We start from the raw sequence: 333,276 nt of genomic DNA on the forward strand, positions 1-333,276 counted from the left end.
CACCGAGGATCTACTCGGCCAGTTCCGCGGATTCCTGGTGGACCTGCGCCGCTCCGGATCCGGACTGCTGCTCTGGCCCGGCGGACCGGCGGACGGCGAGTTGTTCGGCCGGCGGCTGTCCCGCGCGGCCGGAGGCGCCCGTCCCCCGGGGCGGGGGCTGTACTTCCGGCGCGGCCTGCCAGCACCCATCCAGGTCCAGGTCCCGGTCGGGGCCGGAGCCGGGGATGCCCAGATCGGGGGGTCTCACCCCCGAATGACGTACCGCCCTCGATCACCTACGCTCGCCCCGCCACCCGCCCTCGACGTCTACCGAGACGCGGGCGCCTGGATCCCCTTTCCCCGCGAACGGTGAAGGAGCCGCCTCATGAGAACGGTGACGACCCCGGCGGCGCAGGCCGCGGCCCGCGGCCTCGGCGACGAGCTGCCCGGCCTTGCCACGATCACGACCGACCTGAGCCGTCACGGCGGCGTGCTGGCCGACCCGAAGAACTGGGAGGGCCCCAAGGCCCAGTCCTTCCGCACGCAGGTGTGGCCGGAGGTGGAGACCACCCTGACGAACCTGCGGACCAACCTCGACGAGCTCGCGAGATCCATAGCGGAGATCAACCGCCGGATCGCCGACGCGGGCGCCTGAAGCTACGCCGGCCAGCCCTCGACGCCGTCCCGCTCGACGTTCGAGGACTCCACGTTCAAGGACTCGACGCCCAAGGAGATACCCATGTCCGCCTCGGATGGGACCGTCCGCGGCACGCCGGAGGCCGTCACCGCGGTCGCCGGGCTCGGTGCCCTCGTCAACGGACCGCTGCTGAGAAAGTTCGACGACCTGCGTCGGCACGCGAACGTGCTCACCGACCCGGACAACTGGGACGGTCGCACGGCCACCGACTTCCGTTCGACCGTCTGGCCGTCCTATGAGCGGGCGCTCACCGACCTGCACGCACAGCTCGGCCGGCTGCGCACCCGGCTTGGCGAGATTCAGGACGACATCCAGAGCGCCGGCTAGCCTCCCCACCAATCGGGTCTTTCGCGCCGGCTGGCCGGGCAGGGGCCCGACAGGTGTTGGCACATCCGGCCGATAGCACCGGGCAGCCACACCAGCCCGCCGGGAAATCCGAGCTTCTCGCGGAAGGTTCTGGGTAGAGGACTGGCTGCCTGGTACCAGGTCGTCGGGCTACAACACCCTTGTCGGCATACACCACGATGACGCACAGTGATCAGACGGCGAACACGGTGATCAGACGGCGGGAAGGAGAGTCGCGAGTGGCCTTCGGGGGCGTGGGCAGGCGAAGGAACGGACGGCATGCCCGGCCGGCGCGGCCGAGCATCCCAGACCGGTGGCCCGACGATGGGACGGCGCCGAGCCATCCGGGCCCGCCGTCGACCGGCGGCGGCGCCGAACCCGTCGCGCGCCAGCCGGCGCCAAGCCGAGGGCCGGGTGGCCGGTCGCTGCTTGCCGCCGGTCTGGTGGCCGCGCTGACCAGGCACGGCATGTCGACGCTGGCGGCCCGGCACCGCGCGGTCGGCGAGTCCCTGCGGCTGGCGGCCGACGTCGAGGCCGCGAATTTCCTCGACCGCGCCACCCGGCTGCTGTCCGCGGAGCTGGCCGCGCAGGGCAGGCCCCTGCCGCCGGTGTTCGCGGCGACGCTCACCGACGCCGCGTTGATCCTGCACCTGGCGCCGGCGCCGCTCGACCCGCCGCCCACGCCGTGGTGGAAGGCCGGCGCGCCCGGCACGTGGCGGATCGCACGTCTACCCGAGGCGCCGGACGGGCTGCCGGCCGCCGCGGTCGCGGCGATCCCGCCCGCGGTCCCGGCACCGTTCCCCGGCCTGGCGACCGTCGGGCATGACGGGAACCGGGCCAGGATTCTCGTCGACATCGAGGGAGCGCCAGGCATCATCGCGATCGGCGGTGATGAGGGACGCGCCCGCGAGATCGCCATGTCGATCGCCGTCGAACTGGCCACCAACCGGTGGTCGGACCAGCTGCGCATCCACCTGGTCGGATTCCCCGACGACCCGCCCGCGGTCGCGCCGGACCGGCTGCGCGCGGCCGCGACCGTCGACGACGCGCTGGCCGAGCTCGCGGCGCACGAGGAGGTGCGAGCCCGCGCGACGGGTTCGCCCTGGGATGGCTCCGACGCGGCGGGCGTGCTGCGAGGCCGGCAGGAGGCCAGGACCCAGGCGCTCTGGACGCCTGACCTGCTGGTGCTGGCCAGTACACCGGACGAGGCCGACGCGGCTGCGCTGGCGCGGTTCGCGCGCGGGCGGGGCCAGGCCGTCGGCGTGATCGTCGTCGGCGAGCTGGCGGCGGCCCGCTGGGTGTTCACCGCCACCCGGGACGGCCGGCTCTCGCTGGGAGTGCTCGGCATCGAGGTCACGGCGCAGCTTCTGCCTGTCGCGCAGCACGCGGTACTCGTCGACCTGTTCCGTTCCGTGGGCGGTGACCCACCGGGTGACCCGTCGGGCGGCCCGCCGGCCGCGACCGACGAGGCCGGGCCGATTCCCCCACCGATCGGGGGCCGGGAGCGCGTCGCCGAAGACGGCGTCGGCCCTACCCGATCGGGCGACCGGACGCCTCCGGCCAGACCGGCCGTCGCTGCCAGGCCCATCGCCCCGGCGAGGCCCATCGCCCCGGCCAGGCTCGCCGCCCCCGCCGAGCCCGTCGCACCTCCCGGGCCCGGCGCACCGGCCAAGCCTGTCGCCCCGACCAGGCCCGCCGCCCCCGCCGCGCCTCCCAGGCCCGTCGCCCCCGGGGGCGGACCGCGGACCGCGGCCGCCACGTTCCTGCCCGCGGAACCGTTCCTGCCGACGGTGCCCGACGAGAGCCCACCCACCCAGCAGGCGCCTGTCGACCCCACCCGACCCGACGCTTCCTCCCCAGACCTGGGAGTTCCCGCCGCGCCACCCGCCGGTCTGGCTCCGCCGACGCGTCCCAGCCCCGCCGCGCCACCGCCCGGCCCGCCGGCGCCGGCGCCGGCGCCGACCGATCCGGGCACGACCGTTGGCCCGACCGATACCGACTCCGAGGCCCGCCCGACGCCGCCCGGCGCACCGGGCACGCTACCCAGCGGGGGCGGCCCCGCCGCTCCCCCGCCGACGGACTTCCCCGGCCGGCCGCCAGCCAGGCGGCCGCTGTCGGTGCTGGTTCCCACGACCCGTCACCGCGCTCCGCCGGACCCGGACGACACGGCCCCACCCGGCCTCGGGCAGCGGCACCGGGTGGCCGGGCTCCCCAACTCCGGCCCGCGGCCCGCCCCGGCGGGCCCGGTGTCGCCGCTCCACCTTCCCTACGCGGCCGCCACGCCACCCGCCGAGTTCGCCGGCCCGGGCGACGCGGAGATCCAGGTGCTCGGCCGGCCCGCCGTCCACGCACCGGGACCGGTGGCACGCGACCAGGTCGAGCCGTTGACGGAGCTAATCGTCTATCTGGCCCTGCATCCGGACGGCGCACACCCGCGGGCGCTCTCGGCCGCGCTCCGGCAGGAGGGCGCCAGGAGCGCGAGCTCGGGCGGGGCCACTCCCGACGACGTCACGGCGGCCTCCCTCGGTCGCGCCAGAGACTGGCTCGGGACCGGCCCATCCGGCCATCCCCGGCTGGTCGCCGGCGCCGACGGGCGGCTACGGCTCGGCCAGGACGTCCACTGCGACTGGTGGGCGTTCGCCGCCCACGCCCATCGGGCGAGCCAGCCACCGAGGGCAGCCTCCAGTGGCACCGCCATCGCGACGGTCGGCAACGAGGCCGACGCGGAGCTCGCGGCGGCACTGGGCCTGGTCACCGGCCCGCTCCTGGCGGACCTCCCGGCCGGCAGGTATGGCTGGCTGCGCTCGACCGGGCTCGAGGCCGGCCTGCGCGCGGCGGTCGTCGACGTCGCCCACCGCCTGGCCGAACGCAGCCTGCAGGCGGGCGACACCGCGACCGCGATGGCCGCGTGCCGGACCGGGCTTCGCGCCGTCCCGGCCGCCGAGTCCCTCTGGCGCGACCTGCTGCGCACGGTCGCCGCCCGCGGCGACCGTCACACCCTCGAGGCCGTCGCCGCCGAGATGTACCGGGCGCTGCCAGCCGCGACGGCGTCCCGGCCCGGAGGCGGCCTGCCGCGTGGGCGCCGTGCCCAGAACCGTCCGACCGAGCCCGAGACGAACGCCCTCGTCAAGGCCCTCCTGCCCGGCTACCGCCACCGCGACCGGCGCTAGCTGAGCTGAGCTAGAAATGGAACCGGACTGGGTCTGGAATGGGAAGAGGTATCCGCGTGAACGTGCACCGGCTGCTCGGCACCGCGGACAGCGTCGCGGCGACCGGGGGGCTGGCCGACCGAACGGCGGTGCGCGTCGCGGGTGAGGCGCTGCGGCGCGAAGAGCTCTGGGCCGCCGCGGCCGCCGTCGCCGACGAGGTCGCCGGAGCGCGGGTCGTGGCGATACCCGGATCGGCGAGCCTGCCGACGGTCGTCGGGATCGTCGGCTGCCTGCTCGCCGGGGTGGCCGTGGTGCCGGTGCCAGCCGACGCGGGCCCGCGGGAACGGGCGCACATCCTCACGGACTCCCAGGCCGAGCTGTGGCTCGGCGAACCGCCCGCCGAGCACGGCGCGGCGGGCGCGGGCGACAGCGGCCCCGGGCTGCCGGTGGTGCCGGTCGACCCCGCCCGCCGGTCCGGCACCGCCTTTCCGGAGCCGGCCCCGGACTCGACCGCGATGGTCCTCTACACATCCGGGACGACCGGAGCACCCAAGGGTGTCGTGACGTCCAGGCGGGCGATCGCCGCCTGCCTGGACGCGCTCACCGACGCCTGGGCGTGGACGCCCGACGACGTGCTCGTCCACGGACTGCCGCTGTTCCACGTGCACGGGCTGGTTCTCGGGATGCTGGGCGCGCTGCGAGTCGGCAGCCCGCTGGTTCACACCCGCCGGCCGCGCCCCGCGGACTACGCCGCGGCCGCGGAGCGGGACGGCGGAAGCCTCTACTTCGGCGTGCCGACGGTCTGGTCACGGGTCTGCGACGACCCGGCGGCCGCGGCGGCGCTCGGCCGGGCCCGACTGCTGGTCTCCGGCAGCGCCCCGCTGCCGGTCCCAGTGGCCCAGCGGCTGCACGAGCTGACCGGGCTCGTGCCCGTCGAGCGCTACGGGATGACCGAAAGCCTGATCACCGTGGCGGTTCGCGCCGACGGCGAGCGCAGGCCCGGCTGGGTCGGCCTGTCGCTGCCCACGGTGACCACCCGGCTCGCGCCGATCCCCGACGCCACCCATGACGCCGACACCACCAACACCATCAACACCACCGACGGCGCCGACGCGCCGCGCGGCCTGGACGGCGGTGGCCGCGTGGCGGACGTGCCGCGCGACGGCGAGTCCGTCGGTGAGCTGCAGGTCCGTGGCTCGACCCTGTTCGACGGCTACCTGGGCCTCGCGGAGGCGACCGCGGCCAGCTGGACGTCCGACGGCTGGTTCCGGACCGGCGACGCGGCAGTCATCGGCCCCGACGGCTGGCACCGGATCGTCGGCCGGACCTCCGTCGACCTCATCAAGAGCGGCGGCTACCGGATCGGCGCTGGCGAGGTCGAGGCGGCGCTGCTCGCCCATCCCGCGATCACCGAGGCCGCAGTCGTCGGCGTCGCGGACGCCGACCTGGGCCAGCGCATCGTCGCCTACGTCGTCGGGGACGGCACCGCGCCGGTCGACCCGGACGCCGTGTCCGCGTTCGTCGCCGAGCAGTTGTCGGTCCACAAGCGCCCCCGCGAGGTCCGCGTCGTCGAAGGCCTCCCGCGCAACGCCATGGGCAAGGTCCAGAAGAAGCTCCTCGCCAGCCCCTGACCACCGCGCCCACCGACCGCCGCCCTCGGCTCGACGCGAGGCGCCGCGGGGCGGGGCGCCGCGGGGCGGGGCGCCGCGGGGCGGGGGCGAGTTGCGTTGAGTTGAGACCACCGCGTGGCCCCAGCCGGCGACCGGTCCGCCATAACACGGCCACCAGCACAGACATACAGATAGTGAAATCAGTTAGTGAAATCTTCACCCATAGTGATGGGAGAAGCGAATCCAGTCGACCACCGCCTTTATTCCACACGCTTGCGCCGCTAAGGTGCGACGAGCACCTACCCAGCGAAACCGCCGGAATCACCGGCGCCGATCCGAACTGGCGGCGCGGATGTCAGGCTGGAACTTCAGGTCGGCGGTTCCCGAACCGCAGCCACCCCCCGGAGCCTCCGCCATCCAGACGGACAGGCCCACCCCCGCGCGGATATACGACTATCTGCTCGGCGGCAAGGACAACTTCGAGGTCGACCGTCAGGCGGTCGCCACCATCACCGCCGCGATCGGCGAGACAGCGGCGGTGGATGTCCCCAGGGAGAACCGGCGGTTCCTGCAACGCGGAACCCGCTGGCTGGCGAACACCGGGATCGACCAGTTCCTCGACATCGGCACCGGCCTGCCGACCGCCGGAAACGTGCACGAGGTGGCCCAGGAGGTCAACCCGAGGGCACGGGTGGTCTACGTGGACTACGACCCGATCGTGCTTGCATATGGTCGAGCCTTGCTCGCGGACGACAAGTCGACGGCAATCATCACCGCCGACACGCGAGACCCCGAGTCGATCATCACTCACCCGGACACCGCCGCCCTCCTGGACTTCTCGCGGCCCGTCGGCGTTCTCATGGCCGCCGTTCTCCACTTCGTCGAGGACGACGAGGACCCGGCGGGCATCGTCGCGAAAATCATGGGAGCCGTCCCGTCAGGCTCGTATCTCCTGCTCTCGCACATGACGTCGGACGGCCCGCCGGCCGACGCCGTCGCCAGGACGGCGGCGGTCATGAGGGCGGCCACCTCACCCATGATCTTCCGCTCGCGCGCCACGATCCAGAGCTACTTCGCCGGGCTGGAGCTCCTCGAGCCGGGCGTCGTCCGGCCCTGGCAGTGGCACCCCGCCGGCGACAGCCCCCAGACCGACTGGCTGTTGGCTGGGGTGGCCCGAAAGCCCTGATCTTGCGCGCCCCGGTCGCCCTGGCCGTGCCGTGCTGACGGCCCCTGGCCGGGCCGTGCCGACGGTCCCTGCCCGGCCGGTTCGGCCCCGGGTCAGTTCGGTGCCAGGGCGGCGGGCGGCGGGCCTGCGGCGCGCAGCCAGGCGACGGCCCGGTCGCGAAAGTCGGCGAGGCCCTTGTAGTCGGCGACGTCGCCCGGCAGGTGCGCCAGAACGTCGGCGGTACGGCGACGCCAGGGCTCGACGGCCGCGAGCTGCTCGAACGAGAGCAGGTAGGTGCGGATGAGGAACATGACCGCGCCGGAGTCCGGCAGCCGCATTAGGTGCTGAACCTCGACCCGCAGGTGGAGCAGCCGCCCGAATGCCTCGTCGTCGGCCCGCTGTAGCCGCGCCCGGTCCGGCGCCCAGTCGGGGTAGCGCTCGAGGGAGACGTCTAGGCGCCGGCCGACGGTCATCCCCCAGTTGGTCCGGCGGTATGGCTGATGCGGCTGGAGTCGCCTGATGAACTCCTGGGCCCGACTGATGACGCCCTCTGCGTGGATACGCGGAACCGGGCCGTGGATCTCCAGAAAACTCATGCCCAGGTCGAACCCGAAGCTCCAGGCGGCCGCGAAGGTCACGACGCCGGCGTCGACCCAGAGCTGGCCCGCCCGCTCGTCGAGCAGAACGACGTCCTCCTGAACCTGGTTCGCGACCCAGCGCAGCGGCCCGCCGGGCAGTGTCGCGTCCTCTCCGTAGACGAGATCGGCCTCGACGCCGAGCCGGCGGTTCTCCCAGTGCCAGCGGTCGGTGCCTGTCCGGGTGAGGAACATGTCGGCCGGGTAGCTCGCGCCCAGCTCGCGCAGCAGGATCAGCGTGGCGTCCCACGCCGCCGTTCGCATGTGCGTGGGGACCGCGTGCCGTGTCGGGTCCTGAGCGAGAATCCGGGCGCGCTCGGTCAGCTCACGGTGATATTCGCCGTCGATGTCGACGACCGCCGCGCCCCATCGGCCGGCCGCGGTGTGGACCGGTATGCGGGCGGGCTCGACGTTGGTGCTGTACCGGAAACGCTCGTCGGTGAAGGGGAACGGGAAGCCGTGGCGCAGCGGCGACGATTCCGCGACGCTCGGCGGCGACGACGGCGACGGCGACGGTTCCGGGACGGCCATCAGAGCGGGACCTCCAGGTGGGAGCCGTCTGCCCGGGAGACGCAGGGCATGACCCAGGCGCCGGAGGATCTCTCCTCCTCGGACAGGAACAGGTCGCGGTGCAGTGGACGCCCGGCCGTGACCGGGATCCGGCACTCACCGCACACGCCGTGGCGGCAACGGCTCGCGACGTCGAGGCCGGCGGACTCGAGCGCCTCGAGCAGGCTGGTGCCGCCGGGGACCGTCAGCGTCCCGCCGGTCCTCGCGAGGACGACGTCGAAGGAGGCGCCGGGCTCCAGCACGGCCGCGCCGAACCGCTCGGTATGGATCCGCGACGCCGGCCAGCCGAGTCCAGCCGCGGTGGCGACGACCTGGTCGGTCAACGCGGCGGGGCCGCAGACGTACAGATGCGTTCCCAGCGGCTGGTCGGCGAGTGCCTCCTCGACCCGGGTGGAGAACGCCCGGCGGTCGGTGAAGAGCTCGGCGCGGCCGTCGGAGAGCCCGATGACGTCGTCGACGTGGGCGCCGCGCCCGGGGCGGTGGACGTAGAGGACCTGCGCGTCGTGACCGCGCCGCCGGGCGGCCCGCAGATGCGCGACGATCGGCGTCACCCCGATGCCACCCGCGACCAGCAGGTGCCGACGGGCGCGCGCGACCGGCGGAAACGCGCTGCGCGGCAGGCGGGCGGCCAACCGGTCGCCCGGGGCGAGACGCTCGTGTATCCAGCGCGATCCGCCGAGGCCGTTCGCCACCAGCAGCACCGAGACGGCGTACTCGCTGGGGCCGAGGCCGGCGGAGGTGAGGCTGTAGGCGTTGACCCGGCCGCCGCAGTCCAGCAGGAGGTGGCTGCCGGGGACGAAGCCCGGCAGCTCGCGCCCGTCGGGCGCGGCCAGCCGGATGCTCCGGACTCCCGGCACCGGCTCGTCGACGGCGACGACGACCAGTTCGAGATCCAGGCCGCCGGTCATTCGGCGCCTGCGCTGCTCATCCATGGCCCGCGATGTTCATCCAGAACCCGCGCTGGTCATTCGGCGCTCGCCCCGGCATCCGCCTGGAATCCCAGGAAGCGGCCCAATCGGCGGGAAACGTGGTGGTAGATGACCAGGCCACGCCCGCAGCCCGGGCAGCCGACGACGTCGCCGATCGCGGCTTCGACCGAGGCGACACCGCCGCAGTGGACACAGGCCACCTCGATCGGTCCGGCTCCCGTCGGGGCGACGGACAGCTCGTCGTCCTCGAGACCGGCCGCGATCGCCGTCGCCCGCAGGGCGAGGCAGCAACCGACGGAACCAGCCAGCCGCACCCGGACGCCGACCCGCGCCTCGGCCAGGGCCGCCGCGAGCCGTTCGCCCGCCGTCGCCACGTCGGCGGCGCACAGCACCACCGGGTCTGGACGGCCGGGGCGCGGGGCGAGCTCATCCCACCACGACGCCAGTACGCCCGCCGCCTCCGGGCCCACGCCGACCAGGACGTACGCGGCGCCCCCGCCGTCGTCGGCGCTCGCGACGGCGTCGGCGTTCGCGACGGCGTCGGCGTTCGCGACGGCGTCGACGGGCGAGGACGCCGGAGCACCCGGACGCGCCCACGGCGGCACGCTCGTATGAGCCAGGTTCGGCACCGACCAACAGTAGGCCGACGCCGCGAGGCGCGTCAGCGGCGGCGACAGCCGCTCGGGCGATGTCCACGCGATGTCCACGCGACCGCGTCGGAGCAGGTCCTACCCACCCGCCATTAAATAAGTGGTGGCTTATATAGTCGAGCCATGAACACCATCGATCCCGTCGCCGCCGCCGGGCTGGTCGCCCGCGAGGTCCGCGGCGGCTCCCGGAACGGCCAGCCTACGAAGATCGCCGTCGCCCGTCGGACGTATAGCACCGACCAGGCCGATCTCTGGGACGCCGTGACCGACGTCGACCGCATCCCCCGCTGGTTCCTGCCCGTCAGCGGCGATCTGGTGCTGGGCGGCCGCTACCAGCTAGAGGGCAACGCCGGCGGTGTCGTCGAGCGCTGCGAGGAGCCCGAGTCGTTCGCCGTGACCTGGGAGTTCGGCGGCCTGGTGTCCTGGCTGGAGGTCACCCTCACGCCGGCCGGCGCCGGCACCATCCTCGAGCTGGTCCACGAGTCGCCCGTAGACCCCGACTTCTGGAAGCAGTTCGGTCCCGGCGCCGTCGGCGTCGGCTGGGACCTGGCTCTGATGGGTCTCGGCCTGCACCTCGACAGCGGAATGCCGGTCGACCCGGCGGAGGGGGCAGCCTTCGCCACGACGCCGAACGGCGTCGAGTTCGTGCGGCGCTGCGCGGTGGGCTGGGCCGATGCCGCGGTCCGCGACGGCGACGAGCCGGGGCCGGCGCATGAGGCCGCCGCGCGCACCGTGACCTTCTACACCGTCGTCCCCGACGATGCCGTTCCCCCGGATGCCGCCGCCCCGGATGCCGCCGCCCCGGATGCCGTGGTCGCGGATGCCGTGCCCGCGACGGGCGAGGACGAGAGCGCCGGGAGCTAGGTGGACGGCGTCTTCGAGGCGCTCGGCGAACCGGTCCGCCGGCAGATCCTGGAGCTCCTCGCCACCGGCGAGCAGCCCGTCGGATCGGTCGTCGCGACGCTGCGGGCCCGGGCGCCGATCTCGCAGCCCGCCGTCTCGCAGCATCTCAAGGTGCTGCGCGCGGCCGGGCTGGTGACCGTGCGCGCCGAGGGCACTCACCGGTACTACGCCCTCGACCAGGCCGGTCTCGCCGCCGCGCGGGACTGGCTGGCCGCTCTGCTCGCCGACCCGCTGGCGCCGTTCGCCCAGCCGCTCGACGCGCTCGCCACCGAGGTCGCCCGCGGCCGCCGCGCCCACCAGGCTCGGACGTCGGGAGCGCGGCGCAGCGAGTCCGCCTGAGGCCCACCTCGGACACTCAGCACCGGCCCTTGCCCTCTTCGCCGACCAGCGGCGAACCAGCCTCCTCGTGCACGGATTCGTGCACAGGGGTTCTGGTCGCCGTCCGTCGGACCGAGGGTAACCCCCTCCCTGTCGGTCTCGGGTGAGACACCCGCTGGATGCGGGTTGGCCATGGGGGCGTGATCGGAGATCGTTGTGTTCGTGGAGTCAGAGTCGCGGGAACGTGGGGGCGGGTTGTCGCCGCGGGGTGATCCGGCGCCGCGTCCGTCGCGGCGGGTGTTTAGCAACGCGTACAAGCTGCGGATCGCCACCCACTTTCATGATCTGGTGGCATTTTCGGCGCGATAGCTCCGACGATCCCACCAGATCATGAACGGCGCAGGCGACCACCGGTCGCTTCGAACGCAGCGAGGCCCGCCGAGATCCCATCCGAACAACCCTTCACGTTTCGGAGTCATACAGTTGCATCCCGCCACCTGTCGACTCGGTCCGTTCCTGTTGCCGCAGGTAGCGGTCAAGATCGGGTCCAATTTCTACCGCCTGAGGCCAGGCCAGTTCGCCTGGACGATTCGGTACGGGTGACGCGGTCGGTCACACCTTCCGCCGGATCCATTGGGAGATTCCCCACCCCGCCCGCTGGGCCCCGTCAGCGGGCGGAAAGGACTGGCGGTGCGGCTCGTCGCTCATCCCGTGGCGCCGCGCGATCTCGGCGAACATCGCGTTGTGCGGGCGACGGGCGCGCGCCGCCCGGAGCAGGCGACGATATGCGTCCTGGACGATTCCGGAGTCAAGGTTGTCGAATACCTGGCTCCACCAGATCTCGGGGTTGCTGCCGTGCCAGCTGGGTCGCCGCCCACGGGGAAAGTCGATGGAGTCGAGCACCATCCCGGCCTCGGCCGCCTCATGGAATATCTCGGCGAGAGTGATACACAGCCGATGCCGGTCGTCGCCGGAAAGAATGAGCCCCGGCTCTCCCACCGTCGCTGGTCCTTGCCGCTCAGACGCGAGGTATCCGAGGTCTCCCGCCGTCCCCCCGGATGACGGACCTGTTCGCGGCCCGTCATCCGGCGGAACGGCGGCCAGCGCGTCGATGATCCGGGGGAGGTCCCGGAAACGGTGCTGGACGAGCGCGGCGAGAGCGTCGCCGAGTGCCGGGAGCAGCCGCGCGAGCTCGTCCGGCGAGCCCGAGACCGCGAGCACCTGCCAACCCCGGAAGCCAGCCGCGATGTCTTCCGCCTGCGCGGTCACCAGACGCAGCTCGTCTTTGCCGGCCAGCATCGGAAGAGCCTTTCCGATCAGGCGCCGGACGTATCCGGCCGCCGATCGGAGCTGGCCGCTCAGCTCCCGCCGGACTGCCACCTGGTCGATCCCCGCCAGATCCGCGGCCACCCGCGCACGGTCAAGGTCCACGACGAGCTCGGCGGCACGTAACAGGCTGTAGGCGGCGAAGTAGTCAGCGTTCCAGTTGTAAATCTGACGCTGCACCAGCAGGCACATCCCGACCAGGGCGAGGTAGCCCACCATCAGCCCGGCCAGCTTCAGTTCTGGCTGTTCTTCCGCCGCCGATCGCCAAGGTCCCATTCTCCACAGCTGGCCGGTCGCGGCGACGATGACGCCAAGGCTCGCGACGACGAACCCGGGGGCCACGAGGGCGAGCGCCCGGCGGGCGACCTGGTCGCGGCAGGCGAGCGCGGCCGACACGTCGGCCACTGGCAGCCATCGGCCCGTCCGCTCGAACGCGGTGACGACCGAGTCCAGCCGGGCCTTCGTTCTCCTCGCCGCTCGTCCACCTCTGCGTGGCCTCCTGCCGGCCAGCGGCATAAGGACGACGGAGACGCCATCCAGCATCAGCGCGATGGCCATCAACGTGATGCCCGATATAAACAGCTCACTCGCCGTGTCGGCCGGCGCCGTCATCCCGGCGAATGCCCGTGGCCGGCCGTCGGCGGCGCCTCCGGCGGATCTGCGTCGGGACCGTGCCGCACTCGGACGCACCTCCCCGAAGCCAGGCTCGCGCCCGTCCAGCGGGCCATTCCCGCTCGTTTATATCGGAGGTGTTGGCGCCTTCCTCAGGCCGATGAGTACCGGGTGCGAGACGAGGGTTGTGACGAGGGGTCTCTCGCGGGCCGGACGGCCACCGCTCGGCGGTGCTCGCCCAGCTCAGCCGCTCAGCCGCTCGCCCAGCTCAGCGGGCGACGGCTCGCGCCTCGAGGAACCGACGCAGCTCACCGACGGTGCCGAAGGAGCCGAGCCGATCGTCGGGGATCTCGATCTCGAACTCGTTCTCGACGGCGAACATGAGATTGATGTGCGCCAGCGAGTCCCAGGCGGGGATGTCGGCGGCGGTCGTGTCGTCGGAGACGACGAGGGCGTCGTCAGCGAAGATCTCCCGAAAGACCTGCTGCAGTCGATCGTCCATGGTCAGCTCGTGCTCCCTTCGAGTTCCCGGTCGGTTCGGGTGATCTGGATGAGGCCGGGCGGGCTGCCGGCGTCGTCGACGGCGAGCAGCCAGGAGACGGCGCCGGACTGGTGTTCGGGCGAACGAACGCCCCCGGTGGGGGCCGGCTCGGCGGGGGCGGGGGCGAATCCGAGACGGCTGAACAAATCGCTGACCAGTCCGTTCTTGGCCGTGGGTACGTAGTGCCCACGCAGGTAGCGGCAACCGCGGCGGCGAGCCTCGGCAATGAGAAGCCCGGCCGTCTCGTCCTCCAGCGTCCGGCCGATCACTCGGCAGCTCATCAGCCAGGTGTCGATGTCGAGTACGTCGTGCTCCTGGCGGGCGATCGCGACGGCGACCAGGCCGTGGTCGGCGAACTGGTCGGTGAGCCGGACGCAGAGCACCGCGGTGGCCGGGTCGGCGGCGAGCTCGGCGAGCTCGGCCTGGCTTCGGCGCCGGCCGGTGAGGTTGAACTGGTTGGTCTTGACGACCAGCTGCGCGACCCGCGGCAGGGTCACCTCGTCGAGCGGGACGACGGTGGCGACCATCGCGAGGCTTCGGTGGAAGTCCTCCAGCGACGTGGCGCCGGCGGCGAGCTGGGCGGCCTGGGCGCGGGCGCGGTACTGGGCGGCGCGGTCCGCGTCCTCCGTGGTGAGGGCCGGGGTCTCGAAGAACGGATAGGACGCCAGCGCCCGCACGTAGCCGTGTGGGTCGGGCGGCAGATCGATCACGTCGACCTCGCCGACCAGCTGGCGCACGACCTCCCGCTCGGCGGCGTTGTCGTCGACGAAGACCAGCGAGTCCAGGCCGATGCCGAGCGTGCTCGCGATCTGGCGGATCTGCGCCGGCTTGTCCGCCCAGGACGCGGAGAACATCGCGATGTCGTCGAGCCGCAGCCGCATGCCGGGGTGGCGTTCGAACACCTCACGGGCGTCGGCGTCGTTGTTCTTCGAGCAGACCGCGAGGATCACACCCTTGGCCTTCAGTTCCAGGATGTGGTCCTGAAACGCGGTGAACGCCTCGCCGGCGGGGCCGTCGCCCAGGGCGATGCCGCCGAGGCCCTCCTCGCCCAGCACACCACCCCAGAGCGTGTTGTCCAGGTCGAGCACCAGGCACTTGCGGCTGGCGCCGAGCTGGGCGCCGAGCACCGCGGCGGTGTGCCGGGCCAGCAGCGGCACGCAGCCGAGCGAGACCGCCTGCTTGGCCCGGTGCCAGTAACGGGCGTCGAACCAGCGGCGCTTGCCGACCTCGGCCGCGAGCCGGTCGCAGTCGACCAGCGCCACGCGGCTGCCGGTGGCCCGCCCGAGCGCGGCGTTCACCGCGGCGAGCATCGTGGCCCGGCAGCCCGGAGTGCGCGCGGCCAGGTGCCCCAGCGCCACGTCCGGCGGGACGGCGAACAGGTGCTGCACGACCCTGGCCCCGGTCCGGTCGACGAGCAGGTCCCACAGCGACGTCCAACGGGCGGCCTCGGCCGCCACGTCCGCGTCCGGGTCCTCGCTCATCGCCGGCAGCTGGGCCTCGCCGGCGTGCACCGCGAGGACGACGACGTCCGGGCCGAACCGGTACAGCCCGCTCGACGGGTCGAGGATCTCCTGGCGGTACTGGCCGTAGCCACACTCGTAGAGCTCGACCGCCACCCCCGCCCGCGCCGCCGCCACCGGCAGCAGCGCCGAGAGCTGCGACGTCGTGTAGCTGCCGAGCACGGCCACCCGCGCCGTTCGGGCCAGCGGCGCCACCCTCGGCAGGCAGCGTGCCACGACACCGGCGGCCGCCGACCAGGCGGCCAGGTCGTCGCCCGCGTCGGTCGCGACCAGCGCCCACCGCACCGCGCCGGCGTCGTCACCCGCCCGTTCGGCCGCCCGCGCCCGGTCGAGACCGGTGCGCATCGGACCGGCTCCGGCGTCCCGGCCGTCGTCCCATCTCGTGCTCATGTGGGCCGCCTCATCACCCGGGCGGGAGCCGCGAACACGGTCGCGCCGGCCGGGACGTCGACGGTCACGATCGAGTTCGGCCCGATCCTGACGTCGTCCCCGATCGTGATGGGGCCGAGCAGGTGCGAACCGGGGCCGATCTCCACCCGGGCGCCGATGGTGGGCACCGCGTGCCGGGACGCGTCGGCGGAGGCGAACCCGATCGTGACGTTGTGGCGGATGAGACAGTCGTCACCCAGCACGCAGAACGCGGGGATCTGCACCGCCTGGTGATGCCCGATCCGGACCCGGCGGCCGATGACCGCCTCGTCGGCGATCTCCACCCCGTACAGGGCACGGATCACAAGTTCGTTGACGAGTTTGTAGATGATGCCGACCGGAGACCGAAGCCAGGCCGGCGCAGTGAGCCGCCAGTGGCCCACCCGGTACACCACCAGCGCGTGCATGCCGGGATGGACGAGCGAGCGGCCATGATTGCGCCAGTCTTCCCCGATCAGTGCCCCAAGGCTCGGTTCCGCGGCGGCCCCTGGTTCGGATGCGCCGGTTCCATCGACGGCCGCCGTGGCGAACCTGCCGCGACCTGTCTGTGTGCCCATCCAGCCGGACCCTCCGCGCCGCCTCCACTTTTTTCCAACCATACAGTTACGTAACAGTAGGGTCTGCGCAAGCCGGGCCCGGTGGCCTCATCCTCAGACCACATCTGCCCTCCTGCCCAGCTCCGGGCACCGCTGGCGGTGCGACCAGGCTGTGAGCTTGGCTACTCGCCGGGCAACCGAGAGGTCCGCCGACGCGGCCATCGGCGGCGGCGACCACGACGCCACGCCCGGCCTCCCTGGGGCACCGATTGCGCCCATGGGGCGGGAAGACCCGGTCGGAAACCAAGGAATGGTTTCCCGCGAACCTCCGGTATCGCTGCGCAGAACGGACGGATGAATCAACGGCGACTACGCCGGCCTACGGTTCCATGGTCGCGTCTGTTCGTACGGCAGGTGTCATTCCCCCGTCGTCGTGCTCTTTTTTCGGATTGCCGACCGGGGGGCGGGCGCCCTGCGATGTGGGGGGTTTGGATGCGTCCTGAGAAGTTTTCCGAAACGGGGTCCAGCCCGCTGAGCAGGATGGACAGCGCGCTTCTCGGCTATCAGCGGAAAAACAGCGCCGCGCCGGTCGCGGTCGCCTATCTGCTGCGGGCCGCGGGCACCTGCGATCTCGGCGCCGCGCGCGCCGCGGTGCTCGACCGGGCACGGAGGTTCCCGGCCCTGACGCATAGGCTGACGGCCGCCGCGGGCCGCGCCGGTTGGCCCGCCTGGACACCCCAGCCGGGCTACGACGTATCGACCCATGTCCGGGAGCACCACCTGTCGGCGGGTGCGGGAGAGGCGGAGCTGCGGGCCTTCGTCGAGTGGCGCTGCCGGGCGCCGATCCCGCTGGACGCGCCGCCGTGGGAGATCTGCCTGCTGCCAGGTCCCGGCGCCGACGAGTTCCACATCCTGTTCCGCGCCAGCCATATCTGGCTCGACGGGGCGGCCCTGCACCAGGTGCTGGGCATGCTCTTCGGCGAAGGGCCCGCCGCCGCGCCGCCGCGCCGGGGACGCGACGGGCGGGTCACCCCACGCGGGCTGGCGGTGGCCCTGGGGCGCGTCCTCGGCTGGGCGACGCCGGCCGGCAGCCTGGAGGCGCTGACGCGGCCATGGTCGAAAGCTCACAACCTGTACTGGGCGACGACGAACGTCGAGCGGCTGCGAGCCCTCGGCCGGGCGTACGACGCCACCGTCAACGACGTCTTCCTGGTCGCGTTGTCCGGCGCCCTCGACGCCTGGTCGCGGCCGGTCGACGGACGCCGCGAGGTGCGGGCGCTGATGCCGGTCAGTATCCGCCGCAAAGATGAGTTCGGCGGCCTGGGCAACTATGTCGTAGGCGCTCGCGTTTCTCTGCCCCGCGGTCCCATATCGCCCTGGAGCCGTTTCGAGACGGTACGCCGGCAGACGTCGCGCTACCGCGGCGCCGAGAACGTGGCGGCCGGCGAGCGCTGGTGGTTCGAGAAGATCCCGGCCCGTTTCGGGTCCAGGGCGGTGGCGATGGGAATGGATTCCCGAAGGGTGCCCGTGACGACGTCGAACGTCGGCGTCCTGGCCGGTCCGATGGCCGTGGCGGGCTGCCCGGTCACCGCGGGGACGCCGATCCCGGTTCTCCTTCCGGGACAGCGCCTGTTCGTCATGCTGGGCGTCCTCGGGCCCACGGCCTCGCTGTCCGTCGCGGTCAACGGCAACGTGCCGGACGGCGCCCGGCTGGTCGGCCTCTGGCTCACCGAGCTCGACCGCCTGGAACGGACCGCCGGTCTCACCGCCGTCCCGGCCCAGCCCGCGGCCGCGGCCGCGGCCGCGGCCGCCGAGGCATCCGCCACGGCCACCACCTGACGCCACTGGGTTCCGTCCGTAGGCGGTCCTATGATCGGGCGGTGAAGGTGATCTCGCTCGGGTTCCGGACCGACCTGATGGTGCGGAGACTGACGGGCTCCCTCATCGCCGAGCACGCGTCCCACCTGGTCGTCCGCACCCCTACCAATCCCGACTTCTGGTGGGGGAACTTCATCCTGGTCGACGGCCCGGTGCGCCGCGGCGACGCGGACCGGTGGGCGGTCGCGTTCGCCGACGCGTTTCCGCGGGCCCCCCATCTCGCCCTGGGCGTGGACGGCGCCGACGGCGAGGCCGGCGACGAGTCCGAGCTCGCCCGCCTCGGGGTGACGGTGGAGGTGACCTCGGTCCTGACCGCCACCCGGCTGACACCGCCGGCCCGCCCGCCGGCGGCTGCCACGATCCGGCCGCTGGCCGGTGACGACGACTGGGCACAGGCGGCCCGCCTGCGGGCCGCCTGTCACAGCGACGAGGAACCGTCGGCCGAGGAACGGCTGTTCATCGCGAGGACGGTCGCCGAGGAGCGCCGGCTCTGCGAGGCGGGCGGCGGCGTCTGGTTCGGCGCCTTCGTCGACGGTCAGCTGAGGTCCGGCGCGGGCCTGGTCAGCGACGGGGGCGGGCTGGCCCGTTTCCAGAACGTCGAGACCCACCCTGGCCATCGCCGCGGCGGCCTGGCCTCGGCTGTCGTCCACGGCCTCGGGCAGTACGGCCTCGGGCAGCGGGGTGAGCGCGAGCTCGGCGCGCGCACGCTGGTCATCGTCGCCGATCCCGATGACGAGGCCATCCGCGTCTACCGCGCGCTCGGCTTCGTCGACACCGAGCGGCAGGTCCAGCTCCAACGCCCGCCAGGCGGATGACCGCCCGCGAGCCGAGTCGGGCCCGCGAGCCGGCCGGCGCGCTCGGCCCGCGCGGTCAGGGCAGGAGCAGGCAGCTGTCGCCGAACTCGTGCCACAGGTAGCGCTCGCGCAGCGCCTCGCGGTAGGCTGCGGCGACGAGACCGGGGCCGGCGACGGCCTCGAGCAGGTCCAGGTGCGACGCTCCGGGCGCGTGCCACCCGGTGACCAGGCCAGTGACCGTGCGGGCCGGCCTGTCGGGGCCGAGGACGACGTCGGTCCAGCCGGCGGCGGCCCGCACCGTCCCGTCCGGGCCGGTGGCTGACTCGAGGGCGCGGGTGGCGGTGGTGCCGACCGCGACCACCCGCCCGCCCCACCGACGCGTCGCGTTCACCAGCCGGGCCGTGTGCGCGTCGACCCGGAACCGTTCCGGCTGCGGCGGCTCGCCGGGCTCCTGCGAGGAGACACCGGTGTGCAGCAACACCGGCGCGACGCCGATGCCACGGGTGACCAGGTCGGTCACCAGGTCCGTCGAGAACGGGCGCCCGGCGCTCGGCATCTCGGCACTGCCCGGGTCGCGGCCGAACACCGTGCGATAGGCGTCCATCGGCTGGGGGGCGAGCACGTACGCGTAACGGATCGGCCGGCCGACATGCCGCAGGTACGGCACGACACCGCCGTCGACCGGCACGCTCGCCCGCCACAGCCGGTCCTGGCCGGCGGGACGCGGCGCGTGGACCGTCAGCCAGACGCCGTAAGGCAGCGCGATCCGTTCCCCGGGCCGCAGGTCGCCGACCGGTCCCGCCGCGGCCGGGTCCGCCGCCCGGACCTCGACCACCCAGTCGCCGTCGTCGAGCGCCGTCGCGAAGTGGACGACGACCGCGCCGTCCCCGGCCCCAGCTCCGGCCACGGTCCCAGCTCCGGCCACGGCCACGGCTCCAAGGCTGTGGCGGGAGCCGCTCACGGCGGCCGGAAGCATCGCGGAGGTGTTGACGACGACCAGGTCGCTGGGCGCCAGGTGCTCGCCGAGCTCGGCGAAGCGGGCATGGCGGATGCCGTTCGGACGCGCGACGAGGAGACGGACGCCGTCGCGCCGCTCGGGCGGCGCGGATGCCTCCAGGCCCGTCGGCAGATCGAACGCGACGGCGCTCATCGAACGGCCTCCGCCGCCCGGAGGTCGGCTGGGCGGCCGGCGGCGAGATCGGCCGCCACGTCAGCCCTGAGATCACCCCTGGGATCGACCGCGAGGTCGGCCGCGCGATAGCGGCCGCTGGCCGGGCGCGCCTCGATCAGCCGCAGGATCGCCGGTGCCACCTGCTCGGGCGGCGGCCGGTCGGAGATGTCCTCGTCGGGGAACGCCCGCTGGTGCATCTCGGTCCGCATGTCCCCCGGGTCGACCGCGTACACGCTCACCTCCGGCTCCTCGGCGCCGAGGACGGCGGCGAGGTGGTCGAGGGCGGCCTTCGACGGCCCGTACACGCCCCAGCGCGGGTAGGCCTCGACAGCGGCGTCCGAGCTGATCGTGAGCAGCGTCCCGCCGCTTTCGCGCAGCAGCGGCAGTACCAGCTGGACCAGCGCCAGCGGCGCGATGACGTTCGTCTCATAGACGGCGCGGACGGCGTCGAGGGGTGCGTCGGCGAGCGCGGGCAGCGGGCTCGGGCCGAGCTCGCTGGCATTGGCGACGACGAGGTCCAGTCGGCCGACGCTCGTCACCGCGTCGACGAGCCCCCGCCGGTGCGCCGCGTCGGTGACGTCGCCGGCGACCGCGACGACCCGGTCGCAGGGGTCGTCAGGCTGACGGAGCCTCACGCCGCCAGCGGCCTTCCCCGGCACGGAGGGCGTCGGCGCGACGGCGGGCGTCGACGCCACCGCCTCCGCGAGGCGCGCGGCGTCGCGGCCGTCAACGACGACCCGCCAGCCGCGTTCGGCGAGGGCACGAGCCAGGGCGAGCCCCAGTCCCCGCGACCCGCCGGTGATCAGTGCAACAGGATCAGTGGTCATGCGGCGATCGTCATAGTTAAAGTTAACTTCAAGTCAAGGGTCGAGCGCGCCCGACCCGGCGGGTGGGCCGGAGCGTTGCCGGGCGGCAAGGGAGAGTGCGGAGTGCGGGCAACTGATCTGCTGACCGTCGGGGAGACGTCCGCGCGCAGCGGCCTCCCCGCCTCGGCGCTGCGTTACTACGAGTCCCAGGGGCTGCTCGAGACGACCCGCACGGCCGGGAACCAGCGCCGCTACCCGCGCCACGTCCTGCGCAGACTGGCCTTCATCCGCGCCGCGCAGAACGTGGGGCTGTCGCTGGACGAGATCCGGGCGACCCTGGCGACACTGCCGGAAAGCCGCACCCCGACCCGCGAGGACTGGACGTCGGTGTCCGAGTCGTGGCGCACCCGCCTGGACGAGCAGATCGCCGCCCTGCTCAAACTGCGTGACGGGCTCGAATCCTGCATCGGCTGCGGCTGCCTGTCGCTCGACCGCTGCGCCGTGTCCAACCCCGGCGACATCACCGCGCAGCGCGGGCCAGGCGCGAACTACCTCCCTCGGGCCCTGCGCGGCTCCCCACCCCATGGCTCCCCACCCGACAGCGCCCGACCAGCCGGCGCCTGACCAGCCGCCTTCGCGACCGGATGCAACGCAGGTTTTCCGGGCGTTCAGGAAATTCCCGCGAGAGGCCGGGCGGGCTTCCTCCGCGGTCCCGCGGGTACAGGAATCGCCGCACCGTCTCGACGCGACACATCCCGTGGCCGCCGCTAAATTGTATGGGCGAGGTGGCGGTCGCGGAGGATTATCGGTAGCCGCCAGGAAGATAGTGCCGGTGGAAGTCGTCGGGAGGTCTCCCGTGGGCAGGCGAACCGCATATGCATGAGCTTGCCGTGACACAGGGCATTGTCGAGATGATTTCCGACCGGATACCGAACCAACGCGTTCTGACGGTCAATCTCACGATTGGCCAGGTATCGGGCGTGGCACCGCACGCCGTCCGCTTCTGTTTCGATCTGGTCGCCGCTGGCACCGTCGTCGAGGGCGCCCGCCTGCATATCGACACCCCGCCCGGACGGGCACGCTGCCGAAGCTGCGGGCAGGACGACTTCGTCATCGACACCCCGTTTCCCCTGTGCGGCTGCGGCAGCGCCGACGTGGAGGTGCTCGGTGGCGACGAGCTGACCGTCGCGTCGGTCGAGGTGGCGGCCGGGCCAAAGAGCACGCAAGAATGATCCTCTTTCGCGTGCCCCGCGGCTTTTCGCATGCTCGGCGACCATGCCCGGCGACAGAGTCCCGAGAGCACAGCTGGCGCCACGGTGGAGGTGTGGGAACGGATGTGCGTGACCTGCGGGTGTGACGGCGACGCCCAGCCCAGGATCATTGGGCCCGTCGATCCGGTACGCCGCGACAACGAACCGGTACGCCGCGATCGGGACGACATCCGGCTGGTGACCCTTGAGGAGCGCATACTCGCGAAGAATGACACCCTTGCCGCTTCCAACCGACATTGGCTGGCTCATCAGGGCATCCTCGCCGTAAATATCATGAGCTCACCGGGCGCAGGGAAGACCACCCTGCTCGAACGCACCATCCGTGAGCTGAACGTCGAGTGGCCGATCGCGGTCGTCGAGGGTGACCAGGAAGGCGTGCTCGACGCGGACCGAATCAGGGCCAGCGGCGCCCCGGTGGTCCAGGTAAACACGGGCGACGGCTGTCATCTCGACGCGGAGATGTTCGACCGCGGGCTGCGCGCGCTTCCGCTGACGCCCGGGCAGCTCATATTCGTCGAGAACGTCGGCAACCTGGTCTGCCCCGCGCTCTTCGACCTCGGCGAGGGCGCCCGCGTCGTCGTGACGGCCGTGACCGAGGGCGAGGACAAGCCGGCCAAGTACCCCCGGATGTTCGCGTCCGCCGACCTCGTTCTCATCAACAAGTGCGACCTCCTGCCGCATGTCGACTTCGACGTGGCGGCCTGCGAGCGGCGGATTCGCCTCGCCAGTCCGCGCGCCGAGGTCATGACGGTCTCCGCTCGGACGGGCGAGGGCCTGTCCGCCTGGTACGGCTGGCTTCGCCACCAGCGCGGCCACCGCGAGGCCGAGGCCTCGGCCTGCTCGACGCATCACCACCATCACCCGTCGGCCGACCCGGCGGACGCCCTTTCGGGGTCCGCGCCGGTCGAGTCCTCCGCGCTCTGACCGGATCTGAACGGAGTGGATATGCGCATCGCTCAGGGCCGCCGCGTGCCGAGGGGAGCCGAGCATTCCGAGCATTCCGAGCCGATCGAGCCGGTCGAGCTGGGACCACCGCCGCCGGGGTTCGCGGCGGCGCGAGCGGTCGCCGACGCGGTGCTGTATGAGGGCTACCTGCTCTATCCCTACCGGCGTTCGTCGGGAAAGAACCGGGTGCGCTGGCAGTTCGGTGTCCTCGCGCCCAGGCCATGGGTCGAGGCGAACTGTCTCCCCACCGCCACCGTGGCGGGGTCGTCGGACGCGTGGCGGCAGCGGACCGAATGCCTGGTCGAGGCGCCCCCGAGCGCGGTCATCCACATCCGCCTGCGTTTCCTGCAGTTGCAGCGCCGCTCGGTACAGCAACGCTCGGTACAGCAACGGGACGAGCGTGCCCAGTCCGCCGAGGCCCCGTTCGTCGAGGTCGACGCGGCGTCCAGTGGTGGCGAGCGGTACCTCACCTTCGACGAGGCCGTCGAGCGGGAGATCGACATCGCGGTCGAGCTGTCCGAGGTGATCGCCGGACCGTGCCAGCGCCAGGTGTTCTTCCCGGCCGCCGAGTCGGTCGAGCCGGTCGAGGGCGACATCAGAATCGTGCGCACCCAGCAGCCGGTGTCCGCGGTGGTGTCCTTGTCCGCGCAGGCCGCCGAGACGCCGTTCCCGGCGTGGCTGCTGCGCGTCGAAACCGAGAACACCGCGACGGACCTGGCCACGCGGGCCTCCCGCCAGGAGGCGCTGAGCCGCGCGATGCTCGCCACGCATTCCCTGCTCGGCGTGCGGGGCGGGAAGTTCCTGTCCGCGCTTGATCCCCCCGCCTGGGCGGCGCGGGCCACCCGGGCGTGCGAGAACCTGCACACGTTCCCGGTGCTGGCGGGCGCGGCCGACGCCGACGACGTCGTCCTGTCGGCGCCGATCATCCTGTACGACCGTCCGGCAGTGGCGCCGGAGAGCCCGGGTGACCTGTTCGACGCGACCGAGATCGACGAGATCCTCTCGCTGCGGACGATGACGCTCACCGACGAGGAGAAGCAGGAGGCCCGGGCGACCGACCCACGGGCCGCGAAGATCATCGACCGGGTCGAGCTCATCCCCGACGACGTCTTCGCCCGCCTCCACGGTGCCGTCCGGTCGCTGCGCCCGGTATCGGCGGCCACGGGTTCCGTCGCCGGCACTGACGTCATGGCCGTCGGCGTCACCAACGATGTCACCAACAACGTCACCATCGGGGTCACCGACAAGGTCCCCAACGGGGTCACGGACGCCGGCGCCGTGACGCCGAGCCGGCAACCGGCGACCACGCCCGCGCGAGAGGCGTCTCCGCCGCGCTGGTGGGATCCGGAGGCGGACGCCGCGGTGTCACCCGACCGCGAGGCCGTCCTGGTCGACGGCATCCGGGTGGCCAGGGGCGCCCGCGTCCGGCTGCGGCCGCGCGGGCGGGGCAGCGACGCGCAGGACATGTTTCTCGACGGGCGCGAGGCCATCGTCGAGGGGGTCTTCCTGGACGTCGACGACGCGCGGCACCTCGCCGTGATCCTCGTCGACGATCCGGGCGCGGACCTGCACCGGTGGTACGGGCGTCACTACTACTTCGCCCCCGACGAGGTCGAGGTCGTCTCCCCCGCCGACGGCGGGACGGCACCGGCCGTGGGGCCCGAGCGATGACCACACTGCCCACGCGTCCCATGGGCACCGGCCTGGAGCCGGGCCAGGGCAGCGCCCCCGACCGGCCCGCCGCGCGCCGGGTTCTCGTCGCGGGAATAGGCAACGTCTTTCTCCGCGACGACGGTTTCGGCGTCCGGGTCGTCCGCCAGATAACGCCCGAGCTGGTTCCCGATGGCGTGGACGTCGCCGACTACGGCATCCGCGGTGTGCACCTCGCGTATGACCTTCTCGGCGGTTCGTACGGCACGGTCGTGCTGGTGGACGCGGCGCCGCTCGGCAAGCCGCCCGGCACCGTCGAGGTCCTGGAGGTCGACACCGCGGGCGCCACCCGCGACACCGGCACGGCCGGCACGGCCGGCACGGCCAAGGCCGACCTGACCACCGCCGAGACCGGCGAGACCGCCAGGACCGGCGGGACCGGTGCCGACGGGACCACACCGGGCTTCGACGCCCATGGGCTGCACCCCGAGGCGGTTCTCGCGCTGCTGCGCTCCCTCGGGGGACAGATCGACCGCGTCCTCGTCGTCGGCTGCCAGCCGGCCGCGCTCGACGAGGGCATGGACCTGTCGGAGCCGGTCGCGGCTTCGGTGGATGCCGCCGCGCGCCTGGTCATCCGGCTGGCCCGGGACGAGGCGGCCGCGCTGGCCCGCGCCCATGAACCCCACGCCAGGGAACGGAGGAACGTGCGATGACCACCACGCCGACTTCCAGCGGAGCCGCGGCGACATCGGCGCCGCGTGGGTTCGACGAGATGACCATTCTCTGGATCTCGGAGGGGATGAGCTGCGACGGCGACACCGTCTCGGTCACGGCGGCTTCGCAGCCGGCGATCGAGGACGTGGTGATGGGTCTCATCCCGGGCCTGCCCACGGTGAACCTCCACAACAAGGTGCTGTCCCCGACGCTCGGCGGCGAGGAGTACCTCGCCCCCTTCCGGGCGGCCGCGCACGGCGACCTCGCCCCGTTCGTCCTCGTGATCGAGGGCTCCGTCCCGAACGAGAACATCAACGGTGACGGGTACTGGACCTCCTTCGGAAACGATCTGATCACCGGGGATCCGCTGACGGTGAACTGGTGGATCGACAACCTCGCGCCGAAGGCGTGGGCGGTGGTCGCGATCGGCACCTGCGCCACTTACGGCGGCATCCACGCGATGGCGGGCAACCCCACCGGCTGCATGGGCCTGGCCGACTACCTCGGCTGGGACTTCCGGTCCAGCGGCGGACTGCCGATCGTGAACATCCCGGGATGCCCGGTCCAGCCGGACAACTTCATGGAGACCCTGACCTGGTTGCTGTACCACGCGGCCGGCACGGCGCCGCCCCCACCGCTGGACGAGCTGCTGCGCCCGCAGTGGCTGTTCGGAAAGACGGTGCACGAGGGCTGCGACCGGGCCGGCTACTACGAGCAGGGCGACTTCGCCGGGGACTACAACTCGCCGAAATGCCAGGTGATGGTCGGCTGCTGGGGCCCGGTGGTCAACTGCAACGTGCCGAAGCGCGGCTGGATGGGCGGGATCGGCGGCTGCCCGAACGTCGGTGGCATCTGTATCGGCTGCACCATGCCGGGATTCCCGGACAAGTTCATGCCGTTCATGGACATGCCGCCCGGCGCCAGCCTGTCCACGAAGTTCGTCAAGCCGTACGGCGCCTTCATCCGGCGCATGCGAGGAATAACGAACACAACCGTCAACAAGGAGCCGCGCTGGCGCCACAACGGCCCCGAGCTGACGAGCGGATACGATCCCCGCTGGCGTCCCAACGGGCGGGTATCCCAGATTCGATGAGGCGGGCGGACAGTCAGGGACGGAACTGTCTCGGGTAGGCACATCACCTTCCAGCTGGAAAGGCCCGACATGGCGGCGAGAACGACGCAGCGCACGGCGGTTGAACCCTCCTCCCAGCTCGTGGAGATGTCCTGGGACCCCATCACGCGCATCATCGGGAACCTCGGCATCTACACCAAGATTGACTTCGCGAACCGGCGGGTGGCCGAGTGCCACAGCACGTCGTCGCTTTTCCGCGGCTACTCCATGTTCATGAAGGGCAAGGACCCTCGGGACGCCGGCTTCATCACCAGCCGTATCTGCGGCATCTGCGGTGACAACCACACCACCTGTTCGGTGTACGCGCAGAACATGGCCTATGGCCTGAAGCCGCCGCCGATGGCGGAGTGGATCGTCAACCTGGGCGAAGCGGCCGAGTACATGTTCGATCACACGATCTTCCAGGACAACCTGGTGTTCGTGGACTACTCCGCGGCGATGGTCGCCCAGACGAACCCCAGCGTGCTGGCCCGTGCCGAGAACACGCAGGCACCGGGCGCGGCGATCCACGGCTACCGCACGATCGCCGACATCATGCGCTCGTTCAACCCGTTCGAGGGCGAGCTCTACAAGGAGGCGCTCCAGGTCTCCCGGGTCACCCGCGAGATGTTCTGCCTGATGGAGGGCAGGCACGTCCACCCGTCGACGATCTATCCGGGCGGCGTGGGGACCATGCCCGAGCCGGCGCTGTTCACCGACTACATGAGCCGGCTGGTGTCCATCCTGGACTTCGTCAAGAAGTCCGTGGCGATGAACGACGACGTCTTCGACTTCTTCTACGAGGCGCTGCCCGGCTACGAGGAGGTCGGCCGGCGCCGGATCCTGCTCGGCTGCTGGGGCGCCTGGCAGGACCCGGCGGTCTGCGACTACCGGTACGAGACCATGAACGAGTGGGGCAAGGCGATGTACGTCACCCCCGGCATCGTGGTCGACGGCGAGCTGATCACCACGAACCTCGTCGACATCAACCTGGGCATCCGGATCCTGCTCGGCAGCTCCTTCTACGGCGACTGGGTAAACGAGGAGCCTTTCGTCACCCGGGACCCGCTCGGCAATCCGGTGGACATGCGCCACCCCTGGAACCAGACCACGCTGCCCGAGCCGCAGAAGCGGGACTTCGACGGGAAGTACAGCTGGGTGATGAGCCCGCGTTGGTTCGACAAGCGGTCCGGCGACCATCTCGCGCTCGACACCGGCGGCGGCCCGTACGCCCGGCTCTACACCACCGCGCTCGCGGGCCTGGTGGACACGCCGTACGTCACCTCCACCGGGCGAAGCGTCCGGATCTCGCTTCCGAAGAGCGAGCGGCTGCCGGCGACCACGCTGGAATGGAAGATCCCGCCGTGGTCGAACGCGATCGAGCGGAACCGGGCGCGGGTCTACTTCGTCGCGTACTCGGCGGCGATGTCGCTCTACTTCCTGGAGCGGGCGATGGAGCGTCTCCGCGGCGGTGACACCCGCACGTTCACCGACTTCGAGGTGCCCGACGAGGCCATCGGCTGCGGCTTCCACGAGGCCGTCCGCGGCGTCCTGTCCCACCACATGGTGATCCAGGACGGGAAGATCGCCAACTACCACCCGTATCCGCCGACCCCGTGGAACGGCAGCCCGCGCGACAGCTTCGGCACGCCGGGGCCGTACGAGGACGCCGTCCAGGACATGCCGATCTTCGAGGAGAACGGCCCGGACGACTTCAAGGGCGTCGACATCATGCGGGCGGTCCGCAGCTTCGACCCGTGCCTGCCCTGCGGCGTGCACATGTACGTCGGCAACGGCCGCACCATCACCCACCGGCACTCGCCGATGCTGGGCGCCCAGAATGGCTGACCCCCCACGGCTCGACGACGAGGCCGTGCGCGAGCGGCTCACCCTGCTCGACGGGCTGCTGGAGCAGGTCGAGCGGACGCCGGGGCCGACGACCGAGGTCGCGCTGGACGCGGTGGCCACGCTGCTCGAGGTGTACGGCGAGGCGCTGGCCCGGGCGACCGCCTACGCCGCACGGGCTCCCGACGTGCGCGACGCGCTGACGGGCGACGAGCTGCTCGCCCATCTGCTGGTCCTGCACGGCGTCCATCCCGACCCGGCCGAGCGGCGGGCCAGGCGCGCGCTGGAGGCGCTGCGCCCGGAGCTCGCCACGGTCGGCGCCGAGGTCGAGCTGCTCGGGATCGACGACGGCGTGGTGACGGTGGCGGTCCGCGGCGAGAGCGGTTGCGGCGCGGCGGCGACCACGGCCGCGGTCACCGACGCCGTCCGCGAGGCGATCCAGGCGGTGGCGCCGGAACTGTCCGAGGTACGCGTCGACGTCGCCGCGAAGCAGACGCTCGTCCCCGTCGACTCGCTGCTGCGCGGGCCGGCCACGCTCGGGTCGCCCCGGTGATCGCCGACGCCGGCCCAGGGGTGGCACTCGACCCGGGAACGGCCGGTGGCGCCCTGCACCGCACGGCTCGCCGGGCCGGGCGGGCTGGCGCGCGCGGCGCGGCGGCCGCGGCGGCCGCGGCGGCGGAGCGTTGCGGGCTGTGCGCGGCCCCGGTGCCGGAGCCCCACCGGCACCTGCTCGACGAGCGGGAGGCCGGTCTGCTGTGCGTGTGCCAGGCGTGCGCACTGCTGTTCGAACGCGACGCGGCGGGGCGCGGCCATTACGTCCTCGTCCCCCGCCGGCGGCTGGCCCTGCCCGGCTTCGTCTCCGGCGCGCTGGGGATACCGGTCGGGTTGGCCTTCTTCGTCGTTCAGGCCGACGGACGGGTAATCGCGCACTATCCGAGCCCGATCGGTGTCACTCAAGGAGAAATCGATAAGGCCGTCTGGGACCAGGCACGGGAGCAGTGCGACGCGCTGGGCACTCTGAGGCCGCTGGTAGAGGCGGTGCTGGTCAATACCGCCAAGGGTGCGAACGAGCACTGGATAGTCCCGATCGACCTCTGCTACCGGCTTGTCGCCGTCGTACGAAAAGAATGGACGGGATTTTCCGGAGGCAGCACAGTATGGCCCGCAATTAGCGAGTTCTTCACCGCGCTGGCCCCGCACGGCACATCCATCCACGCGGACGCGGCGAACGCATCCGCCAGGACGGGCACCTGAAAGGAGTGGTCATGGCCAAGATCCGAGTCGGCAGGCCTGACGTGGCCATCGATGCCTCGGCGCACACGCCGGGTGTCCCCCAGGGCAACGCCAAGGGCGCCTACGAGCGCGAGGCTGGACACCATCCCGATGGGAAGGCCGACGCGCGCCGCTCGACCGGCATCGTGCCGGAGCGCCACAACCCGGTGCTGCCGGAGATGCCGAACATCCCGCCCCCCTGACCAGCCAGCGCCGGCCGGGCCGGCCGACACGTCGCGATCTTGATCAGCGGGACTGTATCCGGATCCGAACAGGCGGGGGCTCGGAGTTCGGATCCGGATACAGATCTGGCGATCTTGATGGGCGGGCGTGCCGGGGAATGGCACCAGGTAACGGGACAGGCATCGGAGCGGATCGAAGCAGTAGGGGAACCAGTAGGGAGGAGAACGCCGTGCGGAAATCCCTGATGATGGTCGCGCTCGCGGCGGCTGCGGGCGTCACCGGCAGGATCGCCTGGGACGAGTTGCCGGCGTTGCGCCGGTACCTGAAGGTGCGGCAGATGTGACGTCGTCACCCGCCGACCCGGCCGCACTGGACCGGCCACCGGCCACCGCGGTGCCCGGACCTGCCGCGCCGGCCGACGCGCTGGTGCGCCGGCGGTTCATCGTGCGCGGCGTCGTGCAGGGCGTCGGCTTTCGCCCGTTCGTCCATGCCACGGCGACCGGCCTCGGCTTGGCCGGTTCGGTGCGCAACGACGTCGCCGGCGTCGAGGTGGAGGTCGAGGGCTCGCCCGCGGCCGTCGAGGAGTTCGGGCGCCGGCTGCGGGAGGATCCGCCACCACTTGCGGAGATCGAACAGCTGACGGTCGCCACGCTCGCGCCGCGCGGTGAGCTGGGCTTCACCATCGCCCCGTCCGAGTCATCCGAGCCGGCCGCCGCCGGCCGTGCCCAGGCGCCCGCCGACACGGCGACCTGCGACGCGTGCCTGCGCGAGCTGGCTGACCCCGCGGACCGGCGCTACCGGCACCCGTTCATCACCTGCACCCACTGCGGCCCGAGATTCACCATCATCACCGATCTGCCCTACGACCGGCCGGTGACGACGATGGCCGGATTCCCCATGTGCGCCGACTGCGCCCGCGAGTACGCCGACCCGGCGGACCGGCGTTTCCACGCCCAGCCGATCGCCTGCCCGGCCTGCGGGCCCCGGCTGGAGTTCCGCGACCAGGATGGGCGCCGCGTGCGCGGGGACGAGGACGCGCTCGCCGAGGCCCGGCGGCTGCTCCTCGCCGGGGGCGTGCTCGCGGTGAAGGGCGTCGGCGGATACCACCTGGCGTGCCTCGCCACCGACGAGGCGGCGGTCGCGACGCTGCGCCGCCGCAAGCGGCGCGGCGGCAAGCCCTTCGCCGTGATGGTCGCCGACCTCGCGACCGCGCGGGCGCTGGTCGAGCTCGACGACGCCGAGACCCGCCTGCTGACCAGCCCAGCCAGGCCGATCGTGTTGGCCCGGCGCCGAGCCGACGCGCACCCCCGGCCGGCGGACGAGGTCGCGCCGGGCAACCCTGACCTGGGGCTCATGCTGCCCTACGCCCCCGTGCACCACCTCCTGTTCGGCCACCCCGCCCCTATCGGAGCTGGCGCCGGCACCGGTGGCCGCCCCGGCGCCGGCACCGGTGTCAATGCCGGTGCCGGCCTTCCCGACATCGCCGTGCTGGTGATGACCTCGGGCAACCTCGCCGGGGAGCCGATCGCCGCCGATGACGACGACGCCACGCGGCGGCTGGCGCACCTGGTGGATGGCTGGCTGTGCCACGACCGTCCCATCCACATCCCGTGCGACGACTCGGTGGTGCGGGTCGTCGACGGGATCGAGGTGATGGTCCGCCGGTCCCGGGGGTACGCGCCGTTGCCGGTCCGGCTGCCCTTCGCCGTCCCGCCGACGCTGGCGGTCGGGGGCGACATGAAGAACGCCTGCTGCCTCGGCTCCGGCCGTTCGGCGTGGCTGTCCGGCCACATCGGCGACATGGACGACCTCGCGACCCTGACCGCGTTCGGTAGGGCGGTGACGCACCTGGAGCACCTGACCGGGGTGCGGCCGGAGCGGCTGGCCGCCGACGCGCATCCCCGATACCGCTCACGCGCCTGGGCGACGGAGAGATCCCGCGGCCGGCCCGTCCGGTTCGTGCAGCATCACCACGCGCACATCGCGGCGGCGATGGCCGAACGGGGCCTCGACGGCGCCAGCCCGGTCATCGGCTTCGCCTTCGACGGAACGGGATACGGCACCGACGGCGCGATCTGGGGCGGTGAGGTGCTGGTCGCCGACTACCGGGGGTTCCAACGGTTCGCCCATCTTGGGTACGTCCCCCTGGCCGGCGGCGACGCGAGCGTCCGGCGTCCCTACCGGATGGCGCTGGCGCATCTGACCGCCGCCGGGATCGTCTGGGACCTCGACCTTCCACCGGTGGCGGCGGCGTCGGCCGAGGAGCGCGAGGTGCTCGCCCGGCAGCTGCGCGGCGGGTTCGGCACCGTTCCCACGTCGAGTGTGGGCAGGCTGTTCGACGCGGTCAGCGCGCTGCTCGGCGTGCGCCAGACCGTGGACTTCGACGCGCAGGCCGCGATCGGGCTGGAGGCACTGTCCCGCGGCGGCCAGCCGGACGGGTGCCGTTACCGCTTCGAGCTGCGGGAGCCGACCAGCGGCGGCGGCCCGCTGGTCGTCGATTCGGCGCCGGTGGTGCGGGCGCTGGTGGCCGACCGGCGCCGGGGCGTCGACGCCGCCACGGCCGGCGCGGGGTTCCACGAGGCGCTCGTCGCGCTGGTCCTGTCGCTGGCCGAGCGGGCGCGGCGCGAGCTGGGGCTGGAGACGGTGGTGCTGGCCGGCGGCGTGTTCCTGAACGCGCTGTTGCTCGCCGGTGCCCGGCGAGCGCTGCTGGCTGCGGGCTTCGACGTGGTGAGCGGCCGGCGGGTGCCGCCCGATGACGGTGGCCTGTCGCTCGGCCAGCTCGTCGTGGCGGCCGCCGGCGACCGGCTGGATTCCGACAAGCGGCCGGCAGGACCGGCCGCGGTGGACAGGATGGGGTGAGGGCGGGGTGTGTCTGGCGGTGCCGGGCAGGGTTGTCCGGACGTTTGAGCGGCACGGGACGCCGATGGCCGAGGTCGACTTCGGCGGGGTCCGCAAGGACGTCTGCCTGGTGTATCTCCCCGAGGTCGCCGTCGACGACTACGTGATCGTGCATGTCGGCTTCGCCATCCAGCGGCTGGACGAGCGGCGTGCGCTGGAGACGCTCGCCGAGTTCCGGCGGTTCGGCCTGCTCGACGAGGAGTTCGCGAACAAGGAGCTCGCGAATGAGGAGCTCGCGGATGAGGAGGCGGTAGCGCCGTGAGGTATCTGGAGGAGTTCCGGGACCCCGAGCTGGCCGAGCGCCTGCTGACGGAGATCCATGCGGTGACCACCCGGCCGTGGGCGCTCATGGAGGTCTGTGGCGGGCAGACGCATTCCATCATTCGCCATGGCATCGACCAGTTGCTTCCCAAGAGCATCGAGCTGATCCACGGTCCCGGCTGCCCGGTCTGCGTCACGCCACTGGAAATCATCGACAAGGCCCTGGAGATCGCCTCCCGACCCGAGGTCATCTTCTGCTCCTTCGGCGACATGCTGCGCGTCCCCGGCAGCCGGTCGGACCTGTTCCAGGTGAAGAGCGCGGGTGGCGACATCCGGGTGGTCTACTCGCCGCTGGACGCCGTCACGCTGGCGGTCGACAACCCCAACCGGCAGGTCGTGTTCTTCGGCATCGGTTTCGAGACCACGGCGCCGGCCAACGCCATGGCCGTCTATCAGGCCCAACAGCTGGGCCTACGCAACTTCTCGCTGCTGGTCTCCCACGTCCTGGTACCGCCGGCGATCGCGGCGATCATGGAGTCGCCCGCGTGCCGGGTCCAGGCCTTCCTCGCCGCCGGACATGTGTGCAGCGTGATGGGCACCGACGAGTACCCGCCGCTGGCCGAGCGGTACCGGGTACCGATCGTGGTCACCGGCTTCGAGCCGCTCGACATCCTCGAGGGCGTCCGCCGAGCGGTGATCCAACTGGAGGCGGGGCGGCACGCCGTCGACAACGCCTACCCCCGCGCCGTGCTGACCGAGGGCAATCCCGCCGCGCGCGCGATGCTGCGCGCCGTGTTCGAGGTGACCGACCGGGCCTGGCGCGGGATCGGCACCATCCCGCGTTCCGGCTGGCGGCTCTCCCCCGCGTACCAGGAGTTCGACGCCGAGCTCCGCTTCGACGTCGGCGACCTGCGCGCCGACGAGTCCACCGCGTGCAGGTCGGGCGAGGTGCTGCAGGGCCTCATCAAGCCGCACGAATGCGCCGCGTTCGGCGCCGAGTGCACCCCGCGCCACCCGTTGGGAGCGACGATGGTCTCCTCCGAGGGCGCCTGCGCGGCCTACTACCTGTACCGGCGGCTGGAACCGGCCCGGGCGGGTGCCCGGTGACCGCCGCCGAGACCGCGACGAACGCCAGGCCCGCGGTGGCCGGCAACACCGCGGTGACCACCGAGACGGCGATGACCACCGGGGCCACGATGACCACCGAGACGGTGGATCCAGCGGCCTGGAGCTGCCCGGCGCCGTTGCGGGACTCACCCACCATCGTGATGGGACACGGCGGGGGCGGCGCGATGTCCGCCGAGCTGGTCGAGCATCTGTTCCTGCCCGCCTTCGGGGAGGCGGGGGCGACCGAGCTGGACGACTGCGCCGTGCTCGCCGTCGGGTCGGCTCGGCTCGCCTTCTCCACGGACTCCTACGTGGTGAGCCCGCTGTTCTTCCCCGGCGGGTCGATCGGCGAGTTGGCCGTGAACGGCACGGTCAACGACCTGGCCATGTCCGGGGCCAGGCCGTTGTGCCTGTCGACGGCGTTCATCCTCGAGGAGGGGACGCCGCTGGCCGATCTGGCGCGGATCGCGACAGCCATGGGTGAGGCCGCCCGCCGGGCCGGGGTGCGGCTGGCCACGGGCGACACCAAGGTCGTCGACGCCGGCCACGGCCACGGCGTCTTCGTGAACACCGCGGGGATCGGGGTGATCCCTGACGGAGTCGACATCCGCCCCGCCCGGGTCCGCCCCGGTGACGCGGTCCTGGTCAGCGGCGATCTCGGCGTGCACGGCATCGCCGTGCTGAGCTGTCGGGAGGGCCTGAAGTTCGGCACGACCCTGGAGAGCGACACCGCGCCCTTGCACGGCCTGGTCGCGGCCATGCTCGACCAGGGCTCATCGGGCGCCCCGGGCTCACCGGGTCGGCCCGCCGGCGTGCATGCTCTGCGTGATCCCACCCGGGGCGGTCTGGCGGCCTCGCTGAACGAGATCGCCCGCGCGGCCGGCGTGGGCATCGACATCGTGGAGCGGTCCGTCCCGGTTCCGGCCGCGGTCGCGGATGCCTGCGGCATCCTCGGCCTCGACCCGCTGTATGTGGCGAACGAGGGCAAACTCGTCGCGTTCGTCGCGGGCGACGACGCGGACCGGGTGCTGGCGGCCATGCGTCGCCATCCACATGGCCGCGGCGCGGCGATGATCGGAACGGTCGTCGAGGAGCACCCGGCGATGGTGGTCGCCAAGACGGCGTTCGGGGCGACGCGCGTCGTCGATCTCCCGGTCGGCGAGCAGCTCCCCCGCATCTGCTGACGGCCCGGGCGCCGGGCCGCGGGATCCCGGCGTCCGGACGCGGCCGACCCCGCCCCGGCGTCCGGTCGCCCGCGTCTGGTGGGCACGACCGAAACCCGCCACCTGTAACGCTGTGTATGCGTATGGTCTCGGCCCCATGGGCACGCCCCAAGACGTGACGGACTTCTCCGACGACCAACGCATGAGCTACAAGCGGATCAGGCTGGCCGGGACTGGCGCGACCGACAACCTGATCTACTTCGTGGGGACGGCCACGACGATCATCCATCAGGCCGGGTTCACGGTGCTTACCGATCCCAACTACCTGCAGCGCGGCCAACGCGCCGACCTGATGGAGCTGATCGAGCCGCACACGACGGTACCTATCCACTACGACGACTACGGCGTGTTCCGTTCCCCGCTGGCGGACTTCGAGAACGAGGTACGCACCCGTGACCTGACCGGGCGGGTCCGCTTCCTGGACCGAGGCGACGCACTGCCGCTTCCCGCGGTCGCGACGCACCCGTGACCGTTGCGCGCGGCAACCCGCCGCGAACCTGGTCCGGCGAACCGCGATAGTCTCGCCAGACCAGGGACGATCAGCCCATCGGGGCACGATCTGCTCATTTTGTGGCGCAAGATTTCGGCAGGGCACCAGATTTCGGCGGGGCAGCAGGTTGGTTGGACACCAGGTTTTGGTGAGACAAGGGGCAACAGGCTCGTGAGCGACGCGCGGTCGGAGAAACAGGTCGACGAGGCGCGCGCCGCGGACCTTCGCGTGGACGTGCCACACACGGCCCGGATCTATGACTACCTGCTCGGCGGCAAGGACAACTTCCCCGCCGACCGGGAGGCGGCCGAGAGGACGTTGGCGGTTTCACCGCTCACACGCCCCTCCGCGTTGGCCAACCGGGCCTTCCTGCATCGAGCCACCCGGTTTCTGGCGGTCGAGGCCGGCATCCGCCAGTTCCTCGATATCGGAACCGGTATTCCCACCTCGCCGAACCTGCACGAGGTCGCCCAGGGCGTCGCACCGGACGCGCGCGTCGTCTATGTGGACAACGACCCCATCGTCCTGGTCCACGCCCGCGCGTTGCTGACCAGCAGCCCTGAGGGCAGGACGGGCTACATCGACGCCGATCTGCGCGATCCGGCGAAGGTCCTGGGTTCCATCGACTTTCGCGCGACGATCGACCTTTCCCAGCCCGTCGCCCTGACCATCTTCGGGGTTCTGCACTTCATCGCCGACACCAGCGACCCGCACGGTCTCGTCCGTCGCTACCTGGACGCCCTGCCCTCCGGAAGCTTCCTGGCGCTCACTCATGGCTCCCTCGACTTCGACCCGGAGAGTGTGCAGCGAGGCGCGGACGTCTACGAGAAGCGCGGGATCTCATCCTGGCCGCGTCCGCGCGCGGAGATAGAACGGTTCTTCGACGGTCTTGAGCTCGTCGAACCGGGCCTGGTCCCCATGCATCTCTGGCGGCCCGACGGCACGGACTCGCGGGATCCGGCCCCGGCGGGCGTCGTGGGGTACGGCGGCGTAGCCCGGAAGCCATGACCGCCAGCGCGCCGAAAGCGCTCTGAAAGGGCGGCGGCCCGCCGGACATATCCTCCCGGCCAGCCTTTCGGGCAGGTTGCGACGTGGCACCGGGCGGCGCGCGTAGGAGACTCGTCCCGTGACGAAGGCTACCCTGCGTGTCGCCACGGTGACACAATTCGCCCCCACGCCGACGGACGGCCCGGCGGGTGCGGCGCCCTCCCGGGGTGCGCCCTCCCGGGGCGCGCTGCTCGACGGCTGGCGGGACGCTGTGGCGTCGGTGGTGGCCCGGGTCCTGCTCGCGGCGGCGTGCTGGTCGCTGGTCAGCCTGGCCCTGCGGCGGGCCCACTGGGCGCGCCGCGTCGACGACCTGTTCGGGCTGGTCAACCTTCCGGTGAGCCCGAGCCTGTTCTCGACAGCCCTGCTGTTCATCGTCGCGGGCGCGGCCCGCCGGCGGATGCGGGCCGCGCTCTGGCTGTTGCTGGCGTTCCAGGCCGTCGCGGCCGGCTATCTGATCGTGGTGCTGGTCGCCAGCCTGACCGGCGCGCGCGGCGTCCGGGACCTGACGGCGCTGGGCACGGTCTACCTGGTGGTCAACGCGACGTTGACGGCGGCGGCCGTAGCACTGCTGTGGTTGAGCCGGCCGGCGTTCTCCTCCCGGCTGGAGCCCGGCGCGCGGTGGCGGGCGCTCGGAGTGCTGGTGACCGGGCTGACGGCGTCGGTGGCGTTGGCGGTGACGCTCACGCTGCTGTTCCCTGGCCACCTGACCGGCTCGACCCGCAGGATCGTGTGGGGAGCGCGGGCGGCGCTCGGCGTCGAGCCGAACTCGTCGGAGGTGGGCTGGCGAGGGCAGCAGGGCCACCACTGGGTCGCCGCGTTGGCCGGCCTGATCTCCGCCGTCTCCCTCATCACCGCGGCCGTGGTCTTCCTGCGGTCCGCCCGGGCCAAGGGCTATCTCACGGCGGCCGACGAGCTGGCGGTGCGCGGGCTGCTGCTGCGCGCCGGGCAGCGGGACTCGCTCGGCTATTTCGCCACCCGCCACGACAAGTCCGTGATCTTCTCGCCCCGCGGCGACGGCGCCGTCACCTACCGGCTGCTCGCCGCCGTCAGCCTGGCCAGCGCCGACCCGATCGGACCGCGCTCGGCGTGGGCGGGCGCGATCGAGGCGTGGCTCGCCGAGACCCGCCGGTTCGGCTGGTTCCCCGCGGTGCTGGCGGCCAGCGAGGAAGGCGCCCGAGCCTACGTCACGGCCGGGCTCAAGGCGCTGCCGGTCGGGGACGAGGCGATCATCGAAGTCGCCGAGTTCAGCCTGGAGGGCGCGACGATGGAGCCGGTCCGGCGGGCGGTCCGCCGGGTCCGCCGAGCCGGCTACACCTTCACCGTCGCCCGGCACGGGACCCTGTCCGCGGGCGAGCTCGCCGAGATCGAGCGCCGGGCCGAGGACTGGCGCGGCGACGACACCGAGCGCGGGTTCTCGATGGCGCTCGGGCGGCTCGGCGACCCGGCGGACGAGGCGTGCGTCGCCGTGCTCGCCCGCGACGAGGCCGGCCGGCTGCGCGGTGTGCTCTCGCTGGTTCCGTGGGGCTCGCACGGCCTGTCGCTCGACCTGATGCGCCGCGACCGGGGGGCGGAGAACGGGCTGGTCGAGGCGATGGTCGCCGCCCTCGTCCAGGCGGCGCGCGACGAGCTCGGCGTGCGGGCGATCTCGCTGAACTTCGCGGCGTTCCGGGAGGTCTTCAGCGCGGCCGAACGGGTCGGCGCCCGGCCCGGCGCACGGCTGGGCGCCCGGCTGCTCACGTTCGCCTCCCGGTTCTGGCAGATCGAGGGCCTGTACCGCTCGAACGCCCGCTATCTGCCGCGGTGGACGCCCCGCTACCTGTGCTACGACTCCGCGCTCACCCTGACGAGGGTCGCGCTCGTCGCCGGGATGGCCGAGGGATTCCTGCCGGCGCTGGCCGGTCCCCGGGAACGTGAACCGAACGCGGTCGTCGAGTACGACGGGCGGGAGATGCCCTTCACCGAGGCGGTCGCGGCGCAGCGGCGCTCGGCGGTCCAGCTCGTCACGCCCCGGCGCCAGCTGGGCGAGCAGCAGCGGGTGCGGTGCGCCAAGCTCGACCTGCTGCGGGCCGCGGGCATGGACCCCTACCCGGTGGCCGTCCCGCGCGACAGCGATCTCGCCGATCTCGTCGACCGGTTCGGCGCCCTGACGCCCGGCACGCGGACCGGCTGCCGGGTGTCGGTGACGGGACGGGTCCGCGCGCTGCGCAACCACGGCGGCCTGATCTTCGCCGTCCTGCGGGACGGTGACGCGTCGATCCAGGCGATGGTCGACCGCGCCCGGCTCGATCCGGCCGCGCATCGGCTGTTCCGCGCGGCCGTCGATCTCGGCGACCACCTGAGCGTGACCGGCGAGGTGGTGACGTCACGCCGCGGCGAGCTGTCGGTGCTGGTGGACGAGTGGCGGATGGCGGCGAAATGCCTGCGGCCGCTGCCAGACGCCCGGGCCGGGTTCACCGACCCCGACGCCAGGGCCCGGCAGCGCCACGTCGACCTGATCGTCAACCCCGCCGCCCGGCGGATGCTCACCGACCGCTCCCGGGCCGTCGGCGAGATCCGCCGCTTCTTCGCCGACAGGCGGTTCACCGAGGTCGAGACGCCGATGCTGCAGGCGATCCACGGCGGCGCGAACGCCCGGCCGTTCGTCACCCACATCAACGCCTATGACTCCACGCTCTACCTGCGGATCGCGCCGGAGCTGTACCTGAAGCGGCTGTGCGTCGGCGGGATGCGGCGGGTCTTCGAGTTGAACAGGAACTTCCGCAACGAGGGCGCCGACGCCACGCACAATCCCGAGTTCACCTCGGTCGAGGCGTACGAGGCCTACAGCGACTACCTGGCGATGCGCGACCTCACCCGCGACCTGGTCATCGCCGTCGCCACCGCCGTCTACGGCGTGCCGATCGCGCGCCGACCCGGGCCGGACGGCCGGACCGTCGACGTCGACCTGTCGGGGCCGTGGCGATCGGTCACCGTGCACGACGCCGTCTCCGCCGCCGCCGGTCATCCTGTCACCGTCGACACGCCCCGGGACGAGCTCGCCGCGCTGTGCCGCAAGCAGGGCATCACCCCGCCCTTCGACGCGACCGCCGGCGCGCTCGTCGCGGCGCTCTACGACGAGCTCGTCGAGCCCGCGACCACCGACCCGACCTTCTACCTCGACTTCCCGACCGAGACCTCCCCGCTGACCCGGGCCCACCGCCGAGATCCCCGGCTGGCCGAACGCTGGGACCTGGTCGCCTTCGGCGCCGAGATCGGCACGGCCTACTCCGAGCTCGTCGACCCGGTCGACCAGCGGGCCCGGCTCACCGAACAGTCGCTGCTCGCCGCCGCGGACCCGGAGGCGATGCAGCTCGACGAGGCGTTCCTCTCCGCCCTCGAGTACGCGATGCCGCCGACTGGTGGCCTGGGAATCGGGGTCGACCGGCTGGTCATGATGCTGACCGGGGCCTCCATCCGCCAGACGCTGGCGTTCCCGTTCGTCCGGCCCGCGTAGTCGGCCTGGTCAGCGGCTGGCGGGCTCGGTCAGCGCCGCGAGTCCCGTCTGGACTCGCAGGTGGCTCGGAGCCGGCTCGCCCTGCGCCCGCGCCGACCGCAGGACGTCCGCCCACCATTCGAGATCTTCCAGCAGGAGATCCAGGCTGACCCGCGCCATCGGATCCACTGGCCGGCCGTCGTCGCCGAAGGCGGTACTCACCGCCGGCAGCACGACCGAGTTGCGCAGCGGTACGGCCTCGGCCTCGACGAAGATCTGCGCGAGATGCTCGATCGCCCGGATGGCCCCGGAGATTCCCGCGCTGTAGCCGACCGACGCCACCGGCTTGTTACGGAAACCGAAGGACACCCACACGCTGTCCAGGGCGTTCTTGAGCACGCCGGGAATGCTGTGGTTGTACTCGGTCGTGATCACCAGGTAGGCGTCACCTTCCTTGATCTTGTCGTTCCACGCCTTCACGACCGGCGCGGAGTAGGTCGGGTCGGCGAAGTCACCGATGGTGCCGAAATGCTCAGCGAAGATCGGCAGCGGCCAGTCACGGAGGTCCAGGACCTCTACCTGGTCGAACCGCCCGCAGGCGTCCGCTTCCGAGACCACCCAGGGCACCACCAGGTCCGCGGCGCGGGTGGGACGGGTGCTACCGACGATGATCTGCAGCCTGGGCATGACGAGGTCCTTTCGACTGCCACCGAGGCCGTGGCTGCCGCCGAGGCCTGGACGGAACGGAACGGGTCTGACTCGTCATCACCATCGGCGCGGCCACGACGCCGATGAACACCCTGCTGACCCCGGGGAGCGGACGGTGGTAACGCGAGGGCCAGGCTGACGCGATCCCGATGTGCCAGGCTCGTCTCATGGCTTCCGAGCTCGCCAAGTTCATCCGGGCTCACCGCGAACGAGTCCTACCGGCGGAGGTGGGGCTGCCCACGCACGGCCGGCGGCGCACGCCTGGCCTGCGGCGCGAGGAGCTCGCCACCCTTGCGGGCATCAGCATCGACTACCTGAGCCGGCTGGAGCAGGGCCGCCATGTGAGCCCGTCCGCATCGGTGCTGACCGCCCTCGCGTCCGCGCTGCGGCTGACCCCCGACGAACGGCAGCATCTCGTCCTGCTCGCGCTGCGCGACGGTCGATCCGTGCCCTGCGCCGGGGTGGGCGTTCCCGCCGACCGGATCACGCCGTCGGTCGAGCTGGTGCTTCGACGGCTCGCGCCGTCGCCCGCGGTGGTGCTGAGCCCGTACGGCGACCTGCTCGGCTGGAACACGGCCTGGGCGTCGCTCGTGGCGCCGCTCGGCATGCTCGACGGCCCGCGTCCCAACCTCGCCCGGTACGTGTTCGGGCACCCGGCGGCCCGGGCCGCGTACCCGGACTGGTCGGCGGCCGCCGCCGAGCAGGTCCGGCAGCTTCGCGCCGCGGTGACGCGCTGGGATCACGACCCGCGACTGGCCGCCCTCGTCACCGAGCTGTCCGCCCATCCGGAGTTCCGCGCGCGGTGGTCCAGCCACGAGGTCGCCGAGAAACGCCACGGGACCAAGCAGCTGGCCCACCCGGGCGTGGGCGTGCTCACCATCGAGTACGAGGTGATGCTGCTCGGCGACCTGCTCGACCAGCGGCTGATCGTCTGGCTGGCCGCCGACGCGCACACCACCGCCGTCTTCGACGGGCTGCCCGAGACACCCACCGTCACCACCGCTCCCACCCGCCTCCGCCTCGTCGACGGTGGCGCGGCCGCCAGCTGAGGCGATCGGACCGGACGGTCCGCGCTTTCGCCCTGGCGCCGTGCCCGGCGACGGTCGCCCCGCGCGGGTACTGCCGCGCGCTCATCCTGTCCGACGTCATGGGGAATCCCGTCAGACACCAGAGCCACGACCAGCACCGTTTCGCGCCCCGGATGTCTGACAGGACGTCCGGGATCCCCGGGAGGCGGTCAGGAGGCTGGAACGGGAGTGCCGGTCTTTGACAGCGGGACGGTCAGGGATAGCGAGAGCGAGACGCTGGCCCGGGCGGTCTGCGGCGCGAACAGGGCCGATCCGGCGACCACCTGCAGCACCAGGTGGCTGCCGGGCGTCACGTGCCAGGCGACCGTCGCGAGGTCGACGTCGACGCTGTGCTGCTGCCCGTCGAGGCGGAGCTGGACCGGGACCGCCTGGTTGTCGACGACGACGTGCCGGTCGGCGTCCACGAGCTGGGCGTACACGACCGCGCCGGCCGGTTGGGCGGTGCCGTGGTAGGCGACCGTGAGCTTGGGCGCGCCGACGATCGCGCCCACGGCCGACGGCGGCGGGACCGCGACCTCGACGGACGTGCCGGCGGCGGCCGGCGCGGCGGCGGTCGCCGACCCGGACGTCGCGCTCGGGTCGAGGGCGAGGGTGCCCTGGCCGGTGGCGGCGAGCGAGCCTGCGGCGGCGAGCGGGTACGAGTCGGCGCCGTACCAGGTACCGGTGTCGTCGACGTACTCGAATCCCGGCCCGGTCACCGTGCCCTGGCGCTGCCGGAGGTACCGGTCGAGCCAGCTGATCGTGAGCTGCTCGATGTGGTCGGCCGGCCCGGGATTCGTCAGGCACGTGCCGTGGCCGCCGCAGAACCAGACCATCTTCAGCGGCACCCGGCCACGCAGTGCCTGGTAGTTCTCGACGCCCTCGGCGAGCGGGAAGAGTGTGTCCACGGTGCCCTGGATGATCAGCGTCGGCACCCGGATCTTCCCGAGCAACGACGCCGGGCCGTGGTCGGCATACCAGTCCACGATCTCCGCCGACGGCTGGGCGTAGGTGGTGGCCGCCCGGCAGGCGTCGGTCACATGCGTGTCGAGGCGGTTCTTGCCGCTCTGGCCGATCCGGCACAGCAGGCCGCCCCAGCCGGCCTTGTTCGCCCCGTCGGGATAGAGGCTCTCGGTCAGGGTGTTCCACGCGATGGCCGGGACGATCGCGTCGATGCGCGGGTCGGACGCCGCGGCGATGAACTGGATCGCCCCGCCGTAGCTGCCTCCGACCATGCCGACCCGAGGGTCGCCAGCCGCGTCCAGCTGCGTCTCCGGCTGCCGGGCGAGCCAGGCGACCAGCGCCGCCACATCGCGGCCCTCGAACGGCGCGTAGTCGGTGTGCGCGGCGCCGCCGGACCCGCCGAATCCGCGCGGATCCCACGTCACGACGTTGTAGCCGGCGGCCACCAGCGGCGCGATGCTGCCCGTCGCCGGGTCGGTCTCACCGGGCTGACCCCAGCCGGGGCCGTCCAGCACGGTGGGAGCGCGGCCACCGGCCCGCAGGCCGGTGGCCGGGAAGAAGTGCGTCACGATCTGGGTGTCGTCGAACGACGCCACCTTCACCGTTCTGGCGGCCACCGCCGGGCCCGTGCCCGCGACGGCCGGCGCGGCGCCGGCGGCCCGCGCAGCCTCCGGCTTCGCATCACCGGAGCCGCCGCAGGCGGCGAGCGCCAGCGAGGTGAGGACCGCGGCAGCCGCCAGCCACACTGGACGTCGAGGAGGAAGCCGGTTGGGACGTGCCATCATCCGCACCTCAGACGGCCAGAGCCAGGCGATACGTGCCAGGTTCACCTGGTTGAAACAGATAAAAGAACCTGCTGAGGCTAACAGTGCCGTCTCACTCGTGCTACCGGTAGATCGTCTACCCGGCCCGGCGGGCCCGGCGGGTGGCCAGGGCCGAGCGGATCAGGTAGGCCGGCGTCGGCGGGACCCAGCCCAGCTGGGTGGCGGTGCCCAGGTCGTCGCGGTTGGCCCAGTGCTCGATGACCTTCCCCTCGGCGACGCGGAACCAGTGCGTCTGCGTGGTGGCGAAACGCCGCCCGGTCGGCGGGAAGGCCCGCTCGACACGCCCCTCGGCGTCGTAGGTGGCGAACGGGTCGACGTGCCGGCCGCTCATCGTGCAGTGCAGCGCCACGACGTCGCCCTGTTCCACCGTGTCATGCACCTCCCAGTGCAGATCGGCGTAGGCGGATCGCAACCACTGGGCGGTGGCGAAGAAGGCCTCCGGCCCCTGGCCGCGGCAGGCCGGGGGTTCCTGCTCCGCCTCCCGGTTGGCGGCCAGCGGGTGCACGACCTCGACGAAGTCGTCGAAGTCACCGGTCGCCATGATCTCGATGCTGCGTCGCGCCAGCGCCGTGAGCGAGATTGTGCCTTGCATGGGTCACCTCGTGATGGTCTAGTGTCGAAGTTGAATACATGCTCCCTGTATTCGTTAAATGAGGACAGTAAGGAATGATGGAGGATCACGCCAAGGGCCGTCGCGGATACGACAACCGGGGCCGGGCCGAACAGGCGCGGCGCAACCGCCGGCAGATCGTCGCCGCGACCCACGACCTGCTGCTGGCCCAGGGCTACCGCGCCACCACGATGACCGACATCGCCCGCGCCGCCGGCGTCTCCGTCGAGACCGTCTACAAGGCGTTCGGCACCAAGGCGGCCCTGGTCAAGGCCGTCTACGACGTCGCGGTGGTCGGCGACGACGAACCGGTTCCCCTGGTGGACCGGCCAGAGCTCAAGGCGCTGCGCGCCGACCCGGATCCGGCGTCGAAACTGCGCCGCTACGCCGCCATCGCCCGGTCGCTGTCCGAGCGGATCGGGCCACTGACGGGGGCGCTGCTGGCGGGGGCGCGCAGCGGTGGCGACCCCGATCTCGAGGCGCTGACCGCCACCACCGACCAGGAGCGCCTGGCGGGCGCCACCGGCATCGTCAGCCACCTCGCCGAGACCGGCGGCCTGCGCCCCGGCCTCGACCTCGGCCACGCCCGCGACACGGTCTGGGCACTCATCTCACCCGACCTGTACCGCCTCCTCGTCGTGGAACGCGGCTGGTCCCACGACGACTACGAACGCTGGCTCGCCGACACCCTGGTCGCCGGCCTGACCTGATCGGCTGCCGGCGAGGCCTCCCACGCGAACCCGTCCGGGTCGGTGAAGGGCGCGGCGTCGCCACCGATCACGAGCCGGTGCGATCCGGTCCCGTCGGGAGAGACCCCGGCGTCCTTGGCGAGCGCGCGGCGCCGGTAGAGCGCCAGCCTGACGGGACTGGACGGAGTGTCGAACTCGACGTACATGCGGGCGAAGCTCTTCCCGACGGCGAGGCCGCGGTCCGCGTAGAACCGCTTGCTCGCCACCACGTCGGCGACTCCCAGCAGGAGCACGATCTGGTCGATCTCCCGGCTGGCCGGGCCGCTGTCCTTCTTCGCCGAGGTCGCGATCTTCCAGATCGTCCCGTCCGGGGCCTGGACGACACCGCCATAGCCCCAGAACGACTTCGCCACCGGCTTCAGTGGCAAGGCACCGGCGTCGAGGGCCGTGCCGACAAGGCTGTCGACGTCGGCCGGCTGGGACACCGTGAGTGACAACGTGAACCCACGGAAGCCGGTCGTCGGCTCGTCCGAGGCCCGAAGGCCGATCTGGTCGCCCAGGTCGAAGGCGGCGCTGTAGAAGCTGCTGGCGGCGGCGGGGTCGGCCACCTCAAGGGTGACGGATTCGATGGAAGCCATGCCGATCACGCTAGGTGCGGCCCACCACCCAACGCTTCTCCATTCCTGACCGATCCGCCCCCGTTCCAGCCAGCGGGGATTACGGTGACCACGCAGCGTGGGGCGGTCGCGGCAGGTCGCCGGGGCGAGTGGAGGTGCGGTCGGCCGTGGGTGCTGTCGAGACGCCGCTCGGGCCGCTGTCGGCCGGTTCGGTTTCGTTACGGCTTTATCCGCATGCCGTGGAGCCACCGATGAGCGCCCAGCAGACGGTGGCCGAGCTGCGGGTACAGGCCGCGCTGGCCACCGAGGCCGGTTTCGACGGCGTCATGACCAGCGAGCACCACGGCGGATTCCCCGGTTACCTCCCCAACCCGTTGCAGCTGGCCGGCTGGGCCCTGGAAGCCATGACCGCGGGCTGGGCGGCCGCCTGCCCGTTGCTGCTCCCGCTGCGACCGACGGCACTGGTCATCGAGGAGACGGCGTGGCTGGCGGCCCGGTTTCCGGGCCGCGTTGGCCTGGGCGTCGCCGCCGGATCGCTGCGGGACGACTTCGACATCCTCGAGACCACCAAGGACGGGCTGACGCGGCGCTTCGCCGCCGGGCTCGCGGACGTGGCGGGCGCCTTGTCCGGTCGCGACCCGGGGCGGCTGGCCAACGATCCGGCCGTCGCGGCCTGCGCCGACGCCCCGATACCGCTCGTCAGCGCGGCCATGAGCCCGGCGGCCGTGCGCCGCGCCGCGGCCGCCGACGTCGGCCTGCTCTTCGACTCGATGTCCGCCCTTGGGCGCTGCCGCCAGCTCGCCGACGCCTACCGGGAGGCAGGCGGCAAGCGGGCCCGCGTCCTCGTCCGCCGGATCTGGCTCGGTACGCCGCCGACCAGCCGCCAGGACAGGCAGGTACAGGTCTACCGCGGTTACGCGGCGCCGACGGCGGTCTCACACTGGTCGGACGACGCCCTGATCTGCGACGACGACCCGGGCGCCCTGGCCGAACGGCTGGCGGCCGACGTGATCGCCGCGGGCTGCGACGCCGTCAACGTCCGCCTGCACGTCCCCGGGATCACGCCCGCCGAGGTGCGCGACCAGCTCGCCCGCCTCGACGGGCTCGCCGCAGGGCTACGCCGCCTGCTGGTCGGACCCCGGTAGGTGCAGGCAAGCACGTCTCTCGGCGACCAGAAGCCAACCGAAAGACTCTGTCTTGACAGCCTGGGTGGCGGGCGGACACTTGCAGCCGTGCATCGATCGACTGCCGCCGCCGGCAGCGCGGCGTTCTTCCTGGCGGCGCCCGGCGTCATGGCCGGCGTGATCCCCTGGGCGCTGACGAGATGGCGGTTCCTCGCGGCGGATCAGCCCTGGCTCCTGCCGGTTCGGGTGCTGGGTGGGGCGCTCCTCGTCTGCGGGGCGGTGGTGGTCGTCCAGGCGTTCGCCCGGTTCGCGACCGAGGGACGCGGGACCCCGGCGCCGGTCGCGCCGACGGCGAGGCTGGTCGTCGGCGGACTGTACCGATACGTACGCAACCCCATGTACTGTGCCGTCGCGGCGACGATCATCGGTCAGGCACTGCTGCTCGGCCAGCCGGTCCTGCTGGGCTACGCGGCCCTGTTCATGGCCGCCGTCGCCGCCTTCGTCCACTTCTACGAGGAGCCGACGCTGCGCGCCCGCTTCGGCGCCGCGTACGAGACCTACCGCGCGCACGTCCCCGCCTGGACCCCTCGCCCGCGCCCGTGGACCCCGCCGGCCTGAGCGGACGCATCCGCTCACACGGAGGTTCCGGCTGCCCAGGTGAACGGCCCGGGCTGGGTGAAGTAGCGCCCGCCGATGTGGCCGCTGACGGTGGAACAGGTCTGCTGGAGCCGGGCCAGCAGGTCCGGCAGGCCGTCGGCGATGTCCTCGATGCGCTGGAACTCCAGGTCGGTGCGGGCGCGGCCGATGGCGCGGCGGGCCGGGTCGTCGAGGCCGGAGCGGGATGGTCCGCCTGCCGTGTCCAGTTCCGCGAGCAGCCGCTCGGCGGCGCGCAGTGAGGAGTAGACCGAGCGGGGAAAGAGCCGGTCGAGGAGCAGGAACTCCGCCACGATCGGGCCGTCGGCGGCATGCCGGTAGGTCTTCAGGAAGGCTTCGTGTGCTCCGCAGGAGCGCAGCAGGGCGACCCATGAGCTGTGGACGGCGGGGTCGCCCAGACAGAAGGACAGCAGCCGGGTGGTCATGGCGGCACGTTCCAGGTTCCAGCCCAGTTCGAGGAATCGTCGCCCGTCGTCACGGGAGACGGTGGCGTCGATCAGGCCGGTGAGCATGGCGGTGCGCTGGCGGACGTGGCGGCAGAACAGGTGCGGGCCGGCGGCGCCAGCTTCCTCCCGCTGTTTCGGCAGGTCGAGCCAGGTGGCGTTGAGGCACTCCCAGACCTCGCTGGAGATCACGTCGCGGGCGCCGCGGGCGTTCTCGCGGGCCGCGGTCAGGGCGCCGGCGACGCTGGAGCGGTTCTCGCGGTCGTAGCCCAGCGTCTCCATCAGCCGGTGCGAGTCCAGCTCCACCGTGGGCGCGGCCATCCCCAGGTGGGTGAGCAAGGCCCGGCACGCGGCCGATTCGTCGAGCCATGGGTCTTCCATGACCCGCTGCAGATGGACGTCGAGGATGCGGGCGGTGAGTTCGGCCCGCTCGGTGTACCGGCCCATCCAGAACAGGGACTCGGCGACGCGGCTGAGCATGCCGTGCCCGTCGCGATCGGCCGGTTGCGCCGGGCGGCCTGACTCGTTTCGCCATGGCACGCGGGGCGAAGGAATGCTGTGTGCTGTGACGGATGCGCGGGGCGAACGCTCGTCGGCAAGTACCCAGGTGTCCTTGGAGCCGCCACCCTGGCTGGAGTTCACGATCAGGCCGCCGCGAGGCAGGGCGACCCGGGTCAGCCCGCCCGGTAGCACCCGGACCGTGTCACCGTCGTGGACGGCGAATGGTCGCAGGTCGACGTGGCGGGGTGCCAACCTGCCGTCGACGAGGGTCGGCGAGACGGACAACTGCACCACGCGCTGCGCGATCCAGCCGCGGGGGTTGTGCTCGATCCGCCGACGCAGCAGGTCGAGCTCCGTGTCGTCGGCCTGGGGACCGATGACGATGCCCTTCCCACCGGAGCCGTCGACGGGCTTGAGCACGAGCGAGTCCAGGTGGTCCAGGACGTACGCCCGATGATCCGGGTTCTCAAGCCGGTAGCTGTCGACGTTCTCGAGGACCGGCGTCTGGCCGAGGTAGTAACGAATGAGGTCCGGGATGTAGGTGTGGATGAGCTTGTCGTCGGCGACGCCGTTGCCGACGGCGTTGGCGAGGGTGACCCGGCCGGCCCGGGCAGCACCCAGCAGGCCCGGGCAGCCGACCACCGATTCGGCGCGGAAATGCAGCGGGTCCAGCCAGTCATCGTCGACCCGGCGGTAGATGACGTGCACAGGTCGTTCGCCGACGGTGGTCCGCATGAAAACCTGGTTGTCACGGACCACCAGGTCGCGGCCCTCGACCAGTTCCACACCCATCTGCCGGGCGAGCAAGGTGTGCTCGAAGTAGGCCGCATTGTGGATACCCGGGGTCAGCAGCACCACGGTGGGATCGTCGACACCCACCGGCGCGGTGGCACGCAGGGCGGCGAGCAGGTACACGGCATAGTCCGCGACCGGCCGCACCCGATGCGCGGCGAACACCTCCGGAAACACCTTCGTCATCGCGTGCCGGTTCTCCAGCACGTAGCTCACCCCGGACGGCACACGGACGTTGTCCTCGAGGACCCGAAACCGGCCTTCCTCGTCACGGACCAGGTCGATGCCGGCGACATGCACACGGACGTCGCGCGGCGGCTGGATGCCGTGTGCGGCCCGGTGGTAGTTGGGACTGCTGGCCACGAGCCGGCGCGGCACGACGCCGTCCTCGAACACTCCGCCGGCTCCGTACACATCCGCGAGGAACGCCTCCAGAGCGCGGACCCGCTGGGCCACCCCGCGTTCGATGACGTCCCACTCGGCCGCGCCCAGCAGCCGGGGAACGAGATCCAGCGGCCACGGGCGTTCCTGACCCCCGAGATCAAAGGTTATTCCGGCGTTCCGGAAGGCCCGGTCAAGAACCGCTTTGCGCACCGCCAGGTCCCTCCCGCCGAGCAGCCGAAGGGTGTCGTGCAGCGCCGTATATCCCTGCCGCGGCCGCTCGACGTCTTCAAAAACCTCGTCCCAGGCGGCCGAATCCGCGAACTCGGCAAAGTATTTCTCAAAAAGATCCGCCATAACATCAGCGTAGGTTTATCCTGTTACGGGGTCATGACGGCAGGGAAGTTCTTTGGGCTCGAGCTGTCACCTACACCGGGCATCTCAGACAGGCCAGAGCGCACTTGACAGGAAATCTCCAACGTGCGTTTGATCATCCATTGCCTCCACGTCGGCCTAGCCACCATTCACCCCGTTCGTGGCGCCCGCTCACCGGGCCTGTTCCTCACACCCGGGCGGGACGACGACGACCGGGCAGCGGAAGAAGGTGTCGCGGTCCGTGTTCACCGCGCCGAGCAGGGTCCGGCTCAGCGGTCCGTGCTCCTGATGACCGATGACGAGCAGGTCCGCGCGGTGTGACACGGCAACCAGACTCGCGGCGGGCGATCCGTCGATCACATGCGCCTCGACGTGGTCGGGGTCCACACCGGCGGCGAGCAGGGCACGGTCGAGGACGTCCCTCGCGCCATGCCACGCGTCACTGCCGCGCGGCGGCTGCAACATGATGTCGTGACGGTAGGCGACGACGACGGACAGGCGCGCTCCGCGACGCCTCGCCTCGGCGGCGGCCCACCGCAGGGCCGACACGGACGCCGACGACCCGTCGATCCCGACGACCACCCGGGGCGCGGCGATAGTCGAGTCCGCTTCGCTGGTCTCGCCGGTTGCACGGTTCAGAAGCTGGTTTCCGCTTATCTTCTCGTCATAGTTTGGCATGACATCACCATCACTCGGATTCGGGTCTTCGACCATGCCCCCTCGCCCCGCGCTGGCCGGGACCAATATCCTGGCCAGCACGGTCTCACCGGCTCACACAACCGTGAACGTCGATTACCGCGGCATGCGACAGCCATCGCGTAACCACAACGAAACCGGATGATAACCAGCCTGAAGAAACGCCTTACCGCGCAGACAGGTCCGCGTCGTCGAACTCAGGCCACGACGAAGGCCACGCCCGAGCCCTCGTCGACGCCGCCCGCCCGTTCATGGACCACCCGCGCGTTCTGGTCTCGCGTCGAGGAGGGCGACGTCGTCCAGGACGGCCTGGCCCCGCTCCTCACGGCTGCAGAACGCGAGCTGACGCCCGCGACGCGTCATGCACCCGGCACTACAAAGACGGCGCGACGAGGCCATCGATCAACAGCGCAAGCTGCGCGCCGCCGCGCGGCGCTGAGCGGGACGGAACGGGATGGGGCGGGACGGCCTGGCGGCTCGGCTCGCCAGCCACAGACATGATCATACGGGGCATGGGCGGAGAGCTGACGATCCACATCCGCGCCGTCCAGCCGTCGGTTGGGGTCGCCGATATGTCGGGTTATGCTCGCCCAGTGCTCACCACCCAGGATCGACCCGCCCCAGGCGTCGTCCTGTTGGAAAGGCCATTCTCCGAACAGGCGCCACCGCACGCGGCCCGTCAGGCCCACAGCGGCCGCTGAGTTCGGCATGCGCGCGAACACACAGGTCACGGACGCGCACGTCGCGGCTACGCGGCGACCCCCACCGGCGGTTGATTGTCCGCCGATAGACAGTTCCTCCGCGGACAGCTGGCACACACATTGCGTGCGCTGACATCCGCGGAAGCCATCATGCAGGGGGGTCATGGAAGCGGGGGTAACGATGTCAGCCGGGCTGACCGTCCGCAGCGGGCACGAGATCGTGGCCGTCGTTCCGGAAGGCCAGTCGTGCGTCATCGGACGGACGACCGGCGGTGACCCCCTGCTGGCGAACGACCGGGTCTCCCGGCGTCACCTGCTCATCGAGTCGACCCCCGAGGGCTGGGCCGCGGTCGACGTCAGCACCTTCGGCACCTGGCAGGACGGCTGGCGGGTCGGACGCGTCCTGATCCACGAGGAGTCGCGCCTGCGGCTCGGCGCGCCGGACGGCCCGATGCTCACACTGGTCCCGCACCCGACGGCTGGTCCGGCCACCCCGCGTTCGTCGGCGCTGGCGGTGTCCGTCACCGCGGTGGACGAACCCGTCGGCCAGCCGCACCACCCCGATCCGTCGGAGCGGCCGCGGGCGAGCCCTTGGGGGCAGCCGGCCGAGCACCGGGATTCCGATGGGTCCTGGGACTCCGCCGGGCCCTGGACCCAGCCCGCCGTGCCGACGCCCGTGGGGACCTGGGAACCACGGGTCTCGTCGATCCCGATCGGGCCCTGGGACCCGCAGGCGGCCTCGCCCCCCACCAGGTCGGAGCCGTGGGCGGCCTCGCCCTCCACCAGTTCCTGGGAGCCGCCGGCCACTCCGTTCCCCGCCGGGCCCTGGGACACCCAGACGGCCGCACCGCCCGCCAGCCCCTGGGACGCCGCCCAGCCCATGCCGGACGCCGGCTCGCCCGGGGACCCGTGGGCCGTGTCCGCCCCCGCCGCTTCCTGGAACACCCGGGAGGCCCCGTCTCCCACTGATCTCCCGGCCGCACAGGTCTCGCCTGCCCCGGCCCCGACCGTCCCCGCGGGATCCTGGGAGCCGCCACCCGCGGCGTCCCGCACCCGGCCGTGGGACCGGGATCAGCACGACCAGTACCCGTCCCGGCCGTCCGTCCCGGATTCCTGGGACCCGCCGGGAGCCCTCGTCACAGATCGGTCGGACCTGGCGGCGAGGGTGCCGAACCTCGCCGACCCGGCCGGAGCACCGCCCGTCGCCGCCCCGGGCACCGTCGTCCCTTCCGAGGTCAAGCGCCATCACGAGCGCCCAACGCTGCTGCCCAAGAAGGCGCGCCCCGGATCGGGGCCCCGGATGCCGCCGGCCGAGGGCGACGCGCCGGATGTCGGCGCGGGGCTTGGCCGGATCCACACGTTGCGGCCGGGCCGAACGGTGATTGGACGGGCGCTGTCGAGCGACGTCGTCGTCGGGGACCTGCTGGCGTCGCGGGAGCACGCGGCCCTGTTCGTCGACGCCGAGGGTGTCGAGATCGTCGACCTGGACTCGGCGAACGGCACGTTCGTCAACGGCCACCGGGTCGACCGGGCCTGGCTGCGGATCGGGGACTTCTTCTCGATCGGTCACCACGTCTTCCACACCGGCGCCGCCTCGACGGAGAAGAACGCGGTGCCCACCCGCTTGGTCGAGTACCTCGACCGCGGTGACGTGACCTTCCAGGTGGACGGGCTGTGCGTCGACGTCGGCGAGACCCGGCTGCTGCACGACGTCACCTTCCGCCTGCCCGGGCGTGCCCTGCTGGGCGTGATCGGTCCGAGCGGCGCCGGCAAGTCGACGCTGCTGGGCGCCCTGACCGGCTTCCGCCCGGCCAGCCTCGGAACCGTCCGCTACTCCGGCCGCGACCTCTACGCCGAGTACGACGAACTGCGCCGCCGCATCGGCTACGTCCCGCAGGACGACATCCTGCACACCACCCTCACCGTCCGCCAGGCCCTCGAATACGGCGCCCAGCTGCGTTTCCCGGCCGAGACCACCAGGCAGGAACGCGCCAGGCGGATCGACGAGGTCCTCGTCGAGCTCGGCCTCACCAACCGGACGGCCGAGGCGCGGGCAGGGCGTTCCAGCCCGGATTCCGAGGATGCGGGCGGGCACCGCCGCCGTTCGGCCGGTGCTCGCGGCCCGGACGGCGATCATGACGACCTCGATGACGTCGACGACCAGGCGGACGGCCTCGACGAGGAGGTGCCCAGGGGCGTCGACCTGCCTGAGCTGAAGGTCTCGAAGCTTTCCGGCGGTCAACGCAAGCGGACCAGCGTCGCGCTGGAACTGCTCACCCAGCCGACCTTGCTGTACCTCGACGAGCCCACGTCGGGCCTCGATCCCGACCTCGACAAGGAGGTCATGGGTTCGCTGCGCCGGCTCGCCGACGGCGGCCGGACCGTCGTCGTCGTCACCCACAGCGTCGCCAACCTCGACCACTGCGACTACCTGCTGGTGCTCGCCAAGGGCGGTCACGTCGCCTACTTCGGCCCGCCGGCGAACGCGCTCGAGTTCTTCCGCCGCGACAACTGGTCGGACGCGTTCCACCTGCTCAAGAACCCGACGACCGCCGTCAAGATCGCCCACCGGTACCGGAACTCGAAGTACTTCATCCGGGGCTCGGCGACCGTGCCCAGGCCACGGCCGGCGCCGTTGGAGAGCATTCGCCAGCAGTCGGTGATTTCCCAGGCGCTGACGCTGAGCCGTCGATATCTGCGGGTCATCGCCTCGGACCCGTCCTATCTGCGGCTACTGGTCGCGTATCCGATCGTGCTCGGCCTGATACCGCGGACGCTGCCGGCGGCCTACGGCCTGGCTGTGTCGACCAACCCGGCGAAGGCGAACACCGCCGCACCGTCGATCCTGCTGGTCCTCATCCTCATGGCCTGTTTCATGGGCATGTCCAACTCGATCCGGGAACTCGTCAAGGAACGCGAGATCTACCGCCGAGAACGCGGCATCGGCCTGTCCACGGCGGCTTACCTCGTGTCCAAGGTCGCGGTGCTCGGAATCATCACCACGGTGCAGAGCGTCGTGCTCACCCTGGTCGGGCTGGCGGGCATGAAGATCACGGGTCACGGCGTCGTCATCGGCATACCGCTGGTGGAAATCATGATCGCGACGGCGGCCACCGCGATCACCTCGGCGATGATGGGCCTCGCCGTGTCCGCGCTGGTCGACAACGCGGACAAGACACTGCCGCCGTTGGTCGTGGTCGCGATGGCGCAGCTGGTGTTCATGGGCGCGATGATGCCGTTGGCGGGAAAGGCTGGCCTGGAACAGATCTCCTGGCTCTTCCCCGCCCGCTGGGGGTACGGCGCCTCGGCCTCGGTGGTCGACCTCATCACGGTCCAGCGGATTGGCGACGAGCGGTTCGCCCCCGGAATTCCGGTCGACCCGCTGTGGAGGCACACGGCGGCGACCTACCTCACCGACCTCGGCGTCGTCGTCCTCATCGGTCTCGTATGCGGTGTGGTCGCGGCCCGGCTGCTGCGTCGCCTCGACCCCCTGAGCGCCCGGCGCGGCCGTGCCCGCGCGCACGCGCACGCGCGCGGGCACGGGCACGGGCACGGGCACTGACCGGCGCGGACCTCACGGCGCGATGGTCACCGCCGGCAGGGAAGATCGGGTTGTCACGCCGGTCGAGGGGCCGGGCGGCGCGGGGATCGGCCCGCCTTCCCGGCCCTCGCGGGCAAGCCGCCAGCAGGACAGGGCGAGCCAGCCGACGGCGACTCCGACGAGCACGTGCAGCACGCTGGTCACCGGCGTGTCCGGCAGCCGGGCTGCGAGCGCGAACGGCGGAAACCCCAGCAGGTAGAGCCAGACCGGTGTGCGCGGGTAGGTGCCGGCGCGCAGCAGGGCGATCCCGAACAGCACCACGCCGACGACGAAGACGGCGGCGCTGACCAGCAGTGCGCCGCGGCTCGCCGCGGCGAGGTGCGTGTCGTCGCCGAGCGGGTAGACGACGACGTTCAGGGCGTAGGCGGCACCGCCGAACAGCCCGAGCCCGAGCAGATTGACCGCGAACGCGGCGTCGGCGAAGGCGCCGCCGTCACCGGTTTCATCGCCGCCACCACCGCCCCCGCCCGTGGAGCCGGACGGGTGGGCCGCATCCGGATGGCGCGGCCTGGCCAGCCGGCGCCGGTCGCCCGCGGCCAGCAGGCCGAGACGCAGCGCCGGTAGCAGCGGGACCGCCAGGGCCGGCGAGACGGCGAGTACCAGGCTGGTGGCGAGGGTCTCGCCGGTGAACGCCTCGATCAGGCCGGGCACCGCGATGAAAAGGCCGGCCAACAGGCCGCTGACCGCTCCGAAACGGAGAAGAAAGAACATGCCCGGACCGTAGGAAGGGCCGAAGTACGCCGAAAGTGCCTGCCGGCCGCCTGCCCCGCGGCACCCGGCACCTCGCACCCGGTGCCCGCCCGTGCCTTTGGGCACGTGCCCTTTCGGGCATACCGGCGAGCGTGCCGCCCGACGTACCCTGTCGCCGTGTCGCCGTCGGTCCCGTGGGTCGCACCCGTCCTGTACGGGGGTGTGCTGGTCGCCGGCGGGTACGCGGGCCTTGCCGGGGTCGGCGACACCCGGCCGCTGCCGTTCGTCGGCGGGCTGGCCGCGGCGGCCGTGCTGGACCTCGCCGAGCGGCGGCGGTTCCCAGCCGGCGCCCCGCGACCGGTGGCCGTCGGGTTGCTGGCCGCCCGCGCCGCGCTGTTCGTCCTGGTCGCCGCCGGTGACGGGGCGGGACTCGCGCGGGTGCTGTTCCTGCTGCTGCCGTTCACCGCGTACTTCGCCTTCGGCCGCGCGGTGAGCGTCGGGGTCGGCGTCGGCTGCGTCGCGGCGGTCGCCCTGGCGTTCCAGCTGACCGAACCTCGCTGGTACCAGTCGTCGGAACACGTCTCGGACCTGCTGATGTTCGTCCTCGGACTGGTGCTGACGATCGCGATGGCCGCGGTCGCCGCCGAGGAACGGCGGGCGACGGCCCGCGCCCACGACGCGAACGAGCGGTTGCGGGCGTCGGCGGACCGGGTGGCCGAGCTGTCCGCCGCCGCGGAACGCAACCGGGTCGCCCGCGACATCCACGACGGGCTCGGCCACCATCTGACCGCCATCTCGGTCCTGTTGGAGAAGGCGGCCGCCTTCCGCGACCGCGACCCGGCGGCCGCGGACGCCGCCGTCGACGACGCGCACCGGTCGGCGAGGCTCGCGCTCGAGGATGTCCGCCGCTCCGTCGGCGCGCTGCGCGAGGCTCCGTTCCGGTTTTCCACGGCCCTGAACGAGCTGGCGAGGCAGGCCGCGCGGACCGACGACGGCCGGCTGGCCGTGACCGTGGACTGGTCCGGCGACGAGCGCCGCTATGGGCCCGCGGTGTTGATGACGCTCTACCGGGCGGCTCAGGAGGGCATCACCAATGTCCGCCGGCACGCGCACGCCACCCGGGCGGTGGTGACCGTCCACTGCGCGCCGACCGAGGCCCGCCTCGTCGTCGCCGACGACGGCCACGGGTTCGAGCCCGGCCGGGAGGGGTTCGGCCTGCGGGGCATGCGCGAGCGGGTGGCCCTCGTCGGCGGCCTGGTGACGGTCGACAGCGAGCCGGGTCGGGGCACCCGCCTGGCCGTCGCGATCCCCCACCAGCTCGAGCCGACGCCGTGACCGACGCCCCCGCTCCCGCGCCCGAATCCGGGCCTGGACCCGGCTCCGGGACCGGCGGCCGCACGCCAGCCGGGCCACCGCCGACCCGAGTGCTGGTGGTCGACGACCAGCGACTGATCCGGGAGAGCATCGCCGCCCTGCTCGGCATCCAGCCGGGTATCGAGGTCGTGGGCATGGCCGCCGACGGCCGGGAGGCGGTCGAGCGGGCGTTGGCCCTCGGCCCGGACGTGGTGCTCATGGACGTGCGGATGCCGGTGCTGGACGGTGTCGCGGCGGCGGCGGAGCTGGCCGAGCGGGCGCCGGCCTGCCGGGTGGTCATGCTCACGACGTTCGACGACGAGGACTATGTGGTGCGCGCGCTGCGGGCGGGCGCGGCCGGCTACCTGCTCAAGGACCGTCCGGCCGCCGAGCTCGCCGCCGCGGTGCGGCTGGCCCAGGCCGGCGTGGTCCAGTTCGACCCGGCCGCCGCGGCCCGCCTCAGCACGGTCCTGGACCGCGCAGGCTTCTTTCCGGTCCCCGTCCCGCCGACCGGTGCGGACACGGCGCGACAGCCCGCGACGCCACCGGCCGGGACCGCGCGGCCCTCGACACCGCCGTCAGCTGACTGGTCAGCCGCCGGGCCCGCGATCGCCGGTCTGACGCCGCGGGAGATCGATGTGCTGCGCCAGGTCGCGGGCGGGCTGAACAACCGGGAGATCGCCGCTCGGCTCTACCTCAGCGAGGGAACCGTCAAGAACCACGTCTCCCGCATTCTTGACCGTCTCGGTCTGCGTGACCGGACCCAGGCCGCCATCTACGCCCGCGACCACGATCTGCTCTGACCCGACCTGCTCTGACCCGGCCGCGCGCGCCTCGGACGGGTTGCCTGTCCGCGCGGCTCGTCCCGAGTGTGGCGGGGTCTATTCGAGGTAGTCGCGCAGGGACTCGGAGCGGGCGGGGTGGCGCAGCTTCGCCAGCGTCCGCTGCTCGATCTGGCGGATGCGCTCCCGGGTCAGCCCGAACTCGCGGCCGATCTCGTCGAGCGTGCGGCCGCGGCCGTCCACCAGGCCGAACCGCAGCTGGATCACTCGTCGTTCCCTGTCTGGCAGAGCGCGCAGGACGGCGCCCAGCTGGTCGGACCGGCAGGAGACCATGGCCGCTTCCATCGGCTCGATCGCCGCGGTGTCCTCGATCAGGTCGCCGAGATCGGTGTCAGCGTCCTCGCCGACCGGGCTGTCGAGGGACACCGGTTCCCTGGAGATCCGCCAGAGCTCGTCCACCCGGTTGGCGGTGACGCCGAGGGCGGTGGCGAGCTCCTCCCTGCTGGGCTCGCGGCCGAGCTCCATCAGCAGCTCCCGGCGCAGCCGGGCCAGCTGGTTGAGCAGCTCGACGAGGTGCACCGGGAGGCGGACCGTGCGGGACTGGTCAGCGAGCGCCCGGGTGATTGCCTGCCGTACCCACCAGGTGGCGTAGGTGGAGAACTTGTAGCCCTTGGTGTAGTCGAACTTCTCCACGGCCCTGATGAGGCCGAGGTTGCCCTCCTGCACGACGTCGAGAAAGAGCATCCCCCGCCCGGCGTAGCGCCGCGCGATCGAGACGACCAGCCGCAGGTTGGCCTCGACGAGCTGTCGGTTGGCCCGCTGCCCGTCCAGCTCGATGGCCTCGAGGTCCAGGCGTTGCCGCGGGGACATGTCATCGGCGTCGTTCGCGAGCTTGTAGCCGGCGAACAGCCCGGCCTCGATCCGTTTCGCGAGGTCCACCTCGCCCGCGGCGGTCAGCAGCGGGGTCTTGCCGATGCTCGTCAGGTACAGCCGCACCGGGTCGTGGGCGGTTACCGGGGCTTCCCGTGGCGCCACCCGTCGCCGGGCGGGCGACGCCGGCTCGTCGCCCGGGTCACCGTCGTCCTGACGGCTTTCCTCCTGGCGACCATCTTCCTGGGAGGCGTCCTCCGGCCCGTCGTCCTGGGGGCTGTCCTCCGGCCCGTCGTCATCCTTGCCGACGACGTCATCCCTATCGACGACGTCCAGTCGGGGGTCCGCGACGTCGGCGGCGAGGCCGCTCTCGCTCGGACCGCCTGACTCGACGGCGACCCGAACCGGGATCGCGAGGGCCCGCGGGCTTGTAGAGGTGCGTCCCCTAGCGGGCCGGGTTTTGCTGCCCATGGCTGGCTCCAGCCTGTTGGAGGTTCCGGGCGGTGGAGTCACCAAAGTCATGGGTCACGTCCCCGAGGCCGCTCTGTGTCCGTTGGCGCATCGTCCGTGGCGGCACCCGACTGTTGCCGAGCGGAGGTGCAGTTGGGTATCTCGTCGTCCGGCGGCGGTCATGTCGGGCGATGGAGCGTGTGTGGCGATCTACGCCAGGCTACGCCATCACGCGCCGCCGCCGGGGCCTGACGCTGGCCGCCTCGCGGGTTCGCGCCAGCCAGCGAACCGTCACGGTGTGCCCGTGGACGCCCGGTCGATCTCGGCGGGCCGTCTGCCCCGTTCCGTCCGTTCCGACCTCGCGACCCGCCGGAACGGACGGAACCGGACGGGGCGCGGTGGGCCCGTCGGCGCCGGAGGCGAGTAGGGTGGTGCCGTTGCCTGTTCTCCGCTGTATGAGCGTCATGCATCGTCGAACGGAACGGCCGGCCGGGGAATGATCCACGGTCGGTGCGCGACCGGAAGACGAGAGACGTCTGCCGGGAAAAGTAGCAAGGAGAACGTCCGTGGCTCAGGGCACCGTCAAGTGGTTCAACGCGGAGAAGGGTTTCGGATTCATCTCCGTGGACGGTGGCGGTCCAGACGTGTTCGTCCACTTCTCGGCGATTATGGCGGACGGCTACAAGTCGCTCGACGAGGGGCAGACGGTACAGTTCGAGATCGTGCAGGGCCAGAAGGGCCCGCAGGCCGACAACGTCCAACCCGTCTGACGACACTCAGACTTCCATAAAACAGCGCGCGGCCACTCGGCCGCGCGCTGTTTTGCGTGCGCCACTCTCGGCGGGCGCGGCTCTGCCATGCACGAGCCCTGCCATGCACGAGCCCTGCCATGCGCAACCATGCGCCACGCCGGCCCGCCGGCCCGCCGGACTGGGTGAGGCCACAGGCGAGCACCACCTGCCGTGATGCTGGCGGCATGGCGGCGCGGCGGCGCGGCTCTTCGCCACACCGCCGCGCCGGATGGATCAACGGGTCAACGGGTCAGGAACCCGTGACCTTGCCGGCCGCGAACGCCGCGCCCTGGGTGGTCATCCCGTTGATGGAGTAAGTCAGATGGGCCGCGCCATTGACGCCGTTGGCGCAGACCGGGTCACCCAGTGCGCAGAACTCCTTGGACTTGGGGCCGTAGAGCTGGCTGGCGGTCGGGATGTGGCCGCCGGTCAACGCCAGCGGGTTTCCGAAGACGACGACCGCCGCGACCCGTGGAGCCAGGTTGGTCGGGATGGTCTTACCGCTGCCGAGAAACGTCGGGATACCGATCGAGATGTCGGTGACGCTGGCGCCCTGCGAGTATCCGCCGAGCACGAACTTGGTGTTCGGGCATTCCGCGGCCACCGAGGTGACGTGGTTGGTCATGTCGGTGGCACCGGGGCCGGCCGAGGTCTGGGCTATGTCGGCCGCGTAGTTCACGGCATATGAGTTCACCGACCTGCCGGCCAGATCGGCCTTCAGGGAGGTGACGAACGGGCCGCCGGTGATTCCGAGGCCCGGCAGCTCTCCGCTGCCGCGGGCGAAGACGACCTCCACGTCGGCGCACTTCACGGGCGTGGATGGCCCCGAGCCCGGCCCGGGGCAACCAGCGACACCTCCGGTCGCTGCCGTCGCCATCGCCAGGAACGTAAAGAGAGTTCCGTTCTTGAGCACCATCGTCGCGAGCACCTTCCTCGTCGCTGGCTGCCCGGGGAGGGGGATCCGGGCAACTTCCCGGCTGGGGGATCCGGGCAACTTCCCGGTTGGGGGTACCGGGAGCTCCCGGTTGGGGGTACCGAGAGCTGGGCAAACGTAACGAGGGGCCATTCAGCGGGAAAATGGCACCTAGGTGCTGCCGAGGGGCCTTTCGACTTCAGTTGCACAGTGAAACTGCAGGCCCAGAAGATGGGGCAAATGGGTTGCCGGGACTATCGACCTAGCTAGAAAGGACCACCGACTAGCACCTTTAGGCTAGTGTCGCGGTTGACGAGAACCCGCGATCGGCACATGGCCTCGGCCAGACGGCCGAGGCCAGATCGGGCCGCGTTGACGACAGCCTCGCGCGCAAGCGGCTCAGCCCCGTCGCCGAGCGGCGTCAGAACCTGCTTGGGCGCCTGCGGAAGCGGCGGAGCAGGCCCGCCGGCGGAGCGGACCGAACGATGACGCCGGGCACAGTCACATGATCGCCTGACAGGTGCTGACCAGTCCCATGGTGCGATCCGCCGCCCACTGAGCGCGCCGAGAAAGCGTTTCAAGCACCTCGTCGAGGTCGTGCGGCACGGAGTCGGCGAGCGCCTCATCCATCCGGCCGCGGATCTGGACGCGCTCGCGCGGTGAGAAGGAGAACGCGGCCAGGATTCCCGGTAGCGCCGCCGCGAGTTGGGCGGGATTCAGGACGAAATTGCCAAGGAATCCGGGCAACGACCGGGCGCGCGCCGGTCCGATCGCGTGGAACAACGCCTCGGGCGCGGAGCATCGACGAGTGACGTGAACATCGGTGAGCGCCTCCGATGCGCACTCGTGGACGGCGTTGACGGTGACACCGTGGGCGCCGAGCTCGTCGGCGAGGGTCTTCGTCAGCGCGACGATGCCGGCGTTGCGGATCGAGCCCGAGACGAGGCCGACCTGGCGGGCCGCGACCCCTCCGACGTTGATGATGCGGCCCCACCACTGCGCCACGAGGTGCGGAATCACCTCTTGGGCGGTGCGCAGATAGCCGAGCACCTTCACGTTGAGGTCGGCGGCGGCGTCCGCCGTGGCCAGGCCCCGCACACCGCCAGGACCGCCCGCGCCGCCGACGCGGGCGGCGTTGTTGACCAGGATGTCGACTCCGCCCAGCTCGTCGACGGTGCGCGCGACCAGCTCCCGCACCGACTCGTCGCTGCCGGTGTCGGCCACCACCGGGACGACGACCCCGTCCACGCTGCCCGCGGCCAGCTGGGCCGCCGCCGTCTTCAGCCGCTCACCGTCGCGGGCCGCGATCACCACCTGGGCTCCCTCGGCAAGCAGAGCACTCGCCACCGCCAGCCCGATGCCCCGGCTGCCGCCCGTCACGATCGCGCGTCGCCCCGCGAGTCCAAGGTCCACAGTGCACTATCCTTCTCGATGTCACGCCGGTGATGCATCACGCGGGTGCGGTGTAACGCCTGTGCGGTGTCACGCGGGTGATTCGATACTGGCGGAGGCGACGACGAACGAGTCGGCGGAGTTCGCGCTGTAGCCGTTCAGGGTGTAGTCGAAGCCGGCCTCGTCGAGCGCCCGGACGTACTGGCGGTAGGCGGCCAGATCGACGCCGAACCCTTGTGGATGGAGCTCGGAGCCACCGCTGTGGCTGGTCGCGCTGACGAACTCGACCTTGCGGGCCGCGGTGGCCGGGATCTGGCTGTCGAAGACGGGGACGCTCATGTCTGCTCCTCGGTCGCGGGTCCTCCCGTCCAACCGCCAGTCCGCGCCCTAGATGCCCCCGTTACCTCAATATTGCTGCCAGAACACATCCCCAGAGATCGGCCTGATCGTGACCGAGGGCACCTGTGTGGATCACCCAGGCGAGTCCGACCTGGTGGCGCTCGGCCGTGCGCTGCTCTCCGACCCCGCCTGGACCAGCAAGCTGCGCGACCGGCGCCTCGCTGAGATCCGTCCCTACGACCAGGCCGACGGGACCCGGCTCACCTGACCTGCCTCCGCGAATCTCTCCGCACCCGCCTCCGCGAAGCGGCAACCATTCACGGTCGCGAAACGACTTTCCATGGGGAGGGGACCCGACTCGACGGAGCCCAACCATGACCCTGAAACGAACAGTCCGGAACTCGGCTCTGGCGGTGGTCGCCGTCGCCGCGATCGCCGGCTGCGTACCCGCTGGCTTCCCGGGCGGAGGCGGCGCCGGCGGCGGCACCGGGGCCACCCCGACCGCCTCGCCGTCGGTCCGGCCGACCGCCTCTCCGTCCGCCCCGCCGACCGCGCCGTCGTCGCCAGCCACCACCCCGGCGGGAACCCCGACGCCATCACCCACCACGACCTCCTCCGGACCGGCGTCCGGTACCTGCGGGCGGACGGCGGGTGCCTCACCCGCGACGAGGATCACCGAGGTCAGCCTGGGGTCCCCGGTGGTCAGCTTCGCGCCGCAGGGCGACACCGACCCGTTGCCGACCGCGATCGCCGCGGCGCCGGGCGGCGGGTCTTGGCTGGCCTGGTTGGGCACAGACTCCAAGGTCCACCTAGGCAAGCTGGACTGCGGTGACCAACTGGTCGGTACCCCCACGGCCGTGGACGGGATCGACCTGCAGGACATCAAGGCCGATACGCAGGGCGTGGTGGTACTACTGACCCGTCCTGGCCCGCAGGGCAGTGGGAAGCTGTGCGGCGGGACCTCCAGCCCGACCAAGACCATGTGGATGGTCCGCTTCGACAACTCCGGCCGGCAGGTATGGGAGCAGCAGGTCACCAACCTGAGCGATAGCCTCGGCGGCTACGATCCCGGGGCTCTCTTCGTGTGGTGGTACAACCACCACGGCACCCTGGCCTACGACGGCACCAACTACGCCGCCTACTTCGAGGCGGCGATCACCGTGGCCAACGGCAGTTGCGTCGACATCCACGAGGGTGACCGGATGCAGGTGGTCAACGCCACCACCGGCTCCCCGGTCTCCGGGCACGACAGTTTCGCCTGGGGCTGCAGCCACGCCTGGGACTCCCACATCATCTGGGACGCCCGGACCGGCCATTTCGCGATGGTCTGCGCCACGGACAACAACTGCCGCATCGCCCGCCCCGGCACCGGCCAGACCGTCGCGGCCGGGGTCTGTGACGGGACCCTGTTCGGCGGCAACATCCTGCTGGCCGGTACCCAGGGCTACTGGACCGCCTGGAGCAACGGCAACCAGACGCGGCTGGAGCACTTCTCCACCGGCGCGTCCGATCAGACGGTTCTCACCGCCGACAAGACCCAGCACTCGCACCTGGCCGCCTACGGCCCCGCCAGGATGCTCCTGACCTGGAAGTCGGGCTCCTCGATCGCCGCCCAGGCGTACGACTCCACCACCGGCAAGGCCGTGGGCGGCCAGTTCACGATCGCCGTGGCGGACCACACCTACGTCGAGGCCAAGGACTACGCCGACGGCAGCATCGCCTTCCCCGCCGCCGGCGCCTCCGGCACGTCCATCCGGATCGTGCGGGTCATGCCGCTCAACTAACTGACACCACGGGACACGACACCACGGGAAGCGACGGACGGACGGGCGCGGCGAGGTGGCCGCGCCCGTCCGCAATTCCGGACCGAGGGGTCCCGCCCCGCCAGCGTCGGGCGGGGCGGGCGGAGATCAATCGACTGCTACTCGGCATGACCGCCTGCCAGGGATCAGACTTTGGTGAGGCGTTTCGGGGACGGGCGGAGGAAGACGTACCAGGTGAGAGCGAAGCAGATCGCGTAGTAGGCGATGAAGACGATGTATGCCCCGTTTCCGGACTTGTAGGTGAGGAAGGATTGGCGGAAGGCGAGGTTGACCAGCACGCCGCCGAAGGCGCCGATCGCACCGGCGACACCGATGAGCGCGCCGGCCAGCCGGCGCGCTTCCCGGTCGGAGGTGGTCTGGTCCGCTCCGGTGGCGATGCGCAGCTTCGACTTGGCCCGGAAGATGGCCGGGATCATCTTGTAGGTCGAGCCGTTTCCCACCCCGCTGAAGACGAACAGTGCGATGAACCCGACGAGGAACAATGCCAGTGACTTGTTCAGCGACGCGACCAGTACGAGCGCGGCGCTGACGGCCATCGCGACGAAGTTCCAGAAGGATACCTTCGCACCGCCGAGCCGGTCGGCCAGGGCGCCGCCCACGGGGCGGATCAGTGAACCGAGCAGCGGTCCGAGGAAAGTCAGGTAGGCGGCCTTGATGGGTGTGTCGAAGTCGGACTTGAATTGGACCTGAAGGACCTGGCCGAACGCGAAACCGAAGCCGATGAACGAGCCGAAGGTGCCGATGTAGAGCACCGACATGATCCAGGTGTAGCCGTCCCGGCAGACGTCCCGCATGGCCCGCTTGTCATTGCGGGCGGAGGTCAGGTTGTCCATGAACAGGTAGGCGCCGAGAGCGGCGAGGACGATGAGCGGGATGTAGACGGCGAGCACGACCCGGGGGTGGCCCCTGCCTGCGGTGGCGAGCACGAGCAGACCGACGAGTTGGACCGCGGCCACGCCGATGTTGCCGCCGCCGGCGTTGAGGCCGAGGGCGCGGCCCTTGAGTCGTTCAGGGAAGTAGGCGTTGATGTTTGTCATCGACGAGGCGAAGTTCCCGCCGCCGACACCGGCGACGGCCGCGACGATGAGCAGGGTGCTGTAGGAGGCGCCGGGCTTCAGGATGATCGCGGCCAGAATGGTCGGGACCAGCAGGATGGACGCGCTGAAGACGGTCCAGTTCCGACCGCCGAACGTGGCCACCGCGAAGGTGTAGGGCAGCCGCAGCACGGAACCGACCAGCGTCGGCACCGAGGTCAGCAGGAATTTCCCGGCCGCGTCGATGTGATATTGGGGGCCGAGGAACAGCACGAGGACGGACCACAGGCTCCAGATGGAGAAACCGATGTGTTCCGAGAGGATCGAGAAGACCAGGTTACGGCGGGCGACCTTGGCGCCGCCGCCGGACCAGAACGTGGTTTCCTCGGGCCGCCAGTCCTCGATCCAGCGGCCTCGCTGGATCGGGATGGTGACGGATCCGGCCGACGGGACATCCTCCAGTGAGGTGCTCATGGGCGCGCTCCTGCGGCGTCGGGCTGGTCCCATGACGGTAGGTACACGCCGGCCGCATGGGGCGTGGGTGTAACAAGCCGGGATGGCCACTCACCGCCCCGCCGGCGGCCGGCGCGCGGGAGTCTCGCGGCTGAGAAGGCCCACGCCGGCTGCCCGTGGCAGGGTCGGGCCAGCGGTGGGATCGGGTGGCTGGCCGCGGCTGGATCTCGGTGGCGGTAGGTAACACGCACGGCACTGCGACGAAACCGCCAGATCTGAGCATGTCGTCTATGGCGGCGTCTGTGGTGGTGGGCAGCGGGTGACGGCCACGGCGACGCACTGTCCCTACTGCTCCTTGCAGTGCGGGATCGAGCTACGCCCGGGTCGGACCTCGGTCGGCCTCACACCGCAGGACGACTTCCCGACCAATCGGGGCGGGTTGTGCTCGAAGGGGTGGACGGCGGCGGACCTGCTCGACCACGGCGAGCGGCTGACCACCCCGCTGGTGCGTGATGGCCGCGGCGGCGAGTTACGGCCGGCGTCGTGGGAGGAGGCGCTGGACCGGGTCGTGGCGGCGATCCGGGACTGCCAGGCCCGCTACGGGCCGGACAGTGTGGGCTGCTTCGGCGGGGGTGGGCTGACCAACGAGAAGGCGTACACGCTGGGCAAGTTCGTCCGGGTGGGGCTGGGGAGCCGGTCGATCGACTACAACGGCCGGTTCTGCATGTCCTCGGCCGCCGCCGCCAGCAGCCGCGCGTTCGGGATCGACCGGGGGTTGCCGTTCCCGGTGAGCGATATCGCCGAGGCGCAGGCGGTGCTGCTGGTCGGCAGCAACCCGGCGGACACGATGCCGCCGGTGATGCAGTGGTTCGACGCCGGCCGGGCGCCCGGCGCCCGGCACGTGGTGGTCGACCCGCGGGCGACCGCGACCGCCCGCGGCGCCTGGCTGCACCTGCAGAACACCCCTGGCAGCGACCTCGCGTTGGCGAACGGGCTGCTGCACATCGCGATCCGCGACGGCCTGGTCGACGACGACTACGTCGCGGCACGGGCGGTGGGGTTCGACGCGGTGCGCCAGACGGTCGCCGGATACTGGCCAGGCCGGGTCGAACGGATCACCGGCGTGCCGGAGGCGGACCTGCGCCGCACGGTCCACCTGCTCGCCGAGGCGGACCGGGCGATGGTGCTCACCGCACGGGGCGCCGAGCAGCACGCGTCCGGCACGGCCACCGTCGCCGCCTGGATCAACCTGGCGCTCGCGCTGGGGCTGCCGGGCCGGCCCTCCTCTGGCTACGGCACGATCACCGGGCAGGGCAACGGGCAGGGCGGGCGGGAACACGGGCATAAAGCCGACCAGCTCCCCGGCTACCGGAACTGTCCGACCCGGCCGACCGGGCGCACGTCGCCGCCGTCTGGGGCATCGACCCGGACACGCTGCCACCGCCGGGACCGTCCGCGTACGAGCTACTCGACGCACTCGGCAGCGACGGCGGGGTGCGGGCGCTGCTGGTGGTCGCGTCCAACCCGGCAGTGTCGGCCCCGGACGCGAACCGCATCGCCCGGCGGCTCGCGGCCCTGGACTTCCTGGCCGTGTCCGACTTCTTCGTCTCCGAGACCGCGCAGCTGGCCGATGTGGTGCTGCCGACCGCGCAGTGGGCCGAAGAGGAGGGGACACTGACCAACCTGGAAGGCCGCGTCCTGCTGCGCCGCGCCGCGCTGCCCCCACCCGACGGCGTGCGGACCGACCTGCAGGTGTTCGCGGAACTGGCCCGGCGGCTCGGCCGGGGTCAGTTCTTCACCGACTCACCGCGGATGGTGTTCGACGAGCTGCGCCGGGCCAGCGCCGGCGGCCTGGCGGACTACGCGGGGATCACCTACGAGCGGATCGCCGCTGAACGCGGCGTGTTCTGGCCCTGCCCCGACATCGACCATCCCGGCACCCCCCGGCTGTTCACCGACCGGTTCGCCACCGCGGACGGCCGCGCCCGGTTCGTCGCGGTCCGCCACCAGGGACCCGCGGAACAACCCGACCGCGGCTACCCGTACTACCTGACCACCGGCCGGATCATGCAGCAGTACCAGTCCGGTACCCAAACCCGGCGGGTACGGGCGCTGCTGACGGCCGACCCCGACCCGGCCGTCGAGATCCACCCCACGCTCGCGGCCCAACATGAGATCACGCCTGGCGATCTGGTCGAGGTGTCCTCCCGTCGGGGCCGGGCGGTGTTCCGCGCTCGGGTCAGCGACACCATCCGCCCCGACACCTTGTTCGCCTCGTTCCACTGGAGCGGGCTGTCGACCGCCAACCTGCTGACCAACCCGGCGCTGGACCCGACCTCACGGATGCCGGAGTTCAAGGCGTGCGCAGTGACGATCCGTCGCCTCGATGGCCTGCCCGACGGCGGCAGCACCGTGCCGGCTGGCGCGACCGTGCCCGTCGCCGACACCACTGGGACGACCCGGCCGCCGGGCGCCACATCCCTGGCCCCGCCTCCGCTGTCCGCACCGACCCGGAAGGACCGCCGCATGCACAGCACGCCACGTTTCCTGCAGGGGGTCTTCCCCTTCGAGGGCCACGGCCTGCAAAAGCCGTTCCTGCTCGACCCGTCGCTGACCTATGTGGTCCCACCCGGCATCGCCACCCAGCCGGTGTACGTCCGCGCCGGCAACTCCACCAGCGAGCTGATCTACCTTGTGCTGCTGCGGGACGGCACGCCGATGCGCTACTTCCCCGTCGGCGCCAAAGGCGACATCCACGTGCCGCTGCGGGTGGTGGAGGACCTCCTCGGCGACGCCCGCATCGAGGTGCACGTGGCCGCGCCGGAAGGAACCGCCGGCACGGTGGTCGTCGACCTCGGCCTCATCGAGGTGTGACCGCGATGACCACCACCATGCCGGCACAGCGGCAGCCCGCCGACCGCCCCCGCCAGCGTCTCGTCGTCGTCGGAAACGGGATGGCCGGCGTCCGCGCCGTGGAGGAGATCCTGGCCCGCCGCGGCGGGAGCATGTTCGCCATCACCATCTACGGCGACGAGCCGTACGGCAACTACAACCGCATCCTGCTGTCGAACGTGCTCGCCGGGATCGAGGACGAGAAGGAAATCTTCCTTAACCCACTCGACTGGTACCGGTCCAACGGCATCCGCCTGCACGCCGGGGTCCGGGTCACCCGGATCGACCGCTACGCCAGGGCGGTGTTCGCCCCGGACGGAACCGCCCAACCGTATGACAAACTGATCATCGCGACCGGCAGCCGAGCGTTCATCCCCCCGATCAACGGGGTGCACCGGTCCGATGGCACCCTCACCCCCGGGGTGTTCGCGTTCCGCACCCTCGACGACTGCCGGCAGATGATCGCCGCCGCCCGCGGCCACCGGACCGCCGTCGTGATCGGCGGCGGGCTGCTCGGCCTGGAGGCCGCCCGCGGCCTGCAGAACCACGGCCTGGCCGTCCACCTCCTGCACGCCGCCCCGACCCTGATGAACGCCCAGCTCGACGCCGAGGCGGGGCAGATCCTGCGGCGCAGCGTAGAGGCCCTCGGCATCACCGTCCACACCCGCGCGAGGACCACCGCCGTGCTCGGCGACGACACCGTCACCGGGGTCACCCTCGCGGACGGCACCCACATCGGGGCGGACATGGTCGTGATCGCCACCGGGATCCGCTCCAACAGCGAACTCGGCGCCCGCGCCGGCCTGGAGGTCGAACGCGCGATCGTCACGGACGATCAGATGCGCGCCATCAACGACCCCGACATCTACGTCGTCGGCGAATGCGCCCAGCACCGCGGCGAGGTGTATGGGCTCGTCGCCCCGCTGTGGGAACAGGCGACCGTGCTCGCCGAGCACATCACCGGCGCCAACCCGCACGCCGCCTACCACGGCTCGAAAATCGCCACAAAACTGAAGGTCGCCGGCTGCGACGTCGCCACCATGGGCCTGAAGGAACCCGAACGCGACGACGACGAGGTCGTCCGCTTCATCGAACCAAGACACGGCGTGTACAAGAGCGTCGTCATCCGCGACGGGAAACTCGTCGGCGCGACCCTGCTCGGCGACACCCGCAAAGCCGCGTTCCTCATCCAGGCGTTCGACCGGGGTCTGCCGCTCCCCAAAGCCCGCCTGGAGATGCTGTTCGACATCGGCACCCCACCGCAGGAGGTCGGCGCCGCCGAACTCGCCGACGACACCCAGGTCTGCAACTGCAACGGAGTGTCCAAGGCAGCACTGGTCGCCTGCGTCCAGGCCGGGCAGAAGACCGTAGGCGGAGTGATGGCCGCCACCCGCGCGGGCAAGGGCTGCGGCTCCTGCAAGACCCTCGTCACACAGATCGTCGAATGGGCCGCCGGCGGCGAGGTCGAACAGGACGAGGCAGCCGACTGGTACGTGCCGGCCATCCCGATGGACAAGCCGACGCTCATCGCCGCGGTGCGGGAACGCAATCTGCGGTCGGTGTCGGCAGTGTTCGCCGCGCTCGCCCCCGACGGCCAGGAAGACGCAGCCAGCAAGATGCCGCTGACCTCCCTGCTGCGCACCATCTGGGGCCGCGACTACTTCGACGAACGCGACGCCCGGTTCGTCAACGACCGGGTCCACGCCAACATCCAGAAGGACGGCACCTTCTCCGTGGTGCCGCAGATCGCCGGCGGCGTGACGACCCCGGCACAGCTACGCCGGATCGCCGACGTCGCGGAGAAGTACAACATCCCCATGGTCAAGATCACCGGCGGACAGCGTATCGACCTGCTCGGCGTCCGCAAGGAGGACCTGCCGAAGGTGTGGGCCGACCTGGACATGCCCTCCGGCTACGCCTACGGCAAGAGCTTCCGCACCGTGAAGACCTGCGTCGGCCTGGAGTTCTGCCGCTACGGCCTCGGTGACTCCACCGCGCTGGGCATCGCCATTGAAAAACGCTTCCAAGGATTGGAAAGCCCGGCGAAGATGAAACTCGCCGTCACCGGCTGCCCCCGCAACTGCGCCGAGGCGCTGGTGAAGGACCTCGGCGTCGTCGCGATCGAGGGCGGCCAGTGGCAGATCTACGTCGGCGGCGCCGCCGGGGCGCACATCCGTAAAGGCGACCTACTCGCCACCGTCGACACCCCTGACCAGGTCATCACGCTCACCGGACGGTTCCTGCAGTACTACCGCGAGAACGCGAGATGGCTGGAACGGACCTATTCGTTCGTCCCCCGCCTCGGCATCGACAAGATCCGGGACGTCGTCGTCGACGACAGCGACGGCATCGCCGCCGACCTCGACGCCCGGATGCAGCAGGCGGTCGACGCATACTCCGACCCATGGCTGGAGGGACGCGACCCCGTCACCGCCGGCCAGTTCCGCACCTCACTCCCCCTGGTCGACCTGCCGAAGGTGCCAGTCCGATGAACCCAGCCACCGAGACTGCCCACGCCAGTCCGGACGGCCGTGTGGTCCACCGCCTCGGCCCACTGGCCGACATCCCCCTCGGAGAGGCCCGCGCCTACGCAGCCGGCGGCCGACAGATCGCCGTCTTCCGGCTACGCTCCGGCCAGCTACGGGCGATCGACGCGGTCTGCCCGCACGCCGGCGGCCCACTCGCCGACGGCCAGGCCGACGACACGGTCGTCATCTGCCCGCTGCACAGCAGCACCTTCGACCTGACCACCGGCATCTCACCCAGCGGAGCACCACCCCTAACCTGCTACCCGATCCGCGTCAGCGACGACGGAATCATCGAGATCACCATCGGCTAAGGGCTTGCAGATAGTCAGACCGCGTCGCCTTCGTGGTGGCCCTGGTCGCGAGCACAACGGGCAGATGCCGAATCATTGGGATGCCGGTAGTCGCAGTCGGCAATGACGGCGGGATGGGTCGTTCGCGACGGCAGACCCCCGGCGGGCCCCGCCGTCCACCGCCGGGCTCGTGGGCCAGCCTGGCGGAGCCCGCCACGCAAGGTCTTCACCCTCGACACAGCGCGATCACAGCTGGCACACAAGCTCGCCTGCTCAAATGAACGGGTCATGAACTCCAGGCGAAGGAATCTCTGTGGCCCAGTGGAAGATCCTTGTTGCCGATCTGGTGGCCATCGCCGTGCTGGCGTTCGGTCTCTATTTTCCTCGGCACCACCGCCGAGACCTGGTAGCCGCTTTTCTCGGCGTGAACGTCGCCGTGCTCGCGGTGTCGACGGCGCTCGCTTCCTCGACGGTGGGCGCCGGCCTGGGACTCGGCCTGTTCGGCGTGCTGTCGATCATCCGGCTGCGGTCGTACGAGATCACTCAGCATGAGATCGCGTACTACTTCGCGGCCCTCGCGCTGGGCCTCCTCGCCGGGCTGCACCAGACACTGACCGCGCTGACCGGCGGGCTCATGGGCCTGATCGTCCTGGCGCTGTTCGTCGGTGACCATCCGAGGCTGTTTCAGCGTTATCGCCAGCAGACCCTGCGGCTGGACTCCGCGCACACGGACGAGCACGCCCTGCGCGCCCATCTGGAGATGCTCCTGAACGCCCGGGTGGTCAATCTGACAGTCCAGCACGTCGACCAGGTCAACGACACGACGCTGGTCGAGGTCCGCTACGCGCTGCTGCACGCCGAGGCGCGCCGTGCGTCGATGCCGGCTATAGAGCGGCTGACCTCATGAAGACCACCGGCAGGAACACATCGATCGACGCCTTCCCGCCGATCGAGCTGGACGAGTTGGTTGAACGGGCGGAACTGCTCCGGCGGGTCGACCACAAGTACGTCCTGCCTTCCCGTGACCTGCCCGCGCTGCTGGAATCGCTGGCCGTTCTGGGCGGCGTACGGGTGTTGGAGATCGACGGGCGACGAGAGCTCGACTACCGGTCCGTCTATTTCGACACCCCGAACCTGGACAGCTATCTGGGCGCGGCCCGCGGCCGGCGCCGACGGTTCAAGCTCAGGACGCGCAGCTATCTGGACACGGGCGCGCGTTACCTGGAGGTCAAGACGCGCTGCGCCCGCGGTGCCACGGTCAAACAGCGGACTCCGTACTGGGGAGACACCCACCACCTCGACGCCCGCGCCCGTGCGTACACCGACGCCGTCCTGGCCGCGGCGGGTATCCGCGTCGAGCATCTGCGGTTCGACCCGGCTCTGATCAGCGCCTACCGGCGGTCCACTCTGTTCATCCCGTCCGCCGCCGCCCGGGTGACGATCGACACCTCGCTGGCCTGGGCGCTGCCGGACGGACCAGCCATCGAGACCCCACGGCGTGTCGTCGTCGAGACCAAGTCGCCCCGGGATGCGTCCGACGTCGACCGGCTGCTGTGGTCCCTGCAGCACCGCCCCTGCTCGATGTCGAAATACACCACCGGCCTGGCCGCCCTGCGGTCCGACCTGCCCGCCAACCGGTGGCACCCCGTGCTGCGGCGCCACTTCGCCGAATCCGCGACCGGGAGGACCCGGCCCGCCCGCGCCTGTTCGGCGCAGGAGACGAGACCATGAGAATCAGAAGGAAACTGGCCGGCGCGTCCGTCTGTCTGGCCCTGCTCGCCGGCGCGCTGTCCGGCTGCTCGGGTGGCGACGACGCGAGCACGGCCCCGGCACCGGCCACGTCCGCCCAGGTCAGCCAGAGTGCCGCGCAGAGCGCCGCCCAGGTGCTCGCCGCCAACCAGGCCGACCACGCCGAGGACGGCGACGCGACGTACGACGAGTCCGCGGTCGTGAACGTCACCCTGACCGGATCCTCGGCGTCTGCCGGCGGCGACGGGGTCACGGTGACGGGATCCACGGTGACGATCACCGCCGCCGGCACCTACCGGCTTACCGGAACCCTGAACGGCCAGGTCGTCGTCAACGCCCCCGACCAAACCGTGAAGCTGGTCCTCGACGGGGCCACCATCGCCAGCTCCTCGAGCGCGGCGATCGCGGTCACCGACGCGGACGAGGCGGTCGTCATCCTTGCCGAGGGCAGCACCAACTCCCTGCGCGACACCGACTCCTACGCCCAGGACGCGGACGTCAACGCCGCGCTGTTCAGCTCCGCCGACCTGACCATCACCGGCAGTGGCGCGCTGACCGTGCACGGCATCGGCAACGACGCGATCGCGAGCAAGGACGGCCTGGTCATCTCCTCGGGCAGCATCACGGTCGACGCCGCCGACGACGGGATCCGAGGCAAGGACTATGTCGTCGTCGACGGTGGCACGATCACCGTCAAGTCCGGGGGCGACGGGCTCAAGGCCGACGACACCGAGGACGCCGACGCCGGATATGTCGCGATCGCCGGCGGCGCGGTGACCATCACCGCCGGTGGCGACGGCGTCGACGCGGCCACCGACCTGGTCGTCACCGGCGGCACTCTGTCTGTGAAGGCGGGCGGGGGCAGCGGCGTCCAGCCGACCGACGACACGTCCACCAAGGGGCTCAAGTCGGCAGTGATCACCGTGCTGGAGGGCGGCACCATCGCGGTGGACTCCTCCGACGACGCCATCCACACCGACGGGGCCCTGCACGTCAGCGGCGCCACCATCACGGCCGCCAGCGGCGACGACGGCGCGCACTCCGACGCGGGCCTGCTCGTCGACGCGGGCAAGCTCACCATAACCACGTCGTCTGAGGGCCTCGAGGGCACCGACATCGCCATCAACGGCGGCGACGTGAACATCGTCGCCAGCGACGACGGGGTCAACGGCTCCGGCGGCACGGGTCAGGGCGGCGGGGAGGATATCGGCGACTACTCGGTGGTCGTCACCGGCGGCACCCTGATCATCGACTCCGGCGGCGACGGGCTGGACTCCAACGGCACCGGGACGATCTCGGGCGGCACCGTCGTGGTCAACGGGCCAGAGCAGGGCGGGAACAGCGCCATCGACGTCAACGGCACCCTCGACGTCACCGGTGGCGTCCTGGTCGCAGCCGGCAGTGCCGGCATGGGGGGCGCCGCGCCGAGCACGGACTCCACCCAGGGATGGGTTGCGGCGACCTTCGACTCGGCCGTCACCGCGGGCACGACCCTGCAGGTCGTCGATGCCGACGGCACGGTGCTGGCCACCTTCGTCACCTCGAAGCCGATCGGGAATCTGATCTACTCTGGAGCCGGCATCGCCACCGGCAAGGAGTACGCGATCTACTCCGGCGGCACGGCGTCCGGGAACAGCGTCGGCGGGCTCGCGGAGACCGGCAGCCTCGGGTTGGCCACGAAGATCGCGACGGCGACGGCCGGCGCCGCCCCGGCCGGCGGAACGGGCGGCGGAGGCTTCCCCGGCCGCGGCGGGCAGCAACCACCCGGTATGTCCGGAACCTAACGGCCATACGAAGGCGACCCTGACCGTCCAATTTCACGCCACAGGGTCATGTCGTTCGGCGTGCCCGATGACGTCCGGCTCCTGTTCCGGCCCAGAGGTCCACGCGGGTTGTCTGGCGTTGTTCAGGGATGTGCCGGGGCGGGGGCGGTGGTTGGTCGGCGCGCTTCAGCAGGCCGAATCCGGCGCCGAGCGAGACGAGGCCCATGCCGGCCGCGGCCGCGATCCCCTTCGCGCCGCCGACGTAGAAGTAAGCTGCCGCGGCGACGGCGCCGTTGAACAGGAACAGGAACCACTGCACCTTCCGCGAGGCGAGAACAGATTTCAGTGGTTCTCTTTTCGCGAGAAGCGAGCCGGCGACGAGCGACACTACAGCCGAACCATAGCCGATCAGCTGTTTCTGTGTACCGTCGACGTCGAGGATCCTGCCACCGGCCACGGTGCCGACCAGGCCGGCCGCGAACGCCTGCCAGAGGATGAACGACCAGACGGTTGAGAGGATTGATCTCACCGGTGTTCCTTTCGCATGAGGGTGAGGTCCGCGGTCCCGACGATGCCGTCACCCAGCTCTTCGCCGCGGGGCGTCACAGGGGGATCGTCGGTGCAGCTGGCTGAACTGGTGTCGCCCACGCCGGCACGGCCAACGGGAGACGTTCACGGGTCGGGCGCGGTCCGCCGCGCAGGCGCGGGTCAGCGGGCGGGGCAGAGGGCGAACATGTCCAGTAGCGCAATGTTGTAGAGAACGGCCTGGTCGGCTGTCGAGCTACCCAGGCTGTAGCGCTGTCCCATCGAAGGCGTGACCATCTTCCAGCTGGCGGCCATATCCGAGCAGTCAGCCTCGCCATCGCTGAGGATCTGCGCGTCGGTCTTACCCTCGGCGAGGTCGGGAAACTGTCGGCGAAACTGGCTGACGTACGTGGAGGTGTCGGCCGCGTCGCCGGTGTCGGCCGCGTCGCCACTGTCGGCCGTCGGACTCGCCGGCACTTGCGTCGTGACGGAAGAAGGTGTCGGACTCACGGCGGAAGTGGCGGCCGGTCGGCAGGCCGCCAACGACGCAATAGCCACGCCGATCAGGATGAGTCGCCGGTACATGGAGTTCCCCTTTCGTGCCGTTCGCCGCGTGAACGTGCATGGTCTCCACAGCGGACTGACATTTGGTGTGGGCAGACGCCCGGCAGAGGACCGGTGCTGGGATCCGGTCGCGATATCCGGCCGTTGTGTACGAGACGATCCTGTTCCACGGGGCCCAATCCCACGTCCTGCACGTGCCGACAATTCCGGCTACCACGAGCGCGGTACTCGAGGCCCGGCACCTCCGTAGCCGATGGCAGAGCCAGGGACCTGGTGACGGACACCGTTGGCAGGTATCACCGGCTTCGTCGCGAAGCCGGCCCGTCAGGGCCGTCGGCGGACGCAATGAGGCCACACGCGAGCCGGTCGGGGCAAGCACCAGCCGTAGCAGGCAGTGGGTCGGTGTACCGCGTTGGTGGTACGCGGAGATGACGTCAGCGGGCGGGCGGGCGGGCGCGGCGAGCTACTGGCCGGACGGCACCGACCTACGTCCCGTCCTCACCCAGCCAGACGGCCGGCATCCGGTGGGTTCCAGCGGGAGATGATGTCGAGGGCGGGCGCGGTGGCGGTACCGCGCGGCTCGGCGACGAGGCCGGCGGACTCGGCGACCTCGGCCACGTCGTCGGCGGTCTTCACCGGACGGCCGGCCGCTTCGGTGAGCAGCAGCGCTCGGGTCAGCAGGCCCTTCGTCTGCTTGGCCTGGTAGCTGAGCGGGCGGCGAACCCAGCGCCCGTCGACGAGTTTCTCGGTCAGCGCGCGCACGGGCAGCGCGCCCGACCGGAGCGGTCCGGAAAGGGTGGGCACGGTCGCGTAGTCCGACGAGCGCAGGTCCACGACGAGGTGCTCACCGACGGCGGCCGGGGTGGATACGAGCAGGTCTGGCAGGACCAGGGCGAGCCTCGCGCGCCAGAAGGTCGCGAGCACCGTCGGTGTGGAGCGGCCGCCCAGTCCGGGGATGGCCGCCGCCATGCCGACACGGTGGTCGGGCACCGGCTCGGCCGCGCCAATCAGGCCGAACGCGCCGTTGGAGACGAACAGCGCGCGGTCGGCCGCGGCCCGCGCGGCGGGCGGAAGCGTCGCTGGGGCCAGCGCCTCGTAGAGCACGCCCACGAACCGGTCAAGTGCCGGCCTTGTCGGCGCGTCCAGGATCGCGGCGTTGGCGGCCAGTTCCATCTCGGCCCGCGAGGCCGGCAGCCGGAACGCGACGATCGCAGCCGCCGGGTCGTCGCGGCAGAAGGCGGCGACGGCCTGTGTCACCTCGGCACGGGCGGCCGCGAGCGGACCGTCGCCGAACCCGGCGACCCGCAGCGACGGCCCGTCGCCACCCTGGGTCTTCGCCTCGCTCGGCGGCAGCAGGATGCGCACCTGTCCGACCTCACTTCCCGCTATCTGGGTGTCCCGATACGGATCACCTTCTCCCGCCCCGTGGACTACCGGCGCGGCTGGTTCGAGGCGACCCGCAGACCGCTCCAGTAACCGGTGATGGCGGCCTTGAGCTCGCGAGTCACGGCGGGCCGGTCTCCAGGCGCCGCCGCGGCGATGACGGGCAGCACGCCGGCGAAGATCTGGAACGAGACGGTCGCGGCGAGGTGGCGTGCACCGAGAGCGAGATGCGGCGCGATCTCGCCGATCAGCACCTCGATCTGATCGCAGATCGACGCGTGCAGGGACCTGGTGGCCGTGGCCAGCTCCGGGGACAGACCGGCGCCCGCGAGCAGCGTGTTGGCCGCCGGGTGGGCGAGGTTGAACGCGACGACCGGGTCGACGACCCGCTCGACGAGTTCCGCCGTGGGCAGCGTGACGAGCTCGGGGCCGAGCAGGCCGGCACCGGCCGCGCCGAGGTGTTCGAGATAGCGCAGGGCGAGCGCCTCGACGATCGCCTGCTTGTTGGCGAAGTACTGGTACAGCGACCCGGGAGAGATGCCAGCCCGCGCCGCGATCAGGTTCGTCGTCACCGCGTCGTAGCCGACCTCGCTGATCGCGAGCTCGGCAGCGTCCAGGATCGACTCGGCGCGGCGGCGCCCGCGCTCCTGGCGCTTCGGGCCCGCCGCCGCCGCTGCCGCCGCCGGGTCACGTGTCGGTGTCACCGGCTCGCCCTCCTCGCGGCCAGGCCGCCAACGGGCCGCCACCATCATTGACGAACACGAGCAATCACTCGTATTCTGCGTTCGCCCTAATGCGAGCATTCGCTCGCATCTCGACGTCGTCAAGGAGCGTCACCATGACGAACGGCTCGACGGTACGTGGCCGGACCGCGATCGTGACCGGAGCGTCCAGCGGCATCGGCCGGGCGATCGCCGAACGGCTGGGAGCCGCCGGGGCCGCGGTCCACCTCGTCGGGCGGACCGCCGAACCGATGGCGGCGTCCGCCGCCCGCATCGAGGCCGCGGGGGGTTCGGCGTCCGCCACCGTCCTCGACGTCCGCGATCGCGACGCGTTCGAGGCGCTGGTCGCCCGGGTCGCCGACGAGGCGGGCCGGCTCGACGTGATGGTCAACAACGCCGGGATAGCCGGCAACCGCCCCATCCTCGCCGAGGACGCCGAAACCGCCCAGGAGATGCTCGACGTCAACGTGCTCGCGCTGCTGGTCGGCTGCCGCGCCGCCGTCGCCGCGATGCGCCGCACCGGCAGTGGCGGACACATCGTCAACATCTCTTCCACCGCGGTACTGCGCCCCGATTTCGGCGTCTATGGCGCCACCAAAGCCGCCGTCAGCTACCTGAGCGAGGGTCTTCGCCAGGAGCTCGAAGGCGACGACATCCGCGTCACCTCCCTGCTTCCCGGCGTCGTCGCGACCAACGCCGTCCGCAACTTCACCCCCGAGGTCATCGCCGGCATCGGAGCACTGGCCGGCGCCGCCCTGGACGTCGTGCCAGGCCAGCGGCTCCCCGAAAGCGTCCTCGACGCCGCCCAGGCCGCGCTCGAAACCCACATCGCCCGGCCGGATGACATCGCCGACGCGGTCCTCTACGTCCTGGGCACCCCGCTACGCCTCAACATCCCCGAGATCGTGATCCGCCCGGCCCAGACCATGAGCGTCTGAACGCGCTGGACCTGGCTACGTCCGCCACCGCCGGCCGTGAAGGAACGTTGCACGCCACGAATCCGCGCCGAGTCGAAACAGATCACGGCCCGGATCTCCCACCGCCACCGGCTCCTCACCCAACGCTCAGCATCAGTCACAGTCGGACGCAGGGCCATCGCGATATGTATCTTTCTCGAGTTCTTCGCCGTTCTCGAAAGAATCACGCGATGGCCGTCCAACGTCACGGACCATCACACCGACAAGTCGCCGGACGATCACACTCCGTACATCATGTCCGTGGACTCCACCCGGCGCTCGACAGGGAGGGCCAACGGGATCCACAATGCGGGCCTACCTCGCGGGCTGTAGATCGGCAAGAGTCGCCGCCGCGTCGAGAGTCGCCAGGCCGAGAGCCCGCCGAGTCTCGTCATTGAGCGGAATGGTGCAGCGAGAGCTTGGGGGGCCGCCGTAGTGAAACCAATGATTCGCCTTCGGGGCGGTCGCCCGTGGTCGTGCACTTCTCCTTCCGACTGCCGACCGCCCGCTCATGGCTTCGCGGCTCCGCCGCACAACAGCGCATCCTGATGGGACGACAGTTGATGATCTATCACTTACAGAACCGGCGGGCCGCCGTCCTGGCGATCACTGCCGCATTGCTCGCGTTACCAGCGACACTGGCTGGGTGTGCCTCATCGGGTGCGCATGGATCCCAGACCGGCGCTTGCTCGACAAATGTTCCCGGGGTCACAGCCACATCCGTCAAGCTCGGGTTCATCTATCCTGACACCGGTCCCGCGGCACTCGTCGATGTGTTCAAGGGGGCTCGCGCCGGCGCCACGGCCCGCATTGACGAGCAGAATGACCGGGGAGGTGTCAACGGTCGTCGCATCGAACTCGCGTGGAGCGACGACCATTCCAACCCGGATGCGTTCCTGCTGGCCACGCACCATCTGGTCGACTCCGAGAAGGTCTTCGGTCTCGTCATAACATCCGTCGTCATGGACAAAGCGGCCGGCTGGCTCGCGCAGGAGAACGTCCCGATCACCGGAACGGCCACCAGTGCGATCTGGAGCAAATACCCCAACCTCTTTCACTTCGGGAACCTGTACAACTCCGGCGACACGTCCGTGTTCGGCGACTTCGTCAAGGCGCGCGGCGGCACCAAGGCCGTCATCGTCGTCGACCAGAACCAGGAGGTCACCCTGGATCTTGCCTCGCACTTCGTGCCCAGCCTACAAAGTCGCGGAATCACGGTTGTCGCCTCGGTCTCCTACACCGCGGGAATCACCAGCCCGGACAGCGTCGCCGAACGAATCAAGGAGCTGGGCGCCGACACCATCATCGGCCTTGCCCAGACCGAACCCTTCATTGACGTCTACGCGGCGTCCAAGAGATCCGGAGTCAAGCTGAACGTCGCGCTGAACACCAGCGGCATCAGCCCTGAACTGCTCGCCCGGCGTGGCGGCGAGATGGCCGGTATGTCCGTCATGTCGACCATCGCCCCCCCGGGGTCCGCAGCCAGGAATGCCTATCAAGAGGCGATGACCACGTATACGCCCGAGGCGGTGGACCCGACCGAAGAACTCGCCATCGGTGGCTACGTCGCCGCCGACGACATGCTCCTGGGTCTGAAGCTCGCCGGCGCCTGCCCCACCCGCCAGACCTTCATCGACAGCCTCCGCGAGGTGGACAACTACTCGGCGGACGGCCTCATCGCCCCCGTCGACCACACGCGACCCAAGCAGCCGACGCTCTGCGAGGGCTTCATCACCGTCAACCAGGCCGGAACGGGCCTGGCGCCCGTGCCGCCCCCGGCCTCACTCGCCCGCGACGGCTACTGGTGCGGATCTGCCCTCAACTGACCCACCGCGACCCGCGTCCCCGTCCATAGCCCCGACGGTGCCGTCAAGCAGTTCCCCCGGGCGCGCAGGTCACCGCACCCGAATCGGCACGACAGCCGACATCTACGCCCACGTCTTCGACGACGTCCCACGCGGAACGGCCCGCAGCATGGACGGCATCCTTCGACGAGCCAGCGACATCCTCCGAAGCGCCGAGCGCCCCCCGCCTACGGATGCCCGGTACGGACCAGCTCCTGTTCGTCCTCGGGCCGGCCGCCGTCGGACGAGCCGGCGCCCGCCGCCACGGGGACAGCCTCGGCGGCCGGTTCCACAGAGAAATGTGGCGTGACTCGGTCGAGCCATTTCGGGAGGTACCAGTTGGCCCTGCCGAAGATGTTCATCAGCGCGGGTACGAGCATCGTCCTCAGGATGAACGCGTCGAGGAACACGGCCGACGCCAGACCGGTGCCAAAGATCTTGATCGGCCGGCCCGGGCTGAGGAGGAAACCGAGGAAGACGGCGATCATGATCAACGCCGCGGCGGTGATGATGCCACCGGTCTCGGCCTGACCGATCGTCACCGATCGCTTGTTGTCGCGGGTGTGCACCCATTCCTCGTGCATACGGCTGACGAGGAACACCTGGTAGTCCATTGACAGGCCGAACAGGATGGCGAACAGCATGACCGGCATCCAGGCGTCAATCGGTCCACCCGGTCCGGCGCCCATGCTGTCGGAGAGCCAGCCGTACTGGAAGATTGCCACAGCCAGACCGAACGAACCCCCCGCGGCCAGCAGGTTCATCACCGCGGCGGTGGCCGGGATGACCAGGCTGCGGAACGCGATGAGCAGCAGTATGAATGACAGGCCAACCACGACCGTGATGAACAGCGGCATCTTGCGCCCCAGCACGGTTGCGAAGTCCACATTGATGGCCGTGCCACCGTAGGTGTAGATGCGGTTGGCCGTACCGTCGTACAACGGCGGGAGAACGGTCGAGCGCAGGTGCCGGACCAGTGTGTAGGTCTTCTCCGACTGCGGCGACGTCGTCGTCTTGAACGTCACGAACGCGACGTCCTTGGTCAGCGGGCTCGTGCCCAGGCTGCCTGGGTCGACGCCCGGGACGGCCGCCAGAGCCTTCGACACGCGCTCCAGGTAAGCCGGTTCCGAGGCACCAGGGCCACTCACGACGGCTTCAAGGGCGGAGTTGTAACCAACGCCGAAGTCGGCGGAGATCAGGTCGTAGCCCGTGCGGGTGGTGGAATCCTTCGGATCGCTGCCCTGGTCGCTGGCGCCCAGCTGGAGCGACAAGAAGGGCAGAGCGATGACAATCATCACCGCGCCCGCGACGATCGCGACCGGAATGCGGTTTCGGGCGACGAACTGCGACCACCGAGCCCAGAGCCCCACCGGCTGGTCGTCGATGAACTGGCCCGCCCGCACGGCCGCCCGGTGCCGGCGGGGCAGCACCTTCAGTCCGAACAGGCTGAGCAGCGCGGGCAGCAAGGTGAGCGAAGCGATCATGGTAAACCCGACCGCGAGCGCAGTTGCCACTGCCATGCCGTTGAAGAAGCTCACTCCGAGAGCGATGAGGCCAAGGATGGCGATGCACACGGTCGAGCCGGCGAATAGCACCGCGCGACCGGAGGTGTTGATCGCGCTGACGATGGACTCGGTGACGGGCATTCCGCGCCGCAGGTTCCGGCGATGCCGGGTGACGATGAATAGCGCGTAGTCCACACCGACGCCGATCACCATCAACTCCGCCAGGTACGGAGTGATATTGGACACGTTGATGGCGTGGGTAAGGATGTAGATGACGCCAAGGCCACTGACGAGCGCGGCCACCGCGCTGGCCAGCGGCAGCACCGTCGCGGCGACGGTACGAAACACGATCGCCAGGATGATGAGCGCGGCGAGGAACCCGATGAGCACCGAGCTGCCCGAGCCACTGCTCTGCCCAATGCCCTGGAAGGCGTCACCGGTGAACTCGACCTGCAGCTGGTCGCTGTTCAGGGTCTTCAGGTCGTCATAGACGTTCTTGAACAGGGCGGCGTCGTAGTGATCATTTTCCCAGGTGACGGTGACCAGAGCCGTGGTGGAGCCGCGGGAGCTGTTGAGCAACGTCGGGTTTCCCGGACCTGCCGCGCCACTCTTCGAGCAGTCGATCGACTGCCACGGCGTCGCGATCAAAGCCACGTGATTGCCCGAGCCGCACAGCTTGACCAGAGCCGGTTGCAGCTGAGAGGGCGCCGCGGTGAACGCTCCGGCCCTGTCCTTGAGCACGACCGTGCCCGCCGCGCCGTTCTGGTTGTTCAGGCCCGCGTCCTTCAGCAGGTTCGCGACCGACGCGGTCTCCGTGTGCGGAAGGCTGAACGTGTCCTTGTAGGATGCCCCACCCATCGCGCCGGCGATGGCCTGCACCGCGATGACAAAGACAACCCAACCGACGACCACAAACCACCGGCGCCGGACAGCGAACTCCGCGATCCCTTTCAACAGCACTCCTGCTCAGCGTCTGGCAACCGGCGAACGTCAGGCAGCGACGGCCGGTTCTGAATCAATCGCAGTCTCACACACGCTCTCAGCCCACTGAAGTCTGGAACGGCAGAAGTGACAAGCATCCCGTCGGCCGCTGGACGCTCCGCCCACGCACCTTCATCCAATGTGGTCCGCGACACACCATGGCCTGGCGGCTGACGACGATGCCCGACCCGGCTGCACGCTCTGGCAGCCGTCACGGACGGTGACCGCACGCCGGCCCACGCGCGCCAGGAAAACCTCGACCGAATTCGATATCGAATCAAATGCGGTACAAACCGCGAACCACATAGCTGGTCAGGCGTGTGGCTGCGTAAGGATGGCTCCGTGAACGAACAGCCTGTATTCGTCGATCCGTGGTGGGACCTCCGCGGAGGCGGACCTACCGAGCATCGGCAGCGTGAAGCCATGGCGAAGGAGCTTCGCGAGGAGGTCGCCGCCGGCCACCCGCTACATCGCCAGTCTTTCCAGGTCATTGCCCGCTCAGACGCCGCGGACGACATCGCCATCGAGTTGGCAACCGGCGGTTGGGCCCTGGTGCATCTCACCTGGCAACGCCCCGACAGACCTCCTTGGCCCTCGACCACCATCTACGACACCAGCAGCGCTCTCGAAGAAGCCCTCCGTTGGAGGTACTCGCCATCCTCGGGCAGGCCGCCGGTGAGCATTCTCGGGCGCCTCGGGCGCGTGTTGGAGCGTGATCTCACCGACGAACATGGCTGATGGGCAGGGCGATGCCACGTAGCACGGTGTCGCGAGCGAGTTCGCGTGCGCCTTTGGTGCCCAGCTCATGAACGATGTTTTCGGGGGTCCATAGGAGCGAGAACACCGACCGGGCACGCAGGTCGGTCGGCCAGTCCGCCAGCTTGAACTGACCCGCGTCGTCACCGGCCGCGAGCAGGAGCCTGACCTGCTTGAGCATCGCGGGGAACGACAGTGACAGCTGTACCGTCGACGGCGGTGCCTGCTGGAGGGACAGGGCCTGAATCCGGTGCTCCTCGTGGAAACGGTCGAGGACGTTGATGGCGAACCACAGCAGGCTGTCCAGCTTTTCGATTGGTGATGCCGCCGTGCGCATGACCTGGTTCCATCCGTTGGCTACGGAGGAGGCATATGATCGCATGATCGTTCCGAGCAGCTCTTCTTTGGAGTCGAAGACGCGGTACAGGGCCGCCGAACCCAGTCCCGCGGCGGCGGCGACGTCGCGCATCGTGGTCGCGTCGAAGCCGCGTTTCGCGAACTCGGAGCGGGCCGCACGGCGAATGAGTGCCTCCCGGCCAGCCGGTTCGGACTCCGTGGCTTCCCATTCCTCGATGAATCGTTCCGCCGTCCGGTGCGCCGCACTGTCTGTTGAGAATTCGCCGTCACGCGGGTCGACGGCGAGCCCATCGAGGATGATTCGACACTTCAGTTCTGGAACCCGACGGCCGTCCCGTGTCCTGTGGTAGACGCCGATGCCGACGTGGAGCATGCTCTGGCAGACGCGGTCGGCCAACATCTCGGCGTCCAGGTTCGCCCGAATATAGCCCCGGTCCTGGGCGGAGCGCAGAGTCCTCGACATCGCGGACTGAATGGGCAGCGGGGTGCGGCCTGTTGCCTCTCGTAGCTCCGGACGTGCGCTCGCGGGGGGTTCGAAATAGCTGAGGAGGAGCGCGGCGCGATGCCGGATGGCGCAGTGCGCAATCGCGGTGGAGAGGGTGATGATCGCTTCGTCGGGCTCCTGCTCGCCCGATTCTCCGTCGAGCGCCTCGGCCGCGATCCGGGCGAGATCCTCGTGGAAGCGCTCGAGCAGCTCGACGATTATTGCCTCTTTGGAGTCGAAGTGGTGGTAGAGACTTCCGGGAAGGATCCCGCAGGCGTCCGCGATGGTCTTGAGTGATGCGCGGACACCTGACTCCGCGAAGATCTTCGCCGCGGCGTCGAGGATCGCGTCCTTCCGCGATTCATTGCTCACCGAGTGCCCCTCCGACGACTTCCTCCTACTTCAATCTATTACGGTACCTGACACCGCGGCACCTGCTGCCCATCGTTGACGTGTGGTCGCTCGCCTCGGCCAGGCAGCCGACCCGCATCCCATGCCAGAGCGGTAGGTCGGCACCGTCCGTTCCGATGGCAGAGCATCGTGACCCTTGCATCAATGAAGGCCTCGTAGAGGAGCACGGGCAACGGCGGGCGAAGATGGCTGGCCTTACGGATCGGCCCGGAGAACCGGGTAAGGCGAGCACCAGGCTCCTGAGCCGTTGCGACCGAATCGGCACGTTGAACGGCGGGTACACGAGATATCCGACGACGAAGAGCGAGCCGGCGGATGCCGTTCCGCCCATGGCCCCGACCTCACCCGGCCAAGAAATACTCGCGCCGCCAGCCAGTCGATGCCGACCCCAGTCAAGATGTAGCTGGTACTACCAGCTAGGAGGACAGCGTCGACTTCGCGAAGGGCTCGAGGTGAAACCATCACCAGGATGTCGGGAAGTGTGGGAGGTCCAGCCGGCACCACCTCTCCTGTCGACGTCTAAACCGCGCTCGTCTTCCTTGAAGGATGTAGGTCCGACCTAAAGTCGTCGGCCGCCGCTGGACCTGGCGCGGTACGTCACAACGGCTGGAAGTCGACGTGGATGGCGTCCAACCCGCGGAACACGAAGGTCGGCAGGTACTGGAACCGGCGGGCGCCGGCCGGGCCGTGCTCGGCCTCGGACAGTCTGATGTCCGCCATCCGGTCGAGCACCCGCTCCAGGGTGACCCTGGTCTCCGCGCGGGCCAGTGGCTGGCCGATGCAGCTGTGCGCGCCGCGCCCGAACGCGACCTGCTCGCGCACGTTGTTCCGGTCGAGGGAGAATCGGTCCGGTTCCTCGAACCGCCGCGGGTCCCGGTTCGACGCGCCGGGCAGGAGCATGATCGTCGCTCCGGCGGGGACGTCGACTCCAGCCAGCCGGGTGCGCCGCCGCGCCATCCTGAAGTGGCTCTTGATCGGGCTTTCCAGCCGGAGCATTTCCTCGACGAAGACCGGGATCAGGTCGCGCTGCTCGCGCAGCAGCCGCTGCACGTCGGGGTGCTCCGCCAGGTGGCGCATCGCGAAGGCCATCAGCCGGACGGTCGTCTCCTGGCCGGCCGCGAAGACGAAGGACGCCTCCCGGGCGAGGACGGCCACATCGGGTCGTGACCCGTCGGAGAAACGCGCCGTGGCGAGGTGCGTCAGGATGTCGTCACGCGGGTTCTTCCGGCGGTCCTCCACGTAGTCCGCGAAGGCACCCTCGATGAACGCCAGGGGGTTGTCGACGAGCGCCTCCGGACTCTCTGTCACCACCGAGATCGAGGTCCTCTCGAAGCCCTTCCTGAACCGGGCCATGTCCTGTTCGGGCACGCCGAGCAGGTCTGCGATGACGAGTCCCGCGAACGGCCCGGCGTAGTCCCGTACGAACTCGCACCGACCACGGGAGACGAAGCGGTCCAGTTGGACGTCGGCCAGCCGCCACATGAAGGCCTCGTTCTCCCGCAGGCGCCGCGGCGTGAACAGACCGGCCAGCAGGCCGCGGTAGGCGCTGTGCCGTGGCGGGTCCATGGTGACCATGAACTCGTGCATGGGCATCTGCTCACGGGACTGCTCGATCAGCTCTCCCGCGTCGTCGCCGTCCGGCATGGCGGGTAGGCCGGGAAAGGGGCCGGTCGGCGAGTTGCAGGAGGAGAACAGCTCCGCGTCCCGGTACACCTCCATCGCCTCGTCGTGGCCGGTGACGACGACGACCCCGTGGTTCGGCTCGAGCCACACCGGCCCCTTCTCGGTACGGAGGAACTCGAAGTAGGGGTACGGATCGTCGACGATCGACGGGTCCGAGAAGAAGTCGACGCCCTCGAAAGGGGAGGCCGGCGCGCCTCTCATTTGTCTCTCCTCTCCTGGCGGGCGACTGGCCCGCGACAGTGCGCCTGCGGGGTGACCGCGAGCACCTGGCACCTTGCGCCCGATGGACTCGATGAGCCGGGCGCGTCGCATATGGATGGGTCCGGCGGGCTGGTCCCGGCGACGTGTTCGCCGTCACCGGCACCCGCGACGGGTAGAGATTCGTGGGGGTGTCAGGCGTCCTGCTCGCTCTGGCCGGACGGCACCGTCAGAGGCTTCAGGCGGACGGGATGGTCACGAAGTGCGCCGGGCCGCGGGACGCCCATCGCCCTGCCAGTCACCGCCCGGTAGAGCCGGGTCGGCATCAGCCGGCTGGCCAGGAGCACCATGCGCGCGTCGGTGCCCACGGCGCGGCGGGCGAGTGGCGCACTTTCCTCCAGCGCTCGCGCCAACGCCCGCGCGAAACGCTCGGGTGGTTTCGCCAGGCGCATCATCCGAGGCCCGCACTGGTCCAGCGCGGCGTGGTGCACCGCGTAGGGACCGTCGGTGTCAGCGTAGGTGCGGGTCTTCTCGAGGATGTCGGTCCTGAAGGTTCCGGTCACCAGAATGGTGACGCCGATGCCGAAGGGAGCCACCTCCCCCGCGAGAGCCTCCGCCCACCGTTCGGACGCGCCCTTGGCCGCCGAGTAGGCACTGATCGTCGGGATTCCCCGAACGCCGCCCACGCTGGACACGACGACGATCCGTCCGCGCCCCGCGGTCCGCATGGCAGGCAGCAGCGCCTGGGTGAGCCGCACCGGCCCGAAGAGATTGGTCGTGAAGGTCTGGAGCCACACGTCCGCCGGTGTCTCCTCGACACACCCCGCGCACGCGACGCCCGCGTTGTGTACGACGGCGTCCGGGGCGCCCACCGCGTTCTCGATCGCCCGGCCGGCGGCCATGATGGACCCCGGGTCATCCAGGTCCAGCCGCACGCAGGTCAGACGCGGGTCGTCCTCGTCGGCGCCGGTGGCCTCCCGCAGTCGCGCGAGTCCGGCGTCGGGTGACCGCATGGCGGCGACGACGTGCCATCCCCGCCGGTGAAGGTAGGTGGCCGACGCCAGCCCCAGACCTCGCGAGGCGCCCGTGACGACGACACTGCGCGCTTCAGACACCACGACCTCCCCACCGTGGCCACCCATCGCGGCCGGACCCACCGGCGCTGTCAGCCGAGGGCATGGCGAGGCAGCGACCCGAAGGGGACGTGCGGTCATGCTCTCTCCTCAAGTCGGCCTTAGATTCTCGGACGGCGGCCGCAGGTGCGCGCGGGCGTCGGTTGCCTGTCTCGGAGTCAGGATCCGGTAGGCCGCGGCCGTCGTCGCATCATGGAGCAGGTAAGCACCCAGCTCGTCCCAGGCGCTGTCCACGTCGTCGGCGACGAAGACCGCGGTGGGCGCGGCACGGTCCGGGAACTGCGCGATCCCGGGCTCGCGGCCATGCGCGCGGCACTCCGCCGTGTACAGCTCGCGTAGCCCAGGTCGGTCCGTGCGGTGGATGTCGTACCGGTCCGGGTCGGGGAATCGCGCCGGCATGCTGACGGCGGCGCTCAGTCCTGGCCGAAGCGGTCGACGAGGTGCGAGTTCACGCCGTCCGGATCCAGCCGGCGAGCGACGAGGTAGCCGGCCCCCATCCAGCCGCGGCGGGTCCACTTGCCGAACGACAGACGGGTCCCCGGGGCGCCGGACGCCGCGGGCACCATCTTGACCCGCTCGAGGGCCTCCTTGACGCCGCGTGGGCTCAGCGGATGGGCATCGGCGAACGCGTGCAGCAGCACGGTGGCGAGGTCGCGGTTGACCACCGGCACGCACCACTCCGGCCGCCGGCCATAGGCGGCCGCGTACTGGTCGAGGAAACGCTGGCCGACGAGGTTTCCCTCGTCGTACTGGTCGAGGCCGGTCCAGCCGAGGATCGCCTGCCACATGACGTCGTTGATCCAGGCGTTCTGGAATGCGGTCCCCATGAAGCGGGGCGGATCCCAGTCGAGCGCCGTCAGCGCCGGATTGATGAAGACGACACCGAAGCCGAAGCCGCAGTGCACGAGCGCTTCCGCCTTCGCCTCATGGATCTTGCGGATTCCCGCCTGGACGTCCTGGGCGGTCTGAGCGGTCCACTCCTCGGCAACGATGCGGATACCCGCCGCGGCGCAGGCCTTGCGGAAGTTCCTGATGTAGGACTCGCCGACCAATGACTGCTCGATGAGGCAGCCCACCGCGGTGTGGCCGCCCTTCGCAAGCAGGTGAGCCCAGAAGATCGGCTCGTCGGTCAGTGAGCCCTGCGGAAGCGAGAACGTCCACTCGCCCAACCAGTCGTCCGTCCCGGTCACACTGATCGCCGGCACGTGGAAACGCTGCTCGATCGCCTCCCGGGTCGGAACGCAGTTGTCGGTGATGGCGGGGCCGAAGACCGCCAGACATCCCTCGTCGACGAGCTCGCCATAGGCGTCGATCACCGCCTTGACGGAGCCCTTCGGCAGGCCCTCCACCTCCCGGAACACGATCTCCACCGGCCGGTCGATGAGCCCCTGCCTGCGGCCTTCCTCGAAGACCAGCTCGAAGGTCTGCGTCAGGTCGTCCCGCCGCTCCCGCGGGTAGCCGTCCGGAAGGCGGAAGTCGAACAGGTAGCCAAGCTTGATCGGCTCCGCGCTGCTCTCGTACGACACCGGTCCTCCTTCGCTGACGCGCAGGCGGCTGGCGCGTGCGCTCGTCGTCTGGTTGTTCGTCGCGCGATGCGGGGGGCGGCCCACCCTGATCTGTCGGCTGGTTCGTCAGGCCCGTTGGACGCGGGACCGCGCCGCGCGGCGAACGGGCTGGTGCCTCGACCGAGTTACCAAATATTAGTTCTCATCGGATGGTGTGTCCATGGCCGCCGTGGCGGCTCTCACGGAGCGCCGGGCCCGGCGAGACAGCCACGCCCCGTGACGCGCGTCGCCGCCACCCGTCGACCGCGACATCCCTCGACCGTCACCCTTCGCCCCTCTTTGCGCGAGCGAGTTCGCCACCGGTTGACAAGCGGTCGCCGTCACCGGGCCGGGCCTGCTAGCCTTCGGACCAAATTTTCGGTCCAACGAACGGAGCTCGGAATGTCGTGGCCGACGCGGATCCCGCAAACATGCTGATCATCAACGACACGGCGAACCGGGACGAGCGGGCGCTCGACGGCCCCGACCGGATCGACCTCCACCGTCCGGTGAACCATCACCGGAGCTCCGGCAAGGGCCCGTACTTACACGTCGGCGTGACGCTGGCCTGGATCAAGGGGCGCGTCTCGCTCGGGGAGGTCATGACGCACTGGCACGAATGGGAGACCGACAACGAGAGGGCCCGCACCGCGGGCACGTCGAGCGACCGGGGCCGGGCCGCGCTGCCCGCCCGGCTGGGCTGAGGGGCGACGTGGGCGCGCTCATCATGCTCGGCACACTGTTCGCCCTCGTCGCGCTCATCTACTTCGTGGTGCTGCGCTTCGACCCCGAAATGCGGCGCCCGCCGACGTCAGGGCATGACCGGTGAACGACGGGCTGACGCCGGCGCTCGTGTTCGGCCAGGTGTTCGCCTACGCCGGCGGCGCGGCGTTCCTCGCGATCGGCACCTACCTCACCGTCCGCCGCCGGCGCCTGCACCCGCTCCTGCTCCTGTGCGTCTCCGCGATCTCGTTCTCCTGGATCGAGGCGCCGTATGACTGGGCGATGTACGCGCAGTTCGCACCCGCCTTGCCGCGCATGCCTTCGTGGTGGCCGCTGAACATGACGTGGGGCGGGCTGCCAGCGTCGGTGCCCTTGGGCTACATCGAGTACTTCGTGCTGCCCGCGCTCATCGGGGTGGCGGTCGAGCGGCGGCTGCGCGCGCGGTTCGGGTGGCGACGACCGGTCGGCCTCCTCACCGTCGGGCTCGTCGTCGGCTACATCTGGGCCCTGCTCTTCAACGGCGTCTTCGGTGTCCGCGCCGGCGTCTTCTACTACGGCCGCGTCATCCCAGGTCTCGCGATGTTCGCGGGGACCAAGCACCAGTACCCCCTGTACGACGCCCTCGCGATGGGCGTGCAGATGATGGTCTTCACCTACCTCCTCGGCCGGACCGACGCCGAAGGCCGCACGATCATCGACACCTGGGCCCAGCGGAGGACGAAGACCCGCGCCCGCGCGGTCACGTTGTCCGCCGTCTCCGTAGTTCTGCTCGGCAACCTGCTGTATGGCGCGGTGTTCGCACCCCACCTCGTCACCAAGCTGAACGGCGACGTGACCGAGGGACCGACGACCGAGCTCTTCCCCGGCGTGTTGAACCAGCCCCTGCACGGCGGAGCAGGAGGCGGGCGGCCTGCCACCTGCTCGGGATCGGGAGCGGTCTGTGCCGGAAGCACTCGCGCCCAGGCCGCGAGACCACGTGCCTCGGCGGCGACGTCGGTGGGCGCGGAGGCGTCGTCCGCCTCGAAGTACCTGCGTGGCGTACAGCCGAGATAGGACCTCCTTCGCTCCGAAGCACGGGCGGCGTTTCCACGAATGCGCTCCGGAAAATAATCAACTCCAGTCTCGACAGCGAGCCTGATTGCCTTCTCTACGAATTCCGCGGCAGCTTCCGTTTCACCAATAGATTCGAGGTAGGCGGACGCCGTCCGCTCCAGCCTGCCGGCTGACCTACCCGGTTGGCCACACCAGTATCTGTGGATTCGGGCGGCGTGACACAGCGTGTATCGCCCTCGCGGCCAAGGGATTACGAGGGCCTCGACCTGTGCTCCGCCGATGTCCGTGGATGTCCGCCGATGCTGGTCATGGGCTCGACTTCATCCGCCCTGCTCCACCGCTGTCCACAGCCGTCCGCGCGCTTGGCTGACGTCCTGCCTTCCAGCCAAGCCAGTCGTGAACATTGCGTGGCCCGGTTCGAAGGCCGGTTGGCAGGGAGCATCGGGAACGGGCTCCCTTAGCCGCCACAGCCAGATCTTGCCGGCAAGGCTGCCGGCGGCGAGGGTGTAGCCGTCCGGCGAGAACGCCACCGACAGCACGGAGTCGGTGGAGAGCAAGCCCCGCGGGACTTCCGCGGGGCAGCACTGGTCGATCTTTCTCGTCGACCTCATGAAGGACTTCCACACCGGACCACCCGAGACGCCGCCCGGTTCGCGAGGCGGCTCCCTTCTTCGAATCCGGGGTCCCGGTCCTTTGACCAGGAGAAACGAGACGACCTCAGCCACCGGTGAGGCGGGAACGTCTTAGCAGCCCGTCTGGCGGTCGGAGGGCAGTAGTCAGATCCCCGCTATTCGGTAGATATTCCACTTAGATCCCGCTAAGCTCGCCCGGCGGGGGCCCGGGACGACATGGCCACGGCCGGCGAGCCTTCTCCTGGATCCAGTGCGTCACATCGAGGAGCTCCGGATTTTCGGCAAGCCGTGGTTGTGGGTCCTGTGGTGTTCGCGACCCTCGGCCACGTCGGCCCACCGGACTCGCTCCCGCCTCCGTTTACCGCATCAACCACGAGCGAAGAGGGGTCCAATGAGATTCAGGCGACTGGCGGCCGTCGGGGTGGCACTGGCGACTGCCTTCGGGGCGTCGATGCTGGCCGCTGCTCCTGCGTCGGCCGACGGATACTGCGGCAAGGTCCTGACGGGTGGCTGGTCCGAGGTGAGGAAGAACGCTGACGGGTCGCCGTGGCATCCGATGTATCCAATGTCCTGGGATGGCAGGGTCGACACGGCAGCAGAGGTCGTCCTGTGGGCCAAGAGGTCCGGAGACGGCGCCGACCTCCTGATCCAGTTCCGCAACCTCCGGGCGAACAGCAAGACCGGCGTGATCGGCAAGGTTGGCAGGAGCCAGGACGCGCAAGATCTCGGGATCACCGGCACCATCGGTGCGGCGCCCAACGGCGCCTGGTGCTCGAGTGTCGTCCACGCCCCCAGTTCGACCGGGACCTACATCTACTCGTCCCTCCTCTACTACGTGAACGGTGTGCCCTTCGGCGCCGGCCTCGATGGACTCATCAGGGTCTACTACGCCTGATCGCTCGCTCGGAGGAGCCGCGCGCGTTCATCACGGGGACGGCCGCTGACCAGTTCGGAGCGCGCGCCCCGTGTCAGCGTCCGCCGAGCTGATCCGAATCGGACGCCCGCCAGCGCTGCCGGCGGGCGTCCGTCCGTTTCCGCTCAGGCAGGGCCCGGATCCATCTGTCCGAGGGTCCCAAGCCTGAAAGCACCCGGCCTCACGCCGCCACCACCTACCTCGACGCCACGCACACCGACATCCCTGCACCCCCACGTTGAAACGGAAACTGGCCGGGCCCGGCCCGGCCCGGCCGGGCAGCGCCGCTGTCATCCAGGCTGACCGGGCACGGTGCCCTGCGGCCCGCCCAGCCGTGACGGGAGCGCCTGGATCACAGGGCCTGGAACTGGTCGGCCCGGTCGTTGTCGCTGTTACCGACGTACGACGACTGGCTGTGAGCCGTCATCGTCCACCCCCGTAGTTGATGTTTTCGTAGAAACAGGGTGCTGCTGCACCGCGGGCGGGCCAGGCGGCGCGCGCAGGACCAGGTCATCGGTGTGGTGCGCGGCGGCGCCGCCGTCGGGTACGCGGCGCGCGGATCGGTCAGCTACGTGGCCCCCTGCGTGGGTTCGGGCTTACCGGCCGCCGGGCCGCCGAGCGTTCGAACGATGCGCGCGATCTCGGCGCGAGCCGGTGAGTCGGGCAGCCAGCGTGCCTCGTAGTCGATGGCGATCGGCGTGCCGTCCAGCACCACCGACCGGACCGGAACGCTGTCTGTCACCTTGCTGCCTGGCAGCAGCGCGGAGCCCAGGCCGAGGGTGACCCAGTCCTGGACGACGCGACAGTCGTCGGCCTTCCCCGGGTAGCAGGGCAACGGGATGCCGGCTGCGGCGAACAGCTCGCGGGTGAAGGGCGCCAGGCCGCAGCTGTCCGTCGGCAGGATCAGCGGCACCCTTGTGGTCTCTCGCAGCTCGATCGCCCCGCCGGCGTCTCGGTCCGCGCCACCACCGGCGGTGGGCAGGAACACGATCGGCACCCGGGCCACCGTGGCTCGCGCGGCCTCGGGCGCGGCCAGGTTCGGCGGGCTGACCGCGGGCACCAGGACCAGGTCGAGCGCGGAGTCGGCGAGCTCGCGGTGCAGCTGCGCCATCGGGGCCGCCCGCAGTACCAGCTCCGTCCCGGCGACCTCGACGGCGCGGCCCAGCAGGTCGCGGTCCACCAGCGTCGACACGCCGACCCGCAGCGGCCGGGGTCCCTCCACCGCGGCCAGCCGGGCCTCCGCCCGGACGGCATCCAGCGCCTGGACCGCGGCGTCGACCAGCGGCAGCATCCGCTTCCCGAACGAGGTCAGGCTCGTGCCACGGGTGGTTCGGTCGAACAGCCGGCCACCGAGCGTCCGTTCCAGCGCGGCGATCCCGTTGGACAACGCCGGCTGGGTGACCGCGCAGGCCCGCGCGGCGGCGCTGAACGACCCCTCCCGGACGACCGCCCTGGCGTACCTCAGGTGCGCCAGGTTCACGACTGCTCATTCATGGCTGTTATGGCTCCATTCCGAGGTCGCGGCTACCGGCCCAGGCCGACGGAGCCTAGCTTCATTGCTGGCCAGCCGATATCTCGACGCTGGCACAGGGGTCCGGTCCAGCGTAGGTCCGGGCGTCGTCGAAGAAAACCATTACCTATGGCTTGGGAGCCGTCATGACCTCGTACGACATCCTCGTGGCCGCCGAGCATCGGTTGGTCGAGCTGATCGGGTCGTTCACTCGCGACGAGCTCGCCCGTCCCACCCCGTGCGCAGGCTGGGACGTTCGTGCCCTCGTCAGCCACACACTCGCCGGCATCGAGATCTTCGCCTCCACGGTGGACGGCGGCCCAGCACCGACCGCCGAGATGATGTTCTCCGGCACCGACCTGCTCGGCGACGACCCGGCCGGCGCGGCGAAGCGGGCCGTTACCCGATCGCAGGCCGCGTGGGCCGACCTGGCCGACCCGGAACGCGAGCTGACCACGATCCTCGGCCCGCTGCCAGCCGGTGAGATGCTCGCGATCAGCGCGTTCGCGACCGTCGTGCACGCCTGGGACCTCACGCTCGCCACCAACCGACCGGTTCGCGAACTGCCAGGCGACCTGCTCGCGCACGCCGACGACGTCGCCCGCCGGTACGTCCCGACGCTGCGCGCCGGCGACGACCACAGCCTGTTCCAGCCGGAGATCCCGGCCCCCGCGGACGCGAACCCTACGCAGCGACTGATGGCGTTCCTCGGCCGCGACCCGCTCTCCGACGCCGCTCGGTGACCGACGGCAAGCCGACGCGGTCAACCAGCGCGACTGCCGCGGTGCTCGTGGCGGTCTCAGCAGGGCGTAGGTGCTACGCACGTGCGCCGTCCCGGCGCGGGTGCCACCACAACAACGGCGCGATGAACACGACGGGCAGGGCGCAGGCTGTGCTCACCTGGCGGAAGGTGAGATCGCCGGTGGACAGGTAGTACAGCGTGGCCACCCAGTCGACCAGCTGGACGAAGATCATCGTGTTGATCCAGGCGACGTGGCGGCGTGGCGCCCGCGATGCGACGAACATGCCGGCTGCGTAGCCGAGGAACCGTGCCGCCAGCATCACGTTGAGCCAGTGCGCCCAGGCGGGCGCGTCTGGTGTCAGGCCGAACAGGTGCCGCGCGATCGACGGCACCAGCAGGAAGAGCGCCCCGAAGCCGAGCTGCGAGGCGCCGATGACGAGGAGGCTGACACGCAACGGCGTGCTGGCTGTGTCGGTTCGTTCGAGCATGGTCGTCACTGTCATGGGCGGGACCGTACGGACGACCCAGACTGGGTTGTCAAATAGTGAAGCAGTATCAGAAAATGAACCAATGGCGCTGACAAGGCAGGACGCTGCGGCGGCCAGCTGTGAGGACGAGACCTGTCCGATCGCCCGAGCCGTCCGGGTGCTCGACGGCAAGTGGACCATGCTGATCATCCGGGACCTGCTCGGTGGGGTTCGACGGTTCTCCGAGCTGCGGGCCTCGCTGGTTGGCATCAGTCCGAAGACGCTCACAGACCGCCTCCGAGAGCTGGAGGGCGGCGGTCTGGTGACACGCACGGTCTACGCCGAGATCCCGCCGCGGGTGGAGTACCGGCTGACCGAGACCGGCCGACGGCTGGGGCCCGTCGTGGACGCGCTCGCCGTCTGGGGTGCCGGCCTCGCTGACGGCCCACGCGAGGCCGCGGGCACAGTCGGGACCAGAACGTCGGCGCACACATCCGCAGCCGGGCCGCAGGTCTGAATGTGGCCGTTCGGCCACGGGCGGATCCCCTCCGTGCCACCCGGGTCGACCGACAACACGGACTTGGCAACGCTTCGTATGCCGGGCTGTCCCGGTTGCCGTCGGTTTAATGTCGTTCGTCCCGTGAAATGGGACCGCCATGGTTCATGGACCAGAGTGGGTCGACGCGGCACCGGTGGAGCGGTTCAGCCTTCCCGCCAGCGCGCGGTCGCCGGGCCAGGCGAGGGTTCGCCTCGGCCCGGTCCTGCGCCGGCTGGGGGTCGATGACGAGCTGGCCGACCTGGTCCTTCTGCTGACCAGCGAGCTGGTCACCAACGCCGTGCTGCACGGCCATGGTGAGCCCGTGGTGGAGGTGCGCGCGACGGTGGCGACGCTGTGGGTAGGAGTTGAGGACCCGGACAGCCGGTTGCCGCGGGTGCAGCAGGTCGACAGCGGCGCGCTGGGCGGGCGAGGGCTGCACCTGGTGGACAGCCTGGCCCGTGACTGGGGCGCGGAGCCGATCGCCGGGGATGGCAAGACGGTCTGGTTCCACCTGGCGCGATCAGGCTAGGCCGTCGGTGGGAGTCCTCATCGGAGGGTTCTGACTGGCCCCGGCCGGAAAGATCAATCGGTGAGACGAATCGATTGCTGACGGCGGGTGATATCGGTGCGGGATGGGGAGAGCCGCATGCTCGGCGTGCTGCTGGACCTGGGCCGGCTGGCGGCCCTCGAGCAGCTGCCGGACATGATGGCCGAGCACGCCGCGGCCGTGGGGCTGGACCGGCTTGGGATCTACGTGTCGGACCTGCGTGGCGAGGTGCTGCGGGAACTGACCGGCCGTGGGCTGGACGCCGGTGAGGGTGGGGAGCGGTTCCGGGTCGACGGCACGCTACCCGGGCGGGCGTTCCGGGATGTCCGGACGCTGACCGGCGCGCCCGTCGGCGACACGGGGGCCGTGGTCCACTGGGCGCCCATTCTGGACGGGACCGAACGGCTTGGCGTGCTGCGCGCCGGACTGAGACCCGGTGACACCGACGCAGAGCGGGCGCTGCGTGACCTGGCGGCGCTCACAGGCCTGCTCCTGGTCAGCAAGCGGGGGGTCAGTGACTCCTATGCCCGGCTGGTACGCACACGGCCGATGACGGTCGCCGCGGAGATGCAGTGGCAGCTGATGCCGCAGACGTCGTTCGCCACTCGGGATGTCGTCGTCGGTGCCGCGATGGAGCCGGCGTACGAGTTCGGCGGTGACGCGTTCGACTACGCCGTGGCCGGGGATGTCCTGCACCTGGCCGTGTTCGACGCGATGGGTCACGACACCACCGCGGGGCTTGCCGCCAACCTGGCGGTCGCCGCGTGCCGCAGCCACCGCCGGGCGGGCGCCGATCTCGTCACGATCAGCCGGGAGATCGAACGGGTCCTGCTCGACCAATTCGACGCCACCAGCTACGTCACCGGGATCATCGCCGACCTCGACACCACCACCGGGCTGCTGACGTGGATCAACCACGGCCACCACCCGCCGGTGGTCGTGCGCGGCGGCCGGTGGATCAGCGAGCTGCTCTGCCCGGCCGCGCACCCGCTGGGCACCGATCTCGGCCTGCCCGCGACCCTGTGCCGGGAGCACCTCGAGCCCGGCGACCGGCTGCTGCTCTACACCGACGGCGTCACCGAGGCGCGCGACGCGTCCGGCCGCGAGTTCGGGCTCGGCCGGTTCGTGGACTTCGTCGTGCGCCATCACGCCGATGGTCTCGTGGTCTCCGAGACCCTGCGCCGACTGATGCGGGCGCTGCTCGACCACCACCACGGCCGGCTTCAGGACGACGCGACCGTGGTGTTCGTCGAGTGGCCGGGAGGCCACGACCGCAACACCAGGATCTGATCCGAGCGGCCAGCGGCCCCTAGGACGGCGCATCACCCGCGCCGAGCCGTGTATCTGGCTCGTCTGGCGGACGCCGTTCGGTCGCCCTGGCGGCGGCCTGGGGATGAATCGGTCACGGCGGGGAGGCAACGCGGAGGCCTGGGGCTTGGCGGTTCTCGCGCTCCGACGGTTTGTCCGCATGTCCCGGGGCAGGGGGATGGGCGGATCCGGATGGGGGGAGACCCCTGATGGCTGGCACTGCGGCCGAGATGACGACGCGAAAACCGGTCACGGGTGACACCGGAGACTCTGATCGACGACGCTGCCGAGCTGAGGCGGCTTCGCGCCGTGCGACGGCTTCCGGTCGTGAAGGGGGCGGCTCCGGTCGGCGTCGTCAGTCTTGGCGATCTGGCGGTCGAGGGCGATGAGGAGTCGGTGCTCGGCCAGGTCAGTGCGATGCCCGGCAACCGCTGACTACCAGGTCGCCCTGGTATGTCCAACCTAAGGGCGGCCGCCACGGGAGGACCTGATGGGTTTCAATCCCTTGCAGGAGAAGGGCATTTCGCTCGACGACCAGGTGCGGAACTGGTCCGAGCTGAACGTCGAGCCGTATGACAAGGCCGACGTCGACCCGTACACCCGGTGCCGGGTGATCGCCATGAACGGCCTCGAAGTGGAGGCTGTGTTCTTCAGCCACCAGTTCAACCGGCACATCGACGTGCCCGAGGTGAAGGCGGCGCTGGCCGAGACCCGGGCGATCGAGCAGCAGCAGCAGAAGGCGGTGAACTGGCTGATTCCGGGCGAGGAGACCACGCTGGAGGTGACGCTCGGCTACGAGCAGGAGGCCGTGGACCTGACGGCGTGGTTGGCCCGCTCCGAGCCGGACCCCTATCTGAAGCAGACCTACGACTTCGGCCTGCTGGAGGACTTCGACCACCTGTACCGGTACGCCAACCTCTACGAGCTGCTGGAGGGCAAGCAGGCCGAGGGCGTGGTGCGCCGGCTCACCGAGGTCATGCCGGGCCGGCCGACGGCGAACGAGCACCGGGATCCGCGGGACAACATCCGCAAGCACTACGACAAGCACACGGCGGATCCGCGCAGCCGGCTGCACGCGTTGACGATCACGGCGGCCGAGCAGCAGACGATGAACTTCTACATGACGATCGGCAACCGGTACATGGAGCCGTTGGCCCGTGGCCTCTATGCCGAGATCGGCATGGTCGAGGAGGAGCACGTCACGCAGTACGAGTCGATGCTGGACCCGGCTGAGAGCTGGTTCGAGCAGCTGGCCCTGCACGAGTACAACGAGTGCTACATGTACTACTCCTTCGCCGCGCAGGAGACGCATCCTCGGATCCGCGACCTGTGGAACCTGCATCTGGGGATGGAGATCGAGCAGCTGCGGGTCGCCTGCGAGCTGATGAAGCGCTACGACGGACGGGATCCGGCCGAGGTGCTGCCGGTCGAGCTGCCCGAGCCGGTGGTGTTCGAACCGAACAAGGCCTATGTCCGCGACGTCCTGGCGACCCAGATCGACCTGACCAGTCTCGGGACCGGTTACGTGATGGATTCGCACAAGCGCTTCCAGGAGCGTCTCGCGACGGTCAACACGGGCGGTGTGCCCAGCGAGCAGGTCATCGACGAGCATCGCGCTGGTTTTGGGACGGACTACCGGATCGAGACGGAAGGCCCGCACCCGGTCGAACGGCTGCGCGGCGACGCCTTCACCCGCTCCCGCTGACAGGCCGCTTCCATTCACTGGCGACGCGTTTGCCCGCCCGCCAGGCGCAACCGCCCCCCCGGGCGGGCGGACACGTCGGACATCCAGCTCCCGAGAGGACTGAGCAGCCATGCCGATCACCGCCGTCCGCCCTGAGACCGGAGCCACCATCAGGCCAGGACCGATGGTCACCGTCCTTCCGGAACGGGAGGTCGCCGAGGACCGCTACACCGACTTCGCCGCGGACAGCGGCCTGAACGGACCATTCCTGGCCGACCAGCTGTCCGCGTTCGTCACCCACGAACGGATGGGCATCAACCTCGTGCGCACCCTGCATGCCCGGTCCGACAACCCGGCCCTGCGCGCGCGCTACGCGGATCTCGAGGGAGAGACACTGCGCGCCGTCGGCGTCTGGGAGACGCTGATCGGTCAGCTGGGCGGGAGCCACCAGTACGCCAGCCCCGCCGGCCGGGCGACCGAGAGCCTCGACACCAAGGCGATCGAGGCGCTGCTGCTCAGCGGATCGGCCGACCCGCTCACCTTCGAGCAGGCCGGACTGCAGGCCTACCTGAGCGCAGCGCAGCTATGCGCCGCGAACGTGGACCTGCTCCAGGAACTGACTCGCGAGGCGGACGACGGCCAGGCCCGCGCCGTGATGAGCGACGCCGTCGCCGCCTTGGCTCCGGTGGTTCGTGAACACGTCGACTGGGCCACGCGGACGCTGACCCGGACCGCCATCACCCAGGCCAAGCATCCGTTCACCCAGAAGATCGCCCGGGCCGCCGAGCGGGCGACCGACAAGGTCCGGACGGCCTTCGGCGGCTCCCAGGACTGAGAGTCCCCGGCCGCACGGCCATCACGTGTTTCCTCCTTCTCGAGTTCTTGGTCGTTCTCGAAAAGGATCACGCGATGGCCGTCCGCGGTCTTCCGCCGGATTGGCTGCAAACCTGGCTGCCCGAAGCGCTCGGGCTCACCATGTCGCCAGTTATCATGGTCACGATGCTCCCGTTACGGTTCAGCAGCAGTACGGGCAAGGCTGTTTAGCAGGTTGCGCGACGTCGGGCAGGGACTTGCCGCATGGTTGGTAGTCGATGATGGAAGGCAGAAGATCTGTTGACGGAATATCCGGTGGCGCGTCAGCATGATCCTCGGGACCCCTGGTCCGTATACCACTTCTCACAATCGAATCCCAAGGGCGCTGGTCAGGGTGACATAAGCGCCCTGCTCCGGCGGGTCGCTGACTCGATTGATGCACTGGGCGAGGTTGACGTTCAGGACCTGATGATGCATACCGAGGTCACGGCCGACGGCGACTGGCACTCGATCACGGTCTATTACGAACGCGCCGACGAAGACCGCGGCGCTGAACCTACGGATTAAGTCCCCGCCGGCCGGCGCACGCCGTGCGCTGATCGTAGGGCCGACCACACATCGCGGCCGCCCGGTCGGGAGATCGTCCAGGGTGATCCGCGGAGGTCGGCAGTCGTCCGCCATACCTGGTCACGGTCCTGCCCACGTCCGCCGGCGGCGCTCATCCGTCGGTGCCCGCGGGCTTGGCTGTACCAGCCGATCGTCCAGGAGCCTCACAGAAGCTGGGACTCGCCAGGGGTATGTAGAGCCGATCCGACCGTCCCGTACCCTGTCGCCGTGAGCATGATCGGGGAGTACCTGCGAGTCACACCGAGCCAGCTGGACCAGGCCGTCAAGGATCCCGAATGGGCACTCGATCTCGCCGAGACGGTTCGCGATTCACAGGACGAGAGCAAGCCAACGCCAGCTGAGGCACTACATTTCAGTACCTACAAGACATGGGGTCTGCTCGCATTTTTGTTGCGGCGATCATCTTTCCCCGTAGATATCATCCACGGCGAGGAATGCTTCGCCGAAGATGAAGACTGGGGTTATGGACCTCCACGGTATCTGTCAGTGGAGCGGGTCAGGCTAGCGGCAGAGATCCTGCAGCAGACCACCTATGACCAGCTGATTCGGACGGTCACCCCCTCAGAAATCGCCAATGCCGACATTTACCCCCAAAGCGCGAACTCCGCGGACTCCCTAGAATGGGGGCGTGACTATTTCATTCCCCTGACGGCCTTCTTCCAGGGAGCAGCCGCGGCCGGCCACGCGGTACTGGTCTGGCTCGACTGACCAAGCATGCAAAAGGCCTGCGTTACAGCTCAGGCCCACCAGGTGTGAAGTTACCACTCATCGGACGAGTTCCCACGGCGGCCCCGAAGCATCCAGCCGAAGTCCTCGGCGGGCCGCCCACTTCTCCTTGCCCGAGTGCCGCGACCGCCGATGGGCCCCTAGCGCCCGCTCTCATGATGTAGATCCGGGGCCTGCGCGGGCGCTGGTGCTACCCAGGTGAGCCATCGGTGGAGGGTGCTGAAGTCGGCGTCGGTCAGGCCGTGGCCGGGGTCGACTCGGTGGAGCAGGGCCGGTCCTCGATGGTGTGCCGTGACCCACGTCCGGTCGGGGGAGGTGATCTCGTCGTCGACCCAGGCGAACGGGCGGCCTGCAGCCCAGGTGACCAGGGCGCGGGTTTTCCAGTGCAGGCCGTTGTGTTCATCCCATGCATCGAATTCGGACGGTTCCGGCCACGTCACGACGGCCAGTTCAGGCAGTCCGAGCCGCGGCGCGACGTAGTCGTTGGCGTCGGCCATCCACGTGGTGGCCCAGACAAGCTCACCCGGCAGGGCCGCCAGCCGGGGCCCGTGGCCGGAGTCGATCCTCGCAAGCAGCGGGTTCGCCCCCGATGACGCTGATCCGCAGCCGGGTCCCTGGCTCGGATAGGTGCCCGCCGGGGCGCCGAAGGGAATGAGTGGCCCGTCCACATCAAGGAAGATCAGCGGCTCGCCTACGGAGCTGTCCACGCTCACACCATAGGGCTGATCGATGCGTTGAAGCCCCGAGCGGTAGGCCGTGGCTCGGGCTCCGATCTGCATCAGCCAGGCTCTCGCTCCCAGGGAGTCGGCCCTGGCGCGCCGGCTCGGTCAGACGGCGACGTTGGCGGTCAGGAAGTCGTTGAGGAGGCACACGATCCGCGGGCGAGAGCGGCCACAGGCATTTTCAACGAGAGTCAGCACTGAGAAATTTCAAGATGACTTACGTCCGTCCGTGAGTGTATGCAACGGTCGCCTGGTCCAGGTCGCGCCGCCGGCGGCATCCGCGTACGTCTACTTTCGTCCGTCGTCATTCGCGAACTTGACTGTCGGCACCGTATGGTCCAAGGTGGCACGTAGCTCGCCCTCTAGTCGCCGCGCCGGCCCGCCGGAGGTGGCTGGTCCCCTACTGGAGAGGTGCCTTCCTCGGATCGTACGTCTTCGTCCGCTTCCTGCATCATTAGGCGATGCAGGTGTGCCCCAAAAACCGAACTCGCAAAAATTGCCGGCGGCGCCAAATTGCCTTCTAGAATCTTCAGCTCCTCAAGGGGCCAAAGAATTAGAGCGACAGCGCCGTAAGCTACGGCGAGGTACAGCATCCAACGAAGAATGAGTGCCGGGTGAGCCCGAAGAAACCGCGCTATCGCACGAGGCCCTATCATCTTCTTGAGGTCATCGCTAAGCAATTCGGCAGGCGTCCGGCGCCTTGGTCGCTCGCGATGCCGACCCGCGGGAGGTCCCGCGGAGCTCACTAGATCGCGGGTCCGTCCTCCGCGGCTTCTCACGCTGCGAGCGTCCCACAGCCGCAGAAGGTTCGTAAGGAAGTGCCAGCGTTACGCCGGCCTGACTTCAGCGAGAGCGCGGGCACCCTCCTCGCCGAACTTCAGGTGACCCTCGTCCGCGGCGTGCAGGGGCTCATCGTCGGGTCGACGAAGAACCGCGCCGGGCACTGCGCGATCGCGCTGCCCGAGAAGTGCATCGACGTCCTCCCTCACACGCCGCGCCGGGCGGTCGAGGTGCCGCCCTCGCAGGCCCCGGACGTGCACCCGACGGCGGTGACTCCCCGCAGCAGCAGCGCTGGACGGCGGTGACCAACTGAGCCAGTTGGGGCTCAGGCCGCGGTCGTGAGCTGGGCGGTGAGCGCGGGGTTGTCGATCTCGGCGGCGAGCCGCCGAGCCTCGGGCAGCGCGGCCGAGTCACCAAGCCGGTAGCGGTGCAGGTGGGCATAGGCGAGCAGTTCGCGCATTCCGGCGCCCCGCGCGAGCTCGGCGAGCTCATGGGTCAGCCTCGCGGCACGCGGCTCGTCGCAGCGCAGGAGCGCGTCGGCGATGGTGGCGTTCAGCGCCAGCCCATGGACCCACAGCGAGCTGTCCCGCGGCTGGTGCAGGCGGGCCGCCTGGTGAAACCAGGCACGCGCGGCGGCCTCGTCGCCGACGCCGGCGAACACCAGCCCCAGCCCGCGGGCCGCGAGTTCCTGCCAACAGGGGTCACCGGTCTGGGACGCCGTCAGCCACGCCTGCTCGAATCCGTCGGCCGCACGGTCTACCTCGCCGGCGCGCAGATCAACCTCGGCCCGAAGCGCCAGCGGGAACGGCAGGAACGGAATCCACCGCTGCTCGCGGACGAGTTCCAGCGACCGGGCCAGCGTCGCGGCGGCCTCGGCGCCGTCAGCCCGCAGCAGATGCACCCGGCCCAGGTAGGCGCAGGTCCACGCCTGCTGCCGGGAATCGCCGGCCGACCGGGCGAGCTCCAAGGACTCGTCGAGGCAGGCGAACGCGGCGCGGTAGTCGGCGAGCTCGGTGGCCGCCCAGCCGAGCAGGCCGAGAACCGCGGCCCGCTCCGCGTCCGTTTCCGCCAGTTCCCGCGCGCTGGCCAGCCAGGTGCGCGCGCTCGCGTTCAGCCCGGCCCGGACGTCGATGAGCCCCAACTCCCGGTAGGCGGCCGACGCGGTGGACCGGTCGCCGGAGACCTCGGCCAGTTCCGCCGCCTCGCGCAGGGCCGCGACGGCCTTATCTGCCCGGTGCAGCGCGGTGCCGAGCGCGGTGAGTACCTGCGCTCGCAGCGCTCGGTCCCGGCCAAGAGCCGCCTCGGCGGCGGCCTGGCGCAGGTGGCCCAGTCCGGTGGCGACGGCGCCGGCGCTCGCGGCCGCCTGCCCTGCTCGCAGCAGGCTCACGGCGGCGGTCCGGTGGCTTCCTCGGGGAAGGGCGAGGGAGACCGCCGGAGCGACGACGGCCGGCGCCAGCGCGGCTCGCAGAGCCGGGGACGGTTCGGATCCCAGCTCACGGCGCAGCAGCGCCTCGCAGGCATCGGCCTGCCGCCGGGCCGCCGCGTGACTACCGATCGCGACCAGACCGCGCACGAGCAGTTCGTGGTTGCCCTCGACCAGCGGGTTTCGGGCCACCGCGGCCGAGGCGTACCGGACAGCCTCCTCACCCAGCCCATCAGCCAGCCGGGCCGACGCCACCGAGCGCAGCAGCGCCTCGTGTCGGGCGACCACCCGGTGACGCTCCGCCAGCAGCCACGCCTGGAACGCCGGACGGTCCTGGAGCTCGACGTTCTCCAGCAGTTCCCCGCCCAATTCCAGGAGCACGGCGGGGTCGGCTGGCTCCGCGGCGAGCAGGTCCACGTCGACCGACACGCGACCGGTGAGCTGGGTACTGATCGGGTTGCCCTGGAAAGCGTCAGACTGGCCGAGAGCGCGGCGCAGCTCGCTCAGCGACCAGCGCAGCGCGCCGAGAGGGTCCTCCGCGGTGCCGAACAGCAGGTCCGCCAGGTGCCGCCGGCCCGGTGGACGCTCCGCCAGCAGCAAATAGCCCAGCAGCGCCCACGCCCTGCGCCCACGCGGTGGGAGGACGGTCCGGCCGCCCCGCTCGATCACCGGCTGCCCGATCAACCGGATATGAAGAGTGCCCACGGACCTATGGTCCAGCCTTGGACCACGCCCGTCAGCCCGCCGCCATGTCCGGCCGGTGACAGAAACGACGCCAGCCCGCAACGGCATCAGCTGGCGCACTCTCGACGGGGGCGATGCGCCGAGGTACTCCAAAGATGGATTCGTGCATACTCTCGCCGCAGGTCAGGGTCACGCCCAGCCTCGCCGGGCCTGCAGCAGATCGCCGCCAGATTGGTCTCCGGACGGACGCCGTGAACCCGGCCTTCGGCCGCGAGGCGGGCGTCGCGCCGGGTGACTGGCGGAGGAACGCGAACTGCAGTACGGACCCCGGAAAGTCCAGAGCCCCGCGCTGCCTTGCGGCTGCTGCGGGGCTCTGACCTGTCTCGACCAGACGTGCGCTCGGAGGGACTCGAACCCCCAACCTTCTGATCCGTAGACCTCGGCGGCCGGTCCACGGACGTCCGCAGACGTCCACCGGTCCAGGTCACGGCCTCGGCGACGTCCACCGACGTCCGCTGGCGTCCACCCCCGTTGCAGTACGAATGCAGTACGGCGGCCGGTCGGACGTTCGTCACGGAACGTTGCCAGGACGGACCGGATCGGCCCCAGGTTGGCGAAAACTGGTGGAGCGACTGCCCGATTGACCCCCATGCTTGCCGCGATGAGCATCGAAGCCGAGGACATTCCACCAGCCTGGCATTACGCGTCGTACCGCAGCCTGCTCGGTGAGCTGCAACGAGGTCACGGCATCGCGGTAGTTCGACTGCGTGGCCAGCCTGAACATGCGCAAATAGTCTACGAGTGCACCAGCCGGGATACCCGTTGGGACTGGCAGGTCGACAATCGACGCGGTTATCTAGCCCGGCTGCTGCGTGACCTACGCCTCGATCTGGCTCCGCTGATCGCGCAGCTCCGCGCCTGCGGCCCCGACCGCCCCTGGCCACACCGGGATCCGACCAACGACGACAACCAGTTTCGTCTCACGGTCGGGATCCTCGAGACGCTGGCCCGCGCGGGCAACGCGCAGGCCAGCGAGGCGCTGCGTGGCTACGTCCGCGACGGGCTCCGCTGGGTCGAGGTGCTAGAGGTCATCAGCGAGGAATGGCCCGTCGAGTGGTGGGACGATCTTTGGGAGGCCGCCGCTGCCCGCCTTGACCTCGACGACACCACGCACCTGTTTCCCAGCGGCAAGCCTTGGCGACATTGGCGTGGCCGCGACCCCAGCCTCGATGCCCGCCTCGACGACGCCCTGCCCAACCGCTGCGACAGCCCAGCCACCGGGAACGATCTTACTGAAACGTCCGACGCCGATCTGATCGACCTCCTACGGGCACCGGACACAGATCGCGGCACCCTCGCAATGGCGCTGCGGCAGATTCGCCGCCGCGGCCATGCCGTACCGGAATTGCTCGAACTGGTCGAGCAGCTGAGAGCCGCTCGGGCCCCGGGCCTCACCCGCGCGCTGCACACACTCGGACCGCTCGTGGTCCCAGCCGCCCGAACCTGGGCCGCCGACTCCGACCACCCCCTGTTCCACGACGCCCCGGATCTCCTCGCCGAACACGGTGACGAACAGGACATCCCGACTCTCCTGACCGCACTCGACCGCCTCGCCGACCAGTGGTGCGGCTACGACCAACTGACCGCGGGCCTCACCCGGATCGTCGCGGCCTTGCCACCGAACGCGCAGACGGACACCCGCGCCCTGCTCGTGCGCCGGCTGCGCTGGCTGGCCATCGCCTCGCCACATTCCTATGAACGGCCCAGTTACCTGCGCAGCCTGCTCCTTCTGGACTGGCAGCACACGCTGAACAACCTGCCGGCCTACCTTTTCGACTGCGAGCCGGAGGTAAGACAGCTAGCCGCCGAGAACATCCCGCTCACCGACAACGTGCGGAGCCTGCTGACTCTTCTGCGCGACGACCCCATCGAGGACGACGACGTCAAGCACGCCGTAGCACGCCGACTATGACGGCCGGCCCAGCGAAGAGCCGTGCCGGTAGGGATCGATCCCCGCGAACAAGCCCCCATGACCGGCGATCCGCCTCGCGCTCGGACGGACTCAACCCGAGCACTTGATCCATAGTTTGATCTGGATCATCCACGGACGTCCACAGCGGTCCGCCGGTGCAGGTCGTCGACCCGGGCGGCTCCATCGCGGTCCACAGTTGTCCGCAAGCGTCCATCGGCTCGCCTGTCACTTTGGCTGTCAGCGTCAACTCGGCGACCTCACGCCGCACTGGCGACTGACCTTCGGGTGGCTTGGGGACGCCGCGGCACGAGGCGGTGGCGTCCCCCGGACTCGGCCCGACTCGAACGGGCTGCCACCCTCTCCTAGTCGTGGGTGCGGTCATCCGGAGCCTCCGCACCTTGGGCGAGGACGATCAAAGCGTAAGGCATGACAGCGGTCTGATCGACCAGGAGATTATGAGATCTTCCATGCCTCGTCCACCGACGTCCGCTGATGCTGGTTGCGGACACAGATCAGTCCGCCGAGCGCGGTGCTCGTCCGCAGTCGTCCACGAGTTTGGCTGCAACCGTCCTCCCAGCCACCCAAGGCCCCGCAACAGGACTTGAAGCCTCCGCCGGAGATTTCCGACCTCCCGGTTACAAGATTTTCTTATTCCACCCTGGATGTTTACCGACATCTTTACAGTCCGCCGGTGCCTTACATGGTTCCACCGTAGCCCGCCGACATCGGCCGGTATTCACAGGTTTGGCCGCACGAATGATCATACCACCCTTCGACCCGCCGCCGCGATAACAAAAATTGCATCCGCACCGGATTCAACGCTTGAGTTTTGAGTGCTCTTCACGCAGCATTCCACTACTATCCTTAATCCACCTTTTTCCGTAGAAGTCGGTAAAACGCATCACCCAAGAATAGTTCCAATCTCTATTTGTAAGACCCTTGATCGGAAAGATGCCCTCCGGTGTTCGATCCGCAATCTCGCCAGCCGAAATGCTCGGAAAATTGATCTCGGACCGCTGCGCGGAGTGACCAGGTGGCGTAGCAATCAGCGAAATAGTTACCTCAAAGAGCGGGTATGGAGATGTCTCATTATTTATTTGGATAGAAGTCGCTCCCCAGTGTCCATCGTAGTCCCAGGGGGCCGTGAACACTACCGAAACGAGTCGAGCTTGAATTTTTTGAGCTTCAAGCTTTTCAGACCTGTCTTTTTCGGTGTCCGCCCTGTTTTTTTGCTGTTGCAGATATATTCCGGCAAATCCAGCGGTAACGCCGAATGCCTGAATCCAGGCGGGGACGTACTCTGCAACCGGTGTCATGAACATATGCTAAGCGGCGTGCGCCTACGACGCGCGATGACTTTGAACCTAATACCATAGGAAAGAGGCGGTCTCCATGCTGGCGGGGCGAAACTGGACGGCGCCACAGCGTTCTGAATGCCTAGCGTCGGTAGTGTAAAACGGTCTCGAACCACCTGCGCCGCATTGCAACCCTAGTAGAGATAGAGCCAACGAGACTCGAACCTCCAACCCACCGATTACAAGATCGGCCCAGCTAGTCCGCTGACGTCCACGCTCGTCCGTCGATCCTAGTTACAGTCCCGCCCGCGTCCACCGCCGTCCGCCGGGGTTGACCGGTGTCCGCGGGCTTGGCTGTACGGATGGCTGTACCAGATGCGCCAACGGCTATCTTGAGCAAGCGAACTGACTGATCTTGAGGGTGGCGCAGTTGAGGTATGACCCTTCTACGCCGGTTCGGATCGATCCATGCCAGTAAGACGACGAATCACCTCAGGGGCATATCGAACGAACAATTCCACAGCGACTTCCACTGGGCCGTCCGCATCAAACTCCCCGGTTCCGTGAACACCATTTCGATACTTGTTGACTTCTTTAAATTTCTCGATATCCTCATTGGCAGTCTTCGGAAAGAATGTCAGCGCGACCGCCGCAAACTTGAATATGATTCCCCGATCTGGGTCGCGGGCCGGATTGCCCGAACTGTCAGATGGGAGCGGCCAGATCAGCTCTCGGACCGCCAAGCCAGAAAGAATAGACCCACCTTCATCCTCGAATCTAATCCTTTCGGCGATATCACCTCGAATGGAACCGAGAACCTTGTTTACACACATATCAATTCCGGCATAAGCCCACATCAATCGTTTGAATGGATCCCGTTCGCCCAGCACGAGAGATATCCATCGACCGATTGAAGATGCTGGACTCTTGCCGCTCTTCGGGAAGTAACTTTGAACGGACTTTAGATCTCCTAAGTCAAGGCTCTCGAAAGGTTTTTGAACTGACACCCTGGCTTGGCCTACTGAGAACAACGGGATGGGGCGAGAAACATTCGGCCCGCACCGCACAAGTATCCCAGATTCTTCGATAAACTCAGAGAGGATTTCTGGGCCAAGTAGGCCAGCGAGGACACCTGTAGCTAGGTCAAGGGTTCGGTTCCGAGCCTCGCGGCTGGAGTCAGCCGCTCGTCTCGCCGAATCGAAATCGAACCACCAGTCTTCAGATTCATCCTTCCCACTCCCGACAGAAATGTCCGAGCGTTCTTCCACCTTTATGCATACATAGATCCGTCCTTTCGTTCTCCAATCATCCGGCGCACTGTAGTCAGATTCCACCTTTTTCGGATCGGAGAGACGGCCCAGGAAATAGAGAGCAGAACACTTAGCCCCAAGGATCTCGTCTGGCACCTCTCCAACTGTGACGCTTACATGGCGGTGTTCGTGTTTGAACGAGATGCCATCCAACAATTGCGGCAGATCTTTATAGGTCTCGGCCGACCTGAAAATCCGGTACGTCCATAGGCTCGTCATAACCACCGTCGCCCCTCCATCCGTCAACGCGGGCCGGTCCACCTGCTGCAAGTAGGTAGACCTTTACCTGAGCAGCGTACCGAAGGCGACAGTACATTGAGCGTCACACTGTCCGCATCTTGCGTCGCATTCAGTAATACGAATCGATGCCATCGGGTAGGGTGCCGCCATCCATCGGGACCGGCGACCAGGCATGGCCAGCGGGTCGGGATGGGCTCGAAGCTCGCGGCTGGAGGAATACCACATGATCAGCTCCGTCGTCCGCCACCGCCGACTTGTGTAGGTCACAGGTCTCACGACAGTCGTGGCATCACCGCTCGTCCACGCCGTTGCCGTGCGCTAGAGTCCACATCACCTGGCTGGTACGTCATAATGAGTGGCGTGGCGACCTGGCGCGACTACCAAGAAGAGGCCGCAAAATTCTTCCGAAAAATCGGCCTGAGCGCCGAAACGGATGTACGCCTGCACGGCGTCAGAACCTTTCACGACGTCGATGTGGTCGTTCGCTCACACCATTTGGGGTTCGAGACATTGTGGCTAGTCGAATGCAAGCAATGGAACTCCCCAATTACGAAACTGCATGTTCTTGCGCTCCGCGAGATCGTGTCAGACGTTGGCGCGGATCGTGGAATAATACTGGCGGAGAGCGGGTTCCAGAGTGGGGCGCTCGAGGCGGCCCGTCTTACAAATGTTCGGACGACATCGCTCGCAGAATTAAGGATCAGCGCGAGCGATGATATCGGCCGAGCCCGCTTGCGTGAACTTCAAGATCGTATCAGCTCGTGTCGCGAGCGGTATTTCTCTCTCGGTAAGGAATTTCGTATCGAACAGGGACTGCGCCGGGAAGTCTTGATGCACTACGGGTACAGTGGTGATGAGGTTCTTCGCGCTGCGCGGCATGCAGTCAATTCAGCATTGACAGGTTCTGCGCCGGATCAATTTGAGGCAATTTTGATGATGGGTCGGCCGAAGTTGTTCGCTTCTACGACTAACCCTATAGAGGTCGCAGACTTCGTCGATAACATAATTTCTGATCTTGAGAAAAAGCTAGATGCCGCCGAGTCGGCTCTGGAAGGTTAGCTACCTGCTTGGTTTATCGCGCCGATTCTGAGGGTCGGTGCCGTTATCGTCCCGGCCTGTACGATGATCCTCATCGGTGCGAGTGCTGCGACGCGCCGGGGAGCACGGCGCGCCAGCGCCGCGCGCATCCGCCGCGCGGCGCGGCGAAGCCTCTTGATCTCCAAATCGAGTAATTCGGCAACCTGCGGACCTGGTGGCGTACCCGTTCGGTCGGCGAGCGGATGACGGCACGGTGATGTGTGCGCTGAGCTGGAGGTTCGCTCGTCTGGGCTACGCGTTGACGAGCGGTCGGCTAGCGTTCGGCGGGTGGCTGGAGCCGATGACGGGCGTGCGAACGGGCAGGCGTCGGCGGCTTCGCTCGATGTGGCTGCGGCCCGTCGTGTCCTTGTAGACGCCTGCGGCCTTGCATGGCTCGACCCGGGCGACGCGGGGCTGATGAGGCTTGGCGAGCACGCGGTGTTCCGACTTGCTGCGGCGCCTGTCGTCGTTCGGATCGGGCGGTCGGTGGCGTACCTCGAAGCGGCGCGGCGAGAGCTGGTCGTCTCGGAGTGGCTGACCGCTGGCGGGGTGCCCGTGGTCCAGACGGCTCGCGTGGCCGCCGCTCAGCCGCTCGTGGTCGACGGTCGGGTAGTGACGTTCTGGGCGGCGGCTGGAACCGGCGACGACTACGGCTCCGCCGTCGAGCTAGCGGAGATTCTCCGGCGACTGCACGGGTTGGTCGCGCCGGTCGGCCTGGTACTCCCGGACCTCGATCCGTTCGCACGGGCCGACGCTCGTATCCGCGCTTCGACCGGGGTCGCGGACGAGGATCGGCGGTTCCTGCTCGACCGGGTGGCGGAGCTTCGGGAGAGGTACGCCGGGCTGTCGTTCGCCCTGCCGGTGGGGCCGGTCCACGGGGACGCGAACGTCGGGAACGTGCTGCGCGACGAGTCCGGGCGAGCGGTGCTGATCGACCTGGACGGCTTCGCGCGCGGTCCGCGGGAATGGGACCTGCTCCTGACCGCGATGTACGCCGACTCCTACGGCTGGCACAGCGCCGACGAGTACCGGGCGTTCGTCGACTGCTACGGCTTCGACGTCATGGCCTGGGACGGGTACCCCGTTCTGCGGGACGTTCGGGAAACGACGATGGTGATCTGGGTCGGTCAGAACGTCGGCGCAGAGCCTCGTGCGGCGGGAGAGTTCGCGAAGCGGATGGCTGCCCTGCGCTCGGGTGGGAGTCGGCGGGATTGGGCTCCGCTCTGAAGGTGGCGCGACAGCGATGATCGAGCAGTCTGGCCGAGGCGGCGAGATGACGGAGAACAGCACCGACGAGCTGAGCGAGATTCGAGCCGAGCGCGACGCGCTTCGCCGTGAACTCGGCGATCTTCGCGCACACCTCTGCGTAGCGTTGCGGCTCCTGCACCGTGGGCCTGGCCCTCAGGGAATCACGGTGCTGAGCGTCGCCAGTGATCGGGAGATCGTCGAGGCTGTCCGCCGGCTGGTAACCAACGCGACTCCCGCCTCATCCGAGGCACAGCACCGTTAGCGGCGCAGGGAAACGACCGCGGAGTCGGCGATCGGGCGTCAGGCGGTAGCGGGCTGCCAGAGGCGGTGTTCGGCGGCCTGTTCGGTAAAGCGGCGGGCGATCGATGCGCGACCGACCTTGGCGAGTCGGCCGCGGAACTCGGTGACGTACTGGGCGCAGCGGGCTGACTTGAGCTGGTCGCCGATGCTCAACGCCTGGAGAGCGACAGTGCAGGCGGGCTCGGGATCGCCGTGGTCGAGGTGGGCGTCGGCCAGCACCATGGCAGCGAAGAAGTCGGAACGGGCGAAAGTGCCGTCACTGCTGGCTTCGACGGAGCGGCCAGCCCAGGCGCGGGCGCCGGCGGCTCGGCCGAGGTCGCGGAAGCAGTGGCCGAACTCGGCTGACAGCTCGGCCTCGTCGAAGTAGGTGATCCACTCGGGGTCGTCATCCGGGTTGCGACGGGAGAACGCGGCCTCGGCCGCGGACAGGGAAGCGTCGCAGGCGGCGGCGTCGCGGTTCCCAGCGTGGGCGCGGGCTTCCATCGCATGGAACTGGGCGGTCATCGTCGCCGTGGCCACGTCCCTCGTACCGACCACGGCCGTACGCGCGAGACACGCCGCCTGGTGGAAGTCCCCAAGGAACGTGGCCTGGTGGCTCATCGCGGACAGGACGCTACCAGCGAGTCGGCGGTCGTTGGCGTGCTCAGCAAGGTGCAGGGCCTGCACGAGGTAGCGCTGTGCCAGCCCGTGGGTTCCGGCGTCGTATGCCATCCATCCGGCCAACAGCATCGACTCGGCAACGGTAGAGAACAGCCGCTCCCCCGTCGCGGCGTCGTACCGGCCGCGGAGCAGGGTAGCGACGTCGCCGGACAGGAAACTGATCAGACCGTGGCGGGCGTGGCCTCCGCCGTACCGGTTGTCCAGGCCGGCGAACATCGCGGTCGTCGCCTGCACAGCGGTGATGTCCGGGATGCCGACCCGGCGGTCGGAGCTGGGTTGGCGGGGCGCGCGGGGGCCGGTGTGCAACAGCCAGTCCAGCGCGGCTTCCGGCCACATCGTCGAGTCGGGCGCGGCCTGCTCGTTCGGCTGGTCGAGATCGGCGTGCCACAGCGTGGACAGGAAGTCGACGGTGTTCTCAACGCGCGGCCGTGCGGTGGGGACCTCGGGCAGGGTGAACGTCGGCTGTGCGGGCGTGGTGGTCTGGTTCGGGTCGGCGAGTCCGAGGCGTCCGGGCGGGATGCCGAGACCGCTCGCGAAGCGCTCGAAGAGCGCCAGGGTCTCCACGCGGCGCTTGCCCTGCATGATCCCGCTGATGGTGGGCTGGCCGACGCCGATCATGCGGGCTAGCTGGGTCTGGGGGGCGCCGGTCCACTGCTGGTAGATCTTCAGCACCTGGCCCATGTCGCGCTCTGCCAAGGCCTTCGCCATGTCGGGGCGGTCCCACAGCTCGGGCGGGGGCTTGGGGGCGTCGCGATGTGGAGTCATGGTCACGGCTCCTTGGTGCGGCGGGCCGACGCGTGTTCGGGCCTGCACTGTTTGTCGCATTATCCACGGTCGGTATCCATTCGCGTACCTGTTCGTGCCGGCCGGGCGGCACAAGGCTGGCCGTCATGCCCGTCCTGCGGCTGTTCGCGCACGTAGGGCGGGTGATCGAGCCATGACCAGCAGGACAGGAGGATCACGAATGACAGGTGACCCGACGGAACAAGAGGACGGCGGCACCGCGATGCCGGTCGACGGCGAGCAACGACCTGCGGGTGTTCCTGACGCTGAGGGCGGCGTCTCCGCGCGGCCGTGGGCCGGGGACGACTGGGCGCTCGTCGTCGGCTCAGGCTCGGACCTGGCGGAGTTGTACGAGCAGATCGCCCGGCTTCCGACGGGTCTGGCGTTCGTCGAGGCGTTCGGGGATGTCGACCTGGTCCTCGTCTACCGGCCGGCGGGTGAGCCTCGGTCACGGCGGGAACTGCTCGACGCGATCGCGGGCCGCGTCGTCAGCAACGGCGGGATGCTGGTCGGCTCGGACAGCTCCGACGCATGTCTCGGTGGTGAGCGGTTCATGACGTCTTCGGAGCGGGCCGCGTTCGCGGCCGGGCAGGCGGACGCGCTCAGTGCAATGCGGCGGGCGCTGACAGGGATGCGCGGTCGGCGGAGCGGCGGGAACGCGGTGCCGGTGGCGTCATAGGACCTGGCGTCGGACGGCTGACGGGCCGGACCTGCGGGCAATGCCTCGTGGGTTCGGCCCTCGCTGTTTCCGGGAGATCGGCGCTTCGCCGCTGGTCGGGGGCTGGCTGTCGTCCTGGTGGTGCCTACGCCGACGTGAGATGACGAGCAATGCCGTCGATCCGCTGCTCGATGCGGAGCAGGACGGCAAGGATCTTGGCCTGGCCCTCGACCAGACCGGCGAACGCGTCCTCGGCGGACGTGCTCGGCGCGGAGGTGGCTCCCGGCGCGGGTTGACCGAGCAGGACTGACAGCAGATGGTCGGCTGGCCAGTCCAGCGCGCGGCAGACTGCGGCCAGCGTGGCGTCCTGGACGCGGCGGCGGCCGGCTCCGTGCTGCAACACGCGCAGCGTCGCGACCGACACTCCGGCCAGGTCCGCAAGTTCCTGTTGACCGACTCTGCGGGCGGTCATCCGGGCATTGAGCGCCTGCGCGACGGCCCGCCAGTCCTCGCGCGGCGTGCGTACCGGCCGCTCCCCGTTCTTTACCACAAAGCAAACAATATCGTTTCCGGGCTTAGGCGAGAACAACGCGACCTTACTACCTGCATTTCATCCAACGGCGCTATCCAACCATTGGATACCCGCTCGACGAGCGCTCGGCGAGCGGCGCATCGTGTCCGTATCACCGAAGGCGCCCGGAACGTCCGGGCGCGGGTGACTCCACGGAGGTGTGGCGCGGTGGCGATTCCTCGCAGGATTCCGGTGGCGTTCGGGGACGTGTTCCCGAACGGTGCGTACGTGCTCGGTGTGGAGCCGTCGAACGACTTCGAGAAGATGCGGGCGGGCGCGCCGGATCCGCAGGAGCTCGACAAGGAGACCGGCGTTCGCCTGTGGGTGGTTCGGATCATGGATGCGGATCCGACGGCGCGGACGGCGGAGCTGAAGGTGAAGATCGCGGCGGAGGTGGCGCCGGTGCCACCGGACCCGATCCCGGGCACGCCGTTTCGGCCGGTGGAGCTGGTCGGGGTGCTGGTGATCCCGTGGGTGGACACGAACGGGTCGCGGCCGCGGCAGATGTTCGCGCTGCGGGCCTCGGGCCTGCGGCCGGCTACCCCGCTGCCGGCTCGGCGCACCCAGGCGGCGGCGTGAGCAGCAAGCGCACGTCACCGACGCGTCTGTCGGCGCATCTGGCGGTCTGCGCTGGGGCGTCGGTCTCCGTCTACACCTATGACGACCGGTCGCCGATCCTGACGCTGTCGACCGGGGACGTCACGGTCACGATCGCGCTGTCGACGACGGACCTCGACTCGACCGCGATGCGGTTCGCTCGGGACCTGGCGGACGCGGCGGCCCGGTTCGCCGAGAACTGCCAGCTTTTCACCGCAACCCCGAGCGCCACCGAGGCCGGCGAAACGTCCGGCCCGGCTTCGGCGGCGGTTCCGTCGATGTCGCGCGCGGCCTGATAGCCGCGTTTTATCGCGGGTTTCCCGGGGCGCCGGTCTGAATCGGCGTCGGCGCCTCGGGGCCTGCCCTCTTTTCTCACGTTTCCTTGCCCTGGCTTTGCCCTGCCGTGAAACGGGTGGTATTCGTCATGCCAAGAATCAACGGGGACCGCCGCATCCCGTCCCTACCCGCGCGCCACGACACGATCCGTGTACCGCTGTGGATGGTGCTCGTCGGCCTCGCGGCCCGGCTGTGCGGCCGGTTCGCGATGCTGCTCGTGCGACACCCGTTCACCGTCGCCGTCCTGGTCATCCTGACCGCGTTCTACCGGAGCACGGGCTTGCTCGGCCTGGCCGCGCTGGCCGGCGCGGTGCTGACGGTCGCGATCGTCTGGCGGCTGGTGCATCGGTGCTCGTTCGACCGGGCGGCCCGGTGGACCTGGGGCCGGCTCCGGTTCGTGGCCGTCTACCGCCGCAAGTGGCGGGCGGCGACCGTGCATTGCGGCCTGGCGATCCAGATCCCCGCCTCCAACGCGGAGCGGGTGACCTTTGACGAGTACTTCCCCCGTATCCGCGGCTTCCGCGCCTCGGTCGCGGTGGAGTCGCTGCGGGTGGAACTGCTACCCGGCCAGACTCCCGACGTCTGGGCGGAGCAGGCGGAGGCGCTGCGGCACATCTACCGGGCGCGGGCGTGCCGGGTCCGTGCGGAGCGGGTCGGGTTCGTCTGGGTCGACTTCTACCGCCGCGACCCGCTGGACACCGTCGTGCCCCCGGCGCCGCTCGATGGGCCGAACGCTCCGGGTGATCTCGAGAGCCTGCCGCTCGGCCGGCGGGAGGACGGCGCGCCGTGGCTGCTGCCGCTGCGCGGCTCCCATGTTCTGGTCGCCGGTGCCACCGGGTCGGGCAAGGGCTCGGTGCTGTGGTCACTGATCCGCGCCCTCGGCCCGGCCGTCTCCGCCGGACTCGCCGAACTGTGGGTCTGCGACCCCAAGGGCGGGATGGAGATGGCCGCGGGGGCGCCGATGTTCGCCCGGTTCGCCTACGACCTGCCCTCCATCGCCGACCTCCTCGACGACGCGGTAGCCCGCATGCAGTCCCGCGCCGACGGGCTGCGGGGTGTGTCCCGGCTCCATGTGCCGACCGTGGGCGACCCGCTGATCGTGGTCGTCGTCGACGAGATCGCCGCACTCACCGCCTACGCGACCGACCGCGATCTCAAGAAGCGACTGTCGGCCTCGCTGCCACTGCTGCTGTCGCAGGGACGGGCGCCGGGCGTGGTCGTGGTGGCCGCGGTCCAGGACCCGCGCAAGGAGACGCTGCCGTTCCGCGACCTGTTCCCGGTCCGGGTCGCGCTGCGCCTGGTCGAAGCCGATCAGGTCGACCTGGTCCTCGGCGCCGGCGCGCACGAGAAGGGCGCCCGCTGCGAAGACATCCCACCCGGCCAGCAGGGCACGGGCTACGTCGCCGAGGACGGCGGCGCCGAACCGATCCGGGTCCGCGCGTCCTTTCCCGATGACGCGGAAATCCGCCGGACCGTCGACCGTTACCGCGTCCCGGCCACCGGCTGGATACCAGAACTGCCGGCCATGCCTGTGCGTCCGCAGCTACCAGCGCCCGCCGTCTGGCCGGACGTGGTGGAGATCCTCCGGGCGCGCGGCTTCGGCGACGTCCTCGGCCTCGACCCGCCGGTCCGGCGGCGACGGCTCTCGTGGTCACGGCCCAAGGTGCGCGGCCGGCGCCCCGCTCCCCGCGGTCGGGCAGACGGCTGGGTTCCCGACCTGACCGAGTACGGCGACCCGTGGACCGACCAATGACCACCGTGGACCACGACGACACCGACCCCGGCGCGGCCAGTCCATCGACCGAGGAGCCGAGGCCTGGTTCACGGCTGGCCCGGATGCGCCAGCCACTCGCCCGCCACGTCGTCGAAGCAGTCGCCGTCGAAGAGGGCGTATGCGTGCGGCCGGTGGCGCTACGCCGCGTCGACCTCGACACCGGCGAGACCACCCTCATCCCCGCACCCTGCGGCGCCACCCTCGCGAGCAAATGCCCGCCGTGTGCGGAGCGGGCGCGGCGGCTGCGGATGGCGCAGTGCAGGAGCGGATGGCACCTCGACGACGAACCGCTGCCCGACCCTGATCCGCCGTCGGACGAAGCCAAGGACCTCTGCCGGCTGCGCGCCGATCTCGAAGCCCTCCGCAAAGAGTCCGAGCAAGCCGGCGACGCGGCCAACGTCGCCGACATCGACGGAGTGATCGGTCATGTCGACGAGGCCCTCGCCGAGCTCGGCGTACGCGGCAAGACAGCGCCGGACAACCGGGAACGGCCACGACGGATCCGCTCGACCCGGCGGCGACAGGACGCCGCGGACCTGCCTCGGCTACCCGTCGACAAGCGCACCATCGGCCGCACCTACACCGCCCCGGACGGCACGACCTGGCGGCCCTCGATGTTCCTCACCCTCACCTGCGACACCTACGGCCGCGTCCTAACCGACGGCACACCCGTCGATCCGGATTCGTACGACTACCGGCGGGCGGCGCGGGACGCGATTCACTTCGCGAAACTGATCGATCGGTTCTGGCAGAACCTGCGCCGCGCTGTGGGCTGGGACGTCCAGTACTTCGCGGTCCTGGAACCACAGCGACGGCTCGCCCCGCACCTACACGCCGCGTTCCGCGGAACCGTTCCCCGCATCGTGCTGCGCCAGGTCGCGGCCGCGACCTACCACCAGGTGTGGTGGCCGGCTACCGGCACGCCCGCATACGCGCCGGACGGTCCTGATCTGCCTACGTGGGACGAGCAGACGGGCAGCTACGTCGATCCGGTCACCGGGGCAGAGCTGGTCTCATGGGATGACGCGCTCAATGCCATCGGCCCGGACGACGAACCAGCCCATGTCGTCCGGTTCGGGCCGCAGATCCGCGCGGACGGCGTCACCGCCAACGGCGAGACCGCCGGGAAGTTGATCGGCTATCTGACCAAGTACCTGACCAAATCGTTGGATGGCTGCCACGCGGTCGAGACGGACCGCCAGCGGGCACACGTCGACCGGCTGGCGGCGGCGCTGCGCTATGAGCCGTGCTCGCCGATCTGCGCGAACTGGCTCCTGCACGGGATCGCGCCGAAGAACGCCCGGCCCGGCCTCGCTCCCGGCCGGTGCAAGGGCAAGACCCACCGGCGGGAAACGCTCGGCTTCGGCGGCCGGCGGGTCCTGGTCTCCCGCAAGTGGTCCGGCAAGACCCTCGGCGACCACAAAGCCGACCGGATCGACTTCGTCCGCGCCCAGCTCGAAGCCCTCGGCCACCGGCCCGACGACGGCAGTCCGGCAGAGCAGCCGGTCGCCAACTCGGCGAACGCGCCACGGCTGGCCTGGGAACTGGTCCGGCCCGGCGACCAGGATGCGCCCCGACGCGAACATCTGATCTTGCGCGCGATCGCGAACCGGCAACGCTGGCGCGCGCAGTTGATACCCCCGGACGCGACCGGACCCCCGGGCCGAGACCGGCCGTCCGCGGCCTGACCCGCCATCCGCTCCGACCCTCGCGCCCGGGAGAGACCGCCGTGACCAAGCTCCTACTGACCCCCGCAGAGGCAGCCGAACAACTCGGCCTCGGCCGCTCCACCGTCTACGAACTCCTCGCCACCGGCGAACTCGAATCCATCTGCATCGGCCGCGCCAGACGCATCCCCCACGACGCACTCCTCGCCTACATCGGCCGGCTCCGCGGCGGCCAGAACGGCACGGCGGCATGACACGGGCTACGCCACAGCAGGCGCGCGGACCTCCAACGCCGATCGCTACCCGGCGTCGGCTGGTCCAAGGTCGGGCCGATGCTCGGCAATCCAGCGCTCGACGTCCTCCGCGCGCCAGATCCGGCCGGCGGCGAGATCGGCAACGGGCTTCGGGAACGTCGGGTCACTGCCGGCGATCTGGCTCACGCGCTGCCGGCTCACACCCAGCCGCTTCCCGACCTCGGCGGCCCCCATGAGGTGATGCACACCAGAACCGTACTTGACGGTTGCCTACCCGGCATCCACACTCGACACCAAGGCACTAGGCAACCGTCAAGTGCCTGAACGGAAAGGCGGTCCCGGCGGGTGCGCCAACACCCAACCGGGACCTGAGACCCCACCCCTTGCATCCACAAGGAGCGAAGCCCTATGCCCATTTTCTCTTCCGGAGGCTTTGGCGCGTGGCGCACCCCTGGTGACGACTCGCCGCTCGTCTCGACGCAGACGACCGACACCGGCCACGAGCTGACGATCCGCCCCGGCGCCGACGTCGGCGACCTGGTGGCGATCCTCGCGGACCTCCCGCCGGACGCCTTCTTCACCGAGCACTTCGGCGACATCGACGTGGTCCTCGTCTTCCGGCACCTGCCCGGCACCCCGGCGCTCGTACCCGCGGGCGTGGCGCCCTCGACGGACCCGGCAGCGGCAGGCGTCTCCCGCCCGTAACGGCACCCCTGCCTGCACCACCCCCATTTTTCTTCCGTTCTCTGGCGGCCTTTCCAGCTGTCGGGGTGTCGGACGGGTCCAGGGTCGGCCGAAGGCCGATCGCGCAGCGACGCGCAGCGCCCTGGACGCGGCCGGCGCCCCGACAGACCCTCCTCCGCCCAGAGAACGGAACCCCAACCGGCACCCGGCAGCGGTAGACGCGCCCGGTGATCCGGTCCGCTCTCTTCCGGCAAGGAGCCGAACCGACCATGCCCGAAAACACGCCCACCCCACCGCGCATCACCCCCGCGCAGGCGCTTCACGAACACCTCGACCGGGCCGCGCTCGGCCAGGGCGTCGGCTACCCGCAGCCCGACGGCGAAACGAAATTCGCCTGCGACATGGAAGACAGCCCGTACGGCTGCCCCTGGTGCGATCACTTCGAGTGGCCCGACGGCAACCCGCTGGACGTGGCGTGATGGCCGCGCGCAAGGCACGCCGCGGCGATGGCGACGAGACGACCAACCAGGACTCGGTAGCCAGCACTGACACCGACCAGACCTCGACAGAACGAACGCGGCGCAACCGCCGTGCACACGGCGAGGGTTCGGTGTTCTGGCGCGAGGATCGGAAGCGCTGGGTCGTCGAGATCGACTACGGCATCGTGAACGGCAGGCGCAAGAAGGTACCGCGCTACTTCAAGACCCAAGAGGAAGCGATCGCGGCCCAGCAGGAGGCGCGGCAGGCTCAGGCCGACGGCGTCGCGAATCTTGACCGCCCCGCGCGGTTCGGCGACTTCCTGACGTACTGGCTCGACGAGGTGGTCATGCCGTCCGAGCGCGCGCTGTCCACGAAGTCCAGCTACCGCGACAACGTCGAGAACCACGTCCGGCCCGGCCTCGGGAAGATCCGCGTCGTCGACCTCAAGCACGAGGACGTGCAGCGCTTCCTGAACGGCAAGGCGGTAGCCGGCTACAGCACGTCGACCATGCGCACCTTGCGGACGATCATCTCTCAGGCACTCGACGAAGCGGTCATCACGGAGAAGGCATCCCGCAACGTCGCGAAGACGGTCCGCGTCCCCAAGGCCCGTAAGCCACGGCGTCAGGTCTCGGCGCTGAACCGTGACGATGGTCTCCAACTACTCGCGGCGGCTGAACCGACCCGGTTCTACGCGGTCTACGTCCTGCTCGCGATGGTCGGGCTACGACGCGGTGAAGTGCTCGCGCTGCGCTGGCGCGACTTCAACGAGAGCGCGGGCACCCTCCGCGTCGAACTCCAGGTGACCCGCGTTCGCGGCGTCCAGGGCCTCATCGTCGGGCCGACCAAGAGCCGCGCCGGCCAGCGGACGATCGCACTACCCGGGAAGTGCATCGACGTCCTGAAGACACACCGGCGCCACCTCGCGGCCGAACGACAGGCGGCCGGCAAGCGCTGGGAGGAGAACGGCTTGATCTTCCCCAACACCGTTGGTCGCTACCAGGAACCGCGCGCCCTGAACACGCACCTGGCCGCGCTGTGTAAAGAGGCGGGCCTACGCCACCTCGGCCCGCACGCCCTCCGCCACACCGCCGCGACCATGGCCTACGCCCTGGGCGTCGACTGGAAGCAGATTCAGGCGATGCTCGGCCACACGATGCTCTCGACCACGATGGACATCTACGTCGACATGGTCGAAGACGTCAGCCGCGACGCGGCGACCAAGCTCGATGCCTGGTTCGACACGGCGGACGACGCCGAGGACCAGGAGGACGACGAGCCGAGCGACCCGGACGACAGGGCGGAAGCGGGCTGACAGTCCCTAGCCTGTCAACTTGGCTGTCAAAGAGCAGAGCCCCGCGCTGCCTTGCGGCTGCTGCGGGGCTCTGACCTGTCTCGACCAGACGTGCGCTCGGAGGGACTCGAACCCCCAACCTTCTGATCCGTAGTCAGATGCTCTATCCGTTGAGCTACGAGCGCATCTTGCGGGTCCAGCGGTGTCGGCCGCTCCTAGCGGCTGACTGGAAGCAGCTTACAGCACGGACGGGGCGGCGATCGAACCGGTAGACGGGGTTCTCGGAGCCCAGGCCGGACAGGGATCTGATAGGCCTACGCGCCGGGAGCCTGCGGGGGTGACCAGGCGCGGCAGCGCCCAGGCATCTCCTTCGGGAGGTGTTCGACCTGTCGGCCGAGGCGGACCTGCGCGTCAGGCCGCTGGGCGGAGTGCCGCGCGACGGGTGGACGGGCGGACGGGCGGACGGGCGGACGACAGCGATGATCGCCGGGAGAGGGTAGATGATCGCCGCACCGGACGAGGTTCCGATGGCCGTTGCTGCCCATAAGGGGCGTGAGCGGAGACGGCCGCGCATCGCGGCGATGGGGACGGCGGTGGCTCCCAGGGACCATAGGGGATCGACTCCCAGGGACCATAAGGGATCGATAGGGCGACCGTAGTAAGGCACCGATCCCTGGCACCGGACGTTCGCCTTTCGGGACAAGAAGCCGGCAGCAATGAGGTTTCTTGCTCCGGCTTTCGTTAGGTGACGCCGCCCGTCCGACGATCATCTATTCGCGGCTGGATGATCCTTGTCAGGATTTCAGCATGAGGGCCCCACGAGAAGTGAGAGGCTTCGTGCCCATGCGCCATGCCGCCCGGCGAAGCCGTAACATCAGTTGCAGACTGGCGTTTTTGCCGGTCCGCGAGCGGGAGGAGCCGCGCACATGCCAGATCTGGGCGCACCGGAACTGATCATCATTGCGGTCGTGGTGCTGGTCCTGTTCGGCTCGAAGAAGCTGCCCGAGGCCGCGCGCTCGCTCGGACGCTCCATGCGCATCTTCAAGTCCGAGGTCAAGGCCATGGGCGACGAGGCCGCCCCGGCCGCCGCCCCGGCCGGGGCCACCCCGCCAGCTGCCACCCTGCCAGCCGCCATCGCGGCAGCCGCCGCGTCGCCGGCCGGCGATGCGGCCCCGGCGCCCGTCTCCACCACCGCCACGGCCAGCCACCCCGTCGAGGCCACCAAGGCCGCCGCGGTGGCCGACAAGGCCAACAGCGCCAGCTAACTTCACGCCCGGAATGGCCGGCCGCCTAGCGCGACCGAACACGGCGCCTACGACGTGACGTCATCGATTCAGCTCGGCGAATCCAGCTCGGCGACCATCGCGCGCTCCGGCGACGTTCGCTCGCCCGACCGTCACCACGGAAGATCGCGACGACTGTATCGAAATCCGAACTCCGAGCCCTCGCCAGTTCGGATTTCGATACAGAACCGACGATCAAGCTCCTGATGCGGCGGTGCCGCTGCGCAGTCCTGGCCAGAATCGCTTCCCCACAGCCGGTGGCACGCCCCACAACCCAGTAGCGGCTGACGGCTGACGGCTGACGGCTGACGGCTGACGGCTGACGGCTGACGGCTGACGGCTGACGGCTGACGGCTGACGGCTGACGGCTGACGGCTGACGGCTGACGGCTGACGGCTGACGGCTGACGGCTGACGGCTGACGGCCAGGTCTACTGCCGTCGCTGCCGCCTCCGCCAACGTTCACTGGCAGCACGCAGCCGGTAGATCACTACCTTCGTGTTGCCGCGGTTGCGGATCCGACCAGATCGCGACTGTGGCGACACATCCGCGGCGATCATGGTCGCGGACCGAGCGGTTCCTGCCGCCACGGCACCACAACGCCCACGCCCGACCCGCCCGCGTGCCCCCGCGCCCCCCGCACGCGCCCGCATGCGCCCGCGTGCGCCCGTCCTCGCCGGTGTCAGCGCTCGCCTCCAAGGCATCCGCGTGGACGGCGCCCCCAGGGGAACTTCGTTCGAGGGAAGAACTTCGTTGCAGGGCAGCGTCCCACCTGGGCCGTGGCATCCGGTGGCGGCCAGGAACGCCAGCCAAGGAGACCAAGGTCGCGTTCCCGCCGGACGAGGTCTCCTTGACACGTCAGACTGAAACCACATTCTATTATGAGTACGTCCCGCTCACCAGACCAGGGAGGTGCCCGTGGCCGCTCGGTACACGATCATCTCGGCTGACACCCACGCGGGTGCGAGCCATGAGACCTACCGCGAGTACCTCGACCCGTCGTTCAAGGAGGACTTCGACGCCTGGCGCGGCAGGTACAAGAACCCGTGGAAGGACCTGCGTGACACCGACCTGAGGGTCCGCAACTGGGATGACGACCGGCGCGACCGCGACCAGCTCTCCCAGGGCGTCGTCGGCGAGGTCATCTTCCCGAACACGGTGCCGCCGTTCTACCCGGGCTTCGTGCTGTTCGCCGGGCCGCCGACGGCCGAGGAATACCGCCACCGCCGCGCCGGCATCCACGCGCACAACCGGTGGCTTGCGGACTTCTGCGCCCGCAAGCCGGCACAGCGCGCCGGCGTCGGGCAGTTCTTCCTGAACGACATCGACGACGCCATCGAGGACATCACCTGGATCAAGGAGCATGGCCTGCGTGGCGGCGTGCTGCTGCCGAACGTGGCGCCCGATGTGAAGTGGGTGAAGCCGCTCTACGACCCGGAGTATGACCGGCTGTGGGCGGCCATCCAGGACCTGGAGATCCCGCTCAACCTGCACGGCGGCACCGGGTCGCCCAACTACGGCCGCTACGCGGCCACCCCCGCGCTCATGATCAGCGAGGTGGGCTTCTACGGCATGCGGCCGTTCGTCCACCTGCTGCTCGCCGGCATGTTCGAGAAGTTCCCGCGGCTGAAGTTCGTCATCACCGAGTCGTCCGCGGCCGCCATCCCGCCGCTGCTCAAGCAGCTCGACGGCGTGCTGGAGAGCATCCGCGGCGGCGCGATCGGTGAGCTCAAATACCGCAAGGAGGACGCGATCCCGCGCTCGGCGACGGAGTACTGGCAGCAGAGCTGCTGGTCGGGGGCGAGCTTCCCCCGTCCCGCCGACATCGCCGCCCGCGACGTGATCGGGCACGACCGGTTCATGTGGGGCAGCGACTACCCGCACGACGAGGGCACGTCGCCGTTCACCCTGGAGGCCATCCGTCAGGTGCTGCACCACCTGCCCGAGGCCGAGGTGCGCGACATCCTGGCCGGCAACGCGGCGAAGCTCTACGACTTCGACCTCGACGCCCTCGCCCCGCTGGCCGCCGAACACGGCCCGACGGTCGAGGAGGTCGCCACGCCCCTCGGCGCCCTCCCGGAGAACGCGAACAAGGCCCTCCGCGACGCCCAGGCCCAGCTGGTGGCGGCCTAGTTCTCGGAGCCATCCAGCAGCAACAACTAGCCGACGGCCGTTGGCCCCACCGCCCAGGACTTGGCGGTGGGGCCAACGGCATGTCGCCGTCCCGGCCCCCAGCTGCGCTCGGTCTCGGCCGCGTTCCACCTCAACCGCGTTCCACCTCGACCGTCTCGGCCGCCTTCCGCCTTCCGCGTCGGTCTCCGAAGCCGGGCACCGGTCGGAGCGCACAAGCGTCCTGGTCAGCGGGCAGCGAGGGTCAGGAAGGTTCGGCGAGCCGCCCGGCGGGCCAGCCTGACGACCAGCGGGCGGGCGATGGCCGGCATCTGCGCGGTGAGCCGGGCAAGACCGTCCGGCCCGGCAGCCTGCTCGATCATGCCCAGCGACAGCAGCACCTGGCGGGGCGAGAGTCTCACCGAGCCGCCCTGGCCGAGTTCGGACCATTCCTTCGCCGTGAGCAGCAGGGCGGCGAGCGGCACGACCTCGCCTTCCTCGTCGTCGAGATGCTCCTCCACGGTGACGTCCAGATCCTCCAGCAGACCCGCCAGCTTGTCGCGCGCCGCCAGGCCCGCGCCGGGCCGCCAGGCGGCGGCCGTCCGTCTGGCCTCCGCTGCGAGCCGGGCCACCGCGTCGTGCTGGTCCCGCGCCGCGACGACCATCGTGGCCGCGGCCGGCTCCCGCTCCGTGAGCCGGGGCCACAGCACCCGGTCCTCGCCGGCGTGGTGCTCGTGCAGCAGGGTGAGGAGCAGTTCCAGGTGGTCCGCGACCGCGCCGGCCCGCCGGCTGTCGCCGGGCTGGACATCACGGACGAGGTCGGGCAGCAGCCCGAGCTGGTGCCGGAACATCGCGTGCACGACGAACATGTCCGACGTGTCGATCACCCCGTCATCCGTCGGTGCGGAGCCGACCGGTGCGGAGCCGACCGGTATGGGGCTGACCTGTATGGGGCTGACCGACGAGTGAGCCGGCGTGCTGGCGTTCGACGCGGTGCCGCGGGTGGCCGCGACGACGACCCCGGCGGCCGAGGGCCGTAGTGGCGCCCGGCGCGCCCAGCACACCGCGGCGGCCACCGAGGTCGCCGCGAGCAGCAGCCCCGTCTCGGTGCCGAACCAGCCGGTGGCGGACCGGTCCACGGTCGCCGGGGCCACCACCAGGTAGAGGGTCGCGTTCACCGCGGCGTGCGTGACCACGACGGGCCACAGCCCATACCGCAGCCGCTGCCAGGCCAGCGTCGAGCCCAGGGCGGTAAGCGCCACGGCGAACAGCGCCGCCGCGATGGGTGTGGGCACTCCATCCGGGGTGCCGCCCAGCACGATGATGATCGGAAGGTGGAAGGCCGACCAGATCAGGCCGCCGAGCAGCACCACCCGCGCAGGCGAGTTGCTGGTGGCCAGGTGTGGCAGCAGCACCCCGCGCCACCCGACCTCCTCCCCGACCGCGAGCAGGAGGTAGGGAAGACACCCGACGGTCACGCCGAGCAGGATGGCCAGCGCCGCCCCCGGCCCGGTTGGCAGCCCGTCGAGGTTGAAGCCGCCGGCGAGCTTCGCGCCGTCGAAGCCGCCGAGGCCGGTGAGCCACAACAGGATCCCGGCCAGCAGCGGGTAGGCGACGCCGTACGCCCAGGCGAGGCCAAGGGCACGCGCCGAGGTGCGGCGCCAGCCCCAGTCCCAGCCCGCGGAGCCGCGGCCATCCGGCCGGCGCCGTACCGACGGACGCTGTGCCGAAGGACGCCGTACCGGCAGACCCGCGACCGACAGACGCGCGACCGCCGCGCCCACCAGAGGCCAGGCCGCCTGGCCGTACATCGCCGCCTGCCCCAGCGCGGAGGCATCGCCGAGATGGCTGACATCGACGGACTGGTTCACCGCCACGCACGTGCTCGCGGCGGTGAGCCCGAAGGTGGTGGCGAGGAAGACGACCACCTCGCGGCGCGGACGCCGGCCGGTGGCTGCCTGGCCCTGTTGGGCGCGGCCGGCGGCCGACGCGACGCCAGGGCCGGAGCCGGCGGCCGGCGGGACGCCGGGGTCATGGATGAACGAGGCGCCGAGGTCGCGGGGCGACGGGTTCGGGCGCTGGGAGGCGGTGTCCGTTCCTGTATGGGTCATGGGTCGACCGTCGTCGCGGTGCCTGGTATGGACCTGGTGACGTCCTGGTACGGACCTGGTGACGTCCCCTGGTACCGCGCTGCTGATGCCGACCGGCCAGACGCCCGCGGGCCGCGTCGCTACCGTGGCGCCATGCGATTCGAGGTGCTGGGCGCCGTCACGGCGCGGGACCACCAGGATCGCGAGCTGGACCTGGGCACCGGCCGCGCGGCCACCCTTCTGGCGTTGTTGGTCGCGCAGCGGGAGGCTCCGCTGTCGCCGGCCCGGCTGGCCGACCAACTCTGGTCCGGGCGGCCGCCCGCGACCGCGGCCACGACCCTGCAGGGCTGGATCTCCCGGCTGCGCCGCCGGCTGGAGCCCGGTGTTCCGGCGGCGCGAGCCCAGCTGCTGGTCACCAGATCCGTCGGCTACCAGCTGGTGCTGACCGACCCGGTGGGTCAGCTCGACGCCGCGGCGTTCCACCGGGACGCGGCGACGCTCGACGTACAGCTGAGAGCCGGCCGCCCGGATCTCGCCGCCGCGGCCGGGCGGGCCGCGCTGGCCCGGTGGCACGGCGACGAGCCCTATGGCGGCCTCCTGGACGAGGCGCTGCCAGAGGAACCGGGCCGGCTACGGGAGGAGCGGCGCCTCGTCACGGAGCGGTTGGCGCTCGCCCGGCTGGATCTCGGCGATCATGTCTCGCTGCTCGGCGAGCTGGCGGCCGCGGTGTCCGCCGAGCCGACGCGCGAGAGCCTGTGGGCGATGCGGGTGCTGGCGCTCTACCGGGCGGACCGGCAGGCGGACGCGCTTGCCGCGCTCACGCGCGTGCGCGGCCTGCTACGTGACGAACTGGGTCTCGACCCCGGCGCGACGCTGCGAGCCGTCGAGACCGCGGTCCGACGCGCGGATCCGGCGGCGGCGGCCCCGGGCTGGTGGCCAGGCCGGCGGCCGGTCGCCGACGCCGCCGGCAGGCCGACCGCCACCACCGGCGGGCCGGTCATCACGGTGCCGTCATCCCGGCCGGTGTCACCGTTCGTCGGGCGGGCGGCCGAGCTGAAGCGGATGTCCACCGTCCTCGCCACGCTGCCAGCCGATGCCGATGCCGATGCCGATGCCGGGGGCGGGAGCGGGAGCGGGGGTCGGGGCGGAGCCGAGGCCGGGGCCCGGTCGCTGGTCGTGTCCGGGCCTGCCGGCGCAGGCAAGACCCGGCTGCTCGCGGAGCTGCTTGCGCCGTCGCCCAGCACCACCGCGCCGCCGGGGCTCGCGCGGCCGCGCTGGGTCCGCTGTCACCCGGGTGACGACGCCCCGCCCTACGATCTGTGGCGGCGGCTGTTCCCGGAGCTGGCGGCACCGCCGGACGCCTCCACGCGGTCCTGGGCCTTCGCGGTCACGGCGGCGGTCAGCGCCGATGATCGCTCCAGCCATGCCCCCAGCGGCCGCGCGACGGTGATCGTGGTGGACGACCTGCAGTGGGCCGACGCCGCTTCGCTGCGGGTGCTGGCCATCGTGGTCCGCGAGCTCGCGGGACGGCCCGCGCTGTTCGCCGCCACGGTGCGCGACGACTATTTGGGCGGCGCCGGGGAGCCTGTCGGCGCGGAACGCTCCGGCGGAGACCGGAGCGACGACGATCCCGTCGTCGCCGCGCTCGGCGCGCTCGGGCGGCTTCCCGGCGACCACCTGCGCGTCGGGCCGCTCGCCCCGGCGGCGGTGGCCGAATACGTGGCCGCGGTGGTGCCCGGCGCGACGTGGGACGACCCGGGCGCGGTCGCGGCGCTGGTGGCCGAACGCTGCGGCGGCAACGCCTTCTTCATGACCGAGCTCACCCGGCTCGTCGCCGCCGGCCGGCCCGCGGCCGACCTCCCGGAACGGGTGGTCGACGTCGTCAGCTCGCGGGTGGCCGAGCTGGGCGAACCGGCACGCGGGCTGCTGCGCGTCGCGGCCGTGCTCGGCGAGGACGTTCCTGCGGATGTCGCCGGGCAGGTCGCGGCGGTCGCCGACGCGGGCAGGCTGGACGAGGCTCTCGACGTCGCCGCGCGCGCCGGGCTCGTCGTCGACGAGCCCGGCGTGGTGCGTTTCGCGCACGCGCTGGTGCGGGAGGGGCTGGCGGCGCGCACGCCCCCGCGGGTTCAGGCCAGCTGGCATCGGCGGTGCGCCGACCTCCTCCAGTCCCGCGGCGCGGGCGTGCAGGCGGTGGCCGACCATCTGCTGCGCGGCGATGATCCGCGCGCCGCCGCCGCCGCGCTCGCCGCCGCCTCGGCCGCGCTCGCCGTCGCGGACTTCGACGGCGCCGTCGGCTGGGCGCGCCGCGGGCTCGAACGTGCCCCAGCCGCGGACGCGCCGCTGCGCGTTCGGCTCGGTCTGGCGGCCGGCAGGGCGCTGCGCCGTGCCGGCCGGCTCGCCGAGGCCGACGCCCTGCTCGCCGGCACCCAGGACGACGCGCTGCTCGCCGGCGAGGTGGATCTCGCCGCCCTGGCCGCGTTGGAACGATCGGGTGGGCCGGTCACCGGCTACTGGTCGATGGCCGGCGAGACATCCCCCGACCTGCGCGCGCTGCTCACCGTCGCGCGCGAACTGCCGGGGCTCGGGACGGCGGTCGCCGGCGCGCTGGACGCCGCGTGCGCCGCGCGGTTCGCGCTGGCGGGCGATGTGGAGCGCGCGCGACGCCATCTGGCCGCGGCCCAGGCGGCCTTCGACGCGACCACCGAACGGCCTCGACCCGCGGCGGGCAATGGACCGTCCCCGTCCAGCCCGGCGGTGGAGGTCGGCCCGGGGGCCACCGCGTGGGCCAGCGCCGACCTCGCGGAGGTCCATGGCCTGGAGCAGATGGTGCTGCTCGCGCAGTTCCTGACCTGGTGGCTGCCAGACCTGGCGGTCCGGCGGCTGGCCGTGCTCGACCGGCTCGGCGAGCTCGCCGGTGACGACGTCGGCGCCCGGCTCACAGTCACCCACCTGCGGGCGCTGACCCTCCTGGAGCTCGGCGAGCTGGAAAGGGCGGACGGACAGGCGCGGCTGCTCGCCGCCACGGCGAGCCGTCTGCGCTACGACGACTTCACGTTGGTCGCCGCCTGGTGGCGGGCGATGCGTGACCTGATGTCCGGCCGGCTCGACGAGGCGATCGAGGCCGCGGAGTCGGTGTTCTCGCCGTTGCTCGTGGCCTCCCCGGAGGCGGCGGTGGTGGCCCGCACCTCGGTCGAGGCGATCGGCGGGATGGTGGCCTGGGAGGGCGGCGCGCTGGCCGACATACTGCCCGGGCCCGAGGAAGCGCCGCCCACGGACCATGCCGGCTGGCTGATCGTCCGTGGCCTGGGGCTGGCACAGGCCGGCCACATCGGCGACTCGCTCGCCGCCCTCGCGTCCGTCCTGCGGCCGGGCCTTCCCGCGCTCGGTTCCGGCCCGGTGGCCACGAGCTCGCTGATCCTGTTGACGGAGTGGTGCTGGCACGCCCGGTCCAGCGCCCGCGCCCGTGAGTGGGCCCGGCCATTGCTCGACCGGGTGGAGGCGTGGGCCGACGCTGTCATCGTGTTCGCGCCCGGCGGCGTCTGCATGGGCTCCGGTCATCTCTACGTCGGCACGCTCGCCGCCATCCTCGGCGACCGTGAGCGCGCGCGGCGCGAGCTCGGCGCCGCGATCGCCGTCCACGAACGCCTCGACATGCCCCGGTTCGCGGCCCGCGCTCGCGAACGCGCGGAAGCGGTCGGCTGACGCGGAAGCGGTGGCTGACGCGGTCCGGATCGGTTCCCCGAGCGCCGCGGCCCCGCGCCGGGACGGACGGGCGTGGCGCGGTGAACGGGCACGGATGGTCCAACCGGTTCGACCGCGGGCGGGAAGCGCGGGAGACTCGGAGCGTGCAGTCTCCCGCGCTTCCCCGGTACGGCGAGGGTTCCTTGGCCGAGCTGGTGCCGGCATTGCTCGGCACGGTCGGAGCCCCGGGTTTCACCGAGGCTCCCCGGCTTGGGCTGGGCGAGGCACGATCGGTCTGCCTGCTGCTGGTCGACGGGCTTGGGGACGAGCTGGTGGCCGCGAACGCCGACGTCGCTCCCACCCTGGCCGCTCACCGCTCCGCGGCCCTGACGACCTGCTATCCGTCGACGACCGCGACCAGCATCACCTCGATCGGCACCGGCCTCTCACCGGGCGAGCACGGGGTGGTCGGCTATCTCTGGGAGCCCTATCCGGGGGCCGAGGGGCTGTTGAACGCGCTGCGCTGGCAGTTCCAGGGCCGGGACAGCACGGCCTTGGACATCATCGTGCCCGAGCAGGCGCAGCCCGAGCTGACCGCTTTCGAGCAGGCCACCGCGGCCGGGATCTCCGTGACCGTCGTCTCCCAGCCGCTCTACCGCGATTCGGGGCTGAGCCGGATGGCGCTGCGCGGCAGCCGCTTCTCCGGCGCGTCGACCTGGGGCACCCTGGTCGAACGCGTCATCGAGGCGCTACGCGCGCCGGGATTCGTCTATGCCTACGTCAGCGACCTGGACACCACCGGGCACACGCTGGGTCCGGCGTCCGCCGGCTGGCGCGCACAGCTGGCGCTGGTCGACAGGCTGGTCGCGACGCTCACCGAGCAGCTTCCCGCCGACTCGATGCTCGTCGTCACGGGCGATCACGGAATGGTCACCGTCACCGAGGACGACCACGTGAGCCTGGACGGGCGGCCGTCGCTGCTGGCCGGGGTGCGCGCGATCGGCGGCGAGCCGCGAGCCCGCTACGTCTACGCCCAGCCCGGCGCCGCCGGCGACGTCCTCGCCGCGTGGCGCGAGGGGCTCGGCGAGCACGCGTGGGTGGTATCGGCCGAGCAGGCGGTCGCGGACGGCTGGTTCGGTCCGAAAGTCACCGAACGGGCCATCCCCCGCCTCGGCGACGTCATCGCGGCGGCACGCGGCACCAGCGTGCTCGTCCGCCCCGACGTCGAACCCCGACTGACCACCATGCGCGGCCACCACGGCTCCCTCACGCCAGCCGAACAGCTCATCCCCCTGATCCGTATCCGCGCCTGACTCCTCCTCTCACGCCTCTCCTCCCGTGCCTCTCCTCCCGCGGGCAGGCAGACGCCGGGTCAGGTCGGCGGGACGCCGGAGTGCGTCACATCCAAGGTGAACGCGCGGGCCAAGACCGCTAGCGTTCTCGCCATGACGACCTTGGGAGAGCGCGGGTCGACGGGCGACGGGTCGACGGACGGTCGCGTCGCGCGGTGGCGGTCGCCGCTGTTCACCCCGGCGAACCGGCCGGACCTGATCGCCAAGCAGGCCCGCTTCGGCGCCGACATCGTGATCGTCGACCTCGAGGACGGGACGCCGCTGGGCGCCAAGCCCGAGGGCCGCGAAGGCGCGGTCACCGCGGTGCCGAAGCTGCGGGCCGAGTTCGGCGGCGCGATCATGCTGCGGGTGAACGGCGTCACCGACGCGGAGAACTTCGACGCCGACCTGGACTGCTACGCGGCGCTCGACGTCGACGGCATCGTCGCGCCGAAGATCGAGACGGTGGAGGACGTCGACCGGCTCGACGAGGCGCTGCGCACCCGCGGCGTGACCGACCGGTCGGTGATGTACGGGCTGGAGTCGGTCGCGGGCGTGCACCGGGCGGCCGAGGTGCTCGCCCACGCAGCCAGGAACGCCCGCGTCGACGCGGCGTACTTCGGTGCCGAGGACTTCATCGCCGATCTCGGCGGGCGGCGCACCCGGTCGAACGCCGAGGTGCTGTACGCCCGCTCGCAGGTGGCGATCGCCTGCCGGCTCGCCGGGGTCGTGGCGCTCGACCAGGTAACCACCACGATCAACGACCGGGAGCGGTTCCTGGAGGAGGCCTCGTTCGCCCGGGACCTCGGCTACGGCGGAAAGCTGTGCATCCACCCGGGCCAGGTCGCGATGGCGCACGAGGCGTTCACACCGTCGCCCGAGGAGTACGACCGGGCACGCCGGCTGCTCGACGCGTACGACGAGGCGCAGCGCGAAGGGCGCGGAACGATCAACTTCGAGGGCGGCATGGTCGACACCCCGCTCGTCCTGCAGGCCCGGCGCATCCTCGCCATCGGTGGCTGAGGCGGTCCCGGTGGCGGGCGCGGAGCGTCCGCCACCGGGACACCGCCCGATCGGTCAGTAGGAGCGGGGCAGGCCGAGGACGTGCTCGGAGATGTAGTTCATGACCATCTCCTGGGAGACCGGAGCGATCTTCATCAGCCGCGACTCGGCCCAGAAACGGCCCACCGGGTACTCCGTGGCGAAGGAGAAACCGCCGTGGGTCTGCATCGCCCGGTCCGCGGCGAAGAAGGCCGCGTCGGACGCCAGGAACTTCGCGGTGTTCGCGTGCTCCCCGCACGGAAGGCCCTGGTCGTAGCGCCAGGAGGCCTGCCGGATGACGAGCTCGGCGGCGGCGAGGCGCATGTGTGCCTCGGCCAGCGGGAAGGCGATCCCCTGGTTCTTGCCGATCGGGCGGCCGAAGACGACCCGCTCGTTGGCGTACTGGGTGGCGACGCGCAGCGCGGCCTTGCCGATGCCGAGCGCCTCGGCGGCGATGAGAATGCGCTCCGGGTTCAGGCCGTCGAGCAGGTATTTGAAGCCCCTGCCCTCCTCGCCGACCAGGTCGGACCCGTCGACCCGCAGGCCGTCGTAGCGCACCTCGCAGGACCCGACGGCGTTGCGGGCGATCTTGTCGATCTGGTGGATGTCGACCTCGGGCCGGCGCAGGTCGGCGAGCAGCAGCGTCATGCCGTCCGTGCGCTTCCTGACCTCCTCCAGCGGCGTGGTCCGGACCAGCAGCAGCACCTTCTCGGCGACGTGGCCCTTCGTCGTCCACACCTTCTGGCCGTGCACGATGTAGTCGTCACCGTCGCGGACGGCGCGGGTGGTGATCGACGTCGTGTCGGTGCCCGCGTCCGGCTCGGTGACGCCGAAGGCGACCTGCAGCTCGCCGGTGGCGACCCGCGGCAGGTACTTCTCCTTCTGCGCCTGGGAGCCGAACTTGACGACCGGGTTCATGCCGAAGACGGAGATGTGCAGCGCGCTGGCGGCGTTCATCGCGCCGCCGGAGGCCGCGACCTCCTCCATCACGATGGAGGCCTCGGTGATGCCGCCACCGCCGCCGCCGAACTCCTCGGGGATGGCAGTGCCGATCCAGCCGGCCGCGGCCATCTCGTTGTAGAACTTCCACGGGAACTCGTGGTTCTTCTCGTGCTGGCGCCAGTACTCGGCGTCGAACCCCTTGCAGATGTCCCGCACGGCCTCGCGGATGGCGGTGTGCTCGGGCGGTTCCTCGAACTCCATGGAGGCTCCCTCAGTCCGTCTCGTCCGCGGGCCGGCAGTGCATCAGCGCGGATCGGAACGCGCGGCAGACCAGCTCGTCGTACTGGTTGTAGCCGTCGTGGCGGAACTCCACGATCCCGACGCCGGGGCGCGAGCTCGACAACCGCGCCTTGGTCACCTCGGTGATGACGTGCAGGGTGTCGCCCGCGAACATCGGCTTGGGGAACTCGATCGAGCCGAAACCCAGGTTCGCGACCGTGGTCCCAAGCGTCAGCTCCGGCACGGCGAGCCCGACGACCGTCGCGACCGTCATCATCGAGTTCAGCAGCGGCCGCCCGAACTCGGTCTTGGACGCGAACTCGTGGTCGAGGTGCAGCGGCTGGGGGTTCATCGACAGCGTGGTGAACAGCACGTTGTCGGTCTCGGTGAGCGTCCGGGTGATCGCGTGGTGGACGACCGTCCCGACCGGGAGCTCCTCGAACCAGGAACCCATTCTCCGGCTCAGCGCACTCGCCTCCTCAGGTTCGGTGCCGGGCCGTTCCGGCACCTGAGACCACACACGGGCTCACTACAGCACGCCGAGCGACCGTCGCGCCCCGAGAAGTGGCGCGTGCCGCCGCTCGTCCGGCTGGTCCCGCTCTCCCGATCCGATAATTACCATCTCGCGAACCGGTAAGTACCATCTCGCAGCCCGGTAGGTCCAGTCTCACGATGCAGGTGGGCCCCGCCCGCGGCTCGGCTACGCGGCGGCGGCCGCGAGATCGGTGGCGGCGAGGTCGGTCGCGGCGAGGTCGGTCGCGGCGACCGAAAGGGCCGCGATCTCGGCGGCCGAGGCGTTGCCGCCCGTGACAACCACCGCGACGCGCTGGCCGGCGAAGTCATCCGGACGAGCGAGGATCGCGGCGAGGGCCGCGGCTCCGGCGCCTTCGGCCAGTGTGTGCGCGTCGCTGGCGAGCAGGCGCTGGGCGTCGGCGATCTGGTCGTCGTCGACCAGGTGGAAGTCGGCGAGGCCGGTGCGCAGGACCCGTTGCGGCAGCTCGTAGCCACGGCCGGTGGCGAGGCCGCAGGCGTTGGTCCGGATCGGGCGGCGCACGCACTCTCCGGACCGCCACGAGTCGTGCGCGGCCGGCGCCGACGATGACTGGACGCCGATCACCCGACATCGGGGCGCGAGCCGAGCGGTGACCAGGCTGGCGCCGGCAGCGCCGGTCCCGCTACCGATCGGGACGATCACCGCGTCGAGGTCGGGCCACGCCTCGACGACCTCGAGATACGCCGTGCCCACGCCGGCGATGAGTTCGGGAGTGTCACCGGGACTGACGAGCAGTTGGCCGCTCTCGGCGGCGATCTCCTCGGCGCGGGTCTGGGCCGCGGCCATGTCCGGGCCGTGCAGCTCGACGGTCGCGCCGAGGGCGCCCAAGGCCCGGACCTTCGAGGCGGCGGCGGTCGTCGGCATGACGACCGTGCACGGGGCGTCGAAGGCGGCGCTGGCATAGGCCATCGACTGGGCGTGGTTGCCGGTCGAGTAGGTGATGGTGCCGCGAGCACGCCGCTCGGACGACATGCCGGCAAGCAGCGTCAGCCCCCCGCGCACCTTGAACGCGCCGGTTGGCTGGACGTTCTCGTGCTTGACGTAGATCGTCACCCCGACGGCGGCGTTGAGCGCCGGGTAGGTCCACATCGGCGTGGCGGGCAGATGGCCGGCCAGCAGGTCCCGGGCGGCGGCGATGTCGTCGAATGTCGGGAGGGCACGGGCGGCAGGACGGTCATCCATGTCACCATGGTCAGCCGCGGTCTCCCATTGGTCCAATGCCAGATTTCGGCTAGAACTATCAACGACGTTGATATGTTGACCGGATGCTGGACATGACCAGGCTGCGGGTGCTGGTCGCGGTCGCCCGGCACGGCTCGGTCACCGCCGCGGCTCGCGCCCTCCAGTACGCGCAGCCGTCGGTCAGCCACCACCTGGCCCGGTTGGAGGCGGAAACCGGCAGCCAGCTCGTCCAGCGCGTCGGCCGCGGGATTCGACTCACCGAAGCGGGCCGGGTGCTGGCAGAACGGGCGGAGGAGATCCTCGGCCGGCTGGACGCGGCCGAAGCGGAGCTCGCCGCCTACACCGGTCTGCGGGCCGGCCGGGTCCGTCTGGTCGCGTTCCCGTCGGCGCTCGGCACGTTCGTACCCGCGGCCGCGGCAGCGTTCGCCGCCGACCATCCCGGCGTCGAGCTGCGCCTCACCGAGGCCGAGCCGCCGGACGCCATCCGCCTGTTGCGGGCCGGCGAGGCGGACGTCGCCCTGCTCTTCGCCTACCGGGACCTGGCGCGGGATGAACACCCGGAAGCCTCGCCGCCCGGCGGCGGGCGGACCCCGGTCACGCAGGCACCGACGCCCGCACCGGCACCCGCACCGGCACCGGCACCGGCACCGGCACCGGCGATGGTTCCGCGACCAACGCGGCCGACGCCGAACGAACGGCTGTCGCCTGACCCGACGTGGATCGAACCGGAGGACGACGGTCTACGCCGGATGACGCTGCTCACCGAGTCGATCTATCTGGTGACTCCGGCGGGCCTAGCGGGAGACCGGTTGGCCGACCATCGCCACCGGCGCTGGATCGCGGGCTGCGAACGGTGCCGTACCGCGCTGCTGCGCTCCTGCGCCACCGCGGGATTCAGCCCCGACATCGCCTTCACGACCGACGACTACCTGGCCGTCCAGGCGCTCGTCGCCGCCGGCCTCGGCGTGACCACCCTGCCCGGCCTGGCCCTCCAGGCGCATCGCCATCCCGGCGTCCGGGCGAGCCGGCTGCCCGGCCAGACCCGCACGGTCAGCGCCGCCGTCCACGGCGAGCCGCCCGACCCGCCGGTCACCGCCGCGCTCCTCGCTCATCTCAGGGCCGCCACCACCGCCTGGGCGTCCTTCAACGTGACCAAGGACTAGCACCGCCGCGAACATCCACGCGGCCTACCCACCCGCTCCCGAGCCGACAGCCCGGCGCTGGTACCGGCCGTGGGGCCGGTACCAGCGCCGGGCTGCGTGCGCCGGGCTCGACGAGCCGCTAGCTCGCCGGCTTCGTCAGGTCGTAGACGGTCTGACTCCCGACGGTGACGGAAGTGAACGTCGCCTGGACCCAACTGGCGATCTGGGAGTTGGCACCGCCACCGCCGCCGAAGCCGCCACCGCCGCCGCCTCCACCGAGGTAGTAGTGGATCTTGCCGTCGGCGACGTACTGCTTGAACTGGTCCAGGGTGAGGACCTCGTCGCTTCCCGTGAAACCACCGATCGCCATCACCGGAAGGCCGCCGGTGGCGAGCTCCAGCGACGCGGCGCTCTGCGCCGAGCTCACGGCGGCGACCCAGCGATACCCGTCGGATCCGCTGGTGAGGAGCTGGGTGACAGCGCTGTCGGCCTGCCCCTCCATGCCGCCACCGCCACCGCCGAGGCCGCGGTCCTGACCGGTCAGGTCGCCGTCCTGACCGCTCGTGGCACTCCCCTGCTCACTCGGGGCACCCTCCTGGCCATTGGGCGCGCCCTCCTGACCGTTCGCGGCGCCTTGCCCCGGCGCGCCGCCGCCCATCGTCCGGAAGCCACCGGCACCACCGGCCGAGGCGGGCCCGGCCAGCGGAATCGAGCCCGTGTGCGGCACCGAGGCCGTTTCGAGGGCGTAGGCGGTCGGTGCGGCCAGCGTTCCGAAGATCACAGCGGCCAGGGCCAGCACCGCGGCCGACCGGCGAACGGGCGAGCGCCGCAGGACCGGCCAGAGCAGCAGCGCGGCGGCACCGACCAGGCCGACGACGAGGACAGGAACCCGCAACCAGCTCTGCCAGTCGGTGCGGCCCAGCAGGACGTAGCTCCAGACCGAGGTCACGCCGACGCTCAGCGCCAGCAGCAGGCGGCTGACGATCTCATCCCTGGTGCGCCACAGCTCCCGTGCGCCCAGGGCGATCGTTCCGGCGAGCCCGGGGGCGAGCGCCACCGTGTAGTACTCGTGGATGGTGCCTTCCATGTAGCTGAAGACGACGCCGGTCACGACCAGCCAGCCACCCCAGAGGAGCAGCGCGGCGCGCGCCCGGTCGGTGCGGGCGGCTCGCCGGGTCGCCCACAGGCCGCCGACCAGCAGGATCAGCGCGGCGGGAATGAGCCAGGAGATCTGGGCGCCGAAGTTCTCGTTGAACATGCGGCCAAGGCCGGCCGTCCCACCAAAACCGCCACCGCCACCGCCAGGCCCGCCGGCACCGGGCGCCCCGCCGAACGCACCACCCATCGCGTCGGACGCGGCCGAACCATAGCCGGCCGCGCCGTTCAGGCCAGGCACCGTCCCGCCCGCCCCGGTCGCTCCGCCCGCGGCGCCGAGGCCACCCGCGTACTGCTGACCGGTCGATCCGAGCGCGGACAGCGCCTCCGACGCCACGGCGCCCGGACCACCGCCGCTCCCACCACCGCCGCCGTTGCCGTCCCCACCGAAGATCCGGCCCAGCCCGTTGTAGCCGAACGCGAGGCCGAGCACGCTGTTGTTCCCGGAGCCGCCGATGAACGGCCGAGAGCTCGCCGGCCACAGCACGGTCGCGAGCACCCACCAGCCGGCACCGACGATCACACCGACGGTGCCCGCGAGTACGTGGCCGATCCGGGCACGCAGCCGGGTCGGCGCGGCGATCAGATAGACCAGCGCGAACACCGGCAGCACCACGAACGCCTGGAGCATCTTGGTCAGGAAGCCGAACCCGATCGCCAGGCCCGCCAGCGCCAACCACCGCCACGAGGCCGCCTCCAACGCCCGCGTCACGCAGTAGGCGCCGATGACGAGCAGCAGGACGAGAAGCGCGTCCGGATTGTTGAACCGGAACATCAGCACCGCCACCGGCGTGAGCGCGAGCAGCGCCCCGGCGGCGAGCCCGACGGCCGGGCCGGCGACCCGCCGCACGGCGGAGTAGAGCAGGCCGACGCTCGCGACGCCGCACAGCGCGTTCGGCACGAGCATGCTCCAGCTCGAGAACCCGAACACCCGGCCGGAAAGCGCCATCATCCACAGCGAGGCGGGCGGCTTGTCGACGGTGATGTAGTTCGACGAGTCGATCGAGCCGAAGAACAGTGCCTTCCAGCTCAACGTGCCGGCCTGCACGGCGGCCGCGTAGAAGCTGTTTCCGTAGCCGGACGCGCCCAGGTCCCAGAGGTAGAGCACCGCCGTCAAGGCGAGCAGGACGAGCAGCGCGGGACGCGCCCAGCGCGGGTCCTCGGGCCGGCCGCGCACGAGCCGAGTGAGCCGGCCCGAGCGCCCCGCGGCTCCACCGGAGTGAGCGCGACGCCTCCCGCCAGGGTGTGGCTCGGCGACGGGTGGCTCGACGACGGGTGAGTCCGCGGTGGGCAGGTCGGCGACGGGTGCGTCGGCGAGCCTGTGCTCTCCCGGCCAGGTGTCCACGACGGCGACCTGGCTCGGTTCCACGGGGTACGGATGGTCGGCCACCGGGTTCTGGCCGGCCGAGTAGCGGGGAGCGCCCCAGGCGCCCTGGTCGGAGGTCATGATTCCTGCTCTGGCTCGCGGGGACGGACGGGCTGGAAGAGGCTGCCGGGAACCGACTCGCTCGGCCGCTCCGCTTGGGGGCGAGGCACGTCGGAATGGCCGCCACGGCGCGGGTGGAACACCCAGGCGCGGAAGGCGACGAAGCGCAGCAGCGTGGCCGTGAGGTTGGCGCCGATCAGCACGGCGAGCTCGAGCACCCGCCCCGCGTCGGGAGCGAATGCCTTCAGACCGCCGAGGGCGCCGCTGGTCAGCGCCAGGCCGAGGCCGAAGACGACCAGTCCCTCGACCTGGCTGCGGGCGCCGACCCCGCGGATGCCGAAGGTCAGCCGGCGGTTGGCGGCCGTGTTGGCGACCGCGGTGAGCAGCAACGAGACGAGGTTCGCCCCCTGCGCGCCGAGCGGGCCGCGCAGCAGGACGAACAGCGCCAGGTAGGCGGCGGTGCTCGCGACCCCGATGGTCCCGAACCGCGCGAGCTGCTGGATCAGCTGCCGCTGGCCCGACGCGTCGGACACCTCGGACGGGATGAGCGGCTCCTGCGTCGTCAACGGCGCGCGGCCGAGCTGGGCGCGCAGCTCCCGGACGGGCAGCTGCCCGCTCGCCAGTGCCCGGCCCAGGCGCGCGATTCCGCGCAGGTCGGCGAGCGCGGTGGCGACGATGTCGACGCGGCTGTCCGGGTCGTCGACCCAGTCCACCGGCACCTCGTGGATCCGCAGCCCGGACCGCTCCGCCAGGACGAGCAGCTCGGTGTCGAAGAACCAGCCCGTGTCCTGCACAAGGGGCAGCAGCGCGTGGGCGACATCGCCGCGGATCGCCTTGAAGCCGCACTGCGCGTCGGAGAACCGGGCCGACAGCGCTCGCCGCAGCAGCAGGTTGTAGCAGCGGGAGATCACCTCGCGCTTCGGGCCACGCACCACGCGAGCACCCGGTGCGAGCCGCGTCCCGATCGCCAGGTCCGAATGTCCGGAGATCAGCGGCGCGACCAGCGGCAGCAGCGCGCCCAGGTCCGTCGACAGGTCGACGTCCATGTAGGCGAGCACCGGCGCCTGGGACACCCCCCAGGCCGCGCGCAACGCCCGGCCGCGGCCCTTCGCGTCGAGATGGAGGACCGCGACCTCGGGAATCCTTGCCTCTAGCTCGTTCGCCACGGCCAGCGTGCGGTCGGTGCTGGCGTTGTCGGCGATCGTGATCCGAAAAGGGTAGGGAAATGTTTCGACGAGGTGACGGCGCAGCCGGGTGACACACGGCTCCAGATCGGACTCCTCGTTGTACACCGGGATTACCACGTCGAGCAGGGGACGCGCCCCCGGATGAGGAGGCCGAGCCAGAATGTGCTCGACCATCGCGGTGGCGCCGCCTTGCGGATGCACTGTCGTGGCCATGGCACCAGGTTCGATGCCGGTCCTGTGTTCTCCATTGCGGAAACCTGTGGGCCGGCTGTGAATGCTCCACCGCACGGACGTTCTCCTTTTCCTGAACCTCCGGAAGACGAGTGGAAAACGTGACGAAACAACGCGGCAAGGAGGCCGCCGCGGCAGGTCCCCGACGCATGCGCGGCGATGACGGAAATACGACAGGAACCACCGGTCCGCACACAGAGCGAGCCACGCGTGACCGGTGGTCCGAGGGCTGATGGCACCGCCGTGGGCCTATGGCCCGAGCGAGGCTCACAGCCGCCGGTGTCGTCAGCCGCGCGTGGAGATCGGCCGCTGGCCCCACCCGGCGCTCGCGGAGCTGGCGACGGCGGCCATCGCCCCCGTGACGGCGACGGGATCGGCCGCGTCAGCGGGATCGGCCACGGCGGCGGGATCGGCCACGGCGGCGGCGGCGTCGACCGCCGTACACAGCGCGCCGGCTACGCCCGCCACCGCCGGCGGCACCGGCGGTGGCGCCTGGATCGTTGGAAGGATGACGGTGAAGACCGTGCGGCCGGGGACGCTGGTGACCGTGATGCGTCCACCATGGGCCTCGACAACCGCGGCGACGATCGCCAGTCCCAGACCAGTACTGCCGGCGTTGCGTGACCGTGACGAGTCGCCCCGCGCGAACCGTTCGAAGACGTTGGGCAGCAGTTCCGCCGGAATGCCGGGTCCGTCGTCGGTCACCGAGAGCCGGATCTCGCCGTGCTCCAGGCCGGCCGCGACGTTCCCCGCCGCGACCTTCCCCGCCCCAGCCTTTCCCGCCGCGGCTGTCCCCGCCGCGGAGTCCGCAGGGACCACGTCGAGGGCGATGGTGACGGATGTGCCCGGCGGGGTGTGGGTACGGGCATTGGCCAGCAGGTTCGCGAGCACCTGGTGCAGGCGGGCCTGGTCGCCGCGAACCGTCACCGGCTCGGGCGGGAGGTCCAGGCGGAAGCGATGCCCGGGCGCGGCGATGTGCGCATCGCTGACCACGTCGACGACCAGCAGCGACAGGTCGACGCAGCCGTGCTCCAGCGGGCGCCCCGAGTCCAGCCGGGCAAGCAGGAGCAGGTCCTCCACCAGGGTGGTCATCCGTTTCGTCTCGGACTCCACCCGGCTCATCGCGTACGCGATCTCCGGAGGCACCGAGGCTCCCGCCGGATCGGCCGAGCCCGGGTTTCGATCGCTGATCCGCCGGGTGAGCTCCGCGTAGCCGCTGATCGCGGCAAGCGGGGTGCGCAGCTCGTGGCTCGCGTCGGCGACGAACTGGCGGACCCGCGTCTCGCTGGCATGCCGGGCGGCCAGCGCCGCGCCGACGTGGCCCAGCAGGTTGTTCAGCGCCGCGCCGACCTGGCCGACCTCGGTCCATGGATCGGTATGGACGTCCGGAACCCGGACACGCAACGTGACCTCGCCACGGTCCAGCGGAAGCTCCGCGACCTGGGCGGCGGTCGCGGCGACCCGGCGCAGCGGCCGCAGCGTGCGCCGGACCGTCACCGCACCGATCACCCCGAGGAGCAGCACCCCGCCGCCGGCGACGCCGCCGGCGATGATGAGCAGCTGGTTCACGGTGGCGTCGACCTCGGCGAGCGACAGTCCGCTCACGACCACGAGGCTGCCGTCGGGGACCGGTCCGGCCATCACTCGGTAGGAGCCGAGGTCACCAAGCGTGATCGTCTGGACGGTCCTGTTCGCGGGCACGGCGGCGAGCTTGTCCGTGACGTCGGTGGCGAGTTTCGTGATGACGTTGTCTTTTCCGAGAACGACAGCGGTCTCGACCTTGCCGTTGACGATGCGCGCGGCGATGGTGCCCGGCGTCTGGCCGAGCAGGCCGACGAAGGCCGCCGGCGTGCCCTGCCAGGGTGGTACGCCCGTCCCCGCCCGTGGCCCGAACAGCGCGCCGTCACCGCCGGAGATGAGCCCATCGCCTGAGGCGGCATCGCCGGCGCCAGGCGTCCCGCCCTCCGTCGGCGTCTCGCTCGCGGACCCCGGCACCGTGCCGGAAATCAGCCGCTGGGAGTCCGGCGGAGGCTTGCGCCACCGGTCGTCCACCGCGGTGAGACGGCCGTCGACCTGCTTGACGAGGTAGGAGCGCAGTTCGAGGGCGGTCACTCCAACGATCGTCGCGGAGACGGCCGTCAGCAGCAGGACCAGCAGCGCGAGCAGCCTTGCCCGCAGCGACCACCGCCAGGGCGCGAACATCCGTCGCGGCGCGCGCGACGGACGTGCGGAGCGGGACGACCGCCGAGGGCGGGACGACCGCCGCTGGGCCACGGCGGCGTCCACTCCGGCGGCGTCCATTCCGGCGGCGTCCATTCCGGCGACGTTCACTCCGGCGACGCCGCGGCCGCCGGGCCCGCCGCGGCCGGCGTCGCCTGCACGGCCGGCAAGGCGGAGCGGAGCACGTAGCCCGCGCCACGCATCGTGTGGATCATCGGCTGGCGGCCGACGTCGATCTTCTTGCGCAGGTAGGAGACGTAGAGCTCGACGACGTTCGCCTGGCCGCCGAAGTCGTAGTTCCACACCCGGTCGAGGATCTGGGCCTTGCTCAGCACGCGGCGCGGGTTGCGCATGAAGTACCGGAGCAGCTCGAACTCGGTCGCGGTGAGGTGGATCTCCATACCGTCCCGATAGACCTCTCGGCTGTCCTCGTCAAGGCTGAGGTCGCCGACGACGAGGACGTTCCGGCGGGCCGCGACCTTGCCGTGCACCCGGCGCATCAGCCCGCGCAGCCGGGCGGCGAGCTCCTCGATGCTGAAGGGCTTGGTCACGTAGTCGTCGCCGCCGGCGGTAAGCCCGAGGACCCGGTCCTCGACCGCGTCCTTGGCGGTCAGGAACAGCACCGGGATGTCCGGGCGGACGGTCCGCATCGAGCGCAGCACCGCGAGCCCGTCCATGTCGGGCAGCATGATGTCGAGCACCACCGCGTCCGGCTGGAACTCGTCGACCATCCGCAGCGCGGCCTTCCCCGTGCCGGCGGCGGCGACGTCCCAGCCCTCGTAGCGCAGCGCCATCGTCAGCAGCTCGGCCAGCACGGTCTCGTCGTCGACGACCAGCACCCGCAGCGACCGGCCGTCGGCCGCCCGTGGCTCGAACGCCGGCCCGCGCGCCCCGCGCGGCCCGGCGGACTCCATCGACATCACCGCGGCCGAGGCATACGGAGCCGTCGCCGCGGCGGGTGGCACGCCCGGCTCCGCCTCGGAGGCGGCGCCACTACCAGCGCCCAGGACGGTGGTCGGAACCGATTCGCGCCATGCCATACCCAGAGAGTGGACGCGCCGGCTGTGGACTTCCTGAGTCGTCCCTGTGAAACACCTGTGGACGGGCCAACGCGCCGATCGGAACACAGGTGACGAACCCGCCGACGGCTCCCCCCGAGGGAGCCATCGGCGAGTACGGGCTAGTTGCGAACGGTGGCGGTGCCGATGACGGGGGTGGTGGGCTGCTTGGAGCCGCCCTTCGGTTCGACGGTCACCTTCACCGCCTTCACGTTGCTCTCAAGCTGCAGGAGGCGGGTTGCCTTGACGGAGTTGCCCTCGACGATGGCGGCGGACTTGACTCCCTCGGGCGTCGACATCCACAGCTGGTACACCCGGTTGTTGGGAAGCGGCGGCAGGTCGCGGACGTCGACGTACGCCTTGTCACCGAACGGGATCACCGCGATACTCCCGCCGCCGGTCATCGGCTGCGCCGAGCTGGCCGCGGCGGCGGCCACGACCGCGTCGAGGTCCGCTACCCGCGACCGCTCCGCGGCGAGCTGGTTGCGCTGGTCGACGGATACCGCGCCGACGACGCCGAGCCCCACCAGCGCCACGACCGCCGCGGCGGCGGCCGCGATCGCGACCGCCTTCAGCTGGCGGCGCTCGCGCCGCTGGCGCAGGTCGTCGCCGGGCACTCCGGGCACGATGGGCGGCAGCTGGCGGGTCTGGTTGATCTCGCTGAGCAGCGACGCCCGCAGGGACAGCGGCGGCGTCTCCGGCACCGCCTCCCCGAGCATGGTCGCGACGGTGCGCAGCTCGACGACCTCCCGGGCGCAGGTCGGGCAGTCGTCGAGATGCGTCTCGACGTCGGCGCGGTCGTGGCCGTCCAGCGCATCCAGCACGTAGGCGCCGGTCAGGAGATGTGCCTCCGGCGACGTCGAGGTCATGCGCCCACCCCCAGGCAGTCGCGCAGCCGGATCAGGCCGTCGCGCATACGGGTCTTCACGGTCGGGACCGGGGTCGAGAGCAGGTGCGCGACTTCCCGGTAGGTGTGGCCGTTGTAGTAGGCCAACATGATCGATTCACGTTGGAGGTCGGTGAGACCGCCCAGACAGCGGCGAAGCCGCTCGTACTCGAGCCGCAGCTCGACCTGCTCGGTGACGTCGTCGTAGCCGACGTCACCGTCCCGCGGCGCCCACACCGCGCCGACCCGCCGTTCCCGGTCGGTCGCCGCCTGGGCCGAACGCACCCGGTCGACGGCCCGCCGGTGCGCGAGCGCGCAGGTCCAACCGGCGGCGCTCCCCTTGGCCGGGTCGAAACGGCTCGCGAGCCGCCAGATCTCGACGAAGACCTCCTGGGTCACCTCCTCCGCCTGGGCCGGATCGCGCACGACCCGCTTGACCAGGCCGAAGACCTGGGGGGACAGCTGGTCGTAGAAGGCGGCGAAGGCGTCGCTGTCGCCCCGGCCTGCGCGTTGAAGCAACTGCTCCGGGGCTGCCCCGCCGCTAGTGGTGGTGGCGCCGTAGTCCGCCGCCGCGACGGCATAGAGCGCTCTGCCGTCGTCGTCATCCGCGCGTTGGGGCATGGGCCGGAACCTCCGGGTCATGAGTGGGGCGTCATCGCCGGCCGCGCCCTCTCGTGGCGCGGTCACTGGTAGTTCGACGCTGCGGCCCCGCCGGATTGCCCAACCCTGAGATCGTCTTCAACTGTTTACCTGGACGAAAGATCACAGACGGACCGCCCGGTCCGGCCCGGCGCCTGGCTGGGCGACCAGAGGTCCCCCGACGGAGCCAGGCAATGATCATCAGCGCCTGGCCGGCGCGGCTCAGCCCATGGCCGAGCGGGCCTAATCGCAGACACCTTCGACGGTAAGGCGACGGGTCGGAGACCTGACACCCGGAGTAGTGAAAACGTACCACCTCTCCTCCGGGAGGCGGTGGCAGAATCGAGATACCGAGAAGGTGAAACCGCCGAGGCCTGCTCGCGGCCACCCCGACGATCCGGGTGCTTTCAGGCGTCCAGAGGAATGGAATTCCGTTCTTTCACAGCCACGATGCACGGCCCGCACAACAACCCTGTGACGGTTTCCACCACAACGAAAAACCCACTCTTTTAACACTTTTGAGGAGAACGCCGTGCCTGTTCGTCGCGCGCGTGTGCTGGCCGCCGTGGCCGGGCTGGCGGGAACGCTCACACTCACGGTCGCCTGCGCCGCCGGCTCGGCGGCACCAGCGGTGAACGCCGCGGAATCCTCGTCTCCGACATCGCTCGCCCCGGAATCCACCGCTTCGGAATCCACCGCCACGGCTTCGACCGACAGTCCCGCCCCGGCGCCTCGGAGCACGCCGGCCGGGTCGCGCGGTGCCGATGACGGCGACGTGGACGGGGATGGCAAGGCCGACGAACTGACGATCCCCAAGGCAGGTACCCTTTCTGCCCGGTATTCGGGCGGAGGCGGCGACACCGTCCCCTTCGACTCCGCCGATCCCGCTTTTGTCGACGTCCGCGTTCTGGGTGTCGTCGACGCCGATGGTGACGGCCATGGCGAGGTGTTCGTCAGGACCGACCAGGGTGCCGCCCACAGTGCCACGACGGTGTTCCGGTACACCGACGGCCACCTTCGCCTGATGACGCTGGACGGCGCGCAGGCCTCGCTCCCAGCCGGCGGTTCGACCGGGTTCGTTGCGTCCTGGAGCTGCCGGCCCACGGGCGCGACCGAGGCCGCGTTGGCCACGGCGTCCGGCGCCAGCAGCGAGCCAAACGTCTACACCCTGCACATCGCGTATTACCGGTTCGATGGCGACCGTCTCGTCCAGTTGCGAACCATGTCCGCGGGACCCGCCGCCCTCGGCACTCTCCCGGTCGAGCGCGACCGCGTCACCGGCAAGCCCGGCTGCGGCTCCGTCGATCTCGCGGAATAGCCAGCCAACCCGACTGACCCCGCCGAGAGGTACCTAATAGGTGACCGGCTCCGGGACGGTTTCCTGGGGCTTCAGGTGGTTGAGGATCTCTGGAAGCCGGTTGGAATGGAGGACGCCGAGGGAGCGGGTCGCTCGGGTCAGCGCGACGTAGAGGTCGTTCAGTCCGCGGGGGGACTCTGTGATGATCCGATCCGGGTCCACGACCAGGACCGTGTCGAACTCGAGGCCCTTGGACTGGCGGACGGTGAGGACCGCGACCGGGGAGGCCAGGTCGGGATCCTCGCCGACGGTGGTGGTGACGGGAAGGACCGCCGCGAGTTCGCGGCTCAGGTCGTCGAGCAGATCCGCCGGGACGAGGACCGCCAGGCGGCCACCGTCAGGACCATCGCCAAGGGACGCGCGCAGGTCGGCGGCCTCGCGGGCGGTGACCGCGGCCAGCTCACCGGCGAGCATGTCCGGCTCGACGGCGAGGCTCCATGGCGAGGTGCCGGTCTCCCGGACGGAGCGTGGCGGTTCCAGCTCCGGGTCGATCGAGGCGAGCACGCTGGCGGCGACCGACATGATCTCGGCCGGGGTGCGGTAGTTGACCGTCAGCCGTTCCAGCCGCCAGCGGTCGCCCAGATGCGGCCCGAGGACGGGACGCCACGACGAGGCACCGGCGAGGTCGCCGGTCTGGGCGACGTCGCCGACCAGCGTCATGGAACGGCTCGGGCAGCGGCGCATGACCATGCGCCAGGCCATGTGGGAGAGCTCCTGGGCCTCGTCCACGATCACGTGCCCGTAGGCCCAGGTCCGGTCGGCGGCTGCGCGCTCGGCCGTCGAACGGTCGTCGTCGTCCTCGTGCCGCTCCGCGAGCCGCTCGGCGTCCAGCAGGTCGGAGACCATGAGGACGTCCGGGTCGTCGTCCAGGTCCCGGGTGAGGATGTCCACGACGCCCTGCGCGTAGGCGATCCGCTCGCGGCGGCGGCGTTCCGCGGCGACCAGCGCCTCGGTCTCGTCCTCGCCCAGCAGTTCGGCGGCCTCGTCGAGCAACGGCGCGTCCGCCGCGGTCCACACCCCGTCGGCCGCGCGGCCACCGTGCGGATCGGCGCGGTAGAGCAGCAGCCGCTCGTCGTCGGCGAGACCGGCCTCCTCGCCGGCCGAGGCCAGCAGGTCCTCGTCGGCGAACAGGTCGGTCAGCAGCCACTGGGGAGTGAGGACCGGCCACAGGTCGTCGAGCGCGGTGAGCGCCCCGCCGTCCTGGCCCAGCTCCCGGCGGATGTCGTCCAGGATCTCGTCACCGAGCAGGTTGGTGTCGGGGCCCGGCGCGTCGTCCTCGCCGAGCGGGTCCTCGGCGTAGGGGTCGGCGCCGAGCCGGTCGGCGTACTGCTGGGCGAGCGCGTCGATGACAGCGCGGACGAACACCGGGCGGGCCTGGTTGTGCGGACGCCGGGTGGCCCGAGCCCGGTCGCGGGCCGCCTCACAGGTGGCCGGGTCGAGCAGCAGGACCTCGTCCTCGAACGGGATCTCCAGCGCCTCGTCGGGCACGCTCTGCCGGTCGCGCACCGCGGCTTCGATCAGCGCGGCCATCCGGGCGTCGCCCTTGAGCTGAGCGACCGCGCGCGGCTCGCTCCGCCCGGCGCGGACGCCCGGGAACAGGTCACCGACGGTGGACAGCACCACGCTGGTCTCACCGAGCGCGGGCAGGACGTGCGATATGTAACGCAGGAAGGTCGGGTTCGGGCCGATGACCAGTACGCCACGCTTCGACAGCTGCTCACGGTAGGTGTAGAGCAGGTACGCGGCGCGGTGCAGCGCGACGGCCGTCTTGCCCGTGCCGGGGCCGCCCTGCACGACGAGCACCCCCGAATGCCCGGCCCGGATGATCCGGTCCTGCTCGGCCTGGATCGTCTCGACGATGTCGCCCATCCGGCCCGTGCGACCGGCGGTCAGCGCGGCGAGCAGCCGCGCCTCGCCGGTGAGCGTCTCGTGCCCGGACTGGCCGTCGGGGGCGGCCGCGTCGAGATCGAGCACCTCGTCGTCGATCTGGAACACCCGGCGGCGCGACGTGCGGATATGCCGGCGCCGACGGACCCCTTCCGGAGAGGCGGCGGTGGCGAGATAGAAGGGACGGGCTGCGGGGGCCCGCCAGTCGATCAGCAGTGGGGTGTAGTCGTCGGACTCGTCGAAAATACCCAGACGACCGACATAGCGGGTCTCACCGTCGTGGAAGTCGAGCCGGCCGAAGCAGAGTCCGTCCTCGGCGGCGTCGAACCGGGCGAGCTGGCGGGTGTGCATCGCCGCCGTGGCCTGACGTTCGGTGTGGGCCTGCGGCCTGCCACCCGGCCGCTCCCGCAGGGCCTCGGCGAGCTGGGCGGACGCCTGTTCCCGGAAGTTGTCAAGACGCCCGTAGAGCATGGAGACATACTCCTGCTCACGCCCTACTTCTTCGTTTGACAATTCAACTCCCCGGCCAGTAAAATGCGCCCCGCGACATTGCTCGTATCTTGATGGGCCTCGTATCTTGATGGGCATCCCGATGACGACGGACGACTTTCGAATTCTAGCCCTCGAATTCTAGCCCTCGGAAGACGCGAACCGGCCGCCGTAAAACCCGGTCGAACTGTCCAGCCGGCCGGCGGAGTCCACGGTGAGCCACTCCCAGCCGTCGCTGGCGAGGTCCTTCAGGAGGTCCGGCGCACATGCGCCCGCGGCAAGGCCCGCGGTGGCGAAGGCGTCGGCCAAGGCCAGGTCTGGCCCGACGACGGTCACGGAGGCGAGACCGGTCGCGGGCGTCCCGGTCCGCGGGTCGCGGACATGGTCGCCCTGCTCGGCGGTGCCGGAGGTGGCGACGGCCAGGTCCGTGCCCTCGACGACGGCGACCACCCGGTCCCGGTGGAATGGGTCCGCGATCCCGACCCGCCAGGACCGCCCCTCGGCCGGCGCGCCGCGCAGGCGCATGTCGCCGGCCGCGTTCACGCAGTGATCGACGAGGCCGGCGGCGGTCAGCGCCGCGGAGGCGACGTCGGCCGCCCAGCCCTTGACCAGGCCGGTCGGGTCGACCGTGCCGTCACCACGCCAGGCCGGGTCGAACCAGCCGCCGCTGCGGTCCCGGCAGGACTCGGCCAGTCGGTAGACCTCCTGAACGTGCGCAGGGCAGTCCTCCAGGCCGATCTCGCCGCGTCGCAGCCGGGACACCCAGGACTGCGCCTTGAAGGTGCTGAAGTCCTCGTCCGCCCGGTGCAGCGCAGCGACCGCGGCCTCGATCGCGGCCGTGACCTCGACGGTGACCTCGGTCGACGGCGGCCGGACGGCAATGCTGACCACCGTCCCCATCACCGGCTCCGCGTGCACGCGCAGCGGCCGCCCGTCCGTCATCGTCAGAGGCCCGCCCTGTCGATCGCCGACTGGACGGACCACGCATACCCGCTGCTGGTGTAGGACGCGCCGGAGATCTGGTCGATCTTGGCGCTCTGGATGTCGAGGACCCGCTGCCGCAGGATCGGCACGGCCTCGTTGTTGATCTGGATGTCGCGCCACAACCGGTTCGGGAGCACCAGGGCGACCACGTCCGTGATCTTGTTGCCGGTGACCACGATCTGGACCTGCACCGGTCCGTACTTCGTGTCGATCGCGTCGCCGACGACGGTCCGCGGGGTGGGCGCGACCGATGGGCCCAAGCTGGCGGTGGGGCCGGGCGATGGGGTCGGGCTCGCGGAGGCCGTGGCGTCACCGGCGCTGGAACCCTCGTCGTCGCCGGACGGCGACCCGTCCGCGCCGCCGGTGGCGGGTCCGGTGGCGGGGCGGCCGGTCTCGGCCACCCCGGGCATGCCGGACGGCGTGACGAGCGCGGCGGGCTGGTCGCCCTGGGTGGCCAGGGCCTTGCCGCCCACGACGAGGACGACGGTTCCCAGTAGTCCGGCGAAGCCCAGCCGGGCCCGATATGCCTTCCCGGCGTTGAGGTTCATGTCAGGTCGCGGCGCCCGCTTCCGGCTGCTGGAGGCCGGCCGACGGCACCGCCACCTCCCTTCGGGTCACGTCTTCGTCCCGGTCCCGCTCGTCGGGGGCGGCGCGCCGCGTGCGGCGGGGGAAACCGGTTGAGTTGTCAGGATCCGAAGGATCCGGCCGTCCGTCGGCGCTGTCGACGCTCTTGGCACTGTCGGCGCCATCGGCACTACCAGCGTCATCGGCGCCGTCGGGGCGGTCGGCGTCCCGCGGCGCGCCGACGTAGGCGTCGCGCAGCGAGAAGACCTCGGTGTGGATCTGATCGGCGGCGAGGCCGAGAGTCTGCAGCGAGCGGACAAGCGTATGGATCATGCCGGTGGGTCCGCAGATGAAGACGTCGCGCTCGATCAGGTCCGGCACCGCCGCGGCGAGCGCGTCGGCCGCCAACGGGTCATGGCCAAGCTCACGCCGCGACCCGACGATGCCCTGGACCCTCATCCGATGTCTGCTCGCGATGCGCCGCAGCTCGCTCCACAACGCGAGATCGTCTGCCTTGCGCACCCGGTGGATGACGACGACGTCCTTGCCGCGGTTGGCGAGCTCCTCCGCGAGCGCCCGGATCGGCCCGATCCCGCCGCCGCCGGCGACGAGCAGCGACTTGCCGCGGGTCGCTCGCTCGGCGGTGAACAGCCCGAACGGGCCATCGACGACGACGACCGTGCCAGGACGGAGGCTGGCCATCGCCCTGGACTGGTCGCCCGCGGCCTTGACGGTGATGCGCAGCCGGTCCGGCCGAGGCGGCGCGGACAACGAGTAGGGGTGCGCGCTGAGCCAGTGCCCCGGGGCGAGGAACCGCCACCGCAGGAACTGGCCGGACCGCGCCCCGAGCCGGTCCACGTTCCGGCCGCGAATCCACACGGAGACGATCCCCGGCGCCTCCTCGACCACCCGCTCCACGCGCAGTCGATGCCGGACATTCGCGACAAGCGGCAGGACCAGCCGGCCGATGACCAGGCAGGCGAACACCGTCACGTACATCGCCCGCCAGAGCCGCTGGTTGACCGGATGGCCGACGAACTCGGCACCGGTGGACACCTGGTGCCCATAAACCAGAAGCACGGCCGCGTAGGCGGCCAGGTGCAGGAAGTACCAGACCTCATAGGAGATCCGCGGGCGCAGCGTACGGGCGCTGGTCACCCCGACGGTGACGAACAGCAGGACGCCGATCGTCGCCTTCCACATCTCCGGATAGGTCGTGATCACGGTGAACAGCTCGGACACCGGCTGTCGATGATCGGCGAGGCCGTAGCCCCAGACCGTCAGCAGCACGTGCGAGACCATCAGCAGCACGATGTTGGTGCCCAGCCCCCGGTGCCAGGCCGCCAGCCGTTCCAGCCCGACGGCCCGCTCGAGCACCGGAATCCGGGCCATGAGCAGCAGTTCGACCAGCATCAGGTAGGCCGCGAGCAGCCCGCTGACCCGGCCGAACGCGGTCATCACCGCCGCGCCGCCGTGAAGGCTGGACCCCGGGGTGGCGAACCACCAGAGCCCCACGACCAGAACGCCCCAGGCCACCAGCCCCGCCCGCACCGCGAGCTGCCCCCGCCGCTGCGCGGACCGCGATGCCGTCGAACTGGTCGAATTCGTCGAACCCGACGGCCGGCCGCTTGCCCGGCCGACCGCCTGCCCGGTGGTCGGACGGGCGGGCGCCGTGGCCGCCGCTGGCGCGGCCATAGCTGTAGCCGTAGCCGTAGCCGCCACGGGCTCCGCGGCGGCTACGGCCGCGGCGGGCTCAAGGCGGTAGCCGGGCATGGTCACCGGCATCTCGGTCCCGCCGACGGGACCTGGCTCGGTCACCGGAGTCCCGTCTTCGACTGGCGCGAGGTCGAGGCGGTAGCCGGGCATGGTCGCCGGCACCTCGATCGAGCCGAGAGACCCGGGCCCGGCCGCCGGCATCCCGTCCCCCGCCGACGCGAGGTCGAGGCGGTAACCGGGCATGGTCGCCGGTACCCCGCCCTCGTCGACGGGACCGGGCTCGGTCGCCGAGGTCCCGTCTTCCGGGACCCGAGTGGAGTCCATAAGGGTAGAGCGTGCCTGGTCGGCGGGAGAATTCCCTAGGAAAGTCCTGCGAATGACTCGTGATTCTGGAACCGATGCCTGGACACACGCCCCGTTCCGGCAGATCGGCCTTCGGTCGGCACCATGCGCCACCGAGCGGAGACTGGACGCAGCCACCAGGTCACGGTGCGGAGTACCCGAACGGGTGGAGAGGCAATGCGTTCGTGGTGACGATGGCTACCTGCGGTAACCGTCGTCGGGCCATCGGCCGATGACCGAGGTCAGCGGCAGGGCAGGGTGAGACGGAAGGTCGCACCGCCACCGAGGGTGGGCTGGTAGTCGACCTGACCACCATGGGCGGCGGCGACGGCCGCGACGATGGACAGGCCCAGCCCGGTGCCGCCGACGTCGCGGGAGCGGCCCGGGTCGGCGCGGTAGAAGCGTTCGAAGATGTGGGCGACGCTGTCTTCGGGGACGCCCGCACCATGATCGATAACCGAAATCACTACGTCGGCCGCGTCCGAAGCCAGATACGTCCCTGGCCCCGCGGCTCGCTTGCCCGAAGAATTCGCGCTCATCGAGGGGCCAGGCCTGGCAATCAGCTCTGGCTTCAGGTCCGGGCCGATCTCGGCCGCTTTGACGGCTTTGGGCAGGTTCGTAGCGGCGGCGGTGACGGCGGTCGGCGCGGCGCTGGTGACGGTCACGGCGATCGGAGTGTCCGGCGGGGTATGGACAAGCGCATTGCGGACGAGATTCCCGATCGCCTGCCGTAGCCGGCTCTCATCGCCGGTGATCTCCAGGAACGGCGGGGTCTCAGTCTCGATGATCCTGTTCGGGGCGACGACGCGGGCATCGGTCACGATGTCGCGGACCATGGCAGCGACATCGACCGGCTCGTGCTCGGTCGCCGGCCCCTGGTCCAGCCGGGCAAGCAGCAACAGATCATCCACCAGGCCGGCCATCCTGGTCGACTCCTCTTCGATACGGCGCATGACCATGGTCAGGTCCTCGGGCCGTTCGGCGGCGCCCCGGTGGAACATCTCGGCGTAGCCGCGAATCGAGGTGAGCGGGGTTCGCAGTTCGTGGCTGGCGTCCGCGACGAAGCGACGCAACCGCTGTTCGGAGGCCTCTCGGGCGCGGAAGGCCGCCTCTATCTGGGTGAGCATGGCGTTGAACGCCAGACCAAGCCGTCCGACCTCCGTACGCCGACTTGTGTCCCCGACCCGCTTCGCCAGGTCACCCCCGGCGATCTCGTCGGCCGTCTGCTCGATCCGGGTAAGCGGGCGCAGCCCGATCCGGATGAGGAGGTAGGCCAGCGTTACCAGCGCGGCCATCACCACCGAACTCGCGACAATCTCGATCTTGGCCACGCGCTCGAGGGTCGCGTCCATCTCCGCGTAGGGGACGGCAACGACGAGCACGTCCCCGTTGTCGAAACGCTCCGCGAGCATCCGGAACCGGTCGTCGTGTCCCTCGGCCGGCACGGTCCACAGCGGGGCGGTCGCCAGGTTTGGGCGAACCTCGGCGGCGGCGAGCAGCCAGCCCTCGATGACCGGTCGCTCCGTCGGCGTCCGGTCGCCGCTCGGGCCGGGGCTGGACTCCAGCAGCCGATGGCCGCCGCTGTCGTACAGCGCTCCGTAGGTTCCGACCAGGAACGCGCTGCCAAATCGCGGGTCCCGATCGTCACCGTCGGCGCTACCCCAGCCACCTTGACCGCTGTTATCGCCGTCGTTGTCGCCGTGGCCAGTGGCGCGCAGCAGTGTCTGCTCCATCACCGGGTGGGCGTCACGCACCTGCTGGTCCAGGCGCCTCATCAGGTAGGACTGCAGGGCGACGTGGGTTCCGACCGCGCCGAGCGTCAGGCCGACCGCGAGCAGTCCCACCAAGGCGAGCAACAACCTGGCGCGCAACGACATACCAGCTCCCGCCTGGATCAGCGTGGTAGGCGCAGCACGTAGCCGACCCCGCGCACCGTGTGAATCAGCGGCGGCTGAACATCGTCGATCTTTCGCCGCAGGTAGCTGATGTAGGTCTCCAGGATGCTGGCTTCCCCACTGAAGTCGTGGCCCCAGACGTGGTCGAGGATCTGGGCCCGGGTCAGGACGGCGCGGGCATTGGTGAGCAGGTAGTGCAAAAGGCGGTACTCCGTGGCGGTCAGCTCGACGAGACGCCCGGCGCGGCGGACCTCCCTGGTCCGTGGGTCGAGTTCCAGGTCGGCGAAGCGCAGCGGCGCGGGCCCGTCATCGCCGGGCGCGGCGGTACCGGCGCGCCGCAGGACCGCGCGGACCCGGGCCACCAGTTCGGAGACCGCGAACGGCTTGGTGACGTAGTCATCGCCGCCGAGGGTCAGCCCGTGCACCTTGTCCTCGGTGGTGTCGCGGGCGGTGAGGAACAGCGTGGGAATGCCATGCCCGGCGTGGCGCAACCGCTCACAGACGGCGAAGCCGTCGATGTCCGGCAGCATGACGTCGAGCACGAGCAGATCCGGCGGGTCCAGCGCGACCCGGGTCAGCGCGGCCTGGCCCGAGTGCACGGCGGCTATCTCGAAGCCCTCGTACCGCAACGCCATGGCGACAAGATCGGTGATCGCCTCCTCGTCGTCGACGACGAGGACCCTGACCCGCGGGCCGCCCGCGCCACCTGTCGAGGCACGGGCCGAGTCGCCCGCCGATGGACTTACCTGTGCCATCACGAACTCAGTCTCACCCTTGGCAGGTCCGGCCCGAGGACCGATGGAAGTGTGGCGGCGGCGACCTGCCCCACGTAGCCGAAGCACGCCACGACCGGTTGGCCGGGCCGGCCAGCCTGGCCGCGGAAACCAGCCGAGTAGGCCACCCCACCGGTCGAGTCGACCGTGAGCCACTCCCAGCCGTCCCGGGCGAGGTCGTTCAAAAGTTCCGGCGCGTTCCGGCCTGCGGCAAGACCTGCGGTCGCGTAGGCATCGGCCAACGCCAGATCCGGCCCAACAACCGTGACGGAGGCAAGACCCGACGCGGGCGCTCTCGTCCACGGATCGACGACATGGCCACCCTGTTCGGCGATGCCAGACGTGGCCACAGCCAGATCCGTGCCCTCGACGACGGCGACGACCCGATCCCGGTGAAACGGGTCCGAGATCCCCACCCGCCACGACCGCCCCGGCGCCGGCGCACCGCGCAGCCGCAGATCCCCGGCCGCGTTCACACAATGATCGGCAACTCCAGCCAGAGACAGCGCCGCCGAAGCGACGTCCGCCGCCCAGCCCTTCACCAGACCAGTCGGATCCAAGGTGCCATCGCCACGCCACGCTGGATCGAACCAGCCACCGCTGCGGTCCCGGCAGGCCTCGGCAAGCCGGTAGACCTCCCGAACATGCCCAGGGCAGTCCTCCAGACCGATCTCGCCGCGCCGCAGTAGGGAGACCCACGACCCCGCCTTGAAGGTGCTGAAATCCTCATCCGTCTGCCGCAGCGCCGCCACCGCCACCCCGATCGCCGCGTCCAGACCCAGCGCCGCGTCCGAACCCAGCGCCGCGGGACCTGCCCCGTCCACTGGTGGGGCGTTCAGACCGGCCGTTCGCGACGGCGGCCGGACGGTGATGCTCACGACCGTCCCCATCACCGGCTCCACATGCACATGGGCCGGCTGTTCGTCCGCCATCACCCCAGCCCTGCCTTGTCGATCGCGGACTGCACGGACCATGCATACCCACTACTGGTGTATGAGGCGCCGGAAACGGCATCGATCTTGGCGCTCTGAACCGTGAGGACCTCCTGCCGCAGGATCGGCACGGCCTGACTGTTGATCTCGATATCACGTCGCTCCCGGTCCGGCACCTGGAGAGTGACGACATCGGTGATCTTGTTACCGCTGATGACGAGTTGTACTTGTACTGCCCCATACCTCGTGTCCACCGCGTCGCCAGTGACGGTCCTCGTGCCCGAGGTACCGCTGGAGGCGGCCGAGCCTGACGCGCCCGAGGCGGTCGAGCCGGAACCACCGGTGGATCCAGCGCCGCTGGTACCGGTCGAGCCGGTGGCGGCGGATGGGGTCGGGGCGGCGGTCACCGCGCCGTCGTCGTTCCCTGAGGCCTCGTCGCCGGACGACGTCTCGTCTTCGCCGCTGCTCGCGGACCCGGTGGAGGGCTGGCCGGTCTCGGACGTGCTCGGCAGGGCAAGCGCGGCGGGTTGGTCTCCCTGGGTGGCCATGGCCTTGCCGCCGACGACGAGAACGACGGTTCCCAGCAACCCCGCAAAGCCAAGCCGCGCCCGATAGGCCTTCCCGGCGTTGAGGTTCATCTCATGTCGCGGCGCCTGCTTCCGGCCCAGGGGCCGGTGAGGGCACCGCCACCTCCATTCTTCGGTCTTCGGTCTCCGTCCCGCGCGTCAGCGGAGCGGTCAACGCAGCGAGAAGTCCTCGGTGTGGATCTGGTCGTCGCCGAGGCCGAGGGCGCGCAGGGATCGGACGAGCCCGTGGGTAAGCCCGGCGGGCCCGCAGATGAAGACGTCGCGCTCGATCACGTCCGGCACCGACTCGGCAAGCAGGTCAGCCGACATCGGGTCATACCCAAGCTCACGCCGCGACCCGACGACGCCGTGCACCAGCAGCCGCCGGTTGCTCGAGATACGCCGCAGCTCCCGCCCCAGCGCGAGATCCTGCGTTCTGCGCACCCGATGGACGACGATGACGTCGTCGCCGCGGCTGGCGAGATCCTCCGCGAGCGCCCGGATCGGCCCGATCCCACTGCCGCCCGCGACGAGCAACGACTTGCCGCGGGTGGCCTGCTGAGCGGTGAACCGCCCGAACGGGCCCTCGGCGACGACGAACGTGCCGGGTCGGAGGCGGGCGATCGTGCTCGAGTGGTCGCCGGCTGCCTTGATCGTGATACGTAGCCGGTTCGATTGGGGCGGGGCGGATAGCGAGTAGGGATGAGCGCTGATCCAGTGCCCAGGCGCGAGGAACCGCCACAGCAAAAACTGCCCGGATCGCGCACCGAGCCGATCCAACTGCCGGCCGCGGAGCCACACCGACACGACCCCGGGTGCTTCTTCGACGACGTGCTCCACCCGCAGCCGATGCCGGACAATCGCGGCGAGCGGCAGGACCAGCCGCCATAGGACGAGGCAGGCGGCAACGGCCACGTACATCGCCTGCCAGATGCGCTGGTTGACCGGATGGCCAACGAACTCGGCACCGGTCGCCGTCTGGTGCCCGAAGACCAGAAGTACGGCTGCGTAGCTCGTCAGGTGCAGGAGGTACCAGGCCTCGTAGGAGATCCGCGGGCGCAGCGCACGGGCGCTGGCCATCCCGACCGCGACGAACAGCAATACACCGATCGTCGCCTTCCACATCTCTGGATACGTCGTGATCACCGTGAACAGCTCGGACACCGGCTGGTTATGGTCAGCAAGCGCGTAGCCCCAGACGGTCAGCAGGACATGCAGAACCATCAGCAACACGACGTTGGTACCGAGCCCTCGATGCCAGGCCGCCAGCCGGTCCAGGCCGACAGCCCGTTCCAATGCCGGAACCCGCGCCATCAACAGCAGCTCGACCAACATCAGGTAGGCCGCGAGCAGCCCACAGACCCGGCCGAACGCCGTCATCACGGCCGCGCCCCCGTGCACACTGCTCCCCGAGGTGTCCAACCACCACAGCGCCACGACCAGGACGCCCCAGGCCACCAACCCAGCCCGCACCGCGAGCCGCCCCCGCCACCCCGCCGACCACCGCGTACCCCGGCGCGACGACCGGACGACTGCCCGGTCACGACCCTGGCCTACGGCCTCGGCCGCCGTCCGGTGACGGCCCGCGGCGCCGCCGGTGCCGCCGGTGCCGAACCGGTACTCCCGGCCGGGCGATGTCTCCAGCGTCAGCACGGACTCGGGCCGCTGACCGGACATCGTCGGCCTCGCGCCGGTCGAGTCAGGGGGACCCAATTCGGTCGCCGTAGTCCCGTCGTCTGGGGCCCGCGTGGAGTTCATGGCGCCAAGCGTGTCCACCCAACCTGGGAATTCCCTGGGAGATTCCTGGGAGCGCCCCGGGAACCAGAGCCGGCGCCGAGGCCTTTCAGGCAATCTTCAGCTATTAAGTTCCTGTCAGCCGTACAGGTCCCGAGTGGACGGTTGGCCGCAGGTCTCCCGGTCCGGGCACGAGCCATGGAACGTCGCGACCGTAACTCTGCCGTGCTGCGATCGAATGCATCAGGGCGGTTCAGCGGCCCGTGGTGACGGCGGACGCGGCGTAGGCGCCGGGTGGGACACCGACGATCTCTCGGAAGTCGCGGTTGAAGTGGGCCTGGTCGAACCAGCCGAGGCTGGCGGCCAGCTCCGCGAGGTTGATCCCGGCCGGGTCTCCGGCCGCCGCCGCGGCGTCGAGCGCGGCCTGGGCGTCGTGCAGGCGGAAGCGGCGCAGCACCCACTTCGGGCCGACGCCAACATAGCGGCGAAAGAGACGCTGCAGCGTGCGGGGCTCGATGTCGTGCCGCTCGGCGACGGCCTGGACGGCTGTGAGCGCGCGGTCGGCCAGCATGTCGGCGACGATCGCGAGCACCTGCTCGTATCGCGGGTCGGGGGCGGGCCGCCTGGCCAGGAGGAACTCGTCCATCAGGGCGACTCGTTCCTCGTCCTGCGCCACCGCGAGGATCGCAGCCTGCAGGTCATGGGCGTCCTTCGCCAGCGACGCGGGCCGCCGGGCGACATCGCTGGCATTCCCACCCAGAGGCCCGGGCCCGCCGCCGGCCTCGCCGCCGTCGACCCCGCGCCTGTCGACCCCGCCGCCGTCGGCGCCGTCGGCGTCGCCGCGGTCAGCGCCGTCGGCATCGTCGATGTCGGCATCGTCGGAGGCCTGGCCGCCGTCGGCTCCGATCCAGCCGGTGAGGGCGTCCGCGAGCGGGACGGCGCGGTCGGTGTAGGCGGCGACGTCGGCACCCGTGAACGCGGCGAAGCCGCCCGGGCGGAACTTCACCCCAAAGACCCGGCCCTCGCCGTGGAGAAGAATGTCGAAGCGCCTGGTCACCACGCCGTGCACGAGGGTCCCCGGCATCGCGTACCCGTGCCGCGGGCCGGCGCCGGACTCCACCGACAGGTGCACCGCCGGATGACTCAGCACCGATGAGAGATACGACGTGCCGGGCGGCAGGTCCCAGCGGATCGTCCAGTACCGCTCGATCCAGAGCCCGAGATCCGGATGCGCCGCCGGACGGCCCAGGGTGAAGTGCCGCAGCCCCTCGTCGGGACGCAGCACGCCGGCGAGCGACGCCGTCGCCGGCCGCGGCAGCTCGGGTGGCAGTGACCGGGGCGGCGCGGCGGCGCCCGGCCGTGACGACGGCACCCCGGGTGGGGGCGCTCCCGGTTCTTCCGAGGCCACTGGTGGTTCCGAGGCCACTGGTGGTGTCGCGTTCGTCCAAGGCCGCACCCCGCCAGCGTAGGCACGATCACTGACATGACCACAGACACCAGCCAGCTCGGCGACACCACTGCCACTACCACTGCCCCGACCGCCACCGGACCGGCGCCGGCCGTGAGCCCGGTACCCGCCGGATACAGCACCCTGACGCCGTTCTTCGTCGTCGACGGTGCCGAGCAGGCGATCGCGTTCTATGAGGCGGTGCTCGGCGCCCGGGTCGTCGGCCGCAATGACACCCCCGACGGCAGGGTCGCCCACTGCGAGCTCCAGGTCGCCAACGGCCGGATGCAGCTGTCCGACCCGGCCCCCGACCACAACCTGGTCGCGGCGTCTGGCGGCGACGACGTGAGCCGTTCCACCGTCGCCTACCTGCCGGACGTCGACGCCGCCTATGCCCGGGCCGTTCAGCTCGGCGCGAAGGGGTACGGCGAGCCGTCGACCTTCGTCACCGGCGACCGCTTCGCCGCGTTCCTGGACCCGTGGGGCCACCGCTGGGCCGTCATGACCCGGGTCGAGGACGTCGACCCCGCGGAGGCTCAGCGCCGCGTCGACGCCTGGCTCGCCGAATCCGCCGACGCGGACGAGACCGGCCCGGAGAACTGAGACCACGAAGAAACCGGGGCCGCCAAGAGCTTGGGCCCTGAAGAAACCGAGAAGAAGCCGTCTGGCCCGGAAACGCGACCCGCGTTTCCGGGCCGACGTCTCGGAGCCGGCGCCTCAGCGTTGTCTGCGGGCGAGGGCGCGCGTGTTACGCCTGACACGGATCATCTGCGTCATTCGCGTCTGCTCACCCAGGCGGTCGTCACGGCGCTCGGGTTCGAGCACACTTCTGATCGCCTCGTTCTCCCGGTTCAGCTCGTCGCCGGTTCCGCTGAGCGCGTCCAGCATGCGCCGGCGCTGCTCCGGCATGAGCGTCGGCTTGGCGCCGAGCCAGACGGTGCGGGTGAGCCGGGTGGCGCCGGGGCCGAAGGCCCGCAGCAGCGTCTCGGCCCGCAGGGAGTGGTTGCCGGCGCTGCGCACGATCGTCCGGCGCGGCGGCTCGAACGCGATGATCTCCGTCTCCTGGGCGAGACCCTCGGTGCCGGGAACAGTCGGGTGGCGCTCGGTGACGGTGATCCGCCCGACGCCGGCCGGTGTGCCCGGCTTCCGGTAGGCCCGCGCGACGGCGGGGTCATAGCGGGGCAGGTTCTCGGGGTTGTCGAGGAACTCCCACACGTACGCCCGCGGCCGCTCGACGATGACGGTCGACTCAGCGACCTGGATCCATTCCACCAGGTGCCGCGCCTGGACCAGGCTCAGCACGTGTTTCCCGTCGGTGACCGCACCCGAGGCGAGCACCCGCGGCCACAGGTTCGCCGCCGCCTGGAAGATGTTGACGCCGCAGAACAGGACGAGGATGGCGCCGACGTAGGCGACCAGATCCTGCTCGGCGAAGACTCCGGTCGCCGGCAGCGGCCCGTTCCCGATCTCGGCCGCGCACGACTGCGAGGAGAGACCGCAGCGGGCGAATCCCAGCCCGTCGGGCAGCGCCAGCGCGAGGGCCACGAAGTTCATCGCGATGCCGCCGCTGTAGGCGACGACCCCGCGCCACCCCGATATCCAGCCGTGCCGGGGAGAAATGAGCGCCGCGGCCTTGCCGAACTTGCGGCCGAACTGCAGGAACCTGCCGGACCTGGTGAAGTCGGCGCTGGTCCCGCCGACGACGAAGCCGCGGACCCGGTAACCGACGGAGAGCGCCGCCAGGGCGTGCCCAAGCTCGTGGATCACATTGCTGACCAGCACCACCACGGGCACGGAGGCCACGATCGCGACCAGAGACAGCCACTGCTGCGCCACTCGTCTCCCATCCAGATCATCCCCATCCGCCCCAGACATCGTTTATCAGACGACGTCGAAGACGGGCGGAGGGCCCCGGACGCGACGCTCCCAGGTAGCGGCTCGTAAGCGCTTCGTTGGCCGGGAACGGGGCATCCGAGAAGGGGACGATGCAGTGGGAATGGCCTAGTCGAGGAGGTCTCGCTCCTCAGTGGTGATCCTGTCGACGCATCCATCCACGGCCGGGCTGGGGGCCTTCCCGTAGATCTTGTCGGGAACGGCTCCCGCCGATCCGCCGGACGCCTGTTCCGATACGCAGTGAGCGATCACCCCTCCTCGACGGGCGAGGCTCGACACATGATCGCCGAATGGGTATGGGAGGCGGCACTCCACACCCTTTTTTGCCCGATTTATCCATACCCGGTCTGCGATCAAGATGTGATCCGCCCCCCAGACAGGCCGAAGATCACCAGCTGAGTATGCGATTGGGCGTTGACGACCGGGCAACGAAGATCCACCGGAAGCGAGCTACCCGGCCATCGCCTCGTCGCGGGCGCCCGGGATGGCGGCGAGGGCCGCGGCGTGGGCCGCGAAGACGTCGGTGTAGGTCGGGACGGGCATACCGGCGCCGCGCAGTTCCGCGCGCCGCAGGCCCGCGGCGAAGAACCCGTTGTCGAACCAGGTCGGGAAGTCCCGGGCCAGCGCCGCCGGACCGCGCACCTCGACGTGGCCGGCGTCCAGCAGCGAACGGAACGAGACCCTGCCGAGAAGCCATCGGTGCATCTCACGGGTGCTGGCGCTGATCGAGAGCTCGGCGTCCTGTCCCGGGTCGTCCCTGCAGACGGTGATCACGGGACGCTCCATCTCCAGCCAGCCCTCGGCGGCACCAGGGCCGGTGAGGATGACGTGCGCGAACGTCCGTCGTCGAGGCAGCCGGTCGATGACCGCGTGCTGGTGCATCCGCCAGATCAGCGACAGGCCGTCACAGTCGTCGTCATCCGGGTCATTGAAGATCCATTCGGCAGCCCACTGACCCATCGCCCAGATGATGGGCGTGATCGACCAACCCGCCGCCGTCAGGTCGTAGCGGCCGGGGCGTCCCCGCTCAGCCGACTCCCGGACGACGAGGCCCTGGCGCTCCAGCTGCCGGAGCCGTTGCGCGAGCAACGTCCGGCTCATCTTGGGTACACCACGGTGAATCTCGTTGAAGCCGCTCGCTCCGATCATGAGCTCGCGGATGATCAGCGGCGTCCAGCGGTCGCCGAGGACCTCGACACACAGCGAGATCGGACAGTAGTCCGAATGGATTGCCATTCGATCATGAGAACATGGCCACCCGCCCACTGGGTAGTCCAGATCCTGTACCGAAGCTGACAACCAGCGGACACCCGCCAGTACAGGAACGCGACTGGTCCCCGGCCCGGCCCCCGACCGAACCTTCTTCCAGGCACAACGAGCAGGCGGCGACCGGCCCACCGAGGGTCGCGGCGGCGCCCGCGACGTCCCCGCCCTGGGCACGACCGACCCGGGCAACCTCGAAGGAGAAGAGCAATGACGCTCACCCCCACGACCCCTACCCCCACCGCGACGGCGACCGGGCCGGACCTGGCCGCGGTCAAGGCGAAGCAGCAGAAGACGTGGTCCAGCGGCGACTTCGCCGTCGTGGGCGCGCGCATCGTGCTGCAGAGCGAGCTGCTGGCGGAGGCGGCCGATCTACGCGCCGGCTGGCGGGTGCTGGACGTGGCCTGCGGGTCCGGGAACGCGGCGCTCGCCGCCGCCCGGTCGGGCACTTCGGCCGTCGGCGTCGACTACGTTCCCAGCCTGCTGGACACCGCCCGTAAGCGCGCCGCGGCCGAAGGACTCGACGTCGAGTTCCGCGTCGGCGACGCCGAGGACCTGCCCGTCCCCGACGGCTCGTTCGACGCGGTGCTGTCGGTCTTCGGCTCGATGTTCGCGCCCGACCACCACCGGGCCGCCGCCGAGCTGATCCGCGCGACCCGGCCCGGCGGCGTGATCGGCCTGGTGTCCTGGACGCCGTCCGGGTTCATCGGCGAGATGTTCCGGACGATCACGAAGCACGTCCCCGGGCCGAAGGGCGTCCAGTCACCGATGCTGTGGGGGACCGAGGACCACCTGGCCGAGCTGTTCGGCGGCGCGGCGGTCGAGATCCGGTCGACGCAGCAGACCTGCGTGTTCCGGTTCGCCTCGCCGGAGGAGTTCGTCGGCTTCTTCCGACGCTGGTACGGGCCGACGTTCAAGGCCTTCGAGGCGCTGGACGAGGACGGCCGCGACGACCTCGCCGCCGACCTGGCCGACCTGGCGCGCCGCTGGGACCGCCACCAGGACGGCGGCAGCGTCGCGCTCCCGTCCACCTACCTCGAGACGATCATCTCCTTGCGCTAGCCGCCAGCCGCTAGCCGCCCGGCGCTCGACGCCTGACGTCAGGCGCCCGACGTCAGGCGCCAGCCACTTGGCGCCCGACGCTTGGCGTCAGACCTTGGCCACGTTACGTCAACATGACGTTGCCCCCCATGGGCTCCCGACACGGTTGGCCATCGAGAAAATGGTGGCATGGAACTCGCACAGCGGGCCGACGCGCCACCGACCGCGGAATCCCAGATCGTGATCAGGCCGGCGGCGGGTCGGGGCGACGCCGCCATCATTCGGGAGATCTACGCGCCCTGGATTCTGGAGACGGCGATCTCGTTCGAGGAAGCCGTTCCCAGCGTGGACGAGATGCTGGAGCGGATGAACGCGCGGCCGCGGATGCCATGGCTGATCGCCGAGGTCGACGGCGAGCCCGCCGGGTACGCCTACGCCAGCCGGCACGCGGCCCGCGCGGCCTACCGCTGGTCGGCCGACGTCTCCGTCTACCTGACGAAGGGGCAGCGGGGCCGCGGGCTGGGCCGCCGGCTGTACGACCACCTCATCCCCGAGGTGCGCGCGCTCGGCTACGTGACGTTGTTCGCCGGGGTCACCCATCCCAACCCGGCCAGCGTCGGCCTGCACACCGCGGTCGGCTTCCAACTAGCCGGTGTTCACCCGAACACCGGCTACAAGTTCGACCGTTGGCACGACGTCGGCTGGTACGTCCTCACCCCCGACGGTGGCCCGCCCGCCACCCCGGCGGAGCCGCTCGAGTGGGACCCGTCCGACCCCGTCGCGGCGTCGTCCGAGGCCGCGACGGGCTGAGCCGGAAGCCCGGGAAGCGCCAGCGAATCGGAAGATCAACGGGGCTCGCCGTCATAGGGTGAGGCCGTGCCGGAGTCCGTCAATTTTGACCGGATCGCTGACCGTTACGACGACACCCGCGGTGGTGAGGCGCGCGGCCGCTCGGTCGCCACCCAGGTCGGACCGCACCTGCCGGCCGGCAGGCTGCTGGAGATCGGCGTCGGGACCGGGCTGGTCGCCGCCGCCTTCACCTCCCTCGGTTGGGAGGTCATCGGCATCGACCTGTCGGCGCAGATGCTCGCCTACGCGGCGCGGCGGGTTCCGGGACGGGTCGTGCGCGCCGATGCGAGCGCGATCCCGCTCCCGGACGCCAGCGTCGACGCCTGCCTCTCCGTTCACGTACTGCACCTGGTCGCCGACACCTCCGCCGTCCTGGGCGACGTGGCCAGAGTGCTGCGGCCCGGCGGATGCCTCGCGGTCGTGGGCAGGGGCGACCATGACACGGTCTCCGACGTCGACCGCCTCATGGATGCGATGAGCGCCCGGCTGGACACCTACCGGTTGCAGGCCGCCCGATCCCGGCCCGAGTCGGTCATCGAGACGGCCGAGCGGCACGGGCTGCGCCTGGTCGAGAGATTCCCCATCGGGCAGGAAGAGGACGCCGCGACGCCCGAGCAGGTCGCCGCGGAGACCGAGAGCCGGCTCTGGTCCCGGCTGTGGGACCTGCCGGACGACATCTGGGCCGCCGAGGTCGAACCGACGATCAAACAGCTACGTCAGCTCCCCGACCAGGACCGGCCGCGTCCCGTCGTGGCCTACTCACCGGTGCTCGTCTTCGAGGCCACCGCTGGCGCTCCCGAGGGCCGCGCCGACTGATCGCCGGCCGATCGCTCGGCGCGGGTTGCTCCCAAAGCACGGGCTGATCCCGAGGCGTGGGCTGATCCCGAGGCGCCGGCTGGCGCCGAAGGGTTCTGGTCCGGGCCGGGTGACCCTGCCGGGGCCGGACCAGAACCGGAGGGCCACCGGTCAGCCCGTCGGCGCGGCGTTCGGGTCCTTGTTCGGGCCGACCAGCTTGAAGACCGCGCCGGTCACGTCGACGGCCGTGGCGAGGCGGCCGTACGGGGTGTCCATGGGCGGGTTGACGGTCTTGCCGCCGAGCTCGGCCGCCGTCGCGAGGGTCGCGTCGACGTCCTCGGTCGCGAAGTACACCGACCAGTGCGCCGGCACCCCGGTCGGCAGGAAGGCGGCGGCGTCCATGATTCCGGCCAGCGGCTCGCCGGCGGCGTTCACCAGGATCGTGTAGCGGAACTCGTCGGTGTCGCCCACCGTCTTGGTGTTCCAGCCGAAGACGTCGCGGTAGAAGGCGACGGCCGCCTGGTGGTCGCGGGTGAACAGCTCGAAGTGGGCGGGCGCGCCCGGCTCGGCGGTCACCCCGAGGCCGGTGTGCAGCCCGGGCTGCCAGATGCCGATCATGGCGCCGGTCGGGTCGCCGACGACCGCCATCACGCCGAGATCGCCGACGGCCATCGCCGGAGCGATCACCTGGCCGCCCTTCTCGGCCACGGCGGCGACGGTCTTCTCGGCGTCGTCGGTACGCAGGTAGACCGACCAGACGTCGGGCACGCCCTGGTCCGGCTGGGACTGCATGCCGCCGGCGATGGGCTGGCCGTCCCGCAGGAAGTTGAAGTAGCCGCCGAACTGCTCGTTCGGCTCCTGCGCCGTCCAGCCGAACAGCTCGCCGTAGAACGTCCGGGCGGCTGCCGGGTCGGTCGTCATCAGGTCGACCCAGACGGGGGCGCCAGCAACAGTGGTGTCGAGCGGAGGCATCGCGAGCTCCATCTTGCTGATGAGGTCAACGGACATTCAGATAGACCCACCGGCCGTTGCGAACTCATCGGTGCCCGTAAAGATCCCTCAGCGCAGCGTCGGGGCCAGACCGACAGGGGTGGGCAGGATGCCGCGGTCCCCATCCGGCTCGGGCACCCCGGCGACGAGCCGGATCGGAACGACGCCAGCCCAGTGGCCGAGCGCGTGGTCGGCCTCGTCGTCGATCGGGCCGCCGGCGCGGGCCTTGAGCGCGACATCCGTGCCCTCGGCGGCGAGGTCGACGGCGAGCACCGCCGTCGCGGCGAGCTCCTTGGGCGACGGCGGCCGGCACTGCGCGGAACGGTCGGTCCCGACCCGGTCCACCAGCGCGGCGAGCATCCGGGTCTTCTCGTCGGCGCCGGCGACCAGCAGAGCGTCGCCGTGGACGACGACCGACCGGTAGTTCAGCGAGTGGTGGAACGCGGACCGGGCGAGGACGAGGCCGTCGAGGAGTGAGACGGTGACGCACACCGCCAACGGCTCCGGGCGCGCCGCCGCGAGGATCCGCGCGGCCGTCGAGCCGTGCACGTAGAGGGTGTCCCCGACCCGGGCGTGCAGGGTCGGCAACACGTGCGGCCGGCCGTCGATGACGACGCCGACGTGGCAGACCAGCGCCTCATCGAGCACGGAGTAGGCGGCGGCCCGGTCGGCGATGATGCGGTCACGGTAGCGGCTGGGGCGCAACATGGCGCCATCGTGTGCGGCGTCGCCGGGCGGCGTCCACGGAATTTCGACATGACGCCGCCAGCAGTCCGGCCCGACGAAAGCGCTGTTCAGCGGCTCGCGGTATCGCTACCCACCGCCGTCATGCAACGCGCGCAGCGCGGTCGCGGTCGAGGGGTCGGCGGGGAAGAAGGACTCCAGGGCGAGCTCGGCGACGGTGACGTCGACAGGGGTGCCGAAGACCGACGTCGTGCTGAGGAAGGTCAGCGTCGTTCCCTCGTGCCGGAACCGCAACGGGACGATGACGTCACCGGGTCCGGGTAGATCCACCAGCGGTTCCGCCTGGTCGCAGGGGTACGTCGTGAGCTCGTCGAGTAGCGCGAGAAGCTCCGGGTCGGCGCTGGCGCGCACCTGCCGGCGCAGCCGGCCGAGGATGTGCGCCCGCCACTCCCCCAGGTTCACGATGTGCGGTGCCAGCCCGTCCGGATGCAGGCTCAGGCGCAGCACGTTCACCGGCGGCTCCAGCAGCCGCGGGTGGGCCTTGCTGGTGAAGACGCTCAGGCTGGCGTTCGACTCGACCAGGTCCCAGCACCGGTCGACGAGCAGCGCCGGGTAGGGCTCGTGACCGCGCAGCAGCTGCCGGGCCGCCGCCAGCACCGGGGCGAGCGGCGGCGCGCCGAGCGGCGTCTCGCGGTAGGCGGGCGCGTGGCCGGCGCCGAGCAGCAGCTCGTTGCGCCGCCGCAGCGGGACGTCGAGGTGCTCGGCCAGCCGCAGCACCATCTCGGCGCTCGGCCGTGACCGCCCGGTCTCGATGAAGCTGAGGTGCCGGGCGGAGATGTCGGCCCGCAGCGCCAGCTCCAACTGGCTGAGCCGGCGCATCTCCCGCCACCGCCGCACGAGCACCCCGACCGGTTCGTCGGTGGAGCCGCCCGCCGTGGCCTCGACACCAGCGCGGACGCTCCTCGACATGGTCCGCGTCGTCATCACCGTTACCGCCCTCCTCCTGGATGCCCTGCCTCACCTACCTTCGGTCATTCCGGGGGTACGCCGCCTCGGCGGGTGGCCGGCAGAAGCATGAGCAGGCCGGCGCTCACGACCGAGGTGGCGGCGAGGTAACCGATCGACAGGACCAGTGCGTGTGGGTAGGCCGCCGGGCTGTCGGCGCCGGCCGCGCCGCCCGAGCGGTCGAGCGCGCCGAAGAAGATGACCCCGACGATCGCGACGCCGAAGGCGTTGCCCACCTGCTGCGCCGTCGCGAGCAGCCCGGACGCGGTACCGGCATGCCGCGGCGCGATACCGGCCAGGATGACCCCGATCAGCGGTGCCATCACCAGGCCCATCCCCGCACCGATGATCAGCAATGGTGCCGTGAGCAGCCAGGCCGAACCTGTCGTTCCCACCTGGTGGACGACGAGCGCGAGCAGTCCGAGACCGGCGGCCATCGCCAGCGCGCCGGCCGCGAGCGCCGCCCGACCGAACCGGCGGACCAGCGGACCACCGGCGAACGACGTCACCAGGTAGCCGGCGGCGAGCTGGGTGAACACCAGGCCGGCACGCAGCGCGTCCAGCCCCAGCCCCCGCTGCAGGTAGAGCGCGAGGACGAGGAAGAAGGACGCGACACCGGTGAAGAACACCAGGGCCGCGAGGAGACCGACCGTGAACGCCCGCTCCCGGAAAAGAGCCAGCTCGACGAGCGGCACCCGGCCGCGCCGCGTCATCCACCGCTGGTGGGGACCGAAGACGGCGAGCAGCACGGCGGCGCCAGCCAGGCAGAGCCAGGTCCACAACGGCCAGCCAGCCTCCCGCCCCTGCACCAGCGGCAGCACGGCCGCGACCAGCACCGTCGTCGCCAGCGCCGCCCCGACAAGATCCAGAGCGCCGCCAGTGCCGACGCCGGCGCCACCGTCGGCCCTCCCCCCGGCGGCACGGGCCCGCTCATCGAGGTCGGGCGGCCCGTCGAGGCGGGACTCGCGGATCGCCCTCGGGGCGAGCACGACGACGGCCACACCGATCGGAACGTTGATCAGGAAGCAGGTCCGCCAGCCGAGGCCGGCGACGTCCGCCTGCGTCAGCGCGCCGCCGATGAGCTGGCCGCAGGCCGCCGCCATCCCCATGGTCGTCCCGTACGCGGCGACCGCCCGCGCCCGCCGCGCGCCGACCCGGCCGACGCTGATGATCGAGAGGATCTGCGGGCTCATCAGCGCCGCGGCCAGGCCCTGCGCGACCCGGCCGACGATCAGCGTCTCGCTGCTGTCCGCGAGCCCGCAGACCGCCGACGCGACGGTGAAGAGCGCCATCCCGACGATGAACAGCCGACGGCGGCCGTAACGGTCGCCGAGCCGCCCGCCGGTGATCTGACCGCAGCCAAGCGCCAGGCCGAAGCCCGCGACCACCCACTGGACGGCGGCCGGGCCGGCGCCCAGGTCGGCCTGCATCGACGGGATCGCCACGTTCACGATGAAGAAATCAAGAATGATCATGAAGATCCCGGCGAGCAGCACGGGCAGCTCGAGCCGGGCCGCGAAACCCGACTCGCGGCCGGGGCGCGGTTCGCGCGGCACACCCGCCTTGCCCGGTCCCGCGGCCTGAGCCGCCGTGGACGGTGCGGCCGGCGCGGCCGGCGCGGCCGGCGCGGCCGGCGCGGCCGGCGTCAGGGCCTGGTCTTCCCTGGTCGCTGTCAACGGTGCCTCCGAACCTCGATCGGTCAGTGGCACCCACCGTCATCGCCGGGCCGATTCCGGTCGATTACCTCCGGCGTAAGCAGGCGTCCGGCAGGGGGTCGCGGCGCGGCCGGCCCCACCGACGACAGCCTTCGGGGGTCGAGATCGCGGCGTCGACCTGGCCTGGCGGGAATGCCGAGGCCCCGTCCGTCCTTGAGTTGGGCTAAGTGATCCGACGGAGGAAGGCCGGCGATGGCGACCAAGGAATTGACCAAGGAGAACTTCGACGAGGTGGTCGGTGGTGAGTCCGATCTCGTTCTGGTCGATTTCTGGGCGTCCTGGTGCGGGCCGTGCCGGATGTTCGGACCGGTGTACGAGCGGGCGTCCGAGAAGCACCCGGACGCGGTGTTCGGCAAGGTCGACACGGAGGCGCAGCCGGAGCTCGCCGCCCATTTCGGCATCTCGTCGATTCCCACGCTGATGATCGTGCGGGACAACGTCGTGCTCTACTCCCAGCCCGGCGCGCTGCCGGCGGCGGCGCTCGAGGACCTCATCACGCAGGCGAAGGCCGTCGACATGGACAAGGTCCGTGCCGAGGTCGCCGCGGAGGCCAGCGGCAGCGCCACCAGCTGAGCAGCGAGATCGTCAGCTAGCGTCCAGGGCGTGGCGAAAAATCCAAGAATCCGGCCTATCGCGCTGGCCGCCGTGCGACGCGAGGACGACCTGCTGGTTTACCAGGGGAAGGACCGCGTGACCGGCGACCTGATCTTTCGCCCGCTGGGCGGCGGTGTCGAGTTCGGTGAGACGGCCGTCGAGGCCGTGCACCGCGAACTGCGCGAGGAACTGGGCGCCGAGCTGACGAACGTCGAGCTGCTCGGTGTGCTGGAGAACATCTTCAGCTGGGAAGGCCGGCCGCACCACGAGATCGCCTTCATCTTCGGCGCGGATCTCCTCGACCGCTCGTTCTATGAGCGCGACGAGCTGGGCAAGGTGCTGGACGCCGATGACGACGAGGTGAGCTGGCAGCCCCTCTCCCATTTCGCCCAGCCATCGCCGCCCGTGCCGTTGTTGCCCCCGGGCCTGCTCGGGCTGCTCAGCCGCTGACCATCGCGTCCGGGCGTGGGCGTCCGGGTGTCCGGACGCCCGGAAGCCAGGACGCCGGCCGCCGAGGTCCTGGAGCGAGACGATCGCCGCCTCGTCAGGAGCGCCGCACCCGCCAGACGGTGAAGTCGACCGGAATGGACGTGGCGTGGTCGGGGCGCGCGGTCTCGCTTTCCTCCCAGAACGGCAACGAGGCGGTGATGTGCCGCGCGGCGACGAGCTCGACGCCCGGGATGTTCGGCACGTCGGTGCCGGACCCGATGACGAACACGGGCGAGTCCGGGAAACCGCTGAGGAAGTCCGCGACGTAGGCGGGCCTGTCCGCCTCGTCGTCGGGCAGCAAAGCTGACAGCTCGCCCCGACCGAGCCACAGCGCGGCCGGGAAGAGGTCGCTCTCCGTGAGGCAGCAAGGCTCCCGTGGCCAGAGGTAGACACCCTGGCGCCCGTCAGCAAGCGCGGTGAGCTCGGCTGTCACCGCGAAACTGCCGCCCATCTCGTCGTGGTGACGCAACGGAAGCGACTGCGGCACGAAGAAGGCGAGCAGGCCGCCGAGCGCGGCGACCGCGGGCAGGCCGACCGCCAGCCGCGTCGACAGGCGGCGGGTCGCGAACGCCGCCAACGCCACCCCGAGCGCGATCCCGGCCAGGGCGAGCAGTCCCGGCAGCGCCACCGGCACATAGCGACGCGCCCACCACATCAGCCGCACCGAGTTGCGGGTGTGCCAGGCGTAGACGGCCAGCAGCGGCAGCGTCGAGAGGGCGACTGCCCACAGCATGGCGTTCCAGCGGCGCACCGCGACCAGGGCCAGACCCGCGAGCGCCAGCAGGAACCCCGGCCAGGACACGAACCAGGCCAACCGGTCGAGAGACTGCTCGTCATAGGTGCGCTGGCGGCCCAGGCCCTCGAAGAACTTGTAGTCCGCGCCGAACAGCTGTCCGCGCAGCGCACCGAGCACGAACAGCCCCGCCGCGAACAGCACGACGACCACGCCCGCGAACAGCTGGAACCGTCGGTTCCGATCCGCCTGGCTGACGGTGTGCGGGCCGCTGACGGTGTGCCGGCCGCGGACGGCCTGCCTGGCGATCATCCGTCTGACGACGGGGCGCGCCAGGAGGCCGACCGCGAACAGCACCGCGACGATGCCCGCGATGGTGGGCAGATCCGGGATGCCGTTGATGAGGGTGTAGTCGCGGTTCGCGTCCGGCGAGTAGGCCTGCCACAGCGCGTGCGGCAGCACGATGGCCACCCCGGCGGCGAAGGCCGCCGCGCGCCGGTCGAACCGGCGGACCGCGACGAGCGCGGCCCCGGCCGCCGCCGCGAGCAGCAACGTCAGCATCCCGTCGGCCCGGTCAAGGAAGCCGATACCGGCGAGAACACCAGCCAAGGCCGCCGGAAGCCGGGAACCGGTGGCCAGAGCCATGACAACGCCGAACAGGGCGGCGACGAAGAACAGCTGGGCGCTGATCTCGGACGACGGGTACTTGGCCTGCCAGACCTGCAGCATGTTCGTCGCGAGCAGCGCGCCGGTGGCGGCGCCGGCGAACAGCCCGGCCGCGCTGGCATACCGCCCGGCGCCGCCCGCAGCCGGTGGGGCCGGGCCGCCGAACGCGCTGGTGACCGCGCGCCGCACGACGAGCGTCAGCGTGCACACCGCGAGCAGGCCGCACAGCGGCCCGACCTGGATGAGGGCACGTTCGCCACCGAGGTCCGCGGCCGTCGCCAGCAGAGCCGGCCACAGCGCGTAGAACTGCGGCACGATCACGTCATCGTGGGATATCCACACTCCTGGGAATCGCGCTCCGGGAGAGGCCGCTTCCACGTGCGGCACCCGAGCCGGGTCGGAGGCCGGGTCGCGGAAGGAATACCCACCTGTCCGGGCGATCTCCATGCCGTGGGCGACGTAGCCTCCCGGGTCCTTGTCCGCGGCGCCGTAGTCAAACCCGGGGAAGAAGAAGAAACCCGCGAGGGCGGCGACGCCGGCGATCACCACGAGCCCCGCGGGATCGACACGGATTCGTACCCGTCGCCGTGGCTCGACGCCAGAAGCCCGGCCGGAGATGCCAGAAGCTCCGCCGGAGGCGGCCGTCCCGCCAGCGGGGAGAGTTCCCCGAGGTTCCTCGACGGTCAGCTCCCGGGAAGGGCGGCGGCGCGCGGCGACCAGCGCCCGACGACCGAGGGCGACGCCGGCCACCGCCACCAGCACGGCCGCCGTGGTAGCGGCGACCGCCGCCAGGCTGTGCGCACCAAGGTCGGCGAGCGCCAGCGACACCCAGGCGACCAAGGACAACACGAGCACCAGGCCGCCAATGATCGCCTCGGACAGCCACACCGTGGCCGGCCGGGCCTCCCCCTGATCAACCGATGGCACAGAGACGCCCCCGTCCGCCTCCGGCACAACCAAAGCGGTCATATCGGCACATTAACCTGACTATGCGCCGATAAACCTATGGTTTCTGTTAAGAACACCTCTCAGCCACAAACAGCGACCCTGCGCGAGATCCGAAAGATCGAGCAATCTCGCGGTGACCGACAACCTGCCGGATATGACCACCGACCGTAAGACCGGCGCCACTCGTCAATACCCGCGGACGAGGACCGCCAGGCACCCGCCGCTACGGAAAGTAGTCAACAGATCGACCGGCGGATGTTGACTCCGCCCTCGAGAGAGGGCGAAGCCGTCTGGAGGCCAAAGAACAGAAGATCAGTAGTCGGAGGATCGGCGCCTGGAAATCGGAGATCAGCGGCCAGACGACTGGAAGGCCAGGCCCCAGAAGGCCGAAGGCCGGAAGGCCAGAGGGCCAGAAGATCGGTGGGTCAGCGGGCCGGCGGATCAGGAGGCAGAGGGTCAGAAGGTCAGCGGGCCGACGGTGACGCCGGCCTCGCGGGCGGCGTGCCCGACGCGGGCATGCAGCTCGGCGCTGGCCGTCGTCGCGAGCTCGGACGGCGGCTGGGACGCGTCGTAGACGGACCGTCCACCGACATAGACCTGTTTGAGGTTGCGCAGGCCGCAGGCGAACACGTAGGTCGCGTAGACGTCCCAGATCGGGCCGGTGTCCGGCCGCCGCGGGTCGACGACGAGAAAGTCCGCCTGCTTGCCGACCTCCAGGCTGCCGACCCGGTCGGCGACGCCGAGCACCTCGGCCGAGCCGAGGGTGTGCATCCGCAGCATCTCGCGCGGCATGAGCACCTTCGCGTCGGAATGCAGGGCACGCAGGGTGTAGATACCGATCCGCATGTTCTGGAACGGGTCGGAGATGTCGGTGCAGGACTGGTCGTCGAGACCGACGCCGATCCGGATCCCGGCGGCGCGCAGCCGGGGAATGTCCGCGATTCCGGAGCCGAGCCGGCCGTTCGACGTCGGCTGCCAGACCATTCCGGCGCCCGTCGCCGCCGCCTTGTCGACCATTTCGTCCGTCGGGTGGACGAAATGGCCGAACAGGAAACGCGGCCCCAGTGCCCCGGCCTCGTCGTACCAGGCGAACTTGGCCCGCTGCTGCTCGATCGCCTCCGCCGTCTCGACGAAGTGGGCCTGGTTGATGACCGTGTGGCGGCGCATCAGCTCGGCCTCCAGCGCTGCGGACCGCGGTGAGCTGGCCCACTGCACCGCCCCGAACACCGCCGTACCGAGGTTGAGCGGGCCGGGAACCTTCGCCTCGGCGTAGCCGGCGATCTGGGCGAAGGTGTCGAGGACCTGTGCCTCGTCGAACGCCTCGTCGTCGAGCCGAACCGCCGACATCACCCGGATCCCGGCGTCGGCGCCCGCGTCGACCTGGCGGGTGACGAAGTCGACCGGCTGGATCCGGCCGGGCAACGCCTTGTTCGCGTGCTGGTCGTACTCCCAGAGCACCCGGCTCTGGGTGAAGTTGAACGCGGAGGTGATGCCGTTCTCGGCGAAGTCCAGGCAGCCGTGCAGCGTGAACCAGTACAGGTCCTCGACGCCGGCGCCGGCCAGCACGGCCATGTTCTCCGCCAGCCAGCCGTAGAGCGTCTCACCGACGCCGAGGCCGCGCAGCCCCGACATGAACAGGTGGCTGTGTGCCGAGATGAACCCGGGCGCGACGATCGCGCCGCCCGCATCGAGCACGGTCCCGGCGCGGGCGGAGCCGGCCGCCTCGTTGGCAGCGGAGCCGGCAACCGCGTCGGCGTCGCCGCTCGGGCCGTCCGGCGGCTCCCCGGCCGGCGGGTCGCCCGGCCCGATCGCGGTGATCGTGCCGGTGTCGTCGACGGTGAACCAGCCGCGGAACGGCTCCTGCCCATCCGCCATGGTCACCAGCAACGCGTTGACGACCGTCAACGCGGCCGACCCCGCGACGCCGTCCGCCTTCATGCCGCCTCCTCGGACTCGCGACTGGCAGGATCGGCCGACCGCCAACCTACGGCGCCACGTCCGTTCCACCCAGGCTGGACGCTACCCAGCCGGTGTTACAGCGCCCGGCCCGTTGTTACGGCTGGCTTCGGCCGCCTACGGCAGTTGAGTCCGAGCCTTGCCTCGGCGGGTCCGCCCGCGCCGTATGACGTCGTGCCGGCTCCGGGTCGCGTTCACCACCGTGCCACCGGCCTTCGACAGCGGCGAGCGGGCGGTCAGCCCTGCTCGACGGTGCGGGCGAGGATGCCGAGGGTGGCCCGCAGGCCGGCCTCGGGGATGATCGGGAAGATCCCCTTGCCGCGATAGGCCTCGTGGATCCGGCTCCAGTCGTAGTACGAGGTGACCAGGGTGCCGGTCTCCTTGGGCTCCAGCCGGTAGCCGTAGATGTGGCCGATCGGCGGCTGGATCAGACCGGAGATCGTCCACTCGATGTGCGCGTCCTGCTCGTACTCGGTGATGATGACCGTGACGTCGTACTTGCCGAGCGGGATGTCGTTCAGCGACTCACGGTCCATGTGCACGACGAAGGTGTCCCCGACCTCGTCCACCGGCGCACCGTCGCTGGACTGCAGCATCCCGGAGCTGTCGATCCTCACATGACCCTTCGGGTCACGCAGCACCTCGAAGATCTTGGAGGCTGGCGCCTCGATCTGGCGCGCCACCTCGAAACGTTCCTGCTCGGTCTCGGCCACGTCGGTCTCCGTCACGTCCGGCACCCTTCCCTTCTCCGCGCCCCGCAATGCGGGGCCCGGCCCCGCGAGAACGCGGCACCGCGAAAAGGTCCTAACACCCGCAAACCGGCGCCGTCCACCGAAGCCGTCCACCGAGGCCGGACCCGCATCGCCGGCACTTTCGAGCTGGCCGGCCACCTTGGTCGGTCGCTCTGACCCCTTGGGATGGGCTCCGAGCGCGCGAGGCTTCGCCATCGTCGCGTTCCCTTCACCCGGATCGACCGGTCTAGCGCAGTTCCTTGCGCCAGACGAGTTTCAGGCCAGACCAGTCGGTGTCGAGGGCAGCGACCTTGACGTCCACCAGGCCACGCGGGAGCGCGACCTCGCGGATGAGGTTCTCCGTGACGTCGCTGCGGTGCCCGGCCGCGCGGCGAGGCCAGGCGATCCACAGCGCGCCCGCCGGATGGACGGCCCGCGCGAACCCCGAGACAGCGGCGGTCAGGTCAGCGGGCGTCCGGCAGAAGGCGACGACGATGTCGGACTGCCCGGCCGCCTGGGACGACTCGGCCGGAGGCGGCTGGGGCAGGTCTGACGTCGTCACCCCGGATGGGAGGTCAGGGATCGCCCAGCCATCCGGCGCGGCGCACAGGACGACCTCGTGCCCAGCCTTCACCCCGATCTTGCGGGCCAGCGGCGTACCGGAGTAACCGGCCTGAGAACCACTCACCCGGCCAGTCTGATCCGCCCTGGATACGGGCTTGCCCACCGGTCGTCGACGCGGCACCCACCGAGCTGGCCTTCTGGCGCCCCTGGCAAGGTGGGCGGCCCGGCCACCCCTGCCGAGGGTGGGGTTGTCCCGACCGTGCCGGGCGGTCTGGGCCCATGGTGCGGACCTGGGGTGGCAAGGCAGGCTTGTAGGCGTGGAAGTCGATCGTGCGCAGGACGAGACCCCGACGCCTGGCGGGCTGGAACCGGGCGTTGCGGAGCACGGCGGTGTCATGCCCGCCGGCTCCGAGTTTGGCAGCCGGAAAACCCCGATGGCCGCCGACGCCGAACCCGCCAGTGGCCGTGGCGACGTCGATGACGTCGATGACATCGACAGCGCCGACGACGGCGACGGTGACGGTGACGGTGACGGTGACGGCATGGGCACCGATGGCGAGGACCGGCCGTCGCCGATCGAGGCGGCAAGCCCGCTGGCCGTGGACATGTCGACGACGCCCGCACCTGGCGCGGCGTGGGCGAAGGCGCCGGCCACCTCCGCACCCGTTCCGGCTCCGGCTCCGGCTCCGGCGAGCGAAAGCATCCCGCTGATGGGGCTCGGGGCGCGCGCGTGGAAGCAGGTCACGTTCGCGCTGCTGAACCTGCCGCTCGGGATCGCCGGCTTCGTGTGCATGGTCGTGCTGCTCAGCGTCGGCAGCGGGCTGGCGGTGACGATCATCGGATTGCCGCTCCTGGCCGTCGCCCTGGCGGTCTGCCGGGCCTGGGGGCGGGTCGACCGGGCACGGGCGCGGGCGCTGCTCGGCCTCCAGATCGCGTCGCCGTCGAAGATGCCCGTTCGCGAAAGCGGCTTCTTCGGCTGGCTCTGGACTCGGCTGGCCGACCCCGTCGGCTGGCGCAGCGCCTTGTACCTGCTCATCCGACTGCCCTGGGGGATCGTCACCTTCGTCGTGACGCTCACGCTGCTGGTCGTCTTCTGGCCGGTCGTGCCATACGTCGTCTATGGCTTCGCCGCGGCCGACCGAGCGATGATCTCGGCCTTGCTGTCACCGTCCAGCGCGACGGAGCGGCGGATCCGGGAGCTGGAGGCGCGCAGGGAGACGATGGTCGGCGCGGCCGCCGACGACCGCCGCCGGATCGAGCGAGACCTGCATGACGGCGCCCAGGCCCGGCTCGTCGCCCTCGCCATGGATCTAGGCCTCACCAAGGAACGGATGGCCCAGGATCCCGAAGCGGCGGCCCAGATGATCGAGCAGGCGCATGGTGAGGTCAAGGTCGCCCTGCGCGAGCTGCGCGACCTTGCCCGCGGCATCCACCCCGCGATCCTCACCGAGCGCGGCCTCGGCGCGGCGCTCACGAACGTGGCCGGGCGGTGCACCGTGCCGGTGACGGTGAGTGTCGACCTGCCGAGCCACCGCCCGTCGGCGGCCGTCGAGGGCCTCGTCTACTTCACCGCGTCCGAGCTGCTGACCAATGTCAGCAAGCACAGCGGCGCCCGGACGGCATCCATCCGGCTGACCCGTCCCGGCGACCGGCTCGAGCTCACCATCACCGACGACGGCCGCGGCGGCGCCACGATCGCTCCGGGCGGTGGGCTCGCGGGGCTCGCCGAACGCGTCGGCGCGATGGACGGCAGGTTCACGCTGACCAGCCCACCCGGCGGCCCGACCGTCGCGACCGCTCGCCTTCCCTGGCAGGACGCGGGCTCCGACCCCAGCTCGGCCGGGAAGGAGGCCAGGCGGGCGGCCCACGAAGCCAGGCACGAACGCCAGCATGAACGCCAGGACGCGCGACGCGCGACGCAGGAGGCGCGCCACGCGCAACGAGATGCCGAGCGGGACGCCGCTCAGCGCAGAGACGGCTGATGGTCACTGCCCGGAGGCCGGGACGCGAACGGCGAGTAATCACGGTCCGTTGACGCGCGCGGCGGGAACGCGGCGGGAAAAGGTGCCGCGGGGGCCTATCGTCCGTCCGGGCGACCGGGTCTCGCCCGCGGCGCACCCACCGGCTCGCCCGCGGTGCCCGCGGGGCGCCGGCGGTGAGCTGGAGCTGGTGAGTTCGAGGCGTCGATGGATGTTCGGCTGGTAACGAGGACGGGTGTCGAGCGGCACCCCGTCGAGGCGCTGCCCGACCTGCTCGCCAGGGCACGGGCCGCCGCCACCGATGACGGCGGCGGCGAGGAGAGCGGCTACGGCGACGACGGGGACGGCCGCGGGGGCGCCGGGTTCGTCTGGTTGGACATCCCGGACTGCGAGCCGACGGCGACGAAGGTGCTCCGAGAGGTGTTCGGCTTCCATCCACGGGCGGTGCACGACTGTTCCGACCGCAACCGGGTGCCCAAGACCCACTCGTACGCCGACCACGTGTTCGTCGTCCTGCACACGCCGGAACGCGGCGAGGGTGGCCACGTCCACTACATCGAGCTCGACCAGTTCATCGGCCGCCATTTCCTGGTCACGGTGCACGGACCGATCAACCCGGTGGTCGACCCCCAGGTCGCGGTCCGGGAGACCCGGTCGGTACTGGAACGGCTGGAGTCGGGACGGCTGCGGCCGGCGACGCCGTTCGACCTGACGCACGCGATCGTGCTGGCGCTCGCCGCGAGCCAGGAGTCGTTCGTGGAAGCGCTGACCGCCGACGTGTGGGACCTGGAGCAGCGGGTCGTCGGTGGGCATTTCGGAGAGCCGGAGCCGTTCCTGGACGAGATGTTCCGAGCACGGCACGGCCTGCTGGCGGCCCGGACGATCAGCACACTGAACAGAGAGATTTACGCCCGGCTCGCCGGAAGGTCCTGGGCACTAACGCCAGTCGCGCGACCGCTGCTCGCGGAGGCCGTCGACGAGTTCGAGCAGGTTCGGAACCTGGCCGACGTCCAGCGCGAGTACCTGCAGGGAGTCATCGAGTTCTACCGCACCCGGATCGAGACGAAGATGACGATCGCGGCCGAGCGCCTCGCCGTCATCGCCGCGATCACACTTCCGGTCACCGCGATCTCATCCGTCTATGGCATGAACATCATCGTCAACAGCCACACCCGGTATCTGCAGTTGGCCATCGTCCTGGTCGCGATCGTGACGATGTCCGCCACCCTGCTGCGCTGGGCCCGCCGCCGCGGCTGGTGGGGCACCCTCGACCGGCACGACCGACGAGGGGACGTCCCGAACCCTCGGGGACGGCGCGACGAGAACCCTGGCCCGCATCCGCTGTGACCCGGTCGGCGATTCGTTCAGCCGCGCCGGGCGTTCACCAAGGCCGGCGGTGGGTCCGCGGTGGGCCGGGCTGGTAGTCCAGGCCGGGCTGGTAGTCCAGGCCGGGCTGGTAGCCGCGTATACGGGGCGTCTAGATCGGGCCAAGGCGCGTCAACGTCTCGTTCACGGCCACGCGAACGGGGTGTGGGCGGAGAAATGGTGGACGGAGCCTGGCCGGGCGGATCGCGGACCGGCACCGCCCGGATCCCCCGCGCGGCCGACCGGCCAGGCGATGACAGCGCCGCCCACCCGCGGCCGGCGGCGTCCGGGCATCGGAGGCGGTCATGCGGTCACGAGCAGCTTCTTGTCCCTCTCCCGAGGTGGCGTCTCCCTTTCCCGAGGCGGCGTCGGCCGGGCACGGCGCGGCCGACGCCGAAGTGATCTCGACCGAGGCCGGGCCGACACCGACACCGACAGCCGCGGTGCTCGCGATCACCTTCACCGGCGTTCTCGTGCTCGCCGCCGTGTTCGTCTGGGTTTCGGCGGCCCGTCACGTCGGGTTGGCGATGCTCTGCTGCTTCGTGGCGTTGGTGGCCTGGCGCGCGACCATCTCGGGGGCGGCACTGGCGGGTGTGCTTGCCTGGCCCTTCTATCTCGGGATGGTCGTCCGCGGCGACGGCCAGCTGGCCGCGCCCGGCCGCTCCGGGCTCATCGCCCTGGCACTCCTGGCCGGCGCGGCCGTCACGCCCACGATGACGCGCCGGGTGGTGACCCGGCACGTCCGCCGCCGCGTCCGGCCGGCCTCCGCCGCCGACGGCCTCGCCACCCTTCACCCCACCCGTCACCGTTCCATCGAGCTACCTCGGTCTTCCGCCACGTTTTCTGACAACGGATGTTTTTCGGCCGCGGTCCCCGCCGCACACCGGAAGTGGCCCGGGACACACGGTCAGGCCAGGTCGTAAAAGCGGTGTAGAAACCCCGGTGGAGGCCGTCAACAGGGCGTCAACGGGGATCGCATCCCTCCGGGTCCGCCCCATGATGTGACAGCGGTTCCGAGACCGGGACGATTCATTCCGGCCCGGGTAGATCTCGCCCTGGCCACACCGTTCCAGTGGGTCTGCGCCTACGGAAGGCGGACCCAGAAAGTGGGCTTCAAGCCATGTCCGACCTGGTCTTCGTCGTGGTGGTGATCGCGTCTTTCGTCGTGCTCGCGGTCATTGCCCGCGGGGTGGAGAAACTATGAGCGCCGAGAATCTTGCCGGCCTCGTCCTCATTGTGGCCGTCGCCGGCTACCTGGTGGCGGCTCTACTCTTCCCGGAGAAGTTCTAAATGAGCGCCGGGTGGGCCGGTGTCCTTTTCGTCGCCACGTTGGTGGCGGCGCTCTGCCTCGTCTACCGCCCGTTCGGGGACTACCTCGCCCACGTGTACACGAGCCCGCGTGACACCCGGGCGGAGCGGGTCGCCTACCGCCTCGTCGGCGTCGATCCCCGCGCCGAGCAGCGGTGGCCGGCGTACCTGCGCTCCGTGCTGGCGTTCTCGGCCGTCGGTGTCCTGTTCCTCTACGGGTTCCTGCGGCTGCAGAACCACCTGCTGCTCAGCCTCGGCATGCCGGCGATGGAGCAGAGCCAGGCGTTCAACACCGCCGTCAGCTTCGTCACGAACACGAACTGGCAGTCGTACTCGGGCGAGTCGGCCGCCGGGCACCTCGTCCAGATGGCCGGGCTCGCCGTGCAGAACTTCGTGTCGGCCGCGGTCGGCATGGCGGTCGCGGTGGCGCTGGTGCGTGGATTTGCCCGGTCCCGTACCGAGACGCTCGGGAACTTCTGGGTGGACCTGACCCGCGGCACGCTGCGGGTGCTGCTGCCGGTCAGCTTCGTCTTCGCGATCGTGCTGGTCGCCGGCGGCGCGATCCAGAACCTGCACGGCAACCGGACGTTCGCCACCGTCGTCGGCGGCCAGCAGACGATCACCGGCGGACCGGTCGCGAGCCAGGAGGCGATCAAGGAGCTCGGCACGAACGGCGGCGGGTTCTACAACGCGAACTCGGCCCACCCGTTCGAGAACCCGACCTCGTGGACGAACTGGATCGAGATCTTCCTGCTGCTGGTGATCCCGTTCAGCCTGCCCAGGATGTTCGGGAAGATGGTCGGCAACGCCCGCCAGGGGCTGGCGATCGTCGCGGTCATGGCGGTGCTGGCCGTCGGCAGCCTCGCCATCAACGCGGGATTCCAGATGGCCCATCACGGCACGGTTCCGGAGGCAGTCGGCGCGTCCACCGAAGGCCTGGAAAGCAGGTTTGGGGTACCGCAGTCGGCGACGTTCGCCACGGCGACGACGCTGACGTCCACGGGCGCGGTCAACTCCTTCCACGACTCGTACACCAGCATTTCCGGTGCGACGCTCATCCTGAACATGGCGCTTGGGGAGATCGCGCCCGGCGGCGCCGGTTCCGGCCTCTACGGAATGCTCATGCTGGCCGTGGTCGCGGTGTTCGTCGCGGGACTGATGATCGGCCGGACACCTGAGTATCTCCAGAAGAAGATCGGCGCGCGGGAAATCAAGTTCGCCGCTCTCTACCTGCTGGCGACGCCCGCGGTCGTGCTGATCGGCACCGCGGTGGCGATGGCGCTGCCGGGCGAGCGCGCGTCGATGCTCAACTCCGGGCCGCACGGCCTATCCGAGGTGCTGTACGCCTTCACGTCCGCCGGCAACAACAACGGGTCGGCGTTCGCCGGCATCTCGGTGAACACCACCTGGTACAACACGGCGCTCGGCCTCGCGATGCTGTTCGGCCGGTTCCTGCCGATCGTGCTGGTGCTGGGGCTGGCCGGATCGCTCGCCGCGCAGCGCCCGGTGCCGGTCTCGGCGGGGACGCTGCCCACGCACCGCCCGCAGTTCGTCGGGATGCTCGCCGGCGTCGCGCTGATCCTCGTCGCGCTCACCTACTTCCCGGCGCTCGCGCTCGGCCCGCTCGCCGAAGGAATCCACCAGTGAGCACCAATGGTGCCGGGTCCAGGGCGGACGAGACCGCGTCTACTCCGCAGACAACCGTGATGGAAAAGGCCATGAAGACAGGTGACACGCCCGCCGACGGCTCGCCCGAGCCGGACGGCTCGCACAGGCCGGCACGCCGGGCCGGTGGGCTGTTCGACCCGGCGCAGCTGATCCGCTCGCTGCCGGAGGCGGTCGGCAAGCTGGACCCGCGGACGCTGTGGCGCAACCCGGTGATGTTCGTCGTCGAGATCGGCGCCGTGTTCTCGACGGTGTTGGCGATCGCCGACTCGACGGTCTTCGCCTGGCTGACGGTCGCCTGGCTCTGGCTGACCGTGCTGTTCGCGAACCTCGCCGAGGCCGTCGCCGAGGGCCGCGGTCGGGCGCAGGCCGACACGCTGCGCCGCACCCGCACCGACACGGTGGCCCGCCGGCTGGCCGGCTGGCGCGTGGGCGCCCCCGTCGACCCGAGCCAGGCCGAGCGGGTGCCCGCGCCCGAGTTGCTGCTTGGCGACCACGTCGTCGTCGAGGCCGGCGAGGTCATCCCCGGTGACGGGGACGTCGTCGCCGGCGTCGCGAGCGTGGACGAGTCGGCGATCACCGGCGAGTCGGCGCCCGTCATCCGCGAGTCCGGCGGCGACCGGTCGTCGGTCACGGGTGGCACGAAGGTCCTCTCCGACCAGATCGTCGTGCGGATCACCCAGAAGCCGGGCCAGAGCTTCATCGACCGGATGATCCGGCTCGTCGAGGGCGCCAGCCGGCAGAAGACACCGAACGAGATCGCGCTGAACATCCTGCTGGCGAGCCTGACGATCGTGTTCCTCCTCGCGGTGGCCACGCTGCAGCCGCTGGCGATCTTCTCCCGCGCCCAGCATCCGGGCGTCGGCGACACCAGCGCCCTGAACGCTCACGGCGTGACCGGAATCGTGCTGGTCGCACTGGTGGTCTGCCTGATCCCGACGACAATCGGCGCGCTGCTCTCGGCGATCGGCATCGCCGGCATGGACCGGCTGGTACAGCGCAACGTGCTGGCCATGTCCGGCCGGGCCGTCGAGGCCGCGGGCGACGTCAACACCCTGCTGCTGGACAAGACCGGCACGATCACCCTCGGAAACCGGCAGGCGTCGGAGTTCCTCCCGTTCGGCGGCATCACACCCGACCTGCTGGCGGATGCGGCTCAGTTGTCGTCGCTGGCCGACGAGACGCCGGAAGGCCGCTCCATCGTCGTCCTGGCCAAGGAGCGGCATGGACTGCGGGAACGCAGCCCCGGTGAGCTCGGACATGCCCGGTTCGTCCCCTTCACCGCACAGACCCGGATGTCCGGCGTCGACCTGACCGACAGCGCGGGCACCGGCACCGCTGGCGGCACCGGCGACGGCGACGGGGTGTATGTGCGCCGATCGATCCGCAAGGGCGCCGCCGCCGCCGTGCTGCACTGGGTGCGCGAGGAAGGCGGCACGGTTCCTGGTGGCGTCCGGGAGGCCGTCGACGAGATCTCGGCGACCGGCGGCACGCCGCTGGTCGTCGCCGAACGGGTCGCGCCGGCGCCAGGCGTCGCCGGTGAGCCCAGGACCCGCGTCCTCGGCATCATCCAGCTGAAGGACATCGTCAAGCAGGGCATGCGCGAGCGGTTCGACGAGCTGCGGGCCATGGGCATCAGGACCGTGATGATCACTGGTGACAACCCGCTCACCGCGAAGGCCATCGCGAACGAGGCCGGCGTCGACGACTTCCTCGCCGAGGCCACGCCCGAGGACAAGATGGCCCTGATCAAGCGGGAGCAGGCGGGCGGCAAGCTGGTCGCGATGACCGGCGACGGCACGAACGACGCCCCGGCCCTCGCCCAGGCCGACGTCGGCGTCGCCATGAACACCGGCACCTCCGCCGCCAAGGAGGCCGGGAACATGGTCGACCTCGACTCGAACCCGACGAAGCTCATCGAGATCGTCGAGATCGGCAAGCAGTTGCTCATCACCCGCGGCGCCCTGACCACGTTCTCGATCGCGAACGACGTCGCGAAGTACTTCGCGATCATCCCCGCGATGTTCGCCGCGATCTACCCGGGTCTCGACAGGCTCAACGTCATGCGGCTGGCGAGCCCGGAGTCGGCCATCCTGTCCGCCGTCATCTTCAATGCGGTGATCATCATCGCGCTGGTCCCGCTCGCCCTGCGCGGGGTGCGGTACCGACCGGCCAGCGCGTCCTCGATGCTGCGCCGCAACCTGCTCGTCTACGGAGTCGGCGGCCTCGTCGCCCCCTTCCTCGGCATCAAGATCGTCGATCTGATCATCCAGTTCATCCCGGGGATTTGACATGGTCATCCGGCTTCCGAGCTGGGCCCGCCAGCACCTCGCCGCGCTGCGCGCCCTGCTCGTGTTCACCGTCATCTGTGGACTCGCCTACCCGTTCGCGCTCCTCGCCGTGGCCCAGATTCCTGGGCTGCATGGCAGGGCCGAAGGCTCACTCATCAAGGCGACGGACGGCACCGTCGTCGGCTCACGGCTCATCGGCCAGCTGGCCACCGACGGCGACGGCGACCCGTTGCCCGGCTACTTCCAGCCACGGCCGTCGGCCGCCGGCGACGGCTACGACCCGACGTCGACCAGCGCGTCGAACCTCGGCCCCGAGGACGTCGTCGACGCTCCGGACGACCCGGCGACCGCGGACGACGAGAGCCGCCAGAGCCTGCTCACTCAGGTCTGCGCGCGCAGCAAGGCGGTGGGCGAGGCGAACGGGGTCGACGGCGCGCGGCCGTACTGCACGCCGTCCGGCGTCGGCGCGGTGCTCGCCGTGTTCTACGCCGAGCAGGGCTACCAGGGCGCGGTCACCCGGGTGGTCAGCGTCAACGAGGTCTGCCCGGCCACGCCGTTCCTGGCCACCTACGCGGGAAGCACGGTGAGCTGCCGCGAACTGGACGAGGACGTCACGGCCGGCAAGATCGTGCCGATCCGAGGCGATGCCCCGGCGAAGCCGGCCGTACCGGCCGATGCCGTCACCGCCAGCGGCAGTGGCCTCGATCCGGGCATCTCGCCGGCCTACGCCCGCCTTCAGGTCGCGCGAGTCGCCCACGATCGCGGCCTGGACCCGACCGTCGTCGCAAAGCTGGTCGCTGAGCACACCACGGGCCGCGCCCTGGGATTCATGGGCGAACCGACGGTCAACGTCGTCGAGCTGAACGCCGCCCTCGACCGCATCAGCAAACCCGCCGCCCGCGCGGCCGGCTGACCACGGCAGGGCATAGCTGGGATCGGGCCGCCCCGAAGGCGGCGGCCCGATCCCATATGCGCGCACCCAGGATGTGATCATGAGCATCCAGCCGCCCACGGACGAGTAGATGATCGTCGCGAGGGTATGCGGGCCGACGTGGCAGTTCCCACTCGCGGCCCACTCGCGCCCGCCCCCGGCGCGGCGCGCGGCGGAGAGGCAGCCGCCGGGTGAGCGTAGCGGCCATGCATCCAGGTCGGGGGTGTCAAGAAACCGTTAACAAGGATCTTCGGAGGCACCCGCCGACCTCACGATGTGGCACGGTCAGCACCATGGCGCCGGACGGACCGGCCCAATTCGCCCGGCGGCCGGGGTCGCCGGGCGACGACGTGCGACGGAGGTATCGGTGACGGCGCGGCCAAGGGTTCCTGGAAGCGCGCCGGACAAGATGGGCACCCCCGCTCAGGGTTCCGCGGCCGTAGCCGGGCCGTCGGACGCCTCCGAGGGAGCCGAAGCCGCGCCCCTCGACTCGCCGGCCCAGACCGGATCCGCCGCCGAGGCGCCGCCTGATGATGGGCGCGGCCCGTGGCGGCCGTCCGGGCAGGCGCGGGCGGGCGAGCCGCCGACCCGGGCGGCCCGCTACCGGCAGGACCTGCGGAACTGGCTGTTGCAGGGGCTTGCTGACCGGTCGAGGCAGCATGCCGGCCCGCACACCCAGCCGGCCGAGGAGCACCCGCGGCACCGCTGGTGGCGGGTCATGTGCCTGACCGGCGTCGACTACTTCTCCACGCTCGGCTACCAGCCGGGCATCGCGGTGCTCGCCGCCGGCGCGGTCAGCCCGATCGCGACGCTGGTGCTCGTGCTGCTCACCCTGTTCGGGGCGTTGCCGGTGTACCGGCGGGTGGCGCACGAGAGCCCGCACGGCGAGGGCTCGATCGCCATGCTGGAGCGCTTCCTGCCGTGGTGGGCCGGCAAGCTGCTGGTGCTGGCGCTGCTCGGCTTCGCCGCCACCGACTTCATCATCACGATGACCCTGTCGGCGGCGGACGCGACCGCGCACATCGTCGAGAACCCGTACACCCCGAGCTTCCTGCACGGGGAGTCGATGCTCATCACGTTGGTACTGCTCGCCCTGCTGGGAGCGGTGTTCCTGCGCGGCTTCACCGAGGCGGTGGGCATCGCGGTCATCCTCGTCGTGATCTACCTGTCGCTGAACGCCGTGGTCGTGGCCGTCTCACTCGCCCAGGTCGTGAGCGAGCCGCATGTCATCGACGACTGGCATCAGCTGCTCGTCAACGAGCATCCCAACCCGTTCCTGCTCGTCGGGGTCGCGTTGATCGTGTTCCCCAAGCTGGCGCTCGGCCTGTCCGGTTTCGAGACCGGTGTCGCCGTGATGCCGCTGATCAAGGGGGATCCCGAGGACACCGAGGCGCACCCGCGCGGCCGCATCCGCGACGCCCGCCGGCTGCTCACCACCGCCGCCGCGATCATGAGCGTGTTCCTGCTGAGCACCAGCCTGGTGACGGTCTGGCTGATCCCGGAGAAGGACTTCGACCCCGGTGGGCCGGCCAACGGCCGCGCGCTCGCCTACCTGGCCCACGACCTGCTGGGTGGCGCGTTCGGCACCGTCTACGACGTCAGCACCATCTCGATCCTCTGGTTCGCCGGCGCGTCCGCGATGGCCGGCCTGCTCAACATCGTCCCGCGCTACCTGCCCCGTTACGGCATGGCCCCGAGCTGGACGAGGGCCGTCCGCCCGCTCGTCCTGATCTTCATTGCGATCGGTTTCCTCGTCACCTGGGTGTTCGACGCGAGCGTCGACAAGCAGGGCGGGGCGTACGCGACCGGCGTGCTGGTGCTCATCACGTCGGCCTCGCTCGCCGTCACGCTGTCGTGCATGCGGCGCGACGGCGACGGCCACCGCTCGACCCGACGGATGGTCACCTTCGCGCTGATCACGGCGGTCTTCATCTACACGACGATCGCGAACGTCTTCGAACGGCCGGACGGCCTGATCATCGCGTCGATCTTCATCATCACGATCCTGATCGTCTCGTTCGTCTCCCGCGCGGTGCGCGCGTTCGAGCTGCGGGTGACCGACATCCGGATGGACGACACCGCCCGCCGCTTCGTCGCCGAGGCCGGCTGCGTCGGCCACAACGGCGAGCCGGGCGGCAATCTGCGACTGGTCGCGAACGAGCCCGACTCCGGGGACGAGGCCGAGTACCGCGACAAGGAGGCGCAGGTCCGCCGGGACGCCCATCTGCCCGCCGGCGACCCGCTGCTGTACGTCGAGGTCTCGATCACGGATGCCTCCGAGTTCGAGAGCACGCTGTCGGTCATGGGCGTCGACAGGCACGGCTACCGGGTGCTGCGGCTGACCAGCACGTCGGTCCCGAACGCGATCGCCGCGCTGCTGCTCCACCTGCGCGACCTGACGGGCGCCCGCCCGCACATCTACTTCGAGTGGACCGAGGGGAACCCGTTCACGAACTTCCTGCGTTTCCTGGTCTTCGGCGTTGGCGAGGTCGCCCCGATCACCCGCGAGGTGCTGCGCGAGGCCGAGCCGGACCGGTCGCGCCGCCCCGCCGTCCACGTGGGCTGACCCGATGACGACGGGCAGCGCCGACGGGCCGCGACGGGGAAGGCTACGGATCTACCTGGGCGCGGCGCCCGGGGTCGGCAAGACCTACGCGATGCTCTCGGAGGGGCACCGGCGGGGCGGGCGCGGCACGGACACCGTGATCGGCCTGGTGGAGACGCACGGACGCCGGCTCACCGCCGACATGTCCGAGGGCTTCGAGACCATCCCCCGGCGGGTCCTGCGCCACCGGGGCGGCGAGTTCACGGAGATGGACGTCGACGCGGTGCTCGCCCGCCGCCCGACGCTCGCACTCGTCGACGAGTACGCGCACACCAACGTGCCCGGTTCCCGCAACGCCAAGCGCTGGCAGGACGTCGAGGAGCTGCTCGCCGCCGGCATCGACGTCGTCACCACGCTGAACATCCAGCACCTGGAGTCGCTGAACGACGTCGTCAGCACGATCACCGGGGTGCCGCAGCGGGAGACGATCCCCGACGCCGTCGTCCGGGCCGCCGACCAGGTCGAGCTGGTCGACATGGCCCCCGAGGCGCTGCGCCGCCGGATGGCGCACGGCAACGTGTACGCCGCCGACAAGGTCGACGCCGCGCTGTCGAACTACTTCCGCGTCGGGAACCTCACCGCGCTGCGCGAGCTCGCCCTGCTCTGGGTCGCCGGCAAGGTGGAGGAACAGCTCGACCGGTACCGCGCCGACCACGGCATCACCGCCACCTGGGAGGCCAGGGAGCGGGTCGTCGTCGCGCTCACCGGCGGCCCCGAGGGCGACACCCTCATCCGGCGCGCGGCCCGGATCGCGGCGCGCTTCCCCAGCGGCAGCGATCTGCTCGCCGTCCACGTAAGCCGCCCGGACGGCCTGGTCAGCGGCGCGGACCCGGCGGCGCTCGCCCGGCAGCGCGACCTGGTGGAAAGCCTCGGCGGCAGCTACCACCAGGTCCTCGGCGAGGACGTCCCGGCCGCGCTGCTGGACTTCGCCCGGGCCGAGAACGCCACCCAGCTGGTCCTGGGCGCGAGCCGGCGCGGCCGGCTCGCGCAGCTGCTCGGCCGCGGCGTCGGCGTCACGACGACCGCCGGCTCGGGCTCGATCGACGTCCACCTCGTCACCCACGAGCGTTCGAGCGCCGTCGGCAGGCGCGCACGACCCGCCGGCGAGGAGCCGGGCGACGGCGGTGACCAACCTCCCGCGCTGGGCGGGCCTCCCTCGCCGGGCGCGCGAGGTGGGCGCGACGCGGCCGGCCACGGTCGCGGTCACCGTGGCGAGCGGTGGGTCGCGTACCGGCGCCAGCTGGCCGGGTTCGCGCTGGCGGCGGCCATGCTCGCGCTGTTCACGGCGGTGGCGACGGCGAGCCGCTCCGCCCTGAACCTGACCTCCAACGTGCTGCTCTACCTGCTGGTCGTGGTGGCGGTGGCGGTCGTCGGCGGTATCTGGCCGGCGCTGGCCACGGCGGTGGCCTCGTCGGTGCTGCTGAACTACTACTTCACCCCGCCGCTGTACCGCTGGACGATCGCCGAGCACAACAACACGTTCGCGCTGGTGGCGTTCGTCGCCGTCGCGGTCGCCGTCAGCCGGGTCGTCGACCTCGCCCGCCGCCGCTCCGGCCAGGCCGCGCGGGCGGGCGCCGAGGCGGAGACCCTGGCGACGCTCGCGGGCACCGTGCTGCGCAGCGAGCACCCGCTGCCCGCGATCCTCGAACGGGCCCGGGAGAGTTTCGGAATGACGTCGGTGGCACTCCTCGAGTCCTACTCGTCCGACACGGCAGACAAGACGGGCACGGCGAGGACCGGGCGGGAGCGCTGGCGGGTCGTCGCGGCGGTCGGGCCGCGGCCCTGTACGCGGCCGTCGGAGGGGGAGGTCGACGTGCCGGCCGGCCACCGGTTCACCCTGGCGCTGCGCGGGCGGCCATTGCCGGCCGCTGACCGGCGGCTGCTCGCCGCGTTCGCCGCGCAGGCGGCGACCGCCGCGGAACGCCTCCGGCTCGCCCAGGAGGCGGCGAGCGTCCGGCCGCTCGCGGAGGCCGACCGGGTCCGCTCCGCGCTGCTCACCGCCGTCGGGCACGACCTGCGGGCGCCGCTGGCCGCCGCGAAGGCGGCCGTCACCGGGCTACGCGCCCAGGACGTGGTCTGGTCGGCCGAGGAGCGCGCCGAGCTGGTCGCGACGGCGGACGAGTCGCTCGACCGGCTGACGACGCTGGTGGAGAACCTGCTGGACATGAGCCGGCTGCAGGCAGGGGTGCTGTCGGTGTTCCCGCGGGCGGTCCACGCCGAGGACGTCGTCGCGCTCGCCCTCGACGGCATCGGCCCGGACGCGACCGGGGTTCGCATCGGCGGCGAGACCGGCGAGGCGAACCGGGTTCTCGGCGAGATCGGCGACGTGCCCGAGGTGCCGGCGATCCGGGCCGACCCGGTGCTGCTCGAGCGCGTGGTCGCGAACGTCGTCGCGAACGCGATCCGGTTCTCGCCGGCCGGGGCCCCGCCGCTGATCACGACGAGCGCGCTCGGCACACGGGTGCAGATCCGCGTCGTCGACCGTGGCCCCGGCGTGCCGGAGGCCGACCGGGACGCCATCTTCCGGCCGTTCCAGCGCCTCGGCGACACCGACAACACCACCGGCACCGGCCTCGGTCTCGCGCTCTCCCGCGGCCTGGTCGAGGCGATGGATGGCACTCTCACTCCGGAGGACACCCCCGGCGGCGGCCTCACGATGGTCATCGACCTCCCCGCCGACGAGGACAGCGCGGCGGCGGCCGCGGACGGCGACCACGACGGCGACGGCGACGGCGACGGCGACGGAAAGCTGGACGACACCGGCGGTGTCCGGTGACGCGGGTGCTGATCGTCGACGACGAGCCACAGATCCTGCGCGCGATGCGGATCAACCTGCGAGCACGCGGCTACGAGGTGGTCGTCGCCGACACCGGCGCGGGCGCCCTGTCCGCCGCCGCGTCGACCATCCCGGACATCGTCATCCTCGACCTCGGCCTGCCGGACATGGATGGCGTCGAGGTCATCCACGGCCTGCGCGGCTGGACGCGGGTGCCGATCGTGGTGCTCTCCGGCCGGGCCGAGAGCCGCGACAAGGTCGGCGCCCTCGACGCCGGCGCCGACGACTACATCACCAAGCCGTTCGGCATCGACGAGCTGCTCGCCCGGCTGCGCGCGGTCGCCCGCCGCGGCGGCGAGCAGGAGGCAAGTCCCATCGTCCGCTTCGGCCACGTCACGGTCGACCTCGCCGCCCATCGCGTCACCCGCGCCTGGCCCGCCGCGGGCGGCGCGGGCGACGGGAGCGGCGGGAGCGGCGGGAGCGACCAGGCCGCCGGTGAGGAGGGGGGCGAGGAGATCCACCTGACGAAGACCGAGTGGGGCCTGCTCAGGGTGCTGCTCAGCCACCCCGGCAAGCTCGTCACCCAGCGCCAGCTGCTCACCGAGGTCTGGGGCGTGCGGTACGAGACCGAGACCCACTACCTGCGCACCTACCTCAACCGCCTGCGCCAGAAGCTCGAGGACGACCCGGCCCGCCCCCGCCACCTCCTGACCGAGCCGGGCATGGGCTACCGCTTCCAGCCCTGACGACCGGCGCCCGCCCGGGCGGCCAGGCAGGCGGCCGTGCGCTGGCGGCTCGTGGCTGGCGGTTGGGTGCTGGTGGTTGGGGTTGGGTGCTGGTGGTTGGGTGCTGGTGGCTCAGCGCCGGGTGGCGCAGAGGGTAGCCATCAGGTTCTTGTCGCGGTCGACGCATGGCGTGAAGCCCTCGCCGCGGAGCAGGTTCTTCGCCGTGTCCGTGCTGACGTACTCCAGGAAGGCCGACAGCAGGCTGTCACCGGGCGGGGTGCCGTATGTGTAGAGGTACTCGACCTCCCAGAACGGGTAGTCGCCGCGTTCGACCGTGCTGATGTCTGGGGTCCAGCCGTTCAACGCAATCTCGTTGATCTTCGGGTAGGTGGCGGCGGCGCCGCGTTCCGCGTAGCCGAGCGCGCCCGGGGTGCGGGAGATCTGGTCGAGCAGGCTTGCCTCGCTGCTGAACTCGCACCGGGTGGTGGCCGCGTTCGGGTCACGGTCCTTGGTGAAGCAGTCGTTCGAGGAGACCGGGGGCTCCTGGGTGCCCAGCACCCGGCGCTCGAACGCCCCGCGAGTGCCGGACTCGGAGCCGCGAGAGATCAGGCGTATCGGCGCGTCGTTGCCGCCGACGTCCTTCCAGTTGGTGACCCGACCGTCGTAGACGGACTGGACCTGGTCGACGGTGAGACCGTGGATCCCGGCCGAGTCGTTCACGAGCAGGGAGAAGACGACCACCGAGACGGGCCGCGCGACCAGTGAACCGAAATCGCCGGAGGCCGGGCCGTCGGACATCGCGAGCCTGGCGGCCGCCGTCTTCGGGTCGTTGGCGCCCGTGTTCGCCACGGCCCGCAGCCCGCTGATGCTGCCGTTCGCGACAACCGCGATGTCCGCGTCACCGCAGGTCTTGTGGTACTCGTCGGCGATGAGCTTGACCACCGGAGCAAACGCCGTCGAACCCTCGATCTGCAGCTGACCGCGTAGGCAGCGGACCGTGCTCTCGCTCGGGTCCGAACGGGAGTTGACGATCACCAGGCCGATCAGCAGGCCGGCGAGGAGCAACGAGAGCCCGCCCAGGACGAGCCCGCGATTGCGGCGGCGGTTGGTGTCGCGTTCGAACTTGCCGCCGCGGATGTAGCCGCGGGCGTGCACCTCGTTGCCGTCGCCGGACAGCAGCACGAGGAGCTTGAACCGGACGCCCTCGTTCAGGTCCATGGGCGGCAGCTCGACCCTGTCGCCTTCCATGAACGGCCCCGGGACGCGGCCCGGGTGGTCCGGCCAGCGGGCATTCATGATCACATCGCGCAGTTCCACCGGGCTGGGCTCGACCACCTCGACGCCCATGGCCGATCGCCTTGGGAAGGTGAACGTGAGCGGGCGGACGATGTCCACCGCGTCCACGTCGAGACGGCCTGCGTTCTTCACCCGCACGAGGGTCAGGCTCGCGCCGGGAACGGGCTCTCCGTCGGTGCGCCGCCGCAGCTCCAGGTCCGCGACGTCGGCGGCCGACCGCGGGCTCACGTCAATCTTGGTGTTCAGGTGGACCCGGTAGCTGACGATCCGGCGCTGACGGACATAGCGGTCGATCAACCAGACGGCGAGCGACACCACCAGCGCCGCGGCCGAGAAGAACGTGCCCAGGTTGTCCGCGGTGGTTTCGAACACCTGGACAACGCTCCAACCCGCGGATCGACTACCCTCCGCATCGGCTTCGGTGCGGAGGCGATTTTTCGGACCAAACATACTCAATCGGTACGTACCGGCGTCAGGATTCCCCTCGACAGTTCACGCCCTGTTCACGAGTTCGGATCTCCCGACCGGCCTCGACAGCCGACGGGCAGTCGTCACCCGATGTGACCTCGACCACGGCTTCCCAACGGCTGGAACACGTCGTGACGGGCGATTGCTCGATCGGAGGGAAGTTCGGCGGGATATTACGCGGCGCATCAGATCTGCGTCGCTCGCGATAAGCATCATTCGGTAAGGGTGGCTGTTGGAAACCGTTGAGCGACATTGATTCGCGCGACAACGGCTCCTTGTTCCCCGAATTTTGCAACAATTGATGTGACGCTGGTCACAGCTAGTTGTTGACAAGCGCGTTGCCACAGGGCTTTACACGCAGCGTGACAGCCTTGCCGGACATCTGCCCAGTTCGCCCGCTTGTGACTACACCCGGTAGCTAGTTACGGTTGCTCCGCTCGCAGCAAGCAGCGATCCGGACGCCGAGTTCTGCCCCCGGATCGGTGCCCCCTCCGAGAACATCGCCAGGGCAGAAATGGGGGAACCACGTTCCTCCGGGCTCGCGCCACCCAGCGCGAGCCCTTGGGGTTAAGTCGGCCATTCAAAGGCGCTTTTCAGCGCGCCCAAAAATAGCCGGCCGGGCTTCCCGGCCCGAACCCGACAGCTAACCTCACAGGCGTGCGGGAAAGATTTTCGCAGAATGCTCAAGGGTCGTCATCGCAAGCAGAGTGCTTTCCGCCGCCGCAGTTCGGCTGTTGTCGCCGCCGGCGTCGTAACCGCCACCGCCGGCGCCGCCGTCTTCGCCGGCGCCGCTCCGGCCAGTGCCGCGTCCAGCGTCTCGGACTCCCAGATCGCCGCCTACGCGCATTCCGCGGGCCTGGACAGCTGCCGCGTCAGCCTCGCGACCTGGGTCGCGATCGCGCTGGCCGAGTCCGGCGGCAACGCCTACGCGCACGCCACCGTCGGCGAGGACTCGCGCGGCCTGTGGCAGATCAACATGCGGGCGCATTCCGGCTGGGTCGGGAGCCGCAACCTCTACGACCCGGCGACCAACGCGTGGGCCGCCACCCAGGTTTGCAAGGGCTCCGGCCCAAGCGCCTGGACCACCTACACCACCGGCGCCTACCGGAACTACCTGTCGCGTGGCTATGCCGCCGCGAACGCGGTCGGCAGCGGGACGGTCTCCGCCGCCCCGGCCGCCCTGGCCAAGGCCGCGCCCGCGATCCCGGCGAACGCCTGGTACCTGTCGCAGGCGGCGAACCACAGCGTCTACCTGGACGCGGTCCGCCAGTTGCAGCAGAAGCTCGGGAGCCTTGGCCACGTGGTCGCGGTCGACGGCTACTTCGGCCCGCAGACCTCCAGCGTCGTGCGCGCCTACCAGGCCGCCCACGGCCTGCTGGTCGACGGCGTCGTCGGTCCGCAGACCCACAAGGCGCTGTTCGGCTAGTCAACGCCGACCAGCAAGACCCTCCCGCGTCTCTTCCCCCCACCGGACGCGGGAGCCCCGGAACCGCCCTGATCTCTCCCTCCTGTCGAGGTCAGGGCGGTTCCGCTTGTCGCGGCCTACGTCCGCTCCGGCCCCTGGTCGGTCAGGTCGCTCTCAGGCCGCTCTGCCGCCGCCGGCCCGCGTCATGACGACCGTCCCGTCCGGGTCACCCTCCGCGTACGACTCATAGCGCAGGCTCAACGAACCCGATCCCTGGAGCGTCAGGGTGATGTCCTCGTCGGTGCATTCGGTGTCGCCCGGCTGCACCGCCTCGTGCACGCGGATCGACGAGCCGTCACCGACCTCGATCAGGGTCACCGTCTCGGTGCAGGCGCCCGGGTACGTCGTCGCGCCGACGACGTCACCCACCTTGCCGTCCTTGAGCTCCAGGGACATCTCGGAGCCACCGTGCGTGCCGTACCAGGTTCCGAGGAAGGCGCTCGGCACCGTGGTCCCGGTTCCGCTCCCGCCCCCGTCATGGTTGACCAGTCTCAGCACGCCGAGGACGACGCCGGCGACGAGGACCAATCCACCGACGACCAGCACCGGCACCAGCCAGGGTCGCCGACGGGGCGATGGCTGGTGGCCGCCCGGCGGCGGGTACCAGGGGTTCTGGCCGGCTGGCGGGACCTGCCCTTCCGGCGGAGCCCACTGGTATCCGCCGGCCGGCGGATACTGCTGCTGGTACTGGCCCTGCTGGTACTCGCCCGGCGGCTGCTGGTACTGGCCCGGCGGCGGGTAGCCCTGGTACGGGCCTGTTGGCGGATGCTGCTGGTACTGACCGGTTGGTGGGTACTGCTGCTGATATTGGCCCATTGGCGGGTAGCCCTGGTTCCAGCCCGTCGGCTGGCTTTGGCCCGAGAACTCCCCGGAGGGCTCCCCTACACCCATGCGGCCCAGTGTGCCGGACCGCCATCGGAGGGTTCATCCGGATGGCCGAATTGTCCCCGGTATGGCCGGGCATTGGGACCGCGACCGCCCCCTAACGTGGGCCGCCGCCGATGGGCAGGGTGATGTGCCGGCTGGCGGCATGGGCCACCCACGTGGCGAGGGCGGTGGCGGTCAGCGCCGCGAGCAGGCCGAGCGTGAGCGACGGCTGGGGCAGGCGATCCAGACCAAGGCGGCCGGCGAACGGCAGGCCGGTGACCTCGGACCGGAGCAGGAGCTCGGCGACGACCGCCGGAATCAGAGCCGGAACGACCAGCGGCGCGAACCCATCCCGACCGAGGACTCCGCGTGCGACACCGATCAGCCATCCAGAGGCGAAGTAGCAGGCGAACAGCGCCGCATAGGCGACGCCCGCCCGGACGTATCCGCCGCCCGAGAGCCGCCGGCCGTCGGACAGCTCATGGCGCCAGCCGAGCGCGTCGAAGGCGAGCCTCTCCGCGCCATAGCCAAGCGCGACGAACAGGCCACCGGCCACCGCGACGACGACGAGGGTCACGGTGGCCGCCGTGGCGAGCCGGGCCCGGGTGACGCCGTTGCCGACCAGCATCGGCGCGAAGGCCGACGTCATCGACAGGCCGGCGGCGAACGGTATGAACCGCTGCCAGCCCGAAAACCCGTGCTGCCAGAGGCTGTGGTCGGACGAACCCACCGCGGCGACGACGCCCAGCACGATGCCGAAACCGGCGGCGACGACCAGCCACAGCAGGCCGATCCAGATCATGGTGCCGGCCGTGGTGATCGCGGCGACGTTCGCCAGCGGCGGCGGCCCTTCCCGGTTCGCGGTCCGGGCCGAGGTCACGACCGCGGCCGCCGCGGCCGCCGGGACGGCCGGGGGACGGCCGGCGGCATCCGTCTCGGCTGCTTCCGCCTTGGCTGCTTCCGTCATGAGGTGCGCTCCCGGTGGTCGCCGGACCGGAGCCGGTCATCGGTAAGGCAGGTGACGAGCCTGCGCAGCCCCACCGGGCTGACGCTGATCCCGGCGCGGTCCGCCGCGCTGAGCGCGTCGGGGGGCACCTGGCCGGCGAGCACGACCGAGCGGAGCCGGCCCAGCCGGCGGTCGGCCACCACGGCCACGGCCTCACCGGTCAGGGCGTCCCTCATCAGGGCATCGCCGATCAGGGCATCGCCGGCCGTTGCCTCGTCGGCCGTGGCCGTGGCCGTTGCCGTTGCCTCGTCGGCCGTGGCATCGCCGGTCAGGGTGTGGACGAGGGCGGCGACGGCATCGGCATCGCCGGTCAGCTCTCGGCCGAGGCCGCGCAGGTCGGCGGCCCGCACCGCGGCCAGCACCCGCCCGCGGCCGAGGAGAACGACGTCGTCGAGCAGGCCTCCGTCATCATCCACGCCGCGGATGCCCTCGGCGCCCTGCTCCCCCACCGTGGCACCGGCGAGGATGACCGTCCGCGGATGGGCGGCCTGGTCGGCGCGCAGCTCCTCCTGGAAGGTCGACTGGTGCGCGGGCTCCAGCTCCAGATGCGCCTCGTCGACCATCGTCAGTGGCGCCCTGGTGGCCAGCCCCATCGTCACCGCCAGCGCCGCCCGTCGGCCCCGGGCCAGTTGACCGACCTTCGCGCCGGCGGCCACCTCGAACCGGTCGAGCAGCGTGTCCGCGAAGGCCTGGTCCCAGCGGGGACGCAGCAGGGCGACGATCTCCAGCACCTCGCGGACAGTCGTCGACTCGTCGACCCCGATCCCGCCCCGGCCGTCGACCAGGCTGATCCCGTTCATCAGCCGCGCGTTCTCGTAGGGGTCGTCACCGTCGACGCGCACCGTCCCGGCGGACGGGCGCCGGTAGGCGGCCAGGCAGGCGAGCAGCGTCGACTTCCCGGCCCCTTCCCGGCCGAAGAGGCCGCAGACGCGGCCCGGCTCCACGGAGAACGAGGCATCATCCAGCGCCGGTGGCGCCGAACCGCCACCCCGACAGCGGACCGTGAGCCGCTGAACGTCCACTCGATAGCTCATGCCGCCAGGCTGTGCCAGCCACCCGGCCACCGCCTACGGCCATTGGGCTATGGCTCGACGACCTCAGTTGATTCCGCCTCCGTTGATCCCGTGGAAGCGGCTATCCGGCGTCGAGGTGGGCGTCATGGACGAGCAAAGCGATCTGTACGCGGTTGTCGAGACCGAGGCGTACAAACAGCTTCGAGACGTAGGACTTGACGGTCGCGACGCTCATATAGAGCTCGGCGGCGATCTGGGCGTTGGACAGCCCGCGCCCGACCGCGAGCGCCACTTCGCGTTCCCGCTCGCTGAGCTGGTCGAGCAGGGTGCGGGCGCGCCAGACCTCCGCCGACGCGCGCGGCGCGGCCGACGCGCCTGGCGTGAAGGCCGGCGGCGACGCGCCCGTGGAGTCGGTGGCCGCCGCGGGGGTGGCCGCCGAGGACGCGGCGGCGTGCGCCATGAGGCGGCGGAGCACCGCGGGCGACAGGATCGGGTCTCCGGCCGCGACCCGCCGGATGGCACGGATGATCTCGGCCGGCGGGGTGTCCTTGAGCAGGAATCCGCTCGCGCCGGCCCGCAGCGCCCGCAGCACATGCTCGTCCGTGTCGAACGTGGTCAGGACGAGGACCTCGGGCGGGTCCGCCCGGGCGCGCAACGCCTCCGTCGCGGCCAGGCCGTCGACCCTCGGCATCCGGATGTCCATGAGCACCACGTCCGGGCCGTGCGCCTCGACCGCGGCCAGCACCTCGTCGCCGTCGCCCGCCTCGCCGACGAGCGCGACTTCATCCCCACCGCCGAACACCATGGCCAGCGCCGCCCGTACCAGCGGGTCATCGTCGACGACCAGTACCCGCACGGGTGCGGCCGGCCCGCCGGTCGCGCCAGGCGGAGCAGTCTGCCGTGGATCGGTCATCCGCCGCTCCCGCCCGGTTCGCGCGCCGACCGGGTTCCGGTGATCGTTCCTGCGGTGGTTCCGCTGATGGTTCCGGCGTTCTCGACCGGCGTCCATGACAGCCAGGCACACACGCGAAACTCACCGTCCGCGGTCACCTCGTGCCGAAGCGCCCCGCCGGCCAGGGCCGCCCGCTCAGCCAGCCCGACCAGCCCCGCTCCGCCGGTTGGCTCGGACCGCCCGGCCGACTCGGGGGCCGCGGACGGGCCGGTCTGGTTGCGGACCTCGATGCGCAGTCCCTCGCCGACCGAACCGTCGACCATCAGCGTGACCGGCCGCCCCGGCGCGTGCTTGCGGGCGTTGGTCAGCGCCTCCTGGACGATCCGGTAAGCGCCGCGGGCGGCTACCGGCCATACCGTGTGCGGCTCGACCACGCGGTAGTAGGCCCGGACGGCGGTACCGGCGCGACGGGACTCGCCGACGAGGGCCGCCAGGTCCGCAAGGCCAGGCGTCTCCGGGACCGGCGCGTACCCGTCGACCGGCCCGGCACCCTCGCCGCCGACCCTCTCGCCCGTCTCGACCCGCCCGACCCGCTCGACATGGACGACCCGCTCGACCCGCTCGGCATGGACGACCTGGTCGGGCCCAGGCCCAGGCTCAGGCATGGGCTCAGGCACCGACTCAGACACGGGTTCGGACACGGGCTCGGACTCGGGCACGGGCTCGGGTCCGGGCTCGGGTCCGGGCTCGGGTCCGGGCTCGGGCATGGCATCGTCCTGCCGGAGAAGGCCGATCACCTGGCGCAGCTCGACGAGAGCCTGCCGGGCGCTGGTACGGACCGCGCCGGCGGCGTGGGCGAGCTGTTCGGGTGGCGCGTTCGGCCTGAACTCGAGCGCGCCCGCGTGCATGGTCAGCAACGACAACCGGTGGCCGAGGACGTCGTGCATCTCCCGCGCGATGCGGAGCCGTTCCAGCCGGCGGGCGTCGGCCACCTGCCGATGGCGCTCGGCGTCGGCCAGCGCCGCCCGCTCCCGCCAGGAGATCACGAGCTGCCGGCGGGCATGGATGAACATCCCCCAGCCCGTCACCCCGGCCGTGAGTCCCAGGGTGAGCACCACCGAGCCCGCGTACGACAGCTCCGGATCCGGCCAGACCAGCGGGTAGAGGAAACCGGGCAACCAGAAGACACCGGCCACCGCGGCGGCCACGGGCGGGCGCCGGTGCACGGCGACGCTGAACATCAGGATCAGCAGGCTGAAGGAGGCCGACGCGGAGAACACCCCCAGGGGGGTCAGCGCGAGGGTGAGCGTCACCGGCCAGCGTCGCCGCCACCACAGCGCCGCGCAGGTCACCAGCCCCGCCGCCAGGTCGGCGGCGCGCAGAGCCGGCGACACGTCGGGCGCCTGCTCGACGAGCGGCACCCACACCGCGAGCCCGCCCCAGACCGCGGCCACGAAAAGGACCACGTCCACGGCCCAGTCCCGTGCCGACCGGGGTGCCGGCCGGCCGGCGTCGCCGTCGGCCGGGATCTCCTGGGTGAGCAGGGCCGGCAACAGCCAGTGGTACTCCATCCGGCGCACTCCGACGCGCCCGCCGGTGCCGACCGCGCCCATGTGCGGCAGCGTACGGGGTCGACACGTCGTCCGAAACCGCCCGAAGGGCGCTACCAAAGTCGATGCCCGGCCGGCTCGGGCGGCCGCCGACGGGGCTGTGGGGCGTCGGCGGACCGGGCTTTCAGAGCTGGTCGACGGCGGTCACGGTGAGGGCGGCGGCGCCGAGCTCGTCGGAGGCAGCGAGGTCGACCTCGGCGCTGATGCCCCAGTCGTGGTCGCCGGCCGGGTCGTCGAAGATCTGGCGCAGCAGCCACTTCCCGCGCTCGGTGGCCGTGTCGACGATGAGCATCTTCGGGCCGCGGGCGTCGGCGCCGGTGCCGATCTCGCGGTGCTCCTCGAAGTACGGCGCCAGGGCGTCCTCCCAGGCCTCGGCGTTCCAGCCGGATTCGGCGTCCAGCTCGCCGAGGTCGTAGTAGCGGCGCAACGCCGCCAGCTCCACCCGGCGGAACAGCGCGTTGCGGACGAGGACGCGGAAGGCGCGGACGTTCTTCGTGACGGCCGGAGGCTTGTCGGTGAGCCGCTCGCCGTGCTCGATCGCGGCGGCGGCGGCGAGGTCGCCCTTCGTCGGGTTACGGAGGCGTTCCCATTCGTCCAGCAGGCTGGAGTCGACCTGGCGGACCAGCTCGCCGAGCCATTCGATGAGGTCGGTGAGCTCCTCGGTGCGTGCCGCGTCCGGAACCGTCTGGCGCACCGCCTTGTAGGCGTCGGCGAGATAGCGCAGCAGCAGGCCCTCGGAGCGGGCCAGCCCGTAGAACTGGATGTACTCGGCGAACGTCATCGCCCGCTCGTACATGTCGCGCACGACCGTCTTCGGCGAGAGCTCGTAGTCGTCGACCCACGGATGGCCGCGCCGGTAGATCTCCAGCGCGGCGGTGAGCAGCTCGTCGAGCGGCTTCGGGTAGGTGACCTCCTGCAGGGCCTCCATCCGGTCGTCGTACTCCATGCCTTCGGCCTTCATCGCCGCGACAGCCTCGCCGCGCGCCTTGAACTGCTGCGCGGACAGCACCTGGCGCGGGTTGTCGAGCGTCGACTCGATGACGGACAGCGCGTCGAGCGGATAGTCGGGCGCCTCCTTGTCGAGCAGGTCGAGGGCGCCGAGCGCGAACGGCGAGAGCGGCTGGTTGAGCGCGAAGTCGAACTGCAGGTCGACAGTGAGCCGGATCGTGCGGCCCTCCGCGTCCGGCTCGTCGAGCTTCTCGACGACACCGGCGGCGAGCAGCGCCCGGTAGATCGCGATCGCGCGATGGATGTGCCGGCGCCGCGCGGCGGTGTCCTCATGGTTGTCGGTGAGCAGATGGCGCATCGCGGTGAACGCGTCGCCGGGCCGGGAGATGACGTTCAGCAGCAGCGAGTGGGTGACCCGGAAATGCGACGTCAGCGGCTCCGGCTCGGCGGAGACGAGTCGCTCGTAGGTGGGCTGGCCCCAGCCGACCTGGCCCTCCGGCGGCTTCCTGCGAACGACCTTGCGGCGCTTCTTCGGGTCGTCGCCGGCCTTCGCCAGCGCCTTCTCGTTCTCGATGACGTGCTCGGGCGCCTGCACGACGACGTAGCCGGCGGTGTCGTAGCCGGCCCGGCCGGCGCGCCCGGCGATCTGGTGGAACTCGCGGGCGGTCAGGATCCGGTTCCTCGTCCCGTCGTACTTCGACAGCGACGTGAACATGACCGAGCGGATCGGGACGTTGATGCCGACGCCGAGGGTGTCCGTCCCGCAGATGACCTTCAGCAGGCCGGCCTGAGCGAGGATCTCCACCAGCCGCCGGTACTTCGGCAGCATCCCGGCGTGGTGCACGCCGATCCCGTGGCGAACCAGCCGGGACAGCGTCTTGCCGAACCCGGAGGTGAACCGGAAACCGCCGATCGCCGCCGCGATCTGCTCCTTCTCGGCCTTCGTCGCGACGTTGATGCTGGTCAGCGCCTGGGCTCGCTCCAGCGCCGCCGCCTGCGTGAAGTGGACGATGTAGACGGGAGCCTGGTGGGTGGAGAGGAGCTCCTCGATCGTCTCCTGCAGCGGCGTCACGACGTACTTGAAGTACAACGGGACCGGCCGGTCCACGGAACGGACGACGGCCGTCGGGCGACCGGTGCGCCGGGTCAGGTCCTCCTCGAACCGCTTGACGTCGCCCAGCGTCGCCGACATGAGGATGAACTGGGCCCCCGACAGCTCGATCAACGGAACCTGCCAGGCCCAGCCGCGGTCCGGGTCGGCATAGAAGTGGAACTCATCCATCACGACCTGGCCGACGTCCGCGGCCGAGCCCTCGCGCAATGCCAGGTTCGCCAGGATCTCGGCCGTGCAGCAGATGATCGGAGCCTTCTCGTTGACGCCCGCGTCACCGGTGATCATGCCGACGTTCTCGGCGCCGAAGATCTCGATCAGCGCGAAGAACTTCTCCGAGACCAGCGCCTTGATGGGCGCGGTGTAGAAGGAGCGCCGCCCGGTCGCGAGCGCCGCGAAGTGCGCCCCGGCCGCCACCATGCTCTTCCCCGAACCGGTCGGGGTGGAGAGGATGACATGCGCGCCGGAGACGATCTCGATCAGCGCCTCCTGCTGGTGCGGGTAGAGGCTCAGCCCCTGCTCCCCGGCCCACTCCTCGAAGGTCGCGTAGATCGCGTCCTCGCCGAGCGGGTCCTCGCGGGCAGCGGCCAGCCCGCCCGGTGGCAGGGCGTCCATAAGATCGGTCGTCGCAAGCGTCATGGTGCTTCCGATCGTGCCTGACATTCCGGCCCGCTGGTATTCCGGCCCGCTGGCCGGCTACCCCGACGATCCTCCGCCACCCGGGCCCCGGCCAGCCGGCGAGCCTCCGGAACCAGCCGGCGGGGCCTCCGTAGCCAGCCGGCGATCCTGAGCGCGGACCCCAACCGGGCGAGAATCGAGTCGTGCGAGCCCGTTCGAGCCCTCCTCGTCCGTCGTCACCGCCATCGACATCGCCATCGCCATCGCCTCGATCGTCGCCGGCGCCGGCGCCGGCGCTGTCGCTGTCGCTGTCGACGCGGCTGACGTCGCCGCCGCTGCGGCGACCGGCGTCGCGACCGACGTCACGGCTGGCGTCGCGAAGGCGGCCGTCGTCATGTGGGTGACGATGCTCGTGGTAGCGGTAGTGGGAGTCATCGCGCTCGCCGGCCTGGTGGTCGGTACCGCCGAGATCCCGCACTGGGCCGCCTCCCGCCGGCATCTCGATCCGCTCGCCCGGCGCCCACCGAGGACCGGCGTGACCAGGCCCGACCTGGGGACCGATTCAGCGTCCGCCGGCGAGGGAGACGGGGGAACCGCGACTGGGGTCGTCGGGGAGACCGTGCTCGTTCTCGGCTATCCATCGGCCCGTGACGGCCGGACACACCCGCTGCAGCGCTGGCGCACCGAGATCGCGGTCCGGTCAATGAGCCACGACGGAAGCCAGGCTGGCGACCAGGCGAGAGGCCAGGCACACGACGTCGGCGGCCGAGCCGGCATGGACGGCACGTCGCTGGTCTCGGACGGCGCTCTGCCGGTCTCGGACGGCACACTGCTGGTCTTCAGCGGGGCCGCCACGCGGGGAGCGGTGATCGCCGAGGCCGAGGCGATGGCGCGCTATGCGCGGGAGGTACTCGGAGTGCCCCCGGAACAGATCGTCCTGGAGACTCAAGCGCACACCACCAAGCAAAATCTCGCGTTCGCGATGACCTACCTGGAATCGGCGGCGACCATCAAGATTGCCTCCGATCCGCTGCATGCGGCCCGAGCGCGTCGCTACCTCCGCCAGCTCCGTCCCGATCTGGCATGCCGCCTCGTTGCCGCGGACGACTACCGTCCGTTGGAAAAGCTCCCTCTGAAACTCGGCACCGTCGCCTACGAAGTAACCCGCCCCGCCCTCCGCCACGTCATGCCACCGCTACGCACCTGGCATCAGGAGCGGATCCGACGCCGGGCCAACCGCGCAGCGGGGTAACGGAAAGCCACGGCGACCCGAGAAGGCGGAGCCAACCCGAGAAGGCGGAGCCAACCCGAGAAGGCGGAGCCAACCCGAGAAGGCGGAGCCAACCCGAGAAGGCGGAGCCGGCCTCACCGGGCAGTGACTCTCGCGCCGACGCAGGGACCGTAGGCTGCCGCCCCAGCGTCGCCGGAAGCAGGCATGGCCGCCGACTCCCGTAGTCGACCCAGGCCGAGAAAAAACGGGCGAGCAATCCCTGCGGTGCGGTCAACACCGGATGAACAGGATTGCGCCATCGCGTGCGTTCCCCGTGTCTTTTTCATTGGCCTGCAACTAGCTTGGTCACCTCAAGTGACTCGGGGGGGCACTATGCGAGATTTCTCATTGTCCAGACAGCGGTTCGACTCTGCGGTCATCTCTGCGGTCATCGCGACGAAGGATGGACGGCGAGCAGCGTCCGCTGGAGGTCGACGAATTCGCCTCACATGCGCCGTGGCGGTGGCTGTACCAGCCGCCGTTTTGCTACTGGGACTGTCCGCCTGCGCGTCCGCGACAAAGGACAGCCTGGCTAACGCTGGCCGGATTCAGACTGCTGACGTCCTGTCGGACGGGATCACGACGACACCGGCCTCGGCGACCGTATCCGCATCGGCCTCGGTAGCGACGTCCTCAGCGCCACCCAGCCCGACGCCAACCACGGCCAATCCGCCGATGCCCTTCGCCGCCGCCAACCAGCCCGGCGCGACGCGGCCGCCAGCGCGCCCCGCGGCCCCGGCCACAACCGCGGTTCCCGCCCCGGTCAGGACCACCACCGCCGCGCCCGCACCCGCGCCGGCTCCAGCACCGGCCCGGACAACGGCCGCCGCTCCCGCTCCGCCGGCCAGCTCGAACTGCGATCCGGCCTACCCGGACGTCTGCCTGGAAGATGGCAAGGGCGACTACGACTGCGCCGGCGGCTCTGGCAATGGCCCGAACTACGTGCGCGGACCGGTCCGCGTCCTGGCACCGGATCCCTTTGGCCTGGACGCGGACGGCGACGGCGTCGGCTGCCAGAGCTAGACACCATCCCGCGGCGGGAGTCTCGGCAGCGAGATCCGCCACCCACGATCATTCAGTCGCATGCCGCCGTGCCATGCCGCCTCTTCACTGCACGCCTCGTGCCAAGAACGCATCCGGCATCGAACCAAAAGAGGGAATAGCGGCATCGGGTCGGTTCCGCGCGCTTCACCGTTTCCTGTTCGGAGCGCGCCTGACGCCTTGATGCCGGTTCGAGCGCTAACCTGATCGATCTACGGCGATCGAGGAGTGCAATGCTGATTGTTCCGGGAGCGACATCGCGCGAGCTTCCCCTTATCCGTGAGGCCGCGGTAGGGGTGGCCGACGCGCCTAGTGGAATGGCTCGCCGGCGGCACCGGCCAAAAGGCTCGAACGGGCAGTTCGGCATCGCGGTCACCGCCGTTCCGGCCGCATTTCTGCTGATTGCGCTCTCCGGCTGCCGCAGCGACCCAGACCAGGGGTTCATCCTCGCCAAGACCGGCCAACCCCAGCCGTCAAGCCCAAGCACCGAGCTCTTGGAGCAGACCGAGCCGCCGGCCGGAGTGATGGCCGTACCGGCGGCGACCCCACCCCCGCCAGCCGCCCGGACCGTCCCAACCACGCCCGCGACGCCGTCCGAACTGGCGCGACCGATCCCGTCCGGCGCCGCCGACCCGACCGATACAGGCACGCCAGCAAGCAAGATCGTGGCCGTCGCGGCCGGGCCATCGAGCCCGGTTTCCGCAACGGATTCGGGGCCCGCCATCGGTTCGAGCGTGCCGCGGAACCAGCCAGCAGCGGATCTGGCGGCGCTAGCACTGACCGCGCCACCACCAGCGACGACTACGCCGCGAACTGACGTGACCTCTCAGCCGGGGATCATCACGCCGACCCCGCAGACCTCGCCGACCCCGCAGCCGTTGCCGACCTCGCCGACGTTGCCGCCGCCGGCGCCGCCGGCGGCGGCGGAGGAACCGGCGTCTACTCCCATGCCGGCCCCGCCGCCGCTTTTGGTGCTGGCGACTCCACCGGCGCCGGCGGCCGCGTCAGTTTCGGCAACGACCCTTGCAGTTCCTGGCCCGGAGACGACGGCTCCTCGCCCGGACACGACGACGGCTCCCGCTCCCGGGTCCGCACCCGCACCCGCGTCGGCACCCGAGCAGCCAGGGGTCGCGGAACCATCTCCCATGCCGACGACCGTTGCCGCACCGGCACCGGCACCGGGCTGTGATCCGTCGTATCCGGACCAGTGCCTCCAGGACGGCGTCGGCGACTACGACTGCGCGGGCGGCTCGGGCGATGGCCCGAACTACGTGCGCGGGCCGGGCCGGGTCCTGGAGCCAGACCCCTTCGAGCTGGATTTTGACGGGGACGGCGTGGGCTGCCAGAGCTAGCCGCCGTTCCACGGCGCCCGGCTTGGCTCCAACGGCCAACGGCCGGCAGTCGGCCAGGCGGGGTCGACCATGCAGCGCCGTCCATGCGGCACTGACCATCCGGTGGCGACCCACGGATAACGTCAGGTATGCGCCTGCGGCCGACGATGATCGTGTTGGTGGGGGTTGACGGGTCGGGGAAGTCGACCGCGGCGAAACGGCTCGCCGGGGAGCTCACGGCGGCTGGAACGCCAGCGCGGTACTTCGAGAACGGCGGCGGACGGCCGTTGATCGATCCGCTGGCCCGTCGGCTCGGACGCCGGGACGGGCGGCACCTACTCGGCCGGCGTGGCTATCTGGCAGTCGAGGCGTCCATCCGCTGGGTCGCGATCGCCCGAGCGACCACGATCTCGACCCTGACCCGCCGCGTTTCCGTCATGGACCGCTACTCCTACTGCCAGTTCGCCATCATGCGAGCCCGCGGCGACAGCACACCCAGCGGAGGCGGCGCACCCGACGGAGGCGGCGGAGGCGGCAGCGCACGCGGCGCATACGGCGGAGGCAGTGGAGGCGGCGCACCCGGCGGAGGTGGCGGAGGCGGCGAGACTGGCGGCCACGCTGAGCGGCTGGTGCGCGTCGCCTACTCCGTTTTCCCTCGCCCCGACGTCACCTTCTACCTGACGATCCCGGCAGACGAGGCGGCCCGCCGCGTCGAAGCCCGCGGCCGCGACGTCGAGGACCCCTCCTACCTGACCGCCTTCGACGCCGCCTACCGCTCTCTCCCCGAGTTCCCCTCCTTCACCGAGATCGACGCCTCCCCCACCACGAACCAGGTCGCCACCGCACTCCGAGATCACCTGACAACCCTCAGATGATCGCCAGATCTGTACTCAAATCCGAACCGCACACCGCTCCCAGTTCGGATTCGAGTACAGAACCGACGATCAACCTCGTGCGCCACGCGGTGATCGTGAGTTCTGCCCGGGGTTCGCGCGCCAGCCTCGGCTGAGGCTCTGATCCGGATGCCGGGGCTCTGGTCCAGATATAGAAGGGCGATCCTCGCCCGGGCCGGCGTCGCGTCACCGCCGAGGTAAGGCGCCGCGGCATCCGCATATCCACAGGTCTTGCCTTGTCCACAAGCGGCGCCTCTGCCTGACGCGGCGAGCTGGTCGGGCGGATTCTGCCGCTCGTGGCGACAGCCAGTCAGCGGAAGCGGGCCGAGTACCCGGGGCTGGCGGCGGCTCTGCGCGTCGCCCGCCGGCAGCAGGGCATGATCAGCGTGGCTCAGGCCCGCGACGCCGGGCTGACCCGTGGGCAGATCGAACAGCTAATACGGACCAACGCCTGGATACGACCTTTCAACGGCACTTACTTCGTACCTGACGTACCTGGCGCGGATCCGCTACTCGGGCGCCTGCGCGCCGCACTGCATCGCCGTCCTGATGCCATCGTGTGCGGCCTGAGCGCCGCGCGGCTATACGGGCTCGGCGCGCTCCCGCCGTGCACGCCGACCGAGCCTGTTCGTCTGCTGGTCGCGCCTACGAGTTCCCGTCCTCGGTCCGCCGGGCTGGTCCTGCACGCCGGAACGGTTCCTGAGGATGAGGTGCGACCCATCCGAGGCCTGCCGGCGACAAGCCTCCCTCGAACACTCGCCGATCTGGTACTCGCCTGGGAACGACCCGAAGCGGTCGCGCTGCTGGACGCCGCGCTGCATGGCCGCCGACTGCTCAATCTGGACGACATACGGACGGAACTCTTCGGCCGACGCGGCGCAGCCAGCCGATATCGGTGGCTCCTCCAGGTCGACGGGCGTGCCGAGTCGCCGCTGGAGTCGTGGGTGCGGCTGGTTCTCGCGGATGCCGGGATACCTCCGGAGGAGCTGCAGTATCCAATCTGTGATGGGTCCGGGACGTTCGTCGCTCGGGTCGACATGGCCTGGGTGTCGCGACGGGTCTGTCTGGAAGCGGACGGCGCCGCCTTTCATGGCACGCCGGTTCTCGACCCCAAGCCCCTCCATCACGACCGCGAACGACAGAACCGCCTGCAGGGACTGCGCTGGCGCTTGGTCCGCGTCACCTGGAAGGACGTGCTCACCCGCCCCACCTACATCGTCGAGACAGTCGTCAACGCCCTACGCCAGATATGATCATCAATTCTGTATCGGGATCCGGGCTAAGAGCGGTGCGCGGTTCGGACCTCGATACAGAACCAGCGATCTCGCCCTTGGACGGAGGGGGTCAGAGCGCTCCGGAGCGCCGGCGCGCCGGCGCCAACCCGCGGGCAATCGGTCCGCGGTCGGGCACCTGCCTGGCCACTCGGGTAGCCGATCGCCTGGAGACCGCCCGCTAGCTCGCCAGACACGCTAGCTCGCCCAGGGCGGCCATCTGCCGGAGAACCCGGCGTTCGCCCGGCAATTTCTGGTTCGCCCGGAATGTCCGTTCCCCTCGGGCACATCCGCACTCTGAGCGAGCAGCCGGCGGCGATAGTCACTGTCCGGGTCAAATCCGCTTACCTAGGCGTACCTGTGGTGCAGCGCCCGTATCGGGGTATGCGACAGTCTGTCGGAACTTGACGGGGAGGCCGGCGCCACAATCCCACGAACCGGATCGTTGGTTCCTGTGGCTGTACCCCTTCTGGAAGGAAGCGGCTCGCACCGGCGGGGCGCCTCCGCGGGTGTGCGCCGGGCGGCGCGGATGACAGCGAGGGGGGCGCATGGGAGCAACGATCATCCGCCACGGCGAGTGGGGCGGGCCGGGCGAGGAGGCCACCGCCCGCTACCTGCGCGACCACCTGGACGAGCAGTGGACGATCGTCTGCGGCCGGCAGTTGGTACACACCTCGGGAACGCGCGACACCGACTTCATTGCCATCGGGCCGAACAGCGTCATCGTGATAGAGGAAAAATCCTGGCACGGCGACCTCAATGGCAACGATGTCTTCTGGTACGACCGGGCTACCCGCGAGGACCGCGGTAACCCGATCAACCAGGCTGTGGGCGCCGCCCGCATCCTGGCCGGCGGCCTGACGCAGCACAACCGGCCATTGCGCAGCGCGCTCAAGCAGGCTGTTCCGCTCGGAGAGGCTCCGCTTCACCTCGTCTACGCGCTGGTCGTGTTGTCCTCGCCCGATGTCAGGCTGAACGTCGACGATCCGCGCGTCGAGCGCCACGTGGTCCGCCTGGCCGGCTGCGAGCAGGCCCTCCGCGAGATCGACGACTTCGTCGGCCGCCATTTCAACTTCGCCCCCTTCCGCAAGCGCGTCGAAGATCACGTCGCTGGATTGTCCGGGCGCTCGGCGATTCCGAAGAAGCTCGGACCCTACGTGATCGTGACCGGACTCGACCCGACGCCGCGCGGACGCCGCTACGTCGGCCGGCATCACGACGGCTCGATAAGGGTGCTGCTCACCCTCGAGCGCCAGGGCCTCACCGAGGATGAACTCCGGAAGAACGACAACCCGCTGCTACGCGAGTACAACGCGATGCGACGATTGGCACCACTGCGCAGAGTCTTCGCCGTCGACCCATACTTCGGCGTCGACTACGAGCGGATGTGGGTCATCCCGATGCACCCGCCGGAGCCAACCCTGCTCACGCTGGGGAACCTGATCCGCGCCGACGTGCGGCCCGCGATCGAGACCTTCGTGGCTGTGGCCGCCGACTCCTACGCCGGGCTCGCCGACATCCACGCCGAGGGCATCACCCACCGCGCATTGCACCCGAGCCGGGTCTGGATGGACCCGGAAACGAACCGGGTGACGTTCTCCGACTTCCTCATCGCCAAGATCGCCGATGCCGACGTCGGCACCGTGCACGACGCCGACGACGTCGACCACGAGGGCCAAGCGTTCCGCGCACCCGAATGCCGCCGAACCGCACACGCCGCCGGAAACCCATCCGACGTCTACTCCCTGGCGCTGTGCCTGCTCGCCTGGTGGGAGCTGGGCCAGCCCGACCCATCGACGGCACCGCGGGCACCCGATTCGTTGCCGGGCAAGGTCCGCGACGTTCTGGACGCTGCCCTCGCCACGAACCCCGACGAGCGCGCCGGCGCCAGGCAGATCGCCGATCTACTCACCGCTCAACTCGCCGTGGAGACGCCGTCGACGGCCCGCGTGCCCGAGTTCACCCTCGAGTCGGAGTCCGGGTCGGAACCCGAGCCGCAGCGCACGACCATGCCCGGACCAAGGCCGGCCGCGAGCACACCCACAGACAGGCATGGCCTTCGACCCCACAGGTCCGAGACCGTACGCAGGCTCGGCGACAGCGCCGCCGCCACCACCCGCCAAGCCGTCGACCGAGCCCTCGCCGGCTACCAAACTCTCAAGACCACCAAGGCCCCCGCCCTCCTCACCAGACTCCACCGCACCCCCGCCGAGCCTGACGCCACCCACGATCCCGCCGACCGCCTACGCACCTACCTCCACCGCAGGCCCCGACGCCAGCCCTGACTTCGATCAGGGACTCCGAGGCCGGATGTGGACCGACGGACTCGGCAGTGCCCAGACGAACCGATGGTTCGCGGAGATGAGGGGTCGGCAAGGTTGGTGACGTAGCTCTTGCTCCCGGTCAGGGATCGGGCTCGGCCTCCCGCGCGCCGCAACGCTTCTCGGTGCGACGTCCCATCCCGTCGCAAACGGCATGATTACCCGTATTGCTCCCACAGGACCGTAGTTCCGAACGTTGCCACTGCAGGACAACCTGCACCTGCCGCGTGCCATCGCACTGGATCACGGCGGACACGTGTTGTCGCACCCGTGTGCCAACATGTGGCCTGCAGTCGATCGCTAACGGCGGAAGCAAGGACAACCGGGGGTAAGTACCATGGGTACCGAAGCGTCGAACATGCTGTCGTCGGGCGACGAGTTCGTGGATGAGACTGCGGACACGATCGCGATGATGGTGGCTGGTGGCAGCTCGGCCGACGGGGCCATCCGACGCCTCAGCAGGTACACCCCCAATGACGTCCTCGCGAACGCGCGCGAACTCTACGAGAAGCGGACGCAGCGGGTACGCAGCTTCGACGACGTTCACGTGCTCCTGAACCGAGAGAGGGAGACCGGGACGTGGTATGCCGGACCGCGCCCCGACCATCGTTTCTGGCCGGTGTTGGAGAAGCGACTTCGTTTCAGCGGCATCCCCGACGAATCCATGAACGCTCTCAATCGAACATCCGATCGAGTCGTGAGTCTCCTCAGGCCGCCCGGAACGGCCGAGATCAACGTCCGCGGCCTGGTCCTGGGCTACGTCCAGAGCGGCAAGACCACCAACTTCATGAGCGTGATTGCCAAGGCAGCTGACGTCGGTTACCGGCTCGTCATCGTCCTGTCCGGCCTCACAGAGAACCTCCGTGCACAGACCCAGGGCCGGCTGCAGAGCATGCTCGTCGAGGATCTGGAAGCCCACTGGCACCTGCTGACGTATCCGGAGGCCGACTTCACGGTGCGTGGCAACGCGCGCCAACTGCTCTCGAACCCGGACCACCGCCTGCTCGCCGTGGTCAAGAAGAACCCACACCGGCTGCGTCGTCTTGTGCGCTGGATGCGCCAGGCCGGTGACGAGGTTGTTGCGAACTGCCCGATCCTCGTGATCGACGACGAGGCCGACCAGGCGAGCATCAACGTGAGCCTCAAGGACCGTTCCTCGATCAACGGGCTGATCGGCCAGATCCTCAGGCAGCCGAAGACCGCCTACATCGCCTACACCGCGACGCCGTTCGCCAACCTGCTCATCGACCCGGAGAAGGAGGATGACCTCTACCCTCGCGACTTCGTGGTCGACCTGCCGCGTCCAGACGGATACTTCGGGCCCGAGAAGCTGTTCGGCCGGGACCCTCTGACGATCGACGAGGTCGAGGCCCTGGACCAAGGCCTCGACATCATCCGCCAGATCCCTGAGGACGAGGCCGTTGCGATCAGGCCCCCGCGGGTCAAGGACGGCCTCGACCTCTGGGAACCCGATATCACCCTGTCGTTGATCGACGCGTTGCAGTGGTTCCTGCTCGCGACGGCAGCGCGTCGTGCGCGTCCCGATGGCGGGCTCCACAACTCGATGCTGATCCACACCTCGATGAACGCCAGGGCACATTTCGCTACGAAGGCACCGGTGGAGAAGATTCTCCACCAGTTGCGCAAGGACGTGACGAACAGTAGGACGGCCGTGCTCGCCAGCCTGCGCAGTCAATGGGAGGAGGAGTCAGCCAAGCTGCCGTCCGCCTCCCAGGGCCTGAGCCCCGTTACCTGGGCGGAGATCGAGAAGTACCTTCCCGCCGTGTTGGCGGACGTGCGAGTCATCGTCGACAACTACCTTTCGAAGGACCGGCTCAGTTACGGCGACCCGGCCGGGATCACCGCGGTGGTGATCGGCGGCAACACGCTCTCGCGTGGGCTCACGCTTGAGGGGCTGACCTGCAGTTACTTCGTGCGCGCCTCCTCGGCCTACGACACCCAGCTCCAGATGGGCCGCTGGTTCGGCTATCGCCGCGGCTACGGTGACCTGCCGCGGATCTGGATGACCGACGAGTTGAAGGAGTGGTTCTTCGCGCTGGCGACGGTCGAGGAGGAGATCCGACGGGACATCCGCCGGTACGAGGTCGAGGAACTGAGCCCGCTCGAGGTCCCGGTCAGGATCCGCACCCACCCCGCGATGGCCATCACCTCGGCCGCCAAGATGCGCGACGCGGTTGACGCGGAGATCAGCTTCAGCCGGCACCGCGAGCAGACGATCCTGTTCCACCACCGCGACCAAGACTGGTTGCTGCACAACCAGGACGCGACCCGCCGGCTGGTACAGCAGGTCGGGGCCACGCCGGTCTCGATGCCGAGCGAGCACCTCCTCTTCAGGAGCGTGCCCTCGGCACTGATCGAGGCGTTCCTCAGCGACTACCGGTTCCACGAGGAGGCCTTCCGCATGAAGGGCGATCTCCTTCGCGAGTACATTGCCAGCCAGAACCGGCAGGGCTTCCTGCGGACCTGGAACGTCGTCGTCATGAACCGGACCGGCTCCGGCTCCGACGGCGCCATTGACCTCGGGCTCGGCCGGCCTGTGGGGCTCCTCAAGCGGAGCCGCCTGCCGATGCCAAGCAAGCCGTACGCAAACATCAAGGCGCTGATCTCCACGACCGACCGCGTAGCCGATCTCCAGCTCGGCAGCAAGGAACTCGGCGAGCTCCATGGCGGGAAGCCAGACGACAACAAGCTCCGCGTCTATCGCGAGGATGTCCTTGGCGACGTCGGCCTGCTGTGCGTCTACCCGATCGACAAGGTCTCGGAACCGAGGCGCTTGGAGGGCTCCTCCCCGCGCGTCGCGCTGGACGCGGTGGAGCACGTGATCGGACTCGGGATCTTCTTCCCGAAGGCGGGCGGAGTCAGGAGCGAGATCACCTATAAGTCCGCCGACCTCTCGAACCGGCAGCTCGAGACCGAGATCATCGATCTCGACGCCATCGACGAACTGGACGCGCAGTCCTGACCGGTTGCATGCGATCGTCGCTTCCGGCTCGCCACGACAGCAAGCCGGAAGTGACGACGAGTCCGGGTAGTCCACTCCGGCGGCGGCGGATAACGTCCGGAGCCAGCCCCATCAGCATAAAGCTCAGCGACCGGGAGCTACGATCATCAAGATTTTTTCGGAGCCGTTCCACCCACGCGGCAACATCGATGCACGCGCAGCCCGGCGTGCACTGGGACGTTCTGCCCTCGGGCCATGGACGGTCTTTCTCCGCGAGACTCTGCAGAACAGCTGGGACGCACGGATCGCGGGCGGCTCGATCTCGTACCACGTCGATGCCTGGCGGGTGAACGACGAGCAGCGCCGCACCCTCAGCACGGTGGTGTTCAAGGACCTGCCGGACCATGACGACCCCGCGATCGGCGATCGGCTCCGCACCGACGACCTGTCCGTCCTCGTCGTCACGGACTCGGGCACTCAGGGGCTTCGAGGACCCACCCGCGCGGACGTCGCTGTGGACGGCCCGACCGATTTTGTGGACTTCGTACGAAACATCGGCCGCGACGAAACCAAGCACCTCGGCGCTGGCACCTACGGCTTCGGCAAGGGCGTCCTCTACGAGGCCAGCTCCTGCTCGACGATCGTCCTCTTCACAAGGTCGACGGACGCGGGCAAGCCGGTTAGTCGGTTCATGGCCGTGGCTCTTGGATCCGCATACGCCCGGCCCGAGGATGGGCAGCGTTTCACAGGTCGCCACTGGTGGGGCGAACCCGACGCTACGACCGGCGCCGAGCCCGTGCTGGGCCAAGCTGCCGAGGATCTCGCGGCGAACCTCGGGATGACCCGCATTCCCCGCGACGGAACGGGCACCGCGCTCATGGTGTTGGCTCCGAAGCGAGATCCTGGTCAGAACCTCCGCGACGTCGTTGCCCGCATCGCAGCAGCCGCCTCCTGGCACGCCTGGCCGCACGACATGGGCGCACTCACCGGCGGTCCCTCGATCGATTTCGGGTTCGACTGCGACGGCGATCCGGTCCCGCTCCCGGCCAGGGACAAAGGCGTGCTGCGGCACTACACGAGCGCCTACCGGCTGGCACAGGCGTTCTACAGGGGTGACATCGAGAAGGGCAAGCACGGCCCGCACACGGTGACAGAGATCCGTTCCGAGCGGCCACCGAGGAGGCTCGGTGTGCTGGTGAACCGCGGCTTCGAGCGGGCACCGAAGTCTCCTTCCAACTTGCTCGAGGCGCCCCCAGCCGACCTTGAAAACAGCATCGCGCTCATGAGAAACCCACGGTTCGTCGTCAGGTACCTGGAGATCGGGGTTCCGAACAGCTCCGCAGGAGCCGCTGGTGTCTTCGTTGTGGACCCCGACCTGAACGACGACTTCGCCCGCTCCGAGCCAGTGACCCACGATGACTGGATCCCCGACAACGCACAGGCGACGAAGCACAAGGCCAACCCCGTTCGCGTGGCCCTGCGCAAGCTGCGGGACGAGGCGAAGAAGACGTCGACACCACCGCCCCTTCCAGGTTCGGAGGGTCTACACGCCGGCGTCGTTGGCATCTCCGAGCTGCTCGGGCGCTTTCTAGGTGACGCCACCGCAGCCGATCCCGGCTTGTCAGCGGCCGTAGGGCGCGGCGCGCCCGGTGAAGCAGGTGGGAAGATCTCGAGCGGCTCCCAGCATGAGACCGGGGCTCCGGGCAACGGCGCGGCGGCCCGGAGCGGCGGCTCCTCTGCACGGGTGTCAGTGGTTCTCGACCGGCGCCACCGACTCGTGGCCGGGGATTCGTCGGGGACGGAGGTTGAGTTCGGCTTCCGATTGAGCAGCAGCAAGAGGTCACGGACGGTCTACGTCACCGCGGTTCCTCGAGTAATCCTCGACGGCAGCCAGGCCGAGCCCGCCGAGAACGCGCCGGCGGGCGCGATGGTTCCGTCGGTGCTGGGCTGGCGGCCGGCCGGTAACGATCACGCTTTCGTCGCAGGCAGCCGCCTCGTCGTCCGTCCCGATGATTCGGCCGCATGGACCGTACGCATCCTCCAGCCGCGTGACACCGCGGTCACGGTCGTCCTAGACCTGGAGATCGCTGAGGATGGGGTCGGATGAAGGCGCCGGTTAGCCTTGGTTTCCTGACGCCGAAGCCAGGCGACATCCGGGGGGCGGACTGGCATCTGACCGCGGTCGGTCATCCCGTGACCGATGATCCGACCCGACTGCCCGAATGGGATTACTTCAAGGACGTCAAGGTCCATCGGACGCTGGAAGTGGACCTGCCCAAGGTGCTCGCCGACTGCCGGCTGCCGGCGGATGCACGTCTCGAGGCGACGATCAGCTGGCACTCGTCCTGGACCAACCTCCGTGGCGCCCTCCCGGGCATTCCGATCAGCAGTCGCGCCACCGAACTGGAGCTGAAGCTGCCCGGCGAGCAGTTGGGCGGCCGTCTCACTCTCGACACCCATGTACTGCTTCGCCGGCCCGGTGCTTCTCAGCACCCGCTCGCTCCGGCCCGGCCCGGCACGACGCTGTGGACGGAAAGCACCATCGTTGATCTCGGAAGTGACGCCCAGCGATTCCCGGTCGTCGCCGTCGACTTCGCTCATGCGGGCATCGCCGACGGCCGTGGTGGCGCCTGGGCGTTGTCCATCGAGGAGACGGACCTGGCTGCTTCCGCGACCGGTGCCGTTCGGCTCTACCTCAACAGCGCCCATCCGCGGATCCGTCAGATCCTCGACGCCGTCGAGCCATCCGCTGACGTGGAGCTGAGAGAGATCATCTTCTACGACGCGGCGAGAACCCTGCTCACCTTCGCGGCCAGCCACGATGATCTCGACGACGAGGCGGAGCACGACGCCGGGACCCTGGGTGACCTGCTCGTGGGCCTCGTCCGTGTGTGTTTCCAAGACAGAGGAGTCGCGGGGATGCGTGGGTTGCTCCGCGAGTCTCCGGGCGAGTTCGCGACGGAGCTCCAAGCGTCCCTTCGACTGCTGGAGCGCCCGGCGTGAACCATGTCTTCCCTAGGCTCGATCCCGGTGCTGCGCGCGTGCTGCTCGTCGAACGCACCGATGTGCCGCCGGACCAGTTGCGTTCCCTCGCCACCGCCGAACACCCGGGTATGGACTGGTACGCGACCGGGGGCTCGCGGATTTCACCGGACCGACTGATGGTCATCCGCGACAAGGTCTGCGCGCTGGCGGGCGAGTACGGCTGGCCAATGGCGCCGGCCGGCGGCTTCACCGACTTCGAGCACCGTCTCTACGAGCTCCTGCTCGGCACCTTGGAAATCATGCCGGCGGACGCGGCCGACGAGGGCGTGTGGTCCTTCCTCACGCTCGTCCTGCTTCCTGACATCGCGTTCTGGCGCTTCCCGAACACCCAGCGCAGCGCGAGCTACGAACGCCTGATCGGCAAGCCGCGCAATGTCTTCCGACGACTGTGGTGGCGGGCCTATGTGCTCGGGGCCGATCTCGCCGGCCAGTTGTTGGAGGACGAGGCAGTGGCCATCATGGAGCGCCCGACGCTGGGTGGTTCCCCGGCGGTCGCCCGCGCCATCGCTCGAACTCACATTGGCCTGGTCAGGGAGAAGGGGTCGCTGCCGAGGACCGCGCTTATGCGAGAAGCAACCAAGCGGCTCCGCCGGCTCACCACGATCCTGACGCTGCACGCCATGGATGAGGGCGATCTCCACGAAGTGGTGCAGGAGGTCTTCCTCGAGACGGCCTTCGCGCTCGGGCAGGACGTCTAGGGGTGCTGACCTCATTGGTGGCGTCAGTTGCCAGGCATCTGTAGAAAGGGACTCGGCGCACCTGACCAGGAGACCGAAAGAAACTCGCGGGCCCGGGTGCAGGCTACGTAGAGGAGGCACAACTCACGCAGGGTGTCTTGGGCGTGAGCGGCCGGGTCGTCGGCCTTCGGCGTGACCGCGTATGGAAGCGGAATCGAGCGAGCCGAGGCGTCGACGACGGCCATCGCACGGTACTCCAGGCCTTTCATGCGATGCATCGTGCCGATCTCGACGCCGCCACGCTGTTTGCGGTCGAGCGGGCTGCACGTGATCCCGGCCGCCTGCAGCGCCTCTGCTGCCGCGTCGGCCCCCTTACGAGTGCGGGCCGCGATGCCGATCGCGGCTTCGGCGACTCCCCCGTCGAGCCAGCCTCGGACCGTCACCACGAGTCCGTCCTGTTCGGCGGCCGACGTCGGGTAGCCACGAGTCGTTGGCGGCTGCGTGCCGCGGAACGCGGAACGATAGCCGTCCAGACTGTCCGTGCCGGCGTCGAGGTCGTCCACCGTCTGGCCGCCTAGCAGGGCAATCGCCCAGGTGAGAATCTCCTCGCTGGTGCGGTAGTTGAGACGCAGACGGTACGACCGCCCACGCACGTTGATCCCCATGGTCGTCAGGGCCACACGATGGTCATAGATCCGCTGGTGCGCATCGCCGACGATGAAGAGGTCGTCGGGCCCGTCGGACACCACAGCGCGTAGCAGTCGCCACTGTACGGGGTGCAGGTCCTGCGCCTCGTCAACGACGACATGTGGGAACAGATCGCCGACCGACATGGCACGGGCATATTTCGCCGCGTCGTCTGCGAGCTGGTAAAAGGTTCTCGCACCCGACTCGTGCATCAGACCTAGGAACCGCTCGACCGCCGTCCAGAGCTGGACACGCTGGGGCCTGGTCAGTGGCTGTGCCCTTCCGGTCCTGGAGACGGACAGGTAGTCCGCCAATGTCCTGGCCCCCTTAGCGAGGATGACGTTCTCCCACTCCTGGCGGAGCACAGTCGGTTTGAATGGCACGCCGGTCGCGGCCGCCGCGGCGGACCACATCTTCGCCAAGAGCTCGTCGTCGACGATCACCTTTGGGGTGGCACCCTCGGCCTCGGAGACGATGCGATGCGCGAGCGCGTCGACCGTAGTCACCTCGATCGAGGAACTGGAATCGATGCCGGACACCGAGTCGAGCGACCTCAGGCTCGCCCGAAGGTCATCGGCGAGTGTGCGCACGAAAGTCGTGAGCAGAACCGGCCGCCTCGACTTGGGCGGGAGCCTCCGCGCGAGATGATGTGCGCGATGAAGCGCGACGACCGTCTTTCCGGTACCGGCACCGCCGGTGACCCGGACCGGGCCCGCATGCCTCTCGCGGTAGGCGATCCGACGCTGCGACGGGTGCAGAAAGATCCGCCAGAGCTCCAGTGGGTGGTCCAGTGCCTCCTGTAGTTCTCTGGCGCCCTTCGGAACGAACACGGTCGGTGAGCCGAGGGCTCCGGTCGTTGATGCATCCGGAAGCGGCATGCCACTGGTGGCACCGGTCCGGATGCCGAGTTCAGTCCGAACCTCGCGCAGGGTGAAACCAGCGGCGAGCATCTCCATCGCCTGGTGCTGACTCGCCGGCATTGCCTGGGCAAGCAGGTCGAGGTCGGCGTCGGACCGGACCCGGCGCACGACCGGGAGGTAACTGGCCTCGATGCCAAGTTCCAGGAGAACGACGTTGTCGTACGCGTCGAACATGCCAGGCGACGGGTGCGCCTCCGCACCGGGAAGCGCTGCCGCTGCTGCCCGCATCGCGGAGACATCCACGATCTCCACGTCCTGCGTCGCGGAGTTGATCGCGAAGGTGTGGTTCTCCAGCCAGGCGTACGCCTTGTCGTGCTCGAGTATGTCGAACAGGATGTAGTGGTCACCTTCCGTAGGTGCCATCACGACGCCCCGCCAGAACTTGGTGACCCGGATCGTCCGTCCGCGATCATCTGCGATCGCATGGGGTTTCTCGAGATGGAGCCCGGCGATCGTGCTCTCCTGGAACTTCCCGAGGAGCTCCGGAATCCGCTTTTGGACTTCCTTCGGAAGATCCGGAAGCCGCTTGAAGAAGCTCTGCGCGAAGCCTAGCGACGCCATGGACACCCCGAGCGTTCGATCCGACACACCAGGTGGGTGCGGAACGCCTGGCTGACAGGCTGCCCGAACCCCGGGAACAGCCGTGTACGCGCCGATCCCGCGACGCAGCACATAGTAGTCTCGCGTCACAGGATGACGTCCCTTCGGCGGTTCCTGCGCGCAAGCTGACGTCATCCTCCGCATCCCTGGGACAGCACAACGCACACCCGGCGGCTCACGATCGCCGTGCAGCTGCAGTCTGCGACGAAATCTATCCATACGAGTAGCAACAGCGAACGGAGGGACATGTTCGGCTCGACGGACCATCAACAGTCGCGACGGCGCCTCCGCGTCAGGCCAGCCTTGCTCTCCGTAACGTAGCCGCGCCCAAAGACGCGCGGCGTGGACGACCGATACAGATCATCCCGATGGCGATCATCAGACATGAAACGGGGGCGTCGGTGACTTCCAGCGTGGACGACCGACGGAAGATCATCGAATACTTGGAGCGTCAGCTTGTAGGGCCCGTCAACGGCCGCGACGAGGTGCTCCAAGAGGCGCCTGACCGGCGGTACCTGACCGGTCTGCTGTACCCGCGGACCGAGGTGACCTCGTACCAGTCCACGCAAGCCACCGAAGCCGCGGAGCAGGATGGCGAGATCCTCGACGAGGTCCCCGGTCAGGTGGGCAACCAGGCTGACGAGGCCGACGAAGATCCCCTGACGCTGGCCGGCCAGAACAAGCCGAGCTCGGTCGGCCTTAGCTTTGTCACCAGCGAGTGCTCCCCGATCGTGGTCGAGGTCGAGGCCGCGTGGTACCTGTCCGCTGGCCATGGTCGGGACGTCCGGCAGGAATGGCGAAGGACACCCATCTCACTCGTCGGCGACGACGCCGTGCGCATCGAGCCTCCCGACGACGCCGGGCGGCCGCGACTCACGGATCGCAGACTGATCCTCGATGGCCGCGCGAGCGTCGAGGTGGTGTGGCGGCGGCACGGACCTACCGGCGCCATCGTCACTGTCTCGTTGGTGAACCAGATCCGAGCCGAGACGCACGCCGAGATCACGGCCGGCTGTCTACTCCAGGTCACCATGCGCGCTCGTCCTGCGCAAGGAACGATCGAGCGTTACCCCAGCACTCCGCATCTCTATGGCGATGACGAGACTGAGGAACTCGAACTCCTCTACCGGAACGTACCGACCTACGCGATCGGACACGGCGCAGCTGCGGCCTGGACCGGCAATGGTCGGGAGACCCCGGCGTGGGTCCACACGGCATTCCTTCCCAGGCAGGTGGTGCCCGGGATCTCCTTCGAGGTTGCCGGTCATGAGAAGGTCCTCGACCTCGCCCGGCTCGCCGAGTTCGACACCACGGGCTGGCCGGAGCTGGTCCGCGGTCTGGACGAGTTCGTAGACAGCTACGAGACCTGGGGGGACGGCCTACAGGTCCGGGCCGACGGCGACGTCCCGCCCAAGCTTCGGGCAGCCGCGGCCCGCGTCATAGCGGACGTCGACGCAGCGCGAACCCGGATGCGCGCCGGCGTCCGGCTACTCGAGGCAGATCCGGTGGTCCGCCGGGCGTTCGCGCTCACCAACCGGGCGATGCTCAGGCAGATGGTCCACAGCGGACCGAGTCTCGCCGGTCAACCCCATGACCCCACCAGCGCCCCCGAGGTGAACCCGGACTACCCGGCAGACACGTATCGCTGGCGGCCGTTCCAGCTGGGCTTCCTCCTCCTGACCCTGGAGGGCGCTACCACCGAAGACTCGAACGACCGGGACCTCGTCGACCTGATCTGGTTCCCGACCGGTGGTGGCAAGACCGAGGCCTACCTCGGACTGACCGCATTCATCATCCTGCTACGCAGGCTGCGTGGTGGAGACACAGCGGCCGGCACGACAGTGATCACCCGCTATACCCTTCGGCTTCTCACCGCCCAGCAGTTCCAGCGGGCGGCAACGCTGATCTGCTCCTGTGAGCTTCTCCGTAGGGACAACGAAGCCGAGCTGGGTTCGGAGCCGATCTCGATCGGGCTCTGGGTCGGTGGCAACAACAGCCCGAACACGTACGTGGAGGCCAGGAAGCTGCTGCAACGGCTGCGTGAATCCGAACCGGCGACCGAGAGCTTCCAGATCGAGACCTGCCCGTGGTGCGGCACACGGATCACGCCCGACGAGAAGTCCGAGACCCCGATATGGGCGATCAGGTCGACCAACAACACGTTCGAGGTCTACTGCCCGAACCACCGCTGCCCGTTCCATGAGCGTCTGCCGCTCTCGTCCGTCGACGAAGATCTTTACGAGCATCCGCCGACGTTCCTGGTCGGCACCGTGGACAAGTTCGCACGGACCGTGTGGGACCCGCGCTCGGGCGTCTTCTTCGGATCGGGTTCCCAACCGGGACCCTCGCTGATCATCCAGGACGAGTTCCACCTCATATCCGGCCCACTGGGCACGGTCGTCGGGATCTACGAGGCCGCCTTCGACGTGCTGCTCAAGCACAACAAGACCCGACCGAAGTTCGTCGCCTCGACGGCCACGATCCGGCGGGCGGAGGAACAGACGAGAGGTGTGTTCGGCCGCGAGGTCGCACTGTTCCCACCCGCGGGCCTCGAAGCTGACGACTCCTACTTCGTCCGTACCGATCATGACGCTCCCGGACGGCTCTACACCGGCGTCATGCCACAGGGCCACACACCGCTAACGGCGCTGGTGCACCTAGCGGCGGCGCTGTTGCAGGCACCGGTCGACCTGGATCTCACGGCGGCCGGTCAGGACGCCTATCGGACACTCGTCGCCTACCACAACAGCCTCCGCGAGCTCGGCAAGACGATCACTCTCGCGCACGACGACATTCCGGCCCGCGTGAAGGTGATCGCCAGGGACGCCGAGAACCTCAGAAAGCTGACCGACGACGATGTCGTCGAGCTGACGAGCAACGTCGCCTCCCACAAGATCCCAGAGGTGTTGGAGCGGCTGGGCAGGGCTCACGACCAGGAGCGATCGGTATCCCTCGCGGCCAGTACCAACATGCTGTCTGTGGGTGTCGATGTCGGACGGCTCGCGCTGATGGTCGTGGTCGGCCAGCCCAAGACGACTGCCGAGTACATCCAAGCAAGCAGCCGAGTAGGCCGAAGTAAGAACCGCCCAGGCCTCGTCGTCACCCTGTACTCACCGTCCAAGCCCCGAGACCGGTCACATTACGAGGCATTCACCTCTGACCACGCGAAGTTGTACCGATCGGTCGAGCCGACCTCCGTAACCCCGTTCTCGCTGCCGGCCCGCAATCGAGCACTGCATGCAGACCTGGTAATCCTGGCCCGCCACGCCTGCGGTTGGAGCGGGGAGAAGGACGCTGCCCAGTTCGACCAGGACGACCCGACGATGACGACGCTTCTGGACATGTTCATGGCGCGGGCGTCCGACACCGTCCCGAGGGGGGTGGAGCACAGGGAGACGCGGGAGCGCGAGGCACAGGAAATTGAAAAGGACCTGTGGCAACTCGCCGCCGAGTGGCGGGAGAAGGCCCTCCAAGCGGGCAGCGACGAGTTCGGGCTTACCTATCGGGCGGTCAAGCACCGGCCTGGACTCCTCCGTCGGCATGACGAGGCGGGCGATGGCTGGGCGACGCTGGACTCCATGCGCAACGTGGACGTCACGGTAGCGATCAAGGTCAGAGGGGCGAACAAGTGACGATTCGGAAGGTCCGCCGATCGCAGACTGTCAGCCCGTTTGGACCCGGCGCCATCATCGACCTGGTTGGAGAGTCGTTCGTCGCCGAGGACGTCAGCCGATGGCCGCATGGCGCCGAGGCAATACATATGCCGAGGCTCGCGGCGTCCCTGCAGATCCATGAGATCAAGACAGCGCCCGTGCGAGGACTGCCCTACTATCGCTTCCCACAGTGGCTCTTCTGCCCGAGCTGCCGCCGCATGGAGCGTTGGAGCACGGTCCGGGAGAAGAAGGATCCCGTGCCTCGCTGCCAGAGCTGCACCAGGAAGCCGATCCCACAGCTGGTGCCGATGCGGTTCGTCGCCGTCTGCGCGCGCGGCCACCTTGGCGACGTCGACTGGCGACGCTGGGCGCACTCAGCCGCTCGGGCTGGTTCCTCCGGCCGGACGAGTGCCGGGACAAGCAGATGTGCAGACAGCCGGTTGACGTTCGAAACCAATGCCGGCGTTGGTGGTGGACTGCATTCGACCGAGGTCCGCTGCTCGGTCTGCGGCGCCTCGCGCTCTCTTGAGGACCTGCCGACGAAAGAGTCACTCAGACGTGTCGGGCAGCGCTGCACAGGGCGGCAGCCATGGCAGGTCGATGCTGAGGCCGTCTCGTGTGACGAACCCCTGGCCGCGGTCCAGCGAGGAGCGTCCAGCGTCTACTTCCCGGAGGTCGTCTCCGCCATCGACATCCCGCCGGAGTCGAACTGGAGCGTGCTGAGCAGCCCCGCGGTCCTGCTGAAGGCAAACAGCAACTTCAACCTGGTCCTAGACAACCCGGGCCACCCGGCGCGCAGCGTCCTCCTGGGAGTGGCCGCGACCGAGACCGGCCTGTCACTTTCTGAGGTTGAGTCCGTCCTCTCAGGTCTGGAGACCGATGCGGAGCCGTCGGCCCCGGCCAGCGACCGGGCTGACCTAATCCCAGACGAGTGGATGGCGCTCATCGACCCACCGGCAGGCCCGGACGCCTACGACAGGCGCAACAAGTTCGTCGCCCGCAAGAAGGACCTGACGGCGACGACGGTCGACGGACGCCTCAGCGCAGCGGCAAGTGAGCTGACATACCTGGCCACCGAGGTCACCATGGTCGAGAAGCTCCGCGAGGTCCGTGTCCTGGAGGGGTTCAAACGCCACAAGGCTGAGCAGCTGATCTCGGCGAACCTCGGCCCTTACCGGACGCTCCTGCCCGGTGTGGAGGTCTACGGCGAGGGATTCTTTCTGCGTTTCAACGAGGATGCGCTGGCGACGTGGGAGGCGCGGCTCGAGGTGATCGGCCGCGCTCATACGCTGACCGACCGGAAGGAAGACCGCCCAGAGTTCGCGTGGCTGCCCACGCCGACCTCCCGTTTCCTGCTTCTGCACACGTTCGCGCACCTGCTGCTGCGTCAGACCGCATTCGAGGCCGGTTACTCGGCCTCCTCACTGCGCGAGCGGCTCTACGTCACCGACCCGAAGTCCGGCCCCCGCATGGCGGGCGTACTGATCTACACCGCCGCCGGCGACACTGAGGGCACCCTCGGTGGCCTGGTTCGGCTGGGCGAACCCGATCGGCTCACGACGCTGGTCGCCGGCGCACTCACCGCCGCACGCTGGTGCTCGTTCGACCCGGTGTGTGGCGAGTCGACGGGGCAGGGACCGTACGGCCTGTCCATGGCGGCGTGCCACGCATGCTCACTGGTTGCCGAGACCAGTTGCGTGGCCGCCAACCGGCTGCTTGACCGCCGTCTGGTCGTGGACGAGGAGTTCGGCTTCTTCCGGAACATGCTGGCCGCGATCGACGGCGACCTCGACACCGGCTCATCGTGACAACTGCGCACGCCGAGGGGCCCAGAAGCGGAAAGACCGTTTCCCTGGACGCCCAACTGATCGTCGCATCTCCGGGTTCTGGGATGGCCCGCTCGGCAATGCAGCTCGCCGGACGGCTGACCTCGATGGGTCTGCGGGTCTCCGTCGTCGCCCAAGGCTCGCTCCTGATGGCCCAGCTCCGCCTGCGGCGCTTGGCTGACGACCGGGGCACGCGACTCGAGCGGTACCACTCGTTCTTTCCCGATCTCTGGCGGAAGTTGTTCCACAGCGATCCGCCGATGCTGGGACTGTGGGAGTACGACTTCGCGGCATGCCTCGACCGCGCGGTACGCGATGTCTCCCCACGCCGGGTCCGCCGACACGTCGTCGTCGTGGACGGTGGACAGCTTCCACGGGAATTCTATGTTCTGCTGCGCGTTCTGGGTGTCTCGTTGACGGTCTTCGTCGAGGCGGACGCAGGCGCGGGCGCCGGTGGTGCCTCCGCCCGAGAGATCGAGTCCGTTCTGGGCCAAGGCGCGGCGATATTCCTGCGCGAGAACAGCCGGAACACGACGTCGATCGCCCGGCTGGCCGCTCACCTCCGTGAGCAGGCCGGCGGTCGTCGACCGGCGCTGCCGGACCGGGGCGGCGCATCGCCAGTGCTCTGGCATGACCCGGACCTGACGGAGCTGACCAACCGGCTGCGCGACTATCGCGTCCAGCATCCGCGTGAGCGCATCGGAGTACTGGTCCAACAGATCACGCAGGTGGACGCGCTGTACCGGGCTCTCAGCCGCGACACGACGGGCTCGGTCCAGTTCCAACACAACGCCAGCTTCAGGCTCCCGGATGGGCGAATCGACTTGGATCGCTCGGGCCTGAAGGTCACGACCTGGGCCTCCGCACGGGGAGTCGAGTTCGACACAGTCGTACTTCCAGAACTGCAGGATGTCACGCTCGACCCGTCCATCCCGTCATTGGCGGGGGCACTGGAGTATCTGGTGACCCGGGCTCGCCGGATGGTCATCCTCGCCTACTCGGGCGACGGCGACCCTCGTATCATTCGCGAGCTTCCTCTCGACCTCATTGACGACCAGCGAGGCAAACCGTTCGTATACCACGAGTTTGGACCTGGCGAGCCCGCTGTCGAATTTCCGGCGCCCGACGAGGTGGCGGAACCCGCGGATGACGATTCGCTCGACGACGCCGAGGAAGATCCGGACGATCGGTCTCTGGCCCAGCCGGACAGGAAAGATCTTGGGTTGGTGGTCGGGGATCTCGATCCGGTAGCCCTCCCACCGGATGCTGTAGCCGCGGCGCGCCAGCTGCTCGAGGACGACCACCAGCGCCGCCGCCCCGACAAGCACATCCTGAACGCTGCGGAGGAGGTCGGCCTGGCGATGCTCATGCGACCCGATCGTCCGCTGCACGAGGACCTCGGGAGGGAATTCCGCAAACCACTCGCACCGAACGACGAGCGAGCCAGGTCGTACGACGCTCTGGTACTGCACAACCGGAGGCTCGTTTTCTCGATCGCACAGAAGTACCAAGAACAGGGCCTTGAAATCGACGACCTCATACAGCACGGCATGATCGGCCTGATGCGCGGCGTCCAGAAGTTCGACGCGACGAAGGGTTACAAGTTTTCGACCTACGCCACCTGGTGGATCCGTCAAGCGATCGCCCGCGCGGTCGCGGACGAAGCCCGGCTCATCCGACTGCCCGTGCACCTCGTCGAGAAGATCAACAAGGTCCGGCGAGTCCTCGGCGAGTTACACATGTCAGTCGATCGCGCGTCGATCTCCGCCGTCGCCGGCCAGGCTCGGCTGTCCGAACGCGAGGTCGAGCAGTGCCTCGTCCTCCTCCGCCGAGACGTCGTCGGCCTCGACCAGCCGGTCGGTGACGGCGGAGGCACGGTCCTCGGCGATCTGGTCGGTATCGCCGCCACCGATGCCGATCCGGACACGATCCTCGATGGAGAGTGGCTGCGTCTGATCGTGGCCAAGGAGCTCGCAGAGCTGAGCCCGAAAAGCACGGAGATCATCAGGCTTCGGTTCGGCTTCGAAGACGGCGAGCGGCAGACGCTGGAACAGGTCGGGCAGGTCTTCGGCGTGACCCGGGAACGAATCCGCCAGATCGAGAAGAAAGCGCTAGGGCAGTTGAAGGACAGGCTCCGGAAGGCATACCTGGAGGACATCGCCGGTCCGGGGCCCAAACCCGTGTCGCAGCCAGTACGTGGGCAGGTGATCCCGCTTCATGGCCGAAGGCCGCTGGCGCCAGGGCCATCCAGGGTCGTCGACGGCGCGGCGTCCACGCACGGCGCCGTTCAGCCAGCCAAACGCCACCCGACGGCCGCGCCAGGGGCGGTCGATGTCCAGGTCACGTCGCAGACCTCGGCGCCTGTTCCCACAGTCGAACCCACAATGGCGCCGACGCCCACCAAGAGTGGGTCGGCCGGCCCCGATGCCGGCGGGGTTCCGGTGGCTTCGCGGGATCCGTTCCTGCTCACGCACCCGGCCACCCAGGACTTCGGGACAGAGCGTGTGCCCGGCGACGGCCTGTCGGCGCTCGTGACGCCGTATGTGCTGCCCTACCCGGAGACACTCAACGAGGAGGATCTTCGGGAGGCCGGCGAGCCAGCCTCGTGGCGGGAGTCGCAGGGCCTCTATGTCGTGTCCGATGGCCGTTTCTGGTCCCTGGGTGGGTGGCTGGGCCTTCCCGATCTTGATCTCAGTGCGGACTTTTCTCTGGCCCGACTCGAGATCGAGATCGAGCCGATCCAGCTCGATGCCTGGCGCGGCCCCGCCCCCGACCTGCCGCTGGTCGTGCCGACTCCGCTACAGCCGCGTCTCACAGTGCTTGCGAAGATGACGAGACGACTTTCAGCCGATGTGTTCCGGCGCCACCAGGAACCACCCGCGACACCCCAGGACGGACGGCAATGAGTACAGAGATCACCGACTTCGTCGCCGAACTCCACCAGTGGGTGTACGAACGGGCATCGTCCGAGGAGATCATGCTGCGTGACGCGTTCGTGCAGGTCGCTGCGGAGGCTCTGACCGAGGACGGAACACTCGACAACCCGGAGTCCTGTTTCATCCGGATGCAGTGGAAGAACCGGCATATTGAGGTGGCTGGCTTCGACATCAGCACTGACGGATCGATCCTCCGGCTGCTGGCCGCGCACCACGGCGAGGCGATGGTCAAGAAGAGCCAGATCGACCAGCTGGTTCGGTACACCATCAACTTCGGCGAGGCCTGTCTGGCCGATCTGCCCGACAAGCTTGAGCGGTCCAGTCGGCGGGATATGGCCGAACGGATCCGGGACTCCTGGGCCGACTTCGAGCAGGTCCAAATCATCGTCCTGACAGACGGAGCCGCCAGCACGACCGGCGCCTGGGCCGACGACCTCACCGTCGGAAACCTGCCGGTGACCATCCAGCTCTGGGACCTGACCCGACTACACCGCCTCATGACCTCGGGACGCCGCCAGGAGGAGATCGTCATCGACCTCGTCGAGATGGGGTACGAGATTCCCTGCCTCGAGGCACCGAAGCAGGCCGATGAATACCAGTGCGTCCTGGCGGTGCTGCCTGCGCGACTGATCGCCGAACTGTACGATCGTCACCACAGCCGTCTGCTGCAGCGCAACGTGCGCGCCTTCCTGCAGGCCCGCACTAAGGTCAACAAGGGCATCGCGGAGACGATCAAGGACAATCCCGGTCGGTTCCTGGCGTACAACAACGGCATTTCGGCAACCGCGACGGCCATGGAGTTCGAGATCGCCGCCGACGGCCGCCGGATCATCCGCACTCTCCGGGACCTTCAGATCGTCAACGGCGGCCAGACGACCGCGTCGTTGCATGTCGCGCTTCGCGGCGGTGTCGAGGGACTCGCCGACGTCCATGTGGCCACCAAGTTCACGGTTGTCGGCGACCGGCTCTTGGACGAACTCGTCCCGAAGATCTCGATGTACGCTAACTCGCAGAACGCGGTCACCACGGCCGATTTCGAGGGCAATAGCGCCTACCACGTCGAGATGGAGAAGCACTCACGTGCTATCTGGACGCCAGCCGCCGGTGTCGTGGCGCGACAGACGCACTGGTACTACGAGCGGGTCCGCGGCCAGTACGACGTCGACCGGGCACGCTTCATGACACAGTCGAAGCGGAAGCAGTTCGACCTCGACAACCCCAAGAGCCAGAAGATCACGAAGACGGACGCCGCCAAGTACGAGTACGCCTATCGGCGCCAGCCACACGTCGTGAGCCTCGGTGGCCAGAAGTGCTTCCAGGAATGGTCGACGAAAGGCGAGCCGAGCATGAACGACGCACCGACCGACGCCGAGTTCCGCGACCTGGTCGCGAAGGCAATCCTGTACGCCCGGGTGCGCAAGCTCGTCCAGCAGCAGGGCTACGGTGGCTATCTCGCCAACATCGCCGCGGCCACGCTCTCCCTTGTCGTCGACCGCTTCGGCGGTGCGATCGACCTGAATCGGATCTGGCGAATGCAGGCGGTCCCGGAGGCACTCGAACGGATCGTGCCCGACCTGGCCACGCGGGTCCGCGACGTCATCACCAACCCGCCGGGGAACGGGAACGTGACCGAGTGGTGCAAGAAGGAGGCCAGCTGGCACGAGGTACAGCTGATCAAGTGGACACCCCCGGCCGAACTGGTTGCCGAGCTGGCCGTCCAGGCTTCCGATGCCGCCTGAGGCGCCGGACCGACGCCCGGCCCGCGACGACGGCGGCCGGCACGGCGGGTATGGGGTCAGGCTGGTTCGGGGACCGTTCGTACGACTGGAGCCCCACGCAGAGAGTTGCGCGGACACCAAGGAGCTAGCCGCGCTCGTCGGGCGCCTACGGGCTGAGGATCCGGACCAGTTGCTCGTCGCCGACCTGTTCTCGGGGGCCGGAGGGCTGAGCCTCGGGCTGGACCAGGCCGGGCTGCGGGTGGTGCTCGGCGTCGACCATGACTCCGAGGCGACGGAGACACATCGCCATCATTTCAGCGGTCTGACGCTCGACGAGGACCTGTCCGACCCGGCGAAGGTCGATGAGATCGCCGAGCTGATCCGGTCGTTGCGGCTGGACGTCGTGGTCGGCGGGCCGCCTTGTCAGCCGTTCTCTCGGGCGGGCCGGTCAAAGATCCGGCACAGGGCGCGACTGGGGCTGGCCGAGGCGCACGACCGACGCCGGGACTTGTGGGAGTCGTTCCTGGCGATCGTGCGCCATGCGAAGCCAGGCTGCGTACTGATGGAAAACGTGCCGGACATGGCGCTGGACCGGGAGATGTTCATCTTTCGAACCATCGTCCACACGCTCGAGGGGCTTGGCTACTCGGTCCAGGCCCGGCTCGTCGACACCTCCGAGTATGGCGTTCCCCAGTTTCGGCAGCGTCTGATCATCGCTGCTATGCATGGCGGAGCTACCTTCAGTTGGCCGAAGGAGGCAACCGAGCGAGTCCACCTGTGGAACGCGATCGGAGACCTCCCCGAGGTTGAAGGTGGATGGCGGCCGCCGGGAGGGCCGGCCGGTTGGTCGATGTATGACCCGACCGAGCCGCAGAACAGCTTCCAGCGCGCCATGCGCGCGAAGGTTCCTCGCGGCGAGCGGGACCGCGTCTACGACCACATCACCCGACCGGTGCGGCCCGACGACCGCGCGGCGTTCGAGCTCATGGACGAGACGACGCTCTACTCGGACCTGCCGGCCGAGATGAAGCGCTACCGCGACGACATCTTCGACGACAAGTACAAAAGGCTGAGCGAAAACACCTTCTCGCGGACGATCACTGCCCACATCGCCAAGGATGGCTACTGGTACATCCACCCACGCCAGAGTCGGACCCTGACCATCCGCGAGGCGGCGCGTCTGCAGACGTTCCCCGACCACGTCCGCTTCGCTGGTCCGCCCTCGGCCGCGTTCAGGCAGATCGGAAATGCGGTGCCGCCACGCCTCGGCGAACATCTCGGCCGGGCACTGGTTCAGAGCCTCGACGCACCCACAGTGCCACAGCCAAGCACCGCCGAACTCGCCAACCGGCTCACCGCCTGGTTCGCCGAGCAGCGCGAGACCACCCTGCATGTCCCCTGGCTGACGGCCAGAACTCGATGGCAGGTCGTTGTCGCCGAGATGTTGTTCGACCGAGTGACTGTCGAGCAGGTCCGGCTGTTGTGGCCGCTGCTCGCTGGCTGGAGTAGCCCCGCCACCACGGTCGAGGCCGCGGAGGGATTCCTCGAGTCGGCCAGTTGGATCAGGCGTCGGCATCGTGCGGAGCAGCTTCTGGAGGCGGCCCGCTGGCTCCTAGAGCGTCCAGAGGCGCTGGACGCGCCCGATCCGGTCGGGAAAATCCCGCATGTAGCCCAGTCTGTCATCGATCTGGCTGTCCTCGTCGTCCGGACGGCGGACGTCGACGAGAGTCCGGAGCCCGTGCTCGTCGGCAAGGGGGTGCTGCGCCTAGCGGCCCGGCATGATGACAGCTCGGTCGACTTCCAGAACCGGATGTCCGACGGCCGGCTCGCGGTGGCCAGGCTCATCGGTGGTCCCGGCACCGCCCGCGAGGCGCATCTGGCGTTGGTGGCGCTGGCGAACTCGGTCTGCCGGCCGCATGCCCCGGTCTGCGCGAGCTGCCCTCTCGCCGCCACCTGCCGCCATGCGAACCAGCCTGACAGGACCGGGTCGACGAAGGCGCGACAGAAGAAGACCTAGGCCAAGCAGTCGGCAGCATCCCCGGCCGCCGCGTCCTTCTGTCGCCTTGCCCAAACGCCAAGGGGGTTGGCGGAGCGTCCATATTGCTTGTGGCCGGATGGCGGGCATGCCCAGCCGCTGTGGGGCGAGCGTGGCCCGGGCTGGAAGAATCCGGTACGTGACCAAGGACGGCCCAGGCGCCGCGGACGACATGGGCCCCAAGGCGACGCGGCCTACCTGGGTCGCGACCGACGCTGGCAACCACCTGCGGGGCCGCAAGGCACAGAACACCAAGCCTGAGGTCGCGCTCCGGAAGGCCGTGCACGGTCTTGGCCTGCGCTTCCGGATCCACCAGACGGTGGCTCCGCGATGCACCCCCGATTTTGTGCTCCCTCGCTGGCGACTCGCGGTCTTCGTCGATGGTTGCTTCTGGCATGGCTGCCCCGAGCACGGGATGAAGCAGTATCGCGGCCCAAACGCCGAACTGTGGCGCCAGAAGATGGAGGCAAACCGCAACCGGGACCGACGCAACGACGCCGCGCTCGCTGAGGCCAGGTGGGCGGTGTTGCGCGTATGGGAGTGCCAGGTACGGCGAAGTGCGGGCGAGGCTGCCCTGCTCGTGCAACGCGCCGCTCAGGACGCGAAGAGGCCGTCTGCAGACAATGCCTCGTCGAGCCTGGACGCCGCCCGCGCCGCCGACCTACGGGCGTAGGCGCAGCCCGCTGACGCGAGCGGGCAGGCGGCACAGTCCGGCGTGGTCGACTCGCACACTGTCATAGCAAGATGGCGGATCGCTGCCATCCGCATGGGCGCCTCCTCGCCCCTCTTCGCCACCCGGCCCGGCTCGTCGGTCCCGGATGTTTGGTCAAATTTCTGCTCACCCGTGCCGACCAGCCTTGACAGGTCGATGCGTCCATTCGTCAGCAAATTTTGCTCGTCGGAGGTGGTGTCAAGGAATCGGGCTGCAACCCGGACCGCGCTGGCGCCGGCCACGAGGACGTCATACCCACGGAGCAACTTGAAGACCTTCGCCTCGGCGGGCCGCAGTTTGAGGAGCTTGATAACGTCGCCAGCGTCCTCTGACAGCTCGACATCAACAATCTTTCGGAGCCGCTCAAGCCTGCGGCGGGTGTTGCTCGGCGCGACGCGCAAACAGGCCTGCAGCGTGGCGTCGTCAAGGCGATCGCACCCGCTCAGCACGGACAACGCGGGCATGTCCTCTGCGGGGATCGGCTGGGCTCTGGACAGCAGCGCGCAGGCCGCCGCGAGCAGCGGCGTCATCGCCTCGCCTGGAACGGCCGTCCATGCCTCGCTGCGCGACAACTTGGCCGCCCACTCCACCAACAGCCGATGGACCTCGGGCCAGTTGGCCGCCGGCGCCGACGAGGCTCCTGATTCGTCGGCGGACATCGGTCGCAATGCCTGCGCCGCCGCAGTGCCCGCAAGAGGCGGCACGGCATTACCTATCTGCTTGAAGGCGTCGCTTCGATAGCCTGCGAATCGAAACCAATCCGGGAAGGTCTGGATGCGCGCCGCCTCCCGGACCGTCAGCGTCCGTAGTTCGGACGGGTGAATGTACCAGTAGCCGTCCTTCGCGATGTGCGCGGTGATCGTCCGGCTGAGCTCCTTCCAGCCGAGCCGGTTGTACTTGTCGTCAAAGGAATCCGACCGGTACCTCTTCATCTCGGCCGGAAGGTCCGAGTAGAGCGTTGTCTCGTCCATGAGCTCGAACGCCTTGCGGTCGTCGTCGCGGACTGGGCGGGTGAAGTGATCGTAGACGAAGGTCGCGTCAGCTCCCTGCCGCATCTCGCGGGCAAACTCACTCAGCTCTGCGTTTTCGACGTAGGGCAACCGGCGTGCCCCAGTGGACAGGAGCAACCGAGGAAGGTCACCGATCGCGTCACAGACAGTCGTCTGCCGCTTCTCGTCTTCTTTCGGCCAAGTGAAGGCGCCCCCATCCCGCCGCGCAAGCAGTATGAGGCGACGGCGATGCTGGGGTACCCGATGCTTCCACGTGTCGATGATTCGGACCTGGGTTACATATCCGGACACTTCCAAATCGCCGACTATACGGCGTATTGTCTGGAAGTCATCACCCAAACCCATGTCGGGGACATTCTCCATCAGCACCGCGCGTGGCTTCAGCTCCAGCACGATCGACAGGAACGCCATCCACAGCTGGCGGCGGGGGTCGATGCGTGAGCGGGTGCCCTGTTCGACCAGACTACGAATCTTGCTCGACCCAGCCCGGCTGTATGGCTGGCATGGAGGCCCACCGGCTACGAGATCAATCTCAACACCGTTGAGCGAGGCGACCAAGTCGGCTCGGACATTGGGCTCACTCAGATCGAGTTGCAGCGCGCGGCCACGGAAGTTGGCACGGTGGGTCTCGATTGCACGCTGGTCATGATCGACGGCCGCGACCACCGTCCATCCGGCCTGCTCTAGCCCCAGGCTGAGACCCCCTGCTCCTGCGAACAGATCCAGAGCCAAGCGACGACCGGCCGCCACCTCCTCCGCGCACCAGGCAGCGAACTCGTCATCGGGCGGACTTCCAGCGCAGGGTGGAAGCCGTAGTAGATCACTGCGCTCTAGGCGCACGCCGTACGTAGCCACCGCCCGCCTCCCCAAAGCCGTCAGCCCGGACTAGTCGCATCCGGAGCAGCCACCGACGCGCGGTAGTAGTTAACAACAGCTACGCCAGATGACCCTCAGGGGACCTGTCGGCCCCTTCCCGAAGCACACGGAGACCACCACCAGGTCCTTCGCACAGACGTTCTACCACCGGGATGCGACAAACTCTGGAGCTCCAGACACGGTCTCGAGCCGCCACAGCGGCGCCGTCGGCGTCGGCGTCGGTCGCACCACGCACGGGCGGACCGTCGTGGAGCCATCCAACGCCCACCTGCGCCAACTACACGGCAGAAACCGAGACAACACCTGTGGCGCGCTGTCCACAGCGCCGAGGTGTGTGGGAGCCTGGAGAAGGTCCGCGAAGGAACGAACGAGGGGGAACAGGTGACGGCACGCAGGACGTACGAGGTGACCCCGTCGGCGGCCCGCCTCACCCGGTCGCTCCGCGACGTCGGCTACGACTTTCCCGCCGCCGTCGCCGATCTCGTCGACAACAGCGTCTCCGCCGGCGCCACCCACGTTCAGGTGATCATCGAGTTCGACGGTGTCAACTCCCGCGTGTTCATCGCCGATGACGGCATCGGGATGAGCGAGAACGCCTTGGTAGAGGCACTGCGCTTCGGGTCGCGGCGCACCTACGAAGCCACCGACCTCGGCCGTTATGGCCTTGGCCTGAAGACCGCGTCCCTCTCGCAGGGGAGGTCAGTCACCGTCGTCACACGGCGGTCCGCCTCCGTCGACCGCATCTTCGTCCGCGAGCTCAACCTCGATCTCATTGAGGAACTCGACGAATGGCTCGTGGTGGCGCCGAAGCGCTCCGCCGACACCGACCGAGCGCGCGAGCTGCTTGGCGATGGCGCTGGCACCGTCGTCCTCTGGCGTCTGCTCGACCGCGTCCTGCCCGAGAAACACCCGGAGGGCGGCTGGGCCCGACGTCGGATCGATACATACGCCCACCGCACCGCCGAGCATCTCGCCATCGTCTTTCACCGCTTCCTTGAAGGACTACCAGACGGCCGCAAGGTGACGATCTCGGTCAATGGTGAGAAGGTTCGCCCTTGGGACCCATTCGCGCCGGGCGAGGAGCACTGCCACAAGCTGCCGGAGCAACAATTCGAGATCACCGTCGGCGACGCATCGGGCACAGCCCACCTATGCCGCTTTGTTCTGCCCGCCCGTACCCAGTTCTCCTCGCAGGACGAGTTCGAGCGCCTGTCGGGCCCGCTGAACTGGAATCGCCAACAGGGCCTATACGTCTACCGCGCCGACCGGCTGGTCCAGTGGGGTGGATGGGCTGGTATCCGTGGCATCGACGAGCACACCAAGCTGGCTCGTGCCTCGCTCGACTTCGACACGTCGCTCGACCCAGTTTTTAATATCAATGTGTCGAAAATGCGCGTCTCGATACCGCCGCAGCTCCGCCAGATGATCGCGACATCGGTTAACGAGCTGTGCCTCGCCGCCAACGCTGCCTACCGCCGCTCATCGCCCCGCGGCAACATGCCGCTGCACCTCGGCGCCGGTCAGCCGGCACCCACTCCAAGCGCGGACTTGGCGCTTGCAGGCCTCGCGCTCCGCTCGGCGGCTATGCAGTCCGGTCACTACGACGCGCTGGAAAGTATCTTCGCCATCGTCCGCCGCGACGCCCCCCAGATCGCGACCGCGCTCGGCCTGACCAGCTGACGACGCTGACCTGCGGAACGCAATCGCCCGAGTGATCCACTGCTTCACTCCGACCTCGTCCGAAGGTCCGGTACGCGACACCAGTCGAGTAGGCCATGAGCGACGATCAATTCGATGACGTTGCTGTTTCTAGAAACTGAGGCACCCGTCCTGCTGCGGGCCGGGACCTGGCCGGTGCATCCCTTCGCCCATCCGGGAGGATCCAGCTCCAACGGGCGGGCGGCTCTGTCACTGGACGAGCCTGCGCGTGACGTCAGCGCTGGAGGAATAGGACCAAGTCCGGGCCAAGCCTGTCGGGCTCATGGAGAAGCTTGTCGAGCGCGCCGACCACGGCGCCGACGAAGCGGCTGTCCTGGGGGAAGGCCTTCGTCGACACGAAGACGATGCCGGCATGGGAACGACCGTCGGCGCGGTACTGGGTATCAAGCCGCGCGAAGTCCTTGATGTTCAGGGTGACGAGCGCGCGCCCGTGACGCGTCGCCTCCGCGAGTAGCTGGTCGTCCGGCAGAGCGAGCAGGGTGGACTCGGTGACGACACAACGGACGTCGTGCCCCCGCTCGCCCAGCTGACCGGCGATCCGCTGACTCAGCATCTCGTCGAGCAGGAGCGGCCGGCTCATCGCGCGAGAAGTTCCTGCTCGCGTTGCCAGGCCCGTTCGGCCGCGAGCTCTGCTTCGTCCGCCGCCTTGATCTCGGCGTCCACCTCGTCCGGGAAGGCGGCCCAGTAATGCACCGCCGTGCGTGCCAGCCGAACGGGCAGGGCGGTGTTGTCGCAGACCAAGGCCACCAGCGCTTCCTCGGCGAGGTCCGGCTCAGCGGCGCGGGCGGACCTGAGAGCCCTGATGACCTCCCAGACATCAGGCCCACCGACCAGGCCCGCACGCCGCCCCGTCGGGCCGCTCCGGAACGTTATGCCGGGATGCTCATGCATCCGCAGACCCTCGTCGATCAGCAGGTTCGCGGCCGAGGACAGCGACAGCCCTGGATGGGCGGCGGTAAACGCCGCCAAGCGGACGGCAACGGCCTCGTCGAATCGGACTGGAGTCGGAGCTCGCTTCGCCACGACTACAGTGTAGTTACATGAAGTCGCAGGATCCACTAGGATCCAACCTGCACCAGCCGCATCGCCGGAAGGCATCCGAGCGACTTGCCGGTCAAGCCTGACAGCGAGCCCGCAACGCGATTCCCGGCCGGCCGGGGCGTCCAGGTCATCGGACGGCCGACGGCCACTGAGCATCGGCACGTTCATCTCCATCTGTCCGCTCAAGCGGTGCGAAGCATCCGCCCCGGCCAGACGATCGTCCGGCCGGACGGCATTACTGTCTACTCAGACAGTGTCTGAGTAGACAGTACCGGAGTTGGACAAAGAGAACAACTACACCGGTTACTGACGGCCACGAAGGACGATGTCTGGCCGGATCGGATCGCTACCCCCGGGCATCGCCTGGCCAACGAGCCACGCCGTCGCCCGAGCCCGCCGCCTCGGCTGGTGAGAAATGCCGGCAGTTGCTCCCGGCTGGCAGCCCTGATCGACAGCCACCAGCAGCGACGGGGGCTCAGCGCCCAGATGCGCCCCCGACTGACGCCGCGCGAAGGCATCCAGAAACAGCCCCTCGCTGGGCACCCTGCGGCTGGTGAAGACGACGTCAAGGCTGGGAAGCATCTTGATCAGTCAGCCGGAGCCTGAAGTCGGGCTCGGGGTGGGACCTGCACTCGGGGTCGGGAGACAGAGGTATTCCCCGTCGACGATCTCGTGAAAGCGGCGCTTTCGGCGGGTGCTCGCCGACTTGGCTCTGATGTCACGGCTGCCCTCCCAGAATCGACGGCCGTCGGATCCAGCGAGCACGATGTGGGCGGCCTCACGCAGTGCCACCTCGGTGAGGGCGTTCAGCTCGAACATGAGCTCCCAATGGGAAAAGATCATGTTCACGTACAGCTGAGCCCGCTGCTGCTCCGGGTCGGCGGAATCGAAGAAGTCACCCCAGCAGCGCCGGTAGACCTCGTCGTCCATCGCCATCCGCAACAGATCCACGTGCAACGACCGCAACGCCTGGTCTCGCCGGGCCCTCACTACCCCAGGCTGCAGACCCACCGACCAGACCGCCGCGGCGAGCACGGCCGCCGGCAGCAGCGCCCGGGCCGCTCCATGCCTTTCGCCCGCCATCGCCCTCCCCCTCATCGCACTGACGTAGCCATCACTGTCTCACCAGACAGGGCACAAGTCATCACCATGGCGACGAGAAGGAGCAGTCGTTGCCGAGGAACCTTCAAATGGCAACGAATGTGATCAGGATGGTGGAGGGCTGGCTCACAGCGAGGGTCTAACGCCCCCTGGGCATCGGCGCTGGTGGCAGCGGCCCCAGCTTGCTCGCGGCGGTCAGCTCCAGAGGAGCGGGATCAGGCTGCGGCCGAAACCACTGGGCGCGCCGATGGCGATCGCCTAGCGAGATGCCGCCGACTTCAGCGAGACACTCAAGCATCCGGGATGTCCGGCTTCGCGGCGATGAGCATTTCCCGAGGGATCACAACCAGCCGTTCGTCTGAGCCGACCTGCACCCCATCCGGCAGGCGGTGCTCGTAGGTGACGGTCAGATCGCGACCAACGATCGCGATGTCCCCGTTGTCGAGTTCCCAGATGTCAGGGCATTTTGGAGTGGCATCAGTAACGCCAAGCTCAGCCGCCGAGAGTCCAAGCCGACGCCTGAATCCAGTCTTCGGATCCGCGTTCCAGACCATGCGCCACCCCTAGTAGTCATGGCAACTATCCGCCCAGGCATCATGCGTGCGCCACTGCCTGGTGCCGGTTACGCCAATCCTAGTGCGAAGGTGAGGGACGCTCATGCATTTGCGCAAACCCTCGGGACGCGGCGGTCCGCTGGGCGCGCACGATGACGGTGACGCCGGCGGGACGGACGGGGCGTGAAACGCGGAGGCGGAGCCTGAGGGGCTTCGCCCCGCCTGTTCGGCTCCGAACACTCCGATCTGCCCGACCCGAAACCAGCCGCGACTATCAAAGCCAACCCGTTGGCATGATCACTGTTTGCGCCCGCTGGTGGTCGCGGAAGGACCGCGGATGCAACCAGCGGAGGGCAGAAATCGCGATCATGCCGGGTGGCGGAACGGAGCCAACCGTGCCGGGTCGGGCGCCAAGCCTCGGCGCGAGTCGGGAAGCGGGGGGCGGGGGCGGAAGCGGGGGGCCCGCCCCGGCGGGGGGAGTCGCCGGGGCGGGTTCCTGACTGCTTCCTTTGCGGGGTATCGCCAGAACTATGCCGCGGCCGAGGCTGCGGCCGCGGCCGCAGCGACGCGGGCCTGCTGCTGAGCCCCGTAGGCGTCTCGTTCGTTGAGGCGGGGGAACGGCTCGGCCGGGACCGGGACGCCGAGGAAGGCACACAGCGGTTCCCAGCCCTCGGCGACGTCGAAGACCAGCAGACGATCCGCCGGGATCTCCCGTTTCACCTCGGCGATGTGGTCCTCATAGACCCGCAGGGCATGGTCCTTGTCGCCGAAGCGCCCGTCGAAGACGCCGTTCCAGATCAGCAGGTTGAGCAGCCTGATAAGCGGCTCGACCTCCGCCGGCAGTCGCTCCGGGACGTTCAGGATCGCCTGGTAGAGCGTCTTGTGGACGCTCTCGTACCACTTCTCCGGGTCGCGTACCGAAAGAACCACCTTCGACGCCGGGTCGTGAGCGGCGAGCTCTCGCCAGAAGCGCGCGCCTGGCCAGTCGACGGTCGACTTGTACCCGGCGTACATGGAATCCCAGTCGACGGGTTTTCCTTCGACCGCGTCCAGCCAGTCGAAGACGGTGTCGCGCCGCTTCATCAGTTCAAAACCATGATGGCAGGGGCCGAACCCCAGCTGTTCGAGAGCTGCCTTGAGCGAGAGAGTTCCGGTGCGCCCGAAGCCCGCGCCAACGATGTCGACCATTTCCCTCCTCGGTAGATTGCTTCGGGGCAACGCTATCGAAGGGGACTTTCAGGCTGACACGGAACCCCCCGCCGAGGACGAAGAGCGCTTTGCTGTGCATCAATGTCCGCCGGGGATTGATGACGTGGTAGCCTTCTCAGCCGCACCACAAAACCGCGTTCCCTACCGGAATTGCGGGAAAACGCAGGCGTCGTGTTTATCTGCGTACAGTACGCAATATTGCGGCACCCCGCCCCCCGCTGTCGGAACTGACAGTCACGCGGCGGGAAGGCGATACGCTCGACTCAGCTTTTCACGCGGGCGCGCCACGGCGCCACCAACACTGGATGGACAGCCGCCTGGATGGCCGCGGCGGACGCGACCCGACCGCGGCGATCCGTGCTTGGACGAGTCACATCCACCGCGAGTCCATGGATACGGCGAGGGTCAACCGCCGGCCCGCCCGCCGCGCCACCGTGCCGCTGGACCCCTCGGCCCCTCGGCCCCTCGGTCGCTCCGTCGCTGGCGACCGCTACCTGCGGCCACGCACGCCAGCCGGCCGACCGTCCCGGTGCGGGTGCGGTGCAGGTGCGGGTGGGGGTGCGGCGATCAACGGCTTGACGCGTCACACCACCTGCACGGAGGGCTGATGTCGCACCCATCTCCCGGCGGAGGACATCTGGGACCGCCTGGCTCAACACCGATGGTGCGCGACGGAGCGGCTACCTTCCGTTATGAAGCGAGCCTATGTGAGCGGCTGCTGTACAGGTCTGGTTGCTAGGCTGCGGCGCCGGGAGGTAGGTGCTGATGCCGGACGAGAAGGACCCAGCCGGGCCGGATGCACGGTCTGACGAGTCGAGCGCGCCGGCATCGCCGGCGGCCAAGGAGACCACGGACGACGAGGGCCGAGGCCAGGACAGTAAAAGACGGGGCGGTAAGAGACAGGGCGCCATCACGACACCGCCCATCATCCTGTCCGCCTCCGGGATTCCGATGGTTCAGGGTGTGGACGCGGGTGCCGGGCCGGGTGGGGCCGCGGGCGGATGGGCCATATTGCCGCCACCCCGGGACCCCGCTTCCGGGCCGTGGGGGCTCACCGCCCCTACTCTTACGGATCGTGACCAGTCCGGCTCGTCTAGTGATGACTCTGAAGTCGACGACATCGATCTCGACGTCGATGGCACTGACGACACCGACGACCTCGACGACGCGGTCGAGGACGGCTCGGCGGCCCGCGGCGGCGAGGAGGCCGGCGTGAAGGTCACCGGCCGCTCCTCGGGCACCGACCACGGCGACGACGATCTCGACGAGGACGACGACGGGCTCGACCCGGCCGACCTCGACGAGTCTGATTTCGACGAGCCCGACTTCGACGAAGATGACGAGGACGAGGACGAGGCCAGCGATGGCGGCGAGGGCAGCTCGCCGAGCTGGCAGAAGAACATCTCCGGCGAGCGGCCGCGACGGCGCGAGATCGCTCCGGAGGTGAAGGTCGCCGCCTTCGGCATCCTCGCGGCCCTGCTGCTGACGGTCGGTGCCATCGCGCTCTCGAAGTCACTGGGAGGCTCGTCGTCCGACGACACCGCGAGTGTCACCCCCGAAGCGACCGCGAGCGTCAAGCCGCCGGCGACGTCAAAGGTCGGTGACTGCGTCTACACCGAGGACGAGCAGACGCCCGCCCGTGACGTCACGCTTCCACCCGCGGGATCCAGCGTCGACACGAATCCCGCCAAGATGGTGATCACCACCAACCTCGGCACGATGACAGCGACCCTCGACGCGGCCAAGGCGCCGTGCACCGTGCACGCGCTCAGCTACCTCGCTGGGAAGAAGTACTTCGACGGAACGACCTGCCATCGGGAGACCTCCGGCCCTGACGCCGGGATCTACGTCCTCCAGTGCGGTGACCCGACCGGCACGGGCGGCGGCTCGCCCGGATTCCAGTACAAGAACGAGAACACCACCGGCGTGAACTACAACCGCGGCGTGATCGCCATGGCCAATGCCGGTCCGGACACGAACGGCAGCCAGTTCTTCATCAACTATGCCGATCCATCCGAGGAAGGTGCCCAGGCACTCGCCGGCAACTACACGGTCGTCGGTCAGATCACCGAGGGACTCGACGTCCTCGACAAGATCACCGGCCCCGGCGCCGCAGGTGAGACGGGTGACGGTGAGCCGGTCACCAAGCCGCAGATCCTTTCGTTCACGATCACCCAGTGAAGCCCGGCGAACGGCGACCTGACCGCGGTCATCCGGTGACAAATCCGCGGTAGCGCATCGCGCGCTCGCCATCGCGGTCACCCCGGCATCTCTGCGACGATGTTGGGGTGACCGCCCTGCCCGGCCAGCGAGAACTCCGCCGGTCCAGCGCGTCCGGCCATTCCAGCACCCCCACCGCGCCACCGGCGACCTCCGTCGCGCTTGCCCGCAGATCCACCCTCACACGCAGATCCGACCTTGCGCACAGATCCGCCTTCGTGCGTGGATCCGTCCTCGCGCTCGCGCACAGATCCGCCCCCACACCAGCGCTCGTCGTCGCGGCCGTACTAGCGGTCGCGTTGACAGTCGCGGGTTGCGGCGGCGGCGCTGGCTCCTCCGCGGCCACCGGATCTCAGCCGGTCCCACATCAGTCCTCCCTGCCGGGAAGTTCCTCAGGCACCGACGACGCGGGCTCGGCGTCGGGATCTGGCGGGGCCGGCGGCTCGAGTGTCGGTCCCGGCTTCGGGGGCAGCGCCCCGGTCGACGGCGGCAACGGCGCCGACGGCAGCCGGACAGTGGACTGCGGCGACGTGATCGACGAGATCCCGGCACCACCCGGCGAGTTCTCCACCGTCGCGAAGGATGTCGCTCTTCCCACCCGCGTTCAGATCCAGGCCGCCCGCGACACCAACATCCCCACCTCCGACCCGCAGGCGTATTTCGCGAAGTACGGCCTGCTCGTCCGCGTCGGCGTCGCGGTCGACCTGGCGCTGGCGCCGACCTTCGCCAATGAGGCCGCGATCGGCTGGGGCAGGGGCGAGCCGGGCCTGGTCGTTCACGTTCCGGCCTGCTCGACGCGCCAGGACGGCGCCGTCTGGCTGGTCTTTGCCGGCGGCTACTACGTCAACACCCCGCGCTGCCTGGCTGTCGAGGTCCGTACTCCGTCCGGCACGGGGTCGGCCGACATCGGCGCCGGCGCTCCCTGCCCGGGCCAGTCCACCGTGCCACCCGGCAGCTAGTACGCCCCAGCGCCCGTTCACCCGCCTCACCCCATCGCGAGCCCCATCGCGAGCGCCATCGGATCAAGATCAGTCAGACGCCACGCGCCGGCGGTGACGCCCAGCGTCTGACTGATCTTGAGAAGGTCATTCCGAAACGACATCCCCCGGTGCCGCTGACCCCGCGGTGCCGCTGACCACAATGCCGCTGACCACGGTGCCGCTGACCACGGTGCCGGTGACTCCACAGTGCCGCTGAGCAGGACCTCAAGTTGCCCGCCACAAGTCCGCAAGTTCGCCGCAGGCCCGATGACGCATGGTTCCGGAAGCCGCCTCGCCGAGGCGCGTTCCCGATCACGGCCGGCACTCCCGGCCCGTCCGCCCGGAGCCGGCATGATCATCACGAACCAGACGGCCGGCCCGGCCAGGGTCCTCCGAGTCAGCAGCACCGTCGACACCGACGAATTCTGGGCAGGCGGCGCCGGTACGACCCACGGGGCCCGCCACGCGGAGACCGGCCTTGGGAGCCCCGCACACCATGAGACCGCCACGCACCCTGGGACCCCGGCCCAACCTGAGACCGCCGCAGGCCCGGGGACCGCCGCGGGCCCCGGGACCGCCGCAGGCCCTGGGATCCCGGCACACCCTGAGACCCCAGCATTCCCTGAGACCGCCGCGCGGCGGCTCGCGTTGCCGGTGCTGTGCGCCGTCCAGCTGATGGTGCTGCTCGACGGGACGATCGTGAACATCGCGCTGCCGACGATCAGCGGCGCGCTGCGGCTGGGGCCGGACGACGCCAGCTGGGTCATCACCTCGTACTACCTGGCGTTCGGAGGGCTGCTGCCGCTCGGCGGGCGGGTCGGCGACCTGCTCGGCCGCCGCCGGGTCCTGATCGCAGGGACGGCGCTGTTCACCGTCGCGTCCCTGCTCGGCGGCCTCGCGGGTAGCGGCACGATGCTGCTGGTGACGCGGGTGCTGCAGGGGGTGGGCGCGGCGGCGGCCGCGCCGAACGTGCTGGCCCTGCTGACGACGACGTTCACCGACCCGCGCGCTCGGGCACGGGCGATCGCCGTCTATGCGGCCATGTCCGGCGTCGGGATCGCGAGCGGCCTGATCGCCGGTGGCCTGCTCACCGGGTGGGTGTCCTGGCGATGGATCTTCCTGGTCAACGTCCCGCTGGGGCTCGCCGTGCTGGCGCTGGCGCCCCGGGTGCTGGCTGAGACCGCCCGTCGGAGAGACGCTTCGGCCTTCCCAGCCGGCCCAGGCTCCGCTGACGAGATGGACGTCGCCGGCTGGATCGACCAGACAGGCCGAGTGCGCGGTACGCGCCGGCCGGGCGGCGGCTTCGACCTCGCCGGCGCCGTCCTGGTCACCGCCGGGATCACCACGGTCGTCTACGCGCTGGCTCGCGTACAGTCCGCCGGCTGGTCGGACCCGTGGACGCGCGGCTCGTTTGGGCTCGCCGCGCTCTGCCTGCTCCTGTCCGCCCGGGTCGAGGCGCGCGGCGACACAAGGTGGCGTTCCCTGCCACCGCCGTACTCGTCGCCATGATCACGCACTCGTCGACTCGGGATCAGCAGATGTCGCCGTCCACCGGACGTATGCCCGCCTCAGCCAGTCCGGCGGACCTGGGGCTGCGCGTGGCGAGAGACTTGTGGCATGGGCGTGGACGTGCCGTTGGAGCGGTTCGAAGAATTGGTGGTCGAGGCGTTGGACAGCCTGCCGCCGGAGCTGGGCCGGCAGATGCGCAACGTCGCGGTCCTGGTGGCGAACGACTCGGCGGAGGGTCTGCTCGGGCTGTATGAGGGCGTCCCACTCACCGAGCGGGGCGACTGGTACAGCGCGGTCCTTCCGGACCGGATCACGATCTACCGAGATCCGATCTGCGAGATCTGCGCGAACGAGGCTGAGGTCGTCCACGAGGTTCGGGTCACCGTCATCCACGAGGTCGCCCACCATTTCGGCATCGACGACGCCCGTCTCCACGAGCTTGGTTGGGCCTAGATCCCACAGCCGGCCCGCGCCGGCCCGCGCCGGCCGGGGACCGCCTCGTCGAGGCAGGTCACAGTGGGGTTCGGACGGCGATCCCGACCCCAATTTCGACTGCCTCGACAGCGATGTCAGTCAAGACTCGGGCGTCGCCCGTCCAGGTCCACCTCCTTTGAGGAACGCCGCACTGAGCCGTCGCTGTGATCCCCACGCCCGCTCTCACCGCCGAGCTTCACCGTCGATCACCGGCAGCACGCGTGGCCGGCGATCTCCAGCTCCTCGCCGCCCACACTCATCCCATGGTTTTCCACTGGTGCCGCGTCGGCCAAGGTTGGCCGCCGGTACCACCGCGCCATGGGCTTGATCGTCAGATCTGTACTCGGATCCGAACCAGAGCCGGCTCGGAGTTCGGATTTGGATACAGTCCTGGCGATCTTCGAGATGTCGACCGGGCGAACGCCGCCGCGGACGGCATCGGGCGTGGATAAAAGGGGCAAAAGGGGCACGGAACGTCGGCCTGCGCAGGGAAGTTCGACACGTTGAGACAGACTGATTACCGAATGCGACAAAGGGTGGGTGCTAGGGCGAAGCCGGGGGTAGGGGTTGGGCACATCTGCCAACCGAGCGGCGGAGGTAGCGGTGGCACCCACGGAGCCATGCCTGGGACGGTCCGGCATCGATGCCGACGTCGACGTCGACGTCAGCCTCAGTCTCGGCCTCGATCATCGACAGCCGAGCACCTCGCGGGTCTACGACTACTTCCTCGGCGGGTCGAACCACTTCGCCGTCGACCGGGAGCTGGCCGCTCGCCTGTCGGCCACGCTTCCCGACATCGGCGCGATCATGCGAGAGAACCGGGCTTTCATGCGCAGGGCCGTCCGTTTTCTCCTGGACGCCGGCGTCGACCAGTTCCTCGACCTTGGTTCCGGCATTCCGACCGACGATGGCCCGGACGGCAACGTGCATGAGCTGGCGCGGCGGCGCCGCCGACGTGCCCGGGTCGTCTATGTCGATCTCGACCCGACGGCCGTCGCCCGCAGCCGCGTCGTCCTGGCCGGCAACAGGGACGCGACGATCATCGAGGCCGACCTGCGCGACCCGGACGCGGTGTTCGGCCATCCGGACACCCGCCGGCTGCTCGACCTGACGAAGCCCGTCGCGGTGCTGATCCTGGGCGTCCTGCACGACATCCCGGACTCGGACGACCCGCAGGGGATCATCGCCCGGATCCGGAAGCGCCTCGTCCCGGGCAGCTTTCTCGCGCTCTCCCAGGGCACAGCCAACACCCGCGCCGATCCCGACGGATCGGCGACGAATGCCTACGACGACGGATACGCGCGCGGCGCGCCTCGGCTCACGCTGCGCGACCGCGCCCAGGCCCTCGCCTTCTTCGCGGGCTTCGAGCTGGTCGCCCCCGGGCTCGTCTTCCTCGAGCACTGGCGCCCGTATCTGGACGACGACGCCGACCGCCTCACCTCCCCCACCCGCGTGGCCGGCGCCACCCCAGGTTTCCGGGCCGCCCTCGCCGGCATCGGCATGCGATGAGCTCCCCTACCGATCCGCGGCCACGGGTCCGGTTGAGGACTGGGAGGACTGGGAGGACTGGACAGCCAGACCTGGACCTGTTCGGGTGCGCGGCTATGGGTGGCGGTGGGTGAGGCGATGGTGGTGGCCGTCGCGAGCCACGGGGACCAGCGAGATGACGGGACCGTCCGGCGTTCCGAGGACGGGCGCCGACGCTCCGGAGGCAGCGGCGAACGCGGTGGCCATCTTGTCCGCGCACATAGGACGACCGAACAGGTGGCCCTGGCCGAGGTCGGCGCCGAGCGCCAGCATCCGCGCCGCCTGCGCGCGCGTCTCCACCGACTCCGCCGTGACGATGTGCCCCAGCCCGTGGGCGATGGAGACGATCCCCTCGATCATCTGGTCCATGGCCTCGGACCTCACCGACCCCGCGAGTCGCCCAGCCCGTTCCGCCCCGGCGGCCACCAGGCCGGCGACGACGAGGCCGGTGGCGACGGCGGCCTCGGGCGCGCCCCCCACGACGGCGCCACTCGCGGCCGCGCCGTCCGCGGCCGCGCCACCCGCGGTCGCGTCATCCACAGCCGCAGCGGCGGCCACAGCCACGCCAGTGGTGCCAAGGCCCGAGACGGCGTCCGCATCCTCATCGGCATCGGCGTCGGCGTCGGCGTCGGCGTCGGCGTCGGCGTTTGCCTCCCCCTGGGAACAGAACTGGCCGGCGAGCTTGAGCGCCCCGACCGGCAGCGTCGGCAGGTAGGCGAAGTTCGAGTAGCCCGTGCCGAAGTCGTCGATCGCGATCCGGATACCCGCGTCGGCGAGCTGCCGCAACGCCTCCGGCTGGCGGCCGAACGCGTCGATCATCAGGCTCTCGACCAGCTCGAGCTGTAGGCGGCGCGGGTCGAGGCCGGCGCGTTCGACGATGTCGAGGATCACCGGCACGACGTCCGGCTCCTCCAGCTGGCGTACCGACAGGTTCACGCTGACGAAGGGGCCGGAGACGGCCGCGCCACGCGCCCGCGCCCCGCCCGGGGCACCAGGCGCGCCAGGCATCGCCTCGCCTGACGCCGGACCCACTGACGCCGGACCCTCGGACATCGGATCCTCTGGCCCCGGCTCGCCGGCGGGCACGGTCGCATGGGCGGACGCGGCGACGCTGGCCCAGCGGGCCGCGTCCCGGCAGGCGGTCTCGAGCACCTGTAGGCCGAGCGGCACGATCAGGCCCGACTCCTCGGCCACCCCGATGAACTCGTCCGGCGACAGCAGGCCCCGGCGCGGGTGGTCCCAGCGGACGAGCGCCTCGGCGCCCTGAATCATCCCGTCGGTCAGCCGGACGATCGGCTGGTAGTGCACGACGAACTGGCCGGCGCGCAGCGCCGCCGCGATCGAGCGGGTCTGCCGCGCCGTGGCGGCCGCGGCTGCCACCTGCTGGGAGGACGACGACTCGTAGCTCGACGACTCGTAGCTCGACGGGCTCTCGCCGGCGCCCGCGAGGCGCGCCGGCTCACCGCCCTGATCCCCACCGAGACAGTCGCGACCGGTGAACCCGCCGAAGGTGCCGGCCGTCAGCCGGGGGTCATGACGGCTGGTCACGTCCTCGATCGTGACGGCGTAGTACGAGCCGCCGGCGGCGGTCTCGTCGTCGACCATCGCCGCCGTCAGGCTGACCCATACCCGGAGGTCATCCGGACCGTCCGGCCGGTCCAGCCGCCAGATGCCATGCCCTGGCCGACCAGCGCGTACCGCCGCCCACATGTCGATCAGCTCGGCTCGGTCGCGCGACGGGACCAGGTCCCAGACATCGCCGATGGACAGGCGGGTCAGGTCACGCCCGACGATCGCGCTCGCGGTGTCGTTGGCCTCCAGGATCGACCCGGAGTCGGCGACCACCAAAGTGCCGATCCCGGCGTGCTCGAAGACGGACCGGAACCGCTGGTCGCTGCGCCGACCGGCGCGCTCGGACCGGCGCAGGTCGGCGAGCTCCGCGCGGTGCTTGTCGCCGGCGGTGGCCAGGGCGCGCTTGCGCACCGCCTCACCGTGCCCCGAGGCGACCGCCCCGAGCACCACGAACGCGGCCGGTGCGCGCCCTGGGCCCGCGGCGACGGTCAGCGGCGGCCCGAGCACCTCGACGGTGCGGGCGAGAGCGTCGGAGTCGGCGAAGCCGATCCGGGCCAGGCGGGCGCCGACCGCCAGGCCCGCGGCGCGGTCCACCGGGTCGGCGGCGAGCGCTCCGAGCAGTTGACCGGTGAGTTCGCGCAGCTCGGCGCGCATGCCGGCCACACAGGCGTCACGAGGATCCCCGGGCGTGGGCGGCCCGCCCGCCTCCGGCGAGGGGCAGGTGTTCGCCGGCGCCGCCGTCATCGACACCGCGTCGTACCAGCGATCCGCGATCCGGTCGTCCACGGCGCCTTCCCTGCGTTCCGGGAGCTCATTGTGTTCCGCCCATGGTCGCAGAGGCCGTTCCGAGGCCGCACACTGGCACCCGAGTTCGTCGCGACCTGCGCCCTATGCGCGCCGCGGTCCCCGTGACCGCGAGATGAGCCGAGCCCAAGGCCCCACCGGCGCCTGGCGGACCGCGTGGCCATCAGCACAAGCGGAGCGCGAGCTTCCGAATTGTCGGGTCGGCGGGCTGTCGGGCCGGCGGGCCGCGGGTTGGCGCGCCGACGTGAAAGTCCGGTGAACCGGCCCGGCCGCGCGGCGTGGTACATCGAACCAGCCATGGCGACCTGGTAAACGAGCGGACACGGAGCGACGCCGATCACCGAGCGCTCTCGGTTCGTTAACAATGCCGAATCAAATGGCGCACTGGTCATGATGGGGCGCGCGCCGGAAATGCACGGCAGAATGCACGCGTGATACGCACGGTCAACCTGCACGTGCATCTCGGAATTATTTGGGTCGTCACCGCGCCGCGGGCGATTTTGCGCGCGGACGGCGGCTGCGCCGAGGATCCTTCGGACCCGGCCGGCCGCGCCGCCGGCCAGCGTGCCAGCGGGGCCCGCGCCGGCCCGGGGCGCGCGCACCGCGCGACGGCGGCTCACGGCACGCGGACATGCCAGAACCGCCGCCAGGGATCACGGCGGCTGGTTACACGGCTGTCACAGGCTGGCGGCGATCTTCTTCAGGACGTCGGCGGTGCGAGCAGGGGTGGTGCTGTCGACGCAGAGCCGGTCCATGGCCTCCATGTACCGGTCGACATCCTCGCGTTTGTCCAGGTAGTTGGCCCCACCGAGAACCTCGATGTAGACGACGTCCGGAATGTCCGCTTCGGGGAAGCGCAGGATGCTGAATGCGCCGCCCTCGGCCGCGTGGCCGCCGAAGTCGAACGGCATGACCTGCAGCGTCAGCGAGGGCTGGTTCATCAGCTCCAGCAGGTGCTCGATCTGCGCCTTCATGGTCTTGGTGCCGCCGATCGGCCGGCGCAGCGCCGCCTCGTCGATGACGACCCACAGTCGAGGCGCGTTGTCCCTGGTCAGGAGCTTCTGCCGGTTCATCCGCACGTTGACGCGGGTATCGATGACATCCCTGGCCACGCCGCGGTTGCCCTGCGTGATCACCGCCCGCGCATACTCCTCCGTCTGCAGGAGGCCGGGGATGAACTGGAGCTCGTAGGTGCGGATCAGCGAGGCCGATTCCTCTAGGCCGATGTATGGCTGGAACCAGTTGGGCAGGACCTCGGAGAAGCTCTGCCACCAACCCTGCTGGTTTGCCTCACGGACCATCGCCAGGAACGGCGTCCGCTCTGCCTCGTCGGTCACGCCGTAAAGAGTAAGCAGATCCTCGACGTCGCGTTCCTTAAAGCTGACACGACCTAGTTCGAGCCTGCTGATCTTCGACTCGGAACCACGAATGTGATAGCCGGCTTCCTCCCGGGTTATCCCTTTTGCGTCCCGCAGCCGGCGTAGCTGGGAGCCGAGCAGGATGCGACGAACGGTCGGGCCACTGCCCGCCGACGGTGTCGTCACGTCCCGCTCCCTCTGATCCAGTCCTTACGACGGTTAGCAAGCTTGTCCGCGTTCGTGGCCGCCGTCCAGTGCCGATCAGGATAAAGCTGTCCCGACCGCACGGTTCGGTTGTTCCGGACGCGCCACCGGCCACGGCCCACCGGTGCCGCTGAGCACACCGAGTCAGGCAGTCGCGGAGCAAATCCGACATTCACCTCACGACGGACAATCGTTACAACCTCGCCGGACGCCACGACCCACGCGGATCCACCGAACGGAGCCATTCTGCCAGCCCGCCCAACTGTCCCGATAGTTGGGCGGTCGACCAGTGCGCCAGCTACGCCCAGCCGAGAGACCCTCGCCACGGCGATGTCCACGCGGCCAGGGTAGGGGACTCCGGCCATGACAGGCCTCACGGCCTTCCCAGACGCCATGCGCGGATGGGAGGTTGTCCTCGCCGACTCGACACCGGCGAAGGTCGACCCGACACCAGCAGAGTGGGCGACGCCGGACGGAACGGGCCGGTCGTAACCGGACGGCGACGGCGCAACGTCGGCGACAGGCGCGCCGGAGGGCACGACGACCACCCCGGGGCGCGACGCGCCCTCGTCCGCCACCTGACCCCTCCGTCGCGGTCACGACGCGGGATCCCACATCCCACGCTCGGACCCACCAGACCCAACCGGCCACGGTGCGTCGCTTGGAGATTCCTACACCATCGGCGGCTCGTTGGCATCATCGACCGGATCTGTCACGTTGCGCACAGATGACAGTGACGTAAAGAAATCGAGTCGTGACGGTTGGCGGGCCGGCGCGCCGAGCGACATCGCCTCGGAGCCACCTTTCCGCCGCGGTCACGAGCGATGCACTTTTCCACAGGCACCGTGGCCACAGGCACCGTGACCGCAGGGGACGCGACTACAGAGGACGCGGCCGCAGGGGATGTAGCAAAGAGGAGTCGCAGCCGCTCCCGCCGCGGCCGAGCTGGCCACCTCTTCTGCCAGCTCTTCCAGGAACTGGGCTCTTCTACTGGGGCGGGCTCTTCCAGCAGATAGGCCACGCGCGCGAGGCCGAAGCTCCAACTCCCGGCCCCGCCCGCCCGCCGCGGTCCCGCCGCGGTCCGAATCGCCCGAGCGGCCGAGGGCCAGGCGGGCACGCCGCCGGGCGCGACCGCCACGGGCACGCCGCGGCGCGACCGGAGCCCCCCGCGACGGGCGGCTCGCAAGGAAGGTCGGCACTAAAACCCGCAGGTCATCGGCACGAAGCTCCGCACGCTACGTCCGTTGGGCGCATCTGAGCTTGCGGACGCACCTTCCTTTCGCGCCCAACGTTTGCACACGTCCTCTCCCGGGCAGATGCACGTGCATGCGACCGTGCCATACTGTGACTGCAAGCAAGAAGCACGGTGTATCCGTGGCTTCCGAGGCACGGAGGAGGTGGGCTGGTGCCTGCGACTCGACTTCCGAGTGAGCGACTCCAAGGAGTTGTCGCCTCCTCGGCGCGCGTCGCCGCCAGCCTGGGGTTCCTGCCGGATCGGCGACGGGGTTCCCGTCGGATCGGTGAAGCCGATCTGGGAGGTCGTGATCGGACAGGTGTGCTGACAGGTCGGCGATCTGGGAAGTACGGGGCGCAACGCCCCAACGGCGTTCCTGGTCTTACTGGCCGGGAGCCCTTCCCGAGACGGAGGCCCGGCATGAACGACTGGCACCGCTCGCCGAGGTCGAGTCGCTCGCCACAAGCAGACGGCTCGACTGAAACGTTGGACATGGATTCGGGGTGTGCCGCATACGGCGGCAACCCTCCCCGGCATCCCCAGGAGACCGCCTTGACCATGATCTACAACGGCATGTCCGCTGCTGCGCTGAAGAGCGTCACCTGGCAGAAGAGCCAGCGCAGCAACTCCCAAGGGAACTGCGTCGAGATGGCGCGGCTCTCGGACGATGCCGTCGCGGTCCGCAACTCCCGGGATCCGCGAGGCCCGGCGCTCATCTACACACTCGCCGAGATCGAGGCCCTGATCCTGGGTGCCAAGGACGGCGACTTCGACAACCTCCTCTGCTGATGCTGGCCTCCGTTGCCATCGACGCCACGTCTGACAGCACTCCGCCCCCGTACGGAGACCGCATGGACACCATGACATCGGAGCAGACGCTGACTGGAGAGCGCATCTTCACGTCCAGCGACCTCCCCAGTCTGTCGCTACCGGATGCCGACGGCCTCGTCACCTGTCGGTGGTTCCAGGATTCGGTGCCGGGCCGACCGGCCTGGCACGCGCCAGCTCAGTCACTCCGGCCCGGATGGACGATCGAGGCCGCGGTTGACGACGACGAGAGCCAGGGGCAACGGGGTCCCGGTCAGGTCTCTTTCGTCGTGGTCGACCGTTCCTGGCTGGTCCGGGAGGGCATGGATCGGGTACGCACCCGCGCCGTCGATGCCGTGGTGTTGCACTCCAAGTGCGGCCCGCCCGGACGAACCGCCCTGGCCTTGGCCTTCAGCGCTCATCTGCGCACTCGCCAGCATCGAATGGGGCTTGGCGCCGACGTCGTCACCGCGGCCGTCCGCCCCGAGCTGGCCGGTGCCCCCGGGCTCTTCCGGGTCCCGCACTTCGTCACGATCTCCGACGGGACGGGCACGGTCGCCGACACCACCATCTGGCAGGTGATGAGCGGCCCGCGGTATGACGCGTGGCTCGGCGGCGCCCCCCGGCCCGACCACACCGCGATCGAGGCGGCGCTGCCCGGTCTGCTGCGGCTGCGGCACCTGTGGCGCACCGGTCGCCTCGACCGTTCCCGCGCCGACACCCTCGGCGCCGTGCTCGACGGCGGTGAGCTCACCGCCCAGAAGATCTTCCGCTACCCGCGCGTCATCCTCCCGGTCGCCACCCGGGCGCTGCGCGGGTCACTGTGACCGGTACGTCCTCTGTGAGACGTACGGCCTAGAGCGTCTCCCGCTCAGCAGGGCCGCTGGCCAGGCCGACGCCGCCAGCCATCCCCGCCAGAGTCCAGCCCCGGCACAACGGCGTGTCCGGGGCTCTGGCATGTCCAGGTGCTTCTCGGGTTCAGGTGCTTCTGGGTGTCCAGGGACATCGCGGTGCCTGGACAGGCGCAATCAGACGAAGGCGTCGTCGACGAAGCAGTAGACCCAGTCCTCGCCCGGCTCGAAGGACCGCACGATCGGGTGCCCGTCGTGCGCCGCGTGCGCGCGTGCGTGCCGGCGCGGCGACGAGTCACAACATCCGACATGCCCACAGGTCAGGCACAGTCGCAGATGCACCCACCTGGATCCCTCGCGCAGACAGTCCTCGCACCCATCCTGGGTGCTCGGCTCGACAGCCCGGATCATCTCGGCGTGCGGGTCCACCGTCGTCATACCTTCACCCAACGACGTTGAGAGCCCAAGGACAACCCCACCGGGCCGAGTCGCGCGTGCGCCGCGCCAGCCAACGTTCCGACCCTCACCAACAGCGGTACCGTCGGGACTGATGGTTACCGCACGGGGACGGCTGTGGTCGCGACCAGGCAGGCGGGGTGGCAGCGATGCGGATCAATGAGGCTTCCGGCGGCCTTCGGGTCGTCGACCAGGTCATCGACCTCGTCGGCGACACCCCGCTGGTCCGGCTGACGTCGATGGTCGAGGCGGCGGCGGACCTGCTGACCGGCGGCCGGGACGATGATCGACCCGCCCCTTACCGCGGCGCCCAGATCCTCGGCAAGCTCGAGTACACCAATCCGGGTGGCTCGGTGAAGGACCGGATCGCCGTCGCCATGGTCGACGCGGCGGAAGGCGACGGCCGGCTGCGCCCCGGGGGCACCATCGTCGAGCCGACCAGCGGCAACACCGGCGTGGGGCTCGCGATGGTCGCGGCGATCCGCGGCTACCACTGCGTGTTCACCATGCCCGACAAGATCAGCGAGGAGAAGCGGGCCGTCCTGCGCGCCTACGGCGCCGAGGTCGTCATCTGCCCCACCGCCGTCGACCCGGACGACCCGCGCTCCTATTACTCCGTGGCGCGGGAGATCACCCAGCGGACCCCCGGCGCGTGGAGCCCCGACCAGTACTCCAACCCCGACAACCCGGCCGCGCACCGGGCCACCACCGGTCCGGAGATCTGGCGGGGCACGGACGGCCGGGTGACGCACTTCGTCGCCGGCATCGGCACCGGCGGCACGATCAGCGGCGTCGGCCAGTACCTCAAGGAGGCGAGCGGCGGCCGCGTCCAGGTGATCGGCGCGGACCCGGAGGGCTCGGTGTACTCCGGGGGCAGCGGGCGGCCGTACCTGGTCGAGGGCGTGGGCGAGGACATCTGGCCGGCGACCTTCGACAAGACGGTCGTCGACCGGGTCGAGGCGGTCAGCGACCGGGACTCGTTCCTGATGACCCGCCTGCTCGCCCAGCGCGCCGGGCTGCTGGTCGGCGGCTCCTGCGGGCTGGCGGTCGTCGCCGCGCTGCGGCTCGCCCGCGAGCTCGGCCCCGACGACCTGGTCGTCGTCCTGCTGCCGGACTCGGGCCGCGGCTACCTCTCGAAGATCTTCAACGACGAGTGGATGTACGACTACGGCTTCCTCGAGCCACCGTCGGACGAGCCGGTCGTCGCCGCGGTCCTGGCCAGCAAGCAGGGCCGCGGCGCCGGGGGCGGCCGGGGAGGGAGCCAGACGGGTCCGCCGGAGCTGGTCCACGTCCACCCGGACGAGACCGTCGGCACGGCCATCTCCTACCTGCGCGAGTACAACGTGTCGCAGATGCCCGTCGTCCGGCACGAGCCGCCGCTGCGGGCGGCGGAGGTGGCCGGCGCGGTGCTCGAGCGTGAGCTGCTCGCGGCCGTGTTCGCCGATCGGGCCGCGGTCGACGCCCCGGTCTCGGCGCACATGTCGGCGCCGCTGCCGACGATCGGCGCGGGTGAGCCGCTGTCCACCCTGGTCGAGGCCCTCGGTGGCGATGACCCCGCGGTGCTCGTGCTCGACAGCGGCAAACCCGTCGGCATCCTCACCCGCGCCGACCTGCTGAGTTTCCTGGCGGCCCGGTGACCGCCGTCGGCCCCCGCCGTGCCTCCGGCGGCGCCGTGAATGGGAACGCGGAGGACGGCCGGCCGGAGGACGGCCAGGCGAACGGGAGCGGCGGGCGCGACTGGGGCGGTTTCGAGACGCTCGCGGTACACGCCGGCCAGGAGCCGGACTCCGCGACCGGGGCCGTGGTCGTCCCGATCCACCCGGCGTCGACGTTCGCGCAGGACGGGATCGGCGGGCTGCGGGCCGGTTTCGAGTACGCCCGCTCCGGCAACCCGACGCGGGCGGCGCTGGAGACGTCGCTCGCGGCGCTGGAGGGCGGCCGGGTAGGGCTCGCGTTCGCCTCGGGACTCGCCGCCGAGGACGCCCTGGTGCGCGCCGTCTGCCGCCCGGGCGACCACGTCCTCATTCCCCTCGACGCGTACGGAGGCACCTTCCGGCTGTTCCACCGCGTCTACGCGGAATGGGGCCTGGAGTACACCCCGGTCGACCTGTCGGACCTGGATGCCGTCAAGGCGGCGCTGCGTCTCGGCCCCGGCGACGGACCGGCGGGATCGGGCCTCACCGGCGAGGCCGGCGGTGTGGGTGGTGTGGGTGGTGCCGGCGCGGGGGGCGGGCCCGCCTGGGCCACCGGGTCCGGCGGAACCGGTCGCACGCGGCTCATCTGGTGCGAGACGCCGACCAATCCGCTGCTGTCGATCGCGGACGTCGCGGCGCTCGCCGAGCTCGCCCACGGCGCCGGCGCCCTGCTCGCCGTCGACAACACCTTCGCCTCGCCGTATCTACAGCGCCCGCTGGCGCTGGGCGCGGACGCCGTCGTCCACTCGACCACCAAATACCTCGGCGGTCACAGTGACGTCGTGGGCGGAGCGGTCGTGGTCGACGACCCCGAGCTCGGCGAGCGGGTTCGGTTTTTCCAGAACGCGACGGGCGCCGTGCCCGGCCCGTTCGACTCCTGGCTCGTATTGCGGGGCATCAAGACGTTGGCGGTCCGGATGGACCGGCACTGCGCGAACGCCGCCGCCGTCGTCGACCTGCTCGTCGGTCATCCTGGAGTCGCGGAGGTCCGCTACCCGGGCCTGCCAACGCATCCGGGGCACGAGGTCGCCGCCGGGCAGATGCGCGGTTTCGGCGGCATGGTGTCGTTCCGGGCCCGCGGCGGCGCCAGTGCCGCCGCGGAGATCTGCCGGCGTACCAGGCTGTTCACGCTCGCCGAGTCGTTGGGCGGCGTGGAGTCGCTGATCGAGCACCCGGGCCGGATGACGCACGCCTCGGTAGCGGGATCGCCGCTCGCGGTGCCCGACGACCTGGTCCGGCTGTCGGTGGGCATCGAGCTCGCGGACGACCTCGTCGCCGACCTCCGCCAGGCCCTCGACGCCGCCGCCACCGACGCCGCCGCCGGGGCCTGAAAGACGCTCCGCCGATCGCGGCGACGGGCGTTCCCGATTCCACATGCCCAGCCGGCATTTTCCGTCGCCGGCTACACTCCGCCACGATCAAGGGCGGGAGGCGGTCGGCGTCGCGCGCCGGGGCACCCGCCACCGACTCCCAGAATGTTTACTGAAGGTAAGCAAAAAGAGTTTGCTATCGCGTTCGCGCAGCCACGCTGCGTGCTTCGAGCGAGGCCAGGCCGAACCGGCCAGGTAGCCCTCACCGAGGTGCCTTCCGCTCAAAACCGCGCAAAAGATCACCATCCGTAGCCAGCAGCACACATACCCGCTGGTAATGGACATGCCGACGATGACGGAAACCGCCGACGCACTACTGTCCAGGCTGGGTGTCTTCACGGTGGCGCATGCCAGGCGGTGAGGGCCGTCGGTGACGCAGAGCCATGCAAACCGCGCGGGCCACGCGGCCAGCGCCACGAGGCGCCCACTGCTAACCGACCACGCAGCGCTATCGGGAGGGGTGGGGCGTGGGAACTGGAAACCCAACAGTCACCGGAGCCTGGCCGGCGGCACCGTCGCCGGATCCGCGCTCGGGCGGTGACGAGGGCGGGGGCGCAAGGCCGCCGTCCACCGGCACCACCCAGCAGAACAGCCCGGCCGGCGGGCAGGCGGGGATAGCCGGCGACGAGGCGCTGTCAACCGGCGAACGCGCCGGGAGACTGCTGCGCGAGTTGCTGACCGGCACCGCCGAGTACCGCCGCATGTGGGAGTCCCGGGTACGCCGGGCGAGCGCACAGGAGCCCAGCTTCGCCGCGGTCGCCCGGGTGATCGCCGAATACCTGTGGAATGCCGGCGTCGTTTCCGAGGAGGACCAGGAGCTCGACCGGGCGCTCAAGGACCGGGTAAGCCGAGCGCTCGGCGGCGGCCGCATCTCGGCGCAGACGATGGAGTGGTTCATCGAGGCGTTCGGGATGCGCCGGCACGAGGCCGGGCTGTGGGCGGCGTTCGCCGGCCTCACCGACCCGGGCGTCGACACGAGCTCCGGCACGCTGCGCGGCGGACCAGCGATGATCATGCCGCAGCGACATCGCACCGTCGCGGTGTTCGAGCGCTACCGGTTCGACGCGACCGGCTCGCTCGTCGAGCAGCACACCTTTCAGGTGATCTCCGCCCAGGAAGACGGTGTCGGGATCTATCCGTGGGTGCTGCGCACCGACGCGACCGCCGGCGAGGTTCTCATCGGCGGTACGCCCGGAGCCCGGCACGCGTACAGCTCCCGGCTGACCCTCGTCGAGGTCGAGCTCGACCGGACGCTCGGCCGGGGCGAGCGGCACGCGCTGGAGCTCCTCGCCCGCTACCCGGCGGGGCTGCCGACGCAGGAGGTACGCCGCGCCGCGCGGGCCAAGACGGAGAACGTCGACATCCTGATCCAGTTCGACCCCGACCACCCGCCGCGGGACCTCCGCTGGACGGTGTGGAGCACGCACGAGGGTGGCCTGATCGTCGACGAGGAGCCGGCGGCACTCTCCGCCGACGGCACGGTCCACCGGTTCCTGCCGGCCGTCCACCACGCGGTGGTCGGTTTCCGCTGGAGCTGGGACGAGCACTGAGACCGCGCTTCGCGCCAGCCTCAGGCTGGCGCGAAGCGTCAGGCCGCGGCCCAGCCGCGGAATCAGCCGCTCAGCCGCTCAACCGCTCAACCGCGGGTGGCAGGCGGGACCCGGGCGATGAGGGCCTCGACGTCGGTGCCTCGGGGCAGGGTGCCGAAAACGCGGCCACCGGCCTCGCCGAGCCGGGTGGCGCAGAAGGCGTCCGCGACGGCGGCCGGCGCGTGCCTGACCAACAGCGAGGCCTGCAGAACCAACGCGAGCCGCTCCACCAGCGAACGGGCGCCGAACTCAAGGTCGTCCGGACCGAGCCCTCTGAGCTCATCCAGATCGGCGCGCACGGCGGACCACGCGGCGTCGAGCCGTTTGTCTCCGTCGGCCGCGAGCTCCACCTCGGCGCGGTAGGCGGCGAACGCCTCCGGCTCCCGACCGAGCGCGCGCAGCACGTCGAGGGCGTTGACGTTGCCCGCGCCCTCCCAGATGCCGTTCAGCGGCGCCTCGCGGTAGAGCCGCGGCATGGGCGACTCCTCGGCATAGCCGTTACCGCCCAGGCATTCCAGCGCCTCAGCTACGAACGCCGGCTGGCGCTTGCAGATCCAGAACTTCGCCAGCGCCGTCGCCAGGCGCAGGAAGGCGCGCTCGCCCGCGTCGCCGCGCGTGCTCCGGTCGATCCCGCCGGCCAGGCGCAGCACCAGCGTGGTCGCCGCCTCCGACTCGAGCGCCAGGTCCGCCAGGACGTTGCGCATCAGCGGCTTGTCGATCAGCAGCCCGCCGAAGGCGGACCGGTGCCGGGTGTGGTGCAGCGCCTGGATGAGGGCGGCGCGCATGCCGCTGGCCGAACCGAGCGCCGAGTCGAACCGGGTCATCGCGACCATCTCGATGATGGTGCGGACGCCGCGCCCCTCGGGACCGACCAGCCAGCCGACGGTGTCGTCGAACTCCGGCTCGCTGCTGGCGTTGGAACGGTTGCCGAGCTTGTCCTTCAGCCGCTGGATCCGGAAGGTGTTGTGGCTGCCGTCCGGCAGCACCCGGGGGACGAGGAAGCAGGACAGCCCGCCGGGCGCCTGCGCGAGAACCAGGAACAGGTCGCTCATCGGCGCGCTCGTGAACCACTTGTGGCCGCGCAGCCGGTAGCCGCCGTCCGGGTGCGGCGTGGCGACCGTCGTGTTGGCGCGCACGTCCGAGCCGCCCTGCTTCTCCGTCATCCCCATGCCGGCGATCAGGCCCAGCTTGGTCAGCGGCGGGTTCAGGCCCGGGTCGTAGACGCGGCTGGTGAGCAGTTTCTCGTAGGCTCTCGATAAGTCGGGCGCTGCCCGCAGCGCGGGGATCACGGCGTAGGTCATCGAGACCGGGCACGTGTGTCCCTGCTCGACGGTGCTCCAGACGTGCAGCCCGGCGGCGCGGGCGACGTGCACGCCGGGGCGTGAGCTGCCCCAGGCCGAGCCCGCCAACCCCTCGCGCACGGCGACGTCCATCAGCGCGTGCCAGGACGGGTGGAAGTCGACCTCGTCGATCCGGTTGCCGTACCGGTCGTGGGTGCGCAGCTCCGGCGGGTAGCGGTTCGCCTCGTCGCCCCAGCGGGCGGCCTGCTCCGAGCCGGCCAGCCACCCGAGCCGGTGTAAGTCGTCGAGGTAGTAGCCGGCGCCTTCCCGCTCGACGCCCTCGACGAGCACCGGGTCGTCCGCGACGTCGTGGTCGCCGAGCGGCGGCGGCTGATTGCGCACCTCGTGGGTCGCCGCCGGCCGCGAATGAACCGGTTCCCGGCCGGCTGGCGGGCCGACCCGTCCGGCCGATCCGGGTGCCGTCGACCCTGGTGCCGTCGACTCTGATGCCACCGTCACGAGCCGCACCTCCCCACCTGCCCGCCGGCCGCCGGCCGGCATCGCCGCCGGCCACGGGCGCGGGCTCGCTGAGCCCGGCCACGCCGACTCAGCGAACAGGGTATGCCCGCTTGTCAGCGGTAGCTAAGAAACTCGCGGCCCGCTGCGTCAATGTGGCTGTGCTCGTTGAACGAAATGAGACTCGTCCCCGAGCGACCAGAGACGACTTTGGTGATGCTTCCGTTAATCATCACTCGGTTGAGCGAGATGATGCCGTCGACACGCAGGTCGAGCAGACGCGCACAGATCGCCGCGATCGGTCCGGCGGAGGAGAAGACCACCGCGGCGGCGCCCGAGTCGAGCCGGCGCAGCAGCCCGTCGAGCGCGTCGCCCACCGCGTCGCTGAACGCCACGTAGCTGCCCGGCCCGGCGTCCGCGCTCGCGATCCACTCCGACAGGGCCACGTCCAGCAGCCCCTGGTAGGCGCGGGACGACATGCCCCGCGACGGCGGCAGCTGGCCCGCGTTCACCGGCGCGCCGCCCACGTCCGCGTGCCGGTTGATGATCCAGTCCTGGTCGTACTCGTTCCACCGGCTGTCGGACTCGACGTCCGCGGACCAACCGGCGGCGGCGGCGGTCTCCCGCTGGCGGCGCAGAGCACCGCTCACGGCGAGGTCGACCCGCGCGCCGCGCGCCCGCAGCTCCGCGCCGACCAGCGCCGCCTGCCGGTAGCCGAGCTCGGAGAGCACGTCGTAGTCCGCGGACCCGAACGACGCCTGGCCGTGCCGCACCAGGTAGATGACGCCCAACGCCAGCCTCCCCCACCGCTCCGGCTGCCCAAGCTATCCAATCGGCATCCCCAGGCGCGATGGGTACGAAGCCAGCCCCGGGCCTCCCCGGCCAGTCGGGGAGGCCCGGCGTAGATCAGCTGGTCGCGATCGTCTCGACCAGCAGGTCGCCGACGGCGTACTGCTGGCGGAGGCGCTTCTTGTCGAACTTCCCGACCGACGTCTTCGGCACCTCGGGGATCACCGCCCACCGCTCCGGCAGCTGCCAGCGCGCGACCTTGTCGGACAGGAACTCCCGCAGCTCGGGGAAGGTCACTTCCGTGTCGGGGTGGAGCACGACGAGGGCGAGCGGGCGTTCACCCCAGCGCTCGTCCGGCACCCCGATGACACTCGCCTCGGCGATCGCGGGGTGCGCCATGAGCAGGTTCTCCAGCTCGACCGACGAGATCCACTCACCGCCGGACTTGATGACGTCCTTGGCCCGGTCGGTGAGCGTGAGATAGCCCTCGGAGCTGATGTGGCCCACGTCGCCGGTGCGCAGCCAGCCGTCGTGGAACTTGCCGGCGTCGTCGACGCCGTAGTAGGCGCCGGCGATCCACGGGCCCCGCAGCTCCAGCTCACCCGTGCTCCGGCCGTCCCACGGCAGCTCGGAGCCGTCCGCGCCGACCAGTCGAGCCGCCACGTTCGCGGCGAACCGGCCCTGAGTGAGCCGGTAGGGCAGGGCCTGCTCGGGGCTCAGGCCCGCCGGCGGACGGGCCACGGTGACCAGGGGCGACGTCTCCGTCATGCCGTAGGCGTGGAGCATCGTGATCCCGAGCCGGTCGAAGTCCTCCATCAGCGAGGGTGGGCAGGCCGCGCCGCCGACGAGAGCCTCCTTGAGCGAGGAGATGTCCGCGGCGCCCGGGTTGGCCGTGACGTAGGCGTGCAGGCCCTGCCAGATCGTCGGCACGCCGGCCGCCTTGTTCAGCCGGGTTGCTTCGATCATCTTCGCCAGTGGCTCCGCCTGCAGGAATGGGCCGGGCAGCACCATCTCGGCGCCGGTGAGGAAGGCGATGTACGGCAGGCCCCAGGCGAGCACGTGGAACTGCGGCACGATCGAGAGCACCCGGTCGGCCGCCGACAGGTTGATCATCGACGGCAGGGCGGACGCCGACGAGTGCAGGACGATCGACCGGTGGCTGTAGACGACGCCCTTCGGGTCGCCGGTGGTGCCGGACGTGTAGCACATCGCGGCGGCCGACCGCTCGTCCACGTCCGGCCAGCCGAACTCGGCCGGGCGCCCGGCGATGAGCCCCGCGTAGTCGTGGACGCCGATGGGCCGACCGGCCGCGACGGCGAGGGCGTCGAGATCGGTGCCGGCGTCGGCCGGGCTGTTGACGACGACGTGCTCGACGGTCTTCATCGCCGGCAGCAGCGCGCGGGCCAGCGGCAGCAGGGTGTGGTCGACGAGCAGGACCTTGTCCTCGGCGTGGTTCGCGATGAAGGCGATCTGCTCGCCGGGCAGCCGCAGGTTCAGCGGGTGCAGCACCGCGCCCATCGAGGGCACCGCGAAGTAGGTCTCGACGTGCTGCTGGTTGTTCCACATCAGCGTCGCGACCCGGTCGCCCTGGGCGACGCCGAGCTCGACCAGCGCGTGCGCGAGCCGGGCCGCGTTCGCGCCGGCCTCGGCGAAGGTCGCCTCGACCAGGCCGCCTCCGGGCTGCGCCGTGAACATCCTCTGGTCGGCGAAGACGGTGGTGGCGTGATCGAGAAGCCGCCGGATCTGCAGCGGCACGTCCTGCATCGTGCTGATCATCGGGGTGCTGCCTCCGTCCTTTCGAGCGCGGACCGTTCCGGGCGCGAGCGGTCCGAGGTAGAACGTTGACTCAACAACCATCTCGCGCGCCGCGGGCCGGCAAACCGCTCCGTCGCGCCACGAAATCCACCACGGGCGGGATGTCGACGTCCGAGACCGAGCGACCTGGACGGCTGGAGCGGCCGACCGGGAACGCACCGGAAGGCCGGCGGGGACCCGGGCGGCACGGCGGCCACCCGGCACGTTCGAGCCAGACAGGATGTGAGACAGGTCACCGGCAGTCTGCCGTATTGCGTCCGCTTGAGCTAGATCCGCCATCAGGGCGGTAGGACCGAACGTCCCTATTGACGAATCCGGCCGGGCGTCGGCGAGCGCGCCGCCGCGGCTCGCGAGCGGGATGTCGAGGCTGGCACGGCTGCCGTATGGTGTAGCCGATCCATTACCGTTACGACTTCACCGCCCCGTCTCCGTCACGCCGATCCCACATGGGCACACACGTGGGGTTGTCAGCCAGAGCTCTTGGCGCAACGGTGTCCTCGGGCGTCGCGCGCGTACGGGACACGCGAGGACGACCGGCGGGCGTTCGGTGGACCGTTCGGTGGACATCGGGGTGTGCCGAGGCGAGCGAGGTGAGCTGGTGCGAGCCGTAGGAACTCAGCCACTGGGTCAGCAGGAGCTGTGGCGCCCCAGCGCGAGCCGCCCCGCCGCGAGCCGTGCCGGCCGGAGCCGCGCGGCCAGGAGCGCCGCTGGCCCCACCCGCGCGGACGCCGCGCCCCGGCTCACCGGGCGGGCTCGATGATCTCGCCGACCAGGCCGGGCTGGCCGGCGATGGCGACGAGCGGCCCCACGGCGGCCATCGGGCGCCCCGTGGCCAGGGCAGCCGTCGCCGCACCCGAAGCGGCCCCCAGCGGTACCCGCTCCGGCGACACCCAGCCGCGGGCGCTCGTCGTCGACGACAACGACATGATCAGGACGCTGGTCAGCCGACTGCTGCGCCACGAGGGGCACTCGGTGGATGTGGCCGCCTCGGTCGAGGACGCGCTGGCCCTGCCGACGACCGACTACCAGACGCTCATCATCGACGTGCGGCTCGGCTCCGGGAGCGGAACCGACCTGATCGAGCGGCTGCGCGCGCAGGACCCGTCCACGCCCGCCCGCTGCCTGCTGCTGACCGGCGGGATCGACGACGACCTGCCGCGGGATGTCGCGGTGCTGCGCAAGCCGTTCAGCGCCGACGACCTGATCACCGCCGTGCACGGCCTGCGAGGCGCGTGCCGACCAGCGGCGCAACTGGCCGCCGGCCCACCCGAGCCACCGGCGCAGACCGGCCCGATGGCGACGGTCGTCGCTACTACCACCATGATCCCTTCCGTGCCGCCCGGCCCGGTACCCACGCCCCGGCCAGTCGACAGTCCCCGAGGGGCGTCGTGACCGGCCAGAACCTCGATCTGACCGTCCGAGCCGCGCCCGCCCGCGCGGCGCGCGACCCCCGCCAGCCCGCGCCAGCCGGCCGGGAGGCGCCACCCGCCGGGCCCGTTGCGATCATGGAAAGGGCGACGGCCGGCCGTTACGGTTTGCCGGTGGTGGATGGCGGATCAGGCGGCGCATGGCCCAGCAGGCAGGCGGCCGGCGTCATCGCCGTGTCCGCCTCCGCTCCCCCCCGCTCGACGCCCGACACCAGGCCGCCCGACACCAGGCCGGTGGCCACCGCCGAGGTGCGGGCCACCATCCCGGCCCGGCCAGAGGCGTCCCCCACGGCGCCGGCCCCAGTGGACGACCCGGTGGACCCGGTGAGTGAGAGTGCCCGCCTGCTGCTGCGGCTGATGGTCGCCAACCAGGAACGCGAGCAGCGCCACCTGGGCGACGTCTTCCACGACGGGCCGATCCAGGACTTCACGGCGGTGCTGCTGGCCTGCTCCGCCGTGCGCCGCACCCTCACCGGGCCGGAGGCCGAGCGGCTGGCCGACGTGGAGGCTCAGCTGCGCGGGGCCATCACCACGCTGCGCCTGCCGCCGCCGGCGTTCCGGGCCAGCAACGACGCTCGAATGATCCTGGAGTCGGCGCTGGCGAGCCGGGTGCACGGGCCGCTCACGCGGACGCTGGAGACGGTGATCGAGGTCGGCGACCCGGCGCCGACGCGCGCCGAGATCGCCGAGCTGCTGGGCGCCCTCCAGATCCTGCTGCTCGAGAGCGACCCGCTGCGGCCGGCCGCGAACGCCGCCGTGACCATCCGGTCGGGCAACGAGGGCCTGGCGCTGACGCTGCACGTGATGCCCGACCCCATGTCGGCCGCGGCGAGTCCCGACGCCGCCAGGGACGCGGGCGCCAGGACCGACCGGTTGAGCCGGGTCGCCGCGCTGACCGGCGCCCAGATCAGCGAGGAGGCACCGGGCGGTTCCTGGCGGGCGTCGCTGGCGTGGCCCCGGCCGGCCCCCGCCCCCCGGTGGCCCATACCCGCATCGAGCAGCGCCCTGGCCTCGCCGCCTACCAGCCGCGCCCGGCCGACAACCACGACGGCGTCGGCTGACGGTCGCCGTGCCGCCGGCGCCGTCCGCGCCGGGACCAGCCCCATCGGGGCCAGCCGCGTCGAGGTGCGGTGGCCGGTGCCCACGATCCGGTACGCCCATCCGCTAGCCCGGAGGGGCGGGAGACGGGCGGGTGAGCCCGGGGACCGGAAGCTTGGCGAGCAGGTCGAGGAACGCGGCCGCCCGCGGCGGGAAGGCCGCTCTGGCGTAGCCGACGACCGCGACGACCGGAGCGTCGGCCAGCTCGACCCGGCGCGGCGCGAGGTCCGCGCTCACGGCCACGTTCGGGACCAGCGCGACCCCGACCCCGGCCGCCGCGAGCCGCGCGGCCGCGTCCACGGTGCGTGACTCGACCGCCGCCCGCGGGGTGAACCCGGCCGCGCCGCAGGCCTCCAGCACCAGGGTCCGCAGGCCGTGCCCCGACGCGTACATCACCCAGTCGGCGGCGGCGAACGCGCTCAGCGGGACGCCGGTCTGGCCGGCACGCGGGTCGCCAGGTGGGACGACGAGCACGTAGCGCTCGTCGCCGAGCCAGCGCACCGGCCCGGCCCAGTCGGGGGGCCGCGCCCCGACCGCGAGGTCGGCGCGCCCCTCGGCCATGAACTCCTCCAGGCCGAGCCGGTCGGGGTGCTCGGTGATCCGCAGCGGAACGTCGGTGAACCGCTCCCGGAAGGCCACGACCGCCGACGGCAGCACCCACGTCGCCAGCGACGTCAGCGTGGCCACGTGCAGGATGCCGCCGTCGAGCCCGGCGGCCGCGCGGGCCCGGGTCACCGCGGTGCCCGCGTCCGCGATCAGGCCGCGGGCGGCGTCCAGGAACGCCCGGCCGGCCGGCGTGAGCCGCACCCCGCGGCTGGAGCGCTCCAGCAGGGCCGTGCCGACCTGACGCTCCAGCGCGCGGATCTGCTGGGACAGCGAGGGCTGCGAGACGAGCAGCCGGGCCGCGGCCGCGGTGAACGACCGTTCCTCGGCGACCGCCACGAAGTACCCCACCTGTCGCAGGTCCAGCCATGGCCGCGTCTGCGCGCCGGCCGGACGCGCGCTTTCGCCGCCTTGCCTGGCCACCGCACCGCCCTTCCCGACGAGTGTTCGTCGGCCCTGCCTGGACTATAGGAAAGGGCTATGGCTCCGCGCGGGTTTGCGTCTTGGACCTCGGTTCGCGAGGACGCGAACATGTGTTCTGGGCACCGTCGCCCGGTCCTCGGCCATGCCGCCGGTCCTCGGCGGGAAGCTCGATCGGAGAGACATGCGCGACCCGAACTCTGGTGACGCCGCGAGCGTCACGGTTCTCGCCGGTGGACGGGTGATCGACCCGGCGAACGGCATCGACATGATCGCGGACGTGGTCTGCGCGCATGGCCGGATCGTGGCCGTCGGCCCCGCCGCCGGCGCCGCGCACACGACGCCACCGGCGGAGGCTCCGGCGGGCGGTGCCTCGGCCGAGGTCATCGACTGCGCGGGGCTCGTCGTCACACCCGGCCTCATCGACCTGCACGTGCACGTCTACCCCGGCCTCGGCGACTTCTGCGTGCATCCGGACCGGGCCGGCGTCGAGGTCGGCGTCCCGGTCGTGGTCGACGGCGGCACCTCGGGGGTGCGCACGCTCGGCATCTCACGCGCGTTCGCGCAGGGTCCGGGGGTCCGTACCCGCGTGCTCGCGTTCATGGACCCGTGCCTGCTCTACCTGGCGACGAAGGACTTCATCGCCCACCGCCTGGAGATCGCCAACGACCCGCGCAACCTCGACCTGGACGCCGCCGCGGCGACCATCGAGGAGCACAGGGACTATGTCGTCGGCTTCAAGGTCCGGGCGACGACCACCGAGGACGCCCGGGTCTCGCCGTTCCTGGAGGGCGCCAAGTCCATCGCCGGCGACCTGCCGATCATGATCCACCTGGGCAAGTACCCGTACACCAAGAGCCTGACGAACCTGGACGCGCTGGCGGCGCTGCGCCCCGGCGACATCGTCACGCACGCGTTCCGCGGCCACTCCGGCGCGCTCGTGAACGACGGGACGGCCGTCCACCCGGTATTCGCCGACGCCGTGGCGCGCGGGGTGCGGCTCGACGTGGGCCACTCCGGCTCGGACTTCCGGTTCGCCGCCGCGCGGGCGCTGCTCGACCTGGGCTACCCGCCGCACACGGTCAGCACCGACCTCAACCTGTTCAACGAGGACGGGCCGGTCTACTCGCTGCCCGAGACGATGTCGAAGATCTGGTCGCTGGGCGCCTCGCTGGCGGACGTCATCGCGATGGCGACGGTGAATCCCGCCGCCTCGATCCGCCGCTCCGCGGAGCTGGGCACCCTGGACGTCGGCCGCCCGGCCGAGGTGAGCGTGCTGCGGGTCGAGGAAGGGCCGGCCGCCTTCTCCGACGGCTTCGAGACGATCGCGGGCGAGCGCCGGCTGGCCCCCGTCGGCTGCGTACGCGGCGGGACCTGGATCGAGGCCACCGGGCCGCTGCACGCCGAGCGAGGGGCCACGGGCAAGGGCGCGGGCGGGCGGGCGGGCGACCAGGGCACGGCGGCGAACGTGCTGCCGCGCCGGCAGGCCGGGGTCGCCGCCGCGAGCGCTGCCGCCGAGTCTCTGACCTACCAGAAGACCTCCCGGTAATGATCCCGGGGACAACGGCCTCCAGGTGCGCGAAAGAAGATCATTTTCGCACACCCTTTGGCGCTCTAGGCGGCGGGTAGCGATGGCCTACGTGATCGGCGAGGCGTGCGTCGACGTCATGGACCGTTCCTGCGTCGACGACTGCCCGATCGACTGCATCTATACCGGTGAGCGCAAGCTCTACATCCACCCCGAGGAATGCATCGACTGCGGCGCGTGCGCGCGCAGCTGCCCGGTGGACGCGATCACCTGGGACCGCGACCTCGATCCGGCCAGTCCCGACAGCACCCACGCCACCGACGCGACGGCGTTCTTCTACCAGCCGCTGCCTGGCCGGCCGGCCCCGCTGCGTGAACCCGGCGGCGCCGCGGACCTCGGGCCGGTGGGTGTCGACACCGCACTGGTCTCGGCCATCCCTCGGCAGGAAGCCCAATAGGCGAGTTCCACGACGTCCCGGATCCCGAGGCACCGAGGCACCGAGGCACCGAGGCACCGAGGCACCGAGGCACGGTTACGGACGGGCGCCGGCGCCTCGGGAGACCGTCGAGGGGGCGGGTGACTGGACGCGGGAACGGCGGGCGCCGGCGGACCGGGACGGCGCGCCGTCGAGCCGTCGATGACAGATCCACAGCGCGTCCGGGGCCGCCGAGTCCCCGGGCGGGGACGCCAGTGGGGTCGCGGACCAGGCCGTTTCCTCCAGGCGGGCCGGCTCGCCGGCCGTCGCCCTGGTCACCGCGGGTCCGCGCGGCCCGGGCGGATCGCAGGCGGGTAGTAGCAGGCTGACGGTGGTGCCGAGGCCGACCGCCGAGGAGATCTGAGCCTCGCCACCGGCCTGGGTGACGACGTCGTGGACCACCGCGAGGCCGAGACCGGTACCGGAGTCCTCTGGCTTGGTCGTGAAGAACGGCTCGAACGCGCGCGCCCGCGTCGCCGGCGTCATCCCGGTGCCCGTGTCGGTCACCCACAGGCTCACGAAACGCCGCCCTGGCAGGTCCGCGCCCACTTCCTGGTCGCCGGCCGGCTCGGCGCCTCCCGCCGGCGCCCAGGAGGCCACGGAGGCGGCAGAGGCCTGGGAGGACGGGGAGGACGGCGCCGCTTCCGGTGGGCCGCCGAGCACGACGTTGCCGGCCGTCACCGTCAGCGTGCCACCCTGCGGCATCGCGTCGCGGGCGTTCATCGCCAGATTGATGATCGCCTGCTCCAGCCTCGCCCGGTCGGCGGACACGAGCCACAGGTCGTCGTCGAGCTCGACCCGGACGTCGATCCGCTCGCCGAGCGGGCGGCGCAGCATGCCGACCGTCTCGCGGACGACCGCGCACAGATCGACGGCGCCGAGCTCGGCCGGCTTGCGGCGGACGACGGCCAGCAGCTGGGCCGTGAGCTCGGCCGCCCGCTCGCCCGCGTGCTGGATCTGCGCCACGTCGTGGCGCAGGGCCTCCCAGTCGACCGGGCCGCCGGCGTCCCGAGCGGTCCGGTCGGCCTCGGCGGCCGCGTCCAGCGCGTCACCGACGAACACGGCATAGTTCCTGATCACCGACAGCAGGTTGTTGACGTCGTGCGCCACGGCCCCGGTGACCCGACCAAGATCCTCCAGCCGAGCCGGGTCACCCGGCTCGGCGGCGTCCCGGCGGAGACCAACGGCAGCGAGCCCGTCGGAGACGATCGCATCTACAGGCTGGCCGATGAGGTCATCGTGGGCGTAACCGAGCAGCGCGGCGGCGCGGGCGTTCACCGCGGCAATCTTGCCATCCGCGCGCACCGCGACGGCTGGGTCGGGAACCGTCTCCAGCCAGCCACGGGCGGCGTAGTCGGTCTCGCTGTTCAGCGCCACCACCCCGATGTGGTCCTGGTGTACGCGGTCCGCCCCGGTTGCTGACCCCTCGGCCAGGTCCAAGCGGTCCGTCACATCCATCAAGGAAACTCGCCACCCCAAACTCTCTGCCGGAGCGTAGCGCGCCTGCTACGCCAGAGCGCGGGCTCGCGGACGATCTTCCCTCAGGACCGCACTCCAGTGCCGATCGAAGTGCCGATCGGCCAGTAACAACAAGAACGGGCAAATTACCCCATTGGTGCCAAGGTTCGCCGGAACACGCGGGGCGGCTACCGGTCGCCGCCCTCGCCCGATTTGCCCGTTCGCGTTGGGACAGTGCGGTTACCGGGCGACGGGACGCCGCGAACCGATGTCCACGAGTCATCCCCAAAAGGAATGTGGTGCTGGCACCACCGTGCCGGTGGTCCCACCGCCCTGTGCATCGGGTCACCAACAGGGCTGAATTAGCACCATGGAGCAGATCGGGGTGCTGCTTGCGGACGACAACTTGATCGTCCGAGCCGGGGTGCGGGCGTTGCTCGCCCGGGTGCCTGGGTTGACCGTGGTCGGCGTCGCCGCCGACCGAGACGAGCTTGTCCAACTTGCCCGCACTCGCCGACCGCGGGTCGTGGTCACGGACATCCGGATGCCGCCGACCTTTTCCGATGAAGGGGTCGATGCCGCCCGCGAGATCCGTCACTACGCGCCTGGAACTGGCGTGGTGCTGCTCTCCCAGTACGACGAGCCGGAGTATGCGATCGGTCTGCTGGCCGGCGCCGACGCAGGTGGCTGTGCCTACCTGCTCAAGGAGCGCCTAGCCGATCCGGAGATCCTGGTGCGGGCCATCCGGGAGGTGGCAGCCGGTTCGTCGATGCTCGACCCGGAGATCGTCGCCGCCGTACTCAGCCCGGTTCGCGACGCGGCCGACCTCAGCGATGACCAGGCACAACTCCTGCGCGACGTCGCCGAGGGCCGGTCGATCCGGGTGATCGCCGAACGCCGCGGCGACACACCGGAAGCGGTGAACAGCGCTATCGATGCGACGCTGCTCCGACTGGCTCAGGGCGCCAGCAACGGTCGGTCCGGCGCGCTGCGGCAGCTCCGGCTGCTGCATGCCGCGATCGTGCGCCGCGAGGAGCAGGGCGAGGCGCTGTCCCGGCTGCTGCCCGGTGGCCTCGCCGAGAAGCTGCGGTCCGACGCCGGCGCCGGCCAGCGCACCGAGCGCCTCGTGGTCACCGTGCTGATGTCGGACATCCGCGGCTACACCTCGATCGCCGAGCGGGCAGACCCGATGGTGCTGGCGGGCCTCCTCGACGCGCACCGTCGCGAGATGAACGCGGCGATCCTCGATGAGGGCGGAACCGTCCTGCAGTACGCGGGCGACGCCGTCATCGCCGTCTTCGGCGCTCCCTACCCCCAGGACGACCACCAGACCAGGGCCGCGCGGGCGGCGGTCGCGATGCATGCGCGGCAGCGCACCCTCAACGTTCGCTGGGAGCTGGAGGGGCTCGCGCCCTTCGGCCTCGGCATCGGCGTGAGCACCGGTGAGGTCGCGGCGGCGCTGCTCGGCTCGGACGCGCGCCGCGAGTACACCCTGGTCGGCGACACCATGAACCTCGCGGCCCGGCTCCAGGCGTTCGCCCACGCCGGCCAGACCGTCCTGTCCGAACCGACCGCCAGTGCGCTGCGCGGTGAATACGGCGCCCGCCTCGTGCCGCTGCCCCCGATGACCGTGAAGGGCAGGGCCGGCTCCGTCGCGGCCTACCTGATGGAGGCCCAGACCCGCATCCCCAGCCAGGCCACGCGTCAGCCGTCGGTACCGGAGCCCATGCCGGCCCAGCCTCAAGCCCGCCGGCCGGCTCCGGCCCTGTCCGCGCCCACGGTGCTCACCCCGGCCGCGGCGCTCGCCCGGCCGGCGGCGCCGGCACTGGCCGGGGCCACCGCGCCTGGCACTCCCGGGGCCCATCCGTTCCCGCCGCCGCGCCCACGCCCCCACGCCGCCGCGCCCATCCGCCCGACCATCTGCCCGGCCTGAGGTTCCGAGGGGTCAGCGACCTCCGGTGACGTCCAGGAAGGTGCCGACGACGTAGGAAGAGGTCTCGGGAAGGCAGAGCCAGAGGATGGCGGCAGCGACCTCGGCGGCGGTGCCGGCCCGGCCGACAGGGGCCGTGGAGCCGACCTTGGCCGCCCGGTCCGGTTGGCCACCGCTGGCGTGGATCTCGGTGTCGATGACGCCGGGGCGGACCGAGTTGACCCGGACCCCCTCGGCCGCGACCTCCTTGGCGAGGCCGATGGTCATCGTGTCGATGGCGCCCTTGGAAGCCGCGTAGTCGACGTACTCGCCGGCGCTGCCGAGCCGGGCGGCGGCCGACGACACGTTCACGATCGCGCCGCCGCTCCCGCCGTGACGGGTGGACATCCGACGGACGGCAGCGCCTGCGCACAGGAAGGCACCCACCACGTTGACCGCCATCATCCGTTCCAGCCGCTCGGGCGCCAGCTCGTCGACGCGGGCCCGGCGGCCGACGATCCCGGCGTTGTTGACCAGGACCGTCACCGGCCCGAGGCGGTCGGCGGCGGCGAACAGCGCGGTCACGTCCTCGGCCGAGGCCACGTCCGCGCGCACCGCGACGGCGCGCGCTCCGGCCTGCTCGCAGGTGGCCAGCACCCCGGCCGCCGCCGCCTCGTCCGCCCGATAGCTCAGGCACACGTCCCACCCGTGCCTGGCCAGCTCGACCGCGGTCACCGCGCCGATTCCCCTGCTGCCCCCGGTCACCACCGCCACCCCACGACGGTCCGGCTCCAGCCCGGTTCCGGCCTCCACGCCCGCCTCCGCTCGCTCACGCGTCGCCATCCCGGCGCGGCTCCAGCTCCAGCTCGGAGCAGCCTCTCACCTCCGGCGCCCGGCTCCGAGTTCGCCGGAGCCCGGCAGCGGCGAGCGGCGTCAGCCGGTTGGCGTCGACGAGGGCGCGGATGCCAGCGGGACCAGGCTGCCGCAGGTGAGCTTCGTAGCGACCTGGTACTGGTGCTGGCTGAGCTGGGCCATCGCGAAGCACGGCGGGGACGTGGCGTGGTTGAGCGGCCACCGGCTTTCCGCGACGGTGTCCTGCACGTAGTAGGAGAAGTCGCCACTGTTGAGCTTCTTCAGGAAGGAGTCGGCGGTCAGGTCGCGGCCCGTCGCCGTCAGCGCCGCGACGAACATGTCGGCCGACCAGTAGCCGGCCATCGCCGGCAGGGTGAGCGGCTGGTCCGGGGCGTACTGCGCGAAGTCCGCCTTCAGCTGCCGGATCGCCGGTGTGTCGGCCTCCGGGACGGCGAACTGGAGCAGCGTGTGCGCGCCGTCGAGGGCGTCGAGGCTGGTCAGCCGCGGGTCGTAGCCGACGGCGTTGATCGTGTCGCCCTTGTACCCGTTGGCCTTGAGCGCCTCGGTCACCTTGGTCGTCGACTCGAAGTCGCCGGGGAAGATGACCAGATCCGGCGGACCGCCCTTGTTCGACGTCATGATGTCGCCCACGATCGCGGTCGCGTCGTTGAGGCCGGACAGCGGGATCGGCGACTTGTCATAGGACACGGGGATACCGGCGAGCCGGACGCCCCGTGCCACGGCGTCGACGCCCGCGCGCGAGGCGTCCGTGTCCAGCCCGATGACGGCGACGGCCTTCGTCTTCGCCTGCTCCACCGGGCCGAGCACCGAGGTCACCATCAGGCCCCAGGTGGTCGCGTCGACCTTCGGCCGGTCGGGCAGCAGGCAGCCGGTGATGCCGAAGCCGTTCGCGGTGTCGCAGAAGCCCCCGCCGATGCCCCAGCCGAAGAACGGCACCCGCTGCGCGCAGAAGACGTCGAGGAAGTTCGAGAACACCGTCGCCACCGGGACGACGGCGAAGACCTGGTCCTGCTCGACCAGCGCGTGCGCCTGCTGGCCGTTGCGCGCCGGGTCCAGCGCGTCGTCCTTGACGCCGACGAAGTCGATCGTGCGCCCGGCGACGCCGCCGGCGGCGTTCGCCCGCTGGAAGCGCACCTTGGCGCCGACGTCGATGCCGGCCATCGAGCTGGTGGCCGGGCTGGTGATGACGGCGAGCCCGCCGACCTTGACCGAGGTGTCGGTGATCCCCCGGGTCGGGTTGGTCGCCGCGCCGGCGCACCGCAGCGAGGAGGCGTCGACGCTGAAGCCGTTCGCGTCCCAGCCCTTGGGCGGGCCAGGGGTGAAGTCCGCGAGGTCGACCGTCCGCCCAGGGTCGCCCGAACCGCCGGACTCGCCCCCGCCGCAGGCGCTGGCCGCCGCCAACGCCGCCACGACCATGACCGCCGCGGCCGTCCGAACAGGTCGCATCGACCCCCCCTTCGCTGTGACCTTCAGGACACTCCCGCCCCCCACGGCCGCCTTCAGGCCACCCGCGCGCGGGCCAACCGCCCGAATGGTGCCAATCGAAGCAAGCTCGAAAAATGTCCGCCGATGGTGACCTTTGTCGCTAATTCGCGATGCCCGTTCGATCCGACACGGAGCGTGACGGAAATGTGGTGGGTTCTAGGCCTTTAGGCCCAGGCGCCCAGAGTCCTTGGACCGCGCTGCGGGCGGATCCCGCGCGCCTGACGCGTCCCGGATGCGGGTATGGACACAGCGAACGAGATGCACTTCACTAGGCCTTCCACTTGCCTATGAGGTGCGTCACAATCGGGCTCAAGTAGGTCGAACGGTCAACCCGAGGAGGGGCCGTGGAGCAAGCGCAGGACCGAGCGGTCGCGACCGCGGTCGCGTCCGGTAGCAGTGTGATCGTCGGTCTGCGCGCGGGTGACCCCGGCGAGCTCGCGGATGTCCTGCTGGCAGCCGAGCTCGCGGTGCGGACCGGCTCGAGGCTGGTGGTCGTGGCGGAACGTGACCGATGGGCCCGGTTCGCCCGCTGGACCTCCGGCATGTACTGCGCCTTCGGGATGGACGGCGTGGCGCAGGCGTCGCACACCGCCGAGCGCGCCGTCCAAGACGACCTCTACGAGCGGGTAACCGGCGTGGTCAGCCTGGTGCCGGTCGAGTGGACGATGGTGTGGGCATCCGGCTCGGCCGCCCGGGCAGCCGTCCGCTACGCCCGCCGGAATCCCACCGTCTTAGTCATGTTCCGCCCGACAGCGGGACGCTAGGGCTGCTGGCGGGCGGCCGCCCGCCAGCAGCGACCGGTAGATCACCACCTCCGCGTCGTCGCGGTCGCGGATTCGGCCAGACCGCGACCGCGACGACGCGGTCGCGGTCGCGGTCGCGGTGATCGTGAAGGGCCGCGAGCCGGGCGGATTCGCGCTGCCCGGGACCTAGACGTGTGGGCGGACCTCGGCGGCGAGCAGGGCGATCTGGTCGAGGTCGTCCATGTCGAGAACCTGGAGGTAGACGCGGTCCGCGCCGATCTTGGCATAGGCGCCGATCTTCTCGACCAGCTCCGCGGGGGTGCCGGCCAGGCCGTTCTCCCGCAGCTCCGGCAGCTGCCGGCCTACCGCCTCGACCCGCCGCGTGAGCTCGGCCTCGTCCCGTCCACAGCAGGTCGTGAGGGCCACCGAGCGCTTCAGGCTGCCCGGGTCGCGCCCGATCTCCTCGCAGGCCCGCCTGGTCTGGTCGAACAGCCGGGCGGCCTCCGCCACGGGCTTGAAGGCCGCGTTGTACTCGTCGGCGTACCGAGCGGCGAGCCGCGGCGTGCGCGCCGGTCCGGACCCGCCGATGATGATCGGCGGCCGCGGCCGCTGGGCCGGCTTCGGCAGCCCCGGGTTGTCGGTGACCGAGTAGTACCGGCCCTCGTACCCGAAGGTCTCGCCGACCGGGGCCGTCCACAGGCCGGTGATGATCTCCAACTGCTCGGTGAGCCGGTCGAACCGCTCACCGAGTGCCGGGAAGGGGATCGCCTGCGCCTGGTGCTCGGCCTCGAACCAGCCGGCGCCGAGGCCGAGCTCGACGCGCCCGCCACTCATCTCGTCCACCTGGGCGACGGAGATCGCGAGCGGCCCCGGGTAGCGGAACGTGGCGCTCGTCAGCAGTGTGCCCAGGCGGATGCGACTGGTCTGGACGGCGAGCCCGGCGAGCGTCACCCAGGAGTCGGTGGGGCCGGGTCCCGGGTCCCCGCCGCCGATCCGCAGGTAGTGGTCGGAGCGGAAGAAGGCGTCGAACCCGCCCTCCTCGGCGGCCCGCGCGACGCCGAGTTGCTGGGCATACGTGCTGCCCTGCTGCGGCTCGACAAAGATCCGAAGGTCCATGCCTTCCTGCCTACCATCGCCGCCGGACGCACGGGTGTACAGCGGCCGTTCTTTTCGCGACGTGACGCCGGTCGCCGGGGCGGTCACGGGGCGTATTCACCTGGCCGCGCGGCGGTCGGGGCCCAGGCGCGCGACGATCGGCGGCCGCGCCGCGCGGCGGACGGCGGCCGGGCACGCGGACGACGTCCGCGGGACACGGCGCGGATGCATGACAGCGAGCCCAGAGACGGCAAAGCTGACCGACTGTGCGTCGCCAGCGGTATGCGGAAGATGTATTCCGATTCAGGTTCGTGAGGCGCGCGTGCCCCGCCCGGCGCGCGCGGGTCGACCTCCGAGCGGCGATCGTCACCGCGGCGTTCGTCGCCGCCGTGACGACCGGCTGCTCGGACGACGGCGTGCCCGGCGCCGGCGCGGACGCCCACACCGCCGACGCCGCCGGCATGGGCACCATGACCATGCCAGCCGGCACGACGACGCCCCCGGCGGGCACCTCGGCGGGCACCTCGGCGGGCGTGCCGCCCGCGGGGGCTGGCGGGCGCGGCATCTACGCCCACACCGGCCCGGGCGACCTGAGCCCGGAGGTCACCGGCCAGCGCTCGCTCGTCTACGTGCCGAACAGCGACGGCGACACGGTGACGGTCATCGACCCGAAGACCTTCAAGGTCATCGACGAGTTCACCACCGGCGCCAAGCCACAGCACGTCGTGCCGGCCTGGGACCTGTCGACGCTGTATGCCACGAACAACATCGGTAACAGCCTCACACCGATCGACCCGGTCACCGGCCGGGTCGAGGGCCCGAACATTCCCGTCGCCGACCCGTACAACATGTACTTCACCCCGGACGGGGCATACGCGATCGTCGTCGCCGAGGCTCAGCAGCGGCTGGACTTCTACGACGCGCACACCTGGAAGCTCCACCGCCAGCTGTCGGTGACCTGTCCCGGCGTCGATCACATCGACTACTCGGCCGACGAAAGCTACCTGATCGCCACGTGCGAGTTCTCCGGGAAACTCGTCAAGGTCGACTGGAAGAACCAGCGGGTGCTCGGCTACCTCACGGTCGGCGGGATGCCGCAGGACATCAAGCTCGACCCCCAGGGCGAGGTCTTCTACGTCGCCGACATGGACCAGAACGGCGTCCATCTGATTGATGGCGAGGACTTCCGCCAGATCGAGTTCATGCCTACCGGAAAAGGTGCCCACGGCCTCTACCCGAGCCGCGACGCCAAGGTGCTGTACGTCTCCAACCGCGGAGAAGGAACGATCTCGCTGATCGACTTCGCCACCAGGAAGATCGTCGACCGCTGGCGGATCCCGGGCGGCAGCCCGGACATGGGCGGTGTCTCGGTCAACGGCGACGTCCTGTGGCTCTCCGGCCGCTACAACCGCGAGGTCTACGCGATCTCCACCAAGAACGGCGAGCTGCTGGCCCGCATCCCGGTCGGCGCCGGCCCGCACGGCCTGTCGGTCTGGCCCCAGCCCGGCCGCTACTCCCTCGGCCACACCGGCATCCTCCGCTGACCGGAACGGGCAGAATCGCGGAAGGCTCAGTCCTAGAAGATCGGTGGGGAAGCATGTCCGTGCTTGACCGCTTTCGGCTCGATGGACGGGTCGCCATCGTCACCGGAGCGTCCGCCGGGCTCGGCGTCGCGTTCGCTAAGGCGCTCGCCGAAGCAGGCGCCGACGTCGCCCTCGGGGCTCGCCGGGAGGACCGGCTCAAGGAGACCAAGGCGCTGGTGGAGGCGGCCGGCCAGCGGGCCGTCGCGGTGCGGACCGACGTCACCGAGCCGGCCGACTGCCAGGCGCTGGTCGCCGCGGCGATGGCCGAGTTCGGCCGGGTGGACATCCTGGTGAACAACGCGGGCATCGGCACCGCCGTGCCGGCCACCCGGGAGACCCCCGAGCAGTTCCGCTCCGTCGTCGACCTCAACCTGAACGGCTGCTACTGGATGGCGCAGGCCTGCGGCCGGGTCATGAAGCCGGGCAGCAGCATCGTCAACATCTCCAGCGTCCTCGGCATCACGACCGCGGGCCTGCCCCAGGCGGCGTACTCAGCCAGCAAGGCGGGCCTGTTCGGCCTGACCAGGGACCTGGCGCAGCAGTGGGGCACCCGCAAGGGCATCCGGGTGAACGCGCTCGCCCCCGGCTTCTTCGCCACCGAGATGACCGGCCAGTACTCCCCCGGTTATCTGGAGGCCCATACGCCCCGCCGGCTGCTGGGCCGCATCGGCGACCCCGAGGAGCTGGCCGCGGCGCTGCTCTTCCTCGCCAGCGACGCCGGCGGCTTCGTCACCGGCCAGGTCCTCACCGTCGACGGCGGCTTCTCCATCACCTAATGGGGCTGCACCGGTTCTATCCGTGATGGATTGGTGTCCGAGCCGCCAGCGGTCGAGCACTCGTTTCGCCAGGCCTGATGATCGAGGTCTAGTCCTAGATCGTGTCGCCGCTGGTTCGCTGGGAGGGTGAGACGACCGGTGGGATGTCGTGCCGTCGAGCACTGATCCATTAGGGTGTGCGCGATCCTTCCCGAAGGCTCTGTTGAATGATCGACAGCTGGGAAGGGAACCGGGGTTGCTGTTCGTCGGGGATGACTGGGCCGAGGCCCATCACGACATCGAGATCCAGGACGAGACCGGCCGGCGGCTCGTGCGCCGTCGGCTGCCGGAGGGCGTGGCCGGGATCGCCGAGCTGCACGGCCTGATCGCCGACCATCTGGGCGATGGGGACGAGCCTGCGGCGGTGGTGGTCGGGATCGAGACCGACCGTGGGCCGTGGGTCGGCGCGCTGGCCGCGGCCGGCTACCAGGTCTATGCGATCAATCCGCTGTCCGCGGCCCGGTACCGGGAACGGCACGTCACCTCGGGGGCGAAAAGCGACGCCGGCGACGCGAAGGTGCTCGCGGACCTGGTCCGCACCGACCGGGCCAACCACCGGCCCATCGCCGGGGACAGCGAGCTCGCCGAGGCGGTCAAGGTCCTGGCCCGCACGCACCAGAACCTGATCTGGTCGCGCCAACGGCAGGCGAACCTGCTGCGCTCGACGCTGCGGGAGTTCTACCCGGCCGCGCTGGTGGCGTTCGGCGGTGAGCTGTCCGGCCGTGACGCCCTGGCCGTCCTGGAGATCGCCCCCACCCCGACCCGAGGCCGGGGACTGTCGACGGCGCGGATCGTCTCCGCGCTACGCCGCGCCGGCCGCCAGCGCTACCTCGACAGACGTGCCGGACAGATCCGCGACGCCCTGCGCACCGACCAGCTGGCGGCGGCGCCGCTGGTCGCCGACGCCTACGGCCACACCGTGACCGCGCTGGTCGCCGTCCTGGCCACCCTCACCACCCAGATCGAGCAGGTCGAAAGCGAGCTGGCCCAGTGTTTTGACCAGCACCCGGACGCGAGGATCCTGCTCTCCCAGCCAGGGCTGGGAGCGGTCCTCGCCGCCCGGGTGCTCGCCGAGTTCGGAGACGACCCCGATCGCTACACCGACGCCAGGGCCCGCAAGAACTACGCCGGCACCGCCCCGATCACCCGCGCCTCCGGCACCCGGCGGATCGTGCTCGCCCGCGTCGCGGTCAACAAACGACTACGCGACGCCCTCTACCTGCAGGCCTTCGCCGCGCTGGGCGTCTCTCCAGGAGCGAGGGCCTACTACGACGCCCACCGCGCCCGCGGCGCCACCCACCACCAGGCCCTACGCGCACTGTCGAACCGGCTCGTCGGCATCCTCCACGGCTGCCTACGCCACCACACCCCTTACGACGAAGCCACCGCCTGGCCCAGCCAGACCGACCAGAAGATCGCCGCTTGACAGTTAGAACCGTGGGATATCTAGGGCCTCCCCCACCGATTCGCTATGCCGGAGCCACAGCCCACCTGTACGGCCAGCCCTTCGCACTCGGCAGCCAATCGGCGGGGACCCCGCGGAAAACTCAAGGCAGAAAGACGAACCGCTCGCAGGGCGGAAGGGCCGCGGTGGTCAGGTCTGGAGCGGCATGAGCTCGCGGGCGAAGTCGTCGAGGAAGCCGGGCAGGCTCTCGGCCGGGAGCGCGGGGTAGATCACGAACTTGCTGACGCCGGCGGCCACGTAGTCGGCGATCGACGCGCGGGCGGCGTCCCAGCCGACCGGGATGAACACGCCCGGGTCGACGTCCGGCCGCCGGGCCCGGATGCCGGCCAGCTGCGCCGGCGGGACCTCGTCGAAGGCGACCCGCAGGCTCAGGCCGAAATGCTCCTGATCGATCTCACGGCCCGCCTCGGCCGCCGTCGCGTTGATGACCTCGATGCCGGCCGCCGCGTCGGCCGGGGTGACGAGGCTCGCGAGCCAGCCGTCACCGAGCCGGCCGATCCGGCGCAGCGCCGCCGGGGCTGCGCCCCCGAGCCACAGGTCGAGCGGGCGGGCCGGCAGCTCGCCGATCCCGATGGCGTCCAGGTGGAAGAACTCGCCGTGGTGGGTGACGGACTCCTCGACGAGCAGCCGGCGCACCACCGTCAGCGCCTCGTCGAAGACATCGCCGCGGCGGCCCGGCGGCACCGGGAACGCGCTGCGCTCGGAGGCACGCGCCGGCCCCAGCCCGACGACCGGCAGCACCCGGCCCGGCGCGAGCGCGGCCAGCGACGCGACCTGCTTGGCGAACAGCGCGGGGTTGCGGCCCGGCAGCACGGCCACGCCGGTGCCGACCTTGAGCCGGTTCGTGCGCGCCAGCGCCCAGGCCATCCCCATCATCGGGTCGACGGTGGGCGACGAGAGCTGCTCGGACAGCCACAGCGAGTCGATACCCAACTGAGCGATCTGCTTGACCAAGCTGGACAGCTCATCGCCTGGAACCCCGCCGAACCCAACCCCGATCCGGACCTTCATACGCTCCCCCACCGATCTGCCAGATCGTCGCGTCGACACCGCTCGGCACAGTCGCCAGGTGTCAACGACCGGGCAGATCGCAGGCTTCCCTGATCGCCGACCTCCCAGATCACGACCTTCCAGATCGGCTCCGCCGATCCGGCAGGAACCCCGTCCGCCGATCCGGGAGGGACCCCGTCGCCTGTTACGGCTCGCCGTCGCGTTCGGCGATCGGTCGGGCGCGGCTGGTCAGCCGGATGAGGAACTCCCGGAACGCCTCCTTCTCGGCGGCGTCGAACACCGACAGCAGGTCCTCCTCCACCTGGTGGGCGTGCGCCACAGCCTCGTCCGCGACGCGGACGCCTTCGGGAGTGAGATAGGCCCCCAGCGAGCGCCCGCCCTTCGCGTCGGGGCGACGTTCGATCAGGCCGCGCCGTTCCAGGGTCGCCAGGGACAGCTGCGCCGCCTGCGGAGTGATGAAGTTGCGGCGGGCGAGCTCGGCGCCGGACAGCCCCGGGGTGCCGCTCAGATGTCGCATGACACCGATCTGCTCCGACGTGACGTTCTCGACGCTCACCGCGTCGTTCAGCGTTCGGCGCCAGTGGTGGAATGCCCGCTTGAGCAGCCAGGTGATGTGTTCCTCACCGTCCACGACGATCATCTTCACCGTCCGGCCTGTAGGCGGGCGAAGCGCCGCGGATGACGTTCGGTCACGGCGCTCTCGGCCCTCAGTGTGCGCTGCTCAGCGTCGCCACATGCTAGGTGAGGCCCGAGGTCGTGAAACGGCGGGCCTGGTCGGGTGGGTGGGGCCCGGAGCCAGCACTTGCGGCCCCGGGCCAAAACGCTCTCCGTCGATGCGCATCTCCGTTGGCGCGCATCAACGGAGATGCGCTCTCGGTCGGCGCGCCGTCAGTTGGCGCGCTGTCCGCCGAACATCGCGCGCATCGTCTCGGCGGCCTGCCGGCGGGGCATCGCGGCAAGCTCGGTGAACGCCGGCAGGAGCCGGGGCGGGACGAGGACGGGGCCGTCCGTGATGTTGGCCAGCGCGAAGGTCGCGATGTCGTCCGGGTCGTCGACGACCTGGCCCTCGGTGACAGGCCCGGCCGCGAGGGCCCGGGCGGGCGTGTCCGTCGAGCCGACCACGAGGTACGCGACGTCGAGCCCGTCGGGTCCCGCCTCGGTCCAGAGGCCCTCGGCGAGGATCTGGGTGAACGCCTTGCCGGCGCTGTACATGGCCCGGGCCGGGCCGCCCGCGCTGCCGGCGAGGGAGCCGACAAGGATGATCCCGCCGCGCCCGCGCGGCAGCATGCGCGCCCCGAAGTGATGAGCCAGCGTCGCGTGCGCCAGCGGGCTGGACCGCACGTTCCGGCGGACGTCGTCAGCGTCCAGCCCCAGGAAGGGGCCGCTGCCGAAATAGCCGCCGATGTTGCTGACCAGCAGCCCGACGGCCACGTCGTCGGAGACCTTCCGGATGTGGTCGAGCAGGTCCGGCGCGGAGATGTCCACGGAGAGCGTGCGTACCTCGACGCCGCACTCGGCGCGGATCTCGGCGGCGGTCCGCTCCAGCGGTCCTTCCCGCCGGGCCAGCAGGATCAGGTTGAGTCCCGCCGCCCCCAGCTGGCGGGCGAAGGAGGCGCCCAGACCCTCCGATCCGCCCGTGACGAGCGCCCACGGGCCGTACCGTTCGACGGAGATCATCGGATTGCCGCCCGTCCGCTCCACTCGTTCCACCCGCCGGCCCGCCCGGTCGACGGCATCAGGACTCCGCCGTGGCGACGGCGAACGTCGGAATGATCGGCGGGAGCTCCACCGTGGTCCGGATGCCCGGCGGGGCCTCGACGATGTTCGGAATTGCGTTCACGAGAATGTAGGCGTTGTAGCCGGGCTGGACGGGGCCGTACGCGTCGCCCTGGGCGAAATGAATGTCGACCTCGAACGGCGGGTCGCCCTCGATGACGACCCTCCAGCCGGAGTCACGCACCGGCAGCGGTGGGTCGAGGTCCGGCGAGACATACCAGATGGGGTGGAACGTCATGAGCGGCCTGCCGGCGCGCCGACCGGTGATCTCGAAGTGCCACGCGGCCACCGTGCCGGCTTTGATGGTGGTCACGGCGACCTGCTCGTCGTGTGTGGCGACGGCCACCGAACCGGTCGCGGTGAAGTCGTCGATGGAAAGCCCGACGGCCTCCGCCAACTGGAGGAACGGCTTGCCGAAATCGTCCCGGAGAGTGTCCGCCGTGGCCTGCAGATCCATGGCCGCCGGATCGCCGCCGAACATCATGTCGATCATCTCGGGCGAGTTGCGAGTCCTCATGTCCGCGAACTCGTAGATGGTGAGCGAGTCCAGGCGGCGCATCATCGCCAGGAACGCCAGCGGCAGCTGCTCGGTGATGAAACCCGGGCTCGGTCCCGTCGCGTAGAGCGACGACTGGCCGCGTTCGCACGCCTCCTCGAGCAGCTTCCGGTCGGCCGGGCCCAGGCTGGCGGGGTGCCGGTAGGCGTACTCGTCGGTGACGATGGTGATGACGTTCGCGCCCGACCCCAGTAGCTGGGCGATTTCCTCGATCTTGGAGCCGTCCGACAGAGGCATGTAAAGGACGCAGTCCGGCCGGGCCGCGATGATGTCCTCGATGCTCTGTGTGGCAATGACTCCGGTCGGCGCCACGCCGGCGATGTCGCCGGCGTCGCGACCAGCCTTCTCGTCGGAGTACACGTAGACGCCGACGAGGTCGTACAGCGGGTGCTCGATGACGCCTCGTAACGCCTTGACGCCCGAATGTCCCGTGGCCCACTGCGCGACCCGGTACCGTCTTGCGACCATCGCGATCACCACCTTCTGCATGCGAGTTGCGCGGCCGGCGGACCGGCGGCAGGCGGCTCGGTCCGGTGTCGGCCGGCCGGAAAGCGTGGATCGGACGCTACCGGCGCGACCTCGCCGTTCGCAAGCACTTGATATAAAGCACTTGATGATGATGTCGCGTCTGGCCGGCGGGGCACGCCGAACCGGTGCCCTCCGACCTGGTCAGCGAAGAGATCCGGCGGGTCGAGGCACGAGGTCGAGGTAGGGGTCGCGACAGGGCGAGGTCGCGGAAGGGCGAGGTCGCGGAAGGGCGAGGTCGCGGAAGGGCGAGGTCGCGGAAGGCGGGGTCGAGCCGGCGACCTCGAGCCGACCGCCCTAGCTGACGCCGTCGATCTGAGCGAGCCGCTCGCGGATGTCGTCGGCGAGCTGGCCGATGAGCGGCTCGCGCAGCACGTTGTCGTGGTTGCCCAGGACCGTGCGCGCGACCGCGTCCTGCCCGGTGAGCAGCGGCGCCCACAGCCCTTCCACCGGGCGCAGGCCGCCGTCGATCACCTCGTTCGAGGCCTGCCACAGCAGCGCGCGGCCGGTCCACGGCCGCGGCCGGTAGGTCATCGTGAGGATGCGGCCCTGGTTGAAGAAGACGTCGTACTGGCGCATCCCGGGGAAGCGGACGACACCCGTCAGCGGAAGCCGGGCGAACTGGCCGGCCCGGTCGGCGACGACCCGCAGCGCGTCCGCCGGGCCGCGCGTACCCTCGCGCGGCTGGTGCGAGGGGCTGCCGTCGAAGACCGGCCCGGCCCACTCGCCGGCGCCGGGCGTGTGCCGCTTCGACGGCACGAGCGCCCCGCCCCTGGACAGGCGCATCCGGCCGGGCGGGGCGCTGTCGACGATGGTCAGCAGCGCGACCTCCTCCCCGGCCGCGCGCAGTTGGTGCGCCGCCTCGAAGGCGACCAGGCCGCCGAAGGAGTGCCCGAGCAGCAGGTAGGGGCCGGCGGGTTGCAGCAGCCGGATGTGGCGGGCGTGCCGGCGCGCGATCGCCCTGACCGACCAGTCGGGGACGCCGCGCCGCTCGAGCCCGTGCGCCTGCAGCCCGTAGACCGGGCGCTCGCCGCTGAAGTTCGCCGCGAGCGAGAGCATCGCGATCGCGAGCCCGCCCGCGCCGGCGAAGCAGAACAGCGGCGTCCCGGCGCCCCCGGTGCGCAGCGGCATCACGTCGGGGTGGCGCAGCGTGTCGGCGTCGGCGGACGAACGCGAGACGAACGCGGTGAGCTCGGCGACCGTCGGTGCCTGCGCCAGCGCCGAGGTGGGCAGCCGCACGCCCAGCTCGCTCGCCAGCCGGGCGGCGACGTCCTGCGCGGCCAGGGAGTCGCCGCCGAGCTCGGTGAAGTCGTCGTGGATGCCGACGGTGTCCAGGTTGAGGACCCGCGCCCAGATGCTCGCGACGGCCTCCTCCCAGTCGTTGCGCGGCGGGTCGCCGGCCAGGGCGGGCGGCGCGGGCGGCAACGCCATCCGGTCGACCTTGCCGCGCTCCGTGCGCGGCAGCACAGAGAGCGTCACGATCGTCGCCGGCACCATGTACGAGGGCAGCCGGGAGCGCAGCAGCCGGCGGATCGCCGCCGCGGACGGGAGGCTGTCCGGTGACGGCACCACGTAGGCGACCAGCCGGGGCGGGTCGGCATTCTTGTCCGCCACCACGACGGCGTCGGCGACCTCGCGCGCGGCCAGCAGCGTCGATTCGACCTCGATCGGCTCGACCAGGTAGCCACGGATCTTCACCATGCCGTCGAGGCGCCCGGTGATCCGCAGCTGGCCGTCGGGGCCGAACCGACCCATGTCGCCGGTCCGGTAGTAGGCGACGCCGTTCTCGTCGACGCCGAACCGCGTCGCCGTCTGCTCCTCGTCGCGCCAGTACCCGCCGGACAGGTACGGGCAGTAGATCATGATCTCGCCGGCCTCGCCGGGGCCCGCCTCCGTACCCAGAGGAGCCACCGGGGAGCGGTCCTCCCGCAGGAGCCGGACCTCCTTGCCCGGCAGCACCCGACCGGCCGGGACGACGCCGCCGTCGGGCACCTCGTCGTCGCGCGCGATCAGGCCGAGCGTGGTGAGGCCGGACTCCGAGGAGCCGTAGGTGGTGATGATCCGCGCGTCGGCCGGCAGAAGCGGGCGCAACAGCCGGACGTCGCGGGCGTAGAGCGCCTCGCCGACCGTCTGGGCGTAGCGCAGCCCGTCGAGCACCTCGCCGGGGGAGAACGCCCCGACGACGCCCCGCAGCAGGGACGGGGTGGCACAGAGGAGCGTCGGGCGCTCCTCGCTCAACCAGGCCGGCAGGTCACGCAGACCGCGGACCCTGGGGTCGTACATCGACAGCGTCGCCCCGGCCAGCAGGGTTCGGAAGATGATGCTCATCCCGGAGATGAAGCTGTACGGGAGCAGCAGCACCTGACGGTCGTCCGGACCGAAGTCGACGGCGTGCTGGAATACCTGGTGGTGGAACAGGAAGGTGCTGTGGTTCCACACCACGCCCTTCGGCACCCCGGTGGAGCCGGACGTGAAGATCAGCATTGCCGGGTCGCGGCCCTCCCGGCGGGGGGCGCGGACCGCCGGGCGGGCGGCGGCCGCCGGGTCCGGGCCGTCCAGGCGGTCGAGGCCGAGGCCGTCGAGGCCGTCGAGGCCGTCGAGGCCGAGGCCGTCGAGCGTGCTGGCGCGCCGGGGCTCGTAGCCGGTGCCGGGGCGCTCGCCGACCGGGAACGGCTCGACCCAGGGCGGGAGCAGGCCGGCCAGGTCGAGCGTCGCGTCCGACTCGTCGGCCAGGCCGCCGGTGCCGCCGACGACGGGACCGGCGGAAGGGCCCGCGCACACGCACAGATCGGCGCCGGCGAGCTCGAGGATCCTTGCCATCCGTTCGGCCGGCAGGTGCCCGTCCAGCGGCACGAATGGCCGACCGGCCTTGAGAATGCCGATCATTGCGACAACGGCGGCCGGATCATGCCCGAAAAGCAGCGCGACCGGGCGGGAAGCGTCCGTTGTCGTCTTGGAACGGTCCAGTAGCCGGTTAGCCAGATCGTCGGACCAGCGGTCAATCTCACCAAAGGTGAGAGTTCCACGATGTGACCGCAGCACTACCTCGTCGGCGCACTGACGCGCGACCAAATGAAACCGTTCGAGGACGTTCGCGTCCACCTCGTCCGCGGCTAATGGCGGCACCCACGCCCGCGGGCGCGTGACCCCCGGAGCCGCCGGCCTCGACGTCGCCGTCACGCAGGACCTCCGCAGTTTTCTCCGCCCGCCATTAACCAGGGCCGACGGCTACATATAGCACAGACAGGTCATTGTGGAAACGAGGATGACTATCCAGTTACGGCACCTTAAGTCCTATTGCGATGTAGAAGATGAAGCCCGCGCACGGCACGTTCGACCCGCGCCAGACCAGCGACCCACGTAAAGCACATATTTCGCGCAATTTTCGGCAAGCTCACCGCGATCAAGTCGTGCCCCGGGCGACGCCCGCCGCTTGATCGCCACCTGCGCCCTCCGGTGGCTGTCATCCAGCCCCGTTCGCGACCATCCGAGGGCGGAAACCACGATCATGCGGCCGACAGGGCGGTGGCACGGGCCGAGGACGGCGAGGCGCGGGAGGGAGCGGGAGGACGGGAGGGAGCGGGAGGACGGGAGGGAGCGGGAGGACGGGAGGGAGCGGCGGTGGCGCGGGGCTTCGGCGGATCCGAAAGATCGACGGGTGAAGGCGATTGACCGGTCACCGGTCGGGACCGACCCTGGAAGCATGGGTGACATCGGTAAGCCGGAACGCATCGTCGAGGACGAGCCGATCTCCTGGCCGGACGAGGAGCCGCTGACCGTACCGGCCGAACCGCTCCAACCCGCCGAGCCCGTCCCGGCCGGGGCGACAACGGGCGCCAGCGGGCGATGAGCCTGCTGGGCTGGCGGCAGTGGGCCGTCGACCGCGCCGGGCTGCTCCGGCCGGCCTGGACGCCCTGGTCGCCCCATCCGCCCGAGCTGCTGCTGTGGCGGGCGGACGGCCTCACCCGCGCCCACTGCCTGCGCGGCCCCCACGACCGGCCGCCCGGCGAGCGCCCCGAGCGCCCCGAGCGCCCCGAGCGCCCCGAGCGCCCCGAGCGCCCCGAGCGCCCCGAGCGCAGCGAACACTCCAGGCACAGCGCGCACAGCGGGGAAGGCGAGGACGGCGAGGACGGCGAACCCGGGATGCCGCCCGACCCGGGCGAGTTCGGCGGGTCGGGCTCAGGCGGCATCCCGGACCAGGGGTGCGGCTGCGGGCTGTATGCCTGGCGCGATCCCACGGAGCTGGCGGGGGCGCCGCGTCCTCGCTGGACGTCGCTGCCGATCGTCGTCGGCGTCGCCCGGCTCGGTGGACGGATCATCGTCGGCGAGCGCGGCTACCGCGCCGAGCTCGGCTACCCCGTGGCCGTCCTCGACCCCGTCGGCGTCGTCGCCACGGCCTACCAGCTGGCCCGCTACCGCGAATGGCGCGCCCTGGTCTCGGAGTGGCACCCGGGCACCTCCACCGCGGCCGCCTAAGGACTTCTTGATCAATTTAGGTTACCGAAAGCGACCAATCCCCCCTTACCGGTAAAGTTCCGGGCGACGCGCCGCGGGTGACGGCGCGCGTATGGCCATGCGAGGCCTGCCTGGGGGTGATATGTCCGCCACCGACGAGCGTCCGATCGCCGCCGCCCACGACGGACACGTCCCGTCGACCACGGCCGACCAGCCCATGGCCGACCAGCCCCTGGCCGACTCGGCCACCGCCATAGCGCCAGCGTCGGCACCGACGTCGGCCCGGACGTCGACGTCCACCGCGCCGATGCCCAGGCCCGTGAGTCCCTCGCCGCTCGGAGCGGGCAGCCGGCCGGCCGGGTCGGGGCATCGGCGCCGCGACCCCCGACGGCTGCCGCGCTGGCCGTTCCTGTTCGTCGGCTACTGCGCGCTGGCCACGCTGATGCTGCGCTCGCTCTGGGTGGATCCGGGCGGCCGCGGCTACGGCGTCTCGGACGCGACGTTGTTCAGCTGGTACATCGGCTGGGTCCCGCATGCCATCGGCCATGGGATGAACCCGTTCGTCAGCGACATGATCAACGCACCGGACGGCGTCAACATCCTGTGGAGCACGCCGGTGGTGCTGCTCGCCGTCCTGGTCGCGCCGGTGACGCTGCTGGTCGGGCCGGTGGCGGCGCTGAACACCCTGCTCACGCTCGCCCCGGCCGTCTCGGCCATCGCGATGTACGGCGTGGCCCGCCGGTGGGTGGGAACCGGGCCGGCGGCCGTCGCCGGCCTGATCTACGGCTTCAGCCCGTACATCGTCGGCGCCTCCCTCGGCCACCTGCACCTGACGTTCGCGCCGTTCCCCCCGATCCTGCTGGCCCTGCTGCACGACCTGCTCGTGCGCGGCCGTGGCGCGCGGCGCACCGGTCTGCTGCTCGGTCTCGCCGTCGCGGCGCAGGCGCTCATCAGCGAGGAACTGCTGGCGACCTCCGCGTTGGTGGGGGCGCTGGGCCTGCTGATCCTGGCCGCACACCACCGCTCGGCGGCGCTGGCGAAGGCCGGCCAGCTCGCCCGGATGCTGGGCTGGTGCGCGCTCGTCTCCGCCGCGCTGCTCGCCTGGCCGTTGGCGGCGCAGTTCTTCGGGCCGTACCGGGTCCATGGGGCGATCCAGCCGCATGATGTCGCGGTCGCCGACCTGTTCACCATCGTCGTGCCGACGCCGCTGCAGTGGCTGGCGCCGGACCAGGCGCTCCACCACAGCCTCGGGTTCACTGGCAACGCCGTGGAGGTCAGCGGCTACCTGGGCGCGCCGCTGGTGGTGCTGCTCGTGGTGCTCGCCGTCCGGCTGCGTCGAGAACCGCTCGTCCGGGTGCTCATCCCGCTGTTCCTGCTGGTCGCGTTGCTCTCGCTCGGCGGGCACCTGCACGTCGACGGCCGGATCACCCGGGTCCCGCTGCCGTGGGCCGCCCTCCAGCGGTTGCCGTTGCTGGGCAGCGCGCTGCCGGCCCGGCTGTCGCTCTACCTGACGATGTTCGCCGGGCTGGCGCTCGCGATCTGGCTGGAGCAGCTTCGCTTCCGGCCGTGGCGGCGGCGCGCGGGCGCGGCGGTGCTCGCCGCCGCCGCGCTGGTCCCGCTCGTCCCGGCGTCGCTGCACGCCCGCGAGATGCGGACGCCCGAGTTCTTCACGACGGCGGCGGTGGACGTGATCCCGCGCGGCTCGACGGTGCTGGTAGCGCCCTACCCGCGGCCGGACACCCCGGCCGCGATGCTCTGGCAGGCCGAGGCCGACTATCGGTTCAGGCTCGCGGGCTGCTACTGCACCGTCCCCGCGCCGAACGGCGGGGCACAGTTCCACGGCGATCCGAGCCCGCTGACCACCGCCGTGCTGCGGGTGGAGGCGGGCACGCTGACGCCGGCCGAGGCGCTCGCGCTGCCCGGCCTGCGCGAGGCGTACGGTGCGCTGCGGCCGGACGCCGTCCTCGTCGGCCCGGGGCGCAACCGGGCCGCGCTGGTCGAGCTGGTCAACGGCCTCACCGGCCACCGCCCGGTCGACGAGCCCGGTGACGTCGCGCTCTGGGCGGAGACATTCCGGCCCTGACGCCCGCCGCCGGCCGCCGGCCGCCGGCCGCCGGCCGAGGACTTTCGGTCACGCACGAAAGTTGCGCCACTGAGTGACGAGTCAGATTCATGACGTAGGCATAGGTCGGCGCGCCGCGTGAGCTGGGATGGGCGCTGACGACTGTTCCGGGAAGACGCGAGAAGCTGTCCGTGACGGCTGCCCAGATTGCCGTCCGGGATGATGAAATGGCCGCGGGGAACGCCCGTTCGGGCCCGCGGGGCGGGGAAAGCTCGCCCGCCGGGCCGCGGCGGTACACGTCCCAACGCTGTTATGGGGGGTGACGTGACGGCCGGTCCAGGCGCAATCCGAGTAGTGGCGGGACGTTATCGGCTTCTCGCTCCGCTGGGCGCGGGCGCGATGGGGACCGTCTGGCGCGCCTTCGACCAGCTCCTCGACGCCGAGGTCGCGCTCAAGGAGATCGAGTTCGCCGGCGGGGTGCCCGACGAGGAGCGCGCCGACCGGGTCGAGCGCGCGCTGCGCGAGGCCAGGCACGCGACGAAGCTGCGCGCCCACCCGCACGTCGTGACGATCCTCGACGTCGTCCTGGAGGACGGCCTGCCCTGGATCGTCATGGAGCTGGTGCCGTCCCGGTCGCTGTTCGACGTCGTTCGCGAGGACGGGCCCCTGCCGCCGGCCGAGGTCGCCCGCGTCGGCCTCGCGATGGTCGACGCGCTCTCGGCCGCCGGTGAGTTCGGCGTCATCCACCGCGACGTCAAACCGTCGAACGTGCTGATGGCGCACGACGGCCGCGTCGTCCTCACCGACTTCGGGATCGCGACCGCCGACGGTGATCCGACACTGACCGTGACCGGCGTTATCGGCACCCCGCTCTACATGGCCCCGGAACGGCTGAACAACGAGCCAGCCACATTGGAAGCTGACCTTTTCAGCCTTGGCGGCACTCTTTACTTCGCGGTAGAAGGTCAGGCCCCGTTCGCGCGGGAAAGCTTCAGCGCGATGCTCGCGGCGATCGTGCTCGCCCCGGCGCCACGGCCCCAGCACGCGGGACCGATCACCGCCGCGCTGCTCGGCCTGCTGGAGAAGAACCCAAGGACGCGGATGCGCCCCGCCGCGGCTCGACAGATCTTCCTCGACACGATCCGCGCGGTCGACCCAAGCTATGTGGACGTCGACGCGACGGCGACCACGCCCCGCCGGATCCGTGACGCGACCGTCGACATCCCGCCCACCCGGGTGCACGGCGGGACCGACCACCCGTCGGCGGACCGGGGCGTGCCGGGCCCGTCGCCGGCGGCGGCCGCCGCCTCCGTCGCCTCCCGCTCCTCCGCCGCCGGCCGGGCGGGCGGTGACCCCCGTCCCCAGCCGACGGGAACCCGGCCGCTGCCGCCCGCCGAGCTCACCGCGCTCGAGGAGGACGGCGCGATCGCGCTGCGCTGGGCGCCGTCGCCCACGCCCGGCGTCGTCTACCGGGTGTTCCGCCTGATCGCGGACCCCGCCGCCCCGGGCGGCTGGCGCTCCCGCGGGCTCGGCACCACCGGGGTCACCGAGCTGTTCGACGCGGGAGCCCCCAAGGGTGTGCCGTTTCGCCATCAGGTCGTCGCGACCTTCCGCGACGCGACCGGGCACTCGGGCGGCGGCGGTGGCACCAGCCAGGAGCCGTCGCCGGCCGCGTCGGTCCCGGTCAGCACCGAGCCCCGCATCCTCGTGCCCAGCGTGACGGCGCTGCGCGCCGACCTCGTCGGCGACTCGGTCGCGCTGTCCTGGCGCCCGATCCCCGGCCACAACGAGGTCGTCATCGAGCGGATCTTCGACGAGGCGTCGTCCTTCCAGGGGGCGATGCGCCGGTTCCGCGGGTCCGGCGGCCAGTACCTCGACAACGACGTCCAGGCCGGCGCGACCTACCGCTACCGCGTCTGGGTGGCCCCGGCCGTCGCCAGCGTCCTGTTCGACCCGTCGAGCTGCGCCGAGGTCACCGTCACCGCGGTGGCCCTCCCCCGCCCCGTGACCGACCTGGAGTGCCGGGCGACCCTGGCCGGGATCGCGCTGCGCTGGACGACGGTGCCCGGCGCCGTCGTCCAGCTCTACGCGACGCCGGTGGCGACGGGGTCGGGCCTGTCTGGTACCGGGCCGTTCGGGCCCGCGGGCCACGAGGTGCGCCGCGGCTCGCTGGAGGGCCGGGCCCGGTTCGTCGGTGAGAGCCGACGGGGCCGGTTCCTCGACCCCGAGGGCGGTTCGGGCGTCGTCTACACCCCGGTCAGCGTCGCCGGCGAGCGCGCCGTGATCGGCGCGGCCGTCACCCAGGTATGACGGCCAGGCAGGCGGCGTCCTGGCGGCCTCGACCCTGGCCCGGGGCCCGCGGACCGGCGGCGCGCCGGCCACCGGCAGGCGGCCGGCGCCCGCGCGGGAGACTGGCCCGGTGAGCGACGCGGCGCTGGTGCGCTACGAGGAGGTCGACGAGGCGACGGCGCGGACGGCGAGCCGGCGCTACTGGGAGGACGAGGCGAGCGCCTACCAGCGCGAGCACGGCCACTTCCTCGGCGACGTCGACTTCTGCTGGTGCCCGGAGGGGCTGCGCGAGTCCCAGGTCCGCCTGCTCGGCGACGTCGCCGGCCGCCGGGTGCTCGAGGTCGGCTGCGGGGCGGCACAGTGCGCCCGCTGGCTCGCCGCGCGGGGCGCCCAGGTCGTCGGCGTGGACATCTCCCTGGGTCAGCTCACCCACGGCGCCGAGCTCGGCCGGCGTACCGGGATTCCGGTGCCGCTGGCCCAGGCGGACGCGACCGCGCTGCCCATCGCCTCCGAGTCGGTCGACCTCGCCTGCTCGGCGTTCGGCGCCGTGCCGTTCGTGGCGGACAGTGGCGCGGTCATGCGCGAGGTCGCCCGAGTGCTGCGGCCCGGCGGGCGCTGGGTGTTCTCGACCAACCACCCGATGATCTGGTGCCTGCCGGACGAGCCGGACGAGGCCGGGATGCGGGTCATCCAGAGCTACTTCGACCGGCGCGCCTACCTGGAGCGTGACGACTCCGGCCGGCCGGCCTACGTCGAGACGCACCGGACCATGGGCGACCGGGTCCGCGAGATCGTGGCCGCCGGGCTCACGCTGCTCGACGTCGTCGAGCCGGAGTGGCCGGAGGACAACCGCGAGGTCTGGGGTCAGTGGGGCCCCGTCCGCGGCCACTACCTCCCCTCCACCGCGATCTTCGTCACCGCCAGGCCGCGCTAGGCCCGAGCAAAGACCGGACCACCTCGCCTGGCACCTCTGCCTCGGCGCCGCGGGCGTACCGCCGAGATCAACGCATCGCACCAGGTCACCGGGGATGTGAGCCCCTCACGACGGACGCTTCGGGGGACCGGCTAACGTACTTCATGGCGAAGAGTCGCACTGGCCCCACTCAACCCCTGAGTGACCCATTCGACAACGACGCCCGCTTCTGCCCCACTTGGAGAACAACGAGCCGGCCTGCCGCAGGCCGATCCGGCTTGCCCCGTTATGTTTGGCCCCGCGTTCGCAGTTAGGGGCTGACTGTGTACCACGCCAACCTCACTACCGGGGAGGAATCGCCCACGATGCGACTCACCCCGGTAGTTCGTCTACGCGCCGCGGCCGTGCTGGCCGCCGGCGCGCTCGTGGTCACGGCTGCCGGTTGCTCGACCAGCGCCGACGACACGGCCTTTACTCCGGCCGCGACGGGGACCCGGGCGAAGCCAACCATCGTCCCCAACGAGCTGCCGCCGATCGGCAAGTTCATCAGGCAGTCCGACGGCAGCCAGGTGACGACGGTGAGCTCGGACTATCTGTTCGACGTCGGCAGCGACCAGCTGCTGCCGGAGGCGACCCAGGCCCTCGCCGAGATCGTGCCGACCCTGCGCGAGCACGCCGGAGAGATCCAGATCGTCGGTTACACCGATGGTCTCGGCTCCACCGACGCGAACCTGGAGTTGTCCAGGCGCCGCGGCGACGCGGTGAAGGCAGTCCTCGTCGGGGACGGCATCGACGGCTCGGTCCTTCAGGTTGTCCCGAAGGGTGAGGATGGCGCGCAGGACGGCGTGCCGGACTCCACCCGCCGCAAGGTGGAGATCGTCCTCAAGTGAGCACCCTCAACGCCACCCGCCTGCGTAGCCGGCTCGCCATGACCCTCGCCGGTCTGCTGGTTCTGATGCCCGTGCTGGCTGGCTGCGACCTGAACAGCCTCCTCGGCAAGAAGGCTGGCGACTGCTCGGCCTACCAGGAAAAGACGACGAAGAAGGGCGCGACGAGACCCCTTCTCCTCGTCCTGCTGGACCTGTCCAACAACTCCGCCGCCACCGGCGAGCAGGTCGCGACGGCCATGCGCCCCTACATCGACATAGCGCTCGCCAATGGCCAGTACGTCAAGGTCATCGCCAGTGGCGGCACCGGCACCGGCATGAAGACCTTCCCCTGCTTCGCCGGCGACAAGCCGTTCCTCGTCAAGCGCGCCAACAGCACTCGGCAGGCCAAGGACCGCGGCAAGGGCGGCGAGGCGCTGCAGACGGAGTTCAGCCACGTCGTGCAGGAGACCCCGGTCGGCGCGACCGGCAGCGTCACCAGCCTGCTTGGCGCCGTCAACGACGACATCCAGTCCTTGCGCAACACCCCCGGCGTGAAGCTCGGCGACGTCACGGTGGTCGTCTGGAGCGACCTGATGGGCACCGGCGAGCAGGGCGACTGCATGAACCTGGACAACAAGCAGGCGACCGTGGGCGTGGCCGAGGGCATCGTCGAGCGCTGCTTCGCGACTTCACAGATCAGTGCCGTCAAGGACGCCAAGATCCGGTTCATTGGCACGAGCCAGGGGGACCTTACGGCCCCCCAGCAGGATCTTTCGCGCTACCTGAGAGGCGAACTGTGTCGGCGGTTGAGCAGTGACTGCAGCTAGCCGCCCGGCGGCCACCGTGAGCCGCGTGGTTTCACCCACCAGGGTGACACCACGCGGCCTTGCCGTCGGCGGGACCAAACCGGCCGCCACGGGCTACGCACGCATCAGGGCCACCCAGCCAGCAACAGGCGCGCTGCCACGCCGCCTGCACGCCGCCGGAGGCCTCATCACTGAGGGTTATGGACCGGAGGCACCGGTATGAGCATTTACGAGCAGCAACCTAGGCCTGGGACTGAATCGACCACCAATCCGGACGGGTCGTTCATCGCGTCCACGCAGACGATGGCCCGTGCGAAAAAGGCCCGGGGCAGCGCCTTCAGCGAACATCGGGACCAGCACTACGCCCCGGCGCTCATGCGGTCTGCCGTCGTCATCTTCATCTGTGGCCTCTCGATGGTGCTGGTCGTCGGCTTCCTCTGGCTCACGATGCCGTCCTCGTCGTCGATCCGGGTCTCCGTCAGCGGCTCGATCTTCGTGACGGCGATCGGCTTCTTCCTGTCCGGCAACACCTTCCGGCTGCGTGACGTCCGTCGGCGCATCGGCAACCGTGCCCGGGCGGGCCTGATCGCTCCGATCGACGCGCTTTCCGAGCTCCCGCCACGAGACACCATCCAGCGCCGCTTCATGATCGGCGCGGTCGCGGCGTTCGTGGGCCTGACAGCCCTGGTCTTCATCGCGGTCTTCGCGAACGGCGATGGCTCGGGCAGCGAGACGGTCATCGCCCCGATCATCGGCGCGATCTTCGCGATGCTGTGCTTCCTCGCCGGAAGCTACTCCCGACCGATCGACTGACGGCCACGACGCCCGGCTGATTCGCATGGCTACTCGACGACCGACCCAGGTATTTCCCATCCAGGCCGAAGCCCCCCACCGGCCCCGCACACCGGCCAGGACAGACGTCTCGGCCCAGAACCACATCGACACAGGCACGAAGAGATACGGAAAGCGAGACCCAGGTGCTGCGCAGGGGTAACCAGCCGGGGAAACTGGCCAAGCAGCTGATTCGCCGGGTCGGGGACGCCGACATCGCGCTGGCTGGCGCCGAGACCCGTCCCAAGGTCCTCAAGACCCTCGAGGACGCCGAGGTGCAGGAGATCCGGGCAGCGACCCGGGCCGACGCTCGGTCGCTCGAGGAGGAGATCGCCGAGCTGCGCACCGAGATCGACGCTCGGGCGGAGCGACGCGAGCGTCAGTCCGAGCTGATGCGCCACAAGATCGAGCAGGGTCGCCTGTGGCGCAGCGTCGGCGTGCAGGAGCGCATTCCCCAACTGCACCTGGGGAAGGGCGCGCGCACCGTCGTGCTCCTGGTGCTCGCGGCGCTGGACTTCTACGTGTTCGCGAGCGCCTACGCCGCCCTCGACGACACCCCGCAGTTCAGCGTGGGCTGGTGGCTCGGCGGTCTGCTCGGCATCGCGGTGTTCTTCGCCGGCTTCGCCCTCTCGCACGCCATCAAGGGCTCGATCTTCGCCAGGGCCCAGCGGCAGTTCCTGTCGGCGGCCGACAACGGCCGGCTCGTGATCGACCAGGACATCCGCCCGCAGCTGGTGGACTCCAAGTCGTCCCCGCTCGCCCTGTGGCTCACCGCGCTCATCTTCCTGGTCCTCATGATCGCCGGTGTGCTGGTGCGGGTGGAGGGCTCGGCCTCCGACGTCAGCCTGCCGCTGATCCTGTTCCAGGGCCTCATCCCGCTGGTGGCCGTCGTCGTCGAGCTCTACCTGCACGACCCGACCGAGCGCGACGACCCCATGCCGAACTGGCGTGACCGCCGGCTGGAGCGTCACCTCGCCAAGGCCGAGCGCCGCCTGCGCGTGGTGGCCGCCCAGGTCGAGGCGAGGGTCGCCCAGGTCGAGAAGCTCTACCGCGTCGAGGAGGCGATCCTCGACGTCGAGCAGAAGGACATGGGCCTGCGGCACACCACCGACCTGGTCCTCAACGGCGGCCACATCCCGACGGTCTCCAGCAACGGCCGGGTGGCCGAGGTCGACCGCGACCAGCTCGAGAAGACCATCAAGATGGCCAGGGGCAGCCGCTCCTGACGTCGCGGCCAGCCCGGCTGGCACCAGAACTCAGAACTCCCGGCTGGGGTGCCGGGTCCGGACTACGGTTCGGACCCCGGCATCCCAGCTTTTCCATGAGGCCCGACGGATCGGTGACGCCCGAAGGGCGGGGCCGGAGCAGGCCGGAGCCAGAGCAGGCCGGGACAGAGCAGGTCGGGACATCGCGTCCCGTGACACCTCCGGCAAGGTCGGCCACGATCGTCTCGTGCGGGGTGGACGGATCGGGCTGGCGCTCGCGGGGGCCGGGACCGCGGCGACGGTCACGGTCGTCGGGCTCGGCGTGTGGCTGCGGCTCGCCGCCTGGGACGCGCCGGCCGCCGACGAGGTGATGGCCTGGTGGCTGTCCAGCGCCGTGGCCGCGCTCGGGTACGGCCTGCTGGGCGGGCGGCTCGCGGCCCGGCGCCCGCGGTTGTCGGTCGGCTGGCTGCTGCTCGGCTTCGGGCTGGCGAACGCGCTCGCGCTCGCCGGGCCCGGCTGGCTGGTGTACGAGCTGGCGCACCGACCGGAGCGGGTCTCGACGGCGGCCAGGGCCGCGATGTGGGTGGGCAACGCCACCTGGATGATCGCCGTGATCGGCACGGTGAGCGTGCTGCCGCTGCTGCTGCCCGGCGGGCGCCTGCCGTCGCGGCGCTGGCGGCCCGTGCTGGCCGTGGCCGTCATGGCCGTCGTCGGCTCCACCGCGCAGGCGGCGGCCACGCCCTACGGCACCTTCGCCCCGACGCTCCCCCGCTATGGCGTCCGCAACCCGACCGGCCTGAGCTGGGCCGTCGAGGCCTGGGTGACAGCCCCGCTCGTCGCGCTGACCGCGACGACGGCGCTCGCGGCCCTGTGGTCGCTGTCACGCCGCGGTCGCGGCCGCCCCGCCGGTACCAACGGCTCCGCCGGCGCCGATCGCACCACCGGTCCCGGCAGTACTGCGAGTACCGCCGGCGCCGCCGGTACTACCGGTACCGCCGGCGACCCGGCCGAGCGGGAGCGGCGGCAGGCCCGCTGGGTGCTGCTCGGGCTCGCCGCGTCGGTGGTCCTCTTCGTCGCCGGGTTCTGGCTGGGACCGGTCCTCACGGCGCTCGCGATGCTGCCGCTACCGGTGGCCTGCCTGGTCGCGGTGCTGCGCTACCAGATGTGGGACGTCGATCTGGTGGTGAGCCGCGCGCTCGCCTACGGCGCGCTCACCGTCGTCATCGGCGCCTGCTACGCCGCCTGCGTCGGGTTCGGCGGCGCCCTGCTCGGCCGGACCACCGGGGCGCCGCTGGTGGCGACGGCGCTGGTCGCGGTGTTCGCCGAGCCGCTCGCGCGCCGGCTGCGCGCCGAGGCGAACCGGCTGGTCTTCGGCGGCGAGCACGACCCGCGCACCGTACTGAGCCTGGTCGGCGCCCGGCTGCGGGCCGCCGAGGACGCCGACACGATCAGCCGCCGCGTCCTTCCCGAGCTCGCCGCCGCCGCCGCGACGGCGCTGCGGGTGCCGTACGCGGCGATCGAGGTGGTGGGCGGCGAGACGATCGAGCACGGTACGCCCCCGCCCGCGAGCCCGGTGAGCGGCTCGGGCAACGTCCCGGGCGACCGTCCCGGAACCGGCGAGGCCGCCGGGCCTGCGGCCAGACAGGGCCTGGACCGGATCCCGCTGGAGTACGCCGGAACGAGGGTCGGGACGTTGCTGCTGGCCCGGCGGGCAGACTGGCTGCGCCCGGCGGAGCGACGGCTGCTCATCGAGGTCACCGAGAACGCCGGTGTCGCGCTGCACTCCGTCGTCCTTGCCCGCGACCTGCGTCGATCTCGCGAGCAACTGGTCGCCGCGCGGGAGGAGGAGCGCCGCCGGCTCTACCGCGAGCTGCATGACGGCTTCGGGCCGGTGCTGGCCGCCTCGGCGCTGCAGGCCGAGACCGCGCGTGACCTGCTGCCCGCGGACCCGCCCGCCGCCGCGCGGATCCTCGACCGGGTCGTCCCGCGGCTGCGCGGGACCGTCGACGACGTGCGCGCGCTCGTGCACGGCCTGCGCCCACCGGCGCTCGACGACCTCGGTCTCGGCCCGGCCGTGCGCGAGCTGGCCACCCGCTTCGCCGCGCCGGGCCTGCGGGTCCAGGTGACGGCCGACGAGGACCTGGGCACCCTGCCTGCGGCCGCCGAGGTCGCGGCGTACCGGATCGTCGCCGAGGCGCTGACGAACGCCGTCCGCCACGGCCGCCCGTCGCTGCTGCGGGTGGTCCTGGCCAGGAAGCCCGAGGGCCTGGACGTCCAGGTGATCGATGACGGCCGCGGGCTGGGAGCGTCGGACGCCGGCGATCCCGCCGGCGAGGCCGGTGAGGCGGTGCCGGCCGCCGCGGGCGGGATGGGGCTGCGCTCGATGCGCGAGCGGGTCGACGAGCTGTGCGGGACGTTCGAGATCGGCCCCGGCCCGGACGGCCGCGGCGCCCGGGTGGCCGCCCTGCTCCCGGCGGCATCAGGCACGACCGAAGGGTGAGGCACACGTGCGCGTTCTCGTGGTCGATGACCACCCGTTGTTCCGCGAGGGGCTGACCATCGCGATCGAGACGATGCCCGACGTCGAGGTCGTCGGTGAGGCGGGCGACGGTGACGAGGCCGTCGAGGCCACCGGACGGCTCGCGCCCGACATCGTCGTGATGGACCTGCACATGCCCGGAACCAATGGCATCGACGCGACCAGACGGATCGTCGGCGCGCACCCCGGCGTGGCTGTCCTCGTCCTGACGATGCTCGATGGCGATGACTCGGTGTTCGCGGCGATGCGCGCCGGCGCCCGCGGCTACCTGCTCAAGGGCGCCGACCGCCAGGAGATCGCCCGCGCGCTGCGCGCCGTCGCCGCCGGCGAGGTGGTCTTCAGCGCGGCGATCGCGAGCAGGGTGCTCGCCTGGTTCGCCAGCGGCGGGCGGGGGGCGCTCGCCCCGTTCCCCGAGCTCACCGACCGGGAGCGGGAGATCCTCGACCTGGTCGCCCGCGGCCTCACGAACCCGGCCATCGCCCGCCGGCTGCACCTGTCCGACAAGACCATCCGTAACCACGTCTCGAACGTCTTCACCAAGCTTCAGGTCGCCGACCGCGCGGAGGCCGTCGCCAGAGCCCGCGACGCCGGCCTAGGCACCGGTCCGCTGTAGCCACGGCGCCGTCCACCGGCCGCCACGGCCACGGCCACCACGGCCGCCACGGCCGTGTCATCCACCACCCTGGCCGCGACCGCCCGCCGGTCGGTCCACCGGCGTGGCGGCCGAGGTACGACACTGGAGCCTAAGAAGGCTGACCTGGCCGGTTTCGGCGGGTGGCTGGCAGGTGTGGCGCCGCAGCGACACCGGGTGCAACATGACGATTGCGGGCATGTGGTGTAACTCACCCATTGTTCGACCCGCCTGGAGGCGTCGGCGCGGCGATGGCCGTCAAGGGGGTGTGCACGGTGGCGACGAGAGTGGCCGCGGCGACCGGAAGCAGCCTGGCGTTGCTGGCGGAGCTCGCGCGCGAGCGGGTGGGCGACAGCTCGCTGCTGGTGTTCGAGGACCAGCGCTGGACCGGCTCGGTGCTCGCGAGCCGGTCCAACCGGCTCGCGAGCGGGCTGGTCACCGCCGGTCTGCGGCCCGGCGACCCGGTGGTCGTGTGCATGGCGAACTGCCCCGAGGTGGGGATCTCCTACAACGCGGTCTGGCGGGTGGGCGGCGTCGTCGCCCCGGTGCTGTTCCTGATCGGCGAACCGGAGCTGCGGCACGTGCTCGCCGACAGCGGTGCCCGGCTGGTCATCACGACGCCGGAGTTCCTGGCGAAGGTGCTCGGCGCGGCCAGGGGCGTCCCCACGGTGACGGCGATCGTGCTCGCTGGCGGTACCCCCGGTAGCCCTGGTACCCCCGGCGCCGCCGCGGAGCCGGGCGACGGCGGCGGCGACGGGGAGGCCGGCCCGGTGCCGCCGGTGCTCGACTTCGCCGAGCTGGAGGCGGGCGACGAGGCACCGCTGCTGGACACCCCGTCCGCTGAGATGGCCGCGCTGCTCTACACCGGGGGTACCACCGGGCGCTCCAAGGGCGTCGTGCTCAGCCATGACGCGCTGTCGGCCGCCGCCTGGGCCGCCCACCTCGCCCGGCAGCAGGACTCCCCGGACGTCGGCCTGCCCCCCGTGGGCCTGTCGCCGCTGCCGCTCTCGCACGTCTACGGGCTCACCATCAGCGTCATGGCCCTGCACGCGCCCGGGCCGTCGACGGCGGTGCTGATGCGCTGGTTCGACCCGGTCGGCTGGCTGACGCTCGTCGCCCGGCACGGCGTCCACTCGAGCGCGCTGGTGCCGTCGATGGTCCGGATGCTGCTCGAGGTGCCGGTCGAGGAGTACGAGACCGGAAGCCTGCACAAGGTCGTCAGCGGCAGCGCCCCGCTGCCGCGGGAGGTCTCGCTGGAGTGGGCGCGCCGGCTGCCGCACGCCACGCTCGCCGAGGGATACGGCTGCACGGAGGTCGCGGCGATCGCCACGTCGACGCCGGGCAGCGCCGTGCGGCTGGGCAGCGTCGGGCGGCCGGCGGCCGGCGTCGAGGTGCGCATCGAGCTGGACGACGGAACCTGGGCGACCGCCGGCGAGACCGGTGAGATCTGCCTGCGCGGGCCGTCGCTGATGAGCGGCTACTGGCACGCGCCCGAGGAGACGGCGCGCACGCTGCGCGGCGGCTGGCTGCACACCGGCGACGTCGGCCGGCTCGACGAGGACGGCTACCTCTACGTCGTCGACCGGATCAAGGATGTGATCATCCGCAACGGCTTCAACGTCTACCCGCGCGACGTCGAGGACGTGCTGCTCACCCACCCCGACGTGATCGCCTGCGGCGTCGTCGGCCGGCCGGACCCGGCGCACGGCGAGGAGGTGGTGGCGTTCGTCCAGCTCGCCCCCGGCGCGGCGGTGACGCCGGCGGACCTCGTCGCGTACGCCCGCGAGCGGATCTCGGCGGTGAAGTACCCGCGCGAGGTCAGGATCGTGGATTCGGTGCCGCTCACCGGTGTCCTCAAGACCGACCGCAAGGCGCTGCGCTCACTGCTCGACAACTGACGTGCTCGCTGTTCGACAACGGACGTCGAGGAGCGCCGGTGCCAATTCGGCCCGGACCCCAACCAGGCACTTCCGTGAGGGTTGACGCGGCCCTGACCAGGCACTTCCGTCAGGGTTCGCGCGGGCCGCAATCCTGGTCCGCCGCTGTCGACTAACCGACCGCCCGCTATGGGGGCGCAATCCGGTCAGCCTACGATCGAATGTGAATTGTCGGATCGGAGCGGCGGCTGGTGATCTTATGGATGATTATCGGGGCCAGACGGCTCTGATCACGGGCGCCTCATCGGGCATCGGGCTGGCGCTCGCGGACGGGTTCGCCCGCCGCGGGGCCGACATCGTGATCGCCGCGCTGCCGAACGAGCGGCTGCCCGCGGCGGCGGCCTGGCTGCGCGCCCGCCACCCGGTCGCGGTCCACGAGATCGGCGTCGACCTCGCCGTCGAGGAGGGGCCGGACAAGCTGGCCGCGCAGGTCGCCGAGTTCGACCTCACGATCGACGTACTGGTCAACAACGCCGGCTTCGGCGTCCACGGCAACTACCACACGCTCGACCTGGAGCAGAACCACCGCGAGGTCATGCTCCTGTGCTCGTCCGTCGAGCGGATGACCCACCTGTTCCTGCCCGGCATGCTCGAGCGCCGGCGCGGCACGCTGATCAACCTCAGCTCGGTGCAGGGGTTCCAGGCCGTGCCGCACATGGCCGTCTACGGCGCGGCGAAGGCGTTCGTGCTGTCGTTCACCACGGCGCTGTGGGCGGAGTACCGCGGCAGCGGCGTGCGGATCATGGCGCTGTGCCCGGCGCAGACCGAGACGGGCTTCTTCGACGACCTCGGCTACCAGGTGGCCACCGGCGGCCGGATGCGAACGCCGGACGAGGTCGTCGCCACCGCCTTCCGTGGCCTGCGGCGCGGCGCGCCCTACGTGATCGACGGCTGGCAGTACCGGCTGTCGGCCAACGCCCCGCGCTTCCTGCCACGGGGCTTCGTCGCCCGGATCACCGAGCGCGTCCTGCACCCGTCGAAGATGACCCGCCCCGCACGGCCGTCCCGGCCGCTCCTCGTCGACGACGCCGAAGCGGGTGCCAACACCAGCGCCGCCTGAACCGGCCCTGTCCACGCCCGCCTGACGGCCTCGGGCCGCCTGGTGAACTCAGCCCGCTGGTGACGTCAGCCCCGCTGGTGGCCTCGGCCGGAGGCGGCTGCGTTGGCGTTGGTGTTGGCGTTGGCCGGTGGGCGTGACCGAGGGATCAGGTCCCTGGCGAGCTCGGCGAGCAGCTCGTAGGAGCGGACGCGGTCGGCGTGGCCGTGGACGTTGGTCGTGAGCATCAGCTCATCGGCGCCGGTCGCGTCGAGCAGCTGCTGGAGCCCGGCGCGGACCGTCTCCGGCGAGCCGACGACGTGCGACGCGGTCGCCTGCCGGGCCGCGGAGCGCTCCAGGTCGGTCCACGGGTAGGCCGCGGCCTCCTCGGGCGTCGGGTAGGCCGCCGGGCGGCCGCTGCGCAACCGCATCATCGTCAGCCGGATCGGCCCGGCGAGCCAGTCAGCCCGCTCGTCGGTCTCGGCGACCAGCACCGCGGCGGCGACCATCGCGTACGGCCGCTCCCGCCCCTGCGACGGGCGGAACGACGACCGGTAGAGGTCGAGGGCCGGAATCGTGTTCTGCGAGCTGAAGTGGTGCGCGAACGAGAACGGCAGCGACAGGATCCCGGCGACCTGCGCGCTGTAGCCGCTCGACCCGAGCAGCCAGATCGGCGGCACCTCGGCACGCGGGAAGGCGCTCACCCCGTGCAGCCGGTGGCCGGCGGGGAACTCGGCGCCGGCGAGGAAGGTGGTCAGCTCCGCGAGCTGGTCGGGGAACTCGTCCTCGGTGAGGGCACCACCCGTGATGCGGCGCAGCGCCCGGGCCGTGGCCTGGTCGGTGCCGGGGGCACGGCCGAGGCCGAGGTCGATCCGGCCGGGAAACATCGCTCCGAGGGTGCCGAACTGTTCGGCGACCACCAGCGGGGAGTGGTTGGGCAGCATCACGCCGCCGGAGCCGACCCGGATCGTCGACGTCGCCCCCGCGACCTGGCCGATCAGCAGCGCCGTCGCCGAGCTCGCGATCCCCGGCATGCCGTGGTGCTCGGCCAGCCAGTAGCGGACGAAGCCCAGCCGTTCGGTACGCCGGGCCAGGTCGAGCGAGTTGCGGATGGCCTCGCCGGCCGTCACCCCGCTGCCCACCGGGACAAGGTCGAGCACGGACAGCGGCACCGGGAAGGGAGCCGGGACCGGCCCTGAAGGCTGCGACATCACGTCCAGGTCAACCGCCGGCCCGGGTCGGCCTCTTCCCGTGCTGGTCAGGTTCCTGGGCTGGTCGGGTTCCCGCGCCGAGCGGGCTCCCGCCGGTCAGGTCGACAGGGCGCGGCCGAGGAAGGCCAGTTGGGCGGGGAGCTGGCGGCGCCAGAAACCGAAGTCGTGGCAGCCGACGGGGAAGCCGCGCTCGGCGGCGGCCAGCTCGGCGGCGAGCGTGTGGTCGACGCGGCTGAACGGGTCCGCGTTACCGCAGTCGATCCGGTAGGCGACGCCGCGCGCGGGGCCGACGCCGAGGACGCGATGGTCGTCGAAGTCGGCCGCCGAGTCGAACGCGCCGGAAGCCGCGTCGCCGTAGGAGTGCCACACCGCCGGGCTGCTCGCGGCGACGGCCACCACCCGCGTCGGATGGCGCCGGGCGAGCAGCAGCGCGCCGTAGCCGCCCATCGACCAGCCGTACGCGGCGAACCGGTCCGTGCTCAGCCCCTGGGCGGCCAGCCTGGGCAGCACCTCGCCGAGCAGCATCGTCTCCGGGTCATCGCCGTCCGCTCGCCGATGCCAGTAGGTCTCACCGCCGTCGACCGCGGCGAGCGCGAACGGGGCCACGCCGGTGGCGGCCGCGGCCGCGAGAAAGGCCTGGGCCGCGAGCGGGCCGACGAGGCCGCGCGCCGTGTCGCCGCGTCCGTGCAGCACCAGGCACACCGGCAGCGTGAGACCGGCGTCGTCACCGGCCGCGTCATCTCCGCCAGGCGCTCCGCCAGGCGCCTCGTCGTCGGTGGCGGCGCGCGGCTCATAGCCGGGCGGGTAGGCGACGACGAGGTCGACCTGACGGCGGCGGGCGGCGCTCCTGAACGACGTGACGCTGACCGGCCCCGGCTCGACCGCCGGAACGGCGCCCGGCTCGCCACAGCCCTCGACCGCCCGGATCAGCCGCGACCGCCCCGGCAGCCAGCCCGCGTACACCGCGCCGCCGGCGGCCGCGGTCACCCCGGCCACGCCGGCGACCGCTCCGATCCCCGCGAGCACCACCCGCCGCCGGCTCGGCCGCCCGGCGGGCAGCCCGCGCCGCCGTTCCTCCAGGCTCGGCCGCGCCCGTGGCGCCTCCGCCCGACCTGGCCGCGCCTCCGGCTCGTCCACCGGATCCAGCGGCGGCTCCGGGCCGTCCGCTGGACCTGGCCGCGTCGCCGGCTCGCCCGCCGGGCTCGGCAGCGGCTCCGGGCTGTCCGCCGCACCCGACAGCGCCCCCGGCTCGTCCGCCGGACCCGGACTCGTCCGCCGCCGCGGCAGCGGACCCGGCTGCCGCCGCGGCAGCTGCTGCCCATCTTCTGGACCCGGCAGCGTCCCCGGCTCGTCCGGCCCGCCCTTGCCCTCCGCCTCCTTAGACCGCACATCCTTCTGCCCCGACGTCATGTCCCAAATGTTCTCAGTCGCGCGCTCCAAAATCGCGGTTCTCCCGCCGGTCATCCGTCTTGGGCCGCCTTCGCCGGGTCTGGCGGGCTACCGTGCCGGCGTGGAGATCGGCGATGTTCAGCTGGTCTGGCTGGCGATCGGGGTGGTGGCCGGCGGCGCGGCGACGCTCGGAGTTCTGCTCCTGCTGCGGACGGTCCGCACCCCCGCCGGGCTGGGGACCACCGCCGAGCGCGCCACGTTCGCCACCCTGCACACGGCGTCGCTCGCCGCGCCGCACCTGCGAGAAGGGCTCGGCCCGGCCGGCGCCGCGCGGGCCGTCCGCCACCTGCGCGCACTGCTCGGCACGTCGGCCGTCGCGATCACGGACACGACGAGGACGCTGGCCTGGGACGGCCCCGGCGAGTCGCGGCACGGCGCGGACGCCGTCCGCCATGCCGCGACGGCGCTCACCGCCGGCCGCGCCGCCGTCCTCACCGCGGACCACATCCAGCTCGCCACGGACGACCAGCTCGCCACGGACGACGCGAACGCCGTCGGGGCCGGGCGCTGCGACGATCCGGGCTGCCCGATCGGGGCGGCCGTGGTCGCGCCGGTGACCAGCGGTGACGAGGTGGTCGGAGCGCTGATCGCCTACGCGCCGACGGTCGGCGCGGGGCTGGCGAGAGCGGTCGAGGAGCTGGCCCGCTGGGTCTCCACCCAGGTCGAGCTCGCCGAGCTGGAGGCGTCCCGCACCAGGGCGGTGGAGGCGGAGCTGCGCGCGCTGCGGGCACAGATCAGCCCGCACTTCATCTACAACTCGCTGGCCGCGATCGCGTCGTTCGTGCGCACCGACCCGGAGCGGGCACGCGAGCTGCTGCTGGAGTTCGCCGACTTCACCCGCTACGCGTTCCGCCGCAGCGGCGAGTTCACGACGCTCGCCGACGAGCTGCGCAACGTCGAGCGCTACCTGGCGTTGGAGCAGGCCCGGTTCGGCGACCGGCTGGCCGTGCAGATCCTCGTCGCGCCCGAGGTGCTGCCGGTCGTCATCCCGTTCCTGGCGGTGCAGCCGCTGGTGGAGAACGCCGTCCGGCACGGCATCGAGGGGCGCCCCGGCGTCGGGCACGTGTCCCTCGGGGCGACCGACGACGGCGCGGCGGCACACATCTGGGTCGAGGACGACGGCGCGGGCAGCGATCCGGAGGTCGTGCGCCGCATCCTCGCCGGCGCGCACGTGGGCGACTCGGTGGGTCTCGGCAACGTCGACGCCCGGCTGCGCTCGGTCTTCGGCGACGAGTGCGGCCTGGTCGTCGAGACGGCGCTGGGTGCCGGCACCAAGGTCAGTTTCCGCGTCCCCAAGTTCGCCCCCGGCGTCCAGGTCCCCTAGCGGCGAGGAAGATCGAGCCGAGGAAGATCGGGCTATGGATACCGGGCGCCCCGGCGGCTACGATCCGTGATCATGAGTGCGGGTGTTGCGTCAGCCCGGCCGGTGGCAGGAGGGTCAGGGGCAGCGGGGTCAGGGGCAGGGGCGCCGGGGGCGCTCGCCGTGCTGGTGGTGGACGACGAGGCGCCGGCCCGGGACGAGCTCGCCTGGCTGCTGGACGCCGACCCGCGGATCGGGCTGGTACGCGCGGTGGACGGCGGCGCCGAGGCCCTGCGGGCGCTGGACGCCCAGGCGTTCGACGCGGTGTTCTGTGACGTACGGATGCCAGGGCTCGACGGCCTGGACCTCGCCCGCGTGCTCGGCCGGTTCGCCGCGCCCCCGCAGGTCGTCTTCGTCACCGCGCACGAGGGCCACGCCGTCGACGCGTTCGACCTGCGCGCGACCGACTACCTGCTCAAGCCCGTGCGCCCCGACCGGCTGGCCGAGGCCGTGCGCCGGGTCGTCGAAACGATCCGCGCCGCTCGCCAGGCGCCCGGAGCCGCCGCCACGGCACCCGCCCGGCCCGGCCCGGCCGGTACCGCCGCCCTCACCGGCGCCGCCTCCCTCGCAGGCCTCACCGGCCCGGTCGACGGACCGGCCCTCGTCGGCGTCGCCGGCGGGCGGTCCGACGACGGGATGACCACCGCCGAGGACGAGACGTTCCCGGTCGAGCTCGGCGGCGTCACCCGCTTCGTCCACCGGTCCGAGGTGCGCTACGCCGTCGCCCAGGGCGACTACGTCCGGCTGCACACCGCCGGCGGCGGGCACCTCGTCCGGGTGTCGCTGTCCACGCTGGAGGAACGCTGGGCCGCGGCGGGCTTCGTCCGGATCCACCGCAGCACGCTGGTCGCGACCGCCTACGTCGACGAACTGCGCATGGACGACGGCCACTGCACCGTCCGGCTCGGCGACCGGGTACTGCCCGTCAGCCGCCGGCACACCCGTGCGCTGCGCGACCGGCTGATCCGAGCGGCGAGCCTCACCCGTGCCCCCGGACGCTCCGGCTGACCCGCCGCCTCCGAAGGCGGCGTCACCGCCGCGTCGGGTGCGGGTGACGGGACCGCGGACAACGTCCGCGCCGGGGTCCCCACCGGATCCGGGGTTCCTGCCGGATCGACGGAGCTTGCGGAGTCGATCTGGGAGGTCCGGAGGCTCGGGTTTCCTGCCCGATCGGCGGAGCAGATCAGGCCGGCCCGCTGAGCGGCCCGGGACGGCCGTGCGGCCAGCCCGGGGCATGGCCAGCCGGGACCTCGAGGAGCAGACGGTCCTCGGCGACGTCTACCTGCGGGGCCTGCTGCGCGACCAGCGCCGGCTCGCGATCGGTGTGCTCGTGGCGCTCGGGGTGGTGCTCGGCCTGCTGCCCGCGCTGTTCGCGCTGGTGCCCGACCTCGCCGGGACGCGCGTCCCGGGCCTCGGGGTGAGCGTGCCGTGGCTGGTGCTCGGCGTGGCCGTGTACCCGACGCTCGTCGTGGTCGCCAGGGCCTACGTGCGCGCCGCCGAACACACCGAGAACGACTTCACCGACCTGCTGTCCGGGCGAGACGAGGCCGGCGGCGAGCGGCCGTGACGGCGCCCGCCTGGCCGGCGGCGCTCGCCGTCGCGATGGTCTGCGTCGCCACCCTCGCCGTCGGCGCGCTCGGCCTGCGGCTGTCCCGGACGACGAGCGACTTCTACGTGGCCAGCCGGGTGGTCAGCCCGCGGTGGAACGCGTCGGCGATCGGCGGCGAGTACCTGTCGGCGGCGAGCTTCCTCGGCGTGGCCGGGCTGGTGCTCGCGGCCGGCGCCGACATGCTCTGGTACCCGATCGGCTACACCGCCGGCTACCTGGTGCTGCTGGTGCTGGTCGCGGCCCCGCTGCGCCGGTCCGGCGCGTTCACCCTGCCGGACTTCGCGGAGATCCGGATGGGCTCGGCGCGGCTACGCCGGGTCGCCTCGGTGCTGGTCGTCGGGATCGGCTGGCTCTACCTGCTCCCGCAGTTCCAGGGCGCCGGCCTCGCGCTGCGCGCCGCCACCGGCGCCCCGGCCTGGCTGGGCGTGGTGATCGTCGCCGGGGTCGTCGTACTCAACGTGCTGGCCGGCGGGATGCGCTCGATCACCATCGTGCAGGCGTTCCAGTACTGGCTGAAGCTCACCGCGATCGCGATCCCGGTGTTCTTCCTGCTGGCGGTGTGGTGGCGCGACGGCGCCCCGGCCGCGCCCGCCGACAGTCACCCGGTGACGGTCCGGCCGGTCACCGTCCGCCTCGTTGACACGGTCCGGGTCCGGGTCGACACCCCCACGACGTTCACGATGTACGGCGTTCTGGACGGAGAGCCGGTCGCCGGCCCCGTCCGCCTCGACCCGGTCGCGCTCGGGCCGACGGGGACGGCGGTGCTCGCGGCCGGCAGCACGGTGACTCTCCCGGTCGGGACGCCGGTTCCGCGCGCCGAGACGATCCTCAGCCGTGGTGGCACCGGCTCCGCGCCGGCCGGCTCCGCGCACCGCGACCACACCCTGTACCGCACGTACTCATTGCTGGTCGCACTGCTGCTCGGCACGATGGGCCTGCCACACGTGATCGTCCGCTTCTACACGAACCCCGACGGCGGCGGGGCCCGGCGCACCGCCGCGGCCGTCATCGGGCTGCTCGGCGCGTTCTACCTGTTCCCGCCGGTGTACGCGGCGCTCGGCCGGGTGTACGCCCCCGACCTGCTGCTGACGGGGCGCACCGACACCGTGGTGCTCGCGCTGCCGGCGCGGGTGCTGCCGGGGGCCGCGGGCGAGGCGCTGGCGGCGCTGGTGATGGGCGGCGCGTTCGCGGCGTTCCTGTCGACCTCCAGCGGGCTGACGGTCTCGGTCGCCGGGGTGCTGAGCCAGGACCTGCTGCGCCACCGCACCCGCACCGGCGTCGCCGGCTTCCGGGCCGGCGCGGTGCTCGCCGTCGCCGCGCCGGCGGCGGGCACGCTGCTGGCGACCAGGGTCGGCCTCGCCGACACGGTCGGCCTCGCGTTCGCGGTCGCCGCCTCCACGTTCTGCCCGCTGCTGGTGCTGGGCATCTGGTGGCGCCGGCTGAGCGTGGCCGGAGCGCTGTGCGGCCTCGCGGTCGGCGGCCTGACGGCGACCTCCGCGGCGATGGCGACCATGCTCGGCTGGGCACCCGCGGGGCTCGCGGGCGCGCTGCTGGCGCAGCCGGCCGCGTGGACGGTGCCGCTCGCGTTCGCGGTGATGGTGCTGGTCTCGCTGCGCACGCCCGCCACCGTGCCCGCGGGCGTCGGGCGGGTGCTGACCCGCCTGCATGTCCCCGAAGGGGTCCGCGCCGCCCGCGCCACGCCCCCCGACAGCACGCCCTCCGACCGGGCGCTGGCCTTCGGCCCGCCGGACCGTTAGCCGCGCGGGGCCGTCAGCCGCGCTGGATCGTTCGCGGCGCGGGGCCGGTCGCCGCGCTGGATCGTTCGCCGCACGGGGCCGGTCGCCGCACGGGCCGGTCGCCGCACGGGGCCGGTCGCCGCACGGGCCGGTCGCCGCACGGGGCCGGTCATCGCGCGGGCCGTTCGTCGCGCGGAATCGACCGCTCGTCGCCGGGCTCGGCCGACCGACCGCTCGGCGCGGCGTGCCGGCCCGTCGGGCGCCGGGTTCGTGCCGCCGACAGCTTGGTCCGCGCGGCGGTCTCCACGGCGCCCGCGCACGCCCCTACGGTGACGGCCGTCACACCGATCGCCCGGAGTATCCCAACGTCCGGGCCACACCGGGCCAGGGGCCGCGCGACCGCGAGGCGGAGGCGTGGCCGGTGGCCTCCAGCGGAGTGGAGGCAGCCGCGTGAGCACCATCCAGTCATCCCCCGGCGAGGCCGCCCCTGGCGCGTCCGCCAGCGGGCAGGAGAGCTATCTCGATCTACAGCGCAGTCCCGAGTTCGGCGAGCTGCGGCGCGGCTTCCGGCGGTTCGTGTTCCCGATGACCGCGCTCTTCCTGGCCTGGTACTTCCTCTACGTGCTGCTGGCCGCCTTCGCGTCCGGCTTCATGTCACACAAGGTCGGCGGGAACATCAACGTCGGCCTGCTGTTCGGGCTCGGCCAGTTCCTGTCGACGTTCGTGATCACGGCGGTCTACGTCCGTTGGGCCGACCGCCGGCTCGACCCGGCGGCGGCCGCACTGCGCGCTCGATTTGAGGGCACGCAGCTCGAGGGCACGCAGGTCGGGGGTGATGCGCGGTGACCACAGGGAGCACGGGGACCACGGTGAACCTCGCGGCCGACACGGTCGGCAGGCCGGCCGTCAACATCTCGATCTTCGCCCTGTTCGTCGTCGTCACCCTCGCGATCGTCATCCGCTTCTCGCGGGCCAACCGCACCGCCACCGACTTCTACGCGGGTGGGCGCGCGTTCTCCGGCCGGCAGAACGGCATCGCGATCTCCGGTGACTACCTCTCGGCGGCGTCCTTCCTCGGCATCGCCGGCGCCATCGCCCTGCAGGGCTATGACGGGTTCCTCTACTCGATCGGGTTCCTCGTCGCCTGGCTGGTGGCGCTGCTGCTGGTCGCCGAGCTGCTGCGCAACACCGGCCGCTACACGATGGCCGACGTGCTGAGCTTCCGGCTGCGCCAGGGCCCGGTACGCACCGCCGCCGCCATCTCGACGCTCACCGTCAGCCTGTTCTACCTGCTCGCCCAGATGACCGGCGCCGGCGGACTGGTGAACCTGCTGCTCGGGGTCAAGGGCACGGCCTGGCAGAACCTGACGATCGCCATCGTCGGCGTCCTGATGATCGTCTACGTCCTCGTCGGCGGGATGAAGGGCACGACCTGGGTGCAGATCATCAAGGCGGTCCTGCTGGTGCTCGGCGCCGCGCTGATGACCTTCTGGGTGCTCGGCAAGGCCGGCTTCAACCTGTCCTCGGTCCTCGGCGACGCGGCCGCGGCCAGTCCCAAGAAGGACGCCGTGCTCAATCCCGGCGTCAAGTACGGCCTCACCAACACCACGAAGATCGACTTCATCTCGCTCGCGATGGCGCTGGTGCTCGGCACCGCCGGGCTCCCGCACGTCCTGATGCGGTTCTACACCGTGCCGAGCTCGATCCAGGCTCGCCGCAGCGTCGCCTGGGCGATCGGGATCATCGGGGTCTTCTACCTGTTCACCCTGGTGCTCGGCTACGGCGCGATGTACCTGGTCGGCGCGGACAAGATCAACGCGGCACCGGGCAAGGCGAACTCGGCGGCGCCGCTGCTGGCCTTCGAGCTCGGCGGCACACTGCTGCTCGGCATCATCGCCGCGGTGGCGTTCGCGACGATCCTCGCCGTCGTCGCGGGCCTCACCATCACGGCGAGCGCGTCGTTCGCGCACGACGTCTACAACAGCGTCGTGAAGAAGGGCACGGCCGCGCCCGAGCAGGAGGTGCGGGTGGCCCGGATCACCGCGGTCGTCATCGGCCTGGTGGCGATCGTCGGCGGCATCCTCGCCAAGGACCAGAACGTCGCCTTCCTGGTGGCGCTGGCGTTCGCGGTCGCCGCGTCGGCGAACCTGCCGACGATCCTCTACTCGCTGTTCTGGAAGCGCTTCAACACCCGCGGCGCGCTCTGGAGCATCTACGGCGGCCTGATCTCCGCCATCGTGCTGATCGTCTTCTCCCCCGTGGTCTCCGGGAAGGCCGGCAGCGCCTCCATGATCAAGGACTCGTCGGTGGACTTCCACTGGTTCCCGCTGGACAACCCGGGGATCGTCTCGATCCCGCTCGCGTTCTTCCTCGGCTGGCTCGGCACGGTCACCAGCCGGGAACGGGTCGACGAGGCGAAGTACGCCGAGATGGAGGTCCGGTCGCTGACCGGCGCGGGCGCGGAGCGGGCGACCGTGCCGCCGCCCCGGACCGGCGAGGCTCTCCCCGAGCCGGTCTGACGCCTTCCCCGCCTGGCCTGTCTGTCGGGGCCCGCAGGTCCTGGGCAGACGGGCAGGTCAGGCGTCGTGGCGGCCGTGTCGCGGAGCGGACGATGGTGGTGGCTGGCCGGCCGCCCGTGCGACCGTGACCGCGCTGGACGCGACCGCGAACGGCGAACGGCGAACGCGGACGCCGCGGATCTCCGTCCATGGCGGGCGGCGCGGGCAGGCATGGTCGAGGCGGGCCGGGCGGTGGAGACCGAGAGGGAGCGCGAGATGGGTGACTACCGACGGATCTACGAGCAGAGCCTCGCCCGGCCGGAGGAGTTCTGGTCCGAGGCCGCACGCGCGATCGACTGGGCCCGCCCGCCGGAAAGGGTCCTCGACGCCAGCCGGCCGCCGTTGTACCGCTGGTTCCCCGACGCCGAGCTGAACACCTGTTTCAACGCCGTGGACCGGCATGTGGTGAACGGCCGGGGCGACGCGGCGGCCATCATCTACGACTCGCCCGTGACGGGCACCCTGCGCCGCTACACGTACCGCGAGCTGCGCGACGAGGTCGCGCGCGCCGCCGGCGCGTTCGCCGCGCTCGGCGTCGGCCGCGGCGACCGGGTCATCGTCTACCTGCCGATGATCCCCGAGGCGGTCATCACGATGCTGGCCTGCGCCCGGCTCGGCGCGGTCCACTCGGTCGTCTTCGGCGGCTTCGCGCCCGCGGAGCTCGCCGCCCGGATCGACGACGCGCGCCCGACGCTCGTCGTCAGCGCCTCCTGCGGCATCGAGCCGACCAGGCTGGTCCCGTACAAGCCGATGCTCGACGAGGCGCTGCGTCTCGCCGCCCACCCGCCGACGCGGTGCCTGATCGTCCAACGCGAGCAACAGCGGTGCGACCTGGTCGCCGGCCGCGACCACGACTGGGCGGACGTCGTCCCCGGCGCCACCCCGGCGGACCCGGTCACCGTCGCCGCCACCGACCCGCTGTACATCCTCTACACGTCCGGGACCACCGGCCACCCGAAGGGGATCGTCCGCGACAACGGCGGCCACGCCGTCGCGATGACCTGGTCCATGACCAACGTCTACGACATCGGCCCCGGCGACGTCATGTTCACCGCCTCCGACATCGGCTGGGCGGTCGGCCACTCGTACACCGTCTACGGCCCGCTGCTCGTCGGCGCGACGTCCGTCCTCTACGAGGGCAAGCCGGTCGGCACGCCGGATGCCGGCGCGTTCTGGCGGGTGGTCGCCGAGCACGGGGTGAAGGTCGTCTTCACCGCCCCGACGGCGATCCGGGCGATCAAGAAGGAGGACTCGGCCGGCACGCACCTCGCCAAGTACGACGTGGGCGCCTCACTGCGGGCGCTCTACCTGGCCGGCGAGCGGCTCGACCCGGCCACCTACGAGTGGGCGACGAGCATGCTCGGCGTGCCGGTCGTCGACAACTGGTGGCAGACCGAGACCGGCTGGCCGATCGCCGCCAACCCGATCGGCCTCGAGCGGCTGCCGGCGAAGGCCGGCTCGCCGACGGTCCCGATGCCGGGCTACGACGTCCGCATCCTCGACCCGTCAGACCCGGCCGCTGTGGAGGTACCGGCCGGCACCGCGGGCGCGATCGCCATCCGGCTGCCGCTGCCGCCGGGCACCCTGCCGACGCTGTGGGGCGACGACGACCGCTACGTGTCGTCGTACCTGTCGACGTTCGACGGCTACTACCTGACCGGCGACGGCGGCTACGTCGACGAGGACGGCTACCTGTACGTGCTGGGCCGCACGGACGACGTCATCAACGTCGCCGGCCACCGGCTCTCGACCGGGGAGTTGGAGGCGGTGCTCGCGGCGCATCCGGCGGTCGCCGAGTGCGCGGTCGTCGGGGTCGCCGACTCGTACAAGGGCCAGGTGCCACGCGGGCTGGTGGTCGTCAAGAGCGGCGTGGGCATCGACCCGGCGGTCCTCGCCGACGAGCTCGTCGCCCGGGTGCGCGCCGAGATCGGTCCGGTGGCGTCCTTCAAGCGGGTCGACGTCGTCGCCGCGCTGCCGAAGACCCGCTCCGGCAAGATCCTGCGCCGCACCATGCGCGAGATCGCCGACGGCCGCTCCCCAGCCGTGCCGCCGACGATCGAGGACCCGACGGTGCTCGACACCCTGCGCCCCGTCCTGGCCCCCGACCCGACCGCCTGACCCCGACCCCGGTTCTGTGTCGGATAGGCGAGCCTCTAGACACCCCCATCCGACACACTTCACCGATCGCTGGCGGAAGCGTGTCGGATGGGGGTGCCTATACGCACGGCCATCCAACGCAGTTCGCGGGTGGAGGGTGAGACGCCAGCGCGACGCCTGTGACGGGACCTGGGACGGTCCCAGGGCATCACCCCGGCCGGCCACGTTCGCCCGCCAGCGGCCGGCTCAGCCGTATCGATGTGGCTACCAGATGCGATCTCGGTCGAGCCGTTCGCCGAGGTCAGTCCCCGACGGCGGCGAGGTAGTCGTCGGCCAGCTCGTCGAGGTCGTCCAGCGGGTAGCCGAGCTCGGCGCGGATCCGGCGGCGACCGACGAGCAGAAGATCGATCATGAACTCGGGGACGTCGGCGTTCTCACAGCGGTGGTAGCCCATGGTGAACCAGGTATGGGCATCGGAGAGCTGCCCACTCACCTCGAGGGACTCGGCGACCGCGGCGTAGAGGTCCGGATCCTTGCTGCGGCTGGCCTTCAGCTCGCGCAGCAGACCCGCGGCGTCGTCCTGCCGCCCCGCGCGCAGATACGCGTCGTGCAGCCACACCCGGGGGTCGATCCCCTCGCAGCCGCCGTCGGCGATGGCCTCCTGGTAGCACCGGATCGCCGCGTCCCAGTCCTCGGCGAGCCCGTGCTGGCTGCCGGCCTCGACGAGCAGCGCCGCTCGGTTGACCTCCCCGCCGTGGCGCTCGGGCTGGGCGGCCAGTTCCTCGAACCGCGCGGCCGCGGCCCCGTGCCGCCCGTCCCGCGCCGCCCTGGTCGTGATGTCGTCAACATCGTCGTGACTGAGCATGCCCCATTCTCGCGACCGGCCCGCCTCCACCCGCGACCGCGACCCCACGAGCCACCCAGCAGCCCTGTTCGATCGGCCTTGTCCCGGCGTCTGTAGATGTATGTAGGCGCTATCTATGCAGATGGCGTCTTCATAGATAGCGCCTACCATTCGGCTATCTCTGGCGCATGGTTCGCGTGGCGGGGTCGCGGTGCTGGTCGGCGGTGGTGAGCAGGGCACAGGCGAGCAGGAGCCAGGCGACGGCGTTGCCGAGGGCACCGCTGTAGCTGCCGACGTCCTCCAGGGGCGAGACCGAGCGCAGCACCCAGGCCAGGGCCACGGTCGACGGCTCGGCCAGGGCGAGGGCGACGGCCGCCCAGGTGGGGACGACACCCGCCCGCCACGTGCCGACCGCCAGCACCACCATGCCGACGACCCAGGCGAGCATCGCGGGGCCGAGCAGAGCCGTCCAGGGCTCGTCGCCGCCGGCCATGCGCGGCGCCATCCCGAGGACGGACAGCGCCATGCCGCCGAGCGTGAGCCACGCGCCGACCCGTTCCGTCCGCCGGCCGGGCCGCCGCTGGACCAGGTGCAGGGCGACGAGCGCGGCCGCGCCCGACAGCCACGGCCAGAGGAACACGACGTCCCGGTAGTACTTCGCACCCGGGTGCACGAGCGAGTCGAGGGACAGATAGACGAAACCGATGGCACACACGCCCGCCGCGGCTGCCCCGAGCAGGGCCTTTCGGCGGACGTGGACGGGGCGCGCGGCGTCCACGTCCGCCGGCGAAGCCGTGGCGGACGCGACGAAGCCGGCGGTCGCGGTGGACCGAACCTGGCCGGCGGGCGCGGTGGCGGGGGCCTGGCCGGTGGAGCGGGCCTGGCTGGTGATCGTGGTCATGACGCCTCCCGAGGTGACCGGACCGAGGCGGCCCGGTGGTGGCGCTCATGCTCGGCGGGGGCGCGTCCCGCGGACCCGATGCGGCCGTCACGTCCTTCTCGGGACGCGAGGTCCCAGCCAGTGGGGCGGGGTGTCCCCGCCGAAAGGCGACATCGGGACCATGCGCCCGGGACGCCCTCGCCCGGACTGTGAGTGCCACGACCCCGCCGCGACGAGCGGGGCCGGCGCTCCGAGCAGGAGCGCGTCTCCCACCGCATTGGAGCGCTCGATGACCACCACCCGCATCACCACCACGGACGTCGCCGCGCCCGAGGGCATCGCGCCCGAGGTCGTCGCGGCCGGACCGGCGGCCGGCGCCCGTCTACGCGTCCCGGGCACGATCCGCGCCGCGCAGGCCCTGTTCCTGGTGCCGCTCGGTCTGTTCCAGCTCGCCGCGTCCATCGGCTTCTCGGTGACGACGAGCCTGAGCGACGCGGAGTACCTCGTCGCCGGCTGGGCGATGCTGATGGCCGCGACCGGCGTCGTCGCCGGGCTGCGGCTCGGCCGCGGCGGGGACAAGGTTGCCCGACTCGCCGCCGGGCTGCTGGCCGCCCAGACCGCGTTCGGCCTGGTCAAGCTGACCGTCTACCACGAGTCGGCGTCGTTCGTGTTCTTCGCGTTCACCGCCGCCTGCGCGACGCTGCTGGCGCTGCCGGCCAGCCGCCGCCACTTCCTCGCGCGCAGCGGGAGGACGACCTGGTAAGCCCAGTGGGCCGCACACGCGGTTCAGAAGGCGCGGCCCTCGCCGCGATAGGTCGGGACGGCCTGGACGGAGCCGTCGGCGCCGACGAGGTGCAGCGCGTTGACGTGCTCGCACAGCTCACCCGCCTTGGCGTGGCGGAACCAGACCCGGTCGCCGATCCGCAGGGTGTCGGCGGCCGGGCCGCGCAGTGGGGTCTGCACCTCGCCCGCCCCCTCCGTCCCGATCATCCGCAGGCCGGCGGGGTGGACCGGGCGAGGTACGCGGTCCGGGCCGGCGGGGCCGGAGGCGATCCAGCCGCCGCCGGCGACGGTGACGATGCCGGGCGCTGGCCGGCGCACCACCGGCAGCGCGAACAGTGCCGCCGGGGCGGGCGTGAACGCCTGGTAGATGTCGAACAGCGTCGGCCCGTACAGGCCGGAGCCGGCGGCGATCTCGGTCACGGCCGGCTCGGCCGTCGTCAGGTGGACGCTTCCGGTGCCGCCGCCGTTGACGAACTCCAGCCCCGGCGCGACCTCCCGCACGGCCGCCACCGCCGCCGCCCGCCGCTCGGCGAGCTCGGCCCTCGATCGCGCCTGCATCCGCCGGACCGCCTCGGCCCGCGCCGACGCCGCCGCCCGGCGCGCGGGCTCGAGGCGGGGAGCCGAGCCCGAGCCAGAGCCCGAGCCGGAACCAGAGCCGGAGCCGTCGGCGGGCTCGGCCGCCGACGGGAGTGGGGGCGGGGGCGGCGCGTCGCCCATGCCGGCGATCTGTGCCTCGTACGCCATCAGGCCGACGAGCGCGAAGCCCGGCCGGGTGGCGATGGCCTCGGCGAGCTCACCCGCCTGCTCGGCGCTGTGCACGGGCGAGCGGCGCACCCCGAGGTGTACCCGGCCGGCCGCCAGCCGCAGCGAGGCGTCCAGGTCCAGGCAGACCCGCAGCTGCGGCCGGGCCGCGCCGAGGACCGTGTCGATCAGGTCGAGCTGCTCGACGGAGTCGATCATCAGCGTCACCCGGCTCGCCGCGAACGGGTGGTCGACGAGCGTGCGCAGCGCGGCCCGGTCGGCCGTCGGGTAGCCGACGACGACGTCGGGGAACTCCTCCGCGAGCCAGATCGCCTCGGGGAGGGTGTAGGCGAGGATGCCGGCGAATCCGTCGGTCGCCAGGACTGCGCGCAGCACCGCCCGCGACCGCACTGACTTGCTGGCGACCCGGATCGGCTTGCCGGCCGCCCGCCGGACCAGGTCGGCCGCGTTCGCCCACAGCGCCGGCAGGTCAACGACGGCGAACGGCGGGTCGAGCGTGGCGGTGGCCGTCGCAAGCCGGTCCCAGTCGGGCTGTGGCGGCGCCGCTGGTGGATGACCGGACCGTGACGAGGCAGCCGGCCGCGTAAAGATCCCTACCAGATTCTCCAGCGCTACCACATCCCCATCGTGTCGGCTGTCGGGCTCGTTCGCCATATCTGTACGACGGGAGCCGGATCACCCCAGATTCGGCCAAGGGCGGGCAGTTGGTCGCGCACACCCACCCCCGCGTCGCGCCGCGCGCGGGGTACAGGGAAGCTGGGTGCGGATATTCGGAGGTGATCCGTGGGCTCTTCCGCCGGCTGGCGGCGTATGCGGTCCGACGCGTCGGCGTCGTGGTCGAACTGGGCTGGTAACCAGGTGGCGACACCGATGGCGGTGGCGCACCCGACGGATGCCGACGAGGTCGCCGCGCTGGTGCGCAAGGCGCTCGACGACGGCACCAGGGTGCGCCCGATCGGCAGCGGGCATTCGTTCACTCCGGTCGGCAGGCCGGACGAGCGGACCACCCAGCTGATGATGGACCGCTGCGCCGACCTGCTCGCGCTGGACGCGGGCAGCGGGCTGGTGACGGTCGGCGCCGGGATGACGCTGCGCCGGCTCAACCGGCTGCTCGCCGAGGCGGGGCTGGCGTTGACCAACCTGGGCGACATCGACCAGCAGACGATCGCCGGCGCGCTCGCGACGGGCACGCACGGCACCGGCGCCAGGTTCGGGGGGCTGGCCACCCAGGTACGCGCGTTCGAGCTGGTACGCGGCGACGGCACGATCGTGCTCTGCTCGGCGCACGAGCACGCCGACCTGTTCACCGCCGCCCGGGTGGGCCTGGGCGCGGTCGGCGTGGTGACGTCGGTGACCCTGCAGGCGGTACCGCTGTTCGCGCTGCGCGCCGAGGAGGGCTCGGCGCGGCTGGCCGACCTGCTCGACGGGTTCGACGAGTTCGTCGGCGGCGCCGACCACGCCGAGTTCTACTGGTTCCCGCACACCGACCGGACGCTGACGAAACGCAACACCCGCGCGCCGCTGTCCGACGGGCTCGACCCGCTGCCCCGGCTACGCGGCTGGTTCGACGACGACTTCCTGTCCAACCGGGTGTTCGGCATGGTCGTGGCCACCGGCCGCCGCCTGCCGCGCACGATTGCGCCCGCGGCGAAGGTCAGCTCCCGCGCGCTCAGCTCCCGCACCTTTACCGACGTGTCGTACAAGGTGTTCACCTCGGAGCGGCGGGTGCGGTTCAAGGAGATGGAGTACGCCGTTCCGAGAGACGAGCTGGTCGGTGTCGTCCGTGAGCTGACGAGTGCGTTGGAGAAATCTGGCCTGAGGATTTCGTTCCCGGTGGAGGTCCGGGTCTCGGCCCCCGACGAGATCTGGTTGTCGACGGCGTACGGGCGGGCGACCGGATACGTCGCGGTCCATGTCGACCACGGCACGCCGCACGAGGAGTACTTCGCCCTCGTCGAGAAGATCATGACCACGGCCGGCGGCCGGCCGCACTGGGGGAAGCTGCACACCCAGGACGCCGAGGCGCTTCGCCCCCGCTATCCGAAGTTCGACGAGTTCCTCGCCGTCCGGGCCGCGGCGGACCCGAAGGGCGTCCTCACCAACGACTACCTGGACAAGGTCCTCGGCCCGGTCCAGCCCTAGGCTGGCGCGTCAGGCGCTCCAGTCGTCGGCCGACCAGTCGTCGGTCTGCCAGGGCACGTCGTCGGCGAGTTCCACGTCCTGGGTAAGGGTGTAGCTGCGGCCGCGCGTCCAACCGGTCGGGAAATGCCTGCCACCGTGGGCCGCCGCCGCGCCGCGCGGCGCCCGGTCCGTGGTCTTTCGAAGATTTTCCCGGCCCATTCGCATGGCGCACTCACCGGCCTCGGACAATCGGGATCAGCGGTCTGCGGCAGACTATCGTGACTATCGTCACTCGCCAGGGTTCTGTCCGGCGGTAGACACCGCCCGTCCGGCGGCCGCCTGGCCCTGAGCGGCCAGGTCAGCGGCTACGGCGCTTGGTCAGCAGCCAGACGAGGGGTCCCCGGGGTCCCTGCCGGAGCGGTGGGATAGCTCCTAGAACTCGTGGCGAATGTCGGCCCATTCGCCGCGGGTGATGGCGATGAGCTCGTCGGGATTGGTCTGGAAGACGGCGTTGGGGGTCCCGGCGGCGGCCCACAACTCGGCGTGGGCGAGCAGGTCGCGGTCGACGAGAATGCGCATCTCGGTGGCGTGGCCGACCGGCGGCACCCCTCCGATCGCGTAGCCGGTGGCCTCGCGGACGGTCTTCGCGCCGGCACGCCCGACCGGCTCGCCGAGCAGTTCGGCGACCTTCTCCGTGTCGACCTGGTTGTCACCCGACGCCAGCACCATGATGGGCTTCTCGCCGGCCAGGAAGACCAGGCTCTTCACGATCTGGCCGACGGACACGTCGAGCGCCTCCGCGGCCTCGGTGGCGGTGTGCGAGCTGTTCGGCAGCTCCCTGGCCTCGCCCATGGCGCCCAGGTCCCGCAGGCGCGTCTGAAAACGCTCCACCGTCGGATGCATGACTGTCCCTGCTTCTTGATCGGCTATTCGTTTGTGCTGTAGCGCTGGTGTATCAGGACTCGGAGCCTTCGCGGGCCATCACCGACGGAAACCCCGCGTGCCCTGACCATCCGTCAGCTTTCCGTTGGCCGGCGATGGTCGCGCGGGGTGACGGCCACGGCCAGCGGTCGGCGAGAGGGGGCGCGGCGACAGCCGGCTGACCTGGTAACGCGCGTGCGCGCGCAAGTCATTGGCGCAACAACAATCGGCGATTGACTACGCCAGGTAGTCGATGGGTCGCCATCGGCCGCCAGCCAGCCCCCCGATCATCCAGCCCCCGGTCAACCGGCCCCGGGTCAGCCAGCCCCCGGGTCAGCCGGCCTGGGCCGGCACCGCCGCCAGGACGGACGCCGGCCGGACGCTGCGCGGGGGCACCGTCGGCGGCTCCGTCAGGGCGGACCCGGCGGCGGTCGTCAGCGCGCGCAGCACGGCCGCGAGATGCGGCGCGCCCGCGGAGCCGCGCCGCAGCGACACCGCGAGTCGGCGCGCCGGCGCGTCGACCAGCGGCCGCAGCACGACCTGGTCCGTCGAGGAGAGGCCGGCGAGCCGCGGGATCAGCCCGATCCCGCACCCCGCCCCGATCAGGCCGAGGACCGCGATGAACTCGTCGGTGCGGTGCCGCAGCCGCGGCGCGAACCCGGCCGCCGCGCACGCGGCCTGCATGATCTCCAGGCAGGCCGTCCCTGGCCGGCTGGCGATGAAGTCGTCGTCGGCGAGCTGGGCCAGGTGCACCTGATCCAGGCAGGCGAGCGGATGGTCCCAGGGCAGCGCGACGTCGAACAGATCGTCGACCATCTTGACCATCTCGAAGCGGGCGTCGTCCGGCCTGGTCGCCACGAAGTCGAACGCCATGTCCAGCTCGCCGCTGATCAGCATGTCGTAGCAGTCCGGCGGTCCGACGTCGACGATGGTGATCTGCAGGCCGGGATGGGTTATCCGCAGCTCCTGGAGCGCTGGCGCGACGATCCCGGTGATCGCCGTCGCGAACGCGGCGATGGTCACCTCGCCGAGCCGGCCCTCGTCGAACGCGGCGAGGTCCGCCTCGGCCCGCTCCAGCTGGGCGAAGATCTCGTCGGCGTGCCGCAGCAGCACCCTGGCGGCCGGGGTGAGCCGTACCCGCCGGCCGACCGGATCCAGCAGCATGACACCGGTCTCACGCGAGAGCGCGGCGAGCTGCTGACTGATGGCGGACGGGGTCAGGTGCAGCGCGGCGGCGGTCGCGGCCACCGTCCCCCGATTGTCGAGCTCGCGGAGCAGCCGGAGCCGTCGGACATCGATCACGTAGAACAGCTTAACGGTCTCGGCCACAAAAATTAGATGGACCGCGATAACCGCGCGGACGCACTCTCTTCACATGGTCATCGCAACCCTCATCGTCCTGGCGGTCCTGCTGCTCGTGGTCGGCGTCCGGCGTTTCGGCACCGACTCCCGCGACGGCAGAGACTGGAAGCCCGTCGAGAGCATCAGCCGAAGTCATCCCTGGGTCGCCGGATTCCAGTCCCGCGACCACCGAGCCCCGGACCTCGTCACCCTCAAGCTGCCCGCCGAGCTGGGTGGCTGCCGGCCGCTGGACAACCCCTGGCCCCGGTCCTGAGACGTGGGAGGCTCCAGCCTTCTTCCGTCCGCGTCAGCCGTTCCGCGGGTCCCCGCCAGCCGAGGCGGGGCCCCGCCGGCTGGCTGCCGGCGAGGCGAACGACTGTGACGGCGACGGCGGGACAGCGGGAAGGTGGTGGCGGTCGTGGTGGCGGTGGCGACGGACGCGCCAGTGAGCGCCGCGTCGCTACTTGGCCAGCTGGTGGGGAACTTCCTGCTCGGGCACGGACACGTCCTCGCCCAGGTATGCCTGGCGGACCCGGTCGTCGGCGAGCAGGTCGCCCGCCGGCCCGTCCAGCACTACCTGGCCGGTCTCCAGCACGTAGCCACGATTGGCGATCTTCAGCGCCTGGGCCGCGTTCTGCTCGACCAGCAGCACCGCGACCCCGTCGGCGTTGATCTGCGCGATCACGTCGAAGATGGTCTGCACCACCAGCGGAGCGAGGCCCATCGACGGCTCGTCGAGCAGCAGCAGCCGTGGCCGGCTCATCAGCGCCCTGCCGATCGCCAGCATCTGCTGCTCACCGCCCGACAGCGTGCCGCCGGCCTGGGAGACCCGCTCCTTGAGCCGGGGGAACAGCCCGAAGACGCGCTCCAGGTCCGGCCCGACGTGCTTGCGGTCGTGGAAAGCCCCCATGAGCAGGTTCTCGCGCACGGACATCGACGGGAAGATCCGGCGGCCCTCGGGCGAGTGCGCGACCCCGCGGCGCACCAGCTGGTGCGCCGGGATCTTCGAGAGCAGCTCGCCGTCGAGCAGCACCTGCCCGGCCCGGGGCCGCAGCAGGCCGGAGATCGTGCGCAGCGTCGTCGTCTTGCCGGCGCCGTTCGCCCCGAGCAGGGTGACGATCTCTCCGGCGTCGACCGTCAGCCGGACGCCGCGCAGCGCCGTGACGGCGCCGTACGCGACCTCGACGTCGACGAGCTCCAACAGCATCAGTGCTGGTCCCTTCCGGTGCCGCCGTTACGCGTCAGCCGTTCCGTCGGCGCGTCGTCCGGCGCGTCGTCCCCGCCCGCGGACTCGTCGTCCTGGCTACCGAGATACGCCTCGACGACGGCCGGGTCACGCTGGACCTCCGCCGGCGTGCCGTGCGCGATGACCCGCCCGAAGTTCAACACGGTGACGTTCGCCGCGACCGACATGACCAGGCGCATGTCGTGCTCGATCAGCAGCACCGAGACGCCGGTGCCGGCGATCGTACGGATCAGCTCCGCGAGCTCCAGTTTCTCCGACGGGTTGGTGCCGGCCGCCGGCTCGTCGAGCAGCAGCAGCTTCGGGTTGGTGCCGAGCGCCCGGGCGATCTCCAGGCGGCGCTGCTCACCGTACGGCAGCGACGCGGAAAGCTCGTGCACCCGGTGACGCAGCCCCACCAGGTCGAGCAGCTCGAGCGACCTCTCGACCCCGGAACGCTCCTCGCGCCGCATCCGCGGCGTTCCGAAGATCGCGCCGATCGAGCCGTAGCGCTGGCGCATCTCGACGCCGATCTGGACGTTCTCCAGCGCGGACAGGGCGGGGAACAGCCGGATGTTCTGGAACGTCCGCGCGACGCCGAGCTTGGTGATCGAGTGCGGCGTCTTCCCGACGATGGAGTGCGATCTGCCGGGCTCCGGCGAGAACGCCACCGAGCCCTGCTGCGGCTTGTAGGCGCCGGTCAGGCAGTTGAACAGCGACGTCTTGCCGGCGCCGTTCGGTCCGATGACCGCGAGGATCTCGCCGCGACGGTGCCGCAGCGTCACCCCGTCGAGGCTGGTCACGCCGCCGAAGCGCAGTGTCAGGTCGCGCGCGTTGACCACCAGGTCCGCGCCGGCCTCGTCGGTCGTATCCACGACGCTGCCCGGGCCGCCGGGGACGAGGACGGCGCCCCCGGCGCCCGTCGCGCGGTGCTTGCTCATCGGGCCCCGCTCTCCGAGGTCGGCGCGCTGCCGAGCGAGTCGGCATGACCGACGCCGTGCTCGGCGAGGCTGATCTCACGCTTACGGCGCCGCGAGGGGATGATGCCCTGCGGACGGAAGATCATCATGACGATCACCACCGCGCCGAAATAGATGAACCGGTCCGTCGCCGGCACCGTGTCACGCAGGTAGAAGGCGAGCCCCTGCAGGACGACCGAGCCGACGACCACACCCAGCCGGTTACCCATCCCGCCGAAGATCACGATCGTGACCACCAGGAACGACGCCTGCAGGCTGAAGATCTGCGGGTTGAAGAACTGCTTGCTCGCGAACAGCACCCCGGCGAACCCGGACACCGACGCACCGATCGCGAACGCGAGCAGCTTGAGGCGCAGGGTCGGCACGCCCGTCGCCTCGGCGGCGATCTCGTCCTCCCGGATCGCCGCCCACGCCCGGCCGATCCGCGACCGTTCCAGCCGGCCGAAGGCGATCATCACCAGCACGATGATCACCAACAGCAGGTAGTAGTACGGCTTCGGATCGAGCTTCCAGGAGTAGTTGATCCCCAGGAGGTGGATCGACAGGTGCGGGACGCCGAACGCCCCGCGCGGGCCGTTGGTCCAATGGGCATTGTTCGCGATCAGCTGGATGATCTCGCCGAAGCCCAGCGTGACGATCGCCAGGTAGTCACCGCGCAGCCGCAGCGTCGGGGCGCCGAGCAGGACGCCGGCGACCGCCGCGAGGAGGAACGCGATGGGGAAGATGAAGAACGGGTTGAGCGAGTGCGGGAAGTGCGCGGGGATCGCGGTCTTGGAGCCGAAGTAGGCGGTCGCGTAGGCGCCGATCGCGAAGAAGGCGATGTAGCCCAGGTCGAGCATGCCGGCGTAGCCGATGACGACGTTGAGGCCGAGCGCGAGCAGCGCGTAGATCCCGACGCCGTCGACCATCCACGTGACCGCCGCGTTCGAGAAGAACATCGGCATGATGATCGCCACGACCAGCAGAACGAGGTTCAGGCCGAGCGGGGCGAAGCGCTTCTCGGCCACGGCCGTCACCGGCTCGCTGACCGCCGCCTTGACCATCAACCACAGGGGGCGAGCGAGCGGCCAGAGCGCGGTGAGCAGCCACAGCAGGACGGCGAAGACCAGGAACTTGACGATCCGCGGCGCGAGGATGGCGTCCTGGACGGCGCCCAGTGGTTTCGCCGCCTTGCCGTTGGGGCCGGTCATGAGGGCGACGGCGAGGCCGATCAGGACGCAGACGCCCAGCTGGCGAAGCCCCGCCAGGCTGAACAGCGCCGCGGTGGCCGCGCGGCCGAGCCCCGCCGCGCCGCCCGGTCGTGACGGTGGCGGGGTTGGCGCCACCGAAGGGGAGGCGGGAGTCGCCGAGGTCGTGCTCATGCTGCCCTCCCCAGCCGCTCGCCCAACAGGCCGGTCGGCCTGACCATCAGGATCAGCACCAGCACCAGGAAGGCGATGACGTCCTTGTAGGAGGCCTGGAAGATGTAGCCGCCGTAGCTCTCGACCAGGCCGAGCACGATGCCGCCGAGCATGGCCCCGCGCACGTTGCCGATGCCGCCGAGCACCGCGGCGGTGAACGCCTTGACGCCGGGGATGAAGCCCATGTTGTTGGAGGCGCTGAAGGTCATCGCGTACAGGAACCCGCCGGCACCGGCGAGCAGCCCGCCGATGATGAACGTCAGCAGGATAACCCGCTCGACGTTGACGCCCATGAGGGTCGCGGTGTCGGCGTCCTGCGCGACGGCGCGGATGCTCTGGCCGAGCCGGGTACGGGCGACGAGCGTGTCGAGCAGGACCAGCATCACCGCCGCCACCAGGATGATCACCAGGGTCTTGGTGTTGACCTCGGCGCTGAACACGTGGAAGACGGTGCCGTTGGTGAACGGAAGTTCCATCGTGACGTTCTGACGCTCCCACAGCTTGCCGGCCATGTTCACCGCGAACAGCGAGGCGCCGATGGCGCTGATCAGGTAGGCCAGCCGGGGCGCGTTCCGCTTGCGCAGCGGCCGGTAGGCGACCCGCTCGAGGGTGAACGCGGCGGCGGCGCCGCACAGCGCGCCGACAGCGAGGCCGACCAGGACAATCCCCACGGACGCCAGGCCGGACGGGGTGTCGCTGAAGCCGTTGACCAATCCTCTGGCCGCGAACAGGCCGCCGAACGCGCCCAGCATGAACACCTCGCTGTGCGCGAAGTTGATCAGCTGCAGGACGCCGTACACCAGCGTGTAGCCAAGCGCGATCACGGCGTACAACGAGCCGGACATCAGCCCGTCGATGGTCAGCTGCCAGAACTGGTGGACGAAGCCCATGCATCCGCCTTGTCAATATCATCTACAGCCACGGCGCGGCGGAACAGGGCCGCACGGCCCGAGGCAAGATCTTTCCAGCCTGGGGCAAAGTCGTTCCGGCCTGGGGCGGCTGACCAGAATATGGTCGCGCATCAGGCAGGCAACATCACTACGCAAAACCTGAGGTGCATGACCGGAGGCAGCCACCGCCTCGCGGTCACTCGTTCATGGTGGGGCTGGCGGTGCCACGTCTCGGCACGGCACTCCCCAGCCGCGGCGATTATTGCCGGCGGCCCACCGGGCCGCCGGACCCACCGCTGCCACTCCCTGACCTGCCGCGAACGTCGGAACGGGCGGCGGACGCGTACGCCCGCCGCCCGTCCGTCACGAACCTGCCGGGTGAGCGGCACTCCCCGCCGCGGGCGCGAGGCCCGCGGCGGGGGTCCCAACCGACCGACCGATTGGTCAGCTGGTCGGGACCAGCTTCGACACCGGGCCGACCAGGCTGATCGCACCGTTCTTCACCGTGTAGATGAAGACGGCCTGGTCGCTGACCTCGCCCTTGTCGCTGAACTTGATCTGCTTGGTCAGACCCTTGTAGTCGATGGTCTTGAAGGCCGCGGAGACGGCGGCGCGGTCAGCGCCGGGGCCGAGCTTCTTGAGGACCTCGATGATCGCGTTGGCCGCGTCGTACGCCTCGGCCGAGTAGGTACCCGGGTCCTGGCCGTTGAGGGCCTTGTAGGCGCTGACGAAGCCAGCCGCGTTCGGGTCCGCCTGCGCCCAGAGGCACGGGCAGCTGATCAGGGCGCCCTCGGCAGCGGCGGCACCGGCCTGCGCGATGAACTGCGGGTCGAGCGAACCGTCACCGGAGAGGATCTTGCCGGTGTAGCCCTTGTCCTTCAGCGCCTTGGTCAACAGCGCGAACTCGGCGTAGTAGCCGGAGTAGTAGATCACGTCCGGCTTCTCGGCGACGAGCTTGGTGGCCTCGGACGTGTAGTCCTTGGTCGGGTTCACGCTCTCGTGGACGAACGTCGTGCCGTTCGCCGTCAGCTCCGTCTCGATGACTTTGGACAGGCCGGTGCCGTACTCACTGGCGTCGTCCACCGAGTACACCTTGGTCGGCTTGAGGGCCTTGGAGATGTAGTCGGCGGCGGCCTTGCCCTGCACGTCGTCGGTCGGGATGACCCGGAAGAACGTCGTGAAGCCGAGCGAGGTCAGCGTCGGGTTGGTCGCCGACGGGCTCACCGACAGCAGGTTCGCGTCCGAGAAGAACTGCTCGCTGGCCTTCGTCGCGCCGGAGAACATCGGGCCGACGAGGGCGATGACGTCCTTGTTGTCGACGAGCTTCTGCGCCGCGGCCGGAGCCTGGTCCGGGCTGCCGACGTCGTCGGAGCTGACGGTCTTCAGGGTGAACGGAAGGTCACCCTTCTTGTTCGCCTCGTCGATGGCGAGCTTGAAGCCGTCTTCACCGTTGATGCCCAGCTGCTGGTTGTCGCCGGACAGCGGGCCCTGGAAGCCGATGGTGTAGGACGGCTTGCCACCATCCGAGCCACCCGAGTCTCCGTCATCGCTGCCACAGGCGGCGGCGGTGAGCGATACCGCCGTCGCGAGCGCCAGCGCGCCCAGGAGCCTGCGTCTTGCCATCAACTTCCTCCTACGTGTGCCCGGACGACCCGCCAGCGTGACGCCCCGACCCGCGGACCGCCACGATCCACCGGAGGATTCCGGCGGGCCGCCAGCGGCCGCGGAGGATGCGGTGCGGGTACCGGTCATGATGATCGGAACCGCTTCGGTCTTCCTGCTTCGACGGGCGCTACAGGGCATCGAACATGACTTCCGGCGCCCCGTGGCACGACCCCGCCGAGTTGGCGGAAACCTAGCCCTCCGGCGACCGAACGGGTAGGGCCGTTGAGGTGTTGTTACATGCAGGACACAAACCAGGCGCTTTGGCAACGCGTCCGTTCATCGGACGTACTGGGGAGCCGCACCCCCGCAACACCCACCACACCAGGCCTTCTCACCCGCTTGAGCCACCTCGCCCGCCCCGAAGCCCACATCGTGCCCGGCCCGCCCGCGCGCGCACCGGGGCTCCCACCGCACCGGACCCTCAACTGCTCACCCAGTCCAGCCCGCCACCCGGCGCGGGGTGGGGCCACGTGCCACCCGTGCCAGCGCCCGGTTCCGGAGCGGCCAGAGGCCACGCGGGGCGGGTCACGCGGGGCGGGTCACGCGGGG

The 333,276-nt window shown here is 70.8% G+C and carries 271 protein-coding genes, 1 tRNA gene, 1 pseudogene and 1 riboswitch (1 of these 274 cut by a window edge); of the genes and pseudogenes, 156 read left to right on the forward strand and 117 right to left on the reverse strand.

Features of this window, described 5'->3' with window-relative positions; genetic code table 11:
* The 6 genes from FRCN3DRAFT_RS42340 to FRCN3DRAFT_RS0202965 form a co-directional block, all read left to right on the forward strand.
* Nucleotides 1–352: the 3' end of an FtsK/SpoIIIE domain-containing protein gene (locus FRCN3DRAFT_RS42340; RefSeq protein ID WP_007516766.1), read on the forward strand. 4,820 nt of this gene lie to the left of the window's left edge; only the last 352 of its 5,172 coding nucleotides appear in the window; its start codon lies off the left edge, out of view; the stop codon is at nt 350–352.
* A 12-nt stretch (nt 353–364) separates the two neighbouring features.
* On the forward strand, nt 365–634 hold the full coding sequence (locus tag FRCN3DRAFT_RS0202940; RefSeq protein WP_007516764.1) for a hypothetical protein: 270 nt from the start codon (nt 365–367) through the stop codon (nt 632–634).
* Between the two features lie 84 nt (nt 635–718).
* Nucleotides 719–1,003, forward strand: a complete 285-nt coding sequence (locus FRCN3DRAFT_RS0202950; RefSeq protein WP_007516762.1) for a hypothetical protein — start codon at nt 719–721, stop codon at nt 1,001–1,003.
* Between the two features lie 485 nt (nt 1,004–1,488).
* Nucleotides 1,489–4,191: an AfsR/SARP family transcriptional regulator gene (locus FRCN3DRAFT_RS42345; protein ID WP_131803351.1), complete on the forward strand. Its 2,703-nt coding sequence runs from the start codon at nt 1,489–1,491 to the stop codon at nt 4,189–4,191.
* Nucleotides 4,192–4,247: 56 nt separating this feature from the next.
* Nucleotides 4,248–5,801 carry an acyl-CoA synthetase gene (locus FRCN3DRAFT_RS0202960; protein ID WP_007516758.1) on the forward strand — a complete coding sequence of 518 codons (1,554 nt, stop codon included), beginning with the start codon at nt 4,248–4,250 and terminating at the stop codon, nt 5,799–5,801.
* 331 nt (nt 5,802–6,132) lie between these two features.
* Nucleotides 6,133–6,966: an SAM-dependent methyltransferase gene (locus FRCN3DRAFT_RS0202965; protein ID WP_007516757.1), complete on the forward strand. Its 834-nt coding sequence runs from the start codon at nt 6,133–6,135 to the stop codon at nt 6,964–6,966.
* 92 nt (nt 6,967–7,058) lie between these two features.
* Here FRCN3DRAFT_RS0202965 and FRCN3DRAFT_RS42350 read toward each other — a convergent pair whose 3' ends face one another.
* The 3 genes from FRCN3DRAFT_RS42350 to FRCN3DRAFT_RS0202980 are packed head-to-tail and all read right to left on the reverse strand — an operon-like array spanning nt 7,059 to nt 9,708.
* Nucleotides 7,059–8,111: a heme-dependent oxidative N-demethylase family protein gene (locus FRCN3DRAFT_RS42350; protein WP_007516755.1), complete on the reverse strand. Its 1,053-nt coding sequence runs from the start codon at nt 8,109–8,111 to the stop codon at nt 7,059–7,061.
* Entirely contained in the window at nt 8,111–9,082 is a 972-nt protein-coding gene (locus tag FRCN3DRAFT_RS0202975) for a PDR/VanB family oxidoreductase (RefSeq protein WP_035924257.1), read from the reverse strand. The genes FRCN3DRAFT_RS42350 and FRCN3DRAFT_RS0202975 overlap by 1 nt, the downstream gene beginning before the upstream one ends.
* Nucleotides 9,083–9,114: 32 nt before the next feature.
* On the reverse strand, nt 9,115–9,708 hold the full coding sequence (locus tag FRCN3DRAFT_RS0202980; RefSeq protein WP_035925986.1) for a dimethylamine monooxygenase subunit DmmA family protein: 594 nt from the start codon (nt 9,706–9,708) through the stop codon (nt 9,115–9,117).
* A gap of 144 nt (nt 9,709–9,852) precedes the next feature.
* Here FRCN3DRAFT_RS0202980 and FRCN3DRAFT_RS42355 point away from each other — a divergent pair, with 144 nt between their 5' ends.
* Nucleotides 9,853–10,593 (forward strand): SRPBCC family protein, encoded by a 741-nt coding sequence (locus FRCN3DRAFT_RS42355; RefSeq protein WP_007516752.1) that lies wholly within the window; start codon nt 9,853–9,855, stop codon nt 10,591–10,593.
* Nucleotides 10,594–10,971 carry an ArsR/SmtB family transcription factor gene (locus tag FRCN3DRAFT_RS0202990; protein ID WP_007516751.1) on the forward strand — a complete coding sequence of 126 codons (378 nt, stop codon included), beginning with the start codon at nt 10,594–10,596 and terminating at the stop codon, nt 10,969–10,971.
* Between the two features lie 591 nt (nt 10,972–11,562).
* Here FRCN3DRAFT_RS0202990 and FRCN3DRAFT_RS0202995 read toward each other — a convergent pair.
* From FRCN3DRAFT_RS0202995 to FRCN3DRAFT_RS0203010, 4 genes are all read right to left on the reverse strand, one after another.
* Entirely contained in the window at nt 11,563–12,888 is a 1,326-nt protein-coding gene (locus FRCN3DRAFT_RS0202995) for an effector-associated domain EAD1-containing protein (protein WP_007516749.1), read from the reverse strand.
* A 268-nt stretch (nt 12,889–13,156) separates the two neighbouring features.
* A complete protein-coding gene (locus FRCN3DRAFT_RS0203000; protein ID WP_007516748.1) occupies nt 13,157–13,390 on the reverse strand; it encodes an acyl carrier protein in 234 nt (77 codons plus the stop codon).
* Nucleotides 13,391–13,392: 2 nt separating this feature from the next.
* Nucleotides 13,393–15,339, reverse strand: coding sequence for an HAD-IIIC family phosphatase (locus FRCN3DRAFT_RS42360; protein WP_007516746.1), 1,947 nt, complete (start codon nt 15,337–15,339; stop codon nt 13,393–13,395).
* Nucleotides 15,336–15,785: a serine O-acetyltransferase gene (locus FRCN3DRAFT_RS0203010; protein ID WP_232793898.1), complete on the reverse strand. Its 450-nt coding sequence runs from the start codon at nt 15,783–15,785 to the stop codon at nt 15,336–15,338. The genes FRCN3DRAFT_RS42360 and FRCN3DRAFT_RS0203010 overlap by 4 nt, the downstream gene beginning before the upstream one ends.
* A 669-nt stretch (nt 15,786–16,454) precedes the next feature.
* Here FRCN3DRAFT_RS0203010 and FRCN3DRAFT_RS0203015 point away from each other — a divergent pair.
* Both FRCN3DRAFT_RS0203015 and FRCN3DRAFT_RS0203020 read left to right on the forward strand, forming a co-directional pair.
* Nucleotides 16,455–17,753 carry a wax ester/triacylglycerol synthase domain-containing protein gene (locus tag FRCN3DRAFT_RS0203015; protein WP_232793899.1) on the forward strand — a complete coding sequence of 433 codons (1,299 nt, stop codon included), beginning with the start codon at nt 16,455–16,457 and terminating at the stop codon, nt 17,751–17,753.
* Nucleotides 17,754–17,794: 41 nt separating this feature from the next.
* Nucleotides 17,795–18,607 (forward strand): GNAT family N-acetyltransferase, encoded by an 813-nt coding sequence (locus tag FRCN3DRAFT_RS0203020; protein ID WP_027140194.1) that lies wholly within the window; start codon nt 17,795–17,797, stop codon nt 18,605–18,607.
* 55 nt (nt 18,608–18,662) lie between these two features.
* Here the strand turns inward: FRCN3DRAFT_RS0203020 and FRCN3DRAFT_RS0203025 are convergent, their stop codons facing one another.
* Both FRCN3DRAFT_RS0203025 and FRCN3DRAFT_RS0203030 read right to left on the reverse strand, forming a co-directional pair.
* Entirely contained in the window at nt 18,663–19,736 is a 1,074-nt protein-coding gene (locus FRCN3DRAFT_RS0203025; RefSeq protein ID WP_007516739.1) for an S-adenosylmethionine:tRNA ribosyltransferase-isomerase, read from the reverse strand.
* Nucleotides 19,733–20,584, reverse strand: coding sequence for an SDR family NAD(P)-dependent oxidoreductase (locus FRCN3DRAFT_RS0203030; protein WP_007516738.1), 852 nt, complete (start codon nt 20,582–20,584; stop codon nt 19,733–19,735). The genes FRCN3DRAFT_RS0203025 and FRCN3DRAFT_RS0203030 overlap by 4 nt, the downstream gene beginning before the upstream one ends.
* Nucleotides 20,585–20,686: 102 nt before the next feature.
* Between FRCN3DRAFT_RS0203030 and soxR the strand changes: the two genes are divergently transcribed.
* The 18 genes from soxR to lysX all read left to right on the forward strand — a co-directional run bounded on the left by soxR (nt 20,687) and on the right by lysX (nt 40,073).
* Entirely contained in the window at nt 20,687–21,187 is a 501-nt protein-coding gene (soxR, locus tag FRCN3DRAFT_RS0203035) for a redox-sensitive transcriptional activator SoxR (RefSeq protein WP_007516736.1), read from the forward strand.
* A 251-nt stretch (nt 21,188–21,438) separates the two neighbouring features.
* Nucleotides 21,439–21,795 carry a hydrogenase maturation nickel metallochaperone HypA/HybF gene (locus FRCN3DRAFT_RS0203040; RefSeq protein WP_007516734.1) on the forward strand — a complete coding sequence of 119 codons (357 nt, stop codon included), beginning with the start codon at nt 21,439–21,441 and terminating at the stop codon, nt 21,793–21,795.
* Between the two features lie 30 nt (nt 21,796–21,825).
* Complete coding sequence (hypB, locus tag FRCN3DRAFT_RS42365; RefSeq protein ID WP_232793900.1) at nt 21,826–22,758, forward strand: hydrogenase nickel incorporation protein HypB; 933 nt, start codon at nt 21,826–21,828, stop codon at nt 22,756–22,758.
* A gap of 21 nt (nt 22,759–22,779) precedes the next feature.
* Nucleotides 22,780–24,450, forward strand: coding sequence for a hypothetical protein (locus FRCN3DRAFT_RS0203050; RefSeq protein ID WP_007516730.1), 1,671 nt, complete (start codon nt 22,780–22,782; stop codon nt 24,448–24,450).
* The gene (locus FRCN3DRAFT_RS42370) at nt 24,447–25,142 is read left to right on the forward strand and encodes a hydrogenase maturation protease (protein WP_007516729.1); all 696 of its coding nucleotides are present in this window, start codon (nt 24,447–24,449) and stop codon (nt 25,140–25,142) included. The genes FRCN3DRAFT_RS0203050 and FRCN3DRAFT_RS42370 overlap by 4 nt, the downstream gene beginning before the upstream one ends.
* Nucleotides 25,139–26,236: an NADH-quinone oxidoreductase subunit B family protein gene (locus FRCN3DRAFT_RS0203060; protein ID WP_007516727.1), complete on the forward strand. Its 1,098-nt coding sequence runs from the start codon at nt 25,139–25,141 to the stop codon at nt 26,234–26,236. The genes FRCN3DRAFT_RS42370 and FRCN3DRAFT_RS0203060 overlap by 4 nt, the downstream gene beginning before the upstream one ends.
* A gap of 69 nt (nt 26,237–26,305) precedes the next feature.
* Nucleotides 26,306–28,102 (forward strand): nickel-dependent hydrogenase large subunit, encoded by a 1,797-nt coding sequence (locus FRCN3DRAFT_RS0203065; RefSeq protein ID WP_007516725.1) that lies wholly within the window; start codon nt 26,306–26,308, stop codon nt 28,100–28,102.
* On the forward strand, nt 28,095–28,652 hold the full coding sequence (locus FRCN3DRAFT_RS0203070; protein ID WP_007516724.1) for a NifU family protein: 558 nt from the start codon (nt 28,095–28,097) through the stop codon (nt 28,650–28,652). The genes FRCN3DRAFT_RS0203065 and FRCN3DRAFT_RS0203070 overlap by 8 nt, the downstream gene beginning before the upstream one ends.
* Complete coding sequence (locus FRCN3DRAFT_RS42375; protein ID WP_198535931.1) at nt 28,649–29,353, forward strand: DUF5947 family protein; 705 nt, start codon at nt 28,649–28,651, stop codon at nt 29,351–29,353. The genes FRCN3DRAFT_RS0203070 and FRCN3DRAFT_RS42375 overlap by 4 nt, the downstream gene beginning before the upstream one ends.
* Nucleotides 29,354–29,364: 11 nt before the next feature.
* Nucleotides 29,365–29,574 (forward strand): hypothetical protein, encoded by a 210-nt coding sequence (locus FRCN3DRAFT_RS0203080; RefSeq protein WP_007508913.1) that lies wholly within the window; start codon nt 29,365–29,367, stop codon nt 29,572–29,574.
* 209 nt (nt 29,575–29,783) lie between these two features.
* Complete coding sequence (locus FRCN3DRAFT_RS57560) at nt 29,784–29,897, forward strand: DUF6893 family small protein (protein WP_425343317.1); 114 nt, start codon at nt 29,784–29,786, stop codon at nt 29,895–29,897.
* A complete protein-coding gene (locus FRCN3DRAFT_RS0203090; protein WP_007508910.1) occupies nt 29,894–32,413 on the forward strand; it encodes a carbamoyltransferase HypF in 2,520 nt (839 codons plus the stop codon). Before FRCN3DRAFT_RS57560 ends, FRCN3DRAFT_RS0203090 begins: the two co-directional genes overlap by 4 nt.
* 19 nt (nt 32,414–32,432) lie before the next feature.
* Nucleotides 32,433–32,714 carry a HypC/HybG/HupF family hydrogenase formation chaperone gene (locus FRCN3DRAFT_RS0203095; RefSeq protein ID WP_342435266.1) on the forward strand — a complete coding sequence of 94 codons (282 nt, stop codon included), beginning with the start codon at nt 32,433–32,435 and terminating at the stop codon, nt 32,712–32,714.
* Nucleotides 32,711–33,820 (forward strand): hydrogenase formation protein HypD, encoded by a 1,110-nt coding sequence (hypD, locus tag FRCN3DRAFT_RS0203100; protein ID WP_007508906.1) that lies wholly within the window; start codon nt 32,711–32,713, stop codon nt 33,818–33,820. The genes FRCN3DRAFT_RS0203095 and hypD overlap by 4 nt, the downstream gene beginning before the upstream one ends.
* Nucleotides 33,817–35,004, forward strand: coding sequence for a hydrogenase expression/formation protein HypE (hypE, locus tag FRCN3DRAFT_RS0203105; RefSeq protein ID WP_007508905.1), 1,188 nt, complete (start codon nt 33,817–33,819; stop codon nt 35,002–35,004). The genes hypD and hypE overlap by 4 nt, the downstream gene beginning before the upstream one ends.
* A 136-nt stretch (nt 35,005–35,140) precedes the next feature.
* Nucleotides 35,141–35,512, forward strand: coding sequence for a hypothetical protein (locus FRCN3DRAFT_RS0203110; protein WP_007508903.1), 372 nt, complete (start codon nt 35,141–35,143; stop codon nt 35,510–35,512).
* A 192-nt stretch (nt 35,513–35,704) separates the two neighbouring features.
* Complete coding sequence (locus FRCN3DRAFT_RS0203115) at nt 35,705–36,541, forward strand: SAM-dependent methyltransferase (protein ID WP_007508902.1); 837 nt, start codon at nt 35,705–35,707, stop codon at nt 36,539–36,541.
* Nucleotides 36,542–36,659: 118 nt separating this feature from the next.
* A complete protein-coding gene (lysX, locus tag FRCN3DRAFT_RS0203120) occupies nt 36,660–40,073 on the forward strand; it encodes a bifunctional lysylphosphatidylglycerol synthetase/lysine--tRNA ligase LysX (RefSeq protein WP_007508899.1) in 3,414 nt (1,137 codons plus the stop codon).
* Nucleotides 40,074–40,082: 9 nt separating this feature from the next.
* Here lysX and FRCN3DRAFT_RS0203125 read toward each other — a convergent pair whose 3' ends face one another.
* Nucleotides 40,083–40,739, reverse strand: coding sequence for an NADPH-dependent FMN reductase (locus FRCN3DRAFT_RS0203125; RefSeq protein ID WP_007508898.1), 657 nt, complete (start codon nt 40,737–40,739; stop codon nt 40,083–40,085).
* Between the two features lie 188 nt (nt 40,740–40,927).
* On the opposite strand from FRCN3DRAFT_RS0203125, the gene FRCN3DRAFT_RS42380 reads away from it, so the two are divergent.
* Nucleotides 40,928–41,809, forward strand: a complete 882-nt coding sequence (locus tag FRCN3DRAFT_RS42380; RefSeq protein WP_007508896.1) for a helix-turn-helix domain-containing protein — start codon at nt 40,928–40,930, stop codon at nt 41,807–41,809.
* Nucleotides 41,810–41,997: 188 nt separating this feature from the next.
* On the opposite strand, the gene FRCN3DRAFT_RS0203135 is transcribed toward FRCN3DRAFT_RS42380, so the two are convergent.
* A complete protein-coding gene (locus FRCN3DRAFT_RS0203135) occupies nt 41,998–43,572 on the reverse strand; it encodes an alpha/beta hydrolase family protein (RefSeq protein ID WP_106410361.1) in 1,575 nt (524 codons plus the stop codon).
* Nucleotides 43,573–43,690: 118 nt separating this feature from the next.
* Nucleotides 43,691–44,206: an ester cyclase gene (locus FRCN3DRAFT_RS0203140; protein ID WP_007508891.1), complete on the reverse strand. Its 516-nt coding sequence runs from the start codon at nt 44,204–44,206 to the stop codon at nt 43,691–43,693.
* Nucleotides 44,207–44,280: 74 nt separating this feature from the next.
* Here FRCN3DRAFT_RS0203140 and FRCN3DRAFT_RS0203145 point away from each other — a divergent pair, with 74 nt between their 5' ends.
* Nucleotides 44,281–44,934 (forward strand): TetR/AcrR family transcriptional regulator, encoded by a 654-nt coding sequence (locus FRCN3DRAFT_RS0203145; protein ID WP_007508889.1) that lies wholly within the window; start codon nt 44,281–44,283, stop codon nt 44,932–44,934.
* On the opposite strand, the gene FRCN3DRAFT_RS0203150 is transcribed toward FRCN3DRAFT_RS0203145, so the two are convergent.
* On the reverse strand, nt 44,889–45,551 hold the full coding sequence (locus FRCN3DRAFT_RS0203150; protein ID WP_007508887.1) for a VOC family protein: 663 nt from the start codon (nt 45,549–45,551) through the stop codon (nt 44,889–44,891). The two genes, FRCN3DRAFT_RS0203145 and FRCN3DRAFT_RS0203150, sit on opposite strands and share 46 nt — an antisense overlap.
* Nucleotides 45,552–45,781: 230 nt before the next feature.
* Between FRCN3DRAFT_RS0203150 and FRCN3DRAFT_RS0203155 the strand changes: the two genes are divergently transcribed.
* The gene (locus tag FRCN3DRAFT_RS0203155) at nt 45,782–46,675 is read left to right on the forward strand and encodes an LLM class flavin-dependent oxidoreductase (protein ID WP_007508885.1); all 894 of its coding nucleotides are present in this window, start codon (nt 45,782–45,784) and stop codon (nt 46,673–46,675) included.
* An 87-nt stretch (nt 46,676–46,762) separates the two neighbouring features.
* Nucleotides 46,763–47,272, forward strand: a complete 510-nt coding sequence (locus tag FRCN3DRAFT_RS0203160; RefSeq protein WP_027140198.1) for a methyltransferase family protein — start codon at nt 46,763–46,765, stop codon at nt 47,270–47,272.
* Between the two features lie 14 nt (nt 47,273–47,286).
* On the opposite strand, the gene FRCN3DRAFT_RS58065 is transcribed toward FRCN3DRAFT_RS0203160, so the two are convergent.
* Both FRCN3DRAFT_RS58065 and FRCN3DRAFT_RS0203170 read right to left on the reverse strand, forming a co-directional pair.
* Nucleotides 47,287–49,782, reverse strand: coding sequence for a circularly permuted type 2 ATP-grasp protein (locus tag FRCN3DRAFT_RS58065; RefSeq protein ID WP_007508882.1), 2,496 nt, complete (start codon nt 49,780–49,782; stop codon nt 47,287–47,289).
* Between the two features lie 189 nt (nt 49,783–49,971).
* Nucleotides 49,972–50,478, reverse strand: coding sequence for a universal stress protein (locus FRCN3DRAFT_RS0203170; RefSeq protein ID WP_051466115.1), 507 nt, complete (start codon nt 50,476–50,478; stop codon nt 49,972–49,974).
* A gap of 900 nt (nt 50,479–51,378) precedes the next feature.
* Between FRCN3DRAFT_RS0203170 and FRCN3DRAFT_RS42390 the strand changes: the two genes are divergently transcribed.
* Nucleotides 51,379–54,759 (forward strand): ATP-binding cassette domain-containing protein, encoded by a 3,381-nt coding sequence (locus FRCN3DRAFT_RS42390; protein WP_051466116.1) that lies wholly within the window; start codon nt 51,379–51,381, stop codon nt 54,757–54,759.
* A 12-nt stretch (nt 54,760–54,771) separates the two neighbouring features.
* Here the strand turns inward: FRCN3DRAFT_RS42390 and FRCN3DRAFT_RS42395 are convergent, their stop codons facing one another.
* The gene (locus FRCN3DRAFT_RS42395) at nt 54,772–55,509 is read right to left on the reverse strand and encodes a hypothetical protein (RefSeq protein WP_007508876.1); all 738 of its coding nucleotides are present in this window, start codon (nt 55,507–55,509) and stop codon (nt 54,772–54,774) included.
* A 156-nt stretch (nt 55,510–55,665) separates the two neighbouring features.
* On the opposite strand from FRCN3DRAFT_RS42395, the gene FRCN3DRAFT_RS0203185 reads away from it, so the two are divergent.
* Together FRCN3DRAFT_RS0203185 and FRCN3DRAFT_RS57010 are read left to right on the forward strand one after the other, a co-directional pair.
* Nucleotides 55,666–56,823 (forward strand): sensor histidine kinase, encoded by a 1,158-nt coding sequence (locus FRCN3DRAFT_RS0203185; protein ID WP_007508874.1) that lies wholly within the window; start codon nt 55,666–55,668, stop codon nt 56,821–56,823.
* Nucleotides 56,820–57,644 carry a response regulator gene (locus FRCN3DRAFT_RS57010; protein ID WP_007508872.1) on the forward strand — a complete coding sequence of 275 codons (825 nt, stop codon included), beginning with the start codon at nt 56,820–56,822 and terminating at the stop codon, nt 57,642–57,644. Before FRCN3DRAFT_RS0203185 ends, FRCN3DRAFT_RS57010 begins: the two co-directional genes overlap by 4 nt.
* Before the next feature lie 78 nt (nt 57,645–57,722).
* On the opposite strand, the gene FRCN3DRAFT_RS0203195 is transcribed toward FRCN3DRAFT_RS57010, so the two are convergent.
* Nucleotides 57,723–58,964 carry an RNA polymerase sigma factor gene (locus FRCN3DRAFT_RS0203195; RefSeq protein WP_007508870.1) on the reverse strand — a complete coding sequence of 414 codons (1,242 nt, stop codon included), beginning with the start codon at nt 58,962–58,964 and terminating at the stop codon, nt 57,723–57,725.
* Between the two features lie 545 nt (nt 58,965–59,509).
* On the opposite strand from FRCN3DRAFT_RS0203195, the gene FRCN3DRAFT_RS0203200 reads away from it, so the two are divergent.
* The gene (locus FRCN3DRAFT_RS0203200) at nt 59,510–59,713 is read left to right on the forward strand and encodes a cold-shock protein (protein ID WP_007508869.1); all 204 of its coding nucleotides are present in this window, start codon (nt 59,510–59,512) and stop codon (nt 59,711–59,713) included.
* Between the two features lie 271 nt (nt 59,714–59,984).
* Here the strand turns inward: FRCN3DRAFT_RS0203200 and FRCN3DRAFT_RS0203205 are convergent, their stop codons facing one another.
* The 3 genes from FRCN3DRAFT_RS0203205 to FRCN3DRAFT_RS49105 all read right to left on the reverse strand — a co-directional run bounded on the left by FRCN3DRAFT_RS0203205 (nt 59,985) and on the right by FRCN3DRAFT_RS49105 (nt 62,378).
* Nucleotides 59,985–60,611 (reverse strand): cutinase family protein, encoded by a 627-nt coding sequence (locus FRCN3DRAFT_RS0203205; protein ID WP_232793901.1) that lies wholly within the window; start codon nt 60,609–60,611, stop codon nt 59,985–59,987.
* Nucleotides 60,612–61,148: 537 nt separating this feature from the next.
* On the reverse strand, nt 61,149–62,060 hold the full coding sequence (locus tag FRCN3DRAFT_RS55825) for an SDR family NAD(P)-dependent oxidoreductase (protein ID WP_007508864.1): 912 nt from the start codon (nt 62,058–62,060) through the stop codon (nt 61,149–61,151).
* 69 nt (nt 62,061–62,129) lie between these two features.
* A complete protein-coding gene (locus FRCN3DRAFT_RS49105) occupies nt 62,130–62,378 on the reverse strand; it encodes an LLM class oxidoreductase (protein ID WP_007508862.1) in 249 nt (82 codons plus the stop codon).
* Nucleotides 62,379–62,487: 109 nt separating this feature from the next.
* Between FRCN3DRAFT_RS49105 and FRCN3DRAFT_RS52595 the strand changes: the two genes are divergently transcribed.
* A complete protein-coding gene (locus FRCN3DRAFT_RS52595) occupies nt 62,488–62,646 on the forward strand; it encodes a hypothetical protein (protein WP_007508860.1) in 159 nt (52 codons plus the stop codon).
* Between the two features lie 106 nt (nt 62,647–62,752).
* Nucleotides 62,753–64,162 carry a hypothetical protein gene (locus tag FRCN3DRAFT_RS0203225; RefSeq protein WP_007508858.1) on the forward strand — a complete coding sequence of 470 codons (1,410 nt, stop codon included), beginning with the start codon at nt 62,753–62,755 and terminating at the stop codon, nt 64,160–64,162.
* Nucleotides 64,163–64,326: 164 nt separating this feature from the next.
* Here FRCN3DRAFT_RS0203225 and FRCN3DRAFT_RS0203230 read toward each other — a convergent pair whose 3' ends face one another.
* Complete coding sequence (locus tag FRCN3DRAFT_RS0203230) at nt 64,327–65,709, reverse strand: nitrate/nitrite transporter (RefSeq protein WP_007508856.1); 1,383 nt, start codon at nt 65,707–65,709, stop codon at nt 64,327–64,329.
* A gap of 298 nt (nt 65,710–66,007) precedes the next feature.
* Between FRCN3DRAFT_RS0203230 and FRCN3DRAFT_RS58070 the strand changes: the two are divergent.
* From FRCN3DRAFT_RS58070 to FRCN3DRAFT_RS0203260, 7 genes and pseudogenes are all read left to right on the forward strand, one after another.
* A pseudogene (locus FRCN3DRAFT_RS58070) lies at nt 66,008–66,979 on the forward strand (molybdopterin oxidoreductase family protein); the annotation flags it as partial.
* A gap of 203 nt (nt 66,980–67,182) precedes the next feature.
* Nucleotides 67,183–68,562 (forward strand): molybdopterin oxidoreductase family protein, encoded by a 1,380-nt coding sequence (locus FRCN3DRAFT_RS58075; RefSeq protein ID WP_342435268.1) that lies wholly within the window; start codon nt 67,183–67,185, stop codon nt 68,560–68,562.
* 5 nt (nt 68,563–68,567) lie between these two features.
* Nucleotides 68,568–71,072 (forward strand): nitrite reductase large subunit NirB, encoded by a 2,505-nt coding sequence (gene nirB, locus FRCN3DRAFT_RS0203240; protein WP_007508852.1) that lies wholly within the window; start codon nt 68,568–68,570, stop codon nt 71,070–71,072.
* The gene (locus tag FRCN3DRAFT_RS0203245; RefSeq protein WP_007508850.1) at nt 71,069–71,419 is read left to right on the forward strand and encodes a Rieske (2Fe-2S) protein; all 351 of its coding nucleotides are present in this window, start codon (nt 71,069–71,071) and stop codon (nt 71,417–71,419) included. The genes nirB and FRCN3DRAFT_RS0203245 overlap by 4 nt, the downstream gene beginning before the upstream one ends.
* 292 nt (nt 71,420–71,711) lie before the next feature.
* Complete coding sequence (locus FRCN3DRAFT_RS0203250; protein WP_007508847.1) at nt 71,712–72,305, forward strand: DUF4956 domain-containing protein; 594 nt, start codon at nt 71,712–71,714, stop codon at nt 72,303–72,305.
* Nucleotides 72,302–73,129, forward strand: coding sequence for a VTC domain-containing protein (locus FRCN3DRAFT_RS0203255; protein ID WP_007508845.1), 828 nt, complete (start codon nt 72,302–72,304; stop codon nt 73,127–73,129). The genes FRCN3DRAFT_RS0203250 and FRCN3DRAFT_RS0203255 overlap by 4 nt, the downstream gene beginning before the upstream one ends.
* The gene (locus tag FRCN3DRAFT_RS0203260) at nt 73,126–74,931 is read left to right on the forward strand and encodes a carbohydrate-binding domain-containing protein (RefSeq protein WP_007508844.1); all 1,806 of its coding nucleotides are present in this window, start codon (nt 73,126–73,128) and stop codon (nt 74,929–74,931) included. Before FRCN3DRAFT_RS0203255 ends, FRCN3DRAFT_RS0203260 begins: the two co-directional genes overlap by 4 nt.
* Nucleotides 74,932–74,977: 46 nt before the next feature.
* Here the strand turns inward: FRCN3DRAFT_RS0203260 and FRCN3DRAFT_RS42410 are convergent, their stop codons facing one another.
* The 4 genes from FRCN3DRAFT_RS42410 to FRCN3DRAFT_RS42415 form a co-directional block, all read right to left on the reverse strand.
* Nucleotides 74,978–75,439 carry a hypothetical protein gene (locus FRCN3DRAFT_RS42410; RefSeq protein WP_007508842.1) on the reverse strand — a complete coding sequence of 154 codons (462 nt, stop codon included), beginning with the start codon at nt 75,437–75,439 and terminating at the stop codon, nt 74,978–74,980.
* Between the two features lie 179 nt (nt 75,440–75,618).
* Nucleotides 75,619–76,020: a hypothetical protein gene (locus tag FRCN3DRAFT_RS0203275; RefSeq protein WP_007508840.1), complete on the reverse strand. Its 402-nt coding sequence runs from the start codon at nt 76,018–76,020 to the stop codon at nt 75,619–75,621.
* Nucleotides 76,021–76,497: 477 nt separating this feature from the next.
* Nucleotides 76,498–77,364 carry a peroxide stress protein YaaA gene (gene yaaA, locus FRCN3DRAFT_RS0203280; RefSeq protein WP_007508837.1) on the reverse strand — a complete coding sequence of 289 codons (867 nt, stop codon included), beginning with the start codon at nt 77,362–77,364 and terminating at the stop codon, nt 76,498–76,500.
* A gap of 65 nt (nt 77,365–77,429) precedes the next feature.
* A complete protein-coding gene (locus FRCN3DRAFT_RS42415; RefSeq protein ID WP_007508835.1) occupies nt 77,430–78,086 on the reverse strand; it encodes a TetR/AcrR family transcriptional regulator in 657 nt (218 codons plus the stop codon).
* Between the two features lie 134 nt (nt 78,087–78,220).
* On the opposite strand from FRCN3DRAFT_RS42415, the gene FRCN3DRAFT_RS0203290 reads away from it, so the two are divergent.
* A complete protein-coding gene (locus FRCN3DRAFT_RS0203290; RefSeq protein WP_007508833.1) occupies nt 78,221–79,042 on the forward strand; it encodes an SDR family oxidoreductase in 822 nt (273 codons plus the stop codon).
* A 488-nt stretch (nt 79,043–79,530) separates the two neighbouring features.
* Nucleotides 79,531–80,886 carry an ABC transporter substrate-binding protein gene (locus FRCN3DRAFT_RS0203295; RefSeq protein ID WP_007508831.1) on the forward strand — a complete coding sequence of 452 codons (1,356 nt, stop codon included), beginning with the start codon at nt 79,531–79,533 and terminating at the stop codon, nt 80,884–80,886.
* A 206-nt stretch (nt 80,887–81,092) separates the two neighbouring features.
* Here the strand turns inward: FRCN3DRAFT_RS0203295 and FRCN3DRAFT_RS0203300 are convergent, their stop codons facing one another.
* The gene (locus FRCN3DRAFT_RS0203300) at nt 81,093–83,363 is read right to left on the reverse strand and encodes an MMPL family transporter (RefSeq protein ID WP_007508829.1); all 2,271 of its coding nucleotides are present in this window, start codon (nt 83,361–83,363) and stop codon (nt 81,093–81,095) included.
* 369 nt (nt 83,364–83,732) lie between these two features.
* Here FRCN3DRAFT_RS0203300 and FRCN3DRAFT_RS42420 point away from each other — a divergent pair, with 369 nt between their 5' ends.
* Nucleotides 83,733–84,128, forward strand: coding sequence for a hypothetical protein (locus FRCN3DRAFT_RS42420; RefSeq protein ID WP_198535932.1), 396 nt, complete (start codon nt 83,733–83,735; stop codon nt 84,126–84,128).
* On the opposite strand, the gene FRCN3DRAFT_RS0203310 is transcribed toward FRCN3DRAFT_RS42420, so the two are convergent.
* From FRCN3DRAFT_RS0203310 to FRCN3DRAFT_RS0203330, 5 genes are all read right to left on the reverse strand, one after another.
* The gene (locus FRCN3DRAFT_RS0203310; RefSeq protein WP_007508827.1) at nt 84,109–85,359 is read right to left on the reverse strand and encodes a TetR/AcrR family transcriptional regulator; all 1,251 of its coding nucleotides are present in this window, start codon (nt 85,357–85,359) and stop codon (nt 84,109–84,111) included. The genes FRCN3DRAFT_RS42420 and FRCN3DRAFT_RS0203310 overlap by 20 nt on opposite strands.
* A gap of 636 nt (nt 85,360–85,995) precedes the next feature.
* Nucleotides 85,996–87,282 (reverse strand): cytochrome P450, encoded by a 1,287-nt coding sequence (locus tag FRCN3DRAFT_RS0203315; RefSeq protein WP_007508826.1) that lies wholly within the window; start codon nt 87,280–87,282, stop codon nt 85,996–85,998.
* 191 nt (nt 87,283–87,473) lie between these two features.
* Nucleotides 87,474–88,394, reverse strand: coding sequence for an SDR family NAD(P)-dependent oxidoreductase (locus tag FRCN3DRAFT_RS0203320; RefSeq protein ID WP_232793902.1), 921 nt, complete (start codon nt 88,392–88,394; stop codon nt 87,474–87,476).
* A 108-nt stretch (nt 88,395–88,502) separates the two neighbouring features.
* A complete protein-coding gene (locus FRCN3DRAFT_RS54765) occupies nt 88,503–88,811 on the reverse strand; it encodes a hypothetical protein (RefSeq protein WP_007508822.1) in 309 nt (102 codons plus the stop codon).
* Nucleotides 88,812–88,825: 14 nt separating this feature from the next.
* The gene (locus FRCN3DRAFT_RS0203330) at nt 88,826–89,938 is read right to left on the reverse strand and encodes an ABC transporter substrate-binding protein (RefSeq protein ID WP_007508820.1); all 1,113 of its coding nucleotides are present in this window, start codon (nt 89,936–89,938) and stop codon (nt 88,826–88,828) included.
* Between the two features lie 425 nt (nt 89,939–90,363).
* Between FRCN3DRAFT_RS0203330 and FRCN3DRAFT_RS0203335 the strand changes: the two genes are divergently transcribed.
* Complete coding sequence (locus FRCN3DRAFT_RS0203335; RefSeq protein WP_027140203.1) at nt 90,364–90,660, forward strand: cytochrome P450 family protein; 297 nt, start codon at nt 90,364–90,366, stop codon at nt 90,658–90,660.
* Nucleotides 90,661–90,781: 121 nt separating this feature from the next.
* On the forward strand, nt 90,782–91,732 hold the full coding sequence (locus FRCN3DRAFT_RS0203345; RefSeq protein WP_007508813.1) for a spirocyclase AveC family protein: 951 nt from the start codon (nt 90,782–90,784) through the stop codon (nt 91,730–91,732).
* A 320-nt stretch (nt 91,733–92,052) separates the two neighbouring features.
* Here the strand turns inward: FRCN3DRAFT_RS0203345 and FRCN3DRAFT_RS0203350 are convergent, their stop codons facing one another.
* A complete protein-coding gene (locus tag FRCN3DRAFT_RS0203350; protein ID WP_007508811.1) occupies nt 92,053–92,343 on the reverse strand; it encodes a hypothetical protein in 291 nt (96 codons plus the stop codon).
* A gap of 586 nt (nt 92,344–92,929) precedes the next feature.
* Here FRCN3DRAFT_RS0203350 and FRCN3DRAFT_RS0203355 point away from each other — a divergent pair.
* Nucleotides 92,930–93,259 carry a hypothetical protein gene (locus tag FRCN3DRAFT_RS0203355; protein ID WP_131803349.1) on the forward strand — a complete coding sequence of 110 codons (330 nt, stop codon included), beginning with the start codon at nt 92,930–92,932 and terminating at the stop codon, nt 93,257–93,259.
* A 586-nt stretch (nt 93,260–93,845) separates the two neighbouring features.
* Here FRCN3DRAFT_RS0203355 and FRCN3DRAFT_RS0203360 read toward each other — a convergent pair.
* Nucleotides 93,846–94,757 carry a LysR family transcriptional regulator gene (locus FRCN3DRAFT_RS0203360; RefSeq protein WP_007508808.1) on the reverse strand — a complete coding sequence of 304 codons (912 nt, stop codon included), beginning with the start codon at nt 94,755–94,757 and terminating at the stop codon, nt 93,846–93,848.
* Nucleotides 94,758–94,933: 176 nt separating this feature from the next.
* On the opposite strand from FRCN3DRAFT_RS0203360, the gene FRCN3DRAFT_RS0203365 reads away from it, so the two are divergent.
* Complete coding sequence (locus FRCN3DRAFT_RS0203365; RefSeq protein WP_007508805.1) at nt 94,934–95,530, forward strand: TIGR03086 family metal-binding protein; 597 nt, start codon at nt 94,934–94,936, stop codon at nt 95,528–95,530.
* 73 nt (nt 95,531–95,603) lie between these two features.
* On the opposite strand, the gene FRCN3DRAFT_RS0203370 is transcribed toward FRCN3DRAFT_RS0203365, so the two are convergent.
* On the reverse strand, nt 95,604–96,032 hold the full coding sequence (locus FRCN3DRAFT_RS0203370) for a hypothetical protein (protein ID WP_007508803.1): 429 nt from the start codon (nt 96,030–96,032) through the stop codon (nt 95,604–95,606).
* A gap of 67 nt (nt 96,033–96,099) precedes the next feature.
* Here FRCN3DRAFT_RS0203370 and FRCN3DRAFT_RS0203375 point away from each other — a divergent pair, with 67 nt between their 5' ends.
* The 8 genes from FRCN3DRAFT_RS0203375 (at nt 96,100) to FRCN3DRAFT_RS0203410 (ending at nt 102,221) form a co-directional block, all read left to right on the forward strand.
* Complete coding sequence (locus FRCN3DRAFT_RS0203375; protein ID WP_007508801.1) at nt 96,100–96,513, forward strand: winged helix-turn-helix transcriptional regulator; 414 nt, start codon at nt 96,100–96,102, stop codon at nt 96,511–96,513.
* A 139-nt stretch (nt 96,514–96,652) separates the two neighbouring features.
* Nucleotides 96,653–97,063, forward strand: a complete 411-nt coding sequence (locus FRCN3DRAFT_RS0203380; RefSeq protein WP_007508799.1) for an ATP-binding protein — start codon at nt 96,653–96,655, stop codon at nt 97,061–97,063.
* Nucleotides 97,064–97,159: 96 nt separating this feature from the next.
* On the forward strand, nt 97,160–98,371 hold the full coding sequence (locus tag FRCN3DRAFT_RS0203385) for a PP2C family protein-serine/threonine phosphatase (protein WP_232793903.1): 1,212 nt from the start codon (nt 97,160–97,162) through the stop codon (nt 98,369–98,371).
* A 273-nt stretch (nt 98,372–98,644) separates the two neighbouring features.
* Nucleotides 98,645–98,824 (forward strand): CBS domain-containing protein, encoded by a 180-nt coding sequence (locus FRCN3DRAFT_RS42425; protein WP_051466118.1) that lies wholly within the window; start codon nt 98,645–98,647, stop codon nt 98,822–98,824.
* Nucleotides 98,825–98,879: 55 nt separating this feature from the next.
* Nucleotides 98,880–100,094 carry a hypothetical protein gene (locus FRCN3DRAFT_RS0203395; protein WP_007508794.1) on the forward strand — a complete coding sequence of 405 codons (1,215 nt, stop codon included), beginning with the start codon at nt 98,880–98,882 and terminating at the stop codon, nt 100,092–100,094.
* A 109-nt stretch (nt 100,095–100,203) separates the two neighbouring features.
* Entirely contained in the window at nt 100,204–100,908 is a 705-nt protein-coding gene (locus tag FRCN3DRAFT_RS0203400) for a hypothetical protein (RefSeq protein WP_007508792.1), read from the forward strand.
* 278 nt (nt 100,909–101,186) lie between these two features.
* Nucleotides 101,187–101,453, forward strand: coding sequence for a hypothetical protein (locus FRCN3DRAFT_RS42430; RefSeq protein WP_198535933.1), 267 nt, complete (start codon nt 101,187–101,189; stop codon nt 101,451–101,453).
* Between the two features lie 273 nt (nt 101,454–101,726).
* Nucleotides 101,727–102,221, forward strand: a complete 495-nt coding sequence (locus FRCN3DRAFT_RS0203410) for a DUF1877 family protein (RefSeq protein ID WP_007508786.1) — start codon at nt 101,727–101,729, stop codon at nt 102,219–102,221.
* A gap of 158 nt (nt 102,222–102,379) precedes the next feature.
* Here FRCN3DRAFT_RS0203410 and FRCN3DRAFT_RS0203415 read toward each other — a convergent pair whose 3' ends face one another.
* Nucleotides 102,380–102,946 carry an HAD domain-containing protein gene (locus FRCN3DRAFT_RS0203415; protein WP_035926064.1) on the reverse strand — a complete coding sequence of 189 codons (567 nt, stop codon included), beginning with the start codon at nt 102,944–102,946 and terminating at the stop codon, nt 102,380–102,382.
* Nucleotides 102,947–103,779: 833 nt separating this feature from the next.
* On the opposite strand from FRCN3DRAFT_RS0203415, the gene FRCN3DRAFT_RS54770 reads away from it, so the two are divergent.
* Nucleotides 103,780–104,046 carry a hypothetical protein gene (locus FRCN3DRAFT_RS54770; RefSeq protein WP_007508782.1) on the forward strand — a complete coding sequence of 89 codons (267 nt, stop codon included), beginning with the start codon at nt 103,780–103,782 and terminating at the stop codon, nt 104,044–104,046.
* Nucleotides 104,047–104,066: 20 nt separating this feature from the next.
* Here FRCN3DRAFT_RS54770 and FRCN3DRAFT_RS0203425 read toward each other — a convergent pair whose 3' ends face one another.
* Nucleotides 104,067–105,869, reverse strand: coding sequence for an AfsR/SARP family transcriptional regulator (locus FRCN3DRAFT_RS0203425; protein ID WP_007508780.1), 1,803 nt, complete (start codon nt 105,867–105,869; stop codon nt 104,067–104,069).
* Between the two features lie 640 nt (nt 105,870–106,509).
* Here FRCN3DRAFT_RS0203425 and FRCN3DRAFT_RS0203430 point away from each other — a divergent pair.
* On the forward strand, nt 106,510–107,820 hold the full coding sequence (locus FRCN3DRAFT_RS0203430) for a hypothetical protein (protein WP_035924284.1): 1,311 nt from the start codon (nt 106,510–106,512) through the stop codon (nt 107,818–107,820).
* A gap of 815 nt (nt 107,821–108,635) precedes the next feature.
* On the opposite strand, the gene FRCN3DRAFT_RS53825 is transcribed toward FRCN3DRAFT_RS0203430, so the two are convergent.
* Complete coding sequence (locus FRCN3DRAFT_RS53825; RefSeq protein WP_157845171.1) at nt 108,636–109,136, reverse strand: hypothetical protein; 501 nt, start codon at nt 109,134–109,136, stop codon at nt 108,636–108,638.
* Nucleotides 109,137–109,561: 425 nt separating this feature from the next.
* The gene (locus FRCN3DRAFT_RS53830) at nt 109,562–110,695 is read right to left on the reverse strand and encodes a hypothetical protein (RefSeq protein WP_157845172.1); all 1,134 of its coding nucleotides are present in this window, start codon (nt 110,693–110,695) and stop codon (nt 109,562–109,564) included.
* A 321-nt stretch (nt 110,696–111,016) separates the two neighbouring features.
* Here FRCN3DRAFT_RS53830 and FRCN3DRAFT_RS50975 point away from each other — a divergent pair, with 321 nt between their 5' ends.
* The 3 genes from FRCN3DRAFT_RS50975 (at nt 111,017) to FRCN3DRAFT_RS0203440 (ending at nt 113,252) form a co-directional block, all read left to right on the forward strand.
* A complete protein-coding gene (locus FRCN3DRAFT_RS50975) occupies nt 111,017–111,724 on the forward strand; it encodes a restriction endonuclease (protein WP_106410125.1) in 708 nt (235 codons plus the stop codon).
* 363 nt (nt 111,725–112,087) lie between these two features.
* Nucleotides 112,088–112,969, forward strand: a complete 882-nt coding sequence (locus FRCN3DRAFT_RS0203435; RefSeq protein WP_027140207.1) for a phosphotransferase family protein — start codon at nt 112,088–112,090, stop codon at nt 112,967–112,969.
* A gap of 16 nt (nt 112,970–112,985) precedes the next feature.
* Nucleotides 112,986–113,252, forward strand: coding sequence for a hypothetical protein (locus FRCN3DRAFT_RS0203440; protein WP_027140208.1), 267 nt, complete (start codon nt 112,986–112,988; stop codon nt 113,250–113,252).
* 38 nt (nt 113,253–113,290) lie between these two features.
* Here FRCN3DRAFT_RS0203440 and FRCN3DRAFT_RS0203445 read toward each other — a convergent pair whose 3' ends face one another.
* Nucleotides 113,291–114,715, reverse strand: a complete 1,425-nt coding sequence (locus tag FRCN3DRAFT_RS0203445; protein WP_007508771.1) for a helix-turn-helix domain-containing protein — start codon at nt 114,713–114,715, stop codon at nt 113,291–113,293.
* A 199-nt stretch (nt 114,716–114,914) separates the two neighbouring features.
* Here FRCN3DRAFT_RS0203445 and FRCN3DRAFT_RS0203450 point away from each other — a divergent pair, with 199 nt between their 5' ends.
* Nucleotides 114,915–115,412: a hypothetical protein gene (locus FRCN3DRAFT_RS0203450; protein ID WP_007508770.1), complete on the forward strand. Its 498-nt coding sequence runs from the start codon at nt 114,915–114,917 to the stop codon at nt 115,410–115,412.
* Nucleotides 115,413–115,536: 124 nt separating this feature from the next.
* Here the strand turns inward: FRCN3DRAFT_RS0203450 and FRCN3DRAFT_RS49110 are convergent, their stop codons facing one another.
* Nucleotides 115,537–115,941, reverse strand: coding sequence for a helix-turn-helix domain-containing protein (locus FRCN3DRAFT_RS49110; protein ID WP_007508769.1), 405 nt, complete (start codon nt 115,939–115,941; stop codon nt 115,537–115,539).
* A 189-nt stretch (nt 115,942–116,130) separates the two neighbouring features.
* Here FRCN3DRAFT_RS49110 and FRCN3DRAFT_RS0203460 point away from each other — a divergent pair, with 189 nt between their 5' ends.
* The 5 genes from FRCN3DRAFT_RS0203460 (at nt 116,131) to FRCN3DRAFT_RS0203480 (ending at nt 120,590) form a co-directional block, all read left to right on the forward strand.
* Entirely contained in the window at nt 116,131–116,541 is a 411-nt protein-coding gene (locus tag FRCN3DRAFT_RS0203460) for a hypothetical protein (protein ID WP_007508768.1), read from the forward strand.
* Nucleotides 116,538–116,855 (forward strand): hypothetical protein, encoded by a 318-nt coding sequence (locus FRCN3DRAFT_RS0203465; RefSeq protein WP_007508767.1) that lies wholly within the window; start codon nt 116,538–116,540, stop codon nt 116,853–116,855. The genes FRCN3DRAFT_RS0203460 and FRCN3DRAFT_RS0203465 overlap by 4 nt, the downstream gene beginning before the upstream one ends.
* Nucleotides 116,856–116,983: 128 nt before the next feature.
* The gene (locus tag FRCN3DRAFT_RS42440; protein WP_007508766.1) at nt 116,984–118,648 is read left to right on the forward strand and encodes an FtsK/SpoIIIE domain-containing protein; all 1,665 of its coding nucleotides are present in this window, start codon (nt 116,984–116,986) and stop codon (nt 118,646–118,648) included.
* Nucleotides 118,645–120,357, forward strand: coding sequence for a replication initiator (locus FRCN3DRAFT_RS0203475; RefSeq protein WP_007508765.1), 1,713 nt, complete (start codon nt 118,645–118,647; stop codon nt 120,355–120,357). The genes FRCN3DRAFT_RS42440 and FRCN3DRAFT_RS0203475 overlap by 4 nt, the downstream gene beginning before the upstream one ends.
* 41 nt (nt 120,358–120,398) lie before the next feature.
* Nucleotides 120,399–120,590, forward strand: coding sequence for a helix-turn-helix domain-containing protein (locus FRCN3DRAFT_RS0203480; RefSeq protein ID WP_007508764.1), 192 nt, complete (start codon nt 120,399–120,401; stop codon nt 120,588–120,590).
* 45 nt (nt 120,591–120,635) lie between these two features.
* Here the strand turns inward: FRCN3DRAFT_RS0203480 and FRCN3DRAFT_RS0203485 are convergent, their stop codons facing one another.
* A complete protein-coding gene (locus tag FRCN3DRAFT_RS0203485; RefSeq protein ID WP_335341664.1) occupies nt 120,636–120,836 on the reverse strand; it encodes a helix-turn-helix transcriptional regulator in 201 nt (66 codons plus the stop codon).
* A 162-nt stretch (nt 120,837–120,998) separates the two neighbouring features.
* Between FRCN3DRAFT_RS0203485 and FRCN3DRAFT_RS0203490 the strand changes: the two genes are divergently transcribed.
* The 3 genes from FRCN3DRAFT_RS0203490 to FRCN3DRAFT_RS0203500 all read left to right on the forward strand — a co-directional run bounded on the left by FRCN3DRAFT_RS0203490 (nt 120,999) and on the right by FRCN3DRAFT_RS0203500 (nt 123,069).
* A complete protein-coding gene (locus FRCN3DRAFT_RS0203490; RefSeq protein WP_007508761.1) occupies nt 120,999–121,295 on the forward strand; it encodes a hypothetical protein in 297 nt (98 codons plus the stop codon).
* A 248-nt stretch (nt 121,296–121,543) separates the two neighbouring features.
* Nucleotides 121,544–121,753: a hypothetical protein gene (locus tag FRCN3DRAFT_RS0203495; RefSeq protein ID WP_007508760.1), complete on the forward strand. Its 210-nt coding sequence runs from the start codon at nt 121,544–121,546 to the stop codon at nt 121,751–121,753.
* Nucleotides 121,753–123,069 carry a tyrosine-type recombinase/integrase gene (locus tag FRCN3DRAFT_RS0203500; protein WP_007508759.1) on the forward strand — a complete coding sequence of 439 codons (1,317 nt, stop codon included), beginning with the start codon at nt 121,753–121,755 and terminating at the stop codon, nt 123,067–123,069. Before FRCN3DRAFT_RS0203495 ends, FRCN3DRAFT_RS0203500 begins: the two co-directional genes overlap by 1 nt.
* 91 nt (nt 123,070–123,160) lie before the next feature.
* Here FRCN3DRAFT_RS0203500 and FRCN3DRAFT_RS0203505 read toward each other — a convergent pair.
* A tRNA-Arg gene (locus FRCN3DRAFT_RS0203505) sits at nt 123,161–123,233 on the reverse strand.
* Nucleotides 123,234–123,974: 741 nt separating this feature from the next.
* Here FRCN3DRAFT_RS0203505 and tatA point away from each other — a divergent pair.
* Together tatA and FRCN3DRAFT_RS0203515 are read left to right on the forward strand one after the other, a co-directional pair.
* Complete coding sequence (gene tatA, locus FRCN3DRAFT_RS0203510) at nt 123,975–124,313, forward strand: Sec-independent protein translocase subunit TatA (RefSeq protein WP_007508758.1); 339 nt, start codon at nt 123,975–123,977, stop codon at nt 124,311–124,313.
* Between the two features lie 935 nt (nt 124,314–125,248).
* Complete coding sequence (locus FRCN3DRAFT_RS0203515) at nt 125,249–126,463, forward strand: amidohydrolase family protein (protein WP_007508757.1); 1,215 nt, start codon at nt 125,249–125,251, stop codon at nt 126,461–126,463.
* A 224-nt stretch (nt 126,464–126,687) separates the two neighbouring features.
* Here the strand turns inward: FRCN3DRAFT_RS0203515 and FRCN3DRAFT_RS50985 are convergent, their stop codons facing one another.
* On the reverse strand, nt 126,688–128,550 hold the full coding sequence (locus tag FRCN3DRAFT_RS50985) for a hemerythrin domain-containing protein (RefSeq protein ID WP_007508756.1): 1,863 nt from the start codon (nt 128,548–128,550) through the stop codon (nt 126,688–126,690).
* Nucleotides 128,551–128,682: 132 nt separating this feature from the next.
* Here FRCN3DRAFT_RS50985 and FRCN3DRAFT_RS0203525 point away from each other — a divergent pair, with 132 nt between their 5' ends.
* From FRCN3DRAFT_RS0203525 to FRCN3DRAFT_RS0203535, 3 genes are all read left to right on the forward strand, one after another.
* The gene (locus FRCN3DRAFT_RS0203525; RefSeq protein WP_007508755.1) at nt 128,683–132,231 is read left to right on the forward strand and encodes an ATP-binding protein; all 3,549 of its coding nucleotides are present in this window, start codon (nt 128,683–128,685) and stop codon (nt 132,229–132,231) included.
* Between the two features lie 143 nt (nt 132,232–132,374).
* A complete protein-coding gene (locus FRCN3DRAFT_RS0203530; RefSeq protein ID WP_007508754.1) occupies nt 132,375–133,523 on the forward strand; it encodes an alkaline phosphatase family protein in 1,149 nt (382 codons plus the stop codon).
* Nucleotides 133,524–133,655: 132 nt separating this feature from the next.
* Nucleotides 133,656–134,564, forward strand: a complete 909-nt coding sequence (locus tag FRCN3DRAFT_RS0203535) for an HpcH/HpaI aldolase/citrate lyase family protein (protein WP_051466120.1) — start codon at nt 133,656–133,658, stop codon at nt 134,562–134,564.
* Nucleotides 134,565–134,618: 54 nt separating this feature from the next.
* On the opposite strand, the gene FRCN3DRAFT_RS0203540 is transcribed toward FRCN3DRAFT_RS0203535, so the two are convergent.
* From FRCN3DRAFT_RS0203540 to FRCN3DRAFT_RS0203550, 3 genes are all read right to left on the reverse strand, one after another.
* Nucleotides 134,619–135,785: an acyl-CoA dehydrogenase family protein gene (locus FRCN3DRAFT_RS0203540; protein ID WP_007508751.1), complete on the reverse strand. Its 1,167-nt coding sequence runs from the start codon at nt 135,783–135,785 to the stop codon at nt 134,619–134,621.
* A 10-nt stretch (nt 135,786–135,795) separates the two neighbouring features.
* Nucleotides 135,796–136,257: a MaoC family dehydratase gene (locus FRCN3DRAFT_RS0203545; RefSeq protein WP_007508749.1), complete on the reverse strand. Its 462-nt coding sequence runs from the start codon at nt 136,255–136,257 to the stop codon at nt 135,796–135,798.
* A 246-nt stretch (nt 136,258–136,503) separates the two neighbouring features.
* The gene (locus tag FRCN3DRAFT_RS0203550) at nt 136,504–137,538 is read right to left on the reverse strand and encodes a threonine ammonia-lyase (protein ID WP_007508748.1); all 1,035 of its coding nucleotides are present in this window, start codon (nt 137,536–137,538) and stop codon (nt 136,504–136,506) included.
* 83 nt (nt 137,539–137,621) lie between these two features.
* On the opposite strand from FRCN3DRAFT_RS0203550, the gene FRCN3DRAFT_RS0203555 reads away from it, so the two are divergent.
* Nucleotides 137,622–138,701: a LysR family transcriptional regulator gene (locus FRCN3DRAFT_RS0203555; protein WP_027140210.1), complete on the forward strand. Its 1,080-nt coding sequence runs from the start codon at nt 137,622–137,624 to the stop codon at nt 138,699–138,701.
* 118 nt (nt 138,702–138,819) lie between these two features.
* On the opposite strand, the gene FRCN3DRAFT_RS0203560 is transcribed toward FRCN3DRAFT_RS0203555, so the two are convergent.
* From FRCN3DRAFT_RS0203560 to sigK, 6 genes are all read right to left on the reverse strand, one after another.
* A complete protein-coding gene (locus FRCN3DRAFT_RS0203560) occupies nt 138,820–141,282 on the reverse strand; it encodes a glycosyltransferase family 39 protein (RefSeq protein ID WP_007508744.1) in 2,463 nt (820 codons plus the stop codon).
* Nucleotides 141,279–142,622 (reverse strand): bifunctional glycosyltransferase family 2/GtrA family protein, encoded by a 1,344-nt coding sequence (locus tag FRCN3DRAFT_RS0203565; protein ID WP_063630208.1) that lies wholly within the window; start codon nt 142,620–142,622, stop codon nt 141,279–141,281. The genes FRCN3DRAFT_RS0203560 and FRCN3DRAFT_RS0203565 overlap by 4 nt, the downstream gene beginning before the upstream one ends.
* Nucleotides 142,623–142,964: 342 nt before the next feature.
* Nucleotides 142,965–144,995: a sensor histidine kinase gene (locus FRCN3DRAFT_RS57020; protein ID WP_269799808.1), complete on the reverse strand. Its 2,031-nt coding sequence runs from the start codon at nt 144,993–144,995 to the stop codon at nt 142,965–142,967.
* 11 nt (nt 144,996–145,006) lie between these two features.
* On the reverse strand, nt 145,007–145,864 hold the full coding sequence (locus FRCN3DRAFT_RS42455; protein WP_007508738.1) for a response regulator transcription factor: 858 nt from the start codon (nt 145,862–145,864) through the stop codon (nt 145,007–145,009).
* A 215-nt stretch (nt 145,865–146,079) separates the two neighbouring features.
* Nucleotides 146,080–146,826 carry an anti-sigma factor gene (locus tag FRCN3DRAFT_RS0203580; protein ID WP_007508737.1) on the reverse strand — a complete coding sequence of 249 codons (747 nt, stop codon included), beginning with the start codon at nt 146,824–146,826 and terminating at the stop codon, nt 146,080–146,082.
* Nucleotides 146,823–147,464, reverse strand: coding sequence for an ECF RNA polymerase sigma factor SigK (gene sigK, locus FRCN3DRAFT_RS0203585; protein WP_007508735.1), 642 nt, complete (start codon nt 147,462–147,464; stop codon nt 146,823–146,825). Before sigK ends, FRCN3DRAFT_RS0203580 begins: the two co-directional genes overlap by 4 nt.
* A 649-nt stretch (nt 147,465–148,113) precedes the next feature.
* Between sigK and FRCN3DRAFT_RS55845 the strand changes: the two genes are divergently transcribed.
* On the forward strand, nt 148,114–148,800 hold the full coding sequence (locus FRCN3DRAFT_RS55845) for a hypothetical protein (RefSeq protein WP_232793905.1): 687 nt from the start codon (nt 148,114–148,116) through the stop codon (nt 148,798–148,800).
* Nucleotides 148,801–148,833: 33 nt separating this feature from the next.
* Here FRCN3DRAFT_RS55845 and FRCN3DRAFT_RS0203595 read toward each other — a convergent pair whose 3' ends face one another.
* The 10 genes from FRCN3DRAFT_RS0203595 to FRCN3DRAFT_RS55850 all read right to left on the reverse strand — a co-directional run bounded on the left by FRCN3DRAFT_RS0203595 (nt 148,834) and on the right by FRCN3DRAFT_RS55850 (nt 162,129).
* Nucleotides 148,834–151,197 (reverse strand): HelD family protein, encoded by a 2,364-nt coding sequence (locus tag FRCN3DRAFT_RS0203595; protein ID WP_007508731.1) that lies wholly within the window; start codon nt 151,195–151,197, stop codon nt 148,834–148,836.
* Nucleotides 151,198–151,356: 159 nt separating this feature from the next.
* Nucleotides 151,357–152,157, reverse strand: a complete 801-nt coding sequence (locus FRCN3DRAFT_RS0203600; protein WP_007508728.1) for an FAD:protein FMN transferase — start codon at nt 152,155–152,157, stop codon at nt 151,357–151,359.
* A gap of 2 nt (nt 152,158–152,159) precedes the next feature.
* Nucleotides 152,160–152,747: an FMN-binding protein gene (locus FRCN3DRAFT_RS53835; protein ID WP_007508727.1), complete on the reverse strand. Its 588-nt coding sequence runs from the start codon at nt 152,745–152,747 to the stop codon at nt 152,160–152,162.
* A 1-nt stretch (nt 152,748) separates the two neighbouring features.
* On the reverse strand, nt 152,749–154,803 hold the full coding sequence (locus tag FRCN3DRAFT_RS42465; RefSeq protein ID WP_007508725.1) for a ferredoxin reductase family protein: 2,055 nt from the start codon (nt 154,801–154,803) through the stop codon (nt 152,749–152,751).
* 260 nt (nt 154,804–155,063) lie between these two features.
* On the reverse strand, nt 155,064–156,698 hold the full coding sequence (locus FRCN3DRAFT_RS0203615; RefSeq protein ID WP_007508723.1) for a sensor histidine kinase: 1,635 nt from the start codon (nt 156,696–156,698) through the stop codon (nt 155,064–155,066).
* A 17-nt stretch (nt 156,699–156,715) separates the two neighbouring features.
* Nucleotides 156,716–157,471 (reverse strand): response regulator transcription factor, encoded by a 756-nt coding sequence (locus FRCN3DRAFT_RS0203620; RefSeq protein WP_007508721.1) that lies wholly within the window; start codon nt 157,469–157,471, stop codon nt 156,716–156,718.
* Complete coding sequence (locus FRCN3DRAFT_RS0203625) at nt 157,471–158,241, reverse strand: FAD:protein FMN transferase (RefSeq protein ID WP_232793906.1); 771 nt, start codon at nt 158,239–158,241, stop codon at nt 157,471–157,473. The genes FRCN3DRAFT_RS0203620 and FRCN3DRAFT_RS0203625 overlap by 1 nt, the downstream gene beginning before the upstream one ends.
* A gap of 179 nt (nt 158,242–158,420) precedes the next feature.
* Complete coding sequence (locus FRCN3DRAFT_RS0203630) at nt 158,421–159,059, reverse strand: FMN-binding protein (RefSeq protein WP_007508718.1); 639 nt, start codon at nt 159,057–159,059, stop codon at nt 158,421–158,423.
* A 99-nt stretch (nt 159,060–159,158) separates the two neighbouring features.
* Nucleotides 159,159–160,664, reverse strand: a complete 1,506-nt coding sequence (locus tag FRCN3DRAFT_RS0203635; RefSeq protein ID WP_007508716.1) for a ferredoxin reductase family protein — start codon at nt 160,662–160,664, stop codon at nt 159,159–159,161.
* A 310-nt stretch (nt 160,665–160,974) separates the two neighbouring features.
* Nucleotides 160,975–162,129 carry a helix-turn-helix domain-containing protein gene (locus FRCN3DRAFT_RS55850; protein ID WP_007508714.1) on the reverse strand — a complete coding sequence of 385 codons (1,155 nt, stop codon included), beginning with the start codon at nt 162,127–162,129 and terminating at the stop codon, nt 160,975–160,977.
* A gap of 75 nt (nt 162,130–162,204) precedes the next feature.
* Between FRCN3DRAFT_RS55850 and FRCN3DRAFT_RS0203645 the strand changes: the two genes are divergently transcribed.
* Nucleotides 162,205–162,771, forward strand: coding sequence for a VOC family protein (locus tag FRCN3DRAFT_RS0203645; protein ID WP_007508713.1), 567 nt, complete (start codon nt 162,205–162,207; stop codon nt 162,769–162,771).
* Between the two features lie 114 nt (nt 162,772–162,885).
* Here the strand turns inward: FRCN3DRAFT_RS0203645 and FRCN3DRAFT_RS0203650 are convergent, their stop codons facing one another.
* A complete protein-coding gene (locus tag FRCN3DRAFT_RS0203650) occupies nt 162,886–164,004 on the reverse strand; it encodes an SRPBCC family protein (protein WP_007508711.1) in 1,119 nt (372 codons plus the stop codon).
* Nucleotides 164,005–164,511: 507 nt separating this feature from the next.
* Nucleotides 164,512–165,297 carry a winged helix-turn-helix transcriptional regulator gene (locus tag FRCN3DRAFT_RS0203655; RefSeq protein WP_007508707.1) on the reverse strand — a complete coding sequence of 262 codons (786 nt, stop codon included), beginning with the start codon at nt 165,295–165,297 and terminating at the stop codon, nt 164,512–164,514.
* A 237-nt stretch (nt 165,298–165,534) separates the two neighbouring features.
* Here FRCN3DRAFT_RS0203655 and FRCN3DRAFT_RS0203660 point away from each other — a divergent pair, with 237 nt between their 5' ends.
* The 3 genes from FRCN3DRAFT_RS0203660 to FRCN3DRAFT_RS42470 all read left to right on the forward strand — a co-directional run bounded on the left by FRCN3DRAFT_RS0203660 (nt 165,535) and on the right by FRCN3DRAFT_RS42470 (nt 168,030).
* Nucleotides 165,535–166,386, forward strand: a complete 852-nt coding sequence (locus FRCN3DRAFT_RS0203660; RefSeq protein ID WP_007508706.1) for a class I SAM-dependent methyltransferase — start codon at nt 165,535–165,537, stop codon at nt 166,384–166,386.
* Nucleotides 166,387–166,554: 168 nt separating this feature from the next.
* Nucleotides 166,555–167,175, forward strand: a complete 621-nt coding sequence (locus tag FRCN3DRAFT_RS0203665; RefSeq protein ID WP_007508705.1) for a GNAT family N-acetyltransferase — start codon at nt 166,555–166,557, stop codon at nt 167,173–167,175.
* 66 nt (nt 167,176–167,241) lie between these two features.
* Nucleotides 167,242–168,030, forward strand: a complete 789-nt coding sequence (locus tag FRCN3DRAFT_RS42470; RefSeq protein ID WP_007508704.1) for a class I SAM-dependent methyltransferase — start codon at nt 167,242–167,244, stop codon at nt 168,028–168,030.
* A gap of 150 nt (nt 168,031–168,180) precedes the next feature.
* Here FRCN3DRAFT_RS42470 and FRCN3DRAFT_RS0203675 read toward each other — a convergent pair whose 3' ends face one another.
* The 4 genes from FRCN3DRAFT_RS0203675 to FRCN3DRAFT_RS0203690 form a co-directional block, all read right to left on the reverse strand.
* Nucleotides 168,181–169,017: a VOC family protein gene (locus tag FRCN3DRAFT_RS0203675; protein ID WP_007508701.1), complete on the reverse strand. Its 837-nt coding sequence runs from the start codon at nt 169,015–169,017 to the stop codon at nt 168,181–168,183.
* A gap of 51 nt (nt 169,018–169,068) precedes the next feature.
* On the reverse strand, nt 169,069–169,707 hold the full coding sequence (locus FRCN3DRAFT_RS0203680; protein WP_007508699.1) for a pyridoxamine 5'-phosphate oxidase family protein: 639 nt from the start codon (nt 169,705–169,707) through the stop codon (nt 169,069–169,071).
* A gap of 105 nt (nt 169,708–169,812) precedes the next feature.
* Complete coding sequence (locus tag FRCN3DRAFT_RS0203685) at nt 169,813–170,667, reverse strand: helix-turn-helix domain-containing protein (RefSeq protein ID WP_083401160.1); 855 nt, start codon at nt 170,665–170,667, stop codon at nt 169,813–169,815.
* Nucleotides 170,668–170,714: 47 nt separating this feature from the next.
* Complete coding sequence (locus FRCN3DRAFT_RS0203690; protein WP_007508695.1) at nt 170,715–172,364, reverse strand: MFS transporter; 1,650 nt, start codon at nt 172,362–172,364, stop codon at nt 170,715–170,717.
* Nucleotides 172,365–172,595: 231 nt separating this feature from the next.
* On the opposite strand from FRCN3DRAFT_RS0203690, the gene trxA reads away from it, so the two are divergent.
* Nucleotides 172,596–172,976 (forward strand): thioredoxin, encoded by a 381-nt coding sequence (gene trxA, locus FRCN3DRAFT_RS0203695; RefSeq protein ID WP_007508694.1) that lies wholly within the window; start codon nt 172,596–172,598, stop codon nt 172,974–172,976.
* A gap of 30 nt (nt 172,977–173,006) precedes the next feature.
* Nucleotides 173,007–173,447: an NUDIX hydrolase gene (locus tag FRCN3DRAFT_RS0203700; RefSeq protein ID WP_007508692.1), complete on the forward strand. Its 441-nt coding sequence runs from the start codon at nt 173,007–173,009 to the stop codon at nt 173,445–173,447.
* A 94-nt stretch (nt 173,448–173,541) separates the two neighbouring features.
* Here the strand turns inward: FRCN3DRAFT_RS0203700 and FRCN3DRAFT_RS0203705 are convergent, their stop codons facing one another.
* The 4 genes from FRCN3DRAFT_RS0203705 to FRCN3DRAFT_RS55855 form a co-directional block, all read right to left on the reverse strand.
* Nucleotides 173,542–175,854 carry a hypothetical protein gene (locus FRCN3DRAFT_RS0203705; RefSeq protein ID WP_007508691.1) on the reverse strand — a complete coding sequence of 771 codons (2,313 nt, stop codon included), beginning with the start codon at nt 175,852–175,854 and terminating at the stop codon, nt 173,542–173,544.
* Nucleotides 175,855–176,289: 435 nt separating this feature from the next.
* Complete coding sequence (locus tag FRCN3DRAFT_RS0203710) at nt 176,290–177,771, reverse strand: amidohydrolase family protein (protein ID WP_007508690.1); 1,482 nt, start codon at nt 177,769–177,771, stop codon at nt 176,290–176,292.
* Nucleotides 177,772–178,025: 254 nt separating this feature from the next.
* Nucleotides 178,026–178,517, reverse strand: coding sequence for an SRPBCC family protein (locus FRCN3DRAFT_RS0203715; protein ID WP_232793907.1), 492 nt, complete (start codon nt 178,515–178,517; stop codon nt 178,026–178,028).
* Nucleotides 178,518–178,767: 250 nt separating this feature from the next.
* On the reverse strand, nt 178,768–179,208 hold the full coding sequence (locus FRCN3DRAFT_RS55855; RefSeq protein ID WP_007508688.1) for a DUF3052 family protein: 441 nt from the start codon (nt 179,206–179,208) through the stop codon (nt 178,768–178,770).
* Between the two features lie 193 nt (nt 179,209–179,401).
* Here FRCN3DRAFT_RS55855 and FRCN3DRAFT_RS42475 point away from each other — a divergent pair, with 193 nt between their 5' ends.
* The 10 genes from FRCN3DRAFT_RS42475 to FRCN3DRAFT_RS0203775 all read left to right on the forward strand — a co-directional run bounded on the left by FRCN3DRAFT_RS42475 (nt 179,402) and on the right by FRCN3DRAFT_RS0203775 (nt 194,750).
* Nucleotides 179,402–181,066: a sensor histidine kinase gene (locus FRCN3DRAFT_RS42475; RefSeq protein WP_232793908.1), complete on the forward strand. Its 1,665-nt coding sequence runs from the start codon at nt 179,402–179,404 to the stop codon at nt 181,064–181,066.
* A gap of 204 nt (nt 181,067–181,270) precedes the next feature.
* Nucleotides 181,271–182,410, forward strand: a complete 1,140-nt coding sequence (locus FRCN3DRAFT_RS42480; RefSeq protein WP_007508686.1) for a magnesium transporter CorA family protein — start codon at nt 181,271–181,273, stop codon at nt 182,408–182,410.
* A gap of 359 nt (nt 182,411–182,769) precedes the next feature.
* Nucleotides 182,770–183,351 carry a hypothetical protein gene (locus FRCN3DRAFT_RS53840; RefSeq protein ID WP_027140217.1) on the forward strand — a complete coding sequence of 194 codons (582 nt, stop codon included), beginning with the start codon at nt 182,770–182,772 and terminating at the stop codon, nt 183,349–183,351.
* A 277-nt stretch (nt 183,352–183,628) separates the two neighbouring features.
* A complete protein-coding gene (gene kdpF, locus FRCN3DRAFT_RS50505; RefSeq protein ID WP_063630134.1) occupies nt 183,629–183,718 on the forward strand; it encodes a K(+)-transporting ATPase subunit F in 90 nt (29 codons plus the stop codon).
* Nucleotides 183,719–185,383, forward strand: a complete 1,665-nt coding sequence (gene kdpA / locus FRCN3DRAFT_RS0203750) for a potassium-transporting ATPase subunit KdpA (protein ID WP_007508684.1) — start codon at nt 183,719–183,721, stop codon at nt 185,381–185,383.
* A 71-nt stretch (nt 185,384–185,454) separates the two neighbouring features.
* On the forward strand, nt 185,455–187,692 hold the full coding sequence (gene kdpB, locus FRCN3DRAFT_RS0203755; RefSeq protein ID WP_027140218.1) for a potassium-transporting ATPase subunit KdpB: 2,238 nt from the start codon (nt 185,455–185,457) through the stop codon (nt 187,690–187,692).
* 1 nt (nt 187,693) lies between these two features.
* Nucleotides 187,694–188,605, forward strand: a complete 912-nt coding sequence (locus FRCN3DRAFT_RS0203760) for a potassium-transporting ATPase subunit C (RefSeq protein ID WP_007508681.1) — start codon at nt 187,694–187,696, stop codon at nt 188,603–188,605.
* 385 nt (nt 188,606–188,990) lie between these two features.
* The gene (locus FRCN3DRAFT_RS0203765; protein ID WP_007508680.1) at nt 188,991–191,189 is read left to right on the forward strand and encodes an APC family permease; all 2,199 of its coding nucleotides are present in this window, start codon (nt 188,991–188,993) and stop codon (nt 191,187–191,189) included.
* Between the two features lie 4 nt (nt 191,190–191,193).
* Nucleotides 191,194–194,004, forward strand: coding sequence for a sensor histidine kinase (locus FRCN3DRAFT_RS0203770; RefSeq protein WP_007508679.1), 2,811 nt, complete (start codon nt 191,194–191,196; stop codon nt 194,002–194,004).
* Nucleotides 194,001–194,750, forward strand: a complete 750-nt coding sequence (locus tag FRCN3DRAFT_RS0203775; RefSeq protein WP_007508678.1) for a response regulator — start codon at nt 194,001–194,003, stop codon at nt 194,748–194,750. Before FRCN3DRAFT_RS0203770 ends, FRCN3DRAFT_RS0203775 begins: the two co-directional genes overlap by 4 nt.
* Nucleotides 194,751–194,861: 111 nt before the next feature.
* Here the strand turns inward: FRCN3DRAFT_RS0203775 and FRCN3DRAFT_RS0203780 are convergent, their stop codons facing one another.
* Entirely contained in the window at nt 194,862–196,397 is a 1,536-nt protein-coding gene (locus FRCN3DRAFT_RS0203780) for a substrate-binding domain-containing protein (protein ID WP_007508677.1), read from the reverse strand.
* A 587-nt stretch (nt 196,398–196,984) separates the two neighbouring features.
* A riboswitch (cyclic di-AMP (ydaO/yuaA leader) is annotated at nt 196,985–197,166 on the forward strand.
* Nucleotides 197,167–197,172: 6 nt separating this feature from the next.
* Between FRCN3DRAFT_RS0203780 and FRCN3DRAFT_RS0203785 the strand changes: the two genes are divergently transcribed.
* On the forward strand, nt 197,173–197,919 hold the full coding sequence (locus FRCN3DRAFT_RS0203785) for a peptidoglycan-binding protein (RefSeq protein ID WP_007508676.1): 747 nt from the start codon (nt 197,173–197,175) through the stop codon (nt 197,917–197,919).
* Between the two features lie 153 nt (nt 197,920–198,072).
* Here FRCN3DRAFT_RS0203785 and FRCN3DRAFT_RS0203790 read toward each other — a convergent pair whose 3' ends face one another.
* The 6 genes from FRCN3DRAFT_RS0203790 to FRCN3DRAFT_RS0203815 form a co-directional block, all read right to left on the reverse strand.
* A complete protein-coding gene (locus FRCN3DRAFT_RS0203790; protein WP_007508675.1) occupies nt 198,073–198,849 on the reverse strand; it encodes a hypothetical protein in 777 nt (258 codons plus the stop codon).
* 91 nt (nt 198,850–198,940) lie between these two features.
* Nucleotides 198,941–199,792 (reverse strand): hypothetical protein, encoded by an 852-nt coding sequence (locus FRCN3DRAFT_RS0203795; protein ID WP_007508674.1) that lies wholly within the window; start codon nt 199,790–199,792, stop codon nt 198,941–198,943.
* The gene (locus FRCN3DRAFT_RS0203800; RefSeq protein WP_007508673.1) at nt 199,789–200,865 is read right to left on the reverse strand and encodes an ATP-binding cassette domain-containing protein; all 1,077 of its coding nucleotides are present in this window, start codon (nt 200,863–200,865) and stop codon (nt 199,789–199,791) included. Before FRCN3DRAFT_RS0203800 ends, FRCN3DRAFT_RS0203795 begins: the two co-directional genes overlap by 4 nt.
* 100 nt (nt 200,866–200,965) lie before the next feature.
* Complete coding sequence (locus FRCN3DRAFT_RS0203805) at nt 200,966–201,757, reverse strand: response regulator transcription factor (RefSeq protein WP_007508672.1); 792 nt, start codon at nt 201,755–201,757, stop codon at nt 200,966–200,968.
* Entirely contained in the window at nt 201,754–203,349 is a 1,596-nt protein-coding gene (locus FRCN3DRAFT_RS42485) for a sensor histidine kinase (RefSeq protein WP_051466121.1), read from the reverse strand. Before FRCN3DRAFT_RS42485 ends, FRCN3DRAFT_RS0203805 begins: the two co-directional genes overlap by 4 nt.
* Before the next feature lie 121 nt (nt 203,350–203,470).
* The gene (locus FRCN3DRAFT_RS0203815; protein ID WP_007508669.1) at nt 203,471–206,044 is read right to left on the reverse strand and encodes a DEAD/DEAH box helicase; all 2,574 of its coding nucleotides are present in this window, start codon (nt 206,042–206,044) and stop codon (nt 203,471–203,473) included.
* A 385-nt stretch (nt 206,045–206,429) separates the two neighbouring features.
* Here FRCN3DRAFT_RS0203815 and FRCN3DRAFT_RS42490 point away from each other — a divergent pair, with 385 nt between their 5' ends.
* A complete protein-coding gene (locus FRCN3DRAFT_RS42490) occupies nt 206,430–207,275 on the forward strand; it encodes a YdcF family protein (protein WP_106410368.1) in 846 nt (281 codons plus the stop codon).
* Nucleotides 207,276–207,968: 693 nt separating this feature from the next.
* The gene (locus FRCN3DRAFT_RS54775; RefSeq protein ID WP_106410133.1) at nt 207,969–208,316 is read left to right on the forward strand and encodes an excalibur domain-containing protein; all 348 of its coding nucleotides are present in this window, start codon (nt 207,969–207,971) and stop codon (nt 208,314–208,316) included.
* Between the two features lie 844 nt (nt 208,317–209,160).
* On the opposite strand, the gene FRCN3DRAFT_RS57025 is transcribed toward FRCN3DRAFT_RS54775, so the two are convergent.
* Complete coding sequence (locus FRCN3DRAFT_RS57025; RefSeq protein ID WP_007508665.1) at nt 209,161–209,283, reverse strand: hypothetical protein; 123 nt, start codon at nt 209,281–209,283, stop codon at nt 209,161–209,163.
* A 196-nt stretch (nt 209,284–209,479) separates the two neighbouring features.
* Between FRCN3DRAFT_RS57025 and FRCN3DRAFT_RS42500 the strand changes: the two genes are divergently transcribed.
* From FRCN3DRAFT_RS42500 to FRCN3DRAFT_RS49120, 8 genes are all read left to right on the forward strand, one after another.
* On the forward strand, nt 209,480–209,686 hold the full coding sequence (locus FRCN3DRAFT_RS42500) for a hypothetical protein (protein ID WP_007508664.1): 207 nt from the start codon (nt 209,480–209,482) through the stop codon (nt 209,684–209,686).
* Between the two features lie 158 nt (nt 209,687–209,844).
* Complete coding sequence (locus FRCN3DRAFT_RS0203845; protein WP_232793909.1) at nt 209,845–210,540, forward strand: thymidylate kinase; 696 nt, start codon at nt 209,845–209,847, stop codon at nt 210,538–210,540.
* 314 nt (nt 210,541–210,854) lie between these two features.
* Nucleotides 210,855–211,811: a type IV toxin-antitoxin system AbiEi family antitoxin domain-containing protein gene (locus tag FRCN3DRAFT_RS0203850; RefSeq protein WP_007508662.1), complete on the forward strand. Its 957-nt coding sequence runs from the start codon at nt 210,855–210,857 to the stop codon at nt 211,809–211,811.
* A 566-nt stretch (nt 211,812–212,377) separates the two neighbouring features.
* Complete coding sequence (locus FRCN3DRAFT_RS0203855; RefSeq protein WP_007508661.1) at nt 212,378–214,114, forward strand: NERD domain-containing protein kinase family protein; 1,737 nt, start codon at nt 212,378–212,380, stop codon at nt 214,112–214,114.
* Between the two features lie 373 nt (nt 214,115–214,487).
* Entirely contained in the window at nt 214,488–217,133 is a 2,646-nt protein-coding gene (locus FRCN3DRAFT_RS0203860) for a Z1 domain-containing protein (RefSeq protein WP_007508660.1), read from the forward strand.
* A gap of 493 nt (nt 217,134–217,626) precedes the next feature.
* Complete coding sequence (locus tag FRCN3DRAFT_RS0203865) at nt 217,627–219,219, forward strand: hypothetical protein (protein WP_131803343.1); 1,593 nt, start codon at nt 217,627–217,629, stop codon at nt 219,217–219,219.
* On the forward strand, nt 219,216–220,115 hold the full coding sequence (locus FRCN3DRAFT_RS0203870) for a hypothetical protein (RefSeq protein ID WP_007508658.1): 900 nt from the start codon (nt 219,216–219,218) through the stop codon (nt 220,113–220,115). Before FRCN3DRAFT_RS0203865 ends, FRCN3DRAFT_RS0203870 begins: the two co-directional genes overlap by 4 nt.
* Nucleotides 220,112–220,855 carry a DUF6339 family protein gene (locus FRCN3DRAFT_RS49120; RefSeq protein ID WP_007508657.1) on the forward strand — a complete coding sequence of 248 codons (744 nt, stop codon included), beginning with the start codon at nt 220,112–220,114 and terminating at the stop codon, nt 220,853–220,855. Before FRCN3DRAFT_RS0203870 ends, FRCN3DRAFT_RS49120 begins: the two co-directional genes overlap by 4 nt.
* Nucleotides 220,856–220,878: 23 nt before the next feature.
* On the opposite strand, the gene FRCN3DRAFT_RS0203880 is transcribed toward FRCN3DRAFT_RS49120, so the two are convergent.
* Complete coding sequence (locus FRCN3DRAFT_RS0203880) at nt 220,879–223,002, reverse strand: UvrD-helicase domain-containing protein (protein WP_007508656.1); 2,124 nt, start codon at nt 223,000–223,002, stop codon at nt 220,879–220,881.
* 482 nt (nt 223,003–223,484) lie between these two features.
* On the opposite strand from FRCN3DRAFT_RS0203880, the gene FRCN3DRAFT_RS0203885 reads away from it, so the two are divergent.
* The 6 genes from FRCN3DRAFT_RS0203885 (at nt 223,485) to FRCN3DRAFT_RS0203910 (ending at nt 235,882) form a co-directional block, all read left to right on the forward strand.
* The gene (locus tag FRCN3DRAFT_RS0203885) at nt 223,485–226,673 is read left to right on the forward strand and encodes a helicase-related protein (protein WP_232793910.1); all 3,189 of its coding nucleotides are present in this window, start codon (nt 223,485–223,487) and stop codon (nt 226,671–226,673) included.
* On the forward strand, nt 226,670–228,502 hold the full coding sequence (gene drmB, locus FRCN3DRAFT_RS0203890) for a DUF1998 domain-containing protein (RefSeq protein ID WP_007508654.1): 1,833 nt from the start codon (nt 226,670–226,672) through the stop codon (nt 228,500–228,502). Before FRCN3DRAFT_RS0203885 ends, drmB begins: the two co-directional genes overlap by 4 nt.
* A gap of 83 nt (nt 228,503–228,585) precedes the next feature.
* Nucleotides 228,586–231,426: a sigma-70 family RNA polymerase sigma factor gene (locus FRCN3DRAFT_RS49125; RefSeq protein ID WP_106410134.1), complete on the forward strand. Its 2,841-nt coding sequence runs from the start codon at nt 228,586–228,588 to the stop codon at nt 231,424–231,426.
* Nucleotides 231,423–233,195, forward strand: coding sequence for an AIPR family protein (locus tag FRCN3DRAFT_RS0203900; protein ID WP_007508652.1), 1,773 nt, complete (start codon nt 231,423–231,425; stop codon nt 233,193–233,195). Before FRCN3DRAFT_RS49125 ends, FRCN3DRAFT_RS0203900 begins: the two co-directional genes overlap by 4 nt.
* Before the next feature lie 169 nt (nt 233,196–233,364).
* Entirely contained in the window at nt 233,365–235,191 is a 1,827-nt protein-coding gene (locus FRCN3DRAFT_RS0203905; protein ID WP_232793911.1) for a DNA cytosine methyltransferase, read from the forward strand.
* A gap of 157 nt (nt 235,192–235,348) precedes the next feature.
* Nucleotides 235,349–235,882: a very short patch repair endonuclease gene (locus tag FRCN3DRAFT_RS0203910; RefSeq protein WP_027140227.1), complete on the forward strand. Its 534-nt coding sequence runs from the start codon at nt 235,349–235,351 to the stop codon at nt 235,880–235,882.
* On the opposite strand, the gene FRCN3DRAFT_RS0203915 is transcribed toward FRCN3DRAFT_RS0203910, so the two are convergent.
* The gene (locus FRCN3DRAFT_RS0203915; RefSeq protein ID WP_232793912.1) at nt 235,804–237,663 is read right to left on the reverse strand and encodes a DNA cytosine methyltransferase; all 1,860 of its coding nucleotides are present in this window, start codon (nt 237,661–237,663) and stop codon (nt 235,804–235,806) included. The genes FRCN3DRAFT_RS0203910 and FRCN3DRAFT_RS0203915 overlap by 79 nt on opposite strands.
* 525 nt (nt 237,664–238,188) lie before the next feature.
* Between FRCN3DRAFT_RS0203915 and FRCN3DRAFT_RS0203920 the strand changes: the two genes are divergently transcribed.
* Nucleotides 238,189–239,487, forward strand: a complete 1,299-nt coding sequence (locus tag FRCN3DRAFT_RS0203920) for an ATP-binding protein (protein WP_007508648.1) — start codon at nt 238,189–238,191, stop codon at nt 239,485–239,487.
* A 253-nt stretch (nt 239,488–239,740) separates the two neighbouring features.
* Here FRCN3DRAFT_RS0203920 and FRCN3DRAFT_RS53850 read toward each other — a convergent pair whose 3' ends face one another.
* From FRCN3DRAFT_RS53850 to FRCN3DRAFT_RS0203950, 5 genes are all read right to left on the reverse strand, one after another.
* Nucleotides 239,741–240,106, reverse strand: coding sequence for a DUF5615 family PIN-like protein (locus FRCN3DRAFT_RS53850; RefSeq protein WP_007508647.1), 366 nt, complete (start codon nt 240,104–240,106; stop codon nt 239,741–239,743).
* Entirely contained in the window at nt 240,103–240,549 is a 447-nt protein-coding gene (locus FRCN3DRAFT_RS0203930) for a hypothetical protein (protein ID WP_007508646.1), read from the reverse strand. The genes FRCN3DRAFT_RS53850 and FRCN3DRAFT_RS0203930 overlap by 4 nt, the downstream gene beginning before the upstream one ends.
* A gap of 609 nt (nt 240,550–241,158) precedes the next feature.
* Nucleotides 241,159–241,650, reverse strand: a complete 492-nt coding sequence (locus FRCN3DRAFT_RS49130) for a DUF6082 family protein (RefSeq protein WP_007508645.1) — start codon at nt 241,648–241,650, stop codon at nt 241,159–241,161.
* Nucleotides 241,651–241,958: 308 nt separating this feature from the next.
* On the reverse strand, nt 241,959–242,222 hold the full coding sequence (locus FRCN3DRAFT_RS0203945) for a hypothetical protein (RefSeq protein ID WP_007508644.1): 264 nt from the start codon (nt 242,220–242,222) through the stop codon (nt 241,959–241,961).
* A 528-nt stretch (nt 242,223–242,750) separates the two neighbouring features.
* Nucleotides 242,751–243,410, reverse strand: coding sequence for a sulfotransferase family protein (locus tag FRCN3DRAFT_RS0203950; RefSeq protein ID WP_007508642.1), 660 nt, complete (start codon nt 243,408–243,410; stop codon nt 242,751–242,753).
* A 786-nt stretch (nt 243,411–244,196) separates the two neighbouring features.
* Between FRCN3DRAFT_RS0203950 and FRCN3DRAFT_RS57345 the strand changes: the two genes are divergently transcribed.
* The 5 genes from FRCN3DRAFT_RS57345 (at nt 244,197) to FRCN3DRAFT_RS42540 (ending at nt 250,123) form a co-directional block, all read left to right on the forward strand.
* On the forward strand, nt 244,197–245,612 hold the full coding sequence (locus FRCN3DRAFT_RS57345) for a peptidylprolyl isomerase (protein ID WP_007508640.1): 1,416 nt from the start codon (nt 244,197–244,199) through the stop codon (nt 245,610–245,612).
* Between the two features lie 569 nt (nt 245,613–246,181).
* Nucleotides 246,182–246,610, forward strand: coding sequence for a hypothetical protein (locus tag FRCN3DRAFT_RS54780; protein WP_198535935.1), 429 nt, complete (start codon nt 246,182–246,184; stop codon nt 246,608–246,610).
* Nucleotides 246,611–246,982: 372 nt separating this feature from the next.
* A complete protein-coding gene (locus FRCN3DRAFT_RS42535) occupies nt 246,983–248,140 on the forward strand; it encodes an MFS transporter (RefSeq protein WP_007508637.1) in 1,158 nt (385 codons plus the stop codon).
* Between the two features lie 108 nt (nt 248,141–248,248).
* Complete coding sequence (locus tag FRCN3DRAFT_RS0203975) at nt 248,249–248,593, forward strand: metallopeptidase family protein (RefSeq protein ID WP_007508634.1); 345 nt, start codon at nt 248,249–248,251, stop codon at nt 248,591–248,593.
* Nucleotides 248,594–249,217: 624 nt separating this feature from the next.
* Complete coding sequence (locus FRCN3DRAFT_RS42540) at nt 249,218–250,123, forward strand: SAM-dependent methyltransferase (protein ID WP_007508631.1); 906 nt, start codon at nt 249,218–249,220, stop codon at nt 250,121–250,123.
* Between the two features lie 93 nt (nt 250,124–250,216).
* Here FRCN3DRAFT_RS42540 and FRCN3DRAFT_RS55860 read toward each other — a convergent pair whose 3' ends face one another.
* Both FRCN3DRAFT_RS55860 and FRCN3DRAFT_RS0203990 read right to left on the reverse strand, forming a co-directional pair.
* Nucleotides 250,217–252,499 carry an EAL domain-containing protein gene (locus FRCN3DRAFT_RS55860; RefSeq protein WP_007508629.1) on the reverse strand — a complete coding sequence of 761 codons (2,283 nt, stop codon included), beginning with the start codon at nt 252,497–252,499 and terminating at the stop codon, nt 250,217–250,219.
* A gap of 695 nt (nt 252,500–253,194) precedes the next feature.
* Nucleotides 253,195–254,061 carry a helix-turn-helix domain-containing protein gene (locus FRCN3DRAFT_RS0203990; RefSeq protein WP_007508626.1) on the reverse strand — a complete coding sequence of 289 codons (867 nt, stop codon included), beginning with the start codon at nt 254,059–254,061 and terminating at the stop codon, nt 253,195–253,197.
* A 1,804-nt stretch (nt 254,062–255,865) separates the two neighbouring features.
* On the opposite strand from FRCN3DRAFT_RS0203990, the gene FRCN3DRAFT_RS42545 reads away from it, so the two are divergent.
* Both FRCN3DRAFT_RS42545 and FRCN3DRAFT_RS0204000 read left to right on the forward strand, forming a co-directional pair.
* A complete protein-coding gene (locus FRCN3DRAFT_RS42545; protein WP_035924301.1) occupies nt 255,866–256,102 on the forward strand; it encodes a DUF397 domain-containing protein in 237 nt (78 codons plus the stop codon).
* 62 nt (nt 256,103–256,164) lie between these two features.
* Entirely contained in the window at nt 256,165–256,947 is a 783-nt protein-coding gene (locus tag FRCN3DRAFT_RS0204000) for a hypothetical protein (protein WP_083401165.1), read from the forward strand.
* Between the two features lie 201 nt (nt 256,948–257,148).
* On the opposite strand, the gene FRCN3DRAFT_RS0204005 is transcribed toward FRCN3DRAFT_RS0204000, so the two are convergent.
* A complete protein-coding gene (locus FRCN3DRAFT_RS0204005; protein WP_027140231.1) occupies nt 257,149–257,409 on the reverse strand; it encodes a UBP-type zinc finger domain-containing protein in 261 nt (86 codons plus the stop codon).
* 167 nt (nt 257,410–257,576) lie between these two features.
* Between FRCN3DRAFT_RS0204005 and FRCN3DRAFT_RS0204010 the strand changes: the two genes are divergently transcribed.
* From FRCN3DRAFT_RS0204010 to FRCN3DRAFT_RS0204025, 3 genes are all read left to right on the forward strand, one after another.
* Nucleotides 257,577–259,064: a cystathionine beta-synthase gene (locus FRCN3DRAFT_RS0204010; RefSeq protein WP_007508617.1), complete on the forward strand. Its 1,488-nt coding sequence runs from the start codon at nt 257,577–257,579 to the stop codon at nt 259,062–259,064.
* Nucleotides 259,065–259,099: 35 nt separating this feature from the next.
* Nucleotides 259,100–260,452: a PLP-dependent transferase gene (locus FRCN3DRAFT_RS55865; RefSeq protein ID WP_051466598.1), complete on the forward strand. Its 1,353-nt coding sequence runs from the start codon at nt 259,100–259,102 to the stop codon at nt 260,450–260,452.
* Nucleotides 260,453–260,958: 506 nt separating this feature from the next.
* Entirely contained in the window at nt 260,959–262,041 is a 1,083-nt protein-coding gene (locus FRCN3DRAFT_RS0204025; protein ID WP_007508614.1) for a hypothetical protein, read from the forward strand.
* A gap of 86 nt (nt 262,042–262,127) precedes the next feature.
* On the opposite strand, the gene FRCN3DRAFT_RS0204030 is transcribed toward FRCN3DRAFT_RS0204025, so the two are convergent.
* From FRCN3DRAFT_RS0204030 to FRCN3DRAFT_RS55870, 4 genes are all read right to left on the reverse strand, one after another.
* On the reverse strand, nt 262,128–263,879 hold the full coding sequence (locus FRCN3DRAFT_RS0204030) for an acyl-CoA dehydrogenase family protein (protein ID WP_007508612.1): 1,752 nt from the start codon (nt 263,877–263,879) through the stop codon (nt 262,128–262,130).
* A gap of 113 nt (nt 263,880–263,992) precedes the next feature.
* On the reverse strand, nt 263,993–264,667 hold the full coding sequence (locus tag FRCN3DRAFT_RS0204035) for a histidine phosphatase family protein (RefSeq protein ID WP_007508610.1): 675 nt from the start codon (nt 264,665–264,667) through the stop codon (nt 263,993–263,995).
* 115 nt (nt 264,668–264,782) lie between these two features.
* Nucleotides 264,783–266,441 carry a long-chain fatty acid--CoA ligase gene (locus FRCN3DRAFT_RS0204040; protein WP_007508608.1) on the reverse strand — a complete coding sequence of 553 codons (1,659 nt, stop codon included), beginning with the start codon at nt 266,439–266,441 and terminating at the stop codon, nt 264,783–264,785.
* A 779-nt stretch (nt 266,442–267,220) separates the two neighbouring features.
* Nucleotides 267,221–267,406 carry a hypothetical protein gene (locus FRCN3DRAFT_RS55870; protein ID WP_232793913.1) on the reverse strand — a complete coding sequence of 62 codons (186 nt, stop codon included), beginning with the start codon at nt 267,404–267,406 and terminating at the stop codon, nt 267,221–267,223.
* Between FRCN3DRAFT_RS55870 and FRCN3DRAFT_RS51015 the strand changes: the two genes are divergently transcribed.
* A complete protein-coding gene (locus tag FRCN3DRAFT_RS51015; protein ID WP_232793914.1) occupies nt 267,405–267,872 on the forward strand; it encodes a response regulator in 468 nt (155 codons plus the stop codon). The genes FRCN3DRAFT_RS55870 and FRCN3DRAFT_RS51015 overlap by 2 nt on opposite strands.
* A gap of 1,199 nt (nt 267,873–269,071) precedes the next feature.
* On the opposite strand, the gene FRCN3DRAFT_RS0204055 is transcribed toward FRCN3DRAFT_RS51015, so the two are convergent.
* Entirely contained in the window at nt 269,072–269,959 is an 888-nt protein-coding gene (locus tag FRCN3DRAFT_RS0204055) for a LysR family transcriptional regulator (protein ID WP_232793915.1), read from the reverse strand.
* 253 nt (nt 269,960–270,212) lie between these two features.
* Here FRCN3DRAFT_RS0204055 and FRCN3DRAFT_RS0204060 point away from each other — a divergent pair, with 253 nt between their 5' ends.
* On the forward strand, nt 270,213–271,577 hold the full coding sequence (locus FRCN3DRAFT_RS0204060; RefSeq protein WP_007508600.1) for an amidohydrolase/deacetylase family metallohydrolase: 1,365 nt from the start codon (nt 270,213–270,215) through the stop codon (nt 271,575–271,577).
* A gap of 82 nt (nt 271,578–271,659) precedes the next feature.
* On the forward strand, nt 271,660–272,013 hold the full coding sequence (gene fdxA / locus FRCN3DRAFT_RS0204065; RefSeq protein WP_007508598.1) for a ferredoxin: 354 nt from the start codon (nt 271,660–271,662) through the stop codon (nt 272,011–272,013).
* A gap of 75 nt (nt 272,014–272,088) precedes the next feature.
* Here fdxA and FRCN3DRAFT_RS49145 read toward each other — a convergent pair whose 3' ends face one another.
* Nucleotides 272,089–273,483, reverse strand: a complete 1,395-nt coding sequence (locus FRCN3DRAFT_RS49145; protein ID WP_051466125.1) for a sensor histidine kinase — start codon at nt 273,481–273,483, stop codon at nt 272,089–272,091.
* A gap of 376 nt (nt 273,484–273,859) precedes the next feature.
* Between FRCN3DRAFT_RS49145 and FRCN3DRAFT_RS42560 the strand changes: the two genes are divergently transcribed.
* Nucleotides 273,860–275,422 (forward strand): adenylate/guanylate cyclase domain-containing protein, encoded by a 1,563-nt coding sequence (locus FRCN3DRAFT_RS42560; protein WP_106410135.1) that lies wholly within the window; start codon nt 273,860–273,862, stop codon nt 275,420–275,422.
* A 12-nt stretch (nt 275,423–275,434) separates the two neighbouring features.
* On the opposite strand, the gene FRCN3DRAFT_RS0204080 is transcribed toward FRCN3DRAFT_RS42560, so the two are convergent.
* Together FRCN3DRAFT_RS0204080 and FRCN3DRAFT_RS0204085 are read right to left on the reverse strand one after the other, a co-directional pair.
* Complete coding sequence (locus tag FRCN3DRAFT_RS0204080; protein WP_007508592.1) at nt 275,435–276,241, reverse strand: SDR family oxidoreductase; 807 nt, start codon at nt 276,239–276,241, stop codon at nt 275,435–275,437.
* 90 nt (nt 276,242–276,331) lie between these two features.
* A complete protein-coding gene (locus FRCN3DRAFT_RS0204085; RefSeq protein WP_007508590.1) occupies nt 276,332–277,717 on the reverse strand; it encodes an ABC transporter substrate-binding protein in 1,386 nt (461 codons plus the stop codon).
* Between the two features lie 383 nt (nt 277,718–278,100).
* Between FRCN3DRAFT_RS0204085 and FRCN3DRAFT_RS0204090 the strand changes: the two genes are divergently transcribed.
* Nucleotides 278,101–278,520, forward strand: coding sequence for a hypothetical protein (locus FRCN3DRAFT_RS0204090; protein WP_007508589.1), 420 nt, complete (start codon nt 278,101–278,103; stop codon nt 278,518–278,520).
* Nucleotides 278,521–278,685: 165 nt separating this feature from the next.
* On the opposite strand, the gene FRCN3DRAFT_RS0204095 is transcribed toward FRCN3DRAFT_RS0204090, so the two are convergent.
* Nucleotides 278,686–279,615 carry an LLM class F420-dependent oxidoreductase gene (locus FRCN3DRAFT_RS0204095; protein ID WP_007508588.1) on the reverse strand — a complete coding sequence of 310 codons (930 nt, stop codon included), beginning with the start codon at nt 279,613–279,615 and terminating at the stop codon, nt 278,686–278,688.
* A 290-nt stretch (nt 279,616–279,905) separates the two neighbouring features.
* On the opposite strand from FRCN3DRAFT_RS0204095, the gene FRCN3DRAFT_RS0204100 reads away from it, so the two are divergent.
* The 3 genes from FRCN3DRAFT_RS0204100 (at nt 279,906) to FRCN3DRAFT_RS0204110 (ending at nt 283,418) form a co-directional block, all read left to right on the forward strand.
* Entirely contained in the window at nt 279,906–281,138 is a 1,233-nt protein-coding gene (locus FRCN3DRAFT_RS0204100; protein WP_007508586.1) for a YncE family protein, read from the forward strand.
* Between the two features lie 53 nt (nt 281,139–281,191).
* Entirely contained in the window at nt 281,192–281,953 is a 762-nt protein-coding gene (locus tag FRCN3DRAFT_RS0204105; protein ID WP_007508584.1) for an SDR family NAD(P)-dependent oxidoreductase, read from the forward strand.
* Between the two features lie 235 nt (nt 281,954–282,188).
* Nucleotides 282,189–283,418, forward strand: a complete 1,230-nt coding sequence (locus tag FRCN3DRAFT_RS0204110; RefSeq protein ID WP_027140234.1) for an IS110 family RNA-guided transposase — start codon at nt 282,189–282,191, stop codon at nt 283,416–283,418.
* A gap of 168 nt (nt 283,419–283,586) precedes the next feature.
* Here the strand turns inward: FRCN3DRAFT_RS0204110 and FRCN3DRAFT_RS0204115 are convergent, their stop codons facing one another.
* From FRCN3DRAFT_RS0204115 to FRCN3DRAFT_RS42565, 5 genes are all read right to left on the reverse strand, one after another.
* Nucleotides 283,587–284,468: a TIGR03854 family LLM class F420-dependent oxidoreductase gene (locus FRCN3DRAFT_RS0204115; RefSeq protein ID WP_007508582.1), complete on the reverse strand. Its 882-nt coding sequence runs from the start codon at nt 284,466–284,468 to the stop codon at nt 283,587–283,589.
* 184 nt (nt 284,469–284,652) lie between these two features.
* On the reverse strand, nt 284,653–285,108 hold the full coding sequence (locus FRCN3DRAFT_RS0204120) for a MarR family winged helix-turn-helix transcriptional regulator (protein WP_007508580.1): 456 nt from the start codon (nt 285,106–285,108) through the stop codon (nt 284,653–284,655).
* A gap of 248 nt (nt 285,109–285,356) precedes the next feature.
* Complete coding sequence (locus FRCN3DRAFT_RS0204125; RefSeq protein ID WP_051466126.1) at nt 285,357–286,169, reverse strand: SDR family NAD(P)-dependent oxidoreductase; 813 nt, start codon at nt 286,167–286,169, stop codon at nt 285,357–285,359.
* A gap of 34 nt (nt 286,170–286,203) precedes the next feature.
* Nucleotides 286,204–287,268 carry an NAD(P)H-dependent amine dehydrogenase family protein gene (locus FRCN3DRAFT_RS0204130; RefSeq protein ID WP_035926193.1) on the reverse strand — a complete coding sequence of 355 codons (1,065 nt, stop codon included), beginning with the start codon at nt 287,266–287,268 and terminating at the stop codon, nt 286,204–286,206.
* Nucleotides 287,269–287,622: 354 nt separating this feature from the next.
* Nucleotides 287,623–290,505, reverse strand: a complete 2,883-nt coding sequence (locus tag FRCN3DRAFT_RS42565) for a non-ribosomal peptide synthetase (RefSeq protein WP_007508575.1) — start codon at nt 290,503–290,505, stop codon at nt 287,623–287,625.
* Nucleotides 290,506–291,028: 523 nt separating this feature from the next.
* Between FRCN3DRAFT_RS42565 and FRCN3DRAFT_RS53860 the strand changes: the two genes are divergently transcribed.
* From FRCN3DRAFT_RS53860 to FRCN3DRAFT_RS42575, 13 genes are all read left to right on the forward strand, one after another.
* Nucleotides 291,029–291,175, forward strand: a complete 147-nt coding sequence (locus tag FRCN3DRAFT_RS53860) for a hypothetical protein (protein ID WP_198535936.1) — start codon at nt 291,029–291,031, stop codon at nt 291,173–291,175.
* On the forward strand, nt 291,172–291,801 hold the full coding sequence (locus tag FRCN3DRAFT_RS0204145; RefSeq protein ID WP_007508570.1) for a hypothetical protein: 630 nt from the start codon (nt 291,172–291,174) through the stop codon (nt 291,799–291,801). The genes FRCN3DRAFT_RS53860 and FRCN3DRAFT_RS0204145 overlap by 4 nt, the downstream gene beginning before the upstream one ends.
* A gap of 298 nt (nt 291,802–292,099) precedes the next feature.
* Nucleotides 292,100–293,863, forward strand: coding sequence for a hypothetical protein (locus tag FRCN3DRAFT_RS0204150; RefSeq protein ID WP_232793916.1), 1,764 nt, complete (start codon nt 292,100–292,102; stop codon nt 293,861–293,863).
* 291 nt (nt 293,864–294,154) lie between these two features.
* Nucleotides 294,155–296,152, forward strand: coding sequence for a serine/threonine-protein kinase (locus tag FRCN3DRAFT_RS0204155; RefSeq protein WP_051466127.1), 1,998 nt, complete (start codon nt 294,155–294,157; stop codon nt 296,150–296,152).
* A gap of 109 nt (nt 296,153–296,261) precedes the next feature.
* Nucleotides 296,262–297,065: a class I SAM-dependent methyltransferase gene (locus FRCN3DRAFT_RS0204160; RefSeq protein ID WP_007508564.1), complete on the forward strand. Its 804-nt coding sequence runs from the start codon at nt 296,262–296,264 to the stop codon at nt 297,063–297,065.
* 344 nt (nt 297,066–297,409) lie between these two features.
* Nucleotides 297,410–297,934 (forward strand): OmpA family protein, encoded by a 525-nt coding sequence (locus FRCN3DRAFT_RS0204165; protein WP_007508563.1) that lies wholly within the window; start codon nt 297,410–297,412, stop codon nt 297,932–297,934.
* A complete protein-coding gene (locus FRCN3DRAFT_RS0204170) occupies nt 297,931–298,740 on the forward strand; it encodes a hypothetical protein (protein ID WP_007508561.1) in 810 nt (269 codons plus the stop codon). The genes FRCN3DRAFT_RS0204165 and FRCN3DRAFT_RS0204170 overlap by 4 nt, the downstream gene beginning before the upstream one ends.
* Before the next feature lie 198 nt (nt 298,741–298,938).
* Nucleotides 298,939–299,532 carry a hypothetical protein gene (locus tag FRCN3DRAFT_RS0204175; RefSeq protein WP_007508559.1) on the forward strand — a complete coding sequence of 198 codons (594 nt, stop codon included), beginning with the start codon at nt 298,939–298,941 and terminating at the stop codon, nt 299,530–299,532.
* 164 nt (nt 299,533–299,696) lie between these two features.
* The gene (locus FRCN3DRAFT_RS0204180; protein ID WP_007508557.1) at nt 299,697–300,776 is read left to right on the forward strand and encodes a hypothetical protein; all 1,080 of its coding nucleotides are present in this window, start codon (nt 299,697–299,699) and stop codon (nt 300,774–300,776) included.
* A gap of 226 nt (nt 300,777–301,002) precedes the next feature.
* Complete coding sequence (locus FRCN3DRAFT_RS0204185; protein WP_007508555.1) at nt 301,003–303,255, forward strand: sensor histidine kinase; 2,253 nt, start codon at nt 301,003–301,005, stop codon at nt 303,253–303,255.
* A 7-nt stretch (nt 303,256–303,262) separates the two neighbouring features.
* A complete protein-coding gene (locus tag FRCN3DRAFT_RS0204190) occupies nt 303,263–303,907 on the forward strand; it encodes a response regulator (protein ID WP_007508553.1) in 645 nt (214 codons plus the stop codon).
* A 293-nt stretch (nt 303,908–304,200) separates the two neighbouring features.
* Complete coding sequence (locus tag FRCN3DRAFT_RS0204195; protein ID WP_027140238.1) at nt 304,201–305,823, forward strand: class I adenylate-forming enzyme family protein; 1,623 nt, start codon at nt 304,201–304,203, stop codon at nt 305,821–305,823.
* Nucleotides 305,824–306,061: 238 nt separating this feature from the next.
* Nucleotides 306,062–306,922, forward strand: a complete 861-nt coding sequence (locus FRCN3DRAFT_RS42575; protein WP_007508549.1) for an SDR family NAD(P)-dependent oxidoreductase — start codon at nt 306,062–306,064, stop codon at nt 306,920–306,922.
* 65 nt (nt 306,923–306,987) lie between these two features.
* On the opposite strand, the gene FRCN3DRAFT_RS0204205 is transcribed toward FRCN3DRAFT_RS42575, so the two are convergent.
* Both FRCN3DRAFT_RS0204205 and FRCN3DRAFT_RS0204210 read right to left on the reverse strand, forming a co-directional pair.
* Nucleotides 306,988–308,109 carry an LLM class flavin-dependent oxidoreductase gene (locus tag FRCN3DRAFT_RS0204205; RefSeq protein ID WP_007508547.1) on the reverse strand — a complete coding sequence of 374 codons (1,122 nt, stop codon included), beginning with the start codon at nt 308,107–308,109 and terminating at the stop codon, nt 306,988–306,990.
* Nucleotides 308,110–308,205: 96 nt separating this feature from the next.
* On the reverse strand, nt 308,206–309,519 hold the full coding sequence (locus FRCN3DRAFT_RS0204210) for an alpha/beta hydrolase-fold protein (RefSeq protein ID WP_083401960.1): 1,314 nt from the start codon (nt 309,517–309,519) through the stop codon (nt 308,206–308,208).
* Nucleotides 309,520–309,619: 100 nt separating this feature from the next.
* Here FRCN3DRAFT_RS0204210 and FRCN3DRAFT_RS0204215 point away from each other — a divergent pair, with 100 nt between their 5' ends.
* The 7 genes from FRCN3DRAFT_RS0204215 to FRCN3DRAFT_RS0204255 all read left to right on the forward strand — a co-directional run bounded on the left by FRCN3DRAFT_RS0204215 (nt 309,620) and on the right by FRCN3DRAFT_RS0204255 (nt 318,939).
* The gene (locus FRCN3DRAFT_RS0204215) at nt 309,620–310,882 is read left to right on the forward strand and encodes a sensor histidine kinase (RefSeq protein ID WP_007518617.1); all 1,263 of its coding nucleotides are present in this window, start codon (nt 309,620–309,622) and stop codon (nt 310,880–310,882) included.
* Nucleotides 310,883–310,954: 72 nt separating this feature from the next.
* The gene (locus tag FRCN3DRAFT_RS55875; protein ID WP_083401961.1) at nt 310,955–311,926 is read left to right on the forward strand and encodes a LytR/AlgR family response regulator transcription factor; all 972 of its coding nucleotides are present in this window, start codon (nt 310,955–310,957) and stop codon (nt 311,924–311,926) included.
* A 226-nt stretch (nt 311,927–312,152) separates the two neighbouring features.
* Complete coding sequence (locus tag FRCN3DRAFT_RS0204225; protein ID WP_051466129.1) at nt 312,153–312,485, forward strand: DUF485 domain-containing protein; 333 nt, start codon at nt 312,153–312,155, stop codon at nt 312,483–312,485.
* Nucleotides 312,482–314,284 (forward strand): sodium/solute symporter, encoded by a 1,803-nt coding sequence (locus tag FRCN3DRAFT_RS0204230; protein ID WP_007518622.1) that lies wholly within the window; start codon nt 312,482–312,484, stop codon nt 314,282–314,284. The genes FRCN3DRAFT_RS0204225 and FRCN3DRAFT_RS0204230 overlap by 4 nt, the downstream gene beginning before the upstream one ends.
* A gap of 429 nt (nt 314,285–314,713) precedes the next feature.
* Nucleotides 314,714–315,109, forward strand: coding sequence for a DUF485 domain-containing protein (locus tag FRCN3DRAFT_RS0204245; RefSeq protein ID WP_007518624.1), 396 nt, complete (start codon nt 314,714–314,716; stop codon nt 315,107–315,109).
* Nucleotides 315,106–316,782 carry a solute symporter family protein gene (locus FRCN3DRAFT_RS42580; protein WP_007518626.1) on the forward strand — a complete coding sequence of 559 codons (1,677 nt, stop codon included), beginning with the start codon at nt 315,106–315,108 and terminating at the stop codon, nt 316,780–316,782. Before FRCN3DRAFT_RS0204245 ends, FRCN3DRAFT_RS42580 begins: the two co-directional genes overlap by 4 nt.
* 255 nt (nt 316,783–317,037) lie before the next feature.
* Nucleotides 317,038–318,939 carry a propionyl-CoA synthetase gene (locus FRCN3DRAFT_RS0204255; protein WP_027140241.1) on the forward strand — a complete coding sequence of 634 codons (1,902 nt, stop codon included), beginning with the start codon at nt 317,038–317,040 and terminating at the stop codon, nt 318,937–318,939.
* A 280-nt stretch (nt 318,940–319,219) separates the two neighbouring features.
* On the opposite strand, the gene FRCN3DRAFT_RS0204260 is transcribed toward FRCN3DRAFT_RS0204255, so the two are convergent.
* Both FRCN3DRAFT_RS0204260 and FRCN3DRAFT_RS42585 read right to left on the reverse strand, forming a co-directional pair.
* Complete coding sequence (locus FRCN3DRAFT_RS0204260) at nt 319,220–319,783, reverse strand: tetratricopeptide repeat protein (protein ID WP_007518630.1); 564 nt, start codon at nt 319,781–319,783, stop codon at nt 319,220–319,222.
* 154 nt (nt 319,784–319,937) lie between these two features.
* Nucleotides 319,938–320,663: a hypothetical protein gene (locus FRCN3DRAFT_RS42585; RefSeq protein ID WP_007518631.1), complete on the reverse strand. Its 726-nt coding sequence runs from the start codon at nt 320,661–320,663 to the stop codon at nt 319,938–319,940.
* Between the two features lie 268 nt (nt 320,664–320,931).
* Between FRCN3DRAFT_RS42585 and FRCN3DRAFT_RS0204270 the strand changes: the two genes are divergently transcribed.
* Nucleotides 320,932–321,405 (forward strand): hypothetical protein, encoded by a 474-nt coding sequence (locus FRCN3DRAFT_RS0204270; RefSeq protein ID WP_007518633.1) that lies wholly within the window; start codon nt 320,932–320,934, stop codon nt 321,403–321,405.
* A gap of 23 nt (nt 321,406–321,428) precedes the next feature.
* Here FRCN3DRAFT_RS0204270 and FRCN3DRAFT_RS0204275 read toward each other — a convergent pair whose 3' ends face one another.
* The gene (locus FRCN3DRAFT_RS0204275) at nt 321,429–322,805 is read right to left on the reverse strand and encodes an amino acid deaminase/aldolase (RefSeq protein WP_035926231.1); all 1,377 of its coding nucleotides are present in this window, start codon (nt 322,803–322,805) and stop codon (nt 321,429–321,431) included.
* Between the two features lie 192 nt (nt 322,806–322,997).
* Here FRCN3DRAFT_RS0204275 and FRCN3DRAFT_RS0204280 point away from each other — a divergent pair, with 192 nt between their 5' ends.
* Nucleotides 322,998–324,329 (forward strand): D-arabinono-1,4-lactone oxidase, encoded by a 1,332-nt coding sequence (locus FRCN3DRAFT_RS0204280; protein WP_027140242.1) that lies wholly within the window; start codon nt 322,998–323,000, stop codon nt 324,327–324,329.
* Between the two features lie 9 nt (nt 324,330–324,338).
* Here the strand turns inward: FRCN3DRAFT_RS0204280 and FRCN3DRAFT_RS0204285 are convergent, their stop codons facing one another.
* The 3 genes from FRCN3DRAFT_RS0204285 to FRCN3DRAFT_RS0204295 all read right to left on the reverse strand — a co-directional run bounded on the left by FRCN3DRAFT_RS0204285 (nt 324,339) and on the right by FRCN3DRAFT_RS0204295 (nt 326,558).
* Entirely contained in the window at nt 324,339–324,533 is a 195-nt protein-coding gene (locus FRCN3DRAFT_RS0204285) for a hypothetical protein (RefSeq protein WP_007518639.1), read from the reverse strand.
* 207 nt (nt 324,534–324,740) lie between these two features.
* Nucleotides 324,741–325,211, reverse strand: a complete 471-nt coding sequence (locus tag FRCN3DRAFT_RS0204290; RefSeq protein ID WP_007518641.1) for a YbaK/EbsC family protein — start codon at nt 325,209–325,211, stop codon at nt 324,741–324,743.
* Nucleotides 325,212–325,562: 351 nt separating this feature from the next.
* On the reverse strand, nt 325,563–326,558 hold the full coding sequence (locus tag FRCN3DRAFT_RS0204295; protein WP_007518643.1) for a LysR family transcriptional regulator: 996 nt from the start codon (nt 326,556–326,558) through the stop codon (nt 325,563–325,565).
* A 46-nt stretch (nt 326,559–326,604) separates the two neighbouring features.
* Here FRCN3DRAFT_RS0204295 and FRCN3DRAFT_RS0204300 point away from each other — a divergent pair, with 46 nt between their 5' ends.
* A complete protein-coding gene (locus FRCN3DRAFT_RS0204300; RefSeq protein ID WP_007518645.1) occupies nt 326,605–326,844 on the forward strand; it encodes a hypothetical protein in 240 nt (79 codons plus the stop codon).
* Between the two features lie 186 nt (nt 326,845–327,030).
* Here the strand turns inward: FRCN3DRAFT_RS0204300 and FRCN3DRAFT_RS0204305 are convergent, their stop codons facing one another.
* The 5 genes from FRCN3DRAFT_RS0204305 to FRCN3DRAFT_RS0204325 form a co-directional block, all read right to left on the reverse strand.
* Nucleotides 327,031–327,777 carry an ABC transporter ATP-binding protein gene (locus FRCN3DRAFT_RS0204305; protein ID WP_007518647.1) on the reverse strand — a complete coding sequence of 249 codons (747 nt, stop codon included), beginning with the start codon at nt 327,775–327,777 and terminating at the stop codon, nt 327,031–327,033.
* Nucleotides 327,777–328,733, reverse strand: coding sequence for an ABC transporter ATP-binding protein (locus FRCN3DRAFT_RS0204310; protein WP_007518649.1), 957 nt, complete (start codon nt 328,731–328,733; stop codon nt 327,777–327,779). Before FRCN3DRAFT_RS0204310 ends, FRCN3DRAFT_RS0204305 begins: the two co-directional genes overlap by 1 nt.
* The gene (locus tag FRCN3DRAFT_RS0204315) at nt 328,730–330,133 is read right to left on the reverse strand and encodes a branched-chain amino acid ABC transporter permease (RefSeq protein WP_007518650.1); all 1,404 of its coding nucleotides are present in this window, start codon (nt 330,131–330,133) and stop codon (nt 328,730–328,732) included. Before FRCN3DRAFT_RS0204315 ends, FRCN3DRAFT_RS0204310 begins: the two co-directional genes overlap by 4 nt.
* The gene (locus FRCN3DRAFT_RS0204320) at nt 330,130–331,062 is read right to left on the reverse strand and encodes a branched-chain amino acid ABC transporter permease (RefSeq protein WP_007518651.1); all 933 of its coding nucleotides are present in this window, start codon (nt 331,060–331,062) and stop codon (nt 330,130–330,132) included. The genes FRCN3DRAFT_RS0204315 and FRCN3DRAFT_RS0204320 overlap by 4 nt, the downstream gene beginning before the upstream one ends.
* 444 nt (nt 331,063–331,506) lie before the next feature.
* A complete protein-coding gene (locus FRCN3DRAFT_RS0204325) occupies nt 331,507–332,685 on the reverse strand; it encodes a branched-chain amino acid ABC transporter substrate-binding protein (protein ID WP_007518652.1) in 1,179 nt (392 codons plus the stop codon).
* Nucleotides 332,686–333,276: the final 591 nt, after the last annotated feature.

Source organism: Pseudofrankia saprophytica (assembly GCF_000235425.2).
GTDB classification, from domain to species: domain Bacteria; phylum Actinomycetota; class Actinomycetes; order Frankiales; family Frankiaceae; genus Pseudofrankia; species Pseudofrankia saprophytica.

Coding starts and splice junctions, on each gene's coding strand:
- FRCN3DRAFT_RS0202940 (WP_007516764.1), top strand. CDS start 365: ATGAGAACGGTGACGACCCCGGCGGCGCAGGCCGCGGCCCGCGGCCTC.
- FRCN3DRAFT_RS0202950 (WP_007516762.1), top strand. CDS start 719: ATGTCCGCCTCGGATGGGACCGTCCGCGGCACGCCGGAGGCCGTCACC.
- FRCN3DRAFT_RS42345 (WP_131803351.1), top strand. CDS start 1,489: ATGTCGACGCTGGCGGCCCGGCACCGCGCGGTCGGCGAGTCCCTGCGG.
- FRCN3DRAFT_RS0202965 (WP_007516757.1), top strand. CDS start 6,133: ATGTCAGGCTGGAACTTCAGGTCGGCGGTTCCCGAACCGCAGCCACCC.
- FRCN3DRAFT_RS42350 (WP_007516755.1), bottom strand. CDS start 8,111: ATGGCCGTCCCGGAACCGTCGCCGTCGCCGTCGTCGCCGCCGAGCGTC.
- FRCN3DRAFT_RS0202975 (WP_035924257.1), bottom strand. CDS start 9,082: ATGGATGAGCAGCGCAGGCGCCGAATGACCGGCGGCCTGGATCTCGAA.
- FRCN3DRAFT_RS42355 (WP_007516752.1), top strand. CDS start 9,853: ATGAACACCATCGATCCCGTCGCCGCCGCCGGGCTGGTCGCCCGCGAG.
- FRCN3DRAFT_RS0202995 (WP_007516749.1), bottom strand. CDS start 12,888: ATGACGGCGCCGGCCGACACGGCGAGTGAGCTGTTTATATCGGGCATC.
- FRCN3DRAFT_RS0203000 (WP_007516748.1), bottom strand. CDS start 13,390: ATGGACGATCGACTGCAGCAGGTCTTTCGGGAGATCTTCGCTGACGAC.
- FRCN3DRAFT_RS42360 (WP_007516746.1), bottom strand. CDS start 15,339: ATGAGCACGAGATGGGACGACGGCCGGGACGCCGGAGCCGGTCCGATG.
- FRCN3DRAFT_RS0203010 (WP_232793898.1), bottom strand. CDS start 15,785: ATGCACGCGCTGGTGGTGTACCGGGTGGGCCACTGGCGGCTCACTGCG.
- FRCN3DRAFT_RS0203015 (WP_232793899.1), top strand. CDS start 16,455: ATGGACAGCGCGCTTCTCGGCTATCAGCGGAAAAACAGCGCCGCGCCG.
- FRCN3DRAFT_RS0203025 (WP_007516739.1), bottom strand. CDS start 19,736: ATGAGCGCCGTCGCGTTCGATCTGCCGACGGGCCTGGAGGCATCCGCG.
- FRCN3DRAFT_RS0203030 (WP_007516738.1), bottom strand. CDS start 20,584: ATGACCACTGATCCTGTTGCACTGATCACCGGCGGGTCGCGGGGACTG.
- FRCN3DRAFT_RS0203040 (WP_007516734.1), top strand. CDS start 21,439: ATGCATGAGCTTGCCGTGACACAGGGCATTGTCGAGATGATTTCCGAC.
- hypB (WP_232793900.1), top strand. CDS start 21,826: ATGCTCGGCGACCATGCCCGGCGACAGAGTCCCGAGAGCACAGCTGGC.
- FRCN3DRAFT_RS0203050 (WP_007516730.1), top strand. CDS start 22,780: ATGCGCATCGCTCAGGGCCGCCGCGTGCCGAGGGGAGCCGAGCATTCC.
- FRCN3DRAFT_RS42370 (WP_007516729.1), top strand. CDS start 24,447: ATGACCACACTGCCCACGCGTCCCATGGGCACCGGCCTGGAGCCGGGC.
- FRCN3DRAFT_RS0203060 (WP_007516727.1), top strand. CDS start 25,139: ATGACCACCACGCCGACTTCCAGCGGAGCCGCGGCGACATCGGCGCCG.
- FRCN3DRAFT_RS0203065 (WP_007516725.1), top strand. CDS start 26,306: ATGGCGGCGAGAACGACGCAGCGCACGGCGGTTGAACCCTCCTCCCAG.
- FRCN3DRAFT_RS0203070 (WP_007516724.1), top strand. CDS start 28,095: ATGGCTGACCCCCCACGGCTCGACGACGAGGCCGTGCGCGAGCGGCTC.
- FRCN3DRAFT_RS0203080 (WP_007508913.1), top strand. CDS start 29,365: ATGGCCAAGATCCGAGTCGGCAGGCCTGACGTGGCCATCGATGCCTCG.
- FRCN3DRAFT_RS0203110 (WP_007508903.1), top strand. CDS start 35,141: ATGGGCACGCCCCAAGACGTGACGGACTTCTCCGACGACCAACGCATG.
- FRCN3DRAFT_RS0203125 (WP_007508898.1), bottom strand. CDS start 40,739: ATGCCCAGGCTGCAGATCATCGTCGGTAGCACCCGTCCCACCCGCGCC.
- FRCN3DRAFT_RS42380 (WP_007508896.1), top strand. CDS start 40,928: ATGGCTTCCGAGCTCGCCAAGTTCATCCGGGCTCACCGCGAACGAGTC.
- FRCN3DRAFT_RS0203135 (WP_106410361.1), bottom strand. CDS start 43,572: ATGGCACGTCCCAACCGGCTTCCTCCTCGACGTCCAGTGTGGCTGGCG.
- FRCN3DRAFT_RS0203140 (WP_007508891.1), bottom strand. CDS start 44,206: ATGCAAGGCACAATCTCGCTCACGGCGCTGGCGCGACGCAGCATCGAG.
- FRCN3DRAFT_RS0203145 (WP_007508889.1), top strand. CDS start 44,281: ATGATGGAGGATCACGCCAAGGGCCGTCGCGGATACGACAACCGGGGC.
- FRCN3DRAFT_RS0203150 (WP_007508887.1), bottom strand. CDS start 45,551: ATGGCTTCCATCGAATCCGTCACCCTTGAGGTGGCCGACCCCGCCGCC.
- FRCN3DRAFT_RS0203155 (WP_007508885.1), top strand. CDS start 45,782: ATGAGCGCCCAGCAGACGGTGGCCGAGCTGCGGGTACAGGCCGCGCTG.
- FRCN3DRAFT_RS58065 (WP_007508882.1), bottom strand. CDS start 49,782: ATGGCGGATCTTTTTGAGAAATACTTTGCCGAGTTCGCGGATTCGGCC.
- FRCN3DRAFT_RS0203170 (WP_051466115.1), bottom strand. CDS start 50,478: ATGCCAAACTATGACGAGAAGATAAGCGGAAACCAGCTTCTGAACCGT.
- FRCN3DRAFT_RS42390 (WP_051466116.1), top strand. CDS start 51,379: ATGTCAGCCGGGCTGACCGTCCGCAGCGGGCACGAGATCGTGGCCGTC.
- FRCN3DRAFT_RS42395 (WP_007508876.1), bottom strand. CDS start 55,509: ATGTTCTTTCTTCTCCGTTTCGGAGCGGTCAGCGGCCTGTTGGCCGGC.
- FRCN3DRAFT_RS0203195 (WP_007508870.1), bottom strand. CDS start 58,964: ATGGGCAGCAAAACCCGGCCCGCTAGGGGACGCACCTCTACAAGCCCG.
- FRCN3DRAFT_RS0203205 (WP_232793901.1), bottom strand. CDS start 60,611: ATGGCGACGGCAGCGACCGGAGGTGTCGCTGGTTGCCCCGGGCCGGGC.
- FRCN3DRAFT_RS49105 (WP_007508862.1), bottom strand. CDS start 62,378: ATGAGCGTCCCCGTCTTCGACAGCCAGATCCCGGCCACCGCGGCCCGC.
- FRCN3DRAFT_RS0203225 (WP_007508858.1), top strand. CDS start 62,753: ATGACCCTGAAACGAACAGTCCGGAACTCGGCTCTGGCGGTGGTCGCC.
- FRCN3DRAFT_RS0203230 (WP_007508856.1), bottom strand. CDS start 65,709: ATGAGCACCTCACTGGAGGATGTCCCGTCGGCCGGATCCGTCACCATC.
- nirB (WP_007508852.1), top strand. CDS start 68,568: ATGACCACCACCATGCCGGCACAGCGGCAGCCCGCCGACCGCCCCCGC.
- FRCN3DRAFT_RS0203245 (WP_007508850.1), top strand. CDS start 71,069: ATGAACCCAGCCACCGAGACTGCCCACGCCAGTCCGGACGGCCGTGTG.
- FRCN3DRAFT_RS0203255 (WP_007508845.1), top strand. CDS start 72,302: ATGAAGACCACCGGCAGGAACACATCGATCGACGCCTTCCCGCCGATC.
- FRCN3DRAFT_RS0203260 (WP_007508844.1), top strand. CDS start 73,126: ATGAGAATCAGAAGGAAACTGGCCGGCGCGTCCGTCTGTCTGGCCCTG.
- FRCN3DRAFT_RS0203275 (WP_007508840.1), bottom strand. CDS start 76,020: ATGTACCGGCGACTCATCCTGATCGGCGTGGCTATTGCGTCGTTGGCG.
- FRCN3DRAFT_RS0203290 (WP_007508833.1), top strand. CDS start 78,221: ATGACGAACGGCTCGACGGTACGTGGCCGGACCGCGATCGTGACCGGA.
- FRCN3DRAFT_RS0203315 (WP_007508826.1), bottom strand. CDS start 87,282: ATGAGAGGCGCGCCGGCCTCCCCTTTCGAGGGCGTCGACTTCTTCTCG.
- FRCN3DRAFT_RS54765 (WP_007508822.1), bottom strand. CDS start 88,811: ATGCCGGCGCGATTCCCCGACCCGGACCGGTACGACATCCACCGCACG.
- FRCN3DRAFT_RS0203350 (WP_007508811.1), bottom strand. CDS start 92,343: ATGAGGTCGACGAGAAAGATCGACCAGTGCTGCCCCGCGGAAGTCCCG.
- FRCN3DRAFT_RS0203355 (WP_131803349.1), top strand. CDS start 92,930: ATGTCCTGGGATGGCAGGGTCGACACGGCAGCAGAGGTCGTCCTGTGG.
- FRCN3DRAFT_RS0203365 (WP_007508805.1), top strand. CDS start 94,934: ATGACCTCGTACGACATCCTCGTGGCCGCCGAGCATCGGTTGGTCGAG.
- FRCN3DRAFT_RS0203370 (WP_007508803.1), bottom strand. CDS start 96,032: ATGACAGTGACGACCATGCTCGAACGAACCGACACAGCCAGCACGCCG.
- FRCN3DRAFT_RS0203375 (WP_007508801.1), top strand. CDS start 96,100: ATGGCGCTGACAAGGCAGGACGCTGCGGCGGCCAGCTGTGAGGACGAG.
- FRCN3DRAFT_RS0203380 (WP_007508799.1), top strand. CDS start 96,653: ATGGTTCATGGACCAGAGTGGGTCGACGCGGCACCGGTGGAGCGGTTC.
- FRCN3DRAFT_RS0203395 (WP_007508794.1), top strand. CDS start 98,880: ATGGGTTTCAATCCCTTGCAGGAGAAGGGCATTTCGCTCGACGACCAG.
- FRCN3DRAFT_RS0203400 (WP_007508792.1), top strand. CDS start 100,204: ATGCCGATCACCGCCGTCCGCCCTGAGACCGGAGCCACCATCAGGCCA.
- FRCN3DRAFT_RS0203410 (WP_007508786.1), top strand. CDS start 101,727: ATGATCGGGGAGTACCTGCGAGTCACACCGAGCCAGCTGGACCAGGCC.
- FRCN3DRAFT_RS0203430 (WP_035924284.1), top strand. CDS start 106,510: ATGAGCATCGAAGCCGAGGACATTCCACCAGCCTGGCATTACGCGTCG.
- FRCN3DRAFT_RS53825 (WP_157845171.1), bottom strand. CDS start 109,136: ATGACACCGGTTGCAGAGTACGTCCCCGCCTGGATTCAGGCATTCGGC.
- FRCN3DRAFT_RS50975 (WP_106410125.1), top strand. CDS start 111,017: ATGAGTGGCGTGGCGACCTGGCGCGACTACCAAGAAGAGGCCGCAAAA.
- FRCN3DRAFT_RS0203440 (WP_027140208.1), top strand. CDS start 112,986: ATGATCGAGCAGTCTGGCCGAGGCGGCGAGATGACGGAGAACAGCACC.
- FRCN3DRAFT_RS0203445 (WP_007508771.1), bottom strand. CDS start 114,715: ATGACTCCACATCGCGACGCCCCCAAGCCCCCGCCCGAGCTGTGGGAC.
- FRCN3DRAFT_RS0203450 (WP_007508770.1), top strand. CDS start 114,915: ATGACAGGTGACCCGACGGAACAAGAGGACGGCGGCACCGCGATGCCG.
- FRCN3DRAFT_RS42440 (WP_007508766.1), top strand. CDS start 116,984: ATGCCAAGAATCAACGGGGACCGCCGCATCCCGTCCCTACCCGCGCGC.
- FRCN3DRAFT_RS0203475 (WP_007508765.1), top strand. CDS start 118,645: ATGACCACCGTGGACCACGACGACACCGACCCCGGCGCGGCCAGTCCA.
- FRCN3DRAFT_RS0203490 (WP_007508761.1), top strand. CDS start 120,999: ATGCCCATTTTCTCTTCCGGAGGCTTTGGCGCGTGGCGCACCCCTGGT.
- FRCN3DRAFT_RS0203495 (WP_007508760.1), top strand. CDS start 121,544: ATGCCCGAAAACACGCCCACCCCACCGCGCATCACCCCCGCGCAGGCG.
- FRCN3DRAFT_RS0203500 (WP_007508759.1), top strand. CDS start 121,753: ATGGCCGCGCGCAAGGCACGCCGCGGCGATGGCGACGAGACGACCAAC.
- tatA (WP_007508758.1), top strand. CDS start 123,975: ATGCCAGATCTGGGCGCACCGGAACTGATCATCATTGCGGTCGTGGTG.
- FRCN3DRAFT_RS50985 (WP_007508756.1), bottom strand. CDS start 128,550: ATGACCCATACAGGAACGGACACCGCCTCCCAGCGCCCGAACCCGTCG.
- FRCN3DRAFT_RS0203525 (WP_007508755.1), top strand. CDS start 128,683: ATGCGATTCGAGGTGCTGGGCGCCGTCACGGCGCGGGACCACCAGGAT.
- FRCN3DRAFT_RS0203535 (WP_051466120.1), top strand. CDS start 133,656: ATGACGACCTTGGGAGAGCGCGGGTCGACGGGCGACGGGTCGACGGAC.
- FRCN3DRAFT_RS0203540 (WP_007508751.1), bottom strand. CDS start 135,785: ATGGAGTTCGAGGAACCGCCCGAGCACACCGCCATCCGCGAGGCCGTG.
- FRCN3DRAFT_RS0203545 (WP_007508749.1), bottom strand. CDS start 136,257: ATGGGTTCCTGGTTCGAGGAGCTCCCGGTCGGGACGGTCGTCCACCAC.
- FRCN3DRAFT_RS0203550 (WP_007508748.1), bottom strand. CDS start 137,538: ATGGATGACCGTCCTGCCGCCCGTGCCCTCCCGACATTCGACGACATC.
- FRCN3DRAFT_RS0203555 (WP_027140210.1), top strand. CDS start 137,622: ATGCTGGACATGACCAGGCTGCGGGTGCTGGTCGCGGTCGCCCGGCAC.
- FRCN3DRAFT_RS0203560 (WP_007508744.1), bottom strand. CDS start 141,282: ATGACCTCCGACCAGGGCGCCTGGGGCGCTCCCCGCTACTCGGCCGGC.
- FRCN3DRAFT_RS0203565 (WP_063630208.1), bottom strand. CDS start 142,622: ATGGTCGAGCACATTCTGGCTCGGCCTCCTCATCCGGGGGCGCGTCCC.
- FRCN3DRAFT_RS57020 (WP_269799808.1), bottom strand. CDS start 144,995: ATGGACGCCGCCGGAATGGACGCCGCCGGAGTGGACGCCGCCGTGGCC.
- FRCN3DRAFT_RS0203580 (WP_007508737.1), bottom strand. CDS start 146,826: ATGACCTCGACGTCGCCGGAGGCACATCTCCTGACCGGCGCCTACGTG.
- sigK (WP_007508735.1), bottom strand. CDS start 147,464: ATGCCCCAACGCGCGGATGACGACGACGGCAGAGCGCTCTATGCCGTC.
- FRCN3DRAFT_RS0203595 (WP_007508731.1), bottom strand. CDS start 151,197: ATGCTCTACGGGCGTCTTGACAACTTCCGGGAACAGGCGTCCGCCCAG.
- FRCN3DRAFT_RS0203600 (WP_007508728.1), bottom strand. CDS start 152,157: ATGACGGACGGGCGGCCGCTGCGCGTGCACGCGGAGCCGGTGATGGGG.
- FRCN3DRAFT_RS53835 (WP_007508727.1), bottom strand. CDS start 152,747: ATGAACCTCAACGCCGGGAAGGCATATCGGGCCCGGCTGGGCTTCGCC.
- FRCN3DRAFT_RS42465 (WP_007508725.1), bottom strand. CDS start 154,803: ATGGACTCCACTCGGGTCCCGGAAGACGGGACCTCGGCGACCGAGCCC.
- FRCN3DRAFT_RS0203615 (WP_007508723.1), bottom strand. CDS start 156,698: ATGTCGTTGCGCGCCAGGTTGTTGCTCGCCTTGGTGGGACTGCTCGCG.
- FRCN3DRAFT_RS0203620 (WP_007508721.1), bottom strand. CDS start 157,471: ATGGCACAGGTAAGTCCATCGGCGGGCGACTCGGCCCGTGCCTCGACA.
- FRCN3DRAFT_RS0203630 (WP_007508718.1), bottom strand. CDS start 159,059: ATGAACCTCAACGCCGGGAAGGCCTATCGGGCGCGGCTTGGCTTTGCG.
- FRCN3DRAFT_RS0203635 (WP_007508716.1), bottom strand. CDS start 160,664: ATGTCCGGTCAGCGGCCCGAGTCCGTGCTGACGCTGGAGACATCGCCC.
- FRCN3DRAFT_RS0203645 (WP_007508713.1), top strand. CDS start 162,205: ATGACCACAGACACCAGCCAGCTCGGCGACACCACTGCCACTACCACT.
- FRCN3DRAFT_RS0203655 (WP_007508707.1), bottom strand. CDS start 165,297: ATGGCAATCCATTCGGACTACTGTCCGATCTCGCTGTGTGTCGAGGTC.
- FRCN3DRAFT_RS0203660 (WP_007508706.1), top strand. CDS start 165,535: ATGACGCTCACCCCCACGACCCCTACCCCCACCGCGACGGCGACCGGG.
- FRCN3DRAFT_RS0203665 (WP_007508705.1), top strand. CDS start 166,555: ATGGAACTCGCACAGCGGGCCGACGCGCCACCGACCGCGGAATCCCAG.
- FRCN3DRAFT_RS0203675 (WP_007508701.1), bottom strand. CDS start 169,017: ATGTCCGTTGACCTCATCAGCAAGATGGAGCTCGCGATGCCTCCGCTC.
- FRCN3DRAFT_RS0203680 (WP_007508699.1), bottom strand. CDS start 169,707: ATGTTGCGCCCCAGCCGCTACCGTGACCGCATCATCGCCGACCGGGCC.
- FRCN3DRAFT_RS0203685 (WP_083401160.1), bottom strand. CDS start 170,667: ATGACGACGCGGACCATGTCGAGGAGCGTCCGCGCTGGTGTCGAGGCC.
- trxA (WP_007508694.1), top strand. CDS start 172,596: ATGGCGACCAAGGAATTGACCAAGGAGAACTTCGACGAGGTGGTCGGT.
- FRCN3DRAFT_RS0203705 (WP_007508691.1), bottom strand. CDS start 175,854: ATGACCGCTTTGGTTGTGCCGGAGGCGGACGGGGGCGTCTCTGTGCCA.
- FRCN3DRAFT_RS0203710 (WP_007508690.1), bottom strand. CDS start 177,771: ATGAAGGCGGACGGCGTCGCGGGGTCGGCCGCGTTGACGGTCGTCAAC.
- FRCN3DRAFT_RS42480 (WP_007508686.1), top strand. CDS start 181,271: ATGGATGTTCGGCTGGTAACGAGGACGGGTGTCGAGCGGCACCCCGTC.
- kdpF (WP_063630134.1), top strand. CDS start 183,629: ATGAGCGCCGAGAATCTTGCCGGCCTCGTCCTCATTGTGGCCGTCGCC.
- kdpA (WP_007508684.1), top strand. CDS start 183,719: ATGAGCGCCGGGTGGGCCGGTGTCCTTTTCGTCGCCACGTTGGTGGCG.
- kdpB (WP_027140218.1), top strand. CDS start 185,455: ATGAAGACAGGTGACACGCCCGCCGACGGCTCGCCCGAGCCGGACGGC.
- FRCN3DRAFT_RS0203760 (WP_007508681.1), top strand. CDS start 187,694: ATGGTCATCCGGCTTCCGAGCTGGGCCCGCCAGCACCTCGCCGCGCTG.
- FRCN3DRAFT_RS0203770 (WP_007508679.1), top strand. CDS start 191,194: ATGACGACGGGCAGCGCCGACGGGCCGCGACGGGGAAGGCTACGGATC.
- FRCN3DRAFT_RS0203785 (WP_007508676.1), top strand. CDS start 197,173: ATGCTCAAGGGTCGTCATCGCAAGCAGAGTGCTTTCCGCCGCCGCAGT.
- FRCN3DRAFT_RS0203790 (WP_007508675.1), bottom strand. CDS start 198,849: ATGGGTGTAGGGGAGCCCTCCGGGGAGTTCTCGGGCCAAAGCCAGCCG.
- FRCN3DRAFT_RS0203795 (WP_007508674.1), bottom strand. CDS start 199,792: ATGACGGAAGCAGCCAAGGCGGAAGCAGCCGAGACGGATGCCGCCGGC.
- FRCN3DRAFT_RS0203800 (WP_007508673.1), bottom strand. CDS start 200,865: ATGAGCTATCGAGTGGACGTTCAGCGGCTCACGGTCCGCTGTCGGGGT.
- FRCN3DRAFT_RS0203805 (WP_007508672.1), bottom strand. CDS start 201,757: ATGACCGATCCACGGCAGACTGCTCCGCCTGGCGCGACCGGCGGGCCG.
- FRCN3DRAFT_RS42485 (WP_051466121.1), bottom strand. CDS start 203,349: ATGGGCGCGGTCGGCACCGGCGGGCGCGTCGGAGTGCGCCGGATGGAG.
- FRCN3DRAFT_RS0203815 (WP_007508669.1), bottom strand. CDS start 206,044: ATGACGCTTGCGACGACCGATCTTATGGACGCCCTGCCACCGGGCGGG.
- FRCN3DRAFT_RS42490 (WP_106410368.1), top strand. CDS start 206,430: ATGCTCGTGGTAGCGGTAGTGGGAGTCATCGCGCTCGCCGGCCTGGTG.
- FRCN3DRAFT_RS54775 (WP_106410133.1), top strand. CDS start 207,969: ATGCCCTTCGCCGCCGCCAACCAGCCCGGCGCGACGCGGCCGCCAGCG.
- FRCN3DRAFT_RS57025 (WP_007508665.1), bottom strand. CDS start 209,283: ATGGGAGTAGACGCCGGTTCCTCCGCCGCCGCCGGCGGCGCCGGCGGC.
- FRCN3DRAFT_RS42500 (WP_007508664.1), top strand. CDS start 209,480: ATGCCGACGACCGTTGCCGCACCGGCACCGGCACCGGGCTGTGATCCG.
- FRCN3DRAFT_RS0203855 (WP_007508661.1), top strand. CDS start 212,378: ATGGGAGCAACGATCATCCGCCACGGCGAGTGGGGCGGGCCGGGCGAG.
- FRCN3DRAFT_RS0203860 (WP_007508660.1), top strand. CDS start 214,488: ATGGGTACCGAAGCGTCGAACATGCTGTCGTCGGGCGACGAGTTCGTG.
- FRCN3DRAFT_RS0203870 (WP_007508658.1), top strand. CDS start 219,216: ATGAAGGCGCCGGTTAGCCTTGGTTTCCTGACGCCGAAGCCAGGCGAC.
- FRCN3DRAFT_RS0203880 (WP_007508656.1), bottom strand. CDS start 223,002: ATGGCGTCGCTAGGCTTCGCGCAGAGCTTCTTCAAGCGGCTTCCGGAT.
- FRCN3DRAFT_RS49125 (WP_106410134.1), top strand. CDS start 228,586: ATGGCCCGCTCGGCAATGCAGCTCGCCGGACGGCTGACCTCGATGGGT.
- FRCN3DRAFT_RS0203900 (WP_007508652.1), top strand. CDS start 231,423: ATGAGTACAGAGATCACCGACTTCGTCGCCGAACTCCACCAGTGGGTG.
- FRCN3DRAFT_RS53850 (WP_007508647.1), bottom strand. CDS start 240,106: ATGAGCCGGCCGCTCCTGCTCGACGAGATGCTGAGTCAGCGGATCGCC.
- FRCN3DRAFT_RS49130 (WP_007508645.1), bottom strand. CDS start 241,650: ATGGCGGGCGAAAGGCATGGAGCGGCCCGGGCGCTGCTGCCGGCGGCC.
- FRCN3DRAFT_RS0203945 (WP_007508644.1), bottom strand. CDS start 242,222: ATGGTCTGGAACGCGGATCCGAAGACTGGATTCAGGCGTCGGCTTGGA.
- FRCN3DRAFT_RS0203950 (WP_007508642.1), bottom strand. CDS start 243,410: ATGGTCGACATCGTTGGCGCGGGCTTCGGGCGCACCGGAACTCTCTCG.
- FRCN3DRAFT_RS57345 (WP_007508640.1), top strand. CDS start 244,197: ATGCCGGACGAGAAGGACCCAGCCGGGCCGGATGCACGGTCTGACGAG.
- FRCN3DRAFT_RS42535 (WP_007508637.1), top strand. CDS start 246,983: ATGATCATCACGAACCAGACGGCCGGCCCGGCCAGGGTCCTCCGAGTC.
- FRCN3DRAFT_RS0203975 (WP_007508634.1), top strand. CDS start 248,249: ATGGGCGTGGACGTGCCGTTGGAGCGGTTCGAAGAATTGGTGGTCGAG.
- FRCN3DRAFT_RS0204000 (WP_083401165.1), top strand. CDS start 256,165: ATGGACACCATGACATCGGAGCAGACGCTGACTGGAGAGCGCATCTTC.
- FRCN3DRAFT_RS0204005 (WP_027140231.1), bottom strand. CDS start 257,409: ATGACGACGGTGGACCCGCACGCCGAGATGATCCGGGCTGTCGAGCCG.
- FRCN3DRAFT_RS0204010 (WP_007508617.1), top strand. CDS start 257,577: ATGCGGATCAATGAGGCTTCCGGCGGCCTTCGGGTCGTCGACCAGGTC.
- FRCN3DRAFT_RS0204040 (WP_007508608.1), bottom strand. CDS start 266,441: ATGATCAGCACGATGCAGGACGTGCCGCTGCAGATCCGGCGGCTTCTC.
- FRCN3DRAFT_RS51015 (WP_232793914.1), top strand. CDS start 267,405: ATGATCAGGACGCTGGTCAGCCGACTGCTGCGCCACGAGGGGCACTCG.
- FRCN3DRAFT_RS55870 (WP_232793913.1), bottom strand. CDS start 267,406: ATGTCGTTGTCGTCGACGACGAGCGCCCGCGGCTGGGTGTCGCCGGAG.
- FRCN3DRAFT_RS0204060 (WP_007508600.1), top strand. CDS start 270,213: ATGCGCGACCCGAACTCTGGTGACGCCGCGAGCGTCACGGTTCTCGCC.
- fdxA (WP_007508598.1), top strand. CDS start 271,660: ATGGCCTACGTGATCGGCGAGGCGTGCGTCGACGTCATGGACCGTTCC.
- FRCN3DRAFT_RS42560 (WP_106410135.1), top strand. CDS start 273,860: ATGGAGCAGATCGGGGTGCTGCTTGCGGACGACAACTTGATCGTCCGA.
- FRCN3DRAFT_RS0204080 (WP_007508592.1), bottom strand. CDS start 276,241: ATGGCGACGCGTGAGCGAGCGGAGGCGGGCGTGGAGGCCGGAACCGGG.
- FRCN3DRAFT_RS0204085 (WP_007508590.1), bottom strand. CDS start 277,717: ATGCGACCTGTTCGGACGGCCGCGGCGGTCATGGTCGTGGCGGCGTTG.
- FRCN3DRAFT_RS0204095 (WP_007508588.1), bottom strand. CDS start 279,615: ATGGACCTTCGGATCTTTGTCGAGCCGCAGCAGGGCAGCACGTATGCC.
- FRCN3DRAFT_RS0204105 (WP_007508584.1), top strand. CDS start 281,192: ATGTCCGTGCTTGACCGCTTTCGGCTCGATGGACGGGTCGCCATCGTC.
- FRCN3DRAFT_RS0204115 (WP_007508582.1), bottom strand. CDS start 284,468: ATGAAGGTCCGGATCGGGGTTGGGTTCGGCGGGGTTCCAGGCGATGAG.
- FRCN3DRAFT_RS0204120 (WP_007508580.1), bottom strand. CDS start 285,108: ATGATCGTCGTGGACGGTGAGGAACACATCACCTGGCTGCTCAAGCGG.
- FRCN3DRAFT_RS0204130 (WP_035926193.1), bottom strand. CDS start 287,268: ATGGTCGCAAGACGGTACCGGGTCGCGCAGTGGGCCACGGGACATTCG.
- FRCN3DRAFT_RS53860 (WP_198535936.1), top strand. CDS start 291,029: ATGGGTGACATCGGTAAGCCGGAACGCATCGTCGAGGACGAGCCGATC.
- FRCN3DRAFT_RS0204145 (WP_007508570.1), top strand. CDS start 291,172: ATGAGCCTGCTGGGCTGGCGGCAGTGGGCCGTCGACCGCGCCGGGCTG.
- FRCN3DRAFT_RS0204155 (WP_051466127.1), top strand. CDS start 294,155: ATGGGGGGTGACGTGACGGCCGGTCCAGGCGCAATCCGAGTAGTGGCG.
- FRCN3DRAFT_RS0204165 (WP_007508563.1), top strand. CDS start 297,410: ATGCGACTCACCCCGGTAGTTCGTCTACGCGCCGCGGCCGTGCTGGCC.
- FRCN3DRAFT_RS0204175 (WP_007508559.1), top strand. CDS start 298,939: ATGAGCATTTACGAGCAGCAACCTAGGCCTGGGACTGAATCGACCACC.
- FRCN3DRAFT_RS42575 (WP_007508549.1), top strand. CDS start 306,062: ATGGATGATTATCGGGGCCAGACGGCTCTGATCACGGGCGCCTCATCG.
- FRCN3DRAFT_RS0204205 (WP_007508547.1), bottom strand. CDS start 308,109: ATGTCGCAGCCTTCAGGGCCGGTCCCGGCTCCCTTCCCGGTGCCGCTG.
- FRCN3DRAFT_RS0204210 (WP_083401960.1), bottom strand. CDS start 309,519: ATGACGTCGGGGCAGAAGGATGTGCGGTCTAAGGAGGCGGAGGGCAAG.
- FRCN3DRAFT_RS55875 (WP_083401961.1), top strand. CDS start 310,955: ATGAGTGCGGGTGTTGCGTCAGCCCGGCCGGTGGCAGGAGGGTCAGGG.
- FRCN3DRAFT_RS0204225 (WP_051466129.1), top strand. CDS start 312,153: ATGGCCAGCCGGGACCTCGAGGAGCAGACGGTCCTCGGCGACGTCTAC.
- FRCN3DRAFT_RS0204255 (WP_027140241.1), top strand. CDS start 317,038: ATGGGTGACTACCGACGGATCTACGAGCAGAGCCTCGCCCGGCCGGAG.
- FRCN3DRAFT_RS0204260 (WP_007518630.1), bottom strand. CDS start 319,783: ATGCTCAGTCACGACGATGTTGACGACATCACGACCAGGGCGGCGCGG.
- FRCN3DRAFT_RS42585 (WP_007518631.1), bottom strand. CDS start 320,663: ATGACCACGATCACCAGCCAGGCCCGCTCCACCGGCCAGGCCCCCGCC.
- FRCN3DRAFT_RS0204270 (WP_007518633.1), top strand. CDS start 320,932: ATGACCACCACCCGCATCACCACCACGGACGTCGCCGCGCCCGAGGGC.
- FRCN3DRAFT_RS0204280 (WP_027140242.1), top strand. CDS start 322,998: ATGCGGTCCGACGCGTCGGCGTCGTGGTCGAACTGGGCTGGTAACCAG.
- FRCN3DRAFT_RS0204285 (WP_007518639.1), bottom strand. CDS start 324,533: ATGCGAATGGGCCGGGAAAATCTTCGAAAGACCACGGACCGGGCGCCG.
- FRCN3DRAFT_RS0204290 (WP_007518641.1), bottom strand. CDS start 325,211: ATGCATCCGACGGTGGAGCGTTTTCAGACGCGCCTGCGGGACCTGGGC.
- FRCN3DRAFT_RS0204300 (WP_007518645.1), top strand. CDS start 326,605: ATGGTCATCGCAACCCTCATCGTCCTGGCGGTCCTGCTGCTCGTGGTC.
- FRCN3DRAFT_RS0204305 (WP_007518647.1), bottom strand. CDS start 327,777: ATGCTGTTGGAGCTCGTCGACGTCGAGGTCGCGTACGGCGCCGTCACG.
- FRCN3DRAFT_RS0204310 (WP_007518649.1), bottom strand. CDS start 328,733: ATGAGCAAGCACCGCGCGACGGGCGCCGGGGGCGCCGTCCTCGTCCCC.
- FRCN3DRAFT_RS0204315 (WP_007518650.1), bottom strand. CDS start 330,133: ATGAGCACGACCTCGGCGACTCCCGCCTCCCCTTCGGTGGCGCCAACC.
- FRCN3DRAFT_RS0204320 (WP_007518651.1), bottom strand. CDS start 331,062: ATGGGCTTCGTCCACCAGTTCTGGCAGCTGACCATCGACGGGCTGATG.
- FRCN3DRAFT_RS0204325 (WP_007518652.1), bottom strand. CDS start 332,685: ATGGCAAGACGCAGGCTCCTGGGCGCGCTGGCGCTCGCGACGGCGGTA.